At 29.3% G+C, this 343,273-nt stretch carries 376 protein-coding genes, 1 pseudogene and 2 riboswitches (1 of these 379 only partly in view); of the genes and pseudogenes, 68 read left to right on the top strand and 309 right to left on the bottom strand.

Annotation, left to right across the window (positions count from 1 at the left end):
- A protein-coding gene (gene plsY, locus BUA92_RS01730) for a glycerol-3-phosphate 1-O-acyltransferase PlsY (protein ID WP_175550842.1) crosses the window boundary here: on the top strand, positions 1 to 300 show its 3' portion. It extends 297 nt beyond the left edge of the window; only the last 300 of its 597 coding nucleotides appear in the window; its start codon lies beyond the left edge, outside the window; the stop codon is at positions 298 to 300.
- A gap of 26 nt (positions 301 to 326) precedes the next feature.
- On the opposite strand, the gene BUA92_RS01735 is transcribed toward plsY, so the two are convergent.
- The 54 genes and pseudogenes from BUA92_RS01735 to BUA92_RS01980 all read right to left on the bottom strand — a co-directional run bounded on the left by BUA92_RS01735 (position 327) and on the right by BUA92_RS01980 (position 39,936).
- Positions 327 to 1,184, bottom strand: a complete 858-nt coding sequence (locus BUA92_RS01735) for an N-acetylmuramoyl-L-alanine amidase (RefSeq protein ID WP_073016062.1) — start codon at positions 1,182 to 1,184, stop codon at positions 327 to 329.
- Positions 1,185 to 1,275: 91 nt separating this feature from the next.
- Positions 1,276 to 2,544 (bottom strand): FAD-dependent oxidoreductase, encoded by a 1,269-nt coding sequence (locus BUA92_RS01740; RefSeq protein WP_073016063.1) that lies wholly within the window; start codon positions 2,542 to 2,544, stop codon positions 1,276 to 1,278.
- 86 nt (positions 2,545 to 2,630) lie between these two features.
- Positions 2,631 to 3,350, bottom strand: coding sequence for a zinc ribbon domain-containing protein (locus BUA92_RS01745; protein ID WP_073016064.1), 720 nt, complete (start codon positions 3,348 to 3,350; stop codon positions 2,631 to 2,633).
- A 405-nt stretch (positions 3,351 to 3,755) separates the two neighbouring features.
- Positions 3,756 to 4,412 carry a DUF5105 domain-containing protein gene (locus tag BUA92_RS01750; RefSeq protein ID WP_073016065.1) on the bottom strand — a complete coding sequence of 219 codons (657 nt, stop codon included), beginning with the start codon at positions 4,410 to 4,412 and terminating at the stop codon, positions 3,756 to 3,758.
- Positions 4,413 to 4,672: 260 nt separating this feature from the next.
- Positions 4,673 to 5,293, bottom strand: coding sequence for an NlpC/P60 family protein (locus tag BUA92_RS23810; protein WP_073016066.1), 621 nt, complete (start codon positions 5,291 to 5,293; stop codon positions 4,673 to 4,675).
- A 130-nt stretch (positions 5,294 to 5,423) separates the two neighbouring features.
- A complete protein-coding gene (locus tag BUA92_RS01760; RefSeq protein ID WP_083553395.1) occupies positions 5,424 to 5,651 on the bottom strand; it encodes a peptidoglycan-binding protein in 228 nt (75 codons plus the stop codon).
- Between the two features lie 45 nt (positions 5,652 to 5,696).
- Positions 5,697 to 7,661 (bottom strand): immunoglobulin-like domain-containing protein, encoded by a 1,965-nt coding sequence (locus BUA92_RS01765; protein WP_073016067.1) that lies wholly within the window; start codon positions 7,659 to 7,661, stop codon positions 5,697 to 5,699.
- A gap of 133 nt (positions 7,662 to 7,794) precedes the next feature.
- The gene (locus BUA92_RS01770; RefSeq protein ID WP_073016069.1) at positions 7,795 to 8,649 is read right to left on the bottom strand and encodes a peptidoglycan recognition protein family protein; all 855 of its coding nucleotides are present in this window, start codon (positions 8,647 to 8,649) and stop codon (positions 7,795 to 7,797) included.
- A 59-nt stretch (positions 8,650 to 8,708) separates the two neighbouring features.
- Positions 8,709 to 8,960, bottom strand: coding sequence for a phage holin family protein (locus BUA92_RS01775; protein WP_073016072.1), 252 nt, complete (start codon positions 8,958 to 8,960; stop codon positions 8,709 to 8,711).
- A gap of 20 nt (positions 8,961 to 8,980) precedes the next feature.
- Positions 8,981 to 9,073 carry a hemolysin XhlA family protein gene (locus tag BUA92_RS23815; RefSeq protein WP_341411190.1) on the bottom strand — a complete coding sequence of 31 codons (93 nt, stop codon included), beginning with the start codon at positions 9,071 to 9,073 and terminating at the stop codon, positions 8,981 to 8,983.
- Positions 9,074 to 9,208, bottom strand: coding sequence for a hypothetical protein (locus BUA92_RS23675; protein WP_278335116.1), 135 nt, complete (start codon positions 9,206 to 9,208; stop codon positions 9,074 to 9,076).
- A 51-nt stretch (positions 9,209 to 9,259) separates the two neighbouring features.
- Positions 9,260 to 9,514 carry a hypothetical protein gene (locus BUA92_RS01785; RefSeq protein WP_242950048.1) on the bottom strand — a complete coding sequence of 85 codons (255 nt, stop codon included), beginning with the start codon at positions 9,512 to 9,514 and terminating at the stop codon, positions 9,260 to 9,262.
- A gap of 454 nt (positions 9,515 to 9,968) precedes the next feature.
- Positions 9,969 to 10,436: a DUF6985 domain-containing protein gene (locus BUA92_RS01790; RefSeq protein ID WP_073016076.1), complete on the bottom strand. Its 468-nt coding sequence runs from the start codon at positions 10,434 to 10,436 to the stop codon at positions 9,969 to 9,971.
- Positions 10,437 to 11,080: 644 nt separating this feature from the next.
- A complete protein-coding gene (locus BUA92_RS01795; RefSeq protein WP_073016078.1) occupies positions 11,081 to 11,332 on the bottom strand; it encodes a hypothetical protein in 252 nt (83 codons plus the stop codon).
- A gap of 12 nt (positions 11,333 to 11,344) precedes the next feature.
- The gene (locus BUA92_RS01800) at positions 11,345 to 15,418 is read right to left on the bottom strand and encodes a phage tail protein (protein ID WP_073016080.1); all 4,074 of its coding nucleotides are present in this window, start codon (positions 15,416 to 15,418) and stop codon (positions 11,345 to 11,347) included.
- A 30-nt stretch (positions 15,419 to 15,448) separates the two neighbouring features.
- Positions 15,449 to 15,841 carry a DUF1617 family protein gene (locus BUA92_RS01805; protein ID WP_073016084.1) on the bottom strand — a complete coding sequence of 131 codons (393 nt, stop codon included), beginning with the start codon at positions 15,839 to 15,841 and terminating at the stop codon, positions 15,449 to 15,451.
- 2 nt (positions 15,842 to 15,843) lie between these two features.
- A complete protein-coding gene (locus BUA92_RS01810) occupies positions 15,844 to 16,101 on the bottom strand; it encodes a hypothetical protein (protein ID WP_083553363.1) in 258 nt (85 codons plus the stop codon).
- 17 nt (positions 16,102 to 16,118) lie between these two features.
- Positions 16,119 to 16,808, bottom strand: coding sequence for a phage distal tail protein (locus tag BUA92_RS01815; RefSeq protein WP_073016088.1), 690 nt, complete (start codon positions 16,806 to 16,808; stop codon positions 16,119 to 16,121).
- Position 16,809: 1 nt separating this feature from the next.
- Positions 16,810 to 19,680 (bottom strand): phage tail tape measure protein, encoded by a 2,871-nt coding sequence (locus BUA92_RS01820; protein ID WP_073016090.1) that lies wholly within the window; start codon positions 19,678 to 19,680, stop codon positions 16,810 to 16,812.
- Between the two features lie 273 nt (positions 19,681 to 19,953).
- On the bottom strand, positions 19,954 to 20,253 hold the full coding sequence (locus BUA92_RS01830; protein WP_073016095.1) for a hypothetical protein: 300 nt from the start codon (positions 20,251 to 20,253) through the stop codon (positions 19,954 to 19,956).
- A 41-nt stretch (positions 20,254 to 20,294) separates the two neighbouring features.
- Positions 20,295 to 20,849, bottom strand: coding sequence for a hypothetical protein (locus BUA92_RS01835; RefSeq protein ID WP_073016097.1), 555 nt, complete (start codon positions 20,847 to 20,849; stop codon positions 20,295 to 20,297).
- 11 nt (positions 20,850 to 20,860) lie between these two features.
- The gene (locus tag BUA92_RS01840; protein WP_073016099.1) at positions 20,861 to 21,175 is read right to left on the bottom strand and encodes a hypothetical protein; all 315 of its coding nucleotides are present in this window, start codon (positions 21,173 to 21,175) and stop codon (positions 20,861 to 20,863) included.
- Positions 21,162 to 21,557 (bottom strand): HK97 gp10 family phage protein, encoded by a 396-nt coding sequence (locus BUA92_RS01845; RefSeq protein WP_073016101.1) that lies wholly within the window; start codon positions 21,555 to 21,557, stop codon positions 21,162 to 21,164. The genes BUA92_RS01840 and BUA92_RS01845 overlap by 14 nt, the downstream gene beginning before the upstream one ends.
- Before the next feature lie 4 nt (positions 21,558 to 21,561).
- Positions 21,562 to 21,897 carry a hypothetical protein gene (locus tag BUA92_RS01850; protein ID WP_073016103.1) on the bottom strand — a complete coding sequence of 112 codons (336 nt, stop codon included), beginning with the start codon at positions 21,895 to 21,897 and terminating at the stop codon, positions 21,562 to 21,564.
- Positions 21,894 to 22,196 (bottom strand): hypothetical protein, encoded by a 303-nt coding sequence (locus BUA92_RS01855; protein ID WP_073016105.1) that lies wholly within the window; start codon positions 22,194 to 22,196, stop codon positions 21,894 to 21,896. The genes BUA92_RS01850 and BUA92_RS01855 overlap by 4 nt, the downstream gene beginning before the upstream one ends.
- Positions 22,197 to 22,210: 14 nt before the next feature.
- Positions 22,211 to 22,921 (bottom strand): annotated as a pseudogene (locus BUA92_RS23525) (phage major capsid protein); the annotation flags it as partial.
- Positions 22,922 to 22,942: 21 nt separating this feature from the next.
- Positions 22,943 to 23,407 carry a hypothetical protein gene (locus BUA92_RS23530; protein WP_242950033.1) on the bottom strand — a complete coding sequence of 155 codons (465 nt, stop codon included), beginning with the start codon at positions 23,405 to 23,407 and terminating at the stop codon, positions 22,943 to 22,945.
- Between the two features lie 4 nt (positions 23,408 to 23,411).
- Positions 23,412 to 24,203 carry a head maturation protease, ClpP-related gene (locus tag BUA92_RS01865; RefSeq protein ID WP_073016107.1) on the bottom strand — a complete coding sequence of 264 codons (792 nt, stop codon included), beginning with the start codon at positions 24,201 to 24,203 and terminating at the stop codon, positions 23,412 to 23,414.
- The gene (locus tag BUA92_RS01870) at positions 24,200 to 25,351 is read right to left on the bottom strand and encodes a phage portal protein (protein ID WP_073016109.1); all 1,152 of its coding nucleotides are present in this window, start codon (positions 25,349 to 25,351) and stop codon (positions 24,200 to 24,202) included. The genes BUA92_RS01865 and BUA92_RS01870 overlap by 4 nt, the downstream gene beginning before the upstream one ends.
- 51 nt (positions 25,352 to 25,402) lie before the next feature.
- Positions 25,403 to 27,070 (bottom strand): terminase TerL endonuclease subunit, encoded by a 1,668-nt coding sequence (locus BUA92_RS01875; protein WP_073016111.1) that lies wholly within the window; start codon positions 27,068 to 27,070, stop codon positions 25,403 to 25,405.
- The gene (locus BUA92_RS01880) at positions 27,057 to 27,365 is read right to left on the bottom strand and encodes a P27 family phage terminase small subunit (RefSeq protein WP_073016113.1); all 309 of its coding nucleotides are present in this window, start codon (positions 27,363 to 27,365) and stop codon (positions 27,057 to 27,059) included. The genes BUA92_RS01875 and BUA92_RS01880 overlap by 14 nt, the downstream gene beginning before the upstream one ends.
- A gap of 141 nt (positions 27,366 to 27,506) precedes the next feature.
- On the bottom strand, positions 27,507 to 27,818 hold the full coding sequence (locus BUA92_RS01885) for an HNH endonuclease (RefSeq protein ID WP_073016115.1): 312 nt from the start codon (positions 27,816 to 27,818) through the stop codon (positions 27,507 to 27,509).
- Positions 27,815 to 28,021, bottom strand: coding sequence for a hypothetical protein (locus tag BUA92_RS01890; RefSeq protein WP_073016117.1), 207 nt, complete (start codon positions 28,019 to 28,021; stop codon positions 27,815 to 27,817). The genes BUA92_RS01885 and BUA92_RS01890 overlap by 4 nt, the downstream gene beginning before the upstream one ends.
- A gap of 107 nt (positions 28,022 to 28,128) precedes the next feature.
- Positions 28,129 to 29,046, bottom strand: coding sequence for a DUF2971 domain-containing protein (locus BUA92_RS01895; protein WP_073016161.1), 918 nt, complete (start codon positions 29,044 to 29,046; stop codon positions 28,129 to 28,131).
- Positions 29,047 to 29,141: 95 nt separating this feature from the next.
- Entirely contained in the window at positions 29,142 to 29,894 is a 753-nt protein-coding gene (locus BUA92_RS01900; protein WP_073016164.1) for a hypothetical protein, read from the bottom strand.
- Between the two features lie 89 nt (positions 29,895 to 29,983).
- Positions 29,984 to 30,355: a hypothetical protein gene (locus tag BUA92_RS01905; protein ID WP_073016166.1), complete on the bottom strand. Its 372-nt coding sequence runs from the start codon at positions 30,353 to 30,355 to the stop codon at positions 29,984 to 29,986.
- Positions 30,356 to 30,594: 239 nt separating this feature from the next.
- Positions 30,595 to 30,732, bottom strand: a complete 138-nt coding sequence (locus tag BUA92_RS23120) for a hypothetical protein (protein ID WP_175550827.1) — start codon at positions 30,730 to 30,732, stop codon at positions 30,595 to 30,597.
- A gap of 81 nt (positions 30,733 to 30,813) precedes the next feature.
- Positions 30,814 to 31,521, bottom strand: a complete 708-nt coding sequence (locus BUA92_RS23125; protein ID WP_175550828.1) for a hypothetical protein — start codon at positions 31,519 to 31,521, stop codon at positions 30,814 to 30,816.
- 116 nt (positions 31,522 to 31,637) lie between these two features.
- Entirely contained in the window at positions 31,638 to 32,594 is a 957-nt protein-coding gene (locus BUA92_RS01915) for a DUF4062 domain-containing protein (RefSeq protein ID WP_073016168.1), read from the bottom strand.
- Between the two features lie 238 nt (positions 32,595 to 32,832).
- A complete protein-coding gene (locus BUA92_RS01920; RefSeq protein ID WP_073016170.1) occupies positions 32,833 to 33,357 on the bottom strand; it encodes a hypothetical protein in 525 nt (174 codons plus the stop codon).
- Positions 33,358 to 33,471: 114 nt separating this feature from the next.
- Positions 33,472 to 33,927 (bottom strand): hypothetical protein, encoded by a 456-nt coding sequence (locus tag BUA92_RS01925; RefSeq protein WP_073016173.1) that lies wholly within the window; start codon positions 33,925 to 33,927, stop codon positions 33,472 to 33,474.
- 87 nt (positions 33,928 to 34,014) lie between these two features.
- A complete protein-coding gene (locus BUA92_RS01930) occupies positions 34,015 to 34,491 on the bottom strand; it encodes a hypothetical protein (protein ID WP_073016175.1) in 477 nt (158 codons plus the stop codon).
- 49 nt (positions 34,492 to 34,540) lie between these two features.
- Positions 34,541 to 34,723, bottom strand: coding sequence for a hypothetical protein (locus tag BUA92_RS01935; protein WP_139259269.1), 183 nt, complete (start codon positions 34,721 to 34,723; stop codon positions 34,541 to 34,543).
- Positions 34,698 to 35,798, bottom strand: coding sequence for a hypothetical protein (locus BUA92_RS01940; protein WP_139259271.1), 1,101 nt, complete (start codon positions 35,796 to 35,798; stop codon positions 34,698 to 34,700). Before BUA92_RS01940 ends, BUA92_RS01935 begins: the two co-directional genes overlap by 26 nt.
- 217 nt (positions 35,799 to 36,015) lie before the next feature.
- Positions 36,016 to 36,327, bottom strand: a complete 312-nt coding sequence (locus BUA92_RS01945; protein WP_073016182.1) for a hypothetical protein — start codon at positions 36,325 to 36,327, stop codon at positions 36,016 to 36,018.
- Positions 36,328 to 36,513: 186 nt separating this feature from the next.
- The gene (locus BUA92_RS01950) at positions 36,514 to 36,837 is read right to left on the bottom strand and encodes a hypothetical protein (protein WP_073016183.1); all 324 of its coding nucleotides are present in this window, start codon (positions 36,835 to 36,837) and stop codon (positions 36,514 to 36,516) included.
- A 173-nt stretch (positions 36,838 to 37,010) separates the two neighbouring features.
- Positions 37,011 to 37,175 carry a hypothetical protein gene (locus BUA92_RS23130; protein ID WP_175550829.1) on the bottom strand — a complete coding sequence of 55 codons (165 nt, stop codon included), beginning with the start codon at positions 37,173 to 37,175 and terminating at the stop codon, positions 37,011 to 37,013.
- Between the two features lie 12 nt (positions 37,176 to 37,187).
- A complete protein-coding gene (locus BUA92_RS01955; RefSeq protein ID WP_073016184.1) occupies positions 37,188 to 37,421 on the bottom strand; it encodes a hypothetical protein in 234 nt (77 codons plus the stop codon).
- A 13-nt stretch (positions 37,422 to 37,434) separates the two neighbouring features.
- The gene (locus BUA92_RS01960; RefSeq protein WP_073016185.1) at positions 37,435 to 38,190 is read right to left on the bottom strand and encodes a rolling circle replication-associated protein; all 756 of its coding nucleotides are present in this window, start codon (positions 38,188 to 38,190) and stop codon (positions 37,435 to 37,437) included.
- Between the two features lie 211 nt (positions 38,191 to 38,401).
- Positions 38,402 to 38,614, bottom strand: coding sequence for a hypothetical protein (locus BUA92_RS01965; RefSeq protein ID WP_073016186.1), 213 nt, complete (start codon positions 38,612 to 38,614; stop codon positions 38,402 to 38,404).
- Positions 38,602 to 38,757, bottom strand: a complete 156-nt coding sequence (locus tag BUA92_RS01970; protein WP_083553364.1) for a Spo0E family sporulation regulatory protein-aspartic acid phosphatase — start codon at positions 38,755 to 38,757, stop codon at positions 38,602 to 38,604. The genes BUA92_RS01965 and BUA92_RS01970 overlap by 13 nt, the downstream gene beginning before the upstream one ends.
- A gap of 61 nt (positions 38,758 to 38,818) precedes the next feature.
- On the bottom strand, positions 38,819 to 38,968 hold the full coding sequence (locus BUA92_RS23135; protein WP_175550830.1) for a hypothetical protein: 150 nt from the start codon (positions 38,966 to 38,968) through the stop codon (positions 38,819 to 38,821).
- Positions 38,969 to 39,006: 38 nt separating this feature from the next.
- On the bottom strand, positions 39,007 to 39,507 hold the full coding sequence (locus tag BUA92_RS01975; RefSeq protein ID WP_073016187.1) for a hypothetical protein: 501 nt from the start codon (positions 39,505 to 39,507) through the stop codon (positions 39,007 to 39,009).
- A 207-nt stretch (positions 39,508 to 39,714) separates the two neighbouring features.
- Positions 39,715 to 39,936 carry a helix-turn-helix domain-containing protein gene (locus BUA92_RS01980; protein ID WP_073016188.1) on the bottom strand — a complete coding sequence of 74 codons (222 nt, stop codon included), beginning with the start codon at positions 39,934 to 39,936 and terminating at the stop codon, positions 39,715 to 39,717.
- Positions 39,937 to 40,100: 164 nt separating this feature from the next.
- Between BUA92_RS01980 and BUA92_RS01985 the strand changes: the two genes are divergently transcribed.
- The 3 genes from BUA92_RS01985 to BUA92_RS01995 are packed head-to-tail and all read left to right on the top strand — an operon-like array spanning position 40,101 to position 42,594.
- Positions 40,101 to 40,541, top strand: a complete 441-nt coding sequence (locus BUA92_RS01985) for a helix-turn-helix domain-containing protein (RefSeq protein WP_073016189.1) — start codon at positions 40,101 to 40,103, stop codon at positions 40,539 to 40,541.
- An 18-nt stretch (positions 40,542 to 40,559) separates the two neighbouring features.
- A complete protein-coding gene (locus tag BUA92_RS01990; RefSeq protein ID WP_073016190.1) occupies positions 40,560 to 41,027 on the top strand; it encodes an ImmA/IrrE family metallo-endopeptidase in 468 nt (155 codons plus the stop codon).
- A gap of 55 nt (positions 41,028 to 41,082) precedes the next feature.
- Positions 41,083 to 42,594 (top strand): recombinase family protein, encoded by a 1,512-nt coding sequence (locus BUA92_RS01995; protein WP_073016192.1) that lies wholly within the window; start codon positions 41,083 to 41,085, stop codon positions 42,592 to 42,594.
- Between the two features lie 45 nt (positions 42,595 to 42,639).
- Here BUA92_RS01995 and BUA92_RS02000 read toward each other — a convergent pair whose 3' ends face one another.
- From BUA92_RS02000 to BUA92_RS02035, 8 genes are all read right to left on the bottom strand, one after another.
- Positions 42,640 to 43,632, bottom strand: coding sequence for a sulfide/dihydroorotate dehydrogenase-like FAD/NAD-binding protein (locus tag BUA92_RS02000; RefSeq protein ID WP_073016195.1), 993 nt, complete (start codon positions 43,630 to 43,632; stop codon positions 42,640 to 42,642).
- Between the two features lie 134 nt (positions 43,633 to 43,766).
- The gene (locus BUA92_RS02005; protein ID WP_073016197.1) at positions 43,767 to 44,723 is read right to left on the bottom strand and encodes a methyl-accepting chemotaxis protein; all 957 of its coding nucleotides are present in this window, start codon (positions 44,721 to 44,723) and stop codon (positions 43,767 to 43,769) included.
- A gap of 84 nt (positions 44,724 to 44,807) precedes the next feature.
- Positions 44,808 to 46,367 carry an FAD-dependent oxidoreductase gene (locus tag BUA92_RS02010; RefSeq protein WP_073016199.1) on the bottom strand — a complete coding sequence of 520 codons (1,560 nt, stop codon included), beginning with the start codon at positions 46,365 to 46,367 and terminating at the stop codon, positions 44,808 to 44,810.
- A 67-nt stretch (positions 46,368 to 46,434) separates the two neighbouring features.
- The gene (locus BUA92_RS02015; RefSeq protein ID WP_073016201.1) at positions 46,435 to 47,178 is read right to left on the bottom strand and encodes a nucleoside/nucleotide kinase family protein; all 744 of its coding nucleotides are present in this window, start codon (positions 47,176 to 47,178) and stop codon (positions 46,435 to 46,437) included.
- 190 nt (positions 47,179 to 47,368) lie between these two features.
- On the bottom strand, positions 47,369 to 47,797 hold the full coding sequence (locus tag BUA92_RS02020; RefSeq protein WP_073016203.1) for a hypothetical protein: 429 nt from the start codon (positions 47,795 to 47,797) through the stop codon (positions 47,369 to 47,371).
- A 101-nt stretch (positions 47,798 to 47,898) separates the two neighbouring features.
- Entirely contained in the window at positions 47,899 to 48,411 is a 513-nt protein-coding gene (locus BUA92_RS02025; protein ID WP_073016205.1) for a YcxB family protein, read from the bottom strand.
- Positions 48,412 to 48,529: 118 nt separating this feature from the next.
- A complete protein-coding gene (locus BUA92_RS02030) occupies positions 48,530 to 49,189 on the bottom strand; it encodes an SIMPL domain-containing protein (protein WP_073016206.1) in 660 nt (219 codons plus the stop codon).
- A 115-nt stretch (positions 49,190 to 49,304) separates the two neighbouring features.
- Entirely contained in the window at positions 49,305 to 49,946 is a 642-nt protein-coding gene (locus BUA92_RS02035; protein ID WP_073016208.1) for a DUF3794 domain-containing protein, read from the bottom strand.
- A 389-nt stretch (positions 49,947 to 50,335) separates the two neighbouring features.
- Here BUA92_RS02035 and BUA92_RS02040 point away from each other — a divergent pair, with 389 nt between their 5' ends.
- The 5 genes from BUA92_RS02040 to BUA92_RS02060 all read left to right on the top strand — a co-directional run bounded on the left by BUA92_RS02040 (position 50,336) and on the right by BUA92_RS02060 (position 55,017).
- Positions 50,336 to 50,917, top strand: a complete 582-nt coding sequence (locus tag BUA92_RS02040; RefSeq protein WP_073016210.1) for a hypothetical protein — start codon at positions 50,336 to 50,338, stop codon at positions 50,915 to 50,917.
- A gap of 109 nt (positions 50,918 to 51,026) precedes the next feature.
- Positions 51,027 to 52,553: a spore germination protein gene (locus BUA92_RS02045; protein WP_073016212.1), complete on the top strand. Its 1,527-nt coding sequence runs from the start codon at positions 51,027 to 51,029 to the stop codon at positions 52,551 to 52,553.
- Complete coding sequence (locus tag BUA92_RS02050; protein WP_073016214.1) at positions 52,543 to 53,688, top strand: Ger(x)C family spore germination protein; 1,146 nt, start codon at positions 52,543 to 52,545, stop codon at positions 53,686 to 53,688. Before BUA92_RS02045 ends, BUA92_RS02050 begins: the two co-directional genes overlap by 11 nt.
- Before the next feature lie 2 nt (positions 53,689 to 53,690).
- Positions 53,691 to 53,903, top strand: coding sequence for a hypothetical protein (locus BUA92_RS02055; protein WP_073016216.1), 213 nt, complete (start codon positions 53,691 to 53,693; stop codon positions 53,901 to 53,903).
- 19 nt (positions 53,904 to 53,922) lie between these two features.
- On the top strand, positions 53,923 to 55,017 hold the full coding sequence (locus tag BUA92_RS02060; protein ID WP_073016218.1) for a GerAB/ArcD/ProY family transporter: 1,095 nt from the start codon (positions 53,923 to 53,925) through the stop codon (positions 55,015 to 55,017).
- Positions 55,018 to 55,041: 24 nt separating this feature from the next.
- Here BUA92_RS02060 and BUA92_RS02065 read toward each other — a convergent pair whose 3' ends face one another.
- From BUA92_RS02065 to BUA92_RS02135, 16 genes are all read right to left on the bottom strand, one after another.
- Positions 55,042 to 55,515, bottom strand: coding sequence for a hypothetical protein (locus BUA92_RS02065; RefSeq protein ID WP_073016219.1), 474 nt, complete (start codon positions 55,513 to 55,515; stop codon positions 55,042 to 55,044).
- A gap of 123 nt (positions 55,516 to 55,638) precedes the next feature.
- Complete coding sequence (locus BUA92_RS02070) at positions 55,639 to 56,238, bottom strand: nitroreductase family protein (protein ID WP_073016220.1); 600 nt, start codon at positions 56,236 to 56,238, stop codon at positions 55,639 to 55,641.
- A gap of 46 nt (positions 56,239 to 56,284) precedes the next feature.
- Positions 56,285 to 56,986 carry a pirin family protein gene (locus BUA92_RS02075; protein ID WP_073016221.1) on the bottom strand — a complete coding sequence of 234 codons (702 nt, stop codon included), beginning with the start codon at positions 56,984 to 56,986 and terminating at the stop codon, positions 56,285 to 56,287.
- A gap of 236 nt (positions 56,987 to 57,222) precedes the next feature.
- On the bottom strand, positions 57,223 to 57,531 hold the full coding sequence (locus BUA92_RS02080) for a winged helix-turn-helix transcriptional regulator (protein WP_073016223.1): 309 nt from the start codon (positions 57,529 to 57,531) through the stop codon (positions 57,223 to 57,225).
- A gap of 160 nt (positions 57,532 to 57,691) precedes the next feature.
- Positions 57,692 to 57,847, bottom strand: coding sequence for a hypothetical protein (locus tag BUA92_RS23140; RefSeq protein WP_175550831.1), 156 nt, complete (start codon positions 57,845 to 57,847; stop codon positions 57,692 to 57,694).
- 266 nt (positions 57,848 to 58,113) lie between these two features.
- Entirely contained in the window at positions 58,114 to 59,037 is a 924-nt protein-coding gene (locus BUA92_RS02085; RefSeq protein ID WP_073016225.1) for an aldo/keto reductase, read from the bottom strand.
- Positions 59,038 to 59,189: 152 nt separating this feature from the next.
- Complete coding sequence (locus BUA92_RS02090) at positions 59,190 to 59,618, bottom strand: hypothetical protein (protein WP_073016227.1); 429 nt, start codon at positions 59,616 to 59,618, stop codon at positions 59,190 to 59,192.
- A gap of 130 nt (positions 59,619 to 59,748) precedes the next feature.
- Positions 59,749 to 60,177 (bottom strand): GTP pyrophosphokinase, encoded by a 429-nt coding sequence (locus tag BUA92_RS02095; protein WP_073016229.1) that lies wholly within the window; start codon positions 60,175 to 60,177, stop codon positions 59,749 to 59,751.
- Positions 60,178 to 60,254: 77 nt separating this feature from the next.
- Positions 60,255 to 61,724 carry a family 1 glycosylhydrolase gene (locus BUA92_RS02100; RefSeq protein ID WP_073016232.1) on the bottom strand — a complete coding sequence of 490 codons (1,470 nt, stop codon included), beginning with the start codon at positions 61,722 to 61,724 and terminating at the stop codon, positions 60,255 to 60,257.
- A gap of 261 nt (positions 61,725 to 61,985) precedes the next feature.
- Positions 61,986 to 62,990 carry an ABC transporter substrate-binding protein gene (locus tag BUA92_RS02105; protein WP_073016234.1) on the bottom strand — a complete coding sequence of 335 codons (1,005 nt, stop codon included), beginning with the start codon at positions 62,988 to 62,990 and terminating at the stop codon, positions 61,986 to 61,988.
- Positions 62,971 to 63,753, bottom strand: coding sequence for an ABC transporter permease (locus BUA92_RS02110; protein WP_073016236.1), 783 nt, complete (start codon positions 63,751 to 63,753; stop codon positions 62,971 to 62,973). Before BUA92_RS02110 ends, BUA92_RS02105 begins: the two co-directional genes overlap by 20 nt.
- A gap of 1 nt (position 63,754) precedes the next feature.
- Positions 63,755 to 64,516, bottom strand: coding sequence for an ABC transporter ATP-binding protein (locus BUA92_RS02115; RefSeq protein ID WP_073016238.1), 762 nt, complete (start codon positions 64,514 to 64,516; stop codon positions 63,755 to 63,757).
- Positions 64,517 to 65,185, bottom strand: a complete 669-nt coding sequence (gene tenA, locus BUA92_RS02120) for a thiaminase II (protein ID WP_073016240.1) — start codon at positions 65,183 to 65,185, stop codon at positions 64,517 to 64,519.
- 85 nt (positions 65,186 to 65,270) lie between these two features.
- Positions 65,271 to 65,369: riboswitch (TPP riboswitch) on the bottom strand.
- 46 nt (positions 65,370 to 65,415) lie between these two features.
- Positions 65,416 to 67,425, bottom strand: a complete 2,010-nt coding sequence (locus tag BUA92_RS22750) for a sensor histidine kinase (RefSeq protein ID WP_175550832.1) — start codon at positions 67,423 to 67,425, stop codon at positions 65,416 to 65,418.
- Between the two features lie 210 nt (positions 67,426 to 67,635).
- Entirely contained in the window at positions 67,636 to 68,106 is a 471-nt protein-coding gene (locus tag BUA92_RS02130) for a chemotaxis protein CheX (RefSeq protein ID WP_073016242.1), read from the bottom strand.
- A gap of 196 nt (positions 68,107 to 68,302) precedes the next feature.
- Positions 68,303 to 69,292, bottom strand: coding sequence for a polysaccharide deacetylase family protein (locus BUA92_RS02135; RefSeq protein ID WP_073016244.1), 990 nt, complete (start codon positions 69,290 to 69,292; stop codon positions 68,303 to 68,305).
- 438 nt (positions 69,293 to 69,730) lie between these two features.
- On the opposite strand from BUA92_RS02135, the gene BUA92_RS02140 reads away from it, so the two are divergent.
- On the top strand, positions 69,731 to 71,404 hold the full coding sequence (locus tag BUA92_RS02140) for a flavin monoamine oxidase family protein (RefSeq protein WP_073016247.1): 1,674 nt from the start codon (positions 69,731 to 69,733) through the stop codon (positions 71,402 to 71,404).
- Between the two features lie 46 nt (positions 71,405 to 71,450).
- Here BUA92_RS02140 and BUA92_RS02145 read toward each other — a convergent pair whose 3' ends face one another.
- Positions 71,451 to 72,332, bottom strand: a complete 882-nt coding sequence (locus BUA92_RS02145) for an AraC family transcriptional regulator (protein WP_073016249.1) — start codon at positions 72,330 to 72,332, stop codon at positions 71,451 to 71,453.
- A 120-nt stretch (positions 72,333 to 72,452) separates the two neighbouring features.
- On the opposite strand from BUA92_RS02145, the gene fabF reads away from it, so the two are divergent.
- Positions 72,453 to 73,691 (top strand): beta-ketoacyl-ACP synthase II, encoded by a 1,239-nt coding sequence (gene fabF, locus BUA92_RS02150; RefSeq protein WP_073016252.1) that lies wholly within the window; start codon positions 72,453 to 72,455, stop codon positions 73,689 to 73,691.
- Positions 73,692 to 73,746: 55 nt separating this feature from the next.
- Here the strand turns inward: fabF and BUA92_RS02155 are convergent, their stop codons facing one another.
- From BUA92_RS02155 to BUA92_RS02180, 6 genes are all read right to left on the bottom strand, one after another.
- Positions 73,747 to 74,172 carry a hypothetical protein gene (locus BUA92_RS02155; protein ID WP_073016254.1) on the bottom strand — a complete coding sequence of 142 codons (426 nt, stop codon included), beginning with the start codon at positions 74,170 to 74,172 and terminating at the stop codon, positions 73,747 to 73,749.
- A gap of 101 nt (positions 74,173 to 74,273) precedes the next feature.
- Positions 74,274 to 74,570 carry a hypothetical protein gene (locus BUA92_RS02160; protein WP_073016256.1) on the bottom strand — a complete coding sequence of 99 codons (297 nt, stop codon included), beginning with the start codon at positions 74,568 to 74,570 and terminating at the stop codon, positions 74,274 to 74,276.
- A gap of 97 nt (positions 74,571 to 74,667) precedes the next feature.
- Positions 74,668 to 75,990: a PTS sugar transporter subunit IIC gene (locus tag BUA92_RS02165; RefSeq protein ID WP_073016258.1), complete on the bottom strand. Its 1,323-nt coding sequence runs from the start codon at positions 75,988 to 75,990 to the stop codon at positions 74,668 to 74,670.
- Positions 75,991 to 76,099: 109 nt separating this feature from the next.
- Positions 76,100 to 76,411, bottom strand: a complete 312-nt coding sequence (locus BUA92_RS02170; protein ID WP_021802022.1) for a PTS sugar transporter subunit IIB — start codon at positions 76,409 to 76,411, stop codon at positions 76,100 to 76,102.
- A 45-nt stretch (positions 76,412 to 76,456) separates the two neighbouring features.
- Positions 76,457 to 76,780, bottom strand: a complete 324-nt coding sequence (locus tag BUA92_RS02175; protein ID WP_073016260.1) for a PTS sugar transporter subunit IIA — start codon at positions 76,778 to 76,780, stop codon at positions 76,457 to 76,459.
- 286 nt (positions 76,781 to 77,066) lie between these two features.
- Positions 77,067 to 77,966 carry a DMT family transporter gene (locus BUA92_RS02180; RefSeq protein WP_073016263.1) on the bottom strand — a complete coding sequence of 300 codons (900 nt, stop codon included), beginning with the start codon at positions 77,964 to 77,966 and terminating at the stop codon, positions 77,067 to 77,069.
- A 263-nt stretch (positions 77,967 to 78,229) separates the two neighbouring features.
- On the opposite strand from BUA92_RS02180, the gene BUA92_RS02185 reads away from it, so the two are divergent.
- Both BUA92_RS02185 and BUA92_RS02190 read left to right on the top strand, forming a co-directional pair.
- Positions 78,230 to 79,105: a radical SAM/SPASM domain-containing protein gene (locus BUA92_RS02185; RefSeq protein WP_073016265.1), complete on the top strand. Its 876-nt coding sequence runs from the start codon at positions 78,230 to 78,232 to the stop codon at positions 79,103 to 79,105.
- A gap of 8 nt (positions 79,106 to 79,113) precedes the next feature.
- Positions 79,114 to 80,169, top strand: coding sequence for a UvrB/UvrC motif-containing protein (locus tag BUA92_RS02190; RefSeq protein ID WP_073016268.1), 1,056 nt, complete (start codon positions 79,114 to 79,116; stop codon positions 80,167 to 80,169).
- Positions 80,170 to 80,214: 45 nt separating this feature from the next.
- On the opposite strand, the gene BUA92_RS02195 is transcribed toward BUA92_RS02190, so the two are convergent.
- Positions 80,215 to 81,078: a GNAT family N-acetyltransferase gene (locus BUA92_RS02195; RefSeq protein ID WP_073016271.1), complete on the bottom strand. Its 864-nt coding sequence runs from the start codon at positions 81,076 to 81,078 to the stop codon at positions 80,215 to 80,217.
- Positions 81,079 to 81,183: 105 nt separating this feature from the next.
- On the opposite strand from BUA92_RS02195, the gene BUA92_RS02200 reads away from it, so the two are divergent.
- Positions 81,184 to 81,600, top strand: coding sequence for a hypothetical protein (locus tag BUA92_RS02200; protein WP_073016273.1), 417 nt, complete (start codon positions 81,184 to 81,186; stop codon positions 81,598 to 81,600).
- A 35-nt stretch (positions 81,601 to 81,635) separates the two neighbouring features.
- Here BUA92_RS02200 and BUA92_RS02205 read toward each other — a convergent pair whose 3' ends face one another.
- The 3 genes from BUA92_RS02205 to BUA92_RS02215 form a co-directional block, all read right to left on the bottom strand.
- Positions 81,636 to 82,505, bottom strand: a complete 870-nt coding sequence (locus BUA92_RS02205) for a CPBP family intramembrane glutamic endopeptidase (protein ID WP_073016276.1) — start codon at positions 82,503 to 82,505, stop codon at positions 81,636 to 81,638.
- A gap of 468 nt (positions 82,506 to 82,973) precedes the next feature.
- Positions 82,974 to 83,696, bottom strand: a complete 723-nt coding sequence (locus BUA92_RS02210; RefSeq protein ID WP_073016278.1) for an EcsC family protein — start codon at positions 83,694 to 83,696, stop codon at positions 82,974 to 82,976.
- A 155-nt stretch (positions 83,697 to 83,851) separates the two neighbouring features.
- Entirely contained in the window at positions 83,852 to 85,291 is a 1,440-nt protein-coding gene (locus BUA92_RS02215) for an aminotransferase class I/II-fold pyridoxal phosphate-dependent enzyme (protein ID WP_073016280.1), read from the bottom strand.
- Between the two features lie 461 nt (positions 85,292 to 85,752).
- Between BUA92_RS02215 and BUA92_RS02220 the strand changes: the two genes are divergently transcribed.
- On the top strand, positions 85,753 to 86,001 hold the full coding sequence (locus BUA92_RS02220) for a CPF_0552 family protein (RefSeq protein WP_073016282.1): 249 nt from the start codon (positions 85,753 to 85,755) through the stop codon (positions 85,999 to 86,001).
- A 28-nt stretch (positions 86,002 to 86,029) separates the two neighbouring features.
- Here BUA92_RS02220 and BUA92_RS02225 read toward each other — a convergent pair whose 3' ends face one another.
- The 10 genes from BUA92_RS02225 to BUA92_RS02260 all read right to left on the bottom strand — a co-directional run bounded on the left by BUA92_RS02225 (position 86,030) and on the right by BUA92_RS02260 (position 94,046).
- Entirely contained in the window at positions 86,030 to 87,169 is a 1,140-nt protein-coding gene (locus BUA92_RS02225) for a hypothetical protein (RefSeq protein ID WP_073016284.1), read from the bottom strand.
- 112 nt (positions 87,170 to 87,281) lie between these two features.
- Positions 87,282 to 87,806: a GNAT family N-acetyltransferase gene (locus BUA92_RS02230; protein WP_073016286.1), complete on the bottom strand. Its 525-nt coding sequence runs from the start codon at positions 87,804 to 87,806 to the stop codon at positions 87,282 to 87,284.
- Between the two features lie 11 nt (positions 87,807 to 87,817).
- Complete coding sequence (locus BUA92_RS02235; protein WP_341410952.1) at positions 87,818 to 88,366, bottom strand: DUF1697 domain-containing protein; 549 nt, start codon at positions 88,364 to 88,366, stop codon at positions 87,818 to 87,820.
- A gap of 152 nt (positions 88,367 to 88,518) precedes the next feature.
- A complete protein-coding gene (locus BUA92_RS02240; protein ID WP_073016292.1) occupies positions 88,519 to 89,259 on the bottom strand; it encodes an amino acid ABC transporter ATP-binding protein in 741 nt (246 codons plus the stop codon).
- Complete coding sequence (locus tag BUA92_RS22755; RefSeq protein ID WP_083553369.1) at positions 89,240 to 89,905, bottom strand: amino acid ABC transporter permease; 666 nt, start codon at positions 89,903 to 89,905, stop codon at positions 89,240 to 89,242. Before BUA92_RS22755 ends, BUA92_RS02240 begins: the two co-directional genes overlap by 20 nt.
- Before the next feature lie 78 nt (positions 89,906 to 89,983).
- Positions 89,984 to 90,760, bottom strand: a complete 777-nt coding sequence (locus BUA92_RS22760) for a transporter substrate-binding domain-containing protein (protein ID WP_083553370.1) — start codon at positions 90,758 to 90,760, stop codon at positions 89,984 to 89,986.
- 82 nt (positions 90,761 to 90,842) lie between these two features.
- Positions 90,843 to 91,832: an asparaginase gene (locus BUA92_RS02250; protein WP_073016294.1), complete on the bottom strand. Its 990-nt coding sequence runs from the start codon at positions 91,830 to 91,832 to the stop codon at positions 90,843 to 90,845.
- 9 nt (positions 91,833 to 91,841) lie between these two features.
- Positions 91,842 to 92,489 (bottom strand): GntR family transcriptional regulator, encoded by a 648-nt coding sequence (locus BUA92_RS02255; protein WP_073016297.1) that lies wholly within the window; start codon positions 92,487 to 92,489, stop codon positions 91,842 to 91,844.
- Positions 92,490 to 93,163: 674 nt separating this feature from the next.
- A complete protein-coding gene (locus BUA92_RS23145; protein ID WP_175550833.1) occupies positions 93,164 to 93,328 on the bottom strand; it encodes a hypothetical protein in 165 nt (54 codons plus the stop codon).
- Positions 93,321 to 94,046 (bottom strand): CTP synthase C-terminal region-related (seleno)protein, encoded by a 726-nt coding sequence (locus tag BUA92_RS02260; protein ID WP_073016299.1) that lies wholly within the window; start codon positions 94,044 to 94,046, stop codon positions 93,321 to 93,323. Before BUA92_RS02260 ends, BUA92_RS23145 begins: the two co-directional genes overlap by 8 nt.
- 234 nt (positions 94,047 to 94,280) lie before the next feature.
- Here BUA92_RS02260 and BUA92_RS02265 point away from each other — a divergent pair, with 234 nt between their 5' ends.
- On the top strand, positions 94,281 to 94,706 hold the full coding sequence (locus BUA92_RS02265; protein ID WP_073016301.1) for a hypothetical protein: 426 nt from the start codon (positions 94,281 to 94,283) through the stop codon (positions 94,704 to 94,706).
- A 7-nt stretch (positions 94,707 to 94,713) separates the two neighbouring features.
- Here BUA92_RS02265 and BUA92_RS02270 read toward each other — a convergent pair whose 3' ends face one another.
- From BUA92_RS02270 to BUA92_RS02280, 3 genes are all read right to left on the bottom strand, one after another.
- Positions 94,714 to 95,247, bottom strand: a complete 534-nt coding sequence (locus tag BUA92_RS02270; protein WP_139259275.1) for an STM3941 family protein — start codon at positions 95,245 to 95,247, stop codon at positions 94,714 to 94,716.
- Between the two features lie 102 nt (positions 95,248 to 95,349).
- Positions 95,350 to 96,258 carry a DMT family transporter gene (locus BUA92_RS02275; RefSeq protein ID WP_073016305.1) on the bottom strand — a complete coding sequence of 303 codons (909 nt, stop codon included), beginning with the start codon at positions 96,256 to 96,258 and terminating at the stop codon, positions 95,350 to 95,352.
- A 132-nt stretch (positions 96,259 to 96,390) separates the two neighbouring features.
- Positions 96,391 to 97,080 (bottom strand): Crp/Fnr family transcriptional regulator, encoded by a 690-nt coding sequence (locus BUA92_RS02280; RefSeq protein WP_073016308.1) that lies wholly within the window; start codon positions 97,078 to 97,080, stop codon positions 96,391 to 96,393.
- A 414-nt stretch (positions 97,081 to 97,494) separates the two neighbouring features.
- Between BUA92_RS02280 and BUA92_RS02285 the strand changes: the two genes are divergently transcribed.
- Positions 97,495 to 98,181 (top strand): YjjG family noncanonical pyrimidine nucleotidase, encoded by a 687-nt coding sequence (locus BUA92_RS02285; protein ID WP_073016310.1) that lies wholly within the window; start codon positions 97,495 to 97,497, stop codon positions 98,179 to 98,181.
- A 32-nt stretch (positions 98,182 to 98,213) separates the two neighbouring features.
- Here the strand turns inward: BUA92_RS02285 and BUA92_RS02290 are convergent, their stop codons facing one another.
- From BUA92_RS02290 to BUA92_RS02300, 3 genes are read right to left on the bottom strand one after another with little or no spacing between them, the layout of a single operon-like run.
- Positions 98,214 to 98,591, bottom strand: a complete 378-nt coding sequence (locus BUA92_RS02290; protein WP_073016312.1) for a VOC family protein — start codon at positions 98,589 to 98,591, stop codon at positions 98,214 to 98,216.
- 19 nt (positions 98,592 to 98,610) lie between these two features.
- Complete coding sequence (locus BUA92_RS02295) at positions 98,611 to 99,321, bottom strand: SDR family oxidoreductase (RefSeq protein ID WP_073016314.1); 711 nt, start codon at positions 99,319 to 99,321, stop codon at positions 98,611 to 98,613.
- A gap of 13 nt (positions 99,322 to 99,334) precedes the next feature.
- Positions 99,335 to 100,291: an NAD(P)-dependent oxidoreductase gene (locus BUA92_RS02300; RefSeq protein ID WP_073016316.1), complete on the bottom strand. Its 957-nt coding sequence runs from the start codon at positions 100,289 to 100,291 to the stop codon at positions 99,335 to 99,337.
- A 356-nt stretch (positions 100,292 to 100,647) separates the two neighbouring features.
- Here BUA92_RS02300 and BUA92_RS02305 point away from each other — a divergent pair, with 356 nt between their 5' ends.
- Positions 100,648 to 101,928 carry a methyl-accepting chemotaxis protein gene (locus BUA92_RS02305; RefSeq protein ID WP_073016318.1) on the top strand — a complete coding sequence of 427 codons (1,281 nt, stop codon included), beginning with the start codon at positions 100,648 to 100,650 and terminating at the stop codon, positions 101,926 to 101,928.
- A 50-nt stretch (positions 101,929 to 101,978) separates the two neighbouring features.
- On the opposite strand, the gene BUA92_RS02310 is transcribed toward BUA92_RS02305, so the two are convergent.
- The 11 genes from BUA92_RS02310 to BUA92_RS02360 all read right to left on the bottom strand — a co-directional run bounded on the left by BUA92_RS02310 (position 101,979) and on the right by BUA92_RS02360 (position 112,510).
- On the bottom strand, positions 101,979 to 102,611 hold the full coding sequence (locus tag BUA92_RS02310) for a beta/alpha barrel domain-containing protein (protein WP_139259277.1): 633 nt from the start codon (positions 102,609 to 102,611) through the stop codon (positions 101,979 to 101,981).
- 72 nt (positions 102,612 to 102,683) lie between these two features.
- The gene (gene dapA / locus BUA92_RS02315) at positions 102,684 to 103,580 is read right to left on the bottom strand and encodes a 4-hydroxy-tetrahydrodipicolinate synthase (RefSeq protein ID WP_073016322.1); all 897 of its coding nucleotides are present in this window, start codon (positions 103,578 to 103,580) and stop codon (positions 102,684 to 102,686) included.
- 4 nt (positions 103,581 to 103,584) lie between these two features.
- Positions 103,585 to 104,187 carry an SIS domain-containing protein gene (locus BUA92_RS02320; RefSeq protein ID WP_083553371.1) on the bottom strand — a complete coding sequence of 201 codons (603 nt, stop codon included), beginning with the start codon at positions 104,185 to 104,187 and terminating at the stop codon, positions 103,585 to 103,587.
- A 62-nt stretch (positions 104,188 to 104,249) separates the two neighbouring features.
- Positions 104,250 to 105,521: a PTS ascorbate transporter subunit IIC gene (locus BUA92_RS02325; protein WP_073016326.1), complete on the bottom strand. Its 1,272-nt coding sequence runs from the start codon at positions 105,519 to 105,521 to the stop codon at positions 104,250 to 104,252.
- A 45-nt stretch (positions 105,522 to 105,566) separates the two neighbouring features.
- Positions 105,567 to 105,854: a PTS sugar transporter subunit IIB gene (locus BUA92_RS02330; RefSeq protein WP_073016328.1), complete on the bottom strand. Its 288-nt coding sequence runs from the start codon at positions 105,852 to 105,854 to the stop codon at positions 105,567 to 105,569.
- A gap of 13 nt (positions 105,855 to 105,867) precedes the next feature.
- Positions 105,868 to 107,949, bottom strand: a complete 2,082-nt coding sequence (locus BUA92_RS02335) for a BglG family transcription antiterminator (RefSeq protein WP_073016330.1) — start codon at positions 107,947 to 107,949, stop codon at positions 105,868 to 105,870.
- A gap of 485 nt (positions 107,950 to 108,434) precedes the next feature.
- Positions 108,435 to 109,358 carry an ADP-ribosylglycohydrolase family protein gene (locus BUA92_RS02340; RefSeq protein WP_073016332.1) on the bottom strand — a complete coding sequence of 308 codons (924 nt, stop codon included), beginning with the start codon at positions 109,356 to 109,358 and terminating at the stop codon, positions 108,435 to 108,437.
- Positions 109,359 to 109,391: 33 nt separating this feature from the next.
- Positions 109,392 to 109,985: an ADP-ribosyltransferase gene (locus tag BUA92_RS02345; RefSeq protein ID WP_207650329.1), complete on the bottom strand. Its 594-nt coding sequence runs from the start codon at positions 109,983 to 109,985 to the stop codon at positions 109,392 to 109,394.
- Positions 109,986 to 110,568: 583 nt separating this feature from the next.
- A complete protein-coding gene (locus BUA92_RS02350; protein WP_073016337.1) occupies positions 110,569 to 111,102 on the bottom strand; it encodes a GNAT family N-acetyltransferase in 534 nt (177 codons plus the stop codon).
- 22 nt (positions 111,103 to 111,124) lie between these two features.
- Positions 111,125 to 111,961, bottom strand: coding sequence for a pentapeptide repeat-containing protein (locus tag BUA92_RS02355; RefSeq protein ID WP_073016339.1), 837 nt, complete (start codon positions 111,959 to 111,961; stop codon positions 111,125 to 111,127).
- Between the two features lie 57 nt (positions 111,962 to 112,018).
- Positions 112,019 to 112,510 (bottom strand): prolyl-tRNA synthetase associated domain-containing protein, encoded by a 492-nt coding sequence (locus tag BUA92_RS02360; RefSeq protein WP_073016341.1) that lies wholly within the window; start codon positions 112,508 to 112,510, stop codon positions 112,019 to 112,021.
- A 129-nt stretch (positions 112,511 to 112,639) separates the two neighbouring features.
- On the opposite strand from BUA92_RS02360, the gene BUA92_RS02365 reads away from it, so the two are divergent.
- The 3 genes from BUA92_RS02365 (at position 112,640) to BUA92_RS02375 (ending at position 116,151) form a co-directional block, all read left to right on the top strand.
- Positions 112,640 to 113,494 carry a MurR/RpiR family transcriptional regulator gene (locus BUA92_RS02365; protein ID WP_073016343.1) on the top strand — a complete coding sequence of 285 codons (855 nt, stop codon included), beginning with the start codon at positions 112,640 to 112,642 and terminating at the stop codon, positions 113,492 to 113,494.
- A gap of 206 nt (positions 113,495 to 113,700) precedes the next feature.
- A complete protein-coding gene (ascB, locus tag BUA92_RS02370; protein WP_073016345.1) occupies positions 113,701 to 115,170 on the top strand; it encodes a 6-phospho-beta-glucosidase in 1,470 nt (489 codons plus the stop codon).
- A 57-nt stretch (positions 115,171 to 115,227) separates the two neighbouring features.
- The gene (locus tag BUA92_RS02375; protein ID WP_073016347.1) at positions 115,228 to 116,151 is read left to right on the top strand and encodes an AEC family transporter; all 924 of its coding nucleotides are present in this window, start codon (positions 115,228 to 115,230) and stop codon (positions 116,149 to 116,151) included.
- A 43-nt stretch (positions 116,152 to 116,194) separates the two neighbouring features.
- Here the strand turns inward: BUA92_RS02375 and BUA92_RS23150 are convergent, their stop codons facing one another.
- The 3 genes from BUA92_RS23150 to BUA92_RS02385 all read right to left on the bottom strand — a co-directional run bounded on the left by BUA92_RS23150 (position 116,195) and on the right by BUA92_RS02385 (position 118,271).
- A complete protein-coding gene (locus BUA92_RS23150) occupies positions 116,195 to 116,350 on the bottom strand; it encodes a hypothetical protein (protein ID WP_156337840.1) in 156 nt (51 codons plus the stop codon).
- The gene (locus BUA92_RS02380) at positions 116,350 to 116,838 is read right to left on the bottom strand and encodes a cupin domain-containing protein (protein WP_073016349.1); all 489 of its coding nucleotides are present in this window, start codon (positions 116,836 to 116,838) and stop codon (positions 116,350 to 116,352) included. The genes BUA92_RS23150 and BUA92_RS02380 overlap by 1 nt, the downstream gene beginning before the upstream one ends.
- A 149-nt stretch (positions 116,839 to 116,987) precedes the next feature.
- Positions 116,988 to 118,271: a C40 family peptidase gene (locus BUA92_RS02385; protein ID WP_073016351.1), complete on the bottom strand. Its 1,284-nt coding sequence runs from the start codon at positions 118,269 to 118,271 to the stop codon at positions 116,988 to 116,990.
- A gap of 193 nt (positions 118,272 to 118,464) precedes the next feature.
- Between BUA92_RS02385 and BUA92_RS23680 the strand changes: the two genes are divergently transcribed.
- On the top strand, positions 118,465 to 118,593 hold the full coding sequence (locus tag BUA92_RS23680; RefSeq protein ID WP_275299631.1) for a hypothetical protein: 129 nt from the start codon (positions 118,465 to 118,467) through the stop codon (positions 118,591 to 118,593).
- Between the two features lie 52 nt (positions 118,594 to 118,645).
- Here BUA92_RS23680 and BUA92_RS02390 read toward each other — a convergent pair whose 3' ends face one another.
- The 4 genes from BUA92_RS02390 to BUA92_RS22930 all read right to left on the bottom strand — a co-directional run bounded on the left by BUA92_RS02390 (position 118,646) and on the right by BUA92_RS22930 (position 121,451).
- Positions 118,646 to 119,011, bottom strand: coding sequence for an iron chaperone (locus BUA92_RS02390; RefSeq protein ID WP_073016353.1), 366 nt, complete (start codon positions 119,009 to 119,011; stop codon positions 118,646 to 118,648).
- A gap of 142 nt (positions 119,012 to 119,153) precedes the next feature.
- The gene (locus tag BUA92_RS02395; protein WP_073016355.1) at positions 119,154 to 119,891 is read right to left on the bottom strand and encodes an ATP-binding cassette domain-containing protein; all 738 of its coding nucleotides are present in this window, start codon (positions 119,889 to 119,891) and stop codon (positions 119,154 to 119,156) included.
- 19 nt (positions 119,892 to 119,910) lie between these two features.
- Entirely contained in the window at positions 119,911 to 120,810 is a 900-nt protein-coding gene (locus BUA92_RS22925) for a glycine betaine ABC transporter substrate-binding protein (RefSeq protein ID WP_073016357.1), read from the bottom strand.
- On the bottom strand, positions 120,810 to 121,451 hold the full coding sequence (locus BUA92_RS22930) for an ABC transporter permease (RefSeq protein ID WP_073016359.1): 642 nt from the start codon (positions 121,449 to 121,451) through the stop codon (positions 120,810 to 120,812). Before BUA92_RS22930 ends, BUA92_RS22925 begins: the two co-directional genes overlap by 1 nt.
- A gap of 325 nt (positions 121,452 to 121,776) precedes the next feature.
- On the opposite strand from BUA92_RS22930, the gene BUA92_RS02410 reads away from it, so the two are divergent.
- Positions 121,777 to 122,241: a GreA/GreB family elongation factor gene (locus tag BUA92_RS02410; RefSeq protein WP_073016361.1), complete on the top strand. Its 465-nt coding sequence runs from the start codon at positions 121,777 to 121,779 to the stop codon at positions 122,239 to 122,241.
- Positions 122,242 to 122,283: 42 nt separating this feature from the next.
- Here the strand turns inward: BUA92_RS02410 and BUA92_RS02415 are convergent, their stop codons facing one another.
- Positions 122,284 to 124,293 carry a putative bifunctional diguanylate cyclase/phosphodiesterase gene (locus BUA92_RS02415; protein WP_073016362.1) on the bottom strand — a complete coding sequence of 670 codons (2,010 nt, stop codon included), beginning with the start codon at positions 124,291 to 124,293 and terminating at the stop codon, positions 122,284 to 122,286.
- A gap of 354 nt (positions 124,294 to 124,647) precedes the next feature.
- Between BUA92_RS02415 and BUA92_RS02420 the strand changes: the two genes are divergently transcribed.
- A complete protein-coding gene (locus tag BUA92_RS02420; protein WP_073016813.1) occupies positions 124,648 to 125,328 on the top strand; it encodes a DNA alkylation repair protein in 681 nt (226 codons plus the stop codon).
- Between the two features lie 80 nt (positions 125,329 to 125,408).
- On the opposite strand, the gene BUA92_RS02425 is transcribed toward BUA92_RS02420, so the two are convergent.
- The 8 genes from BUA92_RS02425 to BUA92_RS02460 form a co-directional block, all read right to left on the bottom strand.
- Entirely contained in the window at positions 125,409 to 126,881 is a 1,473-nt protein-coding gene (locus tag BUA92_RS02425; protein ID WP_073016363.1) for a protein adenylyltransferase SelO, read from the bottom strand.
- Positions 126,882 to 126,981: 100 nt separating this feature from the next.
- A complete protein-coding gene (locus BUA92_RS02430) occupies positions 126,982 to 127,707 on the bottom strand; it encodes an HAD-IA family hydrolase (RefSeq protein WP_073016364.1) in 726 nt (241 codons plus the stop codon).
- Positions 127,708 to 127,733: 26 nt separating this feature from the next.
- Positions 127,734 to 128,207: a GNAT family N-acetyltransferase gene (locus BUA92_RS02435; protein ID WP_073016365.1), complete on the bottom strand. Its 474-nt coding sequence runs from the start codon at positions 128,205 to 128,207 to the stop codon at positions 127,734 to 127,736.
- A 227-nt stretch (positions 128,208 to 128,434) separates the two neighbouring features.
- A complete protein-coding gene (locus BUA92_RS02440) occupies positions 128,435 to 129,361 on the bottom strand; it encodes a serine hydrolase domain-containing protein (RefSeq protein WP_073016366.1) in 927 nt (308 codons plus the stop codon).
- Positions 129,362 to 129,380: 19 nt separating this feature from the next.
- A complete protein-coding gene (locus BUA92_RS02445) occupies positions 129,381 to 129,737 on the bottom strand; it encodes an MmcQ/YjbR family DNA-binding protein (protein ID WP_073016367.1) in 357 nt (118 codons plus the stop codon).
- A gap of 125 nt (positions 129,738 to 129,862) precedes the next feature.
- Complete coding sequence (locus tag BUA92_RS22770; protein ID WP_083553374.1) at positions 129,863 to 130,597, bottom strand: sigma factor; 735 nt, start codon at positions 130,595 to 130,597, stop codon at positions 129,863 to 129,865.
- A 141-nt stretch (positions 130,598 to 130,738) separates the two neighbouring features.
- Positions 130,739 to 131,620 (bottom strand): cation diffusion facilitator family transporter, encoded by an 882-nt coding sequence (locus BUA92_RS02455; RefSeq protein ID WP_073016368.1) that lies wholly within the window; start codon positions 131,618 to 131,620, stop codon positions 130,739 to 130,741.
- 114 nt (positions 131,621 to 131,734) lie between these two features.
- Entirely contained in the window at positions 131,735 to 133,564 is a 1,830-nt protein-coding gene (locus BUA92_RS02460) for a UbiD family decarboxylase (RefSeq protein ID WP_073016369.1), read from the bottom strand.
- 139 nt (positions 133,565 to 133,703) lie between these two features.
- Between BUA92_RS02460 and BUA92_RS02465 the strand changes: the two genes are divergently transcribed.
- Complete coding sequence (locus BUA92_RS02465) at positions 133,704 to 134,018, top strand: hypothetical protein (protein ID WP_073016370.1); 315 nt, start codon at positions 133,704 to 133,706, stop codon at positions 134,016 to 134,018.
- A gap of 69 nt (positions 134,019 to 134,087) precedes the next feature.
- Here the strand turns inward: BUA92_RS02465 and BUA92_RS02470 are convergent, their stop codons facing one another.
- The 5 genes from BUA92_RS02470 to BUA92_RS02490 all read right to left on the bottom strand — a co-directional run bounded on the left by BUA92_RS02470 (position 134,088) and on the right by BUA92_RS02490 (position 140,407).
- Positions 134,088 to 134,315 (bottom strand): hypothetical protein, encoded by a 228-nt coding sequence (locus tag BUA92_RS02470; protein ID WP_021801952.1) that lies wholly within the window; start codon positions 134,313 to 134,315, stop codon positions 134,088 to 134,090.
- Between the two features lie 97 nt (positions 134,316 to 134,412).
- Positions 134,413 to 136,347 carry a Cache 3/Cache 2 fusion domain-containing protein gene (locus BUA92_RS02475; protein WP_073016372.1) on the bottom strand — a complete coding sequence of 645 codons (1,935 nt, stop codon included), beginning with the start codon at positions 136,345 to 136,347 and terminating at the stop codon, positions 134,413 to 134,415.
- Between the two features lie 486 nt (positions 136,348 to 136,833).
- Positions 136,834 to 137,742: a GH25 family lysozyme gene (locus BUA92_RS02480; RefSeq protein WP_073016374.1), complete on the bottom strand. Its 909-nt coding sequence runs from the start codon at positions 137,740 to 137,742 to the stop codon at positions 136,834 to 136,836.
- Between the two features lie 413 nt (positions 137,743 to 138,155).
- Positions 138,156 to 139,859: a hydroxylamine reductase gene (gene hcp, locus BUA92_RS02485; protein WP_073016376.1), complete on the bottom strand. Its 1,704-nt coding sequence runs from the start codon at positions 139,857 to 139,859 to the stop codon at positions 138,156 to 138,158.
- 206 nt (positions 139,860 to 140,065) lie between these two features.
- Complete coding sequence (locus BUA92_RS02490; protein WP_073016378.1) at positions 140,066 to 140,407, bottom strand: zinc ribbon domain-containing protein YjdM; 342 nt, start codon at positions 140,405 to 140,407, stop codon at positions 140,066 to 140,068.
- A gap of 169 nt (positions 140,408 to 140,576) precedes the next feature.
- Between BUA92_RS02490 and BUA92_RS02495 the strand changes: the two genes are divergently transcribed.
- A complete protein-coding gene (locus BUA92_RS02495; RefSeq protein WP_073016380.1) occupies positions 140,577 to 141,002 on the top strand; it encodes a PNPOx family protein in 426 nt (141 codons plus the stop codon).
- 115 nt (positions 141,003 to 141,117) lie between these two features.
- Here the strand turns inward: BUA92_RS02495 and BUA92_RS02500 are convergent, their stop codons facing one another.
- From BUA92_RS02500 to BUA92_RS02615, 24 genes are all read right to left on the bottom strand, one after another.
- On the bottom strand, positions 141,118 to 141,681 hold the full coding sequence (locus BUA92_RS02500; protein ID WP_073016382.1) for a DJ-1/PfpI family protein: 564 nt from the start codon (positions 141,679 to 141,681) through the stop codon (positions 141,118 to 141,120).
- A gap of 135 nt (positions 141,682 to 141,816) precedes the next feature.
- The gene (locus BUA92_RS02505; RefSeq protein WP_073016385.1) at positions 141,817 to 142,740 is read right to left on the bottom strand and encodes a helix-turn-helix transcriptional regulator; all 924 of its coding nucleotides are present in this window, start codon (positions 142,738 to 142,740) and stop codon (positions 141,817 to 141,819) included.
- Positions 142,741 to 142,875: 135 nt separating this feature from the next.
- On the bottom strand, positions 142,876 to 143,622 hold the full coding sequence (locus tag BUA92_RS02510) for an ABC transporter ATP-binding protein (protein ID WP_073016387.1): 747 nt from the start codon (positions 143,620 to 143,622) through the stop codon (positions 142,876 to 142,878).
- 18 nt (positions 143,623 to 143,640) lie between these two features.
- Complete coding sequence (locus tag BUA92_RS02515) at positions 143,641 to 145,995, bottom strand: ABC transporter permease (RefSeq protein ID WP_073016389.1); 2,355 nt, start codon at positions 145,993 to 145,995, stop codon at positions 143,641 to 143,643.
- Positions 145,996 to 146,622, bottom strand: coding sequence for a TetR/AcrR family transcriptional regulator (locus BUA92_RS02520; protein WP_073016392.1), 627 nt, complete (start codon positions 146,620 to 146,622; stop codon positions 145,996 to 145,998).
- 159 nt (positions 146,623 to 146,781) lie between these two features.
- Positions 146,782 to 147,618 (bottom strand): YjjW family glycine radical enzyme activase, encoded by an 837-nt coding sequence (locus tag BUA92_RS02525; protein ID WP_207650332.1) that lies wholly within the window; start codon positions 147,616 to 147,618, stop codon positions 146,782 to 146,784.
- Entirely contained in the window at positions 147,615 to 149,096 is a 1,482-nt protein-coding gene (locus tag BUA92_RS02530) for a YjjI family glycine radical enzyme (RefSeq protein WP_073016397.1), read from the bottom strand. The genes BUA92_RS02525 and BUA92_RS02530 overlap by 4 nt, the downstream gene beginning before the upstream one ends.
- A 153-nt stretch (positions 149,097 to 149,249) precedes the next feature.
- Positions 149,250 to 149,816 (bottom strand): DUF4256 domain-containing protein, encoded by a 567-nt coding sequence (locus BUA92_RS02535; protein ID WP_073016399.1) that lies wholly within the window; start codon positions 149,814 to 149,816, stop codon positions 149,250 to 149,252.
- Between the two features lie 149 nt (positions 149,817 to 149,965).
- Positions 149,966 to 150,805 carry a DUF4405 domain-containing protein gene (locus BUA92_RS02540; RefSeq protein WP_073016400.1) on the bottom strand — a complete coding sequence of 280 codons (840 nt, stop codon included), beginning with the start codon at positions 150,803 to 150,805 and terminating at the stop codon, positions 149,966 to 149,968.
- 130 nt (positions 150,806 to 150,935) lie between these two features.
- On the bottom strand, positions 150,936 to 151,259 hold the full coding sequence (locus tag BUA92_RS02545) for a MazG-like protein (protein WP_073016401.1): 324 nt from the start codon (positions 151,257 to 151,259) through the stop codon (positions 150,936 to 150,938).
- A gap of 55 nt (positions 151,260 to 151,314) precedes the next feature.
- Positions 151,315 to 151,689: a pyridoxamine 5'-phosphate oxidase family protein gene (locus BUA92_RS02550; RefSeq protein WP_073016816.1), complete on the bottom strand. Its 375-nt coding sequence runs from the start codon at positions 151,687 to 151,689 to the stop codon at positions 151,315 to 151,317.
- Positions 151,690 to 151,892: 203 nt separating this feature from the next.
- A complete protein-coding gene (locus BUA92_RS02555) occupies positions 151,893 to 152,378 on the bottom strand; it encodes a hypothetical protein (protein ID WP_073016402.1) in 486 nt (161 codons plus the stop codon).
- Positions 152,379 to 152,494: 116 nt separating this feature from the next.
- The gene (arr, locus tag BUA92_RS02560) at positions 152,495 to 152,911 is read right to left on the bottom strand and encodes an NAD(+)--rifampin ADP-ribosyltransferase (protein WP_073016403.1); all 417 of its coding nucleotides are present in this window, start codon (positions 152,909 to 152,911) and stop codon (positions 152,495 to 152,497) included.
- 305 nt (positions 152,912 to 153,216) lie between these two features.
- Positions 153,217 to 153,729, bottom strand: a complete 513-nt coding sequence (locus BUA92_RS02565; protein WP_073016404.1) for a PadR family transcriptional regulator — start codon at positions 153,727 to 153,729, stop codon at positions 153,217 to 153,219.
- Between the two features lie 40 nt (positions 153,730 to 153,769).
- The gene (locus tag BUA92_RS02570; RefSeq protein WP_073016405.1) at positions 153,770 to 154,618 is read right to left on the bottom strand and encodes a sialate O-acetylesterase; all 849 of its coding nucleotides are present in this window, start codon (positions 154,616 to 154,618) and stop codon (positions 153,770 to 153,772) included.
- 185 nt (positions 154,619 to 154,803) lie between these two features.
- Positions 154,804 to 155,724 carry an oxidoreductase gene (locus BUA92_RS02575; protein WP_242950034.1) on the bottom strand — a complete coding sequence of 307 codons (921 nt, stop codon included), beginning with the start codon at positions 155,722 to 155,724 and terminating at the stop codon, positions 154,804 to 154,806.
- A 299-nt stretch (positions 155,725 to 156,023) separates the two neighbouring features.
- Positions 156,024 to 156,452, bottom strand: coding sequence for a MerR family transcriptional regulator (locus tag BUA92_RS02580; protein WP_073016407.1), 429 nt, complete (start codon positions 156,450 to 156,452; stop codon positions 156,024 to 156,026).
- A gap of 54 nt (positions 156,453 to 156,506) precedes the next feature.
- Positions 156,507 to 156,890, bottom strand: a complete 384-nt coding sequence (locus BUA92_RS02585) for a hypothetical protein (RefSeq protein ID WP_073016408.1) — start codon at positions 156,888 to 156,890, stop codon at positions 156,507 to 156,509.
- Entirely contained in the window at positions 156,891 to 157,193 is a 303-nt protein-coding gene (locus tag BUA92_RS02590) for a DUF2089 family protein (RefSeq protein ID WP_073016410.1), read from the bottom strand.
- A 95-nt stretch (positions 157,194 to 157,288) separates the two neighbouring features.
- Complete coding sequence (locus tag BUA92_RS02595; RefSeq protein WP_073016412.1) at positions 157,289 to 157,654, bottom strand: hypothetical protein; 366 nt, start codon at positions 157,652 to 157,654, stop codon at positions 157,289 to 157,291.
- 240 nt (positions 157,655 to 157,894) lie between these two features.
- Positions 157,895 to 158,332 carry a hypothetical protein gene (locus BUA92_RS02600; RefSeq protein ID WP_073016414.1) on the bottom strand — a complete coding sequence of 146 codons (438 nt, stop codon included), beginning with the start codon at positions 158,330 to 158,332 and terminating at the stop codon, positions 157,895 to 157,897.
- Between the two features lie 101 nt (positions 158,333 to 158,433).
- On the bottom strand, positions 158,434 to 159,414 hold the full coding sequence (locus BUA92_RS02605; protein WP_073016416.1) for a serine hydrolase domain-containing protein: 981 nt from the start codon (positions 159,412 to 159,414) through the stop codon (positions 158,434 to 158,436).
- Positions 159,411 to 161,699, bottom strand: coding sequence for an excinuclease ABC subunit UvrA (locus tag BUA92_RS02610; protein ID WP_073016418.1), 2,289 nt, complete (start codon positions 161,697 to 161,699; stop codon positions 159,411 to 159,413). The genes BUA92_RS02605 and BUA92_RS02610 overlap by 4 nt, the downstream gene beginning before the upstream one ends.
- A gap of 30 nt (positions 161,700 to 161,729) precedes the next feature.
- On the bottom strand, positions 161,730 to 162,659 hold the full coding sequence (locus tag BUA92_RS02615) for an AraC family transcriptional regulator (RefSeq protein WP_073016421.1): 930 nt from the start codon (positions 162,657 to 162,659) through the stop codon (positions 161,730 to 161,732).
- Between the two features lie 182 nt (positions 162,660 to 162,841).
- Between BUA92_RS02615 and BUA92_RS02620 the strand changes: the two genes are divergently transcribed.
- Entirely contained in the window at positions 162,842 to 163,441 is a 600-nt protein-coding gene (locus BUA92_RS02620; protein ID WP_073016423.1) for an MBL fold metallo-hydrolase, read from the top strand.
- A gap of 258 nt (positions 163,442 to 163,699) precedes the next feature.
- Here the strand turns inward: BUA92_RS02620 and BUA92_RS02625 are convergent, their stop codons facing one another.
- Complete coding sequence (locus tag BUA92_RS02625; protein WP_073016425.1) at positions 163,700 to 164,587, bottom strand: Cof-type HAD-IIB family hydrolase; 888 nt, start codon at positions 164,585 to 164,587, stop codon at positions 163,700 to 163,702.
- 172 nt (positions 164,588 to 164,759) lie between these two features.
- Here BUA92_RS02625 and BUA92_RS02630 point away from each other — a divergent pair, with 172 nt between their 5' ends.
- Entirely contained in the window at positions 164,760 to 166,085 is a 1,326-nt protein-coding gene (locus BUA92_RS02630; protein WP_073016427.1) for a DUF4317 domain-containing protein, read from the top strand.
- Positions 166,086 to 166,138: 53 nt separating this feature from the next.
- Here the strand turns inward: BUA92_RS02630 and BUA92_RS02635 are convergent, their stop codons facing one another.
- From BUA92_RS02635 to BUA92_RS02660, 6 genes are all read right to left on the bottom strand, one after another.
- On the bottom strand, positions 166,139 to 171,058 hold the full coding sequence (locus tag BUA92_RS02635; protein ID WP_083553376.1) for a DNA repair ATPase: 4,920 nt from the start codon (positions 171,056 to 171,058) through the stop codon (positions 166,139 to 166,141).
- An 11-nt stretch (positions 171,059 to 171,069) separates the two neighbouring features.
- Entirely contained in the window at positions 171,070 to 173,124 is a 2,055-nt protein-coding gene (locus BUA92_RS02640; RefSeq protein ID WP_073016432.1) for a flotillin family protein, read from the bottom strand.
- 5 nt (positions 173,125 to 173,129) lie between these two features.
- Positions 173,130 to 173,738: an OB-fold-containig protein gene (locus BUA92_RS02645; protein WP_073016433.1), complete on the bottom strand. Its 609-nt coding sequence runs from the start codon at positions 173,736 to 173,738 to the stop codon at positions 173,130 to 173,132.
- Between the two features lie 176 nt (positions 173,739 to 173,914).
- Entirely contained in the window at positions 173,915 to 174,625 is a 711-nt protein-coding gene (locus BUA92_RS02650) for a LiaF transmembrane domain-containing protein (RefSeq protein ID WP_073016434.1), read from the bottom strand.
- Between the two features lies 1 nt (position 174,626).
- Complete coding sequence (locus tag BUA92_RS02655) at positions 174,627 to 175,082, bottom strand: LytTR family DNA-binding domain-containing protein (protein WP_073016435.1); 456 nt, start codon at positions 175,080 to 175,082, stop codon at positions 174,627 to 174,629.
- Positions 175,083 to 175,237: 155 nt separating this feature from the next.
- The gene (locus BUA92_RS02660; RefSeq protein ID WP_073016436.1) at positions 175,238 to 177,271 is read right to left on the bottom strand and encodes a Na+/H+ antiporter; all 2,034 of its coding nucleotides are present in this window, start codon (positions 177,269 to 177,271) and stop codon (positions 175,238 to 175,240) included.
- Between the two features lie 248 nt (positions 177,272 to 177,519).
- Here BUA92_RS02660 and BUA92_RS02665 point away from each other — a divergent pair, with 248 nt between their 5' ends.
- A complete protein-coding gene (locus BUA92_RS02665; RefSeq protein ID WP_073016437.1) occupies positions 177,520 to 178,239 on the top strand; it encodes a DsbA family oxidoreductase in 720 nt (239 codons plus the stop codon).
- 47 nt (positions 178,240 to 178,286) lie between these two features.
- Here the strand turns inward: BUA92_RS02665 and BUA92_RS02670 are convergent, their stop codons facing one another.
- The 3 genes from BUA92_RS02670 to BUA92_RS02680 all read right to left on the bottom strand — a co-directional run bounded on the left by BUA92_RS02670 (position 178,287) and on the right by BUA92_RS02680 (position 181,506).
- On the bottom strand, positions 178,287 to 180,230 hold the full coding sequence (locus tag BUA92_RS02670; protein ID WP_073016438.1) for an FtsX-like permease family protein: 1,944 nt from the start codon (positions 180,228 to 180,230) through the stop codon (positions 178,287 to 178,289).
- Complete coding sequence (locus BUA92_RS02675; protein WP_073016439.1) at positions 180,223 to 180,990, bottom strand: ABC transporter ATP-binding protein; 768 nt, start codon at positions 180,988 to 180,990, stop codon at positions 180,223 to 180,225. Before BUA92_RS02675 ends, BUA92_RS02670 begins: the two co-directional genes overlap by 8 nt.
- 102 nt (positions 180,991 to 181,092) lie before the next feature.
- The gene (locus tag BUA92_RS02680; protein ID WP_073016440.1) at positions 181,093 to 181,506 is read right to left on the bottom strand and encodes a MerR family transcriptional regulator; all 414 of its coding nucleotides are present in this window, start codon (positions 181,504 to 181,506) and stop codon (positions 181,093 to 181,095) included.
- A 187-nt stretch (positions 181,507 to 181,693) separates the two neighbouring features.
- Between BUA92_RS02680 and BUA92_RS02685 the strand changes: the two genes are divergently transcribed.
- Positions 181,694 to 182,692 carry an oxidoreductase gene (locus BUA92_RS02685; RefSeq protein ID WP_073016441.1) on the top strand — a complete coding sequence of 333 codons (999 nt, stop codon included), beginning with the start codon at positions 181,694 to 181,696 and terminating at the stop codon, positions 182,690 to 182,692.
- 174 nt (positions 182,693 to 182,866) lie between these two features.
- Here BUA92_RS02685 and BUA92_RS02690 read toward each other — a convergent pair whose 3' ends face one another.
- The 5 genes from BUA92_RS02690 to BUA92_RS02710 form a co-directional block, all read right to left on the bottom strand.
- Positions 182,867 to 184,912 carry an FtsX-like permease family protein gene (locus tag BUA92_RS02690; RefSeq protein ID WP_073016442.1) on the bottom strand — a complete coding sequence of 682 codons (2,046 nt, stop codon included), beginning with the start codon at positions 184,910 to 184,912 and terminating at the stop codon, positions 182,867 to 182,869.
- Positions 184,902 to 185,669, bottom strand: coding sequence for an ABC transporter ATP-binding protein (locus BUA92_RS02695; protein WP_073016444.1), 768 nt, complete (start codon positions 185,667 to 185,669; stop codon positions 184,902 to 184,904). Before BUA92_RS02695 ends, BUA92_RS02690 begins: the two co-directional genes overlap by 11 nt.
- Before the next feature lie 137 nt (positions 185,670 to 185,806).
- Positions 185,807 to 186,808 (bottom strand): sensor histidine kinase, encoded by a 1,002-nt coding sequence (locus tag BUA92_RS02700; protein WP_242950035.1) that lies wholly within the window; start codon positions 186,806 to 186,808, stop codon positions 185,807 to 185,809.
- 14 nt (positions 186,809 to 186,822) lie between these two features.
- Complete coding sequence (locus tag BUA92_RS02705; protein ID WP_073016448.1) at positions 186,823 to 187,491, bottom strand: response regulator transcription factor; 669 nt, start codon at positions 187,489 to 187,491, stop codon at positions 186,823 to 186,825.
- A 99-nt stretch (positions 187,492 to 187,590) separates the two neighbouring features.
- Positions 187,591 to 188,013 (bottom strand): MerR family transcriptional regulator, encoded by a 423-nt coding sequence (locus BUA92_RS02710; RefSeq protein ID WP_073016450.1) that lies wholly within the window; start codon positions 188,011 to 188,013, stop codon positions 187,591 to 187,593.
- 130 nt (positions 188,014 to 188,143) lie between these two features.
- On the opposite strand from BUA92_RS02710, the gene BUA92_RS02715 reads away from it, so the two are divergent.
- A complete protein-coding gene (locus tag BUA92_RS02715; RefSeq protein WP_073016453.1) occupies positions 188,144 to 189,175 on the top strand; it encodes an SDR family oxidoreductase in 1,032 nt (343 codons plus the stop codon).
- Between the two features lie 280 nt (positions 189,176 to 189,455).
- Here the strand turns inward: BUA92_RS02715 and BUA92_RS02720 are convergent, their stop codons facing one another.
- From BUA92_RS02720 to BUA92_RS02735, 4 genes are all read right to left on the bottom strand, one after another.
- On the bottom strand, positions 189,456 to 189,824 hold the full coding sequence (locus BUA92_RS02720) for a hypothetical protein (RefSeq protein WP_073016455.1): 369 nt from the start codon (positions 189,822 to 189,824) through the stop codon (positions 189,456 to 189,458).
- Between the two features lie 57 nt (positions 189,825 to 189,881).
- Positions 189,882 to 190,790 (bottom strand): metallophosphoesterase family protein, encoded by a 909-nt coding sequence (locus BUA92_RS02725; protein ID WP_073016458.1) that lies wholly within the window; start codon positions 190,788 to 190,790, stop codon positions 189,882 to 189,884.
- 96 nt (positions 190,791 to 190,886) lie between these two features.
- Positions 190,887 to 191,582: a helix-turn-helix domain-containing protein gene (locus BUA92_RS02730; protein ID WP_073016460.1), complete on the bottom strand. Its 696-nt coding sequence runs from the start codon at positions 191,580 to 191,582 to the stop codon at positions 190,887 to 190,889.
- A gap of 212 nt (positions 191,583 to 191,794) precedes the next feature.
- Complete coding sequence (locus BUA92_RS02735; RefSeq protein WP_073016462.1) at positions 191,795 to 192,349, bottom strand: TetR/AcrR family transcriptional regulator; 555 nt, start codon at positions 192,347 to 192,349, stop codon at positions 191,795 to 191,797.
- A gap of 176 nt (positions 192,350 to 192,525) precedes the next feature.
- Between BUA92_RS02735 and BUA92_RS02740 the strand changes: the two genes are divergently transcribed.
- Together BUA92_RS02740 and BUA92_RS02745 are read left to right on the top strand one after the other, a co-directional pair.
- Entirely contained in the window at positions 192,526 to 193,287 is a 762-nt protein-coding gene (locus tag BUA92_RS02740; protein WP_073016464.1) for an EFR1 family ferrodoxin, read from the top strand.
- A 59-nt stretch (positions 193,288 to 193,346) separates the two neighbouring features.
- Positions 193,347 to 194,453, top strand: a complete 1,107-nt coding sequence (locus tag BUA92_RS02745; protein ID WP_073016467.1) for an MBL fold metallo-hydrolase — start codon at positions 193,347 to 193,349, stop codon at positions 194,451 to 194,453.
- 178 nt (positions 194,454 to 194,631) lie between these two features.
- On the opposite strand, the gene BUA92_RS02750 is transcribed toward BUA92_RS02745, so the two are convergent.
- Entirely contained in the window at positions 194,632 to 195,990 is a 1,359-nt protein-coding gene (locus BUA92_RS02750; RefSeq protein WP_073016469.1) for an aminotransferase-like domain-containing protein, read from the bottom strand.
- 121 nt (positions 195,991 to 196,111) lie between these two features.
- Between BUA92_RS02750 and BUA92_RS02755 the strand changes: the two genes are divergently transcribed.
- Both BUA92_RS02755 and BUA92_RS02760 read left to right on the top strand, forming a co-directional pair.
- Positions 196,112 to 196,984, top strand: a complete 873-nt coding sequence (locus BUA92_RS02755; RefSeq protein WP_242950036.1) for a GNAT family N-acetyltransferase — start codon at positions 196,112 to 196,114, stop codon at positions 196,982 to 196,984.
- A 269-nt stretch (positions 196,985 to 197,253) separates the two neighbouring features.
- Positions 197,254 to 198,549: an MFS transporter gene (locus BUA92_RS02760; protein WP_073016472.1), complete on the top strand. Its 1,296-nt coding sequence runs from the start codon at positions 197,254 to 197,256 to the stop codon at positions 198,547 to 198,549.
- Positions 198,550 to 198,623: 74 nt separating this feature from the next.
- On the opposite strand, the gene BUA92_RS02765 is transcribed toward BUA92_RS02760, so the two are convergent.
- Positions 198,624 to 198,995 carry a pyridoxamine 5'-phosphate oxidase family protein gene (locus BUA92_RS02765; RefSeq protein WP_021801885.1) on the bottom strand — a complete coding sequence of 124 codons (372 nt, stop codon included), beginning with the start codon at positions 198,993 to 198,995 and terminating at the stop codon, positions 198,624 to 198,626.
- A gap of 173 nt (positions 198,996 to 199,168) precedes the next feature.
- On the opposite strand from BUA92_RS02765, the gene pdxR reads away from it, so the two are divergent.
- On the top strand, positions 199,169 to 200,602 hold the full coding sequence (gene pdxR, locus BUA92_RS02770) for a MocR-like pyridoxine biosynthesis transcription factor PdxR (RefSeq protein ID WP_073016475.1): 1,434 nt from the start codon (positions 199,169 to 199,171) through the stop codon (positions 200,600 to 200,602).
- A 211-nt stretch (positions 200,603 to 200,813) separates the two neighbouring features.
- Here the strand turns inward: pdxR and BUA92_RS02775 are convergent, their stop codons facing one another.
- From BUA92_RS02775 to BUA92_RS02825, 11 genes are all read right to left on the bottom strand, one after another.
- Positions 200,814 to 201,515 (bottom strand): MBL fold metallo-hydrolase, encoded by a 702-nt coding sequence (locus BUA92_RS02775; protein WP_073016477.1) that lies wholly within the window; start codon positions 201,513 to 201,515, stop codon positions 200,814 to 200,816.
- A 29-nt stretch (positions 201,516 to 201,544) separates the two neighbouring features.
- Positions 201,545 to 202,540 (bottom strand): WYL domain-containing protein, encoded by a 996-nt coding sequence (locus BUA92_RS02780; RefSeq protein WP_073016479.1) that lies wholly within the window; start codon positions 202,538 to 202,540, stop codon positions 201,545 to 201,547.
- Positions 202,524 to 203,813 (bottom strand): helix-turn-helix transcriptional regulator, encoded by a 1,290-nt coding sequence (locus tag BUA92_RS02785; protein WP_073016482.1) that lies wholly within the window; start codon positions 203,811 to 203,813, stop codon positions 202,524 to 202,526. Before BUA92_RS02785 ends, BUA92_RS02780 begins: the two co-directional genes overlap by 17 nt.
- A 21-nt stretch (positions 203,814 to 203,834) precedes the next feature.
- Positions 203,835 to 205,058 (bottom strand): RtcB family protein, encoded by a 1,224-nt coding sequence (locus BUA92_RS02790; RefSeq protein WP_073016485.1) that lies wholly within the window; start codon positions 205,056 to 205,058, stop codon positions 203,835 to 203,837.
- A complete protein-coding gene (locus BUA92_RS02795; protein WP_073016487.1) occupies positions 205,033 to 206,502 on the bottom strand; it encodes a TROVE domain-containing protein in 1,470 nt (489 codons plus the stop codon). Before BUA92_RS02795 ends, BUA92_RS02790 begins: the two co-directional genes overlap by 26 nt.
- A 557-nt stretch (positions 206,503 to 207,059) precedes the next feature.
- Positions 207,060 to 207,557 carry a 2'-5' RNA ligase family protein gene (locus tag BUA92_RS02800; RefSeq protein ID WP_073016489.1) on the bottom strand — a complete coding sequence of 166 codons (498 nt, stop codon included), beginning with the start codon at positions 207,555 to 207,557 and terminating at the stop codon, positions 207,060 to 207,062.
- 12 nt (positions 207,558 to 207,569) lie between these two features.
- Positions 207,570 to 208,268, bottom strand: a complete 699-nt coding sequence (locus BUA92_RS02805; protein ID WP_073016491.1) for a metallophosphoesterase family protein — start codon at positions 208,266 to 208,268, stop codon at positions 207,570 to 207,572.
- 28 nt (positions 208,269 to 208,296) lie between these two features.
- Positions 208,297 to 208,776, bottom strand: coding sequence for a hypothetical protein (locus BUA92_RS02810; protein ID WP_073016493.1), 480 nt, complete (start codon positions 208,774 to 208,776; stop codon positions 208,297 to 208,299).
- A gap of 288 nt (positions 208,777 to 209,064) precedes the next feature.
- Positions 209,065 to 209,475 carry a peptide deformylase gene (locus BUA92_RS02815; protein ID WP_073016495.1) on the bottom strand — a complete coding sequence of 137 codons (411 nt, stop codon included), beginning with the start codon at positions 209,473 to 209,475 and terminating at the stop codon, positions 209,065 to 209,067.
- A gap of 52 nt (positions 209,476 to 209,527) precedes the next feature.
- Positions 209,528 to 210,415, bottom strand: a complete 888-nt coding sequence (locus tag BUA92_RS02820; protein WP_073016496.1) for a GNAT family N-acetyltransferase — start codon at positions 210,413 to 210,415, stop codon at positions 209,528 to 209,530.
- 154 nt (positions 210,416 to 210,569) lie between these two features.
- Positions 210,570 to 211,460: a ketopantoate reductase family protein gene (locus BUA92_RS02825; RefSeq protein ID WP_073016497.1), complete on the bottom strand. Its 891-nt coding sequence runs from the start codon at positions 211,458 to 211,460 to the stop codon at positions 210,570 to 210,572.
- A gap of 145 nt (positions 211,461 to 211,605) precedes the next feature.
- Here BUA92_RS02825 and BUA92_RS02830 point away from each other — a divergent pair, with 145 nt between their 5' ends.
- Entirely contained in the window at positions 211,606 to 212,157 is a 552-nt protein-coding gene (locus BUA92_RS02830; protein WP_073016498.1) for a TetR/AcrR family transcriptional regulator, read from the top strand.
- Positions 212,158 to 212,300: 143 nt separating this feature from the next.
- Complete coding sequence (locus BUA92_RS02835) at positions 212,301 to 212,531, top strand: hypothetical protein (protein WP_073016499.1); 231 nt, start codon at positions 212,301 to 212,303, stop codon at positions 212,529 to 212,531.
- Positions 212,532 to 212,737: 206 nt separating this feature from the next.
- Here BUA92_RS02835 and BUA92_RS02840 read toward each other — a convergent pair whose 3' ends face one another.
- The 4 genes from BUA92_RS02840 to chrA form a co-directional block, all read right to left on the bottom strand.
- Complete coding sequence (locus BUA92_RS02840) at positions 212,738 to 213,214, bottom strand: pyridoxamine 5'-phosphate oxidase family protein (RefSeq protein ID WP_073016500.1); 477 nt, start codon at positions 213,212 to 213,214, stop codon at positions 212,738 to 212,740.
- Positions 213,215 to 213,226: 12 nt separating this feature from the next.
- A complete protein-coding gene (locus tag BUA92_RS02845; protein WP_073016501.1) occupies positions 213,227 to 214,222 on the bottom strand; it encodes a sensor histidine kinase in 996 nt (331 codons plus the stop codon).
- Position 214,223: 1 nt separating this feature from the next.
- Entirely contained in the window at positions 214,224 to 214,895 is a 672-nt protein-coding gene (locus BUA92_RS02850; RefSeq protein WP_073016502.1) for a response regulator transcription factor, read from the bottom strand.
- A 147-nt stretch (positions 214,896 to 215,042) separates the two neighbouring features.
- The gene (chrA, locus tag BUA92_RS02855; protein WP_073016503.1) at positions 215,043 to 216,242 is read right to left on the bottom strand and encodes a chromate efflux transporter; all 1,200 of its coding nucleotides are present in this window, start codon (positions 216,240 to 216,242) and stop codon (positions 215,043 to 215,045) included.
- Positions 216,243 to 216,349: 107 nt separating this feature from the next.
- Between chrA and BUA92_RS02860 the strand changes: the two genes are divergently transcribed.
- The gene (locus tag BUA92_RS02860; protein ID WP_021801863.1) at positions 216,350 to 216,658 is read left to right on the top strand and encodes a PadR family transcriptional regulator; all 309 of its coding nucleotides are present in this window, start codon (positions 216,350 to 216,352) and stop codon (positions 216,656 to 216,658) included.
- An 89-nt stretch (positions 216,659 to 216,747) separates the two neighbouring features.
- Here BUA92_RS02860 and BUA92_RS02865 read toward each other — a convergent pair whose 3' ends face one another.
- The 4 genes from BUA92_RS02865 to BUA92_RS23860 form a co-directional block, all read right to left on the bottom strand.
- A complete protein-coding gene (locus BUA92_RS02865; RefSeq protein ID WP_073016504.1) occupies positions 216,748 to 217,860 on the bottom strand; it encodes a 5-methyltetrahydropteroyltriglutamate--homocysteine S-methyltransferase in 1,113 nt (370 codons plus the stop codon).
- 141 nt (positions 217,861 to 218,001) lie between these two features.
- On the bottom strand, positions 218,002 to 218,910 hold the full coding sequence (locus tag BUA92_RS02870; protein WP_073016506.1) for a LysR family transcriptional regulator: 909 nt from the start codon (positions 218,908 to 218,910) through the stop codon (positions 218,002 to 218,004).
- 12 nt (positions 218,911 to 218,922) lie between these two features.
- Positions 218,923 to 219,699: a class I SAM-dependent methyltransferase gene (locus tag BUA92_RS02875; RefSeq protein WP_073016509.1), complete on the bottom strand. Its 777-nt coding sequence runs from the start codon at positions 219,697 to 219,699 to the stop codon at positions 218,923 to 218,925.
- 51 nt (positions 219,700 to 219,750) lie between these two features.
- On the bottom strand, positions 219,751 to 219,927 hold the full coding sequence (locus tag BUA92_RS23860; RefSeq protein WP_175550844.1) for a TetR-like C-terminal domain-containing protein: 177 nt from the start codon (positions 219,925 to 219,927) through the stop codon (positions 219,751 to 219,753).
- A gap of 238 nt (positions 219,928 to 220,165) precedes the next feature.
- Between BUA92_RS23860 and BUA92_RS02880 the strand changes: the two genes are divergently transcribed.
- The gene (locus BUA92_RS02880; protein WP_073016511.1) at positions 220,166 to 221,050 is read left to right on the top strand and encodes an alpha/beta hydrolase; all 885 of its coding nucleotides are present in this window, start codon (positions 220,166 to 220,168) and stop codon (positions 221,048 to 221,050) included.
- 42 nt (positions 221,051 to 221,092) lie between these two features.
- Here BUA92_RS02880 and BUA92_RS02885 read toward each other — a convergent pair whose 3' ends face one another.
- The 22 genes from BUA92_RS02885 to BUA92_RS02985 all read right to left on the bottom strand — a co-directional run bounded on the left by BUA92_RS02885 (position 221,093) and on the right by BUA92_RS02985 (position 238,145).
- The gene (locus BUA92_RS02885) at positions 221,093 to 221,572 is read right to left on the bottom strand and encodes a DUF2798 domain-containing protein (protein ID WP_073016514.1); all 480 of its coding nucleotides are present in this window, start codon (positions 221,570 to 221,572) and stop codon (positions 221,093 to 221,095) included.
- 130 nt (positions 221,573 to 221,702) lie between these two features.
- A complete protein-coding gene (locus BUA92_RS02890; protein WP_073016516.1) occupies positions 221,703 to 222,503 on the bottom strand; it encodes a Cof-type HAD-IIB family hydrolase in 801 nt (266 codons plus the stop codon).
- 105 nt (positions 222,504 to 222,608) lie between these two features.
- The gene (locus tag BUA92_RS02895) at positions 222,609 to 222,788 is read right to left on the bottom strand and encodes a hypothetical protein (protein ID WP_021801853.1); all 180 of its coding nucleotides are present in this window, start codon (positions 222,786 to 222,788) and stop codon (positions 222,609 to 222,611) included.
- 151 nt (positions 222,789 to 222,939) lie between these two features.
- The gene (hypA, locus tag BUA92_RS02900; RefSeq protein WP_073016520.1) at positions 222,940 to 223,281 is read right to left on the bottom strand and encodes a hydrogenase maturation nickel metallochaperone HypA; all 342 of its coding nucleotides are present in this window, start codon (positions 223,279 to 223,281) and stop codon (positions 222,940 to 222,942) included.
- Between the two features lie 16 nt (positions 223,282 to 223,297).
- Complete coding sequence (locus BUA92_RS02905) at positions 223,298 to 225,979, bottom strand: FAD-dependent oxidoreductase (protein WP_073016522.1); 2,682 nt, start codon at positions 225,977 to 225,979, stop codon at positions 223,298 to 223,300.
- A gap of 24 nt (positions 225,980 to 226,003) precedes the next feature.
- Positions 226,004 to 226,675: a hydrogenase nickel incorporation protein HypB gene (gene hypB / locus BUA92_RS02910; protein WP_073016524.1), complete on the bottom strand. Its 672-nt coding sequence runs from the start codon at positions 226,673 to 226,675 to the stop codon at positions 226,004 to 226,006.
- Positions 226,676 to 226,699: 24 nt separating this feature from the next.
- Entirely contained in the window at positions 226,700 to 227,713 is a 1,014-nt protein-coding gene (locus BUA92_RS02915) for a DUF5692 family protein (RefSeq protein ID WP_073016526.1), read from the bottom strand.
- A 131-nt stretch (positions 227,714 to 227,844) separates the two neighbouring features.
- Entirely contained in the window at positions 227,845 to 228,417 is a 573-nt protein-coding gene (locus BUA92_RS02920) for a TetR/AcrR family transcriptional regulator (RefSeq protein ID WP_073016529.1), read from the bottom strand.
- A gap of 106 nt (positions 228,418 to 228,523) precedes the next feature.
- Positions 228,524 to 229,510, bottom strand: a complete 987-nt coding sequence (locus BUA92_RS02925) for a DUF4179 domain-containing protein (protein WP_073016532.1) — start codon at positions 229,508 to 229,510, stop codon at positions 228,524 to 228,526.
- Entirely contained in the window at positions 229,497 to 230,024 is a 528-nt protein-coding gene (locus BUA92_RS02930) for an RNA polymerase sigma factor (protein ID WP_073016534.1), read from the bottom strand. Before BUA92_RS02930 ends, BUA92_RS02925 begins: the two co-directional genes overlap by 14 nt.
- A gap of 140 nt (positions 230,025 to 230,164) precedes the next feature.
- Positions 230,165 to 230,341 (bottom strand): hypothetical protein, encoded by a 177-nt coding sequence (locus BUA92_RS23160; RefSeq protein WP_175550835.1) that lies wholly within the window; start codon positions 230,339 to 230,341, stop codon positions 230,165 to 230,167.
- 20 nt (positions 230,342 to 230,361) lie between these two features.
- Positions 230,362 to 230,778 (bottom strand): YhfM domain-containing protein, encoded by a 417-nt coding sequence (locus BUA92_RS02935; protein WP_073016536.1) that lies wholly within the window; start codon positions 230,776 to 230,778, stop codon positions 230,362 to 230,364.
- A gap of 77 nt (positions 230,779 to 230,855) precedes the next feature.
- Positions 230,856 to 231,296, bottom strand: coding sequence for a hypothetical protein (locus BUA92_RS02940; RefSeq protein ID WP_073016538.1), 441 nt, complete (start codon positions 231,294 to 231,296; stop codon positions 230,856 to 230,858).
- A gap of 299 nt (positions 231,297 to 231,595) precedes the next feature.
- Positions 231,596 to 232,258, bottom strand: coding sequence for an ATP-binding cassette domain-containing protein (locus BUA92_RS02945; RefSeq protein WP_073016540.1), 663 nt, complete (start codon positions 232,256 to 232,258; stop codon positions 231,596 to 231,598).
- A gap of 1 nt (position 232,259) precedes the next feature.
- A complete protein-coding gene (locus tag BUA92_RS02950) occupies positions 232,260 to 233,786 on the bottom strand; it encodes a hypothetical protein (RefSeq protein ID WP_073016542.1) in 1,527 nt (508 codons plus the stop codon).
- An 81-nt stretch (positions 233,787 to 233,867) separates the two neighbouring features.
- Positions 233,868 to 234,416, bottom strand: coding sequence for a GNAT family N-acetyltransferase (locus tag BUA92_RS02955; RefSeq protein ID WP_073016545.1), 549 nt, complete (start codon positions 234,414 to 234,416; stop codon positions 233,868 to 233,870).
- Between the two features lie 248 nt (positions 234,417 to 234,664).
- Entirely contained in the window at positions 234,665 to 235,147 is a 483-nt protein-coding gene (locus tag BUA92_RS02960) for a hypothetical protein (RefSeq protein WP_073016548.1), read from the bottom strand.
- A gap of 25 nt (positions 235,148 to 235,172) precedes the next feature.
- Entirely contained in the window at positions 235,173 to 235,721 is a 549-nt protein-coding gene (locus BUA92_RS02965) for a GNAT family N-acetyltransferase (RefSeq protein WP_073016550.1), read from the bottom strand.
- Between the two features lie 68 nt (positions 235,722 to 235,789).
- On the bottom strand, positions 235,790 to 236,176 hold the full coding sequence (locus BUA92_RS02970; protein WP_073016553.1) for a hypothetical protein: 387 nt from the start codon (positions 236,174 to 236,176) through the stop codon (positions 235,790 to 235,792).
- 56 nt (positions 236,177 to 236,232) lie between these two features.
- A complete protein-coding gene (locus tag BUA92_RS02975; RefSeq protein ID WP_073016555.1) occupies positions 236,233 to 236,865 on the bottom strand; it encodes a hypothetical protein in 633 nt (210 codons plus the stop codon).
- Positions 236,866 to 237,054: 189 nt separating this feature from the next.
- Positions 237,055 to 237,309, bottom strand: a complete 255-nt coding sequence (locus BUA92_RS02980; RefSeq protein WP_073016557.1) for a hypothetical protein — start codon at positions 237,307 to 237,309, stop codon at positions 237,055 to 237,057.
- A 173-nt stretch (positions 237,310 to 237,482) separates the two neighbouring features.
- Complete coding sequence (locus tag BUA92_RS02985) at positions 237,483 to 238,145, bottom strand: Crp/Fnr family transcriptional regulator (RefSeq protein WP_073016559.1); 663 nt, start codon at positions 238,143 to 238,145, stop codon at positions 237,483 to 237,485.
- A gap of 110 nt (positions 238,146 to 238,255) precedes the next feature.
- Here BUA92_RS02985 and BUA92_RS02990 point away from each other — a divergent pair, with 110 nt between their 5' ends.
- The gene (locus BUA92_RS02990) at positions 238,256 to 238,933 is read left to right on the top strand and encodes a lactate utilization protein (protein WP_073016561.1); all 678 of its coding nucleotides are present in this window, start codon (positions 238,256 to 238,258) and stop codon (positions 238,931 to 238,933) included.
- Positions 238,934 to 239,284: 351 nt separating this feature from the next.
- Here the strand turns inward: BUA92_RS02990 and BUA92_RS02995 are convergent, their stop codons facing one another.
- The 4 genes from BUA92_RS02995 to BUA92_RS03010 form a co-directional block, all read right to left on the bottom strand.
- Complete coding sequence (locus BUA92_RS02995) at positions 239,285 to 239,809, bottom strand: hypothetical protein (protein WP_073016563.1); 525 nt, start codon at positions 239,807 to 239,809, stop codon at positions 239,285 to 239,287.
- A 143-nt stretch (positions 239,810 to 239,952) separates the two neighbouring features.
- Positions 239,953 to 240,843, bottom strand: a complete 891-nt coding sequence (locus BUA92_RS03000) for a GNAT family N-acetyltransferase (RefSeq protein WP_242950037.1) — start codon at positions 240,841 to 240,843, stop codon at positions 239,953 to 239,955.
- 61 nt (positions 240,844 to 240,904) lie between these two features.
- Positions 240,905 to 241,525: a LysE family translocator gene (locus tag BUA92_RS03005; protein WP_242950038.1), complete on the bottom strand. Its 621-nt coding sequence runs from the start codon at positions 241,523 to 241,525 to the stop codon at positions 240,905 to 240,907.
- On the bottom strand, positions 241,522 to 241,962 hold the full coding sequence (locus tag BUA92_RS03010; RefSeq protein WP_073016565.1) for an Lrp/AsnC family transcriptional regulator: 441 nt from the start codon (positions 241,960 to 241,962) through the stop codon (positions 241,522 to 241,524). Before BUA92_RS03010 ends, BUA92_RS03005 begins: the two co-directional genes overlap by 4 nt.
- Before the next feature lie 275 nt (positions 241,963 to 242,237).
- On the opposite strand from BUA92_RS03010, the gene BUA92_RS03015 reads away from it, so the two are divergent.
- Positions 242,238 to 242,654, top strand: a complete 417-nt coding sequence (locus BUA92_RS03015) for a PTS sugar transporter subunit IIB (RefSeq protein WP_021801825.1) — start codon at positions 242,238 to 242,240, stop codon at positions 242,652 to 242,654.
- 74 nt (positions 242,655 to 242,728) lie between these two features.
- On the opposite strand, the gene BUA92_RS03020 is transcribed toward BUA92_RS03015, so the two are convergent.
- From BUA92_RS03020 to BUA92_RS03035, 4 genes are all read right to left on the bottom strand, one after another.
- Entirely contained in the window at positions 242,729 to 243,643 is a 915-nt protein-coding gene (locus BUA92_RS03020; protein WP_073016567.1) for an AEC family transporter, read from the bottom strand.
- 67 nt (positions 243,644 to 243,710) lie between these two features.
- Positions 243,711 to 244,163 carry a hypothetical protein gene (locus BUA92_RS03025; RefSeq protein WP_073016569.1) on the bottom strand — a complete coding sequence of 151 codons (453 nt, stop codon included), beginning with the start codon at positions 244,161 to 244,163 and terminating at the stop codon, positions 243,711 to 243,713.
- A gap of 1 nt (position 244,164) precedes the next feature.
- On the bottom strand, positions 244,165 to 245,019 hold the full coding sequence (locus BUA92_RS03030; protein ID WP_073016572.1) for an AraC family transcriptional regulator: 855 nt from the start codon (positions 245,017 to 245,019) through the stop codon (positions 244,165 to 244,167).
- Between the two features lie 129 nt (positions 245,020 to 245,148).
- On the bottom strand, positions 245,149 to 245,550 hold the full coding sequence (locus BUA92_RS03035; RefSeq protein ID WP_073016574.1) for a pyridoxamine 5'-phosphate oxidase family protein: 402 nt from the start codon (positions 245,548 to 245,550) through the stop codon (positions 245,149 to 245,151).
- 129 nt (positions 245,551 to 245,679) lie between these two features.
- Here BUA92_RS03035 and BUA92_RS03040 point away from each other — a divergent pair, with 129 nt between their 5' ends.
- Positions 245,680 to 246,072, top strand: a complete 393-nt coding sequence (locus BUA92_RS03040) for a winged helix-turn-helix transcriptional regulator (RefSeq protein ID WP_073016576.1) — start codon at positions 245,680 to 245,682, stop codon at positions 246,070 to 246,072.
- Here the strand turns inward: BUA92_RS03040 and BUA92_RS03045 are convergent.
- Positions 246,069 to 246,827 (bottom strand): SagB/ThcOx family dehydrogenase, encoded by a 759-nt coding sequence (locus tag BUA92_RS03045; RefSeq protein ID WP_073016578.1) that lies wholly within the window; start codon positions 246,825 to 246,827, stop codon positions 246,069 to 246,071. The two genes, BUA92_RS03040 and BUA92_RS03045, sit on opposite strands and share 4 nt — an antisense overlap.
- Before the next feature lie 199 nt (positions 246,828 to 247,026).
- Between BUA92_RS03045 and BUA92_RS03050 the strand changes: the two genes are divergently transcribed.
- From BUA92_RS03050 to BUA92_RS03065, 4 genes are read left to right on the top strand one after another with little or no spacing between them, the layout of a single operon-like run.
- Positions 247,027 to 247,464 carry a LytTR family DNA-binding domain-containing protein gene (locus BUA92_RS03050; RefSeq protein WP_073016580.1) on the top strand — a complete coding sequence of 146 codons (438 nt, stop codon included), beginning with the start codon at positions 247,027 to 247,029 and terminating at the stop codon, positions 247,462 to 247,464.
- Positions 247,465 to 247,477: 13 nt separating this feature from the next.
- On the top strand, positions 247,478 to 247,924 hold the full coding sequence (locus BUA92_RS03055) for a DUF3021 family protein (protein ID WP_073016582.1): 447 nt from the start codon (positions 247,478 to 247,480) through the stop codon (positions 247,922 to 247,924).
- On the top strand, positions 247,924 to 248,808 hold the full coding sequence (locus BUA92_RS03060) for an ABC transporter ATP-binding protein (protein ID WP_073016585.1): 885 nt from the start codon (positions 247,924 to 247,926) through the stop codon (positions 248,806 to 248,808). The genes BUA92_RS03055 and BUA92_RS03060 overlap by 1 nt, the downstream gene beginning before the upstream one ends.
- Positions 248,809 to 249,624 carry an ABC transporter permease subunit gene (locus BUA92_RS03065; RefSeq protein WP_073016587.1) on the top strand — a complete coding sequence of 272 codons (816 nt, stop codon included), beginning with the start codon at positions 248,809 to 248,811 and terminating at the stop codon, positions 249,622 to 249,624.
- 47 nt (positions 249,625 to 249,671) lie between these two features.
- Here BUA92_RS03065 and BUA92_RS03070 read toward each other — a convergent pair whose 3' ends face one another.
- Positions 249,672 to 250,691 carry a pirin family protein gene (locus BUA92_RS03070; RefSeq protein ID WP_073016589.1) on the bottom strand — a complete coding sequence of 340 codons (1,020 nt, stop codon included), beginning with the start codon at positions 250,689 to 250,691 and terminating at the stop codon, positions 249,672 to 249,674.
- A 220-nt stretch (positions 250,692 to 250,911) separates the two neighbouring features.
- Between BUA92_RS03070 and BUA92_RS03075 the strand changes: the two genes are divergently transcribed.
- On the top strand, positions 250,912 to 251,139 hold the full coding sequence (locus BUA92_RS03075) for a hypothetical protein (protein ID WP_073016591.1): 228 nt from the start codon (positions 250,912 to 250,914) through the stop codon (positions 251,137 to 251,139).
- Positions 251,140 to 251,165: 26 nt separating this feature from the next.
- Positions 251,166 to 251,486 carry a DUF2085 domain-containing protein gene (locus BUA92_RS03080; protein ID WP_073016826.1) on the top strand — a complete coding sequence of 107 codons (321 nt, stop codon included), beginning with the start codon at positions 251,166 to 251,168 and terminating at the stop codon, positions 251,484 to 251,486.
- Positions 251,487 to 251,560: 74 nt separating this feature from the next.
- Here BUA92_RS03080 and BUA92_RS03085 read toward each other — a convergent pair whose 3' ends face one another.
- The 16 genes from BUA92_RS03085 to BUA92_RS03160 all read right to left on the bottom strand — a co-directional run bounded on the left by BUA92_RS03085 (position 251,561) and on the right by BUA92_RS03160 (position 265,122).
- Positions 251,561 to 251,968, bottom strand: a complete 408-nt coding sequence (locus tag BUA92_RS03085) for an arsenate reductase ArsC (protein WP_073016593.1) — start codon at positions 251,966 to 251,968, stop codon at positions 251,561 to 251,563.
- 17 nt (positions 251,969 to 251,985) lie between these two features.
- Complete coding sequence (arsB, locus tag BUA92_RS03090) at positions 251,986 to 253,038, bottom strand: ACR3 family arsenite efflux transporter (RefSeq protein WP_073016595.1); 1,053 nt, start codon at positions 253,036 to 253,038, stop codon at positions 251,986 to 251,988.
- A 30-nt stretch (positions 253,039 to 253,068) separates the two neighbouring features.
- Positions 253,069 to 254,721 (bottom strand): FAD-dependent oxidoreductase, encoded by a 1,653-nt coding sequence (locus BUA92_RS03095; protein ID WP_073016597.1) that lies wholly within the window; start codon positions 254,719 to 254,721, stop codon positions 253,069 to 253,071.
- Between the two features lie 34 nt (positions 254,722 to 254,755).
- A complete protein-coding gene (locus tag BUA92_RS03100) occupies positions 254,756 to 254,983 on the bottom strand; it encodes a DUF4177 domain-containing protein (RefSeq protein WP_073016599.1) in 228 nt (75 codons plus the stop codon).
- A 28-nt stretch (positions 254,984 to 255,011) separates the two neighbouring features.
- Positions 255,012 to 256,757 (bottom strand): arsenical pump-driving ATPase, encoded by a 1,746-nt coding sequence (gene arsA / locus BUA92_RS03105; protein ID WP_073016601.1) that lies wholly within the window; start codon positions 256,755 to 256,757, stop codon positions 255,012 to 255,014.
- 18 nt (positions 256,758 to 256,775) lie between these two features.
- Positions 256,776 to 257,162, bottom strand: a complete 387-nt coding sequence (gene arsD, locus BUA92_RS03110; RefSeq protein ID WP_073016603.1) for an arsenite efflux transporter metallochaperone ArsD — start codon at positions 257,160 to 257,162, stop codon at positions 256,776 to 256,778.
- A 22-nt stretch (positions 257,163 to 257,184) separates the two neighbouring features.
- Entirely contained in the window at positions 257,185 to 257,514 is a 330-nt protein-coding gene (locus BUA92_RS03115) for an ArsR/SmtB family transcription factor (protein WP_073016605.1), read from the bottom strand.
- Between the two features lie 296 nt (positions 257,515 to 257,810).
- Complete coding sequence (locus BUA92_RS03120) at positions 257,811 to 258,311, bottom strand: GNAT family N-acetyltransferase (protein WP_073016607.1); 501 nt, start codon at positions 258,309 to 258,311, stop codon at positions 257,811 to 257,813.
- 47 nt (positions 258,312 to 258,358) lie between these two features.
- Positions 258,359 to 258,982 (bottom strand): class I SAM-dependent methyltransferase, encoded by a 624-nt coding sequence (locus BUA92_RS03125; RefSeq protein WP_073016609.1) that lies wholly within the window; start codon positions 258,980 to 258,982, stop codon positions 258,359 to 258,361.
- Positions 258,983 to 258,993: 11 nt separating this feature from the next.
- Positions 258,994 to 259,431 (bottom strand): MarR family winged helix-turn-helix transcriptional regulator, encoded by a 438-nt coding sequence (locus BUA92_RS03130; RefSeq protein ID WP_073016611.1) that lies wholly within the window; start codon positions 259,429 to 259,431, stop codon positions 258,994 to 258,996.
- 240 nt (positions 259,432 to 259,671) lie between these two features.
- Positions 259,672 to 260,088, bottom strand: a complete 417-nt coding sequence (locus tag BUA92_RS03135) for a hypothetical protein (protein ID WP_073016613.1) — start codon at positions 260,086 to 260,088, stop codon at positions 259,672 to 259,674.
- A gap of 170 nt (positions 260,089 to 260,258) precedes the next feature.
- Positions 260,259 to 260,879 carry a nitroreductase family protein gene (locus tag BUA92_RS03140; protein ID WP_073016615.1) on the bottom strand — a complete coding sequence of 207 codons (621 nt, stop codon included), beginning with the start codon at positions 260,877 to 260,879 and terminating at the stop codon, positions 260,259 to 260,261.
- A 115-nt stretch (positions 260,880 to 260,994) separates the two neighbouring features.
- Positions 260,995 to 263,250 (bottom strand): ATP-binding cassette domain-containing protein, encoded by a 2,256-nt coding sequence (locus BUA92_RS03145; RefSeq protein ID WP_073016618.1) that lies wholly within the window; start codon positions 263,248 to 263,250, stop codon positions 260,995 to 260,997.
- A gap of 6 nt (positions 263,251 to 263,256) precedes the next feature.
- Positions 263,257 to 263,958, bottom strand: coding sequence for a MerR family transcriptional regulator (locus BUA92_RS03150; protein WP_073016620.1), 702 nt, complete (start codon positions 263,956 to 263,958; stop codon positions 263,257 to 263,259).
- 136 nt (positions 263,959 to 264,094) lie between these two features.
- The gene (locus tag BUA92_RS03155) at positions 264,095 to 264,532 is read right to left on the bottom strand and encodes a MarR family winged helix-turn-helix transcriptional regulator (RefSeq protein ID WP_073016622.1); all 438 of its coding nucleotides are present in this window, start codon (positions 264,530 to 264,532) and stop codon (positions 264,095 to 264,097) included.
- A 68-nt stretch (positions 264,533 to 264,600) separates the two neighbouring features.
- Entirely contained in the window at positions 264,601 to 265,122 is a 522-nt protein-coding gene (locus BUA92_RS03160) for a dihydrofolate reductase family protein (RefSeq protein ID WP_073016624.1), read from the bottom strand.
- A gap of 126 nt (positions 265,123 to 265,248) precedes the next feature.
- Between BUA92_RS03160 and BUA92_RS03165 the strand changes: the two genes are divergently transcribed.
- Positions 265,249 to 266,196, top strand: coding sequence for a helix-turn-helix transcriptional regulator (locus BUA92_RS03165; RefSeq protein WP_073016626.1), 948 nt, complete (start codon positions 265,249 to 265,251; stop codon positions 266,194 to 266,196).
- 64 nt (positions 266,197 to 266,260) lie between these two features.
- Here BUA92_RS03165 and BUA92_RS03170 read toward each other — a convergent pair whose 3' ends face one another.
- Positions 266,261 to 266,803 (bottom strand): hypothetical protein, encoded by a 543-nt coding sequence (locus BUA92_RS03170; protein ID WP_073016629.1) that lies wholly within the window; start codon positions 266,801 to 266,803, stop codon positions 266,261 to 266,263.
- A 237-nt stretch (positions 266,804 to 267,040) separates the two neighbouring features.
- On the opposite strand from BUA92_RS03170, the gene BUA92_RS03175 reads away from it, so the two are divergent.
- Together BUA92_RS03175 and BUA92_RS03180 are read left to right on the top strand one after the other, a co-directional pair.
- Positions 267,041 to 267,556, top strand: coding sequence for an RNA polymerase sigma factor (locus BUA92_RS03175; RefSeq protein ID WP_073016631.1), 516 nt, complete (start codon positions 267,041 to 267,043; stop codon positions 267,554 to 267,556).
- Positions 267,553 to 268,674 carry an anti sigma factor C-terminal domain-containing protein gene (locus tag BUA92_RS03180; RefSeq protein WP_073016633.1) on the top strand — a complete coding sequence of 374 codons (1,122 nt, stop codon included), beginning with the start codon at positions 267,553 to 267,555 and terminating at the stop codon, positions 268,672 to 268,674. Before BUA92_RS03175 ends, BUA92_RS03180 begins: the two co-directional genes overlap by 4 nt.
- A 66-nt stretch (positions 268,675 to 268,740) precedes the next feature.
- Here BUA92_RS03180 and BUA92_RS03185 read toward each other — a convergent pair whose 3' ends face one another.
- Positions 268,741 to 269,406, bottom strand: coding sequence for a TetR/AcrR family transcriptional regulator (locus BUA92_RS03185; protein ID WP_073016635.1), 666 nt, complete (start codon positions 269,404 to 269,406; stop codon positions 268,741 to 268,743).
- 171 nt (positions 269,407 to 269,577) lie between these two features.
- On the opposite strand from BUA92_RS03185, the gene BUA92_RS03190 reads away from it, so the two are divergent.
- Entirely contained in the window at positions 269,578 to 270,522 is a 945-nt protein-coding gene (locus BUA92_RS03190) for an ABC transporter ATP-binding protein (RefSeq protein WP_073016638.1), read from the top strand.
- Positions 270,515 to 271,312, top strand: coding sequence for an ABC transporter permease subunit (locus BUA92_RS03195; protein ID WP_073016640.1), 798 nt, complete (start codon positions 270,515 to 270,517; stop codon positions 271,310 to 271,312). The genes BUA92_RS03190 and BUA92_RS03195 overlap by 8 nt, the downstream gene beginning before the upstream one ends.
- A 38-nt stretch (positions 271,313 to 271,350) precedes the next feature.
- On the opposite strand, the gene BUA92_RS03200 is transcribed toward BUA92_RS03195, so the two are convergent.
- The 17 genes from BUA92_RS03200 to BUA92_RS03280 all read right to left on the bottom strand — a co-directional run bounded on the left by BUA92_RS03200 (position 271,351) and on the right by BUA92_RS03280 (position 289,923).
- Positions 271,351 to 272,787, bottom strand: coding sequence for a methyl-accepting chemotaxis protein (locus BUA92_RS03200; protein WP_073016643.1), 1,437 nt, complete (start codon positions 272,785 to 272,787; stop codon positions 271,351 to 271,353).
- Between the two features lie 104 nt (positions 272,788 to 272,891).
- Positions 272,892 to 273,113: a NifU family protein gene (locus BUA92_RS03205; RefSeq protein WP_021801783.1), complete on the bottom strand. Its 222-nt coding sequence runs from the start codon at positions 273,111 to 273,113 to the stop codon at positions 272,892 to 272,894.
- 62 nt (positions 273,114 to 273,175) lie between these two features.
- Positions 273,176 to 273,610: a MarR family transcriptional regulator gene (locus BUA92_RS03210; RefSeq protein ID WP_073016645.1), complete on the bottom strand. Its 435-nt coding sequence runs from the start codon at positions 273,608 to 273,610 to the stop codon at positions 273,176 to 273,178.
- 147 nt (positions 273,611 to 273,757) lie between these two features.
- Positions 273,758 to 274,918, bottom strand: a complete 1,161-nt coding sequence (locus BUA92_RS03215; RefSeq protein WP_073016647.1) for a MerR family transcriptional regulator — start codon at positions 274,916 to 274,918, stop codon at positions 273,758 to 273,760.
- A 182-nt stretch (positions 274,919 to 275,100) separates the two neighbouring features.
- Positions 275,101 to 276,516 (bottom strand): glycoside hydrolase family 1 protein, encoded by a 1,416-nt coding sequence (locus tag BUA92_RS03220; protein ID WP_073016649.1) that lies wholly within the window; start codon positions 276,514 to 276,516, stop codon positions 275,101 to 275,103.
- 115 nt (positions 276,517 to 276,631) lie between these two features.
- On the bottom strand, positions 276,632 to 278,389 hold the full coding sequence (locus tag BUA92_RS03225) for a 1-deoxy-D-xylulose-5-phosphate synthase (RefSeq protein WP_073016651.1): 1,758 nt from the start codon (positions 278,387 to 278,389) through the stop codon (positions 276,632 to 276,634).
- A gap of 114 nt (positions 278,390 to 278,503) precedes the next feature.
- Positions 278,504 to 279,367, bottom strand: a complete 864-nt coding sequence (locus tag BUA92_RS03230; RefSeq protein ID WP_242950040.1) for an alpha/beta fold hydrolase — start codon at positions 279,365 to 279,367, stop codon at positions 278,504 to 278,506.
- Between the two features lie 182 nt (positions 279,368 to 279,549).
- Positions 279,550 to 279,885: a DUF3189 family protein gene (locus BUA92_RS03235; RefSeq protein ID WP_083553382.1), complete on the bottom strand. Its 336-nt coding sequence runs from the start codon at positions 279,883 to 279,885 to the stop codon at positions 279,550 to 279,552.
- 126 nt (positions 279,886 to 280,011) lie between these two features.
- Entirely contained in the window at positions 280,012 to 280,935 is a 924-nt protein-coding gene (locus BUA92_RS03240) for an exonuclease domain-containing protein (protein WP_073016653.1), read from the bottom strand.
- A 68-nt stretch (positions 280,936 to 281,003) separates the two neighbouring features.
- Complete coding sequence (locus BUA92_RS03245; protein WP_073016655.1) at positions 281,004 to 281,558, bottom strand: DUF2812 domain-containing protein; 555 nt, start codon at positions 281,556 to 281,558, stop codon at positions 281,004 to 281,006.
- Positions 281,558 to 281,965: a PadR family transcriptional regulator gene (locus BUA92_RS03250; protein WP_341411126.1), complete on the bottom strand. Its 408-nt coding sequence runs from the start codon at positions 281,963 to 281,965 to the stop codon at positions 281,558 to 281,560. Before BUA92_RS03250 ends, BUA92_RS03245 begins: the two co-directional genes overlap by 1 nt.
- An 83-nt stretch (positions 281,966 to 282,048) precedes the next feature.
- Positions 282,049 to 283,527: a family 1 glycosylhydrolase gene (locus tag BUA92_RS03255; protein ID WP_073016658.1), complete on the bottom strand. Its 1,479-nt coding sequence runs from the start codon at positions 283,525 to 283,527 to the stop codon at positions 282,049 to 282,051.
- Between the two features lie 168 nt (positions 283,528 to 283,695).
- Entirely contained in the window at positions 283,696 to 284,898 is a 1,203-nt protein-coding gene (locus tag BUA92_RS03260) for a cation:proton antiporter (RefSeq protein ID WP_073016660.1), read from the bottom strand.
- A 59-nt stretch (positions 284,899 to 284,957) separates the two neighbouring features.
- Positions 284,958 to 285,017, bottom strand: a riboswitch (Fluoride riboswitch).
- Between the two features lie 232 nt (positions 285,018 to 285,249).
- Complete coding sequence (locus BUA92_RS03265) at positions 285,250 to 286,269, bottom strand: IS1/IS1595 family N-terminal zinc-binding domain-containing protein (protein WP_073016662.1); 1,020 nt, start codon at positions 286,267 to 286,269, stop codon at positions 285,250 to 285,252.
- Positions 286,270 to 286,655: 386 nt separating this feature from the next.
- Complete coding sequence (locus BUA92_RS03270; protein ID WP_073016664.1) at positions 286,656 to 288,134, bottom strand: Lsa family ABC-F type ribosomal protection protein; 1,479 nt, start codon at positions 288,132 to 288,134, stop codon at positions 286,656 to 286,658.
- Positions 288,135 to 288,568: 434 nt separating this feature from the next.
- Positions 288,569 to 289,489, bottom strand: a complete 921-nt coding sequence (locus BUA92_RS03275) for a polysaccharide deacetylase family protein (RefSeq protein WP_083553384.1) — start codon at positions 289,487 to 289,489, stop codon at positions 288,569 to 288,571.
- 101 nt (positions 289,490 to 289,590) lie between these two features.
- Positions 289,591 to 289,923: a DUF6054 family protein gene (locus tag BUA92_RS03280; RefSeq protein WP_073016668.1), complete on the bottom strand. Its 333-nt coding sequence runs from the start codon at positions 289,921 to 289,923 to the stop codon at positions 289,591 to 289,593.
- Between the two features lie 184 nt (positions 289,924 to 290,107).
- On the opposite strand from BUA92_RS03280, the gene BUA92_RS03285 reads away from it, so the two are divergent.
- On the top strand, positions 290,108 to 290,626 hold the full coding sequence (locus BUA92_RS03285; RefSeq protein ID WP_021801766.1) for a peptidoglycan recognition protein family protein: 519 nt from the start codon (positions 290,108 to 290,110) through the stop codon (positions 290,624 to 290,626).
- 51 nt (positions 290,627 to 290,677) lie between these two features.
- Here BUA92_RS03285 and BUA92_RS03290 read toward each other — a convergent pair whose 3' ends face one another.
- Both BUA92_RS03290 and BUA92_RS03295 read right to left on the bottom strand, forming a co-directional pair.
- On the bottom strand, positions 290,678 to 292,024 hold the full coding sequence (locus BUA92_RS03290; RefSeq protein WP_073016670.1) for an FAD-binding oxidoreductase: 1,347 nt from the start codon (positions 292,022 to 292,024) through the stop codon (positions 290,678 to 290,680).
- 99 nt (positions 292,025 to 292,123) lie between these two features.
- Positions 292,124 to 293,902, bottom strand: a complete 1,779-nt coding sequence (locus BUA92_RS03295; RefSeq protein ID WP_073016672.1) for a glycosyltransferase — start codon at positions 293,900 to 293,902, stop codon at positions 292,124 to 292,126.
- 174 nt (positions 293,903 to 294,076) lie between these two features.
- Between BUA92_RS03295 and BUA92_RS03300 the strand changes: the two genes are divergently transcribed.
- Positions 294,077 to 294,706: a peptidylprolyl isomerase gene (locus BUA92_RS03300; RefSeq protein ID WP_073016674.1), complete on the top strand. Its 630-nt coding sequence runs from the start codon at positions 294,077 to 294,079 to the stop codon at positions 294,704 to 294,706.
- Between the two features lie 53 nt (positions 294,707 to 294,759).
- On the opposite strand, the gene BUA92_RS03305 is transcribed toward BUA92_RS03300, so the two are convergent.
- A complete protein-coding gene (locus BUA92_RS03305) occupies positions 294,760 to 297,210 on the bottom strand; it encodes a DsrE/DsrF/DrsH-like family protein (protein WP_073016676.1) in 2,451 nt (816 codons plus the stop codon).
- A 168-nt stretch (positions 297,211 to 297,378) separates the two neighbouring features.
- Positions 297,379 to 297,984: a transglutaminase-like domain-containing protein gene (locus tag BUA92_RS03310; RefSeq protein WP_073016679.1), complete on the bottom strand. Its 606-nt coding sequence runs from the start codon at positions 297,982 to 297,984 to the stop codon at positions 297,379 to 297,381.
- Between the two features lie 322 nt (positions 297,985 to 298,306).
- Here BUA92_RS03310 and BUA92_RS03315 point away from each other — a divergent pair, with 322 nt between their 5' ends.
- Positions 298,307 to 298,720 carry a GNAT family N-acetyltransferase gene (locus BUA92_RS03315; protein ID WP_073016681.1) on the top strand — a complete coding sequence of 138 codons (414 nt, stop codon included), beginning with the start codon at positions 298,307 to 298,309 and terminating at the stop codon, positions 298,718 to 298,720.
- A gap of 65 nt (positions 298,721 to 298,785) precedes the next feature.
- Here the strand turns inward: BUA92_RS03315 and BUA92_RS03320 are convergent, their stop codons facing one another.
- The 11 genes from BUA92_RS03320 to BUA92_RS03370 all read right to left on the bottom strand — a co-directional run bounded on the left by BUA92_RS03320 (position 298,786) and on the right by BUA92_RS03370 (position 308,871).
- On the bottom strand, positions 298,786 to 300,207 hold the full coding sequence (locus BUA92_RS03320) for a sensor histidine kinase (protein WP_073016683.1): 1,422 nt from the start codon (positions 300,205 to 300,207) through the stop codon (positions 298,786 to 298,788).
- Position 300,208: 1 nt separating this feature from the next.
- Entirely contained in the window at positions 300,209 to 300,913 is a 705-nt protein-coding gene (locus BUA92_RS03325; RefSeq protein ID WP_083553385.1) for a response regulator transcription factor, read from the bottom strand.
- 46 nt (positions 300,914 to 300,959) lie between these two features.
- A complete protein-coding gene (locus BUA92_RS03330) occupies positions 300,960 to 301,664 on the bottom strand; it encodes an ABC transporter permease (protein ID WP_073016685.1) in 705 nt (234 codons plus the stop codon).
- A 12-nt stretch (positions 301,665 to 301,676) separates the two neighbouring features.
- A complete protein-coding gene (locus BUA92_RS03335; RefSeq protein ID WP_073016687.1) occupies positions 301,677 to 302,423 on the bottom strand; it encodes an ABC transporter permease in 747 nt (248 codons plus the stop codon).
- Complete coding sequence (locus BUA92_RS03340) at positions 302,417 to 303,337, bottom strand: ABC transporter ATP-binding protein (RefSeq protein WP_073016689.1); 921 nt, start codon at positions 303,335 to 303,337, stop codon at positions 302,417 to 302,419. The genes BUA92_RS03335 and BUA92_RS03340 overlap by 7 nt, the downstream gene beginning before the upstream one ends.
- A 188-nt stretch (positions 303,338 to 303,525) precedes the next feature.
- The gene (locus BUA92_RS03345) at positions 303,526 to 304,164 is read right to left on the bottom strand and encodes a hypothetical protein (RefSeq protein ID WP_073016692.1); all 639 of its coding nucleotides are present in this window, start codon (positions 304,162 to 304,164) and stop codon (positions 303,526 to 303,528) included.
- 500 nt (positions 304,165 to 304,664) lie between these two features.
- Positions 304,665 to 305,498, bottom strand: a complete 834-nt coding sequence (locus tag BUA92_RS03350; protein WP_073016694.1) for a permease prefix domain 1-containing protein — start codon at positions 305,496 to 305,498, stop codon at positions 304,665 to 304,667.
- Positions 305,495 to 305,836, bottom strand: a complete 342-nt coding sequence (locus BUA92_RS03355; protein WP_073016696.1) for a PadR family transcriptional regulator — start codon at positions 305,834 to 305,836, stop codon at positions 305,495 to 305,497. The genes BUA92_RS03350 and BUA92_RS03355 overlap by 4 nt, the downstream gene beginning before the upstream one ends.
- A 168-nt stretch (positions 305,837 to 306,004) precedes the next feature.
- Positions 306,005 to 307,147, bottom strand: a complete 1,143-nt coding sequence (locus tag BUA92_RS03360; protein ID WP_073016698.1) for an AI-2E family transporter — start codon at positions 307,145 to 307,147, stop codon at positions 306,005 to 306,007.
- A gap of 18 nt (positions 307,148 to 307,165) precedes the next feature.
- Entirely contained in the window at positions 307,166 to 308,200 is a 1,035-nt protein-coding gene (locus tag BUA92_RS03365; RefSeq protein WP_073016700.1) for a HAMP domain-containing sensor histidine kinase, read from the bottom strand.
- Complete coding sequence (locus BUA92_RS03370; RefSeq protein ID WP_073016702.1) at positions 308,197 to 308,871, bottom strand: response regulator transcription factor; 675 nt, start codon at positions 308,869 to 308,871, stop codon at positions 308,197 to 308,199. Before BUA92_RS03370 ends, BUA92_RS03365 begins: the two co-directional genes overlap by 4 nt.
- Before the next feature lie 329 nt (positions 308,872 to 309,200).
- On the opposite strand from BUA92_RS03370, the gene BUA92_RS03375 reads away from it, so the two are divergent.
- Positions 309,201 to 311,555: an ABC transporter ATP-binding protein/permease gene (locus BUA92_RS03375; protein WP_073016704.1), complete on the top strand. Its 2,355-nt coding sequence runs from the start codon at positions 309,201 to 309,203 to the stop codon at positions 311,553 to 311,555.
- Positions 311,556 to 311,704: 149 nt separating this feature from the next.
- Here BUA92_RS03375 and BUA92_RS03380 read toward each other — a convergent pair whose 3' ends face one another.
- The 6 genes from BUA92_RS03380 to BUA92_RS23535 all read right to left on the bottom strand — a co-directional run bounded on the left by BUA92_RS03380 (position 311,705) and on the right by BUA92_RS23535 (position 317,235).
- Complete coding sequence (locus BUA92_RS03380; protein WP_073016706.1) at positions 311,705 to 312,355, bottom strand: NAD(P)H-dependent oxidoreductase; 651 nt, start codon at positions 312,353 to 312,355, stop codon at positions 311,705 to 311,707.
- The gene (locus BUA92_RS03385; protein WP_073016707.1) at positions 312,352 to 312,891 is read right to left on the bottom strand and encodes a flavodoxin family protein; all 540 of its coding nucleotides are present in this window, start codon (positions 312,889 to 312,891) and stop codon (positions 312,352 to 312,354) included. Before BUA92_RS03385 ends, BUA92_RS03380 begins: the two co-directional genes overlap by 4 nt.
- A 21-nt stretch (positions 312,892 to 312,912) precedes the next feature.
- Entirely contained in the window at positions 312,913 to 313,341 is a 429-nt protein-coding gene (locus BUA92_RS03390; RefSeq protein ID WP_073016708.1) for a flavodoxin domain-containing protein, read from the bottom strand.
- Complete coding sequence (locus BUA92_RS03395; RefSeq protein ID WP_073016709.1) at positions 313,331 to 313,918, bottom strand: TetR/AcrR family transcriptional regulator; 588 nt, start codon at positions 313,916 to 313,918, stop codon at positions 313,331 to 313,333. The genes BUA92_RS03390 and BUA92_RS03395 overlap by 11 nt, the downstream gene beginning before the upstream one ends.
- 189 nt (positions 313,919 to 314,107) lie before the next feature.
- Positions 314,108 to 315,571, bottom strand: a complete 1,464-nt coding sequence (locus BUA92_RS03400) for a sensor histidine kinase (RefSeq protein WP_242950042.1) — start codon at positions 315,569 to 315,571, stop codon at positions 314,108 to 314,110.
- A 191-nt stretch (positions 315,572 to 315,762) separates the two neighbouring features.
- Positions 315,763 to 317,235: a sensor histidine kinase gene (locus tag BUA92_RS23535; protein ID WP_242950043.1), complete on the bottom strand. Its 1,473-nt coding sequence runs from the start codon at positions 317,233 to 317,235 to the stop codon at positions 315,763 to 315,765.
- A gap of 221 nt (positions 317,236 to 317,456) precedes the next feature.
- Between BUA92_RS23535 and BUA92_RS03410 the strand changes: the two genes are divergently transcribed.
- Both BUA92_RS03410 and BUA92_RS03415 read left to right on the top strand, forming a co-directional pair.
- Positions 317,457 to 318,482, top strand: a complete 1,026-nt coding sequence (locus BUA92_RS03410) for a sugar ABC transporter substrate-binding protein (protein ID WP_073016710.1) — start codon at positions 317,457 to 317,459, stop codon at positions 318,480 to 318,482.
- A 193-nt stretch (positions 318,483 to 318,675) separates the two neighbouring features.
- Positions 318,676 to 319,338: an N-acetylmuramoyl-L-alanine amidase family protein gene (locus BUA92_RS03415; RefSeq protein WP_073016711.1), complete on the top strand. Its 663-nt coding sequence runs from the start codon at positions 318,676 to 318,678 to the stop codon at positions 319,336 to 319,338.
- A gap of 41 nt (positions 319,339 to 319,379) precedes the next feature.
- Here the strand turns inward: BUA92_RS03415 and BUA92_RS03420 are convergent, their stop codons facing one another.
- The 14 genes from BUA92_RS03420 to BUA92_RS03485 all read right to left on the bottom strand — a co-directional run bounded on the left by BUA92_RS03420 (position 319,380) and on the right by BUA92_RS03485 (position 334,487).
- Positions 319,380 to 320,294, bottom strand: a complete 915-nt coding sequence (locus BUA92_RS03420; protein WP_073016712.1) for a metallophosphoesterase — start codon at positions 320,292 to 320,294, stop codon at positions 319,380 to 319,382.
- 67 nt (positions 320,295 to 320,361) lie between these two features.
- Complete coding sequence (locus tag BUA92_RS03425) at positions 320,362 to 321,147, bottom strand: histidinol-phosphatase HisJ family protein (RefSeq protein ID WP_073016841.1); 786 nt, start codon at positions 321,145 to 321,147, stop codon at positions 320,362 to 320,364.
- A 22-nt stretch (positions 321,148 to 321,169) separates the two neighbouring features.
- Positions 321,170 to 322,027 carry a MurR/RpiR family transcriptional regulator gene (locus BUA92_RS03430; protein ID WP_073016713.1) on the bottom strand — a complete coding sequence of 286 codons (858 nt, stop codon included), beginning with the start codon at positions 322,025 to 322,027 and terminating at the stop codon, positions 321,170 to 321,172.
- A gap of 59 nt (positions 322,028 to 322,086) precedes the next feature.
- Positions 322,087 to 322,950, bottom strand: a complete 864-nt coding sequence (locus tag BUA92_RS03435; RefSeq protein WP_073016714.1) for a Cof-type HAD-IIB family hydrolase — start codon at positions 322,948 to 322,950, stop codon at positions 322,087 to 322,089.
- Positions 322,951 to 323,174: 224 nt separating this feature from the next.
- Positions 323,175 to 323,870 (bottom strand): hypothetical protein, encoded by a 696-nt coding sequence (locus tag BUA92_RS03440; RefSeq protein ID WP_073016715.1) that lies wholly within the window; start codon positions 323,868 to 323,870, stop codon positions 323,175 to 323,177.
- Positions 323,871 to 323,888: 18 nt separating this feature from the next.
- Entirely contained in the window at positions 323,889 to 324,878 is a 990-nt protein-coding gene (locus BUA92_RS03445) for a lactate/malate family dehydrogenase (RefSeq protein ID WP_073016717.1), read from the bottom strand.
- A gap of 148 nt (positions 324,879 to 325,026) precedes the next feature.
- Positions 325,027 to 326,463 (bottom strand): 6-phospho-beta-glucosidase, encoded by a 1,437-nt coding sequence (locus BUA92_RS03450; RefSeq protein WP_073016720.1) that lies wholly within the window; start codon positions 326,461 to 326,463, stop codon positions 325,027 to 325,029.
- 77 nt (positions 326,464 to 326,540) lie between these two features.
- Positions 326,541 to 328,403, bottom strand: a complete 1,863-nt coding sequence (locus BUA92_RS03455; protein ID WP_073016722.1) for a beta-glucoside-specific PTS transporter subunit IIABC — start codon at positions 328,401 to 328,403, stop codon at positions 326,541 to 326,543.
- 183 nt (positions 328,404 to 328,586) lie between these two features.
- Positions 328,587 to 329,423: a BglG family transcription antiterminator LicT gene (gene licT / locus BUA92_RS03460; protein WP_073016724.1), complete on the bottom strand. Its 837-nt coding sequence runs from the start codon at positions 329,421 to 329,423 to the stop codon at positions 328,587 to 328,589.
- A 316-nt stretch (positions 329,424 to 329,739) separates the two neighbouring features.
- Positions 329,740 to 330,909 (bottom strand): toxic anion resistance protein, encoded by a 1,170-nt coding sequence (locus tag BUA92_RS03465; RefSeq protein ID WP_073016727.1) that lies wholly within the window; start codon positions 330,907 to 330,909, stop codon positions 329,740 to 329,742.
- A 9-nt stretch (positions 330,910 to 330,918) separates the two neighbouring features.
- The gene (locus tag BUA92_RS03470; protein ID WP_073016730.1) at positions 330,919 to 332,601 is read right to left on the bottom strand and encodes a vWA domain-containing protein; all 1,683 of its coding nucleotides are present in this window, start codon (positions 332,599 to 332,601) and stop codon (positions 330,919 to 330,921) included.
- Positions 332,602 to 332,612: 11 nt separating this feature from the next.
- Positions 332,613 to 333,344: a hypothetical protein gene (locus BUA92_RS03475; RefSeq protein ID WP_073016733.1), complete on the bottom strand. Its 732-nt coding sequence runs from the start codon at positions 333,342 to 333,344 to the stop codon at positions 332,613 to 332,615.
- A gap of 272 nt (positions 333,345 to 333,616) precedes the next feature.
- Complete coding sequence (locus BUA92_RS03480; RefSeq protein ID WP_073016735.1) at positions 333,617 to 333,808, bottom strand: hypothetical protein; 192 nt, start codon at positions 333,806 to 333,808, stop codon at positions 333,617 to 333,619.
- A gap of 349 nt (positions 333,809 to 334,157) precedes the next feature.
- Positions 334,158 to 334,487 (bottom strand): nuclear transport factor 2-like protein, encoded by a 330-nt coding sequence (locus BUA92_RS03485; RefSeq protein ID WP_073016738.1) that lies wholly within the window; start codon positions 334,485 to 334,487, stop codon positions 334,158 to 334,160.
- A 197-nt stretch (positions 334,488 to 334,684) separates the two neighbouring features.
- Between BUA92_RS03485 and BUA92_RS03490 the strand changes: the two genes are divergently transcribed.
- From BUA92_RS03490 to BUA92_RS03500, 3 genes are all read left to right on the top strand, one after another.
- The gene (locus tag BUA92_RS03490) at positions 334,685 to 335,599 is read left to right on the top strand and encodes a helix-turn-helix transcriptional regulator (protein ID WP_073016740.1); all 915 of its coding nucleotides are present in this window, start codon (positions 334,685 to 334,687) and stop codon (positions 335,597 to 335,599) included.
- Positions 335,600 to 335,665: 66 nt separating this feature from the next.
- Positions 335,666 to 336,466: an SDR family oxidoreductase gene (locus BUA92_RS03495; protein ID WP_073016743.1), complete on the top strand. Its 801-nt coding sequence runs from the start codon at positions 335,666 to 335,668 to the stop codon at positions 336,464 to 336,466.
- Positions 336,467 to 336,542: 76 nt separating this feature from the next.
- Positions 336,543 to 336,746, top strand: coding sequence for a Dabb family protein (locus BUA92_RS03500; RefSeq protein WP_341411165.1), 204 nt, complete (start codon positions 336,543 to 336,545; stop codon positions 336,744 to 336,746).
- 173 nt (positions 336,747 to 336,919) lie between these two features.
- Here BUA92_RS03500 and BUA92_RS03505 read toward each other — a convergent pair whose 3' ends face one another.
- The 3 genes from BUA92_RS03505 to BUA92_RS03515 all read right to left on the bottom strand — a co-directional run bounded on the left by BUA92_RS03505 (position 336,920) and on the right by BUA92_RS03515 (position 338,673).
- Positions 336,920 to 337,483 (bottom strand): GNAT family N-acetyltransferase, encoded by a 564-nt coding sequence (locus BUA92_RS03505; protein WP_073016745.1) that lies wholly within the window; start codon positions 337,481 to 337,483, stop codon positions 336,920 to 336,922.
- Between the two features lie 197 nt (positions 337,484 to 337,680).
- Positions 337,681 to 337,902 (bottom strand): DUF1659 domain-containing protein, encoded by a 222-nt coding sequence (locus BUA92_RS03510; RefSeq protein ID WP_073016747.1) that lies wholly within the window; start codon positions 337,900 to 337,902, stop codon positions 337,681 to 337,683.
- Positions 337,903 to 337,986: 84 nt separating this feature from the next.
- Positions 337,987 to 338,673, bottom strand: a complete 687-nt coding sequence (locus BUA92_RS03515; RefSeq protein ID WP_073016749.1) for an N-acetylmuramoyl-L-alanine amidase — start codon at positions 338,671 to 338,673, stop codon at positions 337,987 to 337,989.
- Positions 338,674 to 338,793: 120 nt separating this feature from the next.
- On the opposite strand from BUA92_RS03515, the gene BUA92_RS03520 reads away from it, so the two are divergent.
- Positions 338,794 to 339,360, top strand: a complete 567-nt coding sequence (locus BUA92_RS03520; RefSeq protein WP_073016751.1) for a sigma-70 family RNA polymerase sigma factor — start codon at positions 338,794 to 338,796, stop codon at positions 339,358 to 339,360.
- Positions 339,361 to 339,652: 292 nt separating this feature from the next.
- Here BUA92_RS03520 and BUA92_RS23685 read toward each other — a convergent pair whose 3' ends face one another.
- Positions 339,653 to 339,778, bottom strand: a complete 126-nt coding sequence (locus BUA92_RS23685; RefSeq protein ID WP_278335117.1) for a hypothetical protein — start codon at positions 339,776 to 339,778, stop codon at positions 339,653 to 339,655.
- 450 nt (positions 339,779 to 340,228) lie between these two features.
- On the opposite strand from BUA92_RS23685, the gene BUA92_RS03530 reads away from it, so the two are divergent.
- The 4 genes from BUA92_RS03530 (at position 340,229) to BUA92_RS03545 (ending at position 341,501) form a co-directional block, all read left to right on the top strand.
- Complete coding sequence (locus BUA92_RS03530; protein ID WP_073016753.1) at positions 340,229 to 340,567, top strand: hypothetical protein; 339 nt, start codon at positions 340,229 to 340,231, stop codon at positions 340,565 to 340,567.
- 132 nt (positions 340,568 to 340,699) lie between these two features.
- Positions 340,700 to 340,888 carry a YvrJ family protein gene (locus BUA92_RS03535; RefSeq protein WP_073016756.1) on the top strand — a complete coding sequence of 63 codons (189 nt, stop codon included), beginning with the start codon at positions 340,700 to 340,702 and terminating at the stop codon, positions 340,886 to 340,888.
- A 129-nt stretch (positions 340,889 to 341,017) separates the two neighbouring features.
- Positions 341,018 to 341,242 carry a DUF1659 domain-containing protein gene (locus tag BUA92_RS03540; RefSeq protein ID WP_073016759.1) on the top strand — a complete coding sequence of 75 codons (225 nt, stop codon included), beginning with the start codon at positions 341,018 to 341,020 and terminating at the stop codon, positions 341,240 to 341,242.
- Between the two features lie 40 nt (positions 341,243 to 341,282).
- Entirely contained in the window at positions 341,283 to 341,501 is a 219-nt protein-coding gene (locus BUA92_RS03545; protein ID WP_073016761.1) for a DUF2922 domain-containing protein, read from the top strand.
- A 99-nt stretch (positions 341,502 to 341,600) separates the two neighbouring features.
- Here the strand turns inward: BUA92_RS03545 and mgtE are convergent, their stop codons facing one another.
- Both mgtE and BUA92_RS03555 read right to left on the bottom strand, forming a co-directional pair.
- On the bottom strand, positions 341,601 to 342,482 hold the full coding sequence (gene mgtE / locus BUA92_RS03550) for a magnesium transporter (protein WP_278335120.1): 882 nt from the start codon (positions 342,480 to 342,482) through the stop codon (positions 341,601 to 341,603).
- Positions 342,483 to 342,529: 47 nt separating this feature from the next.
- Positions 342,530 to 343,273: IS3 family transposase (locus BUA92_RS03555; RefSeq protein WP_139259292.1), on the bottom strand; the 744-nt coding region annotated here is incomplete at its 5' end.

The raw sequence follows: 343,273 nt of genomic DNA on the forward strand, positions 1-343,273 counted from the left end.
CACGATTTTACTCCCTTTCTTTCATTTAATGGAGGAAAAGGTGTAAATACTACGCTTGGTGCATTTGTATTAATAGCCCCTATTCCAGTAATGACAGGAGCTATATTTCATATAGTTTTAAAGAAAGTTACAGATATAGTAGCTATTAGATCTATAATATTAGGAGTAATAATTCCACTAACTTGTGTAATAATGAGATTACCTTTACCAATAATAGTCACAACTACTATTTCAGGAATCATATTAATTTATAGGCATAAGGGCAATATAAAACAGTTATTTAGTAAGGAAAATATATAAGCAGCACAATTGTGCTGCTTTTTAATTTACAAACCTAATAATTTTCTCCATGTATTTGGACCAACTATTCCATCAGTAGATAATCCATTAGATCTTTGGAAACTTATAACTGACTGTCTAGTTTGAGGACCAAATATACCATCTGCTGCAATGCCTAATTTCTGTTGTATCCACTTAGTTATATTACCTCGAGCCCCTTGACTAACCATAGGAGCAGCTGCTAATGTTTTAGGGCCAGCAATTCCATCAACTACTAATCCAGAATTAAACTGTGTATTTATTTCTTGTTGAAGGGTTCTTATATTGTTATTACCGCTATTTGGTGGACTAGGAGGAGTAACCGGTATTGATGGTTCAGGAGTGATGTTTGAATTTGTTCCAGTTAGTCCTTTTACTATGGCTCTAGCTATGACATCAGCATTGTATCTGTCAGCATCAGCTCTGTTATCAACGAAACAGCATTCAACTAATATAGCAGGAGCTACCGTATTTCTTAAAACATAGAGATTTTGGCTTGTTTTTACTCCTCTATTTGGATAATTTAGTTCTGCTAGACTATTCACAACATTTCTTGCATATTGTTCTGCAGTACTTCCGGTTCTATAAATCCATACTTCAGAACCAGTTCCTCCACCTGCATTTAGATGAATCTCAACATATAAATCAACATTTTCTGAATTTGCTTTATTAACTCTATAAGATAGGCTTTGCCCAACTGAGCTAGCATTATCAATTCTACAAAATACAACAGTATGACCTTGTGCTAAGAGATAGTTTTGAACTAGTTCTCCTATTTGTCTAGTACATATGCTTTCGATTAGATATCCGACAGCACCATAATCAGCACCTGACAAGGTATGTCCTACAGCTATTGCATATTTCATTTATGCATACCCCCTTTTAAAATAGTACTTAATATATTCTATTATTAAGTACTATTTTTGGAGACTGTTTTCGACAACATAAAAATTTAATTTAGACTAATTTTTGATTAAATACGTTATCTAAACTTACCTTTTTAACTCTATTTTCTATTTCTTTAATATCTATAGAATATAGATTAAGGTCTTTCATTCTTTTAAAGTAATCTGATCCAGCAAAAGTATATCTCGATTTCCTACCTTCTCTTGTTTGAGATTTTTCATTTGCAAAGGATATAATATCGCCTATGGATAATGAGGCAGGGAGAGTTAATAAAGGTATGCCTAAACAAAATCTTACTGCATTATGTCCAGCTAAGCTTCCAGTTGAAATAGCCTCAGTATGTCCAACAAATAAACCTGATTTTTCGCCTGCACAGAATAAATTATCAACTCCTATTACTTTCATATCATTTGTTCTAGGAGCAACGGATAGATATCTAATAGAATTACCTTGAGATCCAGCTAAAGGATCTACATATCTTGCTTTTTCTAATCCAGGTATTTTTCTTAATTTATCAAGTGGATAGTATGAGGTCATTAGCTTCGCGTGTCCTGTATCTAACATTACAAGATTTTCTGCAAACTCTTTAAGTGCATATTGTTGACAAACTTTAGCTTCAAGTTTATCATAATTAACGTCTTCTGAGGGAACTTGAAGGACTGCTACTCCCGTTGTCTCTAGCTGATTCTTTAACTCTTCTGATAAGCTGTCTTTAGCAACTTCACAGGAGCCAGAAAAAGCTCCAAGCTTATCATCATTTCTTTCACCAGAAAAATCTTTAACTCCAGCTCTTTCACTAATTGATATTCTAGGTCCGTAAGATGGACACCTTAATATACACATTGCACAGCCATTTCCGTATCTTTGACAGTTTCCCATCGGACCCGTAGAACCAGTGGTTTCAACGATTACGTCACCTTCTATATAATCTCCATTAGATAGACGAACTCCTTTAATTATTTTTTCATTTTGCTCTATATCAGTAACTCTAGTAATTAGGTGAAGTTTAATATCCATATCAGTTAATAATTTTCTAACATCGGGTTCAATGGACGTAACATCATAAAGTGAAGCATGTTCATGGCCAGGAAATTTTATATTTTTATGATTTGAATTTTTATCGCATAAATGTATAAGCTCAGGTGCACCTAATGCAATAAGTTCCTCAGCAGCAGTAAACCTACCGTTGTTTCGCATTATTCCACCTATATTTCCTAATCCTAATAACAAATCTGTCTTTTCAAAAACATGAACCTCTGCTCCAGCCTTTTTAGCTGTAATAGCAGCTGCGCAGCCAGTCCAGTTTAAATTACAGTACACAAAAAGACTACAAATAGTGATATTTGTAGTCTTAATAAGTCAGTACGTCTATATAATCAAAGATTTTTATATAAATTATAAATAAATTACTTATTTGTATTTATTGAAGCATTTTTGATTTTTAAATATTGTCCATCTTGAACAGTTATATATTTTTCTGCTTGTAAGTTATCATTAGTTATTATACTTTGTAAACCTCCAAGACTATCTTTGTCAACTTCAATATATCCCATATTTGAATCTGGAACAACTTTATATTCTCCTGCTGGTATATGAACGCCTACCTTATACATACCAGATTTATAAATGCCATCTTCTGGTTTAAGAGAAGGCGTTTTATCAAATGCATACATATCAGCACTCTTTAGATTTACATACTGTCCATCTTTTACTGTTATAATAGTATTCCCTTGTACGTTGTCATTCATTACTATACTATCAAGTGTACCAGAACTATCCTTTGTAACTTCTACATATCCTAATCCTTTTGAAGAAATAACTATGTATTCTCCTGCTGGCATATCTTGACCGACCTTATAATTTCCTGCTTTTATTTTGTTTTCATCTTCCTTTTTAGTTTCTGGTTTTGAATTTGATTCAGTTGTTATTTTTGAACCATCATTTTTCTCTTTGTCACTCTTATCTCCTAACAAGGAGCCTATAGCACCTATAATTACTAATATTCCTATTCCTATTAGTACAGTTTTAAGACATCCTCCTGCATTCTTTTGTCCACATTTAGGGCAGGTCTTTGCATTTTTGGATATTTCCTCTCCACAAGCTTTACATTTCTTTAATTTTGTCATTACTATCTTCCCCTTTTAATATTATTATGTAAAATTATTATTCAATTTAGAGTATAATATGAGAAAAATAGACAAGCAATATATTCGACAAAGGTATGTATAAAAATACAAATTGTGCAGTGAAAATAAAAATGTATAAGCAAAAGATATAATAAGTTGTTTTATAGAGTACATTGAGAGTATCCATAATTTAAACAAGGCAATTAACGTGAGGTGAGAAGATGCGGCATGATATTTATTATTAGTATTTCTTTTTACATATATTACTTTATATATTAATTTTGAATTGTTATTTGGGTTAATTTTATTTGAAAGTTTAACTACATAAAAAAAGCCACAACCAAGTAAATTAATACTTAGTTGCGGTTTAATTGTAAATTTATAGCACCTAGTAGAAAAACTGCTTTATAAAGCAGTATACAAATCCTCTACAGGAAAAATAGTTTCCATAAGGTTCTGGACATCGCTATTTAGAGGTACCCAAACATCATCTTCTAAAGTTAAATAAAACTCAATATATATAGGCGTTGCACTTAAAGTTCCATTTGCTAAATCTGAACCGATTTTTTTTACGAGTAACTCCGTAAGTTGTTGCTCTGTCATTGATTGATTAGCTAAATATTCTTCTTTAGCGAAATTTATACTATCAGCACCTATCTTTTTGAAGTCAAATGCTTTAACTTTAATTTGAACTCTTGCATTATCTTTCTCTGAAGATATTGGTGTAACTTCATATTCTATTTTGGATAGGCAAGTTATAAAATCTTTAACATAGTTGTTTTTAGTTTCTTCTGAAATTGAAATCTCTTTATTATTTGACTCTGAAACTGCCGATACAAGTTCTCTTTCTAATTTAGCTCTAACTTGTTCTGAATAGTCAGCACTTAAACCTAATTTATCTATATTAGAAGCATCATTTTTTAGTAACACATCTAAATAGATTTTAGCCGTTTCCTCTGGCGTAGCTTTAGGTGTAATTGTTTTCTCTTTTGAGCATGAAGCAACAACAAAAGTAACCATCAATAAAGCTATTATACAACTCATTTTTTTTAGTTTTTTCATTAATATGTCCCCCTTTAAATTGTATATATGAGTATATTATGTTATCTATCATAATATAGGTTCATCTTATATAGGTTCATCTTTTTAATTTTAGTTGTTTAAGTATAGTTTTTTCTTTAATTTAGTTTGTAAAACTAAGAATTCCATTGTAAATATTATCATATAGCACAAAAGGGGACAAGTATATAAAATGTAAACAATTTGATAAATATAACAAAAATAACAGCTTCTTTAAAAGAAACTGTTATTTTAATATGGTTTTAATTCTTCATAGATTTTGATATTAATACTAAATCGTATATATCAACAGTACTATCATTATTCAAATCATAGATTTGATTCCAATCAGTATTAGTATTTGAATACCCATATTTTTCAGATAACATAGCTACATCAATAATATCAACATAACCATCTTTATTAAAGTCAAATTTTTCATTAGAGTTTCCATCTAATAACACTCTTCTAGCTGCGTAGAAAGAATAAATATTAGATACTTTTACTACATCTCCTGGTTGAGATGCGTGAACCATTTGTCCATTCCCTACATATATACCTACATGACTAGCACTAGTAAATACAAGATCACCAGGAATTAAATCAGATTCTTTTATTTCTATTCCATTATTTAATTGGTCATACACAGTTCTAGCTATTGGAATTCCAGATTGTTTATATACGTATTGAGTAAACCCAGAGGTATCAAAAACATCAGGACCAACTCCACCAAAGACATATCTAGCTCCTAGTTTACTATAAGCTGTATTTACTATTGAAGATTGATCTATATTACTTGATGCATTAGATTTTACTAAAGGTAATAAAAGAATCGTTAGGATAATAGTTAAATTAACTACTAGTATTTTTTTTAAAATTTTCAATTTATATTCACCCCTTTACCCATATTTAAATATACCATAAATATACCTAGAGATAAATAAATTACAGGAGTAACTTAAAATTTTATTTTTATAATTATTTATTTTCAATATAATAATAGATGTGTAAAAACTAGGCTAAATATTTAATTGATAGTAAATGATAACATAACCATATAGTCATTATTGTAGCACTTAATAACTTTCTCCAAGTATTTTGTCCAACTATTCCATCAGCAGATAATCCTCCTGATACTTGGAATGCTATTACTGCTACTCTAGTCTTTTCTCCAAAGATTCCATCTGCAGTTCCACAGTTAAATCCTAATGTATTTAATCTTTCTTGTGCTAGTCTAGTTATATTCCCACTAGCACCTCTTTTCTGATTTTATAAAAAACTCCTTTATTATTCGTTAATCCTTCTCGCAATAATTGTTAGATCAAATATATCTACTATTCCATCTTTATTAATATCTACTCTTTGATTCCAATTAGGTTTAGAACTTACAAAGTTATAATTTTTAGCAACTGCTGCTAAATCTAGTATACTTACAGTTCCATCATAATCAATATCACACTTATCATTAATAATTAGAGTTGCTTCCTGATTTACCTGATTACCTGATAAATCACTAACTAAAATATTAACATTTTGTCTTCCAATTTTACCCCAATCTGGCTCAGGTGAATACTTTAAATTGAGATTTTCCTCAAACCTCATGATAAGTTTTTCTGGTTTAACATAGCCATCTTCAATTACATTAAGAACTTTATATGCCGCATAAACAACAGGACTAGTTTTATCAATAGTAAATTCAAAATTCAATTGTCTTGTATTATTTGAATCAAATGATACAGAGTAATAACCTTCTTCGCTTATAATTCTTTTAGTATCTAAATTATAGCTCTCATAATTTTTACTTATTTTTAACGAACTTAAATCAATTAAATCTGGTATATTTAATACTATATCCTTATTAAAATAGTTTTCGTTAAGCTCACCACTATTATCATAAGTTAAATCGTTAATAACCGAAATCCAACGATAACCTTCATATAAATTATCATTCTTCCCAATTGCCTCATATTTGATAAGATATATACCCTCTTTACTGCTGTCTACATTTCCAAAATATTTAACCTTATCTGTAAACACTCCCTCAAAAGTACTACTTGCTTTTACGCCTTCAAGAGCATTGAATTTTTCCCCTATCCTAATTTTTTTATTCTCGCAACCTTGAAAAACTGACTTTAAATTAAATTTATATTCTTTAAAAAAGTCAGATTTACTATAAACTTTTTGATTTCCTATTTTATCTTTAATTAAGATTGAGTCTAATACCCATTCTCCTAATTGCATATCTGAAGTTATATTAAATGTAGCTCTTAACTTTTTACTTAATTCATCATAATTTAAATACTCAGTTTTTTCCACTCCTGTTATCTTATTTTTTATTGATATACTTGCTCTGGAATCTATGTTTATTCCAGAGTCATAGTCAACAGCATCTATTTCTACAGTTAATTTGTCTCCTACTTGTAATTCAGTCGACGACCATGTCATGTCATTTATTATCGGTGCAGTTACGTCTATAGATGTTCCTAAGTTTACTTTATATACTTTACTAAAATCGGATTGAGAATAATATTTTTGATTTCCTATGCTATCTTTGAGGCTAACGAAATATAACTCCCATTCACCCGTTTGTATATCCGAATTCACATCAAATTCAGCTTTTAATTTCTTGCTTACCTCATCATATCTTAAATCTCTACTCATTGTTACTTGTGTTAAAACACTATTTCTTATAAATATGTTTGTTCCAAAACCAATACTTATACCAGATTCATCACTCGCGTCAATTTCTACAGATAATTTTTTCCCTAATTGTGACTCGCTTACTGACCATATCATGTCAGTTATTACTGGAGGCATTATATCAATAGATCCATTAATTAAATTTATCTTATAAATTTCACTAAAATCCTTCTGATAATAATATTTTTGATTTCCTGCGTTATCTTTAAGTGATATAAAATATAGCTCCCATTCTCCTAACTGCATATCTGAAGTTATATTAAATGTAGCTTTTAATTTCTTACTTACCTCATCATACTTTAAATATTCAGCTCTATTAACTTTAGTTATTTTGTTTTGTATAAACACACTTGAATCATAACCTATATTTATTCCTGATTCGTCACTCGCATCTATTTCCACTTCTAATTTGTCTCCTACTCTGATCTCTGTTGCTGACCATACAATTCCGTTAATTTTAGGTGGTGTTATATCATCAGATGCTTGTACAAAAGTATAGTTTACAAACAATAAAAAAAATATAACTAAAAGACTTAAAATTTTCTTCTGCATACCTATCCCCCATTAAGCTATATTATTTCTAAATTACCACATGTTAATTATAATTCAAACTTATGGAAAACACTAGTTTTAACGTATATTCACAACCAAACTATAATTTGAAATACAATTAAGAAAACTATATCTAATTTTTAAATAGTTCTTTTAATGTATTAATTCCAATTAAAGAATCAACTTCTAGTCCTCTATCTTCTTGAAATTTAACAATTGCTTTATAAGTTTCTCCACCTACACCATATGCTGCATCTGCTCCAAACTTAGATAACTTGTATCCTAATTGTATTAATCTTTTTTGAATAATTCTAACTAATTCATTAGTTTGCCCTTGAGAAACTAAAACTTTTCTAAATGCTTCTATAGTTAAATCTCCTAAATAGCCATCAATAGCTAACCCAGTATTATAAAGACTATTTAAAGCCCTCTGTAAATCCTTAACTAAATCACCTTCTATATAATTCATCCAGGTATAACGAATTTCTTCTACTGAAGTTTTTGCCCCACCTATAGATTTTACTTCTGACATAAATACATTTTTATCTAATCCTGTTCCTGGGCAATCGGTTGAATAAGATTCTCTGTGAAATCTTACATACTTACCTTTATCATCAAAATATTTAGCAAGTCTTAGTATACTATCTTTTTGTTGTCCTCCTAAAACTTCTGATCCCTTATTAAAATTACCAAGAATTTCACACGCAAAAGCTCCTGTATTTTTTCCCAATATAGATGCTGGAGTTTTATTGAAATCCCTTCCAGTAACAAATAGCCCGTCAGGCAATAAAGTAACATGTTGTCCAATATCAGCCCATCCATTTACATTTACGTGATAGTTCTTCATGTTTTGTTGAAGCTCTAATCCATTATTACCATTAAAGTCCGCTTTGCATGGTTTATAAGTATGATGTATATGTAACTCCACATGATTGTATTTGTTTAGCCTTTCTAATAGTTGATCTAGTGTTAAAATTTCAAATCCCATTTTTATCATCCTTTCAAATTTAATTATATGAATTTAAAAGAAGCCATAAGGCTCCATGTTTACTCTGATTTATTAATTTGCTTAACTAACTGATTAGTATAAACAGCTGCACCAACTACAAGTACCCCTTGTACAATTGCCTGAACTGTGTAACCTAACATAGATATAGATGCAATAACACCTATAGGTAATAATACTATTGGAATGTATTTATCAGGTATTTTTTCAGTTCCCTTTAAAACCATTCCTAACACATAAAGTGCAGGTACCAAGATTAGAGCATTTTCAGTTATAAATTTTGTAAATTCCATTTTTACATCTCTCCTTAAAATTATTTTTTAAATAAAAGAGCAATAGCTCCAGCGATTACCGCTCCAACTACTGCTCTCCATAACCATTTATTATTTTCTTCTAAATCTTTTATTCAGTTATTTGCAACCTTTATTTTTTCTTCTAGATTTTCTAGTTGTAAAGTAACTGATTTTGGAATGTTCTCTAGTAACATTTCTATTTTCACTAGGCGCTCTCTAATTTCTTGAATAGTATCTCTCTCATCCATATTTCACCTCTTAATATTTTTAATATAAAAAAACTGCCTTCACAACGCTCTTTACATCTTCCATAACATCCACTTACAGGTGTTAATTTCAAATTTTAATTCATAAACTTTTTCTATTTTATTAATCAAACTTTGACATCTAAAAACTAGCATTGGGTTTCCTGCGAGTATTTCTTTCTCAACAAACATTACCCTATCAACATTAATTACTTGTTTTGTTTCATTCTCATTACTAATTCTAAATCTAATAGGGCATGGCGTACCATTTTCATTAAACCATGCAATTACGTCTACAAACTTAACCATTACTTTCACTCAATATCAACTCCTCATATTACTTCAAGAAATTAATACTAATATAGCAAACAAATGTTCTCACGTAAATGCATAAATCTTGGGAATTAAAATATAAATGTATACATTCATTAAATACTGTTAATAATCAAAATAACATTCCCCCATAAAGAATGTTATTTCTATAAGGAAGGTTCATATGATTGCTAAACACTATTTTTAATTTAATAGTTTGTTACCTTCCTTATAGAAAAGTTTAGTAATTATCTCCTAATTGAATAGATATAAAAAAGAAGGTATATAGTAGCTTGAATACCTTCTTTTTTTGTTTTTGATATGTATAAATTTTTTGAACTTGATAATAATAAAAATATTCTACATTAATAAAATTCATTAAAAAGAAGATGCTTTGTACACAAGGAGCATCTTCTTTTTATTATCTCTTTATTTAGTTATGACATCATAATCAGTCCAAATAGACACAATCTACAATATCACGGTCAACTTTAACAAATTTTTCGTCTACAAAAACAGCGGCCCAGCCATGTTCTTCATCCCATGGGCAACTAAGTGACAGTATCACGCACACATCAATATTTTTTGATTCGTATTTGTTATTATCTGTTTCACTTTTACCATATACACCATCTTCCAAAGCATAAAGATTAACATCTGTACCTGTATATTTTATAAGGTCTGCTGGCGACTTAATTTCCTGCCAATACTCTTTACTTTCTTCCTCATCATCAGGTCCCCATTGTTCATACATATCATCATAATAAAGTTTTATAAAGGCTTTTAACATCTGAGCCTCCAGTTCAGGTGTCCATCTATCCATAAGTCTCTCACAAGCTTCCATGCCTTTTTCAATATCATCACAACCATCTTCATCAATTCCAAAATCTTTCGGATTTAGTAGCCCATTGTTTAACATTTTATCTCCTCCCAAAATAAAAATTTTCTGTAATCACATTATCTTCTATATTCTACATGATTACTTAATGATTCAATGTAATTTTCTTTTAATTTAAGCAATAATAGTTCTCTAGTCATTACTTTACATTCAAGCCGTTGTAACTCATCAAGTTTATCCCATGCCAATATTGTCTTTACCATAATTTATGCTATCCAAATTATCATTAATCTTCATTGTTAAAGCAAATTGCTCAGTAGTTATGATATTAGCTTATATTGTTATATCCCTATCTAATGTTAATACAATATCATCTACTGAAATTCTTCTTAAATACTTAATTTGTTCCCAATTCCATTATCATAATAGAATTCTTCCTATTTTACTGATAATTCTTACCCCATACAAACTATTCAACATATAATGTGAAATTCCTTTTGTTTATTGGTTTATCAATAAATTTTAGTACAAAATTTTTAAAACTCGTTAATAATCAAAATAGCATTCTTCCATGAGTGTTATTTCTATCAAGAAGGTTCTTATGATTGCTAAACACTATCTTTAAATTAATAGTTTTTTACCTTCCTTATAGAAAGTTTTATAATTATCTCCTAATTAATATAGATACAAAAAGAAGGTATAGAGTAGCTTAAATACCTTCTTTTTTAGATGTATTTACTTAAGTCAATGCTTTCTTTTAATTTCACATTACCATCTATGATTTTAAACTTATCTTTATTTCCTAATACATAGTTATCTTTTTCTAATACAATAAAGTCCCATATTATTTCATAATCCTCTTTATTATCTCCAAAGAAATTCATATCTTGAATTCCTGTTGAGAGAGTTGTTATTTCACCAGTTCTTTTTGAGTAATACAGTGTCATTGACTTTTCATGTTCTTCTATTGTAGCCATTTTATCATCTCCTTAAGCTATAGCTATCCATGCAACTTCCATAGATCCTCTAAAAGATGGATAAGAAGTTAAGTTAGTATTATCATTTAGTAGAAATGTTCCGTTTATATAGCTTGTATATTTATTTAAAGTTGGGTTGTAGTTGCTGCTCATATAACCTAGAATTCTAAAAGTTCCAGCGACTATATTTTTGCCCCCTGCTGCTACACTAAATAGTTCAATACTTGCACCACTTGCTGCTTTTGCAGATTTAACAGATACAAGTACTTCAAAGCTTTTACCTTTAAATTCATCTCCAAGAGTTATTGTTGCATCTAAATTTTCTGAAATAGTTGCTACTCCAGTTGCCATTAGATAGTGATAATCTTTACCCGCTGAATCACCAGTATTTTTATGCCATTTAAGTCCTGTAGTTCCTGGTGTAAATTCTGTGTAACTTCCATCTTGATTAGTAAATCTAGCGTAACTATCATTAACTTCAAAACATCCCGATTTAAGTTCATTAGCATTTGGACTCCATGATGTTGAGTTCTCTCCTTCTTCAAGCTTTGGATATGTTAAAAATATAAGATATCCTCCACCTGAATTGTAACTTCCTTGATGCTGCATTCCTCCCTTAGCACTAGCAAAGTTGCTAGGAGTTGTAAAAGTATATGAATGCCTTTTTCCATCATAAATAAGTGTTATTCCTGTATTACTAATATTGGCTCCACTAATATCCATATACTCAAATGTGAATTGACCCCCTTTAACATTTGACTCTTTTGTTACTGCTAAAGATAAAGTATATTTTGTATTAGGTTTCAAAGGTATATTAGATTGCCATAGTCCTCCTGATTCTGATGTTGAGTTTTGTATACATATAGTTCCTGCATTGTTATAACCAGTAGAACCTTGATTACCATATGTTGAAGCTGAACCCCAATACCACCACCCTTGAGGAGTTTTACTTCCGACTAAACCAGAGAAGTCTGTTCCTTTTAGTAGATTTGTACCTCCAATTTGACCTACTGCAACTCTTACACTGCTAGGATTCTGTTCTATTAGAGAACCGAAATCTGCTGCACTTACTTTAGATGATATTTGATTACTAAGTATTGATATACTAGATACTGCACTATCAATTTGTGTTTGAGCTTCTTTTAATACTTCAAAATAATCTATTAGAACCGCTGGACTTGCTGCTTCGGCTCTTTTAGTACCTTTAACTATAATTTCTATAGTATGTTGTCCATAGGTTAGTCCTAGCTTTTCAAAGGCAACAAAGTTTGATACTGTAGTTGCTGAGTAAGTATCTACGTTTGTAGCAACAATAGCACCGTCTATTTTTACATCTGCATAACCTCTAAAAGTATTCTTTGATGTTATCCATCTAACTCCTACTCCATCAAAAGTTAATTTAACGGAAGTATTGGCTATGGAGTTATGAGAGTAAGTTGTATTATAGTGTGCTGGGTCATTTCCTTTACTCCATGTTCCTGTATAAATTAAACTTGCATCTCTATCATCAATTTTTGTTACTAATCCAGCAATATTATAAATATCTGTTTTTTCTACCTTTAAAACTATCTGCTCTTTCATTGTATTTATAGAGCCCTCTGCTGTCCCTATTCTTGTCTCGTGTCCACTAATAGAAGTTTGCATACTTCCAACTGTTGTGTTTACTCCACTTATAGTTTGATTTATTGCTGAATAGTTCTCACTTATTTTTGTATCTAAATCCTCTAAAGCTCGTGTCCATGTAGTCTTTTTATTTCCTTTTTCTATCATAAGTGACTTTAATGATATTGTTCCACCAGTTATATAGTCTGTTCTAAAGTTTATATACCACATTGAATTTAGAAGATGCTCTGATGTAATTATCATTCTATATGATACATTTACTTCTCCACTTCCGGCATTAAAATCTACTGGTATTGCATAAGAATTAAACGCCCCATTACCCCATCCTGTTATATTTCCTTGCCCTTGTATCCTTATTCCCCTTGATGCATTATTGTAAGTCAAATTGGAGTACTTAAAGGTAAATGATACAGTTACGTTATCCCCAACGTTTAAATCTCTAATTAAAACAGTATGAGGAAACTTTACATCATTTGTAGCTCCTGTAAACCCTATAGCATCTATATAGATATCACTTGTTTTTTGAGCTAAATTCCTTCCTCCAATAACTACATTATTTATGGCTGTAGTTATATCTGTTTGCCATATCTTAGTGCTAATTTGACCTTGTAGAGTACCTATTGCAGTTCCTTGAGAACTAACCGTTTGTCCTGTCTCATATATAGTTGTTTTAAGTGAATTAAAAGCAATATCTAAAGTCTGGTTAATATCATCAAACTTTATTTTAGATGCCTTAAGGGTTGTAGTTGCTCCATTTATTTGACTTACTAAACTTTCTTTTTCTATTTTATTACCGCTTATATTAGCGGTGTCTGAAACCATATCATCACGAATAATTTTAGACTTAATTCCTGAAGCTTTTAGCCCAGTTGCATCAAACATTAAGTTTCCTGTGTTATCCCACACATACATGTTATAGTCGTTAGATGCATCTTTACCTATCTGAACTCTTACTCGTGAACTGTCCTTAATTTGTATTGTATTATCTGAAATAAGCATATTTCCACTGTCCGAAACAATCTTAAACTTACTTGTAGATAAATCTCCAGCTAGAAGTTTACTAACTTTTAAGTTTGCTATTTGTGCATCTCCTATAGCTTCATTTGCTATTATTCCACTACCTGCAGTTATGGTTCCTGCCTTAATATTTGCAGCAGTGATATTTCCTGCTAAGAGAGTGTTTATACTTCCTATATCAATTGCAGCTTGTTCTGCTTTTAGTTTAACTGCTTCTAAATTCTCTATAGTAGCTGTTTTAGCTATAAGTATATCAATCTCACCTTTATAAGCATTGAATTCAGTTGTTGTAATAGAGGTTGTTTCTAAAGTACCTATTCTTGCCTTTGCGGCTTCAAGTTCTCCCACACTTACTTTTTGTGCTACTAAATTAATAACCTCGAGCCTTAAAGGATTAAAGTCTACCTTAGAATTATCAATCATTCCATCACTTGTAGTTACTGAGTTAACAGTATCTACAGCTTCTAAAGTATTAGCTTGAATATCCTCAAAACTCAAAGTCCTGTTTGCTATCTCACATGAATTTCTTTCAGGTTCGTCTGGATATTCAATAATTTTAACTATCCTTTGTTTTTCATTAACCTTCTTATCTTTAGATAAAAGAGTAATAGTATCTCCAAGATCATAGTTCAGGATATTTTTATATTTATCATTTAAATTAACCAGGTCAAATATCTCTGCTGAGTATGCCCTTATAGGTTTGGATAACTCATTTAACTTTGCTGCAGCATCATCTTTTAGATTTTCAACCACTGTATATCTATTATCTTCCCAGAACACAGTTATGACTTTATTTGAGTACTGATAATTCTCAACATACTCTTTGCCACTGTTTATATTGTTTATCTTCAGTCCATCTTTACCTATAGGTATTATCCTGGTGCAAAAGTCATAGGAGTTTGATTGTATCTCTAGTTTTTTCAAGTTCAATTTGTCCGAAAAATATGATCCTTTATCTGAACCCATTGACTGATAAATATAGATCTTCTTATTTATAGCATCAAACTTAAAGTCACAAAGGTAAATCTTTTTAATTTCAAGAAGAACATCATATATAGAACAATTAGATTTTCTGACTGTCCTTTTTTTACTTAAATCACAACTTCCTATACTCCATCCAGTACCAATCAAAGCTAAGTTAACAGTATCAGCACATTGTTGCTCTAATACTTCAAACTTATCTAATACCTTTCCTTTGAGATCTTCAACATTAACTTTTCCTACAAACTCTGTCCAATCATCTTTTATATTAACTTCTTTAATCACATACTCATTTTTCTTAGTTCTAACATAAGTTTCTTCTTTTATAAAATCATGTTTACTGTCTATTTGAGGATATGAAAAAAAGAGAACTTCATCACCTGAAAGATCTCTTTCTATCCTTAAATCCTTATAGTTTTTTAGTCCCGCTATTTTAGTTTTATTTAAGTCGTATAATATTAACAAAAAATCACCACCTCTCTAAAATAGGAGTGACTATTCCTCTATCATATAGTCAATAACCATAAGTTCTAATGGCTTCATGCTATAGCCTTCTAATAAATCCATATTGAATTTATGGATATCTATTTCATTTTCAGCTTCTAATAATTCTTCAATCTCTTTATCCCATTTTTCTTTACAACTATCTTTAAATACTAAATTCTTTAGACTATCAACCTTTATTGTTCCATCCTCTTCCTTTTGCACATATTTATCTATTAACTTTGCTCTTTCTTTATAGAAAATCTTTAAATCAGCTTCAATCTTAGCTATATTTTTAGCTATAGCATAAGAAACCTTTACTGGTAATTGCTTGTCTGATATAGCCTTTAAATTATTTATATCATCTACTATTTTTCTATTTGATAATATTGTCTTTTCACTCATTATTAGTTCTCTCCTTCTGGTGATTCTGTTTTTGAAATTAATACTTCATCTTCTGTTTTATAGAGCTCTGCTTCAAATGCTGCAACATCTGCTCTGACTTGGGCTTTATTCCTTGCATAAAGCTCTTGATTGGTTATTGTTTTGGTTACACTTGTATTATTAATTCCATCTGTATTAATGGTTGCACCTATATATGCAGCTTGTACTCCGTCTATTTCAACAACTCCATTTAGAGTTATGTTTTTGTTTAGCTTTAACATTATTTATCCATCCTTTCTTATATCCATCTAGGTTTATATTTTATACTAACATCACAATTACTCTTTGAAAAAGTTATTGTATTAGATCCAGGAGACAGTACAGGAAAATCCCAACTATCATAATCTGAGAATCTATTAGTTGATCCTTGAAGTACTGTACAGTCTTCTCCATTTACTATTATCTTTTGTCCTGCTGCTAAATTTTTTAGTGTGAAAGTTTCTCCTAGTCCAGTTACTACTAGATCTACAAGGGCAATGCTAGGAGTTATTTCTACTATAGCTGGAGTTTCTGAATTACCTGGCACATTTATGGTTTTGGTTGATACTCTATTAGCTATTTCTGTTATTTGAGATTTGTAAGCATAGCCTTTAAGTTCTATTTCTAAGTTATATCTACCTATAGCTATTCTTTCATGATTTTTACTTACTATTAGGCAATCATAGTAAAGACTTAAATAATCAAACTTAAGTATACATTTTTCAAACTGTTTTACTATATTACTGATATCATTTAGTGCGGTTTCATCATTTGTATCTTCAATAAAGAGTCTTACTTTTAATGATTTATACTGCTCTTGCTTACCTATAAAGAGTGGGTTAAGTGAATTTCTTAGCCAATCATCATAGGTAATAATATTAGCTGTTTGGATATCTTTTGAGAGTAATATTGCTTTAAAGTTTGATATATCAATACTATTAACTAACATACTACCCTCTCTTTCTCTTTGTAAGAACTGCAGCTTGATTCATGAAGTAATCTATGTCATTTTTATCATTAAAGCTGTAGTTTCCGTTGAAGTTTATTGTTGTATTTCCTTGGCCATAGTTTTCGGCTTTGCTTGATGAAGTTGCAGTTGCAAAAGCAGGATCTAAATTCATTCCCACCTTCATATCTCCACTTAACCCTTTAATTGAATCAATAACTAAGTTTTTGCTTTTCTCAATTCCCTTAGATAATCCATCCATAAAGTCAGGCATCCAGGTTTCATAGTCAGTTAATGGTCCCTCATCTGGTACTGAGAAGTGAAGATAGTTTCTTATTTTAGCAGCTAAAGCACTTACTGTATCTACTACTTTTGAGATAGAGTTTTTAATTCCGTTCACTAACCCATCAACAAAATCTACTCCCCATGTATAGGCTTCTCTTGGTAGTCCTGTAATAAAGTTTATAGCACTACTAAAGCCTCCTACTACAACACCATATATATTAGATAATGCATTACTCGCCCCATTTTTTAAGCTGTTAAACATATTAACTCCACTAGTATATAATCTTCCTGGAAGTTCTGAGAACCAATTTAATATTGAGTTCCATGTATTAATGAGCCAATCTTTAGTTTCAGTAATTTTAAGGACTATTCCATCCTTCATGTATTGAACCCCGTTTATAACTCCATCCTTTAAATTTGAGACTATATTTATTGCACTTGTTTTTATATCATTCCATACAGTTTCAAAAGTTAGTTTGATATTTGCAAGGATTTCAAAGAAGTTAGTTTTTAACTCGGTCCACTTAGCTATAAAGAAGTCTTTTATTGAAGTCATTACATTTACACAAATATTTCTTATCTGCATCCAAATTAGTTGTATTTCTAATTGCAAAGCTATTATTATTGTTCTTATTGCGGATTTTATATTTATCCAGGCTAATTGAAGATTTAGCTTAATGTTTGACATTATACTTGTTATATCTAGTTTTAGCTTATCAAAGTTCCCAGTAACTAAATCACATAATAGAAGTACTGGAGCTAGTACTATGTTTTTAATAGCCTCCCATACATATCCGAATGCACTTTTAAGACTATCCATGGCCATACCTAAAATTTTAAAGGTAGTTCCAAATCTATTAATTAAGAACTCAGAAATATTATTAATTATGTTTGTGAAAATGCTCTTTATACTATTTAATACACTGGTTATGCTATTTTTCCATGAGTTTAATTTGTTTATCACATAGTTTACAACCTCATTCCAAAAGGCTTTAACATTATCTACCCATAAGGATATAGAATCAGTTATGCTGCTGAAGATATCTATAAAGAATGTCTTTATTCCTTCCCAGGTAGGGAGCATATTTTTAAATGAGTTAAAAGCTTCAGGAATAGTAACTGTAAAGAAATTGACTAGATAATTACCTACATCCCTGGCGACTTCCTTTATCTTTTCCCAGAGATTAATCCAAAACTCTCTAAATGCTTCGCAGTTATTCCACAAATAAATAAAAGCACCTACTAATAATGTTGTAGCTGCTATTGCAATACCTATAGGTCCAGTTATAAAGGTGAACACACTGGCCAGAGCTGTCATAGCTGGAGTTGCTGCAACTGTGGCTCCTGTCATTATTCCTATAGCTCCACTTATAGTTGTTATTACTGGTATAATTACTCCAACTATTGTGGCTATTCCACTAATCAGACCTGCCACTGGTGATATGGCTGCAACTAAAGCTAAAATAACTAAAATTATTTTCTTTGTTCCATCATCAAGATTAGCAAAGTTTTTAGCTAAGTTAGCTACATATTGAGCAGCCTTTGCTATAATTGGAGCTAACATTACACCCATGCTTGAAGCAGCTTCTTTCATACTTTCAGATGCAACTCTCATGCTGTTAGCTGCTCCATCAGAAGTATTTGCAAAGTCCCCCTGAGCATTCTTAGTTTTCTCCATAACATAAGCATATCTAAGTTCAACTTTTTCAGCTTCAGTCATTTGTTGATATTTCTTAGTTATTCCTTGTGTTAGTGCAAATTGTTCTAAATTCGCCTGAGTCATTACTATACCAAGATTTTTAAGTGATTCAGTTTCACCAGTAAATATACTTTTTAGAGCTGTTTGAGATTCATCTAAGCTTATATTTTTGAATGAACTTAAATCTCCGGCAAGTCCTACAAGCGACATTGACATATCTGCAGCTTTATCTGTACTAAAACCCATTGAAGTACCCATATCACCAAATAAAGCAGCCATATCAAGGGCAGAACCTCCAGCAATACCAAACCTGTCTAGGGTTGTTTTACTCCAGTCTTGGACTTGTTTTGCATTGTCTCTAAATGCAACTTCAACTTTATTAGTACTTTCAATAAAATCTGAACCCATATTAACAGATGCAGCCCCTAATCCAACTATAGCTAATGTTGCTGGAGCTGTTTTTCTTGATATATTACCTGCAGTTGAACTAACTTTCTTAGCTCCTTCAGATATTTTAGTTAAAGCAACATTGCTTTTTTCAGCTTGCTTTGCTAAGTTCTTTAATTGTTCCTCAGTTTTAATAACTTCTCTCTGTAAAGATCTGTACTGTTCCTCTCCAATTTTACCTTGGCTAAATTGGATCTGAGCTTGCTTTTCAGCTTCTTTTAAAGTGTCTAGTTTACCTTTAGTAGTTGTTATGCTTTCAGATAATAACTTTTGTTTTTGATTTAATAATTCAGTATTTGTTGGATCAAGTTTTAGCTGTCTATTTACTTCTCTAAGTTCACTCTGTAAATCTCTACTAGTCTTATTTACATCTTTCAAGGCTTTTTCTAAAGGGGCTGTGTTACCACCTATTTCAACGGTTATTCCTTTAATGTTGTTGGCCATTCTATTCCTCCTTCCTCCATTTTTCTCTTAAGGACTTTCTATCTGGCTGTGTTTGTTCTAAACGCCAACAATCGTCTAAATAATTTCTACCTTCTTCTGTTCTCATATGGTTGTATATTACTGCATCTCTTAATAGTAACCAGTACTCAAATACAGTTAAATCTTCAAGTCTATCAAAGTTATAGCCTGTATAATCACAAACTATTTTTTCTTCAATAGTGTTTATTTCATAGTGTCCCTTATCATCATCTTCTCCTGGATAATAAGGGATCTTTAGTTTGGGGTATTTTTAGTTTTTGCAAGCCACTCAAAGTATGCTGTTAAGATCTCATTTAGTTGGTCAAAGTCTATCTCGTCAATTATTTCATCAGTTACTTTATATCCATTTTTATTTTTACTTAATATCATCTTTACAGCTTCTGCTAAATCGTCCATTGCATCTTCATTTCTAGTTTTAGATAAAGCAGTAATCTTTTTTATTACTCCAAGTTTTGGCGGTTCTACTTTTAAAGATAAGCCATTTTCAAACTTAACTTCAAAGTATCTTTTACTTACTAAGCTTATATCAAACATGTAGTTCTCCTTTCACAAAAGGCGGCTGTTTACCGCCTGTATTATCCTTGTTGTGTTGTTGGAATCTCTTCTTCATATATTATCAATGTCCCTTCGTTATCTAGTGGAAGGGCTTTATATTCAGCATCTATAACAGTTTCTTTATCCTTTTGGAATGCTAAACTAAATCCTGCTTGATTGGTACCAACTATAGTTAATCTAATGTTTCCATCAACCTTATCTTCATGTACAAATCTAAGAAGATGTTTCTTTCCATCTTGCTTACCTATACCTCCGATTTTTACAGTCCTTTTACCACTTTCTTCAGTTACTGTAGCTGTAGAAGATAGTTTTTTAAGGGTTTTTCCGTTCCAAGTCATTATTCCGCTTTTAAGAGTAACCTCTTCTTTTGTTAAAATACTCTTTTTGAATATTGCTAAATCATCCTCTGTGTCATAAAAAGTTGGCTTATATTCAAGTGTAGCTCCACCTTGAATTAACCCTAATAAATTTCCATCAGCCTCTATAGTCGAATCTTCTGGTATTGTTCCAGTAAATTCAGTTGTATAAAGTTTTCCTGAACCTAAAACAATCTTTTCTCCTGCGGTTCCTGCCATGCTATTACCTCCTATAATTTTTCTAATAAATTAAAATCGTACGTGGTTTGAAAGAATCTCTCACTATCAATCCACGCACGATCTTTTTTATACTCTATTGATTTTTCATTTAACAAGTTTTCTATCTTTTGTTCTACTTCTTTGTCTATCTTATCTGAATAAAGCTCTATAATAATATCTCTATCTTTTATAAGATTTTTAGTATCTGCACCCCTTACATCTTCACTTTCTAAAATGATTATATAAGGTAATGGTGGTGGCTTTTTAAATGATACTTCTGTAGCCTTCATTCCTGTAGTTTCTAACCAGGTTTTAATGTCCAGCATCTTTAATAGCCTCCTTTGATAGTTCCTCCATACGCCTTTTTGCAAGTTCTTCACCATATATTATGTGAGGATATGCTTCTGTCCTTCCACCTTGATGGAGAGCATGGCCATTCTCAAGTAAATGTGTGAGCCTATGTTGTCCATTTCCAACATACCAGGTATTAACCTTTTTATATCCATCCTCATAAGACTTTTTAACTCTAAATGCTTTTACATATTTTCCTGTTGGCTGCTTAAATGTAATATGCTTTTTTATTTCTTGATTAGTTTCTTTTGCTACAACATCTACTGCCTTTTTCACATTATCAGTAATATCTTGTGTGTAGTTACTCATGTATTCAGCTATTAAATCTGCTAATGAATCAACTTCTATATTTTCCATAACATCACCTACTCATTTCTAATTGTCTTAGGGTAAGATCTATAGATGGTGGATTAGTATCATTGATTACCTGGATCATTTCTATATTGTATTTTCCTTTATCCTTTATTTCTACGGTATCATGATTATCTATTCCAGGTACTTTAGGAATTCTAATAACTGCATTGATTTTCACCTGTGCAGCTGCAGCAGCATAAGCTCTTTTAAAGCCTAGTACTCTATCAGAAAAACAAAGATTCTTGTATTTGTAGGTTTTTATTTCCTCGTCATCTTCGGTGTAAATGTCGCATATACCATCACTAAAACTTACAAATTCAATATTATCTAGTTTTATCTTCATGATGAAGTTTCCTCTTTTTCATCCATTGCTTGTATTTGGCCATCAAAATGAAGGCTCATGATCTCGCTTAAAAAGTTTTTCTCAAACATTTCTAAGGCTTGGCTATTTGCATAGCGACAATAATCAAGTAATAGTGATTTAGGAAGATCTTCTTTAGTAAAATCTAATGGCACACCTGCAATTTCTTGTAGACGTGCCATTCCTCTTTTAATATATCCAGTTATGTTTTTATCTGTTTTTTCATCTTGCCAAGATATGTGTAAATAGTTTTTTACATCAACTAATAATTCTTCTGGCATCTATATCACCTCAATTAAGCCTCTTCTTTTGTCATAACAACACCTTCAACAGTAACCTTTTGTACAAGTGGCTCTAAGTTACTTATATCAGCATAAATAAATGCGTTGTTATCAAGTGGCTCACCATGGCCATAAAGTTTAACTAGATACACTCTTTCATCTTCAAGGAACTTATATTCATCGGAGTATTCTATTTTACCACTTTTAGCTGTTCCTATTCCCATAAAGTATCTTCTTCCAAGTCCTATGATAGCTCTATCCTCGGGTACTTGAATGGATTGAATTACTCTTGTTGGGAATGGAAATACATTGCTTGCGTATGAGCCGTCTGTTCTTATTACTGTTGAAGCAGGCATTACCTTTTTTAGATAATCGACTGGATTTACAAGCATTAATACTTCACTTACTACTCTAGACTTATCTTTTGGAGTCTTGGCCAAACTAGAAATTAAATCACCATAGGTAACAGGATCTAAACGTGTGACAGGTACAGTTTGCTTTTCAGGATATTCGCCTCCAGTTACTGTTACATCATCACCAACTTGTCTATTCATACCTATAGGCATATTCTTACCAGAGCCCTTTATAATTCCTTCTTCTAATCCATTTTGTACTGATTCTCCAAGTATTGCTCTTACATATCTATCTAACCATGCAGGTCCTAAATCAAGCATTGATTTTGCTACAGGTAAGAAAGCTGAAAGTTTGTTAAGTCCCATGTTTAACTTTTTAAATCCGCTAGTTAGTTACTTTACTATTTCACTAGTTAAAGTTCCCCAACTTGCAATTTGATCTCCATCTGAATTTACTAAGAACTCTATTAAACCACTTGTATTTTGAAAGTTAATAGCATCTAATAATGGATGATTTGTTGTTAAATCTTCAAATACAGAATCTATAATTGTTTTAGGCATTGTTATTTCTATTTCTGTAAGGGCTTGTTTAGGGTTTGATGAACTCATTGCTTCAATTACTTTTTGGAAGTATTTATTTTCTTCAGAAGTTAATTGTCTTACACCTCTTCCTACTAAAACATTTGTATCAGCTGCTTGAACTAACCCTTTAGCCTCTTCCATAACTACTTCTTGAACATATTCAGTGAACTCAGTAAATGTTTGAGCAAAGGCCTCTTCATTACCTTCTTTCATAGCTTGGTTAAGCCTATTCATTATATCTACTTTCTTTTGTTTTAATAAATCTAAACTTTTCATACTTTTATCTCTCCTTATTAGCGAATAATGCCGCCATTAATTTTATAGTTTTGTTTTCTTGTGGTTCTTTAGGTGTAGGATCTTTATGGGGTTCATGAATCTTTTGAGTAAAGTCTTTAGCCTGAGCTGATAAAGCTTTGTTATAGCTAATTTGCTGCTCTAATGTTGTATTCATCTTTTGAAGAAGTTGATTAGCTTCAGTTAGATCCACTTCTTTACTAAGTAGTTCATCTGCAAAACCATATTCAAGACATTGTTCTGCAGTTAACCAGGTTTCAGTATCAAGTAATTCTATAAGCTTTTCTTCAGTTATTTTACCTTTTGACTTTTCTAAATAAGCTTGCCTATTACCAGTCATAATGACATCTAAATCATCAGCTGCTTTTCTTAATTGTTTAGCATTTCCTGCAGCTATGTTCCAGGCATTATGTATCATCATCATAGTGTTTTTAGGCATTATAACTTTATCTCCAGCCATAGCAATTACAGAAGCTACAGAGCAGGCAAAACCATCTATATAGATTACTTTTTCCGCTGGATGCCTCTTAAGTTGACTATAAATTGCAGTTCCTTCAAAGACAGAGCCTCCATTGGAATTAATGAATATATTTATTTGCTTAACATCTGGATATTTATTTAGCTCATTTCTAAAATGATTAGCTGAGGTTTCACTTTCTTTTTGCTGCCATTCATACCAATCGAAATAATCTCCTTGTACATCACCATAGATATACATATCTAAATTACCAGGATCATTTACTGATTGTTTTAAGTCCCATATTCTTTTACTTTTCATAGGTTCTCACCTCCCTTCAAGTTTTCTATATCTTCATAGTTTTTGGTCATCCAATGTTTTTTGCTCCATGGTGTATTCAATGGTATATCACCTGCCTTTATTCTTAATTCATCTATGCTATAACCTCCACTAGCTATTAGCTTGTCAAAGGCAGTTGAGATAGAGAATAAATCAATATGCTTAATACAAGTAGTATCAACGCTTAGATAAGAGCCTGATATAAAGGCTGACTTACCATATCTCTTTCTAGTAATTTCTTCTTCAATAATGTCTGCTAAAGGATCTATGCAAAAGGTTAAATAGTTATCTGTAATTTTATCAACGTCTGCAATGTCACCTCTTAATAGCGCAGGAGGTATTTTTACTGCTTGAGCTACTCTTTCAAATACTTCTTTTGTAAGATTTTGAATATCTACAATTTCACTAGTTGATTTCTTGTTACCCTCTCCATTTTGCTCGTTATATTCAACACCTTTTGGTAAATGTAGCACTGAGTTTTCTGCTTCAAAGTAGCTTTTAAATCTATTATTAAATAGATCATCAATCTTTTTTTGATAATCACCATCTCCTGAAGGAGCTTTATCAACTTTAGCAATTCCCTTTCTACCTCCAGAGCGTTTATATTTTGCTATGGCCATGTTAAGTAGATTATTATAACCTTTGATTAACCTGGAGAGTAACTTTCTAATATCATCACTACCTAGCTTAAAATAAAGAACCTCACTCATGGTAAAGGTACGATTAAAGGTCATGGTACCTCTTGAGACATTAGTAAAAGTATTCTCATATAAAGCGTACTCATTTTGACTAAAATCATCTGCAATTATAAGTTGACCATTAACTTCTATTACCAGGACCTCATTATAATAAAGCAGTTTAGACACTAACTCTTGAAGGAATTGACTTGAGTTTTGATTTTTATTAGGTTCAATATTCCATAGATAATATTCATCTTCTCTTAAGGGTTTATTTTTCATGAAGGTTTTAAACTCACATTTGCTTATGGATCCAGCAATCATATTAATAGCTGAGACTATAGCAAAGTATTCAACTTCAAGTTGTACTTGCTGACTTTCTATTGATTTTTCATTTAGAGATACTCTTGATTTGTTCCCAAATATCTCTTTTATCCAATCTATGAATCCCAATTTCTCACCCCTTTCAGGGCATAATAAAAAGCCCTATCTCTAAGGCTCACATCAATATGTGTATACTCCAAAATCAAAATCAATTTCTTCTCCACTATCTTCTAAATCAACACCACCAGCACACATAGCAGCAACAAAAGCTTTGAATCCATCTGTCTTACGACTCTTAGGTTCTATTTTTTCATAGGTTATGTTTCCAGCTTGTGAAGTTATCATGCATGTATTATTTGTATACCAACGCATTAAGGGGTTATCTCCCCAAACAATATTATGATTTACAAAGGCACTTGTTATTAGTGGAGCTATTAACATTTCATGGCTTGGTCTTATAAGCTTAATGTTATTTGCTCCTTTTTTATCAGTATCAAATCCTGAATCTCTTAAAGCCTTAGCAAGTATTGTATGCCTGTAATTATCTATTCCAAGTGTAGTAATGTTATATTTTTGAGCCTGTTCTGCAAGCCATGAAGCAGGAACATCTGGAGATATTTCAGGACCATCAATGAAGGTTAGTAGATTACCTCCCTCTTTTGTTGCCCATTCTTCTAATGGAGCTTTTATTCTTCCTAAATCAGCTGAACTTCTACATATCCATGTATGAGAGAGCCAATAGTATTTACTTTTATATTTAAAAAGTAATCCAGCTGATAAAAAATCATTTGTTTTCATATAGTCTATTCCAGCTACACATGAGCAGCCTGTTAGATCTGGAATCTCTTGATTAGTTGCCAGTATGTTTTCCCAACTAGTTACTTCTACATCTTTATTCCCTTGAGGGATATTCATTCTCTTAGTCATAAAAGCAGAGTTACTAATAGGATCTTCTTTGTAGTTAATGTATTCTTTTTCTATTTCTCTTAATAGTTCCTCATTATAACGTAAAGATGGGTTAGACTTATGCCACATCTTAGGGTTATGAACTTCTTTTTCAGAATCAAGTCTACAGATAAAGACTAATAATCCGTTATCTCCACCCTGTTCATTTAGTATTCTAATAGCTCTAGAAAGTAAACTGTCTAATGGCCCACCTCTTACATCTCCATCTGTTGTTGTTATAGTTGTTCTTGGGTTTTTCTTTTTACCTAAACCAGTTCTAAATACTTGTATGGTTTTGTAATCCTCATATTGATGGTACTCGTCAAAGTCTACTTTACCTGGTCTACCACCATCTTTAGTTTTGGCGTTACTGGTTCTAAATCTAAGCTTAGACTTGGTTTTCAGATTTTGTATAACTTCTTTATTCCAATAAAAATGTTTCTGCAGTTTCTTTTCATTTTCTTCTAAAACATTGTATACATCATCAAAAGATGTTCTAGCCTGGTCCTCTGAATTTGCACATATATCTATATCATAATTTTTAATATTGTTATATTCAGATATAAGGCAAAAATCTTCAAATGCAAGATAACCATTTTTCCCTGAACCTCTTCCCACATAAATAAAAAGATCTGGCCATCTTAAGATACCAGGTCTTGAATAAGTACAATTATGAAGTGTAAAACAAAAAACTTCCCATGGAAAAAGCTCAAAGGGAAAGTATTTCTGTAAACTCAAATATTTATGCAGCAGCTCTTCATCTACAAATAAGTTCTCTTCTCTAAAACATTTCTCAACATACTCCATAAGTTGAACTTGCTCTTTACAAACTTCATATTCTCCACTACGTACTAGGTCAATATAATTTTGAATCTCAGGTATTAGTTTATTATAATTCTTCATCTTCACCACTTGGTACATTAGAAGTTGTTAACCCTAGTTCTTTTAATATGGACAATTTCTGTTTGTTATACATCAGAGCATTTTTGACGGAGGGGTTATCTTTAAGATATTCTTTACCTGAAGCAGATACAGCGTTATATGAAAAACCACGCTCTTTTATATCTTTTTGCATAGCTTTTTCTTGATTCCAGTACCAAATATAATCATCAATTAAACTTAAAAAATGATCTACATTTGCTCCTTTTTCTTCGAGCTGCCTTATCAGAGAATCCTTGATTTTCTTAGCACTAGCCATAATTTTTTATCCCTCCTTTCAATGTAAAATATTGTTATCAAAATTCAATTTTTTCTCACACGCGCGAGATTTCTGTTTTGTCCTCCCTTACTACCCGTTCTTCCCATACCAGGAGTTTTTTCATTTTTTTTGATGGGGGGACTACCATTTTTCCTCATTCAATAGCTTTTTCTTTTTCCTATATTTTAAAAACTTTTCTGGATGTTCTTCATTGTGACACTCATTACATAAAGATAAAAGGTTGTCTTCATCTAAAGCTAACTCTGGATGATCCTTTAGGTGTTTAATATGATGAACACAATCAGCTTGATTATATAAGCCTTTAGACTTACATATCTGACATTCATTATTATCTCTCTCTAACACATCTGCTCTTTTCTTTAACCACCAGGAAGAGTTATAGAAAGCTTTTATATTATTGTTTTGGAGTAAAGATAGAATCCAATTATTCATCCTTTTAGTTCGCTTAGGATTCTTTCTTTAATTTCTTCTATAGTTAATTCTTTATTGGTATTAATTTGCATTTTAGCATTGCTTATATTCTTATAACTAAAAGTTACCACTATTGAACTTAGGTTACTTATTGACAAGCTTGAAACTTCATTTATTAATTCGTAATATAAAAACTCTATTTTTAACAATTTAAGATTATTCATTATTTATCATCCTTTATTTTAGATATTAAAAAAGAGCTCTTAATAGAGCTCTGTATATTATATTTTACAGTTAAAAACTTTTTAAATTCTTGTAATAATTATTTTCATTAATATCTTAATGGTATTTCAGACTTTGATATTTTTATATCTTTATATCCAATACTTTTAATATAGTGTTCGATACCGCTTTTTGCTATATCTATATTATTTTTAGGACCAATAGTAATAGTTGTTAATGGTAACAGCGTGGAATTATTTATAGGAGTTTCTATATAAGGTATTATACAACCATTACTTGTTCTGTAAAAAACTTCTTTCTTTTTATACGTTATAGCAACTCTGTATTCTTCTTCATAATTAAATCCATCATGTTTAAAAAATAATGCATAAACGTTCATTCTACTATAAAAAGCTATGAAAGCTTCTCTTTGAAATTCAGAAAGTTCATTAATATTTAAATTATCTTTATATTGATTATAAATACTTAATAAGTTCAAATAATCTTTTTGTATAACTTTAATTTGATCTTTTTCTTTGTACAATACTTTTCCGTGTGTTACTATTGAGTTCTCATCCAAAAAAGTATTATATAATTTGTAAAAATCAAATCCAAGATTATATCCATCAAACTTAGAGTAATTTGACCATAGCATTAATGAATCTCTATTTAAAGATAAAGAAAGTATGTATTTATGGTCAACCATAATATTTTTGTACCACCTTAAACCATTATGAGTAGTATTTCCTTCAATAGCTTCTATTAATGAGTTTATTATGATTTCTCCTAATGAATCGTCTTTTTTAATAATAGTTTTTAATGATTTATATATTGTATTTAATATATAAATTATTTCTGAAGAATCATTTAAAAATTCAGCCTTTGAGACTCTAAACTTTTTACCGCCTAAGATACCCATTACACCATCTATACTTGTATAATGGTATAAAGTTGTATTATAATTAGCAAATTTTATTGAATAGTCACTATCTTTATATTCCGTAAGAGGTTTGTCATATATATTCATATATAGCTTTAAATTCTCCTTTAATTATATTATTTTTTAACAATCAATATATAAAGTATCAAATTTGAAATAACTCTACTATACATAATAAAACTTTATTGAAAATGTTTATCTATTTCATTTTTTATTTCTGGATAAAAAGATTCTATATCTTTTTTCACTTCTTTTTTCAAGGATTCTATGTTATTTTGATCGCAAACAAGCAAAGAATAAAGTATACCAATATAAGTATCAAATGCATTTTCATTAGATGAATGTATTCCTTTAATCTTATTATCTATAAATATGGTAAAGTCGGTATCATAATCTTTTAAGATGAACCAATAGGATGCACAAACAATAAATTTAAATGCAATAGCATTACTTTTATATCCATCTCTTATTCTTATATACATCTCGGAAACATCTAACAATACATCATCAATTTTAGAACTTATAGTAGTAGGAGCTAAATTTTTTATACTGATATTTGTCTCTTCAACATTCATAATTACTTTATCCATATATTCATATAACTTTTCAATTTTTGATGTTATACTAGAGATTTCTTTTAATTCGTTACTAGAATTACTTATAATTTCAGCAGTTTTTACTAAGCTATCTGAAACATTTAGTAGTTTATCTTTTGTATTATCCGATTTACTCTCTCCTATTAGTGTAATTATAATCGCAATTACTGAGAGTATAATGGAAGAGATTGTACCAGCAAAAGAAACCTGTCCAACAAATGCTTCATTCCAATAACTTGAAGCAATTATAATAAGAGCTATTAAGATTAAAGAAATTGCTAATAAATAATTAAAATGTATTTTTAGCTTTTCATATTTAAAATTATAATTTTTGTCCATTTGATGATTCCTTTCTATGATATATTTAAGCTAATAAAATTTAGAATCTTTAATAGGCACTTATATCGATATATAAAAGATATTTTAAATTAATAATTAATAGTAGATTCTAAAAAATGTGTATTCTTTCCCTTAACCATATCTTTTTTTATATGTTTACAAATATTATCATCATCAACTTTTATTAAATAGTACAATCCATCTTCTGATATTAAATATCCATTTATTTTATTTATTTTGACTTCTTTGGTTAAACCACATTCAAAAAACTTATCGCTAAATAGACTTATCTTTTTAAAGTTGCTTAATGCCCAATATATATTTATATATATATAATTTATAACTGAGCCAAAAAGAATAGCAAATATCAAGAATAAAGACATTATTATTTCTGTTATATTATCTATATTATTAATTATGTTGGTTATGTAACATAAGCTTAATATACATGATATAAACATTAAATATATACTAATATTTTTGAAAAAAATAAATTTTTTGCTAAATATTTTACTTTTATATTTTTTTTTGCCAATAAAACTTCTTGGGTTTTCTTTTTCACGACTTTAAATAAATATGTGTAACATACTAAATTAAAAATTAAAAATATCAACATTATTAATTGATAAGATAAAGTATTGTTAAGGTAGGGGGAAATCCTTTGTTAGTATATAACCTCCTATAACGCCTACTATAAACATTAATATAATTCCACCGCTAAATCTTTTTTTAAATTTGATTTCATAAATTCAATAATAGAGTTAGAAGCTGTGGTTATTATAAAAAGTGGAATAGTTAATAAAATAGTTCCTATTGGTATAATTTCTGTTATTTTCATTAATTTACTCCTTTTAACATTTAGTAGTAGTTTGCAATAGTATATTGAAATTTGATTAAATAGAATTATTTATATAAAAAGTTATAAGTCTATATTGAATCTGTTTGTTTTATCTCCATATATCCATATATCTATCCTATCATCATATTTACTAAATGAAACTTCAGTTATATTTTTAGTAATTATAGAATCATTATCAATTACAATATTTATTAAATTATTGTTTTTATTATAACTATAAGTTGTGAGGGTTCCATGTTTAAATTGATTAGTCCCATCAACTCTGTATGATACATTTTTATTAATACTTTTATCTAAAGTATTAATAAGCATACCTATTTCATCTTCTAATTTGGTAGTATGTTTAAGTTTATTTTTTTGAACACTTATGTTTGATTCAAATATTTTTATAAGGCTCTCCTTATTATTTAAATATTCAACTCTACGTTTTAATTCCTCTTTTTCCTCCTTAGGTATTGGAGAATTATCTATTATTGTGTTAGTGTTACGTAAAATATTATCTTTTACAATCTCCATAGTATTTTCTATTAATGAAAGTTTTTCTGTCATTTTTGAATTTAATTCATTTGAGCTAGTATTATATAAAGTACTTTGAACAATTGCTACTACTGCCAATATTATTGAGGCGCCACTAGCGAACATGGAAATTATATTAACAACACTACTATTGTCATTTAATCTCCAAGTTAATACAACAATTATAATTCCGATTAGTATTGACACTATCCAGCACCAATCTCTGTTTCTCCAATCTTTTAATAATTTCACAAATATCTAACCTTTCTTTATAAATATAGTAAAAATTTAAAAGCAAAATTTTTTAATAACATCTTAAATTTTATAAATTCGTTTTATTAATTATGTAAGCTTAACCTGATCAAGGTCTAGTTCTCTAAAACTAATTTAAATAATACTTTTTTTCCCTGAGTTGTTAAGTATATTGAGTTATTAGAACTCTCTATTAGGCGAAGCTCTTGAAATAAGACTAATATTCTATAGGTATCATCTGTAGATATAGATAAAAAGAGCCCATCACTATAATGTTTTTTTATCAAAGTTGCAATATAATCAGAAAAACTAGATTTTAAAATCCCATTTTTAAGGTCTAATATTTGTCCAATAAAAATAAAGATACTTTTTACCATTAATTTAACATTTCTTTCATTATCAATGTGGTCATAATATCTTATAAATGTTGATTTGTTTTTTATTAGTGTCAACACTTCTTCTAAATTAGCATCTTCTGAATTTAGCTTTTTTCTTGCAGTAAGTTCTTTTTTTAAGTCATCACATTCTTGTCTTGATTGGTTTAATTGTTGCAGTAGTTTTTCATTATTCTCAATATCACCTTTAACCCATCCAACTCTAGGACTTAGCTGAAATGATTTTGATAAACTGTCATGTACATTATATTTGAGTTCCATCTTTTCATTCCAATATTTTGCTAACCTATTTTTCATGGCTTTTTCTCTAAAATCTAATAATTTTTGTTTTAATTCAGGGTTATTATCCGTTTGCTTTACTAGTAAGTTATCTATATCCTTTTTTACAAATGCTAATACGGGAATTCCTTTCTCTTTAGCATATTCGTATTCTTTTTCAGTATAACTAATGCCATCATCTGATACAGAGCCGTATCTACCGGCAATAACTAGAACGTAATAATCACTTTGATCTATTATAGTTTTTATATATTCAAATTGCTCAATATCTGCAGCAGGAAACATTTCCATCCCTGCTGGAAAGCAATTAAGATTAATTATTGCCTCCATGACCTCTTTTCTTTCATCTTCTAAATCTGCAAAAGTTGAGCTTATAAATACTTGATACCTCTTATCCATGATTTATCCCCCTAACTAAAATAACTATTACTATTATATATTTAGGAAACTTATGCAACAAGCATTCTCGTATGCCAAGAAACAACGGAATACTAGCATTATTACATAAATAGGAAGTTTTTTAAAGAAGTTATCTATTAGAATTAAAAAAGACACCCTTCCGAGTGCCTTCAATGCAGTAACCACGTTTATAAGTCCCCACTTACTACCAATAGTTATAATTCTACATAATACCATTTTAGTACATTCTAATCACTTTGAAAACTCCATCTTTTCCCGCTTCTATCCCTAATGCTTCTATCCCCCATAAGTAAATACTTAGTTCATTAAGTATTACATCTGACCATATCCTAGGTTGATTCTTTCCACATTTCATTTTACTTACTATTTCCTCGTTGCTTTTTTCTTCAAGATAATACATTTCAAAAGCTTTATACTTATATTCAACACAGTTTTTCTTCATATCTTCTTTTACTAATTCTAAAGCATTATCTATAAAAGCTATAAGTTGCATAGTTCTTAATTTAGTTCTGACTATACTAGTAAGCCATACTTTATCTTCAGCTTGTTCAATTTCAAACTCTATGTCTGATTTAACTTTATCTATATGATCCTTAAGCTTATTATAATTCTTCATAAGTAACTTAGTATTATGAATTCGATTATCTCTAATCTCTTTGTTTAATAAAGAAACTGCTTTCTTAGCCCCCTCTTCTGCTGCATTTTTTATGGTTTCATTTATATTAATATTTGTTTTATCCATTACTATCCTCCATCATTTTTGCATAAAAAATACCGTAGATTCATTTCAGAATTATACGGTATTTTAGAATATTATTTATTTTTACAATTTTTTATTTTATGAAATTACTATAAATTAATCATTTATTCCAAAATGAAAAATCAGTATTTTTTCTTTGAAAACGAATAATAAGTCACTACCTGAAACCTCTTTAAAATATTTAGTAATACAACTAAAGCCATCATTAATTCCTGATCCCCAAACTTCTACTTGCTCATTATCTATATATTTATTAAGCATTTTAATAAATTCAATTTTATATATGTTTTCTAATATCTCTATATTTCGAGTAAAATAGGATCGAAAAAGTATTTCAAAAGTTTTTCTCCAATTTCCAACATCTTCAAAAATAAGAGACTCAGGTTCATAATTAGAAGAAGTTATTTTCATTAAGTAATTTTTAATAGAAAGTAATTGATTCCCATTATATTTAAATTCATCAATTAAATAGTCTGTACCTTCATATTTACCATTATTAATAGCTTCAAATGCTTTTACAAAACCTTTTATTTGTTCAAGTGCTTCACTCATGTTTTAATACTCTCCTATTTTATTAAGTTGTCCCATATATAATAGCATCATCAAATTACGATTCAATTATTGCTAACCATATTTATATCAAAGATTTCTAAATTTATCTTCTAAATGAATTAGATCTGGGTACTTCTTCTTTAATTTTGTTATGTTCCTTACTAATACTCCGCAATATTGATTTTTTTCTTTTATCAATGTATCACAAATTTTACTTAGTAAATAGATATTCTGTTCTCTATTGTGTTTAGCCACTGATAATAATGCAATTGAATAGAAATATCCTATGACATCAAACCCTGATAGGATTGAATTCTCATTAGGAACTGTCCACTTTTGTAATATAGAAGCTATTGTTGTAACAAGAATATCATCGTCAGCAAACTTCTCCATTCGCTCATATTCTTTTAATGAAACAGGTGCATGAGTGAACGTTGATATTTTTTTGCAATACATCCATGCTTTTTCCCAATCTTTTTCACCACTTATCTCATCTTTAAGTAATTTATATAGTTGACTATCTTTTGCAATTTCTTTATTACTTCGCCCTTTTATTACTACCATGTTTTTCACCTCAATATTATTTATTTCACTCCATAATTTTCTTTTTTTATTACTCAGTGTAAATTACGTAATATTTATTAAGGATATCTTTTAATGGATATTGACTATTCTCATGCTTTTCTAGTTCCCAAGATATCGTCATTCTAAAATCTTCATCAGATAAATTCTTACATATATTTTCAAGCCAAGATACACATAAACTTTTGTTAGGTGCAGTTTTCCGTATATACATATTCATTTTTCGATTTCCAATCACAAATAAAACCTGACACAATAGGTTCTCCTTGATAGTTATTTGATAAAGCCATATACGAATGCCATTCATTATATAATGAAACATAGGAATATAGCATTGTTCCTTTAGAGACTATAAAGATATAATGTTCGTTATTTTTTAAATTTTTTACATAATTATCGAATAACTCTCTACATTCACTACGAGGGAGAAGATAATTATTTATATTCTCACAGTTAATAATATCCTGCCTTATATCATCAAAACTGCTAGATAAAGCCATTTCTTGTCCTAACAAGTACGCCAAGGAATTAAACGCAATTTTTAAGAACAAGTAGAAAAAACCCATATCTGTAATATCAATTGGGTATGTATACTTAAATGCTGACTTGCTCGTATTATTAATTAAATTAATATTCATTTTCCCAAGAGGATTTATTGAATTCTTAATAAAATAATTCATAATAATATTGATGTAATTATCCAGTCTAAAAGAAGGATCACTAGATGAGATATACCACTTGTTTTTATGTAGACCTATGTAAAATGACTTAATAGATTTTTCGTCATTTTCAATGAAAGTAAAAGTTCTTTCTTTGTTTAATAGAAAATCAACTAATTTAGTTTTAAAGGTAACCAAGTACTCAGAGAAGTCATTATTTTCTAAATGATCTCCAGTGAAATCAATTTTTAACTCTCCAGAAAGACAATTAAATTCACATGAAATTTGAGGTATTATGTATGCTAAACCCATAAATATATAACCTAGATTTAAACCAATAATATTTTCTCCTTTCAATAATATAATTGCTGGCGTTTTTTCCTTTTGAACTTTTTGATTCCCTCGCTTTCCTGGGCCATGTCGCAACCTATTGCCAGTTAAAAGGGAGTATCTAATTGCTTTCGCTTCAAATTTTGAAAAAAGATTATTCGCTTGGTCAGACACATATCCTTTTGGTAATTTTTTTATGCCACCTAGTCCAGCTGGTATAATATGTTCAGCACTATCGTATGTCAAATTAGAGCCTTGCTTGTATAAATATATGCACTTGTCCAATATATCACCTTCCAAAATAGTTAATTATAATTAACAGATATAATTTCACCAAAAACTAAAGTACTTCCGAACAAGTATTTCAAAAATATTTGGCTACGATTCAAATTCAATATAATAGAAATTATATCATATAAATGGAATTTTTTCATTTATATAATTCTATATATTAATCATTATTTAACACCGTATTATTCATTTTTCAAAGAACTATTTATTTCATTATAATTTCAAACTAACAATAATCTATCTCAACTTCCCTAATAACCTTCTCCCCTCTCTCCTTATCCTCAACACTAGGATAATTTATTTCTCCAGTCGTTGGATCTAATGAGTAGTTTATATTCTTCTCATTAAATATCTCTAAAGTTTCTAGAGCTATGGCTTCTTCATTTGAACCAACTTCTTTTGTCAATGTAAGATACTGTACTCCATCAATCTCAACTAATACATGAAATGTATCATAGAAGTTATCACCTTCTTTTAATATTACTTCTGTATCTCCATCTAAACTTTCTATTATACTTTTTAACTCTTTAACGGTCATAATCTCTTCTCATCATTTAAATTTTGAAAGAATATATATTCCTATATTTAAATATTTTTAAAAAGATATATTCTAATATTCTTAAGAATATATAGTGTTTATGCGGGTTATAACGGGTTTTGTAGAATACGTATTAAAAATAAAAATACCGTAAAACTCATTTCTGAATATTACGGTATTAGTAAATTACATATTTAAAATTTGAAGTAAAATTCCTATAGCAGATATAGTCATAATCAATAAAAATAAACTACTTAGTACTAGTGCGATTATTGGCAAGACTCTTTTACATTCTTTTTTTCTAACAGCTATTATTCCTAATATAAAACTTGTAAGAAATGATGCAAACATAATGTTAATAGTTATAAGTGTGAGAGCTGCTAATTTACCAAATTGCATTTGATTAGGAAAGTATACATCTATAAAAGTTTGTATTATCATATACAATATAGGTAAAACTGCAAATACAAAAGATATAATGCCAACTCTTGAATTTCTTTTTTTCTCCATAGTCCCCCTCCGACATTTTGTAATAATAAGTATGTAGTACCATATTATCATTAATTACCAATATCCTAAAGGGATTTTGAAATTAATATCTCGATTTTAATACCGCATTATTTAATTTTCAAAGAACATTAAAAAAATTACCTCACCCCCTCTTATCCCAGGAATAAATCATCTCACCATTTATAATTCCTTCTTCTTCTCTCTGTACTAAGCCTTCTATTTATTCTCAAGCTATTTTCTATTGAGTAGTCTCTAGCTTCTTTTTCACCTTTTTCTTTTAATTTCTTCTTCTTTTCAGCTCTATCATTAACATATTTCATAAAATCTGCTAGACTCATGTTTACCTCCTCCTAGTACCAGATATTAGAACCAACTACATGAAGCCACTCTTTTTTACCTAGGATCATGTAATCAAATCTCAAATAGTCTTTTGATTTGACTTTTGAAATCTTTAAAGGAATTATTGTTTCTCTAGTGTCTTTCTCCCAGGAGTCTAGAAAATTATTTAGAAATCTACGGAACATGTCCTGGCTAACTTTTAAGGTATTGAATCCTTTTATTTTTTCAACTTTTATTTCAAACATGATGGCGCCTCCCTCATTCTAATTTCCTCATTTTTAAATACATATAGGTACCGCCTACTATGTCATTTACTTGTACATCACATTTAGTAAATATGTATCCAGGATAAAGTTTTTCAAATAGGAATTTATCATCTGGATATTTAGACATTTCTTCTATCTTTCTTTTGCTGAATCTGAAATCATTAACTTTTACTGTAGGGGTTTTTAGGTTCTTGGATTGAGTCCATCTTTTTGAACCTTTAGGATCTTTAGTAATGTATTTACCTAAAGCTTCATACCCAAACTCATCTGCTTTAAGTCTGTCTGCATTAGCTCTGCCTTTTCCCCATAGATTTTCTATTACATCTCTATCCATATCACTTAGTACTACATGATGATGAATCCTTATAGGCTTCTTTCCCTCTTCCTGATCTCTGTACTCTATTACTGCTATATATTTTAATTCTGGTAAGCCTTGTTTCTTTCTATAATGTTTAACTCTTCTTAAAAAGTTTGTTACATCTCTCCTGGCTTCCTTTTCACTCTTGGGTAAATATCCATCCTTATATGTGAGATGTAATACTAAGTCTCTATCAGTAAAGTTATTATTTAAAAGTCTGGTTAAGTTTCTTCTAACATTTTTATCATTAAGATTTTTCTGCTTAGGTAAAGACTCCTTAATTTTCTGTTTCCTCTTCTTATTTCTCTCTTGTAAACTTATTGGATAATAATCTACCTCTAAATATTTACCCCCTTCTCCTGTATAAACTCTTTTCTCTCTATATGGCACTTCTACCCCTCCTACCTTTTAATCTCTTCTCTTTTTATAACTCCTTAGTTGAAAAGATAATACCTATTACAAGGCCACTAAAGCCTTATAATGTAGCAAGTTTTTATTGTTTTAGTGCCAACTATATGGTAAAATATTCATATAGATTTGCACTTGATTTCTTTTAAAGAAAACACATTACGCTACCGCCAAGTAAAAGTAATGTGTTTTTTCATGTATTTAAATATTCTTTTTTTCTATATCTGCAAAAGATGAGGCTTGTCCTATCATCTAAGTATCTACACTTCATACAGTGAGACATACAAACAACTCCTTCACATCTTGGACAATGAACCCATGAATTAACTGCTGGACCTTCTTTGCAGCATATAAGACATTTGTTGTCATTAATAAGCATCCAATCACTTTTAGCTACTGCATCCATTCAGCTCTTTCCCTCTGCTCTATTGCTATTAACTGATCTAGTTCTTCACTTAGCTTTAAACTCTTAGGATCTAATGTTGAATGATTAATAAGATGCTTGTCTAACTCTTTCTTTAGCTGTTCAATCTTTTTATTTCTATCCATAATTAACTCCTATATTTACAAATACATTATTATGTTAAGTTTTGGGACAAGGCTATTCAGCCTAGTTATCCTTATGCTTCTCTTCTATTTTTTTATCTTTGTTAAATAGTTCTGGATACTTGAAATAAACATCAATTAACATTTGAGTCCAAATAGTACTGACTTTACTCAAGTCTCCCACTATCTCAACTTCTATTTCCTCGTATTTCATAGTGATCCCCCTTGTAGTGCTGATATATTATATGAAATTTAAAGATTTCTGTTACTTATTTTTTCAACCATAATTTTCTTTAATTCTTTGATTTCTCTTTTTAAATCTCTAACTTCAGAATTTTGATTAATAATTGATTTACTTTGCTTCATAATCTCAATTCCTAAATATGATTCTGGATCTATTTCAATTAAAATTCCTTTTTCCGATGCAACAGACAAAGCTTTTTTTACTTCTCTATCAATACTTGATTTATTGTTTACTATTTCATTGCTATTTTCTACAAAAGCCTTACTTAATGGCAAATCGTTCACTTCTTTATCTAAAAGCCTTTTTGATTCAGCTATTAGTGCTGCATTAACAAACTTATTACTATCACGAGTAAATCTGATTTGTTTATCAAATAAGTCTAATTTACTGTACAAATCTTTATAAGTATTACAAGTTATCTTTAGTTCTTTAATTAATTCCTCTGCTTTTTCATTAGTAACTCTATTAAGTTCAGCGTATATAGGCTCTAGTTTTAGATAGTTTTCCACCTCTTCACTCCCCTTTTGATTACAAAAATTAATTCAAAATAACGACGGTTAATATAGTAATTAACATTATTAAGCTACACCCATAAATGGTTATACATGTTTGAATAGATTTAATTGTGTTATTTATTTCTATCAACTGCTTGAGAGTTAGAACTTCTTGAGCAGTCATTTTTTTATCCTCTTCCATATCATTACTCTCCTTAACAACTAATTATTGAATGAATGATCTTTTAAATTGATATCAAATAAGTAACCTACTTTAAGCTCGGGGAAAAAAGAATTTTGAATTTTGATAACATCAAACCATGAGATTTTACTTCTACCATTAAGATAGTTTCTAACAGTTTTTTCACTTACTCCAAGAACATTAGAGATTTCCTTTATACTAATGTTTCTCCTAGCCATCTCTGCTTTTAAGTTAGGAAACATTTCCTCACCTCCCAATTAACCGTATTCGGTTATCTTGATTTTATAATAATACCAAATACGGTTAATGTCAATGCCTTTTTGGGAAAAAATTTACCGTATTTGGTCAAAATGATATTGACTGCAGGTAATATAAGGGATATATTAATAGCGAGGTGATAATTTATATGGGCTTAGAACTAATTAATGAAATTAAAAAGAAAAAAGGAATGACTTCGAAACAGTTATCAGAAAAGTCAGGTGTACCAATAGGAACACTAAATAAAATTTTAAATGGTCAGACTAAAAACCCAGCATATGAAACTATATTTGCTATAGCGAATGCTCTTGATTGTTCTGTTGATGTATTTAGGGAAAAAGATGAATTAAGCAATGATAATTCAATAGCTGATATCACTGAAGATGAAAACAACCTAATATCTAAATATAGAAAGTTAGATTCAAAAGGACAGCATACAGTTAATACTGTATTAAGTGTTGAGTATAGTAGATGTACAGGAGAACATATTACTTTTGCTGCTCATGATGATGGACTTGATCCAGATAAGGCTAAAGAAAGAATAGAAAAAGCTAAGGAAATATTTAAGCAAATGGATGAGGAAAAGTAATCGCAAGGAGGAGATTACATGACAAAGTATGAAGAATTTTTGGTTAAGGCTGAGTCTTTAGGTGTAAATGTTAAGGAAATTGACTTTGGTGATGATGAAGAATGTGGTTACTACTCTGACTCTAAGGTTTTGATAAATAGTAATTTAACTGAAAGTCAAAAGCTTAGTGTTCTTGCAGAAGAGCTAGGCCATCATATTTATACTTATGGAGATATTACAGATCAGTCTAAGATTGAAAATAAGAAACAAGAGAAAGTTGCTCGTAACTGGGCTTATGAAAAACTTATTGGCATTATTGATATTATAAATGCTTTTAATAAAGGCTGTAGAAATTTCTATGAGATGGCGAATCACTTAGATGTGACTGAAAAGTTCTTAAGAGATGCCATTGAATATTATAGAAATAAATATGGCCTTTTTTTGAAAAAAGATAATTATATTGTTTATTTTGATCCTAATTTTGGAGTTTTAAAGATGTTTAAATAAAGCTTCATAAATTCCCCTTTATCATAATAAATAATATAGTATGTGAGGTGATTTCATGCTAAGGATAGCAATCTACTCTAGAAAATCAGTTTATAGAGAACAATCAATTTCTATAGAGTCTCAGATTGAGTTATGTAAGAAGTATTTTGAAGGTAAGGAGTGCTCTTTTGAGATTTTTGAAGATGAAGGTTTTTCTGGTGGAAATACCAGTAGACCATCATTTCAAAGAATGATGAATAAGATTAAATCTAAGTTATTTGATGTTGTTGCAGTTTATAAGATAGATCGTATGTCTAGAAATCTTTTAGACTTCTGGGATACCTATAGTTTGATAAGCAGACATGGAGTTCAATTTATAAGTATTTCTGAAAATATTAATACCACTACTACTATTGGCCAGATGATAATGCTTCAGTATGCAGGTATGGCAGCTCTTGAAAGAGATAATATAAAGCAAAGAGTTAAGGATTCCATGGAGAGTCTTGGTAGGATGGGTAGATGGTCTGGTGGAACTCCCCCAACTGGATATAGAGTTATTGAGGTTGAGCAGCATGGTAAGAAAGCTAAGTATCTAGAATTAGATGAAGCTATAGCTCCAATGATAGAAAGAATGTTTAAGCTCTACTCTACTGGTTCCACTATATATGAAATACAGAAAGCTTTAAATGTTCCTAATAAGACAATATTAAATATATTAAGAAATCCAGTTTATTGTGAGTCTGATTATGTATCAGCTAAATATCTTGAATTACAAGGCTACAGTGTTTATGGTGAAATAAACGGTAATGGTTATCTACCATATAATCGTAGACAAAGAAAAGATGGTAAGAAAGAAACTAAAAGCAAAGATCAGTTAGTTTCTGTAAGTAAACATAAAGCAATTATTGATTCTAAGTTATGGGTAAATGTTCAAGAGAAATTAAATGAAAAAGCTAGTGATCCTAAGCCAAGAATAAGTGATAAAACTTTCTTAGCTCACCTGGTTAAATGTAAATGTGGATCTGGAATGTTTGTTTATCCAGGAAAAACTAAAAAAGATGGCTCAACTGTCATATACTTTAGATGTAGCGGTAAGAAGAATGGATCAGAATGTAATTCTAAGTTTTTGAGAGCTGATTTTGTAGAAAAGAAGGTTTTAGAATCTTTAAGCAATATAGAACTAGATAAGAGTTTGTTTAATACTTCTGATATGAATAAGTATGATTCTCAGATTAAAAACTTAAATAAAAACTTAGCTAAAAATAAGAAAATGATTGATAACTTATTAAATAGATTGGCTCTTGCTAGTGATGATATCGCTAAGAGCATATTAGATAAGGTTGAAGATATTAATTCTGAAAATAAGAATTTAGAATTTAAATTATTAGAACTTGAAAGATTGAATTTAGAATCTATGAATACTAAAAATAATAAAGAAGCCTTTTATGCTCAGGTTAAGTCTATCCTTGATACTTTCGATACTCTACCAGTATCAGAGCAACAAAAAATGATATCTACCATCATTAAAAACGTGGTATGGGATAGTGATACTAAGAAGATTCGTCTAGAAATTTTTGAAGGTATTTAGTCTGGGCTGTACAGCCAGCCCATCCACCGCCAATAACGAGAACTTTCATATAAATCTCCTTCCTTCAAAAATATTTCTTGGATCTGATTGTACTTTGCATAGCCTTTTAACTACGTGACCTGCAAAACGAGCAGTACAACTTCCACAAACCCCTTCACCACAACACATCTTGGAATTATTGCAACAAGACAAACTAACATCATCTGCTTTTATAGTATCTAAGAAATTCATAACATTGAAAGTAAGTATATCCGCTCCACCACAATGTATTAGATTAGCATTATCTTTTTCTATAGAATCTCTTATAATAGTTTTACATTTATCAGTAAGTTTTCCTGTTTCCAGAAGGTTAGCTTCCGTATAGCTTAGATTCAAAGACGATAATAAATCATCTACATATACTTCTTTATAAGGAGCTTTATCAATTATAATATTTAAGTTGTTATTTTGTTTTTGAAGTGCTTTTATAACAGGTATCATAGGAGCTACACCTATACCTCTGGCAAGAATTAAACAATTAGAATTTACAGTGTTTTTTATATTTTTTAATCCAAATATACCATTCCAATAGGGGCCTCTAATAACTAACGGATCATTAGCTTTAGCAGTTAATAACCTCTTAGTTTTAATTCCTCTTACTTCAATTAATATAGAGGCAGTATTATCATCTATATTGCAGTCCATTATAGATATAGGAACATCAAAATAGAAATTTTCATCAGTTCTTAGGAATATATAACTACCTGGATTCATTAAATCTAAAGATAAATCCTCAGGTAAAGAAAATTTTATATATAATAAGTCTTTTTCATAAAGTTCGGCCTCTAATATATTACAAGTATAAGTTTTTCTTCCTTCTTTTGCTTTTTCTCCGTTAGCTATCCATCCTTGATATATACATACTCCTTTCCAATTTAAACAATCACAAAAGCATTCACCATGAAGTTGTGAACATAAGATACATTCCCCAGCTTCAGCTAAATGACAAGGACAAAATTTTGTGCCTGAATCTATACAATCTATTTTTTCACCTTTCATTTTTCCTCCATAGAGAGTACTCTATTAATAATTTATTTAAATAAAAAGATATTGTTACAAAAATTTCAATATGGCTTAAATGAGATAGTTGACATAAAATAAATAACTACCACCTAGCTTTAGGTGGTAGTTATTTATTTTACAATATTAATTTCATAAGAAGATAACTTTTCCTTTATATCTAAAAGCTGAGCATCTACTAAGCTAGCTTCATCTATATGATTTAGTATAGTATCAGTAGTTATTTTGAGAATATCGTAAATATCATTAATTTCAAGATGCATATCCTCTATCTTTGTTATTTGAGAATTAAGAGTTTTAATAACCTCTTTTACTCTTTCATCTACTAAATATATGTGAGATAAACTTTCATCAACCTTATTTACAGCAATATTAGAGGCTTTTACACCTTCTTGAATTACTGAACTGGATTTATAGGAATTGTTTAACACCGTTTTAGTATCACTTTTTATACTTTCAATTAAAAGGGATATATCAGTAGTACTTTTTTTAGTCATTTCTGATAATTTTCTTATTTCAACTGCAACAACAGAAAATCCTTTTCCATGTTCGCCTGCTCTAGCTGCTTCTATAGCTGCATTAAGAGCCAAAAGATTAGTTTGAGTAGCTATGTTAGTTATTAAACCAACTATTTCATTAACCTGATTGAATCTAGATACTAGCTGATTTATACTGCTCATACTGTTTTGGTTTTCTAATTGAAGAGTTTTTATTATGCTGAACATCTCTTCAATAGCAATTTTTCCTTCTTTAGATTTAATCACTGAAGCATTAGTTGTGATATCTAAATTCTTACTTTCAGAATGAAGATTTTGAGTTGAGATATTTGTTTTATCGGCTAAACTAGATAAGTTACTCATATGTAATTTTATCTTGTCTGCAAGTTTGGATAATGAGTTATGTTGGTTATTTACAACATGATGTTGACTTACAGTTTTCTCTATTAAAGATTTTAAAGATTTTATAAAAGCAACTATATCACTATCTTTTTTTTCTGTGACTTTAGTTGTTTCTTTAAGTTCTTCCTTAGAAACAGATTTATTTTTTAGTTTAATAAAATTTATAAGCATACTACTTCCTCCATATTTCTATAAGAAATAGTATAATGCTTTAAAAAGTTTATAAATATGATTCATATCACATTAATAAAAAAATTATACAAAATTAGGATGTATTTTATTGGTACCTTCTTTATAATGATTTAATTTGTGGGTAGCAGGACCTTCTAATATTTCTCCATCATACGAGAATCTTGATCCGTGACACGGACAATCCCAAGATTTTTCTGCATCGTTCCATTTTAATTCGCATCCTAAATGCGTACAAGTTACATCAACTAGATGAAGCACCTCATTTTCATCTTTGTATGCACCGTATTTATTACCATCTATATCAACAACCTTGCCTTCCCCTATTTTTAAAGTAACCTTAGTTTCTCCACCTTTTAATTTTCCCATAATTAATTCTTTAGCAACATCAAAGTTTTCTGTAACGATGTTTTTATATGCACGTAAAGTTAGTGATCTAGATGGATTATACACTTCTTCCCAAGGATTATTTTTTGATAGAATTTTGTCTACAAGTATTCTAGCGGCAGCTATTCCATTTGTCATACCCCACTTACCAAAACCTGTAGCTACGTATATGTTTTTATCTGATAGAGATAGGTTACCAACATAAGGTATTTTATCTAGAGTAATATAATCTTGGGCTGACCAATTATATAAAAAATCTTCAACTTTAAAGGTATCTTGAGCAAATTTCTGTAAATTAGAATAATGAGTGCTGAAGTTTTCTCCATGGGCGACTTTATGTCCATCTCCACCTATTAGTATTAGTTGTTTTCCTTTGTTATTTTGGTATCTTAAAGACCGTGTTGGTTTTTCGGCGCTTATAAACATGGCATTAGGAAAAGGGTCCTTTATATTAGCGGCTACGATATAAGATCTTTCTGGTCTAAGCCTTGCTAAATACAAACCTAACCCATCATAACATGGAAAATGTGAGGATATTATAACTTTAGATGCGGTTACTTTTTTTCCTGCACTAGTAGTTATTACGATAGAATCCCCTTTTTCTATGTCTAAAACACTTGTGTTTTCAAAAATACAATTACATTCCTTTGATAGATAGTTAGCTAACGCTAGAAGATATTTTCTAGGATGGAATTGGGCTTGGTTTTCAAATACTAGAGCATTTTTAATAGGAATATTTATAGGAAGGGAATTAGTTATTTTAGCCTTTATTCCAAGACTAGAGGCAATCTCTGCTTCATTTTCTATTTTCTTAATATATGAATCATCATTTGTGTATACATATGCTGGTAATCTTTCAAAATCACATTCAATTTTATGAATATTTATTGTATCTTCAATAAAGTTTATAGAAGATTGGTTTGCGTCTGCGTATTGTTTTGCGTGTTCTATGCCAGAGGAATTTTTAATAGTTTCATATATAAGATTGTGTTGAGAAGTCACTTTTGCGGTTGTGAAGGCACTAGTTCCTTGAACAATTTGACTAGCTTCAAGTATAGCAAAGTTAACTCCTTTATTTTTTAATAGATATCCTGCAGTTATTCCAACTATTCCGCCACCAATAATAGCGACATCAACATTTATATCTTCTTGAAGTGATGGATAATTAGTAGTATCAGTAGAATCTATCCAATAAGACTTTAGGTATTTATGAGCATTTAGCAAATCATTATGTTTCATAGTACTACTCCTTTCATAATTATAGTTATTATTTGATTGTCTTGCCAAAAATTATTCACTAACCTTTTCATAACTCTGTCTTTAAAGAATATTCCCCAGATTTTAAGAGCTTTAAAGTAATATCAGAACTTAATCTATGTTCCATAACTCTATTTACATTTTTACTGTCAGTTCTTTGATAGAATTCAAGTGCTTGATTATAGGTACTTCCGCCTTTTAATTTTCGTTTAATTAATCTGTCTTTCAATATATCACCATCAGCCTCAATGAAGATACTATAATCACATAATTCATTTAGTTTGTCCCATTTATTTTCTGCTAGTAAAAGCCAGTTACCTTCGATAATAACTATATCTGAAGTTACCTCAATAGCATCATATATTGGATCATGTAAAGTTCTATCATATATAGGCCATTTTAGATTTTTATTTTTAAGATTATTAATAGACTTATATAAACTTTCAAAATCAAAAGTTTCAGGCATCCCTTTTATATCATATAGAATATATTCTTTGTTGTTAATAGTAGCTCTATGATTTTTCAAATAGCTATTAGTATAATGAAACCCATCTAAAGATAAAGCTTGCACATAAAAAAAATCCGTTAACTTTTTACTCAACTGCTCTAAAAACAAAGCCAATGTAGATTTACCTGTAGCTGGTGGTGCAGCTAGAAACACTATAATACGATTATTACGTTGTCTCCTTATGGATATTAATTTATTCAATAAAGGAATAAATATTTTCTTTATTTCACTTTCTGAATAAGTAATATTATATTTAAAGCCATTAACTTCTAATTCTAAATTCAAAATAACTACCTCGTTTATCAAATATTTTAATTTTGTACTAGATTAAAGTGATCTTTCAATTTCGAGGAATATATATAGATAACTATATAACTATATAACTATATATAGTGTTAATGCGGGTTTGGGAGCCATGCTCAATATTTTATTCAAAAAAGCTATGCAATAAACTATTTGCATAGCTTTAGAATTTTTATAAAAATTTTTTTAACTCATCAATATTTTTTTGCTCAAATTGTAGTAACTTGTTAGCTAAACCTAATATTGTTTGATCTTGACTCTTATACTCTTTAATTTTTTTAGTTATATCAATTATGCCCATAGTACTACCTTGGATTAACATCTCTGCCATATGTGAAGGAGTTTTGTTTATTAAGGTATTAAAGTTTATAGATATATAAGTAGAAACTTTAGTTAATGTACCTATGCTCTTTGATTCTTTGTTATTAGATTTTAATTTTTCATCTGCTTCATTAAAGATACTATTATATTCATTTAATTGAGACTGTAGGTTGTTTTTAAAATTTTCATCTGTAGTCATCTTTATTAGCTGAGTTAATGTATCTTTTCCCATTTCAGAATTTTGATAGATATAATTTAATAATTCTATATTTCCATCCATATAAAATCACCTCCAAAAATAATTTTAACTAAATTAGTTAAATTTATTCGCATAGAAAATAATTAAAAGACCACTTTCAGCAAAAAATGGTCTCTTATTGATTAATCTATTTGTGGATTTTCAAAGTTAGCAAAAAGAAAATTTTTAAATGTATCATGCTCAGTTGGATCTTTAAAAAATCTTTCGGGAATTAATATGCTTTGAGATCTACTTACATAAAATATGTATAAATTATTGTATTTTAAAGAATCAGTTACATCCTTCCAATAATACTGACGTCCACCTGACTCTGATTGAACATGTATTCCATTCTTATTTATAGTGTATATGTAATTGAATTTATTTGAAGAATTCTTTTTAAAACTTCTTTTTGTTTTAATGCTTGTAGCTATATATATTGCTATATAAACGAATACAGAACCCAATAAAGAAGCTATAACAACAAACGTAACGCCATATCTCTTATAAAATAAAATACCATACATAACTAGAAATGATATAAATACAATTGCTACCATCCTTTTGAAAATATTACGCATATAAATTTTATTAAGATCACTGTAATCAGTAAGAGATAAGGTTCCTTTAATTTTGATATCTTTTTTTGAATCCAATTTAACTACTCTCCTTGTAAAATTATTATTGCTAAATACAAGTAGATTTTATCATAGATACTAAATTAAATAAACAAAAGTATTTAGTAAATATAAACTAAATACTTTTGTAAAGGCTTTAAATATAAACAAATACTGCTTCTATAATGGCTTGTATAGAAGTCGCCCCTGCTTCTATAGGTGTAGAATTTGATGTTTTTAATGCTAATGATGGTGAGAATTCGTTACTTATATGAGTCTTTTCGACTATTTTTAGTGGTAATATATTAACTTTTGCTTTTAGTTTACTAGACATTATAATAGCTTTATTTTGAGCATCTTCAATAGCTAGTTTCAAAGCTTGATTGTAGTATTTTGTTGTATCAGAAATAACAAAATTAATTTTATCTATAAAATTAGCCCCTTTATCTACAGAAACATCTATAACCTCACCTACAGAATCTATGTCCGTAACTGAAATTTTTAAATAGTTACTTACTTCGTATCCTCTAAAGATTTCTTTTCCATCTACATAGTCGTTTTTTATTCTTACAGTGTAATTTGTAGTTTGTATATCACTAGATTTAATTCCCATGTTAGTTAGTGATGAAATTATTCCGTTGACTATTCGAGTATTTTCATTTTGAGATTCTTTTAACTTTATGTTCTCTGTTATAACGCCTATAACTACCTGAGCTATATCAGGCTTTACATTTACAATTCCCTCACCCATTACTTTTAATATATTGCCAGGCTTTTTTAAATCAAAATTATCTATAGGATATCTATAATTATACATACTCACCATTCCTTTTTATAAATAACTATTAAATAATATGCTATTTCTTTGTAAAAATACGAGATTTTAAAAAATAAAGGTAGTCCGAAGACTACCTAAAAATAGTATTAAACAATTATATTGATAAATGGGAATCTTTTGTGATTTTTAATTCTACACGAACAAGAACTCTTTCAAGAATTCTGTTATAGGTTACAGCCCATTCAGGAGCACCTGCAGCTACTGGATTTGGATCCAATAATTCATCTGATGTTCCTTCAACAAATGCATCCAATATTTCTACGTCATAATGCTCTCTGTGATGGCATTTGTTACAGTTTGCTCCGTAAGCATCAGAATAATCACTTACAGGTTCACATGTTTTTACTTCAACAAAAGTGCTAAAAGGTATTCTTGTTGTAAAGTGATATACTGGACCGTTTATATCAGCTGCAGTGAAATCTGTTATAGTTTTATAGTTGATGTTTTTATCTATATATCCATCAACGATTACTTTTGCAGAATGTTCACCTTTTTTGCTGCAAATTGGTATTAACTTTGTGCTTGTTATAACAACAAATTCATCAACACCTATTATGCGGAAAACAGATGGACTTGGTGGGGATATTAATAAATCTGCTATAACTAATTCTTGTTTTTCACCCCAACCTATAACAACTGGAGTTTGGATTAATCTTTTGCATTCTGGTTTTTTAGGCTGACATTTTCCTCTTTGAGTATATTGACTTCTATAACATTGATTTGTATTACATGCCATAATTATTTCACTCCTCATATAAAATAATGTCTCGATAAAATAAAAGAGTTTTTATCGAATTTTGTCATTAGCTATTTATATTACATTATATTCTCAGGTGTCGTAAATGACACAAATTATGTGTTTTATAAAACAAATTTTTTTAATAATTTTAATTGTATTAAATTGCCAAATATAGCTATAATATGCTTTTGATTAAATCACGGCTTTAGGATAATTGTTAAATTAGTATTAAAATGTAATGAGTTTAAGAATTTTTTTAAAGAACTTCTGTAACAAATATCTAAAGAATAAAAAAGAATGTATAATGCCGGTTTCATATTCACACAATATTAGGGCAGTAAAGCCTAATAAGGATTAATAAATATAAATATGAGGAGGAAATTATAGTGAAAAAGATATTAAGTATTATTGCAACATTGGTATTAAGCTTATCTATATTGGCGGGATGTGGTAAAGCTAATACAGATACAACTAAAGACACGAAAACTGAAGATACTAAAAAGGATGAAACTACAGATGTAGTAACAACTCCTTCAATAGTTAATAAGGAAGAAGATTTTGATAAAGCAATAAGTAAGGATGGAACATGGATTATTGCTATTCTTAATGATTTAACTATTGATCATGATATAGCATTAGAAGGTGATTTTAAAAATGGTAAAAAAGATGAACAAGGAAATGAAACATACCAACGTAAACTAGCTCTTTATGCTCAAGATGCTAATAAGAAAGTTACTGCTAGATATACTCTTACAGCACCTAAATTAGCTATAAATAGTTTAAATGCTAGAATACAGAGCGGTACTTTCAAAGGAGATTTATATGTAGCTTCAAAAAACTTTGAGCTTGTTGATGCAAAAGTAGACGGAAATATATATTTTGTAAATGAAGAGGCTCAATCAACTTTTAAAATGGATGAAAAGAGTTCGGTAACAGGAAAAAAAGAACTAAAAATACCTAATAGTTAGTTAATATATCCTAAAATAGAAAAAACACTTCTATTTTAGGATATTTTTTTGTTATATAGGAAATTATAAAATCATATTAATTTAGATAATAAAATTATTGGGTGATGTAATGGTTAAGGAAAGTAAAAAAACGAAGTTTAATTCTAAAGAATCAAGTTTAACAAAATCTATACAACATAACATGAAGTTATTTTCTGATATTTTTATGGACGATGGTACATTTAAAGTCAGAACTATTAAAAATAGATTTAATAGAGAATTACAATGTTGTGTTATATATTTTGAGGGGATGATAGATAATAGCTTTATTAGTGCAACAGTAATTGAACCTATTATGAATTGTAATTTTTCAGATTTTGATAGTGACAAAAACTTATTTGACTTAATACAAAATGAAATAATAATATCTACTTACATTGAAATAACAAATGATATTCAAAAAATTATAGAAGCAATAACACTTGGAGATACCCTTGTATTTTTAGAAGGTTTTTCTGATTGCATGGTAATCAATACTAAGGGTTGGAAGATGAGAAATATAACTGAGCCTAGTACTGAAAAAACATTAAGAGGACCAAAGGAAGGCTTTACAGAATCACTAATAACAAATATATCTTTAATAAGACGAAAAGTTAGAAATCCTAATTTAAGATTTCAGTTTAGGGAAGCTGGTAGTGAGACAAATACAAGAATATGCATATGCTACATAGAAGGATTAGCTCCACAAAAAATTTTAGATGAGTTAAATTCTAGGCTAGATGAAATAGATATAAACGGAGTATTAGATTCTGAGTATATTCAAGAAATGATAACAGATAATCCACTATCTCCTTTCGAGACAATTGGAAGCTCTGAGCGTCCAGATGTTATTGTAGGCAAGGTACTCGAAGGAAGAGTTGCTTTGCTTGTTGACGGAACACCATTTGCATTAACATTGCCATTTCTATTTATGGAGTATTTTCAAGTTAATGAGGATTATTATGCTAATTTTTTCTTCACATCTTTTAATAGATTGTTAAGGATATTGAGCTTTTTCTTCTCAGTTAGTGTACCTTCGTTATATGTTGCTCTAGTAAATTATAATCAAGAAATGTTACCCACTCCTCTACTTTTAGGAATATCCTCTGCTAGAGAAAGTGTACCCTTTCCAACAATAGTAGAAGCCTTAGCTATGTTAATAATATTCGAAATACTTAGAGAGGCAGGAACAAGAATTCCATCTGATATGGGGCAGGCGGTTAGTATTGTTGGAGCTCTAGTTTTAGGGCAAGCGGCAGTAGAAGCCAGAATTGTTAGTGCTCCTATAGTAATTGTTGTTGGATTAACAGGTATAGTTGCACTTTTAAATATAAAAATGAAAGGCGTAAACTTATTTTTAAGGTTCATATTTTTATTTTTAGCGTCTTTTATGGGGTTGTATGGGATTGTATTTGGAATTATTGGTGTTTTGATATACACAATGGGATTAAGCTCTTTTGGAGTTCCATACATGCTAAAGGTTGGAACTATAAAAATGGAAAATATCAAAGACACTTTTATACGTAGTCCATGGTGGTATCTTAATTTAAACTCTTATAAAGTTTCAGTTAAAACTACATTAAAGGGAAAAAAGATAGGTACTAGAGATGAAAAATAAAAGAAAAATTAAATCTATAGTTATGATTATAATAAGTGCATATCTTTTTACTGGTTGTTGGAATTATAGGGAAATTAACAATCTCTCAGTGGTAGCAGGTATAGCAATAGATAGAAATGAACTTGATGGTAAATATGAGGTTACGATTGAGATAGTTAATATAAAAAAAGGAAAGGATATATCTAATAATTCAGAATATGTAACTCTTTGTGGAGATAGTTTGTTTGATATTATTCGGAATATGATTTCAGTTTCAAGTAGAAGGCTTTATTTTTCACATGCTAAGATTGTAATTATAAGTAAGGAATTAGCTAAAGACGGCTTAAGCAAAGCTATTGACTGGTACATTAGGGATGCAGAAACTAGAACTGATATATATTTATTAATATCAAAAGAAAAAACTGCTAAAGAAGTACTTATGACTAAAAGAAATGAAAATATGATAGTTTCTTTTGATTTAGCTAAAGTAATACAAAATGAAAAAAATGTTTCAACTGCTCCTAAAGTTGATTTATGGGATTTTCTAGATATCTTGAAACAAAAAGAGGCAAATACATCACTTCCATTGATATTTATAGATAAAAGTGGAGAAAAAGAAGTTCCTAGAATTGAAGGTATGGCTGTAATTAAAGATGATAAACTTGTAGGTATGATAGACGGAGATATAGCTAAATATATACTTTTTACTACTGATGAAATAAAAACAGGGATACTAGTACTGGGAAGGAAATCTTCAGAACCTATTTCTTTTGAGATTTTTAAAAATCGTACAAAAGTAAAATATAAATTTGATGAAGATAAAATGAAAGTTCAAGTTTTTACAGATACGATAGTATCAATTGCAGAGTATCAAACTCAGCAGCCTTTCAATACCAGCGAAGAAAAAGAAGTAATCGAGAAGCAATTAGCTAATATGCTTGAAGAAAGTATTTACAATTCCATAAATATGATACAAAAAGAATATAAATCAGATATTTTTGGATTTGGAATAACATTACATAAAAATTATCCTAAGCTCTGGAAAGAATTGTCAGATAATTGGGAATATAACTTCGAAAATTTAGAAGTTGAGGTAATATCAAAAGTACAAATAAAAAATAGTGCAACTACTTCAAAACCTATAATGGGAGATTAAACATGGTAGTAATTGTAATTACAATATACATAATTATAGTATTTATAGATCAAGTTACTCTATTTAAAAGTGGAGAAAAAAGAGATTTTTATGTAAGTGCAGTAATGTGTTTGATTTCATTCATTATAGCAATTTTATTAGCATTAAAAATCTCTATATACAGTCCAGCAAAACTAATTGAAAGTTTAATAAAAAATTTTTTAGGAAAACTATAGATAAAGGAATGAGTTTTTAATGAGAAAAGAGACAATATCATTTGTTGAAGGTTTTAGTATGCTAACTTTATTTATAATGGGAAGTACGTTAATTTTAGGAGCAGCTCCTGAAGCAAAAAGAGATAAGTGGATTGCTATAATTATAGCTACTTTAGTGTCCATAATTATAGTTTCTGCCTACTCTAAAATAGCAACTACATTCCCAGGGAAAACTATATTTGATATTTTTGAATTGCTGTTTGGAAAAATATTTGGGAAAATACTAACAATTCTTTACATTTGGTACTTTCTTCATCTTGGGTCGTTAGTTATGCGTAATTTTGGAGAATTTATGAACGTTTTGGCAATGCCAGAAACGCCTATTTTCATTTCAATTATATGTATAGGAGTTTTATGTATATGGGTAGTAAAGTCAGGAATAGAAGTGCTTGCAAGAACTTCAAAAGTGTTATTTATAACTTGTATAGCTGTAATAATTATAATACAATTTTGTACTATACCAATTTTAGATATTAGCAATATTAAACCTATTGTAGAGAATGGATGGGTCCCTATAATAGATGGAGCATTTTCTACAATATCATTTCCATATGCTGAAAGTATAGTTTTTATGGGGGCTTTATATTGTATAGAAAAAAAGAATTTAGTCTATAAGGTATACATAAGTAGTGTTATTATAGCAGGGATATTCATATTAGTAATCGCCCTTAGAAATTTATTTGTTTTAGGGGAAAGTGTGGTAGAGGGTTTATATTTCCCTGCGTATCTAGCTGTTAGTAAAATTAATATTGGAGATTTTATTCAAAGAGTTGAAGGTTCGGTATCCATAGTTTTTGCAGCAGGTGTTTTTGTAAAGATAAGTTTATGTCTTTTAGCTGCTAGTAATGGTATTGCTAAGCTTTTTAACCTAAAAGACTATAGATCGGTTGTAATACAGACAGGATTAATCATGAGTTATTTAGCTTATTTTGTTTATGATAGCATAATGGAAATGAGCTATTGGGCAACAAAAATATATAAATATTATGCCTTCCCGTTTCAAATAATAATTCCATTAATAATGTTAATAGTAATAGAAATAAAAGTTAAGAGAAATAAACTTAAAACCAAATAAGTCTATTTCTCTACGTAAACTATCCTATTTAGATAAATATAAATCTTTTATAAAAAAAGTAGTATTTTCAGGGTTTTTGGTAAACGGTATTGAATCTAATTTATAGAAAGTATCTACTAATGAATAATAATATTTTAGTTTATCTATAAAGTTATTTTCTTCAATATCATCTGGCATTATATCTAAAAGTATATGAATTGACAGCATTAAGATTGTTCTAATCTTAAGATTGCTTTGAATAGTTTCAAAATCTAAAGATTTATTATTAATTAAAGGTTTTACAACTGCAGACAGTTGAGGTGAGCTTAAAGTTAATTCTCCAAGTCCATGTAGCTTGCTTAAAGTATAAGGGGTTTGCTCTATTACAGGTAAATCTATTAATAATGGAATGTAATTATCTAATAATTTGCTGTAATTTTTAATTACTTTATTTATTTTATTTTTATTGTAATCTGTTTTTTTCTTACCTAGCTTCTTTCTTTTTTTACTTACAGGCATTTTATTACTCCTCTTTATAAAAATTATATCGATAGTAATTATAAATATGAATAAAGAGAAGAAACTGTGAATTAGAAATATAAAAAAATCGTAAGAATTGAATCTTACGATTTAAATTTTGTATTATTTAAAAATTTTAACTCTATCTTTTAGTGGTTTGTATTCTTTTTCACCAGGTTCTGTTGTTGGGTTTCCAAAAGGCATTTGAGCGATTAGTTTCCAACTATTTGGTACACTCCATTTTGACTTAACATCTTGTTCTATAAGTTCATTATAGTGTTGTAGGGATGCTCCTAAACCCTCAGCTTCTAAAGCAGACCATATAGCAAATTGATGCATACCGCTTGTTTGTTGAGACCATACAGGGAAGTTATCCTTATATAGAGCAAATTGTTGTTGCAGAGATTCAACAATGCTGTTATCTTCAAAGAATAAAAGTGTTCCATATCCAGCTTTAAAAGAGTTGATTTTATCTTCAGTGGAGCTAAACTGATCTGCAGGAACTACTTTTCTTAAAGATTCCATTGTTAAATTCCATAAATCATCATGAGCATTATCTAAAAGTACTAATACTCTAGTAGTTTGAGAATTAAATGCCGATGGAACATATTTTACGGCATGTTCTACAATTTCTTGTATTTTATCATGAGATACTACAACCTCTTTACCTATTCCATAATAAGATCTTCTTCCTTTAACTACATCATAAAAATTCTTTTCCATTTTAAATTACCTCCAATATAATATAAATTATTATTATTTTCTAATTTTATTCGTCTTTCTTCATCTCAAGAACTAAAATATGAGAAGTGTTTTTTGCTTTGATATATATATTTTCTTCAACTACTTCAGCCGCATCTCTTTCATTTAGAAGTAATTCATTTATACTAGAACTACCCTCAACTTGAAGTATATATGCTTGCCTTCCTTTATTTACAGGAAAATCAATTTCTTCATTTTTATCTAATTCTATAGAATAAATATTGAAATCTTGATTGATTTTTATAGGTGCATTTCCAGACTTACTAGATACCATGTGAAGCCATTTATTTTTTCTTTCCTCCCAAGTGAATCTGTAATCGCCATAATTGGGTTTATATCCTGTGTTATCAGGTAATATCCATACTTGAAGAAATCTTAATGTATCATCGCCTAGATTATATTCACTATGATATACTCCAGTACCAGCACTCATATGCTGAACCTGCCCACGAGTTAAAGTATTTTCATTTCCCATACTATCGCCATGAGTAAGAGCTCCTTTTACCACATAAGATACTATTTCCATATCTTTATGAGGATGTGTTGGAAATCCTGTATTAGTTTTTACAAGATCGTCATTCAATACTCTCAAAGAACCAAAATTCATGTTCTTAGGATTATAATATTCTGCAAAAGAGAAGTGGAAAATACTTTGAAGCCAACCAAGATTACTTCTACCCATATTTTTATTTTCAATTTTTTTTATCATGAAAATCTCTCCTTAGTTTAAACATTTAATTATAAAATAATACTCAAATATCTATAAATAAACAATTAATCACTAACTTTATTATAAGTATTTAGTTACTATAAGTAAGTATCTTTATATTTATTATCCCATAAGGTTAATTATTAGTCAATAGTAATTCTCAAAAATAAAAAAATAAAAGATATTCTTTAATTTTAAGAATATCTTTTATCTTATATTTACATCATTAAAAAAACTTAGTTCCATTTTTCTGCCCATTTTTGAATTTCATCCATAGTAGCTTCTAATTCTTTACCTTTTTCTGATAGTTCGTATTCTATACGAACAGGAATTTCAGGATAAACTTTTCTGGTAATTATTCCTTCCTTTTCTAACTCCTTAAAACGTTCTGTAAGCATTCTAGCACTCATATTAGGAATTGCATCTGCAATATCAGAAAATCTTTTTTGACCACTCATTAAGGTTCGAATAATTAACCCAGTCCATCTTTTCCCCAATAATTCAAAAGCATTTTCAAATTTGGGACACATATGGTATTTTTCCATATTAAATCACCACCTAGTTTCAGTATAGCATATTAACTGTATAAAAGTAAGTGTCTTATTATATTATAGTAATATGCAAAATTTAATCAATTTACCAAATAATATTATAATATACTGATCCCAGAAGATTAAATGACTTTAATGAAAGATAGATAAAATTTTATTTGCAACAGATATTACCTTCAGACTTTAGGGTAATTAACTCTTGTTTTTTTTCTTCGATTTCATAATGAATTTTTAATCTATCATTAGAATTATATAAACTTTTTTTTAATTCTTCTATTTCATTTTCTAATACTTTCTCTATATTACTCATAATAAATCTCCTTTTCATATTATTTCATAATCATCCCCATAATATGAATTATTTATACACCTTATTGCTGTAGAAGCTCGCAGAGCTTCATTAGATTCATTGGTCTTATTGCTGTAGAAGCACGCAGAGCTAAAAACAATCTGCTTGTTGATTTATTTATTAATACTAGTATATGAATTTTTTACTTTCTTGTTAACAATTAGGATTTATGTAAAGTAAATTTATAATAACCTCATAGTTTAAAACTATGAGGTTACTATAATTTATTAAGGTAACTTATTTCCAGCAGCTAAATAGATCTTATACCACTCTTCTCTTGTTAATTCTATTCTGGATGCCTTACATATATCTTTTATTCTTGATGAATTCATACTACCTACAACAGTTTGTATTTTAGCTGGATGTCTTAGAATCCAAGCAGTAGCAATAGCCGTATTGGTTACTCCTTTTTTCTCAGCTAATTCATCAATAGCATCATTTAGTTCAGGAAATTTTTCATTTCCTAAAAAGACACCTTCAAAAAATCCGTATTGATAAGGGGACCAGGCTTGGATTGTTATATCTTTAAGCCTACAATATTCTAATATACTTCCATCTCTGTCTATAGAATTATTTACTTTCATATTAACGTTTATTCCGGAATCAATCATTCCAGTATGCATTATGCTGAATTGAAGTTGGTTGATTATTATAGAATTGTCACCTAAATATTTGTTAAGTAATTCTATTTGCATTGGATTTTGATTACTCACACCAAAGTGTTTAACCTTACCACTCTCTTTTAATTTTGAAAAAGCTTCAGCAACCTCTTCAGGTTCCATTAAAGTATCTGGACGATGTAAAAGCAAAGTATCTACATAATCGGTTTTAAGTCTTTTAAGACTTCCATCTACAGAATTTAATATATGTTCTTTAGAAAAATCAAACATTTTTCCTGGAACAATACCACATTTCGTTTGAAGTATTATTTTTTCTCTCAAATCAGAGGTTAAATTAATAGCCTCCGAAAAAATTTCTTCTGATTTCCCACCTGCATATATATCCGCATGATCAAAAAAGTTTATTCCTTCTTCAAGTGAGGTTTTAATTACTTTCTCTGCTTCATCTTTATTAAGTGCACCCATTCTCATGCATCCAAGAGCAATCTCTGAGCCTTGAACTTTTCCATTACCAATATTAATATTTTTCATTATTTTACCCTCCTTGTTATTTTATTTCATCTTTACTATTTTACCAATATATTCAGATGGATGTAAAGGATTTTAATGCTTAATATATAAGCAAATAAAAACAACCAATAAATTTTATCAGTTGTTTTTAATAAACACTAGATTTAAGCAAATTATTTTGATAAAAAGTTATTAATTATATTAGCTGGGAATTGATTTTTATTAAATAGTATAATGGCTGATAAAATGGCCTGGATTAATCCTAGTGTAAAAAATAGAACATGTAAGAAAACAATATCTCCAAGCATAATGCACTGTACAATAATCCAAATAACTAAAGCCCAGCTAAAAGTACTGCTTATATATCCTTGATAATTAGACTTTAAAGAAAGAGTTAATGCACTTAAAAGATTTCCAAGACCAATAACTGTAAATAAGATTATGCCAGGTATCAAAAAGTTAGAAAAAGGAGAGTTTTTAAGAATTGAAGTTGGTACTCCAACGGGATTATTAGGATTGGTAATAGCAGCTAGTCCACCAAACATAGCGCCAATTCCAATGATTAAATGTAATATAAATAGAATTCTATAAAGTAGCTTCATAATTTCCTCCTAATATTAAATTTTACATCTTTATCTAATTATTATAACAAAAGATATAGAATCAAAGCGAGAATAATAAATTAAATTCTTGTAAAAATAATATTTAGGAATGTTCAATTAATATTTTAGTTTAATCAGTTAAAAGCTTATATGCTTTTTTATATTTTTCTATTCTTGCAAAATCCTTTTCAGTTGGATTATTAATTCTTGAGATATCCATATTGTCTCTAAGATCAGCTAATTTTACTCTAAGAGCTATAGGATTTAATTTAACTCTTAATATGAAGTCCTTATAAGACTCATTTGATTTTCTTGTGATGCTAACTAATGCATCAAGAATTTCTATTTCACCGAGAAACCCATTATCCTCTAAATGTTGTAAAGTTATACTCGTATCTTCTAATACATCATGAAGTATTCCGACTATTCTATCCTCATCATTATCTAAAGAAAGCATTACCCTTAAAGGATGCAAAATGTAAGGACTTCCCCCTTTGTCAAATTGGCCACTATGAGCTTTTGTAGCAATAATTATGGATTTTTCTAATAAAGAAATCATTAATTAATCACTTCCTCTTAGAGTTAATTATAACATATATGAAAATAGAAAAAAGTAGGAATAAATCCTACTTTAGATTAAATCATTTCTAAATCTTCACCATTTGATGCAATTACTTTTTTATACCATCCAAAGGATTTCTTTTTACTACGTTTAAGAGTTCCGTTTCCCCTATCGTCCATATCAACATAAACAAAACCATAACGTTTTTTCATCTCACCAGTTCCAGCTGATACTAGATCTATACAACCCCAAGGTGTGTAGCCCATTAAGTCAACACCATCAATTTCAACAGCTTTTTTCATTTCATCTATATGTTCTTTTAAATACTTGATTCTGTAATCATCATTTATTGAACCATCAGCTTCAACTACATCTGTAGCACCTAAACCATTTTCAACAATAAATAAAGGAAGTTGATATCTATCATATAAATAATTTAGAGAAACTCTTATTCCAACTGGATCTATAGGCCAGCCCCACTCTGATTCTTTAAGATACTTATTTTTAACTACTCTAAATATGTTTCCTTCAGTAGTCTCTAAATCTTTATTAGAAGAAGATACATGAGAGTTATAATAACTAAAAGCTAAATAATCAACTGTTCCTTCCTTAAGTATCTCATCATCTCCAGGTTCTTTTTTTATTACGATACCTTTTCTTTCAAATTCCTTTAGTTTATAGGAAGGATAATAACCTCTACATTGTACATCACTAAAGAAATATTTAAGATCTCTAGAGCCAGCAATATCTTCTTGAACATCTAGAGGATTACAGGTTTCTGCATAGGATAATATATAAGCTAGCATCATTCCAATTTTAAAATCAGGATTTATTTCATGTCCTAATTTTACAACCTTAGCACTAGCTATAAATGCATGATGAATTGCTTGAAAACGAGTTTGCTCATCCGTATTTCTAGTGCCTAATGTTGTATATCCATTTAATAAATTGATTTCATTAAAAGTCATCCAGTACTTAACTTTATTTTTATAACGTTTAAATAAGGTTTCTGAATAGATTACAAAGTAGTCTACAACTCTCCTATCTAACCATCCATCCATTTTGTCAGCTAGGTATTTAGGAATGTCAAAATGACATATAGTAACTACAGGTTCAATGCCATATTTTAAACATTCATCAAATACTTCATCATAAAATTTTAATCCTTTTTCATTTGCTTCAGCTTCATTTCCATTAGGAAAAATTCTTGTCCAACTTATAGACATTCTAAAACATTTAAAACCCATTTCTGCAAGTAGCTTAATATCTTCTTTATAATGATGATAGAAGTCTGTTGCTACATGGCTTGGATAATAAAAGTCTTTGTCAATATAACCAATAGATCCTGATGGTAAAGACTCAAATCTTGGAACAGAAGAAGTAGTTCCATCTTCAAGTTTAAATGTAATTCTTCTTGGAGTGTGCAAATCACCTTCAGTTATAACATCAGAGGTAGCCAAACCTCTACCATCAGAATAATAACCACCTTCATATTGATTAGCAGCAGTTGCTCCACCCCATAAAAACTCTTTTGAAAATCCCATAGTAAATCTCCTTTTAAGTAATCTTTTACATTAATTATAACATAATTTATATTATTTTATTTTCAAAATATAAAAAGCAATTAGTTATTATTTCTAATTGCTTTTTATTAATATATATTTATGAGGGGGATCATAAAAAATATTACTCACGTACATATATATTAAATCATTAAGATGTTTCACGAATGTGATAACTATGTAAAGTTTATGTGAAATATATAAGAGATAGTTGAAACTTATAGCTCAACTATCTCTTACTTTTTAGTTAGTCAATTCTGAATATACATCTTTAGGGTTTACTGTACCTTTAAGTAATTCCTTATCCTTTAACCATTTAATACTATTTTTCCAATTTTCCTCATCTTGAGTTAAGAAACTACCTGACTTATATTCCATTAAAGGCATTAATATATCTAAGCTTTGTTTTTCTATATCCGCTTCTAATGGAAAACTTTCATTTTGAATTTTAAGCACCAAATCTAATGATTTGCTAGGATTAGCTATTGTATAGTCATATCCTTTTTTTGCAGCCTTTAGGAAGGCTTCGATATTATCCTTATTTTTATCTAAAGCATCATCACTTGCAATAAATACTAATTCATAGTTATTAGGGACATCATAATCTACTGGATTAAAAGTTAAAAGTTCTATACCTTCTTTTTCTAAAAGTATCTTTTCATGGTTAATATATCCGCCTATAATTCCATCCACTCTTTTAGTTTGCATAGATGCCATTAAATCATATCCAACATCTACAAAATCTATTTTAGAAGGATCTGCGCCAGCCTTTTTAACCATTTCTTTAATTGTCTCTTTATCAATTTCAAAAGAAGGAAAACCTATCTTTTTACCTTCTAGATCTTTTAAAGTTTTAATTCCAGAATCTTTACGAACCATAAGTTGATTTAGAGAACTTCTAACAATTGCTCCAACAGATTTAACAGGGATTCCTTCTCCTCTAGATAAAATAACTTGTTTTGGATAGCTTATAGCTAAATCAGCTTTATTAGTAGCTACTAGCTTAATACCGTCTTCTGTACCAGCTGGAGTTATTAAATTAACTTTTAAGCCAGCTTCTTTAAAGTATCCCTGCTCTTCTGCAGCATATAGGAAAGAATGAACTGCGTTTGGATACCAATCTAGAAGTATGTTCATTTCAGTTAAGTTATCAGCATTTTTTTCTGAATCTTTTTTAGTGCAAGACAATAACGTAAAGCTTACTAACATGATTAAGCATAAAATAAGACTAGATTTTTTTAATTTCATAAGTATTCTCCTTTATTCCTCTTCTATATTTTAATAAAATCTTTTCCAATAAAAGACCAATTGAAAACAAAAACAATCCTAAAAAGGATAAAACCAAAATACCAGCAAAAACTGCATCCGATTGAAGCATGCCGGCTACTCTTTTTACATAAATTCCAAGTCCCTTATCAGAACCTAACCACTCTCCTATACTGGCACCAGCAATACTGTATGTTGCTGATATTTTAAAACTACTTAGAAAGTCTGGTAGTACTGAATTCATGTGAAGTTTTATAAATATTTGAGTTTTACTTCCCCCCAATGCTTTTAAGACATCTTCTAAATCTTTGTCTACACTGTTTAGTCCATCTAAGGTACTAACTACAATTGGGAAAAAACAAAATAAAATAACAACCGAAACCTTTGACCATATACTATATCCAAACCACATTACCATAATTGGCGATAAGGCTATTATAGGTATGGTTTGAGAAACCACGATAATAGGATATAATATTTTACTAATATTTTTAGAAGAATATATAGAAAAAGCACAGAATACACCTATTACTACTGATATACTAAGACCTAATAATGCTTCTCCTAAAGTTACTAATGAATGCTTATATAATATCTCCTTTTGATTCCATAAAGCTTCTATTACCTTTGAGAATCTTGGTAAAATGAAGTTTGGTATATCAAAAAATGGCACTAAAAACTCCCAAGCTAAGAGTATAGAGGTTCCAATAATCAAAGGGAGGAAAGTTTTCTTAAAAATAGTCATTTTAAAACTCCTCCTTAATGTTTTCAAAACTATCTAAAATATTTAAAATTTGCTTTTTTAAAGTTATGAAGTCTTGAGTCAAAGTTGTATCATAATTCCTAGGTCTAGGTAATGTTACATCTATGGATTTTAAATTTTTATATGGAAGCTCTGTACATATTAGTATTCTATCTGACAAAAGTAAGGCTTCATCTATATCATGTGTTATCATAAAAACAGTATTTTTCTCTTTTTGACATAGATCCAGTAACCAAGTTTGCATTTTTCTCCTTGTTAGAGCATCTAATGAAGAAAATGGTTCATCAAGAAGAAGTAATGAAGGATTATTAACGATAGCTCTTAAAAAAGAAGCTCTTTGTCTCATACCACCAGATAATTCATGAGGATATAGATTTTCTGTGCCTCTTAAGTTAAAGCTCTCAAAATATGTAGAAACTCTCTTTCTAGCTTCTTTTTTACTAAGTCCATTTAGTTCTAAACCTATAGCAGCATTATCTAAGATTGTTCTCCAAGGCATTAAAGAATCCTTTTGCGGCATGTATCCTATTATATTTTTTCCTTTGATATCACTAACTCTTATTGAGCCACTGTTAGGTTTTAAAAGGCCTAAAATAAGTCTAAAAAGAGTACTTTTGCCTGTACCACTAGGGGCTATTATTGTTATAAATTCATTTTTATTAATACTAAAAGATAAATCCTCTAGGATTAGCTTATTTGTATCATTATACTTAAAGGTTAGATTTTCTATTTCTAAGGCTTTCATCTAAATGCTCCAACTTTCTTTTTTATAACATGAATCCCAAAACATGTATTCATATTTAGAGGACAATACAAAAATTTCTTCTAATTTTAGTAATTCCCTTTCAGGCAATCCTTCTGATATTCTATTCATAAGATCTATACACCAATTATTTTCACTGTTATACTCTTCACTTGCATATGTCATTATCCATTCCCTATAAAGAGGATGAGCTAATGCTTTTTTACTGTTGCTTAAAGCTTTACCTATATAAGCATAGCTCCACATACATGGAAGCAAAGCAGCCGTGAGTTCTGGAAGACCACCTTCTGTTGATACTTGCAGCATGAATTTAGTATAAGATAGATTACTGGAGTTTGGTTCCGTGCTTTCTAGATCTTCTTTTGTTATACTAAATTTTTTAGCAAACTCGATATGACCATCCATCTCAATATTTACTATAGTATGCGCACATTTTGAAAAAGCTTGCATATCTTTAAGTGAACTAGATTTAACCATTCCTAAAGCAAATAATTTTATATAGTCTATTAAATAAACATAATCTTGTTTTATATAAAAACAAAACTTGTCCTCTGGAAGTATACCTTGGCTTAGCTCATTTAAAAATGGATGTTCTAAACAAGAATTCCATATAGATTTTCCTTTTAAAAATAATCTTTCAGAAAATTGCATAAAAAAACTCCTTTCAAAGCAGTAGTGATAATACCACTTCGAAAAGAGCTAATAATCTAATAACTAATCTAAGATAGATTAAGTCTCATATTACTTCTCACTTCCCTTCGCTGGCATTACCCAGTGCAGGTTCAAGGGTCTGAATAAATTCATCTCAGCCTTAACAGCTCCCCTAGTGCACAATAAAATTTTACCTTCTAAAGATAAATATGTCAAGTTATCTGTATAAGTTAGAAATAAATATCCGAAAATTCAATTTCCGTAGCCTGTATTATTCTGCTATCCCTTGAGACAAAAGAATCATTAAAGACTTTTTTAGGTTGAGACGAATTAATGGGCAATTTTATTGTGAAGGTACTCCCCTTTCCTAACTCACTTTCTAATTTCAAGTTTCCTTTAAGAGTTTTAACTAACAGACAAACAAGATAAAGTCCGAGACCCGTCCCTTCTGCTTGACTCGATAAACTACTATCAACTTGTCCGAAGCGTTCGAAAACAACTTTTTGCTTTTCTTTAGGTATCCCTATTCCCTCATCTTTGACTTCAATAACAAGTAATTCTTCTTTAGATATTACATCAGAAGATAAATTCACTGAAATAGATTTACCTTCTGGAGTAAATTTTAGAGCATTTGATAAAAGATTAAATAAAATTCTTTCTAATTTTTCTTCATCTAATAATACATTTTTTGAATTGAAGTGAGATTTGAAGGTAAGATGTATATTTTTTTGTTTTGCATATAGTTGTACTGAGTCAACTAAAGAATTCAGTACATATACAATATCAAAGGCATCCTCGTGTATTTTAATATAACCTGAATTAATTCTTGTAACTTCTAGAAGGTTATTGACTAGTCTTAATTGCCTATTTGTATTTTGCTTAATTACTTTTAAATAATTATTTATTCTAGGAGTAAGATCATTTTTACAAATAGATTCTATTGCTTGTATAGCTAAGTTTATTACAGACATAGGTGTTTTAAACTCATGCGTAATAAAATAAAGAAAATCATCTTTTGTTTTCATAGACTGCTCTAGAATAAGGTTTTTCTCTTTTTCTGCTTTTAGAAGAGTTTTATTTTTAATATTTAATTGAACTTCATATTCAAAAGTTTTAGTAACATCAGAGCAAACTAATATGCAAAACTTTATATTATCTTTATCCTTATAAACAGGTATTGCAGTAAAATTTAAATAAAAATTTTTATCATCTTTTTTTACTACAACTATTTGATTTTTTACAGTTATTCCTTTTATGACTTTCGAAACTGGTAAATCCTCTTTTGAAAGTAGGTTCCCATGTATGTCGTAGTATTCAGAACCGTTATCTAAAGTTTCGCCAATATACCTAAGTTCTTTATTTGTAGTTGAGTAAATATAATCTCTTAAAGTTTTGCTTAAACTCAAGTATTTACCATTACCATCTACAACTGCTAAACAATCATAAATATTGTCTAATATTGAGTTTAATGTTTCATTTTTTAGGTTTAATTCCTCTTCTTTTTTTATAAGCTCTAAGTTTTTAAGTTTTATTGTATTTAACTGTTCGGAAATTTTTAGCCTATTTAATACCCGAGTAGTAACATCAAAAGTATTTATCACTAAATACTTTAGTTCACCACTAGCGCATAAGGGGGTAATAATTAAATCGCAATATGCTGCATCTCTATGGAAACATTTATGAAGATATTCTTTAATTTGAACAGCTTTTTTAGTCTCAACAACTTCTTTAAAAGTTTTCTCGAGTAGACTGCCTTTCCATCCTGTATTTATATGTTCGATTTTTTTTCCTAAGCTTACATGCTTATTATTAAAAGGTTCATCAAGAGAATCTAAATACTTCTCATTTGCTTTAATAAGTATCATGTTTGGTATGCTATATACAGCTATTCCAGATATATTGGATTTGTATATTTGTTCTAAATACATATTATTATACTCAAATCTTGATTGTGGTATTTCGGAGATAGAATATTTATCTCCACCTATTAAATTATCTTTGGATCTAGTAATAACTACAAATCTAACCTCTAAGTTTTTAGTAAATAGAAAGGCTTCTTGTACTTCACCTAGAGTTTCTAGTTTTATATTAATTTTAAGTTTATTGTCCCATACATCTAATAATTTTTTTGAAATTAGATCCTCTCTGCTAAAATCTGATAAACATAAAAAATCTTCACTTATATATTCTAATTTTCCATTATTCTCTATAATATAAGATGTTTCTACGATATTATCCATATTATAACCCCCTAAAGCAAATATTTTAATGTCTGAACTCAAATTCATCATTAATAATATTATATATACTCACTTATTTCTATAATATAACAAAAATACAACAAATTATAATAAAATAATGTGAATTTTTCATTTTATATGAATGTTTAAACTTTAGGAAAGATATTTATACAATAAAAAATAGTGGAAATTTTTCTCCACTATTTTAGTTTAATTTATATATCCATGATCCAAAGAAATACTAACTTGAAAATCCATATTATCTATTGCTAATTCAGCAGATATTAATTTTGCTAAGTCTGAGTTAGACTTAAAGTCTCCATCAATTAAGGTTGGAGTTGAAATGTTTATTGAAATATTTTGGGAAGATAAGTTAGTGGCTGCATTGGCTGTAAGCATATTAGTAAGTTCTGATATGGCACTTTGAGCTAATTCATCAAAGTTATTTACAGGCATACCCATCATCATAATAGAAGCAATTTTTTTAGCATTATCTACAGTGGTTCCGTAAATAACATTTCCTTTAATATCACCAATTATGTCTAAAACGATCATAACTCCTGGACTTGATATAAAATTATCTTTAAGTATTATTCCTTTTTTTTCAACATTACATAAACCTATTTGCGGCATCACATTAACAAAAGATTCTACAAAGGGATCTATATGTTTAGCATTCATCAAGTTTCACCTCATTCAAATTCTACTCTTTTAATTCCTTTTATAGTTATATTTAATTATATAAAATAATTAAGCATAACTCAATAAAATATATAAAGAAAAAATAAGCTTAGATGGTTAATATGTCTCAATATGCTATAAAAAAGTAGAAGAAATAAAAAAGATGATTACTATTTTAAATAATCATCTTTATAGACTACATTAAGGTATGAAATTCATAACCCTCATTTCTTAATTCATTTATTAATTGAGGAAGGGCTTCAGCAGTAGATTCCTTTCCGTAAGTGTCATGCATAAGAACAACTAAATCTCCATTTTTGGCATTTTCAGTTTTGGTTTGATTAAATCTTTGGATAAGTTCCTCTTTATTTCTATGCTTTCCCTCTGCATCACCAACTAAGGCATTCCAATCTATATAAACATAACCCTTTTCATCTAATAGTCTGTCTACTTCTTCAGTACCCTTCCAAGAAGCGTGTCCACCAGGAAAACGAACTACTCTAGGCTTGTATTTTTCTCCTACAACATCAGTTATTAGTTTATTTGTTCTTTCAACTTCATCCATAAAGGCAGCTGCATTAACATGTCCACCTGGATAAAGAGTTTTATAGTTATGAGAATAAGTATGATTAGCTAAAGTATTCCCGTCATTTACTATTCTTTTTAATAAATCTTTTGCTTTATCTGACTTATCTAATTCACTACCAACAATAAAGAAAGTCCCATGGATTTTATTTTGATTTAGAATATCTAAAATTTTTGGAGTAACAGTTACTGAAGGGCCATCATCAAAAGTTAGATAAGCGATTTTCTTTTCTTTACTTGTATAAACTCCTGATTTTAGCATGTCCTTAACTTTTTTACTATCAGAAATAGGATCTATTTCTTGTTGATTATTTTGATTTAAAGGAGATTTATCTCCATTTTTAATATTGTTGTTCGCTTCTTCATTAGAAGACTTGCTATCTTTATCAGTTGAATTGGATTTTGAATCGTCATTAGATGAATCCTTTTCATCTGAGGAAGAGTTTCCAGCAAGAACTGTTTCTTCTTGACTACTTGGAGAATAAAATTTTGTCAACAAGTATTTACCACTAAAAAAACCAACGATTACTAATAATAAACAAAATACTACATACCTAGCTATAAATTTTTTCTTTTTTCTTGCTTTTGATCTTCTTTTCATGATTATCCCCCTAAAAATGATATAATTATACTATACTCCTTTTATTATAAATTATTATTACATAAAAATTAAATTTTAATAAATATTTGATTATTTGAATAACTGTTAAAATTTAGGTGCATAATAAAACTAATAGAGAAAGTTACTCCTAAAAATATTAAGTATTAGATTTTAAATGACTTTCTTTATTAGTTTAGTCCCCCATATACTAAACATTTTCTTTATTGTAAGATAAAGAAGACATCAATTGATGTCAAGAAGAAATAATCTCTATATCGGGTTAGAGGTTATTTCTTTTTTTATTTTATGCTTAATTAAGTTAATGGTGAATTAAAAAATATAAAGGCAAAATTATATCAAAAATAGAAATTTTAAGTCTAATAATTACTTTTAAATAATATCTATTAATATAGTAATTATTAGGAGTAATTTGAGTATATGGAAACAAATCATTTTATAAATCAACCTCCAAATCCAAGTGATGAAGCCAGATATAAGCTGCTTAAGAGAGCTTTATCAACTGCAGGGCGAGAAGAAGACTTTGAGAACATAATTAAACTTCTAAGTCCGCCGCCTGATATTTTGAATTATTCGCCACCTGGAAGTTTAAAAGGAAGAAAAATAGGTGTTATTGGTGCTGGAGTTGCTGGAATGGCGGCCGCATTTGAACTTAGAAAACTTGGGTGCGATATTACGATATTTGAAGCTAATGATGAAAGAATTGGTGGAAGAATTTATACTCATTATTTTGATGATGACAAAAAACTTTATGGTGAACTTGGAGCTATGAGAATTCCAGTATCCCATGAAAGTGTTTGGCACTACATCAATTTATTTAACCTTAATACAGATGTTTTTATTCAAAGAGATCCAAATGGATTTATATATGTTAAAAATACTAGAATTAGAAATTATCATGGAGAAATTGAAAAACACTTTTATCCCAAATTTAATTTAACTCCAACTGAAAGAAATACTTCTTGGAGAGAGCTTTATGATTATGCAATGAATAGTCCAATGAAAAACTTATCTCCTTATGTAAGAAGTGAAATACTGAAGATTTTATCTATATATAATCCTGAATATGCTCCGTTATTAAATATTAGCCTACGTCAGAATTTTGAGTTTTTAGGTCTAAGCTCTGGAGCTATTCAACTTATAACAAGCGTTGATCCAACTTTATCTCCTCTTATGGATATATCGTATAATCATCTTTTATCACAAAATTATCCTGTTGATTTAGAATATGTATATAGAATAGAAGGGGGTTTGTCAAATCTTCCACTAGCATTTTATAAATCTTTAACTACAGAAACCCCAAAAGAATATATTAATCAGGGGTTGGATAGCTTAGGAATTGTTAAATGGAAGCTTGGATACTGGGTATCTGGAATATATAAATCTGAAGATAGCGATAAGGTTTTTATAAAATATAATAATAAAAATTCTACAGAAAAATCTTATGAAAATTTTGATTATGTTGTTTGCGCTATTCCTTACTCTACTCTTAGGACTGTAGAAATTGATCCTGTATTTTCTAATATAAAAATGCAAGCAATTAAGGAGTTGAATTATGTAGATAGTCAAAAAACGCTATTTTTGTGTAAGAAGCGTTTTTGGGAGGAAGATGCTGAGTATGGAGGGATTAATGGAGGTAACTCACTTACCGATATGTCTATAATTAATATAATATATCCATCTGATCACGCTTATGGTGGAGAGTCAAGTGATCCAGGGGTACTAATAGCGTCATATAATCAAGCAAGAGAAGCTATTTACTTGGGGAATACTGATCCTCCGGTTCATAATGAAATAGTTAAGAGGCAGGTTGAGATTGTACATGGATTACCAAATGAATATTTAGACTCTATAGTTCAGGATTCAAAATATTTAACTTGGAATAATGAGCAATGGTCAAGAGGAGCTGTGTGCAAATATTCACCAGAACAAAAAAGAATATTTGGTGATAGTTTATTAAAACCAGAATACAATTGTAGGGTTTTCTTTGCTGGAGAGCATATATCATCAACACCTAGCTGGATTCAAGGATCTCTATATACTGGTAAACTTGCTGCTAATGATTTAGCTAAGGTAGCTAGAAACAGAAGTTAATTTCTTAGAGTCTTGATTATTATTTTATCAAGACTCCATTTTACGTTTATACACGTTTTATAGGTTGATATATGTGAAGCTCACAATAATTATCTTTAGACAAAGAATTATCTATATATTCAAGTCTAAAGGAGTCTGCAAATTTAAAGTCCGATTGAAATATCCATTTTCTATATAAGTGTGCTAATATTCTTCCTATATGTTTGCCTTTAATATAGTCAGGCTTAAAAAAGCCAATAAATTTAAATACAACATATTCATGATCAGGAATTGCTAATCCTTTCATATTTTCAGGAATATATTTTAAATTTTCAACTTGTACAGAAGGCATATAATATATGTATCCATCTGAATTTTTACTCCAATCAGTATATCCAATATATATATTAGGATTAATAGGATTCTCAATGATATTCTTATTATTGTAGAAAAACTCACGCCCATAAGCATTAGCTGAATTATCCCCAGACTTACTTAAAATCTTATGTTCCGTTCCTATAATACTAAAACCTTTCTTAAATACAAAAAAAGGTTTATATGTAATTGAGTTATCTATAGTTAGAATTTCATCAGTATTAATCTTCTCAGTGATAATAACTGATATATCTTTTGAGCGTATTTTAAGAGGTGTATATCCAAACTTCTTTTTAAAGGATCTTATATAGGATTGTTCATAGTTAAATCCAAAATCCATGGCTATATCAATTATTCGTTTGTTAGTATAAACCAATTCATTAATGCTTAAAGTTAATCTTCTTGATTGAACATATTCTATAATAGACTCCCCTGTTAATGATTTAAACATCCTGTGGAGATAATATTTAGATACACCTGTTTCTTTTGATAGGTCATCTAATGTTATTTTATTGTATATATTATTTTCAATATACTCTACACAAACCTCTAATGTATCTTTTAAATTCAGCATAATACTCCTCATAAATTATTAGTTGAAAGCAATAACTGTTCATTTTGAGTAAATTATATATGATATTTTTACTTATGTAAATAATACTATAAAAATCTGAAATTTATGGAGGTTTTTAGCTTGAAAAAACGTGTAGTTATAACAGGAATGGGTGTTGTATCATCTGTAGGAATGGGAACAGAAGAGTTTTGGAATAATATAAAAGAAGGCAAAAGTGGAATAAGCAAAATAGAGAGAGTTGATGTTTCTGACATACCAACAAAGGTAGCAGCTGAAATTAAGGATTTTAACGGTGAGTTATATATAAGCAAAAAAGAAATTAGAAGGACTGATAGATTTTCGCAATATGCTATTGCAGCTGCACAAATGGCTATAGAAAACTCTAAAATTGATTTAGACATAATAAATAAAGAACGTCTAGGGGTTATTGTTGGTTCAGGAATAGGGGGAATTGAAACATTGGAGAATCAACATAAAGTACTTCTAGAAAAAGGGCCTGGAAGAGTAAGCCCATTTTTAGTACCTATGATGATATCTAATATGGCTTCAGGGCTTATTGCTATAAAATATGGGGCTAAAGGGTTTGTAGAATGTGCTGTTACTGCTTGTGCAACTTCTACGAATACTATTGGGGATGCGTTTAAAGTAATACAAAGAGGTGATGCAGATGTAATTATTGCTGGAGGCGCCGAAGCTTGCATTACTAGGCTATGTCTTGCTGGTTTTTCTTCAAGCAAAGCTATGACAATAGATGAAAATCCAGAAACAGCTTCTAGACCATTTGATAAAAATAGAGACGGGTTTGTTATGGGAGAAGGGGCTGGAATGCTTATTCTTGAAGAATATAGTAAAGCTTTAGAAAGAAATGCAAATATAATAGCAGAAATCGTGGGATATGGATGTACTAATGATGCTTATCATATAACTTCACCTGCAGAAAAAGGGGAAGGCGCTGCCAGATGTATGAAAATGGCCATTGAAGATGCTGAAATAAGTCCAACAGATATTGGATATGTAAATGCACATGGAACCTCTACAGAAGTTGGGGATAAAAATGAGACAGCTGCAATAAAGACTGTATTTGGAGATTACGCTTATGATATTTCTATAAGCTCAACAAAGTCTATGACAGGACATATGTTAGGTGCTACAGGGGCTGTAGAAGCAATTATAACAGCCTTATCAATTAAAGATGGATTCATTCCACCTACAATAAACTATTCTACACCAGATGAAAACTGTGATTTAGACTACACTCCTAATAAAGGTAAAGTTAAAGCTATATCATATGGAATTACTAATTCTCTTGGATTTGGTGGTCATAATGCAAGTTTAATTTTAAAAAAATATAAAGATTAGTAAAAAATATAAATGCTTTAGCAAGATTTTAAAATCTTACTAAAGCATTTATACATTAATCTAATATAGAATATTTTATATAATTTTTGTTACAATAATCTACTATTGCGTCGTAATAATAATTAAAAATAATATCATTAATGTCAAAAGAAGATTTTTTTATCAGAATCTTATCGACAAAAGAAACTATTTTAAGCAACTTGCTTAAAGCAGCACTTTCAAGTTTAATTTTGGGATTAATTTCGAGATTTATAAATGTTTTAAATCCAGAATCATGAACATCCTTTAAGCAACTAATTCTTTCTAAATAAGAAGGAGAATTTGGTTCAAGCTCATTTCTAACATCTTCATCTAAAGACATTAAACTTATACCAAATTCATTTTTCCTATCTAAATTAAGTATATTTTCAGGAAAATCAAGAGTGTAAAGTTGAACTTTATTATCTTTGTTTAATAATTGTTGTAATTGAACCTCTCCCACTTTAAATACCTCACTAATACAAATTATATAATTAATAATAACATAATTTATTTGATAAATACTAGTAATATACTTTTAACTAATAAGAATACTACTCAAGTCTACCCTTTATGCCAAATAAAAATTGGTAGTATATTTATGAATGAAGTAACTTCGTTTATTTCGCTAATTTGTTTTCTGGATATAACTCTATCTAAATGGCAATCACTCATTCTAATGTCTACATATACGGGTTGAGGAGCTATATTATGTTTAATTTCTTTTACAAAGCAAGAATATTTTAGCTGTTCAGAGCCTTCATAATCAAGTTCATTAAAATCTAGATAATTTAATGAATATAAATAACTAATTTTAAAGTCACTCAAGCTTCCTCTAATTCTTAATTTATACATTTTCATTTGTTCTATTCTCCTTTAATTTTATTATATTTTTTATAAAACAGAACTAAGTACCATAAATATGATACTTAGTTCTTACATAAATTTTTATAACATACTAAACATTTAAGCTTGATGCTTCAACTTCTGCTTCTTGCTCATTCTTAAGATTCATAGCATCTATCTTTTTAAAGAATGGGAAATAAACAACAACTGAAATTCCGATACAAACTATTTGCATTAAGGCTGTTCTCCATCCTCCTAGGATAAATCCTGATATTATAGGAGGTGTAGTCCAAGGAACAGTTACACCAGTAAATAATGGAACCAAGCCTACCCTCATAGCAAGATATGCAACAACAGCTGATATTGTTGGTGCTGCTATAAATGGTATAAACATTAATGGATTCATAACCATTGGGAATCCAAATAGTATTGGTTCATTTATATTAAATATACCAGGCCCTACAGCAAGTTTACCTAAAGCTTTATTTTGCTCAGATTTTGCTATAGTAAGCATTAATATTACTAAACCTATTGTTAAACCTGATCCAGTTACAGTAACAAAGCTTGCGCCAAATTGATCTGTTACTATATGTCCTCCGTTAGCTAAAGTTAATTCTTTACCTGCATCTATAATTGCTTGATTATCTAATCTATTAGCAGCAGTAAGTCCACTCATTACGCCACCAACTATAGTAGCACCGTGAACACCAAACCACCAGAAGAAAGGTACAAGTGCAGTTGTAATTATTAAGCCTATTAATGAATCTGTAAATCCTTGTAGTGGAGTTTGTAATACTTTGAATATAAAATCTATTAAAGTAGTATTAAGTGCATATCTAAAGAACATGTATACAAACATTGTAGCTGTAATTATTACAAGTCCAGGTATAAGTGCTGAGAATTGATTTGATACACCTTGTGGAACTCCAGCAGGCATCTTTATAGTTATTTTCTTAGTTAGGAACCAAGAGTAAACGAATCCAACTAAGAGTCCTATAATTATAGCTGTAACCATACCTTGTCCACCAAGCCAAGTTCTAGGTATAACACCTGACACAACTTCTCCTGCTGCCGATGTTGTATATTGATTTAAAGTTATTAAAAATACTGCAAAAGCTATGATTCCTGATCCTAATGGTTCATGACCTTCATTTTTAGCATAAGTATATGCTATACCGATTACTGCTATTATAGCCATAATCTGCATTGTAGAGTTATAAACTTGGAACAATGGTTCAGTCCACCCTGCTCCAAAGATTCCAGCCATCCAATCATTAAATGGCTTATATGGAATTTGTGCTAATAATAAAAATACTGATCCTACTAGTGACATAGGTAGAGTGTATATTATTCCATCTTTTAGTGCGACAATAGCTTTGAGTTCAACAAACTTCATTACGATACTTATAAGTTTTTCTCCACGTGTTTCTGACATTTATAAGTCCTCCTTAAAATTTTTTTATAAGACAAATTAAAATATAATTTGTAGCTTAACTCATTGAATTTCTTATAAATAAATTCTTAAAACTATTATCTATATTGCATTATTTATTCAGTAGCTTTAAAGCAAAATCTAAAACCTTATCGCCTTTCATCATTCCATAGTCTACTGAATTTATTACATCTACTGGTACTCCTTTTGCACCGCATAATTTTTTTGCATTAGGTAACTTATATCTAACTTGTGGTCCAAGTAAAGCTACATCGATACCTTCTTCTAATTTTTTTGACATAGTTGATTCAGGGAAAGCTTCTATAACAGCCTCTACTCCTTTGGTTTTAGCTGCCGCTTTCATTTTTTCCACCAAAACACTTGTTGACATTCCTGCAGCACAAAATAATGTAATTTTAATCATTTATTTTTCCTCCTTAATAAATTAATTTCATATTAACCCAAATTATTATTTATCTAGTAATTCATTAACTATCTTTCTTAATTCAATTATTTGCTCGATCATATTTTTTTCTGATATAGTTGTCATTAAATGGTCTTGTGCATGAACAAATAATACTGAAACTTCGGTTTTAATACCTGCGGCTTCTTTTTGTAATAAACTTGTCTGAGAATTGTGAGCTAACTCAAGAACTTCATTTGCCTTATTTATTAATTCATCTGCTTCGTCATATTTTCGATCATTTGCTGCGGTAAGGGCTTCATAGGAATAAGCTTTAGCATCACCAGAATTTATTATGATGTCCATTATAATTTTCTCTAACTCCTCCATATTAAACCTCCTAATTAAATATTTGACACCTATGCAATTAATTACAGCAATTTCTATGCCAAAACACTAAAGTGTAGAAGATAATGGGGTTATTGAAAAAGAAATTTACAAGTGTTTAAAGATTGTTTTGAAAAATAAGACAGTGTTTAAAGAATTTTAAATAGTGTTTTGATGTTTTAGTTAAAAATATGATAATGTTTACAAGTGTTTAATTTTATACTGAATCTGTTTACATGAAAAAAGTCTAAATTTCTTTATAAAATGAAATTTAGACTTTAAAGATTTATTATTTATAATAGTTTGTCCCCCATACTCCCATTAGAATCATGGCTGAACCTATTGTATGATATAAGTGAAAGTTTTCTTTTAAGAAAATAACTCCAGCTAATATTGAGACTATTGTGGAGATGTTGGCAAATATAGCTGATTTTGAGGCTTCCATTTTAGACAATGTAAAATTAGCAAGAAAATATGCAACTATAGATGATAATATTCCTAAATACAAAATTGATAAAACAAAGCTTGAACTTTTTAAAGGCTCAAAGTAATTGGATAATGATGCATTTAAGATATGATTACTTACAGAAACTATATTAAAAAAGATTGCCCCTAAAAACATCATAAAGTAAGTAACTTCTATAGCTGTAAAATGTTTAGATATCTTTCTAGCTATTATATTAAAAAATGCAGCTGAAAACACTGCAACACTCAAAAATAATACTCCTAAAATAGAATTTCCAGAGTTTTTTGATCCATCCATAAGTATGATTAACACTACCCCAGATACAGATAAAATAATACTTAAGACTTGCTTTCGTGATGGCTTTTCATTTAGAAAGTATATAGCAAGAATTGTTACTACTATAGGAATAAGGGCTATCATAAGTCCACCTAAGGAGCTTGAAGTCCTTTGAAGTCCATAGGTTTCAAAAATGAAATAAATTATTGGCTCTATAATAGCTAAAACTATTAACCATTTCATAGGTTTATTTTTATAATTTACTTTAATTACTTTAAATGCTATAAGTAAGCTCATAATTATAAAAGCTAATAAAAATCTAAAAGCGACTAGGGTTATAGGGTTTGATACCATTAAAGCTTTTTTGGTAAATAAAAAGCTTAGCCCAAAGATAATATTAGTAATTAATGCAGTGAAATACGGAATAATTTTTTTGTCTATTTTCATATTTTAGTATCCTTTCTTAAAGCTGAATTTAACTACAAAGAGTAAGTATACTATAAATTCATTTATTACTCAATATTATATCTCCATACATGCATATCACTGTAATACCATAATTATGGTATTACAGTGATATGCAGATATTCAAGTATGTAGGTATGAAGTGCTTTTTTGCTTGAATTTTTATAACGAGTGAAAGAATCCGCTTTCCTTTAGTTAAAAAAAGTGATATTCTCATTTATATATGTGTTAGTGAGGTATAACAAATGAGAAAATTTAAGAAGATCTATATTGAAATAACCAATGTGTGCAATCTTTCTTGTAGTTTTTGTCCTGAAACTCTAAGGAAACCAGAGTTTATAAAGATTGATGCTTTTTCTAAAATACTAGATGATATAAAACCTTATGGTGAATATATATATTTTCATATAAAAGGGGAACCACTACTCCATCCAGAATTAGAAACTTTATTAGATATTTCTTTTAAAAAAGGATTCAAGGTTAATTTAACAACAAATGGAACCCTTATAACTAAAGTAAAAGATGTATTACTAAATGCCCCTGCTTTAAGGCAGATTAACATTTCTCTTCATAGTTTTGATGGTAATGAAAGAACTGTAAATAAAGAAGAATATATTAATAACGTTATTGAATTTTCAAAGGAAGCTAGAGAAAAGAAGATTATAACTGGACTTAGACTTTGGAACTTAAATGAAAACAATAATACAAATCTTAATTTAAATAAAAACAAAGAGATTTTAGAAATCATAGAGAGGGAATTTAATCTTCAATATAAAATTGAAGACAAAATAAGCGAATGTAGAGGAATTAAGATATCAGAATATATATATCTAAATCAAGATTATGAATTTAATTGGCCTGCCTTAACGGAGGATGAGGATGATGGTATAGGTTTTTGTCATGGGCTTAGAAACCAAATTGGTATATTAGTAGACGGAACGGTAGTTCCTTGTTGTTTAGATGGAAATGGAATTATAGATTTAGGAAATATAAATAACAGTAGTTTTTCAGAAATAATAGAAAGCTCTAGAGCTAAGGATATTTCTGAAGGATTTTCAAATAGAAGAGCTGTTGAGGAGCTTTGCAGAAAGTGTGGGTATAGAAAGCGATTTGGGAGGTAATTTTATAAATGGATATTAAAGAAAAAGTAAAAGGACTCCCCTCTTCTCCAGGTGTATATTTAATGAAGGATTCTCTGAATAATATCATATATGTAGGAAAGTCTAAAAATCTTAAAAATAGAGTTGGTTCATATTTTATTAATTCTAAAGCACATTCACCTAAAACTTTAAAATTAGTAAAAAACTTAAAAGATTTTGATTTTGTGGTTACTGATACCGAGTTTGAAGCTTTTATGCTGGAATGTAAATTAATAAAAGATATAAAACCAGCTTATAATAGGCTTATGAAAAGTCCTAAGTCTTATAAGTATGTACATATAAATCTAAACAAAGAATATCCTGATTTTAAAATAGTGGATGAAATAACTTCGGGAGATGGTATGCTTTATTTTGGACCTTACGTAAGCAAAAGTTCTCCTGGAAAGGCTGTTGAAGGAATCAAGGAATTTTATAAAATATTATGCTCTAATGACTTTAAAAGAAAAGGTTCGTGTTTAAACCACTCTCTTGGTCTTTGTGTTGGATTATGCTTAGATGACTCAAAAAAAGATTATTATATGGACGTAATTAATAAGGTTATAAATTTATTAGAAGGTGAAGACTCTTCTATATTAAATGAAATCGAAGAAGCAATGAGGCAGTCATCTGAAAACTTTGATTTTGAGAGAGCTGCTAAATACAGGGATTATTTAACTTTTATAAACTATTTAGTTGTGGGTATTAAAGCGGTTGATTTTACTGAAGAAAATAAAAATATAATTTTAGTAGAATACTTGGATAATGAAAACATAAAGATATTTTTTATAAAGGGAAATAAAGTTATATTCAAGGAAAAAGACTCGCTTATTAAACTAACGACCTTAGCTCAAAATATAATAAAGCATTATAAAAAGTTTAATCTTAATGATGGGACTTTTGTAGGTAAAAACGAGGTAGATGAGGCGCAAATAATCTATAACTACATAAATAGTAAATCAGATAATCTAAAGTTTATAGTAATTCCAGATGAATTTATATCCGATGCAAAGTACATAAATAGAGAGATTAAAAAATTGTTTGAATAAACTAAGGTGTAAGAAATACTTTATGTAATATTTCTTACACCTTTATTATTTGATTTTAATCCAATAACTCAATATAGAATCTTCTTTAAAACCTCTCTTTTTATACATAGTATAAGCTTTAGAATTTTCCTCAATGACTATTAGAAAGATTTTATCTACGTTTTGATTATTTAGGAAGTTTATGGCAGTTTCTAAAAGGTATTTACCATAACCAACTCCTCTGTATTTCTTGCAAAGCCCAATATCAAATGAACCCTCTTTATTCTCTATAGAACAATTCATAAACCCAATAATCATATCATTTATGCTGACCATAAAGTAATAGTTACAATCATCTGATTTTTTTATATACTCTTCTACTCCACTGATATCCGAATAAGTACCATGAGGCATATCACTAAAAGAATCGTTAAAAACCTCTAAATATTTTTCTTTGTTATCATGTGTGAGTGGAATTAAATCTAAAATGGGTGCTTTTAAAGATGCATCATCTAAATTCATTTTAAGAGATCTATAGGAATTATTTAAGCCTAACTTTTCTAAAAGCTTTAGTTGAATAACATTTCTTTCTCCTAAAAGTATACTTTCAGCATTATATTTATTTGCTATTAATACAGCTTTTTCTATAAGTTTCTCAACAATTTTAATATTATCTTCAGAAACATCTAGTAAATCTAAAAAATGTATATATACAGTTTTTAGTTTTTCAACCACTTCAAGGACTATATTTATTTTACCAACTACTTTTCCATTATTAAAATAAAAAAGAACACCTCTTCCATAATCATAAACTTTTGAACCAAACATGGTATTAAACTTGTCCCAAGTCATGCTGTTATCATTTCTAGTTACAAAATCAAAAGCAAGTTTTTTCTCATATTCATTTAAGTTAATATATTCTTTAATCATTTTAAGTATCTCCTTAACTATGTATAAATCTATATCAATATTTTACTATTATATACTATTGTACTATAATAGTGTTGTATGATTTAAATTTTTAGGGGGGATTATATGAGTAAAAAAAGAGTGATTTTATACATTATTGCTATATCTAATTTAATAGGCGGAATTATAGGATCACTTTTCATGTATCAGTCAATAAAGAATAACTCAGTAGTCAATTGGACAGATATATCCATTAATACCAACGTTAAAGTTATAATTTTTATTATTTCAATACTATTTTGCTTATCGCCTATTCTTATTTTTACTGGAAAAAGAAAAGCTTTACTTATATTCTATATAATAAATATTTCAAATATTCTATTTGAAATCATTACGTTTATAAGAGCTAAATATTTTATAGAAGACGTAGAGATTTCTAATAGTTCTGGTATTCCAATAATCAAAATCCTAATATTTGTGTACTTAATTAAAAATGAGTTAGATGAACATAATTTAATGGCTAATAATAATATTACCTCTTAAAGATAAAAGGATGCTTTTATGTGCATCCTTTTATTTTATACATATTTTATGGTTTTCTTTCTTCTGTAATAAAGATATAAAATAGCAAGATTTACAATTAAAATAAAGGTAACAGCAGCCCCTCCCTCTGGACCAAATGCCCCACCATTTATTAGATTATTCTGAGCTACTGTAGTTTCATATAATCCGTTTGTAGGGTTTCCGCTAACTTGAAATCCAAAGACATACCCTTGAAAATAGTTCCAAGTTATATGATAACCTATAGGCATCCATATACTTGAAGATTTAATAAACATATATGCAAAAACTATTCCTACTAAAAAGATGTTAAATAAACCTAAAGGATTAGCATTAAGATTACTAGCATGCATCAGAGAAAAAATTAATGAAGATACTAAAACTATAAGGAAACTGTTATTTGTTTGTTTTAATACTGACATCAAATATCCTCTAAAAAACATTTCTTCCCCAAAACCAACTAATATAAATAGTACTATACCTAAAAGTATTTCGTAAGAAAAATTAGGTTTAAGAAAAGAAGTAACCAAGGTTGCATTATTAGTAGCTATTAGTATAAAAAATACTATGGTTATAGACAGAGCACCTAAAAATAATCCAAATAATAAATCAAAACCATCTCTTTTTATTGAAGTTAACCCCATATTTCTAAAAGGTTCTTTCTGAACAAGTTTCCAAGAAATCAAAGAAACCAAAATAAAAGATATTGTGCTAACTCCCATGTTTAACAGTGAATAAATAGGATTATTACGGCTAATAGAGAATATACCACCGAAAACTCCTATTATTATTGATAAAATAAATATTGTTATGAATAAAATTAAAAATGAAATAGCGATCTTCCAGCCACTTCGAAGCTGATTATACTGATTTTTAAAAATTAACATTATTATAAGCCCCCCAAACTTTTAAGCTTTACAAAGATTGAATAATTAATCTTTGTAAAGACTATATAATTTATGATGTGTATATAATATTCTTCCTCAGGGATAATATTCCTCTTTTATTTTTAGAATTTAGTTCAAAAACAATTAACGCTTGCATATAAATTTTCATATAATACTTGGGAAGTCTCTTTTGTACAAATATGAAAAGCCATTGAGTTTTCTTCTGATTTAAACTTAATATATATTTCAAAAGAGACTTCTCATATTTAAATTTAGCAGTTAATGAATATATTAATTATATTTTGTCTATAATTTAAATAACATTCTCAATATGGATGTTATTTTACAAAGAAAGGTACTATATCCTTACTTTTCTTTAAATTCGGCATATAACATAACTACCTCCTCTTATTTGCAAAAAAAAAGAAAGCTTTCTCATGATTTTGAGAAGGCTTTATTTTATAGAAATTATAAATTTGGAAATAATCTCATTCTGTATGAATTCATTGAGGTTGTTCCAAGTTTATCTAAAAGCTTTGCGTTAGCATAAGCTCCAACAAATGCACCAATAACAGGAACTAGTTGGAGTAATTTTGCTAAATCTATATAGTCTCTATATTCTTGTTGAAAGTCGCGCCAATTAAACTCATTTATGTCCCTAGGAAGTTTACTAGAAGTCTCTTCCCAGTTTTCCATTTCTAAAAATACTTTGTTAGTTTTAGATTGGCTAGAAAATGCTAATTGAAATATATAAAGTATATAAATTCTTTCTTTATAATTTTTTACATCATATCCGTATATAGCAGCTATTTCATATAAAAACTTAATCTTAATACTAAGTAATAGTGGAAAGTCAGCTAAGCCTAGAAAAAATCCTCCTGCACCTGTACTCGCTCCTTCAACGATAGCTGTAGTCTTAAAAAACTCTATTTTTTCTTTTGCAAGTTTATCTCTTTCCTCTAAAGATAAGTTTCTAATAGGATCTTTAGCGATAAATTCTGATCCAACTAAAACAGCTTTAATCATGTTTTTAATTGCAACTGTCATTATTTCATGATATTTTTCAGGCAAAACATCATTAAATTTATTTTGAATACCCTTGGATGCTTTATTAAAAATCGAGGGTTTTTTCATCATTTCAATTTTCCATTTACTTAATTCAGGTATCAACGACCTTTTGTATTCAGACATAAAATCCTCCTTCTTAACTTTTACTATATTATATACCAATTCTTATACTACTACACAATTATTAGATATTTATTAGAATTTTAAAAATAAATATGCATTTTAAAGCCATAGAAAAACACCCTAACTACTTAGGGTGCCTTTCTACTCTAAATTTATTATTCAATTATAGCTATAGTATCATCAACCATGCCTATTATCTCTACGCCTTGATTAAACATGTCCTCAATATAGTCAGCAATTTCTTTGTTTATTTCTTCGCCAATGCTAACTATAGGAATTCCAGGAGGATAAACAATTATAGTATCTCCACTTATTTTGTTAACTGAATCTTTTAGGCTTACATACTTTTTATCACTAAAAAATGCATCCCGTGGATTTAATAAGGTTTTAGGAATACTTAAGCTCTTAAAATCAAAATTTAATTTTGTATCTTTACTATGATTTTCTCTTATATACTTAAGAGCTTTTACAAGTTTATCTAAATCCTGAGTTGTATCATCTAAACTTATAACAGCTAATATATTGTACATATCGCCAAGTTCCATTTGAATCTTGCATTCACTTCTTAGAAGATTAACAACTTCAAATCCACTAAGTCCCGTATCTTTTACACAGATACAGAGTTTACTTAAGTCTATTGATCCCATATTGTGTTTAGTTATTTCTTGTTCATCTAAAACATGATAACCATCTAAAGCATTTATTTTCTTTCTACCTTCAACACATATTTCCACTACTTTATCTAATTTAGCTTCTCCAGTAAGGGCTAAATTTTTTCTAGCAACATCTAAGCTTGCCATCAATAAATATGAACCGCTAGTAGTTTGTAATAAGTTAAGGGTAGCTTTTACCTTTTTAGGATCAACTTTAGTAGAATTTATTAACAAAGCCGAACTTTGGGTTAATGAGCCACCAGTTTTATGAAGACTTACACAAGACATATCGGCTCCCATCCTCATTGCAGGAGCAGGATACTTGTCATTAAAATAGAAATGACTTCCATGTGCTTCATCAGCTAAAACTAGCATATTATGCTTATGAGCTTCATAAACTATAGGTTCAAGGTTTGTAGTTACACCATAATAAGTTGGGTTAATTACTAAAACTGCTTTAGCATCGGGATTATCCCTTATTACATTAATCATCTTATCTTCAGTAACGTTCATGAAAATTCCGTATTCAGTGCTTATTTCAGGTTCTATAAAAACTGGAATTATTCCACAAAGTATTAATGCATTTAATACACTTTTATGAACATTTCTTGGTATTATTAGTTTTTCTCCAGGTCTACAAACGCTCATAATCATGGATTGAATACCTATTGTGGTACCATTAACTAAAAACAAGGCTTCATCTACGCCAAAAGCATTTGCCATTAGTTTTTGAGCATCTTTAATAACTCCAGTGGGTTTTATCAAATTATCTAAATTTATCTTGGAGTTCACATCATACTTAAATATCTCTTCACCAAGACAATCTTTTAATTCATTATCATTCCCTCTATTTTTGTGTCCAGGTACATCAAAGGGAGTTACATCATCTTTTATATACTCTTTTAGTGCATTCAAAATCGGAACGCTTTCTTGCTCTAACATTTATCAGTCCCCCTAAATTTAATTAGTCTAGTATATTCAATTGTATATTTAATTGAAACTAGAAATTTTAATAATATTATGTATAAATTAAAATAAAAAATTACGACAACATTTATTTAACAGCAAAACTTTTGAAAAGTAAAGCATAATATATTATTTTGTCGTATTGTTCACAAATAATTTTTAATATATAAGTTATTTTGAAAAAAATGTAGTTTTTGAAAGACTTTTTTATCGTTTTAATCTAGGTTTTAAGAAAAAATTACTATTAAAAAAATATACGCAAACCCATGTCTTTAGCGGTCTTACGCATATTTATAAATAAAAATAAATATTTATACATAACTATATTTCTGAACTTAAAATTTTCTATAAAAAATTTAAATAGATTAAAAAAATCAGAATTTTTTTATAGATAATGGTAATGATATCAAGTGAAGTTTTATTTAGGAGGATTATTTATGGAAACAACAATAATGGCGTTAAGCATAGATCCTAGAACTGCTCATGCACCGCAAGTTCAAACTGTATTAACAAAACATGGTTGCGCTATAAAAACGAGACTAGGATTACATGAGGCAAGTGAAGATTCTTGTTCCCAAAAGGGGTTAATTCTTTTACATCTTAGCTCGGATTTACAAGAAGTAAAGGAACTTGAAGATGAGCTTATAGATATAGATGGAGTTAGGGTTAAATATATGACCTTATAATAGAAAGAACCTGATAGCATGTACACTATCAGGTTCTTTCTATTATAGAATTTTTTATCCAATTCATAAGCATTAACTCCATCTCCGCTTCTCCTTTTACAGGATATTTTAATGCTAATGCTTCTCCTTCTTTAAAATACTTAAGTGCTTTATCTAAATCTTTTTCGTAAAAAGCTTCATAGGCCATTAGGAATCTCTTTTTACTAATAGAAAATTTTGAAGCCTTAATGTATTTCTTTAAGCTATCATTATATAATTTATCTACTACATCTTTATTACAATCACCTGTAAGCTCTAAAAAGATTTTTTCGCAGTTTATTTCGTACCTAATAATTGGTATTAAATCAGTATTTGAATCAAAGGCTTTTAAGCAAAGTTCGGCATTATTAAAATCCATCTTATCTAAATACCAAGAGTGTTCTAAAAGCTTAAGAGAAGCTACTAGGGGGTTACTAAGGTCAACCCCTTCTTTACACTCAATATCTTTAAATGGGACATCCTTCATTCTATATCCTTTAGTTAAAAGAGCATAAGTTTTAAGTTGAGCATAAAAACCATATCTAGCATATTCATCTTTAAGCATCGATAAGATATTATAGCCGTCATTAGCTACTCCACCAACCTTAAGAGGAATAATATTAGTCAAGCCAGCTATAATTCCTGCTATACTTTCTAAAGTAAGTATTAAGTTTAGAGTCGAGACTCTATTTTCAGTAATTATAATTATTAGTATACTAGCTAAAGAGATTAATAAGTTCATTAATCCTCCACCTAGATTATATATTATAAAAGGATATTTTCCGTCTTTAAGCTCAGGTGGCATCATAAGGCATTGACCTGCTGTGCCTGGAATGCTAAACTTTTTTATCTTAAATTTATTATTTTCTTTGATTAAAGTAATAGAAGCAATTCTAAAAGATACAAAAGTATATCCAGTCAAAATGCCAAATATTAAGTGACCAGCTTCGTGAATTATTATATGCACTAGATAGAAGAAAAAAACTGCTCCTATTAGCGCATAGATTTTAAGTATAAACAACAATCCACTTTCACTTTCTATATAGGGTGACAGAGATTTAATAATGAAAACTGCCAAAAATAATCCGATAAGAGCCCCTAAAATAAGGCTTTTTATTGTTTTTGAATACTTTTTTATTTTGTTACTCATATAAACTCCTTTCAATATGATATAAGAATTATTATAACATAACAAAGAGTAAATATTTAGAAATTAAACTTTCTTATTAGCTTCTTATTATATAAATTTTAAGAAGGTGGATTTAATTAACTGTATTTTTTAAGCTATAGGAAGGATGATATAGTCCAGTAGGTTCATAAAATTCATCTCTTATATAATTAAAACCAACTTTGGTTAGAAGGCTTTTTGATGCAAGATTATTAGGATTATGACCTGCAAATAACCCTTTTATATTTAAATCAGTAAAAGAATAATTAATTATTGAGTGTAATGCTTCAAAAGCAAGTCCAAAGCCCCAATACTCAGGCTTTAAATGAATTCCTACTTCGTATATATTGTTTTCTATATCATAAGGTCTCAACCCGCAGCAACCGATATTTTCAAGATTACTAAGGAGGTATATTGGAAAGTATTGAACCTTGTAAGTATTATATGTAGCTATTTCTTTTTGTAGTCTACTCTCTATATCTTTATGTGACATTACTCCAGTTGAAGTAATAAACCTTGTAACTTCTGGGTTACCCCAAAGCTCTATTGCGTCTTTCAAATCTTCAATATTCCATGTTGAAAATCCTATCCTCTCACTTTTCAGAAAAAATTCTTTCATATACTATTCTCCTAACGATTAACTAGATCACTAATCTTATTTATTGTTTTCCAATTACGTGTAGTTAAAGTGTTATCTAATTTACCTAGGTTATTCCCAAGTTTTGAATTTCTTATGCTGTCATGAAATAATAAATACACGTCTCTGCCTATTATTTTATATTTATCCTCACCAGTTTCATAAACACTGAATTTATCAATATTTTCTGCTAAAGGTTTTTGTTTTAGAAATGCTACATACAGTACCTCGCTAGAAGTATTTCCTTGAGCTTCTAATATTTCTTTTTCTGAGAATGGACAATTCTTTATAAGGTTATTAAGTTCTTCTTCACTTCGTAATATTACTGAAACTTTAAAACCCACATCTGTATGTATTTTTTCTTCAATTATATTAATAAGGACACTTTCACTTTTATCTGAAGAAAACAATACATTACCACTTTGAATATAGGTTTTTACATTTTGAAAGCCTATATCTTCAAAAATTGTTTTTAGCTGTGCCATTTTGATTATGTTTTTTCCACCAACATTTATTCCTCTAAGTAGTGCTATATAATTCATCATAAAACTCCTTTACCTAAATTACTTGACCTGACAACCGGTTGACCGGTCAACTGGTCAACCGATCATTATAATATTATAATAACCGATTTTAGCTAAATAAAAAAACTAAAGCATTAATTAAATTAATAACTTTAGTTTTTTTAGCTTTATTATGCAATTGAATTAGCATTAATAACTTTATCTAAAAATTCTTTGCATCTATCACTAGTTGGTGCTGTAAATATTGTATCTGGTTCGCCTTCTTCTAATATATATCCGTGATCCATAAATACTACTCTATCAGCAACATCCCTTGCAAAGCCCATTTCGTGAGTAACTATTACCATAGTCATTCCCTCTTTAGCTAAGTCCTTCATAACTTTAAGAACCTCTCCAACCATTTCAGGATCTAATGCTGATGTTGGTTCATCAAATAACATTATTTTAGGATTCATTTCTAAAGCTCTAGCTATAGCTACTCTTTGTTTTTGTCCACCAGATAAAGTGTCTGGATAAACATCTTTTTTATCCTTTAATCCAACCTTATCTAATAAATCAATAGCTTTTTTTGTTGCTTCTGCTTTGTTCATTTTCTTTAACTCAACTGGAGCTAAAATCATATTTTGTAATACTGTTAGATGAGGGAATAGATTGAAATGTTGAAAAACCATTCCTATGTTTTGTCTAAGTTTATCTATGCTTTTGTTGTTTACTAGTTCTTCTCCTAAGATAGATATACTTCCAGCTTGGATTTCCTCTAATCTATTTAAACATCTTAAAAGAGTACTTTTACCTGAACCAGACGGACCTATTATACATACAACTTCTCCTTCTGTAATTTCAAGTGATATATCTTTTAATACCTCAAGTTTACCATATCTTTTCTTCACATTAGATGCTTTTATGACCACGATGAAGTCTCCTTTCTATATACTTAGATAATAAAGTAAGTAACGTAATTAAAACTAAATACATTAGTGCAACAGCAGCATATGTTTCAAGTGGTTTAAAGTTTCTAGCAACTATTATTTGTCCACTAGCTGTAAGTTCACGTATACTTATTACTGATAAAATAGATGTATCCTTAATTGTTATTATAAATTGATTTATAATAGAAGGAATCATTATTTTAACAGCTTGTGGTAGTATAACCTTTTGCATAGTTTTAAAATAACCAAGTCCTAAGCTTCTAGAAGCCTCCATTTGTCCAACATCGATAGCTTGTATACCTGCTCTAAAAATCTCAGACATATATGCACTAGCATTTAATGTAATTGCAATAATAGCACATACCATTGGGTCTGATCTTTGCGCGATTATTGGTGCTATACCAAAGTATATGAAATAGGCTTGAACCATTAGTGGGGTTCCTCTTATTATGTAGATGTATACTGTTGATATTGCATTTAATATCTTTGATTTACTTATTGTAAAAATTCCTAAAATAATTCCTAATATAAATGCAAGTATCAAAGATATTATAGATATTCTAATTGTAACTAAAATACCTGTAGTTAAGCTTGGCAAACTTTCTTTTAGTATTTCCAAAAGCTGCATATTTTCCTCTCCTTACTAAAATAATAATTAATGATAAAGAATGAATTCAAATCCATTCCCTATCATTATCAAAAATAATTATTTTCCTATATATTGACCAACGATTTTATCATATTCGCCATTTTCTTTTAACTTTTTAAGTCCATCATTGAATTTCTTAAGTAATTCTGCATTTTTACCCTTGTTTACTGCAAAACCATAATCAACTGATGATAATTTATCTCCAGCGATCTTTAATTTAGAAGATCCATCTACTTTTATTTTGTAAGCTATAACTGGGTAGTCTTCTAATAAGAAGTCAGAGTTTCCATTTTCAACATCTAAGAACATTGTTGGAGAATCATCAAAATAGTTAAGTTTTAAACTATATTTTGATTGATTATCTTCTGCAAATTGAGATCCTGCTGTACCTTTTTTAATTGCAGCTGACTTACCATTTAAGTCATTTAGTCCATTTAATGAAGCATTTTTAGCATTTGCAACTATTGATAATCCTGACTCAAAATATCCTTCAGAAAAATCTAAAGCTTTCTTTCTCTCTTCTGTTATGCTCATTCCAGCAATAGCTCCATCTAATTGGTTAGATGTAAGACCTGGGATTATTGCACTAAAGTCCATTGGCTTTAATTCATATTCAAAACATTCTGCTTTAGCTATAGCTTCTAAAAGTTCTACGTCTATACCTTTGTATTTTCCGCTTTCTTCAAAAGAAAATGGTGCGTATTTTGAATCACAAGCAATTATGTATTTTTTACTTGCATCCTCCTTAGAAGCATCTGCTTTTTGACATCCAGCTAATACACCAAAAGCCATAACAGCTGATAGTACTAGCCCTATTATTGATTTCTTTTTCATTTTTATATCCCCTTTCATATCTAAAAAATATAATAAAATAAAATTGATATACATTATTAGTTTGTAATTTATTTAAATTTTATTAAATACTAATTTCACCTGATAAGTTTTTCTGCATGATTTTTTGAATTTCTTCATACTTTTCAGTTTGGCCAAGAGCCCACATAAGCTTTGTGACAGCTGCTTCAGTAGTCATATCTTTTCCAGAAATAAGGCCTGCTTTTTCAGCCCTAACACCAACATTATAAATATTTAAATCAGTTCCATCGTAAAGACATTGACTAACTACAATAACAGGTATTTTATGAACACATGTCATAGTTTGAAATTTTTCTAGTAAGTCTGTGTATTCAGAAGGAATTCCACCAAGTCCAAAAGCTTCTACAACTACTCCTTTGTAAGACTGACTAACTATGTAATCAACTATAGATGGTTTTATACCAGGTATTACTTTTAGCAAAAAAACTTCATCGCATACTTTTGGAGAAAACACTAACTTATCAGAATTTTCATCATTTTGTTCTAAAACAACTTTACCATCTTGGAACTTTCCAAGGTAAGGATAATTGCAGCTTACAAAAGCATCCTCACTAATAGAGTGTATTTTAAATGCTCTAGTTCCCTTTATAATCCTTCCATTAAATACAAGACAAATTCCTTTGAAATCAGAAGTTGCTACTTGAAAGGATTGGAATAGATTAATTACACCATCACTACCCTCAGCATCTATAGGTAATTGTGAACCTGTAAATACAACTGGTTTATTTAAGTTTCTAAGCATATAAGAAACTATAGATGTTGTATATGACATAGTATCAGTACCGTGAGTTATTACAATACCATCAAAATTATCTAAACCGTCATGTATAGCATTAGCTATAACCAACCAATCAGATGAAGACATGTTTGAACTGTCAATATTTAATATAGGTTTTACAGTTATTTCACATAAGGTTTTAACTTGAGGAATCTTCTCTACTAGCCATTCTCCACTTAAGCCTGGCACAAGACCTTTATCGGTTTTTACAGAAGCTATTGTTCCTCCTGTTGTTAATAAAAGTATCTTTTTCATTTTGTCCTCCTAAATAGCGCTTTGACTACTATAAACTCTATTTTCTAAATGTGAAATATGTTTATATATAAGCTCTTCCGCTCTTTTACTGTCTCTATCAATCAAAGCTTTAGCTATACTTATATGTTCTTCAATTTCATCTTTATATATTAAATGTTGACTATCTATAATAAGAATTCTCGAAAGATTCTCCATAATATTTTTAAACATTTCAGTAAATAAAGAATTATGTGTGGCTTTTATTATAGACATATGAAAACTGTCATTTAAGGAATTAAAGTCACTGAAGTTGTCCTTTTTATGTATATCGGGAAAATTCATAGCAAGTTGTAAAATTTTGTTTAATTCTGCTTCAGTTGCAGTTTTAGAAACCAAATGCACTGCTGCTTTTTCAAAAATTAATCTCATTTGAAAACATTCTTTGATATTAGTGTTTGTTACTGGTTTCACTAAATACCCTTTTCTAGGTAATGAAGTAAGATAACCTTCTATTTCTAATGCTCCAAGTGCATCTCTAACTGGTGTTTTACTAACATTATATTTGTTTGCAAGTTCAGCAAGAGTTAAAAAGTCTCCATCCTTTATTTTTAATCCTAATATATCGGACTTAATTTTGTCATAAATATCTTTTGCAAATGATTTATCAACTTGTACCAAAAATTTCCCTCCTTTTCACTGAAATCCCACTGATATATCAGCAAATGTAAATAAAAAAATCGTCAAGGCGATTATGAGCCGTCGATTTTTTTTGCGCATCTGCCTTTCCAAACGCATGTGAGGAAAACTGGCAGGCGTTCAATTTTCTTGTTTTTTTATTCTTTAGAAGTTTGAATCAAAATACAGAAGTTTAATAAAACACACAAGATCATTTCTATAGAAATAATGTATATTAATTCCCTAAAGAATAAAAAAAAGCAAAGAAGTCTTACGATGTTTAAAGCTTCATTGCTTTCACTTACTAAAGTATATTTTAAAAATTACTGATTGTCAAGTTTTTATCTTAAAATAATCAATTCGTATACTATACTTCTGTAATTGATGATAATTTAATAATTAAATCTATATTGAGTAAAATAATTGGCAATTCGTTTTTGCAAGAATTTATTTCTTTTTTGCAAGAATTTGAAGCTGTAGCATTCATTTTGCTATTTCTTGATCCTAGATTCCCGCATTATCTATAATATTTTCATTATCCTTAACCTGACATCTTCTAGAAAAAAGAAACTCATTTACAGCATATAGAAATCCAAAGAGTATTGAAAAGTTTAAATCACTTAAATCTAACCAATCTTTTATTGCAACAGAGGTAAATATAACTATAGAAATAAAGATTATATAGAGTTTATTCTTAATCCTTTTAGACCAATACTTTTTTGTATTGGTCTAAAAGGATTAAGAATCATCTTGTTAAGTACACCAAAAATAAAGCTAAATAATAACATAAAGATTGTAGCAATTCCAAGTACTTTAATAAAATCGATAATTTCTCTATTCATTTATATTTGTCTCCTTAAATTTCACAACTGCTTTTAAATATTCTATTATAAGTTTATGAGGATTCTCTGGAGTTGAGCTTAATTGTGGTTGAAACAAAGTAGCTACATAAAATTTCATATTAGGAAGTTCAAGTATTCTTGCCTCTCCCAAAAGGTCTTTTCCAACTATTTCAAACCCATCTTTATGTAAGCGTTTCTCATATTCAGGATTAACTCCAAAATTGCAGTTATATCTTTCTTCAATCTCTTCTTGTTTATAGTAATTATATAAATTTGAGGTTTTATCTATTAAAATTTTACTGGTTTCTCCAAGCAAAGAACATGATAAGGGAGTAATAAATATGCTTTTTTCCTCATCATTTTTTAAATCACCTAAGTCTAGTTTATTAACAAGGTATTCTATAACAGCATGTTGAAAACCGCCACAAGTACCTATAAAGGGATAGTTATTTTCTCTTGCAAATTTTATTCCATTTAGCGCTCCCTTAAGGCTATTGTACGGGCTTCCAGGTGCACAAAATAATCCATTGAATTCAATTAGTTGTTTTTCTACATCATTCTCAAGGCTGTCAGTAGATATCCATTTAATTTCTACATGCACATTTAAGGATTTACCGCAATGAACTAAAGCTTCGCTCGTAGCTATATGTGATATTCTTTCACTATCATAATCACCGATTATTCCTATTTTTATTGAGTTTGTTGTTTTTTTATCCATTATATCGCCCCACCCCCATAAATTTTATATAATAATGATATTAGATTAAGGTTTGTAAAAGAAAGGATTACTTTGAGATTGGTTTATTAATATGAAGTATATTTGATATAAATTATAACATAATTACCATAATATACACAATATGTTATGGGATTTAATAGAAAAAGCATCTAAAATATAAGCAAGTCATATATTAAAGGACTTTATAAATTATTTGAATGGTAGGGGTTAAAAATGAGAATTAGTACATTATTATTAGTTATAGTATCTATTGTGGCTGTTATTGGAGGAGGATTTCTAAATTTTCAAGAATTTTTAATGGGGAGCCCTGCAAATTATAAAAATTTAATAGTCACTTTTTCCTACTTATTGATCTGGATATTTATATTGTTAATAAGCATCAGATTTAAAAATCGTAGTGTATTAAGATATTGCCTGGTATTTGGAATTGGAATGCTAGTACTTTCACTTTTAACTATTTATATTAATGTAAGTGGAGCAACAGCAAACTGGGCGTTGATTTTTGTAATATTGCTCTTAGGACAATGGTATGGGATTAATTTTTTTACAGGGAGTTTTTTAATTTCATTTATAATATTAGTATTTATATCTCTACTAATGTCTATAATTACTTTTATGTCATTAAAACGTCTTAAATAAATATATTCTATGGCTCTAAGTTGTCTTCTAATCTATCATTAATTATTATTAAAACCTCGTCAAGATCCATATCAGAAGTATCTAGATTAATACAGATAACAGGATACTTCAATTTAAGATTGAATTTTATTATAAACTTTTTAAATGGAGATATATTATTAATAACTTTGTGTAAGTCAATTAAATCTATAGCTAAAAATTTTTGCTTTAACTTCTCAAATGCATAAACGGATTTAATGTTATTGTAATCAATAAAACCTATACTAGATAAAGTGGCTGTATCAGTAATTCCTTTATTGTCTATTTTTAATAAAACTCTTTTGTAAATTACGTTTTTTATTATGAAAGCTAGGACTAGAGGACATAAAAGCAAAATAAGTATCCCAAGTATTAAATTTAGAATCATATTATTTACTGTACCATTAAAAAAATACCAAAAACATAAAAAGATATTTATTGTAGCAAAAATTATAGTTTTTATGACTTTTGATAAACTTTCTCTTATTATAATTTCATCCATGCTCTCTTCTCCAATTTTCATAAATTATTACAAATATTACAACATCATCTTCATATAATTACCAAATAATAATAAAAAAGCCAGAGAATTTACTGGCTTTTTTACTATTTAGACTTGTAAGGTTTATGACTCAGAAGTTTTACTTTTTGTTTTTGATAATATTATGATTGTAATAATAATACATAAAGTACCTATCCACTGAGCTAGTCCTAAAACCTCTTTAAGCCATATGACGGATAAAAATGCAGCTGAAAGAGGTTCTGAAGAAGACAAGATACTTGCTTCTGTCGGTTCAATGTATTTTAAGCTGTTTAAATAACAGTTATAAGCAATTAGGGTTCCAAAGATTACTACAAAAAATACCCCTAGAAAAGAAGAAGTTGTCCACTCTCCTTGAAAGTTCCATGGTGCATGTATGAAGCTAAAGGAAATTCCACCTATAAGCATACCCCATCCTACTAGAAGTATTGATCCAAACTCAGCTAATAACTTCTTAGGTTGAAGAGTATAAAAAGCAGCTGTAATTCCTGCAGCAATTCCCCAAAATAAAGCTGACTTAGATATACTTATTTCATTAATGTTACCATTAGTGATTATGAAAAAAGTTCCTAGCATAGCTAATGCTATTGCACCTAGTTGCTTTATACTTGGGAGTTTTCTATTTTTTACAATCATGTACAATGTTATAAAAACAGGCGATAAGTATTGCAGTATTGTAGCAGTTGCAGCATTTCCATGATTTATTGCAGCAAAATAAGTGTATTGAGATCCTAACATTCCAACTAAACTAAAAACTATTAACCCTAAGGCTGTTCTTTTATCCTTCCATACTTTAAAAATATCATTTTTAGATTTTGAGTATGAATATATAAGTAAGAGTATCCCTGATGCTAACAATCGAATTGTAACAAGCCACTCAGTATTAAAACCTTTGGTTTTAAACAAAAACTGAGCAACAGATCCTGATACACCCCAAAGAGTAGCTCCGAGTATAACAAATATTATTCCTTTTATCCTTGGCTTAAGATTCATTTTATTTGCCCCACTTTCTTGATTATCTTATATTAAACATATAAAGATAATTATAACATAATCTTCTTCTAATGCTTTCGGAAAAAATAAACTTATTGGCAACAAAAAAGAGTTGAAAAAGTTCAACTCTTATCACAAAGAACTCATATATGCTTTTTTACTAAGATCTCTTAGCGCTTTTTCATTTAAAACATAAATCTTATTTTGATTACACTTTATGATTTGTTTTTTCTCAAGCTCATTTAAAGTTCTGTTTAAATGTCTGTAGGTTGTTCCTAAAAATTCAGCTATATCTTTAAAAGGATTCCTTAAAATTATATAATCTTTATCTGGTTTTAGATATTCTAATAAATAACTAGAAAGTCTATTTATAAGTGGATAAGTAGAGTTATAAGAACTATTATTTATAGTTGCATCAAGTTTATCACTTAAAGATTCTGCTAAATGACGAAAAAAATTCAAATGAGTATACTTTTCTTTAATTAAAGAAACAGGAACTAAAATGAAATAACTCTCCTCTACTGCTTCAACCTGACAACGAACAGGAAGATCTTTTAAAAGTTCTAAATCGCCTATAGTTATAAATGCATCATAAAACTTTAGCAATCTACTCTTTCCATTTTCAAATAAGTAGTTTACTTTGATTTTTCCGTCAACAAGAAGATAATAATACTGGAGTTTACTTTCTGGCTCAAGAATAGTTTCTTCAATTTCATAAACACAAAAAATAACCTCATCTATTATATCTTCATGGAAAATTTCAGTAACCGTATATTTATCTATATAATATTTTAAAAGCTTTTTATCTAAAATATTTTTCATAAGTCCTCCCTAAATTATCAACAGGTTATAAAATCATAATGTCGTAATGTCGTAATTATAATGTATTATATTGAGATTAAGGAATTTAATGAGGCTTGAAAAGAAGCCTCTACAGGGCAGAAGTGCGTAATGTCGCAATATCATAATATCATAATATCATAATTATAATGTATTATGTTGAGATTAAAGGGATCTAATGAGACTTGCACCGCTAATCGGTAGATACGCACTGCTTATCTGTAGAAGTTCGAAGAACTTCATCAAATTCCTTCTCTTCCACAGCTTCAATCTAATCATTTAAGTCTCTACAGGGAAGATGTGAGTAATATCACAATAGGACATTTGTCCTAGTTAAAGCTTTAATAATATGGTATTTTATATAATAAAGGATTTAAGAATATAGGGGGATAAATCATGAAATACGATGTCATTTTATTTGACGCTGATGAAACTTTATTTGATTTTAAAAAATCAGAGAAAGAAGCCTTTAAAAACTCAATGATAGAATTTAAGTTTGATTATGAGGAAAACTATCATCTTGAGGTTTATAAAAATATAAATACAGAGATTTGGAAAGAATTCGAAGAAGGATTAATTACACAAGAAAAACTTAAAGTTGAGAGATTTAAGAGACTATCTGATAAACTTGAAGTAAAGTTTGATGAGTTAGAATTTGCAAAAGCTTATATGAAGCATTTATCTTATGGGTCTTTTTTATATGATGAGAGTGAAGAAATTTTAAATAGTCTTTATGGAAAACATAGAATGGCAATTATAACAAATGGACTTAGAGATGTGCAAAATGGTAGAATAAAACAATCTAAAGTGGCTCATTTGTTTGAAGCTATTATAGTATCTGAAGAAGTAAATGTATCAAAACCAAATCCTAAGATATTTGAAATAACTTTAGATAGTTTAAAATTTACTGATAAGTCTAAGGTTTTAATGGTTGGAGATAGTCTAACTTCTGATATTTCAGGTGGGATTAATTATGGAGTTGATACTTGCTGGTATAATCCAGGTAGAATTAAAAATAGTACAAGTATTAAACCTACTTATGAAATAAACAGTTTATATCAATTAAATGAGATTCTAAAATAAAAAAGTGGAAAATACCACTTTTTTATTTTGCATTATAAGTTTATACTTTCTTTTTCTTCAACAAACTGAATTTGTATTCCATTTGGATCTTTAACGAAAAAGAATCTTGTCATAGGATTAGGTGAAATTATAGGACTTTCTAATTCAATATTATTTTCTTTTAGATATTCTATAGTCTTTTCTAATGATTCAACATTAAAGCCTATAGATAAGCCCTTTCTTTCTGATATTTCTACTCCTTTGTAGCATATAAGCTCTATTTTGACCTCATCTTTATTTCCAAGCATAACAATCTCAGTATCTTCACCTGCTTTAAATCTCTCAGCTACATTTAAATTCAAGATATCACAGTAAAACTTTAAAGACTCTTCAATATTATTAACAGCAAGGGTTATCCAACATAAATTCATATATATTCCTCCTAATATTTTAGCAATAATTTGTTTCTATAAAAGGCCTTAATACTATTTCATCTAAGGCAACTCGCTCGTCAATGTTAATAGAATTTATTATAGTTTCAGCAGCTATATCTGCACTTAAATACGCTTCTCTAGCTTGAGGTCTAAAGGAAGTATTAATTCCACCAGGATAAACAGAACATACTCTAATGTTATCTTTTCTAGCCTCTTTTCTAAGTACCTTAGTTAAACTGTCAAGAGCACCTTTAGATGCAGTATATGATCCTAAACCTTCATTTGAGAAAAGACAACAAGTTGAAAGAATATTAACTATTAATCCTTGCTTTTTATCAGACATATATGGATAGCAGGCTTTAATAAAATTTAATGGAGCTATAGTATTTAAATTCATCATATACTGAAAATCGCTAAGGGGTATATCTTTTACTGAAGCTCTTGAAGTGTTAGCGCCTGCACAATTAATGAGTACATCAACAGCACCCAATTTGTTTTCTACATCTTTTACAAAACTAAATATTTTATTTTCATCTGTTATTTCAAATGTATCATAAAAAATATTAGTGTTTTCTCTAATCTCTTTTATAATTGTTTTTAGCTTCTCTTCTGATCTTCCACAGAAAGCAACCTTAGCTCCAAGATTTATTAATTGGAGAACTAAACTTTTTCCAAGTCCTGAAGTTCCGCCAGTAACAATAATTATTTTTCCTTCTAAATAATTCATTCCATCCACCTCATCATAAAATCGTATTAATAGCTTTTTCATCAATGAAAGCTTTGATGTTTTCAGCTAATAAATCTAAAAGTCTTTGTCTTGATTCAAAACATCTCCATCCTATGTGAGGGGTTAAAATAACATTTCTCATTGAAAACAGAGGATTTTCCAAACTTGGTGGCTCTGGATCTTGAACATCAAGAGCAGCTCCTGCAATTTTTTCTTCAATCAATGCTTCAATCAAATCATCTTCTTTTATAAGTGAACCTCTAGCGGTATTTATAATAAAAGCGGTAGACTTCATTAAAGCTAGCTTTGATTTATCTATAAGATGTTTTGTTTCAGAAGTAAGTGGACAATGTAGGCTAACAAAATCACTTTCCATAAGAACTTCTTTTAAGGTCACAAACTTTATATTTGGATCACCTAAATCCTTATAACTTCTATTATATACAAGGATATTCATGCCTAAAGCTTTTCCAATTTTAATTACTTGCTGCCCAATAGCACCTGCACCTATTATTCCAAGAGTTTTACCTTGAATTTCAAAATGTGGAACCATTAGATGGTTAGTAAAATTTCTATAGTCTTTATCTTCAATCATTCTTTGTTGATAAGATAAAGAAGAACTTAAACTTAATATAAAGGTAATAACTAGTTGAGCAACAGCCTCTGTACTATATCCTGGTACATTACAGACAACTATATCTTTTTCTTTTGCTGAAGCGATATCAATGTTATTATAACCAGTACCAGCTTCGCAAATTAACTTTACACTTGAAGGAAATTTTTCAATTAAGTCTCTTCCTATAGGCATCTCCTTAGAAATTACTATGTTTTGATTCTCTACTCTTTTTAGAATTTCCTCATTATTACTATGAGAATATTTTGTTACATTTCCCAAGCTATCTATTGCTTTAAAATTAAGTTTTTCGTCAAAATCTATTCTGCTTGAATTAAGAAAAACTATATTGTTCATTGTTTACCCTCCTGCACACGTTATCAAGATATATTATAACATATGGTAACCTAAGAAATGGAATAGTTTTATAAAGCTTAGAAAAGTTACTATTATAGAGGAAGAAAGATAGAAAAACAGAGCTAGAAATAGTTTTAAGTACACACATATAATTCCCTCACTATCTTTTAATCTTAATAATAGTATAAAAGATGGTTCTTACGAAGTTGTGACAGAGTTAATGTTGTTAAATCTATTAAATTTGATATAATTAATCTATAAAAATAGTATTAGTTTTCATAGAATGAGGTGATTAATAGAAATATAAAAGTGCAGCTAATTGAGGGAGAAATAAAGTCATAAAGGTGGTACATAATATGAATAAGATTAAAAATATTTCTATACGTAATCGTATAATGGTATTGGTTTTTGTAGCAATGTTGTTATCAAATCTAGGGATATTAGGTTCACTATCCTACGCTCTTCATGGAGATGTTCTTGAAATAATAACAATTGAAACTATCGGAAGATCAATAATTTTTATAATAATTTTTCAAGTAATAGCAGCAGTTGTTTCGGAATGGTTGCTTATAAAACCTTTAAAAAAGGGTATACTTCTTGCTGATTCTATTTCGAATAATGATTTAACTATAGATATTAAAGCAACTAATCATGGAGAAACTGGACAACTTATCACTTCTCTACTTAAAGCAAAAGATAATTTAAAAAATCTGATATCAATTATGCAGAATTCTTCAGGAAAAGTGGCTATTTCTTCTGAAAGCTTAAATTCAATAATTGAACGTGCAAATAGTCAGGTAAATGATATAAATGAATCCATAAAAAAACTTATTGACCATTCTTATCAAAATGCTGAAAGTATAAAACAAGCATCAATGGTGTTGTCTGGTATTACAGATAATTCACAGCAAACTGCAGAACTGGCTGCAAGAATTGAGACATATGCAAAAGGAGTACAAGACTCTGCTGAAGTTGGTAAATCTTCAGTTAACTCAATAGTTGAAGTTATAAATGAGGTTGCAGTGAATGGACAAAATGTAAGTAAAGAAGTTACTGAACTAGAAAATCAAAGTAATAAGATTTCTGAAATAGTTAATATAATTTCTCAAATTTCAGAACAAACAAATCTTTTAGCATTAAATGCAGCTATAGAAGCTGCAAGAGCTGGTGAGGCAGGTAGAGGTTTTTCTGTAGTAGCTGAAGAAATAAGAAAACTTGCTGAAGATACTAATAATTCACTTCAGGATATAGGAAGTCTTGTAAAAGATATGAGCAGCATAACAAAAAATGTAGTTTCTGCTGTAGAAATGACTGATAAAAAGATTATTCTTGGAGTTTCTCAATCTAATGAAGTCAAATTAAGTATAGATAAAATAATAGATAATATGGAAAATACATTTAAGATGCTTAAAAATATTACAGATGGAGTTACAAATCAAGCTGCTTCTTTAGAGGAAATGACAGCTACTATTGAAGACATAAATATGACAATAGAAAATGGGTTAAGTGTATCAAATGAAATTAAATCAAATCTTGATTCACAAGAAAAACTATTTGGTAAAATTGATAAAACTTCTAGTGAATTAGTTGATTTGTCTGAAAACATGAGTAATTTAACAAATATATTCAAATTATAAAAGAAAGGTTGGAAACATAGTTAGTGTTTCCAACCTCTTTTATATTAATCTTAAGCTTCTCTTGTCTTTTTAATGATTTCACTAATTTTTCTAGCATTTTCAGCTATATCTTCAATACTGCCTTGAGTTAATAGTCCACCAAAACCACAAACATCAACACCGTTTTCTAACCATACATGTAAGTTATCAAGAGTGATTCCTCCACTTGCAAGAATCGGCATATAAGGAAGTGGTGTCTTGAATACTTTTACTAGTTTTGCTCCATAGAAGTCTGATATTGGGAATGCTTTGATAAATGCTGCCCCTAAGCTTAACGCATCAACTGCCTCAGTTAAAGATGTACAACCTGGTGCATATGGGATTTGGTATCTGTTACAGATTTTAGCTACACCTTCATCGTAATTTGGTGCAATAACGAATTGAGCTCCATGTAATATAGCATGACGAGCTGTTTCGCTATCTAAAACAGTTCCGGCTCCTACACAAAGTGCTTCCCCATATTTTTTGCTAAGTCCTTCAATGATTTCTCCGGCATTATTCAAGGTATAGCTCATTTCCATAACTGGTATGCCACCTTTAATACAGCCTTCTGCGATTTCACATGCACGATCAAGTGTTTCTGCTCTTACAATTGCAAGTGCTCCAACTTCTGCCATTCTTTTTGTTATATTCATCTTTTTCATATAATCCACCTCGATATTCATTAAAATACGTTTATGTCTGTATTGAATTTACTAAACTTATAAAGATTTGTATTATAAATCTTTATTAAATTTTTCTTTATAATCTTCTACTACACGTTTGATTTCATCAAGTTTTTCGCCTGTTACTCTGCTTACAGGAAGACGTGCCGGACCAACATTTATGCCATTAAATACAACAGTTTGCTTTATGACTGATGGTATTGTTCCAAACTTTAAAATACGGCGAAGTTCTTCAATACTATCTTGAGCTTTTTGAGCTGCTTCTATATCACCTTTTATAAAGTTGTTATAGATTGCTACATCAATACCAGCAAGGAAGTTTGCAGTTGCAGCAACTGCACCATGTCCACCTACTTTTAGGATGTCAAGAATAAGTGAATCTGACCCTGAGAATACACCGAAGTCCTCTCCTTTAGTTACCTCAAGATAAGCTTTCATGTTATCTAATTTTCCACCGCTGTCTTTGATTCCAACAATATTTTTAACCTTAGCTAATTCCTTTACTGCTTCAGGTTCTATATTAATTCCTGTTTTACCAGGCATGTTATACATCATTATTGGTAAACTAACTTCAGCTGCAACAGCCTTGTAGTGTTCAATTAATTCTTTTTGAGTTGGTGGGACAAAGTATGGAGTAATAATTGATAGTGCACTTGCGCCTATTGCTTCCATTCTTTTCGATAAGTTAATAACTTCACGTGTTGAATTACCGCCTGTACCAACAAATACAGGAACACGATTATTAGTGTGTTCTATAACAATTTTAGCAAACTCAACTTTTTCATCATCTGTAAGTACATGACATTCACCATTTGTACCTAAAATAAATAATCCATAAACGCCTTTATTAATTAGATAATCAATTAATTCACGAGTTGCTTTTGGATTTATATCTTGATTTTCATCAAGAGGTGTAATCATTGCACATATAATACCTTTATAATCCATATAATTACTTCCCTTCTCTAATAGATTGTCCAAGACTTCCGCCTGGATGCCATTTTAAATATTTTTGTGAATCAAGTCCTTTAGCATATTGTAATGCAACACTTAATGATTGTAATGCGATAGTTTCTGCAAGAATTGAAGCACGTGGAGCTTTATTAAGATCATCTCCTTCATTTTTAACTCCTGCGTATAAGAAAGCATCAGATGCATTTTTTAACCATGAATCAGCATTACCGCTTACACCGATTATTTTTGCACCATTAGCTTTTAATGTTTCTACTGTTGCTTTTAACTCTTGAGTCTCACCACTATTGGATATTGCAATAACAACATCCCCAGGTACTACTTGTCCGCTTGAACCATGAACTGCTTCTGTACCATGTAGTGTGTAAGCTGGAGTTCCAGTTGATGAAAGTAGTGAAGATATATATCCTGATACATGACCAGGTTTACCTATACCTGTTACATGTACACGTCCATGATTTTTTTCAGATTCAAGAATTAGATCACGTGCGTGGTTTATAGCTTGTTCGTCTATTGAAGAAATAAATGTTGACACTTCACTAGATAGAATATCTAAGAATGTTGGTAGTGTTTTTTCTATCATAATTTGTCCTCCTTAAAGTTATAAGAGCCATATCTATGGCTCTTATATATATTTAATCTAGCTTAGATAGGTTTTATTAATTGTAAAATCTTATGCAATGTAGTTCCAACTACGTTGTAGTCTATGTTAGGGAATGTTGCACCTTCAATACCAAGTGTTCCATATACTGGATATAGTATTGTTGGTAAGAAAGCAAGTAATAATCCAGCAACAAATGATCCTAAAAGAGCACCTCTCCATCCACCAGATGAGTTACCAAATACTGCAGCTGTACCACCTGAGAAGAAACAGATATGAGCAGCTGGGATAATAACAACTGGGAATACGCTAGGGAATGATACCATAACAACGATTGCTAATAAACCTGCAGTGTATGCTGATATAAATCCAAGAATAACTGCATTTGGTGCATATGGGAATACTGTTGGTACGTCTAATGCTGGTCTTGAACCTGGAATATATTTTTCTGAAATAACAACGAATGCAGCTGTAATTTCAGCTAAGAACATACGAACACCTGTCATTAATATTGACATACCAGCAACAAATGTAAACGCTTGAACTAGAGGGAATACTAACCAATGCTGTGAACCTGCAAGTTCTTGAGTAAATGTTTGACCAGCTTTTATTGTAGCAACATAGAATAATAAAAGCATAACTATTGATAGACCCATTAAGAAATCTCTGAATATTGATAACCATTTAGGGAATTCTATAGATTCTGTAGTTTCTTCTTTATGTTTTGAGAATATACGACCAAGATAACCTGATAAACCGTAACCAATCATGTTAAAGTGACCTATTGCTTGCTCATCTCCACCTGTCATATCACGCATAAATGGTTGACAGAATTGAGGTAATGCAGCAGACATAAAGCCTAATATAGTTGCAGCAACTAAGATAGTAACTGTACTACTAAATCCGTGAGCTTGCATAATTAGTACAAGTACGCAAGAGAAGAACAAACTATGACCTGTTGTAAAGAATATGTTCTTAAATCTTGTAATACGTGCAAACACTAAGTTTAATATGAATCCTAGAATCAATGTTAATGAAACTTCGAAACCATATGTACTTTGAGCAAGTGCTGTTGCAGCTTCTGGAGAAGCTATAACACCTGTTATACCAAAACCATATTGGAATAGTTTGTTAAAGTTTTGTAATGATCCAGTCATTGCTGAAGCACCAATACCAAATACTAAGAAACCAATAAGTGTTTTTGAAGCACCAGTAAATATTTCAGTAACTGATTTCTTTTGAAGAATTAGACCTATACATGCAACTACACCAAGTAATACAGCAGGTGTACTTAATAAACTTATAATAAATTTCATATATATTACCCCTTATCTTATTTAATTTTGTTATTTAATTAAATTTTATTTTTCTTTTGAAGCAAGAAATTTTTCTAATGCTGTTTTAATTTCATTACGGTCAACTATATTACGAATACCAATAATATCAAATTTTAAATTTTTACCTTGTAATTCTTCAGCTACATCAATCAATGTTTCTACTGCATCTCCAGTAAATCCATTTAATGAATCTAATGAACCGTGCTCAACTTCTATTGGAAAGTTGTTTTCCTTTATAACTTGTTGAGTTTTGATTTTTAGCATTAAACTTGATCCAACCCCTGCTCTACAAGCGATTAATAATTTATACATAACTAATTCCTCCTTATGATTCGTGTGATTTTATAAAATCAATAACTTCTTTTGGATCCTTAGCGTTATCTAGAGTTCTAAAAAACTCATCCATTTCGAATAATTCAACTAACTCAGACATAGCGCGTAAGTGGCTATTATTATCTATAGCACTTAAACAAAAGACATATTTTACAGGATCATTATCATCATTTCCAAATTCAACAGGAGTTTCTAAAGTTGCAATTCCTATTGAAATTTCTTTTGATCCTGCTTCTGGTCTTGCATGTGGAAGTGCCACATGTTTTGTAATTACGATATAGGGACCAGATTCTTTTGCAGTGTTAACCATTGCATCTACATAAGCTTCAGTTACTTTGTTATTTTCAACTAAAACAGAAGCTGACTGTCTTATAGCATCCTCCCAATCTTTAGCTGGAACATTTAGTTTTACTAGTGTTTCATTTGTAATATCACTTAGCATAAGTCCTTCCTCTCCTTTAGACGTAAAATTCTCTATTTGTGTAAAATAGGATAATAATTCACTTGAAAGCATACTTTCAGAAGTTACTTTCGCGTATTTTTTAATTATATCCATAACTTCATCTATTTTTGGTTGTCTTAAAAAAATATCACCCAATTGAATATACACTTCACGTGTAATCTTATATTTCTCCTTTTGGGTCATTACAGGACTAACTTTAATTACTGGTGCATCTATTTCTAAACCTTCTGCTTTATAATTAGTAGTAAACACTATATCTACAGATCCAACGAAGTTTTCTAGTTTAGAAGATTCTAACGGTGGTAGAAAGTGTAGTTCTGGAAATAAGCTTGTAAGCTCTGCATGTAAGATAGCTGAGCTACCAACACCGTTTGAACAAACTATTAGAGCCGTCCTTTTTCTAAGAATATCAAATTCTTTTTTGTTGGAGAAAATAGCTGCAAAATGCATTGTTAAATATGCTAATTCCTCTTCTTGAATTTCTTCTCCAAATAGACCGCAGAATTCTTTCATAGCATTACTTACAATTCTGTATACTAATCGGTATTCTTCTTTTACCTTTTCACAAAGTGGATTGTAAACAGGTAATTTGAACAAGAGTCTGTAATAAGCTGGTCTAAAATGAGAGTATAGTTGTTTAAATATTTTTTCTTTACTTATATAATAAACACCACTTAAATACTCAAACTTTGTCATCAACTTATGTACAATTTCTGAGATAACAGATCTGTCTTTTGTATCATCTTCATCATTTCCAACTGATATACCTAAAATCCAAGCACTAATATACATTACATCATGAGATTTTATTTTATCTTTGCTATCATATAATTCAAGTAACTCTTCCGCAAATTTATATTCCTTCATTGAGTTCATAACTGCAATATTAGGTATATCTATATTTTCTGAAATAATTACCTTCTTTGAAAGCATTCTCGCCTTTAAGAAAATGAATATATAGATAAATTCTACTAATCTATTTTCAACGAAAGTAATTTGATGTTTTTTAACAAGCTTTGATATAATTTTTTTTGCTTTTTCAAAACTATCTAGTTTATACTCTTCAATAAAAATATCAAAAACTCTTGAACTCTCTTCATTTGATAGGGTCTCTATAATATTTTTTATAAGTACTCTTCTAATTTCCATTTCAGACCCAACTAAATAATAGCCGTTTGTACGATTGTTTTTAATTTCAATGCCTTTTTTCTCAAGATCAGGTATCAAGTCCTTAAAATCAAGGTTTACAGTAGATCTGCTCACCTTTAATGAATCTATAAAATGATTAATTGATACATCTTCCATGTTAATAAAAAGCATTAAATATATATATAGAAGTCGTTCATTTTTACTAAAGTAGTAAGTATTTTTTGAATAGTTTTTTTCGAGAATTTCTTTAATAACATCCTTTGTTTCTTTTGGTACTATAATATCTTTATTAGCGCCTAAGGATAATAAAGGTATTCTCTTTGTTTTAAACAAATCATTAATTTTATCTAGCCTGTAGGTAACTTGTCTTTTTGAAGAATTAGTTTCTTCTTGCAATCCTTTTGTAGTAACTAATGTACTATTTAATAAAATCTGAAGAATTGATACAATTTCTTTATCCATTTATAATAATCCCCACTTCCTTATTAAGATTTATTATAATCTCTTCCTTGGAGTTTATTTTTCATCCCCTCCTCAATATTTATTCTATTTGAAACATTTATCGTTTTCAATTTCATTTAGGTTCAACTTTTGTATTGAGATTAAACAAAAATTGAATTCTATTTAAAAAAAGATTGCAAAACATTGATAAATACTAGGTTCTGTTAAATATTTTGACGAAGAACTATTTGTATTTTGAATTAACTATATTTTACATAAAATAAAAAAAGATGAAATTTTTTAGTTTCATCTTTTCATAAATAATCAAATTTAGTAGCAAAAGTTCTATGTTTTACATATAATATACTAAAGATTTTATTATCTAGTTTTAACTAATTGCAATTGTCGTATTTTTAATTCTCCTCTATTTACTTCTTAACCTTATAACGATATAAAAACCTAGAAGAATTAAGATTCTTCTAGGTTTTATTTTATATCAATTTAAATTAATTTGCAAATAAAATACATAATTCGACAATGTCATCTTTTCTAGCTAAAGCAGTTATCCAATCTTCAGGTATACTATCAATGCCATAATACAATCCTGCTAGTCCACCTATTAAGGCACCAATCGTATCTGTATCTTCACCTAAGTTTATTCCTTTTAAAACAGCTTCTTTATATGATTTACTAGTTAATAAACACCAAAAAACAGCTTCTAAAGTATCTAACACATAACCAGTAGATTTAATATCTTCTTCTTTAAGTATTCTGATATCCTGCTTTAATATTCTTGAAAACTTATCTAGTTCTTTTGTGGGTTTGTTTATGTAATGTTTAAGTATAACTTCCTTCATTAACTCATAACTATCCCTTAAACTGTAACCTTTTAATATGTTTATTCCCATTTCGACATATATTGAACAGGCAACTTTGCTTACAATATGACCATGAGTTATACCTGAGACTTCACCAACTATTCTAAATTTTCTAAAGGAGTTTGTTTCATTATTCAAATAAAATATAAAAGGAAGTATTCTCATTAAAGAGCCGTTTCCATTATCAAAAACAGTTCTATTACCAGATTCTAATGGAGCTATGCCCCTTTTTATTCTTTTTAAAGACTCTATTGTAGTAAAACCGACATCGAACACTCTTCCCCTAGCTGTCCAATGCCCATTTTCAAGCCATGCTAAAAATGTATTAGCTAAATTTACTATATCATATCCTTGGAGCAAACTTTCCATTGTGCATAATAATAATGAACTATCATCTGACCATGTTCCTTTCTGCTGTCCATGAACACCAAAAGAACGCATATCAACAACCGGTTTATATTTAAGTGTTCCTCTATCAACAAATTCTACGGGTACGCCTAGTGCATCTCCAACGCAAAAACCTAATACGGATCCTTGTACTAATCTTATCATTGAAACACTTCCTTACTATATATAATTTTGAAATTATTCTATCAATACATCAACTTCTAGTTTTAAATAACATAAGCTATTTTTTAATACCTTTTTGATTAACATTCTATAACCTCTATTTAATAGAAATTCACATTCATTTTGTAAAAAACTCAAGTTTCCAATATATGCACCATGGGCACCTTTAGGAACATTCATGTGTAATATTAGGTTACTATCATATATTTCGCCTTCAACTAAACTTGTACTCATAAAAGCCTTATCCTCAATAATTTTTCCTTCTAATTGATTAACAGGTAAATTTCTAAGCTCTCCAAGCATCATTTTCGATGTTCCTCTATAGACTAATATATCCTCTGGAGTAACAGCTTTTTCTAAAGCACGAGTTAATAAGTGGCAGTATGCTTCGTTTACACCATTAAAAGAACCAAATCCTCTTAAAGTATCATTAATATTACTATAAAATACTTCGCCAGTATACTTGGTTAGTGCAACTCTTTCTTTAGTAGTTAGAGTATCTAACCACGACTTATAAGAAGCTTTACCCCAAGAGTCAGCTTCTTTAGCACTTTTAAACCATATAGGTTCTTCCAATATATTAAACTTTAAAAAATCTATTACTTGCATACTCATATTAATCTACCTACTCTTATTGTTATTAATCATTTAGCTCATCCTAAATTCGAGTTGTATGATAAAAACACCGTACAACTCAGTTATGAATATTACGGTGCTTTAAATTCCTTTAATTAATATATTTTCATATAAATGCATCTTTGCTATTGTTTTACACCGCATTATCCACTTTTCAAAGAACAACGATTTGAAAGTTTACATCTAATTGCTTAAAGTAAATGTTTTCTTATATAAATATATGATATTTACTCTATTTATGATAATAAATTAATCCTTTTATTTTATATTAAAATTATAGCATATTTAACCAAATTGTATAACGTAAATTTATAAAAAAATAATCAACTTAATTGAATAATATTAAAGATTTAAGTCAATAATTTCAATAACATTCCCCCAATGAATGTTGTTCATATAAAGGAAGGATATAAAGACCATTGAATATCACCAATATTTACCTCTTCCTTCCTTTAATTTTTTTAAATATATCAACCTCCTATTTTGATATATTTCACATATAAAAAGAAGGTACTACAATTTTTTATAGAGTACCTTCTTTTATATTTATTTAAATCTATAAGTTTAAATCCATTAAAATCTCATCATAATAAATCCCATCAATATTAAAAAAGTTTTTATGAACTCCAATCTTTACGAATCCATGCTTTTCATATAATTTGATTGCATTAACATTGTCAGATTTAACTCCTAAACTGATATTTTTTATCATTTTAGTACTTTTTGCAAAGTTTATAGTTGCATCCATAATAGCGTTCCCTACTCCTAATCCCCAATAGGTCTTTTTTACCGATATCGAAAACTCACTATTATGTGCTATTCTTTTTCTTGAGCTAGTAATTAACCCTGAAACACTAATGATTTCATTATTAATTAACCCTAACAACATAATTGAGTTAGGGTTATTCGTAAGATTTTTTATATATTCCTTTTCTTGTTCAATGGATAGATGGAAATCATCTTTTGAAAAAAGCAAGTTATCACTTTCTCCTCCTATAGTGTTTAGATATTTGATCATATTTTCAGCATCTTCAATTGTAGGTTTCCTAATAAATAAAACTTCACCGTTTTTTAATTTAACCTCTTTCATGAATATCACTCCTAAATATAAATTACTTTGTCCAATGAGAAGGCCTAATAAGGGTTTTGGGTAATCTTGTATTATAATCGCCTTTGGCAGAATTAATCTGAGCTTGAGTTAAATAAATACTTTTTGACAAATCAGCTCCCCTAATATTAGCATCTCTTAAGTCTGCACCTATAAGATCAGTAAAACTTAAATCTACACCACTTAAATTTGCAGCAATTAAAAAAGATCCACTTAAATCCTCTCCAATTAATTCAGTTTTTCTAAGGTCTTTTCCCATAAGGCTGAAATTGTTTTTAGCTTTTAAATGATTTGAGTTTTTTTTCTTTACCTTATTTCTAATTGATTTACTAGTTTCTAAAAGTAGTTTGTTTACTTCAAACCTATGAGAAATAATATCTATTTTTAAGATAGCTTGACTATCTAATTTAGTAAACTCCTCAGTTCTTTGAATCAATGGCTCTAAATTTTTCTTAACTTCTAAATCGGATTGTAACCTAAATGCTTCAGTAAGGTACCAAAGTATTTCATGAAGTTGCCTAACAATAACAAAAACTTCATACATTTCTTTTGAAATATTTGGATTGTCTTTCCAGCTTTCACCCCTATATGTATCTTGAGAGATTTTTTGTCCTGCTCCAAAACAATCGTAAGCAAGGCAGCCTTTAAGACCTTTTTTATTTAAGTCTTTATGAACCCTACATTTAAAATCATCTTTTAGATTTATACAGGGTTTGCCTGCAATTTTATCTATAGGAAACCCCTCTGATTTAGAAAAAAATAATGATACACAACATAATCCAAAACAATTTTCACAATCGGACTTAAGACTTTCTTTTATATTAACTTCTTTAGTATACATAATTTCATATCCTCTTTCTTGCTTTATAAAAATATTAGGGACTCCATACAACTACATTTAAATTTCTACAAGGTCTACTCTATTTCCTTCGTATTCCAAAAATTTTAAAAGATCAGAGTAAGAAATGGTTATTGTTGCGGTATTCGTATTTGGATGAAAGTTTATTTTATCTAATCCAACTAAATCTCTATCTAATAAAACAATAACTTCATTTTCAGAATCGTTTATAACTCCAAAAGGAGTTACTGATCCTGGTTTTAATCCTAAATACTTGCTTAAACGCTCATCACTAGCAAAGGATAACCTGGTACTATTTAGATACCTTGCTAATTCCTTAAGATTAGCTTTCTTTGAATCTTCTAGAATAAGAAGATAATGTATATCACCTTTACTATTTTTTAGAAATAAGTTTTTACAGTACATACCTTCAAACTTTATATCAAGTGTATCTAATTCATCTATGGTAAATACTGCCTTATGGTTATATAATCTGTATTTAATATTAAGCTCTTCTAGTAAGCTTGTTACTTCTCTTATTATCTTTTCCATGTTTATCCCTCTTTAATGGTAAATTTGTTATTATTAACATATCATTTATAAATACTTTTTGCAAACTTAGAAAATTTATAAATCTTTTTTAGAAAAGATGATAATATAGAATTAAAAGGGAGGTATATTATGATAATAGATAAGATGCAGAACTTAAAGAATTTAACAGCACAAGAACAAGCTGTGATTGAGCATATTATTAAATTTCCTAAAGACTTATTAGAGATGAATGTTTCTGAACTTGCAAAAGCCAGCTATACAAGTGCATCAACAATTATTAGAGTCTGTAAAAAGCTTGGAACTAAAGGATTTGGTGATTTAAAATTTATATACGCATCTGAGTATCCTGAAATGATGAAATTAAAAGAATCTTTAAAAACGATTCCTTATGATGCAAACAGTACAATAGATGATATTATACATACTATGCCACTTATATATTCTAAGGCAATTGACCATACAAGGAGTATGATTGATAGAAATGTTTTAATAAACGTAATTAGCTTAATGAAAAAAGCTAAAGTTATTGATATATATGGTGATGGAATAAATAACGAAGTTGCAAAAATGTTTTGCTATAAGTTAGGAGAGATAGGTATAACGTCAAATGCATATTCAAGCATACACTGGAGTCATGCTAGCTTTCTTCAGCTTGAGAATATTCCTAGTTTTTCAATTTTAATATCTCATACAGGGAAAAATTCTAATGTAATTGATGCTGCCAAACGTTTAAAAAAATGTAATATGCCTACTCTCTCTATTAGTGGAAATATAGATCAAAGGCTAGCTGAATTAACAGATTATAATATACATATAATGACTACTGAAAACACTTTAGAATTTTCAAATGTTATTTTTACAATGTCTACTCAGTATATTCTTGATATTTTGGTTGCTTCTTTATTGGTTCATCGTTATGATGTTGTATTAAAAACTGCCAATAAATTAAAAGGAGCTAGGTATGAGTGGATGAATGATAGTTAAGTTAAATTATTGGAGCTTTTTTTCAGGAAACAAACGTTATCATTAAAACTTTTGAATATTGGAACCATATTTCATAATTGGTATAACAAATAATCAATTTTAATCTATAATATTGCTTATAAGTTTCAATCATTGTTATATCCTTTTTGTATAATTAGTGATTTATAATGGTTAGACATAAGATTAAGCAATAGGAGGAAGAAAATATGACAACAAGAAAATTTCCAGAAGGATTTTTATGGGGAGGAGCTACTGCTGCAAATCAAGTTGAAGGTGGTTATAAAGAAGGCGGAAAAGGCTTAAGTGTCTCTGACTGTGCTAGACACCATCTTGATGTAGATGTAACAGATTATAAAGCTCATAATACAGTTACTACTAAGGATATTGAAGATGCATTAAAGTCTGAAGATGAATCATTATATCCAAAACGCCATGGATCTGATTTCTATCACCATTATAAAGAAGATATAAAGATGTTTGGAGAAATGGGATTTAAAGTTTATCGTATGTCTATAGCATGGTCTAGAATATTCCCTAATGGTGACGATAAAGAACCTAATGAGGAAGGTTTAAAATTCTATGATGATGTTTTTGATGAATGTTTAAAACACGGAATTGAGCCATTAGTAACTATGTCACATTATGAACCACCTATTAATTTAACTTTAAATTATGACGGATGGTATTCTAGAGAAGTTATAGGTTTCTTTGAGAAATATGTAAAAACAATTTGTGAAAGATATAAAAATAAGGTAAAATATTGGTTGACCTTTAATGAAGTTGATTCAATGATAAGACACCCTTACACTACAGGTGGTTTAATTGAAGATAGATTCCCTGAAATGAATTGGGAGCAAGTTATTTTTCAGGCTATGCATCATCAATTTGTAGCTAGCGCATTAGCTACAAAGATTTGTCATGAAATAATACCAGATTCAAAGGTTGGTTGTATGCTTACAAAATTAACATATTATCCGTATACATGTAAGCCAGAAGATGTATTAAAAGCGCAACAAGATATGAGATCAACTTATTGTTACAGTGATACACAAGTCTTTGGAGAGTATCCTGCATACTTACTTTCAAGATTTAAAAATAATGGTATAGAAATAAAGAAAGAAGCTAACGATGATGAGATAATGAAAAAATATCCAGTTGATTTTGTATCATTCTCTTACTACATGTCCTCTTGTTCAGCTGCCTCAACAGATGGATTAGATGTTACTGCTGGAAATACAATTAATGCAATTAAAAATCCATATCTACCTTCAAGTGATTGGGGATGGCAAATTGATCCAATTGGTCTTAGAATTTCAATGGTAGATTTATACGACCGTTATCGTAAGCCTCTATTTATTGTTGAAAATGGATTAGGAGCTAAAGATGTTGTTAAAGAAGATGGAACTATAGATGACCAATACCGTATAGATTATTTTGAAGCTCATTTCAAAGCTATGTTAGATGCTATAGAATATGATGGTGTGGATTGTTTAGGATATACATCGTGGGGATGTATTGATATAATTTCTGAATCTACAAAACAAATGTCCAAACGTTATGGATTTATTTATGTAGATTGTGATGACTATGGAAATGGTACCTACAAGAGAATTCCTAAAAAATCTTTTTATTGGTATAAAAAAGTTATTGAATCTAATGGAACGTGTTTATTTTAATACTAATGATTACAAAGAGTAATAACAAAGTTATTACTCTTTTCTAAGGGGGACAAGATGGATATAAATGTTGTTATTAATCAAATGATTCAGTTATTTTTAATTCTTGGTTTGGGATATTTTCTAAATAAAATAAAGCTTTTTGATGCTGAGCTAAACCAAAAACTAAATAAGCTCTTACTTAATGTGACAACACCAGCTTTAATAATAGCTTCTGTAGGATCTTTGGAGCCTAGCAATGATAGTAGTGAAGTTTTAGTTGTTTTTTTAGTTGCGGTAACTATTTTTGCTATATTACCATTTTTAAGTTATATTTTAGTCAAGATAATGAGAATTCCAAACCATCAAAAGGGTCTTTATATGTTTATGACTATATTTTCTAACATAGGATTTATGGGATTTCCAGTTATGAAATCTATATTTGGTAATCAGGCTGTTTTTTACACTTCGATATTTAATATGATATTTAATTTTTTAGTATTTACCTTAGGTGTATTTTTGATTAATTATGGTACTGAAAAAGAAGTTAAACCAAATGTTAAGAACCTTTTAACACCAGGAATAATATCATCAATAATCGCAATTATTATCTATTTTTTAAGAATACCTATACCTACAATTTTTGTATCCAGTTTTGATATGGTTGGTAGCATAACTACTCCAATTGCTATGATGCTTATTGGCTCCACTTTAGCTAATATTGATATTAAAGAAGTATTTACTGAGTTTAGGATATATCCTTATACTATAATAAAGCAAATATTGATACCATTAGCAGCATATCCTATTCTAAGTTATTTTATAACTAACCCTTTGATTTTAGGGGTTGCTTTAATTAACTTGGCCATGCCTGTTGCTAATAGTGCAGTTTTGTTTGCTACTCAATATGATGGCGACTTAAAACTTGCAGCTAAGTCAGTGTTTATCACTACTTTGCTTTCTGTTTTCACAATTCCAGTAATTGTTGCATTATTTTTATAAAGAAGAGGATATCGCAAAGTTGTGATATCCTCTTCTTTATAATTTAAGCTTCTCTTCTTTTAAAGGATCTAAATAAACCGTAGATGCTTAAGCCTATACCAATAATTAATATTGGGAATGCGTCTTCAAAAAATAGTCCAGAGCAAAGCAATAATAATGCACACATAATATCAAAATTTGAATCTTTGCTTTTATTCATTATGTACCTCCTTTCCACTTTTCTCTAACTTTATCTTCACCTTTGTAGTAATTTGCATTTTCTCCTAATTCATATACTTCTTTATCACAGATATTTATCTTACCTGAATCAGGATATTCGCATACATCAAAGCCTACATCTGTTCGTATATCTAAAAATTTCAAAGGTTCATTTGTATTGTTATAGAGTTGATGAGCACCAGTTGGTCCCATTTCAAAAAAAATGATATCTCCAGCTTTTATCTCCTTAAACCCTTCTGGAGTCCTTAAGGTTCCGCTTCCTTCTAAAATCACAAATATTTCTTCAGCATTTCTATGAAAATGGTAGGGATAAGAATACTTATCTGGATCTAATGATCTAACATCAAATTTTAAATGTTTTGAGCCAACAAGTTCCGCTAGTTTTTCACTAGTATGCCAAGAAAATTCTGGTATAGGAGATTGTCTAATTTTGTAATTTATATTTCCACCATTAAAGATATGTGCCATAGTTTCCCTCATTTAATAAAAATATTATATTTATATATTAGTATAACATATTATATATTTTTATACATTATATTGAATTTAATACGAAAAAAGTATGTAGACTTCTTTATGTAAAGCAAATCTACATACTTTTTTTTTATAATAAAGATTTATAATATTCTTCTTGCAGCATAAAATGACCAAATTTTTGATACTTTTACTACATCCCCGGTCTGAGGTGCATGTATCATTTGTCCATTTCCAACATATATACCTATATGTCCTGCACTAGTAAGTACTAAGTCCCCAGGTTGTAAATTAGAATAACTTACTGCTACTCCATCGTTTATCTGGGTATATGTAGTTCTTGATATGTATATTCCTGCCTGTCTATAAACATATTGTGTAAACCCGGAACAATCAAATACATCAGGCCCAGTAGCACCCCAAACATAGTCTGCACCTAATTTGCTGTAAGCTATTTCTAAAATCTTTGAAGCAGATGCAGATACTGGTGCATTGCTTGAAGGATTTGTATTAGTGTTGTTTGATGGTTTTTGAGCTTGATTATTAGTAGGTGACGTTTGTGTATTAGTTTGCTTGTTTGCCTCAATTTCAGCTTTTTTCTTATTAATTGAAGTATTTGCCTTTGCGAGTAAGTTGTTTATTTCATTTTTAACATCTGAATTAGTTACAGTTGACTTTAAAGAGTTCAAAGCTGAAATTGAATTATTTAAATCGTTAATTGAACTACTTGTGTTATTTATTATATTCTCAAAAGGTTTATATAAATTTCTTTCTGTAGTTATTAAATCACTAGAAAGTTTTGAATACTCTTCTTTAGCTTTTTGAATGTAAACTAGTTGTTCATCTTTTTTTTGATTTAAATCACTTAATTTAGATTTATTAAGTGAATTTAAATTCTCCAGTTCAGTCTTTTTAGTGTCTAATCGAGCAACACTAACATCATATTCCTTCTTCTTTTCATCAAGCTCCTCTAGGATTTGTTTATCCAAACTTAGTATCTTACCAATTGCTTGGGCTTTTGAAATAAAATCGCCTATACTATTTGCACTAAATAAAACAGTTATGTAATTTGCTTGTCCACCATTTTCGTATAAAAACTTAATTCTAGTTTTAAATAGTTCTTCCTTTTTCTCAAATTCTTTTTTATTATCTTCTATTTGAACATTAAGTGCTTCAATATCTTTATTAACAGAAGAAATATTACTTTCATTTTCTTGAACGGCTAGAACTAATTTTTGTATTTCTATATTTAATTCATCTGCTTTATTTTGTAATTCAGCATATTTTTGTTCTGCTGCTGATATCTGATTTTTTCTATTATCTAAATCTTGCTGTTGAGCTGTTGTTAAAGGGTCAGCTAGTGCTTGTACACCTGTTCCGAATAACATTGAAGCTACAAGTAAACCTATCATCAATTTTTTCTTCATAAATATGTACGGTATCTCTATATAATAAGAGTTATACCTATCCCTCCCCCACTAATACTTAAGTTAATTATATACTATCATCTATTACCCATTATAACAAATGTAATTTAAACCACACAGTTAAATTTTCTTTAATTTTACTAATCTGTATAGCTTAATGAAATGAGGTTAATAATTTTAATGAGGTGATTTTATGAAAAATAATACTCTTTATAGTTTATTTACAGCATTTTGTGTAATAATATTTGGTGGAATTATCAGCGGATTTATTGTTGTTATTATGTTTTTAGATTTTTTTGTAAAGTTATTATTTAATGGATGAAAAAAGCTCCAATTGAGGAGCATTTTATTAGAAGATAGATTATGTAAAGATCCTAATTAAATTTTCCAGTATTCTCTTGAACTCTGAATTTAACTATATTTTTTATCAATTCATACGGTAATGGTTCATCTATAGGAAATTGCACTGATCCTTTAGCTCCTTTGTATTTTGACAATTCTGATTTAAAAGCATCGATTCCACTAGGTGCTGGATAAAAGCCTATATGCTTCTTATATGCTGCGAAGTGAACTAGATTACCGTATAAATCAAATGTTGGCATTTGATAACTTATCTTTTCTTTAGCTTCTGGAGCTGACTCTCTGATAACCTTTCTTAGGCTTTGAAGTATTTCCTGAACGTTGCTTGGAAAGGTTAAAATATACTCATCAATGTTTTTGAATATAACTTTTTCCTTCATAATTAAAACTCCTTCTATTTTATTCTTATTTAATATTATATAACATTCCTAAAGGTTGTTATATAATATTTACTATTTAAGAAAAAATAAGTACTGCAATAAGTATAGACTTAATTTGCAGTACAATTTATTCTATATGGATTTAAAGTTCTGAACTTATTAACTCCTTAACGAAGCTATTTTTAGGATTGCTTTTAATTTCGTCAGGTGTTCCCAACTGAATTATTTCACCTTTATCCATAATTAAGACTTTACTTCCTAATTTTAGTGCTTCCTTAATATCATGGGTAATAAAAATTATAGTTACACCAAGCTCCTTATGAATTCTTAATATTTCTTCTTGAAGAGATTTTCTTGTTATCTCATCCACAGCTCCAAAAGGTTCATCCATAAGAAGAATTTTAGGAGAAGCTGCAAGGGCCCTTGCTATTCCTATCCTTTGCTTCTGTCCACCAGAAAGTTCACTTGGGTATCTGTCTAACATTTCCTTGTCCATTCCCACAATTTTAATTAATTTATTTACAGTAGTATCAATCTTTGATTTATCTTTTTTTCTAGAAAGATTTGAGACGTAAGCTATATTTTTTCTAACGCTCATGTGAGGGAATAATCCAACCCCCTGTATTACATAACCTATATTTCTTCTAAGACTGATTATATCAACAGAAGTTATATTTTTGCCTTCAATACACACATCACCTGTATCAGCTTTAAGCAAACCATTAATTAGCTTTAAAGCTGTGGTTTTTCCACTACCAGAAGTTCCAATTATGGTTAAAAAATCACCTTTTTTAACTTGTAGATTAAAGTTATGGAGAATTAAATTTTTATCATAACTTTTGGAAACATCTTTAAAACTTATTATGACTTCTCTACTCATATTATTTTCCTCTCTAGAATTATTCTTTTAATAAACCTTTATTTTGTAAAAATTCTTTAGCTACTTCTGCTTCATCTCGTCCATTACTTTCAACTTCATAATTTAATTTTGCCATTTCGCTATCTGTTATAATATCTTGCATTTTCATTAAGATATTTTCTAATTCAGGATGTTTTGACAAAGTATCTTCACGTACTACCGTGCCACAATAATAGCTTTGGAAAAAGTTTTTATCATCTTGAAGTACAGTAACATCTGAGGATGTAAGTTGTCCGTCTGTAGTAAATACATTCATGACATCAATTTCTTTTGAATTTATAGCTTGATATTTTAGGCCGATATCAAGGTCAGATGCCTTTTTAAATTTAAGACCATAGGTTGAGCAAAGCAAATTATACCCATCTTCTCTTTCATAGAAATCATATTCAGCACCAAAGTTAAGATCGCCAGAATACTTTGCTAAATCAGAATAAGTTTTTATATTATTTTTCTCTGCGATATCTTTTCTTATAGCTAGTCCATAGGTATTATTGAATCCATACAATCCTACCCATTTAAGATTGTAATTTGCTATATATTTATCTTGAAGGTTTTTGTAGAGCGTATCATTATCTGGTATTTCACTTTCTTTTAATACAAAGCTCCAGCCAGTTCCAGTATATTCTGGATATAAATCAAAATCACCTTTTAAAATAGCAGGGTGAATATTGCTAGTTCCTCCGCCTATTCCTTTTGTTATTTCAACATTTAAGTTTGTATTTTCTTTTATAAGTAAAGATAACATCTCACCTAATATAAACTGTTCAGTCATAGGTTTTGTTGCAATCTTAATAGTGTCAGTTTTTTTTGAACAACCTGTAATTAATGTTAAGGCTAAAAGTGATGTTGTAAATATTTTTATCAATTTAAAAATTTTCATTATACTAATCTCCATTTCTTCTTCATATATTTTTCAATAACTCCAATAATAAAATCCATAATTAAGGCAAGAAAAGCAATCAATAAACTTCCGGCTACAGTCATAGCTGAGTTATTAGTTGTTATCCCCCTATATATAGCAACTCCAAGCCCGCCAGCACCTATAAATGAAGCAATACCAGCAAGTGCTATGGTCATAACAACCATGTTTCTAAGCCCAGCTAAGATAACAGGTAAAGCAAGTGGAAGCTTTATTTTATATAAAATCTGAAAAGGGGTGCTACCCATTCCTTTTGATGCTTCAATAATAGAAGGATCAATATTATCTATACCCGTATAAGTATTTCTGATCATAGGAAGTAATGCATAAATAGTAAGTGCTATTATTGCAGTAGTATTTCCGATACCAGACAAAGGAATAAGAAAACCAAGTAAGGATATAGAGGGAATTGTATATACAAAATTTGTTATACCTAAAATAAGTGGCGAGGTTTTCTTATATTCACTAATAATAATGCCTAATACTAATCCTATTATTAGAGCTATTATTATAGAAATTGCAGATATCTTTAGATGTTCTACAGTAAGCTTAAGAAAAAAATCTTTTCTTTCAGAATAAAGTTCAAATATATTTCTAATCATTTATCCTCCCATATTTTAAAATTAAATTAATTTGCTATTAAAATGTTCTCCTCTCTTTTTGTATTACCTTTAATAATATTAAGTATAAATAATCTAATATGACTACTGTATGTCAACTTAAGAGAAAAATACAAACACAAGTTCTTTTAGCTTGGATTATTTACTAACCTGTTTAATTTTATGTAAGTTAAGGAGGATGAAGAACTTATAAAAATAATTAGAAATTATTTTATGCTTAATAAGAATTTTAAAAAGAAACTTCTATTTTCTTCTCTATGACTTTATAATATTAATAAAGTATATTAAATGGGAGATAAGTTTTTATATGAATAATAAGTTAACTGAAGAAAATATCAAAAAATTACAAGAAGAATTAGATTATAGAATGACTGTAAAAAGAGCTGAGATAGCAAAAGAAAAATTAGTAGCAGCAGCTCATGGGGATAGATCAGAAAATGCTGAATACAAAGAGGCTTGTAGAAATTATAGAGAAAATGATAATAGAATACAATATCTAATGACCATGATTTCAACTGCAACCTTAATAGATGACTCCGAAATAGATAAGTCAGTTATGGGTATAAATAGTAAGGCGAAAATTAAATTTATAGAAGATGATTTTGAGGATATAGTAACTTTAGTAACTACTATGGATATAGATCCAGAAAATATGAAAATAAGTATAGAGTCAGATTTAGGAAAGTCTTTATCTGGTAAAAGAGCAGGAGATATAGTTGAAGTTAATGCTCCAAGTGAAACATACAAGGTTGAAATAATAGAGATATTATAAAGTATAAAAAAACCTAAAAGGATATCCCTTCTAGGTTTTTCTTTATATTTCTTGGCATATAAACTGTTCTAAATCTTCTAAATTTAAAGGTTTGCTCATTAGATAACCTTGGACATAATCACATTTTAGTTTCCTCAAGTGGCGAAGTTGAATTTCCTCCTCTATTCCTTCAGCAATAACAGCTATATCTAAATTATGAGATAAATCTATTATACTTCCGATAATTTCAACATTTCTGTCACTCTTCAAAATATCATTTATAAAAGTTCTATCAATTTTTAATATATCTATTGGTAATTGTCTCAAATAGCTTAATGACGAATAACCAGTTCCGAAGTCATCTAAGGAAATGCTAATGCGCATATCTTGTAATTTTTCTAAAGTTGACTTTGTTTTATGAATTGAATTCATAAATGTACTCTCTGTGATTTCTATTTCTAATAAGTTTGGGTCAAAATTTGTTTCTTTTAATATGTATTTAATGGATTCAACAATATTAGGTGATTCAAGCTGTTTGACAGATAAATTTATGGCAAGTACAGTCTCCTCTAATTTGTATTTGTCCTGAAGCTTTTTGAATGTTTTACAGGCTGTCCGTATAATCCACTCCCCTAATGGAATAATAATACCTAGCTCCTCTGCAACAGGGATAAATTTATCAGGAGCTACCATACCTAATACCTTGGAGTTCCAACGTAGTAGAGTTTCAAAACCTCTTATCGTACCAGTTCTAAGGTTATATATAGGTTGAAATACTAAAAAAAACTCATTATTATAAAGTGCAGATTTTAATTCATTTTCAAGATTTAATTTTTCTAGTAATTCTTCTTTCATAGATTTTTCAAAAAATTGCACATTATTTTTACCAAGTTCTTTTGCTTTGTACATTGCGGTATCTGCATTTTTCATTAATTCAACTTGTCCAACTCCATCATAGGGGAATGAAGCTATTCCAAAACTAGCACTTGAAGTTATCTCATTGCCTTCAATTATAAATGGTTGTAAAAAATGCTTTCTTATTTTATCTATGTATTTAAATACTTCTTTATCACTTAATCTTCTTTGAATTATTAATGCGAACTCGTCTCCACCAATTCTTCCTATAAAATCACTTTTATGTATAGATGCTTTAAGCCGTTTAGCAGCATCACTTATAAATAAATCTCCTATATGATGTCCCATAGAGTCATTTATTTTTTTAAATGAGTCAATATCTATAAATACTATGTAAAATGATAGATTCATTCCTTTAGAAACTTTTATAAGATAGTTTAATTTGTCTAAAATACTCTTTCTATTAGGAAGATATGTTAATTCATCAAAGTGTGCTAGCCTATATAACCTTTCTTCATTAATCTTTAATTGGTTATTTTTTTGAGTAAGTAAATTATATTGGCTTCTTGTTTCATTATACATTTTCTCTAACTCTTCTCTTTGATGGACTTCTGTTAGATATAGTCTAGTAATCCTTTGATAATGGGATTTACTAACCATGTACATGGCAGGCACTATTAAAAACATTAAAATAAATAATATAACCAAAAGAACATAATATATTGGCGTTAATTCGTGAGCATTTTTTGATGATAAAAAGAAAATATATCCTCCTACTAAAAAAGTAGTTATAGTTATATAGTTTAGCATAACCTTAGTGATTCTAGCTGAAGCTATAATGATTTCTAAAAAAGCAATCATTAATATAAAAGAACCCACAACAGAATAAAACCTTAATGTTACATAAACAAGAACAATAGAAAATAGTATTGATACCCAATGAGTAATAAATTTGGTTTTAAATTTTAAGTAAGGAGTTATTACAAAGCAAAAAGAAAGAAATAAAAGAAAAATACTTTCCATAATAACCTTATTTAAATTATAACTCATGAGTATATAATTAATGTAATAGTTTATAATTGTGCTAGCAAAAAGTATTGGACCTGCGTAATAACAAGCCATGTAGTTTTCCATAGTAATAATAGTCTCTACATCATCAGACTTATTTATCACGTCAATTATATCGGGAATAGTTTTAGGAATATTTGCGTTTTTCATGTCTTCACCTCAAAAAGAAACTTAAGAAACCCAAGACTTGGATGTTTTCTTACTTTTAAACAACTTTAATTAATATTATACTATAATAATAAAATTTGTAAAAATATTTCCTTATTTTTAATAAAAAATCTTTATTTTAACTAGAAATTATTTAAAATATCAATTTAGCTATTATAAAATACTTCAAAAATTAAAAGTTAATATTTCGGAAGAATTTAATTATAAAATTTTGTATTATATAAAATAACAAGTATTAACTTAACAGGAGGACATTGAATAATGAAAAACATTCATTTTCACGATATTAATATACAGAAATATGATATTGATGAGCATTCTGGTGCAAATAAAAATATGAACTTTTATAAAGAAATCCTCATTTCAATGGGAGATAAAGAATATCAAAAATTTTCTTCCTCACTTATTCCTAATATAAATAATATTTTAGGAGTACGACTACCAATCTTACGAAAACTAGCAAAAGAAATATCAAAAAATGATTGGAAAGCTTTTATAAAAAACTGTGATAACGAATATTTTGAAGAAGTTATGCTTCAGGGAATGGTTATTGGATACATAAAGGTTGATGTAAAAGAAACTCTTCATTATATTTCTAAGTTTATACCTAAGATTGATAACTGGTCTATATGTGATAGCTTTTGCATTAGTTTAAAATTTACTAAAGATAATATGAATGAGGTTTGGAGGTTCATACAAAAGTTTCTGGTTTCTGATGAGGAATATGAGGTTCGTTTTGGTGTAGTAATGATTATTGACTATTTCATTAATGAAATATATATAGATGAGATTTTAAATTTATTAGATAAGATAAAACATAGCGGTTATTATGTAAAAATGGCTGTAGCTTGGGCTATTTCAGTATGTTATACGAAGTTTCCTGAAAAAACTATGGAATATTTAAAAAACAATAATTTAGATGAGTTTACTTTTAATAAATCTCTTCAAAAAATCCTCGATTCTTTACAAGTGGATAAAAGTGACAAAGTAGTTATTAAAAATATGAAAAGAAAATAAAAACTCAATCTAATATTTCAATAAAAGAATACAGAAATATCACTAAAAAGTAATATACTATATTCTTTAGAAGTTTATAATTATGTACCACAAAAGGTTCGATAAGGCTTACTTGAAGGTTTTGGTGGAGTTGAATATTCAAGTTGTTCCTTTGAATGATCAAAGGGATTTGAAAGAACATCTATGAGTTTATCCATAACACTATAATCTCCATTATTTGCTGCTTCTAAAGCTTCTTCAACCCTATGATTTCTTGGTATTATGGCAGGATTAGTATTTTTCATTAGTTCAGTTGACAAATCTAATCCTTCATTTTGTCTTTGTAGTCTTTCTTTCCATAGCTTATGCCATTTCAGAAAATTATCCGATTTAAATAAAGAGCTTTCCTCTAACCTATTAAAAGTTAGTTCAACAAAAGTATTGGTATAATCAACACTATGCTCTTGCATCATATTTAATAGTTGATTAATTAAATCTTCGTCTAAAGATTCCTCATTAAAAATTCCAAGTTTAGACCTCATACCATTAAGCCAATTTTTATGATACAACTTAGAATAATTTGAAATCTCTTCTTGTGCTAAGTTAAAAGCTTTCTCTTGATTATCATCTATTAAAGGCAATAAGGTTTCTGCAAATCTAGAAAGATTCCAACCACCAATATAAGGTTGATTTCCATAGGCATATCTTCCATAAGTATCTATTGAGCTAAATACTGTTTCTAGATTATAAGTATCCATAAATGCACAGGGTCCGTAGTCAATTGTTTCACCACTTATAGCCATGTTATCAGTATTCATAACACCATGTATAAAACCTACTAGTTGCCACTTTGAAATTAAGTCTGCCTGTCTATTAATGACTTCTTTAAGTAAATCTAAATATGGGTTAGGACTGTCTTTTAAGTAGTTATAGTGTCTACTTATTGTATAATCAGCTAAGATTTTAATATCTTCTTCTCTTCCCCATTTTGAAACGTACTGAAACGTTCCTACTCTTATATGACTTGCAGCTATCCTTGTAAGAATTGCACCAGGAAGTTTATTTTCTCTCATTACTGATTCACCAGTTGTAACAACAGCAAGGCTTCTAGTTGTAGGAATTCCAAGAGCTTGCATAGCTTCACTTATTATGTATTCACGAAGCATTGGACCAAGAGCTGCTCTTCCATCTCCTCCACGAGAATAGGGTGTTTTTCCAGAACCTTTAAGTTGAATATCTACTCTATCACCTAATGGGGTTATATGTTCACCAAGTAGTATAGCTCTTCCATCTCCAAGCATTGTAAAATGTCCAAACTGATGCCCAGCATAAGCTTGTGCAATAGGGTGAGCTCCTTCTGGAATAATATTTCCTCCTAAAACCTCTAAAAATTCTTTAGTTTCCAATACTTCAGAGTTAAGACCTAAAGAGGATGCTAATTTTGAATTTATGACTATAGAGTTAGGGTTATGAACTAAAGTTGGTTTTACTTCTTTAAAAAAAGAATTTGGTAACCGAGTATAACTATTATCAAAATTTAAACCAAATTTTATTAAGGTATCAGCTTTTTTCATAATATATCCTCCTCTATTTGTTATTTAGGCATGTTTTTAGTGTCCTCTTAGGTGCATTTATTATACATAGTTAAACTTTAGTATTTATATATGTGCTATTTTAAAATTCTTTTAAAAGTAATTTTTCTAATTTATACATGTCTTTAACTACATGCAAATTAGATTTCTTTATATATTTTATATAAGATCTAGAGAGTGTATTTCTATTTAAAACTATTGATTTTATTCCAAGGGTTAAAGCTCCCTTACAGTTTTTTGGATTATCATCTATAAAAAGTACTTCACTTGAGGTTAAATGTAATGATTTAATTGCGGCTTTATACATTTTCTCATCTGGTTTTGTCACACCAATTTCTGAAGAAATAATAATTGCGTCAAAATAATCATAGAAGCCAGCTTTTTTATAAACATTCCTTAAAGAAGGCCAAGCATCTGATATTAAGCATAATTTGTAATTCTGATTTAATCTTGGCAGAACTTCAAATACATCTTTAAAGAATATATATTTATCATAATTTAAAACAAAATCATCTGTTAAAAGTTTTAACTTTTCATCGTCAATTTTAAGTTCTGGTAATTCATTTTTTATAATTATAAAAAATTCTAGGAAATGCTTCCATTCTTCCTCAACTGTTTGTATTAACAATATATTATTTATATATGACCAAGCTTTACGAAAAGCTTCATCTCTTTTATCCTTAGATATGTTATTAAATTTATCTTTATTAACTATTTCAAAAAAATTTGGAGAATAACTCCAATCTCCAGTTGCAGCAAAATTTAATACCCTACCTGAGTCTATCAATAACCCTTTAATATTACCCATATTTCCCCCATACTAATTTATTTTATCTAGTCAATTAATAGTTTTGCTACTAATTCCCCATCCTCTATATCTCCAGTTTCTATAAAACCTATTGAAGCATAGAGCTCTTTAGCTTTAATATTTTCAGGTTCATAAGAAAGATAAATTTTAGATGCATGTCCATAAGGGAAGGTTTTAACTAATTCAATAGCTTTATTCATAGAAGCTTTTCCATAACCTTTACCTTGATGTGCTTTATCAATCATAAATCTCCATACCCAATAAGCATTTTCATTGTGGATTTCGTTAGCTTCAGTATAAGATAACATTATAAAACCAATCATAACACCATCTTTATAAATAGCATAAGGCATAGGAATTCCATCTCCATTACTTAAAGCAACGTAAGCTTGTGCAAGACTTATTAAATTGCTAGCAACAAAGTTTTCTTGATCTTCCTTAGTTTCTAATTTAATACATTCATCAAAATTATCAAAAGTAATCTTTTTTAATTCAATCATTATTTACCCCCATAATATCTATTTAGTTTACTTCTCAATCCTAATAAAGTTAACTTTAATCGCAGCACCCAAGAATAAAAGAATTTAAAAATTTAAGAAGTTAAGAGTAAAAGAAGCTAAGAAGTTAAGAATATAAGAATTTAAGAACAAAAGAAGCTAAGAATATACACCTTTGCCCTGTAGAAGTTCGAAGAACTTCATTAGATTCCCTCTAGCTTTTGCGAAGATTATAGTTTTTCAATTAAAGTATCCCAGGTAAGTTCAAGTACACCAGTCATGTTTGTAGGTTCATTTGAAATATAGGTTACCACGGTATCTTTATCAGGTAATATTACAACATATTGACCATAAGAGCCATCCATTCTATATGAACCTTTATATGAATTCATCCATAACTGATAACCGTATCCTTGATGATGATCTTTAGTTGCAAAGTGCGGATTAAAATCACGTGTTTCAATCTGGACAGCTGTTGCTTTTTCTATATAATTTCTAGGAATAAGTTCATTATCATTCCAAATACCTTTATTAAGAATTAGTTGACCAAATCTAGATAGATACTCTGCAGTTAAATGTAATCCAGAAAATCCTTGAGGGATTCCTAAAGGGCATCTATCCCATCTAGGTTTTGGTATATTTAAATATTGAAATATTTTTTCATCAAGATAATCGTCTAAACTAATTCCTGTAGTAAGTCCTATTATTCTTGAAAGTATGTATGTAGCACCGTTGTTATAGGTAAAATGTGATCCAGGTTTAAATATTACTGGCTCATCAAAAAATAATTTGGTGATATCCCAAACCTTTCCTTCACTCCAATCAGCATTTACTACTGGACACCTATCATGACCAGTTCCCATACATAATAAATCATGTACTTTCATGTTTTTTAGGTTCTCATTAGGATTTTTAGGTGTAATACCAGGGAAAAAGTCTATAACATTATCAGTTAATTGAAGATAACCTTCTTCAATTGCAATACCTACTGCCATGGAAGTAAAGGTTTTGCTTACTGACCACAAAAGAGTTTCTTTTTCTTCTTCAAAATCATGTTTTGCAATTACTTTTCCACCTTGCCTAACTACAACATTTTTCACTCCAAGATTTTTAACTTTTACATTTACTATTAAATTCTTTAATAAATCATTATTCATAATAAACCTCTATTAAAATTTAGCTTAATATACTTTTTTGTACTTTTTTAGTAAGTGAATCAAAAATAAGCTTATAAGACATGTCAATCATTTGCTTTAAAACATCTTCAGGAACATTTCCATCTAAAAATACAGAATTCCAATGTACTTTATTCATGTAATAGCCTTCAATTATATCATCATAATTTTCTCTAAGCATAGCTCCAAAGGATGGTTCACATTTTAATGTAATCATTGGTCTCCCATCTTTGTAATTAAGAATAGCCCCAAACAACTTTCCTGCTATCATATATCTATGCCATTTCCATTCCTCTTTAAAGTCTTTTTCAACACCTTTTTTGGCTAACAAATATTCATCAACCCACTCATAACTCAATTATAATCATCTCCTTTATATCAATAAATTTATTATACTATATTTACCAATGACTATAAAATCTTTTAGAACTGAAAATAGCATAGTATTCTATAAATAACTATGCTATATCGTGAGATATAATATTATGAAGTTTTGTTTAGTATCATTAAGTTTTTCTTGTAACTAAACTTATATACTATTATTAAGCCAAGTATAATTAATATTAAATCATATAAAAGAACATTAAATATAGTTGTTTTATCGAAACCTATTAAATTAAATAATTTTATTACGTTAAAGTCTATAAAATTATTTATTGAGGCAATATCAAATAATATTCCTGTAGTTATCATGTAGAATGGAGGGAATACATGAGCTACTATTTTTCTATTTGTGGCTGTAGCAAGTCCCATAACAAAAATTGAAAATGCAGATGAAGAAATTGCTATAATAACTAACAATAGCACGATGTAAAGAATCTTAGAGATTTCATAAATATTTTTAAGTGCTACAATATTAATTTCATTTGAGGGAACATTATTAACTCCAAATCTAAATATTAAGTAAACAATAATAACTCCATGACAGATAATAAAAATTGAAGGTGTTAAAAATATGTTTACCATTACCTTATCAATACTTACATGAATATGGCGTTTATTTTTTCTGCATAAGTCATAATACTTATTAATAGCTACCTTAAAGAGCCATGCTGAAAGCTTATCAGACTGTATTCCATCTATGTACCTTAATGCTTTATAGAAGGTATCTTGAACTATATCATCTGCATTTTCTTTGCTACATCCAAGCTTAATTAAATATCTGTATATAAGATTCATTTTATCTTTAAAGATCTCATCTATTAACTCATAGTTCATCATATCCCCCTTTCATCCCCCCTTTTAAAGCTCTTCTTTATTATGACGTTCAAATTATTAATATGTATACAAGTTCCAAGAAAAAATCTACCAAATTTATATAACTTGGTAGATTGTGGGTGTTATTTACTTTTATAATATTTAAATAAGTTTACTTTCTTCAAAGAAGGGCTCAATATGAACCATGCAATGTTTTACTGTGTCAATTTCGTTTTCTATTGAGTTTTCAACCAATTCAGCTATATCGTGGCCTTCTCTTACAGAAAGTTCTTCATTTACATACACTTCTATATCTACATAGATTTTATTCCCAAATATTCTAGTTTTCAGATTTTTAATCTCTTTTACTCTACTAATAGAAAGGACGTTATTCTTTATTTTATTTATTACTTCATCATCAGCTGCGGAATCTATAAGTTCTTTCACTGCTCGTTTATATAGATCAATTCCAACTTTTATAATCAACAAACTAACTATTATTCCAGCTAAAGGATCTAAAAAAATATATCCAAATCGGGCACCTAAAATGCCTATAAAGGTTCCAATAGATGAAAAAGCATCAGATCTATGATGCCAAGCATCTCCTTCCATTGATATACTTCTTATTTTCCTTGCTGTTATTATGGTATACCAATACATCGCCTCTTTAACAACTATAGATAATAATGCAGCAAATAAAGCGACTCTTCCTGGAATAACTAAATTACCATTATAAAGATTTAAAGCACTTTTATATCCTATAACTAATCCTACTAAAATAAGTGCTTCGCTTATAAGTTTTGCACTGATTGATTCTAATCGTTCATGACCATAGGGGTGCTCTCTATCAGCTTTTTTAGATGATATTTTAAGTCCGACTATAACAATTACAGTTGTAAAAACATCTGAGGCCGAATGGACTGAATCCGCAATCATTGCAGAACTTCTTCCAATAATACCTGCAATTAGCTTTAAGATTGATAAAACTATATTTATTATCATAGTAATTACTGAAACTTTTGTACCCAATTTATAATCTTCCATTTATTTCACTCCCAATTGATAACTGTTTATGCTTCATTATATGTTTAATTTCAGCAATTTCTACAAGTTTTTAACTGGGTTTAAATGTCAATTGATAATAAAAGTCCTTATATATTAGACTATATTGTATAAACTTCCGCCTTCTTTAAACAAGGGTTCAATATTTTTTTCAACTATTGAATCTGGGATTAATGAAGGTGCATGATGAGGCTTTTTTCTGATATCTATAATCATATTATCGCATCCCCAATGTTTATTTTCATAAAAGCTATTTACACCATAAATATCATGTGAAGGGTTACTTCTAGTAAAAGTTGCCCAGAAAAAGTTTGATAAAGAATCGCTTATAAAGCCACTATCATCACAAAGAATAATAATCGGACATGAATTCATATTACCTTTTAACAAAATGCTATTAGCAAATTCATTTAATACATCCTTCTCCTTCTGATAATCAGAAAAGTTAGGACCCTCTATTGCTATTATTCCAGGCATAACTAAACGTGGATTTTTAAAATCACCTAAATCATTAAGTTGATAGGGAACATCAGTGCATAACTCTCTTTTTTTATCTCCATAAGCTGCGATTACAACCTTACTTCCTGTATTTAAACCCGTTCCAGAATAATCTAATGTATCTATAGTAGTATTAGTTTGAAAATGAATGTCACGGTGTAAATCTAATCTTTCTAGCATATATGTTAAAAACTCAACTTTTTTATGTGTATCTAAAGATATATCATCTTCAGCAGTAATAAATAGATATTTAGCTAAACTTAATTGACCAGTTCCTAAAATCCTATTAGCTAAAGTAAGTATTTCAGCTGGCTGTTTGACTTTTGCATAAGGAGTATAACGTTCACTGCCTATAGCAAATAAAAGTGGATGAACGCCTGCTTCATCAATTGCATGAACTTCTTTTATTCCGGGGATTTCTTGTTTTATAGCTTCTCCAGTAATTTCATGTATAAGCTCACCAAAGGCTGTATCTTCTTGAGGTGGACGTCCAACAACAGTAAAAGGCCATATTCCATTAGGTTTCCCAAAAACTTTATGAACTTTCATAACTGGAAATTCATGAGTAAGACTATAGTAGCCTATATGATCTCCAAAAGGTCCTTCAGGTTTTGTTTCATCAGGATAAATTTCTCCTGTAATTACAAAATCAGCATCAAGATTAATACAGTAGCCATCATTATAACAATAACGAAAATTATGTCCTGATAGCATACCAGCAACAGTCATTTCACTTAGTCCTTCAGGCAGAGGCATAATTGCTGCTAAAGTATGTGCAGGTGGTCCGCCCACAAAAATACTTACCTTTAAAGGAATCCCCATTTTTTTTGCTTTTTGTTGATGAACTCCTATTCCTCTATGTATTTGATAATGCAGACCAACTTCTTCATTTAAAATATAATCGTTGCCAGTAAGTTGGATTCTGTACATACCAAGATTACTATTCATGATACCAGGTTTTTCTGGATCTTCGGAATAAACTTGAGGTAAAGTTATAAATGCTCCTCCATCTTTAGGCCAGTGATGAATAAGTGGAAGGTCAGAAATTTTAATTTCCTGAAACTCAGACATCTTAGAACTTAAACTTTTTAGAGGAAGAGCTTTAGTAGCTGAAATTCCACTACTAATATGTTTAAATGGATTTTTTAATATGCTCATAGGATTATTACGTAGGGCAATTACGTTTTTGGTAGATTCCAATGTATTTTTAAATATTAATTTACTTCTATCTAAATTACCAAATAAATTCGACACAGCTTTATATTTTGAACCTTTTACATTTTCAAATAGCAACGCGGGTCCATTAGCTGAGTTAACCTTTAGGTGTATAGCTGCCATTTCAAGGTAAGGGTCCACTTCTTCATGTACTCTTACTAACTGACCCATTTTCTCTAAGTCAAGAATACATTCTTCTAAATTACGATACATCATTTACTCTCCTTATTTCTTTTAACTAAAATTAAATATACATTAATAATACAGTGAAACTAATATCCATGCAATGGAGTTAAGTTTTAAGTATATTTTTTTTACATATACTAACACTAGATTCAAAAGAGGTGATATGATGAAAAAATCTATATATATTTTTTTCTTTGTACTAATTTTATGTATTAATATTAATTCATTAAGCGCTCTGGCTGTAAAAGATACATTTAAAGAAGGTCTCTATAAACTATCAGATTTAAATCCAAAACCTGAAAACAACTATGTAATGGAAAATATATCTGATGAAAATATTTATGTATTAATTTTTAATGAAAAACAGATTGCAGTTCAAGCATTTCAATTAGCTAAAAAGTTTGACTCTTTCAATTTAATACCTATTAAATCTAGCTATAGAATTGTAATTGTTGGAAAGGGTGAAGTGAAAATTTCTTAACATTTTTATGCCTATAAATAGGATATCCCAAAGCAATTAAAAATGCTTTGGGATATCCTTAATTAAAGGTTAGGCTAATAACTTCATCATTTCTGTAACTGATTTTTTTACTTTGCTAGGTAATCTGTCTAAGGCTTTTTCTCTATCTCTTTCGTTACTAATTTGAGAAATTCTCATTACTTCTTGCTGTAAACCAGGTATGCCGCTTATTTCATTAGCCAATCTGCTGAATTTTTCTGCAAATGCAGGATCTTGCATCTTTTTCTGAAGTTTCATAATTAGCTCCATGCCGTTCATTAAATAGCCTCCTTGGCAGTTTTGAACCATACTTTTTAGGTAGGTCTATATAATTTTTATATGTTTTAATACCAAGAAGTGTTCTTTAGAAACTTAATTATCTATAAATATCTGAGAATTCAATTTTTATTTTTTCTACATTATATTGACTCTTAAAATTACTTTTTGGAGTTGCGTCTACACCATTTTGTATGATTTTAGCTGGAAGAGTAATTATAAATTCTGTGCCTTTATCTTTTATGCTTTTTACTTCAATAGTCCCCTCATGCATTTCAACTAATGCCTTAACTATAGATAAACCTATACCACTGCCCTCGTGACTTCTATTTAAAAGAGGATCTACTTGTTTAAATCTTTGGAAAAGTTGAGCTAAATTTTCTTCTGAGATTCCTTTTCCTGTATCTTTTACTGATATTATTACATAATCATCTTTATCAAATAAATTAACCTCTATTGTATCACCTGGTTTAGTAAATTTAGTTGCATTAGATATTAGATTTAAAAAGATTCTTTCTAATTTTTCAGCATCAAAGGCCATTATTTTTTCTTCTACATCAGTGTCAAATATGATAGTTCTTTCCATAGTGTGTACATATTCGGCTGTTGATTGAGTTATCTCCTCCACTACCTCTACTATATTTCCATTCTCTAAATCAATTTTAACAAATCCAGAATCTATTTTAGTCATGTCAATTAAATTATTTACGAGCCTCAATAGCCTATAACAATTCTGTTTAACACCACTTGTGTAACCGCTTAATTTTTCAGTATTTAAACTTTCGCCTTTTTTTATAAGTAAAGAAAATAGCTGTGTCGTAGAAAAAATAATATTTAATGGGGTTCTTAATTCATGGGACATATTTGCTATAAACTCAGTTTTTAACTTATCATATTTTAATGTTTCCTCTAATAATCTTTTATTCTCTGATATCATGTAGTTGAAGCTGTTTGATAATACTCCTATCTCGTCTTTACTATCTATATCACAGCGTATAGATAGATCACCTGAACCTGCAATTTCCATACATGATTTTAATTTACTAATAGGTCTAACTAAAGTATTAGCTACAAAAACTGCTATTATCCCAGCAAAAACTATTACGATACATCCAATAATAATTGTAGTATTTAGAATTTCTTTAGAAGAATAGTTTAACTCATCGTAATTAGCTGTAGTAACTATATACCAATCCCATGGCTCAAAATATGTATAATAGGCTACTTTTCTAACATCATTGTATGTATACTCTATTGTTCCTTCTTTAGAGGAATAAATCTTTTGAAAAAAATCATAATTACTAACATTTTTTCCTTTATCAGATGGATGAATTATTACATTACCATTTGAATCTAATATGTAAGCATATCCTGTTTCTCCTATCTTAATGTTACTTAATGTTTCACTTAAATAATTATTAATAACCTTATTCCCTATACCGATTGCTCCTATAATATTTTTATGACTGTCAAGTAAAGGCTTCATTCTAGTAACATATCCAGAGCCTTGGATTAAAATACTTCCTATGAATTCTTCATTGTTAAGTATTTTTTTATAAGCATCTGTATCACTTGAAATATATGTACCTAAAACGCTCCTATCATCAGTTGCTATAGTACTAGATACTCTTATTAGTTTATCATTATTTAATAAAAATATTGTTGCAACAGCTCCAGTAGACTGCTTCAACTTATTGACTAGTGTATTATCTAATGTTAGGTTCTGATTACCTGCATATAAAATTGGAAGGGTAAATTCACCAACTTTTACGTAGTTATTATAATCTACATTGAAATTGTTAAAGTTATTTAATATTGAACTTGCAAAGTTCAAATCTCCATAAGATTTCTCGATAAGCAAGTCATTTCTGACACTAAGAGTAGTATCAATAGATTGTGTTAATCGTTTACTTTTCTCATTAATCTCTTTTAAAACTGCTGATTTAGATTTTTGAACTGTAAAAAAACCTAATATACTTACTACAAAAATAATTAATCCCAAATAACTAATTATAAGTTTATACATAATTTTCATATAAAACCCTTCCCCTACCATCATTATATAAATAGGCTACTTTATTTAATTCTACAAATTAGGATATTTTGTTAATTATACCATGAAAATGGCACAAAATCATTGTCTTTTTTTTAACAATTAGTAAATATTATAAAATTTAATCGAAAAGTGTCTCATTATTAATAGATTTGTCATATATTATATTAGACCATTATAAGTTAGCTTTGATAATTTTAATGATTCTCTTGCCCGTCAACATCCTATCTATTGTGCTAGTTAATGGATAGGATGTTTTTAATTTAAAAATAATATCGAAACTTGTAACAAGTAATTTTAATTAAGCATATGATATATTAATTGAGGATTAGATTATTTTCCAAAGTTTTCACCTCCTTGAAGGCTTTTGTTAAATCTAAAAAAATATTGCTCCTTCATCACTTAAGATGTAGGAGCTTTTTTATTTTTTAGGAAATTATACGGCTCATAATCGCCTTGGCGACTTTTTTAGAGTCCTAAAAGTTTTCTCCAAGTATTCTGTCCAACTATTCCATCAACTGATAATCCCTGTGCTTTCTGAAAATTTATAACTGCTTGTTTAGTATTTACCCCAAAAATACCATCAGGAGTTGTACCAACTTTTTCTTGAATCCACTTAGTTATATTACCTTGAGCTCCTTGTTTGATTAGTGGAGCGGCAGCTAAAGTCTTAGGGCCAGCTATTCCATCTACTACTAATCCAGAATTAAACTGTCTATTAAATTCTTTTTGTAGTTCTCGAATAATATTATTCCCACTATTTGATTCTTGTCTTGGTGGTTCTACTGGAGTTTGCTGATTGTTTATAAATATTCCTTCTGTAAAATTGTTTAAATCAACATTCCCATTGATACCTGATACTCTTCCGTTTGAGGTATATTGATGACCTACTACATTATAGAATCCAGTTGCCATTGGAGCACTAACTCCATAATGAGCTATCCATGCTTTATATCTTTTGATTCTGCTATCTAAATTATCTCGTCCAAAATACCCGCCAGTATATATTATACAATCCAAACCTGATAACTCTTTGAACTTCGCTAAAAATTCTAAACATCTATCAGTTATTTGTGATGCATTTCTATTCTGAGAATTATTTTCTATATCCAAAACTGGAATTATTTCATAACTTTTATTTTTTATAGCATTATAAAATTCTACAGCTTGTTCAGAAGGTGATGTCTTTTCACTCATAAAGTGATAAAATCCTACTGGGAAACCAGCATTTTTTGCTCCTTGATAATGTGATTCTAGCTTGGGATCTATAAATGAAACTCCTTCTGTTGCTTTTATTATTACAACTTGTACTGCATTTTTTAGTGTATCAAAATCTACATTAACTTGGTAGTTTGATATATCTATTCCTTTTAACATTATATACTCCTCCTTTTATCATTTTTTATTATTCAACATTAAACTATATGTTTTAAGTTTTAAATTGTTCCATAATGATAGTAATTAAAAACACTAATTTCCTTGGAAATATTTAACATATAGAATTCTATAAAAACTTTGTAATTGATAAAATGACTTTAGTCTATTCTGCTGAAAAGGCTAAAAAAAAGACAGAAGATATATCTTCTGCCTTCAAGAAGGAATTTTGGTGTTTGTAATGAGAAATTTCAATTTAAATATATATTATATACATAATCTAATCAATAATTAGCTCACTAAAGTAATTATTACGTGCATCGAAACTAAATAACGATTTTAAATATATATACTGTAATTAAATATAGAAAGCTGGACAATTGTCCAGCTTTCTATATTTTTAGATTGTTTTATTACTATGATTCCATGAACATTTTCATGTCATCTTCAACATTAGTTATTCCACCGATACCAAAGTTTTCTACTAAGACTTTTGCAACATTTGGTGAAAGGAATGCAGGCAGTGTTGGTCCTAAATGAATATTTTTAACACCTAAGTGTAGTAATGATAATAATACTATTACAGCTTTTTGTTCATACCAAGCTATGTTATAAGATATAGGTAATTCATTTACACTCTTCAATCCAAAAACTTCTTGAAGTTTTAGAGCAATTACAACTAATGAATATGAATCATTACATTGTCCAGCGTCTAACACTCTTGGAATTCCTCCAATATCACCTAGGTTTAATTTGTTGTACTTATATTTTGCACAACCAGCAGTTAATATAACTGTATCTTTAGGTAATTTTTCAGCAAATTCTGTATAGTAGTTTCTAGATTTAGCTCTTCCATCACAACCGGCCATAACAAAGAATCTTTTTATTGCACCAGTTTTAACAGCATCTACAACTTTATCAGCAAGTGCTAAAACTTGGTTGTGAGCAAATCCGCCAACTATTTGTCCCTTTTCTATTTCTGTTGGTGCTTTACATTTTTTAGCCATTTCAATAACTTTAGAAAAATCTTTGGTTCCATCAGATTTAGCTTCTATATGTGAACATCCTGGCATTCCAGTAGCACCAGTTGTAAATAATCTATCTTTATAAGAAGCTTTAGGTATAACTATACAGTTAGTTGTCATTAGAATTGCTCCATTAAACTTCTCAAACTCTTCTTTTTGTTTCCACCATGCATTACCATAATTGCCTGCGAAGTGACTATATTTTTTGAATTTTGGATAGTATTGTCCAGCAAGCATTTCTCCATGAGTATATACATCTACTCCTGTACCTTCTGTTTGCTCAAGTAGCATTTCTAAATCTCTTAAATCATGTCCAGATATTAATATTCCAGGATTTTTTCTAACACCTATATCAACAGTTGTTATTTCAGGGTGTCCATAAGTTTCAGTATTAGCTTGATCAAGTAGTGCCATACCATCTACTCCGAATTTACCTGCTTCTAATGCAAGTCCAACTAAATCATCTACTGTTAAACTATCGTCTATTGTAGAAGCTAGTGCTTTAACCATAAATGCATGAACTTCTTCGTTATTATATTTTAAGTTCATAGCATGCTTCATGTAAGCCGATAATCCTTTTAATCCATAAGTTATAAGTTCTCTTAGACTTCTTATATCCTCATTTTCAGTTGCAAGTACTCCAACTGTTTCAGCCTTTGCATCAAATGCTATTGTATTATCTGCAGTCCATGATGCAGCATCTGGCATTATAACTTCAGTAGTTTGCATTCCAAATATTTTCTTGAAGAATCCACCAGTTACTCTTACCTCTCCAACTTGTCCGCCTGAGTTTACAACTTTAAGTTTTAAAATTTCTCTTAATCTTAGCGTTTCTTTTACTCTATCTAATATAGAATCTCTATCAAAATTAGCATTTGTAATTGTTGTAAATAAGTTTTCAGTAATATATTTATCAACAACGCTATCTATAACTCCAACTTTTCTTCCTTCATTGCTTACTATAGCTAGCCCTTTAGTTACATATATTAACAAATCTTGAGCCTTTGCTACGTGTTCGTCTTTACCACAAACCCCTACCTTAGTACAGCCAGTACATCCTGCTGTTTCTTGACATTGATAACAAAACATTGACATATTATGTCCTCCTATTGGTCTATTTAATATTTATTATTTTTATTTATGATTCCTTGACTTCAACGAATTAAAGTTTACTATATTACTCATATTTAATGCTGTAACATAAGTTACAATCAAATTTTTTTTTATAAATAAGTTTATCAATATCAATTTAGATAAAATAAGAGTTAGGAAAATTTACATTCCTAACTCTTATTTTTTATCTATATTTTTTTAACAAATTCAGATTTTAATTTCATAGCTCCAAAGCCATTAATTTTACAATCTATGTTATGGTCGCCTTCAACCAAACGTATTCCTTTAACTTTTGTTCCTTGCTTTAATGGCGTTGAACTTCCTTTTACTTTAAGATCCTTAATTATAGTAACAGAATCACCATCATTTAGAATATTTCCATTTGAATCTTTTACAATTATAACATCTGCATTCTCATTACTTGTGGAATCTAAAGTCCATTCATTTGCACATTCTGGACAAATAAAAACATCTCCATCCTCGTAAGTATATTCTGAATTACACTTTGGACAATTTGGTAAACTTGTCATAAATATATTTCCTCCATTAGTAAAGTTTATTTTTCAATAAGTTATAGTATCATAATTGTTGTACTTTTACAAATTTAATCAAAGATAAGAAGTGAGCATATTGTTTATTTTTACATATTACTTGATATAATTAAAGTATAAATCTAATAAAACATGAGGAGATATAAAAATGAAACTTAGTGCATTTAACTATGGAGCTAATGCCGTTTGCTTCATAAAAAATGAAAAGAAATACGGTATGATATGTGCTTGGGCAATGCAAGCTGATTATGATAAAATTCTATTGATGCTTGGCGCTCAAAGTATAACAGGTAAAAATATTGCAAAAGGTGACATTATAGGTGTCAGTTCATTAAATGAACATCAACAAAATATAGTTGATGCATTAGGATTTAGTCATTCTGATAATAATGATAAGTTTACTAATATACAATATACTATTAAGGATTCTGCTATTTTAATAGATGGGGCTAGTAATGAGATGATTATAGAAGTAACGGATGTATTACATCTAGAAGGTATTGAGGAAGATTATTTAGTTTATGGAGTTGTAAAATTAGCTAAAAGTAATGAAACTAAAAAATACACATTATAAGTTTGAAGTATATGAAAAAACTCAATAAAGAAATTTATTAAGAAAGAAAAGGAAAACCCAATTAAATGAGTTTGAAACCTACATTTTATTGGGTTTTAATAGCATTAATTAATAATTATACTTTGATATTTTTATACCAGTTATATGATTTTTGGATTGCATCTTCATCTTTATAAATACTCATAATATCAGCTAGTTTAAAAGCAAATTCTATAAATGCCTGTCCTGTTGAAGTGATTATGTTCCCATCTACAACGATATCTTCATTAAGTATTGTTGAGTTTTTAAAAAACTGTATATAGTCAGCATCATTTTTTAATCCATCACTATCTCCAGTGCATTTTTTATAGTCTAATAAGCCATAGTCTGCCATTAATTCTGTGCCCCCACAAATACCTGCAATAATATTCTTATTTTCATCTATAGATTTAATAAAATCCTTAAGAACCGAATTATCATAAAGATATGAGGGATTACCTCCAGGTATTATAAATAAGTCAATATCAGCAGGATTAAGTTCATTAATCATTTTATCAGGTAGAAATTTTTGTTTTTCTTCACTCATATACACTTTATTCTCCATAGCTACTGTAACTAAGTTTTGAGAGGAAAACTCAGCAGCTACGTGTACAACTTCAAATTCACAAAAACCATCATAATAAAAAATACATACATTCATTTTATAATCTTCACTCCTTTTAATTATAAGTTTTTAGTGTGGCAATTATTTCATTTGCAACAAAAGATAAACTTTCTTCTTCAAATATCCAGCACTTATCTGCTATTATAAATAATAATGACTGACACCTGTATGTCAGTCATTATATTTCTTATATAGATTTTTTATATATATTTTCATTTCTTCTCTTAATTCTATTGGAGCTATAACTTCGCATTTATCTCCAAATCCTAAAATAAACTTTTTTAATCCATCGTCTTTTGGAAATTTATCTTTTACTACATAAAAATTATTTTCTACAATTTCGATTTTGTCTTTTGAAAAGTACTCACCTAATTGCTCTCCAATATCTGATGAAAATTTTAAAGTAACACTAATACTATTTTTTTCATAACCTTCACTAAGTTTACTTTTAATTTTCTCAATAGATATTAAGTCTTTTACGAAATTTTCACCTAATCTTAAATTACGTATTCTAACAAGCTTAAACTTTCTGTAGTCTTTTCTTACTCTGCAGTAGGCAATAATATACCAGTGGCCGTCAGAAAACTCTATTTGAAGTGGTTCAACTATTCGTTCTTTGTATTCCATATTCCTATTAATGTACAGAAACTCTAATAGTTTAGCATCTTCAATCCCTTTATTTATCAAAAATAAATATTCTTTCAATTCTTGTTCCATACTAAAATGAGACATATCTATACTAAGTTTGTCATAGCTGTACTCTTGTGAATTTTTTAGGGTTTCAAATTTAAGGGTTATATCATTAAATTCTTTATTATTTCCAAATAGTAATTTTAAATTATCCATAACTGCAATAAGTGGTTCAATTTCTTTTTTATTAAAGAACAAATTATTTAAATTATAATTTTTCATAAGATAGTAACCGCCTCCAGTGCCCCCAGTAGATGCTATAGGAACTCCAGCCTCACCTATCTTCTCTAAATCTCTATATATAGTTCTTAAGGAAACTTCAAAATGCTCTGCTAACTGTTTTCCAGTTACTAACCCTTTTTGAGAAAGTATTATTATAATTGATAACATTCTATCTGATCTCATAATATAAATAAATTAACTCCTATTATATAAATTTACCATTGTTTGAGGAATATATATAGTTATATAGATAGCTATATAACTATATATAGTGTTCATGCGGGTTTGGGGGAATTTTTATGAAACTGCATACTTTATCTAGAAGCCATGTTTTTCTAACCATGCAGATAATTTTTTTTCACGAGCTGACGCTTCGATATCTTTATATTTAGTAAGCATAAGTTCATCATGAATGTTTCCATCTAGGAGATAAATAACTCTGCTTGCCCTTGAGGCAACTTTAGCATCATGAGTAACTAGGATTACTGTAGTACCTTCTTCATTAACGCTGTTTATTATATTCATTACTTCTTTAGAAGTGCTGCTATTTAAAGCCCCAGTAGGTTCATCTCCAAATAAAATACAAGGATTATTAATAAGAGCCCTGCATATTGCTGCACGTTGAAGTTGACCTCCAGATACTTTTTTTATATCGTGAGCAGCAATATTTAATATTCCTGTTTTTTTCATTAATAGTTCACCACGACTATTGATTTCATCTCTTGATAAAAGTCCAGATTTAAATCCAGGAAGAATTATATTGTCCCTAATGGATAGATTTTTTAAAAGATGAGAGTGCTGAAAAATAAATCCCATTTCTTTCAATCTTACTTCACTGATTTTTTCTTCAGAAAGTTCTGAAATATCTCTATCATTAAGAAGTACTTTACCTGATGTTGGACGATCCATACCACTTATGTTATAAAGAAGTGTTGATTTCCCAGAGCCTGACTGACCCATAATTGCTATAAACTCTCCTTCTTCCACTTTAAAACTTATATTATTTAAAATCTGTATATTATCAAAATTCTTACTTAAATTTTTTACATCCAAAATTTTTCTCAACTTATACCTCCAACGACTCTACTCTTTTATTATAGATGTGATTTCGAATTTTTTTGTTTTTCTCATTACCATTGATATCACTATGAGTATAAGTACTATGAATACTATAGGAAAAACTATATACTCAATTAAACTATTTGTTATAAGATTAATATTTTTAATTCCTATGCCTGATATTGATAAAGCAACATTTACTAAACTTTCTCCTATTAAATTGGTTAAAAGTATCCCTAATATAATTCCCATTATAGAAACTCCACCAACTTTAATCATGTATTGCTTTTTTATATCTTCTTCAGAAAATCCAATGGCTTTTAGAATTGATATTTCAGAGAAATCTTTTGCAAGACGAAGTTTTAAAAACATTATTGTTATAAGCATTACTAAAGAAGAGCCTATAATTATTATAACTATAACAATAGTCTTAAGCTGTTTTGAAACTCCACCAAGGGTTTGATTAATAAATTCATCCATCGAGTCAACATTTACGCCTTCACCTAGAACTTCTCCCCACTCACTAGATTTATTTTTAACATTATTTTTATCTTTAAGATTAACTGAAAAAGAGTATTTATTAGAAGGTAGAGTAGGGAATTTATATTTAGACTTTGATGTATTTCCACCACTTGTAACGTCTTGATAAACTCCTGAAATATTGAAAGTGTGCTCTTTTCCATCATATAAAATAGTTATGGTATCACCAACAACCTTCTTTATTTCATTTGAGTTAATGTAGGAAATAGCTATTTCACTTTTACCTTCAGGAGCTTTACCAGTTAGATACTTAAGACCATTTCCTGCATTGTCACCACTATCTATATCCATGTTTGTATACACATTGTCTGAATTTAAAACTTTGACTCTTATGGTTTTATATTCATAGTAATCATTAATAGAAGGATCGTTAGTGAGAACTTTTTTTACATCAGAATACTTTGCTTCAAGTTTATCTCCATTTTCTATTTCAATAAGAATATCTTCTTGTGAACTTCCCATATATGTTATAAACTCTGGCGATTCAAAAGTTTTTAAAAGGTTCACTGGAACCATAATCATGACTATTGATATAGATACAACTGAAAGAACAATTAACCAACTTTTAAAGCCATAAAGAACTTCTCTTATTCCCATTAACCAATTAACAGAAAGTTTTTTTGACTTATATAATCCATCTTTTGTAGATTTTTTATTTTTATCAAATACATTTCTATTTACAAGTGCATCAATTACAGTTATGTTTTTTATTTTCTTTAAGTTTTTTTTGCAATAGTGATTAATCATAATGAAAACTATAAAGTTAGCAACAAGTCCTAAAATAAGTGATAAAGGGTGGAGTTTCATATTTCCGAAGGTTGAACTAATATGTCCTGTAAATAAGCTACTACTTATTAATGCAATGACATATCCTAAAACTACACCTAAGAGAGAAAGAACTTTATATTTATTGAAATAAATTCCTCTTATGTCTCTAAAATTTAGCCCTATAGCTTTCATAGTTCCTATTTCATTTATTTCTTCCTCTAGAGCAGTCATAATAGTAAATCTTATACAGATAAAAGCAACTAAAATTAAAAAAATACTAACAACAAAAAGTAGAAACACCGTGACAATATCAGTTAAGGCACTCATAAGAAATATTATTGAATAAGTTACTAATTGGCCATTTTGTGGAAGTTCTGCATCTTGATAAAGTGTTTTGAAGGTTTCTCCATCATTTTGGTTATCAAAATAGGCTTCAATAAGATATTCATTCTTTAAAGATCCGTTAGAAAGAGCATCAAAATCTGTATCGCTTATTAGAATTCTAGTAGAAGAAGCCATAGATGAGTTCATCATAGAATCTAATATAAATTCCTTAATTACGAACTCTTTTTTAGTATTGTTGATATTTAAAATAAGATGATCACCGATTTCCATATGATACTGTTCCTTTAAAAGCATAGGAACTCCTACTTCCCCATCTTTAAGAACTACTTTTTTATGATTAGTATCGAGAAGGAGATCTCTATTCCTATTCTGTTTTATAAGACTTATATCAAGTCTACAGTCAGAGAGATTATAATTATAATCATTACCTACTATATTTATATTTTCCCCATAAACAGTAAGCATATTAACTATCTGGCTATAAGTAACTAGTTTATTTTCGGACATAAACTTATTTATTTTTGCTTCATCAATATCTCCTTTATGCATTTGAAGAAAATGGGGAGGTGCGGCAACCTTATATAGGTCAGAAATTGAAGTGAATGTTTGTACTGCAATTAAAACTGACATAACTGCAAGCATTGATGAAAATATGATAAAGAAAAGTAATGCCATGTTAATAGCTTTATTTTTTATAAAATCATTTTTTATTATTGACCATCTCATCTAAAAACCCCTTTCTTTAAATAGTTTTATAAAGGAATTTTCAGAAACCTCAAGCATTTTTTCAAGAACTGAAATTAATGCCTCCATTATTTTGTTTTTATATTCTCCATCAAATTCAAAAATACCTTCATCAGTTAATGTAATTGAGGAGGCTAGGAAAATTTGCATATATTCTAAAGGAAATTTACAACGCCAAACTTTTTTTTCTACACCCTCTTTAATAATTTTTACTAAAATAGGAGCTACATCTATAACAATTTGATTTAAAATCTTCTGATGTAATAAGGCATTTTCAGTTTTATGCATTTCATTTATCATTTCACTATCTAGCTGATCTATTATTCGCATAGACATAAAAGCGCCCAGTAGTTTTTCTTCTAAAGTAATAAAATTATTATTAGCTACTTCATTCACTCTAGTTATTACAACATCTTTATATCTAGATACAATAGCATCAAGAACTTCTTCTTTGGATTTGAAGTAATGATAAAAAGTTCCTTTTGCAATTCCAACCTCTTTTAGAATGTCATTTATGGTACATTTATCATAACCCTTTATGTGAAACAACTTTTCAGCAATATCAAGTATTTCATTTCTTCTTTCATCATGTTCCTTAGTAATTCTCATAAATTTCACCTCATTCTATAACTAGACCGACCGTCGGTCTAGTTATAGAATAGTATATCATTTAGTTACTGTCAATATATTTTGTTTATTGAGTATAAAAATAAAAATGCCGCTACTTTTAATTTAAGTAGCGGCATTTAAAACTTTTTTATTTATTCACTAAACAATAACAACGTCCTTAACTCCATTTTTATGAGCAATTAACTTTAACTGCTCCATAGTATCAAGAGTTGGACTTTTCATATTTTTAATCTCTTCTCTAACCCCAAGTGCTCTAAATATAATAAGTTTGTATCTGATGTTTAAGTTACTTTTGCCTATTATTTTAGATACCATCTCAACAGTTTCTTCATTATTAAAAATATCAGGAACTACTACAGTTCTAACTTCATAAAGTTTATCAATAGAAATTAAATACTCCAAATTGTTTAAAACATTTGTATTATCAAATTGAATATATTTATTATGGGTATCTTTATCCCAAACCTTAACATCTAACATCACTTTATCACATAACTTAGTTAATTCATTCATTTTTCTAAAATCTTTTGAACCATTGCTATCAATGAAGCAAGTCAGATTTTCTTTCTTAGCTCTTTTAAACAAGTCTACTAAAAATTCCTCTTGTAGAGTACATTCCCCGCCAGAAACAGTAATTCCGCTTATGAAGGGTTTATAGTTCATTATCTCCTCCATTACTTCATCTGCTGACATAGACTGTACTTTTGCACTACTGCAACTATTACAAGTCTTTATACAACTATCACAATTACAGCAGTTAGCTTTATCCCATAATACTCTTCCATTATCTTTGGTTAATGCTTTTGTAGGGCATGATAACAAACATAACCCACAATTAGAACACAAATTGATGGTTTCAGGATTGTGACAATAAATACAGTTAAAATTACAACCTTGGAGAAATATTGAGGTTCTATTTCCAGGTCCATCAACTGAACTAAATGGAATTATCTTATTTACAATTCCCTTCATTATCTCACCTTTCTATCATAAACTCTTCCATTTCTTACCTGTCCTTGTCCAAGAACAACAGTATCTTGAAGAGTTGCTTCTCCTCTATTTAACTTTTCAATTTCACTCCTCTTAACTAGGTAACCAGTAATTCTTATAACATCAGAATCTGAGGAATAAAGTGAAAAATATCTTACGCCTTCTTTAAATGCACCTTGAATAATATTTAATATAAACTCAGGATTATTTATTGAATTTTTTTCAAACGGAAAAATATCTCCTGTTCCTGATGGAAAATACTTGTGGAATCTAGATATTTGTTTTAAATGCTTCCATAATTCAGGTTCTTCTCCAATTGGAACTCTTGTACCAGGACTAGTATTTATGTCATCTCCAATACCAACTTGAGCGTGAAGAAGTAATCTTTGTCCAGTTACTACACAATGTTCACTTTCATAGTTTTTAATAAATTCATCCATTGTGTCCATTATTCTTACACCTAAGTCATCAGCAAGCTTTGAATGTCCAAACTTATCTTCAAGCTTTTCAGCTTTCAGTAATATATTTACGCACTCAGCAAGTCCAACTACTCCAAACATTGATGTAAATCTATCTTTACTTATAAAACCTTCTTTAGCTAGGAAATTAGTTTCAAAGAAGGTGCTTTCCTCAACTACATATCTTATTCTTTCATTTATAAAATCTGCCATATGTTTCATAGCATTTGGTAACTTATCATTTATGAAATCTTCGATGTCTGTTGCTGTCTCTGCAAGATTAGATAATCTCATTCTAACTAAAGTATGAGCTCCTCCCCCAATATGCAATCCATTATAGCAACTAGCTATACCATATTCGCCAAGCTCAGACTTAAACATATCATCGTTTGCAAAACTTGGTTTAGCTGTTAATAAAGCTGTTTTTATAGCATCCATTGCAAACTCATCAGAAGTTTCAGAATTATATTTTAAAGTTAAATTTGGAATTGCATCTTGTAGTTCTCTTTCAACTTCAAGAATTAGTTTACCAGCTTTAGTAGCTTTAGGACCTAAGTTTCCATGACAAAATGAATCTGTAATTGTTCTATCTATTTGAGTTAAAAACAATCTAATTGCAAGTTTAGCTTCTTTTTCATCAGTAATAAATGGTTCTAATAGTTGATCTATACTGCCGATATATACTGGCATAGAAGTAATTGATGGTACATGTTTATACATGATTAATAAATTACTTGTAGCTTCCCAAATGTTAGTTGGAGGAGTAAGGTTTAAAAACTTAGAACCTTCTTTCATGAACTTTTCGTAATTAGGAAGTATATATCTTGGTCTATAAGGTACATTACCTTCAAATAAATCGCAAATTATTCCTGCATCTCTAAGTTTTTGAGTTTCTTCAGAAATATTTAAAACATTCACACTGTTTTCAGCATATTTAGCAAGTTCAAGAACTTTTTGCTCATATGTTAAAGTACTATCTTTTACAATTCTTTCGATATCATTCATAATAATCTCCTTTGTACAATAAATAATTAACTTTTGTTAGGTTTTAAATAATATTAAAACCTAACATTACTATTAATATTATAACACATATTTATAATGAAAAGAGTTAATCAAATAACAGTGATATTTAATTATTAATTGGAAATAAGAAACTTAAATTCTAAGTGAACCACGGAATCCTCTTACACCATAATAGGAATCTGCTCCATTGTGGTATACGAAAACATTGTTATATCTAAAATCTCCAAATATAGCACCACCTAGTTTTCTGATTTCAGCAGGTGTTTTTAGCCAACTTGAAGTCTTTGTGTCAAATTCTCCAAGTGTTTGAAGGTAACGATATTCTTCTTCTGATAATATTTCTATACCCATATAATTTGCCATCCCAATGGCACTATTTTGAGGTTTATGTTGCTTTCTTGACTCCAAGGCTTCATTATCATAACAAACGCTTCTTCTTCCTTTAGGAGTTTCCTTAGAACAGTCATAGAATACATATTCATTTGTAATTTCATCATAGCCAACAATATCTGGTTCTCCATCTGTTAAATCCATTTGATTAAGAGACCAAAGTTTTTTAGGGTTAGAGTCTAGCTTCACTTTTACTTTTTCCCATTCTATACTTTTATGTCTGTGCATATTTTTCTCAAAACGCACCTTCAATGTATGTAATAAACTTTCATGATCTTCCACTGATAGTTTTCTCATTTCATTTTCCATAACATGACCTCCTAAAATAATATTATTTTGGATTGAAATTTATTTTGAAAAAGTTACCAAAAGAAGCTATTTTTAGTAGCTTATTTTACTTAAGTAGTTATTTATATTATATAGTATAACCTGTATTTTTACTAAATTAATTATTAAAGCTAATTCATAGAGATATTTTTTCTATAAAATAGCTTTTCAACTAAGTAAGTAATCACAGTAAATACACCCATGATAGATAAGTATTTTGATAATGTATCTAAGATATTGGATCTTCCTAGTCCTATTTTATTAGGCATATTCTCATTAGCGGTTCTTTCAGCTTTATTACGATCTTTATTTGAACTATTAAAAGTATCTCCATCACCTTCTCCAACTTGGAAGTGCTCATTTGATTTTATGCTTCTATTTTCTTGCTTATTAACTGAATAATTAATATTAAATATGCGTATTGTTTTTGAAAAATAATTAACTGATGTCATGTTATATAATCCCAAAGCTAGTACTAAAACAGCCATGGCTTTTAATATATAATTAAGTGGTTTAATAGTTTTATTTATGTTAACTAGCTTCTTAAATACATTCATTATCCACTGCCAATGAAGTCCAACATGGATACCTATAAGCGCTAAAGCTATAAATGATGCTGAAACATGTGTTGACTTATTGAAAAAGCTGTTATGAATATTTAATCCACTAAAGGTAACTTTAGATATAAAAATACCGCTAATAATGATTATAGCCATATCTAATAATAAAAGGAGGTTAATAACATATCCAATTCTAGTTTTTAAAGTTATTTTTTTATTGAAAATTGATAAGGTTACATTTTTTACCCATCTCCAATTTAAACCAATATGTACTAATATTGCAATCCCCATGACTAAACCAGCAACTTCATGGAAAGTTAATCCGCCAAATATATGTGTATTAAATAGTAATGTGAATATTATTGCCATAATTACATCTAAAAAGAGCTTAAAATAATTTATTTTTTTCATTTTATTCCTCCTAATTATATAGTAAATTATAAATTTCTTTAAAAGTTCAAAATAATATGTGATTCTTATGTGAAAAAAGTTTAGACAAAAATAAAAACACCACTACTTTTATTAAGTAGTGATGTTAAATTTAGTTAATCTCAAAACTAGTCAAAAACTCATCTAGAGACTTGCTTATATCTATATTCATACGATCTGCAAGTACAATAATCCACCATATACATTCACTTAGTTTATGTTTTAATTCTTCAACTTCATCTCCAGATACAGGCCATCTTTTTTCATTAGCCATAGTTAATCTGCCAACAAGACCTGCATCAGTTAAAAAGGCTAATGCATCTTCTTCTACGCTCCACTTGCTTCCGTGATATTGTTTCTCTAACTCATGGTAGTTATCCCTTATCTTTATGGATCGTTTTATTATTTCATTTAAGTTTAACTCATTATTGTGCATTTTATTTGTATCCTCCTGAATGCTTACTTAATTTGTTTTTATAGTAATGATATATTTATAACATTTGTTTAGCCGAAGTGACTGTAATTTCTAAAACCCTTGTTAAAAATGAAAACTTATCTTTCATCATTTCATATTCAAATCCTGAGTCAAAAAATCTTGCAGTACCTTCTACTACAAAACCAGTACCTTGATAATTATCAAATCCTACAACATTTTTACTGCCTAAAGCCATTTTTATTTTATTATTAATATTTATATTTTCTTCAGTCTTATGCATTAAACCAGCTGGAATAAGAATTCTTTCATCTTCTACTACCACTAGATAAGAGTTCCACTCATTCACAATATGAGGTTCACCCTTTCCCCATGTTACAATAGTGACTATGCCTTCATGTTTCAAAACCTCATAAAATTTTTCAGACAATATTTTGTTAGTGTGCATACTATCTCGCCCCTTTCCTGTGACATATTCATATAATATCACTATTAATATGACAACATCCTGTCATATTAAAGACTTAATTATTAGATACACAATAAATTTAAGTCATTTTTTTAAGGAATATGTCTTTTTAAACGAAAAAAGGATAGAAGCTGAAATTTTCAATCTTCTATCCTTAATTCATTATTTTAATACTTATTTTTATTAAATATATCTTTTTCAACAATTTTCATTACAGTCTCATCTTTAAAAAATACAGGATATTTCATTCCATAGTTACCCCAGACTAGACAAGAGTATTTAGTAAAATAGAAAGTGCTAAAAAGTATTTCTTTAGCTGTGAGTTTTAGCAATATTTCAAGTAATCTTGGAGTAAGGCGAATAAAAAGATCATCTTTAGTTAAATTTAGTGAATCTATTAATACAATTTCATCTTCACTTAACGAAGCTTTTACTCTAATTTTAGCTTCTTCATCTATTCTTCCATAATAAAAATCACCATAAGAATTTTCAAGACCATTTGCTTGTACTAGCTTTCTGATATCATTATTTACCACCTCTTCAGTCCCTTCAATAGTGGTATTAGGATATTTATTAAAACCATCCATTATATTAACTAAGTAGATGGAATTTTGTTTTTTTAATTCCTCTAAGTTTATTTTAATAACATCCATGATAAATATCCTTTCTGAATTGTACTCATAATATTAAGTAATCACGTATAATAGTTGCTCAAAGAGTCATTTATACTATAAACAAGTTTCTTGTCCGAGTAACCTCAAAGTTAGAATTAATCGTATATAACATTTTTTCCTTCATCGCTTAATTTCTTTAATGATGAAATCATATGATTTATTTCTTCATCAGAATGTCTTTCCCATGAACCTAACTCAGCAACTATTTTCAACGGAGATTTAGATCTATAAGAACGTGTTGGATTTCCTGGAAATCTCTTATCAGTTAAATTAGGGTCATTTTCAAATTCACCTAATGGTTCTACAATATAAATTCTTTCTTTTAATTCAGATGTTGCTAATTCAGCTCCCCATTTAGCAGCATTTAATGTTCCAGTAAAATAAATATAGTTAGATTTTTTATTTTGGTAATTTGATAAGTGATGTGGTTCTAATAAATCTCCAATTTTTAGTTCTGCTTTAGTACCGTGAAAAAAAGGACCGTTATCTAAAATATCTTTTTTGTCATCCATACTGACACACTCCTTTTATTAAGATTCTAATAACTACAGACAAATAAATTAACTTGAATGTAGTGAATATCCTTCCCCATTTTTTGTATTACACCAATGAAGTAATTCTCTATGTGTTCATATGATACACCCACTATACCTAAATTATAAGCCTATAATTTAATTTTTTTATATGGTATAATTAAGATGGGCAAGAAAATTTGCACTACTTTTCACTAAAGAATGGGACTATTTAAAAACAGCACTCCTCTTATCTTCATATCTTAAAAACTAAGAGTTTATCCGAAACTAAGTTATTCTGTATTTCAGCGAATATCCTTTAACAACTCCTCAAACCATTTAACATTTACTAAATGATGAGACAGTGAATTCTCTAACATCTTTCCAAAATAAGTATTTCTAATTTCATCATTTTTTAGAGATTGTTCTAATGCAGTAACTTTCTTTTTAGTTTGCTCTATTTGTGTTTCAATTAGTTTTTTTAGATCGTCGCTATTATACTCATTAGCAAATAACATTGCTGCATAGAAAGTGAGATTTATGTAATCTGTCTTAGAGCCATATTTAAGCATCAAGTTTTCAAATTCTTTTTCACCAAGCTCCGTGATGATATAATTATTAGTCTCTCTAGTGTTTTCCGATTGGTCAACTTGTTTAATATATTTCTTTTCTTCTAATTGTTGAAGATTGTAATAGAATGATCCTTTGGTGAAATTTACTATATACTTATAGTGTCTCTCTTCCATTAAGGCCAATAATTCATATCCGTAAGAACCTGGGTTTTGCTTTAATAAACCTAATATAAGTAATGGTATCAATTAAATGCCTCCTTTATGTTCTCAATTTATATTAAAATATTTAGTTATTAGTAATTTGCATTATTTGAGATTCGAATTCCTCATACGATATTTTTCCAAGTGCTAAATCCATACTTTGTTTATATATCTTTTCTGTTTTTGTGTGTTCTCTAGTGTAACTAAGATTAATCAACTCATTTTCATTACTTAATGGCTCTAATACATGTTGCTTCTTATTAAAGGCTTCAAAATATCTCAAACCAAATTTTCTTTGAGAAACTGCATCTATATGAATACCATCCGGATTTGATGTTAAACATGATGCTGTGACAAAATAGCAATTATCTTGTTTAAAAGCAAATTTTTTCAACTCTTCATTAATAAAGCTATATTCAGTACACCCTTTTCCAAATCCTACTTTTCCTAAAAAGTCCCCTAATCCACCAATAATGAGAGGGATATCTGGAGCATTTAATTCTTTTCTAATGGCATTAATAATTACAAGCAATTTTTCATAATAAACTTTGTAGTTACCACCTAGACTATCGCTCTCTCCTTGATGCCATAGAATTCCTGTTAGCTCACTATTTTGCATAGCAAATTTAGCTTCAGCTATTGCATGTTTAAAAAGTGCTTCATCTACACCCCATTCATTTAATGTGCTTCCACCTTCAGCACATGGAATTAATCCAATAATATCTTCTTGATTTTGACGACTCCATGCATCTGCAAATGAAGCAGCTAGAGATATTCCAGAAACAGGTCTATCAAAATTGATTGGCTCAGCCATCATCTGCCATCTACCATTACGAAGCATTTGTATTCTTTCATTATAAATTGGGGTTACTTCATGAAGAAACCCTCTTCCAGCCATATTTGATTGTCCTATCATTAAAAATGATTTAATCATTTTTTTCATCCTTTCTTTTCTATAAATAAATTAGTCTAATTAGACTAATCTCACTTACATATTATAGTCTAATTAGACCATATGTCAATTATATGTTTTTACCAATTTTATAATTATATAAAAAACACCACTACTTTTAATTAAGTAATGGTGTTTCGAAAAATTCTGAAATATATTTATTTTAATTAAATGAATTTTACATTTGTTAACTTTTCAGATAACTCCCAAAGCTTTGAGGATACTAGAGTGTCATATGCTTGTTCAGGAACTTTAGATAAAGTAGGATACCCTCTCATCTCTTTTAACTTAGATGGACCATAGTAAGCACCGCCTTTTGCTTCCTTAGCCGTTGCTGCATAAAGTGATGGCCAAGCTCCATGTGCTGCTGGTTGAAAGAAAACTGGTCCAAATAAACGACGTACTATTCCAGCAGGACTATTCTTTCCAGATCCATTTGGGATTAATTCTGTTCTCGAAATACCTGGATGAACTGACATGCTTCTGATTCCCCATCCTGCTGCATCACTTCTACGTTGCAGTTCAAATGCAAACATAAGGCATGCAAGCTTTGATTGAGCATAGACATCCATAGGCACGTACTTTTGTTCAGCTTGAAGATCATTAAAATTTATCTTACCTGAACGATTAGCAATACTACTTAAAGTAATTACTCTTGGATCTTTTCCATTCTTTAAGAGTGGAAGTAATTCTGCCGTTAATGCAAAATGTGAAAGATAATTTGTACCCATCTGAAGCTCAAAGTTATCTTTAGTAATCAATCTCTTAGGTGGAGTCATTACTGCTGCATTGTTTATTAAAACATCTAAACTTTTACGTTCTTGTCTCATCTTTTTTCCAAATAATTTTATAGATGAAAGGTCAGCAAGATCAAGTTTCTCAAAGCGAATATTTCCTGATGGAGCTATTTTTTTTATCTTTCTGATTGATTCCTCGCCTTTATCTTTATTTCTACCAGCCATTATCACTTCTGCTCCTGCTTTAGTTAGTTCTAATGCTGTTTCATATCCAATTCCACCTGTTCCTGTAACAACAACTGAACGACCTTTTTGTGATGTGATATCAGCTGATGTCCAATTTCTTTTCATATTTTCTCCCATAATAACAACTCCTTATAAGTTCACAATTTATAATTATATAGATAATTCTTAAATTCTCTTTAAATAAATGTTATCACTTAGAGATTTATCAAAGTCAAGTACATTATTTATTTAATTCTACTCCATAGAATTTTAAATTATTAAAAACCGTATAAACCCTGTTATCATAATAATTTGTGCAGTAAAGACATGATTTAAATACATAAATTTTTAAACTAACATACTGATATTAAATGCCTAAAAATAGACAAATCACTTAGAGTTATATCTAAGTGATTTACGAAATTTTATTCATGTGTACTAATGTACTTCTTCTTGTTCTCATTCATAAATTTTAGTGCATCATAACCATTCTCTGGATTGGCGATATAAGAATCATAAAAAGCTATTTTTAAATCAACAATATTCAAATTTTTTTTCATATCATCTATCTGTCTAAGTATTTCTTTACGGTGATTAATCATTATCTGCTTTCGTGCTGGAGCTGTTTCTTCTCCCTGCATACATAATTCTATATATTCTTTGATTTCCTTAACTTGCATTCCTGTATTTTTAAGGCAACAGATTAGTTTTATTAAATCAAGATCAACTTCATTAAATTGACGGTTTCCAGTGCTATTTCGTGTAACAAAAGGAAGAAGTCCCTCTTTATCATAAAATCGTATTGTGTGAACAGAAATATCACAAATTTTTGCAACTTCATTAATGGTATACATAGATAAAATCTCCTTATATATATTTGACTCTTTACTAATAAGCTTTTTGAAAATCTACTCCAAGTCTTGAATATTCATCTTTTCTAGTTCAGAGTTCTTTTTTATTTTATCTCTACATACTGCATATATTCCAAGAAATATAGCCGTTGGAATGTTATATAAGAGTAGAATAATCACAGTAGTAAATATTAGTGATGGAACATTAGTTGAACTATTTTCAATAACTTGTTTTGCAATCACTACTCCACTTTCATCAAGGGTATTGATTGTTTCCTTCGTAAAAGATGTGTATACTGCCATATTTAATACACCTAATAAAGAAAATATAAAAAAGATAGTTGGAATTATTAAACCAAACCATTTATTTTTCATTTTTGAAAGGCGAATTTGAAGGTATATTAGACCTACTATAAAAAGAACAAAAACTAAAAATCTCATCTACTTGCACTCCTTTTTTAATTTTTTGTATTCAGAAATTAAAATTTTTGCAGTATCAAAGTCAATCTTATCATTTACAGCTAGTCTTTTTATAAGTGATATATATGGCTCATTTGAGTTTTCTTCACTTATTTGGATTTTTTGAATAAGTTTATCTAATCTTAGCCTAACTGTTGGGTAAGTTACAGAATATTGCTTAGCTACCTCTTTTAATGACCCTGATGATAAGAGAAATTTTTTTATAAAAACAATGTCTTCATCTTCTAAATTTATAATCCATTCTGGTAATGCTTCATTTGCCATTATATCCCTCCTTTAATAATATTAAGTATAACATTTAACATTATTAAAGTAAATAATAATGTTAATCTTTAATAATATTAAAGATTAGCTAGGTCTTAATCCATTTCACCAATTTTATCTTCAATTAACGATTTAGAAATGTGCATCGCTTGGATTGTCTTCTTAAGGCGCTTGTAATGAGAGCTGTCTTCTGTAAATTTTAACTGTGCCTTTTCACATTTGCTAATAATTGAAGATATTGGAGGTAGAGCTCCCATCAACTCTTCTTTTGTATATTTGTCCTTTATATTTTCTTCCATTATTAAAACTTTTGATATGTACAATGCTTTTATTCTGTTTTTAAGTAGAGTATGTTGAGAGGTTCCCTCTGCAAATTTTGGATGCATTTTTTCACAATTACTGATGGTTGAAGATATAACCTGCATAGCTTCTTTTAATTCTTCACCTGTATATTTCTTCATAACTTTTCACCTCAAATTCTTGTCTTTTTTAGCATTCTGATTATAGCATATAACTAAAACCTTGGTACGATATTGGAGTGTTTATTAAATTATCGGCATCAATTATTATACTCACCTTTTAGATAGTACAATTCAAAAAAATCTATACTGCTTATTATAGTAAAATGGTTAATATAGATATAATAAAATAGAAAAAAGAGGAACTCAATTCCTCTTTTAAATCATATGGTATATAACCTTTCATTTATAAAATTCCGATAAATCTAGCTCATTCTTATCATCAATTATTTTGAATGTACCAGAACGACCACCAAATAAATCTATAAAAGCTATATACTCATTATTATATATAGTTAATCCAATCTTTATTCCATTATCCTCATATATAGCTAAATCATAAACCTCATAACTTTTCGTTATCTTATCTTTATACTTTTTTACCTGTAGGTTAGAAAGAGAATCTAATATATCGGATATTTTATCCTTATCTTTAATAACTACTTCCGAAAAATCAGATAAACGGCTTATTTTTATTTTTGTGACCTCAGAATCTAAGTATTTATCCAGAACCTTGTCCTTAAAAAGTCCTTGGTTTACATAGCTACTTATTACTATATAGAGGGTAATTACAAATAGTGAACTTATAGATATTATTTTTAGCCTTTTGAATTTTTTCATAATAGCTCCTTAACTTAAAGCTTTTCAACTATTTTATGGTAATTATATCATATTTGGTATGAATTGTAATTCTCAATCTTGTCGAATTTATATCTAGTTTTTTATGCCTCATTTTCAAACAAGGGTTCTATATACTCTCTTATAAGTTTTATCCTATCTTTAGCTTTTTCCATAGGAAGAGATGCTATAGAAATAACTAGTTTTTTCTTTTCATTTATATAAATAACGTTACCTCCATCTCCAATGGCTGCATAGATATGTTCATTATTATCTATAATCCACCAAAGATATCCATAAGATAGTTTGTCCCAAGTACTATGTTTTATTGTACTTTCATCTACCCACCATTTAGGCACAATTTCACTACCATTCCATAGTCCTTTATCTAGATATAATTGACCTATCTTGGCCATATCCATAGGAGTTAGTGTAAGACCCCAAGCTGCTGTATTTATACCTTGTGGGTCAGTAGCCCATCCACTGATATTTTTATCTTGAAGAAAAGCCATATACTCTTCTTTAGTAGCTAATGTAATATTTTGCTTAACATTAATTTCTAGTGGAGTGAATAAATTTTCTTTTGCAAAATCAAAAACTGATTTTCCTGTTGCTTTTACTAAAATACCTGATAGAATATGAGTTCCTATTATGGCTGAATAGGTAAATTCTTGTGAGGGTTCTTTACCTCCTAATAAATCAAGTGCAGCTTCTATCCAGTTGTCACTCTCAAAAAACTTCTCATAGGGCTCTTTTTTATATTTGTAGGGAGCTGTCATAGTGAGCATATGTCTAATTGTGATATTCTGTATAGCTTTTTCTCCTTCTAGAATTTTATAATAAGGGAAAAAATCCAATACCTTCTGCTCTAAACTTTTTATATGTTTCTTCTCTAAGGCAATACCAATTAATGCAGAAAAAATGCTTTTTGTAACTGATGCTATATGCACTGAATTAGAGGCAGTATATTTATTAAAGTAGTTTTCATATAATAGTTTACCGTTTTTTTGTACAACAATGCCTGCAATATTGTTATAGTTATTACTTATTATCCTTTCAAATTCTATCTTTTTTCTTTGATTCATAGAAGATACCTCCCTGTCTTGGAATTAGGATTGTCTATAAGACTATTTGGTCTACCTTCTGCAATGATTTCTCCGCCCTTGTCTCCTCCTTCTGGGCCAAGTTCAATTATATAATCACAGCTTTTTAAAACTTCTATATTGTGCTCAATTACAATAATCGAATTACCACTTGCAACTAGCTTATCTAATAGTTTTAATAGCAAAGCTGTATCATATAGGCTAAGCCCAGTGGTTGGTTCATCAAGCACATAGAGAATATTTCCTTTTAACTGACGTCCAAGTTCTTTTGCAAGTTTCACTCTCTGTGCCTCGCCACCACTTAAAGAAGAGGATGGTTGACCAAGGGTTAAATAGCCCATTCCAATCTTATTCAATATATTTAGTGGCTTTAGGATACTTTTATGTTCAGCAAATAAGACAATAGCGTCTGTAATACTCATATCTAAAACCTCTGCTATGTTTTTACCTTTATAGAATATAGAAAGACTTTCTTCATTAAACCGTTTGCCTTTACAAGTTTTACAAATCTTATCTACTGAAAAATCAGAGGTTAGAAATATTTTTTCGTAGCCGCTACCTCCACAATCTTCACATGCACCTTTAGAGTTAAAAGAAAAATGTCCAGAACTCATGTTTTTGACTTTTGCTTCCGGTAACTTTGAGAAGATTTCTCGTATTTTATCCCATATACCAATATAAGAAGAAGGTGTTGAGTTGGCATTTCTTCCTATGGGATCTTGAGATATCTTTATAAATCCACTAATTATCTCTGCTCCTTTTATATTATCTTTATGTGAATATTTTTTGAAACTAATAAGACGTTTTAATAGGGATTCTTCTACTAAAGAACTTTTTCCACTTCCAGATAATCCTGCAATTCCAACCATAACATGAAGGGGAAAGGTTACTGTTAAGTCTTTTAAATAGTGGGTATTTACATGTTCTAATATGATAGAATCTTCTTTAGGGAATAGAGTTTTTCTTGTAGTTCGTTTTGGCATTAAAAGCTTCTTAAAAAAATATTGACTTAGAAGGGTGTTCTCTGTTTTGTACTCTTCATAATTACCTTGAAAAACCACACTTCCTCCTTCTATTCCTGCTTTAGGCCCAATCTCTATAATGTGATCCCCATAACTTAAAATATCTTTATCATGCTCAACAACTATTACAGTGTTTCCAATGTCTCTCAGTTTTTTTAGTGATTCAATCACACTTTCTTTCTCTGATGGATGTAAGCCTGCCATTGGTTCATCAAATATATAAATAAGTGAATCCAGATTAGATTCGAGATGAAGGTGAAGATAAATTCGTTGTAACTCACCACCACTTAATGAAGGGATATCTCTATAAAGAGTTAGATGGCCTAAACGAAACTTAATTAAATACTCCAACTTTTTGATAACATCTTTTAAAATCTTATTACCAAACTGAGATAGCTCTCCTTTAGGTATTTCATTTAAGAAATTTAAAAGAGATGATAAGGTCATCTGTCCAAGCTCACCAATTGTTTTTCCATGAATAAAAAATCTTCTGCCTTCTTTACTAATTCTCTCTCCAAGGCATTCTTGGCAAACACACCTTTTGTAGACCTCTTCCACGTCTTCCCCTTTTTCGTATGAGTTTCTTAGCATACGTTCTAAACAATAACTTTGTTTACCATTTTCATAACTTCCATAAATAACTTCTCCTTGAATGTCTTCAGGAAGTTCCCAAAAAGGAGTCTCAAAATACATGCCGTATTTATTCTTAAGAATTCGTAAAAATCCACTTGTTACCTTTAGGTTTTCATACACCTTTAAAAGTGATGTTTTTTTATCAGGAATTAAAGCTTCTAGATTAATATCATAATAAAAACCTCTTCCCTGGCAACTAATACACATTCCATCAGCAGTTGTATAGAGAAATAAGCTTGGAGATAGATGTTCATTATTTTTATCGTAAGCTTTTCCATCACTTGCATAAATTAAAGCTAGCTGATTCAAAATTCTAGTTTTAGAACCAACTGTAGAGCGGATGTTGCTCTGTCTGATACTATTTTGACGTACTGCAACAGTTGGTCCAATACCTTCTATGCTCTGAAACTTGTCGTCATTATCAAGTCCAGATAAAATACCTATGGAGTTTAAATACTGATTTTTGCCTTCTTCAAAAAGGATATCAAATGCGAGACTAGATTTACCTGAACCACTAATTCCTGTGATTATTATTAGTTTTTGTTTAGGAATTGTTAGTTTGAAATTTTTTAGATTATGAATTTTTGCACCGGTAATTTTGATTTCTTTCATATGCTCACCTCAGAATTGATTTTAAGCATGTTAGAAATGAATGGGCTCGATTGGGACGTAGATGTCAACTTTATGGATATGTTTTTCATTATCATATGGCTTGTTTAGATAGACTTCAAAGGGATAAGAATTTCTTGGAACATAACCATTACCTGAAAGCCATTCTTGATACATGTAATTCCAGGCACCACTATATTGTTCCTGCTGCATTTCAAAATGCCCAACTGCATATAGACCACCCTCTAAATTCATTTTCCCTAGGATACCGTCTTCCTTAACCTTAATACTTTCTTTAACTGTAAGGCATATACTTGTGCGAAACTGACTCTCGTCTCCAAATTCAGGATTGTCATGATACATAGCAAGTACTAAACTATTATCATCTAAAACACAATTTTGCTCCTTTGCTTGAAAAAGTAGTCTTTTAATAAGCCCTGCATATTCTTTTTCTAATGTCTCATAAGTTCCTGTATGCCTCACATAAATTACTTGTTTTTCCTCTAAGTCCACTATTGTAACATCTATAGGCACAGTCAATAGATTATCTGCCCACTCACTCTTTGCTGTATTCTTATTGTACTCAGACAATAAAAAAGAATCTTTGCAATTCTTGCTATATTCCTTGCGGTATTCTCTTGGACTTACTCCATAATAATTTTTAAAAGCTCTTGAAAATACAGCTGAATCAGTAAATCCAAGTTCATATGCAATATCAGTCATGTTTTTATCTCTTCTGTGTGCAAGTAAAAAAAGTGAACTCTCCATGCGAAGTCTATTCACGTAATGTGCAAGTGGCTCATGTAAAACACCTTGAAATATCCTACTAAAATGATATTTAGAAAATCCAGCAACATTTGAAAGCGCCTCAATAGACAATGACTTTCCTAAATTGATTTCAATATAATCTTGAACTTTATGAATTCTTCTTATATATTCATCTTTACACCTCTGATAAGACATATGATTACCTCCTGTTTCTATTAATCCAAGTATAACAGAAAAATTTTTTATTGCCGAATGACACTAAAAATCAACACTTCTCTCAAACAATATCATAGGCACTTACAATATGTATAAGCCCTTTACATTTATAAATTATTAGTATTAAAATAAAAACATATAAATAATTAGGAGGTAAACCTATGGCAAAATTATATTACAATGGACATGGTAGCTTTAGACTTATAACATCCCTAAATACTGTGGTATATATTGATCCTTATGCTGGAGAAGGATACGAAGAGCCTGCTGATATAATATTAGTAACCCATCAGCATGGAGATCACAATCAAATAGATAAACCCACTAAAAAATCTGAATATCAAGTAATCATGAACTCAGATTCACTTATAAATGGAGAATATAAAGAGTTTAAGATAAAAGATATAGAGATTAAGGCTGTGCCAGCCTACAACAAAAATCATTCTAAGGAAGAATGTGTTGGTTATCTTGTTAAAACTGATGGAGTTCTTATTTATTTTTCAGGAGATACTTCAAAAATAGTAGAGATGAATGATCTTAAATCCTTAAATATTGATTATGCTTTTTTTCCTTGCGATGGAGTTTATAACATGGATGAAGTTGAAGCTGCTGAATGTGCAAAGATTGTTTCTGCAAGACATTCTATTCCAGTACATTTAAAACCAGGGGCTCTTTATGACAAAGAAAAAGCAAATAACTTTAAAGTTGAAGGTAAGCTTTTAATAGAACCAGGAGAAGAAATACACACCTCTATTCTGTAGAAGCCGAATAGAGGCTTCATTAAAATCATAGATCGCGATATTCTGTAGAAGCCGAACAGCGGCTTCTTTAACTTCATTTTTACTCTGAGAATATAGGAATATAAGAACTTAAGAACCTAAGAGGTTAAGAAGTTATATTCTTATATTCCTAAGAACCTAAGAATATAAGAAGTTTTATTCTTTACCCAAATTATTTTTATGGGTAAAGCAAAGACTGCAACAAACATTTAAGTTTATAGCAGCCTTTTGATTTAAAAATTATTTTATTCTTAATTCCTCGAGCTCATCATTTAGCATCTTTTCAACTGCATATGCAAAACCCTCTTCTTCATTGCTTTTAGTCATATATTTACAAACTTTCTTAATCTGCTCCATAGAATTTTCCATGGCAACAGTAGCTCCAAAGTCCATTGATAACATAGAATAATCATTCATGCTATCTCCTAAAACCATAACTTCATCCATATTATATCCAAGTATCTCTATGTACTCTTTTAGTGCTATTCCTTTTTGAGCATTTATATGTGTAAGCTCTAGGTTAGATGCAAATGATGAAGCAGAAACAATTCCCTCTACATCTGAAAGGGATTTATCTATTTCTAAAATAATAGATTCATCTTGAGAAAAAATAAATATCTTATATATAGAAATATTATCTTTCCTTAAATCCTCTACTGAACTAATACATTTTACGTGATCTAATCTTTGTTTAAATTCTGGAAGTGATTCAATATCTTCTTGACTTCCGTCATAAAAAAAGTGGCGTGCCTCTAAAATTAAGCTTTCTTTCACTTCTTCTTCTGATCCAATAGCATAGTCATATTGATCTGAACAAAATCTTGCTGTTACTGGAAAATCTTTAATTCTATCTAAAATATCTTCGAAGCTAGAATGATCCATTGGAACCTGTTTTAAAACTTTTGACTCTTGATCTCTTACCTCTGCACCACTAGCTACTATATAGTCGCATTTTAAATTATGTTTTTCCAAGGTGCTCATTGTCCCTTTATAATGCCTACCTGTAGAAATAATAAATCTTATATCCTTTTTATATAATTTTTGTATCGCTTCAAGTGAAGCTTTTGAAACTTCATGCTTTTCATTTAATAGAGTTCCATCCATATCTGTTACTACTACTTTAATCATAAAAAAATACCTCTTAATTATATTAATCTCCATTTGAATTTCTATAAACAGTATAGCATAATATTCAACTTTACATAAATAAGCTCTTTAAATTCTATAAAAAAGATTATATACTTAATAATAGAAATAATAATTTACCAATAAATAGAAATTAAAATTAAGGAGTTTATATATGAGAAAAAAAGATGTCCTTGAGTTAAAAAAGCGTTTTAAAAAAGACTACTGTACTTTCACTAAGATGTGCGGATGTTATGTTAATGGAGAAAAAAATGTTCTCTTAAAATTCAGAGAAACCTTTCTAAACCTAGAGGAAGATGAGTATTTTAAGTTTTTAGAAATAGCAAAAAAAGTTTTGTCTGGAACTGTAGGTAATAATATTCTAGAGCTTAATTTCCCAATCAATGAGGAGTTTGTAAATGAAAAACAAATCTCCCTTATGAGGCTTAAAAATAGTAAGCTAAAGGATGATAATATTTTAGATGAATTTTATGACTCTATTATAGACAATTATGATTACACTGGGAATTTTCTAATCCTTATATTCCATGATGCTTATGATGTTATAACTAAAACTAAAGATAACATAAAGATTGATGAGTCAGAAGAAGTTTACGAATATGTTTTATGTGCAATATGCCCTGTATCTCTGTCAGAGCCTGGACTTAGATATTTTGAAGAAGAAAATAAGATCAAAGCACGTATTAGAGATTGGGTGGTTGAAGCCCCTACTAACGGTTTTGTTTTCCCTGCTTTTATTGAACGTAGTACTGATGTTAACTCCATTATGTATTACACGAAAAATCCTAAAGAAACTCATCCTGAGTTAATGGAGCATGCTCTAGGATGTTATAAAAAGCAAACTGCAACCATACAAAAGGAAGCTTTTCAATCTATCATTAAAGACTCTTTACTTGTGGATGAAGATGAGGCTGATAAAATATTTATGGAAGTGCAAGAGAATTTAAACACAATGATTGAGGAATATAATGCAACTTATGAAGACGTGGATCCAGAGCCTATAATATTAAATAAAAAAGATGTTCAAAATCTACTAATTGAAAGCGGAATTCCAGAAGAAGTTACTGTTAAGATTGAAAAATCTTATGAGGAAAGTTTTGGTGAGGATCTTCCTCTTGCTGAAAGTCTTATAGACTCAAAAGCACTTAAGGTAAAGGCTCAACTTAATAAAGAAGAAAGTTTAAAGAAACAGGTACAAGTTCTTCAAAATAAGCTTGAACTTGTCAAGCAAGAAGTTGCCTTAGATAAGGATACTCCTCTATCTACAGAAAGTGATGAAGAAACTGTAACTTTAGAAGAAGCTTCAGCAACGGGTTCTGACGATGAAAAAAATACCTTTAAATATGATGTTATACTTCAAGTAAAACCTGAAAAGATACCTCAAATTAAATCTCAGATAATTGATGGACAAAAATGTATAGTTATTCCAATAAATGAAAATGAACAAACTACAGTAAATGGACAAGATGATTTAATTTAGTTTTAGTATAAAAAAACAGCAGCCTTAATTAAAAAGACTGCTGTTTTTTATATTTAATTATTTATTTTATTTAAAATATCTTTTATAAGGCTTAGATTTTCAGTAAGTCCATTTAATGCTAGTACAGCTTGCCCTATTTTATCATCACCTTTTACTAACTTATTTTTAAGAAAAACAGCTTTAATTTCAGCATAACGTTTTTTCTCTTCTTCGTTTATACATCCAACAAGCTCTTTCCACTTAAGCATATTAGCTTCTGCTCCTGTAGTTAAGGTTTGAGAATCATTTTCATAACTTGCAAGTATTCTATGGAATAACTCATCATCATTCATTGCAGGAATAATCTTTTCTGCTATTTTATTCATATTTCTATATGAACCTTGTAGTTTAAATGCAGGCTCATTTCTATATTCTTCAGCTTGTGCTGCTGAATATATATATTCAAGGTTAACCTTTAATACGATGTCTCTTACCTTAAATAATTTATGAATAAGACTTACATATTCATTCATTTCTTCAACAGAATAGTTGCCTTCTAAAGACACATTTTCTCTCGGTTCTCCCTTAGCCATTTCAACAAATCCATACAAGTCTTTTGAGTTATTATTACTTAACTTAGATAAAATAGGGTTTGAAGTTAATGCATTTTCTATATAACTTAGCTTAAAGGCTTCTTCATTTTCCATAAGCATATCTCCAAGATTATATACATCTGCTCTATTTGAAAGCATATCAGGAATTTTAAACTTCTCTCCACTTTCAGTATATGGATTACCTGCCATTACTACAGCTACCTTTTTACCTCTTAGATTATAAGTTTCGCTAACTCCATTGTAGACACCTTCAATTTTTCTTTGTCCATCGCATAAAGAGATAAACTTTTGTAAAAACTCTGGATTACAATGTTGGATATCATCTACATAGATCATTACATTGTTACCCATCTTTAATGCAATATTAAGTTTATTAAGTTCTTCTCTAGCCCCACTATTATTAGCTTTATCAGGATCTAAGGAAGTCACTTCATGTCCTAAACTAGGACCATTTATTTTAACTAAAATAAGCCCAAGTCTATTTGCAACATACTCCATTAAAGTGGTTTTACCATAACCTGGTGGAGATAATAGTAATAGTAGACCCATTAAATCTGTCCTTTTATTGTCTCCTGAAGCACCAATTTGTTTAGCTAGGTTATCACCTATTAAAGGAAGATAAACCTTGTCAATTAATTGATTTCTAACAAAAGAAGTTAAAACATCAGGTTTATAATCATCAAGATGAATTTTTGCTTTGAAGCCTTTTATAAGGTTCTTTTTAATTTCTTGAAACTCAATAAAATCAATAACTTCTTTAGATTTAAATCCATTTAACTTATCCATAAAGCTCATATAGGATAAAATATAATCTCCATTATTAATTACAGAGTGAGTCCCTATAAGTCCTGATATTTTCACCTTTGAATCTAAATAAATCACTCGGCCAAGTTCAGGTTTGTTTTCTATTAATAATACAATAACTTCTTTTAGCACTCCATTTAGCTCATCACTATTTAATGATTCAAATATTGATAAATTTATATCTTCTTTATTTTTATCATTTAAAACTTCATCTCTATAGGCTATTATACATTCATTTATTAAATAATAAAGACCTTCTAGATCACTCTTGCTGCTTTCTATTGATGATAGAAATTCATTTAAAACATTCTTATCTCTTAAGGATTTAATAAACCCATCATATACATTTTTAGCTTCTTTACTTATTATGAATTCTTCCCCTTTCATTATTTCAAGGCAAAGATATTCTGAAGCTTCATATATGTCTTTTTCTGAAAATAAGGTTATAAGATTGTTTTGTGATTCCATTTTTCCTACTAAATAGGGAATATATTTTTCTAAATTTGGTGAAGAATTAAAATATAAGTTAACCTTAGATAGTTCTTTTAAGCGTTTCCTTAATGTTTCTTTTACCTTTTTATCAGCTAGAAAGTTCCAATACAATCTAGCCAAAGCTCTAGCTTCATATTTATATATTAATAAATCAATTTTTTCATGTAACTCTAATAGTGTTTTTAAGATTTTTGAGGCATCTATATCATGTACACCTTTTGTATATCCCTCTTGATATCTAGGCTCCATAAATTTTTGTACTATTTCAATCAGCTGAGCTTCTGATTTAGTTTCTAGCTTTTTGATAGATTCAAATCTCTTAGCTTTAGCTTCTTCAAATAGTAAATAAGCTAGATACTCTCCTCTATAAACCTTGTCGTTTTCTGACACTACACTTTGATTAAAGACATAATTGTATTTTTCAATAGAAGATAAATTGATTTTCTCCCAGAAATCTGTACCAGTTATATGATAAAATAGTGCATCTTCTTTTTGAACTATGGATAAATCAATAGATTTAGTATTAATTGAAAAATTGTGTCTTCCAAGTTTAATTACATTTTCACCATTAATATAGAGTTCTTGTTTATCCTTTAGCTGGCGAACAGCATCTTCCTTTGTCTTTTTAAGTCTTGATATTATTTCATCTGCTTTTACTGAATCTCCAAGATCATTCAGGTTTGAGATTACATCCCTTACCCTTTCAACCATAATATCAGTAGCAAAATATCCATTAATTTCAGAAACACTTTGGAAACTTTTTAATCTACTACTGAGTCCATTTAAAATACGTTCTGCAGAATCAAAAAGACCAATTATTCTTTTGTTTATCTTATCTAATATAGCTTGTTTTTTACTTTCAAATGCATTGTAAATCTCTTCTCTTTTTTCACTTAATTGTAGTATATAATCATTGAATTCAGAAAACTTACCTTCAAGTTCCTGAATCATAATCATAACTTTATTTAAGTATTCATCACACTTTTCTACAGTATCAGAAATATCTAAATAGTTTACTACGGATTGACTTAAAAGCTTTATTTGAGAATGAAATTGAGAAGTCATTTCATTTTTTGTAAGCTCTTCAATTTTATTATTTAGTCGCGCCTTACCATTATTAATAAGAGAAAATAATGAAGATATCTTCTCTATTATTTCTGTTGTCATTGTTGGGTCTTCTATTTTGAAATTACTAATAATATCTATAAGAAGCTCTAAATCACTTGAAACCCCATTCATTTTCCCTTCAAGTTCTCTACCTTCTTTAGACTTAGTTACCTTAACTATCTCACCTTGTAGCTCTTTAACTTTTTTATCATAAGGTAATAACCCTTCAGGTGCTAATAAAAACTCAACACATTTTGTAGAGAATTCATCATACTTTTCTTTAACATCCTTATCGAGAGAATTTACAACATTAAGGTCTGTGTATCTTAATTCTTTAAGTGTGGCTATTTTCCCTCTAGTATTTCTGATTTCAGCTAAGGCTTGAACATATTCATCAATATTATCGAAGGTTCCATACTTGATATTCTTTAATAATTCTTCTGTTGATTTTTGAGTATCTTCTATCTGCTTTTTAGTAGATGCCTTAATTCTTAATACTTTTTCATATTCACCAATAGCAAAGGTTGCAGATTCTTTTAAGGCTAAAAGAACTTCTTTTAAATTAAAGGTTTCTTCTTTATCTAACCAAAAGTAGGAGTCAATTATCCTTTCGCATTCTTTTACTATATCTACGTAAATACTTTGATAGCCATCTTTTTTATCAACAAGTTTACATACTGAGTTACAATCAGCCATGGCATTTACAATATCTTTATTCCCTATTTTATAGACAATAGAGTCCTTATCTCCTTGGCTTACGTAGTTTTTTCCTACATACGGGGTTTGCCATAGTTGTAGCATGTGATTTTTTCTTGGTTCACTTTCCTGTCTTGCTACTATCATTTCTCCATTATTAAAATGAGAATAACCACTACAAATTATAGGAACATCAATTTTTTGCTCGATTATGTTATAAGAGTAAATTTGATATTCCCCACTATTTGTATTGTAGAAAATGTACTGATAATCTTCTCCATTTGAGGAGGTAATTATTTGATCAAAGACTGAACCTTCAGCTTCTATATCGAATATCTTGTATTCTCCAGTTTGAAGATAATATCCTTTTGGGAATATTACTCCATGGTGTCCTGGAAGAAGAATACAGGTATCTTTAATTGAATCTACTCTGACTACGGTTTTAAGCTTATTATTAAAAATGAAATATCTAAAATCATTTTCTTTGTAAGGTTTAATTTTTAGTATTATAAGTTGATCTAAGTCTACATAATATATTTCAGCGTCATCAAGACTTTGATCCATGTCCTCTACAGGTTCTGAATAAATTCCCTGGCCTGTATCTGTATTATCTTCAATCTTAATTGTTAAGTCCTTTCTTATTGTTTCAACAAAGACCTTGTCCAATATTGAGATATGAGGATATCTACCGTTTCTTTGATCGTCTCTAGTAGCTTTTACAAATTTGAATTCACTTTTGTTTTTAAATTTTACCTCATGGTCACTTCTGCTATCTACATATATAAGTTTATTTCCTTCAATTGCCCATTTAAACACCTTAATATCTGTAGGATTTTTTCCAGTTTGAAAAATCATATAAAAATAAGGATCTATTATGGTGAACTTAGCAAAAAAGGTGTTTTTATAATACTTATATAGCTCATCAAAATCATTTATAAAATCCTGATTATTTATTAAATCAAGAGGCTGTTTTATAAATTTTTTATCAATATATCTATAAATTGAAAAAACATCACTTAGCTCTGTTTTTGATTTAAGACCAATGTGAACATTGTATCCAAAGATAAATAAGTCCTCTACTGGGGCCATATCTCTAGGGACACAATTGTTTTCAGTGATTATCCTTTCACTTCCTAGAAGTTTAGTTTCTATGGAGCCAAAGGTTTCTTTTCTAGCGATATTTAATTTATTAACTCGCTCTTTTAAATCTGCTCCATGATTAATAAGACGATTTTTTATAACCTCATAGGTGCCTTTTTCCATATCTTCGATACTATTCAAAATGCTTCTCCTTATTTACGAGGGATTTCTAAAGTTTTTGCTGGTAGATCAGCTAATCCTGCTTTTTTTACTGTTTCTAACAGCTTTCCTAATCCTGCTTTATCACCATCTCCTGAAGTTGTCATCATCTTATTTATAGCACCTGCAATTGAAAGGTTTTTTATATCCTCTGAAGTTATATTAAATCTATCCATAAAATCACCTAGTTGTTTCTTAAAATACTCAGGATCACCAGTTATAAAGGTTTCCTTAATATCTGTAAGAACTTCACTATTATTTACTAGACGATCATATGATTTACCTTTTGTTACTGAACCTATAATCTGATCAAAGAACATTGTTTCTCCACCCACAATATCAATTTTCGCTGCTTTAAGAGCTTCACTGATAACTGATGCTTGAGCTTCAGCAATTTCTTTTTGAATATTAATATTTGCAAGTTCAATTTCTTTTTCTTTTTCAAGTTTAAGTTTAAATTCTTCATGACCTCTACCAACTTCATCAAGAGCTTTCATGCTGCTAGCTTTTTCTTTAATTCCTTCAGCTTCAGCCATGTATTTCTTCTTCATGATATCAGCTTCTACAGTTCCTTCTTTTTCCTTAACTTCAACCATTGCGCTATCAGCTTTAGCTTGAGCTATAGATTTAGATTCAATAGCTTTTGCCTCAGCAACAGCTTTAGCTTCAATAACCTTAGATTCTGCAATACCAGAAGTTGCTTCCTTTTGAATATTGGCATCTGCAAGTATCTTAATTGCCTCAGCTTCTTTTTGAGATGCTTTATATTTAGCATCAGCATCAATAATAGTTTTTTCTGCCAATCTTTCTGCTGCTTCTTTTGAGGCTTCAGCTGATTTAACTTCTACTATAAGCTTAGATTCTGATTGTTCTTCAGCCTTTTTAATAGCTACAGACTTAACTCTGTTAGCTTCAGCAAGAACCCTAGTATCGTTGATTTTTTCTTCTTCAATAACTGTATCTTTCTCAACAGCAACTCTTTCTCTTATAATTGTTTGAATATTTTTCTTTTCTATTTCTACTTCCTTTTGCTTGTCTATACTTGCAAGTTCCACAAGTTTTTCTTTTTCAGTTCTTTCTAATAATCTATTTTTATCAACTCTTTCGGCTTCAACAGCTTCTGTACTCTCTTTTGACTTCATAGCTATAATAACTTGTCTTTGTTTATTTTGTTCTGCAACTTCTATTTCTTCATCAGACTTAACTCTTGCCATTTCTGATTTATATCTCTCTTCTTGTCTAACTTTTTCAGCTTCTGCTTCTTCTCTTGCAGTTATAATTGCAATCTCTCTTTTTTGTTTAGCTTCAGCCTCTGCATTTTGTTTTTCAAGTTCTAATATAGCTTCTCTAGCAGAGACATCTTGTTTCTTTATAGTTTTTTCCTTATCTCTTTCAATTTGGTTAGCTAATATAAGTTGTTCAGCTGTAAGTTCAGTTATTTTCTTTATACCTTCTGAATCTAGAATATTATCGCTGTTTAATAATTTTATATCAGTCTGCTCAAGATAATCTATAGCCGCATCATCTAAAACATACCCATTTAAATCAGTTCCTATTATTTGAAGAATTTCATTTTTAAAAGTTTCTCTTTCAGTATAAAGCTGAACAAAATCAAACTTTTTACCTACTGTTTTTAAAGCTTCTGAGAATTTTGCATCAAAAAAATCCATTAAAGTTTTTGGATCTGATGCTTTTACACAGCCTAATAGTTGACCTACTTTTAATACATCTTCCCTTGTTTGATTTACTCTAACAAAAAATGCAACTCTTATATCTGCTCTTAAGTTATCTTTGCATATAAGCCCATCTTTACCTTCTCTAGCTATTTCAACTCTCTTAACAGAGATATCCATAATCTCGCTTTTATGTAATATTGGTAATACAAAAATACCGCCAAAGGATACTACAGGCCCCCCAATACCATTTCTTACAACAACCTTTCCTTGATCTACCTTATGATAGAATTTAGAAAACATTGCAAGCAGTCCACCAATAATAATTACTCCAGCACCAATACTAATTAATAAAAGTTGTATTTCATAAGTCATTAATATCACTCCTCAATCTTTATAATGTAATAAATATTTTTATCTTCGTCTTTTCTATAAACATAAGCAATTTCATTTTTAATAAATAGATCATCATCTTTTTCTGCTTTCACATTTATTAATAAAGAAGCGCCATCTCTTTTTATTTCTCCTTGACCTAATCTTCCATCTCCAATGTTGGTTATCAATGTTACTAGTTGTCCAACTACTCCACCATTTGGAGCAATATCTTCATAGTCCTTCTTAAAGAGTTTCTTAAGTGGCTTTGTTATTATCTTAGTAAATAATAAGCTAACTATAAAGATCGGAATTAATATTAAACCATTTATAAAACCTCCTGGTGTTATTGGAAGTCTATATAACATCATTGATAAAATCCAAAATATAAAGGATAAAATACTAAAAAACACCATAAAAGGTATATCTCTTAAATTTAGGAAAACTAATATTCCCTGAAAAACATCTGCATCAACGTCTACATCAAAATCTAGTTCAAATAAATCAAAGTCAAATACGCCAATAATTACAGTTATCCAGTAAAATAAAACTAATCCTAATAGTACTGTAGGTATAATATTTACACCTTTTACAGCATTATTTATTAACTCACTCATTTCCCCTCCCCCCTCATATGTAAATTTTATCATTTTTTAACATTAACGACAATACATAACATCTTATAGACAGGTTCAGTTATTTAAAAATAATGATTCATAAATAAAAAGCAGTTTCTTTAAACTTATTAGTCTAAAGAAACTGCTAATCTAATAATTATTGTTATTCTTATTTTTTAGATATAAATTATCTCTACTCCAGCAAAACTTATATCTCCAACTAAGGTTAAAGTGTTAGTTATTACTTGACCACTTCTATTTTTTTCACTAACATCTCCTAAAAAAGCATTAGTTTTAATATCTACACGCCAAGTCTTAGGTATATACAACTCTACCCCTGAAAAAGATGCATCAATTTTTACTACAGCATTGTCTTTACTCATAACAGCATTATCAAAATATACCTTTAAAGCTCCAAATGAACATTCTAAATCTGCTTGTTCAAATTTATTTGTATTTATATACTTTATACTAGCTCCAAATGAACTCTTAAATGAAACTTTGCCATCATCTTCAACATCAATTTTTTCAAACTTATAATCATCGTGGTGATGTTTGTGGAAGTGTTTATGGTGAATAAATTTAACATGTTTATGGAAAAGCATAGATAAACCTATACTACCAAATAGTGCTGCAATTAACACTGTCCAAGGAGTTATTTGCGTAATTCCTAATTGATTATCATACATTATACAGATAAAGGCAATTGGGAATAAAATGCCTGGAAAGTTTAAACGAATTATACTCTTTCCTATAACAACTACTAAAAAGAATGTCAAAATTAAACTAAAAGGATTCACATCTGGGAAGTAACCAAGCTTGCTTACAATTAAGAAAATACCAGATAGTATAAATATAAATCCCCAAAAAACTCTTTCTTTTTTCATATTATTTCCTCTTTTCTAACAATTTTATTTTTAATGGTTTATAGTAATATCTTGAAACATATACCTGTTTATGGGTGTTTTGAAATTCAACCTTGCTTGAGGATGAAAGACTACGTGTTATGGAGTAAATATGATTTGTGTTTAAAATTGTTGATTTTGAGACTCTCATAAAATACCCTGGCAATATCTCTTCAAGCTCGTAAAGTTTGTACTTAACATTGTATATATTATCAGTGGTATGTGCACAAACAGCACTTTCCTCTGTTTCGAAAAAAAGCACTTTTTCTAAAGCTAGATAATACTCAGTTTCCCCTTTGTAAAAGGTTATGCTTTTCTTAACTACAATTAAATCTCCAAGCACACTTTGAATATTTTTGACTTCCTCAGTAAGCTCATTGCACCTTATTATAATTTCGTTTTCTCTAATTTCATTATCAACTTCAATTCTTATTTTCATATTGCCACTCTCCATGCTTTTATTATATTAAGATGCGTTTTCTTTGTAAATATTGTTTAGGTAAGTGGTAAATTATCCTCTCTAAGTGGTATTATTTTTATTCTAAAAAGTGTATTTAAAAAAGCTCGATATATTAATCAAGCTTTCTAACTGTTTTACTCAACATGCTTATATAAAATTACGCTTTCAATATAGTTTATATATCTTCTTAGTTCTTTTGATTGCTCTCTTGTAATTTCTCCTGATTCATACATCTTACGAATCTCACATCTCTCTAAATCCATAGCCTTAATTCTAAGTTCTTCCTTTTGTTCTAGATCTTCCTCACTGTATTTTACTATTCCTCCATTGAATCTATTAATCATACCCTTATAATCTAAAATCACCTTATGGGTGAACTTAGCTGATTCATCACTTTTCCTGTACGCTTCTAAAGCTTCAATTGCCTTTTCAAAAGCTTTTAGTTGAATATCTTTTACTAATTCTAAACTCTTTCTTTGAGAATCTTTTCTCCTAAATTTATTTCCATAAAAATGCTTTGACCTTCTCATTATCTTTCTCATAAGAAAAATTGTATCTTGACGAGCATTAGTTAAAAGTGCTTCTTCTCTGTAATCAAAAGATCTTTCAAAGGCGTTAAATATATCTTCATCCCATTCACATTCCTCCATTAACTTATATACGTAATTTCGCTCTGCATTTAAAGCTATTAATCTTATTTCAGCCATTTTCTGTTGATTTTCACTAGCACGCATCTCAATTCCTTCATGCTCTGAACTTGGGTTGTAAAAGCTATGTTTATATTCATTTATTAATTCATAAGCAACGTCTTCATTTTTCTCATTTATTTCATCTTCAATAGCTTTAATACTCGCTAATAGTAGTCTATTTTTTGCCTCACTTAAATCATCCTTATTAGCGTTTTTATTTTGTACTAAGTTCTCTTTACATAAAATAGGTAGAAATACTGTAGCTAAAATTAATGTAAAAAGTATTATGCCGGCAGTTAAAAATAGAATTAATGAACGTTCTGGAAAAACCTGTCCATTGTTTAAAAATAGAGGAATTGATAAAACTCCAACCATGGTAACTGTTCCTCTAACACCAGTTAATGTTGTTAATAAAGATATCTTCACATCTGGTTCTTCTGTAGTATTCTCTTTATTTAAATGATATTCATAATAAGTTGATAAATAAGACCAAGCAAAGCGAATTATTAAAATAGCGAGTCCAATAGCTATTACATATCCAAATGCTTTTAAGTTTCCTATATTAGGACTAGATATAATTTCAATCATTGAGGGTGGAATATTTAAACCTAACAAAAGAAATACGCTTCCATTTAGTACAAATAAAATAATACTCCATATGTTTTCAGTAAGAACTTGCTCTTCAGCTATTCTGATTTCTATTTTTTCATTTATAATTGAGTGAAATACCCCAGCAACAACTACTGCAATTACTCCTGAAGCATGAAAAAAATTTTCTGTAACAATGAAAATGCCAAAAGGTGCTAATATCTGTAGTAAAGAGTGAAAAACCACGTCATTTATTCCTTTTTTATGCAAGGTAAATCTTATAATTGTCATGATTAAAGCAAAGATAAGGCCTAAAACTGCACCAGCCAAGAATATATACGAAAAATTCAACACTGCTTCCTTTAGTGAAAAATATCCAGTTAATACAGCAACTATAGCATAATTAAAGGCAACTATACCTGAAGCATCATTTATTAAAGATTCTCCTCTAACAAGATTTAGAACTTCTTCTGGTATATGAATTCGCTTTGCAATTCCATTTACAGCCACAGGATCAGTTGGTGATAAAATAGCAGCTAATGCAAAAGCCCCTGCAAGTGGTATACTCGGTATCATCCAGTGAATAAAGTATCCTCCTCCAACTGTAGTTAAAAGTACTAATACCACTGAATTACCTAATATAGAACGTCTCATTTTCCATAGTTCACCTCTAGGAAATGATTTTCCATCATTATATAAAAGCGGTGCTACAAATAAAAGAAAGAACCATTCCTCCTCTATCTCTATTGAGTTATGTTTAAAAATGAATGAAAGAATTACTCCTAAAGCTATTTGAATCAAAGCTGTAGGAATAGAGGGGATGTAGTGACTGATTATATTTGAAATTAACAAACATACCATAAGTAACAATATTATCATTAATAGATCCATTTTAGATCTCCTTCCTTAGTGTCATCAAAATATATGTTGTTCAACTTTTATACATATAATTCTATATTGTAAATAATAAAAAACTTTAAATATTATTATAAAAAATATAAACTATTTTTAAAATATTTATAAATCTTTCTTTCTAATTAATATTTACTTTCAGTTGATAATTTAAATTCATTGGATTATAATACTCTATACAAAGATTAAAGAAAATTATATTAGTGAACTTTCAAGGAGTGATATATATGAAAATAGAAATATGGTCTGACTTCGTATGTCCATTTTGTTATATTGGAAAAAGAAGACTAGAAGTTGCATTAGATAAATTTGAGCATAAAAATGAGGTTGAGTTAGTTTTTAGAAGCTTTGAACTTGACCCTAATGCTAGAAAAGAATATAAGGAAAGCATTCATGAGCTTATAGCTAATAAATATGGGATTCCAGTAGAACAAGCAAAAGCATCTAATGATCAGCTAATATTGCAGGCAAAAGCTCTTGGTCTAGATTATAATTTTGATGATTTAAAACCAACTAACACTTTTGATGCACACAGATTAGTACATTTTGCAAAAACTTATGGTAAAGATAAAGAGCTTACAGAGAGATTATTAAAAGCATACTTTGTAGATTCTTTAAACTTATCTGACCATAACGTGTTGTCAGAATTAGCTTCTGAAGTTGGTGTTGATGGCGCTAAAGCATTAATGGTTCTAGAATCTGATGAATATACTTCTGAGGTTAGATTAGATGAACAAACAGCTTCTAATATAGGGGTAACTGGTGTTCCTTTCTTCGTATTCAATAATAAGTATGCAGTATCAGGTGCACAACCTCCTGAATTATTTTTAGAAGTGCTTGAAAAGGTAAAAAGTGAAGAACTTTCAGAAACTTCAGCTGAAAGCATAACAACTGATATAGATAGCGCTGATTCTGAAACATGTTCAGATGGCAAATGTAGTATTTAATGTGCAATAAAAAACAGGGTTTAACCCTGTTTTTTTAGCTATAATACTTATTCAACTATTTTATAGTAGGCTCTTGCAGTTAAAGAAAATACTATTCCATAAATTGCAGCAAAAACAAGTATTGTTATTATAGTTGCTACCATAAATAAAGATACATTTCTAAGGTTTAAAACTGCAAGAAGTTTAGTTATCATTGGGAATGCAAATCCAACATGTATTACTGCTGTAACAAGAGGAAGGAAAAATACCATAAGTACTTGACTTCTAATAGTCTTCTTAATTTCAATTTTACTCATTCCAACTTTTTGCATTATTTCAAATCGATTTTTATCATCATATCCTTCTGATATTTGTTTATAGTAAATGATAAGAACTGTTGCCATTAAGAATAGCGATCCTAAGAATATACCTATAAAGAATAAACCACCATATAATGAATAGAAGCTTTCTTTACTTCCAGCAGAACTATCAACATGAACTTGTAAATTATTTTCTTTAAATTTCTCATTAAGTTTATTTGAGAGAATTCCTATATTCTCATCTGATCCAGAAACGTCAAATGCCACATAATATGCGCCATCTCCATTTGCATCCAATACGTTTATGTCATTTACGAATACTACATAAGTATTGATTACGTCATTCATATTAATCTTTAAGGCTTCTATAGGTTTATTAAAAGATTCTTTAATATTGAATATTTTATTTTCTATAGTTATGTTGTTTTTATCAAAATTCTTTACATTTGAATAAACAACAGCTTCATTATCTTTAAGGGTAATATTCTCCCCTTCCAATCTATTGTAGTCAGCAATAGATACAAATTGTAGCAAAGTAACATCTGAACTCAAGCTATCCTTATTGATTAAATCTAACTTCCCATCATTATTTATAGCAGCAAAATATTTATTAAAATAGTTAAATTTACCTGTTGTATCTATACTATTATTTTTTGACTCGCTTATTAATATTTCATCTATCTTTTTAGCTTCTTCTTTTGTAGCTTGTGAAGCTGTTACTATTATATCTCTAGGGAATCTAGTTCTTAAAACATCCTCCATACCTACATATAAAGATACTGTTGTAGAAATCATTACAAGTACACAAGTGCTTAAAATACAAATATTCGCAAGCCCAATAGCATTTTGCTTCATTCTGTACATCATTCCTGAAACAGAAATAAAGTTACTAGTCTTATAATAAAAGTTTTTATTTTTTCTAAGGGTCTTTAACACTGCGATACTTCCTGCTGTAAAAAGTGCATAAGTTCCAACCATAACTAGGATAACTGCAACAAAGAACATTTGTAATGCAGCAAGTGGTGATTCGATTTTTAAAGCGAGACCATAACCAGTACCAAGAGCTATTAATCCAATTACAGTCATAATCCATTTTGTCTTAGGCTCTTTTTCTCCATGTTCTGAACCTCTTAGTAATTCTATAGGTTTTAACACCTTGATTTGAACTAAATTAGATAGCAAAGTTGAAATAAAAATACCTGTAAAAAGTAACAATGTTATTATTATGGATGGTATTGAAATAGTAAAACCAAATGCAACCTCAAATTTGAGAAGTTTTAAAAGTAATAAAAACATAAGTTTATCTAAAATAACTCCAGCAATAAGTCCAACTACTAAGCTAAATATTGAAGTATAGAGAAATTCGAAAAATAGGATTTTGGATATATGCTTTTTCTCAAGACCTAACACATTATATAATCCAATTTCCTTTTTACGCCTTTTGATTAGGAAACTGTTTGTGTAAAAAAGAAATATTGCTGAAAATATTCCTATTACTATACTTCCTAATTTAAGTATTACTTTTAGACTTTCAGATCCAGATACACCGTCTAATCCTTTATTTATTGAGATTTCATGCATTATATAAAACATTGAAATGGTACATATACAGGTTATTATAAAAGGTAGATAGGTTTTACTATTCTTTTTTATATTTATAGCTGCAAGTTTTGGATAAAATAATCTATTCATTCACCACACCTCCAGTTGCAATGACTGTAAGGGTATTTGAAATCTTCTCGAACATCTCCTCATTAGACATTGAACCTTTATAAAGCTGATGAAATACTTCTCCATCTTTAATAAAAAGAACTCTTCCAGCATGGCTTGCCGCCTTTGTACTATGTGTAACCATAAGTATTGTTTGCCCTTCTTTATTGATGTCAGAAAATAACTTCAAAAGATGATCTGTAGCCTTGGAATCAAGTGCCCCTGTTGGTTCATCTGCTAAAATAAGTTGCGGATTCGTAATTAAAGCTCTAGCAACTGCAGCTCTTTGTTTTTGTCCACCAGATACTTCATAGGGGAATTTATTTAATATATCCTTTATGCCTAACTTTTCAGCAATTGGAGTTAATCTTTTCTCCATCTCATCATAGGACTTTCTTGATAAAACAAGTGGCAGAAATATATTATCCTTTAAAGAAAAGGTATCAAGTAAGTTAAAGTCTTGAAATACGAACCCTAAATTTTCCCTACGAAATGCAACTATTTCACTTTCTTTAATAGAAACTACGTTTTTACCTTGAAGTAAAATCTCTCCGCTGGTAGGTTTATCTAATGATGCAAGTATATTAAGTAAAGTGGTTTTTCCAGAGCCAGATTCCCCCATTATAGCAACATATTCACCTTCTTCTACAGAAAATGTTACATTGCTAAGAGCCTGAACTTGGTTACCTCCAAATCTAGTTGTGTATATCTTTTTTAAATTATTTACCTCTAATAATTTCATACATTTTCCTCCAATTAATTAATTTGATTATACATTAATTGTAATAAAAAAAGAAATGCCCAGCCATAACTTAGGCTTACATTTCCCTTTTTAACCTTACATTTATGTAAGGTACTTATTTATTCTTTTCTTATTAATCATCTCTTTTAATTCATCTTTGGAGACTTTTTCATCATAATAGTCTAACTTCATATCTACCAGTTCAAGAAGTTCAGTATATTTTTTTATCTCTTCTTTTATTATTTCTTTTTGTTCAAGCATAATCTTACGTTTTTCTTCTAATGTTTCCCTTCCATTAATACAAAGCTCAACGTAATTTTTTATATATGAGATAGACATTCCTGTAGCTCTCATACAGCAAACAATTTGAAGCCATCCTAAATCAGTATCTGTATATACCCTTCTTCCATTATTATTACGTTGTACAGATGGTATTAGCCCCTCCCGTTCGTAGTATCTTAATGTGTAAGGTGATAAATTAAATTTTTCTGCTACTTCTTTTATGGAGAAATTCATAGTTGGCCCCCTCTAAATAACAATCTACAATCTTATCTAATACTATAATTTCTATATATAAAGATTACAATACTTATTAATCAATATTTATGAAATTTCCTATTGACTTACACTGCACTCTAAGAAATATACTGAATGTAAAGCTAGCTATTTAAAAATTAGGATACGCATAGAAAAGGAGAATTATATGAAAAATACTATTCAATCACCAATAAATTCAGGATATGGATTTTCTACAACTGCAAAAGAAGTTATGGGAGATATAAATTTACAAGGAAGGATAGCAATTGTTACTGGAGGTTATTCAGGAATTGGATTGGAAACTGCTAAAGTTTTAGCTGAAGCTGGAGCCACAGTTATAGTACCAGCAAGAAATATTGAAAAAGCACAGAAGGCTGTAAATGGAATCCAAAATATAGAGTTAGAACCTTTAGACCTTATGAATCCTGATTCTATAGATAGCTTTGCAGAGAAATTTATAGCTTCTGGAAGGGCTCTTCACCTCTTAATAAATAGTGCAGGAATCATGGCTCCACCTCTAATGAGAGATACCAGAGGGTATGAATCTCAATTTGCAACAAACCACCTAGGACACTTTCAATTAACATCAAGACTTTGGCCTGCTTTAAAAAGGGCTGGCAACGCTAGGGTTATTGCAGTTTCCTCAAGAGCTCAACGTCTTGGAGGAGTTAATTTTGAAGACCCTAATTTTGAAAAAACAGAATATGATAAATGGAAAGCCTATGCCCAATCAAAATCTGCCAATGTACTTTTTGCAGTTGAGCTTGATAGATTAGGTAGAGAATATGGAGTAAGATCATTTGCAGTACACCCAGGGTTAATTCCAACTACAGATCTCGGTAGATTTTCCCTTGATGGAAAACTTACTACACAAGAGCTTAAGAATAATGATAAAAAAACTGCCAATAAAGAACATACAAATGAATTCAAAACCATTGAACAAGGTGCTGCCACATCGGTATGGTGTGCAACTAGCCCATCACTAAATGAAATGGGTGGTGTTTATTGCGAAGATTGCGACATTTCTGAAGCTGTTCCAGCTGATAGCTTAAATGGAAATGGAGTGCGCCCTTGGGCCATAGATGCAGAATTAGCTAAAAGATTGTGGCAACTTAGCGAAGAGCTTACTGAAGTTAAGTTTAATATTTACACCCCTGCTCTGTAGAAGTTCGAAGAACTTCATCAAATTCCTTTTAACCCCTGCTCTGTAGGAACCTCAAAGATGTTCCATGATATTCTTATGTTTTTTTATAATCTAAAGAAGTTTAAAAAAGATAAAAACCCTTGATTTTTCAAGAGTTTTTATCGTTCTGAAATTCTATTATATATTTGTGCTTAATTACCTAACATCTACATTCCTCTTAAATGAATAATAAGTAGCTACAAAATAGCACACATAAATAACTATAATTAGAAACAAGGAGATACTTATATTGAACATAAAAGCTTTTCCGCCAATATATATATCTATTATGGTTTTGCTTGCAGTCTGAAAAGCATTAAAGAATATATAGAAACCGAAAACTGCTACAATTATTGGTAGTGTAAAGTATAGTGATATTTGTTTTAAAATTAATCTTCCTATCTCTTTATTATCTATCCCAAGCTTCCTTAAAGTATTAAATCTCCCTTTATGCTCTATTGAGTCAGAAAGTTGCTGCAAGGCAAGTACTGTTAAGCTTATCATAAGTAAAACAGCCCCGCCGTATATTCCAAGTATTCTCATGCCAAGTGTAACATTTAATATTTCATTAGTCTCTGCTGCTTTTAATCTGATAGTCAAAGGATTGTTCTTGTTTTTATTACTTAACATATTACTGTGATTTTCCATAAACCACTTTGGTATAATATCTCTTTCAATCTTAACTAATGCATCATTACTGACCTTACTAGTACTTTTAGCGTAAAAGTCCTTAGCTGCTAAGGTTAGACTTTTGCATAGCTCATCAGGCAACACAACAAGTCCACCTTCACGTGAATTATAAATATATTCACCTATAGAATCCTTGTAGTATGGGTTTGAACTGAGCTTAAACTCTTTATCATTTATTTTTAGGGTTGAATTTTCACTAATATAATCATTAAGAAGAGAATCATCTACAAGTTTCAGCCACTGAGTTGTAAACTCATTATCCCCAAGCTGTACTTCACTAAACCCTAGCATCTTTCTTAAGTGATTATAATCACCTAAGCTTATAGCAAAGAGAGGCATGTTTTTTACATCTGTATCGTATAGCTTTTTATCATAAATGTAATATTGCTCCACTTCACAATAATCCTTTATATCAAAGTTTTCATTCTCTAATTTTTTCACTAATCCACTATAATCAATTTTAGATATATCCTCTTCACTACTCATAATATTTAGCTTATTTGCTACTATTGTATCAAAAGGAATTCTATTATCTAAATATCCTAAACTCCACTGTGACAATAAAAGTGTCAAAGTAAAACATAAGGCAGCACCTAAAAAAGTTAGTGAAATTGTAGCCATTAACATAGGTGCAGTCTTAATTTTTGAAACTACTGCTCCTATTAAAAACAGATTTGTATACTCATACTTAAACTTTATCCATCTTTCTTTAATTAGAATTAGTACATATGATAATGAGTAGAAAAGTGTATATGTTCCTATGATAAAACTAATTATTGCAATCCCAAAATATGTTATTTCATTGCCTTGTTTTAAATCAGGATTTCCAACCACTAGAAGAATTTTGTGGACAGAAAATCCGCAAAGTATATAAAATAAAATAGCTGCAATAAATACGCTTATATATATACTCTTACCTCTCTTAAACTGGAATTCAGTCTTTTTTTCATCATTAAGCATATTAATTAGTTTAGATTTACTTAAGGTTCTTACGTTTATTAGCCCAATTATACAAAACATTAAGGAGAAAAACAGTAAAGTTATTGCTATAGTGTCTAGATAAAGCTTAAAGGAAAATATAATTTCTTGATTTGCAGTCATAAGAATTAAAGCAGTAACAAGCTGTGAAAACAAAGTTCCAAGAAATATTCCAAAAGCTATTGAAATCATACCCATAACCAAGGTTTCAATAAAAAACATAAAGGCTACATTTCTCTGTGGAATTCCTAGTAATATATAGGTTGCAAATTCTCTTTTCCTTCTCTTTATCATGTATTTATTTACATAAGCTATAAGCACAATAAGTAACCCTGTTATGATATATGTGGCGTATTTCAACATGATTTTAAGGTACTCAAAATTATAGGTATCCTCTGTTATCAATTCATAATGTGAGCTTGATAATGACAGGAAGGCATAAAACATGCTTACACAGATAATTAATGTAACAAAATAAATTACATAATCCCTAATTGACTTTCTTGCATTACTTAAAGCCAGTTTAGCGTACATCTCTCACATCACCCCCAAGCAAGGCTACCACATCCAATATCTGATTAAAAAATTGCTTTCTGGTGTTTTGTCCCTTTATAAGTTCAGTAAATATCTTGCCATCTTTAATAAATAAAATCCTGTCACAATAGCTTGCTGTAAAAGAATCATGAGTTACCATTAAAATAGTTGCTCCTAGCTCTTTATTTAGATGAGATATCATCTCTATAAGCATTTGAGCTGACCTTGAATCCAGGGAACCAGTTGGTTCATCTGCCAAAATAAGCTTTGGATTTGTAATTAAAGCTCTGGCACAGGCACATCTCTGCTTCTGTCCTCCTGAAACTTCATAGGGATATTTCTGAAGTATATCCTCTATCCCTAGCTCTGTAGCTATAGCAATTACCTTACTATCTATATCATTCTTTTTTTGCCTGTTAATAGTTAAAGCTAAAGCTATGTTTTCATGAATTGTCAAAGTATCTAATAGGTTAAAATCCTGAAAGATAAAACCTAGGTTTTCCCTTCTAAACTTTGCAATATCTTTTTGATTAATTTCTGTTAAATCCTCACCATCTATATAGATATGTCCAACACTTACTTCATCAATTGTAGATATAATATTTAGTAATGTTGTTTTACCAGAGCCAGAGGGTCCCATAACCCCTACAAATTCTCCCCTGAATACCTGAAAACTAATGTCATCTATTGCCTTTACTACATTCCCTTTATTTCCATAGTACTTTTCTACATTTTTTATATCTAATATTTTATCCAATTCACTCACCTCACTTACATTGTACCTAATTTCTTCCTTGCTTGATTCGATTGAAACTTACTTTAAAGTTACAACTTTGTCACTTTACAGAACTTAAATATAAATTTTCTTAAAGAATCTTAACTGAAAAAAAGAGCCTATATGGCTCCATCTTTACAAAAGTTACCTTTAGGAAAAGAAATAATTACTTTTGTATATAAGTTTTCCTTTGAATCTGCTGTTATTAATAGCCCTAACTTATCACAAAGCTTTTTACATAGATACAAACCTATCCCTGTAGATTTATGATTTTGTCGTCCTTTGGTTCCTGTAAAACCCTTATGAAATATACGGTTAATTTCATTATCAGGTATTCCTATTCCGTTATCTTCAATAATAAGTTGAACACCACTTTTAATCTTTTTTGTGTAAATCTTAACCACAGGAAAATTGCTACTTCTATACTTTACTGCATTCACTACTATTTGATTTATTATAAACTCCAACCATTTGCTATCACAGTATACACTTTTATTAAGGTCAGTTAATTCTACATCTATATTATTAAGAATAAACATCTGCTTATTTCGTATAAGCACCTTACTTACACACTGTTCCAGTGAAATTTCTTTTATAAGATAATCCTTATGGGCTTCCTCACTTCTAGCATAAAATAAAGCCTGCTCTACATACCTATCTATATTTTCAAGTTCCTCTAATATTGCTCTAGAAGTACAAGTTCTATTGTTTTCTTCTATGAGTTTAATAGCTGCTATAGGGGTCTTTACTTCATGTATCCATTGTTCTATATATTCCTTATATTCCTTACGCTGAGTGTTAATTTTATTTACTTCTTCAAGCATAGACTTACCTGCTTTCTTAATTAAATCATAATAAGGAGCCGCATCTATAAATGGAGGTTTATCAATTATTTCTCCCATAAGATATTTCTTGTCCAGTTTTTCTGCTGTTTTTAAAAGATCATGGTAATAGACCTTTCTCTTTCTATATTCATAAATGAAAAAGGCTGTATACACTAAAATCCAAGCTACTGCAATAGTAATTATAGTATCTAATGTATTTCCAACACTAAAAAGAAAGGTACTTAAGGTGATTAATGCTATAAAATTCAACAAAACTACTTTTATTTTTTTTCTCAAATAATCTCCTAAATTCATATTATGTATCCTTGTCCTCTTTTAGTTTTTATAAAATCGCTGACTCCAATATCCTCAAACTTATTTCTAAGTCTTGTTATATTTACTGTAAGGGTATTATCATTTACAAACATTGCACTATCCCACAAATATTCCATAATATCAACCCTAGACACTATTCTTCCTTTATTAATCAATAAGTAATGAAGTATTTTAAGTTCATTTTTAGTAAGCTCTATCTCGCTATCCTTATATTCAACTTTGCTGGACAGTATGTTCAACTTAACACCGTTATATTCTATAAAATCTCCTGAATTTTCATTAGGATATGCCCTCTTTAAAAGCGAATTTATTCTAGCAAGAAGAATTTGAGCATTATATGGTTTAGTAATAAAGTCATCTCCTCCTAAAGTTATGCTCATAAGCTCATCAACATTGGTATCTCTGCTTGTGATAAATATGATAGGTACAGTTGAAGAACTACGTATCTCTGTACATATTTTAAAACCATCATCATAGGGTAAATTAATATCTAAAAGGATTAAGTGAGGATTATTTTCCTTTACAAGCTTAGGTATTTTATTAAATTCCATAGTTTTAATAACACGATACCCATTTCTAATTAATAGGCTTCCTATCTCATTCTGAAGTTGCTCATTATCTTCAACAATCATAATATTAAACATATATCATCCTTAGAGAGAGAATGCGTAACTCTCACTAAAATCCTCCTTTTTTTAATAACGTAGACTTTTTTAAGTTTAAATAATAAAGGTATTTATTACTTATAATAAGTTATTCTCGCGCTTTTCATCCTGAACCATTCTTCTTTCTTCACTAATAATTTCAAAAGCATTATCAGATCCATACTTTTCTACTTTCCAACGAATATGGTCAAGATTTTTATTTAGATTTTTTATTTGATTTATAATTACTTCTTCATGTTCCAAAAGTAATTTTTTTCTCAAATCTATAGTCTCAGCACCTTCCATACATAAGTCAATATACTTCTTAATATCTTTAATTTGCATTCCAGTATCTTTTAGACAACAAATCGTCCTAAAGAGACCAACATCTGATTCAGTAAACACTCTGTTTCCTGCTTTATTTCTTAAAACAAATGGCAGTAGTCCCTCTTTATCATAAAATCTAATTGTATATATGGAAATATTGAACATTTCAGCTATATCTTTTATAGAATAAGTCAATTTTAAATCTCCTTTAAATTTTATTTTAAAAAACCCTTGACCTCGATATAACTCTAGGTATTAAGATGAGTATAAATCTTAAGATGTTAATTTTCAAGTTAATAATATTTATTTTGTGGAGGTATAAAATATGACGAAAACAGTTTTAGTAACAGGTGGCACAGGCTTTGTTGGTACACATATAATTTTTCAATTATTACAGAGGGGGTATAATGTAAAAACAACTATCCGATCCTTAAGCAGTAAAAGTAAAGTAATTGATACACTAAAGTTTAACGGACTTACTACCTTTGATAATCTTACATTTGTTGAAGCAGATTTATCAAAGGATGATAATTGGGATGTAGCTATGGAAGGATGTAACTATGTATTAAGCGTGGCATCACCTGTGTTTTTTAACATTCCCAAGGATGAAAATGAAGTGATACGCCCTGCTGTTGAAGGTATAATTCGCGTGCTAAAAGCTGCTCGAAATGCAGGAGTGAAACGCGTTGTCATGACTTCTAATTTCGGTGCAGTTGGATTTAGCAATAAGAATTCAAATATTACTACAACAGAGGAAGATTGGACAAACCCAAATGAAAAAGGTTTATCAGCTTATGAAAAATCAAAATTATTAGCAGAACGTGCTGCTTGGGATTTTATCAAAAAAGATGGTGGTAGCTTGGAATTTACCACAATCAACCCAGTTGCTATTCTTGGCCCCTCATTAAGTGATCATATATCAGGTAGTTTTGGACTTATAGAGCATCTATTAAATGGATCCATGAAAGCAATTCCTAATATTCCTTTAAATATTGTTGATGTTCGAGATGTAGCTGATTTACACATTCGTGCAATGACAAACCAAAAAGCAAATGGAGAGCGTTTTATAGCATCAGCAGATGGTCAAATATCTATGCCTGAAATTGCTGCATTGATAAAAAATAAAAAACCAGATATTGCGAAAAACATTTCTACAAAAACAGTCCCTAATTGGATTATTTATTTAGCTGCTCTATTTAATAAGCAAGCAAAAGAGGCTGCACTATTATTAAGGATGAGTCGTAATGTGAGTAATACAAAGGCTAAGAAAACTTTGGACTGGAAGCCCCTTTCAACCAATGAAGAGATTATTCTTGCTTCATTAGATAGCATGGTTAAATATAAACTTATAAAATAATGATTTATTTTTAAGGGGACTCTCTAAAAGTTCCCTTAATGCACATTATATGAAAACTAGTACTAAGAATATGTGTTATTGAAGTGCCTATTTAAAAGGACTTATAGGTATTTCTTCATCTCAGATAATTGTTTCATAATATCCTATATCCCATACGCTTCCTATCCCAGCAACTTTTAAAGCTAAATGTATATATAAAATAAATATATATGCTCATATAAAATATAAATACTTTAATCAACATTTTTCATTCTTTCAAATTCAAATTTGTATTTATATTTTATTCTTTTATTTGAATCCACTTAGAATTAGTAATTGTCGTAGGATAAGTTTCTTGTACATACCTATCATATATAATAGTGACTATATTATCCGCTATAATGCTATCCTGAGATATCTCTTCACCCGACTTATTAAAAATTTTAATATCCTTGCAGCTAATAATACAATTATCTCCTATTAGTGAAATTGATGAATTATCAATTCCACTAACAACTAATTGCTTATTATATAAATTATTTTCAATTACCTTAGCATCTACAGTTGTTTCAACACCATCAGATTTATTTAAATTGCATCCATTCAATAGAAATAAAATTATTGGTATACTTAAAGTCCTACTAACAATTTTAAATATTTTATTCTGCATATACTCACCTCATTTATTTGATTATACAATATATAAATAAAAATATTTTACACAATTTTATCTTTCCATTTTTATATATTTAGATAGTGTTTTTGCGTCTATTGAAACTCCATTCCATGTGTCTGTAAGCCCAATATCCTTTGGTGAATGTTTTTGATAATTTCCATTAATACCGTTAATAGAAACATTCATCTCATTATCAATATCAACAATAACGTGTAGTGCTTCTTTATATAAAATTAAATCTTTTAAATATGGATATTTTTTATGCACTTCATGTGAATAGTTGAATACTTCTTTAGTTCCATGCCAAATATAAGAGGTTGAATTTACAGTATAATAATGTATATTATTAATTGTTTTACAATCACTGCCATGGTCATGTCCATTAACGCAAAACAATATTTTTCTTCCCTTTAAATTTCTTCCCTCTAAAATGGCTCTTATTTCTTTTCTATTACTTATACCACGTTTTTGAAAATCATTTGACAAACTTTGATGTGAGATTAGTATATAATACTTATCATTATCATCTAACTCTTTCTTAAGCCAGTCTATTTGTTCATTTGGTATATAAGGATACTCATCATTAGATTTATCATAATTTCTTTTACAGTATGGTGTAACATTAGTCTTTTTGTTAATAAAATTTGCATCTAAAATAATAAATTTAATGTTCTCTATAATAAAGGAGTAATAACTTCTTTCCATATTAAAAAAATCAAGAACTTCATCAATAGTATAACTATCAGTATTATGATTAGCTATAGTAAAATAACACGGTAATTCTGAACTATTAATATTCTCTAGTATTCTTTTATTTTCATTTAATGGATAACATAAATCACCCAAATCTATCATAAAATCAACTTTGGCTTTTTTTGCAGAAGTAATTATTTCTTCAATTCTCCTATCTCCATCTGGTATAGCATCATAATGCAAATCTGAAAATATAGCAAATTTCAAATTAACACCTCACAAATCTATTTCTTATTTTAAATATTTATTTCTAAATATGCTACTAATTTAGAGAAATCATACAATGAATTATAGTTTTTCTAATCAACTCTCAATAGCAATATATACATCCATATAACAAACACCATCTTTATCATATATCTTTTCAAAGCAAGATAGAATATCTTTAGTTTTCTTATACTTATAACAATTTACTTCCATGTATATCATAAGTGTCTTATATGCATTAGGAATAAGAGTAAATGCTTCTATAAAGGGATCTTTGATTGTAATAATTGCGTATTCTTGTTTTATTTGAGTAATAATTTCTAAGTCATTACTTTCAACTTCAAAATTAGAAGGTAAAATACAAGCAGCAGCATATCCATGCATATGATAAACATTTATTTGCTCCTGTGATACGTGTGGAAAATCCCACCCTATAATTTGTGGGTTAATAATTCCATTACTATTAGCCCATTCTGTTATAAATTTCATGGCATTTTCTTCTGGTTCTCTACTTATAATTTCATATTTAACAAAAGAAAATGAATCAACTTCTTTTACTCTGATATTCGAATAGGCTTCATTTATCATGCTTATATCTTCTCTAACCAGCTTATCCATTGAGCATGAAAAAAGATTACAGAGGGATATCACTTTATCTATCTCGGGATAGGTAGAATCAAGTTCCCACTTTGAAACAGTTTGACGAGAAACCCCCATTTTTTCTGCCAACTCTTCTTGAGTCATTCCTTTGTGCATTTTTCTTAAAAATTGAATGTTTTGTCCAAAACTCATATTTTAATATCTCCTTTACATTATAATAAACTTATTATAATTGGATTTACCATTATCTTACACCAACCTTTAACTTCTTTTTTATTATTCTTTGCAACCTTAAGTTGCAACCTCTAAAGTATAATATTAATTTAAAATATGGTATATTAGGAATCTACTATCGCTCTTAACAATATAACCAACTGATATAATTCATTATTTATTTAATTTTATCAATAGTGCGTCATTTGCTCTCGATCTAATATCTGCCACAAATGTTCAGCCATATATTCAGCTGGATAAGGCATTGAATTTGTAATCCACCACTCCACTACACCAACAGCAGCTGAAGCAACATATTGCACCATTATTTGTTTATTTATATCTTGGTTAATTCCAGTCATATCAATATTCTCTTCCATATTCTTAAGAGTCATTTTTAGAATACGCTCTCTAAATGCAGGCATAGCTTTGTTATTCAGCATGTTGGAATAAAAAAAGGCATGCTGCTCAAGATATTGAAATGTATTAAGCAGCGAAGCTTTGGAATCAAAATTACTGGTTTCTCCATGTATAAGGCAACTTTCAAATAATTCATTCAAATGAGTCTCTATACATTGATCCAGCAGATCAAACTTATCCACATAATGTAAATATATGGTGCCACGATTTACATTTGCCTCTTCTGCAATTTCATTAATGGTTATCTTTTCAAAATCTTTTTCCGACATTATTTTAATAAAAGCTCCCATAATGGCTTGTTTTGATTTTTCAATACGTCTATCCATAAAAATATCTCCTTAATAATTGTGTTATGTTGAACATTCAGATGCATTTTGTTGATTAATAAACAAATTCGATTTTTTTAACTATTGAATCGAATTAACTTAATTGATAGATTTAGTATATTGAACAAGTGTTGAAAAATCAACATGAATTCAAATAAAGAAGGGTGGAAATTAATTTGAAAATATTTTATTTTACTGCAACAGGAAATAGTTTATATGTGGCAAAAAAAATTGGTGGGGAACTATATTCAATACCTAAAATGATAAAAGAAGGAAAATACGATTTTGAGGATGAAGCTATAGGATTTGTATTTCCTTGTCATGCATTCGGAATGGCAAAAATAGTTAGTGATTTTATGAAAAAAGCCAATTTTAAAGCTACCTACTTTTTCTCTATTATGACATACGGTGCTAGTCCATTTTCTGGACTAAGGAATATGGAACTAGTGGGCAGGGAATCTGGAATCAAGTTCAACTATACAAATGAAATACTGATGGTTGACAATTTCCTTCCAACCTTTAAGATGGAAGATGAAGTAAAAAATAAGAATCCAAAGGAAATAGAAGAAAAACTTAATGAAATAATAGACGATATTACAAATAGACGAAATTCTCTTGTTAAAAAAGGATTTGCATCCAATGTTTTATCTAAGTATGGTCGTCGTTTAGCAGATAAACTTAGCCATAATTACGCAATTAAGAATTTTAAAGTTATGGATAATTGTACTAGCTGTAAAGTATGCGAAAAAGTCTGCCCTGCAAATAATATTAAAGTTGAAAAGAAACCAGAGTTTTTACATAAATGTGAAGGATGTCTTGCTTGTATACATCATTGTCCACAAAATGCAATACACTTAAAAAGTGAGAAAAGCAAAGCTAGATTCATAAATCAAAATATAAAGCTTAAAGAAATAATTGATTCTAATAATCAGGCTTAGTAAAAAGCATAATTGATAAAACTTGAAATGTAAAAAAGGACTAGAAGGATGTGATAAAGATGTGGCTTATAATTATTTTGTCATTGTTAATATTAATTTTAATCGTCGGATTATTATTTATGAAAATTTCACCACAGTTTGGATCTAAAGCAACAGGAGATTCCTTTGATAGAATTAAGAGTTCTAAAAATTTTAAAAATGGTAAGTTTATAAACCTTGAGGATACTTCTATGATGACAAAATTTGATTTTGATACTATGGTGAAATATTTTTCAAATAGTCAAGATAAAGTGCCAAAATTTTCTCTTCCAATTGAAAAAATCAATGTTAATTCATTTGAGCGTAATAATGGAAAAGACATAAAATTAACTTGGTTTGGACATTCAACTTTGCTTTTAGAAGTGAATAATAAAAAAATATTATTAGATCCCATGCTTTCTGAAGTACCTGCACCACTTCCAATGTTGGCATCTAAAAGATTTAGTAAAAGTATTCCATTAGAAATAGTTGATTTTCCAGCACTAGATGCCGTCTTAATATCACATGACCATTATGATCATTTAGATTATTTAACTATAATTAAGCTAAAAGACAAGGTGAAAAAATTTTACGTACCACTTGGTATTGGAGAACATTTAAAATTATGGGGAATAGACAAATCAAAAATTATAGAATTAGATTGGTGGCAGGAATCAAAGCTTGATGAAATGACTTTTATTTCTACCCCTTCCCGTCACTTTTCTGGTAGAGGATTATTCAACATGAATAGCACCCTATGGTGTTCTTGGGTTATAAAGAGTAACAATCACAGCATCTTTTTCAGCGGAGATAGTGGATATAACAAAGATTTTAAAGAAATTGGAGATAAATATGGCCCCTTTGATTTAACGATGCTTGAATGCGGTCAATATAATGAGGGCTGGTCAGATATTCATATGATGCCTGAAGAAACTGTTAAGGCTAACATGGATTTGAAAGGAAAAACATTAATGCCCATACATTGGGGAGCTTTTAAATTATCCGTCCACTCTTGGTATGAACCTATTGAAAGATTATTAAAAGAAGCAAACATATTTAATGTTAACGTAATTACTCCAAAAATTGGTGAAACTGTAGTTGTCGCAAAACCAAAAGAATTTGAGAAATGGTGGAGGCAGTATATTTAACAATCTAAATTATAGATCTTCTAGAAGAAAGCTTTGGTAAAAATCTAATTAACTTACTTAGAAAATTTTCTATTCATCCAGATTTCAAAAAACATTATTTGTAATAAGAAATAGTAGATCCAAGAAAAGTTGGACTCTACTATTTTTTATTCTATTAAATCCCTTAAGTCACATCCCTCTAAGCATAAACTTCCATTAAAGCTCGAATTTCTAAAATTATATCAGTAATACTCCTGATATCTTCTTCTGGAATACTAGAAATACATAATCTTAAATAATTAAAATCTCTTTTTTCCCATTCTTCTTTCAAAAAGTACTCTTCCATTGAACTTATTAATATTCCTCGGTTTTTAAGATTATTTTTAAGCAAATTTATATCTATATATTTAGGTAACTTAGCCCAAATAAATATTCCGTTCTCTGGAACATGCCAAAGGAGGTTATTAGGGCTCAGAGTATCTATAATCTCCTTTGCTCTTCTTAGTTTCGCTTCATAGGATTTTTTAACTTTTTTAACGTGTTTTTCGTACATACCTGATTTTATAAAAATATCTAAAGCTGCTTGGGTAAGTTTTGAGGTGTTAAGGTCACTTATATATTTAAGATTTACTACAGATTCGGCTAATTTTTGAGGCAGTACAGCTACCCCTAATCTTAATCCAGGCATGAAGGTTTTAGAAAAACTCTTTATATAAACCGTACTTTTAGTTATATCATAATAATGAATAGGCATAGAACCCTTCTTATATCCTAAATCAGCTAAATAGTCATCCTCTATCACAATGATATTATACTTATTACAAAGTTCAGCAATTTTTTTCTTGTTATTTTCAGTGAGACTATACCCTGTTGGATTATGATGTCTTGGTATCACATAAAATGCAGCAATATCACCTTTCTTAAATAACATCTCAATCTTCTTAAAATCAAATCCATCTTCTTTTCTTTCAATTCCCACAACATCTACTTCTAAATAACTAGCTAAGTTTAATGCAATGCTATATGTAGGAACTTCTACAAGTAACTTTCCTTTATTATTTTTAAAAATAGACTGAAATACCAAACTTATAGCCTGCTGTGCTCCATGAGTCACAATAATCCTGTCTGAAGTTGTATATACCCCCTTGCTTTCAAATTCATTCTTAAGTGATTCTCTAAAAGACAGCAATCCAATAGTTGATTCGTAATCAAGTAAGGTACTTTTATACTCTTCTATTGCATTATTAATTGAGTGAGCAAATTCTCTATATGGAATCAGTTTGCTATCTGGTTTCACCGTAGCAAAATCTATTTTTGTATTTTGCCTAGAAGAATTATTTTCAGAATCTACAAGATAAAATCCACCTCGTGGAATGCTATATACCTTATGCTCTCTTTCAAGTTCATTGTATGCTTTATTTACAGTGATTTTATTTAATGAAAGCTTTGAAGCAACTTCCCTACAACTTGGAAGACGCATGTTTTTCTTTATTTTGCCTTCTTTAATTTCTTTAAATATAAATTCTTTAACTATATCTGTTTTACTTATGTTATTCATAATTCCTCACCTCAGTTCTGTAGTAGTACAGATTTTATTTTCCATAATTGAACTACCATATTTTATATTATATACTCAACCTATACCAATTAAAATAGTAAGGAATAAAAGAGGTGTTAGTATGAAAAATCAAATGATATTAGTACAAGTAGCCCAATATGAAGATATAATAAAAAAGTTAAAGGAGATTCCTTTTAATACAATGTTTGCATGTGCTGTACTAGAATCCAAAACTCCTGGAAGTGTTTTTGTTGATAATATTTACGAACCTAAAACTTTTTATATTGCTAATTTTTATGGAATGTCTCTCTTATTTGGAGAAACTGAAAATGAAGCTTTTAACCAAAGTCTCTCTGATTATATGTTAAATGTAGTTCCTCATAGAATAAAACCAGAATGGCTTCAAGTGTATCCTGATAAGTGGAATGATAAATTAAAACAAATATTAAATAATAGAATAATAGATTATTCAGCATTAAAAGAGCCCTACACTAAGAAAGATCTTGATATATTCATTGAAAAAAATAGAAAAAACCACTTGATTAAATGGACAAGAATAAACCTTAAATATAAAGAATTTAATGTAAATTCAGAACCTCCAGCTAAGTATAGTCTTAAGCAAATAGACTCAGATATTTATGATAATATTGAAGGCGTCGTTATACCCAAATATCTTTGGAATTCTAAAGAGCAATTTCTATCCGATGGCATTGGATACGCCTTAATGAAAGGTGATGATATAGTATCTATAGCCTTTTCTTCCTGTATAATTGGAAATTATTTAGAAATAGGTGTAGAAACCTCAAAAAGCTATAGAGGTATGGGGTTAGGAAAATATGCATGCATTGGGATGTTGAACTTCTGCAAAAATAATAACTATGTGCCTGTTTGGGCTTGTCATAAAGAAAATGTGGGGTCATATAAATTAGCAAAAAGTATAGGTTTTGAGGAATGTGCTGCAATTCCATATTATGAACTTGTATCTAGTAACTAGTATTTAATTTTAAAAGATAGTATTATTTTTAGAAATATAAAAAGAGGCTATCATCACTTTAAATAGCATTGTAAGTTAATAAAAATTAATGTTATACTAAATTTATAACTTTAATTTACATTGCTGTCAAAAGAGGTGAATTTTATGAAATTTACTATTGATTTCACTCCGTGCAAAGTCATTAAAAATAGAGATTGCATGGAGTAATAATCTATTAAACTTTGACTTTGCATCTTAATTACTAACTATAATTAAGGAGTGGAGTTAAAATGAAAAACTTAAAATTTAATAATGAGTTAAAAAATTTTTATATATTACAATTAGGACAATTTATTTCGCAATTTGGAAATAAAATGACTAGCTTTGCATTAGTTATGTGGACATACGAAAATAGTGGTTCTGTTATATCCTCGTCAGCTTTAACCGTTTGTACATTACTTCCGTCTATATCACTTAGTTTTTTTGCAGGTAGTTTTATTGATGGTTGGAATAAGAAAAAGGTAATGCTCATATCTAATGTGATTGCAACTATTTTTTCTTTGATAACATTAGCATTAATATCTTTCAATCAATTAAATATTAGTTACTTATACTTAATTAACTTTACCTTAGGCGTGGTTGATGCCTTTCAAGAACCAACCTCAAATGTGGTGATATCGATAATAGTCCCAAAGAAACATTACACAAAGATAAGTGGTATTCGTTCTTTTACAACGGCCTTTAGCACTACATTTGTACCTATTATTTCAACAGGACTTTATGCTTTGGTAGGGCTAAAAGTAATTATTATTTTTGATTTGTTCAGCTTTGTATTTGCATTTATATCTTTGTTATTTTTTGTGAGTATTCCAAATAATATTATGAAAAATCAAGATAAAAAGGAAAGTTTTTTTGCTAACTGCAAACAAGGAATCGATTATATTATAGGTAGAAAAGATATTTTCCATCTTATAATTTTTATGGCTTTTGTAAACTTTATTGCATCTATATATAACAGTAACTTAGCACCTATGATTTTATCTAGGAATGGAAATAACAAATTAGAACTTGGTATGGTTAGCAGTATGATAGGTATAGCTGGAATTATTGGAAGTATCATTGTAACATTAATGAAACAGCCAAAGAAAAAAATTCCTGCCATTATCAATACAATGATATTTTCCTTCTTAATTTGTAACAGTATGCTAGGAATTGGTCGTAACTATCAGATATGGATGATTGCTGTTTTTCTGGGTAATTGTTTAATTCCATTTTTAATAGCTAACGTGGAATATATTATGAGAACAGAAATACCAATAGAAATGCAAGGAAGAGTTTTTTCAGCGAGAAATACCTTACAATACTTCTCTATACCAGTTGGCTACATCCTTGGTGGTGTTTTAACTGATAAACTATTAGTGCCATTTATGAACAAGCCTTCAACTCCACAATTATTTTTTTCTTATATTGTTGGTAATGGTAACGGAGCAGGTAATGGTTTAATTTATATTATTATAGCTCTCCTAGGCTTTTTAGGATGTTGTTTCTTTAAATTTGATAAACATTTAAAATCTTTAGATAATTAAATGAAAAAAATAGCCTTAGACAAATCATTTTAATGTCTAAGGCTATAATTTTTGAAAGTCCGATTCTATTATAACTATATTGTTTGTTTAGCAGATACAACAGTTATCTCTAATACCCTGCTTATGAAAGAAAATTTTTCTTTCATCATATCAAAATCTGAACCTTCTTCAAGGTATTTAGCAGTTCCTTCTATTAAGAATCCTGCTCCCATATGGGTATGTCCCATTACTTCTTTACTTCCTAAAGTTACCTTAACCTTATTATTTTGTTCTATGTTTTTTTGAGTTTTTCTCATTCCACCTGCTGGTATTAATAGTCTTCCATCTTCAGTGGCAACAAGATATGAATTCCAAGTATTAACTACATGCGCTTCGTTGTTACTACAAGATACTATAGCTACTACCCCTTCATGTGATATAACCTCAAGTAATTTTTCATTTAACATTTAAATTCCTCCTATGCGATTCTGCAAATTTAACTACATTAAAATTTTTAAAAGCCTTAATTTGTGCACATTGACTTTCCTATGAGATAATTATACAATCAAAGTGTAATCATCAAAAGTGCCAATTCTTTTTATTTTATTGGATACAGTTTGTACGGAGGGTGTTTTAAAGTATGATTGTTTTAAATAGTAATTCATCAGTCCCATTATACTTGCAAATATATGAACAAATAAAAAAAAGTATAGTTTCAGGAGAACTTTCGGAGGGCAGTAAACTATATTCAACACGAAGCCTTGCTACATCATTAAATGTCAGTAGAAATACAGTTGAAAGTGCTTATCAACAGCTTTGTTCAGAAGGATATATTAAAAGTAAAGCAGGTAGCGGATATATAGTTGAAAAACTAGATAGTATGTTAATTGCTAAGTTAAAGAGAGAGCCTTCTATAAATATTGAAGAATCTAAAATTAAATTATCTGATGTTAATTATGATAATAATTATAAATATAATTTCAAATATGGAGATCTGAGTGCTTCTGATTTCCCTTTAAATCTATGGAAAAGATTATCAAATAAATGTTTAGTATCTATTGATGCCGAGATGATGACATCCTACACAAACAATAAAGGTGAAGAAGGATTGCGAATAGAAATAATAGATTATTTACATAAATCTAGAGGTGTCTCCTGCACACCAGAACAAATTATTATTACTTCTGGCTTCGAGCAATGTTTAAGTTTATTATGCCAAATGTTTAGAAATACTTCTTCTAAAATAGCTGTAGAGGATCCAGGCTACAGAGGTGTGAAAGAGATTTTATATAACCACGGCTTTGATGTCCTTCCAATTAGCTTAGAAAAGGACGGAATAAATCTTAAAGAACTGGAAAGCTGTTCTGCAAAGGTTGTTTATGTAACGCCATCTCATCAATTCCCCACTGGCTCAGTGATGCCTATTCAAAAAAGATTACAACTATTAGATTGGGCAAGAAGAGTAAATGGAATTATTATTGAAGATGATTATGACAGTGAATTTCGTTATAACTCTAGGCCTATACCTTCAATACAAGGTGTTGATTCAAAAGACTATGTTGTATATATTGGAACTTTTTCAAAGTCTTTGTCTCCAAGCTTACGACTAAATTACATGATATTACCTCAATCATTACTAGAAAGATATGATACATTATTTAGTACATACCAAACTTCTGTTCCAATAGTTGAGCAAAAAATAATTCAACAGTTTATGCATTTAGGACATTGGGAAAGTCATCTGCGAAAAATATCTCTTAAAAATAAAAGAAGACATGATATATTAATACATTCTATCAATGAATTTATGGGAGATAATGTTATTATTCATGGTAAAAATGCAGGCTTACATGTCTTACTAGAAGTAAATAATGGATTATCTGAAGAAGAACTAATAGAAAAAGCTAAAGAATATGGTGTTTTAGTTTATCCAGTGTCCATATTTTGGTTACAAAAAGATAAATACACTAATAATATGGTTTTTATTTGTTTCGGTAGGATGACTGAAAGTGAGATTACTGAAGGTATTCAGCTCCTTAGTAAAGCATGGTTTAGTAAGAATAAAACTTCTTAAGAAGTAATCTTTAAAAGAATAAAAGAAGTTAGCTTCTTTTATTCTTTTATTCTAAAAAATATAAGAATGGACCTAAGTCCATAGTTGTATGGACTGTCTAATATAAATAATCAGCATAGTTACTTAAAATACTTTTGTAAATTTAAAAGTTTATCCTTAACTAACCCAATATTCAGGGTATAGGGTTTACCTTTCCTATAAAAAAACTAGTTTAATCTATAGAAACTACTTTGAATCCTTGTCTGTTTGCTTCTTCAGTAAAATTATCTCCGTCAATATGAATACAATAAACTTGGCTTCTATATTTTTCAGGTGCTAATTCACATAACTTTCTTAAAGATGTGTGTACATTATCTATTGCATCATCAAGACATGTATCATGATATATTAAATTGCCATTCTTTAAAAAGGTGATTACATCAATATTCGTTTCAGAAGTATCTCCACTATAAAAAATACTGTTTGACTTATCAAAATCTAGAATATATGAATAAGCATTAACTGATTTTACATGCTTAGTTAATTTTGAGTTTATTTCTAAATTCAATGATTCAATTCTAATTCCATCAGGATTATAAACTGAAAAACTCTCATTTTCTTTTAATCCAAGTAACTCTAAAAATACTGTTATCTTAACTTTTTCTTTAAAGTATACTTTTGATATTATCTTATACTTCCAATAACAAAATCCAATAAACCCAGCTAAGGAGCCTACATGATCTGAATGCATATGCGTAATTAATATGTGAACCTCCTTAACCCCATCCATTAAATCCTTTTCTAAAATTTTCTTGAATACAGTTTCTCCACAATCAATTAATAACAAGGTTTTATTTTCTTTAATATATGCCGATGTATTAGCTTCAGTAAAATGATATCCAGAACCTCTTCCTAAAAATTTTAATTTATTCATATAATACTCCTTATATAATTATAAAGTTTTCATATGGCATTTCTCAAAATATTAATAATCTTATCCCTTATACATTCAGGAGATTTTACCACAACATAAGGACCTAAGGATAATATTCTTCTTATAACATCATCTTCATTAAATATATAATAATAAATTTTCACCTCATATCTATTGTCACCTAAGTTTCTTGTACTTCTTTCATAAGATGAAAGTCCCATAAAACATCGTTCCATAGCCCCTCTCTCATCAACAAGTTCCATAACTATTGGCTCTTTAGAATATTTTTCATCTTTTAGTCGTTTAAGCATTTCATCTCTATTTTTATTAACTTTAACAGTAGGTTCTAATTTTAAAGTTTTAATATTTTTTAATAAAAGCATAATAGGTCTATCTTCATCGATTGAGTACATTGATAATCTTAACAACTCGTCTCTTAATGAATAGTCTATTCTAATAGGTAAGGCTAGCCTGTCCTTATACACATTGCCATTCTTATCTGTACTTGTATATCTTATAGGACAATTTTTTATTATTCCTTCAATTGCTGTAAAAAAAGTCTCTCTTATACTCGTAATATCACTTGTTTCTTCTTTTAAAAATCTATTAGTTTTTTCTATTACTTCATTTTTGATAGAATGTACATTTACTAACTCTTTTTCTAGCTTTAATACTAGATCTTCACCCAAAAGGTCTCTTGCCATATTATCCTTTAACATGCCCTTAAGCCATTGCTTCTCAATTTTAGAGAATCTAATAGCTAAAGGGATATCCTTATCGTTTTCTAATATTGGATAATACTTTCCATCTACTTCCTTAAGTAGATTAAGATTATCTTCAACTTTATACTTATTTAAAATTAATCCTTCAAAAGTTAAAAAATCCTTTCCTATTACTTTTTCATCGTAGGTTTCTTTATCTATTATTTTTAGTATTTCCTCTTGAGATAATCCATCTTTTGATAAATTCAATAACTTAAAAACTAAATTAAAATATCTATTTTTATACTCATGAAATAACTCCATAGTTTTTAAGCATCTCCTTCCAATCATTATCTATCTTTCTTCTTATATAGCTTGGTTCTATAATCTCTATTTTACCACCATATCCTCTTATCCAAGGTATCATTTCATAGCAATCATTAACTACTTTTGTAAATAGGAACTTATCTTCACCATCTTGTTCAACAGTATAGGTTTTAAGCTCTCCTTTTATTCTTTCTACAATATACATTTCACTTTTGTTGTTAATAGTTATTTTAAACTTTAAGATTTGAGGTGTACTTTCTCCATTTAAATGAACTGATGACCAGCTATTTCCCATGGAAAAATTATATTTTTCTGATAATCCGTCCTCATGATAATAATCGTTTAAAATCTTAACTTTATGGATCCTATCAAGCCTAGAAATAAAACACCTTTCATTTTGAAAGGCCACCAAATAAAATCTACCACAATTTATGTCATAACGAATTTTATAAGGTATGACTGTCTCTTGATTATATCGCGCTCTTCTACTCTCGTTTATCTTATAATCTAATTTTATTTTTCTATTTTCATTTATAGCTTTAATTAACTTCCATAGTATTTCTTCTTCAATAATGGGATGAAAATGAAGATTTTGATACTGAAAAATATCATCATAATCTTCAGTTATATTTCTATGAAAATTCATATATTGCCTTAAGGTATCCTCAAAATAATACCCTCCAATATTAGGGAAAAGTATGTTTTTATATAATGAAGTTAATAAATATAATCTAATTAATTCTTCATCAGTTATTTCTCTCAAGATATCATCAGTTAATCTATATGCTTTACATCTACCTTGTTTTTCAATATCAACTAAACCCATTGAATCACAAAGTTCGCTTAATTTTCTCTCTATAGTTTTACTACTTATTTTATCAAAATCTAAAAGCTCATTATCTATTAAAAATACTTCTAATTCCTTAAGATTAATTACTCTATCACATTGGTTCAACGTTAGTAGTATATAATAATAAAGTTTTAAATCAGATTTAGTAAAGCTCTTATTTAGGTAGGTGCTAACTAAAAAATTTTTAGTATTTGTGATGGAGTCATAACTTAAGCTTAATAGTTTCGTTTTTCCATCTCTATCAAATTTAATAAAATCCTTTTCTATGTATTGCTGTATTCTTCTCATTTCATAGCTCACTTTTCTAGAGCTTCCTCTTTTTTTACTCTCATAATCATCTCTTGAAAAGCAGCCATATAAAAATACATCTCTTAATATAGAACGTATAAGATCATAATGTTTTATAAAATCAGCAAACATTTAGCACCTCTCTTTTATGAATTACCCTTGAGCCTTAAAATTATATATCGGTTTAATTATACCAATAACATCCACACTTTCACTAATATTTTCAATAATTTCTTTCATAGACTTATAAGCCATAGGAGCTTCATCTATTGTTTCTTCTGTTACAGAAGTAGAATATATTCCCTCCATAGCTTTTTTATATTCTTCATAATTAATTTTTTCTTTAGCTTTTGTTCTACTCATTATTCTTCCTGCTCCATGTGGTGCAGAATAATTCCAATCTTCATTACCTTTTCCAATGCAAATAAGACTTCCATCTCGCATATTTATAGGAATAAGTAACTTTTCTCCTTCATATGCAGACACACTGCCTTTTCTAATAATGTTATCTTTAAAATTAATGTAATTATGAATAGTTGTAAATGATTCAAATTCCTTTAATCCTTTACCTAAAAGTTTATTAAGAATAATTTCGCCCATAACATTTCTATTTAGAGTAGCATATTCTTGACATATGTTCATATCGTGAAGATATTCTTCTCTATATTTTCCCATTAAAAAGCACAAATCTCTTGGATATGATGGCATTAATTCATCATATTGTTTTTTTAATTTCTTTAGTTCCTTTTCAATTTCTTTTCTTCTTCCTTGCTCTTTAAACATTCTAATAATTTCATCTCTTTTAATAAAGTAATCTTCTTTTCCTGCACATAAATCTATAGCTAAGTTCTGATAAAGATCTGCCACTTGTGTTCCTAAATTTCTACTTCCTGAATGAATTACTAAATAAAGATTTCCATCTTCCCCTTTATCAACTTCAATGAAGTGGTTTCCTCCCCCTAAAGTCCCTATACTTCTCTCAATCCTTTTTGAATTCTTTAAACTGCGAAAGCATTTTAATTCTTGTAACTTTTCAAATTTAACTGTTCTGCCTTCATGAGTGTTTTTTCCAGAAGGTATATACTTATTTATAATTTCATCTAATATTTCTAAATCTATATCTATTTTACCAAGACTAACCGTTAACATACCACAACCAATATCAACACCAACAATATTAGGGATTACTTTATCACCTAAATCTGCTGTAAATCCTATAACGCAACCAGATCCTTTATGCGTATCAGGCATTATTCTAACCTTACGTCCCTCTATGAAAGGTTGATTACAAAGCTCCCTCAATTGTTCTATTGCTTCTTTTTCTATGTTATCAGTAAATACTTTAGCATTATTATATTTTCCCTGTATGAATTTCATAATAAATTTCCTCCTTAAAATGATAATTCTCTATCTTACTTCTCAAATCTCCAACACCTTCTTCAACTGTTGAAATGAATTCTATCATTTTTTCATTCCAACCTGAAACTATATTGACCTTATTACCACAAAATTGTTGTGTTCCATATCCTTGCATATCAATTCCATGAACCCAAACATTAGGATTTATAGTTCTTTTATATTTCTCAATATAACTTTGACAAGTTTCCTTGTATCCGTAATTTATTTCATTATCTGAAAGCAGTATTATTCTATCTACATAAATCTTTTTTTGAAGCAGGTACCTTATTGGTAATGTAATATCAGTACCTCCTCCTGTAACAGGAATTGATAATGCATTTGAAATTATCCCATTATTAGTTGCCATTGGCTTTAAATTAAATACAGTATCAAAAGTACTAGTTATGGTCTCCTCACATATATAATTAGATATTGCCATCATTAGTACTGCAATGTTAGCTGAAGTAATCTCACTTTTTGCGCTTATTGGCATTGTCATAGAACCTGAAACATCCGCTGAAATAAATGTCTTTCCTTTAAGCTTTGAAATATTATTAGTTGAGTGCTTAATCGCGGTTTCTAAAGCATCATATAATTTTGAAGTTCCCAAATTCTCTTTATATAAAGTACTAAATGCTGTATAAAATCTAAAAGGCAATTGTTTGCTTTTTAATACCCTATCTTTGTCTGATAATATTTCATAAACTTTCTCTATGTTTTTTGGATTACTTTTAATTATATTTCTTAAATTTCTCAATAAAGCCATATATCCAAGGTTGTTATTTTCAATAAGCTCTTCCCAAGATTCTTTTGTATTTCCTTGTGTTGATAGTTTAGTTTGCCATGTAATAGGAGTTTTTAGAGTTCCTTCTAAAATTCTCTTAAACATATTGTTTTGCCCTTCATCCCTTGGTTTTGGATGAACCAAACAAAGGATATCCTTTGTTTTAAGCTCATTATTTCCCTTATACTTAGCTATACTATACTCATCAAAAGTCAAAAGTTTTTCTGCTATTGCTTTTTTCATTGAGTTAGGAATTGCCTTTCCAAACTCATTTAGGTAATATGCTAAAATTTCTGTCATATCATCAACTCTCTCAATTACTCTATATATTGTTTCTCTAGCATACTTTTTCCCAGAAGATGACTTTGCAAGTTCTGCGACTAAAACATGAGATATGCTTCTTAGATGCATTTCTTTTCTAGCATATATAGCTAAATTTGCAATAAAAGCCGGATTTATTATACAAACTTCTCTTATATCTTTAATGATTTGAGATGAATTATTTAAATAGAACTTGTCTTCTCCAAAAAAACCTGTTAAAACTTGAATAATTAATCTATCTATTAAACTCATTTCATAAGCAATATGTCCTTCATTATTTTTAGTTAATTTATTTAAATTTCTATTAAACTTACTCATAAATCTCACTCCTTTATTTTAATAATTCTCTAAATTTAAAATGGGAGAAAAGTGAAAAGTGTTCTGCTCATCTAAGAGCTTTAATCACTTATGAAGTAACACTTTTCTTCACTACCCACTTTTAAATACTACAGGGAGAAAAGCTATTTAAGAAATAGTGCTCTACCAACTGAGCTACCAATATATCATTGATATTATTGAACAGGAATCGAACCTGTGACACCTTAATTCAAAATCGAAGTACCTTAAATATACACTGCCCTGTATTTAACTTATAATCTAATTATAGTTATCCATACATACATTTAACAGACAAAAACTTTGCAAAAAATTGAGATAGACCTCTTAAAGTCTATCTCTTAACCCCTTTTAGTTTATTATATTTTACAAAACCTATCTCTTTATTTATTTTTATTCTTTTTCACACTGACCCTAACTCAGCTCAAAGAATAAAAGAATAAAACTTCTTAAGAAGTAATCTTTAAAAGAACCTTAGCTCTGTTGAAGCGTTCCTTAGATTCATAAAATTCCTTTGTGATCTAGCCTTTTAGTTACTTTTAAATAAGTTTTTCTTCTATAATAAATCTAGTTGGCCAGAATTCATAAAGACTAATTGATTCAATCCTTCCCCTAAAGCCTTTAAAGCTTTCGGAGACTAAAGGTAATGCTCTTTGAATAACATCAGGGCTCTCTATTAGCATAGTTGTATGGGCTGTCCAATCTAAATCATCAGCAAAGTTATTACTAAAATACTTTTGTAAATTTAAAAGTTCATGATTAACCAAAGGTGCTATAAATAAAACATCAAGCCCAAACAATCCTATATTATTTAACTTTATATCAAAGCTATGAAAGCTATTAGAAACTCGCTTAATTTTTTCTTTTAGAATTTCTTCTTCTGATATTTTAAAAGTTCCAAGTGTAATATGATTAGGAAGATTAGGCGTTTGCTTTCCTACAAAACCATTGTCTAATAATATATTTTGAATTTTCTTTAGCTTCTGTTCAGTTTCTTCATCATATTGTGCCATAACACATAAAAATTTATCTTTCATAATATAGATCCCCTAATAAAATATTTCACAAAACTTTTCACCATAAGGAACGTTATTCCTTTTAAAATCATCAACTACCTTTTGTTTATCATACCTTAACTGTTTATAAGTAATGTTAACCAGTTCATTGTCTATCTCCATAATAATGAACTTCACTATACCATCCTTGCCGCACCCAAAAGCTCCAGGATTTAATATGTTTTTTAATGACCAATTTGTAGCATACAGAGGTAGATGAGTATGTCCAATTAAAACATAATCAACATCCTCATCATAATCACCTATAAATTCTTCTAAACTTTTCTTTTTATATAAAAGTGGAAACTCAATAATACTGTTTATCCTTGAATGCAACATAAGAATCTTTTTGTTTTTAATATTAATTATTCTTTTAAAAGGTAGCTTTTTTAATTTATCCATTCTCTCTTCCCCGAGTTTATGAATAACCCAATCTTGATGCTCCACTTCCTCTTCAGGAAACTTCATTAATTCTCTATTAAATAGGACATGTTCATTATTACCCATAATGTTTATAAATCTTTTGTCATTCATAACAATATCAAAAACTTCTACCGGATTTGGTCCTATTTGAAGAAAATCCCCCACATTTAAAATCTTTGATACTTCACATTCTTTATTTATGTGATCCATAAAAACCTGCAATGCATGAATATTTGCATGAATGTCTGCAACTACTGCTATTCTCTCCATTTATGTTCTCCCCTTTTAAACTTGTAATTTACATACCTAATTCTTCAAATTCACCATTAGGAATACTTATGTTAAATTCAAGACTTGTATTCTCGTCAGCGACTATTTTGATTTTATTAAGTCCTTTCTTAATTTGCATAGGATTTGTTGCATAATCAACTACTTCTGAGTCTTTAGTAGTTTCTATAATAGTCGTAACTGAACTATCAGGATAGATTAAAACTAATTTTGATTTTCCACTGGATACATTTAATAGATATGTTATATCTAACACTGTATCTTTATCAGCCTCATAAGTCCAAATTGTATCCATTCCTTCTATTTTTTCTATTACTCCCTTAAATTTTTGACCATCAATACTTTGCTCCTTAACATCAAGATTAAAACTATTTGTATCACTTGATATTTTTTCATTATCGTTATAAATGGAAGTCATATAATTTTTAGAACATCCAATTAATAACATGGATATCAGTATAAAAATTATCACATATTTATTTTTATTCACCCTTATTCCTCACTTTCAAATTTGCTATTTATCTATTACTCAAATTTTCTCTTGCTCCCATTATAACATATTTTGTAAATTCATTATAATTTGTTTAGGCTTTTCCTACATTGATTATTCTTAGATATAAATAAAACCCTTAACAATCCTGATTGGAAAGTCAAGGGTTAAATTTTCTATGTTTTGTTTTCTATCAGCAACTTCAAGTGAGTTTGCAGGATTATCTTCTTCTAAAATGTCCTTTGAGATTGTAGCAACAAAACCAACACAGTTGTTTTAATTACTTAACTAAATTATTATACCTTCAAAATGATCCATTTCATGTTGAATTATTTGTGCTACAAATCCATTAAACACTTGCTTTTGCTTCTTAAAACTTCTATCAAGATATTCCACCTCTATAGTCTCATACCTCTTTGTTTTTCTAAAGCCAATTAAAGATAAGCAACTCTCTTCTGTTTCATAAGGATTTTCTTTCTTTAATATAACTGGATTTATCATAGGCACAATAAGTTTTCCTGCAGTAAATACCAATATACGCTTTTTCACTCCAATCATATTGCCAGCCAATCCAACACAATTCTCTAAATTTGCTCTTAACGTATCTATTAAATCATCAATTACTGCTATATCATTTTTAGTTGCCTCTTCTGATTTTTGTCCTAGAAACAAAACATCTTTTACTATTGGTTTTATCATAAATTTATACCTCTTTTTAGTTATATTTTTTCTGCTATACTTGATATTAACTCTAGTTACATCTCTTCATAAAATCACTTTTGCTTAGTGTTATTGGGGTTACTGGTTCATCATAAAAAGCTTCTGTTTCTCCAATGATTTTACATCCATATTTCATTAACATATTTACAGTTGCATCTCTTGCTTCAATATAAATTTCTTCTGTATAAGAATTAAAAATTTCTTTTAATGAAAACATCGCTAGCTTCTGGCCGATGCCTATACCTCTTAATCTTTTATCAACAGTAAATCTTCCCCAATGCCATTTATCTTTTTCTTTCCAGGCTGCTGTTACTCCAATAATATCTTCTCCTACTCTTGCACACCACCAAACTGGTTTTAAGTTATCATTAACTGGAACCAATTCTGCTGGAATGCTTTGCTCATTAGTAAATACATCTGTTGCTAATTTAATTGCCTCTGCCTTATAATTTTCTGAGATTCTTTCTATTAATATTCTAGCATCATTCTTTTTAAGATTATTTTTTAATGCAAGAATGCGAAATGTTCTAAAGGCTCTTATAATATCTTCTGTATCCTCACTATCTCCTAAATTTAGAATTTCATTAATAAATTTATTTGCTTTATAATCTCCATCATTTATAGCTGCCATCCCTAATGGAAGAATACAAATATCTTTCATTCTTTTATCAGTTTCGGACTTTTTCAGTTCTAAATAATTTTTAGTTTCTAAATTATTAATTATTCTACTTAGTGAAGCCTTATCAATACCCAAATTTATTAATAATTCATTAAAAGGAGTTTTTCCATTTAGTTTTAGGTAGTTTAATATGTGAGCTTGAGCAAGTGTCATGTCAGAATTTAAGCAATTGCGATTAAGTAAACCTAATTCTCTCACTATTAATCTTACCTCTTTTCTAATTATTTCTTCCTTATTCATACCTTCCTCCAAATTAGTTGATATTATCAATAATTATACTTTTTTTTTATATTTGTAGCAAGTAATGAGATATTAATTAGTTTTGTATTCTTCTTAAAACAAAAAAAGAAGGAGAACCTCCTCCATTGTTTTTATTATTATCCTTTATTCATACTTATATTGTAACACCCTTTTGACTTAAAAATTTTAATAAATCATTCTTCAGCTTCACAACTTCGTTGGTTGCATTACTTGCATAATCTGGTAGCATCATATCCTTCACAAATTTAGCTCTTAGCCATATATTAAAGAAAAAATCCAGAACAAAATTAGGACATTTAAGCATAATTTTAAATACAGGTGGATTAATATCAACTCCAGCTTTTTGTATTGCCCTTAAATACGTTTTTAAAGTGGTTGTTATTTTGTGTGCTTTTTTTTCATCACTTATATTATTTTCAAAATATAAACCGCCCAAAAGTGCAATATCCGATATTGAGTGTGTTATTAGATAGGCTTCCATATCCTTATTAATTGTGCAGGGAAGTTTTGCTGTTTTAAAAATTTTTGATAGGTTTTCTATACGTTCTGTCTCTAAGCCACTAATTTCTCCAACCATAGTAGCTATTAGAAACTTTGGCGCAAATCGAGCATACAGTATTCCATCTTTAATCTGCCCGCCAAAACCAGGAAAAGCTGGTAAAATCCTATCTCCAACAATATTTTGCCAGGTCGAAAACCCCATCGAAGAATTTGTCATCATAACTATATTTTTGCTTTGATTGTCTTTTAGTGCCAATAAAGCTGATTCGGATTGATCGTAATGAACTGTAACGAAAATAAAATCATATACATCATCATTCTCAAGCTTATCAATGACATTTACTTTTATAGATTTAACCTCACCTTTTTCACTATATTGTAGACCATTTTCTTTCAATAATTTAAATCTATTAGAACGTGCAAAAATTGTAACATCAAGCCCTGCTTCAATGAATTTCATTGCGTATATGCTTCCTATAACACCTGCACCAAAAATTAAAATTTTATCTTGTTTTACTAACATAAAAACCACTCCTACTTATTCATAATATTCTCTATTGACTATCAGACAACGCGTTGTATAATAGGATTGTAAATCTTTATTATGGCTTTATCAACCATCAGATTTTTATTATTTGTTGGATGATTTTTTGCTAAAGGAGGCTAAAATGAAAAAGCAACCCGAAATTACAGAAAAAACAAGACAAATCTTTATAGATGTTTTTTGTGAGTTATATAGTCAAAAGCCTATCGAAAAAATATCTATTAAGGATATTACTAGCAAGGCAGGATATAACCGCAGCACATTTTATCAATACTTCTCTGATATTTACGAACTATTAGACTTTGTTGAAGATGATTTATTGAGCTACATAAAAGCGGAATTGATGAATAATGAACCATCTACAGATCCTATACAAGATGCACTTCATTGTTTAGAAAAAAGTGATCACATCTCAACTCTTAAGGCTCTTTTGGGTGATTATGGGAGTGTTCATTTTTTAGCACGCTTGAAAAAAGAAATTCCATTTGATAGATTAGCCTCGAACTTACCAGAATATAATTTTTTAAGCCCCTACTTGATTGAGTTTTACATATCAACATCACTTTCCTTATTTCGCCTTTGGCTCCAACAAGGAAAGGATCTACCTGAAGAAGATTTGATAAAGTTAGTAGATAACCTATATAAAAATGGGATAACGCCATATTCTAAAAAATGATGGAGATGTTCCTTTAAAGTTTTTCTATAATTTAAAATTTCTAGCTTGTTTTATAAAAATAAGTAAAAATTTTCACTTCATTCTCTACGGATTAAATGTTCATTAATGCACATAATAAATTTAAACTTAAGGAGGTAATCTTTATGAAAGATGAAAATGAAAAATCTGTAGGTGTATTATCACATATAGTAAAAACTGATGTGTCTGACTCTAGAAGTGAAAAGATGATATCTGCTCTTAATAAAGATTTAGATTATATAAAAATTGATGATAAATTTTCAAATGAAGAAATATTATCTTATACCAATCCAAAAGTGGAGACAAATAAGCTTAATAAGCTGTCGGATTCAGTTAATGTTTTAAATAATAACTAAGTTTGAAGGTTTCTGCAACTCCTAAAAATGAAAAAGAAAAATAATAATATATAATTATTTAATTCTCAAATGATTATTTAAGAATACAAGATAACAATGTGATTAAACTTTTTTAAAACCATTGCAAATACTTCAAAACCCAACAATAAACTGTTTAATGTTGGGTTTCAGAGAACTAATATAAAAACTGCTTATTCTTTAGTGATTTATTTTGCTGTTTTATTGATAAAATCAATTTCATACTGACATTCACCATATTTATTTTCGTTGTCTATAATAGTACCCTCAGTTAAAGTAATACGCAGAACTATTGAGCTAGGATTGTCTTCATCACCAACTTCATCGAACCAATCGAAAACTTTTTTAAATTTAGCTCTGATTTTTGCATTCCTCTCTTCCTTTACCCAACCGAGATTTTCAGCTACCCCATGGAAAGCGTACCAATCGAACCCACATACAGAAACCTCATTGTTCTTCTCAATTTGTAGCATTTTATTCTTTTTTGCATCAGTAGAAACATAAAATACCCCGTCTTCATAATAAGCACATACCATGCGGACAGCAGGACGAGGATTACCAATAGCATTTGAGGATAGTGATATTGTGGCAAGGGCTATAACTACCTCTTTGTCATTTCCGCAACGTTCATCCATAAGTTTCAGTGCATTTTCATATTTACTCATTTTAATTCTCCTCTACTCAATTATTGTATTTATAGATGAAAGATCTATCTCCACAGTAGTTCCCTCATTTACATTAGATTTAATGGTTATTTTATGAGACAGTTTATCTAAAATCTTTTTACAAAGATAGAGACCTATTCCAGTTGCCTTTTTATCCATACGTCCGTTGTATCCAGTAAATCCTTTTTCAAATACTCTAGGTAAATCTTCTTCAGCTATCCCTATTCCTGTATCCTCAATTACAAGAACTTTTTCTTTGGTTTTATGCATGCGAATTGATATTTTGCCGCTTCTTGTATATTTTAAAGAGTTAGAAAGTATCTGTTCAATTACAAATGAAAGCCACTTTTCATCGGTAAGTACTGTACAATCCATCTCAATTAACTCAAGTGATATGTTTTTTCTTATAAACATATGAGCATATTTTCTAATACTTTGCCTTATTATATTTAATAATTTATAATGTTGAAACACCAAATCCGAATATGATCCATCTATTTTTAAATAACTAAGCACCATTTCTACATATTGTTCAATCTTAAAGGTTTGTTCCAATAATTCTTTGTTTTCTTCTTTCTTATCACTTTGAAGAAGCAGTCTCATTGCTGCTATTGGTGTTTTTATTTGATGAGCCCAAAGTGTATAATAATCAATCATCTCACTTTGTTTAATATCTGTTTTTGAGATGAGTTCTGTACTTTGTTCATAAAGTCTTTTTAAAATATTTTGGTAATCAGCTTCTATTAAATTATCAGCTAAAGGCATATTATCGATTCCTAAATTAACATGTTTTTCTATATAAGTTAGTCCTTTATGCTTTTTATAATACCTATTAAAATCAAAACTAATAAAAAAGGCTCCTACGACAGCTGATAAAAGAAATCCATAGAAAATTGTTTCAAAGGGTAATGAATATAAATAGAAAACTACTGCAAAAATAGAAATGAAAATAAAGTTAATTATTAGTGATTTTATATGATCTTTAATATAATCTAATATAATGTTCATCCTATTCCACCATATATCCAATACCTTTTTTGGTTTTAACAAAATCTAAAATATCAGCATCTGATAGTTTTTTTCTAAGTCTAGTAACATTAACAGTTAGCGTATTATCATCTATATAACTATCACTTTCCCAAAGTCTTGTCATTATGTCCTCTCTAGAAATAGCTTTACCAACGTTTTCAAATAAAATCTGAAGTATTTTAAATTCATTTTTTGTAAGCTCAATTTTATTATTGTTATATTCAAGACTTGTACTGCTAAGATTTAAAACTACTCCCTTGTGTTCTATGATATCCATTTTTCCACCAAAGGAATAAGTCCTTCTAATAAGGGCCTGAACCTTTGCTACAAGAATATTTAAATCAAAAGGTTTTGAAATAAAGTCATCCCCTCCCATATTTACTGCCATGATAACATTCATATTATCAGACATAGAGGAAATAAAAATTATAGGTACACTTGATATTTTACGAATTTCACTACACCAATGGTAGCCATTGAAAAAAGGTAAAGAAATATCTAATAACACAAGTTGTGGATCAAACTCTATAAATTGAGCGATAACATCCTTAAAATCAACAACAACTTCTGCTTCATAACTCCATTGACTTAAGCTGTTTTTTATTGATTTTGCAATTATCGTATCATCTTCAACAATCAAAATTTTATACATACTATACTCCTGTTTAATTATAAATTATATCTAAACTCTATAATATTATACCATAACATTACATAATTTCTCTTGATTTTTGCTAAAAATAACCAAAAGTCATTACAACATTTGTTGTAATGACTTTAAGTAATTGAGATATTGAATTTATATAATAAATCCTGCAATTATAGATAAAACTACTATAATTGGTGCTGGTATTTTTTTAGATATTAATAGTCCCATGGTGATTAGTGTGACAATAATATTATCAATTACTAATCCACTTTTTTGCATTAAAATTACTGCAGCTACTGCAATTAATCCACCAGCAACAGCATTAATTCCTTTTAAGGATACTTTTATCCCTTTAATCTTTTTAAGATTCTCCCATATTGGATAAATAAAGAAGATTAAAAGAAGTCCTGGTAAAAATATTCCTATTCCTCCTGCTAAAGCTCCTAAAACTTGAGTTAATACACTTCCTCCACGTGCTGCCATACCTCCTGCATAAGCGCTAAAGCTAAACATTGGGCCAGGTAATCCTTGAACAAGACCATAACCAGTTAAAAACTCTTCGTTTGTCATATATTGATTCACTTGTACAAGGTCACTATGCATAACAGGAACCACTACCTGACCTCCCCCAAAAACTAAATAACCGTAACGATAAAAACTCTCAAACAAGTGAACTATTTTGTTATCCCATAATAATGTAAGAGCAATGCTCCCAAATGTTATAACAACAAAAGCAATTAAATAGACCCAAGGGGGATTTATTTTAACTCTATTCCAAAGGTTTTTCTCTTTAGAAGTTATAATACTAACAACTCCACCAATAATTAAAACCAGTGGAAAAACCCAAGCCTCACGAATAAAATAAGTTGTTATAGCACCAAGTAGGAATAATCCTATGGTAATCTTATCTGTTACAACTTTTAAACCAATTCTATATGCTGCTACAACAATAAAACCTACAGCCATTGGACCAATATAACGAAGTCCAGCTTCAGATATATTTCTACTATTCAAAAATTGATATATGAATGAAAGCAAGGTCATTACTATAATTACTGGTAGTGCCCAAACTAACATTGTTAAAAATGCTAAAAACGGGCCACCAACTTTATAACCTATAGATACAATGGTTTGTGTACTACTAGGGCCTGGAAGAATACTACATAAAGCAATTAACTCTACTAATTCTTCTTCCTTTAAATACTTTTTCTTTATTACCATTTGATCTGTAAACACACTGTAATGAGCTTCTGGGCCTCCATACGCACCTAATGAGCAAATAAATACGTCTTTTAAGAAACTTCTCCATCCCACATTTTTTTTATATTCAATATTTTTATTAACACTCATAATATTCTTCTCCTTTCAACTTGAATTTAAAATAACTCAGTGATATAATGATATCAAAATCTGATATCGGTATTCGATATCTAAATTATACATAGGAGTGATATATAATGCAAGAACAAATTTTAAGAAAATTTTTCTTAGGTTTTATTCAAATCCATATTCTTCATCATGCAAAAAAAGAACCCTTTTATGGCTCTTGGATGATAGAAGAACTTAGCGAACATGGTTATGATATGAGTCCTGGGACTCTATACCCTCTACTTCATGGGATGGAGTCAAAAGGATTATTAGAAAAAGAAGAAAAATTGGTAGACGGAAAAATAAGAAAGTATTATAAAAGCACGAAATTAGGTGATGAAATATTACAAGAGGCACGTAAGAAGGCCTATGAGTTATTTAAAGAAATAAAAGAGTAATCATAAATATAATAATTCCCCATTGATAACTTATATGATTACCAATAGGGAATTTTATTATAGTTAAAATTATATATTCATTATTTTAATTACTTCCACACTTCTTTAGCTATTTCTTGTATTAATTTAAGTTTTGCCCATTGTTCTTCTTCTGTTATCTTATTTCCTTCCTCAGTAGAGGCAAAACCACACTGTGGGCTTAGGCATAAACGCTCTAATGGAACATATTTTGAGGCTTCCTTAATACGGTTTATTATAGTTTCTTTATCCTCAAGCACTGGAGACTTTGTTGTTATAAGACCTAATACTACTTTTTTATCTTCAGCTAGATATTTAAGCGGTTCAAAGTTACCAGAACGTTCATCATCAAACTCTAAATAAAAAGCATCAACATTTTCATTTTGGAAAAGATCTTCAGCTACAGGCTCATAACCACCTTGACAAGCCCAAGTGGAATGGAAGTTACCACGGCATATATGAGTTGTAATTACTAAGTCTTCAGGCTTATCTTCAATTGCAAGATTATTAACCTTCAGTAATTTATCAATAACCTTTTTTAGTCCAGCTTCATCAGTTCCAAGTATTAGACAAGCATTAGGATCTACGCAAACTCCCCAAGTACAATCATCAAATTGTATATTTCTACAACCTGCTTCATAGAGCTCTTTAATTACTTTCTTGTATCCTTCAGCAATATCTTGAATTAAATCTTCTTCATTTTCATAAATAGCTTTAGTACTTTCTTGATTTCCTGCTGTTATCATTTGAAATAAAAATTGTGCAGGTGCTGGTATTGTCTGACGTGCAACTCTACCCTCATCTTCATATTGTTTTACAAATTTAAAATGTTCAACAAATGGATGATTTTCAACAGATAATTTCGAAGTAAGGAATGTGTCATCAATCAATGCTGGCTCACCATGGAATGGTATTCCTGTTTTGGTTTTTGCATGTCCAACTCCATTAAATGCCCACATAAAATCAAGATGCCATGAACTTCTTCTAAATTCTCCATCTGTTATAACTTGAAGCCCTACTGCTTTTTGCTTTTCTATCAAATCCATAATAGCTTTATCTTCAACGCTTTTTAATTCTTCTCCATTTATTTTCCCTTCAGCAAACTCACTTCTTGCTTGTTTCAACTCCTCTGGTCTTAAAAAACTTCCCACAATATCATATTTAAAAGGTGCATTATTACTCATTTTACCCTCTCCTAACTTATTTAAATTAAATTGTTTTTTCTCTTTAAAATAAGTATAAGTTATATTTATGATATTTAAAAATACTAAAAAATGTGTGTTTGATATAGCTTTAAACTATATCAAACACACATTACTATTCTATTAAACATATTCAGATACGTGTCTTTTTAAAGACTCCATATATGCTTTCCCATACCTACTAAGAGACATATTTTTTTGAGTAATTGTCCCTATACTCATATATTCATCAACCATAAGAGGTTTAGCTATAATATTTTCACCATTTAGTTCCTTACTTATTACGCCACTACTTACTGTATATCCATTTAACCCAATAGCTAGATTAAATAAGGTAGCTCTATCTCTTACCTTAATATTTCTATTCCGATCAAGGGTACTTAGGATTTCCTCTGAAAAATAAAAAGAATTATAATCCCCCTGTTCAAAAGAAAGATAAGGATAGTCATCTAATTCTTCTAAAGTAAGAACCTCTCTATCTGAAAGCGGGTGTTTTGAGCTAATAAACACATGTGGTTTTGCTATAAAAAGTTCTTGAAACTCCAGTGAGTTTTGCTTAATTAGTTTCATAATAACCTCTTGATTTTTAGAAGAAGTATATAAAATTCCTATTTCACTTTTTAATCTGCTTACATCCTCAATAATCTCATAAGTTTGAGTTTCTCTAAGGGTAAAATCATATTGATTTCCTCCAAATTCTCGAATAACATCAACAAAGGCATTCACAGCAAAAGAGTAATGCTGAGTAGATACTGAGAATCTAGGACTTTGCTTTTTAAGGTTCAAAAATCTTTCTTCGAGTAGGCTAGCTTGCTCAATAACTTGTCTTGCATAAGCCAGAAATTCATCCCCAGCATTTGATACTACAATTCCTTTATTAGTTCTATTAAATATAGTAATCTGCATCTCATTTTCAAGTTCTTTAATAGCCTTTGTAAGGCTAGGTTGAGAGATAAACAACTCCTTAGCAGCTTCACTAATGGTTCCTTTATCCGCAACCGTTACAACATATTTTAACTGCTGTAATGTCATATTTTTCTCTCCCTATTCTTTTCTAAGCACGTCTACTGTATGAGCACTTGCCCCTAGTAAATCAGCTCTTTCGCAAGTTGAAAAATGATAATCCATAAAAAGTTTAAAGGTTTCATCATCCATTGCATTTATAGTAGACCTCATATAGTTAGCTGGTCCATCAGCTGCTACTAATTTCACTCTTTGAATACCAACAGCTTCATTAATCTTATTAATATCCTCAATTCTTACATATTCATATAAGTCTTCTGGTTTAGCCACAACATGAAAATCATCAGTCAGCTTTCCATTTTTAATGCTTTCACGAATATTATTTTCCTTAAAGCCATATGTAATTACACTATATTCGTTCATAATGTATGCAACTAAAATAATTCCTCCAGATTTAGTTACTCTTTTTGCCTCTTCTAGAGCTTTTACTTTATCTTCATGAGTGTATAAATGATACATTGGCCCAAATACCAAAGTCACATCAAAAGTATTTTCTGAAAACCTTGATAGATTTAATGCTGTTCCTTGATAAGCCTTTACGTTACTTCCTTTTGACTTTAAAACACCAAGATTGTGTTTAACAAGTTCTACTGCTGTAACATCGTAACCTTCATTTGCTAAAGCCACTGAGTATCTGCCTGTCCCTGCACCAACATCTAAAATCTTTGCTTTTTTATTATTCCCTAGATATTCATGTATATATTTCATAGAGGTTAAAAACTCTACTTGTGCATATTTTCTAGTTAACCTCTTATCTTCACAAAACTTATTATAATGTTTCTCTAATTCAATTGTCATATTTATGTACCTCATTAATTATTATATTATAAGAAAGATTATACTATATTCTTAAAGTTTTCTATAGACAATTTCCTCAATTATCTTTGCCATTTCTTCTGGTGACTCTCTATGTTTCTTTTCTAACCATCGTGTTGTTATACTCCAAAACCCACCAATATTAAAAAAGTGAGCATAGTAATAACTATCTTGATTCTCTTTTGTAAACGCTACTTCATCAGGATTAATATGTTATACCATTACTGCTACTTTTACCATGAATTCAGGTAATCTATCCCCAATAAAATATAGCATATTTGACTTCTAAAGTAATGATAAAAAGTTCTACGCCTTTTGGCACACTTTTTAAGTATTGTGCCCATTTTTATCTAAATATTGTAAAATATCTTTGTGAGTATTATACTGCATTTATAGAGCTTGGCACAAGTGTGCACATAGGATATTTAATATATTGGGAGGTTATATTGTGATAGATATAAAGAATGAATTTGAAAAATATAATAGTATAATGCCAATTCAAAATGCAAATATAAACGGAAGTGATTTTTCATATCGTTATTATAAAAATTTACATCCTGAAAATGATGTTACATTAGTTTTTTTGGCTGGTGGTACGGGGCTTGCTGATGCAGTTTTTCTACTTTGTAGTTCATTTATTAGTAAATATAGCTTACTTACATTTAATTATCCACTAGATTTTAATACAAATGCTAAACTTGCAGATGCATTAGCTGAATTACTTTGTCAACTAGACGCTCATAATGTGTATTTGGTAGGTCAGTCCTATGGGGGCTTGTTTGCTCAAGTTATGGCAAAACGTCACCCAAGATTATTAAAAGGTTTAATATTATCAGGTACTTGTTCAATGTATAATGATTTGACGTACAGTGGAATTACTAATATAGTGAAATTTATAAATCCCAAAAAACTAAAAAAGAATCTTATGATAGATAAATTTATCCCTACAAAATTGTTAATTCCATTCCTAAAACTTGCATTTAAAAAGGTTTCCCCCAATAAAGAATTTGAACATAAGTTAGCTAGTATAGCTGATATATTAAAAGGATCTATAACAAAAAAATATTGGTATCACATGGATTTACTAATAGGTGACTTAATGAATGAGTATGGAACTCATAAGCCAGAGGATTTTGAATCTTTCTACGATGAAGTGATGATTATTTTCTCTGAAGAAGATATTATCTTTAGTGATGAGCTGAAGGATGCTTTAATTAGATTAATGCCACACCCCACTGTCATAAGTAACATGGAGGGTGGGCATCTTGCCTTACTTATAAACCCTGAGGAATATACAAATAAGATAACTTCATTTATTTATGAACGAAATTGATAATAAAATTTACTTATATATCAAATTGAAGTAAGCATGAATTTAAGCTACTTTCCTAACTACAGCTTGAGGCTTAAATATAGTTCTAAAAACCAAACGCACTAATGGTCCTACATAGAAAATCTGTAAAAATAGCGCCATAGGGAAGTTTTTAACTATTGCAGTCAACCATAATAATGGAATATCTATTGTTAATCCATTATGGAGAATAGTAGCTGCTAAACTCATTAAAGGAGCCATTATGCAAACTGTAAATGATGATATAGCGAGTATTATAAATATTGGTTTATCTGTTGGTGATACAATTCTAAATGCAAGTTTTTTGGCTAATTTTCCTACTATTAATTTTTCTGCTATAAAAGCTATTAAATATATTGGCCACATAGCTAGAATAGCTTGTACAAATGTTTCATATTGTAATCCACCTGTTGCAATAGCAATATTATAAACAGTCATAATATATACCATTGGAAATACCATAATTAGTGTAAAGATTATTTCTTCGAATTTTGTTTTTGGCATGTTAACCCTCCTAAATAATAAAATAAAAAACATGTGGTGCTTGTGCGTAAATCAGATTTACGTGCAAAGCACCACATGTTTCGTTGATTATTATATCAATGCAAATTTAAAAAAGTCAAGAAAATTAATTTTAAATTGCTTTAAATTTCTTTAAGGCTTTAGCTATTCCATCATTATTTACTGCATCAGTAACATAATAAGCGATTGACTTTATCTCATCTGTCCCATTTCCCATTGCTATTCCATGTTTTACAAGCTTAATCATTTCAATATCGTTTTGAGCATCTCCAAAGGCAAATGTATCTTCTTTTGAAATTCCTAATTTGTTAAATAAGAACTCCACTGCTGTACCTTTTGATAATCCAGGAAGATGGATGTCCATTCTGATATTGGCTTCAACATAAGGATGTACACTCCAGTTTTTTGGTAGTTCTTCTTTAAAAGAAAGCATGTCTTCCTCTGTTTCAAATAGTACTGTAGACATGTTAGCATGTACATCTTCAATCTCCCATGATAAAAATGCATCTTTAGGTTTATCTTTTGTACCTAAAAATAATTCTCTATGTTTTATATTCAGAGGATTATCTAAATCATTACTCCATGTACCATCAATTCCACTAAATATATATTCAGCATTATATTTTTTAGACAGGTTTATAATGTATTTTATATCTTCTACTGAAAGACAGTTATCATACAATACTTCATCTTTAAAGACTATATAATTTCCATTACAAAATATATATCCATCAAAATCTAAATTAGAAATACTTGTAGGTGCTTTTGATCTTGCAGTTGCTACAACAGTATAATTTCCTTTAGATCTAAACTCATTTAATGCTTTAACAGTACTTTCAGCAGGTTCCACCATTCCAGAAGGCACATCCACCATAGTTCCATCAATATCTAAAAACGTTATCTTATTTGCCATTTCGCCACTCCCCTACATTATTAATATATATTAATTCTACCATAAGAAAGTGAATATTTAATTTCTTTATTTGAAACAAGTACCTTCTATTCAACTAATAGTTAACTATACTATTTCTCTCTTAAAATAAAACCATTTGCCATCTACACCTGACAATTCCCAACCTTCTTTACCAAGTACATTTAGCTTTTCACTAATTTCCTTATTATATTTTTTCTTATCTGTTTTAAGTATACTACTTAACTCAATCTGAATCTGTTCAACTCTGTACTCATATTGTTTCATATAATCCCCTCCAAAATATGGTTTAATTCTCAATAATTTAATTTTACAGCTAAGCTTCGTTGAAATGCAAGTATCTATAAAATAAGCAGCCAATAACTTTTCTGTATGATTAGTTATTGACTGCTTAAAACTTTAAATTATTAATTCTTTTTTAACAAGCAATTATCTCTTTAATATTAAATTCCCTTCCGCTCAATATATCAAAATCATCATTTCCACACTTCGGGCATTTATGATTATTCTCTAAGAGATTAAAAACTTTGTTGCACTCTTTACAGATAGCATTACAGGGTAATACCTCTATTTCAAGCTTTGCATTTTCTAGTATTGTTCCTTCTGATGCCATAGGATAACAGGCCTTAATATATCTTGGAACCATAGATGAAATCTCACCTATCTGAAGTACTAGGGTTTCTATTTTTGTTATTGAATTTTGTTTTGCAAACTTTTCTACAGTTTTAACTACTTCAATCATAACTCCAACTTCATGCAATTAAACTCACCTCGTTCTACTTTGAGAAAACTGAACCGATAGATTTTTTAACTTTTTTTACTGCAATTCTTCCTTGACGTTTAATAACATGTTTAATGACAGTAGATTTCATATCCTTAAACTCAACTCCAGCACTATCATATTTTCTAACAAGACTAATTGCATCAAATTTACATTTAGTTGTGCATATTCCGCAGCCTACACATTGATATTGATCAACAACAGTTGCACCACAGCCTAAGCAACGTTCAGTTTCTCTTTTAACCTGATCTTCTGTAAATGTAACACGTAAATCTTTAAAGGTTTCTTTTGATTTGCTGCCCTCTACATGAAGAGTTCTTTGTCTTGGTAGACGATCATATCCATCTTTATCTAGGTTTTCTTTATCAAAAGCATGATATTCTCTTTCTCTACCTATAATTAAATTATCTCCATGAAGATAACGATGAATAGAGGTTGCTCCTTGCTTGCCTAAGGCTATAGCATCAATTGCAAATTTAGGTCCTGTTACAGCATCTCCCCCTCCAAAAACATCTTCTTCTCCTGTTTGATAACTTAGTGACTGAACTTTTAGAGTTTTATTAGGATTTAACTCAAGCTTTGAATCCTTTAATAAATCTCCCCATTCTATACCTTGTCCAACAGAAATTAGAACATTATTTGTTCTAACTAACTTAGTCTGATTTTCATCAAACTTAGGGTTAAACCTATTATTTTCGTCAAATACAGAAATACATTTTTTAAATTCAACTCCAACTACTTGACCATTTTCTTGAATAATTGCTTTAGGCCCCCAGGAATTATTTATTGAAATGTCTTCTGATAAAGCTTCTTCTATTTCTTCCTCAAGTGCTGGCATTTCTTCTCTACTTTCTAAACAATACATGCTTATATTAGAAGCGCCAATTCTTTCAGCTGTTCTAGCAACATCTATAGCAACATTTCCGCCGCCAATTACAACTGCATCACCTTCTAATTTTACTTCTTCACCTAGATTTACTTTTCTTAAAAATTCTACGCCTGTTATTACTCCTTCAGCATCTTCACCTTCAAGACCTAATTTCCTTCCACCTTGAGCACCAATAGCTAGATAAAAAGCCTTATAACCAAGATTTCTTAGTTCATTAAGAGTAATATCTTTGCCTACTTCTACTCCAGTTTTAAATTCTACTCCTAACTCCTTTAAAACTTCTATTTCAGAATTAACTATTTCTTTACCTAATCTAAATGATGGAATTCCAAGAGTAAGCATGCCTCCAAGTTTATTTTGCTTCTCAAATACTGTTACCTTATAACCTTCAGCTCCCAAGAAATAAGCACAAGATAGTCCAGCTGGACCACCACCTATTATAGCTATCTTTTCTTCTCTTTTTGCTTTTTTATCTGGTACAAAACGATGTTCTGCTTTTAAGTCTTGATCAGCTATGAATTTTTTAATTTCATCAATGGCAAGTGGTTCATCTACACCTGATCTAGTACAAGCACTTTCGCATTTTCTTGGACAAATACGTCCACAAACTGCTGGAAAAGGATTTTCCTTTTTTATAAGTTCTAAAGCTTCTTTATATTTTCCGTAAGATGCCATCTTAACATACCCTTGAACTGCTATATGTGCTGGACATTCTGATTTACATGGGCTTGTTCCGCTTTCTTCAACAACCTTTCTAGTTCTATAATTAAAGTCCCATCTATCCTTTCCCCACTGGGTATCATAAGGGGTTTCTTTTTCAACTGGAGCTTTAATAGGTTCCTTAGTGCAAAGACTTAACCCTAAGGTTAATGCATTTGATGGACAATTCTCAACGCATTCACCACAAGCAACACATTTATCTATATCCACCTGAGAAACGTAATTTGAACGAGACCAATCAGGGTTTCTATAAAGATTTGCATTTCTTAACCCAAAACATGAACAACCACAACAATTGCAAATAGCTAAAGCATTTCCAGGACCTGATAGATTAGGAATTTGATGCATCAATCCTTCTTTTTCAGCTTTTAAACAAATCTCTCTAGCTTCTTCTTTCGTAACTTCTCTACCTTTTCCTGTACGGATATAATATTCAGCTGCTGAACCTAAACGTATGCAAATGTCTTCAACAGTATGTCCACACCCTTCGCCAATAACCCTCATAGAAGCACGGCAAGCACAATCTGTAACTGCAAATAGCTCATGTTTTTCAATGAGTGTTTCTATTTCTTCATAGGAAGCTTTTCTTGTATCTCCATCTATAGCACTTTGGATAGGTATAACCCTCATTACACCTAAACCTACTGGAATATTTCCTGCCATTAAAGCACCTAATTTTCTTGTATATTCTTCAAAACATTCAGCAATTACTGGATACTTTTCTACGTTTTCCTTATTATCAACCATATACTCCATAACACCTGGAACAAAAAGTTCAAGACAGTACACGTCTACACCATCTTCTTTTTCAACCTTAATAGATCCATCTACAGCCATCTTGTATAAAATCTTCTCAACTTCATCCTCTGGTCTACCACAAAGCTTAGATACTTCCTTGACTGTTTTAGGCTTACGAATTTCTAAATAAAGTGCTATTTCAGCTTCCTCATCTGAAGTTACAGGTTCTAATATTCTATACTCAGGATCTGTTGGTTTTACTTTTACTAACCCACCAGTAATACCAGCAGCAATTTTATTAGATAATTCAAGTACCTTTTTCTTTACCATATTAATACCCTCCCAAAATAACTGCTAATTCTCATTCCACATTTTCACTTCATTACGTATCCACTCTATCCACTCATCCATTCCTTCGCCTTTTTTAGCTGAGATTGGAATAACCTTAATATTAGGATTTAATTTTTTTACACGTTCTTTTACAGCTTCTAAATCAAAATCAAAATAGTCTAAAGCATCAATCTTATTTACTAAAACAACATCAACAATAGAAAACATTAAAGGATATTTTAAAGGCTTGTCATCTCCTTCTGGTACACTTAAAATCATTGCATTTTTAGAAGCTCCCGTATCAAATTCTGCTGGACACACTAGATTTCCGACATTCTCTAAAATTGCAAAATCAATTCCCTCTGTTCCAAGACCTAATAACCCTTGTTTTGTCATATCAGCATCAAGATGGCACATTCCACCTGTGTGTAATTGAATTACCTTAACTCCTGTTTTTGAAACTGTGTTAGCATCAACATCTGAATCAATGTCGGCCTCTAAAACTCCTATACTCATTTCATTCTTTAAGGCTTCAATGGTTCTTAAAACTGTAGTTGTTTTACCTGAACCTGGTGAGGACATAAGATTTAATAAGAAGGTTTTATCTTTCTTTAAATCTTCTCTAAGTAAATCAGCTTGTCTATCATTATCTTCAAAAACACTTTGTTTAATTTCAAGAATTTTATATTCGTCCATAAATATTTACTCCTCTACTAGTTATTAAGCTCTCATGTTATTTAATTTATTAACCACAACCTTATATTCCCCAAGTTGCTTAATTTCTTTGTATTCGCTAAGGTCTGTATATAGCTCTCCAAGATAAGGATTTCTTTTTGTTCTAACAACCTTATAAATCATATAAATAAATACCAATACATTTGCAGCTAAGGATGCCAAACTAAATGCGATTAGTGGCAATTGATTATAAGATGAAGCAACTGCAAAGGCTCCCTTATCTATAAAAGCTGGGAAGGTTTGGGCAAACATACACCATATTGCTAAGGTTTGGGCACGATGTTGAAGCCATGCACCTTTTCCTGATGTAAAAGCACAAAGAGTTGGTGCTAAAAGTAAAGCAAAACCACAATACCATGAATGTCCTGGAAGACAGTTATAGGTATATGCAAAATTCCATAGATCATAGGCAACTATCCAAAACCAAAGCATATCTGGCCAAAGCATATCTCTACTATTGTCATTTTTAGTTTTCTTTCTTATGGTAATTCCAATCCAACCAGTTATGGTTATAATATTCAAAATACCACCTATAGCATTCATGAAATTCCATGGTCCACCAAGTACATACATGCCATCTGCAATACCACCACCAGCATATTGAAAACCTACTTGAAAATCACGGGCAACAGCTTCCATTATGTTTATAGCAAGAATAAGTGGTGGGAAACATAAAGCCCATTTTTTATCTGCAAGTCTCCACTCCTTACCTGTAAACCTATTTTTAAACTTAAGATGTCTTATACACCAAAAACCAATACATCCAGCTGTAGCAGAATAAACTTTTGCAAGATGGAACCAGTCAGTATATGTAGTCTCACTAAATACTGTAAACCATAAAACCGAAAGGATTACTGGTAATACAACAAAGCAAAATAATCCCACGTACTTATTTTTTCTAGCAACTTCGTTAAATACAAAAAGGGCTATAAATATTAATATCCATACTCCCCATACACTTAAAAAAGTAGCTCCTTCAGAGTAATTAAAAACAAACATAATCTCTCCCCCTAATAATTTGTAAAATCATCCCTTAGTATTAATTTTACATTTATAGCAATTAATTTTTCAATAGACAAAAAAAAGAAAGTGTCTACTTTAAACACTTTCCTAATATATGAAACTATTAATTATTTTAATCCTTCTTTTATAAAGATATCTATAGAACGGGGAATACTTCCTGTTATCATTATAAGAAGTTTTTTAAGAACAATCTCTGGTTCTTCCACCATACCTTCACTAACCCAATCGCTTATAATCCCATTAAACACATGTCTATAAAAATTAACTATAAAATTTTTATCATTTTCATTTAAACTAACACCCATCTCAATTGAACACTCATTAACAACACTGCTAAGTAGATTTCTAGAAAGCTCAGATATATAAATATTAGCCTCTGACCAATAGGTAGAATTATAAACATGCAAAATCATTTTAGAATTTTTCTTAAAATAATGCATGGTAGCTAAAAAACCCCCACCCCATGTTTCAAAGGTCCTATTTTGGGCTATTTCTTGTGATAATTCATCATAAAATATACATTTAAAAATATCCATGATATCACTAAAGTAATTATAAAAGCTCTGTCTATTTACATCACAATGCTCGCAGATACCAGTAACCGTAATTTTATCTAATGATTTTTTATTCAATAATTCTTTAAAAGAGTTAATTATAGCTGTTTTGGCGTTTTGTTTCATAATCTTCTCCATAAAAATAACATATAAGATTTTATAATAAAGAATACTCACTATAGAAAATTATACCAATAAATTAGATTAATTGAAACTTAAACTTATAACAACCTTATTTTATTATAGGTACAGCAATTGTTACTTCTGAACCGTCTATAACTCCTCCCGTTCTGCTATCGTAGGTTTTAATTGTTATGCTTTTATGACCTTTATATTCGCTAGAAGTAAGTTCTTTAATAATGTCAGTAACTTTATTATTATAATCAAATCCCTTAGAAGTTGATGGTAGGGTTAATTGTCTACCTGTTTCATCAAATAATGCAAAATAGTAGGGATCTCTATCTTTGAAGTCCCAGCCACCTCTATTTTGAGAGAAGAAGACAGCACCAAAAGGTGTAAAAGAAATGGAATCGTAATAAATTGACCCTTCATTTGTATTAATTTGTTTATCCAATTTAACATCAATATTTTGAGAAGCTAACTCACCTTTATCTAGTTGATATTTAACTGATTTTTTTATCTTTCCTTCATCTGAAAGGCTAAAAGTAACTCCTATCTTATCAGGAAGATTTAATGGCTTAACTATATAATAGTTTATATAAGATATTTCAGTATCACTTTTTACTCTGTTAAAGCAACTACCACTATATCCACTATCTTTAGGTAAATATTCTTTATCTATTAAAACCGAAAGATTTAGCTTTTCTTCTTCCATTTCTTCAAATGGTTTTCCATCTTTTCTGGTAATTGAATACGAGTATATAATAAAGTTATTATCGAATATTACGTCATGAATATCGACTATATAACTTTTATATGAAATTGATGTATCAACATTTTTTGAATATTTAACATACTCTTCTGGGGCATAAAAATAATCTTTTATGTTACTTATTATTGGGAGGCTGTCTGCAAATGCCATGGTATAGCTAGACAGAATGGCAACCAATGCTATTGATGCAGCTATCTTAAGTAACTTAGTATGTTTTTTCTTCTTAGGTAGATTATTTAAGGTTTTTTCAAATATGTTGTGAAATTCCTCATCTATCTTTTCATTTTTTGATAACTCTATTAATTCTAGAAGATTATCCTTTTCCATTAGCCTTATCCTCCTCCATATATATAATTTTGTGTAATATTTCTTTACCTCTAAATAATCTCGATTTAACTGTACCTTCTGGAATATCCAAAATTTCAGAGATTTCTTTATAACTAAGATCATTAAAATAAAATAATATTATTACTGATTTAAAGTCATCAGGCAAATCAGAAACTAAGCTCATTAACTCAATCTTTTCTAACTCCTTATCAATTATAGGAATTTCAATACTATTTTCTAAATATATAATCTTGTTTTGTTTAGAAAGTTCACTTTTGCTTTTATTCACTACTATTTTTAATAGCCAGCTTTTAAATGAACTTGGATTTTTTAGCGTGGATATCTTCTCATAAACAGTTAAAATCGTATCTTGGACTACATCATATGTAGCTTCATTATTTCCTAACATATATCTTGTTAGGCTGTACATATCTCTTTCATAAATTTTCATCAATTCAACAAAGGCATCTTTATTTCCTTTGGTTGCTTTCTTAACTAGTTTTTCTATATTCAATAAATTCCCTCCTTTCCAATCTCATCAATAAGACATACGTGAAAGGGTAATTGTTCCCTACATAAAAAATATTTTATTAAATTTATAACTGCATAAAAAATATCCTTAGCAGAACTAAGGATATTTGAATAATATTTATTCTATAAACTGCTTAAAAATACTAAACTACACCAAAGATACATAAGAGATAGGTAGCAGATAAATGTATTCAATGCTGTTTTTTCATTTTTATCAGCAACCTTTTTTATTATGGAAACCATATTTACAACAAAAATGCTTGCGAATATGAGACCAATTAATATAGCTATAATAACCATAGATAACCCTCTTTAAAAATCTATTCTAGTTTCTTCTCTGTAAGTATTTCAAACAGTTTATTAGATTTTTCTTCATTTAACTGAATATATTTGCCATCAAATATAAGTGCAACTTTATTTCTATCTGGACTTATCCATAAAGAAATATTTTCGTGGTAAGATTTATCTTCATCATTGTTCATAAAATAAAATTGATAATCAGGCGGATAGGGCATATCAACCTTAACACTTGACCAATAAATTTTATTAAGAATATTTTTTACTGATTTTATGCTGTTAGGATCATTGATTTTACAGTAATATTCATATGCGCCAACTTTATCAGTTTGCTTCTCAACAATAATTATATTTCCTTCAAACTTTCTGCTAAAGAAATAAATTAGAACAATAACTAAAAATATTGTCAGTAAAAATATATAAACAACTTTCCTTCTCAAATCTATTTTCCTTTCACAAGTAAAAATAATCTATTTGCATGTAATTATACCATATTCTTCATAATAAATGTATTCAATTATAACTCCCTAAATTCTCCTCCTTCTTTTATATAGTAATAGTAATGATTTAGAGCCATATCTATTATTTTATTTAATGGGATATTAATATCTGGATGTAGTAGTTTTAATTCTCCCATTCTTCTAATTGTTATATTTCTTAGTAAATAACTTCTTTTACTTTGTCCTTCTTCTTCACTCATAACTCTCGTCAATCTATCAATATTGTTTGATGAACTCTTGGCTTTATTTTCATCATTAATTTTTATTTTCTCAACATTTTCTTCTTCATTCTGTAGCTCTCCATTATCTATTATTACTTTAGTATTTTTATTAATGGTACTATGAAGAATTTCTCTTTCCACATAATCATATGGTTGTATTATAGCCCAATCTTCTATTATGTCCTCTTCGGAAGAATCCTCATCTGTGAACTCTGGATTTTCTCTTTTATCTGTCATATTAATAACCTCGCTATTTATTTTCTTTACTACAATTATATTCTTAAGGCGGAACTTTGGTTCTAAAGTTCTTATATTCTTTTATTCTAAAGTTACTATAATCTTTGGTTCTAAAATTCTTATGTTCTTCGCTTCTAAACTTCTTTTATTCTTTTACAGAAAAGTTCCATATAGAAAAAGGACCGTCTCTGAATTAAATCCTAATGCGCCACCAGCTTATCTTCTTGTTTTGCAAAAAAAACATTAAAGAAAAGGACTAACCTATTAGTAGTGCGGCAGTCCCTTGGAATATTTTATTGTTAAACTAATCCTCTTATCCAATTCTTCATTTCCTCTGGTGTATTAAAATTATTTTTAACTTCGTATATCTTCCCATTATTCAAGAAGAGAATTGTATCTGATATGTCTTTAGCTATATCTATTAAATGCGTTGATATTACAACTGTTGTTCCTTTATTTACGTATCTTCTAATTGTATCTATTATAACTTCAGCAGATATAAAATCTATTGCACCAAAAGGCTCGTCCATTAGGATATATTTATAATTTAATAAAAAACCAATTATTAAAACTAACTTTTGCTTAGTTCCTAAAGAGTATATTCCTATTGGATTATCTATATATTCTTTCATTCTAAGCTCGTCTACTAATCTATTATATTCAGTTAAGTCTATTGTTACTTTTTTAAGTTTTAGTATTAAATCTAAAAACTCACTTCCAGTTAAGTTTTTATAAAAAGACATTTCATCATGAATATATAAGATCTCTTCATTTACCAATTTTTTATCTAGATTAATATTAGAGTCTAGAAATCCTGTTATGCAGTTAAATAAGGTGGTTTTTCCAGAACCATTTACTCCTAAAAGACAGTATATCTTACCTGTTTCAATTTTAAATGAGGCTCCATCTAATATCTTTTTCTCATCATCATAAGAAAAGTTCAAATCATTAATTTTTAACATGTTAGTTTTCTCTCTTTCTTAAATTAAACTTCTTAATGTACAAATTAAACATATAAATAATTATCAAAAGTACGTTTGTACCAATTAACATTAATGCGCTATTGATTATAGGAAGCTCATATCCTCTCATTAATAGCTGCGTAAATAAATTGATTGCAGCTAATATTAGAAGTGTGTTTATCCACCCAAATATTCTTTTGTTATTTACCTCACCATTAATCTTATTTACTAAATTTAAACTTAGGAGTCGTTCTAATATTATAAAAGTAAAAAGTGAAGAAATCAGTCCAAGCCATCCCCATATATTATATCTAATTAAAAGTGCAACAACATAAATAATACCCATTGGGTAAAATAGAATTAAACCTGCAAAGTTTCGTCTAACTTTTATTAAATCTTCTCTATTGAAGTTTATATTGTATTTTCCAAGTAGATCAGTATCTTCACTAACACAAAGAATGTTTCTCATGGAAAAACGTCCACTAGTCCAATATATAATTCCCATGTATATAAAGATAATAAAGCTCATACTCATAGAAATTTCAATACTGCTTTTTACTCCACTTATATCAATATCATGATATATTGCTATAACACAAATAATATAAATAATCTGAGTAATAAGTATTCCAAATACTGCCCCCCTATTGTCTCTAGAAAGTTCCTTTATATCCTTTTGAAGAACTAGCTTATCCATAGGAGTAATATTTCTAAATAATTTTTCTGTTACCTTTAATAGAAGCTTTTCAATATGCTGATTCCTTTTTCTAAAAGGTTTTTCACTCCTATTTTTCACTATTTTTCTTATGTTAAGATTTAAATGATTTTCTGAAAAATAAAAAAGAACTAAAGCTAATATAAATATGAGAATAAGCGTTATAATATGAAAAACATTTATATTGATATTTGTAATAGGAACTTCCTTTTTTAAATCTGGAGAAATTTCATTTAAGTATAAAAAAGCTCCGTAGTTAGGTACAATAAATGTGAATGTTCCCCAAAAACCTAATATAAATTTTAGTACCTTTTCCATCTTCCTATTTATAGTATTTAAGAAGTATCTTGTATAAATCGCAATTAAATAGTTAAAAATAAACCAACTAGCTATAAATAAAATAGAAGATAAGATAAACAAAGGATTTGATATATTTAGTACAGGTCTTAAACTTAGCAAAATAGCTGAAACTAAAGGTAAAGTCCATTTTACTAATACCATAAATACTCTTACCTTTATATATGGTTGTAATTTATCAGGAAGAAATTTTATAATTACATCTTTCTCCAAGTTTTTGAAAAAAGAGAGGTAGATAATAAAGTGAGTTAAGGTTGAAATCATATTTGCTACTATTATTAGATTTATGATTATGGTTTTAGCACTTATTGTACCTCTATGTCCACTTAAACCTAATAAAATTATTCCTAAGGTTGGCGCAATATAAATAAGAGCAAGCTTAACGTAACTTTTGAATATATTGTTTGTTTTCTTTTGAATATTAGCAAGTTCCAGTGTCAGCCATAGTTTAAACATAGGTTATTCCTTTCTGGTTTCAACAATTTAAATATTATAAATTTAACAAGAATGACTTTAATGAGGCTTGGGAAGAAGCCTCTACAGTATTAATGTGTTTAACTTTTCCCACTCTGATTTTAGCATTGCATATTCATAGGTATCCATCCATAATGGCTCTCCATTATTATCTGTTTTAAAATAAACATTTTGTAATAGCAACCCTTCTCTTCTCAAACCTAAACGTTCAAGTAGCTTCCAAGAATTATTATTTTTAGGACTACACTTTGCAATAACACGCCTAACATTTAGGTTTGTAAATGCATAATTAATTAATGCTCTAGCACTTTCTGTAGCATATCCCTGCCCTTGATATTTTCTATTAAATACATAACCAAGCTCCCAGGTATCAAAGTCTCCTTTTGAGAAGTACAAGTTTCCTATTAATTTTTTATTTTCTCTTAAACAAACTCCATAAAAACTCTTATCACTGGATCTTCGTACAGCCTCTTCTTTAGCCTTTTTTTCATTAAATACATGATATGGTTCAAACTTAACCACTTCTTCATCTGATAGGTATTCATAAAGGTCTTGCCAATCATCTTTTTCAAATCTTCTTATAACCAGTCTTTCTGTAATTATATTTTCCATCTCAATCTCCTTAATTTTATTATAGAAGAAAATTCTCCCTGTATTCTGTGATTTAAATTTTCTAGGAATATATATAGATATATATTTTTCTATATATCTATATAACTATATATAGTATTTATGCGGCACTCAGGGGATTTTTAATTTAAAATAGGTTACTTAATACTCAATAAATAATTAAAGATTCTTAAAAGAGTCTGTAACAAAACAATTATCATAATTTTGCTACAAACTCTTAATTAAAAATATTAAGATAACCAAACCTCTCTAGTAGAATTTTCTTTCCACGTTCCAAAGCTTTTATGAAATTTCACTTTAATTCCACCTCCACTTAAATAAGTTTCTTTACTACTATCTGATATTGCCCAAGTATTCTCTATTACTATTGAAGCATTTTGATTATCTATGCTAATGTCCTTAAAAGTTAAATAAAGAAAATCTCCCTCTTTATTAGCTTTCTCTTTTATTTCATAAGGTGTCATAACTATTAATTTTTGCTTTAAAACTTCACTCAGGGTTTTATTATCTAAGTTCTCTGAGGATACAATGATATTCTCATAATTTTTTACAATATTATAATCTGGAAGCTCACCATTTTCTAAAGCTATTTTAATGGTCTTGCCTATTAATTCTTCTTTTGAATTAGTATCCCTTTTGTAAAAAAAGATAAATGTTAGGGTCACCAGTATAATAACTATAGTTATTAATACTCCCCTTTTTCTATTCCCCAAAATAAATACCCCCTATATACTTAAGTTATAAAATGTATTCAAGTTGACAATCACAAGGCTCTTTCTCAACGTGCTTTTTATCATATTCTACTGCTTCAACACATCCTAAGGATTTATAAAAAGCTTGTGATTCAACTGATGAGTGGGCAGAAATATATAGTTTTTTAGCACCACGAGCTTTTGCCCATTTAGACGCAAGTTTAAAAAGTTCTCTTCCTATTCCATAACCCCTCATGTCTTCAGAAACATGGATACTTGAAAGATTTATATAATCTCTATTTTTGCCTAAAAAATCACCATCAACTGATGTAAATCCTTTTAAAATCCCATCTGAAAAAGCACCATATACCACGCCGTCCGTGTTTATAACACCTTTAAGACATTCAGAGAGGAAAGCATAGTCTTCTTTTCCCCATTCCTCAACAAAACGAACTTCCTTAATCACCCATTCTCCATCTATTTTTCTCCAACAATGAGTGACATTTTGATGACGCTTAAAATTATCAAAAAGCTCTATATTAATTTCTTCTATTTGTATCTCTCTATAATTTATCTTATTTTTTAAATTTTCCATATCCTTTACCTCCCTAAAAAGCATTATTTTATTGTATTCCGCATCCTTTGGTATTTAACATACCCAGGTTAATCCTTAGAATATTTAGTAGTTTTTTCACTGTTAAAATATTCTATGGGTACCTCAACAAATGAAACCAGTTTTTTTGATTTAACAAATGCAATCATATTTATTGAATCAAGATTTTCGATATTAAATCTTGAGTTATAACTCTTTACTCCATCACCTTTAAATATATTATTGGGATTTGAATACGGAATAAATATATACATTGTGTCCCATTCAAAATCAGTAACCTCTGAAAAATCTACATGTTCTGATTGTTTTATGGTGTCTACTATTTTATGTCTTAGGGCTTTATCTTCACTTATTTTCCTAGACTTTCTAAAATAAATAAACATAGACAGTAGTATAATTATAAAAACTAAACCCACAACAAGATATTTTTTCTTCATAAGTCCTCCTGTTATCTTTATTATGGTAATAATATCACATAATCACAATTAGTTTATTACTCTTTTATTACATTTAATTCACTTACTTGTTTCTCACTAAAAAGCACAGTAACAGCATAAACACGATCATATCCAAGTTCTTTATATTTTTCTGGTGTATAAAAGTAGTCTACTGTATGCGCAGTCATGGTATTACCAGAAGTTACCCCTTGAACAACTAAAGGAATTTCTTTATCGTAGGTAATCTCAGCTTTATTATCTAGAAATGAGCTGAGTTGTCCCATAGTTGAAGGCTCTTGTGGTTTCTCAGTTGAAAATTTAGTTGAAGCACTTGAATTTTCACTTAAAAAAGCAATTTTATATCCGTAAAAATAATTATTAAAATTGAGACTTAATCTTCCCTTGATATCTTTAAATTCCTGACTTGTTCTCCCAATGTTAGAATCCCATTTGTTGTCTTTTAATTCATATATGCTTATCTGAATAGATTGTACTTTATCATCTAAATTAAAATCATACATCATTTGATTTTCATAATCTCCAACCAATTTAACAATATCATCTTCTGATTTTGTTAATTCTGCTTTTTGTATATATTTCTCTTTAACCTCAACTGGATTTTTAGCTTTACACGAAGTAAATATAAGCAAAGAAACAGCAAGCATAAAAACAGATAAAACCCTTTTCACAAAATTCCCCCTTTTACAGTTATACCAATCTATCCCATATACTATCCATTATACATAAAAGCCAATTTATATTAAACATCAAAATTTAAATATCGCTTTAAATTACTTATTCATAATAAAAAATGTAGTAGATCTATATAAAAAATCTACTACACCTCATAATAAAGTTACTCTAAGTTTTATTAAAATTTAGATGCCCTTTTCTTTTTCACTTGCCTTTTTTAATTGATAAAGGAACTGCAAAACAGGATCATTTTTTATCTCGTCTTCTTCTTGAATTGCAGAAATCTTATCATTTAAAGATTTAAAGTCAACATATTGAGATAACTCTTCTACGGCTATTTTTAATACATCTTCATAGGTCAATCCTTGATGTTCTCTCTTAATTTCAAACTTCGGGAAATTTAAATCTGGAAAAAGATCTCTTAATGTTAATTTGTCCATATCTTGCACCACCTTTCAACAAATATCTATAGTTAATTATCGATATATTTGAAGATTTTTTAATATATAAAGGGCTAATTAATAATTTAACTAATGGTTTTAGTTTCTGGAAATACGTCCAATAGTTTCACTTGTTGGGGGTTAATCTTATCTGATAAGTAAATTATTATATTTTAATGCTTCAATAGCTTAAATTTGTTTCTATAAAAGTCAATCAAGCCGTCCCGTTTCATCCATGCAAGCTCTCTGGATAAAGCACTTCTATCTACATCTAAATACTCGGCCATCGCTTCTCTATCAAAAGGAATAGTAAATGTTTCTGTCCCAGTTTCACTCATAATTCTTGTTAAATAAGTTAAGACCTTATCCCTAATAGTAGGCATAATAAGGCAATCATTTCGGTCATGCAGTTCTAACGCTCGTTCTGCAATACTATCAAAAAGATTGCCAAGTAATTGTTCATGTGCCATACATAACTTTGTACAACAGCTCAATATGCTTTTGATAGGAATAAACAGAACCTCAAGTGGTTCTATTGCCTGTACTGACATGGGGCATCTTCTTCCACGGCTAGCCGCTGTTAAAACTGCTGTATATCCACCAGGATAATGGAGGGATACAATAATTTGTTTTCCCGTGATGCTCAATTTCGTACTTTGAGCTCTACCCTGCAATATGATGCCGACATTATCAACTAAATCGCCCTCACGGACAACCAGCTCATCTTTTGCATATTCTTTCCTTGTGGCTGACAGACATTTAAGCATTTGAGTAATATCATTTGGGGAAATACCTGAAAACAAACGTGATTGACATAGGGAATCTAAGTTGTTCATGAGAGGCTCCTCGTTGCACGTGCAACATACTTTTTCTTTTTACTATACTATATTAATCATAAACACACAAGAAGTTAGTCACCTTTCTAAAGTCAGAATGGAGGAAAACAATGCAAGGGAAAGAACATTCAATAAAAGCGAGAAATCGACTTTTAGCATCAAAGGTTATTAAAAATCTGCAAAGCAGAAAGTTTGAGGCTTATTACTGTGATAACGCCATAGAAGCTGTAGAAAAAGCACTATCATTTATTCCGGAACATTCCTCGGTATCATGGGGTGGATCAGTCACGCTTGAGGAAATCGGGCTTCTTAATCAAGTACGTCAAGGAAGCTATATAATCATTGATCGTGATAAAGCTCAAACAATGGAGGAGCGTTATGACCTCATGCGCCAATCTCTTTTGTGCGACACCTATTTAACGAGCTTTAATGCAGTTAGCGAAGATGGCATATTAGTCAATATAGATAGTGTTGGCAATCGAACAGCGGCGATTACCTTTGGACCGAAAAGTGTTATTGCTATCGTTGGGATGAATAAGGTTTGCAAGACCGCTGAAGATGCAGTTATAAGAGCCAGAACATATGCGGCCCCTATTAATGTGTACCGATGTTCGTGTTCGTCCAGCCCATTTTTACATTCACCGCAAAAAACGCCCTGCCTAATCAATGGTGCTTGCGGAGATTGTAAAACAGATGACTGTATCTGTTCTTATATTGTCCAAACAAGAATGTGTAGAACAGCGGGGAGAATAAAGGTTATCCTTGTTGGTGAATCTTTGGGATTTTGAATAAAGATTATAGTTTAATATCAGCTTTAGGATGGGAGTACCTCATGTATCCATGGCCGCTATTTCATATTTGGGATGAACAGTTGTTTTATTGCAACGGTTTAGCTTAGCTGCCCCTCCCTCCTACTCCATTTTCATTCACTAGTTACTTAAAAATCGAAATGGAGAAATGTCATATGGCTAAAATAAATCCGCGAGATTTTTACTTGTTTTATCATTCAGACTTTTTTATTGAAATACCAGATGAAGTCCTTTCAATGATTTATTAGTCTAAAGCTATCTTTATAGTTTGGGATAAAACTTTGTTTTATCTATTTTTATATTAAAACTATTATAATGTAACGGCTCTATTTACTTTACTTCTTTTACACACCAAGTGTCTTTATTTTTGCCAATTATAAGCGTATTTTCAGTGGTTTCGATTGGTGAAAAAGAAGTTTGCCAATAAAATTTTATTTTAGCCTCATACATATCTTCATTTATTTTCTTATAAGATATTAATTCATATTTATTAAGCCATGGGCTTGAACCCCCAATTACCCAATAGCCCTCTTCTGGCTCACCTAATTTTTCAATTAATTCTTTTTTTAATTCCTTACAAGCAACTGCATAATGGTAAACCCCATTTCTTGTACTTTCTCCCTTGGTCCAGATATCAATAACTTGCTCTGGAGATGTTGCTCCTAATTCATCTAACGCTTGCTTAAAGAAATAAACTTGAGCTTTGCTTTGCTGATGACTTATAGGAATATAGTCTCCCTTCTCTTTTTCACTTAGATTAGCCATTATGCTTTTAATATCTGTACCCTCTGTCTTTATGACATTTAAAGTTAAAAAGATAAAAATAATCATAATGAATCTTAATATTTTTTTCATAAAACCACCTCTATAACACTTTTATTTAATTTTTAGTTTTTGTAATATAAGCGGTTTTATAAGTGGTAATACTTTACCTACTATAGACATAATAAATACAAGGATTTAAACCTAAGTTCAAATCCTTGTAAAAGATATTTTTATCATGCATGAGATAACACCGGGAACATAAGCTTATTTGATGAAAATAAGTTTTCTTTTCCCTTAAGTATAAATAAGGTTGTATCTTCCTCATGAAGTTTATTTATCTTAAACTCTTTAACTTCTTTTGGGGTAAATCCTAAGAATGCTGTTTTAGTGTTTTCCTCAGCTATAATAGATAAAATCTCATTTAGAGAACAGTTGCCTTTACAGAAAATATCGTAACATATTAAATTTTCATCTTCATATTCAGCTACTACAATAGCTTCATGCTCTTTTATATAATAAATGCTTTCTTTCATAAATTGAGAGCAATAGAACATAAGTAGTCCCTCATTTTCCTCCATAGGTAATGCGGAAAAAGGATTTGAATTTTTATATAGATCTAACAGAAATTGTTTGTCAGCATCTTTATCCATATTAAGTTTTCTAACTAGTCCACTTTGTTTATTAATGTTTTTGGAATATTGATATTCTTCAACTTTCTCAAAACCAAACTTAGGATAATAATCTAATACTCCATCATTAGCAAATAAGTATATAGCATGACATTTATCCCTCCACTCTTCTAATACTTTTTTAATTAAAAAGCTGCTTAAACCTTTATTTCTAAATTCTTTATCAGTCATAACAGTTCCTAATTGTATATATATTCTTTTTTCATCATTCCATCTTGTTTTAATTATATTTACTGAAACATTGGCTACTACTTTATCATCTTTTAAAAGACAATAAGGTATATAGTCCTCTCCCCAATAGCCATTTTGGTGCCAAGTCTCAAAACTAAGCCCAAAGGTGTTTTGGGCTAGTATATTAAAGCTATTTCTTATTTTATCCTTCTCTTTTATGTTAGTAATAAATATATATTCATTGTCATTAATATTACATTTCACTATTTTGTTCCTCACTTTCAACTTATATGGATATTTTAAACTATTTTTATAAAAAATCATTCTACTTTTTAATTAATATTTTGATTCCTAAAAATACTAACACCACCCCAACAATAAGGTTTAATATACGTATAAGGGTAATTGGAAAAAAAACTTTAACGACACTTCCTAGTATTGAAACCATTGTTAAAAAGAAAAGAGTAGACAATATAGCTCCTAAGGCAAAAAGGTAAAGTTCATGCCTTGTGGTCTTTTCTTCTAGCAACTTAGTTGAAAATATGCCTGCCCAAAATATTATTGTAAGAGGATTAGAGGCTGTAATAATAAGTGCATTTATAAATACGTTGCTTGAATTTATTGAACTTCCGAGAGTTAATACAGGCAATAAATTAACATTAAATTGATTCAGAATTGTACTTGCTCCAAATAGGAATAAAATTATAGCACCAGATACTTTTAAGAATGCTTGTACCCTTTTGCGACTAACTATAGATACTAATCCCTTAATAGCAAGTAAAATAAAAATTCCATCTATTAGAGTAACACCTATTACACCTAATTCTCCACTGTAAAATCCATATGTTGATGAGGTTTTTAATATAAACATACTTACAGGCCCAATTGCAAATTGTAACAACATTCCAAATCTAAAACCTTTGAAAAAAATTGCTATTGATTTCATACATTGATCTCTTCTTTTAAAGAAGATAAGGTAATTATTGTATTTGATTTACATACGCCTTTCATTTTCTTTAATACATTTGATATAAAATACTCTAAGGATTTAGTGTCTTCTACAAGAACTTTTAATAAGTAGTCATATTCTCCAGCAACATGGTGGCATTCTAATACGGATTTGTAGTTAATAATGTTTTTTCTGAATCCCTCTATATTTCCTGTTTCATTAATATTAACAAAAATAAAAGCTAGAAGCTTAAAATCAGTTTTATCTCTATTAATTTTTACAGTATATTTTTCAATTATAGCTGCTTCTTCCATCTTTCTTATTCTTTCTGATACAGCGGGAATAGAAAGATTTACTTTCTTGCTTATTTCTGAAGTAGTTGCTCTGCTATTTTCTTTTAATGAATCAATAATCTTTAAATCAATTGTATCCATAATAAGTTCTCCTTATTTTCTTAAATTAATAGTATTATACAAATAACTTTAAATATAGTATATATTATTTGAAAACTACTTAATAATTAATGTTTTATGGTATTTTTATTAATATTTTTAATATAGCAGATAAAAACTTAATAACTTACCTTAATTTTTTAAGTTTAAAAAATCTGTTTTATATGTAGAGGAAAAACACTATAATCATTGAGTTATTTCGTTTACATTGGTATTATTTACTTATATACTATTTTACTAAAAATGGAGGGTTTAAAATGTTAAAAATTCTTTTGTGCTGTGGTGGTGGCTTCTCTTCAAGCGCTTTGGTAAGCAGGCTTAAAAAAGAGATAATAGAAAATAATATGGATAATGAATATAGTATTGAATATTCCCCATTTTTATTGGCTAAGGATAAGACTTCTGAGTTTGATGTTATCGTATGTTGTCCTCATTTAATAATGAGCGTTAACAATCTTATAAAGGACTATAATCCAGATATTCCTATATATATTATGCCGCCTAGAATGTATGGACTTATTAAGGCTAAAGAAGTGGTACAAGATGCTAAGGATGTTGTGGATATTTACAACAAAACTAAGATTAATCCTGTGCATTTTCCAGGAGAAGATAAACCTTTAAAAATCACAAGATCTATTTCCTATAGAAATGCTAATCCTAGTTACACTGGATAGTATTCTTAAAATCTATAAAGATAAGCCTCATAGATTATTAAAAATTTATAATAATCTATGAGGCTTATCTACTTTTAAGCTAATATAAGACACCAAATAGGTATTGATATCAAGGTCATAATGGTTGAAAATACTACTAATTTTGTAGCAAATATATAATCTCCATCATATTTAGCTGCCATAATCGCTGTAGTACTTCCAGCTGGCATTCCAGATAAAAGTACGGATACTCCTGTAATTATAGGATCAACTCCTGCTAGTCTACATCCTAGATAGACAAGTCCTGGTATTACTATAATACGTATAACTGTAAAATATAAAATATCCTTATTTATCATTGTCTTTAAATCTTTAACTTCTGCTATCATGGAGCCTATTAAAAGCATTGTTAAAGGTGTGGTGCATCTTCCTATGGAGACTATGGTATTATAAACAAAGGTTGGTGGTTTTAAGCCAGTAATCATAAGGGCTATCCCTATATACACTGCTATCATACAAGGATGAAAAACTACCTTTTTAAATGCAGCTTTTTTGTCAGTTTCATCAGTAAACTGTGCTAATCCAGCAGACCACATTACAATTCTTGTAGGAATACAGAAGATTGATGAATACATTAAACCAGTTGCTCCAAAGGTACTTTCTGCAATGGGATTTCCTAAAAACGCAGAATTGGATACTAATGTTCCATATTTTAAGACCTTTCTCTGTCTTATTTCAAACCTACCAAATGCGAATCTACAGATTAAATAGCATAAAACTTGAGCTATTATGCCAACCGCCATGATAGTTCCAAAAATCTTAAGTATCCCCATATTAAAATCAATATTAAAAGAAGTAATAATACTGCATGGTAAAATCAAGTTTAAAACAAGTTCTGTTAAAACCCCTTTTGAATTTTCCGTTAGAACTCCTTTTTTCCGTAATATTATTCCTATAATAACCATTAGAAACATAGTTCCTTGAGTTGTCCACATAACGCTGAAATCCATTTAGCTACTCCCTTTCCTATTAAGTCTAATCTGCTTCAATTAATGGTTATTATATCATATTTTTTAGTTAAAATTTTGATTTTTCATAATTATATGGGATACTTGAGCCCACAACTACGTCTTCTATTTTCTCAATTATAAGCCAATCATCCATATTACCTTGATAATCAAATTCTAGTGGTTCTATTTCCTTTACACCACAAAATTCAACTAAACACATACATTTTTTGTGCCAGCGGTCTTTCTGCTTTTTAGATAAGTTTAGCTTAGGTTGATTTTTATCTAAAGTCTCATTTATTTCATCTTCTGAAAGTTTAACATAATTTTGAACAGATTTAACCATAGCTTCAGCAGTTATTTTCCCTGTCCCTTTTTTCATAAGGTAAAGCTTCTCTCCCTCAAATACTCTACTATGAGGTATTTTTCTGCCTGCGGCTGCTCTTATTATCATGGTTTTGGAACCCTCTAAGATTTTTTCAAGTACTTTTTCCTTATCATCACAATATACTAAATGTACCATACTAAACCACCTTCTTTTCTACTGGAATCCAAACTTCATACTTAGCCTTATTAGGATCTGGAGAAATATACACCTCAATATCTGGTGCATCTGCATATTCATATCCTGAGGTTGGTAGCCATTCTGTTACAATCCTTTTCTCTAATTCCTGAATAGACTTGTTAGTTCCTTCTCCAGAAAAAATAGCCCAAGTTGAAGCAGGAACGACATATTCCTCAAATGAACTATCAATTTCCTTTTCACTTGTAACTGCTATAAAGTATTTCCAATCTTCTTTTTCATTACAGCAACTTACTCCTAATAGTCCCATTGGATATCCTTCCATCATAGCTGCAAGTTTTGGTATAGTTCCATCTATTGATAGTTTTCCCCACATCTTAGGTACAGTTTCAAAATTCTTTTCAATTTCTTTCTCTAAAGGTTCTGAAACTCCTATTATTCTAAAAGCTTCTCTTTTCTCAATCCTATAATCCATACTTGTATCTCCTTTTATTGTTATCATAAAGCTAACAGGTGGAAAAGCTTTTAATAAAACCCCTTCAGATTTTGCTTGAGATGGGGCTATTCCATGAACGTTTTTAAATGCCCTGTTAAAGGCTGTAGGAGAATCATATCCATATTTAACTGCTACATCTATAACCTTTTCATCACCATTTTGTAAATCTACAGCAGCTAAAGACATTCTTCTACGTCTTATATATTCTGATAGTGGTATGTTGGCCATATAAGCAAACATTCTTTGAAAATGATATGTAGAGCAACATGCTATTTTAGAAACTTCCTCATAATCAATCCTATCTCTCATATGCTCTTCCATATAATTAATGGCACTATTTAATCGTTCAATCCATTCCATACTGTTACCTCCTAACAATAAAATACAATATATTCCTTTTAAATACCTCTCTTTTTGTGCACAATAAAGAGAGGTTTATTTAATTATACATTATATTCCATAAAACTTCCATGTAACAATATCTATAAGCTAAAATTCTATCTTTCTAGGTTCTCTTCCTGAAAAATCTGAAATCACAGCACTTCCATGCTCAAGATAAAACACCTTAAAAATAGGATTATCTGCTGATTTATATCCCTTCTTTACAGGCTCATGTACATTTATAACTTTTTCTTTTATATTTATATCTTCACAAAACTTAATTTCTCCACTTATTCTTAAAACCACCATATCTCTTGTTGTAACTGAATACTCAATATATGGGTGATTTTTTAATTGTCTATAAACATCTTTTAAGCTATTTGTACAAAAATACAACTTACCTTCATCTTCAAGCATAAAACCAAAAGGTCTAACCCTAGGTTTTCCATCATCTACAGTTCCAAGATATCCATTTACATTTTCCTTTAAAATTCTTAATACTTCTTCCATTTTCCTACCTCGTTGATTTAAATATTTTTTATAAGTATAATGTTAAGGTGCTTTAAAAAATATTACAAGTACGCACATTGATATTACATAGTCATGTCAATCTGACTATTGAGAAAGGAAGTTATTTATATGGATGATTATTCACACGTTTGCCCTGTTACTGTAACCCAAAATGTCCTTATGGGTAAATGGAAACTTTCGATTTTATGGGTTCTTCATAATAAGATTAGAAGATTTGGTGAACTACAAAAACTTTTGCCTCAAATTTCACGTGGTGTTCTTACTCAACAATTAAGAGAGCTTGAGCATGATGGTCTTATAAATAGAAAGGTTTATGGTGAAGTACCTCCAAGGGTTGAGTATTCTTTAACTGAAATAGGAATAAGTTTCATTCCAGTAATGTCTCAAATCATGGAATGGGGTGTTGGATATATAAACAAAACTTCTAGCTGTAATGTAGATGTCTGCATTAAAAATGATTTTCCTTGCAATAAATGCCATGAGATGCTAAAGCCTGATTAAATCTTTTTTCCAACGGCAGCAAGATATATTACAAACTCTTCCTCTCCATCTAATTCTAAAAGTTGATCCATCATTTTTTGATCATATATACCTATAGCGCATGCTCCTGCATTAATAGATTCACTAGCTAAATAAAGATTTTGGCATACGTGTCCAATATCTATAAGAATTTTTTTATGTGCTGTAATGTCAAACTTCCATTCAGAACGATATGGGATAGTACTCCATGCAAAAAGAACAGCAGCTTTTTTAGCGAAATTAGGTACAAAGGGCTGCTCTAATGTTATTTCATCAACCGTCTCTTCTATATTATTTAACTCAAACATAAATAAAAGTTTATGCTGATCTGGAAGATATCTATATACTCCATTTTGTATTCCTTCAACTCTCATTATAAATAAATATGTTTCAAATGAATGTGTTGCGCCACTTGCAGGCACTGTTCTTAAAGTAATTCCTGATTTATTAGTGTCAGTAATTCCTTGAGTTGCCCATAATAAATAGGATAATTCCTCGAGAGTTAATGATTCCTCACTATAAAACCTTGTGCTTCTTCTTTCTTTTATACATTTATAAATTTTTTCGTTTTTAATAGTGTTTTCACTTACCCTTGGGAGATTAATTATGTTAGAAGATGAATTATAGGGTTTTACAATAGGTGGTTGAGGTATTCCTTTCATTTTATCAGTTTTTATCTTCTTAAATTCACCAAAATTAGACTTTAAAAAACTTCTTTGCTCTTCATATCTTTTCATGAAAATTCCTCCATTATTATCTTTACTTTATATAATAGCTGATTTAACAAATATTTCAGTAACATACGTTACTATAATCAACTCATTCTTAAGATTTCTAATATTTTACGTATCTTAGTAGCAAAAAAGTGCAACTTAGTTTTATGAGTATTTACTAATGAGTTATTAAATTATATAGTAAGTTTATAGGAGGTGCAAAATGAAAGTACTTATTGAAGAGTCTCCTGATAATGAAGATACGGAGTTAATAATTAAATGCAAGTCAATAAATGATGAGGTTAAAAGACTAATAGAATTAATAAAACTTTCTGATGAAAAAATCATAGGGTTTTTAAATGGAGAATCCTATGTTGTTGATCCTATTAAAATTCTTTATTTTGAAAGTGTAGATAAAAAAACTTTTATGTATACAGAAGATAAGGTTTATGAAATCTCCTTAAGGTTATATGAACTTGAGAAAAAAATGAGTAAATATGATTTTTTTAGATCTAGTAAATCAACCATAATAAATATTTCTAGAATAAAAAAACTATCTCATAAATTTAATGGCAAACTTGAAGCTACTTTAGATAATGATGAGAAATTATTGATTTCAAGGCAATATGTATCAGTTATTAAAGAAATATTATGCTTCTAAAGGAGGGTTTTATATGGAAAAAGGATTTAAAATAATAGTACAATTTAAACTTGTATGGGGTTTAGTATTTACTGCTACTACTTTACTTTATTCTATTGTAAGCTTAATTTTAGGAGAAACAACTATTGAAATAAGTTTAATATGGAAGTTTGTAGCTATGACCTTATTATTAACCTTGATACATTTTTTAGTTTATGGAGAATATATCTTTAAATCTCTATCTTCACAAAAAAAAGTAATAATTCATTTTATACTTTGCTATATAGTGTTGTTTGTTTTTTCTTATATTTTTAATTGGATTCAAGCTATGAACATACAATCATTTGGAATATTTACAATCAGTTATTCATTATTGTATTTAAGCATCTCATCTTCTTTATTTTTTTATTACAAAATTACAGGTGAAAGACTTAACAACAGACTTAAGGAATATAAAGAACGTAAAGGGAGGATAGATTAATGAAAATAATAGATATTAAAAATCTAACTAAAAGCTATGGTAAAAACAGAGGGGTAGAAGATATAAACCTAACTGTTAATGAGAAAGAAATATTTGGTTTTATAGGTCCAAATGGAGCTGGTAAATCTACAACTATTAAAGTCCTTCTAAACTTTATTTTTCCAACACATGGGGAAGCTAAGATTTTTGATCTTGATTGTGTAAAAGATTCTGTGAAAATTAAAGAAAATATAGGATATGTACCTAGTGAGGTTAGATATTATGGAAATATGAAGGTTAGAGACATCATTTCCTATGGTGAATCCTTTCATAATAATGTGGATAAGGAATATGTTCAACAAATGTGCAAGGATTTTAATGTAGAACTTGATAAAAATATATCTGAACTATCTTTAGGAAATAAAAAGAAAGTTGCAATTATACAAGCTATTTTAAATAAACCAAAACTTTTAATCCTTGATGAACCAACTAATGGGCTTGATCCATTAATTCAACAAAAACTATTTGAAACTCTCACTAAATTAAAAAATGAAGGATCAACAATATTTTTCTCAAGCCATAATTTAAGCGAAGTTGAAGAGTTTTGTGATAAAGTTGCTATTATTAAAGAAGGAAAAATCATAGATATTAAGGATATTAGGGAATATTCTAGGAAAAAGATAAAGAAAATAACTATCAAAACTAGCGAGGTCATTGAAGAAGAGTTAATAACTTTAGGAATAGAAAACCTAGAAAAAAATAACGAAGTTTTAAACTTTTATTATTCAGGTCCTATAAACCCTCTTTTAAACCTTTTAAGTAAATATAAAATTGAAGATTTAACTATTGAGGAAAAGAATTTATCTGAAACCTTTATGAGCTATTATTATAAGGAGGACAAATAAATGAATGTTTTTAAAGTTGAAGTAAAAAGAGGATTTAAATCACTAATTATATGGAGCGTAGTTTGTATTCTACTAATTGTTCTATTTATGTCCATGTTCCCTTCTATGAAAGACAGCGGTATGCAAGAGTTAGTAAATACAAAAATGGATGCTCTTCCTGAAGCTATTTTGGATGCTTTTAATCTAAAAGATGCTCCTGATTTCTCTAAGTTAAATGAATATTTTGCTTACGTTTTTCAATATATTGCAATGGCAGGAGCTATATATGGGGGTATTTTAGGTGCTAAATCACTAATTGAGGAAGAAAGTGAAGGTACTATAGAATTTTTATATGCAAAACCTATTAGTAGAACTAAGATAGTAACCTCAAAAATTCTATCATCTGTAGTATTATTTTATCTTTTCATTATGCTTATGGCAATTGGGTCAATAATAGTGGCTTTAGTAGTTAAACCTGCTGATATAGAGTTTATTAATGTGGTAATGGATATGAAAAAACTTTATTTAGGACTGTTTTTCGTAGGAATGGTATTTATGTCTATAGGCTTTAGTATATCAGTTTTAATACCTCATTTAAGGCTAGCTACACCAATATCTATTGGTACATTTTTTATAACTTATCTTTTGGGAATTTTCTCTCAAATGATTGATTCTTTAAAGTTTTTAAAATACTTTTCACCGTTTAATTATGCAATACCTTCTGAAATTATTAAAAATGGTTTTGATACTACTAATATACTACTTGGGTTAATAATAAGCATTATATGTATTACCCTTACCTATGTAATTTATAGGAAAAAAGACTTTAAAATCTAAAATATAAGCTCATAATAGAAAAACTAAATTCTATTATGAGCTTTATCTTATTTATCTTTATACTCAACTGAACCATCTGGATATTTTGCAAATCTTCCCTGCTCTCTTGGATGTACAAAGTCATCTCTTCCCCATGGCCAGCCTCCAAAACCAGTAGTTCTGTAATCAGAAAAAGCTTCAACAATCTCTTCTTGAGAATTCATAACAAATGGTCCATAACTTACTACAGGTTCTCCTATAGGTTCTCCTTCTAGAAGAAGCAAATAGCTTTCTTTATCTCCATTTTTTATTTCTATTACCTCATCTCCAGCAAGCTCTACTCCTCTTTTTACTTTTATAGTTGTTCCATCAATTGTTATGCTATCTCCAGAATAGAAATAAACTGCTCTATTTAATGTAGATGAAACTTCTTCTAAAACAAAAACTGCTTCTGGTTCCATTTTAATAACTGCTATTCTAACGTTATTTTTTTCATCACCAGCCCAAGAATTTGGAGATGGATCTAAGCTTTTAGTTTCTTTATAAGAACCTGCTACAAGCTTAACAGTGCTTATTTTCCCATCAGTATCTTTATTCTCTATAACAGGAACATCTTCCCTCCATAACATCTTATAATGAGGATCAACAAACTTATCTTTTTTAGGTAAGTTTAGCCATATTTGAAATAACTCCAATGGATTATCCTTATCTCTATTAACTAAAGGGAACATCTCAGTATGGTTGCAGCCTTTACCAGCTGTTAACCACTGTACATCTCCTGCTCCATATCGTCCTGTAGCTCCAGCAGAATCAGCATGATCTACGATTCCTTCCTTTACTATGGTTACTGTTTCAAAACCTCTATGTGGATGTTGTGGAAATCCTGGAATCACATCTCCATGATACATACTCCATCCATCTTTCCCTTGAAAATCACTTCCAATATCTCTACCAGCTAAAGAAGCATTTGGTCCCATCTCGTCATTTCCCTTCGGAAAAGCATCATTATGATATGCACAGAATAAAAATGGATCTTTAGTTTGCCATTGTGTACCTAATTTATTTATTTTAATAATTTTATTTTTCATAATTACCTCCTAATTTTAAATCATTTTATAATTAAAGTTTGTGAGAATTCAAAAGATTTCATATAATATATTTTTTCATGTTACTTACTTTTAGTAACAATATAATTAAACCATATTTCTTTGATTTAGTCAATAATTATTATTAATTATAAAACTTGAACCTAATATTAATATTAGTGTAAAATAAAGGTAGAAATAAAAAGTTTATGGAGGAAAATAAATGGATGAAATAAATTCTAAAGAAAATATAACCTGCCCTTCATGTGGAAGTTCATTTGTTAAAATAATTATAGAAAAGAAAAATGAAGACTTTGATATTCCAAGTGGTGTTATAGGATATATTTGTATGGGCCCTATAGGTTTATTATGTGGGTTGTGTTGTGCAGATGGCGAAAAAGATAAAACAACGTGTATATGCAATAATTGCGGAACGAGGTTTAATGGGTAGTGAAAGATAAAATCTGGCTCTTTTTTATGAAGTTTTTCTCTAATACTTGTCATCAAAAGGCAGATAGAAGTTTTTTTATTAATAAATATCAATTCCCTTTATGCGCAAGATGTACAGGCTTATTTTTAGGTTACATCTTAGGAATTCTTTTCTTATTCTTTTTCTCGCCCCTTCCAACTTTAATATGCTTATCATTTCTAGCAATCATGTTTATCGATTGGTTCCTTCAACATAAAAAGATTAAAGAATCTACTAATTATAGAAGACTTATAACAGGTTTTTTATGTGGCTTAGGAATAATAAGTATCCTATCAAACACCTACCTATTACTAAAAAATATTTTTTAACATTATTAAAAGTACCCTGTAATTTAGTACACCATTTTTCAGTGTCTATTTTACAGGGTATAGTTTATTTTTTTCTAAACTTCATTATTTAGTATTCTATTTTTTAAATCATCTACTTTTTCTTTAATAGTTTCTGCTGTTTTTATAAACTCTTCCTCATCTTTTCCTGTTGGGTCATCTAATCCCCAATCTTCTGTATGTCTAGCTGGTAAGAAGGGACAAACTACATTACAGCCCATTTTTACTACAATATCAACTTCTGGTATATCTGTTAGCAGCTTAGACTTATGTGATTCATTCATATCCACACCATGTAGGCTTTTTATAATTCTAACTGCATCTTGATTAATTTGATCTTTAAGTTCAGTACCAGCTGAATATGCCTCAAAAACATCTGAAGCGTACAATTTACTAATGGCTTCTGCCATTTGTGATCTACAGGAATTGTGAACACATATAAATGCAACCTTTGGTTTTGTCATAATAATTACCTCTTTCTTTATTTATTTTCAAATGATTTTCTAGTACTATTAGCTATCTTAACTAATGTTAACATTATAGGAACCTCTGTTAATACACCAACTACTGTAGCTAAAGCTGCTCCAGATTTTAATCCAAATAAAGATATTGCAACGGCAACAGCTAGTTCAAAGAAGTTGCTTGCTCCTATCATTCCAGCTGGAGCTGCTATACTGTGAGGTAATTTCCAAAGCTTTGCCCAGCCATAGGCTATTCCAAATATTAAAAAAGTTTGAATTGTTAATGGAACAGCTATTAATAGAATGTGTAATGGATTATTTAAAATGATATCCCCTTGGAAGGAAAATATTATAACTAGTGTTAACAACAAACCTATAATTGTAATATTATTAAACTTTTTTATAAATACATTATTAAAGTAATCAAGACCGTTTTTCTTTATAACAGATGTTCTTGTTATATATCCTGCTGCTAAAGGAATAACCACAAATAGTACAGTTGATAATAGTAAAGTACCATATGGTACGGCTACATCACTTACACCTAATAAAAATGCTACTATCGGTGCAAAAGCTACCAAGATTATTAAGTCATTAACTGCTACTTGAACTAATGTATATCCAGAATCTCCTTTAGTAAGATAACTCCAAACAAACACCATTGCAGTACAAGGAGCTGCACCTAATAAAACTGCTCCTGCTATATATTCTGTTGCTAAGTCAGCTGGTATAAATGCTTTAAAAACTACTTTTAAGAAAAATGCTGCTATCAAATACATAGTAAATGGTTTTATCAGCCAATTAGTTACGCAAGTTACTATTAGTCCTTTTGGTTTTTTAGTGGCATTTACTATGCTTGAAAAGTCAATCTTTAACATCATTGGATATATCATAATCCATATGAGTATGGCAGTTGGAATTGACACGTTATAATATTCAAATTTGTTAAGTGTATTTGGAATTGCAGGTAAAAACTGACCTATTAATATTCCTACAACTATACATAATGCAACCCAGATAGTAAGATATCTTTCAAAGACACCTAACCCTTTATTTTCTTTTTCCTTTGACAATTATTTATCCTCCTAAAACTATTGCTATGATTATTTTTTTACTGTTTTTGAGTAATTTTTGTTTCCACCTGACAGATTATAAACATCCTTAAATCCCATATTTAATAATATATTTTGAGTAGCATTCCCTGTAACTCCTTTATTACAGTAAGTTACTGTAAGCTTATCTTTATCTAGAGAATTTGCTTTTTCTCTTAAATCCTTGTGAGGTATATTTATAGCTTCATCTACATGTGATACCTCATATTGTTTTGGTTCTCTTGTGTCTATTATAATTATATCTTCTTTATTATCTATTTTTTCTTGTAATTTATCTGGTGTAATTAACTTTCTATTAGTATTGATATCATTAGTTAATACCATTCCAGTGTACATAACTGGATCCTTTGTTGTTGAAAATGGCGGAGCATAGGCTAAATCTAAATGGAATAAATCACTAACCTTAGCTCCAAAAGTAATGGCAGTAACAAAAACGTCTATTCTTTTATCTACTCCTGCTTTTCCTACTATTTGTACTCCTAATAACTTTTCAGTTTTTTTATCAGCTACGGCTTTTATAAGCATTTCTTCACCATGATAATAGGGAGGTTTATCTGGCTTAATGTTATGGGATACACTAATATCGTAGCCTTCATTTATTGCCTCTATTTCAGTTAGCCCTGTTTGAGCTACTGCCATGTCAAATATTTTAAATATACCTGTTCCTAATATACCTCTAAATTCTAAATCTCCACCTGTTATTTGATCGCCTGTTATTCTACCCATCTTGTTTGCGGTAGATCCAAGTGGTCTGTAGAAATTTTTTCCTGTAACTATTGAATAGCTTTCAGCACAATCACCACATGCATATATATCTTTAATGTTTGTTTGCTTCTTAGTATTTACTTTAATTGCTCCAGTTTCGCCTATTTCCACACCACAATTTTTAGCTAATTCAACATTTGGTCTAACACCAGTAGCTACTATTACCATATCAGTTTCTATATCTTTTCCACTCTTTAAAAAAGCCTTTGTACCAACTGAATCACCTTCAAATTTTACAACTCCATCATTTAGGATTACATCTACTTCATGTTTTATTAATGTATCTTTTAAATATAGAGATACATCCTTATCAAGAGGCTTCATTAAATGATCTTCCATCTCAACTACTGTAACATCTATTCCAATGTTTTTTAGATTCTCAGCCATCTCAAGACCTATAAATCCTGAACCAACAACTAGTGCTTTTTGGGGTTTACTTTTTTCAATATAGTTTTTTATTTTATCTGCACTTATAACATCCCTAAGTACAAAAACATTATCTTTATCTATCCCTTCAATTCTAGGGAATATAGGTGTAGCTCCAGTTGAAATGACTAATTTATCATATTTTTCTATAAAAACTTTACCATTAGTCAAATCTTCAACCATTAACTCTTTTGCTTTCGTATCGATACTTAAAACCTTATGCCTTATTAGAATATCAACGTTATATTTACTTTTAAAGAATTTAACATCTCTAGGAACCAATTGTTCCCTATTTTGAACTTCATTTCCTATATAATAAGGAAGTCCACAAGATGAATAAGATATCTCTTCACCCATCTCAAATATTTTTATTTCTGCATTTTCATCATTTCTTCTTGCTTTTGCTGCTGCAGAAGTTCCTGCTGCTACTGCTCCTATTATTGCTATTTTCATAAACTATCCCCTCTCAGGTAAAATATAGTTTTAACTATTGATAATCATTGCTTTTCAACTTGAATGAAGCTTTCTTAAAGATTATATTGTCACTATTAAGTTCTGATGGATTTCCTAAAGATTGCGCTTGTTTTTGAATTATTCCTACAAGTTCCCATCCATCTTTACCAAACTTATTTAACTTTTCTTCTATAGTTAAACTATTATCTAAACTTAAAAAATTATCTACTGTTAGTACCTTATATCTAAATTCAGAATTCAAAATCCAATACCCCCTAATAATATAATTTTTAATTTAATAAATCTAAAAGATTAGCTCCTTTTATTTCTTGTGGTTTCCACTCAACTATAGCAAAATTTCCCTCAGCTATTTCATTAACTTTATTAATCCAAGGAATCTCATTATTAGCTTTTGCCTTTAAAATCTCATTAGTAGTATTTGTTGCATATAAGCTTGAATTTATAATCCACCACTTGCTATTTATTCCAGCACGTTTTAAATCATCTTCCAGTCTTTTTGCTTCATAAACAGGGGTTGTTTCAGCCAAAGTTACTATGACTACTTCTGTTTCAGTTTCAGTTCTTAATCTAGGTAAAAGTTTTTTTACTGATTCAGGAATATCTCCCTGAGATCTTTCTATCTCCCTATGATAGCTCTGTGTAGAATCTAATAATAAAAGAGTATGACCCGTTGGTGCTGTATCTATAACAACTATTTCATTTTCAGATTTCTCAACTATTTCTGCAAAAGCTCTAAATACTGCTATCTCTTGAGTACATGGAGATCTTAAATCTTCTTCTACATATTCTAAGTCTTCTTCACTCATGGTTTCTCTAGCTTTACTTAGAACTTCTTGTGTATATTTTTCTAATTCCTTTTTCTCATCTATATTACTTAAGGCAATTCCATACCCCTCATCTAAAACAAATTTAAGATGGTGAGCTGGATCTGTAGTAGTTAAGTGTACTTTTTTACCTTTATTAGCTAAACCTAATGCTATAGCTGCAGCCATTGTTGTTTTTCCTACTCCACCTTTTCCCATAGTAAATATAACTTTCTTGTTAGATTTATATAAATCTTCTATTACCTCATTTAACTTAGGTATTTCATTAGCATCTAACTTTTCATGATTATATTTTATATTATCTTCTTTTAGAAATGCTCTTAAATTCTCAATACCTGTTATATTGTATGGTCTTAAAGGAATCTCAAAGGTTTCTAAATTCTTTAAGTGTTCTGGTATATCATCTAAAGCAATTTTTTGTTTATTAAATATATTTTTTGATAATTCATCATCAGGATTTTTAAGAACTCCGTTTATAACAAGGATTTGATTGTTTACACCAATATCCTGAAGTTCTTTTGATGCTCTTTCAGCTTCTTTAAGTGGTGAATTCTCTGGTCTAGATACTAAGATAAGGGTAGTTAAATCCCCATTTGAGAGAGTTTTAACTGCATTTTTATAAATCTCTTTTCTATCTTCAAGACCTGCTAGCTGACCTAGACATGATGCACCGTGTTTGCTTTCACTTATAAAGTTACTCCAAGCTGATGGAAGTTGTAACATTCTAAGAGTATGGCCTGTAGGCGCTGTATCAAATATTACATGATCAAACTCATTTTTCACCTTATCATCTGTTATAAAGTTTGAGAATTCATTAAAAGCTGCTATTTCAACTGTACAGGAACCTGATAATTGCTCTTCCATATTTTTAATAACTACATCTGGAAGCTTTCCTCTATATGGTCCTACAACACTTTCTTTATATTCTTTTGCAGCTTCTTCTGGATCAAAATTTGCTACAACAAGGTTTGGAACTTCATCTATTTCTACCCCTTTATTGTTTAAATTAGTATTAAATACATCCTGTAAATTTGATGCTGGGTCTGTACTTACTAGCATGATTTTTTTTCCTTGATCAGCTAGTGTCATAGCAGTAGCGCAGGCTGTTGAAGTTTTTCCAACTCCACCTTTACCTGTAAAAAACAAATATTTAGTTAATTTAATATCATTTAAATTGAATTTATTCAAAATAAAAATCCCCTTTCTATTTTAGCAACAACCATCCTTACAACCACAACTTTTAGGTTTAAGCTTCATCTCTGCTTTTTTAATAGAAACCTTAAGATACTCTTCTGGTACCTCTAAATGCTTACAAAATTCTTCATTTGAAAGATAACCTTTAGTTTTAACAACTTCACCATCTACTAAAGTTACAGGAAGAGTATCTACCCCATCAGTATTTAAAATATCATTAATAACTTTATTATCTACAAAAGCTTGTGGGTTACTAGATAAATTATGTCTTTCAACAACCACACCGTTATTTTTTAAATTATTTAATACTGTTGAAACTCTTAATAATTCTGGGTCAACTCCTGGTCCACATACTCCAGTTGAACAACACATAGCAGGATCAAAAATAATCATTTTTTTCATAATTAACAACTCCTTAAATTTATTATTTACAATTTTTGTTTTCATTTTCTAGGTCTTTACATATGCAATCATCAGTATCGGTAATAATACCCATTAAATATAAGACTAGTTTGTTAGCACTTGAAACATCTAAAGAATAGTGATTCCATAGGCCTTCTTTTCTAGATTTAACAAGCTTACAGTCTATTAATACTTTCATGTGATGAGATAAAGTTGGCTGAGTAAATTCAAAATTCTCCAATATATCACAGGCACATTTTTCTCCACATGAAAGAATATCTATAATTTTTAATCTGTTTGGATCTGATAATGCTTTAAATATTTTTGCATTAACTTCATAATCTAAATTCATAAAACCACTCCTTATATAGATGAATATCTATATATTAAATATAGATGATTATCTATGTAGTGTCAACTATTGTTAAATATTTTTAATATTTATAATATCATTATATTTACTTTCATCTATATACTTATATTATATTCTACTTTGAGCATCTTGATACTATTGGTTTTAGTATTTCCAAACTCAATATTTAATAATAAAAACTAGAGGTGTAAGTTTAACCTATTATAAAATTAGAGAACATATATAAATAAAAATATATGTTCTCTAATCACAATAATTTAATATAGAAACTTTAATCATATCATACCAGTAATATTACTTCTTCTTTCAAGTAATACAACATCGTGCCATGTTCCGTTAGGCATTTTAGCTATTCTTTCTCTTAAACCTATTTCTCTAAATCCGCATTTTTTATGCATTTCTATACTTCCGTAATTCTCTTTTATAATTGAACAATATAATGTCCAAATTCCACTTTCTTCGCTTTGTTCGATTAATTTTTTTAGAAGACTTGTTCCTATACCATTTCCTCTATAATTTTCTCTAATATATACACTTACCTCAACTACTCCCTCATAACAACATCTACTAGAAGTTGGAGCTATAGCCACCCAGCCTAATACCTCATCACTAGAACGTGCTACTAATCTACCTATTTTAAGATGTCCTTTATCCCACGTTTCCCAAGTAGGGACTTCATTTTGAAATGTTGCTATCCCTGTGTTAATTCCCTCTAAGTAAATATTTTTTACTTTCTCCCAATCTTCTGACCTCATGTTTTCAACTTCGTAGTCCATCCCATTTACTCCTTATAAAATTCCTATTGTATTCATATTTTTTGTTGTTATTTTTCACCACAAGCAATAAAAATACTTATATTAGCTTTTTCGCATCCACAAGTTGATTCAGCACAACACTTCCCATCAATACTATTAACCATGATATTTTTTAAACCTGCTGATAATAACCAATTTTCCATATCACTTCGCTTAAAACCCATCCATCTATCATGATGCTCAGTTTTTAAAAATTCAAAATCATGCTCATCAAGATCGGTAATAACTAACTTACCACCTGGTTTAAGTATTCTAACCATTTCTTTGATTGCCAATAATGGTTTTTCTACATGATGAAGATACATATTTGCCATAGAATAGTCAACTGTATCATCTTTAATTGGTAAATTTTCTGCTTCTCCTTGAAGATACTCTATTTCATTAAAAGAATTAAATTTTAACTTCATTTCATCAAGCATTTCCTCTGATCTATCTACTGCTATTACATTTAGTCCCTTTTTTATTAATCCTTCTGTTATAAAACCAGTACCTGCACCAATATCAGCTGCCAGTTGTCCTGCTTTTACACCTGCTGCTGCATACGCCTTATCTCTAACTTCTTCTGTAAAAAAATCTTTTCTAAGCGTATCCCACTGATTAGCTACATTTTGAAAGTATGCTTTACTATCCATCCACTAACCTCCTAATTATTAAATTGACTTTTATCTATAGCTTTTATAAGTATATCTAAACTCTCTAACACCTGTTGTTTTTTCTCATCTGGAATTTCATCATATATCTTTTTAAAATATTGGTTCATATCTTTCTCTATTCCCTCAAAAATTTTAAATCCTTTATCTGTGAGCGATATTGTTACATATCTTCTATCTTCTGGATCAATATCTCTTTTAACTAACTCTCTTGAAACAAGGCTATTTACAGTCCTACTCATTGTACTATTTTCTAAATTTAGTAATTCAGCTAATTGATTTAAGGAGATATTTTTCACTCGTCCTATTTCTACTAATGCGTGACATTGGGACATTGTAATCTCGCAACATGAATAGCCACATTCCTCTAAAACTCCAAGCTTTCTTTCCATTATTCTTATGTATTCTCTTAATTGTTTTTCATTAATCATAACTAATTACCTCCTGCAATTATTGTACTATGTAATAGTTGTATATTGCAACTATTTTTTAAAAAAATTAGTCAATTAGATTTATTCTTTCTATTATTTAAAGACTGCCATAAGTACGATATTTAAATACTTATAGCAGTCTTTATTCAGAATTTATTAAATTTGATTGCTTATGTGTGATTATTTTTTAATTAATTACGATAGTTTACATCATACTCATCTAGAGCTGCATTTCTTCACTTACCCAAGCCTCTTATAATAATTTCCAACTAACTTTATCATTTTTAATACCAAAAGTTCAAATCCATAAGCTACAAATATAAAAAAAAGCTCTAAAGGAGTAAAAAGTATAAATGCAACTACATTATCAAATTTATCAAATGTATAATAGTATTTATTGTTAAGATCCATGACTATGTAGTTTACTACACCTAAGATTAAAGCGGAGGAAATAAAGTATGGTATCACCTTTTCCTTATGTTTGTATGTTAATAGAATAATCATAGAAGCTAGAGTTATGGTAATTATGTAGCTATTATAATAAATATATATTTTAGTTATAATTTCTACATTATTAAACCTTCCAATAGTCCCCCATAAATTAAGTGTTAAAGCTAAAACAAATCCAATAACTGTAAATATAAGTATTTTCTTCATAAAGTCCCCCATTTGTATATTTAATTTTAATATAGTAAATTATAACAAATAGATGATATATTTACAATTATGTGTATTAGATTCACTACATCTATAATTTTATAAAATAAAAAATCTTTATTTCTCAAGATTTTAATATATTGATTAAACTTATTACAATATCTAAATTTCTAAAAGTATTTTACAAATTCAGTAGTAGGTTTTCTATAGCCTCTAATTTTATTACTACTCTTGTCCATTTTACCAATAGTTATCATCAGTGCAGGTACTTCATTTTCAGGAATATTTAGTAGTTTACTTATCTTCTCTTTTTCAAAATATATCATTGGACATGTATCCCATTCTTTATTTTTTGCTAAAAGCATAAAAAGCATAGATGATAAGGATGCATTTCTTATTGCCTCATCATGTTTAAATTCTTCTCCCCACCCCGTATAAAGGTTATGAATACTATCAATCATAATTTGGTACTCAGTTTTATCAATCATTCCAAGTAACATTGACCCCTCATAAATTTTATCAGCGGACAAATATGCATTTTTATCTCCAGTAACAATTATTACTGCCGATGCAGTTTTAATTTTGTACTGTTTAAATGATGCCTCATAAACTTTGTTTTTTAGCTCCTCATCTTCTACTATGTAATATTTTGCGTGCTGTAAATTAAAAGCTGATGGAGCTAAAGAAAGTTCCCTAAATATTTCATTAAAATCTTCTCTAGGAATTTTTATATCCTTAATAAATTTATTTGCAGATCTTCTTTCCCTTACAATTTCTAAAAATTCACTCATAAAAATACTCTCCTTGCAATAAATATTCTATTCTCTCTGCTATTTTATATAGTCATTATTCGTTAATGATTATTATACTATATCTACTCTAGAAAAGTAAGTGAATTCTCTTTATTTATATGTTCTTAGTAGCTTCAATATATTTAGCAGTTAATGATGCCTTACATTTAAGAAGCTCTTTTGGTGTTCCTTCAAATATTATTTCTCCACCTCTAGTTCCACCATCTGGTCCCATATCAATTATCCAATCTGCCCTTTTAATTATATCTACATTGTGTTCAATAATTATAACTGTATTTCCTCTATCTACAATTCCTTCAACTATATTTATAAACTTTTCTATATCTGCCATATGAAGTCCTGTTGTAGGTTCATCTAAAATATAGATTGAACTTTTAGTATGTAGTTCACTTGCAAGTTTTAATCTCTGACACTCTCCACCAGATAATGTGTCTAGGGTTTGCCCCAAGCTTAAGTAACCTATACCCATTTCTTCTAAAGCTTCTAGTTTTGACTTTATTGTTTTAATGTTAAAAAATTCAATAGCTTCTGTAACAGACATATCTAGAACTTCTATTATGTTTTTACCTTGATATTTATAGTCTAAAACTTCACTTTTAAATTTTTTGCCTTCACAAACATCACAAGTGCTTTTTATATTTTCCATAAATGCAAGATTTGTTTCTATTAGTCCACTTCCATTACAATTTTCACATGCTCCTTCTGAGTTTGAACTAAATAATGATATACTAACATTATTAGCTTGAGAAAAAGCTTTTCTTATATTATCCATGATTCCACTATAGGTTGCTAAACTTGATCGTGAATTAGCTGATACTGCACTTTGATCTATAAGTACAGCATCTTTATTTTGTTTTAAGAATTCATCTTTTATTAAGGTACTTTTACCGGAGCCAGCAACTCCAGTTACAACAGTTAATATCCCTTTAGGTATGGTAACCGATATATTTTTTAAGTTATTTTTATTACAATTAACTGCCTCTAGATACCCTTTATGCTCTCTGACCTTTTCTTTAATAGATAGTGACTTCTTTAAGGCTTCGCCAGTTAAAGAACCAGATTTAAGTAAATCTTCATAACTTCCTTGATATACAATTTTTCCACCATCTCTTCCTGCTCTTGGTCCTATGTCTACTATATGATCTGCAATCTTAATTACATCTGGATCATGCTCAACAACCAGCACCGTATTACCTTTATCTCTAAGTTTAATTAAAAGATTATTTAATTTATTTACATCTCTTGGATGAAGTCCTATACTTGGTTCATCAAATATATACATCAAATCTATAAGATTGCTGTTTAAATACTTTACCATTTTTATACGCTGAGATTCACCACCAGATAATGATGAGGTTTCTCTATCTAAAGTTAAGTATCCAAGGCCTATGTCTATAATATTATTAAGTTTCTCTATTATACTTTTTACAAAGGGTTCTGCCTCTGGATTTTCTATTTCCCCAATGACTTTAATTAATTCGTCAATTTGCATTTTAGTTAAATCTGAAATATTATAACCATTAATTAAACATTTATATACTCTTTCATGAAGCCTTCTTCCATTACATTTAGGACATGTATCTTCAATAAGAAGTTTATTAAGTTTTTTCTTTGATGCTTCTGAGGTTTCTCCTTGTTTGCCTAAATACAATCTATTAAATTTAATTAATAACCCCTCAAAGGTTATGTTCATTTTACCTGTTTCATCAAGTTTTATTTTATGAGCAGGAGAATTTAAGAATTTCTCCATTTCTTCCTTTGAGTAATCTACTATTTTCTTATTAGGATCAAAATATCCTGAATCAACAAACAGTTTCCAGTGCCAAGAATCTACCCCAAACCCAGTAAGTAAAATAGCTCCTTCATTTAAAGACTTATTTATATCAAGTATTTCAGCCATGTTAGGAATTAGTTTTTTACCAAGACCTTGACATTCTGGACACATACCATGTATATCATTAAAGGAAAACATATTTGCTTTACCTATATAGGTACTTCCAAATCTTGAGTATAAGGCTCTTAAGAAAGAATTTATATCTGTAATAGTACCTAAAGTTGATCTTGAATTACCTCCAAGTCTGCTTTGATCTATTACTATTGGGGTAGATAAGTTTTCTATTTTATCAGCTTTAACCTCACCATACTTTGGTAAAAAGTTTCTTATGAATGCACTAAAGGTTTCATTTAACTGTCTTTGAGCTTCCTTTGCTACTGTCTCAAAAACAATAGATGATTTACCAGAGCCAGACACCCCTGTAAATATTGCTATTTTTCTTTTGGGTATTTCTAGTGAAACATTTTTTAAATTATTTTCCCTTAAGCCCTTTAAAACAATAAACTCTTTATCCATACTTATTCAATCCTCCTTAATTTTATTTAGGTGACATATCAAATTTTCCATATCCTTTTGTCTATCTCCTATAGGTGATAATAATTCATTTTCTCTATGTAGAAATTCAAAGTTATTAGCTTCTATTTTTCTAATCATTTTCCCAATACATTGAGTACTGTAGTTTTCTTTTCTTATAAGTTTTATGGTCTTCAATAGAATAATTTCATGTTCTGAATAAATTCGGTAATTATTTTTATTATTTCTTGGTACCTCTAATAGTCCATTTCTCTCCCAATTAATAATCACATCCATAGATACACCGATTTCTTTTGATACTTCACTTCTTATTAAGGAAATCTTCTTATTTTCATCAATATGAAATTTTATTAACTCTTTTATTTCTTTAATAAGTATAAATTCATTAGCTTTTTCAACTTGTATTTGTAATAAGAATTTCTTACTTAAATCCAAAGCTATATCTAATTCATTCTTTGCAATGGTTTTTAAAATTTCTCTTACTTTAAATATCATATAAACTTTTACTATATCATTTTTTAAAACTAATCTTGCAAGCTTAATTTGCTCAATATGTTTATCTGTATAAATTCTATAACCATTTTCACTTCTTTCAACATTGCTTATATATCCTGATTTTTCATAAGCTAAAATAGTATTGTTGTGTACACCTATGATCTTAGCCACATCTGATGTTCTATAGACCTTCAACTAATTACCTCCCTTCTCCAAATATACAGGTCAGATTATATCATAATACATAAACTCTGGTGCGATATTGGAGGGTTTGTGTATTTTCATTTTAATAGAATAAATGCCAGACTTAAAAGCCTGGCATTATTATAAGTTAAAATCTAAAATCATTTATATTGTTAATTACTTTATCTATATTACATTCAAAAATTTCTTTTTGCTCATCTGTAAAATCCTTTAATAATAGACTACGAAATTCTTCCTCTAATTCTAAAATTCTTTTTCTTATTGGCATGGCATCCTCAGTTAATCTTATATGAACGCTTCTTTTATCTGAATGACATTCACATTTTTGAATTAATCCTTGACCTTCATACTTATTTATTATATCTGATAATGAAGACTTTGATATCTGCCATAAACTTGCAACTTCATTAAAAAGTAATGTAGATCCATCCTCTGGTAAAATATGAAATAGAGTTATGTGGTTTTGTAATATAGGCATTCCTTCTGCCTTAAGTCTTTTCATCATGAATTTATCAAAAACTTCACTGACTATTTTTATCTTGCCCATAACACATTTTTTATCCATTATTACCACCTCATTCGTTCGAATACGAATTGATTGTAATCTTTTTCTTTTCAGTTGTCAAGGTCTTGCTATCTCTTTGAGTATTTTAAGATAGTAATCCCATCTTCTATTAAATATTCATCAAGATGTAGTTTTATTGTAGGATTATTTTGTAGAAATAGTGGTCTTCCTTTTCCAAGTATAATTGGAATTATACCTATGATATACTCATCGATAATATCAGCTTTAATAAAATGATCTACCAGAACTCCTCCACCAAAAAGGTAAATATCCTTTCCCTCTTTCTTTTTTTCCTCTAGAATTACCTTGCATATATCTCCATTAATAAAATGTATATTTTCTTTATCTTGAAGTTTTTGAGATGTAGCAATAAACACCTTTTTGTTTTTATATTCAAGATGCATGTTTTGATCATAGCAATTTTTTCCCATAACTACAGTATCAACACCTTTAAGAAACTTATTAAAATCATGTTTTCCTGTATTTAATTTATGATCTCCATCTCCAACAATCCACTCATAGGTACCATCTTCTGAAGCTATAAATCCATCTAAACTAATGGCTAGATTTAAAATTATTTTTCTTTCCATTTAAAAATCCTCCTTCACATGTTATAAATATTCTTTTCTATATGCTTTATAATTATGTTGATTTAATACATAATTAATTATAAGATATAAAAACTGACAACCTATGTCATATAAATGGAGGAAATAATGAGAGCAGACAGATTAATTTCTATACTTATGTTATTACAAATATACAAAAAGTTAACAGCTCAAGAATTGTCTAAAAAACTTGAGGTTTCTGTAAGAACCATTTATAGAGATATTGATTCATTAAGTGGTATAGGAATACCTATTGTAACTGAAAAAGGTATAAATGGAGGCATAACACTTTTAGGCAATTATAAGACTACCCTTACAGGAATAAATAAAAATGAGCTTCTCTCTTTATTTATTCCTACTGGAGATAAGATATTTGAAGATCTAGGAATAGAAAATCTTAAAAATACTACTATATTGAAGATTTTAGGAGACTCCTCACTTGATAATTATAAGGAATTTGAAAATTTTCAGAACTATATTTATATTGATATGAATACCTGGAATAATTCAAAAACTAGTACAAATAAAGATGTACTTTCTACATTACAAAAAGCTACATGGAGCTCAAAATCATTAAAGATATGCTACAAAAAGATAGATGGAAAAAAACAAATAACTATCAATCCTTTAGGCTTAGTTTGCAAAAGGAGTATCTGGTATCTAGTTGCTATAGATTGCGATACTATTAAAACCTACAAGATATCTTCCATTGAATCAGCTACTTTGACTAGTGACAAATTTACTAGACCTTCAGAATTTAACCTGAAAAACTATTGGGAAAAATCCGTAAGTAAATTTAAAACTTTAATACCTAAATACAATTTCATCTTTAAAATTAATCCTAATATACTTGAAAGCATTAAAAAAAGGCCTTTTATAACAATAAGAGAAATTACTCATAGGGATGACGAGCTCCATCTTTATATAAGTTTTGATTCATTATGGCAAGGAATAGAATTTGCCTTTAGTTATGGTAAAGATATAAAAATTTTAGAACCATTTGAAGCTATCACTGAAATTAAAAAGAAATCATTAGAGATAATTGATTTATATTAAAGATAGTATAAAACTCCTAAGATTTATACTCTAGGTAAATCTTAGGAGTTAAAACAATCCAATTTTATATCTGCCAATAAACATCAAACAGCTTCCAGTCTGAATCTTCTTTTTCTCTTGTAACCACATAGTACCTAGTCCAACTTCCATTTCCCCATTGAGCCACAGCAGCATGTTTTGGATAATAAACTATATTATAATTTACTTCAATAACTTTATGTTCATAAGGATTGTATTCTCTTAATCTTTCTATAAAACTATAATACTTATCCATTTGCTCTAAATCAGTATAATCTTTTTCATTTATTTCTTTTAAACTATTAATAGTTATTTTTCTAGGATTAGCTTTCTCTGCCTTTCTTGATTTATGAATTTCAACAATATTTTCATTATCTACATAAATATCTTTAAGTTTTTCAAATTCATCTGTAATATCAAATCTAAATGAGTCTAAAACAATTTTCTCCTCTAAAGAGCTTGCTTTTATTTTTGACTTAAAATATCTCAATTTGTTATAAACAACTATTTCATACCTTCCTACAAAGAAATAATAACCACTCACAAGAAGCAACATAATTATTAAAACTTTTTTCTTATTACCATTCAATTATTTATCCCCCTTTAAATCAAAGCTGCCTTTATTATTAGTAATTTTATTATATATGAAAACCTTAACTTTTATAGTAATATTGGTATTTCTTAATCTTTTTTTAAGAATAATTTGGAATATTTTCTTTGATTATCTAGTAACCATATCGTAAAATTACACTATATTTTAAAAGATTATATTTTTAGTGTAACTTTTGACTTTTCTAATTGTTATATAGATGAAAGGGGTGAGAAAGTGCCTGAACTGGAAGAGCTCTACAGTGAAATAAAAGATAAATTATTCAGCTATATTATGAAGCTATCTGGAGATAAGCATGTTGCTGAGGAAATTGTTCAAGAAACCTTTTGTCGGGCACTAGAGCAAATCCTCATAAGTAAAAAGGAACTGAATATAGCTTGGTTTTATACTGTTTCAAAACATCTATACTTTGATTATGTGAAAAAGCAAAACAAATACAAATTTACAGAAGAAATTGAAAAAGAAGATGTTTCATATGAAGCAATTCCTTATAGTGATCTTTTAAAAAATGAAGATTCAGATGAAGTAAGAAAGGTTCTTAACATGCTTAAAGCTAACTATCGAGAAATTTTAATTTTAAGAGAATTTAAGGAGTTATCCTATGAAGCAATATCAAAATTAACTGGAATGAGTCTAGTGCAAGTAAAAGTCACTCTTTACAGAGCTAGAAATAAATTTAAAAAGCTGTATGAGGGTAATCATAAAAACTTTAGAAATGGAGGTACTCTATGAATTGCAATGATGTTAAAGCAAACATTAAAAGATATTTAAATGATGAATGTAACTCGGAAGAAAAATATGAAATATCCACTCATATAAGTAATTGTCCTAATTGCATGAAATTATTAGATGAGTTAGAATCGCAAATATTTCAAAATAAAGACTACTCTAATTCCATAAATACAAAAAAAGTTTTAAATAAGGCAAGAAAAACTTTGATCTTCAAGGTTATCTCTACAACAATAATATCAATACTAATATTTATAAGTATGTTTTTTGTTGTAGTCCCAGGTGTATTTAAGTTTATTTATTATCCTAAAATTTCTGATATTACAAGAACACTTTCGGATATTACTCAATTTACTTCTCCTAATACAGTAGTTGGTTTTGGAAATAAGCACGCTGGGTTTGGAAAATATAGTTTTGATATAGAGACTTACACAAAAGAAATCATAGGTGCAAAAAATAAAAGCTCTACTACTATTTCTAGAAATTTTAATATGATTTCTGGAACTTATGAAAGTCCAGTAACTCCTTTTGTTCAATTCATTCATCCAAATATTCAACTTTCTGATACTTTATCACAAAGTCTTTCTCCAACAAAAGCTTTAAATACACTTAAAAAGAACAGTGATACAACTGTAGCTCTAGTTGATATTTCTCTAAATTCAGTAACAAATTTAGAAAATCTACTAGAATCTTTAAAAGACTTAGATTTAAAAATTGTATGGATGGCAGTAGAATGTGGAAATGAGGAATTTAAGGTTTCAAATATGAGTAGTGGACAAAATCAATATGTCCAGTGGGGAATCCCAGGAAGTTTATTTACCACTGAAACTTTATTTTCAGAGGAATTAAATTATAAAAACCCAGAATACGAAAAAAGAGTTTTAGAAGAATTAAAATGGCTAGATGAAAATAAAAAATATATATCAGCAAATAAAAGTTTAATGAAATATCAAAACTTCGATAATAGGGTCTTAGTTAATGCCAAGTATATTCTTGATAATGGCATTAAGATATATGGAATCCGAGTTACAGGCCCTTCATCAGAACTTATTAAAATCAATGATAAATTAGATGTAAGAACTGAGGAAGTTATTGATATGGATTTTTACAATTGGAATTAGTATTAATTTTGTTATATAACTAAGCTGCTACAAAACTAAAATATTTAGTTTTGTAGCAGCTTATTTTTAAAAGTTACTATTTCTATCTTTTTGCTCCTGCCCAGTTATTACTCTTTCATAAGATTTAAATAATCGGCTTCTTTCTTTTAAGTTATCCTTATCTCCAAATATACCAAAGAAAAACAATTTACTTACTCCTAAAATATATTCGATACTTGCATCTCCAGTTCCTGGATTAGATAAAGCAGCCCACATGGATATAAATGAAATTAATGCATTAGTAGGTATAACAGAGTCTATTATTCCTTCTTTTTTCCCTTGTTCTATGTACTTTATTAAAAACAGCATGGATTCATTTACTAATTCATTATAAATTTGCTGCATTAAAGGATCTTCCCATACTTCTTTACTTAATATATCAGATTCCATCATAGTTGGAGCATTTTCTGCTGATAGAGAAAATATTTCTTCTGATTTCTCTATGAAGGTTTTATTTGATTCTATTATATTTATAAAAGAACTAATATATTGGTCGAAATATATCTTTAAGGCTTCCCTAGCTAAATTATCTTTGGTTTGAAAATAATTAAAAATTGTAACCTTGGAAACTTTTGCTGTTTTAGCTATATCTGAAACACTTGTATTTGATATTCCGCTTCTTAAAAACATATCTAAAGCTGTATTTAAAATTAATTTCTTTTTTTCCTCAGTTCTTCTTTCGTATCCATTCATCATATCACCACCTATATTTATACGTATGTTTATTTAATTATACCACAATATATTTTGAACTTTAATATTAAATTAAGTTCAAAATATATTGACTTACTATAAAATCGGGAGTATTATGAACTCATAAGGCGCTTTAGTTCAAATTGTATAGTAAAGGGGGAAAATATAACTATGAATGTTATTGAAATAAAACATTTAACTAAAGATTATGGAAGTGAAAAAGGTGTTTTTAATCTAGATCTTTCAGTAAAAAAAGGGGAGGTATTCGGATTTTTAGGTCCAAACGGAGCTGGAAAGACAACTACTATACGACATCTTATGGGGTTTATTCATCCAGACAAAGGAAGCTGTTCTATCAATGGTTTGAGCTGTAGCAAGGATAGTCATATAATTCAAAAAAATCTTGGATATCTACCTGGAGAAATAGCTTTCATGGATGATATGACTGGAATTAACTTCATTAAATTTATTTCAGAAATGAAAGGTGTTAAGGATTTTAGCCGTGCTCAAGAGCTAATCAATATGTTTAGTTTAGACCCTTCTGGAAAAATAAAAAAAATGTCCAAAGGTATGAAACAAAAAATTGGTATAGTTTGTGCATTTATGAATGATCCAGATATTATTATTCTTGATGAACCAACTTCAGGTCTTGACCCACTTATGCAAAACAAGTTCTTAGAGCTTATTTTATCAGAAAAGGAAAAAGGTAAAACAATTTTTATGTCATCTCATATTTTTGATGAAATTGAACGTACCTGTGACCGTACAGCGATTATTAAAAATGGTAAATTAGTAGCTATCGAAGATATGAAAACTCTCTCTAGCTCAAAACATAAATCCTATATTATAACCTTCTTAAATGAAGAAATGGCAAAAAACTTTATTAATGATGGGTTTAATGTAAAAGAAATAGTTAAAAATCAAGTTACAGTATCTATAAAAGGTAAGGTCATGCCCCTTATACATGCTCTAGGGAAATATGAAGTAAAAAGTTTAGATATTAAAACCCAAAGCCTTGAGGAATTATTTATGCACTACTATGGAGATATACAATCATCACACTTTTATGGAGATATACAATCATCACACTATTATGGAGGTGAAAAAAATGATTAGTTTGCCATTATTTAAACGTGAAATGAAGGCTAATTCAAAACTTCTTATGATTTTTATTTATATTTTAACATTATATATTTTAAGCATGATTTATCTTTATGATCCTGAAAAAAATAATATAATGGAACAGATGGTACAAGCTATGCCTGAGGTAATGAAAGCATTTGGTATGGTTTCAAGCGGTGGTTCACTTATTAGCTTTTTATCTTCTTATTTATATGGATTTATAATTTTGATGTTTCCTATTATATTTATTATAATCCTTGCAAATAAACTTGTGGCTGGCTATATGGATCGCGGATCAATGGCGTATCTTCTTGCAACTCCTAATAAAAGAATAAAAATTATTTTTACTCAAGCTTTATGTTTATGGGTTAATATGGCTATTCTTATAGCTTATGCTACTGTTGCAATTATAGTTATTTCCGCATTTTTTCATCCTGGAGCTCTTGATGTTAAGAAATTAATTGAGATTAACTTTTCAGTATTTATGCTTCACCTAGCTGTAAGTGGGATATGCTTTTTTGCTTCAAGTATTAGTAATGATACTAAACTTTCTTTCACAATTGGAGCAGGTATACCCGTTATATTTTATCTGATTCAGATGATAGCTAATATGGGTGGAAAACTTGAAAATCTGAAGTACTTTACCCTATACACTCTATTTAATCCTAACGATATTATTACAGGAAAAAACATCTTACTTCCTGTAATTGTACTTACAACAATCTCAATTATACTTTATAGCATTAGTATATTTATTTTTTCAAAGAGAGATTTACCTGTATAAGAAAAAGTCAGGCCTTATTGCCTGACTTTAAATATATACTAAATATCGAAGGCAGAAACATTTTTCTCTAATACCTTTGATATATTAACCAATTTTTTAGAAGTTATGGACATCTCATTTGTAATTGCTGCCTGCTCTTCTGTTGAAGCAGTTACTTCCTCAGATAAAGCTGTAATTGTTTGAGACTCAGAGGTTATTGATTCTACGGTTTTTAATATTCCATTACTTGTACCTACAGTTCCCTTTAAAACACTATGTACTTCATTAATTTCCTTAGGTATATCATTTACTCTTATAATTACCTGTTTGAATGCATCAATTGCTGTTTCTATATCTTGCCTACTTTCAGCAACTATATTTGTTACATGCTCTGTAGTATCATAAACATCATGGGTTTCTTTTGTAACAGTATTTACAAGATTAGCTATTCCCTTTGATGACATTAACACCTCTTCAGCAAGCTTTCTTATTTCATTTGCAACTACTGAGAATCCTTTTCCAGATTCACCAGCTCTTGCTGCTTCAATTGAAGCATTTAAAGCTAATAGATTTGTCTGGGATGCAACCCCATTTATTACATCAACAATTGAATTTATTTGAGATATTGTTTCATCTAGATTTTCAACTTTTGTTTTTGCAAGAGTAAATGAATTAAGCATTTCATCTACACTAGCGGAGAGATTATTAATTTTCTCTGCACCTGCATTTGCATCTTTTCTTATGTATTCTCCATCTTTAGACAATATATTTAATTTATCATTTACTCCATTTAAGTCACTTGAAAAATTCTTAAGTAAGTTTACTGCCTCTTCAAGGGATTCTGTTTGTTTCATTCCACCTTGTGATACATTATTAACTGCTGATGCAATCTCTTCACTTGATAATGCTATTTGATTTCCTCCGCTAGATATGTTATTTGATATGTTACTTAAACTTTCAGATATGACTTTAATTTTTCTAACAAGTTCTCTCATACTTTTTCTAGTTTTTGTACTAGCATTAGCAAGTTTCCCTATTTCGTCATTACTATTAATAGTATATTCTACTGTGAAATCTCCCTCTCCTGCTTTTTCTATAGCATCTTTAATTATCTCTATAGGTTTTGCTAACCTTTTTCCAATTTGCAATGCAACTATAAAAGTTAGGGCTAATATTACAAACCCAAATATAATACTGTTAATAAGGCTTTTATGTATTTGTTCATTCATATGTTTTACGGATATACTATCAGTAGCATCTATTACTTCCTGCATACTTTTAATATCAATATTATCTAGACTTTCTATATTGGCTTTTATATTATTAACTAATGTTATTCCATCAGCTTTCATTTGATTTTCTATACCTTTTCTCATTTCAAAAGTAAAAAAGATCGTACAAATAACTAATATTATTGCTGCTATTAAAGTAAAATTAAAAATTAATCTTTTTCTAATTGAATTAAAAACTAGCCTATTTTTTATTTTAGTAAACATAGTTTCCTCCCTAACCTAACCAAAATCACTAAAAATGTACTCGAACGTATTGATTTACTTTAAGCTGCATTTCCTTAACTTACGAAATACATCTTAAAATAATATTAAACCCCTATTACAGACTTAACTCCTGGCACCTCTTGTCTTAATCTATCTTCTATAACCATTTTTATAGTCATCATAGCTCCAGGACAATTCCCACAAGCGCCTTGCATTTTAACACTTACAACTCCATCATTGCTAACACCAACAAATTCAACATCCCCACCATCATTTTGTAATATTGGTCTAATTTTATCTAATGATTTAATTATTAATTCTTTCATAAAAATACCTTCCTCCAACAATTATTCGTACGTGTACGTATAATATCATTAAAAAAATACACCTATAGCATTTTTTTGATATTATTTAATGCACTATTAATATTATCTTCAAACACAACTTTTTCTTCTTGAGTAAAATCTTCTAATAACACATTTCGAAATTCTTCCTCTAGCTCTAAAATTCTTGTTTTTATGGGCATAGCATCCTCTGTTAAACTTATATGAATACTTCTTCTATCTTCATGGCATTCACATTTATTAATTAATCCTTGATTTTCATATTTATTAATAATATCTGATAACGACGATTTAGATATCTTCCACATGCTTACTACTTCATTAAATAGTAGTTTAGAACCATCTTCGGGTAGAATATGAAATAATGTTATGTGATTTTGCAGTATAGGTAAGCCCTCAGCTTTTATTTTTTTAATCATAAATTTATCAAAAGTTTCACTAATCATATTAATCTTTCCCATAATGCATTTCTTATCCATTCTCAACACCTCATTCGTTCGAGTACGAATTAATTATAGGATTTATATCCTTTCTTGTCAACATATTATTTTATTCAATATTTGACGCTTCCTAAATTCATAAAAGGAAACTCAAAATAAGTTTCCTTTATTAGAAATATAATCTTTTTAGTTTTTACATTTATCTGCATATACTTTAAAGGCTTCACCTATAAATCTTGATCTTCCTTCTCCATATTTATCATCAGTAACTTTTATCCATATATCATTATTTAAATAAAGATCAGACATATATGCCCAATGATTTTCGCCTTGATCTATTTTGTATATTTTATTACTTTTATCTGTTTCATAAGCTATTTCTTCAATAATTTTTTGGATTTCGGAAGATGATGGATCTTTAGTTAAATCCAAAACTAAATTATCATATAAGGTTTCTATTTTAGGTTTTTTACCACCTAAATTTATTTCTAGTACTTGACCTATGAATTTTGATGCCCCAATACCATATTTATTATCAACATCTTTTATCCATTCTTCATTAATTAGAAATAGCTTAATCATATAGAACCAATGCTCATCTCCAATTTCATCTTCAAAAATTTTATAATCCTTTTTTACAGTTTTGGTTATTGCATCGGCAATTACTTGGATTTCTTTTGATGAAGTATCTTTTCTTAAATCTTCTGAAAGTTTTTCAAACAATCTTGCTAGTTCTAGATTTGTATCATCTAGGAGTTCTTTTTTAAATGCAGCATATTGCTCAGATAAAATTAAAAGATCACTATTAAGATTTTGCTTTACTGCTTTAGCATACTTTTCTATACTTCCATACTCTTTTATAGCCATATCAGCTATTTCATCTTCTTTTGATCTTATTTTTTCAATCATTTCATCATATTTATCCATGCTACCGTATACCTTAATTATCTTATCTTCATCCTTTTTAAATTCCTCAAGAACATTAAAGTATTCGCTCATATCAAATTCTTTAAAACTCATTTCACGCTCTCCTTTTATGGTTCTATTTATTAGTTTTATCAAATCATTTAATCTATTCCTCTTTAAAATAAGAAGCTTTTTTTGATTTTCTAAAACCTTAGATCTGTCAAACCTTGGATTATCTATGAGTTTTTTAACTTCTTTAAGGGGTATATCGAGTTCTTTAAAGAATAAAATTTGTTGAAGAGTTTCTAATGCCTCATCATCATAAAGTCTGTATTTAGCTTCTGTAGTTAAAGTTGGCTTTAACAAACCTATCTCATCATAATAATGAAGCATCCTAACACTTATGCCTGTTAAATCCGAAACTTGTTTTACTGTTCTCATAAATATTCCTCCAAGTTTGATTATAGAGCTTCAATATTCTCTAAACTTTGCCGGCAACGAGTTTTCAATTTCTAAGCTCTAAGTATAGATTACACTATGACATCATGTTAGGGTCAATAGTTTTTTCAAAAAAAAAGCAACTGATATAACCTCAGTTGCCTTTTCAAAAATTCTATTTAATATTATCTTCTTTTTAAACTTTCTCCGTTTGTTGCTATAACTTCTTTATACCAGTTAAAGCTCTTCTTTTTGTATCTATCTAAAGTTCCACTTCCATCATCATGTCTATCAACATAGATAAATCCATATCTCTTTTTAAGCTCTGCTGTTGATGCACTTACAAGGTCAATGCAACCCCAAGTAGTATATCCCATAAGTTCAACTCCATCTTCGATAGCTTCTCCTACTTGAACTAAATGATCATTTAAATAATTAATTCTGTAGTCATCATTTACAGTTTTATTTCCATTCTCATCTGTAATTAGTTCATCTACTGCTCCAAGTCCATTTTCTACAATAAAAAGTGGCTTTTCATATCTATCATAAAGTACATTAAGTATATATCTTAAGCCTTCCGGATCTATTTGCCATCCCCAGTCACTAGCTTTTAGGTATGGATTTGGAACTCCACCGATAATGTTTCCTTTTCCAGCCTTTTTACTCTCATCTGCTGTTGCACAGGCACTCATATAATAACTGAAGGATATAAAGTCAACTGTATTTTTTAGTATCCCCTCATCACCTGGTTCCATATCAATAACAATATTATTTTCTTTAAAATATCTATTCATGTATCTAGGATATTTACCTCTAGCATGAATATCTGCAAAGAAAAGATTTGATCTATCTGCTTCCAAAGCCTTTAATACATCAGCTGGATTAGGTGTTAATGGATAATTAGGTACTCCTAATATCATACAACCTACCTTTAAACTTGGATCTATTTCATGAGCTATTTTTACTGCTGAAGCACTAGCAACTAATTCATGATGCATTGCTTGATATAAATCTTTTTTGCTTAACTTGTCTTTTGGGGTTAAAATTCCAGCACTCATATATGGTGCATGTAGAGCAGAATTTATTTCATTAAATGTAAGCCAGTATTTAACCTTACCTTTGTATCTATTAAATAGTACTGTTACATACTTTTCAAAAAATCCAATTACTCTTCTATCTTTCCATCCATCATAATTTTTAGCTAGAGCTAATGGCGTTTCATAATGTGATATAGTAACAAGTGGTTCTATACCATATTTTAAACACTCATCAAAAACTTTATCATAAAATTCTAAACCTTTTTCGTTTGGTTCTTTGTCATCTCCATTTGGAAATATTCTAGACCATGCTATAGATAATCTAAAAACTTTAAATCCCATTTCAGCAAATAACTTTATATCTTCTTCATATCTATGGTAAAAATCTATTCCTATTAATTTCATATTGTCTTCTGTTGGTTCATCAGTTATGCCACCCATAATTCCCTTAGGGTAAACATCTTGAATTGATAACCCTTTACCATCTTCATTATATGCTCCTTCAAATTGGTTTGCTGCTGTAGCGCCACCCCATAAGAAATCCTTTGGAAACTTAATTGTCATATTCATTTCTCCCATCTAAACTGTAATTATTTTTCAACAAATTAGTTCACTTGTTTACAATTATAATTATACAGTCTTTAATGAGGATATTTTTTCATATTTTGAAATTTGTGTTTTAGGCTAATATGTTTTTTATATCTTCAACTATTAGATCGTAAGTTAGATGATAGCGATTGAAAAGTTCCTTTACATCAACCTTATCTGTAAACTCTTTTGTTGCACCAAAGTTTAGGACTTTCATATCTTTAGCACCATAAAATCTTGTTATCTTTTCTCCAAATCCACCATCAAGTATTCCATCTTCTAAAGTTATAACAACTTCGTGATTAGCCATAAGTTCAGTTAACATTTCTTTGTCTATTCCAGTTATAAATCTTGGATTAATAAGTGTTGCATCTATATTCATAGAGTTCTTTAATTTTGCTTTTACCTTTTCTCCAAGCTCAAAGAATGCTCCAAGTGCTATTATTGCAACTTTGCTTCCCTCATTTACTTTCTTATAAGTGTTTAATGTAGAAAAATCAGCTAAAACTTTTTCTCCTGTTGATATAACCCCTTTTCCTGGCACTTTTATTACAACTGGATGTTCATTTTGTTCTAAGCCCCATTCGATCATGCTTATATATTCTTCTTTTGTTGTTGGAGCAAGGTAAACTATATTAGGAATATTTGATATTAAAGGTATATCAAATATACTTAGATGAGTTACATCTGAGCCACTGATTCCACCACCTTGGACAAGTATTAATGCTGGATTATTATTAATAGCTAAGTCTTGTGATAATTGATCATAGGTTCTTTGTACAAATGAACTCATAACTGATACAACAGGTTTGCCTCCTTGAGATGCTATACCTGAAGCTAAAGCAATTGCATGTTCCTCTGCTATTCCAACATCTACAAATTGATTTTTAAATTCATATCTAAATTTATTAAATCCACCCATAGGTGTTCCAGGAGATATTCCAAAAATACGACTATCTTCTCTTGCTTTCTCAATTAGGAAGTTGTCTGTAATATCTCCATAATTTTCTCCTGAACCTGTAAATAGCGGCTTTTTAGTTTCTAAATCAAAAGGTGCAGCCCAGTGAAATGCTTCTTTGTTAATTTCAGCATCTTTATATCCCTTACCTTTTATAGTATTCATATGAACAACTACTGGATGATCTATATCTTTAACCTTTGAAAAAACCTCAATTAAAGATTCTATATCATGACCATTTTTAACAAAGTGGTATTCAAAACCTAATGCTTTAAAGAAATTATCCTCAGCTTTTCCTTCAGTTTCGCGAAGTTTAGCTAGATTTTTATATAGTCCACCATGATTGGTTGCTATAGACATATCATTATCATTTACTAATATAATTATATTTTTTCCTGAAGCACTTGCATTATTAAGACCTTCATAAGCTTCTCCCCCACTTAAGGAACCATCACCTATAACTGCTATAATATTTTCCTTATCACCCTTTATATCACGTGCTTTAGCAAGTCCACAAGCTAAACTTACTGAAGTAGATGTATGCCCAACTATAAAAAAGTCATGTTCACTTTCTACGTGTGAAGTGTATCCTGTTATAGAATCAAATTTATCCTTTTCTATAAATCCATGTTTTCTTCCAGTTAATATCTTGTGAGGATATGACTGATGCGAAACGTCATAAACTATCTTATCTACTGGTGAATTAAAAACATAATGTAATGCTATTGTTGCTTCAACCATTCCTAAATTAGGTCCAAAATGCCCACCAGTTTGACTAACTTTATTTATTACAGCATTTCTTACTTCCTCTGCCAATGTGTATAACTGCTCTTTATTTAATTCCTTTAAATCCTTTGGGGAATTTATGTTGTTCAAAATATTTAAGTTCATATTTTCTCTCCTAACTTTGATTTACTTTTATATTAGGTAATTATACTCCTTGAAGTTAACTCTAAGTCAATAGTTTTTTCAGACTAAGTTCCTAAAATCAAAAACTATTATGACTTATATATCTTCATTTAAAAATTTTCTTATTTCATCTCCTTGATTAATTAAAGAATGACCTTCATTAGGAAAGAAATTTACCTTAGCATGTCCTAACAATGATTTTAAACGTTTTGATGTCTTTTCTGAATGTAGCATAATATCTTTCCCACCTACAAATACTGCAACAGGCATTGTTAGTTTTAATATTTCTTCATCTCTAAATAGAGGAATAGTCTCCTTTCTAAAGTTAAAGTGTTTCGCAATTAATTTTTGATAATTTAACATTACCTGCGGTATAAGTTTGTCCCCATTAATTCTATAGTACAATTTATCTATTCCTTTTTCTCCTAATAACATATAGAATAAAGATTTAAAAATGAATGACTTTTTTTGAGGACCTATTCCTGCTGGACAAAGCAAAGCAAGTTTATTTGCCTTTTGTGGATATTTAATGGAAAATTTCACCCCTAACCATGCCCCTAATGAAATTCCAACAATACTTGACTTTTCTATGGATAGAGCTTCAAAAACATCCTTAAGCCAATTTGATAAATCATCTCCTACAAACGACAATTGAGTTTCAATACTTTTTCCTGGCTCTCCAGGCATATCTATTGCATATACTCTATAATTCTCTGAATACTTCTCCATCTCTTTGATCCACATAACAGAATTCATACCGCTTCCATGAAGTAATACAAGTGGTGGTAAGTCTTTTTCTCCATTAGCTATAATAAAAGTCTTTCCATAAGTTGTTTCAATATAAAATTCTTCATGACTAACCCCAGATTCATTAATTATTGATTCATAATATTTCAAAACTTCATTTTTACCTTCTTTAGATTTAAATGCAGCTTGCATCTTAACATTTTTATCTTTCATAAATACACATCCTTATTATTCATTTTCTACACCTATTATATTGTACTTTGTTTAAATTGTAAATATTTTTATTGCTATTTATTAAACTTTATTGCTATTTATTTCTTCTCATTGATTAATTAAGTTAAAAATAAAAAAGTATGTACTGACATTTCACATCAATACATACTTAAAATTTATATTTACTTAAATTCTTTATTATCTAAAATAATAACATCTGATTTACATTCTTTAGCTACCTTAACTGTGTGATTTACAAGTTGTATTATATTCTTATATGATTGCTTTGCTCCCTTTACAAGCAATGGTACTCCTACAGAATCAATTTTTAATAATCTTGAAAACAATCCACCAAAAGTCATTGCTAATGGAACAGTTGACGATGTATTTGAAAATATGATCTTCTCATTCAATACTTTTTGCATATGAAGCATAGAAGTTAAATTATACAACCCTGGAATCAAAATGTTTGAATTTCCTCTACCAACAGTATAAACTTTGTTTCCATCTTGATCAATTCCATATTCCGTATTTTTTGCTTAATTTTACTATTGTAGTGGTGCATTATATCTTAATATTAAACATACATTAGGGAATTATTTTTTAGTTCAACATTACTATAGATATATTTTTAATAAAACTTTCTATCTGTACATACTTAAAAATTTTTCTTCGTCGATTATCTTAATCCTCTGCCCAAATTTATTTAAATCAGTGGCTCTTCTAAGTTTCGTACTCATTTCGTCTCTAGTTAAAGATTCTATATCCTTCATATTTGTAACTAAGATAGTTGTACTTTTAGTTATAGAACTACATGAACTTCCCCCTAGATTTTTAACTATTTTCATAGCTTCATCTCTTGACATAGAATTTAATTTGCCAGTAAAAACTACAACTTCATTTTTAAAAGCATCTTTATTTAAGTTCTTTAGTGCACTTTCATTTTTGTTATTAGAAATTCTATTAGATATCTTTATAACCTTCCCTTTAGTAGATGATGGCGTATATTCATTTCTATCTACAGTTCCTATTGTTACTCCTAGCAATCTCGATATTTCATCAATGTCTCTGCAATCCAATTCATCTGATATATTATTAAGTATATTACTACAAGCTAAAGCGTCATATAAAGCATCATGGTGCTTAAATTTATATCCTAAAAAATCATTTACTGTATTTAATTTTGAGTTTTCAATTCCTTTATAAAAGTTTTTTGCAAGTTTCATTGTGCAGATGTATTTAAAACTTGGAAGTTCTATATCATAAAGCTCGGCACTATTTCTAAGAACTGATATGTCAAAAGAAGCATTATGTGCAATCACTAAACTATTGCTAAAATGATGTCCAATCTTATCCCATATTATATCAAACTCAGGTTCATTCATAACCATTGAAGGTCTTATCCCATGAATTCCAATATTTATAGGCATAAATCTCATTTCTTTTGGTTTTATTAAATGATGAATCTTCTCCACTATTTCACCATTTTTTACAACAACCACTCCTATTGAACAGGGACTATTTCTTTTTTCATTCGCAGTTTCAAAATCTATTGATATATAATTCATTTATTTTCTCCATTTTTTTATATTATATCTTATTTTAAAATAATAACGCCCTGCTCTCCTCCAAATAATTATAGCTTTTTATCTATTAAACCTTTGTTTTTAAAATAATATTTATAGTTCTTTATTATTGGAATTACTTTTGTCATTGCTAACATATACCAAGCAAACATAAATATCATATTTTTGATATCATATGCTACAAAAAATCTCGGCATATAATTAGCTGTAGTAATAATAAGCAATAAAATACATGCAACTAACATTGGTTTTGATGCTTTTATAAATTCTTTATTACGTCTTTCAATTTCTTCAATATTATTGAATGCATTTGGTCTTTCTTCCTCATATTCTATTTTCCATAAAAAAATATCTTTATTTCTATAAACTAACTCCCAGCCAAAGTCAGAATAAACTTTCTCATAATATTTACTAGGACGATCAACATAATCTTCACAATAATCTAAACAATATCTAACCTTTTTAGAAATATCTTTTGTAAATATGTGAGTTTTATTTTTTATTTCTGATAGCTTCCAGCCTTTCAATTGAAGGTCTTCTAACCATAGTTCATACTCAACAAAATTTAATATATTTATTTTTCTTTTCTTGAATAATTTATCCATCATTTACTCCTTTCTAATAAAAGTATTCCATTGCAATTTAATTCATTGAGTCTCTTTACTTCCATCTCCAATATTTCTCTTCCTAAATCAGTTGTTTTGTAAATCTTTCTTCTATCTTCAACTTTTACTGCTTTAATTAGGCCATCTATTTCTAGCCTTGAGATGCTTTTGTAAATCGTTCCTGCACCCAAAGTTAATCTTTTGTTTGTTATTTCCTCAACATGTTGCATTATTCCATATCCATGTTTCTCTTCAACTAATGAAAGAAGAATATAATACATTGTTTCGGTCATTGGAATATATATTTTAATTGCATTTTGTAAAGATATCATAATCACCTCTATACTCTTGTTTAAATAACAGTATTTAACAATATTATTATATTCCATTGGAATACATTCCGTCAACAACTATCTCCTAAAATTAGTTAATAAAAGTCCACAAAAAAATAGGAGACGTTAATCTGCCTCCTATTGCAATCACTATTTTTTTATAATTCCTCTCCATTTGATTCAATACATTTTTTATACCAGAAGAAAGAATCTTTTCTACTTCTATTGTAAGTTCCATTTCCTTTATCATCACGATCAACATAAATCATACCATAACGCTTCTTCATTTCACCAGTACCAGCACTTACTAAGTCAATACATCCCCATGGAGTGTAACCCATTAAGTCTACACCATCAAGTTCTATAGCTTCTTTCATTGCTTTTACATGTTCACGAAGATAATCTATTCTATAGTCATCATGGATACTTCCATCTTCTTCCACCTTATCTACAGCACCTAATCCATTTTCAACTATCCACAATGGCAAATGATAACGCTCATATAAAGTATTTAAAGCTATTCTTAACCCTGTTGGATCAATAGACCAACCCCAGTCACTTGATTTTAAATATGGATTTTTTGCTCCCATTGAGAAGTTTCCACCTTCAGATTCTGCATCTTTTTTAGACGTACTAACATGAGATGAATAACATGAGAAACCTATAAATGAAACTGTTCCTTCTTTTAGTTCATCTAAATCTCCAGGTTCCATTTCAACTTTTACACCAAGTCTTTCATATTCTTTAAGTTTATATTCTGGATAATATCCTCTAGCTTGCACATCTGTATAGAAATGTGTTTTTTGTATATTTTTCATTGCTTCTAATTGATCTAATGGATTGCAAGTTTCAGCATAATTAGAACCATATGCAATCATAAGTCCAACCATCATGTTTGGATCAATTTCTTTAGCAGCTTTAACTACTCTAGCACTTGCTAAAAATTGATGATGAACAGCCTGAGCTTTACTTTGTTCATCAAACTTCATAACTCCACCAGCCATAAACGGCATCATTCCCATTATGTTAATTTCATTAAAAGTCATCCAGTACTTAACTTTTCCTTTATATCTTGTGAAAACAGTTCTACATAGAGTTTCATAAAAATCAACTACTCTACGGTCAAGCCATCCACCATATTTTATTGAAAGATTTAATGGTGTTTCATAATGTGAAATAGTCACTAGTGGCTCTATTCCATATTTTTTACATTCGTCAAAAACATTTTCATAGAATTTTAGCCCCTCTTCATTAGGCTCAGCATCATCACCATTTGGGTAAATACGTGCCCAATTTAATGATAGTCTAAAACATTTAAAACCCATTTCCGCAAATAAAGCTATGTCCTCTTTATAATGATGATAAAAGTCAGTAGCCTCATGACTTGGATAATAATATTCATCAAGAATTGTAGGTTCTACCCCTTCAGGAAATACCATTGGCTTTAAAAAACTCATCTCTAAATATCCAGTTTCACCTGTCTTTGGATTACGCCATGTTATTTTTCTTGGTACAGTGTGACTGCCTTCAGTCAACACATCACTTGTATTTAAACCCTTTCCACCTTCTTTATATCCACCTTCATATTGGTTTGCAGCTGTAGCTCCACCCCATAAAAAATTCTTTGGAAAACTCATAATACACCATCCTTTAACAGTTTTATTTGTCTTATTGAGTATTATAAACCTTTACAAATGACTATAGTTTTCTAAATATGAAAATTTCATTCGTAAAGTATATACTTATATCTGTAATTATTAAAAAGAGGCCCCTCTTATATAATAAGAGATTCCTCTTTTATATATCTATGCAACTTTTGTTTTATCATCTTCTACATCTAAAAGGCTTCTTGATGATGTACTTATGGCAATTGCTCCTAGTGGGGCTGTAATTACTATTGATAGTACCGCTATTGCTAAAATTACATCGCCTGATTGAACTCCCATGGATAATGGTATTGCCCCCATTGCTGCTTGAACTGTTGCCTTTGGAATATAAGAAATTACACAAAATATTCTTTCTTTCCAATTAAAATCAGTTCCTAAGACCGAAATTATTACCCCAATGCTTCTTCCTATTAACCCAATAAATATTACTACTATCCCCATAGCTCCTGCATTAACTGCTACGTTTATATTAACTTGGGCCCCCACTAATACAAAAAGAAGTATTTCGGCAAATACCCAAACCTTATTTAATTTTGCTGATAATCTTTTACCTACCTTCGGCATTTTCTCTAGAATTATGAATCCGATAGTCATAACGCCTAAAAGTCCTGCTATCTCGACCTTATTTTTAAGTAAATTTTCTAAGGCGGTGAGCATTATAGCTGTCCCAACTATAAGTAACACCTTTTTTGTATCTCTGATATGATATTTTTTAAATGCCCATACCATTATAAATCCAATAATAGCTCCAGCAGCAATTCCTAAAACTATCGAAACCGGAATTCCTAATAACTTTACGCCTATATTTACATGGCTTCCGCTATATAAACCTAAAAATGTTGTAAATATGGTTATAGCAAACACATCGTCAATTGATGCACCTGCTAATATTAATGTTGGAATCCCTTTTTTTGTTCCAATTTTATTGTCTATAAAATTAAGCATCTGTGGAACTACTACAGCTGGTGATACTGCAGCAATAATAAACCCTAATAAACCTCCTTGAATAAATGAAAATCCTAAAAACTTAGTTGATGCAAAAGCTATAAAAAACCCTTCAATAAGTCCAGGTATACAACTCATTTTTATAGCCGTTTTTCCAACCTTTTTTAAATCTTCTACGCTTACACCAAATCCTGCTCTAAGAAGTATGATTATTAGTGCAATTTTACGAAAATCTGCTGATGCATTTAGAATATCTGGTTGCAGTAAATCAAATCCGTAAGGACCTAAAATTACTCCTAAGATGAGCATTCCTAATAATCCAGGCATCTTTAATTTCGTAAAAAGAGTATTTGCTAGTATCCCTAGTAAAATTATAATTGCTAAACTTGTTGCCATTTTTTCTCCTCCAATTTTTTAGTAAAATATAAAAAACTCCTACAGGTACACTTATACAAGGACCTGCAGGAGTCATTAGCTAAATTGCGATTAAGGTGAACTCCATCACCTATGAATTACTCTGATTTTATCATAAATTAATTTCCTTTACAAGTCTAAAAGGTAGTTAATGATGAGCCTAAATTTATAAATTCATTTGATATACGTATTAGTAAAAAATTTTCGGATTTAATTATGTCGAATTTTTCCGCTTTCTTACTAACCTTCCCTCTTGAGCACATATGATTTTGTTTGAAGGAAGTGTTGATTTTTCATTCTAAAGCTAAGGACATGCCTTCATTTGTTTGAACTTTACCCAAAAACTACTCTAAGAACCTTTTCTTCATCTCTCCTCTTGTCCCTGTGAATATTCCCTGTATACTTCACTCCTCTAAAATCTTCTACCCTTAACTGTTTTTCTCCTAAAACAAATCTCTTAAACAAACTAAAGGCTAAGTTATCTTCAATCATGAAAACCACAAACCAATTTATATAAAAACTTAAATATTTACTAGCAACATTATGAAAATTCTTAAGAAACAGCTTGAAAGCTCTACCTCTTTCATTTACTAAACGATTGGTAGCAACTGAATTCACCTTAAGTATATTTTTAAATCTATCAACGTTTCTTTCAGCTAAACTTATCTTTAAATTATTTTCTATAAAGAAAAAATAATAAGTAAAATTTCTAGGTGGTGCTAAGGAATTATATTCATCACTTAATATAGGTATTATGTGTTTTTTTAATATCTCCTTATTTATACTTTCCTTAGTTATTGGCTTCATATATTTCTTGTCAGATGTGTCTTTACAATTTAAAATTGTAATTTTACTTCTTTTACTTTTTATTAAACCACGACTACCTTTGAAACTCTCCTCTAATTTTATCTCTCCTATTTCTATATCACCAGCAAGCTTATCTTTCATTATTTGAGTTCCTATCACACTTAATATTTTGTGCCTCCATTGAAAGCTAGTTGAAAGGTTGATGTCTAAAATTTTAGCAATTTCTCTTAATGTTGCTCCAGATTTTATGCAAATCATATACTTTAGCCACATATCAATTGGCTTTTTAGTATAACTTATGGGAAGGCCCGTAACATCAGAAAATGTTCTTTTACAATCTTTGCATATATATCTTTGAATACCATTTTTAGCTCGTCCGTTTTTATTTATATGATTACTGCAGCAATACCTACATTCTTTCTTTGGACTAAAACTAATATTCTTTTTAGAAGCCTTTAATCTTTCATTATTGATTTCATCTTGAGCGGAATTATAGTTAAAAATCTCTCTCATTTTGTCTATGAGCTTTAGTAGTTCCTGATTCATATTTTTCATCTCCAACATTAAGTTTTATCTTAATTATTTACTTTATTTCAAATTTTTAACCATGTGTTTTATTTCATCAACATTTCTTTAGAACAAAACCATATGTGGTAAGAAACTTCTTTGGATACCTTTTCGACAAAAATAACTGCTTATATTGAAAATGATAGGAACGTATTGTATCTTTGAACATATTAAATAAAAGTATATTGTACTTTTTAGGCGAGCTTCATGAAATTATTGATTTAAATGCTAAGAGCTTCGTTATAAAAATAACTCATAACAAACTGCTATCAAAAGTGATAAAGTTTATTATGAGTTATCATTTTTTAATTAGAGACTTTTTCCAAAAGATTAAATAGTTTTTATAAACATTACCCTTTTGTAAATTATAATTTTATTATTTTAGTTGCTACATTTTTACAAAAAGCAATATCGTGTTCCACAAAAAGAATTGTTGGCTTATATTCAAGTAATAATTCTTCAATCTGCATACGCGAAATTACATCTATAAAGTTTAGAGGTTCATCCCAAATATATAAATGTGCTTTTTCACATAAACTTCTTGCAATCAATACCTTTTTCTTTTGCCCACCACTAAAATCTTCTATTTTCTTTTCAAACTGCTCTCTTGAAAAATCAAATTTTCTAAGAATAGATTTGAATAAACTCTCATCAATGCTATTTTCGTAGGCATACTCAGACAAATTTCCAACTAAAGTTGATGTATCTTGCGATACATATGAAATGACTAATTGATTGTTTTTTCGTATTACCCCAGTATGAGAAATATTTTCGCCATTAATTAATTTTAATATACTGGATTTCCCACTACCATTTTTACCTTGAATAGCTGCTCTTTCACCTTGTTCTATACTAAAGCTTATTCCTTCACAAACACTTTTATCATTATATTTAATTGAAACGTCTATAAGTTCAACTACTTTATTATCATGAAAGCTAAGTTGCGATATTTTCAAACTTTCATTAGATTCAATATTTTTAAGTAGTTTTGACTTTTCTTCTATCATATTTTGTTGTCTAGATTCTATATTTTTAGCACGTTTCATCATCTTGGCTGCCTTGTGCCCAATATATCCTCTATCTACTTTACTTCCAGAATTAGTGCTTCCAAACTTACTGCTTTCAACATTATCTGACCATGATGATGTACGTTTTGCTGCTTTTGAAAGTCTGCTTATATCCTTCTTTAGCTTTTCATTTTCTGCTAACTCAAATCCATCTTGTAGCTTTTTATTTTCCCACCAGGAAGTAAAATTTCCTTTTTGAATTTCAATATTAGTTTTATTAATAGCCAAAATATGATCAACACAATTATCTAAAAAAGCTCTATCGTGTGAAATCAAAATGAAACCTTTTTTTCTATTTAGATATTTACTTAGCTTTTTTCTAGCTTCTGAATCTAAATGATTTGTTGGTTCATCAATAAGTAGAAATGAATTTTCTTTCAAAAACATCCCAGCAAGTAATACTTTTGTTTGTTCACCATTTGATAGTGTGAAAAACGGTCTATATAAATCGTCAAAGTCCACTTCTAATAGCGATAGTTCTTTTTCTATTTCCCAATCCATTGAATTTGGGCTGATTTCTTTTATAACATCTATAGTAAAATTTTCTTTTTCCTTAACTTCATATGGAAAATACTCGAAATTAACGCTAGAAGAAATACTTCCTCTATACTCATATTTTCCGAGTAAAAGATTCATAAAGGTTGTTTTTCCACGGCCATTCCTGCCTGTAAAACCTAACTTCCAATCTGTATCAATTTGAAAATTAACATTTTCAAAAATATTATCGTAACTTCCCTCATAGCTAAAGGTAAGATTTGTAACATTTATTAAAGACATACTTCGTCCTCCTTTGTAATTAAATAGTGCAAATAACAAAGTCAGAACTTATGCCGACCTCGTTATTGCTCCATATAAACTTGATATTTCCTATCTGACTTTATATGGAGAATATCATGTGTTACAATAGTATCTTTCATATTTAAATCACCTCCTAATCTGCAAAATAAATAAGAGCTGCAAGAAATATTATTCTTACAGCTCATAAATACACTCAATTAAACTACTCTATGGTAGCATAAAATAACAGTATATATCTAAGAGAAAAAATAATAACTTTCTTGCAAATAAGTACAACAAAAACAAACAGACTTCTCTGTTAAATTTCTTATTTTAACGTACTTTAAAAATTAGCAAGAAAAATTAATCATTTTTTCACCTCAACTTTCATTTTTTTATATTATAGCATCAATAGTTTTAGAAAATCAACATAATTATTTTAAGGTTTTAAATTCATATCCTTTGTTCTTTAGGTCAGTAATTATATCTTGAAGTGCTTCTGCTGTACTTTCTTTACTATATGTATCATGCATTAGTAGAACAAGTTTTTCTTGTCCAACAAAAGTTTCACGATACCTATTTAAAAGCTGTTCTTTTGTTTTTCGGCTACCTTCAGCATCTCCTATTAATGCATTCCAATCTATGTACTTATATTTTTTTTCCTCAAGTTTATTATCAATCTCTTCTCTTCCGCCCCAAGAAGCATGTCCACCTGGAAATCTCACTACTCTAGTATTAAACTTATCTCCTAATACCTTCTTTATTGCATCATTCGTTTGCTCTAACTCTCCCATAAATGTATTAGCATCTATTTTCCCTTGGGGATAAAGTTTAGAATAGTTATGTGTATATGTGTGATTTGCTATAGCATGTCCTTGTTTATATATATCTAAAAGTATATTTTTTGTTTCAGGATTTTCTTCTAATTTATCACCTACAATAAAAAAGGTAGCTTTTATATTATTATCCTTTAGAATCTTTAAAATCTTTGGAGTAACAGTAGTTGATGGACCATCATCAAATGTCAAATATGCAATCTTTTTTCCATCTTGAATTTTTATGTTTTTAACTAAAAAATCTTGAATTTGCCCTGCATCAAAACTATTTTCATCCATATTTATATTATTTTTATTCTCAGAATCATCATCCTTATTATCCTCATCATTCTCTTTTTGCTCTGAATTATCACTACTGTTATCTGTTTCATTGTCTATAGATGCTTGTAGTATTTCATTTTTTTGTGTAGTTTTTTCTTCAGAGTATTTGTAGGTTATAAATGCTCCCAATATAATAATCAAACTACAAATAAATATCCCTATTTTCTTTCTTCGTTTATTAATATTATTTTTCCTCAAGTTAAACCTCCTTCTAACAAATACAATCTCTTCATATAAATTGTATGATGTTGTTGTATCATTAAATGTGTAACTTGTATCGAAGTTGTAAATTTTTTTACTTATATTTTAGCTATGCTATCCCTTACTAGAGCAACCATATCATCTTCAGCACCTAAACTAAAATTAAAAAATATACCTTGTCCCCCACCAGCACCTATTGCTGATACAAAAATATCGCTATCATGACCAACTACAGTTAAGCTTAAGCTTGCCCTATTTCCATTTCTCATAAAGTACTTATCATATACTCTAACTGCTACTTTCATACCGCTATAACTATAATTACTTTCATCTACTAGATTCATACTTATTCCACTACTACCTATGTCTTTCTCTAAATGTCTTACTATATCATTAAAATCGCCTTTTACTGCCTTCTCATATTTTGCCAAAACCCATCCTCCTTAATTGAACTTAATTCTCTATTTAATTATACAATATATTCTCAAAATTATGTTACTCCTGGTAAATTATTATTTAACTTTCATATATTATTTATCCAAATCTCTAGCATTATAGTATCACTATAAAAGTTGGTACATATAATTAAACTATAGAACTAATATGGAGATAGTTATGAAAAATTTATTAAGAAGAATTAGGAGAAAGCTTAGAAACAAGTTTAGTCGTAGTGACGTGATTAAAACTCCTAAAATTGTTGAGGTAAATTATACTTGGGCAACCCCTTTAAGTTACAATTTTAATCCTAACATGATAGTGTATCATCATACAGTGGATAACAATATGACACCTCAAAAAATAGATGAAATTCATAAACAAAGAGGCTGGAGTGGTATAGGTTATCACTTTTATATAAGAAAAGATGGTACTATATATAGAGGTAGACCTGAAAATGCAGTAGGTTCTCATGCCCCTGGAGTAAATGCTAGAGCTTTTGGGATTGCATCTGAAGGTAATTTTAATGAAGAGTATGTAACTCCTCAGCAAATGACTAGTCTTATAGCATTGTCAAGATACTTAATGAACAAATACAATATTACGGATTTAAAGAGGCATAAAGATGTACGACAAACAGAATGCCCTGGTAATAACTTCCCATTTGAAGAAATCAAAGCAAAACTAAATGTAAAATAAAAAGATAAGACGCACCGTTTAATTTGGTACGTCTTATTGTTATCTTTAAGATTATTTTATTGATTGCGGATAGTTAAATATATTTAGAGGATTATATTTTTCATTTATAAAATTCAATCTACAAGTATTTCCACCATAGTATTCTTTTTCGTAATTCTTAAGCGGACTATATTGAAAATTAATGAAAGATCCTTCTGTTATAGTTTTTAAATAGTTTAGCCTGTTTGCTACCCATCTTTTATTTACTTCTGCATATATAGAATCTTCCCAGACTGACTGTATTCCAATTATAAGATTTGAATCCCTGTAATAAAATGCTGTTTCATCTTTACCTTTATCTTTAACTGCTCCACCTAAGCCATAAAATGTTACTGCTGCATACACTGAGCCTTTAGGCTTTTCTTGAATTAGCGATGATAATTTTAGAAGTTGATCTTTTGAATATACTCTATCTTGAAATCTACCTGCTGATTTAAATTTTTCACTATCTGGATATCCAGCTTCAACTTCTTTTATAGCATTTAAAAAAGTTGTATATTGAAAATTAGGCTGAGCCTTTGGCAATTCTAGTAGTGGTTTTAAAATTTCCTTAAGCTCATCAATCTCTCCATAAAATAAACCTATAAAATAAGCTGCCACTCCTTCTTCTTCTGAATTATAGAAACTGGCTCTCATATTTACCCTTCTATCTAGGTTTTCATATAAATCTTGCATCGTCTCCATAATTTTTGCTTGTTCAAAGGAAGTTGTGCTTGGATAATATATGGTAAATAGAGTTACCATATTAAATTTAGGTGGCAAATTAAAAGTTAAGGAAGTTACTATACCCAAATTTCCTCCCCCAGCTCCCCTTAATGCCCAAAATAAGTCTTTATTACATTCTCTATTTGCAGTGAGTATTTTGCCTCTATAATCTACCATCTTAAACTCAACTACACTATCTATTCCTAGTCCAAATAATCTAGACGAAAGTCCCCAACCTCCACCTAAAGTATATGCAGCTACCCCAACAGTTGGGCAAGTACCGCCTGGGAATGGATATCCTCTTTTACCTACATAGTCATATAACTCACTATTTAAAACTCCGGGTTCAATTGTAACTATATTTTTAACTTCATCTATTTTTATCTTTTTCATTGTACTTACATCAATTACTATAAGTTTATTGCCAACAGAATATCCTTCATAATTGTGTCCACCAGAGCGTATTCTAAAATCATAGTTTTTTATAATGCAAAATTCAAGAGCACTTTTAACATCTTCTTTGCTTGTACAATACAATATAGCTATTGGGTATTTTTGTATGGCTCTATTCCATACTTGTCTATCTTCTTCATATTCTTTGTCATTAGGTGTTACTATTTCCCCATCAAATGACAAGTCTCTTGTTAATTTCATACTAATCATCCTTTGCTATATAGTTTCGACTATATTTTTCTACTACCAATATATGCATAGGACTCCGTAGAACACACACTATATTTTATATTTACTGCATTAAAATCTACATAATGCTCTTATTACTTTGTTACTTAAATCGCTATCAACTTTTATAACATCGATGTATTTTTCAAGATGAACCTTTAATTCATCATTATTCATAAAATGATGCACATGATTTGAATCATTATAGGCATAACCTAATGGCACTGAAATAAGTATATATCCTCCTGGTTTTATCCATTTTCTTAATCCCTCAAATATTGGACCTGGATATAAAATATGTTCAAACACATTGATTGACCAAGCAGAATCATACAAATCTTTTGGCACATCTTTAGTTATATCATTTAGAGTGAAACATAGTCTTTTTTTTACTTCATCAACTTCTTTATGTTTATAATAATTTGCTATATTAATTCCAATCTCACTTAAATCAATTCCATGAATAAACATACCTTTTCTAGCTAAATATATATCTAGGTTTCCAGAACCACATCCAAAATCTAATATTTTACCACTTATCTCTGGATATTTATCAAAACAAGAAAGTTCAAAATGATTTTCCCAAAAGGACATTTTTAAAGCTTCAGGATTATACTTTAATCTATCTATAAAACCCCTATCATTTATGTTGTTTTTACTCGCTCCTGCTTCAATAATTCTACGTACTTCTTTAAACTCTTTATTCGTACAATTTTCATTAATTATCGAATAATTTTCATCATTAATATAATTATAAATTTTGTTACAAATATCAATCCAATTAAAATTACTATAAGCAAATTTTTGAATTTCTTCACAGTTATTCTTTAAACGTTCTTCATCCTGAGCATATTTAACTATTAACTTTGATAATTCCTCTATTTGATCAACTCCAAATATATCACCATATTTCCTATTATCTGTAACATCTAAAGCAGGAAGAACATTAGATGACAATAAAAAACATCCATTTTTAGCTGCTTCAACATATACTATCCCAAAGCTTTCACTTCGTGAAGTTAAACAGAATATTTTAGCCTTTCTATACTCTTCTTCAAGTTCTTTTTTACTAACTATTTCTCCAGTGAATATGATCCTGTCTTTTAAAGTCGGATTATCTAGAAAAAATTGATCTATATATGGATTAAATGTATTAAGTACAGGTCCAATAATTTTAAGTTTCCAATTCTTAATTTTATCTTCAGCTAACTTAAAAGCTTCCATTAAAATTTCATTAGCTTTTAAATATAATCCGATTCTTCCAACAGTAATAATAAAATTTTCTTTTTCTTCATAGTTAACTTTTTTAGTTTCAAAAAAGTCATAAAACCCATTAGGAATATATTCAACCTTAACTTCCAAATCTCTTTTTAAAAAATCATAGAGATATTTTGTTTCAACTGTAATTAATGAGCATTTTTTCAGAATATCAATTTTACTATCAGAGAATTCTTCATAAGTAATATACATATTAGCATCTAACTTCAGATAAACCTTTCCTTGTGGATTCAACTTTTTAAATAACTTTATCCAATTTAAGCTTCTAGCGTTTAAATGAAATAAATGTAAAACATCAATTTTCTCAGCATTATCTATTAAATAATACATACCATCTACTTCTGGGTCACCTTTTACTTTTTCAAGAAATTCTATATTAAATCCTAATAACTCTTTTTCAAGATATGGATAACTACCATTATTATAGGCTACTATTTTGGAATCATAATTATAGTGTTTTCCCATTACATATGCTATCATCCCTACATCTTTAGTTAAGTGCGAATTATCTGTTTCTGGGAATAAAGTTACAAAAGTTTCTTTTTTAGTGGCTTTATTTAATACTTCACTCATTTACTATCACCTTTTTATACTATTTTAGTTATTACTATTCTAAAAAATTAATCTTTAGAATAACATTGTAGTTAAAATGTTAAAGACACTTTAAAGATAATTGACCATTGAATTTATGTTGAGTTTTTGGTAATATATTTCAATACACCTATACTTTTTCTGGAGGATAAAAATATGAAAAGCAAAGGTTTACTAAAGAAAGTTTTAGCTATTTCATGTGCAAGCTTAATTCTTATTTTAAGTGGTTGTACAAAAACACCAAGTGATAACGCTACATCTTCAAAGGCAATGGCTGATTATAAAAGTAAATATGAAGGTAAAAAACCAATTGTAACTATTGAGATGGAAGATGGGTCAAAAATAACAGCTGAGCTATATCCTAATATAGCACCTCAAACCGTTGATAATTTTGTAGATTTAATTCAGAGTGGTTTTTATGATGGTTTAATATTTCATAGAGTAATTCCTGGATTTATGATTCAAGGGGGAGATCCTAAAGGTAATGGAACTGGCGGTTCTGAAAAAACTATTCCTGGAGAATTTAGCTATAATGGATTTGAAAATAAATTAAAGCATACTAGAGGTGTTCTCTCTATGGCAAGATCTCAAGCAGTTGATTCAGCAAGCTCTCAATTCTTTATTATGGTTAAAGATACTGACAGTCTTGATGGAAAATATGCTTCTTTTGGTAAAGTAACTGATGGTATGGATGCCGTAGACAAAATAGTTAGTGAAAAGAGAGATTCTAACGACAAACCACTAACAGATCAAAAAATGAAAAAAGTTACTGTAGATATAAAATAACTTTAAATAGACAAAAGGCTTTGATAAAATCAATTATCAAAGCCTTTGTTTACTTATATAAATAGATTGATATTCGATTCTGAAGCTTCTCCTAGGTAATAACCTACTCCTCCAAAATTAACTCCATCTATTAGTTCTTTATCTTTTATTCCCATTATGTCCATAGACATTGTACATGCAACTATATTCACTCCATTATCCATAGCAGCTTTCATAAGTTCTTCTAGTGACTGTACATTTTTCTTTTGCATTATTCCTCTAATCATCTTAGCCCCAATGCCGCCCATATTCATTTTCGATAAGGTAAGCTTTTCAGAACCTCTTGGCATCATGAAACCAAATGCTTTTTCGATTATATTCTTTTTGACTTGTATATTTTCATTTTTTCTTAAAATATTTAAGCCCCAGAAGGTGAAAAACATTGTTACCTTTTTGCCCATAGCTGCTGCACCATTAGCTATAATAAATGATGCTATCGCCTTATCTAAATCACCTGAAAAAACTACCATTGTCTGAGAGTTATCAAGTTTAACTGAACTCTCCAATATATCAACATTTTCTACATTACTTTTAGACTTTTTTTTTATTTCAGCGTAGATTATTCCACAGCTTTTATCTAAAGACATTAATTCATTTCCTGTATTTTTACACCAAGATTTAATATCTTCATAAAATCCTGGATCTGAAGCCTTTACCTTTAATACATCTCCAATATTTAAGGTGTCTATTTTAGCTTTAACTTGCATTAATGGTCCTGGACAACATAATCCGCATGCATCTAACTCTATTGAGTTTATATCCACAGCTACTTCTTCTTTTTGAATATCTGTATTTAAATTACTTTGTTTACTGATTTTTTTTGCAATATATTTTGATTGGATATATGTCTTATATCCACCAGATAAATTTTTAACCTTAAATCCGTTTTGAGTTAAAATTCTAGATGCAATATGCCCTCTTAGTCCTACAGCGCAATATACAATTATTTCTTTATCTTTAGGTAATTCATTCATTCTACTTCTAAGAGAATTTAAAGGAATATTTATAGATCCTTCTATAGAACCACTTTCAACTTCAATAGTTTCTCTAATATCTAATAATGTGCTGCTTTCACTATTATATTCATTTAATTCATTCACCGAGATTATATCTGTAGTTCCATTTAAATAATTTTCAGCTACAAATCCTACCATATTTTGTGGAGATTTTGCCGATAAAAATGGTGGTGCATATGCTAGTTCTAATTCTACTAAATCCTCAACGGTTCCATTAAGCTTAATAACTGAGGCTATTACATCTATAAATTTATCAACACCTTCGTATCCAAAAGCTTGAGCACCTAAAACCTTACCATCTTTATTAAAAATTAATTTTATTGATATTTGTTTTGCTCCAGGATAATAACTTGCATGAGACATAGGATGTATATATGCTGTTTTATAGTCAACTCCTAGTCTTTTTAATGTTCTTTCATTATTTCCTGTTGAAGCTCCTACTAAATCAAATATTTTTAATATAGATGTTCCTTGTGTTCCTTTATAAGCTACCTTTCTTCCAGCTATATTGTCAGCTGCAATTCTGCCTTGTCTATTAGCTGGTCCTGCTAGAGGAATAGCGACATCTTCTCCTGACACATAATCCTTAACTAATATTGCATCCCCAACAGCATAAACATCAGATGCAGATGTTCTCATATACTCATCCACTATAATATGACCTCTTGCACCTAATTCAATGTTAGTATTCCTAATAAATGAAGTATCAGGAGCCACACCTATAGCCAAAATTACTATGTCAGATTCAACAAAACTTCCATCTTTTAAATGAACTTCTATTAAATCATTATTATCTTTAAAACTATCAACTCCATTATTTAAAATCAATGATACATCTCTATCATTTAACTCTTTTTCTGCAATAGTTACCATTTCAGAATCAAAAGGTGCTAATATATGTGGAGCAGCTTCTATTAAAGTGACATCTAATCCTCTTTCTTTAAGATTTTCAGCCATCTCAATTCCTATAAAACCTCCACCTATTATAACAGCACTTTTTATACCTTTTTCATCAACAACTTTTTTAATTTTATCTGTATCTGGTACGTTTCTTAAAGTGTATATCTTAGGGCTATCTATTCCTTTAATAGGTGGTTTAATTGGTTTTGCTCCAGGTGATAATATTAAATAGTCATAGCTTTCCTCATATTCTCCTTTTTCTAAGGAGTTAACTTTAACAACCTTTCTATCTGTATCTATTGACACAACATCAGAATTTACTCTTACATCAACATTAAACCTATCATTTATACTTTTAGGTGTTTGAACCAAAAGTTTTTCTCTTTCCTTTATTTCTCCTCCAATATAGTACGGAAGTCCGCAATTAGCAAAACTTACGTATTCTCCTCTTTCAAACATTATTATCTCTAAATTTTCATCTAATCTTCTTAATCTAGTAGCAGCTGAAGCTCCGCCTGCTACACCACCAACAATTATTACTTTTTTCATACAGAACTCCTCCTATATTTATAATGTTTTTATATAAAACATCTTAAATTCTTAAATATCTTACTTTTATATTAAAGCCTATAGGTAAATATAGTCTGTGACTTAATCACACTTAAAACTAAAAAAGACCCATCTCTTTAAGATAAGTCCTTTTACATTAATATACTATTATAATGTTGTAGGAAGATTGTATTTAACCATTTCCATGCAATCTATATTATTTTCCAATGTATCTGTAACTATTTTAATTGGAGTACTAAAAATGGTCATATAATCAAACTCATTAAATTCTTTACGTATTTCAAATGCTAATTTTTCTTCTGTTATTAGAAACTGAGCATCAACCCCATTTTTGTTTCCACGTGCATCTAACCTTATCCATTTATTTAAACTTGAAATAAAAACCGCATTTAATCCATGAATACAATAACCTGTTTCTGGAGTATCCCCAAGCGTTAGTCTTTGATAACAAAAACCTACAGGAATGTTTTCATTTCTTAGTAGTGCAGCTAGTAACATTGATTTTGCATAACAAATACCCTCTTTATATATAAGAACTTCTGAAGCGACTCTTGTAACTCTTGTGCTTTTAATATCCCAAGAATGAGAAATCTCATCCCTAACGTACTCAAAGGCAGTCCTTATTTTCTGAATATCATCTGAACTTTCTTTAAATAGCTCTTTTGCTTTATTTTTAATAACTTCATTATCAAAGTCAACGTATTTATTAACCTTTAAATAATCTAATAAATTTTCACTATCTAATATAAACAAATTGTTCCTCCATGTTAAATCTATTTTTAAATAACTATATTATAATGAATTTCACTTAATATATATATATGTTAATAACACTATTATTTAAAAAACCCTTTCTTATTGATTTATTTAAATTTTATTTATATTAGTTTTTAGAATTATTGCTAAATTTTGAGTTTAAGTTTTTATTTTTAATCATCATTTACGAGTATTTCTTATGCACTTTATTTTTCTAAATCAGGATATTTTAAACCAAATATAAATACCTCAATTTATGTATACACCATTTGGCACTTAATGTTATAATTATCATATTATTTACAATTAATTTTTACTTATGAGAGGACTGTATAAAAATATGCTTATTGAAAGAAACGCTAAAATTGATATTAATGAATTAAATGACTTATTGAAAACTATTGGTTGGGGAATAAGTTTACCTAAAAAGCTAGAAGATTCTCTAAACTTATCTTGGGGTTGGATCACTGTTCGAGATGATTTAAATAATCTTATTGGATTTGTTCAAGTGCTTTCTGATGGTATAAAACATGCTTATATTTTAAGGTTGCTTGTACATAAAGATTATCAAGGTAAAGGAATTGGTACAAGCTTAATGAAAAACTTGATGGAACTTCTTGATGAAAATAACTTAAGTCCTGTTTTGTTAACAAAACCTTCTGAGGAATCTTTTTACTCTAAATTTGGATTATCCAGAAGCAATAATGGATTTATCTCACTTTTTAAGTGGTAATTTTAATTTTTAGCATACAGAAAAGAGGAATCATCTTCCTCTTTTAAATCTACTTTTATAAAGTTTTACTTCACATGGTTTTCTTTAAATTCCTCAAAGAAAATCTCTATTTTAGTTCCTTTTCCAATTTCACTTAGAACTTTTATATCACCCTTATGCCAGTTTATTATTTCTTTAGATATGGCCATGCCTAATCCAGATCCTTTTGATTTGGAACTTGAATTAACTCCTCTATAATATCTGTTAAATATATTTTTTAAATCCGCTTCTCCTATTCCCTGTCCATTGTCTTCTATAATTATGTTTATAAAGCTATCTTTTTTAAACACTGATACATCAATAACCGTATCCTCTGTATTGTGATCCATTGCATTAACTAACAGGTTGGTTATAGCCCTTTTTATATATTTTTTATCACAGTTTATTATTATATTTTCATCATCATAATTAAAGTTCACTTCTCGTTCACTATAATTACTGTTATTAAGTAAGTCTATTATACATTCCTGGAGTATTGTCACTAAATTCTCATAACTTAAACTTATAGGAATTACCTTGTTTTTAAGTTTATATATTAAAGATAAATCATTAACTAACTCCTGAATATGATTTGTATTAGCTAGAATTATATGTGAATATCTTTTTGCATCATCAAGATTTATATCGTATTCTTCTCCCTGTAGAAGTTCTGCATATCCCTTGATGGAACTTAATGGAGTTTTTAAATCATGGCTTATATTTGCAATCCACTCTTCTTTTGCCTCATCAACTTCCTTTCTATGCATTTCATTTTCCTTTAAGATAACTGATAAATTGTTTATATTTTTACTTACTTCTTCGTAAATTCCCTTTTTACTTTTCTTAGGCTTATATATACCATCTTTTAAATCTTCTATATCCTTAATTACTGATACCATTGGTTTCACTAGATTTCTACTAAAAATATATGCTACAATTCCAACCAAAACAAAACCAAAAACTATCATACTCAAATGATATCTAAAACTTTCTTCTGTGAAAGTTAAAGAATACTTAAAAACCTTATTTATTGGAAAACCTACTAATAAAGTGTATTTCTCATTCCCTTTTATCAATTCTTTTGTAGAAACGGTAGTTGGAGCTATACTTTCCCAAGGATTTTGTATGAAATTAATTAATTCTGAAGTCGCATAACTAGTAGGAATATTATCAGGCTTATTTTCTTTAAAAACCTCATTATTACCCTTATCTAGAACTTGAATCCAAACATTGTTTTCTTTTAGTCTTTTTATATATTCATCATTTAAACTAAACTCATTTCTATCCTCTAGCTCTTCTATAAAAGGCTCTATAAAATCTGAAGTTGAAAATGATACACTATATATCTTCTCTCCAAAACTTATATCAGTTTTGTATATCAATAAATTTAAAAGTCCATAAATAAGAAAGGTTATTTGAAAAACTAAAATCATAGATATCAATATTTTTGCTGTTAATTTTATTTTCATATCAGTTCACCAACTTATAACCAATTCCTTTTAATGTTTTTATGTGCTTGGGGTTACTTGGATCTTTCTCAAGTTTTTCTCTTAAGTGTCTTATATGAACCATAATGGTATTATCATAACCATCATACTCATAACCCCAAACTTCCTCACATAATGAGGCTTTACTAAAAACCTTGTTCATATTTTTAGCTAAAAATAATAATAATAAATACTCTTTTGCTGTTAAACTTATATTCTCATCTCCATTTTTAACTTCGCCTGTTTCTTCATTTATAATAATTGAGCCAAATGTATATATTCTGCTTTTTATTTCCTTACCCATATTGTCTCTTTTAAGCTGAGATTTAACTCTCAAAACCACTTCCTTAATATTAAATGGTTTAGTTACGTAATCATCTCCCCCTGCTTCAAGACCCTTTATCTTCTCTTCATCTTCCCCTTTTGCAGTTAAGAAAATTATTGGACAGTTTGAGAAAGTTCTAATTTTGTCACAAACCATATATCCATCTATGTCTGGTAGGTTTACATCTAAAATTATTATGTCAGGATTTTTTTCATTACACATTAATATTGCATCAATTCCATTTTCAGCTTCGTATATATATCTAAAGCCTTCCTTTATAAAAACTTCCTTTAGTAAGTGTAATAGCTCTCTTTCATCATCAACAAGCATTATCTTCTTGTTTAATAGTTCATCATTAATCACGATAATACCCTCCTTATCACAAGTATAATTTTACCATAGTTCACCCTTACATTATATCCGATTCCTTAAAGCTTATATAATCTAGTGCAAATAATAAAAAAGCTAAAACTAAGGAGGCACCTATAGCTATATACTTCTCATAGGAACTTATTGCCCCATTTGTAATTGATAATGCGTATGTCCAAGGAGCATAAATCCAAAATCTACTTTGAGCTATAAAAATATTTGTAATCATCATAACAACTCCAGCAGAAATAACTGGTATTATGCTCATAAAATTTCTTCCTATTATAAATAAAAGAATTATTACTGGAAGTGAAGTTATAAATATTTCAATTCCAACAACTAATATACTTAAGTCTATTTTTTTACTTATAAAAAACCCTCCTAAAATTACTGCTAGAAGATAAGAAACTATTGAAGCAGCTAAAGTTAATAGCATAATCTTATATTTTGTGAAGTAAATACTACTTTTCTTAATAGGCATAAGCATTAATTGTTTCCAGCCATTATTATCATTTTCAACCTTTGTTATTATGCATGCAGCAAATGTATTTAGTAAAGGTAGTACTAAGGCTATAAAGGTAATTGAAGAAAACATAATTATAGCTTCATTAATTTCTAACCCATTTACAGCTAGCCCTTGTGCCTTTTTTATAAATATTAAAACTATAGCTATTGGAACAGCCAAGGCTGTAAACAATAAAGAGCTTTTCTTAATTTTTAAAAATTCTACTTTTAATAATTCCATTTCTTAATCCTCCTAATATATTTCTTTATTTTCAAAATATTTTCTAACTAAAGATGAGCCTACTATAAGAATGGCTGCTGAAATTATTAAAACGATAGTTATCTCATTTCGCCCTTGAGTTATAGAAAATAAAGAAAAACCATAGGGATTTATATTTCTGATGAAAGTTTCACTATGATATATATTGGAAGAAAGCGCACTAAGTACTGCTGCCACTCCAATGGATATCAGTAAGTTTTTATTTTTTAGGTTTATAAATAAATGTATAGTCATTATTCCTAAAGTTGATATTAATTGAATACAAAACATTATTATAAAAAATCTCCAAGGAATAGGTTCTTTGAATTTAAATATTAGTCCAACTATTATCAAGGAAAATACATTTAGTAAAAGCATCATTATTGAATAAAATACGGCCACAATAACTTTTGCATTTAAAATACTGTTTCTTTTTATAGGTTTAGTTAATAAAAATGTCCATGCGTTACTCTTATATTCACTTTCAAATAAAGTAACTAAGATAAGTGAAGCAAATAGGGGCATATTATCATTAAAATATAGTATTCTCTGCTCTTTTATTAAAACTTGCCAAGAGGTTAATCCTTTTAAGGTAGCTTGTGGTAAAAGCCAACTTTCATACCTTATTAAAAAATCAAACACCAAGAGAGCTGAAACTCCTATTGGTATTGCAAGTATAAATAAAATAACTAAATTTCTTTTTTCTTTTATAAACTCGTTTTTTATTAAGTCCATTAGCATACCTTCTCCTCCTTAGTAAGTCCTAAGAAAATTTCCTCTAATGAAGTTTTTTCTTCAGCTAAATAGTTTAATGAATATCCCCCCATAACTATTTCTCTACAAATTTTTGAAGGAGATAAATTATTTCCTTTAACTTTTAGTTTTAAATTTTCCTCTTCTACCCTATATCCTCTAGCTAATAAAAGCTTCATAGTTAAAGCCTTGTCTTCCTTCTTTTCTAGTCCTATTATTACTTCATTAGTAGCGTTTTTCTTTAAATCCTCTAGAGAGCCTTGATATAGTAGTTTTCCTTTATTTATTACTCCAACCTCAGTTGCTACTAACTCAATCTCATTTAATATATGACTTGAAATAATTATGGTAATTTTCTTTTCTTTAGCTAAGTATCTTATTAGATTTCTAATTTCTATTATTCCAGCAGGATCTAAACCATTAGTCGGTTCATCTAAAATTAAAAGTTTTGGGTTTCCCATAAGAGCCTGCGCTATCCCAAGTCTCTGCTTCATTCCTAAAGAAAACTCATTAACTTTTTTATTTCTCTCTTCCCACAGATTTACAAGCTTAAGTTTCTCTTCAATCTCTTCCTTATTAAGCTTTAACATTCTTTTTAATATATCAAGATTCTCATAGGCAGTTAAATGTCCATAATAGGATGGGCTTTCAACTAAAGCTCCTATGTTTTTTAAAATCTCTTCTCTATTTTCTTTAATTGATTTTCCAAAAATATATACCTCACCACTATTAGCTCTTATAAGTCCTAATAACATCTTTATAGTTGTTGACTTTCCAGCTCCATTAGGACCTAAAAATCCATATATCTCTCCCTCTTTTATCTTTAGATTAACACTATCAACACTTTTAACTTTATTAAACACCTTAACTAGATTTTTTGTTTCAACGATATATCTACTCATTTTACTCACCTCTTAAGCTTATTTCACTATAATCTTATAATGTTCTCTTTAATATTGATTTTAGGTGAGCTTAATTCTATCTTAATTTTCATAAAAAAATACCAAGCTTATAAAAAAGTTTAACTCATCTATAAGCTTGGTATAATTTTTGCTTTAAATATTATAATTTTAATGTATTAATCTTTATTCTATAAATTTAATTGATTTAAAGTATCTTCGAAGTTTTTTATAATATCTAATTTATCAACATAAATTCCTATATCAGAGTACTGAGATAGATTATTTCCGTTTAAGTACACTTTAGGCAAGTATTCATTACTATCACTTACTTCATTTATAAGAGTACGTAATTCATCATTTGTGTACTCCTTATCTTGAATAAATTTTTGTTTAAAGATTTTTTTATCTTTAATAGAAGTTAAAATCAACATTCTACAAGTTCTTGAAATACATACATAATCTTTTTCCTCAAAGGTTGTTACAAAAGCAAATTCTGATCCGAAAACAACTTCTTTCCCTTTAAGTAACTTTTTAGCAAATTCATCAAAAGCTCTTTTCTCAATATCAGTTACATTTGTTACATCATCAGGCACAAGCAAATAAACTTTTTTAGCAAATATTCCTTGCATTAAACTATTAATATCTTCGTTATCCTTTATAAACGTTCTCATGTCCTTTATAACATCTTCGTTATTAAAAATGTTAAAATATAATGGTACATTAGGATAACTTACAACATCATTAATTGTATACTCCACAACATTGCTACTTTTATTGGATTTAATATAGATTTTTTCATCATTAAATAACATATAACACTTTTCCATAATTCCACTCCAATCTAATTGCTTTCATAATTATTATACTTTCTTATTTTAAAATTCTTTTCTTAATATATTTTACCTTAAGTTTTAAATTTTTTATATAAAAAAGTCGTCAAGGCGATTATGAGCCGTCTACTTTTTTTTGCTCATCTGCCTTTCCAAACGCATGTGAGGAAAAAATGGCAGGAGCTCAATTTTATTATTTTTTATTCTTTAGGAGTTTCACGTAGACTTCTTATATTAATATCTAATTTAAGTTATCTACAAATTTGAAAAAGTATAATTGGTCTAAAGAATAAAAAATGTTGACCTTGGTCCACTTCTTAAGAAGTAAACTTCTTAAAAACAAAAGAATAAAACTTCTTAAAAATAAAGCTTCTTAAGAATATAAGAATAAATCTTCTTAAGAATATATAGTGTTTATGCGGGTTTCATCTACTTTTCACTTAAAATAAAAAGACCATCTTATTAAGTAAGACAGTCTTTCTAAAAATTTTTAAATTTTAATTACTTTTTAAAGGCTTAATAACTGAAAATGAACCCTTCATATACAATTTATTAATAACATATATAAAAATTAATACCCCTGAAATTACAAAAAGATAATTAGATATTTGACCTAATCTATTTGGTATTCTATTAACCCTCTCATTCCAAGCTTTCTGTTGCACATCATAATCATAATTTTGTTGTTTATCAGTTCTCTTGTAGAAAATGTCCCATGTATGAGTACCTTCATCACTATAAACTCCACTTGCTCCGCCATTTCCATTTGGAATCATTTCATCAGTTACATCTTTTTTGTATTCATATACTATATTATAACTATCACCTTTAGAAATTTTAATGTCATATATTCCATTATCATTTTTTATATTAAATTCATCAAGTAGATTAGTTATTTCATTATTCAACTCAGAATTTATTTCATTCTTATCTTTGATTTTATCTTTTATAACTTCAAAAACATACGCCTTTGTGTTTTTATCTGATAAATATGGATTGGAATCATTCCTATGGCTGAAGTCATCTGCAACATAAATAGTGAAAAATACACTTGCTATCATAAAGAAAGCTATTGCAGATATTTTTAATATCTTTGAAAACTTATCCTGCTTTTTTAAGATTAATTTCAATTCATTTATAACTATTTTTTCATTTCCAAAGTTTGATAAAGCTTTATTAATACTTTCCTCTTCAGATAATCCTGATTTCTTTAAGTCTTCCACCTCATCCATTAAATGTGTTATTGTTTCCTCTTTTATAATCTTCGTTTCTTCATCTTTTTCATCAAAGCTTCTGTATATATTCTCAACATACTCTTCAATCTTCTTCATTCTATTTCCCCCCCCATAAAATTGTCTATTATTCTTTTTAAAGCATTCCATTGGCTAGAAATTGTTATAAAATAATCTTTACCCTCTTCAGTAATAGAATAATACCTTCTTCTCCCACCATTGGTTCCTTCTGTATCATTCCAATACCCTTTAATATATCCTTTTTTCTCTAATCTTTTTAACGATACATATAAGGTGGCTTCCTTCATTTCAAACTCTTCATTTGATGTTTCTTTAATTTTTCTTGCTATTAAATACCCATACATATCCTCATTATAAAGTACAGATAAAACCATTGAATCAATATACCCTTTTAAAATCTCCTTATCAAATTCCACTTCATATCCCCTTTCTATAATAAACTACTTAATAATATTAAGTACTCTTATAGTATAATTCATATTACTTAATAATATCAAGTACTTGTATCCAAATAATTCATTTATTTTACTTTATTTAGATAAATAGACTAAAAAAGTGAGCCATATAACTATAGCTCATCTTAATTATTCTTTCTTCATTTCCTGCTCTATTAACCTCTTATTTACTTTATCTACAAATAAGTTATAAATAGTTGCAGCTACTGGTACACTTAAAAGCATTCCAACTATTCCCCCAAGTCCTGCGCCTAAAGTTATTGCAGCAAAAACCCAAATACCCGGTAATCCTATACTTGATCCTACAACTTTAGGATAAATTAAAGTATTCTCTAATTGCTGAAGTATAGTTATATAAAGCAAAAATAATACGGCTTTAAGTGGACTTACTGTAAGAATTATAAATGCACCTAATGCTGCACCTAAATATGCGCCTACTATTGGTATTAAAGCTGTAACGCTTATAAATACTCCAACTGTAACAGCATAAGGGAAGCTAAAGACAAACATTCCTGCCGTACATAATCCACCTATAATAACAGCTTCTACACATTGCCCTACAATAAAATTTGAAAAAGACTCATTTATAACATGAAATACATAGTTAATTTTCTCTATACTTTTATTTTTTAAGAATGCTTTCATTACTTTTTTTATCTGATAGGATAGTTTTTCCTTGTTTGCAAGTGCATAGATTGCAAATACAAGCGAAATTATAAAATTTATTAGGCTATTTGCCATTGTTGATGCAAATAAAATAATTGAGTTAAGAACTCCTGTAAGCAAACTTGATGCGAAAGTCATAACACTCCTTGATATCTCATTTATATCTATTTGCAAGGTTACTAATGTATTTTCAACAACTTCATATTTGTCACTATTAGTATCTATAAATTTAATAATGTCCTCTACAAATTTTGGTATAGCTGCTATTATAACAGAAATAGCATTTACTAATTCAGGGATTACTATTAAAGCAACTATTACTACTATAAATATAATCAGAAGTATAGCTAAAAATATACAGACTGCTCTCCTAGATTTATTTATGATTTCATTCTTTGATTTAGGAAAATATATTTTTTCAAGCTTTTTCATCAATATGTTTAGAACATATGCCATTGCTAATCCTGAAATTAGAGGTACTGCTGCCCCACTTATATTTCCTATCGTTGAAAAAATGTTTTCTGAATATTTCACTACTAGGACTACAAATAAAGCTAAAAATAAATACTTAGCAATATCCATGATATTTCTTTTATTAAAATTCATCTACTTTCTCCTCCAATTTTAAATCTGACTAGGAAGCCTAACAATAAACTCTGTTCCTTTTTCTGGCTTACTCTTTACTGATATTTTCCCTTGGCATAGATCAACTATTCTTTTAACTAAGGATAATCCAAGTCCATTTCCCTCAGATACATGGGCTAAATCTCCCTGATAAAATTTTTCAAATATATGCTCTCTAGTATCATCATTCATGCCTATGCCATTATCTGATATTTTAACTTTAATATCATTTCCTTCATAATAACTTTTAACTAATATCTCTCCATTTTTATGACTAAATTTTATGGCATTACTTAATAAATTAAGCCATACATGAGATAACATTTCTTCATTACTATAGAATTCTATAGGTTCTAACTCTATATTAAATTCTATCTCTTTTTTCTCCCACTGCATCTGGAGAAGAAGTATACAATTTCTAATCTGTTCGTCCAAGGAAAAACAGTTTTTATCTGTAATGATAGCTTGATTCTCAAGTTTTGTTAATAATAAAATATTTGAAGACATATTGGCAAGTCTTTCTGATTCTCTAATAATTATATCTGTGTATTCAAGCCTCTGATTTTCTGTTAAGGAGGCTTTATGAAGTTGTCTTGCAAACCCTCTTATGGATACTATAGGGGTTCTAAATTCATGCGAAAAGTTATTAATAAAGTCCTTACGAAACATTTCTATACTATTAAGCTCATTTGTCATACTATTAAAACTATCAATAAGCTCTCCAAGTTCGTGTTTTCTCTTTAGCTCCTTCACCTTTACATTAAAATTTCCTTTTGTAACCTCTCTAGTTGCTGATATTACCTCATTTAGTGGCTTTAAAAAATATTTTGCCACTGGAAATGTAAGTATTGTTCCTATTATAGTGCTGACTATAAGACCCACTATTAATAAATATATTGGACCTGCTCCATTTGGAGGCATAAGGTTTGACTTATCTAGAATAATAATTAAAATTCCAGATAATAAAGCAGAAGAAATCATTATAATAAATACTATTACAACTAGAGCCGCATTCATACTTTTTAATCTTTTCATTCTGCTTTCACCGCCTTATATCCAAGTCCACGCACGGTAATGATCTGAAAATCCTCATTATCTTTAAACTTTTCTCTCAATCTATTAATATGTACATCAACTGTTCTCCCATCAGTATCGCTATCCATACCCCAAATCTCATCCATAAGCTGTCTCCTTGTAAAAATCTTATTTGGATAAGATAATAATTTGAATAATAACATAAATTCCTTTTGAGGTAATAACTCTATTTTACCTTTTTGTTTAACTGTAAGTTCATCATAATTAAGCTCAGTTTCTCCAAAAACAAGTTTATGCTCACTAGCTATTTTAGAACGCCTAAGTAATGCCGCTATACGTAAAATCATCTCTTCTTCATCCACTGGTTTTACCATATAATCATCTGTTCCAAATATAAAACCTTGTTTTTTATCTGAAGGACTTTCCTTTGCAGTCACCATTAAAATGGGTAAATTAAACCTAGCTTCTCTAAGCTCCTTTGTAAGTTCATATCCGTTCATATTCGGCATCATAATATCTAATACTATTAAATCTATATGTTGTTTATCTAAAATATCTAAAGCTTCTAAACCATCCCTTGCCAAAATAGGTTTATATCCATTTTCTAAAAGCACAGCTTCCATTAGTTTTCTTGTATTATCATTATCTTCAACAACCATTATGTTAAACATATTTAAAACCACCTTACTTACTTTTGTTTCATTATAACATGTATATATTTTTTAAATTAGATACTATTATATCTTACCTATTTTTTATTAACTAAATGTAAACTACTTTTTAATTAAATTTAATCATATTTTTCAGTTTACATTGAGTTAATATTTCTATTTTATACTTCACCTACAGCAATAAAGTGAAACTTTTCAGGTGGAGTTTTTATACTCCAGCTGAATTTAGTTGAACTAATCCAGGAGCGTGCATCCGTTATCGCCCACTTGAAGAAGTGGGAGTATTATGGATGCTAGCTATCGGATAAAAATAGTAAGGAGACGATGTAATGCTTCAATTAAAAAATATTAAAAAAAGCTATACTACTGGAGATTTTACTCAAGTTGCATTAAATAATGTAAGCGTAAATTTTAGAAAAAACGAATTTGTGGCAATCTTAGGGCAAAGTGGTTCTGGAAAAACCACCTGCCTAAACATAATAGGAGGCCTTGATAAGTATGATAGTGGCGATTTAATTATTAACGGTAAATCAACTAAGGAATTTAAAGATTCTGACTGGGATGCTTACCGTAATAATAGTGTTGGGTTTATATTTCAAAGTTATAATCTTATTACTCATTTAAGTATTATAGATAATGTTGAGATGGGAATGACTTTAAGCGGTGTTTCATCAGCTGAAAAGCATAAAAAGGCTTTAGAGGCTTTAGAAAAGGTTGGACTAAAAGATCATGTCCACAAAAAACCAAATCAACTTTCTGGTGGGCAAATGCAAAGAGTTGCAATAGCTCGTGCTCTTGCAAATGACCCAGATATAATCTTAGCTGATGAACCTACAGGAGCACTAGATACATCAACTAGCGAACAGATTATGGATTTAATTAAAGAAATAGCTGATGATAAGTTAGTTATTATGGTTACCCATAATCCAGAACTTGCAGAACAATATGCTGATCGTATTGTAAAGTTTAAAGATGGTCAGATCGTAGATGATTCTAATCCTTATGAAAATGTTAAAGAAGAAAAAGGATATTCTTTAAAGAAAACAAGCATGAGCTTTGCAACTGCATTAAAATTATCTGCAAAAAATATTTCAACTAAAAAATGGAGAACTGCACTTACTGCTTTTGCATCAAGTATTGGTATTATTGGAATAGCTATGATTCTTAGCCTTTCGTCAGGTTTTCAAATTCAAATAGATAAATTCCAAGAGGATGCTCTTTCAGAATTCCCTATTATAGTTTCGCAAACCGCTATGAACACAGACGAAGAAAGTTTAGAAAAAATGCGTGGTGAAATGAATAAAAAAGATTCCTCTATCTCAATAGAAGATTCTAAAGAAGTTAAGCTTTATGATCCAAAAGAAGGGGCTTTAACTCATACAAACATTATAACAGATGATTATGTTGACTACGTTAAAGCTATAGATCCAAAGATTTTAAACAGTATAGGTTATACTCGTATGACTGGTATGAACATACTTAGAGAAAAATCTGGAATAACTTCACCTGTATCATTAGCTATAGGTATTAATAATTCTGATAATCAGGGAATGGCTTCTGGCATGAGAGGTGGAGTTGGCTTATCCTCATATCCTGAGCCTTTAGATAACTCTTCGATTTCTTATTTAGAAAAAAACTATGACCTTCTATCTGGTGAATATCCACAAGATGAAACAGGATTAGTGTTAGTTATAGATAATCAAAATCGTATTGATCAAGCAGTATTAAAAAATCTTGGTTTTGATACAGATGATGTTGATAGTATAGATTTTAATGAAATAGTAGGTACAGAATTTAAATTAATCACAAACGATGATTTTTACTCAAAAACTCAGATGGGTAACTTCCTTCCTGGTACAAATTATGATGAAATGTATAACTCTAAAAACAGTATTACTTTAAAGATATCTGGAATTGTGAGATTAAAAGAAGATGTTTCTTTTGGAATTGTAGGTAATGGAATAGCTTATAGTGATAAATTAGTTCAAAAGGTTATAGATTCCTCTATAGATTCAGAAATTGTAAAAGCTCAACGTGATGTTGACTACAATGTTATGACTATGGAAAAGTTCGATGAAACAGGAAAAACCACCTTCTTATCATACTTAGGTGGAGAGTCAGTGCCTTATATGGTCTATTTATATCCAACTGATTTTGAATCAAAAGATGCTGTACTAGAGTATCTTGATGAATATAATCAAGGAAAATCTACAAAAGATACAATTATATATACTGACCTCGCAAGCTCTATGACAGAAATGACTGGTGGTATTATGAATGCTATAACCTTAGTTCTTATCGCATTTGCTGGAATTTCTCTTGTGGTTTCATTAATCATGATAGGAATTATAACTTATATATCAGTTCTTGAAAGAACAAAAGAAATAGGAGTGCTCCGTGCCCTTGGTGCAAGAAAAAAAGATATTACACGTGTATTTAATGCTGAAACATTTATAATAGGTGCTACATCTGGTATTTTAGGAATAACAATTGCTTATCTTCTTACTATCCCAGTTAATTCAGTAATTGAGAACATGACAGAATTACAAAATGTTGCACAACTAAATCCACTACACGCTTTAACCTTATTAACCATAAGCGTAATACTTACACTACTTGGTGGACTTCTACCTGCAAGAATGGCTGCTAAAAAAGATCCTGTTGAAGCTTTAAGAACAGAATAAAATTTAAAATAAAATGTATCTATTATGAGATATCTATCATAGTATATATTGTTAGATGATTTTATATCTATAATACATTTATAATAAGATCTCTAAGTTTTAATCATTGTTTTACTCTTTAATAAAGCCCCAGAAATGGGGCTTTTATTTTAAGTTAAATATGGATTTTCTTGATTCACATCAATACCATGATTTTTTAAATTAGTATCAATCTTTCTATTCATTGTTACACTCATAATTTTATATACTAAACTAGGCATTTTAAACTGAGCTTCTTTATAAACCTCTGAAGGTGATATTTCATCTCTTGAAATATGTTCAAAAAATATATTTAACTGTCTTATAACCTTTTTTGAATTTGGTAATTTATTTAATGGCTCACCATTAACCAATGCACCCATACCCATTACAAACCCACCTTTAAAACTTAACCCACATTTTTTTCCGAATATCTCTAACATTTTTAATCCACTTTCATGAGTATGAGAGTAGGGCATTCCACCCTGAATAATTCCATAAACACTTTGTCCATGTAAAATTTCTTTATTTCTAGATACCTTTTCTAAAAAATCAATCATATCTGCTGGGTAAGTATTTATATAACATGGTCCGCTTATTATTATAGTATCTGCTTTATTAATAGCTTCATATAGTTTATCAATATTATTTAAGCTTGAGTATAGGTGAAGAAGCTGACATTCATAACTTTTATTCAATAAATGTTCTGAGCACATTTTTCCTAAAAGAAAACTTGTACCAGTTTTTCTTGGGCTACCATTTATTAAAAGTATTTTTTTCATGCACTTAAAACCTCCTCAATGATTTTACTCCTCATTTCAGAGGTAAGTTCAGAGTCAACTATATATGAATTTCCTACTCCTCTTGTTATAATTAAGTTTTCATTAACTAAACTTTTAAAGGCTTTTATTTCTTCTTCAATACAATTTTCATTTATCCCTATAGCAAAAAACTTAAATTTCCCTCCCGGTTTGCCCCCTTTTACTATTTCTCCGTTTTTCACATAATAATGTTCATCCATTATTAATCCGAATTTATCAAATACTCTCTTTATTTTAAAGGAGTAACTGCCAAATGTAATAGGTGTAACAAAAATCAGAACGTCCGCCTTTATACACTTAGGATAAATCCAGTCTCCATCATCTCTCACTACACATTTTCTATAGGTTTTATAAGTGCATCCTCCACAGCTAACACAAGGTTTTATCTCTACTCCTTCTAGCGAAACATAATCAACTTTAGTTCCCCTATTCAAAAATTCTTCATAAAGCTTTTCACCTATGTTGTTTTGCCCTTCATCCGCTATTATAGTAACCATAATATCCCCCTCTTTTTCACCTTATACCCCTATCTCTTTGGAAATTCTTATAGAGAAGTCCTCAGCTTCTTTGATGTCTTGTCTATTTGGATGTCCAAGCTTCATTATTAAAAAGCTTCCTTGAGAAAGTAGCTCATCGACAACTTGAATATTCTTTCCCTCTAAAATCTTTAGTAGGTTGCCTTGCCCTTTTTTCATAGAGGTTGAAGATATTATTAATGCAACCTTTTTTACTTTTTTATTATCCAGACTTTCTGCAAATTTCAAAACCTCTGGAAGACTTTCTCCCCCATAAATACCTGATACAATAAATAGTAAATCCGTATCTTCTAGGCTGGAGTTATCTTTAATATTCTTAGGTTCTATGTTTAAAGTTTTTCCTATAGCCTTAGCTATCTTTTTACAATGACCTGTTTTGCTTGCATACACAATATCTATTTTATTTATCATAGAGAATCCCCCTTAAAATAATATCAAATTGAACTTTAAATAACTCTTCAGCCTCTTCACTTGTCAGATCCCTATTCCTAGAAATCATTAAATTAAATCCTAAAAATGAACTCCAAATAGCAAAAGCAGCCTTATCCGTATCCATTTCCCTAATCAATCCTAGGTGAATGTCATTCTTAAGATTTTGACTTATCTTAGATAACCACCTTGGTTTATCAGGTTGTCTTCTACTATACTTATGAAGAACTATAAGATTATATTTCTCTGGTTCTTCAATAGCTAATCTCATTATTCTTCTAAATATCCTCTCCATATTCCAAACCACGTTTTTATTTTCATCTAATAATCCTGCTATTTCAGCACTTAACCATTTAGTTTCAGTTTCTTCAATGGCATCTATAATTTCTTGTTTATCTTTAAAATGATGATACACAATTCCTGTGGAATACTTCATCTTCTTAATTATTTTTCTTATTGAAACCTCTTCAAATCCTTCTTCTATTCCTATTTCTAATGCTGTATCTAAAATAGTCTTCCGAACTATCTCACTTCTCATTTTTTGATCTTCTCTTGCCATAAAGCATCCTCCATTTAAATAACGACGTTTATTTTCATAACACTGTTATTTAAATTGTAATCTAATCCTGTTCTAATTGCAACTTATTTCCTCATTTGTAATTTTTGACGCAATAAAAAAAGAAGGGATTTCTTCACCTCTTCTCTTTCAACTATATTCAAGCCTTTGATTTTCTGTCTTATAACATACTCAATTATATATGTCAGAAAACTCGATATTAATTTTTTCTATACGACTATCATCTAAATTAATAATATTTTCATGTATATCTTCTTCAAAACATAATTCATCAGGAAGAGAAATAATAAATTCACTACCTTTACTAATAACACTATTTAAAGATATACTTCCCTTATGAATTTCTACTAAGGATTTCACTAGAGACAACCCAATCCCACTTCCTTCGCAGCTTTTAGTAGTGGATTTATCTACTTGTATAAATCTATCGAATATTATTTCCTTCATATTATCTGGTATTCCTATACCACTATCTTTTACAGAAATACACACCTTATACTCTTCAAGATAGATAGAAACTAAGATACTTCCACCTCTTTTCGTAAATTTTACAGAATTAGATAATAGATTTAACATTATACGTTCTATTAAATCAGGATCACAAGCTATTACTTTTTCTTCAATAGAAGTGTCAAATATGACTGTAAGCCCCTTATGTTCTATAAATTCTGCAACAGATATGGTGATATCCTCAACTACTTTAACAATATTTAAGTTTCTAAATTTTACATCAAAACTCAAAGCATCTATTTTGGTTATATCTATTAAATTGCTTATAATTCGTATAAGTCTAAATGAGTTTTGCTTAACCATTTTCAAATATTTACTCATGTCATAGTTTTGACTTTTCCTTAAATTAAGCTCCATTACTTGTTCAGCACTATAAATGACATTAATAGGTGTTCTTAATTCATGAGATATATTAGCAAAAAAATCACTTCTTAACTTTTCATAATGTATTAAAATTTCATTTTTTTCTTCTATGTCCCGTTTACTTTTTAATAAATCTTTTTGACTTATAAAATCCTTAGAAAATCTTATGTAATTAACTTTCGAAACAATAAATGCAAAAAAAGTTACAATTACAGAATTAACTATATTTCCATATAATAGGTTTGGATTGTTTTCTATTATTATAAAGAGACCTGAAATAAAAAGTGAAGTTGAAACAAAATATAAAATAACTCCTTCTATTGGTGAACTATATAAACAAGATGCTACTGACAATACACAAATTATATATGCAGATATCTGTCCATTAATATATAAGTCATTTAGAGCCATAAAAAGGCACCAATATATTATTATGTTTGCAAAAAAGTTATATAATATTTTTTCATCTATAAACTTTTTATATATTCTATTTAAGAATAAAATTACATACCATAAAATTATTAAATGTAATACTATAAGGTGAGAATAATATAAATTTATATATTCAGGTGTAAAAGCTCTCATAGGCTCATACACCACTCGATCTGTTATAATTAAAATAATATTAAGTAATAATAGTATTACCCCGATTTTCTCACACCTTTTAATATTAATTGATGTCCTAAGTTCTTCGAATTCTGTTTTGTATTTTTTAATATCCTGAATTGCGTCTTTTTCCCACATACATTTTAAAAACTCCACTCTTACACCTCTTTATCAATAAATATATACCTTTATGTAATAAAATGTATTTTTTTCTATAAAATTAAATATTCTACAATTCTATCTATTTACCTTCTTTTATTTAAGTTTTTCGCACGACAAATACAAACATATATTGACTATTTTTATAAAAAAGACAACTGATTTAAAATCAGTTGCCCATTATATACTTAGTCATAAATATCTGAAAACTCAATATTTATCCTTTCAATTCTGTTATCATCTAAATTAGTTATATTCCTTTTCTCTCCACTATCTTTATTTAAAATATCAGGTATACAAATTACGAATTCACTCCCCTTATTTTCCTGACTGTTAAGATATATCTTTCCGCAATGCATTTCTACTAAAGATTTCACTAAAGATAATCCTATTCCGCTCCCCTCTGTATTTTTAGTTATAACATCATCTACTTGAATAAATCTATCAAATATCAATTCTTGCATATCATCTGGTATACCTATTCCGTTATCCTTTACAGAAATACATACATAATTGTCCTCTAAATGTATATTTACTAAAATACTCCCACCTTTTTGTGTGAATTTAACTGAATTTGATAAAAGGTTTAACATTATTCTTTCAATTAAATAAGGATCACAGCATATTACCTTCTCTTCAACTTCAGTGTCAAATGTAAGTGTAAGCCCCTTACTTTCAACAAACTCAACTACAGACATTGCTATATCCTCAACTACTTTTATTATGTTTAAATTAACAAAAGTCGCCTCAAAACTTAAGGCATCTATTTTAGTAATATCAATAAGATTTCCTATAAGTCTAATTAACCTGTATGAATTTTGTTTAGTTATTTTTAAATAGCTTTCCATTTTTCTCTTATTTAGATTTTCTTGATTAACCATAATCTCTATCATTTGTTGAGCACTGTAAATCACATTTAAAGGAGTTCTAAGCTCATGAGATATATTTGCAAAGAAATTTGTCCTTAACCTCTCATATTCTTTTAACTTTTGATTAACAGCTTCTACTTCCATTTTACTTTTTAATAAACTTTTATTATTTAAAAAATCTCTTAAAAATCCTCTATATATAATATTAGAAACTATGAATCCAAATATCACCACAACAATAGAATTATAAATGTTGTAATATAATAAACTCTTACTAAAAACTATAAAATGCATGCCTAGCATTAGAAAAACTATAGATATTCCATACAATATAAATGATTCTAAAGGATCCATATATAACACACCTGATATTATTAATACCCAAATAAAATACACAGATATTTGCCCAGATATTTTTAAATCATTTAATGATATGAGGATACATGATCCCATAGATATAGTTAATAACATTTCATAAATAAGCTTTCTATTAATATTTTTTTTATATTTTTTAGAAATATAATATAAAATGTACCAAAATAGAAGTAGACCTATTGTTAGAATATGAATATAAAAAAGATATAAATATCCTATATTCTCTGTCCTCATACTTCTATAGCTTGTTAAATCTACACCAATCATCATTAAATTAACTATAAACAATACTATACCTAGTTTTGTAGTTCTTTTGATATTCGTTTCAGTCTTAAATTTTTCAAATTCTTCTTTATGTTTTTCTTTTAAGTTTTCTATATCATCAAAATCATTTTTTTTATTAAAATTCCAAAACATGTGCACCTCTATTAATATAATTTTTAGTTTGATTAATTCTGCTTTATAAAATACATTATTCTACAAATTTGTGTAATTTCCTCTAAATTTTAATCGACATTCATATTAATTATTATTTTAAGAATTTTTTATTAAAATTTGCAAACTCAAAATATATTGGAAATAAATAACTTCTAATAGAATATTTTAATTATTATATAAACTTAAAAAAGGTGATGAATATGTACCTATCAATCCCAAAGGTTTTTCTTGTGCCTGTCAGTTACTCTGAAAATATTCTGTTTAAAGAAGAGTTACATGCACATAATTCTATAGTTAGAGAAAATATTGTATTAGGGGTGTCCTTACCTAATCAAAGAATTCCAAGATGGATTAGAGATAAGGAAGCTTTTAAATATTATGCAGATCAAAAAGGTGTAACCTTAAAATTAGAAGACGCTGACTATGATTCTTTGCTTCAAGCAAAACAAGTTGAAGATTTAATTTCACAAAACGTTGATGTATTAATTATTGCTCCTCTAGACTCTTCAGCTTTCACTTCTTTAGTTGATAAAGCTAAAAAAGCTGGAATAAAGGTCATATCTTATGATGGTCTTCTACAAAATAGTAACTCTGACCTATATATGTCATTTAATGGTACACAAGTTGGTGAACTTCAAGGAAAATACCTTGTTCAGAATGTTCCAAAAGGCAATTATATTATTTTATCTGGCGACCCTAATGATGATACTTCTAAATTATATAAAGATGGCTCCATGTTATATATAATGCCTCTAGTTTCTACTGGATCTATAAAAATAGTTTCAAATGTATCAATACCCAATTGGGACCCTGTAGAAAGCTATAATGTAGTGAAAACAATTTTAAGTAAAAATAATAATATTAATGCTATATTATCCCCTACTGATGCTATATCAGGTGGAGCTATCAAAGCTTTAGAAGAAGCAGGACTAGCTGGAAAAGTTTCAATAACAGGTCAAGATGCATCTCTAGCTGCTATTAGAAGAATACTTGCTGGAACCCAATCAATGACTGTACTTAAAGATAGTAGAGAACTTGCCAAAGCTGCAGTTAACGCCTCCATAAAACTAGTAAATGGTGAATCTTTAGATACTAATGCAATTATTAATAATGGTTTTAAGGATGTTCCCGCAATTATTTTACCTCCAACTTTAGTAACTAGATACAATGTTCCTGAAACTATAATTAATACTGGATATTTAACTCCTAGTGCTATTTATGGTTAGTTAAATATAGTTTTTGTTCCTCTTTTTACTATAAAAATAAATTTATTATTATAATTTTAAAATTTAACAGTAATATCTTATAAAATAATATATAATTAACTCATAGGGAAATTATGTAAAACGGTTAGGGGGTATTACTATTAGATTTGAAAAATCAACTTATAAAAAAATATATTTAGGATTATTTATCTTTTTGATAGTTTCTATAACAATAATTAAAATCTATGATAATAAATATCCATATAGAGAAGTAAATCTCTTACTAAATTCTAAATTAAATACAGCTGAAAAAACTATAGTAATTGATCCTGGTCATGGCGGATATGATGTTGGTGCCGTAGGTTCTTTAGGAAATCAAGAAAAAAAACTCACCTTAGAAATATCCTTAAAGCTTGGCTCAATTCTACAGGAAAAAGGCTATAACGTTGTTTATACTAGAGAAAATGATGAAGTTTCATGGCCTTCTGAGCCTAAAGAAGATTTAGCAGCGCGTGCTGCTATTTCAAATTACGAAAAGGCCACTATATTTTTAAGCATTCATCTAAACAAATTTAACGAAAAGTCTGTAACCGGAACAGAGACTTACTATAATGAAGCCAGTTCTCAAGGTAAGGTTTTAGCAGATTTAATCCAAAAACAAATTATAGAAGATTTAAAAACTACAGATAGAGGGATAAAGAAAGGAAATTTTTTAGTGTTAGAAAAAGTAAAAGCTCCTGCTATATTAGTTGAGCTTGGATATATTAGTAATGAATCTGATGAAAAAAACTTAAGTAATTCAGATTACCAAAATAAAATTTCTTTATCAATGACAAAAGCTATAGACAATTATTTTAAGATTAATCCTCAAAATTAAATTGGTCTAGAAAACTACAAGGTTTTCTAGACCAATTTTACTTATCTTTTTCTTAAATCAAATCTTTCAATTGGTTCCGGTCCTCTAAGAACTTTTCTCTTAATATGAAGATCTCCCTCTGAATCAGTTCTAATTCTCCATTCTATAAGCATTATCTCCCCGTTTTCTATCTCAATTCCCTGTATTCCACTTGCTCTAACACATGAACCATCGTTAAAGTATGGTAATTCTTTTGCTTTTGGAAAATGAGGTCTATGAGTATGTCCACAGATAATCATAGTTTTATGTCTTTTAATCCAATGACTATAGATCCTCTCAATTTTATGGATTTTTTCTGCATTTCTTACAGGGCTTGCAGGATTTATAAAACCAATTGAATGAAGAAACTTCCAGAAATATCTTACAGAAAGCATATTAAAATACCAAAAAGAATCATTTAATACATCTCCCTGGTGCCCATGAACTGTTAATATCTCTTGACCTGTATCCCTATGCCTAAATACTACCCCTTCATATATGGTTATACCTGGAAACAACTCTATTTCTTCCTCATTATAATCATCATAAAACTTGTAGTAATTTTTTTCTACGAAATCCGGATATTTTAGTTGTATATTATGATTTCCATATAATATAATCAATCTATCTTCATCAAAAAACTTTTTTAATTGAGTATATACTTCATCGTGTGCTAGCCTTATATGCTTAAAGTTTGAGTGCTCCCAAAGCTCATCTCCATCTCCAACCTCTACATAAGTATATCCGTTATTATAATAATATTCTAATGCGAATAAAAATATATTTTGATTTTTTGAAAATTCATCGTATGGTGTATTTTCACCTCTATGGCAGTCGCTAAAAAATATATACTTAGAATTATCATCAAATTCTTCAATTCTAGCATTATTATAAGCTTCATTTAATCTCTTAAAAGCTAATTTTTTCCCTGATATCATGGCACTCCTCTTCTTGGTAAATAGAATCAATTATATTATTTACCAAAATACTGTCATTATACATATACTAGATCTCATGAAATATTGGTTTCATTTTATCAAAAGTACAAAAGCTATTAAATCCTAATTTCTTAAGTTCTTCTTTTACATAGGAAATCTTAGCACCTAAATGTTCCTCTTTGTGTGCATCTGAGCCTATGGTAATAATGGTTCCCCCAAGTTCTTTATATAACCTTAATATGTCTCTAGATGGTGTTAAATCATTAAGTGCATATCTAAAACTTGAAGTGTTTACTTCAATACCTTTTCCATTTTTAATAGCAAGAGATAATATTTCTTTTATAATATGCTTAACTTTTTCAAAAGGATACTCTCCTTCATTATCATATCTCTTTATCATATCAAGGTGCCCTAATACACTGTAGTCATCATAGTTTTTCATTACATTTAATATTTCTTTATAGTAAGCTTCATTATATTCCTTTTGAGTTTTGTCTTTTTGAAAATCTTGTGTCCAAAACTCTTTATTCTCTACTTGATGACAAGAAAGTATTACAAAGTCAAAGTCATACTTATCAAAATCTTTTTTAAATTGCTCTATAGTATGAGTTTGTACTCCAAACTCTATTCCAAGTTTTATTGATATTTTTTGAGAATATAATTCTCTACATCTTTTAACTTCCTTTATATAAGCTTCATAGTCACAATTTAAATCTGTTTTTACTCCATGGTCCACATGTTCAGTAAAACAAATTTCATTAAGTCCTATGGAAATGGCTTTTTTTACAGCCTCCTCCATTTCATAGGTGGAATCATCACTAAAATTTGTATGCATATGATAATCAGCTAACATTCTTTCCCTCTCCTCTATATCATTATTTATTAATTTTATTAGACAATTTTTTATAGGTATCAAGTTTATAGGCTACATTTTTATCGTAATCAAGTTTAAAATAACAAGCATATAAACAATCTAAAATATATAATAAAGATAACCTAGTTGAAAACGATGAAATTTTATTAAAATGGTTTTCATTTGAACTTAGATACAAATGATAATCAGCATATTTACTTAATGGATTTTCATTTGTAGAAGAAATTAAAATAATTGAGGTTTTGTTATTTTTTAAGATATTTGCAATATCTTCTATTATAATTCCCCTTCCTTCAAAAGAAACTATTATAGCAACATGGCTTTCATCACTTGTGGAAGCCGTTAAAAGTTGATTATATTCTTCTATTGGAACATTAACGAAAGTTCCAATCTCTTGCATCTGAAACTTAAAGTTTTCTCCAAAATAAATATTTCCAGCTGAAGTATATAAATCGATGTGTTTTGTCTTTTTTAGAATATTTGATATTAATCTTAATTGTTCTAAATCTATTAAATTAAATGAGGAAATCAAGGTCTGTTCATATAATTCCTTCAAATTCAAAATAATTTGATTTTGTGTTTCATTTTGTTTAACTGGATAATTATAATCTAATAAATTCTTTTCTTTCAAATACTCATTTATAGAAGTAGATACCTGAACCTTAAGTTCTGATAGACCTGTTAAATCAAGTTTTTGACAAAGCCTATAAATAGTTGAGGTTGAAATGAAGCAAACTTCACTTATTTCAAGTGCACTCATTTTTATAAAATCTTCTGCGTTTTCTTGCATAAATTTTACTAATATTTTTTCATTTTCAGTTAAGTTTGTTACTTTATCTAACTTAATAAAAATGTTCATGAAAATCACCTCATGAACATTATACATTATTTTCTTTAATTTTTCTCTTGAAGTATAGTCTAAATGGCTGGATTTAAATCTAAATCCTCAAAATATTTACTTAAAGCGTAGGCAATCCCATCTTCTTCGTTAGATAAGGTTACTTCATCAGCTACTTGCTTTAAATCCTCTACTCCATTAGCCATAGCTATTCCAATACCAGCATATTTGATCATTGAAGCATCATTATGTCCATCACCAAAAGCCATCATTTCTTCCTTTTTGTATCCCATAGGGATTAAGATAGCATCTAAAGCTTTTGCCTTATCAATTCCTTTAGCAGTAAATTCAAAATAGAAAGGTCCTGTAAACATACAATTTAAATTATCTTTAAATGGTTCCATCATATCCTCATAATTTTCTTTTAAATATTCTGGATCTCCTGCTGTTAATATCTTATTAAGTGGATAGTCAGCAAAAGCTGATAAGTCATCCTTTTCACATAACTTAAACTTACCACCACGAGATTCATATTGAATTACATTAAAAGGCTTATTTTTATATTGTACATAACAGTCATAAACATCATTAACAAATAAATAATCATCTTTATCAATCATAGGTTTAACATCAAATTTCTTCATATGCTCAAGAACAGCTTGCCCTTCTTTTACAGACATAGTCTCATTAAATAACAATTTATTAGTTTGGCACTCAATAACCTTAGCTCCATTAAAAGAAACTAAAAGTCCATGATGTTTATCCATCTTCAATTCTTTTGCATAATCTATTAATCCAGAAGTAGGTCTCCCTGATGCTAAAACTAAAATAACCCCTTCTTCTTGAGCCCTTATTAAAGCATTTTTAGTTTTTTCAGTAATTTTCTTTTCACTATTAGTTAAAGTTCCATCAACATCCATAATAATTACTTTTATATCACTCACAACTTTTTCCCCCTAGTTTTTTCTTTGATTATACTAACTCTTTATATTCAAATAAATAGATTGAAGAGAAAATGAAAAGTATCTATCAAAAATAGGTAACTTATTAATTGAAAAATGAAATAAACTTATCAACCTATGAAAAAATCACAGTCCAAAGGCTGTGATTTCATGCATTACTAATTTAATTTTTTAACTTTTATTTTCCACCTTCTACTAAATAGTTTCTAAAATGATTTATTTCTATAATCTACTATCTTAATTGATTGATCATTATTATATAGCTCATACCTTATAGGATCAAAATACCACATTGTTTTAAAAATTTCTCCCCGCATTTTTTCATTTGCATTTTTAAGAACAATTTTTTCATTTATATATGTTTTACCTTTATGTCCGTAAGTATTATAACTACCCTCTAAATCATAAGCCTCTTCTCCTAAAATATCAGTTAAAGATGTAGGTAAATACACTTTTACTTTAAAGTCCTTATTACTTGAACCATAATCAATTATCTCCATATTTACATTTATAGAGAAATCATTATTATTACTACCTAAATTAACTTTAGAATCAGTAATATCTAATGAATTTAATCCATCTTTAATAATAAAGTGATAGCTTGACCTTACGAACCCTAAAGACCACTTCATTATCGGTATTATTACAAATACAGTTATAATAAAAATAAAAAATTTACTTTTCTTTTCATTTCTTTTTAATTTAAAAAGACCCTTTATTCCTATAATAAATAGTACTAGTGGAATTAATCCTGCAAGATATATTGTTGTATAGTTAATTCTTATTGGTCTTATAATATATTCTATTATTGAGTATGAACTATGTGGAAGCCTATAACATATCAAAACTGATATAAAAATCATACCTAAGTACTTAAATAACTTTTTATTATCTGTATCCATTAAAAATTATTCACCTCTTTAAATTTTAAACTCAGGTCCAGTTTTTGCATCTTTCATAGCTGATTTTATAAAAGAAATAGATTCTTCTAGCTTTTTTGTTTCCCATTCATTTAATTTCACAGGCAGTTGTTTTATAACTCCTTCTCGTCCAATAACACATGGCATACTTAATGCTACATCTCCGTCATGACTATATTGACCTCTTAAGGTAGTAGATGTTGGATAAACACTTTTTTCGTCTAATAGAACAGCCTTTGCCATAGTAACAGCAGATTGAGCAACACCAGCATTGGTCCATCCCTTACCATTAAACACTTCATATGCTGAAGTAATTATTGCAGATTTCACTACTTCGGGATCATTTATATCATAAGAACCCTCAAAGTATTCATTTAACTCTGAAAATGGTATACCAGAGATGTTAACATGGCTTAAAACAGGGAATGCAGTACTACCATGTTCTCCCATCATATATCCTGTCACTGATTTTGGATCAATTTTATAGGTATCAGCAATAAATTTTCTTAAACGTGCTGAATCTAACATAGTCCCAGTTCCAAACACACGTCCTTTAGGATAATTAAATTCATTTTCAGCTATATAAACCATTGTATCTAATGGGTTAGTTATTAAAATTATTATTGCATCCCTCGTATACTTTGTTATTCCACTCATTACGTCACGAATAACTCCACAGTTTATTTTTGTTAATAACGTACGATCAGGTTCTCCTTTTGGGTCATTAGGATCAGGTATCATACTTGGACCTGCAGCTATAATAATAACATCTGCATCCTCACATTGTTCATAACCCCCACTTTTAACTTCAACATTATTCATATAAGTTAATGCTGTAGCTTGAGCCTGATCAAGAGCTTCTCCATAAGCAACATTTTCTAAAATATCAATTACACCAATTTCTGCAAATAAACCAAGCTTCATAGCATCAGCTAAAACATAAGACCCAACATGCCCTACTCCTATAACTACCAATTTATTTTTATGCATACTATCATCTCCTAGTGGTTTGTCTTTTATATTAATAGTTATATGTTAGCACAATTGTTAATTAATTGCACAATTTTCTTCTTGCCCTGTTGTCAATTACTCAGATAACATAAAAAATCAGCCTATCAAAAGCTGATTTTTATGTGCATTAATCTAATTCTTCTCCATTACTAGCTATAACTTTCTTATACCAATAGAAGCTCTTCTTTTTACTTCTAGCTAGGGTTCCTTTTCCTTCGTTGTCTTTATCAACATATATAAAACCATAACGTTTTTTCATTTCACCAGTTGAAGCACTTACAAGGTCTATGCATCCCCAAGGCGTATATCCCATTAGTTCTACTCCATCTTCATTAATTGCTGCTTTCATAGCCTTTATATGTTCTCTTAAATATTCTATACGATAATCATCTTCTACATAACCATCTTTATCTGGAGTATCTACAGCTCCAAGTCCATTTTCAACTATAAATAAAGGTTTTTGATAACGATCATATAATGCATTTAATGTTATTCTAAGTCCTAATGGATCTATTTGCCATCCCCATTCACTAGCCTTTAAATAAGGATTTCTCAAAGTTGGAAATACATTTCCTGATGTTTTGGTATTTACATTTGGATCTGCACTAGTTAACCTTGAAGCATAATAACTAAACGATATAAAGTCTACTGTGTTATTTCTTAAAATCTCTTCATCTCCAGCTTCCATGTTTAAATTTATATTGTTTCTTGCAAACATTTTCTTTGCATAATTAGGATACTCTCCACGTGATTGTACATCAATAAAGAAATAATTTTCTCTATCTCTTGTGATAGACTTCCAAACATCCTCTGGTGCACATGTATTTGCATAAGTACTTGCTCCTGCAAGCATACAACCAATCTTGAAGTTTGGATTTATTTTTCTTGCTATTTCTGTAGCTTTTGCACTTGCAATTAACTGATGATGGGCTGCTTGATATTTTATTTCTTCTTCATTTTCTCCCTCATCAAAAGTTAATCCAGCTCCTATAAAAGGCAAATGCAATAACATGTTTATTTCATTGAAAGTAAGCCAGTATTTAACCTTATCTTTGTATCTATTAAAAAGAGTAGTGCATAGTCTTTCATAATGATCTACCATCTTACGGCTTCTCCATGAGCCTATTGTTTCTACAAGGTGCATTGGTACATCAAAATGAGTTATAGTTACTAGTGGCTCAATCCCATATTTAAGACATTCATCAAATAATGATTCATAAAACATTAACCCTTCTTCATTTACAAGTGCATCATCTCCATTTGGAAATATACGTGCCCAAGAAATTGATAAACGAAAGGTTTTAAATCCCATTTCTCCAAATAATTTTATATCATCTTTATATCTATGATAAAAATCAATAGCTTCATGACTTGGATAATAATGCTCTTCATCGCAAGTCATCATTTTTAGTTTTCCTTTCATTACTGGAAACCTATCTTCTCCTGATGGAATAACATCTACTGTTGATAAACCTTTATTTCCATCTTTATATCCTCCTTCACATTGATTTGCAGCTGTTGCTCCACCCCATAAAAAGTTTTCTGGAAATTTATTAGAATACATACCTATCTCCTTTATTAAAGAGAGTATCTCTGCATTAAGCTAAAGATACTCCCTTCTGTTTTAATTAAACATATTAACTAAATAATACTTATAATAGTATCTCCAAGTTTTGCTGTATCTAAATTCATTGGTAAAACCTCTAAATAATCCATAGTATTTGTTACTATAACTGGAGTAACTAATTCATAACCTTCTTTTTCTATAGCTTCCATATCAAATTCTACTAAAGTATCTCCAACTTTAACCTCATCACCATCTTTAATGTATGAAGTAAAATGCTTACCTTCCAATTGAACAGTATCCATACCTACATGAATTAAAATCTCAACTCCATCATTTGATTTTAAACCTATAGCATGTTTAGTCTTGAATATTGTCTGAACAACTCCATTTATTGGTGATACTACTTTTCCTTCAGTAGGTCTAATTGCGATTCCTTTTCCCATCATTTCTGAAGCGAAGGTTTCATCTTTAACTTCATTTAATGAAATAACTTCTCCGCTTATAGGGCTAGCTATAGTGATTTTATTAACTAAATTCTTTTTTTCAACTCCATTAACAACTTCTTCACTTTCAACTTTATCTCTATATAATATTAAACAAGCAATAAATGATACAATTACACTTATTACAGCTCCTATGCAGGCATATACAAAGTTACTCATGGAATCTCCACCAATATAACTTGGAAGTGTTAAAAATCCTGGAGAACCACCTGTATAGTTTGATACTCTAAATAGTCCTAAAAATAATCCTCCCACTGCTCCACCTATCATAGCTGAATATAATGGAGTTTTAAATTTTAAGTTTACACCATAAAGTGCTGGCTCAGTTATACCACAAACTGCTGTAATACCTGCTGATGATGCTAATTGTTTTATCTCTTTATTTTTGCTTTTCACTGCTACTGCTAAAGCAGCACCACCTTGAGAAACGTTAGATGCTAACATTCCTGGATATATTATAGTATCATATCCCATAGTCATACGATTGTTTATACCGATTGGAACTAGTCCATAATGTGTACCTGTCATAACTAATAGTGGAGTTAAACCTCCAACTAAAGTTGGTACTAACCAACCAGCATAAGACTCTAAAGTTTTAATACCTAATCCTATTTTATCACTTACTATATATCCTATAGGTCCTATTACAACTAATAAAGCTACTCCTGTAACCATAGCTGTAATCAATGGTTTTGTGAAAAACTTAATTGCACTTGGTGATACTCTATCTGCTATTGGTTCAACATAAGACATAAACCAAACACCTAATATTATAGGTAAAACACTTGAGCTATAAGATGCTAAAGATATCGGTAAACCAAATAAATATATTCCTGTTCCCGCTTCTTTAGCTGCACCTACCATTGATACAAATGTTGGATGAACTAACATTCCACCAAGCATCATAGCTAAATATTGATTTGTCTTAAACTTTTTAGCAGCAGAATTTGCAAGAAGTATTGGTAAGAAATAAAAAGCTGCATCAGCCATAAAGTTTATAATCTGATAACTTTGTGATTTAGTTGTTATTAATTTAAAAGCAACTAATAATGAAAGCACGGCTTTCATCATACCTGCAGCGGTTATTGCTGGTAATATAGGAGTGAATATTCCTGTTATTGTATCTATAACTTTTGCAGAAACTTTACGGTTATCATCCTCTTCAGAATCCTTTCCGTCTGCAACTTCTATATTTGATATTTTAACTATTTGCTTATAAACATTATTAACCTCGTTACCTATTATAACTTGGTATTGTCCACCTTTATCAACAACACCCATAACACCAGTTGTGTTTTTTAATCCATCTGTGTTTGCCTTTGATTTGTCTTTTAGATTAAATCTTAATCTTGTTGCACAATGTGTTAAATTTGATACATTGCCTTCTCCGCCTACTTTTTCTAATATTGATTTAGCTAAATTTTCATAATTCATAGCTTAATTCCTCACTTTCAAAATTTAATATAGTTAAGTTTTGAAGAATTAAGGTTTTGCCTGATCGAATCAGTTACAATCCTATGAAACTTCCGGTTAAAAATTAATTTTACTATTACACCCTCCTTTAATTTGTATAAATATGTATAATAAAAACCTAAAGAAAATAACTTCTTTAAAGCTTTATTGACTTTCTTTTACTACTCTTGCCGTATGTACTATAAGATATAACTTCTCTTCTTTTGTAAGCTGGCTATTAAATTTTTGTTTTATAAATCCTTCTATTTTCTTTGTACACTCATAAGACTTTGGATATTTTAATCTAATAATTTCAAATAATTCATTATCATCATCTTCATAGTATTTACCATTAACCATTCTTTGTGCAAAAAATTTTAAATGAGTAATAAATCTATAATAATTAATAGACTCCTCATCAAAGTCAATATTAAAATGATATTTTACAATTTTTAACACTTCGTTTATTAAGTTTATAATATCTACTATTTGTGGCATGTCTTGATTTAACTCACCATTTAAAATATGCATAGCTATAGAAGCAGCTTCATCTTCTGGTAAGCTTATATCTGTTTTGTCTTTTATTATTTTTAATGCCTTAATTCCAATATCAAACTCCGGTTTATGAAGTCTCTTTATATCCCAAAGCATAACATTTTTCATCTCTAAATTATTATTATATCTGTTTATAGAAAAGCTTATATGATCAGTTAGTGTTAAATATATATTTTCATTTAGTTTCGTATTTAACATTTCTTCAGCATATTTTATAACCTCTTCAGAAATCTCTAAATATTCTGCTGGAATGTCATTAACTAAAGTAATTAATTTATCATTGATGCTTTTGTTTTTTAAAACAAATATCTTGTCTATTTTCTCTTCATCAATCTCATCACCTTTCTTTTTTTGAAAGGCTATCCCTCTTCCCATAACCACAGACTCTTGATTATCTTCATTTTTAATTGTAACAACATTATTATTTAACACTTTGCTTATTAGCACATCCCTAATCTCCTTTACATCAAATTTCCATTAGAAACATTTATCCACTTAATCGTAGTTTTTAAATTATAGAAAGATTTTATTCTGTTTTTAAATAAAAATAAACCCAAATCAACATCAAACAGCTATAACCATAGGCTATAACAAAAGTTTGGTATCAATTTAGGTTTTGCCTGCATTCCAGTAACAATCCTTAAATGAATTCATATTTAATATACAATTATATTAATATAATCTGTAAACATTGTCAACATTTTATTTAAAAAGAACTATTCTCAGTATTAAAGACTGAGAGATAGTTCATAATTAACGTATTCTAAAATGAAAATTTATCTCCATTTTCAAATTTATTTATTGCCTTTTCACCTGATTCTGTAAGTTTCTTAAACTTGTCTATAGTTTCTCTCATCTTAGGCAATGCTTCAAGCTTAAACTTACTTACATCATCTATAGCTGTTAAACAATTATCGAATGATTTTTGCAGATCTTCTACAGATATATTTGAGTTAACAGCCTGTTTGTGAATATCTACCCCTTGTGATTTAATCATTTCAGAAATACCAACAAGCATAGCTCCTGTTGTTTGGTTTACTGCCTCTATGGTTTTAATAACTATCTTTTGATTATACAAACCACTTGCAAGCATAGCTCCTATACTAAGGGCTGACATAGAAACTAGTTTTGCTCTATCTACCCCTATCATTAATTCTTTGTTGTTTCTTTTAAATAATTCAATCGATAATATACCTTGTTGGTTTACTGTTAAAACTTCCTGCATAGTTATTAATCCTTGTTTTAGTGGAAATTGAATTTCTTCCATTACAAATTTTATCTTTTCAGGATCAACTCCATTACTACTTGCATCTTGTATTTTCTTTTCAAGACAAACATCCATTGCTGTTAATAACTCTATCTCTGATTTTAGTTTTTTAGTAAGTTTTCTCATTTCTATTTCTTCGTTAGTCATTGTTATAATATCATTCTCTAAAGTTTTTTTACCTTTATCTAAAGCTTTAGATATATTCACTAAAACATCACTAGCTTTTTCATATTTTGCAAAATAGTCTTTTATAGGATTAAATAGTTTTGATAATAAACCAGTTTTATTAAAGTCTATTAAAGATGGATTTAAAGCCTTCATTTCTTTGTTTAAATCTAACAGACTTTTAGATATAACATTATCTTTGTCCTCTAGTGTAGCTAACTTCCCAACAGATATACTTAACATAGAGTTTCTTTTAGCTGAAGCTTCCATAGTATCTCTACCAAACTCTATTATTGGATTTATGAAACTCTTTCTAGAATCCATAGATAAAATATCAACATCAAAAATACTATTTATATTTGCCTCTGCTCTTTTTTCAAGTTCTGTTTTTACTTCCTCAGAAACTTCTAATTGCTTATCAATCTCTTGTTCCAAAACCTTTATATCTGGAGCTTTTGGAACTCTATCTAAATCTATTGTGGCATCCATTGTAAAACCCATAATAACCTCCTACATTTGTGCGTTAAATAAATTGCTTAACTTATAGATAACATCTTCTGAGTCAGCATTTATACTAGCAGCTTCATTTATACTAGATAATACGTTTAGAGCATCAATGTCAGCATTATAACCAATTGTGTAAATAGGTATTTTAAATGCTTCTATAACAGGTGTTATCTTATCTAAATTAAGGCCTCTATTTTGTTCTCCATCACTTAATACAAAAAGCATTAACTTTGCATTAGGATTTTGCTCCTTAGCTTCTAATAACATCTTTGTAGCAACTAATACACCATCATTAGTTGCAGTTCCCCCTACTGCATTTATATCCTCAACAGCTCCTGTAAATAAGGATCTTTGGTTTAAATCAAACTTACCTATAGGTAAATTAATCTCAACATCATCTGAATAACTCACTAATCCTACAGATGAATTATTACTTATATATTGCGAACCCTTTATTAATGACTCTTTTAATTTAGTCATAGGTTCGCCTTCCATACTTCCTGACTTATCAGCTACAAATACTGCAACTATATCTTGTCCTGAATTTTTCTTATCTTTCCATATTTTCTGCGCTCTTATTATAGTGTCACCAGCTGGCATACTAACTTCTGACTTATAATTATCTAACTCATTAAAGCCATAGTCTTTTGCTAATTTCTGACTATCACCACTTTTACATAGTTTTACAAACTCATTTAAAATAGATTTTTTCTCATCAGTTAAATTTCCTATGCCATATAAAGGATTATCATGTCTTAATCCAAATGGAGTAAATGCATAGCTGCTAAATAATTCTGGAGAGTTTTTGTAAGTTTGATATTCCATTATAAAACCATCCAAAACCCCAGATGCTGCTGACTCCCTCATTTGTAAAGTTGTATAAGCAACAAAAGGTATGTTAGCTTGGAACTTTTCAAATTCTGATACAGCTGAATCACTCAATAAGTTAGTATCAAAGCTATTTAGTGTTGATACTAGAAAATTTAAACCTGTAGCACTTTGAAATGGATTTGTATAACCCATTGTTAATTCACCATTTGCAACAGCCTCAGTTATTACCTTTAGATTAACAGATCCATATTTTTTAATTAGTTCATCTTTTTTACTTGATGATAGAAGAACTCCTGGAACATTCCCTAATAATCTTTCCTCTACAGTATCTACTTTAATGCCTTTAGCTTGAAGCATTTTTCCCCATAAATCATTTGAAGGAGTATAAGCATCAGGAACATATTTTCCTGAAGATATATAATCCATACCTTCACCAGATGAAATTGCCCTAATTTTTACAGATACCTTTTTCCCATTAACAACCACACTTGAAGAGTTAAATTTGTTAGCTATATCTAATAGCCAAGCATCATTTCCGCTACCAGCTTTTTCAGATGAGGAAAATATCTCAACAAAAGTATCAGTTGTATTTTCAACCTTCACTGGATACTTATCTATACTTGGAAGTGTGTCACTTAAATTATTACTTTCTAAAACTACAGAAGCTTTTCTTGCTCCAACTTCTTTATAACTAACCTTTTTTAACAACTTGTTCATTGTTTTACTTGCATCTTCTTCAGATACCTGTGTATCAGATTTACCCAAATTTTTAGTTAAAGATACTCCACCATATACCACAGCGAAAACGATTCCCGCTATAATGATAAATGTTAATACGTTCTTTAAAATTTTCATTATTATCCCCCTTACTTATAATGCTTTATATTATTTATTAATTCATCCAAATGCTTGATCTCTAACATATTATCTAAATCGCCTTCTGCATTATCTAACTTACATAATTCAAACATACACTTGTCCAATCTCAATAATATCTTGTCTCCTTGTTCAATTGAAGTTTCTATATCTGATAAGTATTTTTGATACATCTCTAATCTTTCATCTATAACCAAATCATCTCTATTTTTATCTTCTCTTTTTAATGTATTATAAGAATCCTCATTAAAATTCTCTATCTTAGTAGCTGTTCTTTTCATCATATCAAAATAAACAGACTCCATAGCTTGTATAGTTTGATAAAACTTTGAATAACTTAAACTATTTTTATCAAATCGCTTTTCTAAATCCTCTAATATATCGTCTTTTAACACTGTATAGGAATCTATTTGATTAATAAGAGTTTTTATAGTTTTTCCAAAAGATTTTTTGTATGTATTATTATTTAATATCTTAACAACATCCCTCATAGTCTCAGCTTTTAATTCAACAGATGAATCTTTTTTGGCAAATAGCAAACTATAATTAAGATATATAAATACAAATATAATCATCAACAATAAGGTTATTATAAGTGATTGTGATATCAACCCAGTTGCTTTACCAAATAAATTTAAAAGCCCTGGAGAAAACAATACTATAGCCGTCAAAGCTACTACTAAATTATATACTACTAACTTTGTAATTGTGTTTTTACTCAAATTCTCCCCCCCAAATTAAAAATATTTTTAATTTCTCCTATGTACTCCTTAATTAGAAATCATATAATTGATACTTTATAGCAGAATTAAATGTAAGTGTTAGTAAATATAGTTTATTATATAATTCATAGTTCTTTCAATACTGAAACATGAAAAAAGACTAAATATTTCTATAAATATCTAAATAATTCCTTATTTTAGTGGTAAAAATATAAAAATACACAAGCAACTGAATCATAATGACTCAAGAACTTGTGTATCTTATTTTTTTACTATCCCATCTCCTGCATTCCCTTTTTCTTATTTTCAACAAAATATATTTTCATAAGCTTTGGGCACATTCTTTTACTATTTACAATTTTTATCTCTTTGCCTAGAGCAATCATTTTTCTTTTAAATTTTTCTAGAGCTGTTTCATCTGTTTCCCCATCTAATAATTGTAAAAATTCAACTTCACTTTTCATTAACTCACCACCTTATTTATCCTACCTTTTAAAGTATCCCTTAACTTTACCTTATTTAACTTCTGATAATTAGAAGTATTCATTTTTTTAAATCCGATAGATTTATATTATTCTTTTGTCTTCTATTTCGTTACAACTTTTCACTTTAATAATTATTATTTTAAATTCTCAAAATAATGTGTAGGATTTTTATTATTTTTGTGTTTATTAATACTTAAGAAAAAATATTAAAATATAAAGGAGTCTAACTTATGGACAATTATTAAAACCCCATGACATTTTTCTGTCATGGGGTTTTAATAATTCTATCTGATGATATAGCCTTAATTTTCTTATAATTATCGTAATGTTATAAAATTTCTAGTTTTGTTATTTTCTCATTTACTACTGTAAAATGGAAGTCCAAAAGAAAAGGATCTGGTAATCCTGTTTTATCAAAATCACCATCAACTTTAGCTGTAACAATAGTTTGAGTGTTTACCACTCTAGTGTTTACTACTTCTAGTTTCAACTTATAAGCAAAATGGTGATCTTCACTCCACTTTTTAATTTGCGTTAAACCCTTATATTCCTTCCCCTCATCAATTAGAATAGCATCCTCAGCAAAAATTGAAAGAAAAGTACTTTTTTCTGACTCGCTGGTTGAGTTAAAATATGTTTCAATAGGTCTTTTAATCATAGTTTCTCTCCTTATACATTTTATTTATTCCGTACTTATTACGGAGGATATTTTAATATTAACAAGTATAACCTGACTACTCTACGTCAACTTTTAATTTTAATAAATTAGAATAAAATGTTTATTTATTAGAAAAACATATAATATGACATATTGTAGTCATATTATATGTTTTATATTTTAAATGAGGTGATGTTGTGCAAATAAGTAGGTTATTTCAAATTATATACATTCTGCTTAAAAAGAAATCTGTGACCGCTGGAGAACTGGCTGAACATTTTGAAGTATCTGTGAGAACTATATATAGGGATATTGATGCACTGTGCCAAGGTGGTATTCCCATATATACAAGTCAAGGTAAAGGTGGGGGAATCTCTCTTATTGATGACTTTGTACTTGATAAGTCACTACTTTCAGAAAAAGAACAGGATAAAATCTTGATGGCTCTTCAAAGTCTATCAGCAGTTCAATATCCTGAACTTGATAACGTGCTATTAAAGCTTAGCGGACTTTTTAGAAAAAATAATATAAACTGGGTTGAAGTTGATTTTTCTAATTGGGGAAGCAATAAAAAACAGCAACAGATTTTTGGACTTCTTAAAGGCGCCATACTTGAACAACTAGTTGTAACTTTTTCTTATTTTAATATATACGGTGAAAAAGAATATAGAAAGGTTGAACCTTTTAAATTGATTTTTAAAGATAAGGCTTGGTACTTACAGGGATATTGTCTGCAAAAAAGTGCCTCTAGAACATTTAAAATAAGCCGCATGTCTGATATTTATATTACTGAAGAGTCATGTATACACCAAAATTCTCAGGAGCTTTTGCCTAAGTCTGCAAAGGAAGAAGCTAATGAACGGGTTAAACTAACTCTTAAAATATCAGCTGAAGGAGCTTACCGTGTATATGATGATTTTAGTGAAGAAAATATAATAAAAAATAATGACAACTCTTATACTGTAATTGTCTCCATGCCCTATGGTGAGTGGATTTATAACTATCTCTTTTCTTTTGGTACAATGCTAGAGGTTATATCTCCTCAAAGTATAAGGAATGAGATATCACTTCGTTTAGATAATATGGTGAATAAATATCATTCTAGAACCTGACGTACTGTAGTCAAGTTATATTAGCTATACTAAACAAGACAACATAAAGCAGGGAGGAATCTAAGTATGGGAAATACATTATCAACATTTGATATGAGCAAAGAATTTGAGGGTAAAAGGGTACTTGTAACAGGAGGAACCAAAGGGATTGGAAATGCTATTGTTCACCGTTTACTCAGTGCTGGAGCAAGCATAATGACTGCAGCTCGAACTGTTTCAGAAGATTTACCTGATTCTGTTGGATTTATTCAAGCTGATGTTAGTACACCAGAAGGCACAGAAAAAATAATTAAGGATACTCTTGAAAAACTTGGAGGATTAGATGTACTAATTAATAATGTAGGAGGTTCATCATCTTCAACATCTGGAGCTTTAGCCCTAAGTGACGAAGATTGGATAAGTACATTTAATGCTAATCTTTTTGCTTCTGTACGCTTGGATCGTGGATTTTTACCAACTATGATTAATCAGCATAAAGGAGTTATAGTTCACATATCCTCAATTCAGCGCAGGCTTCCAGGAAATATGACAATGGCATACTCAGCAGCAAAAGCAGCTCTTACTAATTATAGTAAAAATCTAGCCACTCAATTTGGATCTGAAGGAATACGAATCAATACAGTAGCCCCAGGTTTTACTGAAACAAAAGCTGCCGAGCGTCTTATTGAAAGAATGTCACAGAATTCTGGAAAAGATTATAACGGTGCTCGTCAAGAATTAATGGATGCCCTTGGTGGTATACCTCTTGGTCGTCCAGCAAAACCCGAGGAAGTTGCAGAACTTGTTGCTTTTCTTGCTTCAGATAGAGCTTCCTACATTACTGGATGTGAGCATACTATTGATGGTGGTATAATTCGAACCATTTAAAAACTATTTAACGATACTAAAAAATATTATGAACCCTAAACTATACGTATTTCTAAATATTACAGGAGGTAAAAAAATGATTGTAAATAATGTACTTTTGAAATTAAAAAATAATGATACTGAAAATATTAAAAAGGCACAGGAAGTTCTTTTAGGTATGAAAGGAAAAATAGAAGTTCTTTTAGATATACAAGCTGAAATGAATATTCGTCCCAGCCAAACGGCTTATGACATAATTCTGATTACTAAATTTGAATCACTGGATGATATGAATGCATAACTTATTCATCCTGCCCACCTAGAAGTTGGAAAGTTTATAGGAGATGTTTTAGACACACAAACATCAGTATGTTATGAAACTAAATAAGAACTGCTTAATGCAGTTCTTATTTAGCTTATATTATATTTTACTACAACATAGGAGCCGTTACTCATTTAAGATTAGAAATTTATCTAATTTTTAAGAACAAAATAGGAATCATACTCTGTTCCATCATGACCGATTAACTTTTCATCTGAAGCCTGAAATCCTAAGTTCTTTAGAACCATAATCCTTTCAGATGCCTTTGATATAGCTTTAGTAGCCACTTTATCACACTTAAATAAATCAAATGTTTTAGGGATTATTAAAGATAAAATATTTTCAATTTCTTGTACCTTCTCATAATCACTTCTCAGGTCTAATCTCAATAATCCACATTTAGTAAAATAATCCTTACTAGTTCTATGAAAAAGTTCTATTGTTCCAATAGCAGAGTTTTTATGCTTATCTATAATAGACCATCTAACAAAACCTTGTCTATCGTATTCAAAATGCCAATAATCAATAGCATCTTTCATACGCTTCTCTGTCGTATAATAAAAATCGTCTCCTCCACAATTATCACTATTAAATAATAAAACCGCTTTTTTATCAGAATATACTTTCAGTAAATCAATACAGTCTTCATTTTCAACAAACTTAAGCAGATATTTTTCATTTTCATATGTAGGGCATGTTTCATATACACTTAGCATTTTTTATTCTCCTCTCTAATACTTCATTATTTATAAATATAGATAACTACTATTAAGTTTCAACTAAACTCACCTACTTTTATTTTATAATAACTATTACCATAATTCTACATATTGTCTTTAATTGACTTTTAAGATCAAAATAAATTGTAAAAAAGATGTGGAATCATTTAACTCCACATCTTTTCCTCCTTTTCTTAAACATGAAATAGCTCAAATTTATTTTCTTTTGAAACTCTATAGGTCTGTGTATCAAGCACTTGTCCTATAGCGTTTCCTACATCATATAAAGCTTCATCTGTAGCATTTTCAGATATTTTTGAATATCTTTGTTTTTTATAAACGTCATTTCCTTCTTTGTCTAATCCGCTTTTATATTCTACAACTAAAGCTAATGAAGTTAAAATTACTTCTGTCATCTGACTCACCTCCTTTCACTTCGTAACAGGAACACACGTTTGCATGCTCCTTCTTTTTTGGTATAATTTTCATATAGACAAAATTTACTTAACTCTAATTCTTTGACCAGGATATATTAAATCTGGATTCTCAATATTATTTAGAGTTATTATGTCTTTTACCGTTGTGAAGTAGATCTTTGACAATGTCCATAAGTTATCGCCCTTTTTGACAACATGATATAGTCCCTCATCTTTAGGTTGTACGACAGTTTGAATGTTAAAGGCTTTTTTAATTCCTAAAAATATTGCAGTTGCCATAGCCTCAGAGTTATAAATTTGCATATCATGTTCACTGTCACAAAAGGCACATTCAACAAGAATTGCGGGCATTTTAGTATTCTTTAATACAAAGAGATCACCTCTAGGTTTTACCCCTCTATCTCTAAAGCCTAATGAAACAATCTCTGGAAGTATTACCTTTGCAATATCTATCCCCTTACTGCCTGGATAACAAAGAATCTCGGTTCCTTGAGCTCCAGGAAAAGCATTATGATGAATGGATATAAAGAAATCTGCATTATGATTATTAGCTGTAGTTACCCTTTTGTTTAAAGAATCATAAAGACTTGAAGTGATACTAGGTAAACATTTAACAACCTCAATACCTGCATTTAAGCATTTACTAATAAGACTATTACCTACCTCAAGATTTAAATTATCCTCTGACTTAATTCCAGATGCTCCTAGGTCATAACTGCAATTATGACCAATATCAATGGCTAGTTTCATTTAATCACCCCTATAAATAAATACCCCAATGCACTATATAAATACCACATTGTATTTAATTAAATTCCTATTAACTTGTGCAGGGTGTTTTCTAAAAATATTAAATTAGAGGTGATGAAAATGAACTTAATTGAAAATGAAAGATTAGCTGTACTAGCTAAGATGGGAAATGATCAGGCAAAAGAGGATTTGGCTAATAATTTTAAGCCCTTTATTCTAAATTTATGTAAAAAAACTTTTCTAAATGGATATGAATTTGAAGACGTCCAAAATGAATGTTATAAAAGCCTTTTTAAAGCACTGAATAAGTACAATCCAGAGAACAAGAGATTTGTAGCCTATGCCACTACATCAATAAAAAACGCTTTATCCAATTTAATAAGGAGTTCAACTAGACATGATAAGACCGATAGTAGATCTATCCTTACTCTTACAGATTGCTTGGAACACACCCTAGCTTATGATATAGACTTTGTAGAAGATGAATTGTTCCCTAAGATAGAAATTTTAAATCTTAAGGCTGCAATAGGAAAATTAGCTAAAGAAGAAAAAGAACTTATTGAGTTTGTTTATATAAAAAATCAACCATTAAAGGCATTTGCAAAACAAGCTGGTATACCTTACTCCACATCTATGAGGATGAGAAACAGGAGTTTAGAAAGACTAAAGGAGATAATTGGTGGGTAAAAAAAATTTGCGCAAGACAATTTGTCTTGTGCAAATTTTATATCTACCATAAATTTAATTCTTCCATTTTATATATTCTGATTTAATGAAATTAAATTCTTATTACTGGATTAATTCCTCATAAAAATAAATGCTGCTTAAAAGGATCTTCTCCCTTCAAGCAGCATCAATGATAATATTAAAACTTAAAGCTCCCAACAACTTCAGTAGTACTATCATAATAATCCTTGGCTAGCTCCTCAATTCCATCACATATACTTTTGAGATTACATAAACTACAATCTCTAATCACTCAATTATGAAGCAAAGAGCAACTTAAATTATCCTCGTAGGTAGAATTCTTAATAGCTAAAGCTAACTGCATTTTATCAAAGCTCTGGCTATTGTGGTTTGAAATTATAATTTTATCTTTTATCATGTAGACACCTCTCCTTTTTCTCTAATTAACATTAGACAAAAAAGAAATACACCTATGCCCTGTAGAAATACGCAGTATTTCATTAAATTCATTTCACCTATGCTCTGTAGAAAATTTTTTTTAAAGTTTCATTAGAGTTCTGTATTAAGTATCTTCATTGAATTCATTAACTAAATGATTTCCCCCTATCAAACCTCTACAGTATTTAGCCTCAAAGGATTTGATGAGGCCTGAGAAGAAGCCTCTACAGTATTTAGGTGCTTATCTTCTGAAGAATTTAACATTTAATCTTTTTTTAAAATATAAAAATATATATTCTGAAGAATATATATTGTTTATGCGCCTTAAAGCTATTTATAGCATGAATTTTATAAGGCCTTAAAAGAACCTTGTACAGTATTTAGGTGTATATCTTCTTTAGATATATTCTATAAAATAGGAGATGTTATTATGGTAAAAAAAACTTCTAAGAAAAATGAAAATATAATTGATTTAGGATTTGAAGATTACGTTGAAGAAAATGGATTTAGTGATGTTATCTCTGGAACACCTGTATCAAGTTTCTCTTTTACAAACACTTCTACTGAACCAGTAACCTTTAACTCAAAACCTTCTTTAGCAGCTGAAACAAATTTAGTTGATAATCGTGTAGGTAAGCCCTGTGCTAATGGAATTATCCCTCCTGTCAACAATGAATATTTTGATATTAAACGAACACTTTTAGAAAATCCACTGTTAGGAAGCTTAATGAACTTAAAGCCATGCATCCTGATATTAACGCCTATTTAAGCAGTATTTTAGATGAAGCTATAAATCATTATTATGATTTTATTACTAAAGAAAATGATTTTAATAAATTATACTCCTAAGAGGATAATTATAATGTAAAAAGGTGTATTACTTAATTGGAGGTGATTTTCTATGGAAATTAATGATCTTGTGACTCTAATAGGAAATGTGGGTTTTCCCGTTGCTATTAGTGCCTATTTATTAATTAGACTTGAGAAAAACATAGCGGGCTTAACATCATCTATAAACAAGCTAAATACAATTATTTCTACTAAGCTTGGCGTTGTTATAGATAATGGAAATGATGATAAAATTGCTTAAAAAAAATGTATAAGTAGTTATTCTGATGAGAATCGATTTATACTATGAATCACCTGTTAAGCTTAATAAGTCTTAGAAATGCATTCTACAGGACAAAGGTGATCATCTAGATGAAAGGAGGTGTGATGTATGGCTATTAGTAAGGTTTTAAGTTCTACTTCTCTTGCTATTGAAGTGGAGAATGGTGTTAATGGATCTGGTGAAGTTATTTATAGAAAGAAAAACTTCTCAGGTATTAAGATTGATGCTTTACCTGAAAATGTGTTTGATGTAGCTGAAGCCATCAAAGGTGTTTTAAGTAATCCTACTCGCGATTACTTTTTAAATGAAACATCAAAAATTGCTAATGCTTAAAGTTTAAGCAAAGATTTTATTATAGAAAGGAGATGAATCTATGGAATATTCATTATCAATGACTTTTGTTACTGAAACTGGGGACAAGGTTTCCATGACAGTATCTGGAGTTAAGAGTGACATAACTCAAGCTCAGGTATCTACCTTAATCGATACTATTATAGCTAAAGATGTTTTCTTAACTAAGAATGGATTATTAGCCTCTAAGTATTCAGCTCAATTAACTCAAAGAGAAGTTACTAAGTTTGACTTACAGTAATTTAATCTATTACTAAAGAGAGTTCAGTTTTTTAAGCTGAGCTCTCTTATTTTTAAAATACAATTTCCTGACATGAAAACATACATCTTTTCCTAATCTTCACAATAAGAATGGCAAAAACATTTTTGCTAACCCTAAAAATAAGAAAAATCCAAAAACATCAGTAGCTGTTGTTAAAAATATTGCTGATGCTAATGCAGGGTCTATACCTAATCCCTTTAATAACAAAGGGATTAGAAAACCGAAGAAACCTGCTATTACTAAGTTTCCAATCATTGCAGCGAAGATAATAATTCCAAGATACGGGTTATCATATTTCATATAAAGTATGATTCCCGTAATAACTCCTGTAGCTGCTCCATTAATTACACCAAGTCCAACTTCTTTAAATACTAATTTCCAATTCTTTTTTAAGCTAACTTCTCCAAGAGCAATACTTCTTATTACCAGTGATAATGTTTGGGTTCCTGCATTTCCTCCCATTCCCGCAACTATAGGCATAGCAGCTGCTAATGCAACAACTTGTGAAATAACATCTTCAAATAGCCCCACAGTAAATGCTGCTAAAAATGCAGTCCCAAGATTAATAAATAACCAAGGTAGTCTCTTTTTAACAGATGTTATAAGAGAACTTCCCACTCTTTCTTCCTTACTTACACCACCCATCATCAATATATCTTCTGTTTGCTCTTCTACGATAACATCAATTATATCATCTACAGTTATAATACCAAGTAAAGAATTTTTGTGATTTATTACTGGAATAGCCTTTAAATCATATTTTGAAACAAGCAAAGATACTTTCTCCTGGTCTTCTTCTGGATTAACAGAGATTATATTATCATTCATAATCTCTACTAGCTTTTTATCCTCATCAGAAATAAGTATATCCCTTAAATCCGCAGTCCCTATTAATTCCTTGTCTTTACTCAATACAAATATTGTCTCAATTACTTCTGTTTTAGGTCCAATTTCTTTAATTTTCTTTAAGGTGGACCTAGGTCAATATCTTGGACACATTTTAATTCTCAAATTGTCATTCTAAAAAGATCTTCTTTCATTTGCGGAGTTATGTAATCAATAGAACTATGGATTCTTTTACGGTTATACCATGATTCAATAAAAATAAATAAGTCTAATTTCGCACTTTCATAATCATAATATTGAACATTGTTAACTTGTTCTTTCTTTAAAATGGAATGAAAAGACTCGATACAAGCATTATCATAGGGGCATGCTTTTCTACTATTTGAGGCTTTCATTCCATATTTTTTTAGTCTATTAATAAACTCTGTACTTGTGTATTGAACTCCAAGATCAGAGTGGAAAATAAGCGATTCAGTTGGCTTCTGGATTTTATATGCATTATCTAAAGCAGCTATTACTACAGAAGAATCCATAGTCTTTGAAAATGAGTAGCCAACTATCTTTCTCGTATACAAGTCCATAATAGAAGCTAAGTAGCACCAGCCGTCCTTTAATGTATGAATATAAGTTATATCTCCTACCCATTTTTCATTTAGTTTGGTAGTTTTAAAATCCTGTTTTAGTAAATTTACTCGTTCTAACACTTTTATGCTAGACCTTACTAGTCTAAATTTTTTAACTACTATAGAACGAATATTTAACTCTTTCATCAATCTCTGAACTCGCTTGATACTTATATAAATGCCTGATTGTTCAAGAGCCTTTTGTATTTTAGGAGCACCATATCTACATTTATTTTCGTTATAAATTTTAAGTATTTTTTCTCTCAATACTATCTTTTCCGA

It is taken from the genome of Clostridium intestinale DSM 6191 (assembly GCF_900130055.1).
Taxonomy (GTDB): domain Bacteria; phylum Bacillota; class Clostridia; order Clostridiales; family Clostridiaceae; genus Clostridium_T; species Clostridium_T intestinale.

Excerpts from the sequence above, each read along its gene's own strand:
- BUA92_RS01785 (WP_242950048.1), bottom strand. The coding sequence starts at position 9,514 with ATGGTTAAGTTTGTAGACGTAATTGCATGGTTTAATGAAAATGGTACG.
- BUA92_RS01855 (WP_073016105.1), bottom strand. The coding sequence starts at position 22,196 with ATGCCAGAAGAATTATTAGTTGATGTAAAAAACTATTTACACATATCT.
- BUA92_RS23140 (WP_175550831.1), bottom strand. The coding sequence starts at position 57,847 with ATGAGTAATATAGAGAAAGTATTAGAAAATGAAATAGAAGAATTAAAA.
- BUA92_RS02360 (WP_073016341.1), bottom strand. The coding sequence starts at position 112,510 with ATGGAAAAGATAATAAGAGAAGTAACAAGCTTACTAGAAGAGCTTAAT.
- BUA92_RS03340 (WP_073016689.1), bottom strand. The coding sequence starts at position 303,337 with ATGAGTAGATATATCGTTGAAACAAAAAATCTAGTTAAGGTGTTTAAT.
- BUA92_RS02310 (WP_139259277.1), bottom strand. The coding sequence starts at position 102,611 with ATGAAAAAGATGAATATAACAAAAAGAATGGCAGAAGTTGGAGCACTT.
- BUA92_RS23675 (WP_278335116.1), bottom strand. The coding sequence starts at position 9,208 with ATGGATGAGAGAGATACTATTCAAGAAATTAGAGAGCGCCTAGTGAAA.
- BUA92_RS02890 (WP_073016516.1), bottom strand. The coding sequence starts at position 222,503 with ATGGCAAATAAGATAACGTTTTTAGATATTGATGGAACTATGGTGGAT.
- BUA92_RS03285 (WP_021801766.1), top strand. The coding sequence starts at position 290,108 with ATGAAAAATTTATTAAGAAGAATTAGGAGAAAGCTTAGAAACAAGTTT.
- BUA92_RS02800 (WP_073016489.1), bottom strand. The coding sequence starts at position 207,557 with ATGAAAGATAAATTTTTATGTGTTATGGCACAATATGATGAAGAAACT.
- BUA92_RS03130 (WP_073016611.1), bottom strand. The coding sequence starts at position 259,431 with ATGATTAATGAAAAACAATTAAGAGAATACATAAGAATAATGGAAAGA.
- BUA92_RS02440 (WP_073016366.1), bottom strand. The coding sequence starts at position 129,361 with ATGAATAATGATTTATTAAAGAATTTAATAGTAAATGTAAAAGTTAAA.
- BUA92_RS02285 (WP_073016310.1), top strand. The coding sequence starts at position 97,495 with ATGAAATACGATGTCATTTTATTTGACGCTGATGAAACTTTATTTGAT.
- BUA92_RS01790 (WP_073016076.1), bottom strand. The coding sequence starts at position 10,436 with ATGTTAAACAATGGGCTACTAAATCCGAAAGATTTTGGAATTGATGAA.
- BUA92_RS02185 (WP_073016265.1), top strand. The coding sequence starts at position 78,230 with ATGAGAAAATTTAAGAAGATCTATATTGAAATAACCAATGTGTGCAAT.
- BUA92_RS03120 (WP_073016607.1), bottom strand. The coding sequence starts at position 258,311 with ATGGACTACGAAGTTGAAAACATGAGGTCAGAAGATTGGGAGAAAGTA.
- BUA92_RS03520 (WP_073016751.1), top strand. The coding sequence starts at position 338,794 with ATGAACTTAATTGAAAATGAAAGATTAGCTGTACTAGCTAAGATGGGA.
- BUA92_RS02920 (WP_073016529.1), bottom strand. The coding sequence starts at position 228,417 with ATGAAACAAAACGCCAAAACAGCTATAATTAACTCTTTTAAAGAATTA.
- BUA92_RS02385 (WP_073016351.1), bottom strand. The coding sequence starts at position 118,271 with ATGAAGAAAAAATTGATGATAGGTTTACTTGTAGCTTCAATGTTATTC.
- BUA92_RS02940 (WP_073016538.1), bottom strand. The coding sequence starts at position 231,296 with ATGACAGATAAAAGAGAAAATCCAGAGTTCACAGATGAGGATTCTTCC.
- BUA92_RS02980 (WP_073016557.1), bottom strand. The coding sequence starts at position 237,309 with ATGGACAAATTAACATTAAGAGATCTTTTTCCAGATTTAAATTTCCCG.
- BUA92_RS03070 (WP_073016589.1), bottom strand. The coding sequence starts at position 250,691 with ATGAAAAATAAAATTATTAAAATAAATAAATTAGGTACACAATGGCAA.
- BUA92_RS02280 (WP_073016308.1), bottom strand. The coding sequence starts at position 97,080 with ATGAAAAATATTTTAGATAAAAAGCTTTTAAAATATTATATAGATAAA.
- BUA92_RS03075 (WP_073016591.1), top strand. The coding sequence starts at position 250,912 with ATGGATGAAATAAATTCTAAAGAAAATATAACCTGCCCTTCATGTGGA.
- BUA92_RS02945 (WP_073016540.1), bottom strand. The coding sequence starts at position 232,258 with ATGTTAAAAATTAATGATTTGAACTTTTCTTATGATGATGAGAAAAAG.
- BUA92_RS02970 (WP_073016553.1), bottom strand. The coding sequence starts at position 236,176 with ATGAAGAAAAAATATCTTGTTGTGGGTTTAGTTTTTATAATTATACTA.
- BUA92_RS02060 (WP_073016218.1), top strand. The coding sequence starts at position 53,923 with ATGAGAAAAGAGACAATATCATTTGTTGAAGGTTTTAGTATGCTAACT.
- BUA92_RS02540 (WP_073016400.1), bottom strand. The coding sequence starts at position 150,805 with ATGAAAAAAATAAATTATTTTAAGCTCTTTTTAGATGTAATTATGGCA.
- BUA92_RS03055 (WP_073016582.1), top strand. The coding sequence starts at position 247,478 with ATGGAAAAAGGATTTAAAATAATAGTACAATTTAAACTTGTATGGGGT.
- BUA92_RS03360 (WP_073016698.1), bottom strand. The coding sequence starts at position 307,147 with ATGAATTTTAATAAAAGAAATATCATGGATATTGCTAAGTATTTATTT.
- BUA92_RS02220 (WP_073016282.1), top strand. The coding sequence starts at position 85,753 with ATGGAAACAACAATAATGGCGTTAAGCATAGATCCTAGAACTGCTCAT.
- BUA92_RS02860 (WP_021801863.1), top strand. The coding sequence starts at position 216,350 with ATGCAAGAACAAATTTTAAGAAAATTTTTCTTAGGTTTTATTCAAATC.
- BUA92_RS02955 (WP_073016545.1), bottom strand. The coding sequence starts at position 234,416 with ATGGAAAATATAATTACAGAAAGACTGGTTATAAGAAGATTTGAAAAA.
- BUA92_RS03410 (WP_073016710.1), top strand. The coding sequence starts at position 317,457 with ATGTACCTATCAATCCCAAAGGTTTTTCTTGTGCCTGTCAGTTACTCT.
- BUA92_RS03125 (WP_073016609.1), bottom strand. The coding sequence starts at position 258,982 with ATGGATAGTAAAGCATACTTTCAAAATGTAGCTAATCAGTGGGATACG.
- BUA92_RS02645 (WP_073016433.1), bottom strand. The coding sequence starts at position 173,738 with ATGAGTGAGTTAATAAATAATGCTGTAAAAGGTGTAAATATTATACCT.
- BUA92_RS02830 (WP_073016498.1), top strand. The coding sequence starts at position 211,606 with ATGAAAAAGCAACCCGAAATTACAGAAAAAACAAGACAAATCTTTATA.
- BUA92_RS02420 (WP_073016813.1), top strand. The coding sequence starts at position 124,648 with ATGAACTTTTATAAAGAAATCCTCATTTCAATGGGAGATAAAGAATAT.
- BUA92_RS02035 (WP_073016208.1), bottom strand. The coding sequence starts at position 49,946 with ATGGCATGTAATACAAATCAATGTTATAGAAGTCAATATACTCAAAGA.
- BUA92_RS02600 (WP_073016414.1), bottom strand. The coding sequence starts at position 158,332 with ATGAAAAAATTCAAAAGGCTAAAAATAATATCTATAAGTTCACTATTT.
- BUA92_RS01930 (WP_073016175.1), bottom strand. The coding sequence starts at position 34,491 with ATGGTAGTAATAAAAGGGCGAAGTAATAAAGAAATTGCAAAAGATAGT.
- BUA92_RS01750 (WP_073016065.1), bottom strand. The coding sequence starts at position 4,412 with ATGAAAAAACTAAAAAAAATGAGTTGTATAATAGCTTTATTGATGGTT.
- BUA92_RS03035 (WP_073016574.1), bottom strand. The coding sequence starts at position 245,550 with ATGGAAGAAGTATTAAGAATTTTAAAGGAAAATGTAAATGGATATCTT.
- BUA92_RS02750 (WP_073016469.1), bottom strand. The coding sequence starts at position 195,990 with ATGAATAACATAAGTAAAACAGATATAGTTAAAGAATTTATATTTAAA.
- BUA92_RS02295 (WP_073016314.1), bottom strand. The coding sequence starts at position 99,321 with ATGAATTATTTAGAAGGAAAAATAATTATTGTTACTGGCGGAACTTCA.
- BUA92_RS02520 (WP_073016392.1), bottom strand. The coding sequence starts at position 146,622 with ATGAGAATTACTAAGGAACATGATGAAAGAAGAAATGAAATACTTGAT.
- BUA92_RS01745 (WP_073016064.1), bottom strand. The coding sequence starts at position 3,350 with ATGACAAAATTAAAGAAATGTAAAGCTTGTGGAGAGGAAATATCCAAA.
- BUA92_RS03010 (WP_073016565.1), bottom strand. The coding sequence starts at position 241,962 with ATGGATACAATTGATTTAAAGATTATTGATTCATTAAAAGAAAATAGC.
- BUA92_RS02845 (WP_073016501.1), bottom strand. The coding sequence starts at position 214,222 with ATGAACATTATATTAGATTATATTAAAGATCATATAAAATCACTAATA.
- BUA92_RS02020 (WP_073016203.1), bottom strand. The coding sequence starts at position 47,797 with ATGGATGGAAATATAGAATTATTAAATTATATCTATCAAAATTCTGAA.
- BUA92_RS02050 (WP_073016214.1), top strand. The coding sequence starts at position 52,543 with ATGAAAAATAAAAGAAAAATTAAATCTATAGTTATGATTATAATAAGT.
- BUA92_RS02585 (WP_073016408.1), bottom strand. The coding sequence starts at position 156,890 with ATGAGATTTTTAGTTTTTGTTCTTTTTATAGTAGGTCTAATATACCTT.
- BUA92_RS02610 (WP_073016418.1), bottom strand. The coding sequence starts at position 161,699 with ATGAAAGAAATCAAAATTACCGGTGCAAAAATTCATAATCTAAAAAAT.
- BUA92_RS02080 (WP_073016223.1), bottom strand. The coding sequence starts at position 57,531 with ATGGAAAAATACCATATGTGTCCCAAATTTGAAAATGCTTTTGAATTA.
- BUA92_RS03185 (WP_073016635.1), bottom strand. The coding sequence starts at position 269,406 with ATGAATGGATACGAAAGAAGAACTGAGGAAAAAAAGAAATTAATTTTA.
- BUA92_RS02865 (WP_073016504.1), bottom strand. The coding sequence starts at position 217,860 with ATGAGTAATAATGCACCTTTTAAATATGATATTGTGGGAAGTTTTTTA.
- BUA92_RS03350 (WP_073016694.1), bottom strand. The coding sequence starts at position 305,498 with ATGAAGAAGATTGAAGAGTATGTTGAGAATATATACAGAAGCTTTGAT.
- BUA92_RS03045 (WP_073016578.1), bottom strand. The coding sequence starts at position 246,827 with ATGAAAAGATATGAAGAGCAAAGAAGTTTTTTAAAGTCTAATTTTGGT.
- BUA92_RS03470 (WP_073016730.1), bottom strand. The coding sequence starts at position 332,601 with ATGAAAATTTTAAAGAACGTATTAACATTTATCATTATAGCGGGAATC.
- BUA92_RS02755 (WP_242950036.1), top strand. The coding sequence starts at position 196,112 with ATGAAAAATCAAATGATATTAGTACAAGTAGCCCAATATGAAGATATA.
- BUA92_RS02075 (WP_073016221.1), bottom strand. The coding sequence starts at position 56,986 with ATGATAAAAAAAATTGAAAATAAAAATATGGGTAGAAGTAATCTTGGT.
- BUA92_RS03365 (WP_073016700.1), bottom strand. The coding sequence starts at position 308,200 with ATGAAAAGATTAAAAAGTATGAATGCGGCTCTAGTTGTAATAGTATTT.
- BUA92_RS02615 (WP_073016421.1), bottom strand. The coding sequence starts at position 162,659 with ATGTCTTATCAGAGGTGTAAAGATGAATATATAAGAAGAATTCATAAA.
- BUA92_RS01845 (WP_073016101.1), bottom strand. The coding sequence starts at position 21,557 with ATGGAAAATATAGAAGTTGATTCATTAGCAGATTTAATAGCTGAATAC.
- BUA92_RS02665 (WP_073016437.1), top strand. The coding sequence starts at position 177,520 with ATGAAAATAGAAATATGGTCTGACTTCGTATGTCCATTTTGTTATATT.
- BUA92_RS03085 (WP_073016593.1), bottom strand. The coding sequence starts at position 251,968 with ATGACAAAACCAAAGGTTGCATTTATATGTGTTCACAATTCCTGTAGA.
- BUA92_RS03140 (WP_073016615.1), bottom strand. The coding sequence starts at position 260,879 with ATGAGTGAATTTTTAGAAATTGTAAGGGAAAGAAGATCTGCAAATAAA.
- hypB (WP_073016524.1), bottom strand. The coding sequence starts at position 226,675 with ATGGACGAATATAAAATTCTTGAAATTAAACAAAGTGTTTTTGAAGAT.
- BUA92_RS03160 (WP_073016624.1), bottom strand. The coding sequence starts at position 265,122 with ATGGAAAGAAAAATAATTTTAAATCTAGCCATTAGTTTAGATGGATTT.
- BUA92_RS03290 (WP_073016670.1), bottom strand. The coding sequence starts at position 292,024 with ATGAAATTAACAAGAGACTTGTCATTTGATGGGGAAATAGTAACACCT.
- BUA92_RS01850 (WP_073016103.1), bottom strand. The coding sequence starts at position 21,897 with ATGAAGATAAAACTAGATAATATTGAATTTGTAAGTTTTAGTGATGGT.
- BUA92_RS02235 (WP_341410952.1), bottom strand. The coding sequence starts at position 88,366 with ATGAATTATATAGCACTACTTAGAGGAATAAATGTTGGTGGAAAAAAC.
- BUA92_RS03135 (WP_073016613.1), bottom strand. The coding sequence starts at position 260,088 with ATGAAGAAAATACTTATATTTACAGTTATTGGATTTGTTTTAGCTTTA.
- BUA92_RS02715 (WP_073016453.1), top strand. The coding sequence starts at position 188,144 with ATGACGAAAACAGTTTTAGTAACAGGTGGCACAGGCTTTGTTGGTACA.
- BUA92_RS23680 (WP_275299631.1), top strand. The coding sequence starts at position 118,465 with ATGAAAAATAATACTCTTTATAGTTTATTTACAGCATTTTGTGTAATA.
- BUA92_RS01945 (WP_073016182.1), bottom strand. The coding sequence starts at position 36,327 with ATGACCGTTAAAGAGTTAAAAAGTATAATAGAAAGTTTAGATGGAGAT.
- ascB (WP_073016345.1), top strand. The coding sequence starts at position 113,701 with ATGACAACAAGAAAATTTCCAGAAGGATTTTTATGGGGAGGAGCTACT.
- BUA92_RS01900 (WP_073016164.1), bottom strand. The coding sequence starts at position 29,894 with ATGGACAAAAATTATAATTTTAAATATGAAAAGCTAAAAATACATTTT.
- BUA92_RS03465 (WP_073016727.1), bottom strand. The coding sequence starts at position 330,909 with ATGGGTTTTACAATGGATGCCACAATAGATTTAGATAGAGTTCCAAAA.
- BUA92_RS02985 (WP_073016559.1), bottom strand. The coding sequence starts at position 238,145 with ATGAACAACTTAGATTCCCTATGTCAATCACGTTTGTTTTCAGGTATT.
- BUA92_RS02320 (WP_083553371.1), bottom strand. The coding sequence starts at position 104,187 with ATGATAGAAAAAACACTACCAACATTCTTAGATATTCTATCTAGTGAA.
- BUA92_RS02795 (WP_073016487.1), bottom strand. The coding sequence starts at position 206,502 with ATGAGTAAGTTTAATAGAAATTTAAATAAATTAACTAAAAATAATGAA.
- BUA92_RS02195 (WP_073016271.1), bottom strand. The coding sequence starts at position 81,078 with ATGATTAAAGAATATATTAACTTAAATGAATATGAGAAAAAACTTGCT.
- BUA92_RS02760 (WP_073016472.1), top strand. The coding sequence starts at position 197,254 with ATGAAAAACTTAAAATTTAATAATGAGTTAAAAAATTTTTATATATTA.
- BUA92_RS03540 (WP_073016759.1), top strand. The coding sequence starts at position 341,018 with ATGGCTATTAGTAAGGTTTTAAGTTCTACTTCTCTTGCTATTGAAGTG.
- BUA92_RS03445 (WP_073016717.1), bottom strand. The coding sequence starts at position 324,878 with ATGCATAAAAATAAATTGGTAGTTATAGGAGTAGGGCATGTTGGGTCT.
- BUA92_RS01970 (WP_083553364.1), bottom strand. The coding sequence starts at position 38,757 with ATGGATAGAAATAAAAAGATTGAACAGCTAAAGAAAGAGTTAGACAAG.
- BUA92_RS02170 (WP_021802022.1), bottom strand. The coding sequence starts at position 76,411 with ATGATTAAAATTACATTATTTTGTGCTGCAGGAATGTCAACAAGTGTT.
- BUA92_RS03315 (WP_073016681.1), top strand. The coding sequence starts at position 298,307 with ATGAGAGGACTGTATAAAAATATGCTTATTGAAAGAAACGCTAAAATT.
- BUA92_RS02210 (WP_073016278.1), bottom strand. The coding sequence starts at position 83,696 with ATGTCTGAATACAAAAGGTCGTTGATACCTGAATTAAGTAAATGGAAA.
- BUA92_RS03065 (WP_073016587.1), top strand. The coding sequence starts at position 248,809 with ATGAATGTTTTTAAAGTTGAAGTAAAAAGAGGATTTAAATCACTAATT.
- BUA92_RS03345 (WP_073016692.1), bottom strand. The coding sequence starts at position 304,164 with ATGGAAAAGTGTTATATGTTATTTAATGATGAAAAAATCTATATTAAA.
- BUA92_RS02030 (WP_073016206.1), bottom strand. The coding sequence starts at position 49,189 with ATGTATAATTATAGATATCCTATAGATAATTTTGATTTAAAAAAGCCT.
- BUA92_RS03330 (WP_073016685.1), bottom strand. The coding sequence starts at position 301,664 with ATGGAATTATTAAAAGTAGAATTTTTAAAAATTAAGAAAAGCTCTTTA.
- BUA92_RS01875 (WP_073016111.1), bottom strand. The coding sequence starts at position 27,070 with ATGAAGAATTATAATAAACTAATACCTGAGATTCAAAATTATATTGAC.
- BUA92_RS03430 (WP_073016713.1), bottom strand. The coding sequence starts at position 322,027 with ATGAACATTTTTATTAAGTTAGATAAAGTAACAAACTTAACTGAAAAT.
- BUA92_RS03425 (WP_073016841.1), bottom strand. The coding sequence starts at position 321,147 with ATGTTAGCTGATTATCATATGCATACAAATTTTAGTGATGATTCCACC.
- BUA92_RS22770 (WP_083553374.1), bottom strand. The coding sequence starts at position 130,597 with ATGAACTATGAGTTAATAGATGAGATCTTTAAAGATAAAATGAATCTT.
- BUA92_RS02895 (WP_021801853.1), bottom strand. The coding sequence starts at position 222,788 with ATGAAACAATATGAGTACAGAGTTGAACAGATTCAGATTGAGTTAAGT.
- BUA92_RS03165 (WP_073016626.1), top strand. The coding sequence starts at position 265,249 with ATGAGAGCAGACAGATTAATTTCTATACTTATGTTATTACAAATATAC.
- BUA92_RS02065 (WP_073016219.1), bottom strand. The coding sequence starts at position 55,515 with ATGCCTGTAAGTAAAAAAAGAAAGAAGCTAGGTAAGAAAAAAACAGAT.
- BUA92_RS02175 (WP_073016260.1), bottom strand. The coding sequence starts at position 76,780 with ATGGAGGAGTTAGAGAAAATTATAATGGACATCATAATAAATTCTGGT.
- dapA (WP_073016322.1), bottom strand. The coding sequence starts at position 103,580 with ATGGATTATAAAGGTATTATATGTGCAATGATTACACCTCTTGATGAA.
- BUA92_RS02465 (WP_073016370.1), top strand. The coding sequence starts at position 133,704 with ATGAAAAAATCTATATATATTTTTTTCTTTGTACTAATTTTATGTATT.
- BUA92_RS03115 (WP_073016605.1), bottom strand. The coding sequence starts at position 257,514 with ATGAATTTAGATTATGAAGTTAATGCAAAAATATTTAAAGCATTATCA.
- BUA92_RS02190 (WP_073016268.1), top strand. The coding sequence starts at position 79,114 with ATGGATATTAAAGAAAAAGTAAAAGGACTCCCCTCTTCTCCAGGTGTA.
- BUA92_RS02805 (WP_073016491.1), bottom strand. The coding sequence starts at position 208,268 with ATGGAGAGAATAGCAGTAGTTGCAGACATTCATGCAAATATTCATGCA.
- BUA92_RS01965 (WP_073016186.1), bottom strand. The coding sequence starts at position 38,614 with ATGGATGCAGTAGCTAAAAGTGATTGGATGCTTATTAATGACAACAAA.
- BUA92_RS02330 (WP_073016328.1), bottom strand. The coding sequence starts at position 105,854 with ATGTATAAATTATTAATCGCTTGTAGAGCAGGGGTTGGATCAAGTTTA.
- BUA92_RS01885 (WP_073016115.1), bottom strand. The coding sequence starts at position 27,818 with ATGAATAATTGGATTCTATCTTTACTCCAAAACAATAATATAAAAGCT.
- BUA92_RS02655 (WP_073016435.1), bottom strand. The coding sequence starts at position 175,082 with ATGAAAATAAGAATTGAAGTTGATAATGAAATTAGAGAAAACGAAATT.
- BUA92_RS03180 (WP_073016633.1), top strand. The coding sequence starts at position 267,553 with ATGAATTGCAATGATGTTAAAGCAAACATTAAAAGATATTTAAATGAT.
- BUA92_RS01840 (WP_073016099.1), bottom strand. The coding sequence starts at position 21,175 with ATGCTGGACATTAAAACCTGGTTAGAAACTACAGGAATGAAGGCTACA.
- BUA92_RS02085 (WP_073016225.1), bottom strand. The coding sequence starts at position 59,037 with ATGAAAAATATTAATATTGGTAATGGAAAAGTTCAAGGCTCAGAGATT.
- BUA92_RS02005 (WP_073016197.1), bottom strand. The coding sequence starts at position 44,723 with ATGCTTATAAATTTTATTAAACTAAAAAATAAATCTGTTTCTAAGGAA.
- BUA92_RS02580 (WP_073016407.1), bottom strand. The coding sequence starts at position 156,452 with ATGTATACCATTAATGAAGTTGCAAAAATTTGTGATATTTCTGTTCAC.
- BUA92_RS02300 (WP_073016316.1), bottom strand. The coding sequence starts at position 100,291 with ATGAACAATATAGTTTTTCTTAATTCAAGCAGAATAGATTTTGACGAA.
- BUA92_RS02135 (WP_073016244.1), bottom strand. The coding sequence starts at position 69,292 with ATGAAAAGAAGATCAAAAGCAAGAAAAAAGAAAAAATTTATAGCTAGG.
- BUA92_RS01905 (WP_073016166.1), bottom strand. The coding sequence starts at position 30,355 with ATGTTTATATCATGTATATTAAGCTTATGTTACATAACCAACATAATT.
- BUA92_RS02690 (WP_073016442.1), bottom strand. The coding sequence starts at position 184,912 with ATGTACGCTAAACTGGCTTTAAGTAATGCAAGAAAGTCAATTAGGGAT.
- BUA92_RS02730 (WP_073016460.1), bottom strand. The coding sequence starts at position 191,582 with ATGAGTTTTGGACAAAACATTCAATTTTTAAGAAAAATGCACAAAGGA.
- BUA92_RS01955 (WP_073016184.1), bottom strand. The coding sequence starts at position 37,421 with ATGTTTGAAATAAAAGTTGAAAAAATAAAAGGATTCAATACCTTAAAA.
- BUA92_RS03270 (WP_073016664.1), bottom strand. The coding sequence starts at position 288,134 with ATGTCTTTAATAAATGTTACAAATCTTACCTTTAGCTATGAGGGAAGT.
- BUA92_RS02140 (WP_073016247.1), top strand. The coding sequence starts at position 69,731 with ATGGAAACAAATCATTTTATAAATCAACCTCCAAATCCAAGTGATGAA.
- BUA92_RS02250 (WP_073016294.1), bottom strand. The coding sequence starts at position 91,832 with ATGAAAAAGATACTTTTATTAACAACAGGAGGAACAATAGCTTCTGTA.
- BUA92_RS02045 (WP_073016212.1), top strand. The coding sequence starts at position 51,027 with ATGGTTAAGGAAAGTAAAAAAACGAAGTTTAATTCTAAAGAATCAAGT.
- BUA92_RS02965 (WP_073016550.1), bottom strand. The coding sequence starts at position 235,721 with ATGGAAAATTTAAAAAATAAGATAAATTATAGAGAGATACAAATAGAA.
- BUA92_RS02925 (WP_073016532.1), bottom strand. The coding sequence starts at position 229,510 with ATGGAAAAGGATAATCTTCTAGAATTAATAGAGTTATCAAAAAATGAA.
- BUA92_RS23135 (WP_175550830.1), bottom strand. The coding sequence starts at position 38,968 with ATGAAATACGAGGAAATAGAAGTTGAGATAGTGGGAGACTTGAGTAAA.
- tenA (WP_073016240.1), bottom strand. The coding sequence starts at position 65,185 with ATGCAATTTTCTGAAAGATTATTTTTAAAAGGAAAATCTATATGGAAT.
- BUA92_RS01895 (WP_073016161.1), bottom strand. The coding sequence starts at position 29,046 with ATGAATATATATGACAAACCTCTTACGGAATATAAAGATAGTGACTAT.
- BUA92_RS01880 (WP_073016113.1), bottom strand. The coding sequence starts at position 27,365 with ATGGCTAGTGCTAAGAAAATCAAGGATTCTCTGATAAGGCAGCTCGAA.
- BUA92_RS02915 (WP_073016526.1), bottom strand. The coding sequence starts at position 227,713 with ATGTTTGTTTTTAATTACTCTGAAGGAGCTACTTTTTTAAGTGTATGG.
- BUA92_RS03225 (WP_073016651.1), bottom strand. The coding sequence starts at position 278,389 with ATGAACTTAAATATTTTGAACAACATAAATTCCCCAAAGGATTTAAAG.
- BUA92_RS03025 (WP_073016569.1), bottom strand. The coding sequence starts at position 244,163 with ATGGTACATTTAGTATATTGTGATGATAAGGAAAAAGTACTTGAAAAA.
- BUA92_RS02595 (WP_073016412.1), bottom strand. The coding sequence starts at position 157,654 with ATGAAGAAATATACAGGTGAAGAATTAAAAGAAGCTATGCAGGTTATA.
- BUA92_RS03240 (WP_073016653.1), bottom strand. The coding sequence starts at position 280,935 with ATGAATTATATATCAATAGATTTTGAAACTGCGAATGAAAAAAGAAAT.
- BUA92_RS02090 (WP_073016227.1), bottom strand. The coding sequence starts at position 59,618 with ATGAAGCTACTTTATAGAATTCTATTTATATTACATTTAATCATTGGA.
- BUA92_RS01935 (WP_139259269.1), bottom strand. The coding sequence starts at position 34,723 with ATGTATATACGGAAAACTGCACCTAACAAAAGTTTATGTGTATCTTGG.
- BUA92_RS02490 (WP_073016378.1), bottom strand. The coding sequence starts at position 140,407 with ATGACAAGTTTACCAAATTGTCCAAAGTGTAATTCAGAATATACTTAC.
- BUA92_RS01995 (WP_073016192.1), top strand. The coding sequence starts at position 41,083 with ATGCTAAGGATAGCAATCTACTCTAGAAAATCAGTTTATAGAGAACAA.
- BUA92_RS02555 (WP_073016402.1), bottom strand. The coding sequence starts at position 152,378 with ATGGATGTTATTAAAATAAACTTAGAGGAATTAAAAAAACAAAATTCC.
- chrA (WP_073016503.1), bottom strand. The coding sequence starts at position 216,242 with ATGAGTGTTAATAAAAATATTGAATATAAAAAAAATGTGGGATGGAGA.
- BUA92_RS23535 (WP_242950043.1), bottom strand. The coding sequence starts at position 317,235 with ATGTTTTGGAATTTTAATAAAAAAAATGATTTTGATGATATAGAAAAC.
- BUA92_RS02840 (WP_073016500.1), bottom strand. The coding sequence starts at position 213,214 with ATGAGTAAATATGAAAATGCACTGAAACTTATGGATGAACGTTGCGGA.
- BUA92_RS03505 (WP_073016745.1), bottom strand. The coding sequence starts at position 337,483 with ATGCTAAGTGTATATGAAACATGCCCTACATATGAAAATGAAAAATAT.
- BUA92_RS01985 (WP_073016189.1), top strand. The coding sequence starts at position 40,101 with ATGGGCTTAGAACTAATTAATGAAATTAAAAAGAAAAAAGGAATGACT.
- BUA92_RS02305 (WP_073016318.1), top strand. The coding sequence starts at position 100,648 with ATGAATAAGATTAAAAATATTTCTATACGTAATCGTATAATGGTATTG.
- BUA92_RS02875 (WP_073016509.1), bottom strand. The coding sequence starts at position 219,699 with ATGACAATTGAATTAGAGAAACATTATAATAAGTTTTGTGAAGATAAG.
- BUA92_RS02275 (WP_073016305.1), bottom strand. The coding sequence starts at position 96,258 with ATGAATCTTAAGCCAAGGATAAAAGGAATAATATTTGTTATACTCGGA.
- BUA92_RS02535 (WP_073016399.1), bottom strand. The coding sequence starts at position 149,816 with ATGGAAAATGAAATGAGAAAACTATCAGTGGAAGATCATGAAAGTTTA.
- BUA92_RS03245 (WP_073016655.1), bottom strand. The coding sequence starts at position 281,558 with ATGGATAAATTATTCAAGAAAAGAAAAATAAATATATTAAATTTTGTT.
- BUA92_RS01830 (WP_073016095.1), bottom strand. The coding sequence starts at position 20,253 with ATGTTTGATATAAGCTTAGTAAGTAAAAGATACTTTGAAGTTAAGTTT.
- BUA92_RS03300 (WP_073016674.1), top strand. The coding sequence starts at position 294,077 with ATGAAAAGCAAAGGTTTACTAAAGAAAGTTTTAGCTATTTCATGTGCA.
- BUA92_RS03530 (WP_073016753.1), top strand. The coding sequence starts at position 340,229 with ATGGTAAAAAAAACTTCTAAGAAAAATGAAAATATAATTGATTTAGGA.
- BUA92_RS01920 (WP_073016170.1), bottom strand. The coding sequence starts at position 33,357 with ATGGATAAAACAAATATTAATATAAATGAAACCATAAAAAATGCAGCA.
- BUA92_RS01805 (WP_073016084.1), bottom strand. The coding sequence starts at position 15,841 with ATGAGTGAAAAGACAATATTATCAAATAGAAAAATAGTAGATGATATA.
- BUA92_RS02010 (WP_073016199.1), bottom strand. The coding sequence starts at position 46,367 with ATGAAACATAATGATTTGCTAAATGCTCATAAATACCTAAAGTCTTAT.
- BUA92_RS03230 (WP_242950040.1), bottom strand. The coding sequence starts at position 279,367 with ATGAAAGATAAAAATGTTAAGATGCAAGCTGCATTTAAATCTAAAGAA.
- BUA92_RS02350 (WP_073016337.1), bottom strand. The coding sequence starts at position 111,102 with ATGAAAGAGGTTAAATTAAAAAACGGTGAAGTTTTATTTATTAGGAAA.
- BUA92_RS02775 (WP_073016477.1), bottom strand. The coding sequence starts at position 201,515 with ATGAATAAATTAAAATTTTTAGGAAGAGGTTCTGGATATCATTTTACT.
- BUA92_RS03095 (WP_073016597.1), bottom strand. The coding sequence starts at position 254,721 with ATGAAAATAGCAATAATAGGAGCAGTAGCAGCAGGAACTTCTGCAGCA.
- BUA92_RS02110 (WP_073016236.1), bottom strand. The coding sequence starts at position 63,753 with ATGACTATTTTTAAGAAAACTTTCCTCCCTTTGATTATTGGAACCTCT.
- BUA92_RS02130 (WP_073016242.1), bottom strand. The coding sequence starts at position 68,106 with ATGAATGCTAAACATATAGATCCCTTTGTAGAATCTTTTGTTAATGTG.
- BUA92_RS03255 (WP_073016658.1), bottom strand. The coding sequence starts at position 283,527 with ATGAGTTTTCCAAAGAATTTTTTATGGGGTGGAGCTACAGCTGCAAAC.
- BUA92_RS02950 (WP_073016542.1), bottom strand. The coding sequence starts at position 233,786 with ATGTTTAAACTATGGCTGACACTGGAACTTGCTAATATTCAAAAGAAA.
- BUA92_RS02325 (WP_073016326.1), bottom strand. The coding sequence starts at position 105,521 with ATGAAATTTATTATAAGTTTATTAAGTACACCTGCTGTATTACTTGGT.
- BUA92_RS03015 (WP_021801825.1), top strand. The coding sequence starts at position 242,238 with ATGTTAAAAATTCTTTTGTGCTGTGGTGGTGGCTTCTCTTCAAGCGCT.
- BUA92_RS02205 (WP_073016276.1), bottom strand. The coding sequence starts at position 82,505 with ATGTTAATTTTTAAAAATCAGTATAATCAGCTTCGAAGTGGCTGGAAG.
- BUA92_RS03200 (WP_073016643.1), bottom strand. The coding sequence starts at position 272,787 with ATGTTTACTAAAATAAAAAATAGGCTAGTTTTTAATTCAATTAGAAAA.
- BUA92_RS03335 (WP_073016687.1), bottom strand. The coding sequence starts at position 302,423 with ATGCTAATGGACTTAATAAAAAACGAGTTTATAAAAGAAAAAAGAAAT.
- BUA92_RS03485 (WP_073016738.1), bottom strand. The coding sequence starts at position 334,487 with ATGATTAAAAGACCTATTGAAACATATTTTAACTCAACCAGCGAGTCA.
- BUA92_RS02260 (WP_073016299.1), bottom strand. The coding sequence starts at position 94,046 with ATGGATAAAAAAACAACAAACTCAATAAAAATAGGAATAATCGGTGAT.
- BUA92_RS02870 (WP_073016506.1), bottom strand. The coding sequence starts at position 218,910 with ATGACATTACAGCAGTTAAAATATGTTGTAACGGTTGCGGATAAAGGA.
- BUA92_RS02630 (WP_073016427.1), top strand. The coding sequence starts at position 164,760 with ATGAGAAAAAAAGATGTCCTTGAGTTAAAAAAGCGTTTTAAAAAAGAC.
- BUA92_RS02215 (WP_073016280.1), bottom strand. The coding sequence starts at position 85,291 with ATGTTAGAGCAAGAAAGCGTTCCGATTTTGAATGCACTAAAAGAGTAT.
- BUA92_RS02165 (WP_073016258.1), bottom strand. The coding sequence starts at position 75,990 with ATGTCAGAAACACGTGGAGAAAAACTTATAAGTATCGTAATGAAGTTT.
- BUA92_RS03195 (WP_073016640.1), top strand. The coding sequence starts at position 270,515 with ATGATTAGTTTGCCATTATTTAAACGTGAAATGAAGGCTAATTCAAAA.
- BUA92_RS23685 (WP_278335117.1), bottom strand. The coding sequence starts at position 339,778 with ATGATAAAAGATAAAATTATAATTTCAAACCACAATAGCCAGAGCTTT.
- BUA92_RS02470 (WP_021801952.1), bottom strand. The coding sequence starts at position 134,315 with ATGAACGGCATGGAGCTAATTATGAAACTTCAGAAAAAGATGCAAGAT.
- BUA92_RS02390 (WP_073016353.1), bottom strand. The coding sequence starts at position 119,011 with ATGAAGGAAAAAGTTATATTCAAAAACATTGATGAGTATATTTTAACC.
- BUA92_RS02435 (WP_073016365.1), bottom strand. The coding sequence starts at position 128,207 with ATGATTGAATTAAAAAAGATTACTTTTGATAATTTTGATGAATGTATT.
- BUA92_RS02375 (WP_073016347.1), top strand. The coding sequence starts at position 115,228 with ATGGATATAAATGTTGTTATTAATCAAATGATTCAGTTATTTTTAATT.
- BUA92_RS02270 (WP_139259275.1), bottom strand. The coding sequence starts at position 95,247 with ATGAAAATTGGAGAAGAGAGCATGGATGAAATTATAATAAGAGAAAGT.
- BUA92_RS02340 (WP_073016332.1), bottom strand. The coding sequence starts at position 109,358 with ATGATAAGATTAGTACAAGGATCCGTATTAGGTTTTTGCGTTGGAGAT.
- BUA92_RS02425 (WP_073016363.1), bottom strand. The coding sequence starts at position 126,881 with ATGAAAAAAGCTGATACCTTAATAAAATTTGGTTTAAATTTTGATAAT.
- BUA92_RS22760 (WP_083553370.1), bottom strand. The coding sequence starts at position 90,760 with ATGAAAAAGAAATCAATAATAGGGCTAGTACTATCAGCTGTTATGGCT.
- BUA92_RS02720 (WP_073016455.1), bottom strand. The coding sequence starts at position 189,824 with ATGCAGAATAAAATATTTAAAATTGTTAGTAGGACTTTAAGTATACCA.
- BUA92_RS01815 (WP_073016088.1), bottom strand. The coding sequence starts at position 16,808 with ATGTTAGTTAATAGTATTGATATATCAAACTTTAAAGCAATATTACTC.
- BUA92_RS03265 (WP_073016662.1), bottom strand. The coding sequence starts at position 286,269 with ATGAATCAGGAACTACTAAAGCTCATAGACAAAATGAGAGAGATTTTT.
- BUA92_RS03220 (WP_073016649.1), bottom strand. The coding sequence starts at position 276,516 with ATGACAATTAAGTTTCCAAAGGATTTCTTATGGGGTGGCGCTACAGCA.
- BUA92_RS02335 (WP_073016330.1), bottom strand. The coding sequence starts at position 107,949 with ATGGATAAAGAAATTGTATCAATTCTTCAGATTTTATTAAATAGTACA.
- BUA92_RS02105 (WP_073016234.1), bottom strand. The coding sequence starts at position 62,990 with ATGAAATTAAAAAAATCTAGTCTTATTTTATGCTTAATCATGTTAGTA.
- BUA92_RS02515 (WP_073016389.1), bottom strand. The coding sequence starts at position 145,995 with ATGAGATGGTCAATAATAAAAAATGATTTTATAAAAAATAAAGCTATT.
- BUA92_RS02785 (WP_073016482.1), bottom strand. The coding sequence starts at position 203,813 with ATGTTTGCTGATTTTATAAAACATTATGATCTTATACGTTCTATATTA.
- BUA92_RS02225 (WP_073016284.1), bottom strand. The coding sequence starts at position 87,169 with ATGAGTAACAAAATAAAAAAGTATTCAAAAACAATAAAAAGCCTTATT.
- BUA92_RS02820 (WP_073016496.1), bottom strand. The coding sequence starts at position 210,415 with ATGAATAAGGAAGAAATAATTAGAAAAGAGGTAAGATTAATAGTGAGA.
- BUA92_RS02415 (WP_073016362.1), bottom strand. The coding sequence starts at position 124,293 with ATGAAAAACGCAAATATTCCTAAAACTATTCCCGATATAATTGACGTG.
- BUA92_RS03535 (WP_073016756.1), top strand. The coding sequence starts at position 340,700 with ATGGAAATTAATGATCTTGTGACTCTAATAGGAAATGTGGGTTTTCCC.
- BUA92_RS02395 (WP_073016355.1), bottom strand. The coding sequence starts at position 119,891 with ATGAGTAGAGAAGTCATAATAAGTTTTAAAGATGTTTCCAAAAGTTAT.
- BUA92_RS23150 (WP_156337840.1), bottom strand. The coding sequence starts at position 116,350 with ATGAATAAAAGCAAAGATTCAAATTTTGATATTATGTGTGCATTATTA.
- BUA92_RS03510 (WP_073016747.1), bottom strand. The coding sequence starts at position 337,902 with ATGACAGAAGTAATTTTAACTTCATTAGCTTTAGTTGTAGAATATAAA.
- BUA92_RS23120 (WP_175550827.1), bottom strand. The coding sequence starts at position 30,732 with ATGAAAATAACAGAAATTATACCAATAGGAACTATTTTATTAACTATT.
- BUA92_RS02815 (WP_073016495.1), bottom strand. The coding sequence starts at position 209,475 with ATGATAAAACCAATAGTAAAAGATGTTTTGTTTCTAGGACAAAAATCA.
- BUA92_RS02290 (WP_073016312.1), bottom strand. The coding sequence starts at position 98,591 with ATGAATTTATGTTGGATAACCCTTGCTGTTAATAATATTGAAGAGTCT.
- BUA92_RS01795 (WP_073016078.1), bottom strand. The coding sequence starts at position 11,332 with ATGGCTACAATAGAAGAACATGAAAAGTCAATGACACTGTATTACTCA.
- BUA92_RS02765 (WP_021801885.1), bottom strand. The coding sequence starts at position 198,995 with ATGTTAAATGAAAAATTACTTGAGGTTATATCACATGAAGGGGTAGTA.
- BUA92_RS02530 (WP_073016397.1), bottom strand. The coding sequence starts at position 149,096 with ATGAATGATATCGAAAGAATTGTAAAAGATAGTACTTTAACATATGAG.
- BUA92_RS02545 (WP_073016401.1), bottom strand. The coding sequence starts at position 151,259 with ATGCACAATAATGAGTTAAACTTAAATGAAATAATAAAACGATCCATA.
- BUA92_RS03295 (WP_073016672.1), bottom strand. The coding sequence starts at position 293,902 with ATGAGTGAAGTATTAAATAAAGCCACTAAAAAAGAAACTTTTGTAACT.
- BUA92_RS22755 (WP_083553369.1), bottom strand. The coding sequence starts at position 89,905 with ATGCAGCTTTTGGAAATACTAAAAGAAAGTTTGCCAAGCTTAACTACA.
- BUA92_RS02505 (WP_073016385.1), bottom strand. The coding sequence starts at position 142,740 with ATGAGATCAGATAGAATGTTATCAATTATAATAATACTTTCTCAAAAA.
- BUA92_RS02680 (WP_073016440.1), bottom strand. The coding sequence starts at position 181,506 with ATGAATTTCTCCATAAAAGAAGTAGCAGAAAAATTTAATTTATCACCT.
- BUA92_RS01765 (WP_073016067.1), bottom strand. The coding sequence starts at position 7,661 with ATGCAGAAGAAAATTTTAAGTCTTTTAGTTATATTTTTTTTATTGTTT.
- BUA92_RS03480 (WP_073016735.1), bottom strand. The coding sequence starts at position 333,808 with ATGAAAAGTGAAGTTGAATTTTTACAATTATTAGATGGGGAAACAGAT.
- BUA92_RS03385 (WP_073016707.1), bottom strand. The coding sequence starts at position 312,891 with ATGGTTACTATAATAGCGGATGAAGGGCAAAACAACATAGGTGAAAAG.
- BUA92_RS02115 (WP_073016238.1), bottom strand. The coding sequence starts at position 64,516 with ATGAAAGCCTTAGAAATAGAAAATCTAACCTTTAAGTATAATGATACA.
- BUA92_RS02605 (WP_073016416.1), bottom strand. The coding sequence starts at position 159,414 with ATGAATCAAAGAAAAAAGATAGAATTTGAAAGGATAATAAGTAATAAC.
- BUA92_RS03060 (WP_073016585.1), top strand. The coding sequence starts at position 247,924 with ATGAAAATAATAGATATTAAAAATCTAACTAAAAGCTATGGTAAAAAC.
- BUA92_RS02625 (WP_073016425.1), bottom strand. The coding sequence starts at position 164,587 with ATGATTAAAGTAGTAGTAACAGATATGGATGGAACTCTATTAAATGAA.
- BUA92_RS02495 (WP_073016380.1), top strand. The coding sequence starts at position 140,577 with ATGAAACTTAGTGCATTTAACTATGGAGCTAATGCCGTTTGCTTCATA.
- BUA92_RS01835 (WP_073016097.1), bottom strand. The coding sequence starts at position 20,849 with ATGGCAGGAACCGCAGGAGAAAAGATTGTTTTAGGTTCAGGAAAACTT.
- BUA92_RS03155 (WP_073016622.1), bottom strand. The coding sequence starts at position 264,532 with ATGGATAAAAAATGTGTTATGGGCAAGATAAAAATAGTCAGTGAAGTT.
- BUA92_RS03145 (WP_073016618.1), bottom strand. The coding sequence starts at position 263,250 with ATGGATAAAGAGTTTATTGTTTTAAAGGGCTTAAGGGAAAATAATTTA.
- BUA92_RS23530 (WP_242950033.1), bottom strand. The coding sequence starts at position 23,407 with ATGAAAAGTTTAGATTTATTAAAACAAAAGAAAGTAGATATAATGAAT.
- BUA92_RS03205 (WP_021801783.1), bottom strand. The coding sequence starts at position 273,113 with ATGAAAGAATTAATAATTAAATCATTAGATAAAATTAGACCAATATTA.
- BUA92_RS03375 (WP_073016704.1), top strand. The coding sequence starts at position 309,201 with ATGCTTCAATTAAAAAATATTAAAAAAAGCTATACTACTGGAGATTTT.
- BUA92_RS03080 (WP_073016826.1), top strand. The coding sequence starts at position 251,166 with ATGAAGTTTTTCTCTAATACTTGTCATCAAAAGGCAGATAGAAGTTTT.
- BUA92_RS01950 (WP_073016183.1), bottom strand. The coding sequence starts at position 36,837 with ATGGAGAAAAAAAGAAATTCAAGAGTTGGCATTATATCTTTTGTATTT.
- BUA92_RS02705 (WP_073016448.1), bottom strand. The coding sequence starts at position 187,491 with ATGTTTAATATTATGATTGTTGAAGATAATGAGCAACTTCAGAATGAG.
- BUA92_RS03395 (WP_073016709.1), bottom strand. The coding sequence starts at position 313,918 with ATGGCAAGAGAAGATCAAAAAATGAGAAGTGAGATAGTTCGGAAGACT.
- BUA92_RS01980 (WP_073016188.1), bottom strand. The coding sequence starts at position 39,936 with ATGTTTCCTAACTTAAAAGCAGAGATGGCTAGGAGAAACATTAGTATA.
- BUA92_RS02995 (WP_073016563.1), bottom strand. The coding sequence starts at position 239,809 with ATGAAAAAAATATTAAGATTCATTATGATTATTTTTATCTTTTTAACT.
- BUA92_RS03050 (WP_073016580.1), top strand. The coding sequence starts at position 247,027 with ATGAAAGTACTTATTGAAGAGTCTCCTGATAATGAAGATACGGAGTTA.
- BUA92_RS01915 (WP_073016168.1), bottom strand. The coding sequence starts at position 32,594 with ATGGATAAGAGGTATCAAGTATTTATAAGCTCAACTTTTGCAGATTTA.
- BUA92_RS02430 (WP_073016364.1), bottom strand. The coding sequence starts at position 127,707 with ATGGGTAATATTAAAGGGTTATTGATAGACTCAGGTAGGGTATTAAAT.
- BUA92_RS03030 (WP_073016572.1), bottom strand. The coding sequence starts at position 245,019 with ATGGAATGGATTGAACGATTAAATAGTGCCATTAATTATATGGAAGAG.
- BUA92_RS02990 (WP_073016561.1), top strand. The coding sequence starts at position 238,256 with ATGCAAGGGAAAGAACATTCAATAAAAGCGAGAAATCGACTTTTAGCA.
- BUA92_RS22925 (WP_073016357.1), bottom strand. The coding sequence starts at position 120,810 with ATGAAAATTTTTAAATTGATAAAAATATTTACAACATCACTTTTAGCC.
- arr (WP_073016403.1), bottom strand. The coding sequence starts at position 152,911 with ATGGATGACAAAAAAGATATTTTAGATAACGGTCCTTTTTTTCACGGT.
- BUA92_RS01820 (WP_073016090.1), bottom strand. The coding sequence starts at position 19,680 with ATGGCCAACAACATTAAAGGAATAACCGTTGAAATAGGTGGTAACACA.
- BUA92_RS02500 (WP_073016382.1), bottom strand. The coding sequence starts at position 141,681 with ATGAATGTATGTATTTTTTATTATGATGGTTTTTGTGAATTTGAAGTT.
- BUA92_RS01890 (WP_073016117.1), bottom strand. The coding sequence starts at position 28,021 with ATGAATAATCTTAAATTGTTAAAAATAGAGTTTTTATATTACGAATTA.
- BUA92_RS02590 (WP_073016410.1), bottom strand. The coding sequence starts at position 157,193 with ATGGCAAATGAAGCATTACCAGAATGGATTATAAATTTAGAAGATGAA.
- arsD (WP_073016603.1), bottom strand. The coding sequence starts at position 257,162 with ATGAAAAAAATGATTATTTTTGATCCTGCTATGTGTTGTTCAACTGGA.
- BUA92_RS02850 (WP_073016502.1), bottom strand. The coding sequence starts at position 214,895 with ATGTATAAAATTTTGATTGTTGAAGATGATACGATAATTGCAAAATCA.
- BUA92_RS03320 (WP_073016683.1), bottom strand. The coding sequence starts at position 300,207 with ATGAAAATAAAATTAACAGCAAAAATATTGATATCTATGATTTTAGTT.
- BUA92_RS01865 (WP_073016107.1), bottom strand. The coding sequence starts at position 24,203 with ATGAAAAGTAAAAGAATATGGGACTTAAAACAATCAGTAAATGATCCT.
- BUA92_RS02160 (WP_073016256.1), bottom strand. The coding sequence starts at position 74,570 with ATGAAAATGTATAAATTAAGAATTAGAGGAAGCTTGAGTGACTTTAAA.
- BUA92_RS03020 (WP_073016567.1), bottom strand. The coding sequence starts at position 243,643 with ATGGATTTCAGCGTTATGTGGACAACTCAAGGAACTATGTTTCTAATG.
- BUA92_RS03495 (WP_073016743.1), top strand. The coding sequence starts at position 335,666 with ATGGGAAATACATTATCAACATTTGATATGAGCAAAGAATTTGAGGGT.
- BUA92_RS03305 (WP_073016676.1), bottom strand. The coding sequence starts at position 297,210 with ATGAAAAAAGTAATAATTGTTGGTGGTGTAGCAGGCGGAGCTTCAGCT.
- BUA92_RS03380 (WP_073016706.1), bottom strand. The coding sequence starts at position 312,355 with ATGAAAAAAATACTTTTAATAAATGGTAGCCCAAGAAAAACTGGTACA.
- BUA92_RS22750 (WP_175550832.1), bottom strand. The coding sequence starts at position 67,425 with ATGGATAATATCGTAGAAACATCTTATATTATAGAGAATAATGGAAAA.
- BUA92_RS02380 (WP_073016349.1), bottom strand. The coding sequence starts at position 116,838 with ATGGCACATATCTTTAATGGTGGAAATATAAATTACAAAATTAGACAA.
- BUA92_RS22930 (WP_073016359.1), bottom strand. The coding sequence starts at position 121,451 with ATGATTAGAAATATATTTGAACTTTATTCTGAAAGAAAAGATTTTTTT.
- BUA92_RS03260 (WP_073016660.1), bottom strand. The coding sequence starts at position 284,898 with ATGGCAACAAGTTTAGCAATTATAATTTTACTAGGGATACTAGCAAAT.
- BUA92_RS02410 (WP_073016361.1), top strand. The coding sequence starts at position 121,777 with ATGAATAATAAGTTAACTGAAGAAAATATCAAAAAATTACAAGAAGAA.
- BUA92_RS03005 (WP_242950038.1), bottom strand. The coding sequence starts at position 241,525 with ATGAAATCAATAGCAATTTTTTTCAAAGGTTTTAGATTTGGAATGTTG.
- BUA92_RS01770 (WP_073016069.1), bottom strand. The coding sequence starts at position 8,649 with ATGGGATTTGAAATTTTAACACTAGATCAACTATTAGAAAGGCTAAAC.
- BUA92_RS02000 (WP_073016195.1), bottom strand. The coding sequence starts at position 43,632 with ATGAAAGGTGAAAAAATAGATTGTATAGATTCAGGCACAAAATTTTGT.
- BUA92_RS02365 (WP_073016343.1), top strand. The coding sequence starts at position 112,640 with ATGATAATAGATAAGATGCAGAACTTAAAGAATTTAACAGCACAAGAA.
- BUA92_RS03210 (WP_073016645.1), bottom strand. The coding sequence starts at position 273,610 with ATGGATAAGAAATGCATTATGGGAAAGATTAATATGATTAGTGAAACT.
- BUA92_RS03420 (WP_073016712.1), bottom strand. The coding sequence starts at position 320,294 with ATGATATCAGGGAAAAAATTAGCTTTTAAGAGATTAAATGAAGCTTAT.
- BUA92_RS03215 (WP_073016647.1), bottom strand. The coding sequence starts at position 274,918 with ATGAGAACAGTAAAACAAGTTTCGGATTTAACAGGCATAAGTGTTAGG.
- BUA92_RS02145 (WP_073016249.1), bottom strand. The coding sequence starts at position 72,332 with ATGCTGAATTTAAAAGATACATTAGAGGTTTGTGTAGAGTATATTGAA.
- BUA92_RS02200 (WP_073016273.1), top strand. The coding sequence starts at position 81,184 with ATGAGTAAAAAAAGAGTGATTTTATACATTATTGCTATATCTAATTTA.
- BUA92_RS02825 (WP_073016497.1), bottom strand. The coding sequence starts at position 211,460 with ATGTTAGTAAAACAAGATAAAATTTTAATTTTTGGTGCAGGTGTTATA.
- BUA92_RS02095 (WP_073016229.1), bottom strand. The coding sequence starts at position 60,177 with ATGATTTCTTTATTAGAAAAATCCATAATTATTGCTACAAAAGCTCAT.
- BUA92_RS02575 (WP_242950034.1), bottom strand. The coding sequence starts at position 155,724 with ATGAAAAGAAATTGGACATCAGCTGATATCACATCACAAAAAGGTCGT.
- BUA92_RS02230 (WP_073016286.1), bottom strand. The coding sequence starts at position 87,806 with ATGAAAGAATTTTTTCTGAAAAGTGAGAGGATAGGATTTTCAACATGG.
- BUA92_RS02355 (WP_073016339.1), bottom strand. The coding sequence starts at position 111,961 with ATGTATACTAAAGAAGTTAATATAAAAGAAAGTCTTAAGTCCGATTGT.
- BUA92_RS01775 (WP_073016072.1), bottom strand. The coding sequence starts at position 8,960 with ATGGAATTTACAAAATTTATAACTGAAAATGCTCTAATCTTGGTACCT.
- BUA92_RS01735 (WP_073016062.1), bottom strand. The coding sequence starts at position 1,184 with ATGAAATATGCAATAGCTGTAGGACATACCTTGTCAGGTGCTGATTAT.
- BUA92_RS02480 (WP_073016374.1), bottom strand. The coding sequence starts at position 137,742 with ATGTTAAAAGGAATAGATATATCAAACTACCAAGTTAATGTAGATTTT.
- BUA92_RS03515 (WP_073016749.1), bottom strand. The coding sequence starts at position 338,673 with ATGAAACTAGCCATTGATATTGGTCATAATTGCAGTTATGACCTAGGA.
- BUA92_RS02475 (WP_073016372.1), bottom strand. The coding sequence starts at position 136,347 with ATGAAAATTATGTATAAACTTATAATTAGTTATTTGGGATTAATTATT.
- BUA92_RS02055 (WP_073016216.1), top strand. The coding sequence starts at position 53,691 with ATGGTAGTAATTGTAATTACAATATACATAATTATAGTATTTATAGAT.
- BUA92_RS02685 (WP_073016441.1), top strand. The coding sequence starts at position 181,694 with ATGAAAAATACTATTCAATCACCAATAAATTCAGGATATGGATTTTCT.
- BUA92_RS02265 (WP_073016301.1), top strand. The coding sequence starts at position 94,281 with ATGAGAATTAGTACATTATTATTAGTTATAGTATCTATTGTGGCTGTT.
- BUA92_RS03545 (WP_073016761.1), top strand. The coding sequence starts at position 341,283 with ATGGAATATTCATTATCAATGACTTTTGTTACTGAAACTGGGGACAAG.
- BUA92_RS02670 (WP_073016438.1), bottom strand. The coding sequence starts at position 180,230 with ATGAATAGATTATTTTATCCAAAACTTGCAGCTATAAATATAAAAAAG.
- BUA92_RS02660 (WP_073016436.1), bottom strand. The coding sequence starts at position 177,271 with ATGGATCTATTAATGATAATATTGTTACTTATGGTATGTTTGTTAATT.
- BUA92_RS03450 (WP_073016720.1), bottom strand. The coding sequence starts at position 326,463 with ATGTATTCTAATAAATTTCCAGAAAACTTTTTATGGGGTGGAGCAACA.
- BUA92_RS02735 (WP_073016462.1), bottom strand. The coding sequence starts at position 192,349 with ATGGATAGACGTATTGAAAAATCAAAACAAGCCATTATGGGAGCTTTT.
- BUA92_RS02745 (WP_073016467.1), top strand. The coding sequence starts at position 193,347 with ATGTGGCTTATAATTATTTTGTCATTGTTAATATTAATTTTAATCGTC.
- hcp (WP_073016376.1), bottom strand. The coding sequence starts at position 139,859 with ATGTCAATGTTTTGTTATCAATGTCAAGAAACAGCAGGATGTACTGGC.
- BUA92_RS02650 (WP_073016434.1), bottom strand. The coding sequence starts at position 174,625 with ATGAAAAAAGAAAGAGTTTTTTGGGGATTTATATTTATACTATCTGGT.
- pdxR (WP_073016475.1), top strand. The coding sequence starts at position 199,169 with ATGATTGTTTTAAATAGTAATTCATCAGTCCCATTATACTTGCAAATA.
- BUA92_RS03190 (WP_073016638.1), top strand. The coding sequence starts at position 269,578 with ATGAATGTTATTGAAATAAAACATTTAACTAAAGATTATGGAAGTGAA.
- BUA92_RS02455 (WP_073016368.1), bottom strand. The coding sequence starts at position 131,620 with ATGGAAGATTATAAATTGGGTACAAAAGTTTCAGTAATTACTATGATA.
- BUA92_RS01925 (WP_073016173.1), bottom strand. The coding sequence starts at position 33,927 with ATGAGTGAAGCACTTGAACAAATAAAAGGTTTTGTAAAAGCATTTGAA.
- BUA92_RS02675 (WP_073016439.1), bottom strand. The coding sequence starts at position 180,990 with ATGAAATTATTAGAGGTAAATAATTTAAAAAAGATATACACAACTAGA.
- BUA92_RS03370 (WP_073016702.1), bottom strand. The coding sequence starts at position 308,871 with ATGTTTAACATAATGGTTGTTGAAGATAATGATAATACAAGAAAACTA.
- BUA92_RS02640 (WP_073016432.1), bottom strand. The coding sequence starts at position 173,124 with ATGACTTATGAAATACAACTTTTATTAATTAGTATTGGTGCTGGAGTA.
- BUA92_RS02835 (WP_073016499.1), top strand. The coding sequence starts at position 212,301 with ATGAAAGATGAAAATGAAAAATCTGTAGGTGTATTATCACATATAGTA.
- BUA92_RS02100 (WP_073016232.1), bottom strand. The coding sequence starts at position 61,724 with ATGGGATTTTCAAAAGAGTTTTTATGGGGTGGAGCAACTGCTGCTAAT.
- BUA92_RS03455 (WP_073016722.1), bottom strand. The coding sequence starts at position 328,403 with ATGAATTATGAAAATTTAGCTAAATCAATATTAGAAAAAGTAGGCGGA.
- BUA92_RS02780 (WP_073016479.1), bottom strand. The coding sequence starts at position 202,540 with ATGGAGTTATTTCATGAGTATAAAAATAGATATTTTAATTTAGTTTTT.
- BUA92_RS02905 (WP_073016522.1), bottom strand. The coding sequence starts at position 225,979 with ATGGTAAAGAAAAAGGTACTTGAATTATCTAATAAAATTGCTGCTGGT.
- BUA92_RS23145 (WP_175550833.1), bottom strand. The coding sequence starts at position 93,328 with ATGAATAGAGAAATTATCGATTTTATTAAAGTACTTGGAATTGCTACA.
- BUA92_RS02570 (WP_073016405.1), bottom strand. The coding sequence starts at position 154,618 with ATGATTAAATCATTTTTAATGATAGGACAATCAAATATGGCTGGAAGA.
- BUA92_RS02885 (WP_073016514.1), bottom strand. The coding sequence starts at position 221,572 with ATGCCAAAAACAAAATTCGAAGAAATAATCTTTACACTAATTATGGTA.
- BUA92_RS23130 (WP_175550829.1), bottom strand. The coding sequence starts at position 37,175 with ATGAGTCTAGCAGATTTTATGAAATATGTTAATGATAGAGCTGAAAAG.
- BUA92_RS02070 (WP_073016220.1), bottom strand. The coding sequence starts at position 56,238 with ATGGAAAAGAATTTTTATGATGTAGTTAAAGGAAGAAGATCTTATTAT.
- BUA92_RS01990 (WP_073016190.1), top strand. The coding sequence starts at position 40,560 with ATGACAAAGTATGAAGAATTTTTGGTTAAGGCTGAGTCTTTAGGTGTA.
- BUA92_RS02345 (WP_207650329.1), bottom strand. The coding sequence starts at position 109,985 with ATGCAAGTAATAGATTTTTTAAAGTTTAATATATTGGAAGAACCTATA.
- BUA92_RS01810 (WP_083553363.1), bottom strand. The coding sequence starts at position 16,101 with ATGTTAAAGCTAAACAAAAACATAACTCTAAATGGAGTTGTTGAAATA.
- BUA92_RS02460 (WP_073016369.1), bottom strand. The coding sequence starts at position 133,564 with ATGTATCGTAATTTAGAAGAATGTATTCTTGACTTAGAGAAAATGGGT.
- BUA92_RS02620 (WP_073016423.1), top strand. The coding sequence starts at position 162,842 with ATGGCAAAATTATATTACAATGGACATGGTAGCTTTAGACTTATAACA.
- BUA92_RS03500 (WP_341411165.1), top strand. The coding sequence starts at position 336,543 with ATGATTGTAAATAATGTACTTTTGAAATTAAAAAATAATGATACTGAA.
- BUA92_RS02180 (WP_073016263.1), bottom strand. The coding sequence starts at position 77,966 with ATGAAAATAGACAAAAAAATTATTCCGTATTTCACTGCATTAATTACT.
- BUA92_RS23160 (WP_175550835.1), bottom strand. The coding sequence starts at position 230,341 with ATGGTTATTATAGCTATATTAATTGGTCTCATATTCGCAAGCATTTTT.
- BUA92_RS03390 (WP_073016708.1), bottom strand. The coding sequence starts at position 313,341 with ATGATAAATAAAATAGATATTGTGTATGCAAGCAAAACAGGTCATTGT.
- BUA92_RS03040 (WP_073016576.1), top strand. The coding sequence starts at position 245,680 with ATGGATGATTATTCACACGTTTGCCCTGTTACTGTAACCCAAAATGTC.
- BUA92_RS02790 (WP_073016485.1), bottom strand. The coding sequence starts at position 205,058 with ATGAAATTCATACAGGGAAAATATAATAATGCTAAAGTATTTACTGAT.
- BUA92_RS03440 (WP_073016715.1), bottom strand. The coding sequence starts at position 323,870 with ATGGATACAGATAATAAAAAGTTATTTAAGTACTTAGGTATGATTTTT.